The 461373-nt window shown below is 35.1% G+C and carries 431 protein-coding genes, 14 tRNA genes, 3 rRNA genes, 7 pseudogenes and 1 CRISPR repeat array (1 of these 456 running past the window's edge); of the genes and pseudogenes, 207 read left to right on the forward strand and 248 right to left on the reverse strand.

Annotated elements, in window-relative coordinates; all coding sequences use genetic code 11:
• A protein-coding gene (locus tag CINF_RS02420) for a hypothetical protein (protein WP_179975613.1) crosses the window boundary here: on the forward strand, nt 1–1415 show its 3' portion. It extends 3403 nt beyond the left edge of the window; the window shows 1415 of its 4818 coding nt (coding positions 3404–4818); the start codon falls outside the window, past its left edge; the stop codon is at nt 1413–1415.
• A 195-nt stretch (nt 1416–1610) separates the two neighbouring features.
• Here CINF_RS02420 and CINF_RS02425 read toward each other — a convergent pair whose 3' ends face one another.
• From CINF_RS02425 to der, 6 genes are all read right to left on the reverse strand, one after another.
• Nucleotides 1611–1886: a type II toxin-antitoxin system RelE family toxin gene (locus CINF_RS02425; RefSeq protein ID WP_178696631.1), complete on the reverse strand. Its 276-nt coding sequence runs from the start codon at nt 1884–1886 to the stop codon at nt 1611–1613.
• On the reverse strand, nt 1876–2187 hold the full coding sequence (locus CINF_RS02430) for a hypothetical protein (RefSeq protein ID WP_178696632.1): 312 nt from the start codon (nt 2185–2187) through the stop codon (nt 1876–1878). Before CINF_RS02430 ends, CINF_RS02425 begins: the two co-directional genes overlap by 11 nt.
• An 80-nt stretch (nt 2188–2267) precedes the next feature.
• Nucleotides 2268–3512, reverse strand: a complete 1245-nt coding sequence (serS, locus tag CINF_RS02435) for a serine--tRNA ligase (protein WP_179975614.1) — start codon at nt 3510–3512, stop codon at nt 2268–2270.
• Nucleotides 3512–4480 carry a tryptophan--tRNA ligase gene (gene trpS, locus CINF_RS02440; protein ID WP_179975615.1) on the reverse strand — a complete coding sequence of 323 codons (969 nt, stop codon included), beginning with the start codon at nt 4478–4480 and terminating at the stop codon, nt 3512–3514. Before trpS ends, serS begins: the two co-directional genes overlap by 1 nt.
• Entirely contained in the window at nt 4477–4995 is a 519-nt protein-coding gene (locus CINF_RS02445) for a shikimate kinase (RefSeq protein WP_179975616.1), read from the reverse strand. The genes trpS and CINF_RS02445 overlap by 4 nt, the downstream gene beginning before the upstream one ends.
• A 47-nt stretch (nt 4996–5042) precedes the next feature.
• Nucleotides 5043–6503, reverse strand: coding sequence for a ribosome biogenesis GTPase Der (gene der / locus CINF_RS02450; protein WP_179975617.1), 1461 nt, complete (start codon nt 6501–6503; stop codon nt 5043–5045).
• Nucleotides 6504–6780: 277 nt separating this feature from the next.
• Here der and glyS point away from each other — a divergent pair, with 277 nt between their 5' ends.
• Together glyS and CINF_RS02460 are read left to right on the forward strand one after the other, a co-directional pair.
• Nucleotides 6781–8811 (forward strand): glycine--tRNA ligase subunit beta, encoded by a 2031-nt coding sequence (gene glyS, locus CINF_RS02455; RefSeq protein ID WP_179975618.1) that lies wholly within the window; start codon nt 6781–6783, stop codon nt 8809–8811.
• Between the two features lie 151 nt (nt 8812–8962).
• Nucleotides 8963–10192 (forward strand): HipA domain-containing protein, encoded by a 1230-nt coding sequence (locus tag CINF_RS02460; RefSeq protein ID WP_179975619.1) that lies wholly within the window; start codon nt 8963–8965, stop codon nt 10190–10192.
• A 288-nt stretch (nt 10193–10480) separates the two neighbouring features.
• On the opposite strand, the gene murI is transcribed toward CINF_RS02460, so the two are convergent.
• The 3 genes from murI to rpoD all read right to left on the reverse strand — a co-directional run bounded on the left by murI (nt 10481) and on the right by rpoD (nt 14187).
• The gene (gene murI, locus CINF_RS02465; protein WP_179975620.1) at nt 10481–11248 is read right to left on the reverse strand and encodes a glutamate racemase; all 768 of its coding nucleotides are present in this window, start codon (nt 11246–11248) and stop codon (nt 10481–10483) included.
• A complete protein-coding gene (locus CINF_RS02470) occupies nt 11245–12132 on the reverse strand; it encodes a YihY/virulence factor BrkB family protein (protein ID WP_178696639.1) in 888 nt (295 codons plus the stop codon). Before CINF_RS02470 ends, murI begins: the two co-directional genes overlap by 4 nt.
• Nucleotides 12133–12330: 198 nt before the next feature.
• Nucleotides 12331–14187, reverse strand: a complete 1857-nt coding sequence (gene rpoD / locus CINF_RS02475) for an RNA polymerase sigma factor RpoD (RefSeq protein WP_179975621.1) — start codon at nt 14185–14187, stop codon at nt 12331–12333.
• Between the two features lie 157 nt (nt 14188–14344).
• On the opposite strand from rpoD, the gene CINF_RS02480 reads away from it, so the two are divergent.
• Together CINF_RS02480 and flgG are read left to right on the forward strand one after the other, a co-directional pair.
• Nucleotides 14345–15160 carry a flagellar hook-basal body protein gene (locus CINF_RS02480; RefSeq protein WP_179975622.1) on the forward strand — a complete coding sequence of 272 codons (816 nt, stop codon included), beginning with the start codon at nt 14345–14347 and terminating at the stop codon, nt 15158–15160.
• A gap of 18 nt (nt 15161–15178) precedes the next feature.
• Nucleotides 15179–15967, forward strand: coding sequence for a flagellar basal-body rod protein FlgG (flgG, locus tag CINF_RS02485; protein WP_178696642.1), 789 nt, complete (start codon nt 15179–15181; stop codon nt 15965–15967).
• A gap of 137 nt (nt 15968–16104) precedes the next feature.
• On the opposite strand, the gene CINF_RS02490 is transcribed toward flgG, so the two are convergent.
• Together CINF_RS02490 and CINF_RS02495 are read right to left on the reverse strand one after the other, a co-directional pair.
• A complete protein-coding gene (locus CINF_RS02490; protein WP_179975623.1) occupies nt 16105–16539 on the reverse strand; it encodes a phosphoribosyltransferase in 435 nt (144 codons plus the stop codon).
• A gap of 23 nt (nt 16540–16562) precedes the next feature.
• A complete protein-coding gene (locus tag CINF_RS02495; protein ID WP_179975624.1) occupies nt 16563–17768 on the reverse strand; it encodes a potassium/proton antiporter in 1206 nt (401 codons plus the stop codon).
• Between the two features lie 412 nt (nt 17769–18180).
• Here CINF_RS02495 and CINF_RS02500 point away from each other — a divergent pair, with 412 nt between their 5' ends.
• Nucleotides 18181–18996 (forward strand): radical SAM protein, encoded by an 816-nt coding sequence (locus CINF_RS02500; RefSeq protein WP_179975625.1) that lies wholly within the window; start codon nt 18181–18183, stop codon nt 18994–18996.
• Nucleotides 18997–19004: 8 nt separating this feature from the next.
• Entirely contained in the window at nt 19005–19799 is a 795-nt protein-coding gene (locus CINF_RS09055; RefSeq protein ID WP_178696646.1) for a CatB-related O-acetyltransferase, read from the forward strand.
• Nucleotides 19800–20014: 215 nt separating this feature from the next.
• Here CINF_RS09055 and CINF_RS02510 read toward each other — a convergent pair whose 3' ends face one another.
• A complete protein-coding gene (locus tag CINF_RS02510; RefSeq protein ID WP_179975626.1) occupies nt 20015–20527 on the reverse strand; it encodes a flagellar basal body-associated FliL family protein in 513 nt (170 codons plus the stop codon).
• Between the two features lies 1 nt (nt 20528).
• Nucleotides 20529–21851 (reverse strand): ATP-dependent DNA helicase, encoded by a 1323-nt coding sequence (locus CINF_RS02515; RefSeq protein WP_240156147.1) that lies wholly within the window; start codon nt 21849–21851, stop codon nt 20529–20531.
• Between the two features lie 66 nt (nt 21852–21917).
• Here CINF_RS02515 and CINF_RS02520 point away from each other — a divergent pair, with 66 nt between their 5' ends.
• The 5 genes from CINF_RS02520 to CINF_RS02540 are packed head-to-tail and all read left to right on the forward strand — an operon-like array spanning nt 21918 to nt 27366.
• The gene (locus CINF_RS02520) at nt 21918–23948 is read left to right on the forward strand and encodes a M15 family metallopeptidase (RefSeq protein ID WP_178696648.1); all 2031 of its coding nucleotides are present in this window, start codon (nt 21918–21920) and stop codon (nt 23946–23948) included.
• A 17-nt stretch (nt 23949–23965) separates the two neighbouring features.
• Complete coding sequence (locus tag CINF_RS02525; protein ID WP_179975924.1) at nt 23966–25153, forward strand: glutathionylspermidine synthase family protein; 1188 nt, start codon at nt 23966–23968, stop codon at nt 25151–25153.
• Nucleotides 25153–25758 carry a UbiX family flavin prenyltransferase gene (locus CINF_RS02530; protein WP_179975627.1) on the forward strand — a complete coding sequence of 202 codons (606 nt, stop codon included), beginning with the start codon at nt 25153–25155 and terminating at the stop codon, nt 25756–25758. Before CINF_RS02525 ends, CINF_RS02530 begins: the two co-directional genes overlap by 1 nt.
• On the forward strand, nt 25758–26702 hold the full coding sequence (locus tag CINF_RS02535) for a D-2-hydroxyacid dehydrogenase (protein WP_179975628.1): 945 nt from the start codon (nt 25758–25760) through the stop codon (nt 26700–26702). The genes CINF_RS02530 and CINF_RS02535 overlap by 1 nt, the downstream gene beginning before the upstream one ends.
• On the forward strand, nt 26692–27366 hold the full coding sequence (locus tag CINF_RS02540; RefSeq protein WP_178696651.1) for a thioredoxin domain-containing protein: 675 nt from the start codon (nt 26692–26694) through the stop codon (nt 27364–27366). Before CINF_RS02535 ends, CINF_RS02540 begins: the two co-directional genes overlap by 11 nt.
• A 704-nt stretch (nt 27367–28070) precedes the next feature.
• Here the strand turns inward: CINF_RS02540 and CINF_RS02545 are convergent.
• A complete protein-coding gene (locus CINF_RS02545; RefSeq protein WP_179975629.1) occupies nt 28071–28766 on the reverse strand; it encodes a hydrogenase-4 component G in 696 nt (231 codons plus the stop codon).
• A 151-nt stretch (nt 28767–28917) separates the two neighbouring features.
• On the opposite strand from CINF_RS02545, the gene CINF_RS02550 reads away from it, so the two are divergent.
• Nucleotides 28918–28992: transfer RNA gene (locus tag CINF_RS02550), tRNA-Glu, on the forward strand.
• 56 nt (nt 28993–29048) lie between these two features.
• On the opposite strand, the gene CINF_RS02555 is transcribed toward CINF_RS02550, so the two are convergent.
• The gene (locus CINF_RS02555; protein ID WP_179975630.1) at nt 29049–31130 is read right to left on the reverse strand and encodes a TonB-dependent receptor domain-containing protein; all 2082 of its coding nucleotides are present in this window, start codon (nt 31128–31130) and stop codon (nt 29049–29051) included.
• A 245-nt stretch (nt 31131–31375) separates the two neighbouring features.
• Between CINF_RS02555 and CINF_RS02560 the strand changes: the two genes are divergently transcribed.
• Nucleotides 31376–31448: transfer RNA gene (locus CINF_RS02560), tRNA-Lys, on the forward strand.
• Nucleotides 31449–31577: 129 nt separating this feature from the next.
• Here CINF_RS02560 and CINF_RS02565 read toward each other — a convergent pair.
• From CINF_RS02565 to CINF_RS02650, 18 genes and pseudogenes are all read right to left on the reverse strand, one after another.
• Complete coding sequence (locus tag CINF_RS02565; RefSeq protein WP_420808770.1) at nt 31578–32144, reverse strand: hypothetical protein; 567 nt, start codon at nt 32142–32144, stop codon at nt 31578–31580.
• Nucleotides 32145–32171: 27 nt separating this feature from the next.
• Nucleotides 32172–33031 (reverse strand): annotated as a pseudogene (locus CINF_RS02570) (secretin N-terminal domain-containing protein); the annotation flags it as partial.
• Nucleotides 33009–33269 (reverse strand): transformation system protein, encoded by a 261-nt coding sequence (locus tag CINF_RS02575; RefSeq protein ID WP_179975631.1) that lies wholly within the window; start codon nt 33267–33269, stop codon nt 33009–33011. The gene CINF_RS02575 and the pseudogene CINF_RS02570, both read right to left, overlap by 23 nt.
• A 35-nt stretch (nt 33270–33304) precedes the next feature.
• Nucleotides 33305–36868, reverse strand: a complete 3564-nt coding sequence (nifJ, locus tag CINF_RS02580) for a pyruvate:ferredoxin (flavodoxin) oxidoreductase (RefSeq protein WP_179975632.1) — start codon at nt 36866–36868, stop codon at nt 33305–33307.
• A gap of 326 nt (nt 36869–37194) precedes the next feature.
• Nucleotides 37195–37335 (reverse strand): annotated as a pseudogene (locus tag CINF_RS02585) (cytochrome d ubiquinol oxidase subunit II); the annotation flags it as partial.
• Nucleotides 37336–37941: 606 nt separating this feature from the next.
• Nucleotides 37942–38497, reverse strand: a pseudogene (locus CINF_RS02590) (hypothetical protein).
• A 157-nt stretch (nt 38498–38654) separates the two neighbouring features.
• The gene (locus CINF_RS02595; protein ID WP_179975633.1) at nt 38655–40469 is read right to left on the reverse strand and encodes a peptidoglycan D,D-transpeptidase FtsI family protein; all 1815 of its coding nucleotides are present in this window, start codon (nt 40467–40469) and stop codon (nt 38655–38657) included.
• A gap of 48 nt (nt 40470–40517) precedes the next feature.
• Nucleotides 40518–40823 (reverse strand): flagellar hook-basal body complex protein FliE, encoded by a 306-nt coding sequence (gene fliE / locus CINF_RS02600; protein ID WP_240156148.1) that lies wholly within the window; start codon nt 40821–40823, stop codon nt 40518–40520.
• Between the two features lie 47 nt (nt 40824–40870).
• Nucleotides 40871–41473 (reverse strand): flagellar basal body rod protein FlgC, encoded by a 603-nt coding sequence (gene flgC / locus CINF_RS02605; protein ID WP_178696774.1) that lies wholly within the window; start codon nt 41471–41473, stop codon nt 40871–40873.
• 33 nt (nt 41474–41506) lie between these two features.
• The gene (gene flgB, locus CINF_RS02610; protein WP_178696773.1) at nt 41507–41953 is read right to left on the reverse strand and encodes a flagellar basal body rod protein FlgB; all 447 of its coding nucleotides are present in this window, start codon (nt 41951–41953) and stop codon (nt 41507–41509) included.
• Nucleotides 41954–41988: 35 nt separating this feature from the next.
• Nucleotides 41989–42603: a thioredoxin domain-containing protein gene (locus CINF_RS02615; RefSeq protein WP_179975634.1), complete on the reverse strand. Its 615-nt coding sequence runs from the start codon at nt 42601–42603 to the stop codon at nt 41989–41991.
• A gap of 9 nt (nt 42604–42612) precedes the next feature.
• Nucleotides 42613–43071, reverse strand: a complete 459-nt coding sequence (gene smpB / locus CINF_RS02620; protein ID WP_179975635.1) for an SsrA-binding protein SmpB — start codon at nt 43069–43071, stop codon at nt 42613–42615.
• Complete coding sequence (locus CINF_RS02625) at nt 43068–43865, reverse strand: 4-(cytidine 5'-diphospho)-2-C-methyl-D-erythritol kinase (RefSeq protein WP_240156149.1); 798 nt, start codon at nt 43863–43865, stop codon at nt 43068–43070. The genes smpB and CINF_RS02625 overlap by 4 nt, the downstream gene beginning before the upstream one ends.
• 4 nt (nt 43866–43869) lie before the next feature.
• Nucleotides 43870–44280 carry a carbon storage regulator gene (locus CINF_RS02630; RefSeq protein WP_178696770.1) on the reverse strand — a complete coding sequence of 137 codons (411 nt, stop codon included), beginning with the start codon at nt 44278–44280 and terminating at the stop codon, nt 43870–43872.
• Complete coding sequence (gene truB / locus CINF_RS02635; RefSeq protein WP_179975636.1) at nt 44255–45094, reverse strand: tRNA pseudouridine(55) synthase TruB; 840 nt, start codon at nt 45092–45094, stop codon at nt 44255–44257. The genes CINF_RS02630 and truB overlap by 26 nt, the downstream gene beginning before the upstream one ends.
• A 140-nt stretch (nt 45095–45234) precedes the next feature.
• Nucleotides 45235–47280: an ATP-dependent helicase gene (locus CINF_RS02640; RefSeq protein ID WP_179975637.1), complete on the reverse strand. Its 2046-nt coding sequence runs from the start codon at nt 47278–47280 to the stop codon at nt 45235–45237.
• Between the two features lie 74 nt (nt 47281–47354).
• Nucleotides 47355–47729: a YbgC/FadM family acyl-CoA thioesterase gene (locus CINF_RS02645; protein ID WP_179975638.1), complete on the reverse strand. Its 375-nt coding sequence runs from the start codon at nt 47727–47729 to the stop codon at nt 47355–47357.
• A complete protein-coding gene (locus CINF_RS02650) occupies nt 47729–48214 on the reverse strand; it encodes a DUF4149 domain-containing protein (protein WP_178696766.1) in 486 nt (161 codons plus the stop codon). The genes CINF_RS02645 and CINF_RS02650 overlap by 1 nt, the downstream gene beginning before the upstream one ends.
• 130 nt (nt 48215–48344) lie before the next feature.
• On the opposite strand from CINF_RS02650, the gene CINF_RS02655 reads away from it, so the two are divergent.
• Nucleotides 48345–49964, forward strand: a complete 1620-nt coding sequence (locus CINF_RS02655; protein WP_179975639.1) for a DUF2972 domain-containing protein — start codon at nt 48345–48347, stop codon at nt 49962–49964.
• Between the two features lie 11 nt (nt 49965–49975).
• A complete protein-coding gene (locus CINF_RS02660) occupies nt 49976–50383 on the forward strand; it encodes a hypothetical protein (RefSeq protein WP_179974641.1) in 408 nt (135 codons plus the stop codon).
• A gap of 49 nt (nt 50384–50432) precedes the next feature.
• Here the strand turns inward: CINF_RS02660 and CINF_RS02665 are convergent, their stop codons facing one another.
• Nucleotides 50433–50717, reverse strand: a complete 285-nt coding sequence (locus tag CINF_RS02665) for a selenoprotein S family protein (protein ID WP_179975640.1) — start codon at nt 50715–50717, stop codon at nt 50433–50435.
• A gap of 472 nt (nt 50718–51189) precedes the next feature.
• On the opposite strand from CINF_RS02665, the gene CINF_RS02670 reads away from it, so the two are divergent.
• The 3 genes from CINF_RS02670 to CINF_RS02680 all read left to right on the forward strand — a co-directional run bounded on the left by CINF_RS02670 (nt 51190) and on the right by CINF_RS02680 (nt 52998).
• Nucleotides 51190–51354, forward strand: a complete 165-nt coding sequence (locus tag CINF_RS02670; RefSeq protein ID WP_205195804.1) for a hypothetical protein — start codon at nt 51190–51192, stop codon at nt 51352–51354.
• Between the two features lie 110 nt (nt 51355–51464).
• The gene (locus CINF_RS02675; RefSeq protein WP_179975642.1) at nt 51465–52205 is read left to right on the forward strand and encodes a hypothetical protein; all 741 of its coding nucleotides are present in this window, start codon (nt 51465–51467) and stop codon (nt 52203–52205) included.
• 64 nt (nt 52206–52269) lie between these two features.
• The gene (locus tag CINF_RS02680; RefSeq protein WP_179975643.1) at nt 52270–52998 is read left to right on the forward strand and encodes a DUF2972 domain-containing protein; all 729 of its coding nucleotides are present in this window, start codon (nt 52270–52272) and stop codon (nt 52996–52998) included.
• Between the two features lie 166 nt (nt 52999–53164).
• Here the strand turns inward: CINF_RS02680 and glnA are convergent, their stop codons facing one another.
• The 5 genes from glnA to hisS all read right to left on the reverse strand — a co-directional run bounded on the left by glnA (nt 53165) and on the right by hisS (nt 60494).
• Nucleotides 53165–54595, reverse strand: coding sequence for a type I glutamate--ammonia ligase (gene glnA / locus CINF_RS02685; RefSeq protein ID WP_179975644.1), 1431 nt, complete (start codon nt 54593–54595; stop codon nt 53165–53167).
• A gap of 218 nt (nt 54596–54813) precedes the next feature.
• The gene (locus CINF_RS02690) at nt 54814–56568 is read right to left on the reverse strand and encodes a methyl-accepting chemotaxis protein (protein ID WP_179975645.1); all 1755 of its coding nucleotides are present in this window, start codon (nt 56566–56568) and stop codon (nt 54814–54816) included.
• A gap of 142 nt (nt 56569–56710) precedes the next feature.
• Complete coding sequence (gene cysE / locus CINF_RS02695) at nt 56711–57397, reverse strand: serine O-acetyltransferase (RefSeq protein ID WP_178696758.1); 687 nt, start codon at nt 57395–57397, stop codon at nt 56711–56713.
• A complete protein-coding gene (gene speA, locus CINF_RS02700; RefSeq protein ID WP_179975646.1) occupies nt 57397–59232 on the reverse strand; it encodes a biosynthetic arginine decarboxylase in 1836 nt (611 codons plus the stop codon). Before speA ends, cysE begins: the two co-directional genes overlap by 1 nt.
• 14 nt (nt 59233–59246) lie before the next feature.
• Entirely contained in the window at nt 59247–60494 is a 1248-nt protein-coding gene (hisS, locus tag CINF_RS02705; RefSeq protein WP_179975647.1) for a histidine--tRNA ligase, read from the reverse strand.
• Between the two features lie 97 nt (nt 60495–60591).
• Between hisS and CINF_RS02710 the strand changes: the two genes are divergently transcribed.
• From CINF_RS02710 to thiD, 3 genes are all read left to right on the forward strand, one after another.
• Complete coding sequence (locus tag CINF_RS02710) at nt 60592–61377, forward strand: histidinol-phosphatase (RefSeq protein ID WP_179975648.1); 786 nt, start codon at nt 60592–60594, stop codon at nt 61375–61377.
• An 84-nt stretch (nt 61378–61461) separates the two neighbouring features.
• Nucleotides 61462–62850 carry a cysteine--tRNA ligase gene (gene cysS, locus CINF_RS02715; RefSeq protein ID WP_179975649.1) on the forward strand — a complete coding sequence of 463 codons (1389 nt, stop codon included), beginning with the start codon at nt 61462–61464 and terminating at the stop codon, nt 62848–62850.
• 29 nt (nt 62851–62879) lie between these two features.
• A complete protein-coding gene (gene thiD, locus CINF_RS02720) occupies nt 62880–63683 on the forward strand; it encodes a bifunctional hydroxymethylpyrimidine kinase/phosphomethylpyrimidine kinase (protein ID WP_179975650.1) in 804 nt (267 codons plus the stop codon).
• 170 nt (nt 63684–63853) lie between these two features.
• Here thiD and CINF_RS09150 read toward each other — a convergent pair whose 3' ends face one another.
• The 8 genes and pseudogenes from CINF_RS09150 to CINF_RS02755 form a co-directional block, all read right to left on the reverse strand.
• Entirely contained in the window at nt 63854–64414 is a 561-nt protein-coding gene (locus CINF_RS09150) for a CZB domain-containing protein (RefSeq protein ID WP_420808771.1), read from the reverse strand.
• A pseudogene (locus tag CINF_RS09155) lies at nt 64391–64699 on the reverse strand (methyl-accepting chemotaxis protein); the annotation flags it as partial. The pseudogene CINF_RS09155 and the gene CINF_RS09150, both read right to left, overlap by 24 nt.
• A gap of 491 nt (nt 64700–65190) precedes the next feature.
• Nucleotides 65191–66450: a bifunctional glutamate N-acetyltransferase/amino-acid acetyltransferase ArgJ gene (argJ, locus tag CINF_RS02730; protein ID WP_179975652.1), complete on the reverse strand. Its 1260-nt coding sequence runs from the start codon at nt 66448–66450 to the stop codon at nt 65191–65193.
• Nucleotides 66451–66458: 8 nt separating this feature from the next.
• On the reverse strand, nt 66459–67583 hold the full coding sequence (locus CINF_RS02735; RefSeq protein WP_179975653.1) for a potassium channel family protein: 1125 nt from the start codon (nt 67581–67583) through the stop codon (nt 66459–66461).
• A 10-nt stretch (nt 67584–67593) separates the two neighbouring features.
• On the reverse strand, nt 67594–67788 hold the full coding sequence (rpmB, locus tag CINF_RS02740; protein WP_179975654.1) for a 50S ribosomal protein L28: 195 nt from the start codon (nt 67786–67788) through the stop codon (nt 67594–67596).
• Nucleotides 67789–67987: 199 nt separating this feature from the next.
• Nucleotides 67988–68902 carry a cysteine synthase A gene (gene cysK, locus CINF_RS02745; protein WP_178696748.1) on the reverse strand — a complete coding sequence of 305 codons (915 nt, stop codon included), beginning with the start codon at nt 68900–68902 and terminating at the stop codon, nt 67988–67990.
• A gap of 9 nt (nt 68903–68911) precedes the next feature.
• Nucleotides 68912–69322 (reverse strand): RrF2 family transcriptional regulator, encoded by a 411-nt coding sequence (locus CINF_RS02750; protein WP_178696747.1) that lies wholly within the window; start codon nt 69320–69322, stop codon nt 68912–68914.
• Nucleotides 69319–70614: an O-acetylhomoserine aminocarboxypropyltransferase/cysteine synthase family protein gene (locus CINF_RS02755; protein ID WP_179975655.1), complete on the reverse strand. Its 1296-nt coding sequence runs from the start codon at nt 70612–70614 to the stop codon at nt 69319–69321. Before CINF_RS02755 ends, CINF_RS02750 begins: the two co-directional genes overlap by 4 nt.
• A gap of 267 nt (nt 70615–70881) precedes the next feature.
• On the opposite strand from CINF_RS02755, the gene CINF_RS02760 reads away from it, so the two are divergent.
• The gene (locus CINF_RS02760) at nt 70882–71196 is read left to right on the forward strand and encodes a hypothetical protein (protein WP_179975656.1); all 315 of its coding nucleotides are present in this window, start codon (nt 70882–70884) and stop codon (nt 71194–71196) included.
• A gap of 30 nt (nt 71197–71226) precedes the next feature.
• On the forward strand, nt 71227–71910 hold the full coding sequence (locus CINF_RS02765) for a response regulator transcription factor (RefSeq protein WP_178696744.1): 684 nt from the start codon (nt 71227–71229) through the stop codon (nt 71908–71910).
• 80 nt (nt 71911–71990) lie between these two features.
• Here CINF_RS02765 and CINF_RS02770 read toward each other — a convergent pair whose 3' ends face one another.
• The 9 genes from CINF_RS02770 to CINF_RS02810 form a co-directional block, all read right to left on the reverse strand.
• Nucleotides 71991–72479 carry a type II secretion system protein gene (locus CINF_RS02770; protein ID WP_179975657.1) on the reverse strand — a complete coding sequence of 163 codons (489 nt, stop codon included), beginning with the start codon at nt 72477–72479 and terminating at the stop codon, nt 71991–71993.
• Between the two features lie 216 nt (nt 72480–72695).
• Nucleotides 72696–73367, reverse strand: a complete 672-nt coding sequence (gene yihA, locus CINF_RS02775) for a ribosome biogenesis GTP-binding protein YihA/YsxC (protein WP_179975658.1) — start codon at nt 73365–73367, stop codon at nt 72696–72698.
• On the reverse strand, nt 73364–73822 hold the full coding sequence (locus CINF_RS02780; RefSeq protein ID WP_240156150.1) for an LptA/OstA family protein: 459 nt from the start codon (nt 73820–73822) through the stop codon (nt 73364–73366). Before CINF_RS02780 ends, yihA begins: the two co-directional genes overlap by 4 nt.
• Nucleotides 73819–74337 carry an LPS export ABC transporter periplasmic protein LptC gene (lptC, locus tag CINF_RS02785; protein WP_178696740.1) on the reverse strand — a complete coding sequence of 173 codons (519 nt, stop codon included), beginning with the start codon at nt 74335–74337 and terminating at the stop codon, nt 73819–73821. The genes CINF_RS02780 and lptC overlap by 4 nt, the downstream gene beginning before the upstream one ends.
• Before the next feature lies 1 nt (nt 74338).
• Nucleotides 74339–74833, reverse strand: a complete 495-nt coding sequence (locus CINF_RS02790; RefSeq protein ID WP_179975660.1) for a KdsC family phosphatase — start codon at nt 74831–74833, stop codon at nt 74339–74341.
• Nucleotides 74830–75402, reverse strand: a complete 573-nt coding sequence (hisB, locus tag CINF_RS02795) for an imidazoleglycerol-phosphate dehydratase HisB (protein WP_179975661.1) — start codon at nt 75400–75402, stop codon at nt 74830–74832. Before hisB ends, CINF_RS02790 begins: the two co-directional genes overlap by 4 nt.
• Nucleotides 75403–75444: 42 nt before the next feature.
• The gene (locus CINF_RS02800) at nt 75445–76338 is read right to left on the reverse strand and encodes a septal ring lytic transglycosylase RlpA family protein (protein ID WP_240156151.1); all 894 of its coding nucleotides are present in this window, start codon (nt 76336–76338) and stop codon (nt 75445–75447) included.
• Nucleotides 76319–77227, reverse strand: a complete 909-nt coding sequence (locus tag CINF_RS02805) for a LysM peptidoglycan-binding domain-containing protein (RefSeq protein ID WP_178696737.1) — start codon at nt 77225–77227, stop codon at nt 76319–76321. Before CINF_RS02805 ends, CINF_RS02800 begins: the two co-directional genes overlap by 20 nt.
• Nucleotides 77228–77238: 11 nt before the next feature.
• On the reverse strand, nt 77239–78003 hold the full coding sequence (locus tag CINF_RS02810; protein ID WP_178696736.1) for a TatD family hydrolase: 765 nt from the start codon (nt 78001–78003) through the stop codon (nt 77239–77241).
• Between the two features lie 175 nt (nt 78004–78178).
• On the opposite strand from CINF_RS02810, the gene aspS reads away from it, so the two are divergent.
• From aspS to ppa, 4 genes are all read left to right on the forward strand, one after another.
• On the forward strand, nt 78179–79948 hold the full coding sequence (gene aspS, locus CINF_RS02815) for an aspartate--tRNA ligase (RefSeq protein WP_179975662.1): 1770 nt from the start codon (nt 78179–78181) through the stop codon (nt 79946–79948).
• 62 nt (nt 79949–80010) lie between these two features.
• Nucleotides 80011–80583, forward strand: a complete 573-nt coding sequence (locus tag CINF_RS02820) for an adenylate kinase (protein ID WP_179975663.1) — start codon at nt 80011–80013, stop codon at nt 80581–80583.
• Between the two features lie 14 nt (nt 80584–80597).
• Nucleotides 80598–81071 (forward strand): hypothetical protein, encoded by a 474-nt coding sequence (locus CINF_RS02825; RefSeq protein ID WP_179975664.1) that lies wholly within the window; start codon nt 80598–80600, stop codon nt 81069–81071.
• A 2-nt stretch (nt 81072–81073) separates the two neighbouring features.
• The gene (gene ppa, locus CINF_RS02830; protein WP_178696732.1) at nt 81074–81592 is read left to right on the forward strand and encodes an inorganic diphosphatase; all 519 of its coding nucleotides are present in this window, start codon (nt 81074–81076) and stop codon (nt 81590–81592) included.
• Between the two features lie 203 nt (nt 81593–81795).
• On the opposite strand, the gene CINF_RS02835 is transcribed toward ppa, so the two are convergent.
• Nucleotides 81796–82200 carry an acyl-CoA thioesterase gene (locus CINF_RS02835; RefSeq protein ID WP_178696731.1) on the reverse strand — a complete coding sequence of 135 codons (405 nt, stop codon included), beginning with the start codon at nt 82198–82200 and terminating at the stop codon, nt 81796–81798.
• A gap of 97 nt (nt 82201–82297) precedes the next feature.
• Here CINF_RS02835 and ciaB point away from each other — a divergent pair, with 97 nt between their 5' ends.
• The 25 genes from ciaB (at nt 82298) to CINF_RS02960 (ending at nt 109356) form a co-directional block, all read left to right on the forward strand.
• Nucleotides 82298–84124: an invasion protein CiaB gene (gene ciaB / locus CINF_RS02840; protein ID WP_179975665.1), complete on the forward strand. Its 1827-nt coding sequence runs from the start codon at nt 82298–82300 to the stop codon at nt 84122–84124.
• Nucleotides 84125–84147: 23 nt separating this feature from the next.
• A complete protein-coding gene (locus tag CINF_RS02845; protein WP_179975666.1) occupies nt 84148–85275 on the forward strand; it encodes a glycosyltransferase family 4 protein in 1128 nt (375 codons plus the stop codon).
• Nucleotides 85268–85873, forward strand: a complete 606-nt coding sequence (locus CINF_RS02850; protein WP_179975667.1) for a sugar transferase — start codon at nt 85268–85270, stop codon at nt 85871–85873. The genes CINF_RS02845 and CINF_RS02850 overlap by 8 nt, the downstream gene beginning before the upstream one ends.
• Before the next feature lie 18 nt (nt 85874–85891).
• Complete coding sequence (locus tag CINF_RS02855) at nt 85892–86482, forward strand: acetyltransferase (protein WP_179975668.1); 591 nt, start codon at nt 85892–85894, stop codon at nt 86480–86482.
• 26 nt (nt 86483–86508) lie between these two features.
• Nucleotides 86509–87693, forward strand: coding sequence for a molybdopterin molybdotransferase MoeA (locus CINF_RS02860; protein WP_179975669.1), 1185 nt, complete (start codon nt 86509–86511; stop codon nt 87691–87693).
• A gap of 149 nt (nt 87694–87842) precedes the next feature.
• On the forward strand, nt 87843–89954 hold the full coding sequence (gene topA / locus CINF_RS02865; protein WP_179975670.1) for a type I DNA topoisomerase: 2112 nt from the start codon (nt 87843–87845) through the stop codon (nt 89952–89954).
• Nucleotides 89955–89963: 9 nt separating this feature from the next.
• The gene (locus CINF_RS02870; protein WP_240156152.1) at nt 89964–90809 is read left to right on the forward strand and encodes a biotin synthase; all 846 of its coding nucleotides are present in this window, start codon (nt 89964–89966) and stop codon (nt 90807–90809) included.
• Between the two features lie 194 nt (nt 90810–91003).
• Nucleotides 91004–91594 carry a lipid-binding SYLF domain-containing protein gene (locus CINF_RS02875; RefSeq protein ID WP_178696724.1) on the forward strand — a complete coding sequence of 197 codons (591 nt, stop codon included), beginning with the start codon at nt 91004–91006 and terminating at the stop codon, nt 91592–91594.
• The gene (locus CINF_RS02880; RefSeq protein ID WP_179975671.1) at nt 91595–92170 is read left to right on the forward strand and encodes a DedA family protein; all 576 of its coding nucleotides are present in this window, start codon (nt 91595–91597) and stop codon (nt 92168–92170) included. It begins immediately after the preceding gene.
• A complete protein-coding gene (locus CINF_RS02885; RefSeq protein WP_179975672.1) occupies nt 92167–93456 on the forward strand; it encodes a DUF945 family protein in 1290 nt (429 codons plus the stop codon). Before CINF_RS02880 ends, CINF_RS02885 begins: the two co-directional genes overlap by 4 nt.
• Nucleotides 93457–93522: 66 nt before the next feature.
• On the forward strand, nt 93523–94353 hold the full coding sequence (gene lgt / locus CINF_RS02890; protein WP_179975673.1) for a prolipoprotein diacylglyceryl transferase: 831 nt from the start codon (nt 93523–93525) through the stop codon (nt 94351–94353).
• Between the two features lie 149 nt (nt 94354–94502).
• Nucleotides 94503–95279, forward strand: coding sequence for a fumarate reductase cytochrome b subunit (locus tag CINF_RS02895; RefSeq protein WP_179975674.1), 777 nt, complete (start codon nt 94503–94505; stop codon nt 95277–95279).
• Entirely contained in the window at nt 95276–97264 is a 1989-nt protein-coding gene (locus CINF_RS02900) for a fumarate reductase flavoprotein subunit (RefSeq protein ID WP_179975675.1), read from the forward strand. Before CINF_RS02895 ends, CINF_RS02900 begins: the two co-directional genes overlap by 4 nt.
• The gene (locus CINF_RS02905) at nt 97257–97976 is read left to right on the forward strand and encodes a fumarate reductase iron-sulfur subunit (RefSeq protein ID WP_178696778.1); all 720 of its coding nucleotides are present in this window, start codon (nt 97257–97259) and stop codon (nt 97974–97976) included. Before CINF_RS02900 ends, CINF_RS02905 begins: the two co-directional genes overlap by 8 nt.
• Nucleotides 97977–98238: 262 nt before the next feature.
• Nucleotides 98239–99009, forward strand: a complete 771-nt coding sequence (gene fliR / locus CINF_RS02910) for a flagellar biosynthetic protein FliR (protein ID WP_179975676.1) — start codon at nt 98239–98241, stop codon at nt 99007–99009.
• Nucleotides 99010–99059: 50 nt separating this feature from the next.
• Entirely contained in the window at nt 99060–102014 is a 2955-nt protein-coding gene (locus tag CINF_RS02915; protein ID WP_179975677.1) for a hypothetical protein, read from the forward strand.
• Nucleotides 102014–102628 (forward strand): guanylate kinase, encoded by a 615-nt coding sequence (gene gmk, locus CINF_RS02920; RefSeq protein ID WP_179975678.1) that lies wholly within the window; start codon nt 102014–102016, stop codon nt 102626–102628. The genes CINF_RS02915 and gmk overlap by 1 nt, the downstream gene beginning before the upstream one ends.
• Before the next feature lie 2 nt (nt 102629–102630).
• Nucleotides 102631–102840, forward strand: coding sequence for a twin-arginine translocase TatA/TatE family subunit (tatA, locus tag CINF_RS02925; protein ID WP_179975679.1), 210 nt, complete (start codon nt 102631–102633; stop codon nt 102838–102840).
• Entirely contained in the window at nt 102840–104438 is a 1599-nt protein-coding gene (gene argS, locus CINF_RS02930; RefSeq protein ID WP_178696714.1) for an arginine--tRNA ligase, read from the forward strand. Before tatA ends, argS begins: the two co-directional genes overlap by 1 nt.
• A 31-nt stretch (nt 104439–104469) precedes the next feature.
• On the forward strand, nt 104470–105384 hold the full coding sequence (locus CINF_RS02935) for a Gfo/Idh/MocA family protein (protein WP_179975680.1): 915 nt from the start codon (nt 104470–104472) through the stop codon (nt 105382–105384).
• Nucleotides 105377–106081, forward strand: a complete 705-nt coding sequence (locus tag CINF_RS02940) for a hypothetical protein (RefSeq protein WP_179975681.1) — start codon at nt 105377–105379, stop codon at nt 106079–106081. Before CINF_RS02935 ends, CINF_RS02940 begins: the two co-directional genes overlap by 8 nt.
• Nucleotides 106082–106143: 62 nt before the next feature.
• The gene (locus CINF_RS02945) at nt 106144–106392 is read left to right on the forward strand and encodes a hypothetical protein (protein ID WP_179975682.1); all 249 of its coding nucleotides are present in this window, start codon (nt 106144–106146) and stop codon (nt 106390–106392) included.
• Nucleotides 106380–107708, forward strand: coding sequence for a DegT/DnrJ/EryC1/StrS family aminotransferase (locus CINF_RS02950; RefSeq protein WP_179975683.1), 1329 nt, complete (start codon nt 106380–106382; stop codon nt 107706–107708). Before CINF_RS02945 ends, CINF_RS02950 begins: the two co-directional genes overlap by 13 nt.
• Nucleotides 107708–108226, forward strand: a complete 519-nt coding sequence (locus CINF_RS02955) for a GNAT family N-acetyltransferase (protein ID WP_179975684.1) — start codon at nt 107708–107710, stop codon at nt 108224–108226. Before CINF_RS02950 ends, CINF_RS02955 begins: the two co-directional genes overlap by 1 nt.
• On the forward strand, nt 108226–109356 hold the full coding sequence (locus CINF_RS02960; RefSeq protein WP_179975685.1) for an N-acetyl sugar amidotransferase: 1131 nt from the start codon (nt 108226–108228) through the stop codon (nt 109354–109356). Before CINF_RS02955 ends, CINF_RS02960 begins: the two co-directional genes overlap by 1 nt.
• A 103-nt stretch (nt 109357–109459) precedes the next feature.
• Here CINF_RS02960 and CINF_RS02965 read toward each other — a convergent pair whose 3' ends face one another.
• The 4 genes from CINF_RS02965 to CINF_RS02980 form a co-directional block, all read right to left on the reverse strand.
• Nucleotides 109460–110098 (reverse strand): energy transducer TonB, encoded by a 639-nt coding sequence (locus CINF_RS02965; RefSeq protein WP_179975686.1) that lies wholly within the window; start codon nt 110096–110098, stop codon nt 109460–109462.
• A complete protein-coding gene (gene exbD, locus CINF_RS02970; RefSeq protein ID WP_179975687.1) occupies nt 110098–110478 on the reverse strand; it encodes a TonB system transport protein ExbD in 381 nt (126 codons plus the stop codon). The genes CINF_RS02965 and exbD overlap by 1 nt, the downstream gene beginning before the upstream one ends.
• Nucleotides 110475–110930 carry a TonB-system energizer ExbB gene (gene exbB, locus CINF_RS02975; RefSeq protein WP_179975688.1) on the reverse strand — a complete coding sequence of 152 codons (456 nt, stop codon included), beginning with the start codon at nt 110928–110930 and terminating at the stop codon, nt 110475–110477. Before exbB ends, exbD begins: the two co-directional genes overlap by 4 nt.
• 135 nt (nt 110931–111065) lie before the next feature.
• The gene (locus CINF_RS02980) at nt 111066–111929 is read right to left on the reverse strand and encodes a helix-turn-helix transcriptional regulator (protein ID WP_179975689.1); all 864 of its coding nucleotides are present in this window, start codon (nt 111927–111929) and stop codon (nt 111066–111068) included.
• A gap of 153 nt (nt 111930–112082) precedes the next feature.
• Between CINF_RS02980 and CINF_RS02985 the strand changes: the two genes are divergently transcribed.
• The 8 genes from CINF_RS02985 to CINF_RS03020 all read left to right on the forward strand — a co-directional run bounded on the left by CINF_RS02985 (nt 112083) and on the right by CINF_RS03020 (nt 120395).
• The gene (locus CINF_RS02985; protein ID WP_179975690.1) at nt 112083–114167 is read left to right on the forward strand and encodes a TonB-dependent receptor; all 2085 of its coding nucleotides are present in this window, start codon (nt 112083–112085) and stop codon (nt 114165–114167) included.
• Nucleotides 114168–114175: 8 nt separating this feature from the next.
• Nucleotides 114176–114781, forward strand: a complete 606-nt coding sequence (locus tag CINF_RS02990; RefSeq protein ID WP_179975691.1) for a hypothetical protein — start codon at nt 114176–114178, stop codon at nt 114779–114781.
• A complete protein-coding gene (locus CINF_RS02995) occupies nt 114774–115388 on the forward strand; it encodes a hypothetical protein (protein ID WP_178696702.1) in 615 nt (204 codons plus the stop codon). The genes CINF_RS02990 and CINF_RS02995 overlap by 8 nt, the downstream gene beginning before the upstream one ends.
• The gene (locus CINF_RS03000) at nt 115385–116434 is read left to right on the forward strand and encodes an ABC transporter substrate-binding protein (RefSeq protein ID WP_179975692.1); all 1050 of its coding nucleotides are present in this window, start codon (nt 115385–115387) and stop codon (nt 116432–116434) included. Before CINF_RS02995 ends, CINF_RS03000 begins: the two co-directional genes overlap by 4 nt.
• Nucleotides 116435–116442: 8 nt before the next feature.
• Nucleotides 116443–117405: a FecCD family ABC transporter permease gene (locus CINF_RS03005; protein WP_179975693.1), complete on the forward strand. Its 963-nt coding sequence runs from the start codon at nt 116443–116445 to the stop codon at nt 117403–117405.
• Entirely contained in the window at nt 117396–118166 is a 771-nt protein-coding gene (locus CINF_RS03010) for an ABC transporter ATP-binding protein (RefSeq protein ID WP_179975694.1), read from the forward strand. The genes CINF_RS03005 and CINF_RS03010 overlap by 10 nt, the downstream gene beginning before the upstream one ends.
• A gap of 112 nt (nt 118167–118278) precedes the next feature.
• Nucleotides 118279–119367, forward strand: a complete 1089-nt coding sequence (locus tag CINF_RS03015) for a CNNM domain-containing protein (RefSeq protein WP_179975695.1) — start codon at nt 118279–118281, stop codon at nt 119365–119367.
• Nucleotides 119364–120395, forward strand: a complete 1032-nt coding sequence (locus CINF_RS03020; RefSeq protein ID WP_179975696.1) for a CNNM domain-containing protein — start codon at nt 119364–119366, stop codon at nt 120393–120395. Before CINF_RS03015 ends, CINF_RS03020 begins: the two co-directional genes overlap by 4 nt.
• 120 nt (nt 120396–120515) lie before the next feature.
• On the opposite strand, the gene CINF_RS03025 is transcribed toward CINF_RS03020, so the two are convergent.
• The 19 genes from CINF_RS03025 to CINF_RS03110 form a co-directional block, all read right to left on the reverse strand.
• Nucleotides 120516–121652, reverse strand: a complete 1137-nt coding sequence (locus CINF_RS03025; RefSeq protein ID WP_179975697.1) for a tyrosine-type recombinase/integrase — start codon at nt 121650–121652, stop codon at nt 120516–120518.
• 33 nt (nt 121653–121685) lie between these two features.
• Nucleotides 121686–121925, reverse strand: a complete 240-nt coding sequence (locus CINF_RS03030; protein ID WP_178696695.1) for a hypothetical protein — start codon at nt 121923–121925, stop codon at nt 121686–121688.
• 133 nt (nt 121926–122058) lie between these two features.
• On the reverse strand, nt 122059–122439 hold the full coding sequence (locus CINF_RS03035; protein WP_179975698.1) for a hypothetical protein: 381 nt from the start codon (nt 122437–122439) through the stop codon (nt 122059–122061).
• A 12-nt stretch (nt 122440–122451) separates the two neighbouring features.
• The gene (locus CINF_RS03040) at nt 122452–124416 is read right to left on the reverse strand and encodes a type IA DNA topoisomerase (RefSeq protein ID WP_179975699.1); all 1965 of its coding nucleotides are present in this window, start codon (nt 124414–124416) and stop codon (nt 122452–122454) included.
• Between the two features lie 46 nt (nt 124417–124462).
• On the reverse strand, nt 124463–125629 hold the full coding sequence (locus CINF_RS03045; RefSeq protein ID WP_179975700.1) for a type IV secretion system protein: 1167 nt from the start codon (nt 125627–125629) through the stop codon (nt 124463–124465).
• Between the two features lies 1 nt (nt 125630).
• Nucleotides 125631–125897: a hypothetical protein gene (locus CINF_RS03050; protein ID WP_179975701.1), complete on the reverse strand. Its 267-nt coding sequence runs from the start codon at nt 125895–125897 to the stop codon at nt 125631–125633.
• Nucleotides 125898–125982: 85 nt separating this feature from the next.
• Nucleotides 125983–126873 (reverse strand): ArdC-like ssDNA-binding domain-containing protein, encoded by an 891-nt coding sequence (locus CINF_RS03055; RefSeq protein ID WP_179975702.1) that lies wholly within the window; start codon nt 126871–126873, stop codon nt 125983–125985.
• A 70-nt stretch (nt 126874–126943) separates the two neighbouring features.
• Nucleotides 126944–127150, reverse strand: coding sequence for a hypothetical protein (locus CINF_RS03060; RefSeq protein WP_178696688.1), 207 nt, complete (start codon nt 127148–127150; stop codon nt 126944–126946).
• A 104-nt stretch (nt 127151–127254) separates the two neighbouring features.
• Nucleotides 127255–129168, reverse strand: coding sequence for a type IV secretory system conjugative DNA transfer family protein (locus tag CINF_RS03065; RefSeq protein WP_179975703.1), 1914 nt, complete (start codon nt 129166–129168; stop codon nt 127255–127257).
• Nucleotides 129168–129554 carry a hypothetical protein gene (locus CINF_RS03070; protein WP_179975704.1) on the reverse strand — a complete coding sequence of 129 codons (387 nt, stop codon included), beginning with the start codon at nt 129552–129554 and terminating at the stop codon, nt 129168–129170. Before CINF_RS03070 ends, CINF_RS03065 begins: the two co-directional genes overlap by 1 nt.
• Nucleotides 129554–130543: an ATPase, T2SS/T4P/T4SS family gene (locus CINF_RS03075; protein WP_179975705.1), complete on the reverse strand. Its 990-nt coding sequence runs from the start codon at nt 130541–130543 to the stop codon at nt 129554–129556. Before CINF_RS03075 ends, CINF_RS03070 begins: the two co-directional genes overlap by 1 nt.
• Nucleotides 130536–130757 (reverse strand): hypothetical protein, encoded by a 222-nt coding sequence (locus tag CINF_RS03080; RefSeq protein WP_179975706.1) that lies wholly within the window; start codon nt 130755–130757, stop codon nt 130536–130538. The genes CINF_RS03075 and CINF_RS03080 overlap by 8 nt, the downstream gene beginning before the upstream one ends.
• 20 nt (nt 130758–130777) lie before the next feature.
• The gene (locus tag CINF_RS03085; protein ID WP_179975707.1) at nt 130778–131887 is read right to left on the reverse strand and encodes a DNA type IV secretion system protein ComB10; all 1110 of its coding nucleotides are present in this window, start codon (nt 131885–131887) and stop codon (nt 130778–130780) included.
• The gene (locus tag CINF_RS03090; RefSeq protein WP_179975708.1) at nt 131884–132987 is read right to left on the reverse strand and encodes a TrbG/VirB9 family P-type conjugative transfer protein; all 1104 of its coding nucleotides are present in this window, start codon (nt 132985–132987) and stop codon (nt 131884–131886) included. The genes CINF_RS03085 and CINF_RS03090 overlap by 4 nt, the downstream gene beginning before the upstream one ends.
• Nucleotides 132984–133643 carry a VirB8 family type IV secretion system protein gene (locus CINF_RS03095; protein ID WP_179975709.1) on the reverse strand — a complete coding sequence of 220 codons (660 nt, stop codon included), beginning with the start codon at nt 133641–133643 and terminating at the stop codon, nt 132984–132986. Before CINF_RS03095 ends, CINF_RS03090 begins: the two co-directional genes overlap by 4 nt.
• Nucleotides 133643–133768 carry a hypothetical protein gene (locus CINF_RS09065; protein ID WP_275690514.1) on the reverse strand — a complete coding sequence of 42 codons (126 nt, stop codon included), beginning with the start codon at nt 133766–133768 and terminating at the stop codon, nt 133643–133645. Before CINF_RS09065 ends, CINF_RS03095 begins: the two co-directional genes overlap by 1 nt.
• Nucleotides 133769–133772: 4 nt before the next feature.
• Nucleotides 133773–136229 carry a VirB4 family type IV secretion/conjugal transfer ATPase gene (locus tag CINF_RS03100; RefSeq protein ID WP_179975710.1) on the reverse strand — a complete coding sequence of 819 codons (2457 nt, stop codon included), beginning with the start codon at nt 136227–136229 and terminating at the stop codon, nt 133773–133775.
• A gap of 3 nt (nt 136230–136232) precedes the next feature.
• Complete coding sequence (locus CINF_RS03105) at nt 136233–136481, reverse strand: hypothetical protein (protein WP_178696679.1); 249 nt, start codon at nt 136479–136481, stop codon at nt 136233–136235.
• Between the two features lie 294 nt (nt 136482–136775).
• Nucleotides 136776–137084: a hypothetical protein gene (locus tag CINF_RS03110; protein ID WP_179975711.1), complete on the reverse strand. Its 309-nt coding sequence runs from the start codon at nt 137082–137084 to the stop codon at nt 136776–136778.
• Between the two features lie 636 nt (nt 137085–137720).
• Between CINF_RS03110 and CINF_RS03115 the strand changes: the two genes are divergently transcribed.
• Nucleotides 137721–139316, forward strand: a complete 1596-nt coding sequence (locus tag CINF_RS03115) for a relaxase/mobilization nuclease domain-containing protein (RefSeq protein ID WP_179975712.1) — start codon at nt 137721–137723, stop codon at nt 139314–139316.
• A gap of 31 nt (nt 139317–139347) precedes the next feature.
• Here the strand turns inward: CINF_RS03115 and CINF_RS03120 are convergent, their stop codons facing one another.
• The 22 genes from CINF_RS03120 to CINF_RS03225 all read right to left on the reverse strand — a co-directional run bounded on the left by CINF_RS03120 (nt 139348) and on the right by CINF_RS03225 (nt 155788).
• A complete protein-coding gene (locus tag CINF_RS03120) occupies nt 139348–139623 on the reverse strand; it encodes a type II toxin-antitoxin system RelE/ParE family toxin (protein ID WP_178696676.1) in 276 nt (91 codons plus the stop codon).
• Nucleotides 139607–139897, reverse strand: coding sequence for a hypothetical protein (locus CINF_RS03125; RefSeq protein WP_178696675.1), 291 nt, complete (start codon nt 139895–139897; stop codon nt 139607–139609). Before CINF_RS03125 ends, CINF_RS03120 begins: the two co-directional genes overlap by 17 nt.
• 53 nt (nt 139898–139950) lie before the next feature.
• Nucleotides 139951–140691 carry a hypothetical protein gene (locus CINF_RS03130; protein ID WP_179975713.1) on the reverse strand — a complete coding sequence of 247 codons (741 nt, stop codon included), beginning with the start codon at nt 140689–140691 and terminating at the stop codon, nt 139951–139953.
• Nucleotides 140682–141260, reverse strand: a complete 579-nt coding sequence (locus CINF_RS03135) for a hypothetical protein (RefSeq protein ID WP_179975714.1) — start codon at nt 141258–141260, stop codon at nt 140682–140684. The genes CINF_RS03130 and CINF_RS03135 overlap by 10 nt, the downstream gene beginning before the upstream one ends.
• The gene (locus CINF_RS03140) at nt 141260–141931 is read right to left on the reverse strand and encodes a ParA family protein (RefSeq protein WP_178696672.1); all 672 of its coding nucleotides are present in this window, start codon (nt 141929–141931) and stop codon (nt 141260–141262) included. Before CINF_RS03140 ends, CINF_RS03135 begins: the two co-directional genes overlap by 1 nt.
• A 9-nt stretch (nt 141932–141940) precedes the next feature.
• A complete protein-coding gene (locus tag CINF_RS03145; protein ID WP_179975715.1) occupies nt 141941–142471 on the reverse strand; it encodes a hypothetical protein in 531 nt (176 codons plus the stop codon).
• 21 nt (nt 142472–142492) lie between these two features.
• On the reverse strand, nt 142493–142750 hold the full coding sequence (locus CINF_RS03150; protein ID WP_178696670.1) for a hypothetical protein: 258 nt from the start codon (nt 142748–142750) through the stop codon (nt 142493–142495).
• 220 nt (nt 142751–142970) lie between these two features.
• Nucleotides 142971–143285, reverse strand: a complete 315-nt coding sequence (locus tag CINF_RS03155) for a hypothetical protein (RefSeq protein ID WP_179975716.1) — start codon at nt 143283–143285, stop codon at nt 142971–142973.
• 18 nt (nt 143286–143303) lie between these two features.
• The gene (locus tag CINF_RS03160) at nt 143304–144068 is read right to left on the reverse strand and encodes a hypothetical protein (RefSeq protein WP_179975717.1); all 765 of its coding nucleotides are present in this window, start codon (nt 144066–144068) and stop codon (nt 143304–143306) included.
• A 43-nt stretch (nt 144069–144111) separates the two neighbouring features.
• The gene (locus tag CINF_RS03165; RefSeq protein WP_179975718.1) at nt 144112–144612 is read right to left on the reverse strand and encodes a hypothetical protein; all 501 of its coding nucleotides are present in this window, start codon (nt 144610–144612) and stop codon (nt 144112–144114) included.
• Nucleotides 144613–144890: 278 nt separating this feature from the next.
• A complete protein-coding gene (locus CINF_RS03170; RefSeq protein WP_179975719.1) occupies nt 144891–146090 on the reverse strand; it encodes a toprim domain-containing protein in 1200 nt (399 codons plus the stop codon).
• A complete protein-coding gene (locus CINF_RS03175) occupies nt 146087–146692 on the reverse strand; it encodes a TrbM/KikA/MpfK family conjugal transfer protein (protein WP_179975720.1) in 606 nt (201 codons plus the stop codon). The genes CINF_RS03170 and CINF_RS03175 overlap by 4 nt, the downstream gene beginning before the upstream one ends.
• A 27-nt stretch (nt 146693–146719) precedes the next feature.
• Nucleotides 146720–147697 carry a TrbJ/VirB5 family protein gene (locus CINF_RS03180; protein ID WP_178696665.1) on the reverse strand — a complete coding sequence of 326 codons (978 nt, stop codon included), beginning with the start codon at nt 147695–147697 and terminating at the stop codon, nt 146720–146722.
• The gene (locus tag CINF_RS03185) at nt 147694–149034 is read right to left on the reverse strand and encodes a hypothetical protein (RefSeq protein ID WP_179975721.1); all 1341 of its coding nucleotides are present in this window, start codon (nt 149032–149034) and stop codon (nt 147694–147696) included. Before CINF_RS03185 ends, CINF_RS03180 begins: the two co-directional genes overlap by 4 nt.
• A gap of 1011 nt (nt 149035–150045) precedes the next feature.
• The gene (gene ssb, locus CINF_RS03190; protein WP_179975722.1) at nt 150046–150555 is read right to left on the reverse strand and encodes a single-stranded DNA-binding protein; all 510 of its coding nucleotides are present in this window, start codon (nt 150553–150555) and stop codon (nt 150046–150048) included.
• A 98-nt stretch (nt 150556–150653) separates the two neighbouring features.
• Nucleotides 150654–150998 carry a hypothetical protein gene (locus tag CINF_RS03195; protein WP_179975723.1) on the reverse strand — a complete coding sequence of 115 codons (345 nt, stop codon included), beginning with the start codon at nt 150996–150998 and terminating at the stop codon, nt 150654–150656.
• Between the two features lie 12 nt (nt 150999–151010).
• Nucleotides 151011–151280 carry a single-stranded DNA-binding protein gene (locus CINF_RS03200; RefSeq protein WP_179975724.1) on the reverse strand — a complete coding sequence of 90 codons (270 nt, stop codon included), beginning with the start codon at nt 151278–151280 and terminating at the stop codon, nt 151011–151013.
• 46 nt (nt 151281–151326) lie between these two features.
• The gene (locus CINF_RS03205; RefSeq protein WP_179975725.1) at nt 151327–152085 is read right to left on the reverse strand and encodes a hypothetical protein; all 759 of its coding nucleotides are present in this window, start codon (nt 152083–152085) and stop codon (nt 151327–151329) included.
• Nucleotides 152086–152146: 61 nt separating this feature from the next.
• Nucleotides 152147–152377: a hypothetical protein gene (locus CINF_RS03210; protein ID WP_179975726.1), complete on the reverse strand. Its 231-nt coding sequence runs from the start codon at nt 152375–152377 to the stop codon at nt 152147–152149.
• 99 nt (nt 152378–152476) lie between these two features.
• Nucleotides 152477–153226 carry a hypothetical protein gene (locus CINF_RS03215; RefSeq protein WP_179975727.1) on the reverse strand — a complete coding sequence of 250 codons (750 nt, stop codon included), beginning with the start codon at nt 153224–153226 and terminating at the stop codon, nt 152477–152479.
• Between the two features lie 1541 nt (nt 153227–154767).
• Nucleotides 154768–154977 (reverse strand): hypothetical protein, encoded by a 210-nt coding sequence (locus CINF_RS03220; RefSeq protein WP_179975728.1) that lies wholly within the window; start codon nt 154975–154977, stop codon nt 154768–154770.
• Between the two features lie 16 nt (nt 154978–154993).
• Nucleotides 154994–155788 (reverse strand): replication initiation protein, encoded by a 795-nt coding sequence (locus tag CINF_RS03225; protein ID WP_179975729.1) that lies wholly within the window; start codon nt 155786–155788, stop codon nt 154994–154996.
• 232 nt (nt 155789–156020) lie between these two features.
• Between CINF_RS03225 and CINF_RS03230 the strand changes: the two genes are divergently transcribed.
• Genes CINF_RS03230 through tilS form a run of 4 tightly spaced genes read left to right on the forward strand, consistent with a single transcriptional unit; the run spans nt 156021 to nt 159151 of the window.
• Nucleotides 156021–157025: a hypothetical protein gene (locus CINF_RS03230; RefSeq protein ID WP_178697258.1), complete on the forward strand. Its 1005-nt coding sequence runs from the start codon at nt 156021–156023 to the stop codon at nt 157023–157025.
• Complete coding sequence (locus CINF_RS03235) at nt 157019–157564, forward strand: hypothetical protein (RefSeq protein WP_178697257.1); 546 nt, start codon at nt 157019–157021, stop codon at nt 157562–157564. Before CINF_RS03230 ends, CINF_RS03235 begins: the two co-directional genes overlap by 7 nt.
• Nucleotides 157557–158093 (forward strand): hypothetical protein, encoded by a 537-nt coding sequence (locus CINF_RS03240; protein WP_179975730.1) that lies wholly within the window; start codon nt 157557–157559, stop codon nt 158091–158093. Before CINF_RS03235 ends, CINF_RS03240 begins: the two co-directional genes overlap by 8 nt.
• Before the next feature lie 59 nt (nt 158094–158152).
• The gene (tilS, locus tag CINF_RS03245) at nt 158153–159151 is read left to right on the forward strand and encodes a tRNA lysidine(34) synthetase TilS (protein WP_179975731.1); all 999 of its coding nucleotides are present in this window, start codon (nt 158153–158155) and stop codon (nt 159149–159151) included.
• Here tilS and CINF_RS03250 read toward each other — a convergent pair.
• From CINF_RS03250 to CINF_RS03290, 9 genes are all read right to left on the reverse strand, one after another.
• Entirely contained in the window at nt 159141–159818 is a 678-nt protein-coding gene (locus tag CINF_RS03250; protein WP_179975732.1) for an energy-coupling factor ABC transporter ATP-binding protein, read from the reverse strand. The genes tilS and CINF_RS03250 overlap by 11 nt on opposite strands.
• On the reverse strand, nt 159815–160480 hold the full coding sequence (locus tag CINF_RS03255) for an energy-coupling factor transporter transmembrane component T family protein (RefSeq protein WP_179975733.1): 666 nt from the start codon (nt 160478–160480) through the stop codon (nt 159815–159817). Before CINF_RS03255 ends, CINF_RS03250 begins: the two co-directional genes overlap by 4 nt.
• A complete protein-coding gene (locus tag CINF_RS03260) occupies nt 160480–160983 on the reverse strand; it encodes a hypothetical protein (protein ID WP_179975734.1) in 504 nt (167 codons plus the stop codon). The genes CINF_RS03255 and CINF_RS03260 overlap by 1 nt, the downstream gene beginning before the upstream one ends.
• On the reverse strand, nt 160965–161573 hold the full coding sequence (gene cbiM / locus CINF_RS03265; protein ID WP_179975735.1) for a cobalt transporter CbiM: 609 nt from the start codon (nt 161571–161573) through the stop codon (nt 160965–160967). Before cbiM ends, CINF_RS03260 begins: the two co-directional genes overlap by 19 nt.
• A 14-nt stretch (nt 161574–161587) precedes the next feature.
• A complete protein-coding gene (locus CINF_RS03270) occupies nt 161588–162847 on the reverse strand; it encodes a glycosyltransferase family 4 protein (protein ID WP_179975736.1) in 1260 nt (419 codons plus the stop codon).
• Complete coding sequence (locus CINF_RS03275; RefSeq protein WP_179975737.1) at nt 162822–164108, reverse strand: glycosyltransferase family 4 protein; 1287 nt, start codon at nt 164106–164108, stop codon at nt 162822–162824. Before CINF_RS03275 ends, CINF_RS03270 begins: the two co-directional genes overlap by 26 nt.
• Before the next feature lie 18 nt (nt 164109–164126).
• Nucleotides 164127–164726, reverse strand: a complete 600-nt coding sequence (locus CINF_RS03280; protein WP_179975738.1) for a lysophospholipid acyltransferase family protein — start codon at nt 164724–164726, stop codon at nt 164127–164129.
• Nucleotides 164727–164801: 75 nt separating this feature from the next.
• Nucleotides 164802–166091, reverse strand: coding sequence for a tRNA (N6-isopentenyl adenosine(37)-C2)-methylthiotransferase MiaB (miaB, locus tag CINF_RS03285; RefSeq protein WP_275690515.1), 1290 nt, complete (start codon nt 166089–166091; stop codon nt 164802–164804).
• On the reverse strand, nt 166088–166333 hold the full coding sequence (locus CINF_RS03290; RefSeq protein ID WP_179975739.1) for an HP0268 family nuclease: 246 nt from the start codon (nt 166331–166333) through the stop codon (nt 166088–166090). Before CINF_RS03290 ends, miaB begins: the two co-directional genes overlap by 4 nt.
• Before the next feature lie 136 nt (nt 166334–166469).
• Between CINF_RS03290 and nusA the strand changes: the two genes are divergently transcribed.
• Entirely contained in the window at nt 166470–167621 is a 1152-nt protein-coding gene (nusA, locus tag CINF_RS03295; RefSeq protein WP_179975740.1) for a transcription termination factor NusA, read from the forward strand.
• Between the two features lie 130 nt (nt 167622–167751).
• Here nusA and ribD read toward each other — a convergent pair whose 3' ends face one another.
• A complete protein-coding gene (gene ribD / locus CINF_RS03300) occupies nt 167752–168765 on the reverse strand; it encodes a bifunctional diaminohydroxyphosphoribosylaminopyrimidine deaminase/5-amino-6-(5-phosphoribosylamino)uracil reductase RibD (protein WP_179975741.1) in 1014 nt (337 codons plus the stop codon).
• Between the two features lie 75 nt (nt 168766–168840).
• Here ribD and trpD point away from each other — a divergent pair.
• A pseudogene (trpD, locus tag CINF_RS09130) lies at nt 168841–170459 on the forward strand (anthranilate phosphoribosyltransferase).
• 165 nt (nt 170460–170624) lie between these two features.
• Here the strand turns inward: trpD and selD are convergent.
• The 7 genes from selD to CINF_RS03340 all read right to left on the reverse strand — a co-directional run bounded on the left by selD (nt 170625) and on the right by CINF_RS03340 (nt 177231).
• Nucleotides 170625–171668 carry a selenide, water dikinase SelD gene (selD, locus tag CINF_RS03310; RefSeq protein WP_179975742.1) on the reverse strand — a complete coding sequence of 348 codons (1044 nt, stop codon included), beginning with the start codon at nt 171666–171668 and terminating at the stop codon, nt 170625–170627.
• 8 nt (nt 171669–171676) lie between these two features.
• A complete protein-coding gene (gene yedF, locus CINF_RS03315; RefSeq protein WP_179975743.1) occupies nt 171677–172285 on the reverse strand; it encodes a sulfurtransferase-like selenium metabolism protein YedF in 609 nt (202 codons plus the stop codon).
• A gap of 150 nt (nt 172286–172435) precedes the next feature.
• Nucleotides 172436–173086, reverse strand: coding sequence for an ABC transporter ATP-binding protein (locus tag CINF_RS03320; protein WP_179975744.1), 651 nt, complete (start codon nt 173084–173086; stop codon nt 172436–172438).
• 56 nt (nt 173087–173142) lie between these two features.
• Complete coding sequence (tsf, locus tag CINF_RS03325; RefSeq protein ID WP_178697166.1) at nt 173143–174210, reverse strand: translation elongation factor Ts; 1068 nt, start codon at nt 174208–174210, stop codon at nt 173143–173145.
• On the reverse strand, nt 174210–174992 hold the full coding sequence (rpsB, locus tag CINF_RS03330) for a 30S ribosomal protein S2 (RefSeq protein WP_179975745.1): 783 nt from the start codon (nt 174990–174992) through the stop codon (nt 174210–174212). Before rpsB ends, tsf begins: the two co-directional genes overlap by 1 nt.
• Nucleotides 174993–175235: 243 nt before the next feature.
• Nucleotides 175236–176528 (reverse strand): hemolysin family protein, encoded by a 1293-nt coding sequence (locus CINF_RS03335; RefSeq protein ID WP_179975746.1) that lies wholly within the window; start codon nt 176526–176528, stop codon nt 175236–175238.
• An 82-nt stretch (nt 176529–176610) separates the two neighbouring features.
• A complete protein-coding gene (locus CINF_RS03340; protein ID WP_179975747.1) occupies nt 176611–177231 on the reverse strand; it encodes a phosphoribosylanthranilate isomerase in 621 nt (206 codons plus the stop codon).
• 80 nt (nt 177232–177311) lie between these two features.
• Between CINF_RS03340 and CINF_RS03345 the strand changes: the two genes are divergently transcribed.
• The 10 genes from CINF_RS03345 (at nt 177312) to CINF_RS03390 (ending at nt 185692) form a co-directional block, all read left to right on the forward strand.
• Nucleotides 177312–178178, forward strand: a complete 867-nt coding sequence (locus tag CINF_RS03345; RefSeq protein WP_179975748.1) for a hypothetical protein — start codon at nt 177312–177314, stop codon at nt 178176–178178.
• 169 nt (nt 178179–178347) lie between these two features.
• Nucleotides 178348–178445, forward strand: a tRNA-Sec gene (locus tag CINF_RS03350).
• A gap of 329 nt (nt 178446–178774) precedes the next feature.
• Nucleotides 178775–179695 carry a DMT family transporter gene (locus tag CINF_RS03355; protein WP_179975749.1) on the forward strand — a complete coding sequence of 307 codons (921 nt, stop codon included), beginning with the start codon at nt 178775–178777 and terminating at the stop codon, nt 179693–179695.
• Nucleotides 179696–179868: 173 nt separating this feature from the next.
• On the forward strand, nt 179869–180249 hold the full coding sequence (locus tag CINF_RS03360) for a DMT family transporter (RefSeq protein WP_179975750.1): 381 nt from the start codon (nt 179869–179871) through the stop codon (nt 180247–180249).
• 1 nt (nt 180250) lies between these two features.
• Nucleotides 180251–180568 (forward strand): SMR family transporter, encoded by a 318-nt coding sequence (locus tag CINF_RS03365; protein WP_179975751.1) that lies wholly within the window; start codon nt 180251–180253, stop codon nt 180566–180568.
• A 169-nt stretch (nt 180569–180737) separates the two neighbouring features.
• Nucleotides 180738–181454, forward strand: coding sequence for a 1-(5-phosphoribosyl)-5-[(5-phosphoribosylamino)methylideneamino]imidazole-4-carboxamide isomerase (gene hisA, locus CINF_RS03370; RefSeq protein WP_179975752.1), 717 nt, complete (start codon nt 180738–180740; stop codon nt 181452–181454).
• A 71-nt stretch (nt 181455–181525) separates the two neighbouring features.
• On the forward strand, nt 181526–181900 hold the full coding sequence (locus CINF_RS03375; protein WP_178697295.1) for a chemotaxis response regulator CheY: 375 nt from the start codon (nt 181526–181528) through the stop codon (nt 181898–181900).
• A gap of 13 nt (nt 181901–181913) precedes the next feature.
• Entirely contained in the window at nt 181914–182726 is an 813-nt protein-coding gene (locus CINF_RS03380) for a 50S ribosomal protein L11 methyltransferase (RefSeq protein ID WP_179975929.1), read from the forward strand.
• 12 nt (nt 182727–182738) lie between these two features.
• On the forward strand, nt 182739–184676 hold the full coding sequence (gene ftsH, locus CINF_RS03385) for an ATP-dependent zinc metalloprotease FtsH (protein ID WP_178697301.1): 1938 nt from the start codon (nt 182739–182741) through the stop codon (nt 184674–184676).
• 206 nt (nt 184677–184882) lie between these two features.
• The gene (locus tag CINF_RS03390; protein ID WP_063864094.1) at nt 184883–185692 is read left to right on the forward strand and encodes an OXA-63 family oxacillin-hydrolyzing class D beta-lactamase OXA-471; all 810 of its coding nucleotides are present in this window, start codon (nt 184883–184885) and stop codon (nt 185690–185692) included.
• Nucleotides 185693–185838: 146 nt separating this feature from the next.
• Here CINF_RS03390 and hisH read toward each other — a convergent pair whose 3' ends face one another.
• Nucleotides 185839–186468 carry an imidazole glycerol phosphate synthase subunit HisH gene (hisH, locus tag CINF_RS03395; RefSeq protein ID WP_179975753.1) on the reverse strand — a complete coding sequence of 210 codons (630 nt, stop codon included), beginning with the start codon at nt 186466–186468 and terminating at the stop codon, nt 185839–185841.
• Nucleotides 186469–186700: 232 nt separating this feature from the next.
• Between hisH and CINF_RS03400 the strand changes: the two genes are divergently transcribed.
• The 4 genes from CINF_RS03400 to CINF_RS03415 are packed head-to-tail and all read left to right on the forward strand — an operon-like array spanning nt 186701 to nt 189531.
• Nucleotides 186701–187006 (forward strand): 4Fe-4S binding protein, encoded by a 306-nt coding sequence (locus CINF_RS03400; RefSeq protein ID WP_178697293.1) that lies wholly within the window; start codon nt 186701–186703, stop codon nt 187004–187006.
• A gap of 9 nt (nt 187007–187015) precedes the next feature.
• Complete coding sequence (locus CINF_RS03405) at nt 187016–188137, forward strand: 2-oxoglutarate synthase subunit alpha (RefSeq protein WP_178697292.1); 1122 nt, start codon at nt 187016–187018, stop codon at nt 188135–188137.
• Nucleotides 188138–188983, forward strand: coding sequence for a 2-oxoglutarate ferredoxin oxidoreductase subunit beta (locus CINF_RS03410; protein WP_178697291.1), 846 nt, complete (start codon nt 188138–188140; stop codon nt 188981–188983).
• Nucleotides 188980–189531, forward strand: a complete 552-nt coding sequence (locus tag CINF_RS03415; RefSeq protein WP_178697290.1) for a 2-oxoacid:acceptor oxidoreductase family protein — start codon at nt 188980–188982, stop codon at nt 189529–189531. Before CINF_RS03410 ends, CINF_RS03415 begins: the two co-directional genes overlap by 4 nt.
• 348 nt (nt 189532–189879) lie before the next feature.
• On the opposite strand, the gene CINF_RS03420 is transcribed toward CINF_RS03415, so the two are convergent.
• From CINF_RS03420 to CINF_RS03435, 4 genes are read right to left on the reverse strand one after another with little or no spacing between them, the layout of a single operon-like run.
• Nucleotides 189880–191583: a proline--tRNA ligase gene (locus tag CINF_RS03420; protein ID WP_179975754.1), complete on the reverse strand. Its 1704-nt coding sequence runs from the start codon at nt 191581–191583 to the stop codon at nt 189880–189882.
• Nucleotides 191584–191619: 36 nt separating this feature from the next.
• Nucleotides 191620–192996, reverse strand: coding sequence for a TolC family protein (locus CINF_RS03425; protein WP_179975755.1), 1377 nt, complete (start codon nt 192994–192996; stop codon nt 191620–191622).
• A gap of 2 nt (nt 192997–192998) precedes the next feature.
• Nucleotides 192999–194924 (reverse strand): MacB family efflux pump subunit, encoded by a 1926-nt coding sequence (locus CINF_RS03430; RefSeq protein WP_179975756.1) that lies wholly within the window; start codon nt 194922–194924, stop codon nt 192999–193001.
• A 26-nt stretch (nt 194925–194950) separates the two neighbouring features.
• Nucleotides 194951–196120, reverse strand: coding sequence for an efflux RND transporter periplasmic adaptor subunit (locus CINF_RS03435; protein ID WP_179975757.1), 1170 nt, complete (start codon nt 196118–196120; stop codon nt 194951–194953).
• A gap of 121 nt (nt 196121–196241) precedes the next feature.
• Here CINF_RS03435 and CINF_RS03440 point away from each other — a divergent pair, with 121 nt between their 5' ends.
• Entirely contained in the window at nt 196242–197147 is a 906-nt protein-coding gene (locus CINF_RS03440) for an AEC family transporter (RefSeq protein WP_178697285.1), read from the forward strand.
• Nucleotides 197148–197209: 62 nt separating this feature from the next.
• Here the strand turns inward: CINF_RS03440 and CINF_RS03445 are convergent, their stop codons facing one another.
• Nucleotides 197210–198457 (reverse strand): glutamate-5-semialdehyde dehydrogenase, encoded by a 1248-nt coding sequence (locus tag CINF_RS03445; protein ID WP_179975758.1) that lies wholly within the window; start codon nt 198455–198457, stop codon nt 197210–197212.
• A 69-nt stretch (nt 198458–198526) separates the two neighbouring features.
• On the opposite strand from CINF_RS03445, the gene CINF_RS03450 reads away from it, so the two are divergent.
• The 6 genes from CINF_RS03450 (at nt 198527) to CINF_RS03475 (ending at nt 203826) form a co-directional block, all read left to right on the forward strand.
• Entirely contained in the window at nt 198527–199474 is a 948-nt protein-coding gene (locus CINF_RS03450; protein ID WP_179975759.1) for an NAD(P)-binding domain-containing protein, read from the forward strand.
• Between the two features lie 35 nt (nt 199475–199509).
• The gene (locus CINF_RS03455) at nt 199510–200229 is read left to right on the forward strand and encodes a tRNA1(Val) (adenine(37)-N6)-methyltransferase (protein WP_179975760.1); all 720 of its coding nucleotides are present in this window, start codon (nt 199510–199512) and stop codon (nt 200227–200229) included.
• Nucleotides 200230–200318: 89 nt separating this feature from the next.
• The gene (locus CINF_RS03460) at nt 200319–201233 is read left to right on the forward strand and encodes an SPFH domain-containing protein (RefSeq protein ID WP_179975761.1); all 915 of its coding nucleotides are present in this window, start codon (nt 200319–200321) and stop codon (nt 201231–201233) included.
• Nucleotides 201230–201628: an NfeD family protein gene (locus tag CINF_RS03465; RefSeq protein WP_178697280.1), complete on the forward strand. Its 399-nt coding sequence runs from the start codon at nt 201230–201232 to the stop codon at nt 201626–201628. The genes CINF_RS03460 and CINF_RS03465 overlap by 4 nt, the downstream gene beginning before the upstream one ends.
• A gap of 24 nt (nt 201629–201652) precedes the next feature.
• A complete protein-coding gene (hisD, locus tag CINF_RS03470) occupies nt 201653–202942 on the forward strand; it encodes a histidinol dehydrogenase (RefSeq protein ID WP_179975762.1) in 1290 nt (429 codons plus the stop codon).
• An 80-nt stretch (nt 202943–203022) separates the two neighbouring features.
• Nucleotides 203023–203826, forward strand: coding sequence for a flagellin (locus CINF_RS03475; protein WP_240156156.1), 804 nt, complete (start codon nt 203023–203025; stop codon nt 203824–203826).
• Nucleotides 203827–203959: 133 nt separating this feature from the next.
• On the opposite strand, the gene CINF_RS03480 is transcribed toward CINF_RS03475, so the two are convergent.
• Complete coding sequence (locus tag CINF_RS03480; protein WP_178697278.1) at nt 203960–205069, reverse strand: FtsW/RodA/SpoVE family cell cycle protein; 1110 nt, start codon at nt 205067–205069, stop codon at nt 203960–203962.
• A 265-nt stretch (nt 205070–205334) separates the two neighbouring features.
• Between CINF_RS03480 and CINF_RS03485 the strand changes: the two genes are divergently transcribed.
• From CINF_RS03485 to CINF_RS03500, 4 genes are read left to right on the forward strand one after another with little or no spacing between them, the layout of a single operon-like run.
• The gene (locus tag CINF_RS03485) at nt 205335–206435 is read left to right on the forward strand and encodes an RluA family pseudouridine synthase (RefSeq protein WP_178697277.1); all 1101 of its coding nucleotides are present in this window, start codon (nt 205335–205337) and stop codon (nt 206433–206435) included.
• Nucleotides 206365–207588: a fibronectin type III domain-containing protein gene (locus tag CINF_RS03490; protein WP_179975763.1), complete on the forward strand. Its 1224-nt coding sequence runs from the start codon at nt 206365–206367 to the stop codon at nt 207586–207588. The genes CINF_RS03485 and CINF_RS03490 overlap by 71 nt, the downstream gene beginning before the upstream one ends.
• Entirely contained in the window at nt 207589–208824 is a 1236-nt protein-coding gene (trmB, locus tag CINF_RS03495; protein WP_179975764.1) for a tRNA (guanosine(46)-N7)-methyltransferase TrmB, read from the forward strand.
• 21 nt (nt 208825–208845) lie between these two features.
• A complete protein-coding gene (locus tag CINF_RS03500) occupies nt 208846–209517 on the forward strand; it encodes a cell division ATP-binding protein FtsE (protein ID WP_179975765.1) in 672 nt (223 codons plus the stop codon).
• A gap of 85 nt (nt 209518–209602) precedes the next feature.
• On the opposite strand, the gene CINF_RS03505 is transcribed toward CINF_RS03500, so the two are convergent.
• Genes CINF_RS03505 through CINF_RS03515 form a run of 3 tightly spaced genes read right to left on the reverse strand, consistent with a single transcriptional unit; the run spans nt 209603 to nt 212033 of the window.
• Nucleotides 209603–210895 (reverse strand): endonuclease/exonuclease/phosphatase family protein, encoded by a 1293-nt coding sequence (locus CINF_RS03505; RefSeq protein ID WP_179975766.1) that lies wholly within the window; start codon nt 210893–210895, stop codon nt 209603–209605.
• Complete coding sequence (locus tag CINF_RS03510; RefSeq protein WP_179975767.1) at nt 210889–211383, reverse strand: tRNA (cytidine(34)-2'-O)-methyltransferase; 495 nt, start codon at nt 211381–211383, stop codon at nt 210889–210891. Before CINF_RS03510 ends, CINF_RS03505 begins: the two co-directional genes overlap by 7 nt.
• Before the next feature lie 38 nt (nt 211384–211421).
• Nucleotides 211422–212033, reverse strand: coding sequence for an MBL fold metallo-hydrolase (locus CINF_RS03515; RefSeq protein ID WP_179975768.1), 612 nt, complete (start codon nt 212031–212033; stop codon nt 211422–211424).
• Nucleotides 212034–212086: 53 nt separating this feature from the next.
• Between CINF_RS03515 and CINF_RS03520 the strand changes: the two genes are divergently transcribed.
• Genes CINF_RS03520 through purU form a run of 7 tightly spaced genes read left to right on the forward strand, consistent with a single transcriptional unit; the run spans nt 212087 to nt 218838 of the window.
• Nucleotides 212087–212845 carry an NAD+ synthase gene (locus CINF_RS03520; protein ID WP_179975769.1) on the forward strand — a complete coding sequence of 253 codons (759 nt, stop codon included), beginning with the start codon at nt 212087–212089 and terminating at the stop codon, nt 212843–212845.
• Between the two features lie 34 nt (nt 212846–212879).
• Nucleotides 212880–214004, forward strand: a complete 1125-nt coding sequence (locus CINF_RS03525; protein ID WP_178697269.1) for a DegT/DnrJ/EryC1/StrS family aminotransferase — start codon at nt 212880–212882, stop codon at nt 214002–214004.
• A gap of 5 nt (nt 214005–214009) precedes the next feature.
• A complete protein-coding gene (locus tag CINF_RS03530; protein ID WP_179975770.1) occupies nt 214010–214945 on the forward strand; it encodes a tetraacyldisaccharide 4'-kinase in 936 nt (311 codons plus the stop codon).
• The gene (gene argB / locus CINF_RS03535) at nt 214942–215784 is read left to right on the forward strand and encodes an acetylglutamate kinase (RefSeq protein ID WP_178697267.1); all 843 of its coding nucleotides are present in this window, start codon (nt 214942–214944) and stop codon (nt 215782–215784) included. Before CINF_RS03530 ends, argB begins: the two co-directional genes overlap by 4 nt.
• A 36-nt stretch (nt 215785–215820) precedes the next feature.
• Nucleotides 215821–217263, forward strand: coding sequence for a threonine synthase (thrC, locus tag CINF_RS03540; protein WP_179975771.1), 1443 nt, complete (start codon nt 215821–215823; stop codon nt 217261–217263).
• On the forward strand, nt 217260–217997 hold the full coding sequence (kdsB, locus tag CINF_RS03545) for a 3-deoxy-manno-octulosonate cytidylyltransferase (RefSeq protein ID WP_179975772.1): 738 nt from the start codon (nt 217260–217262) through the stop codon (nt 217995–217997). The genes thrC and kdsB overlap by 4 nt, the downstream gene beginning before the upstream one ends.
• 10 nt (nt 217998–218007) lie before the next feature.
• Entirely contained in the window at nt 218008–218838 is an 831-nt protein-coding gene (gene purU / locus CINF_RS03550) for a formyltetrahydrofolate deformylase (protein ID WP_179975773.1), read from the forward strand.
• 229 nt (nt 218839–219067) lie between these two features.
• Here the strand turns inward: purU and CINF_RS03555 are convergent, their stop codons facing one another.
• Genes CINF_RS03555 through rfbF form a run of 7 tightly spaced genes read right to left on the reverse strand, consistent with a single transcriptional unit; the run spans nt 219068 to nt 225870 of the window.
• The gene (locus CINF_RS03555; protein WP_179975774.1) at nt 219068–220333 is read right to left on the reverse strand and encodes a protoporphyrinogen/coproporphyrinogen oxidase; all 1266 of its coding nucleotides are present in this window, start codon (nt 220331–220333) and stop codon (nt 219068–219070) included.
• Nucleotides 220330–221220, reverse strand: a complete 891-nt coding sequence (locus CINF_RS03560) for an NAD-dependent epimerase/dehydratase family protein (RefSeq protein ID WP_179975775.1) — start codon at nt 221218–221220, stop codon at nt 220330–220332. The genes CINF_RS03555 and CINF_RS03560 overlap by 4 nt, the downstream gene beginning before the upstream one ends.
• Before the next feature lies 1 nt (nt 221221).
• Nucleotides 221222–221767: a dTDP-4-dehydrorhamnose 3,5-epimerase family protein gene (locus tag CINF_RS03565; protein ID WP_179975776.1), complete on the reverse strand. Its 546-nt coding sequence runs from the start codon at nt 221765–221767 to the stop codon at nt 221222–221224.
• A 12-nt stretch (nt 221768–221779) separates the two neighbouring features.
• Nucleotides 221780–222706, reverse strand: coding sequence for an SDR family oxidoreductase (locus CINF_RS03570; protein WP_179975777.1), 927 nt, complete (start codon nt 222704–222706; stop codon nt 221780–221782).
• Nucleotides 222706–224034, reverse strand: coding sequence for a lipopolysaccharide biosynthesis protein RfbH (gene rfbH, locus CINF_RS03575; protein WP_179975778.1), 1329 nt, complete (start codon nt 224032–224034; stop codon nt 222706–222708). The genes CINF_RS03570 and rfbH overlap by 1 nt, the downstream gene beginning before the upstream one ends.
• Nucleotide 224035: 1 nt before the next feature.
• Nucleotides 224036–225088, reverse strand: a complete 1053-nt coding sequence (gene rfbG, locus CINF_RS03580) for a CDP-glucose 4,6-dehydratase (RefSeq protein WP_178696348.1) — start codon at nt 225086–225088, stop codon at nt 224036–224038.
• A gap of 8 nt (nt 225089–225096) precedes the next feature.
• Nucleotides 225097–225870, reverse strand: coding sequence for a glucose-1-phosphate cytidylyltransferase (rfbF, locus tag CINF_RS03585; protein WP_179975779.1), 774 nt, complete (start codon nt 225868–225870; stop codon nt 225097–225099).
• Nucleotides 225871–225985: 115 nt separating this feature from the next.
• Here rfbF and CINF_RS03590 point away from each other — a divergent pair, with 115 nt between their 5' ends.
• Nucleotides 225986–229321 carry an O-linked N-acetylglucosamine transferase family protein gene (locus CINF_RS03590; protein WP_179975780.1) on the forward strand — a complete coding sequence of 1112 codons (3336 nt, stop codon included), beginning with the start codon at nt 225986–225988 and terminating at the stop codon, nt 229319–229321.
• Nucleotides 229322–229512: 191 nt separating this feature from the next.
• On the opposite strand, the gene CINF_RS03595 is transcribed toward CINF_RS03590, so the two are convergent.
• From CINF_RS03595 to rpsO, 13 genes are all read right to left on the reverse strand, one after another.
• Nucleotides 229513–230034: an iron transporter gene (locus CINF_RS03595; RefSeq protein WP_178696354.1), complete on the reverse strand. Its 522-nt coding sequence runs from the start codon at nt 230032–230034 to the stop codon at nt 229513–229515.
• Nucleotides 230035–230048: 14 nt separating this feature from the next.
• On the reverse strand, nt 230049–231944 hold the full coding sequence (locus CINF_RS03600) for an FTR1 family iron permease (RefSeq protein WP_240156158.1): 1896 nt from the start codon (nt 231942–231944) through the stop codon (nt 230049–230051).
• 219 nt (nt 231945–232163) lie between these two features.
• Nucleotides 232164–233030, reverse strand: coding sequence for a peptidoglycan metallopeptidase Pgp3 (gene pgp3 / locus CINF_RS03605; protein WP_179975781.1), 867 nt, complete (start codon nt 233028–233030; stop codon nt 232164–232166).
• Nucleotides 233030–233254: a hypothetical protein gene (locus CINF_RS03610; protein ID WP_178696361.1), complete on the reverse strand. Its 225-nt coding sequence runs from the start codon at nt 233252–233254 to the stop codon at nt 233030–233032. The genes pgp3 and CINF_RS03610 overlap by 1 nt, the downstream gene beginning before the upstream one ends.
• Before the next feature lie 99 nt (nt 233255–233353).
• A complete protein-coding gene (locus CINF_RS03615; protein WP_179975782.1) occupies nt 233354–233782 on the reverse strand; it encodes a hypothetical protein in 429 nt (142 codons plus the stop codon).
• The gene (gene rarD / locus CINF_RS03620) at nt 233764–234669 is read right to left on the reverse strand and encodes an EamA family transporter RarD (RefSeq protein ID WP_240156159.1); all 906 of its coding nucleotides are present in this window, start codon (nt 234667–234669) and stop codon (nt 233764–233766) included. Before rarD ends, CINF_RS03615 begins: the two co-directional genes overlap by 19 nt.
• Complete coding sequence (gene pgsA / locus CINF_RS03625) at nt 234670–235215, reverse strand: CDP-diacylglycerol--glycerol-3-phosphate 3-phosphatidyltransferase (RefSeq protein ID WP_179975783.1); 546 nt, start codon at nt 235213–235215, stop codon at nt 234670–234672.
• A 50-nt stretch (nt 235216–235265) separates the two neighbouring features.
• Entirely contained in the window at nt 235266–236051 is a 786-nt protein-coding gene (locus CINF_RS03630) for an enoyl-ACP reductase (RefSeq protein WP_178696367.1), read from the reverse strand.
• Entirely contained in the window at nt 236051–236944 is an 894-nt protein-coding gene (dapA, locus tag CINF_RS03635) for a 4-hydroxy-tetrahydrodipicolinate synthase (RefSeq protein WP_178696369.1), read from the reverse strand. Before dapA ends, CINF_RS03630 begins: the two co-directional genes overlap by 1 nt.
• A complete protein-coding gene (locus CINF_RS03640) occupies nt 236934–238187 on the reverse strand; it encodes a M16 family metallopeptidase (RefSeq protein WP_179975784.1) in 1254 nt (417 codons plus the stop codon). The genes dapA and CINF_RS03640 overlap by 11 nt, the downstream gene beginning before the upstream one ends.
• 53 nt (nt 238188–238240) lie before the next feature.
• The gene (locus CINF_RS03645) at nt 238241–239875 is read right to left on the reverse strand and encodes a Na+/H+ antiporter NhaC family protein (RefSeq protein ID WP_179975785.1); all 1635 of its coding nucleotides are present in this window, start codon (nt 239873–239875) and stop codon (nt 238241–238243) included.
• 181 nt (nt 239876–240056) lie between these two features.
• The gene (locus CINF_RS03650) at nt 240057–241832 is read right to left on the reverse strand and encodes a UDP-N-acetylglucosamine 4,6-dehydratase family protein (protein WP_179975786.1); all 1776 of its coding nucleotides are present in this window, start codon (nt 241830–241832) and stop codon (nt 240057–240059) included.
• A gap of 107 nt (nt 241833–241939) precedes the next feature.
• On the reverse strand, nt 241940–242212 hold the full coding sequence (gene rpsO, locus CINF_RS03655) for a 30S ribosomal protein S15 (protein WP_179975787.1): 273 nt from the start codon (nt 242210–242212) through the stop codon (nt 241940–241942).
• A 140-nt stretch (nt 242213–242352) separates the two neighbouring features.
• Here rpsO and CINF_RS03660 point away from each other — a divergent pair, with 140 nt between their 5' ends.
• Nucleotides 242353–242754, forward strand: coding sequence for an Rrf2 family transcriptional regulator (locus tag CINF_RS03660; protein WP_178696379.1), 402 nt, complete (start codon nt 242353–242355; stop codon nt 242752–242754).
• Nucleotides 242751–244946 carry a flagellar biosynthesis protein FlhA gene (gene flhA, locus CINF_RS03665; RefSeq protein WP_178696381.1) on the forward strand — a complete coding sequence of 732 codons (2196 nt, stop codon included), beginning with the start codon at nt 242751–242753 and terminating at the stop codon, nt 244944–244946. Before CINF_RS03660 ends, flhA begins: the two co-directional genes overlap by 4 nt.
• A gap of 110 nt (nt 244947–245056) precedes the next feature.
• Here flhA and CINF_RS03670 read toward each other — a convergent pair whose 3' ends face one another.
• The 3 genes from CINF_RS03670 to CINF_RS03680 form a co-directional block, all read right to left on the reverse strand.
• The gene (locus tag CINF_RS03670) at nt 245057–246361 is read right to left on the reverse strand and encodes a M48 family metalloprotease (RefSeq protein WP_179975788.1); all 1305 of its coding nucleotides are present in this window, start codon (nt 246359–246361) and stop codon (nt 245057–245059) included.
• 11 nt (nt 246362–246372) lie between these two features.
• A complete protein-coding gene (locus CINF_RS03675; RefSeq protein ID WP_179975789.1) occupies nt 246373–246969 on the reverse strand; it encodes a LemA family protein in 597 nt (198 codons plus the stop codon).
• 162 nt (nt 246970–247131) lie between these two features.
• On the reverse strand, nt 247132–248541 hold the full coding sequence (locus CINF_RS03680; RefSeq protein ID WP_178696387.1) for an aspartate ammonia-lyase: 1410 nt from the start codon (nt 248539–248541) through the stop codon (nt 247132–247134).
• A gap of 209 nt (nt 248542–248750) precedes the next feature.
• Between CINF_RS03680 and CINF_RS03685 the strand changes: the two genes are divergently transcribed.
• The 10 genes from CINF_RS03685 to pseG all read left to right on the forward strand — a co-directional run bounded on the left by CINF_RS03685 (nt 248751) and on the right by pseG (nt 255973).
• Nucleotides 248751–248981, forward strand: coding sequence for a type II toxin-antitoxin system Phd/YefM family antitoxin (locus CINF_RS03685; protein ID WP_178696389.1), 231 nt, complete (start codon nt 248751–248753; stop codon nt 248979–248981).
• Nucleotides 248971–249720 (forward strand): alpha/beta fold hydrolase, encoded by a 750-nt coding sequence (locus CINF_RS03690; RefSeq protein WP_179975790.1) that lies wholly within the window; start codon nt 248971–248973, stop codon nt 249718–249720. The genes CINF_RS03685 and CINF_RS03690 overlap by 11 nt, the downstream gene beginning before the upstream one ends.
• Nucleotides 249717–251150 (forward strand): Mur ligase family protein, encoded by a 1434-nt coding sequence (locus CINF_RS03695; protein ID WP_179975791.1) that lies wholly within the window; start codon nt 249717–249719, stop codon nt 251148–251150. The genes CINF_RS03690 and CINF_RS03695 overlap by 4 nt, the downstream gene beginning before the upstream one ends.
• A gap of 26 nt (nt 251151–251176) precedes the next feature.
• Nucleotides 251177–251764, forward strand: a complete 588-nt coding sequence (locus CINF_RS03700) for an HAD family hydrolase (protein ID WP_179975792.1) — start codon at nt 251177–251179, stop codon at nt 251762–251764.
• Between the two features lie 317 nt (nt 251765–252081).
• Nucleotides 252082–252759, forward strand: a complete 678-nt coding sequence (locus CINF_RS03705; RefSeq protein ID WP_178696397.1) for a F0F1 ATP synthase subunit A — start codon at nt 252082–252084, stop codon at nt 252757–252759.
• Nucleotides 252746–252949 (forward strand): hypothetical protein, encoded by a 204-nt coding sequence (locus tag CINF_RS03710; protein WP_179975793.1) that lies wholly within the window; start codon nt 252746–252748, stop codon nt 252947–252949. Before CINF_RS03705 ends, CINF_RS03710 begins: the two co-directional genes overlap by 14 nt.
• Nucleotides 252942–253490, forward strand: coding sequence for a thiamine phosphate synthase (locus CINF_RS03715; protein WP_179975794.1), 549 nt, complete (start codon nt 252942–252944; stop codon nt 253488–253490). The genes CINF_RS03710 and CINF_RS03715 overlap by 8 nt, the downstream gene beginning before the upstream one ends.
• Nucleotides 253491–253771: 281 nt before the next feature.
• The gene (locus tag CINF_RS03720; RefSeq protein WP_179975795.1) at nt 253772–254239 is read left to right on the forward strand and encodes a low molecular weight protein-tyrosine-phosphatase; all 468 of its coding nucleotides are present in this window, start codon (nt 253772–253774) and stop codon (nt 254237–254239) included.
• 2 nt (nt 254240–254241) lie between these two features.
• Nucleotides 254242–254934 (forward strand): pseudaminic acid cytidylyltransferase, encoded by a 693-nt coding sequence (pseF, locus tag CINF_RS03725; RefSeq protein WP_179975796.1) that lies wholly within the window; start codon nt 254242–254244, stop codon nt 254932–254934.
• Nucleotides 254935–254947: 13 nt separating this feature from the next.
• Nucleotides 254948–255973 (forward strand): UDP-2,4-diacetamido-2,4,6-trideoxy-beta-L-altropyranose hydrolase, encoded by a 1026-nt coding sequence (gene pseG / locus CINF_RS03730; RefSeq protein WP_179975797.1) that lies wholly within the window; start codon nt 254948–254950, stop codon nt 255971–255973.
• Between the two features lie 149 nt (nt 255974–256122).
• Here pseG and hemC read toward each other — a convergent pair whose 3' ends face one another.
• Genes hemC through murJ form a run of 3 tightly spaced genes read right to left on the reverse strand, consistent with a single transcriptional unit; the run spans nt 256123 to nt 258894 of the window.
• Nucleotides 256123–257052 (reverse strand): hydroxymethylbilane synthase, encoded by a 930-nt coding sequence (hemC, locus tag CINF_RS03735; RefSeq protein ID WP_179975798.1) that lies wholly within the window; start codon nt 257050–257052, stop codon nt 256123–256125.
• Nucleotides 257053–257063: 11 nt separating this feature from the next.
• The gene (locus CINF_RS03740) at nt 257064–257456 is read right to left on the reverse strand and encodes an FxsA family protein (protein WP_179975799.1); all 393 of its coding nucleotides are present in this window, start codon (nt 257454–257456) and stop codon (nt 257064–257066) included.
• A gap of 40 nt (nt 257457–257496) precedes the next feature.
• A complete protein-coding gene (gene murJ / locus CINF_RS03745; RefSeq protein ID WP_179975800.1) occupies nt 257497–258894 on the reverse strand; it encodes a murein biosynthesis integral membrane protein MurJ in 1398 nt (465 codons plus the stop codon).
• 189 nt (nt 258895–259083) lie between these two features.
• Here murJ and pyrH point away from each other — a divergent pair, with 189 nt between their 5' ends.
• The 3 genes from pyrH to CINF_RS03760 all read left to right on the forward strand — a co-directional run bounded on the left by pyrH (nt 259084) and on the right by CINF_RS03760 (nt 262333).
• Nucleotides 259084–259797 carry a UMP kinase gene (gene pyrH, locus CINF_RS03750; RefSeq protein ID WP_178696407.1) on the forward strand — a complete coding sequence of 238 codons (714 nt, stop codon included), beginning with the start codon at nt 259084–259086 and terminating at the stop codon, nt 259795–259797.
• Nucleotides 259798–259816: 19 nt separating this feature from the next.
• On the forward strand, nt 259817–260029 hold the full coding sequence (locus CINF_RS03755) for a DNA-directed RNA polymerase subunit omega (protein ID WP_178696408.1): 213 nt from the start codon (nt 259817–259819) through the stop codon (nt 260027–260029).
• A gap of 129 nt (nt 260030–260158) precedes the next feature.
• On the forward strand, nt 260159–262333 hold the full coding sequence (locus CINF_RS03760; protein WP_179975801.1) for a RelA/SpoT family protein: 2175 nt from the start codon (nt 260159–260161) through the stop codon (nt 262331–262333).
• Between the two features lie 93 nt (nt 262334–262426).
• Here CINF_RS03760 and mnmC read toward each other — a convergent pair whose 3' ends face one another.
• From mnmC to rpe, 7 genes are all read right to left on the reverse strand, one after another.
• Nucleotides 262427–264355, reverse strand: a complete 1929-nt coding sequence (gene mnmC / locus CINF_RS03765) for a bifunctional tRNA (5-methylaminomethyl-2-thiouridine)(34)-methyltransferase MnmC2/FAD-dependent 5-carboxymethylaminomethyl-2-thiouridine(34) oxidoreductase MnmC1 (protein WP_179975802.1) — start codon at nt 264353–264355, stop codon at nt 262427–262429.
• On the reverse strand, nt 264352–265806 hold the full coding sequence (locus CINF_RS03770; RefSeq protein ID WP_179975933.1) for an N-acetylmuramoyl-L-alanine amidase family protein: 1455 nt from the start codon (nt 265804–265806) through the stop codon (nt 264352–264354). Before CINF_RS03770 ends, mnmC begins: the two co-directional genes overlap by 4 nt.
• A complete protein-coding gene (locus CINF_RS03775) occupies nt 265799–266911 on the reverse strand; it encodes a nitronate monooxygenase (protein ID WP_179975803.1) in 1113 nt (370 codons plus the stop codon). The genes CINF_RS03770 and CINF_RS03775 overlap by 8 nt, the downstream gene beginning before the upstream one ends.
• Nucleotides 266912–266919: 8 nt before the next feature.
• The gene (gene tyrS / locus CINF_RS03780; protein WP_179975804.1) at nt 266920–268122 is read right to left on the reverse strand and encodes a tyrosine--tRNA ligase; all 1203 of its coding nucleotides are present in this window, start codon (nt 268120–268122) and stop codon (nt 266920–266922) included.
• Between the two features lie 110 nt (nt 268123–268232).
• Nucleotides 268233–268874, reverse strand: coding sequence for a methionine ABC transporter permease (locus CINF_RS03785; protein ID WP_178696414.1), 642 nt, complete (start codon nt 268872–268874; stop codon nt 268233–268235).
• Nucleotides 268875–268882: 8 nt separating this feature from the next.
• Nucleotides 268883–269698: a 3'-5' exonuclease gene (locus tag CINF_RS03790; RefSeq protein WP_240156160.1), complete on the reverse strand. Its 816-nt coding sequence runs from the start codon at nt 269696–269698 to the stop codon at nt 268883–268885.
• Between the two features lie 106 nt (nt 269699–269804).
• A complete protein-coding gene (gene rpe / locus CINF_RS03795) occupies nt 269805–270446 on the reverse strand; it encodes a ribulose-phosphate 3-epimerase (RefSeq protein WP_179975805.1) in 642 nt (213 codons plus the stop codon).
• 109 nt (nt 270447–270555) lie between these two features.
• Between rpe and rseP the strand changes: the two genes are divergently transcribed.
• The 19 genes from rseP to CINF_RS03890 all read left to right on the forward strand — a co-directional run bounded on the left by rseP (nt 270556) and on the right by CINF_RS03890 (nt 288078).
• A complete protein-coding gene (gene rseP / locus CINF_RS03800; protein ID WP_179975806.1) occupies nt 270556–271683 on the forward strand; it encodes an RIP metalloprotease RseP in 1128 nt (375 codons plus the stop codon).
• Complete coding sequence (locus CINF_RS03805; protein ID WP_179975807.1) at nt 271680–272318, forward strand: YggS family pyridoxal phosphate-dependent enzyme; 639 nt, start codon at nt 271680–271682, stop codon at nt 272316–272318. Before rseP ends, CINF_RS03805 begins: the two co-directional genes overlap by 4 nt.
• Nucleotides 272319–272378: 60 nt before the next feature.
• Complete coding sequence (gene mog, locus CINF_RS03810; RefSeq protein WP_179975808.1) at nt 272379–272915, forward strand: molybdopterin adenylyltransferase; 537 nt, start codon at nt 272379–272381, stop codon at nt 272913–272915.
• A gap of 176 nt (nt 272916–273091) precedes the next feature.
• Nucleotides 273092–273167 (forward strand) — tRNA-Thr (locus CINF_RS03815).
• 49 nt (nt 273168–273216) lie between these two features.
• Nucleotides 273217–273301, forward strand: a tRNA-Tyr gene (locus CINF_RS03820).
• A 24-nt stretch (nt 273302–273325) separates the two neighbouring features.
• A tRNA-Gly gene (locus CINF_RS03825) sits at nt 273326–273402 on the forward strand.
• A 103-nt stretch (nt 273403–273505) separates the two neighbouring features.
• Nucleotides 273506–273580, forward strand: a tRNA-Thr gene (locus tag CINF_RS03830).
• A gap of 67 nt (nt 273581–273647) precedes the next feature.
• Nucleotides 273648–274847, forward strand: a complete 1200-nt coding sequence (gene tuf, locus CINF_RS03835; protein ID WP_179975809.1) for an elongation factor Tu — start codon at nt 273648–273650, stop codon at nt 274845–274847.
• Nucleotides 274848–274916: 69 nt separating this feature from the next.
• On the forward strand, nt 274917–275084 hold the full coding sequence (rpmG, locus tag CINF_RS03840; protein ID WP_178696420.1) for a 50S ribosomal protein L33: 168 nt from the start codon (nt 274917–274919) through the stop codon (nt 275082–275084).
• Nucleotides 275085–275094: 10 nt separating this feature from the next.
• Nucleotides 275095–275170: transfer RNA gene (locus CINF_RS03845), tRNA-Trp, on the forward strand.
• Between the two features lie 17 nt (nt 275171–275187).
• A complete protein-coding gene (gene secE, locus CINF_RS03850; RefSeq protein WP_178696421.1) occupies nt 275188–275367 on the forward strand; it encodes a preprotein translocase subunit SecE in 180 nt (59 codons plus the stop codon).
• A gap of 10 nt (nt 275368–275377) precedes the next feature.
• Nucleotides 275378–275908 (forward strand): transcription termination/antitermination protein NusG, encoded by a 531-nt coding sequence (gene nusG / locus CINF_RS03855; protein WP_178696422.1) that lies wholly within the window; start codon nt 275378–275380, stop codon nt 275906–275908.
• Nucleotides 275909–275918: 10 nt separating this feature from the next.
• Nucleotides 275919–276344 carry a 50S ribosomal protein L11 gene (rplK, locus tag CINF_RS03860; protein WP_178696423.1) on the forward strand — a complete coding sequence of 142 codons (426 nt, stop codon included), beginning with the start codon at nt 275919–275921 and terminating at the stop codon, nt 276342–276344.
• A 54-nt stretch (nt 276345–276398) separates the two neighbouring features.
• Entirely contained in the window at nt 276399–277100 is a 702-nt protein-coding gene (gene rplA, locus CINF_RS03865; protein ID WP_178696424.1) for a 50S ribosomal protein L1, read from the forward strand.
• A gap of 145 nt (nt 277101–277245) precedes the next feature.
• A complete protein-coding gene (rplJ, locus tag CINF_RS03870; RefSeq protein ID WP_179975810.1) occupies nt 277246–277731 on the forward strand; it encodes a 50S ribosomal protein L10 in 486 nt (161 codons plus the stop codon).
• Nucleotides 277732–277758: 27 nt separating this feature from the next.
• On the forward strand, nt 277759–278133 hold the full coding sequence (gene rplL, locus CINF_RS03875) for a 50S ribosomal protein L7/L12 (RefSeq protein ID WP_179975811.1): 375 nt from the start codon (nt 277759–277761) through the stop codon (nt 278131–278133).
• Nucleotides 278134–278335: 202 nt separating this feature from the next.
• Nucleotides 278336–282475, forward strand: a complete 4140-nt coding sequence (gene rpoB / locus CINF_RS03880) for a DNA-directed RNA polymerase subunit beta (protein ID WP_178696427.1) — start codon at nt 278336–278338, stop codon at nt 282473–282475.
• Entirely contained in the window at nt 282468–287150 is a 4683-nt protein-coding gene (rpoC, locus tag CINF_RS03885; RefSeq protein WP_179975812.1) for a DNA-directed RNA polymerase subunit beta', read from the forward strand. Before rpoB ends, rpoC begins: the two co-directional genes overlap by 8 nt.
• Before the next feature lie 37 nt (nt 287151–287187).
• Complete coding sequence (locus CINF_RS03890; protein ID WP_179975813.1) at nt 287188–288078, forward strand: glycosyltransferase family 2 protein; 891 nt, start codon at nt 287188–287190, stop codon at nt 288076–288078.
• A 129-nt stretch (nt 288079–288207) separates the two neighbouring features.
• Here the strand turns inward: CINF_RS03890 and CINF_RS03895 are convergent, their stop codons facing one another.
• Complete coding sequence (locus CINF_RS03895; RefSeq protein WP_179975814.1) at nt 288208–288903, reverse strand: ion transporter; 696 nt, start codon at nt 288901–288903, stop codon at nt 288208–288210.
• Between the two features lie 90 nt (nt 288904–288993).
• Complete coding sequence (locus CINF_RS03900) at nt 288994–290265, reverse strand: ComEC/Rec2 family competence protein (RefSeq protein ID WP_179975815.1); 1272 nt, start codon at nt 290263–290265, stop codon at nt 288994–288996.
• 171 nt (nt 290266–290436) lie between these two features.
• Here CINF_RS03900 and CINF_RS03905 point away from each other — a divergent pair, with 171 nt between their 5' ends.
• The 7 genes from CINF_RS03905 (at nt 290437) to CINF_RS03935 (ending at nt 301437) form a co-directional block, all read left to right on the forward strand.
• Nucleotides 290437–291783 (forward strand): FAD-dependent oxidoreductase, encoded by a 1347-nt coding sequence (locus tag CINF_RS03905; protein WP_178696433.1) that lies wholly within the window; start codon nt 290437–290439, stop codon nt 291781–291783.
• 41 nt (nt 291784–291824) lie between these two features.
• Nucleotides 291825–293081: a M16 family metallopeptidase gene (locus tag CINF_RS03910; RefSeq protein WP_179975816.1), complete on the forward strand. Its 1257-nt coding sequence runs from the start codon at nt 291825–291827 to the stop codon at nt 293079–293081.
• Nucleotides 293082–293110: 29 nt separating this feature from the next.
• Nucleotides 293111–294916, forward strand: coding sequence for an ATP-dependent DNA helicase RecG (gene recG, locus CINF_RS03915; RefSeq protein WP_179975817.1), 1806 nt, complete (start codon nt 293111–293113; stop codon nt 294914–294916).
• Between the two features lie 69 nt (nt 294917–294985).
• Entirely contained in the window at nt 294986–295588 is a 603-nt protein-coding gene (locus CINF_RS03920; RefSeq protein ID WP_179975818.1) for a LysE family translocator, read from the forward strand.
• Nucleotides 295588–296700 (forward strand): succinyl-diaminopimelate desuccinylase, encoded by a 1113-nt coding sequence (gene dapE / locus CINF_RS03925; protein ID WP_179975819.1) that lies wholly within the window; start codon nt 295588–295590, stop codon nt 296698–296700. The genes CINF_RS03920 and dapE overlap by 1 nt, the downstream gene beginning before the upstream one ends.
• A gap of 216 nt (nt 296701–296916) precedes the next feature.
• Nucleotides 296917–298299 carry a CDP-glycerol glycerophosphotransferase family protein gene (locus tag CINF_RS03930; RefSeq protein ID WP_240156161.1) on the forward strand — a complete coding sequence of 461 codons (1383 nt, stop codon included), beginning with the start codon at nt 296917–296919 and terminating at the stop codon, nt 298297–298299.
• A 9-nt stretch (nt 298300–298308) separates the two neighbouring features.
• Nucleotides 298309–301437 (forward strand): YidC/Oxa1 family membrane protein insertase, encoded by a 3129-nt coding sequence (locus tag CINF_RS03935; RefSeq protein ID WP_179975820.1) that lies wholly within the window; start codon nt 298309–298311, stop codon nt 301435–301437.
• 42 nt (nt 301438–301479) lie between these two features.
• On the opposite strand, the gene CINF_RS03940 is transcribed toward CINF_RS03935, so the two are convergent.
• Nucleotides 301480–303831, reverse strand: a complete 2352-nt coding sequence (locus CINF_RS03940; protein WP_179975821.1) for a flagellin N-terminal helical domain-containing protein — start codon at nt 303829–303831, stop codon at nt 301480–301482.
• 189 nt (nt 303832–304020) lie between these two features.
• Between CINF_RS03940 and CINF_RS03945 the strand changes: the two genes are divergently transcribed.
• A complete protein-coding gene (locus CINF_RS03945; protein ID WP_179975822.1) occupies nt 304021–305307 on the forward strand; it encodes a tetratricopeptide repeat protein in 1287 nt (428 codons plus the stop codon).
• Nucleotides 305304–306074, forward strand: a complete 771-nt coding sequence (gene trpC, locus CINF_RS03950) for an indole-3-glycerol phosphate synthase TrpC (protein WP_179975823.1) — start codon at nt 305304–305306, stop codon at nt 306072–306074. Before CINF_RS03945 ends, trpC begins: the two co-directional genes overlap by 4 nt.
• Before the next feature lie 197 nt (nt 306075–306271).
• Here the strand turns inward: trpC and CINF_RS03955 are convergent, their stop codons facing one another.
• Nucleotides 306272–306901: a trimeric intracellular cation channel family protein gene (locus CINF_RS03955; RefSeq protein WP_179975824.1), complete on the reverse strand. Its 630-nt coding sequence runs from the start codon at nt 306899–306901 to the stop codon at nt 306272–306274.
• A 103-nt stretch (nt 306902–307004) separates the two neighbouring features.
• On the opposite strand from CINF_RS03955, the gene CINF_RS03960 reads away from it, so the two are divergent.
• The 6 genes from CINF_RS03960 (at nt 307005) to tmk (ending at nt 310673) form a co-directional block, all read left to right on the forward strand.
• A complete protein-coding gene (locus CINF_RS03960; protein ID WP_179975825.1) occupies nt 307005–307625 on the forward strand; it encodes a DedA family protein in 621 nt (206 codons plus the stop codon).
• Nucleotides 307625–308803 carry a molybdopterin molybdotransferase MoeA gene (locus CINF_RS03965; protein WP_179975826.1) on the forward strand — a complete coding sequence of 393 codons (1179 nt, stop codon included), beginning with the start codon at nt 307625–307627 and terminating at the stop codon, nt 308801–308803. Before CINF_RS03960 ends, CINF_RS03965 begins: the two co-directional genes overlap by 1 nt.
• 54 nt (nt 308804–308857) lie before the next feature.
• A tRNA-Gly gene (locus tag CINF_RS03970) sits at nt 308858–308932 on the forward strand.
• Between the two features lie 164 nt (nt 308933–309096).
• Nucleotides 309097–309570, forward strand: a complete 474-nt coding sequence (flgA, locus tag CINF_RS03975; protein ID WP_179975827.1) for a flagellar basal body P-ring formation chaperone FlgA — start codon at nt 309097–309099, stop codon at nt 309568–309570.
• 27 nt (nt 309571–309597) lie between these two features.
• On the forward strand, nt 309598–310086 hold the full coding sequence (gene coaD / locus CINF_RS03980) for a pantetheine-phosphate adenylyltransferase (protein WP_179975935.1): 489 nt from the start codon (nt 309598–309600) through the stop codon (nt 310084–310086).
• A gap of 14 nt (nt 310087–310100) precedes the next feature.
• Nucleotides 310101–310673: a dTMP kinase gene (gene tmk / locus CINF_RS03985; protein WP_179975828.1), complete on the forward strand. Its 573-nt coding sequence runs from the start codon at nt 310101–310103 to the stop codon at nt 310671–310673.
• A gap of 77 nt (nt 310674–310750) precedes the next feature.
• Here the strand turns inward: tmk and CINF_RS03990 are convergent, their stop codons facing one another.
• The 3 genes from CINF_RS03990 to metE all read right to left on the reverse strand — a co-directional run bounded on the left by CINF_RS03990 (nt 310751) and on the right by metE (nt 315530).
• The gene (locus tag CINF_RS03990; RefSeq protein ID WP_178696449.1) at nt 310751–311656 is read right to left on the reverse strand and encodes a methylenetetrahydrofolate reductase; all 906 of its coding nucleotides are present in this window, start codon (nt 311654–311656) and stop codon (nt 310751–310753) included.
• Nucleotides 311657–311683: 27 nt separating this feature from the next.
• The gene (locus CINF_RS03995) at nt 311684–313162 is read right to left on the reverse strand and encodes a tetratricopeptide repeat protein (RefSeq protein ID WP_178696450.1); all 1479 of its coding nucleotides are present in this window, start codon (nt 313160–313162) and stop codon (nt 311684–311686) included.
• A 112-nt stretch (nt 313163–313274) separates the two neighbouring features.
• Entirely contained in the window at nt 313275–315530 is a 2256-nt protein-coding gene (metE, locus tag CINF_RS04000; RefSeq protein ID WP_179975829.1) for a 5-methyltetrahydropteroyltriglutamate--homocysteine S-methyltransferase, read from the reverse strand.
• A 99-nt stretch (nt 315531–315629) separates the two neighbouring features.
• Between metE and CINF_RS04005 the strand changes: the two genes are divergently transcribed.
• The 5 genes from CINF_RS04005 (at nt 315630) to murA (ending at nt 322590) form a co-directional block, all read left to right on the forward strand.
• Nucleotides 315630–316910 (forward strand): multiheme c-type cytochrome, encoded by a 1281-nt coding sequence (locus CINF_RS04005; RefSeq protein ID WP_179975830.1) that lies wholly within the window; start codon nt 315630–315632, stop codon nt 316908–316910.
• Nucleotides 316911–316935: 25 nt separating this feature from the next.
• Nucleotides 316936–318012, forward strand: a complete 1077-nt coding sequence (gene ispG / locus CINF_RS04010) for a flavodoxin-dependent (E)-4-hydroxy-3-methylbut-2-enyl-diphosphate synthase (protein WP_275690519.1) — start codon at nt 316936–316938, stop codon at nt 318010–318012.
• A 48-nt stretch (nt 318013–318060) separates the two neighbouring features.
• On the forward strand, nt 318061–319452 hold the full coding sequence (gene dnaB / locus CINF_RS04015; RefSeq protein ID WP_178696454.1) for a replicative DNA helicase: 1392 nt from the start codon (nt 318061–318063) through the stop codon (nt 319450–319452).
• A gap of 42 nt (nt 319453–319494) precedes the next feature.
• Nucleotides 319495–321228: an ABC transporter ATP-binding protein gene (locus CINF_RS04020; RefSeq protein WP_420808772.1), complete on the forward strand. Its 1734-nt coding sequence runs from the start codon at nt 319495–319497 to the stop codon at nt 321226–321228.
• 96 nt (nt 321229–321324) lie between these two features.
• On the forward strand, nt 321325–322590 hold the full coding sequence (gene murA, locus CINF_RS04025) for a UDP-N-acetylglucosamine 1-carboxyvinyltransferase (protein WP_178696456.1): 1266 nt from the start codon (nt 321325–321327) through the stop codon (nt 322588–322590).
• A 219-nt stretch (nt 322591–322809) separates the two neighbouring features.
• On the opposite strand, the gene purH is transcribed toward murA, so the two are convergent.
• Nucleotides 322810–324351 carry a bifunctional phosphoribosylaminoimidazolecarboxamide formyltransferase/IMP cyclohydrolase gene (purH, locus tag CINF_RS04030; RefSeq protein WP_179975833.1) on the reverse strand — a complete coding sequence of 514 codons (1542 nt, stop codon included), beginning with the start codon at nt 324349–324351 and terminating at the stop codon, nt 322810–322812.
• Nucleotides 324348–325184, reverse strand: a complete 837-nt coding sequence (locus CINF_RS04035) for a TerB family tellurite resistance protein (RefSeq protein ID WP_178696459.1) — start codon at nt 325182–325184, stop codon at nt 324348–324350. Before CINF_RS04035 ends, purH begins: the two co-directional genes overlap by 4 nt.
• Nucleotides 325185–325361: 177 nt before the next feature.
• On the opposite strand from CINF_RS04035, the gene CINF_RS04040 reads away from it, so the two are divergent.
• Nucleotides 325362–327593, forward strand: a complete 2232-nt coding sequence (locus CINF_RS04040; RefSeq protein WP_420808767.1) for a DNA translocase FtsK — start codon at nt 325362–325364, stop codon at nt 327591–327593.
• A gap of 130 nt (nt 327594–327723) precedes the next feature.
• Here the strand turns inward: CINF_RS04040 and CINF_RS04045 are convergent, their stop codons facing one another.
• On the reverse strand, nt 327724–328890 hold the full coding sequence (locus CINF_RS04045; RefSeq protein WP_179975834.1) for a pyridoxal phosphate-dependent aminotransferase: 1167 nt from the start codon (nt 328888–328890) through the stop codon (nt 327724–327726).
• Nucleotides 328891–329026: 136 nt separating this feature from the next.
• Here CINF_RS04045 and purE point away from each other — a divergent pair, with 136 nt between their 5' ends.
• From purE to CINF_RS04060, 3 genes are all read left to right on the forward strand, one after another.
• Nucleotides 329027–329533 (forward strand): 5-(carboxyamino)imidazole ribonucleotide mutase, encoded by a 507-nt coding sequence (purE, locus tag CINF_RS04050; protein ID WP_179975835.1) that lies wholly within the window; start codon nt 329027–329029, stop codon nt 329531–329533.
• Entirely contained in the window at nt 329530–330027 is a 498-nt protein-coding gene (locus tag CINF_RS04055; RefSeq protein WP_178696462.1) for a DUF3972 domain-containing protein, read from the forward strand. The genes purE and CINF_RS04055 overlap by 4 nt, the downstream gene beginning before the upstream one ends.
• A gap of 1018 nt (nt 330028–331045) precedes the next feature.
• Complete coding sequence (locus tag CINF_RS04060; protein WP_179975836.1) at nt 331046–331672, forward strand: pyridoxamine 5'-phosphate oxidase family protein; 627 nt, start codon at nt 331046–331048, stop codon at nt 331670–331672.
• A 96-nt stretch (nt 331673–331768) separates the two neighbouring features.
• Here CINF_RS04060 and CINF_RS04065 read toward each other — a convergent pair whose 3' ends face one another.
• Nucleotides 331769–331963, reverse strand: a complete 195-nt coding sequence (locus CINF_RS04065) for a hypothetical protein (RefSeq protein ID WP_179975837.1) — start codon at nt 331961–331963, stop codon at nt 331769–331771.
• A 155-nt stretch (nt 331964–332118) separates the two neighbouring features.
• Here CINF_RS04065 and CINF_RS04070 point away from each other — a divergent pair, with 155 nt between their 5' ends.
• A complete protein-coding gene (locus CINF_RS04070) occupies nt 332119–333426 on the forward strand; it encodes an MATE family efflux transporter (RefSeq protein ID WP_179975838.1) in 1308 nt (435 codons plus the stop codon).
• A gap of 205 nt (nt 333427–333631) precedes the next feature.
• On the opposite strand, the gene tpx is transcribed toward CINF_RS04070, so the two are convergent.
• The 3 genes from tpx to alaS form a co-directional block, all read right to left on the reverse strand.
• A complete protein-coding gene (gene tpx / locus CINF_RS04075) occupies nt 333632–334129 on the reverse strand; it encodes a thiol peroxidase (RefSeq protein WP_179975839.1) in 498 nt (165 codons plus the stop codon).
• Nucleotides 334130–334189: 60 nt separating this feature from the next.
• Nucleotides 334190–334666, reverse strand: a complete 477-nt coding sequence (locus tag CINF_RS04080; protein ID WP_179975840.1) for a hypothetical protein — start codon at nt 334664–334666, stop codon at nt 334190–334192.
• Nucleotides 334667–334730: 64 nt separating this feature from the next.
• On the reverse strand, nt 334731–337265 hold the full coding sequence (gene alaS, locus CINF_RS04085) for an alanine--tRNA ligase (RefSeq protein WP_179975841.1): 2535 nt from the start codon (nt 337263–337265) through the stop codon (nt 334731–334733).
• Between the two features lie 137 nt (nt 337266–337402).
• Between alaS and CINF_RS09070 the strand changes: the two genes are divergently transcribed.
• Genes CINF_RS09070 through CINF_RS04100 form a run of 3 tightly spaced genes read left to right on the forward strand, consistent with a single transcriptional unit; the run spans nt 337403 to nt 341503 of the window.
• Entirely contained in the window at nt 337403–337870 is a 468-nt protein-coding gene (locus CINF_RS09070; RefSeq protein ID WP_179975842.1) for a DNA methyltransferase, read from the forward strand.
• Nucleotides 337871–337902: 32 nt separating this feature from the next.
• Nucleotides 337903–338973, forward strand: a complete 1071-nt coding sequence (locus CINF_RS09075; RefSeq protein WP_275690520.1) for a DNA methyltransferase — start codon at nt 337903–337905, stop codon at nt 338971–338973.
• Nucleotide 338974: 1 nt separating this feature from the next.
• Nucleotides 338975–341503 carry a DEAD/DEAH box helicase gene (locus CINF_RS04100; protein ID WP_179975843.1) on the forward strand — a complete coding sequence of 843 codons (2529 nt, stop codon included), beginning with the start codon at nt 338975–338977 and terminating at the stop codon, nt 341501–341503.
• Between the two features lie 203 nt (nt 341504–341706).
• On the opposite strand, the gene lpxD is transcribed toward CINF_RS04100, so the two are convergent.
• The 3 genes from lpxD to CINF_RS04115 form a co-directional block, all read right to left on the reverse strand.
• Nucleotides 341707–342663 (reverse strand): UDP-3-O-(3-hydroxymyristoyl)glucosamine N-acyltransferase, encoded by a 957-nt coding sequence (gene lpxD, locus CINF_RS04105; RefSeq protein WP_179975844.1) that lies wholly within the window; start codon nt 342661–342663, stop codon nt 341707–341709.
• A gap of 141 nt (nt 342664–342804) precedes the next feature.
• Entirely contained in the window at nt 342805–343269 is a 465-nt protein-coding gene (gene ilvN, locus CINF_RS04110) for an acetolactate synthase small subunit (protein ID WP_178696471.1), read from the reverse strand.
• Nucleotides 343270–343272: 3 nt separating this feature from the next.
• Nucleotides 343273–344964: an acetolactate synthase large subunit gene (locus CINF_RS04115; protein ID WP_178696472.1), complete on the reverse strand. Its 1692-nt coding sequence runs from the start codon at nt 344962–344964 to the stop codon at nt 343273–343275.
• Nucleotides 344965–345136: 172 nt separating this feature from the next.
• Between CINF_RS04115 and CINF_RS04120 the strand changes: the two genes are divergently transcribed.
• Entirely contained in the window at nt 345137–346192 is a 1056-nt protein-coding gene (locus CINF_RS04120) for a quinone-dependent dihydroorotate dehydrogenase (protein WP_179975845.1), read from the forward strand.
• A gap of 275 nt (nt 346193–346467) precedes the next feature.
• Here the strand turns inward: CINF_RS04120 and CINF_RS04125 are convergent, their stop codons facing one another.
• The 12 genes from CINF_RS04125 to CINF_RS04180 all read right to left on the reverse strand — a co-directional run bounded on the left by CINF_RS04125 (nt 346468) and on the right by CINF_RS04180 (nt 358933).
• Complete coding sequence (locus CINF_RS04125) at nt 346468–347361, reverse strand: NAD(P)H-dependent glycerol-3-phosphate dehydrogenase (protein ID WP_179975846.1); 894 nt, start codon at nt 347359–347361, stop codon at nt 346468–346470.
• A 78-nt stretch (nt 347362–347439) separates the two neighbouring features.
• Nucleotides 347440–348261, reverse strand: coding sequence for a DNA-methyltransferase (locus CINF_RS04130; RefSeq protein ID WP_179975847.1), 822 nt, complete (start codon nt 348259–348261; stop codon nt 347440–347442).
• Nucleotides 348251–349087: a type II restriction endonuclease gene (locus tag CINF_RS04135; protein WP_179975848.1), complete on the reverse strand. Its 837-nt coding sequence runs from the start codon at nt 349085–349087 to the stop codon at nt 348251–348253. The genes CINF_RS04130 and CINF_RS04135 overlap by 11 nt, the downstream gene beginning before the upstream one ends.
• A complete protein-coding gene (gatB, locus tag CINF_RS04140) occupies nt 349087–350511 on the reverse strand; it encodes an Asp-tRNA(Asn)/Glu-tRNA(Gln) amidotransferase subunit GatB (RefSeq protein ID WP_179975849.1) in 1425 nt (474 codons plus the stop codon). The genes CINF_RS04135 and gatB overlap by 1 nt, the downstream gene beginning before the upstream one ends.
• 182 nt (nt 350512–350693) lie before the next feature.
• A complete protein-coding gene (locus CINF_RS04145; protein ID WP_179975850.1) occupies nt 350694–351440 on the reverse strand; it encodes a WbqC family protein in 747 nt (248 codons plus the stop codon).
• The gene (locus CINF_RS04150) at nt 351437–352105 is read right to left on the reverse strand and encodes a class I SAM-dependent methyltransferase (RefSeq protein ID WP_179975851.1); all 669 of its coding nucleotides are present in this window, start codon (nt 352103–352105) and stop codon (nt 351437–351439) included. The genes CINF_RS04145 and CINF_RS04150 overlap by 4 nt, the downstream gene beginning before the upstream one ends.
• A gap of 10 nt (nt 352106–352115) precedes the next feature.
• Entirely contained in the window at nt 352116–352823 is a 708-nt protein-coding gene (locus CINF_RS04155; RefSeq protein ID WP_240156163.1) for a class I SAM-dependent methyltransferase, read from the reverse strand.
• Nucleotides 352824–352880: 57 nt separating this feature from the next.
• Nucleotides 352881–353099 carry a cbb3-type cytochrome oxidase assembly protein CcoS gene (gene ccoS, locus CINF_RS04160; RefSeq protein WP_178696480.1) on the reverse strand — a complete coding sequence of 73 codons (219 nt, stop codon included), beginning with the start codon at nt 353097–353099 and terminating at the stop codon, nt 352881–352883.
• The gene (locus CINF_RS04165) at nt 353096–355480 is read right to left on the reverse strand and encodes a heavy metal translocating P-type ATPase (protein WP_179975852.1); all 2385 of its coding nucleotides are present in this window, start codon (nt 355478–355480) and stop codon (nt 353096–353098) included. The genes ccoS and CINF_RS04165 overlap by 4 nt, the downstream gene beginning before the upstream one ends.
• A gap of 103 nt (nt 355481–355583) precedes the next feature.
• Nucleotides 355584–356825: a malic enzyme-like NAD(P)-binding protein gene (locus CINF_RS04170; protein ID WP_179975853.1), complete on the reverse strand. Its 1242-nt coding sequence runs from the start codon at nt 356823–356825 to the stop codon at nt 355584–355586.
• A 246-nt stretch (nt 356826–357071) separates the two neighbouring features.
• Complete coding sequence (locus tag CINF_RS04175) at nt 357072–357659, reverse strand: YceI family protein (protein WP_178696483.1); 588 nt, start codon at nt 357657–357659, stop codon at nt 357072–357074.
• Nucleotides 357660–357748: 89 nt separating this feature from the next.
• Entirely contained in the window at nt 357749–358933 is a 1185-nt protein-coding gene (locus CINF_RS04180) for a replication-associated recombination protein A (protein WP_179975854.1), read from the reverse strand.
• Nucleotides 358934–359104: 171 nt separating this feature from the next.
• Between CINF_RS04180 and CINF_RS04185 the strand changes: the two genes are divergently transcribed.
• The 6 genes from CINF_RS04185 to CINF_RS04210 are packed head-to-tail and all read left to right on the forward strand — an operon-like array spanning nt 359105 to nt 364984.
• Entirely contained in the window at nt 359105–360370 is a 1266-nt protein-coding gene (locus tag CINF_RS04185) for a DUF4910 domain-containing protein (RefSeq protein ID WP_179975855.1), read from the forward strand.
• A 2-nt stretch (nt 360371–360372) separates the two neighbouring features.
• Nucleotides 360373–361173: an AAC(3) family N-acetyltransferase gene (locus tag CINF_RS04190; RefSeq protein WP_179975856.1), complete on the forward strand. Its 801-nt coding sequence runs from the start codon at nt 360373–360375 to the stop codon at nt 361171–361173.
• A 3-nt stretch (nt 361174–361176) separates the two neighbouring features.
• Nucleotides 361177–362220: a Rossmann-fold NAD(P)-binding domain-containing protein gene (locus tag CINF_RS04195; protein ID WP_179975857.1), complete on the forward strand. Its 1044-nt coding sequence runs from the start codon at nt 361177–361179 to the stop codon at nt 362218–362220.
• On the forward strand, nt 362213–363664 hold the full coding sequence (locus CINF_RS04200) for an AMP-binding protein (protein WP_179975858.1): 1452 nt from the start codon (nt 362213–362215) through the stop codon (nt 363662–363664). Before CINF_RS04195 ends, CINF_RS04200 begins: the two co-directional genes overlap by 8 nt.
• Nucleotides 363661–364767, forward strand: coding sequence for a diaminopimelate decarboxylase family protein (locus tag CINF_RS04205; protein WP_179975859.1), 1107 nt, complete (start codon nt 363661–363663; stop codon nt 364765–364767). Before CINF_RS04200 ends, CINF_RS04205 begins: the two co-directional genes overlap by 4 nt.
• Nucleotides 364760–364984 (forward strand): acyl carrier protein, encoded by a 225-nt coding sequence (locus CINF_RS04210; RefSeq protein ID WP_179975860.1) that lies wholly within the window; start codon nt 364760–364762, stop codon nt 364982–364984. The genes CINF_RS04205 and CINF_RS04210 overlap by 8 nt, the downstream gene beginning before the upstream one ends.
• 110 nt (nt 364985–365094) lie before the next feature.
• Here CINF_RS04210 and CINF_RS04215 read toward each other — a convergent pair whose 3' ends face one another.
• Nucleotides 365095–365325, reverse strand: a complete 231-nt coding sequence (locus CINF_RS04215; protein WP_178696492.1) for a hypothetical protein — start codon at nt 365323–365325, stop codon at nt 365095–365097.
• 102 nt (nt 365326–365427) lie between these two features.
• The gene (rpsU, locus tag CINF_RS04220) at nt 365428–365640 is read right to left on the reverse strand and encodes a 30S ribosomal protein S21 (RefSeq protein ID WP_178696493.1); all 213 of its coding nucleotides are present in this window, start codon (nt 365638–365640) and stop codon (nt 365428–365430) included.
• 119 nt (nt 365641–365759) lie between these two features.
• Here rpsU and CINF_RS04225 point away from each other — a divergent pair.
• Nucleotides 365760–365835, forward strand: a tRNA-Val gene (locus CINF_RS04225).
• 248 nt (nt 365836–366083) lie between these two features.
• Here the strand turns inward: CINF_RS04225 and CINF_RS04230 are convergent.
• The 3 genes from CINF_RS04230 to CINF_RS04240 form a co-directional block, all read right to left on the reverse strand.
• Complete coding sequence (locus tag CINF_RS04230) at nt 366084–367040, reverse strand: methionine ABC transporter ATP-binding protein (protein ID WP_179975861.1); 957 nt, start codon at nt 367038–367040, stop codon at nt 366084–366086.
• 36 nt (nt 367041–367076) lie between these two features.
• Complete coding sequence (locus CINF_RS04235) at nt 367077–369686, reverse strand: valine--tRNA ligase (RefSeq protein ID WP_179975862.1); 2610 nt, start codon at nt 369684–369686, stop codon at nt 367077–367079.
• Between the two features lie 180 nt (nt 369687–369866).
• Entirely contained in the window at nt 369867–372386 is a 2520-nt protein-coding gene (locus tag CINF_RS04240; protein ID WP_179975863.1) for a translocation/assembly module TamB domain-containing protein, read from the reverse strand.
• A gap of 143 nt (nt 372387–372529) precedes the next feature.
• On the opposite strand from CINF_RS04240, the gene CINF_RS04245 reads away from it, so the two are divergent.
• The 13 genes from CINF_RS04245 to CINF_RS04305 all read left to right on the forward strand — a co-directional run bounded on the left by CINF_RS04245 (nt 372530) and on the right by CINF_RS04305 (nt 382352).
• Complete coding sequence (locus CINF_RS04245; RefSeq protein WP_179975864.1) at nt 372530–372841, forward strand: thioredoxin family protein; 312 nt, start codon at nt 372530–372532, stop codon at nt 372839–372841.
• Nucleotides 372842–372968: 127 nt separating this feature from the next.
• Entirely contained in the window at nt 372969–374306 is a 1338-nt protein-coding gene (locus CINF_RS04250) for a signal recognition particle protein (RefSeq protein WP_178696498.1), read from the forward strand.
• Between the two features lie 123 nt (nt 374307–374429).
• On the forward strand, nt 374430–374657 hold the full coding sequence (rpsP, locus tag CINF_RS04255) for a 30S ribosomal protein S16 (protein WP_178696499.1): 228 nt from the start codon (nt 374430–374432) through the stop codon (nt 374655–374657).
• Entirely contained in the window at nt 374654–374899 is a 246-nt protein-coding gene (locus tag CINF_RS04260; RefSeq protein WP_179975865.1) for a KH domain-containing protein, read from the forward strand. Before rpsP ends, CINF_RS04260 begins: the two co-directional genes overlap by 4 nt.
• Complete coding sequence (gene rimM, locus CINF_RS04265) at nt 374892–375452, forward strand: ribosome maturation factor RimM (RefSeq protein WP_179975866.1); 561 nt, start codon at nt 374892–374894, stop codon at nt 375450–375452. The genes CINF_RS04260 and rimM overlap by 8 nt, the downstream gene beginning before the upstream one ends.
• Entirely contained in the window at nt 375449–376147 is a 699-nt protein-coding gene (gene trmD / locus CINF_RS04270) for a tRNA (guanosine(37)-N1)-methyltransferase TrmD (RefSeq protein WP_179975867.1), read from the forward strand. The genes rimM and trmD overlap by 4 nt, the downstream gene beginning before the upstream one ends.
• Complete coding sequence (gene rplS / locus CINF_RS04275) at nt 376144–376500, forward strand: 50S ribosomal protein L19 (RefSeq protein ID WP_178696503.1); 357 nt, start codon at nt 376144–376146, stop codon at nt 376498–376500. The genes trmD and rplS overlap by 4 nt, the downstream gene beginning before the upstream one ends.
• Before the next feature lie 210 nt (nt 376501–376710).
• Nucleotides 376711–377802 (forward strand): aminofutalosine synthase MqnE, encoded by a 1092-nt coding sequence (gene mqnE / locus CINF_RS04280; RefSeq protein ID WP_179975868.1) that lies wholly within the window; start codon nt 376711–376713, stop codon nt 377800–377802.
• 52 nt (nt 377803–377854) lie between these two features.
• On the forward strand, nt 377855–378889 hold the full coding sequence (gene hemW / locus CINF_RS04285) for a radical SAM family heme chaperone HemW (RefSeq protein ID WP_179975869.1): 1035 nt from the start codon (nt 377855–377857) through the stop codon (nt 378887–378889).
• Nucleotides 378890–378933: 44 nt separating this feature from the next.
• On the forward strand, nt 378934–379431 hold the full coding sequence (gene tatB / locus CINF_RS09135; protein ID WP_179975870.1) for a Sec-independent protein translocase protein TatB: 498 nt from the start codon (nt 378934–378936) through the stop codon (nt 379429–379431).
• The gene (tatC, locus tag CINF_RS04295) at nt 379424–380158 is read left to right on the forward strand and encodes a twin-arginine translocase subunit TatC (RefSeq protein ID WP_179975871.1); all 735 of its coding nucleotides are present in this window, start codon (nt 379424–379426) and stop codon (nt 380156–380158) included. Before tatB ends, tatC begins: the two co-directional genes overlap by 8 nt.
• Nucleotides 380151–381170, forward strand: coding sequence for a tRNA preQ1(34) S-adenosylmethionine ribosyltransferase-isomerase QueA (gene queA, locus CINF_RS04300; RefSeq protein WP_179975872.1), 1020 nt, complete (start codon nt 380151–380153; stop codon nt 381168–381170). The genes tatC and queA overlap by 8 nt, the downstream gene beginning before the upstream one ends.
• A 9-nt stretch (nt 381171–381179) precedes the next feature.
• Nucleotides 381180–382352 carry a hypothetical protein gene (locus CINF_RS04305; protein WP_179975873.1) on the forward strand — a complete coding sequence of 391 codons (1173 nt, stop codon included), beginning with the start codon at nt 381180–381182 and terminating at the stop codon, nt 382350–382352.
• Between the two features lie 179 nt (nt 382353–382531).
• Here the strand turns inward: CINF_RS04305 and CINF_RS04310 are convergent, their stop codons facing one another.
• From CINF_RS04310 to CINF_RS04410, 21 genes are all read right to left on the reverse strand, one after another.
• Nucleotides 382532–383020, reverse strand: coding sequence for a flavodoxin domain-containing protein (locus CINF_RS04310; protein WP_178696510.1), 489 nt, complete (start codon nt 383018–383020; stop codon nt 382532–382534).
• A 154-nt stretch (nt 383021–383174) separates the two neighbouring features.
• A complete protein-coding gene (locus CINF_RS04315; RefSeq protein ID WP_179975874.1) occupies nt 383175–385382 on the reverse strand; it encodes an endonuclease MutS2 in 2208 nt (735 codons plus the stop codon).
• A complete protein-coding gene (locus CINF_RS04320; protein ID WP_178696512.1) occupies nt 385382–386389 on the reverse strand; it encodes an oxidoreductase in 1008 nt (335 codons plus the stop codon). The genes CINF_RS04315 and CINF_RS04320 overlap by 1 nt, the downstream gene beginning before the upstream one ends.
• 456 nt (nt 386390–386845) lie before the next feature.
• Nucleotides 386846–386932: transfer RNA gene (locus tag CINF_RS04325), tRNA-Leu, on the reverse strand.
• A 157-nt stretch (nt 386933–387089) separates the two neighbouring features.
• Nucleotides 387090–387875, reverse strand: a complete 786-nt coding sequence (locus tag CINF_RS04330; protein ID WP_179975875.1) for an RluA family pseudouridine synthase — start codon at nt 387873–387875, stop codon at nt 387090–387092.
• An 8-nt stretch (nt 387876–387883) separates the two neighbouring features.
• A complete protein-coding gene (gene waaA, locus CINF_RS04335) occupies nt 387884–389056 on the reverse strand; it encodes a lipid IV(A) 3-deoxy-D-manno-octulosonic acid transferase (RefSeq protein ID WP_240156164.1) in 1173 nt (390 codons plus the stop codon).
• Entirely contained in the window at nt 389046–389867 is an 822-nt protein-coding gene (locus CINF_RS04340; protein WP_179975876.1) for a zinc ribbon domain-containing protein, read from the reverse strand. The genes waaA and CINF_RS04340 overlap by 11 nt, the downstream gene beginning before the upstream one ends.
• 9 nt (nt 389868–389876) lie before the next feature.
• Nucleotides 389877–390614 (reverse strand): Nif3-like dinuclear metal center hexameric protein, encoded by a 738-nt coding sequence (locus CINF_RS04345; RefSeq protein WP_179975877.1) that lies wholly within the window; start codon nt 390612–390614, stop codon nt 389877–389879.
• Between the two features lie 69 nt (nt 390615–390683).
• Nucleotides 390684–391535: a glycine--tRNA ligase subunit alpha gene (gene glyQ, locus CINF_RS04350; RefSeq protein WP_178696543.1), complete on the reverse strand. Its 852-nt coding sequence runs from the start codon at nt 391533–391535 to the stop codon at nt 390684–390686.
• Nucleotides 391536–391548: 13 nt separating this feature from the next.
• Nucleotides 391549–393639, reverse strand: coding sequence for an RNA degradosome polyphosphate kinase (locus CINF_RS04355; RefSeq protein ID WP_179975878.1), 2091 nt, complete (start codon nt 393637–393639; stop codon nt 391549–391551).
• Nucleotides 393640–393777: 138 nt separating this feature from the next.
• Nucleotides 393778–395436, reverse strand: coding sequence for an ATP-dependent metallopeptidase FtsH/Yme1/Tma family protein (locus tag CINF_RS04360; protein WP_240156165.1), 1659 nt, complete (start codon nt 395434–395436; stop codon nt 393778–393780).
• Complete coding sequence (gene mtaB / locus CINF_RS04365) at nt 395399–396646, reverse strand: tRNA (N(6)-L-threonylcarbamoyladenosine(37)-C(2))-methylthiotransferase MtaB (RefSeq protein WP_178696517.1); 1248 nt, start codon at nt 396644–396646, stop codon at nt 395399–395401. The genes CINF_RS04360 and mtaB overlap by 38 nt, the downstream gene beginning before the upstream one ends.
• A 9-nt stretch (nt 396647–396655) precedes the next feature.
• Entirely contained in the window at nt 396656–398251 is a 1596-nt protein-coding gene (locus CINF_RS04370) for a mechanosensitive ion channel domain-containing protein (protein WP_179975879.1), read from the reverse strand.
• The gene (aroB, locus tag CINF_RS04375) at nt 398248–399294 is read right to left on the reverse strand and encodes a 3-dehydroquinate synthase (RefSeq protein WP_179975880.1); all 1047 of its coding nucleotides are present in this window, start codon (nt 399292–399294) and stop codon (nt 398248–398250) included. Before aroB ends, CINF_RS04370 begins: the two co-directional genes overlap by 4 nt.
• 239 nt (nt 399295–399533) lie before the next feature.
• The gene (locus CINF_RS04380) at nt 399534–400778 is read right to left on the reverse strand and encodes an RNA polymerase factor sigma-54 (RefSeq protein ID WP_179975881.1); all 1245 of its coding nucleotides are present in this window, start codon (nt 400776–400778) and stop codon (nt 399534–399536) included.
• An 8-nt stretch (nt 400779–400786) separates the two neighbouring features.
• Complete coding sequence (lptB, locus tag CINF_RS04385) at nt 400787–401512, reverse strand: LPS export ABC transporter ATP-binding protein (protein ID WP_178696521.1); 726 nt, start codon at nt 401510–401512, stop codon at nt 400787–400789.
• A gap of 71 nt (nt 401513–401583) precedes the next feature.
• Nucleotides 401584–401985 (reverse strand): tRNA (adenosine(37)-N6)-threonylcarbamoyltransferase complex ATPase subunit type 1 TsaE, encoded by a 402-nt coding sequence (gene tsaE, locus CINF_RS04390; RefSeq protein ID WP_179975882.1) that lies wholly within the window; start codon nt 401983–401985, stop codon nt 401584–401586.
• 179 nt (nt 401986–402164) lie between these two features.
• Complete coding sequence (locus CINF_RS04395; protein ID WP_179975883.1) at nt 402165–402410, reverse strand: RNA-binding S4 domain-containing protein; 246 nt, start codon at nt 402408–402410, stop codon at nt 402165–402167.
• 144 nt (nt 402411–402554) lie between these two features.
• The gene (locus CINF_RS04400; protein WP_275690516.1) at nt 402555–402884 is read right to left on the reverse strand and encodes an HU family DNA-binding protein; all 330 of its coding nucleotides are present in this window, start codon (nt 402882–402884) and stop codon (nt 402555–402557) included.
• Nucleotides 402885–402973: 89 nt separating this feature from the next.
• Nucleotides 402974–403990 (reverse strand): UDP-N-acetylglucosamine--N-acetylmuramyl-(pentapeptide) pyrophosphoryl-undecaprenol N-acetylglucosamine transferase, encoded by a 1017-nt coding sequence (locus CINF_RS04405; protein ID WP_179975884.1) that lies wholly within the window; start codon nt 403988–403990, stop codon nt 402974–402976.
• A gap of 23 nt (nt 403991–404013) precedes the next feature.
• Nucleotides 404014–405198 (reverse strand): FtsW/RodA/SpoVE family cell cycle protein, encoded by a 1185-nt coding sequence (locus CINF_RS04410; RefSeq protein ID WP_179975885.1) that lies wholly within the window; start codon nt 405196–405198, stop codon nt 404014–404016.
• Nucleotides 405199–405399: 201 nt separating this feature from the next.
• Here CINF_RS04410 and uvrB point away from each other — a divergent pair, with 201 nt between their 5' ends.
• The 3 genes from uvrB to CINF_RS04425 all read left to right on the forward strand — a co-directional run bounded on the left by uvrB (nt 405400) and on the right by CINF_RS04425 (nt 409228).
• Complete coding sequence (gene uvrB / locus CINF_RS04415; protein WP_179975886.1) at nt 405400–407382, forward strand: excinuclease ABC subunit UvrB; 1983 nt, start codon at nt 405400–405402, stop codon at nt 407380–407382.
• Nucleotides 407383–407609: 227 nt separating this feature from the next.
• Nucleotides 407610–408446: a J domain-containing protein gene (locus CINF_RS04420; protein WP_179975887.1), complete on the forward strand. Its 837-nt coding sequence runs from the start codon at nt 407610–407612 to the stop codon at nt 408444–408446.
• Entirely contained in the window at nt 408443–409228 is a 786-nt protein-coding gene (locus tag CINF_RS04425; protein ID WP_179975888.1) for a pyridoxine 5'-phosphate synthase, read from the forward strand. The genes CINF_RS04420 and CINF_RS04425 overlap by 4 nt, the downstream gene beginning before the upstream one ends.
• A 149-nt stretch (nt 409229–409377) precedes the next feature.
• Here CINF_RS04425 and CINF_RS04430 read toward each other — a convergent pair whose 3' ends face one another.
• The 23 genes and pseudogenes from CINF_RS04430 to CINF_RS04540 form a co-directional block, all read right to left on the reverse strand.
• Complete coding sequence (locus CINF_RS04430; RefSeq protein ID WP_179975889.1) at nt 409378–410256, reverse strand: carbon-nitrogen hydrolase; 879 nt, start codon at nt 410254–410256, stop codon at nt 409378–409380.
• A gap of 14 nt (nt 410257–410270) precedes the next feature.
• A complete protein-coding gene (locus tag CINF_RS04435; RefSeq protein ID WP_179975890.1) occupies nt 410271–411170 on the reverse strand; it encodes a cation diffusion facilitator family transporter in 900 nt (299 codons plus the stop codon).
• A gap of 354 nt (nt 411171–411524) precedes the next feature.
• Nucleotides 411525–412088, reverse strand: coding sequence for a hypothetical protein (locus CINF_RS04440; protein ID WP_179975891.1), 564 nt, complete (start codon nt 412086–412088; stop codon nt 411525–411527).
• Between the two features lie 43 nt (nt 412089–412131).
• The gene (locus tag CINF_RS04445) at nt 412132–412281 is read right to left on the reverse strand and encodes a hypothetical protein (RefSeq protein ID WP_179975892.1); all 150 of its coding nucleotides are present in this window, start codon (nt 412279–412281) and stop codon (nt 412132–412134) included.
• Nucleotides 412282–412509: 228 nt separating this feature from the next.
• Entirely contained in the window at nt 412510–413070 is a 561-nt protein-coding gene (locus CINF_RS04450; protein ID WP_179975893.1) for a hypothetical protein, read from the reverse strand.
• A 418-nt stretch (nt 413071–413488) separates the two neighbouring features.
• Nucleotides 413489–413611: pseudogene (locus CINF_RS08960) on the reverse strand (ATP-binding protein); the annotation flags it as partial.
• A 285-nt stretch (nt 413612–413896) separates the two neighbouring features.
• On the reverse strand, nt 413897–414187 hold the full coding sequence (locus tag CINF_RS04460; RefSeq protein WP_179975894.1) for a hypothetical protein: 291 nt from the start codon (nt 414185–414187) through the stop codon (nt 413897–413899).
• Nucleotides 414188–414686: 499 nt separating this feature from the next.
• Complete coding sequence (locus CINF_RS04465) at nt 414687–415082, reverse strand: hypothetical protein (RefSeq protein ID WP_179975895.1); 396 nt, start codon at nt 415080–415082, stop codon at nt 414687–414689.
• A 10-nt stretch (nt 415083–415092) separates the two neighbouring features.
• Nucleotides 415093–415410 carry a hypothetical protein gene (locus tag CINF_RS04470; protein ID WP_179975896.1) on the reverse strand — a complete coding sequence of 106 codons (318 nt, stop codon included), beginning with the start codon at nt 415408–415410 and terminating at the stop codon, nt 415093–415095.
• 123 nt (nt 415411–415533) lie between these two features.
• Nucleotides 415534–416730, reverse strand: coding sequence for a hypothetical protein (locus CINF_RS04475; protein WP_179975897.1), 1197 nt, complete (start codon nt 416728–416730; stop codon nt 415534–415536).
• A 10-nt stretch (nt 416731–416740) separates the two neighbouring features.
• Entirely contained in the window at nt 416741–417316 is a 576-nt protein-coding gene (locus tag CINF_RS04480; protein ID WP_179975898.1) for a hypothetical protein, read from the reverse strand.
• A 209-nt stretch (nt 417317–417525) separates the two neighbouring features.
• Nucleotides 417526–418734, reverse strand: a complete 1209-nt coding sequence (locus CINF_RS04485) for a hypothetical protein (RefSeq protein WP_179975899.1) — start codon at nt 418732–418734, stop codon at nt 417526–417528.
• A complete protein-coding gene (locus tag CINF_RS04490; RefSeq protein WP_178697451.1) occupies nt 418727–419296 on the reverse strand; it encodes a hypothetical protein in 570 nt (189 codons plus the stop codon). Before CINF_RS04490 ends, CINF_RS04485 begins: the two co-directional genes overlap by 8 nt.
• A gap of 387 nt (nt 419297–419683) precedes the next feature.
• On the reverse strand, nt 419684–419986 hold the full coding sequence (locus CINF_RS04495) for a hypothetical protein (RefSeq protein WP_179975900.1): 303 nt from the start codon (nt 419984–419986) through the stop codon (nt 419684–419686).
• 3 nt (nt 419987–419989) lie between these two features.
• The gene (locus CINF_RS04500; protein WP_179975901.1) at nt 419990–420361 is read right to left on the reverse strand and encodes a hypothetical protein; all 372 of its coding nucleotides are present in this window, start codon (nt 420359–420361) and stop codon (nt 419990–419992) included.
• A 1-nt stretch (nt 420362) separates the two neighbouring features.
• A complete protein-coding gene (locus CINF_RS04505; RefSeq protein ID WP_179975902.1) occupies nt 420363–420659 on the reverse strand; it encodes an alpha/beta hydrolase family protein in 297 nt (98 codons plus the stop codon).
• A gap of 1 nt (nt 420660) precedes the next feature.
• On the reverse strand, nt 420661–421350 hold the full coding sequence (locus CINF_RS04510; RefSeq protein ID WP_179975903.1) for a hypothetical protein: 690 nt from the start codon (nt 421348–421350) through the stop codon (nt 420661–420663).
• 568 nt (nt 421351–421918) lie between these two features.
• Nucleotides 421919–422149 (reverse strand): ComEA family DNA-binding protein, encoded by a 231-nt coding sequence (locus tag CINF_RS04515; RefSeq protein ID WP_179974642.1) that lies wholly within the window; start codon nt 422147–422149, stop codon nt 421919–421921.
• A gap of 148 nt (nt 422150–422297) precedes the next feature.
• The gene (locus tag CINF_RS04520; protein ID WP_179974643.1) at nt 422298–422477 is read right to left on the reverse strand and encodes a hypothetical protein; all 180 of its coding nucleotides are present in this window, start codon (nt 422475–422477) and stop codon (nt 422298–422300) included.
• A 372-nt stretch (nt 422478–422849) separates the two neighbouring features.
• Nucleotides 422850–422966 (reverse strand): 5S ribosomal RNA (gene rrf, locus CINF_RS04525).
• Nucleotides 422967–423122: 156 nt separating this feature from the next.
• Nucleotides 423123–426175 (reverse strand): 23S ribosomal RNA (locus CINF_RS04530).
• A gap of 339 nt (nt 426176–426514) precedes the next feature.
• A tRNA-Ala gene (locus CINF_RS04535) sits at nt 426515–426590 on the reverse strand.
• Between the two features lie 80 nt (nt 426591–426670).
• A 16S ribosomal RNA gene (locus CINF_RS04540) occupies nt 426671–428181 on the reverse strand.
• The 16S, 23S and 5S rRNA genes sit together here with 1 tRNA gene alongside, the layout of an rRNA operon.
• Before the next feature lie 459 nt (nt 428182–428640).
• Between CINF_RS04540 and CINF_RS04545 the strand changes: the two genes are divergently transcribed.
• Nucleotides 428641–430443, forward strand: coding sequence for a menaquinone biosynthesis decarboxylase (locus CINF_RS04545; protein ID WP_179974644.1), 1803 nt, complete (start codon nt 428641–428643; stop codon nt 430441–430443).
• A 101-nt stretch (nt 430444–430544) separates the two neighbouring features.
• Here the strand turns inward: CINF_RS04545 and CINF_RS04550 are convergent, their stop codons facing one another.
• On the reverse strand, nt 430545–431780 hold the full coding sequence (locus tag CINF_RS04550; RefSeq protein ID WP_178696182.1) for an argininosuccinate synthase: 1236 nt from the start codon (nt 431778–431780) through the stop codon (nt 430545–430547).
• A 229-nt stretch (nt 431781–432009) separates the two neighbouring features.
• Between CINF_RS04550 and CINF_RS04555 the strand changes: the two genes are divergently transcribed.
• The gene (locus CINF_RS04555; RefSeq protein WP_179974645.1) at nt 432010–432219 is read left to right on the forward strand and encodes a 2-hydroxymuconate tautomerase family protein; all 210 of its coding nucleotides are present in this window, start codon (nt 432010–432012) and stop codon (nt 432217–432219) included.
• A gap of 330 nt (nt 432220–432549) precedes the next feature.
• Here the strand turns inward: CINF_RS04555 and CINF_RS04560 are convergent, their stop codons facing one another.
• Nucleotides 432550–432804, reverse strand: coding sequence for a helix-turn-helix transcriptional regulator (locus CINF_RS04560; RefSeq protein ID WP_178696186.1), 255 nt, complete (start codon nt 432802–432804; stop codon nt 432550–432552).
• Nucleotides 432805–432935: 131 nt separating this feature from the next.
• Between CINF_RS04560 and CINF_RS04565 the strand changes: the two genes are divergently transcribed.
• The 3 genes from CINF_RS04565 to CINF_RS04575 all read left to right on the forward strand — a co-directional run bounded on the left by CINF_RS04565 (nt 432936) and on the right by CINF_RS04575 (nt 434812).
• On the forward strand, nt 432936–433631 hold the full coding sequence (locus CINF_RS04565) for a DUF2971 domain-containing protein (RefSeq protein ID WP_179974646.1): 696 nt from the start codon (nt 432936–432938) through the stop codon (nt 433629–433631).
• A 105-nt stretch (nt 433632–433736) separates the two neighbouring features.
• Nucleotides 433737–434318 carry a hypothetical protein gene (locus CINF_RS04570; RefSeq protein WP_179974647.1) on the forward strand — a complete coding sequence of 194 codons (582 nt, stop codon included), beginning with the start codon at nt 433737–433739 and terminating at the stop codon, nt 434316–434318.
• Nucleotides 434315–434812: a hypothetical protein gene (locus CINF_RS04575; RefSeq protein WP_178696192.1), complete on the forward strand. Its 498-nt coding sequence runs from the start codon at nt 434315–434317 to the stop codon at nt 434810–434812. Before CINF_RS04570 ends, CINF_RS04575 begins: the two co-directional genes overlap by 4 nt.
• A gap of 51 nt (nt 434813–434863) precedes the next feature.
• Here the strand turns inward: CINF_RS04575 and CINF_RS04580 are convergent, their stop codons facing one another.
• The 3 genes from CINF_RS04580 to CINF_RS04590 form a co-directional block, all read right to left on the reverse strand.
• Nucleotides 434864–435208: a hypothetical protein gene (locus CINF_RS04580; protein WP_178696194.1), complete on the reverse strand. Its 345-nt coding sequence runs from the start codon at nt 435206–435208 to the stop codon at nt 434864–434866.
• Between the two features lie 7 nt (nt 435209–435215).
• Entirely contained in the window at nt 435216–436535 is a 1320-nt protein-coding gene (gene murC / locus CINF_RS04585; RefSeq protein WP_179974648.1) for a UDP-N-acetylmuramate--L-alanine ligase, read from the reverse strand.
• A 98-nt stretch (nt 436536–436633) separates the two neighbouring features.
• Complete coding sequence (locus CINF_RS04590) at nt 436634–438160, reverse strand: EAL domain-containing protein (protein ID WP_179974649.1); 1527 nt, start codon at nt 438158–438160, stop codon at nt 436634–436636.
• Nucleotides 438161–438395: 235 nt separating this feature from the next.
• On the opposite strand from CINF_RS04590, the gene pckA reads away from it, so the two are divergent.
• From pckA to argH, 3 genes are read left to right on the forward strand one after another with little or no spacing between them, the layout of a single operon-like run.
• Complete coding sequence (gene pckA, locus CINF_RS04595) at nt 438396–439970, forward strand: phosphoenolpyruvate carboxykinase (ATP) (RefSeq protein ID WP_179974650.1); 1575 nt, start codon at nt 438396–438398, stop codon at nt 439968–439970.
• Complete coding sequence (locus CINF_RS04600) at nt 439945–441285, forward strand: CAP domain-containing protein (RefSeq protein ID WP_179974651.1); 1341 nt, start codon at nt 439945–439947, stop codon at nt 441283–441285. Before pckA ends, CINF_RS04600 begins: the two co-directional genes overlap by 26 nt.
• A 5-nt stretch (nt 441286–441290) precedes the next feature.
• Complete coding sequence (gene argH / locus CINF_RS04605; protein WP_179974652.1) at nt 441291–442679, forward strand: argininosuccinate lyase; 1389 nt, start codon at nt 441291–441293, stop codon at nt 442677–442679.
• A 459-nt stretch (nt 442680–443138) separates the two neighbouring features.
• On the opposite strand, the gene CINF_RS04610 is transcribed toward argH, so the two are convergent.
• A complete protein-coding gene (locus CINF_RS04610; RefSeq protein ID WP_179974653.1) occupies nt 443139–443339 on the reverse strand; it encodes a hypothetical protein in 201 nt (66 codons plus the stop codon).
• Nucleotides 443340–443741: 402 nt separating this feature from the next.
• Here CINF_RS04610 and CINF_RS04615 point away from each other — a divergent pair, with 402 nt between their 5' ends.
• The 6 genes from CINF_RS04615 (at nt 443742) to CINF_RS04640 (ending at nt 449595) form a co-directional block, all read left to right on the forward strand.
• Nucleotides 443742–444239: a type II secretion system protein gene (locus CINF_RS04615; protein WP_179974654.1), complete on the forward strand. Its 498-nt coding sequence runs from the start codon at nt 443742–443744 to the stop codon at nt 444237–444239.
• A gap of 427 nt (nt 444240–444666) precedes the next feature.
• A complete protein-coding gene (locus CINF_RS04620) occupies nt 444667–446037 on the forward strand; it encodes a Fe-S-containing protein (RefSeq protein WP_179974655.1) in 1371 nt (456 codons plus the stop codon).
• Nucleotides 446037–447281 (forward strand): ABC transporter permease, encoded by a 1245-nt coding sequence (locus tag CINF_RS04625; protein ID WP_179974656.1) that lies wholly within the window; start codon nt 446037–446039, stop codon nt 447279–447281. Before CINF_RS04620 ends, CINF_RS04625 begins: the two co-directional genes overlap by 1 nt.
• Entirely contained in the window at nt 447268–448413 is a 1146-nt protein-coding gene (locus CINF_RS04630) for an ABC transporter permease (protein ID WP_179974657.1), read from the forward strand. Before CINF_RS04625 ends, CINF_RS04630 begins: the two co-directional genes overlap by 14 nt.
• A gap of 1 nt (nt 448414) precedes the next feature.
• Nucleotides 448415–449077, forward strand: a complete 663-nt coding sequence (locus CINF_RS04635; RefSeq protein ID WP_179974658.1) for an ABC transporter ATP-binding protein — start codon at nt 448415–448417, stop codon at nt 449075–449077.
• A gap of 5 nt (nt 449078–449082) precedes the next feature.
• The gene (locus CINF_RS04640; protein ID WP_179974659.1) at nt 449083–449595 is read left to right on the forward strand and encodes a TlpA family protein disulfide reductase; all 513 of its coding nucleotides are present in this window, start codon (nt 449083–449085) and stop codon (nt 449593–449595) included.
• A gap of 112 nt (nt 449596–449707) precedes the next feature.
• Here CINF_RS04640 and CINF_RS04645 read toward each other — a convergent pair whose 3' ends face one another.
• Nucleotides 449708–449971, reverse strand: a complete 264-nt coding sequence (locus CINF_RS04645) for a hypothetical protein (protein ID WP_179974660.1) — start codon at nt 449969–449971, stop codon at nt 449708–449710.
• Nucleotides 449972–450878: 907 nt separating this feature from the next.
• On the opposite strand from CINF_RS04645, the gene CINF_RS04650 reads away from it, so the two are divergent.
• A complete protein-coding gene (locus tag CINF_RS04650) occupies nt 450879–451376 on the forward strand; it encodes a type II secretion system protein (protein WP_179974661.1) in 498 nt (165 codons plus the stop codon).
• Between the two features lie 526 nt (nt 451377–451902).
• Here CINF_RS04650 and CINF_RS04655 read toward each other — a convergent pair.
• Complete coding sequence (locus CINF_RS04655) at nt 451903–454416, reverse strand: YhdP family protein (protein ID WP_179974662.1); 2514 nt, start codon at nt 454414–454416, stop codon at nt 451903–451905.
• Here CINF_RS04655 and mltG point away from each other — a divergent pair.
• From mltG to CINF_RS09160, 5 genes and pseudogenes are all read left to right on the forward strand, one after another.
• A complete protein-coding gene (gene mltG, locus CINF_RS04660) occupies nt 454346–455326 on the forward strand; it encodes an endolytic transglycosylase MltG (RefSeq protein ID WP_420808744.1) in 981 nt (326 codons plus the stop codon). The genes CINF_RS04655 and mltG overlap by 71 nt on opposite strands.
• A 161-nt stretch (nt 455327–455487) precedes the next feature.
• Nucleotides 455488–455562, forward strand: a tRNA-Gln gene (locus CINF_RS04665).
• 27 nt (nt 455563–455589) lie between these two features.
• Nucleotides 455590–455665 (forward strand) — tRNA-Met (locus CINF_RS04670).
• Nucleotides 455666–457602: 1937 nt separating this feature from the next.
• Nucleotides 457603–458076, forward strand: a complete 474-nt coding sequence (locus CINF_RS04675) for a type II secretion system protein (protein WP_240156169.1) — start codon at nt 457603–457605, stop codon at nt 458074–458076.
• Between the two features lie 1197 nt (nt 458077–459273).
• Nucleotides 459274–459618: pseudogene (locus CINF_RS09160) on the forward strand (S24 family peptidase); the annotation flags it as partial.
• Between the two features lie 68 nt (nt 459619–459686).
• A CRISPR array of direct repeats spans nt 459687–461337; the repeat unit is 38 nt; unit sequence GTTTCAAACCACGTAGTTTTGTGATATAATTTGCGACT.
• Nucleotides 461338–461373: the final 36 nt, after the last annotated feature.

Raw genomic sequence — 461373 nt, forward strand, 5'->3', positions numbered from 1 at the left:
AAGGCTTTAAATTTTATACCTTTAACCCTGCTATGATGAAAATCAACACCACACTAAGCAACAAATCAGCTAGCAATAGCCCGTATAATTCGGAAAAATTCACCTATCACAGAGCCCCTTGCTCTAGCTACCCTGATTCAACTAATTGTAATGATGAGCTAGAAAACGCAACCTTTACAATCCAAGTAGGCGCAGCCGGAGCAAATAAAGCTAATATCTTAGCTAATAACTTTTTAAGCAGATATGACGGCCAAGCAAAAGCTCCAAATGATCCTGCCGAAGATAATATAGAATTTAGAAGTGGCTTAGTAACGCCTGTGGTTGTGCATAATAATAGAAATATAAATAGCCCTATTGCAACTAATGATTTTAGATTTAAGATCACAAGCGAGCAGTTTAAAACTATGTCTTTACTCTTAGCACCAAGATGTGATATGGTGTATTCAAAGTATAGCAGTAAATGGCAAGAAATATGCCAAAGTGGTAATACTATGAATGAAAATAACTACATTGCCTCAGCAACGGGCGCGAACTTAGTTGCTGCTACTAAAAAAATGCATAACACACAAACGCATTACCAAAACTTACTAGCAGGCGCAAGCCAAAATGGCGTTTTGGATGTAACCATATATAAAACCGGCTTTACAAAAGGTGTGGCTGATCTTAAAAATATAGATAGAACGGCAAATCCTAAAAAAGATCTAGGCTTGTTATTTGGCCAAAAAGCAAGTGAGTATTCTTTAAAAGAAAAAGAACCTGTGCTAATAAAAACCGAAGCTAAAAAAGTAGAAGTGCCAGATAAAACCCAAGAAACTAAAAATCAATGGCTAGAAGATAATAAAATTTCAGCGATGGTAGATACAACAGGCGGAGCGGCTATGTTAGATGTGATTTTAGTAGCACCAAATAAACAAGTAGGCGGAAAAACAGGTGATTTAAAAGATAATGCCGTGTTTTTAGCTGCTTATACAAGCAATCCGCTTGTAGCAAAAGAGCTTCAAGATGCCAAAATCATAGGCGATATAATCCCCGGCTATGCAAATTACTACCGCATTAGACGCGATGCTTTCCCTGCTTTAAATGCTAAATTATTTGATTATAGCGTTGATGGCGCAGATATTGGCGCTAATAATATAACTGCCATAGGCCAAAACGAACAAAGCGCAAAACAAAGCGGGGATTTCTTAAAAGTGCCTGCTGGAAAAAGCGTTTTTGTTAAATTACTAGGCGATGATGCGCAAATGTATTGTAATTTTATAAGAAATTGCTATCCATTGCCAAATGGTGCCGGCTATGGCGCGATCTTTACAAGCTTTGAAAGTAAAAGCACTGATTGGAAAGGTGGCAGCACAATCATAGATGAAGCCGTAAATAAAGCAAAAACTCGCCCTACACAAAGACGCATTGCGTGGTAGGATTGTAATTTTTGCCTTTCATTTTAAGGGCGTGAAGCTTTGGCTTCGCGCCTTTTTTATTTGCTTATTTTAAAATTTATTTTTTGATTTTGCTTATTTTGTTATTGCGCGGTTAAAATTTTTTTGCTTTTAGATTTGATTAAAATTTGCTAGCTTATAAAATAATTTTGGCTTAAAATAATTTATCTAAGTGGCTTAGCCGTAGGTTTTTTCATCTCTTTTAGCTATGTGAATGATTTGTATTTGATTTTTGGCGATAATAGCGATTATTCTGTGATTGCCTAAACGCCATCGATAGCGATTATCGCTAAATGCTACTAGCTTGGTGCAGTTAGGCAATTTTAAAGGCTCTTGGATACTTTCTAATCGCTTTAAAAAGCCGTCTATCTTGTTAAAGTCCTTTGGTGTAGTCTTTGCAAGTTTTTTGAGAAATGAATTTGGCTTTGTGTCAATGATTATCTCATAATTCATTGCCGTAATTCTTGTTTATAAGTTCGTCTATTTCTCTATCAAGTTGAGCCTGTTGCTCTGGTGTTCTTGCTTTTTCTCTCTCACGCCCTATTTTATAAGCTTCGCTTTCTTTGTAAGGCACAAAATTATATTTTGGTCGGTCTATTTTTTCTTTTAATTTCGCTTTCAAAAATGAAATTAAATCGCTATTTTCTTGTAAAATAGTTTTTATTTTAGTTTCTTTTTTTTCTGCATTCAGCAGAGAATTTAAAAGCTGTCTTTCATTCATATTTAAATATTTATCATAGTTTATTGCTTGCATTTTTATCCTTTTTTTATAAAATTTGCTAAATTATAATAAAATAAATTTTTAAAGCTAGCTTAAATCAGCTAGCTTTAATCTTACATATATTTTTCTAGCACTTTTGGTATTTGTATGCTTGCGTCTTTTTGCTGGTAGTTTTCCATTATGGCAATTAGCGTGCGCCCAACAGCCAAGGACGAGCCATTTAGGGTGTGGGCTAGGGTGTTTTTCTTGCCATCTTTGTAGCGGATTTTAGCCCTGCGCGCTTGAAAATCACGGCAATTACTAATAGAGCTAATTTCGCGGTATTTGTTTTGACCTGGTAGCCAGACCTCTAAATCTATGGTTTTTGCTGCGCTAAATCCTAAATCGCCACTACAAAGCATCATATGGCGGTGTGGCAAGCCAAGAGAACTTAGCAAATCAGACGCGCAAGCTACCATTTCATCAAAAATTTTATCACTTTCATCTGCTTTGCTAATACAAACAAGCTCTACTTTTTCAAACTGATGCTGTCTTATCATACCGCGCGTATCTTTGCTTGCACTGCCTGCTTCTTTGCGAAAGCAAGCACTATAACAAGTCATTTTAAGTGGCAAGCTATCAGCCATTAATATTTCATCATTATAAAGATTAGTTACTGGCACTTCGCTAGTTGGGATTAAATATAATTCTTCATCCTTTATTTTGTATAAATCATCGGCAAATTTTGGTAGCTGTCCTGTGCCAAAAAGTATTTCTGGGCGCACTAAAAACGGCACATTTACTAGCTCAAATCCGCGTGAGGCGTTAAAATCGATCATATAATTTATTAGGGCGCGATTTAGCCGTGCGCCCATACCTTTTAGCGCGCTAAAACGCGAGCCTGAAAGCTTTGCGCCACGCTCAAAATCCAGCCAGCCAAGTTTTGAGCCTAGCTCAAAGTGTTCAAGCGGGCTAAAATCAAACTCCCTTGGGCTTAAAACGCGCTTAATTTCTACATTTTCATTTTCATCTTTGCCAAGTGGCACGCAATTATCGATTAAATTTGGCACAGAGCAGGCTAGGGTTTCAAGCGCATTTTCTAGCTTGCTTACTTGCTCGCTTTTGGTGGCGATTTTGCTTTTATTTTCGTTTAATTCATCTTTTAGCGCGTTTATATCCTCGCCATTTTTAGCCTTTATGCCTAGCTCTTTGCTTTTGGAATTTTGTATGCTTTGAAGCTCTTCAAGCTCTAATTTTGCGGATTTTGCGCTATTATAAGCATTTAAAAGCTCGCTTAATACATTATCACCTACATTTTTGGCTTTTAATTTTGCATTAAATTCATTAAAATTTGTTTCAATTAATTTTAAGTTTATCATTAAAATATCCCCATTAAATCTTTAATCTCTTTTAATTTATCGCTTGTGATTTTATTTGCCTTTGCTGCGCCATCATTTAAAATTTCGCGCACCATTTTTTCGTTGTTTATTAGCTCGTTGTATTTTTCTCTGGCTTGTTTAAAATAATCCAAAACTAGCTCATACAAATAAGCCTTAAAATGCCCAAAACCTTCATGCCCGCGCTCGTAACGCTCTTTTAATGCTTCTTGGCCAAACTCATCTAAAAACAATTTTGCCAGCGCGTAGATATTGCAATTTTGCCATTGCTTTGGCTCGTCAATTGCCGTGCTATTTGTAACGATCGCATTTATTTGCTTTTTTAGGGTTTTTTCATCGGCAAAAATATCAATGGTGTTTTTATAGCTTTTGCTCATTTTTGCGCCATCTGTGCCGGGGATTATGGCTATATCATCTGCTATTTTTGCTTTGGGCAGGGTTAAAATTTCGCCAAATTTATTATTAAATTTTAATGCCAAATCGCGCGCGATTTCAACATGCTGGATTTGATCCTTGCCTACTGGGACGGCATTTGCGCTATAAAGCAAAATATCAGCTGCCATAAGCACTGGATAGCTAAAAAGCCCGTGATTTGCCTCTAAGCCTTTTGAAATTTTATCCTTATAAGCGTGCGCGCGCTCTAATAACCCCATAGGCGTAAATTGCGATAAAATCCAATAAAACTCCAAAACATCTCTTGCATCGCTTTGTAGCCAAAATGTAGAAATTTGCGGATCTATGCCAAGTGCTAAAAAGCCACAAGCAAGCTCAAAGGTTTGATTTTTAAGCATTTGCCCGGCATTTGCGCTAGTCATAGCGTGGTAATTAGCTATGAAAATAAACATTTCATTATCGCTTTCATTTTGGGCTTTAATCATCGGCAAAATGCTAGAAAAATAATTACCTAAATGAAGTTTTCCGCTTGGTTGAAGTCCTGTTAAAACTCTCACTTTTTATCCTTTAATATTTTTAAAATTTCTTTGGCTATTTTTGTAGGGCTTTTGTTTTGGCTTACTACGATAAAATCAGCCTTTTTCATATATTCTTTATCTCTTGCTTCGTGTAAGGCGCGCGCTTTTTTTAGATCTTTTAAAAGCGGTCTTTTTGCTAGCTTTTTTTTGCTATTTGGTGCTGAGTTTATGCGGTTTATGATTTCATCAAAACTGCTTCTTAAATAAATAATTTTGCCGATTTTTTTTAGCTTTTTTACCTTATAAAAGCCGCCGCCTGTTGAGATTATGGCGCCTTTTACATTTTTGGCTAAAAAATTGGCTAGTTTTTGCTCGATTTGACGAAATTTGCTCTCACCATTTTTAGCAAAAATTTCTTTAATTTTTTGATTATACATACTTTGTATTAAATCATCACAATCAAGCCCAATGCGCCCTGTAAGCGCGCATAGCTCCCTTGCTACTGCTCCCTTGCCAACAGCCATAAAGCCAATTAAAACTATGTTTTTTTTCATTTTCTTACCTATTTTTAAATTTTAAAATTTCTTAGATTTGGTATAAATCAACCGCTTTCATCTTTGTTTTTGTTTTTTGGAATTAGCACAAGTGGCGTGCCTGTGAGATTAAAATTTTGTCTTATTTGGTTTTGTAAATAGCGCATATAGCTAAAATGCAAAGCGCGCGGTTTATTCGTAATAAGCGCGATGCGTGGCGGAGCAAAGCTAAATTGAACGCCATAATAAATTTTTACAACCCTGCCGTGTTCTCTTGCTGGTGGGTGTTTGATTTGGGCTTTGGTTAAAATTTCATTTAGTTTTGCGGTTTGGAGCTTTTGGGTGTAGTTTTCATAAACGCTTAAAATTAAATCATAAATTTTATGCACTCTCTTGCCGCCAAATGCTGAAATACTAATAATAGGCGCATAAGATAAAAACTTAAATCTATCTTTTATTTCAAGGCAAATTTTATCAAAAGCCTTTTCATCTGCGCTGATTTTATCCCATTTATTTAGCACGATTATCACGCCTAGCTCGTGCTTGCTAGCAAGTCCAGCTATGCGTTCATCAAGCTCATTTATGCCCTCGCTCGCATCTAGGATTAAAAGCGCAATATCTGCGTTTTCTAGGATTTTTTGCGTGCGAAGTAGGGCGTATTTTTCTATGCCATCGATTTTGCCACGGCGTCTTATGCCGGCTGTATCGATAAACTCAAAGGTTTTGATTTTATTTTGCTTACAAGGCAGGCTGATTTTTTCATTTACTGGATCTATTGTGGTGCCATCAATTTGGCTTACTACGCTTCTTTGCTTTTTAACAAGAGCATTTAAAAGGCTTGATTTACCGACATTTACGCGCCCTACAATGCCTACTTTTATATCTTTATTTTCGTAATCTTCATTTGGGCTTATTTCATCGCGTAAAATGTCGCTAAGCTCGGCTATATCATCGTTTAATTGATTTTGGTTTAAATACTGCCCATTTTCATCTAAGCTTTGTAAATATTCATCAAAATCTTGCTCTATTTTTTCATTTTGATTTGGCTCTAAATGCTGATAAATCCACGCTCTAAGCTCATCTGTGCCACAATTGTGCGAAACTGAGAGCCAAAAAAGCTTTTTAGCTCCAAAGCTTAAAAACTCATTTGCCCTAAGCTCGTCTTTTTTGCTATCTACTTTATTTATGGCTAGGCAAATAGGCTTTTTTAGCTTGGAGAGTTCATAAAAAATTTTTTTATCCACTTCATCTGGGTAAAGCTTGCCATCTACCATAAAGATGATTATATCGGCATTTTGGGCGGCTTCTAGGGAGTTTTTACGCACCGCGCGCCATAGTTCGTTGCTTTCATCTAGCCCGCCACTATCACTTATAATACAATCTCTATCATCAATGCTAATTTTAGCGCGGTTTGTATCGCGCGTGGTGCCGGCTATATCGCTAGTAATTGCTACCCTGCGCCCTGCTAAGCGGTTAAAAAGCGAGCTTTTGCCGACATTTGGGCGACCTATTAAAATAATTGTTTTCATGAAATTTGACGCTTAAATTAAAATAAAATCCGTGATTATAGCAAATTAAATTTAAAATTTTAAAATTATTTTGAGCTAAAATCCAAGGCCAAGGGATTTTGAAATTTTAAATAGTGCTTAAAGATTTTTTGTTATAATCCCGGCTTTAATTTCATTTAGGTTTTAGCGTGTTAGATATTATTATTACAGCTTTTGGCGTGATTTTTATTTTTATTTTAGTGCTTGGATTTAATAAGCAAATGATGGATAAGCGCGCAAAAACCGATAAGGGCGCAAAATGAATGTGTTAATTGAGTTTGGCTTAGAAGAGCTACCGGCTTGGCCTTTTTTAAAAGAGCTTGATAATATCTTGCCAAAATTGCAAAAAGCATTAAATGAGCGTGGTTTAAGCGGTGAGTTTAGTTTAAATTACACCCCACGGCGCATAGTTTTAAGCGGAGCTTTACCACAAAATGCAGATGATAAAATAAGCGAGCATATAGGCGCGCCAAAGTCCGTGGCTATCGATACTAACGGCAATTTTACAAAGGCTGCTTTGGCTTTTGGGCAAAAATGTGGCTTAAAGCCAGAGCAATTAAAATTTGAGCTAATCAAAGGCAAAGAAGTGCTTTATCATAAAAGCATACAAAAAGGCTGTGCTACAAAAGAAATTTTAGCTCAAATAATATTTGATTTTATAACTAGCTTAAATTTTGGGCGCGCGATGCGCTGGGGCGATGGAAAGAGCGAGTTTATCCGCCCTTTACGCTCATTTTTTTGCTTGCTTGATGATGAGCTTTTAGAGTGTGAAATTTTTGGCGTAAAATCCAAAAAAGCAAGTTTTGTCCATAGGGATTTTAGCTATGAATTACAAAGCTTTGATGATAGTGCGGGCTATTATGAATTATTAGCTAAAAATGGCGTGATTTTAAGCGCAACTGAGCGCAAAAGGCGCATTTTAGATGGCATTGCTAGCATAGAAAAAAATAGCGGGCTAAAAGTAGAACTTGATGAGGAATTATTGCGCGAAGTGGTTGCTATTACTGAATACCCTAGCGCGCTTTTGGGTAGTTTTGATGAAGAGTTTTTACAAGTGCCAGCACCAGTTATCATAACCTCAATGAAAGAAAATCAACGCTATTTCGCGCTTAAAAAGCCAAACGGCGAGCTTGCAAATAATTTTATAGTAGTTTGTAATTCTACCTCAAATGAGCGCGAGCTAATAATAGCTGGTAATGAGCGGGTGCTGCGCGCAAGGCTAAGTGATGCGCAGTTTTTTTGGCATAGTGATTTAAAGGCTGAGTTTAGCGCAGATAATCTAAAAAACATCACTTTTTTAGCAGGGCTTGGCTCTATGTATGATAAGAGCGTGCGCGAATGCAAAATAGCCCAAATTTTAGGCGATATTTATGCGGATTTGTTGCTTAGCGAGTGCGGAGCGGATTTTAAAAGCGAGCTAGAAAAGGCCGCAATGCTAGCCAAGGCTGATTTAAGCACGGCTATGGTTTATGAATTTACAAATCTACAAGGCATTATGGGCGGATTTTACGCCAAGGCTAAGGGTCAAAGCGAGCGCGTAAGTAGCGCAATTAGCCAGCAGTATTTACCAAATAGCGAAGATAGCGCGCTCCCAAGCTCACTTTTTAGCTCCATAATCGCACTTAGCACTAAGCTTGATAGCTTGATGGCGCTTTTTAGCATTAATAAAATTCCAAGTGGCACAAAAGATCCTTACGCCTTGCGCCGTGCTAGCCTTGGGGTTTTAAAAATCGTGCTAAATCTTAATATAAACTTTGATTTAGACAAGGTGCTAGCAGCGATAAAACCGCTTTATAAAGATTTTGATATTAAAATTTTAAAAGATTTTATTTTAGAAAGGCTTTATGCGCTAAAAGATACGAACCCGTCTATAATCAAAGCCGCTCTAAACTCAAAAACTTGCGATCTCAAAAGCCTAAATGCTAGCATTGACGCCCTAGAAAATCTAAGCAAAAGCCAGGATTTTGAAAAGAATTTTGACACCTTTAAGCGCCTAGCAAATATCCTAAAAGGCGAAATAATTTCTCAAAAAGTAGATGAGAGTTTATTAAAAGAGCCTTGCGAAAAGGCTTTATTTAGCGCATTTGTGGCTTTAAAACTCGATAAAAGCGAGCCAAAAGAGTATTTTAGTAAGCTTTTTGGCCTAAAAAACAGCATTGATGACTTTTTTGAAAATGTAATGATAAATGATGAAAATGAAAAAATCCGCCAAAATCGCAAGGCCTTAATCAGCGCGGTTTATGGCGCGTTTTTAGAGCTTGGCGATATTAAAGAAATAAGCATAGCTTGATTAAAATTTATAAATTAGGCTTGATTTAGGCCTTTTTGTTTAATGCTTTTGGCGGGCTTTTTGGCGCGGTTTTTTGGCGGGCTTTTTTAGTTTTGGCGCGATGATAAATTTTAAAATTTGTGTTTTTGTAAGCATTTGTGCGGGAAAATAAATGTTTTATCAATTAAAAAATAAAGACGAGATTATTTTAAGATTTGAAGTTGGCGATATTCAAACGCAGGCTTTAGGTAAAGACATAGCCGAACAAGCCGTATTAAATGTCGATATTAGGAACGATAATTTACCTAGAGCTATCAATAAAGACGACTTAAAAAAATCTTTAAAATCTTGGATTGAAAACAGAAAAATTCCCAAAAATAGGCAATTCGTTAAAAATATCGTGTCCTCTTACGCGCAGCAAGGTAAAAGCGACTTTATGGCTTATGTTAATGTATCTTTAGCGCTTAGTCTAAACGATACCTTTTGGATTACTCCAGCTGGCGCGGATTATAAATGGAGCGATTATAATCTTTACGATAATAGATTTGACGAAGCCTTATCGCTGGTCGCTTTTAGCGGTATGAACCATAAAGTAAGCGGCTTTACATCCTCGCCCGAATATACGACTAACGGTATGCTTAAAAAATGCTGGTACCGGGAGTGGAACGGAATTTATCTTTATAAAGGCTCTAGCGAGGCTTACGCAAACGGCGGCAGGGAAGCTTACGCAGAGTTTTATATGGCGCAGGTCGCAAAAGTTTTAGGCTTTGAGCATATAAAATACGATTTGCGAAAATTTCACGATGAGTTAGTAAGCTCGTGTAAAATTTTTACTAGCCAAAAAGAGGGTTATGTGCCGATATATTATTTTTTATCCGAACGCGATAAGAGAGCGCGAGGTAACGAACTGGTAAATGCCGTCGCAAAAATATACGGAAAAGAAAAGTTAGAAGATTTATTGCTATTTGATGCTATTATTTACAATACCGATAGGCATTTGGGAAATTTCGGTATGATGATTGATAACGATACGGGCGCGCCGCTACGATCAGCGCCGATATTCGATAACGGCTTATCAATAATAAATCTTTTAATAAAATCCGAATTAAGCGATATAAATGCGGCATTAGCCGAAACTACTTCATTTTTCGGCTATATTTTTGACGCGCAACTAAAACTAGCAGTAAGCGATAGGCACTTAGAGGGCTTAGAAAAGCTTAGTAAATTCGAGTTTGAAAAGCACGCCGAATTTAACTTAGATGACGAGTGGCTAGAGCCAATACAAAATCATATACGAGATAGAGCGGTGCTAGCAATGAAGTTTTGCGACGAAAATAAAAACAAGCAAAAAAGCGAGCAATCGGAGCAAATTTTAAATAGGCGCGTAGCGCGACACAAGTAGCAAAGGATCACCAAAATCACAGCAGAAATCTCAATCATCTTTAGTGGTTAAGATGAATGCTCTTAAGTGCCATTAGCCACTTATATGAAAGAAACATTATAGCTAGGCTAAAAATACGGTGCGCTTTTTTGAGGCGCTTTTTTGGCGCTATGATAAAATAAATTGTAAAATTTGTGTTTTTACACTCTTAGCGGGCTTGGTGCGCTTTGATATTAGGCAGGTTTGATTATTTTTGGATTTGCTGATTTTGGATTGATAATTTAAAATTTTAGTGTTAATAAACTTAAATTAGTTGATTTCGTGCGCTGTTTTTAGCCAGTTTAAGCATTTTTTTATTAAAGCCATTTCACTTTCATTTGCTTTTCGTTTAGATATAAAAAACTCAGTGCGTTCTAAAATCTCGCTAATATCGCAATTTTCGCGTTTTATTAATTCTAAATTTAGCGTTTTGGCTAGATTTTTAACCGTGCCAAAATTGCCATCAATAAAGCTGATATTTGGATTTAAGTTTTTTATCGCTTTTTTAAAATAATTAAAATGCGTGCAGCCAAGCACGAATATATCACACTTTGAAAGGTCTAGGCTTTTTAGATAATCTGGCTCAAACTCTCCGCACTCAGCAAATTCTACTAATTTTGGCAAGGCTAGTAAATCCACGCCCTTGCTATCAAGGCTTGCTAGCAAGGTTTTTAGCTTTTGTCCCTTTATGGTTAGTGGGGTAGCGGCGATGATTATATGGGCGTTTTTGTGAGTATCAAGAGCTAGTTTTATGGCTGGCTCCATTGCTATTATTTTAGCCTTAAACCTTGCTCTAAATTCATTATTTGCTACGCTGCTAGCTGTGTTACAAGCTATGATAATAGCCTGGCAACCTTGGGCTATTAAAAAATTTAAAGCCTGGCTTAAAAGCTCGCGTATTTCATCATCTGTGCGCACTCCATAAGGCACATTATCTCTATCAGCATAATAAATAAAGCTAGCGTCCCTAAGGCATAAAAAACTCTCATAAAGCACGCCAAGCCCGCCAACTCCGCTATCAAAAACACCAATTTTCATTGATTTTTCTTGCCTTTTGCTGATTTTGTGTGAGCGTTGTTTGGGTTTTGGATTTGTATTTGTGCGTTTGGGTTTTGTGGGCTATCTTGGTCATCTAGGGCAGTATCTAGCCCATAAACGCAAGCTTTTAGCCCAAATAAAAATATAATCCAGCTTACATAAAGCCACACAAAGAAAAAAAGCAGCGTTGATAGTGAGCCATAAATGCTTTCATAGCTTTTGTTATAAAAAACATAGCTTATGAAAAATAATTTTGAAATATTCCACACCCCACTAGCTATAAACCCAACGCCAAAAATACGCCACAGCGGGATTTTGCGGTTAATGCAAATAGCATAAGTTACCGAAAAAATCGCCAAAATTATCAAAAAGGGCAAGAGTTCTAAAAAATTAATATTTTTAGTAAATGCGCTAGCATTAAGCATTTTTTGCACAAAATGCGAAAGATAAAAGCTTGAAGCCAGAGCTAGTGGCATTAGCGTCATTAGCGTCCAATAAACGCTAACCCTAGTCCAAAAACTACGCGCTTTGGTGCGCGCTAGCGTAGTTACAACAAACTCAAAATTTGAAAAAAACATTAAGCTAGTTATCACCATAGCCACAAGGCCTGTTATACCAAGCTTTGAGCTGTTTTGTAAGAAATTTTCTAAATGCTCGCCGACTATTTCTTGATGTGCTGGCAAAAGCGAGCCAGCGACAAAATTCATTATTAAATTATAATATTCTTTAAAGCTTGGCATTTGCGTAAAAAGCGAGAGAGAAAGAAAAATAAAAGGAATAATGGCCATAACGCTATAAAAACTAAGCGAGGCCGCGTAATGGTAAATGTGCCTATCTTGTAAGCTACGGAGAACGGAAAATGCGATTTGGCGAAATTTATTCATTTTTTTTCTTTTTATTTAAAATTTGGCATTTTTAGGCATTTTAAAATTTTACTTCTTTAAAAAATTTAAACCCAAAAATTCGGCTAGTATTTAAAACTTGCGGTAGCAAAAGTTAAAATTTTAAAAATTTTAAAATTTCAAGCATTTTAAAATTTCAAACTCCCGCAAGTTCTTGGCATTAATTTTGCAAATTAAAATTTAAGAATTGCCCATTATGTAGTTTTTGAGCTTTCTGCCAAATTTTGGATAGCGCAATTTTTTAATGGCTGAGCTTTCTATTTGGCGCACGCGCTCTCTGGTGATGTTTTCGGCTCTGCCGATTTCTTCAAGGGTTAAATCGCTTTGATCTTCCATCAAGCCAAAGCGCATTTTTATCACCTCGCGCTCTCTTGGGTTTAGTTGAGCTAGCACTTCTTCGATTTGCTCTCTTAAATCGTCTTTTAAAATTTGCTCTAATGGACTAACAGAGCTTTTATCTTCTACAAAATCACCGTATTTGCCGTCATCTTCGCTACCAATTGGGGCTTCAAGTGAAATTGGCTCTTTGGTGATTTTAATTACTTGCTTAACCTTATCTACGCTTAATCCTACTTCTTTTGCTAATTCATCAATACTTGGCTCTTTGCCTTGTTCTTGGATGTATTTTCGCGTGATTTTATTTATGCGGTTTATAGTTTCTATCATATGGATTGGAATGCGAATAGTGCGCGCTTGGTCGGCTATGGCGCGACTGATTGCTTGGCGAATCCACCAGGTGGCATAGGTTGAAAATTTATAGCCTTTTTTGTATTCAAATTTATCAATGGCTTTCATTAGCCCGATATTGCCCTCTTGAATTAAATCCAAAAACGGCAAACCGCGGTTAGTGTAGCGTTTGGCTATGCTTACAACAAGGCGCAAATTCGCCCTTGCCATCTTAGCCTTGGCATTGTCTGAGATATTTTTACCGCGTTTTATTTGATCTAAGACTATTTTAAGTTCGTTTTGGTCTAGGTTAAAGCCGGATTTTGACGCTTCTTTTGTTTTAAAAAGCTTTTGAATGCTTACATAGGTATTTACCATTGTTGCTTCGCTTACGCGCGCGGATATTTCATCTTTGCTAAGATTTGTGATGTCTTTTAAGATGGCGTTGTGTTCTTCGCGGAGTTTTGCTGAGCATAGATTTAGGCGGTATTCTAGGCTTTGGAGATCTTTTTTAAAATCATCATCGCTTTTTAGGGCAGTTTCTATCGAGCGGACAATTTCATTTATTAGCTTGCTTGTAGGCCCTAAATCTACAAGTTTTTCTTTAAGAATTTTTTTCTTAAAGTATAGGTTTAGTTTGGCTTGTAGGTTTTCTTCTTTTGCTTGGCTTAGGCTATTTTGTGGCATTGATTTTAGCCATTCTTTTTTGGCTTTTTCTAGGGCTTTAAAGCTTTCTTCTACTTTTATTGCTCTTTTGTCGTGCTTTTTTTGTTTGATTTTTTTGGCATCTTCTGTTTCATCAAAATCATTTTCATCGTTTTCATCTATATCTTCATCTTCTTCGCCTTCTTCATCAAAGCTTTTAAATAGTTCTTTTACGCGCCTTTCTCTATTTATTAGCGGTTCTTTATAGCTTAGGATAAAATCAATCAAATACGCCACAGAGCAAAAAGCATCTAAAATCGTATCCTCGCCAAGCTCGATTTTTTTGCTAATTTCTACTTCTTCGTCTTTATTTAATAATGAAATTTGACCCATTTCGCGCAAGTAAATTCTAACCGGGCTATCTGAGCGCGACCATTCTAAAAGATCGGTTTCGGTGCTTAAATCTAGCTCTTTTTCTACTTCTTCATCGCTTAATTTTTTTTTAGTTGCGCTGGCTTTTTTGCTTTCTTTTTCTTTTAATTTGGTAGCTTCGGCCGCGCTTATTAAAGCCGTTTTGTATTTTTTGCTAAGTTCGGAGATTTTTTTGATTTGGGTTGCGTTTGGGGCTTTATCAAAAAGGCGTATTAGCTTTTCAAAGGTTACATAGCCTTTGGTGTTTTCTTTAAAAAGCTCATCAATTGCGATGGTTAGTTCTTTTGCGGTCATTTACTCTCCTTAGTAAGATCTATGGGTTAAAATGTAAGTTGTAAAAAATCGGCGAGATTTTAGCAAGGTTTAGTAAATTTATAGAATTTTATTTAAAATTTTTTTGGAATGGCTTTTGCTTAGAGCTAAAAAAATTACAAAAAACTAAGGCAAAATTATGAATAATGGATATTATCAAGCAGCTGGCGCGATGGTTACGCAGTTTAACCGCCTTGATGTAATCACTCAAAATTTAGCTAATGTAAATACCATGGGCTATAAACGCCAAGATGTCGTAATAGCCGATTTTGAGCGCATTTTTAAAGACAGGCGCGATGAATTGCCCTTACAAAATCACACCAAAGATGCGGCGAAATTTTTATCTCGTAGTATAAATAGAGTGCCAAATATAAATGAGCGTTATACTGATTATAGTGCTGGGGCGATGAAAGCTAGCACAAATGCGCTAGATGTAGCCATTACGCGCGATGATAGCTTTTTGATGGTTCAAACCCCAAATGGCGATTTAAGATTAAGCAAAAATGGTTCATTAAACCTTGATGATGAAGGTTTTATCGTTACAAAAGATGGATATCGCGTGATGGATAGTGCTTATGCTAACACGCCAGATGGCCGCCGTGGCATACAAGTGCCACCAGATGTAGCACTAACAATAACGCAAAATGGAGAAGTTTATGGCGATGATGTGCTTTTGGGGCGTTTTTTCGTGGCAGTGCCAAGAGAAATTAGAGATTTAATGCCTGATGGCGATAATTTATATAAATTCCCACGCATTGAAGATATAGAAGATAACGAAATAAGCGCAGCCTTTAAACAAGGCATAGCGCAAATGTCAAATGTAAATCCAGTAACTGAAATGGTAAATCTAATCCAAACCCAAAGAATGGTAGAAACTTACCAAAAGGTTATGACAACGCATATGAATGATTTAAATAGCGAAGCCATAAGCAAGCTAGCAAGCGTGCGGGCATAAATTTTAAAAGGATAAAAAATGTTAAGATCTTTATACACAGCTGCTACTGGTATGATAGCACAACAAACCCAAGTAGATACAACCTCGCATAACATAGCAAATGTAAATACAATAGGCTATAAGAAAAATCGCGCAGAATTTGCGGATTTGATGTATCAAGTGATGCAATATTCTGGCACGCCAACAAGCACCACAACCACTAGCCCAACAGGCATAGAAGTAGGCCTTGGCGTGCGCCCAACAGCCGTAACTAAGCTATTTGGGCAAGGTTATTTTAAAGAAACTGGCAATAATTTAGATATGGCAATTGCTGGCAATGGCTTTTTTCAGGTTCAATTACCAGATGGGACTATCGCATACACAAGAAATGGCGCGTGGAAATTAGATGGAGATGGCAATATAGTAAATAGCGATGGTTATGCGCTAATGCCACAAATGAATATCCCAGCTGATGCTACGCAAATTTCAGTGGGTGTTGATGGGACGGTTTCTGTTTTACAACCTGGCAACCAAGAAATGCAACAAATCGGTCAAATAGAATTAGTAAATTTTGTAAATCCAGCGGGTTTGCACGCAACAGGCGATAATAATTTTTTACAAACAGCAGCTAGTGGCGCGCCAATAGCAGGCATAGCAGGCCAAGATGGCTTAGGGCAAATCAAGCAAAGTTTTGTGGAGATGAGTAATGTGCAATTAGTAGAAGAAATGACAGAGCTAATTACTGGCCAACGCGCTTATGAAGCAAACTCAAAGGCCATTACCACAAGCGATTCTATGCTTCAAACTGTAAATGATTTAAAAAGATAAGTAAAAATTAATTTTGGCGTTTAAGCACGCCAAATTTTAATGCGTTTTAAAATTTGGGCAAATTTTAAAGAAATTTAACGCAGGTTTTTAGGCACATTTTAATAAACAAATTTTAATAGGCAAATTTTAAGCAAATTTTAAAGCGCCTCCCAAGCAAACTCTATCCATTCATCAGTAAAATTTATAAAATAATCAGGTTTTATTTGCGCGCTTTTTTTGTAAAATAAGCTAGCCGTTTTTAGCTCGCAAGTATTAAAATTTTGCCTTAAAACATCTAAAACGCCAAGCAATGTTTGGCCACTATCTACTATATCATCGCAAATTAGCGCATTTTCAAAGCCAGATAAATTTGGTATATTATAAATTTTCAGCGTGCTTTTTTGCTGGTCGTTATAAAGCGAGGCATTTATGCAAAATACAGCCCTAATGCCAAGCAAATGCCCAAGGCGCTGGGCTAAGCTAAGTCCGCCACGCGATATGGCTACGATACAAGCTGGGTTAAAATCAGCCTTTATTTGCTGTGATAGCTTTTTACAATCAATGCTAAACTCATCATAGCTATATTTTTTCATTTTTAGCCTTGAAATTTTAAAATTTATTCTGTTACGCCTAGCTTTTTGGCCATAAAACTAATGCTCATACCTTGGATTAGCACAGATACTAAAACGGCAAAAAAGACTATATTAAATATCATATCGCTTTCAGGCAGGGCATAAACATAAGGATAAGTAGCAAGTATAATAGGCACGGCACCGCGCAAGCCAACCCATGAGATATAAAGTTTTTCATTGCGCCCAAAACGCGAAAAACCAAGCCCCAAAAACACAGCCAAAGGACGCGCAATAAACATCAGCACAAGAGATAAAATACAAGCTTCAAAAGCCACAGATGGTAGATTTGAGGGCAAAACCAAAAGCCCAAGCGTTAAAAACACGATAATTTGCATCATCCAAGCAAGTGCTTCGTGAAAAGCCAAAATGCTTTCTTTATGCGCAAAAATATAGCGGTTGCTTAAAATTCCAGCTATGTAAATTGTAAGAAAACCATTGCCCCAAAGTAGATTTGAAAGCCCAAACATTATAAAAAGCCAAGCCACGCTAATTAGCGAATAAAGCCCATTTTGCATTAAGCCTAAGCGATCGCAAAGCTTTGGGAAAAGCCAGCCAAATGCGATGCCAAGCGCGATACCAACGCCAAATTGTAAGGTAAAATTTAAGGCCAAATTAGAAAGCTCTATGCCATCGCCACTATTTTGTAAAGAAATAAGCTGTAAGATTGTAATGGTTAAAAATATCGCCATAGGGTCGTTTGAGCCGCTTTCAAGCTCTAAAAGTTCGCCTAAACCGCGCTTTAAGACGATTTTTTGTGTGCGCAGTATCATAAAAACAGCAGCCGCATCTGTCGAGCTTACAATAGAGCCAAGCAAAAGCGCTTCTAAAAAGCTAAAATTAAGCACAAAATATATAAAACAAGCCATTATCACAGCAGTTATTGCCACGCCAAAAGTAGCTAAAATCACCCCGCTTACTATCACACTTTTAATATCAGCAAAACGCGTCTCTAACCCGCCATTATAAAGTATAAAAATCAAAGCCACAGTGCCAACAGCTTGTGCTAAGAGCGAGTTTGAAAAGCGTATGCCAACTAGGCCTTCTTCGCCCAAAAGCATACCAAGTCCTAAAAATATTAAAAGCAATGGCACGCCGATTTTTTGGGTGATTTTGCTTGAATAAACGCTTACAAAAAGTATGGCGCCGGTAATAATTATGTAAATGTGTAAATTTTCTACTATGCTTGACAAAATGCGCCTTTGTGATTTTTGTAATGTTAGTTGAGCTTATTTTAATTCATTTTTGCGCGATTTTAGCAAAAAATTTTAAATTAAATTAAAATTTATGCCTTTTTGCGTTTTTAAATTAAAATTTTTATCGCCATTATATAAATATGCTATAATCGCGCCCCAAAATCAAAATAAGGATAATTATGGAAAAAACAGGTGATTTAGCTAGCGCACAAAGCCAAATACATACCCCCCCCAAGAAATTAAGCAAATAGAACAAAACATACAAATCCTTGCCAAAGCGCACAATGATTTAATAACAAACCATAAGCAATTAGGCGCTGCCCACAATGAACTAGCCCAAAATTTTAATTTGCTTGCCGAAAATTTTAATTCTTTAATAAAACATTTTAAAATTTTAAGGCACGGATTTTTGCGCACCTTGCCACAAGCTTATATAGGTTTGGTTGAGATTCAATTAGCCGAGCATTGTAATTTAAATTGTAAGGGCTGTTCGCATTTTAGCCAGTTAGCTAGTAAAGAATTAATTGATTTAGAAATTTTAGAGCGTGATTTTGCAAGGCTTAGCGATCTTAGCGATAAATTAGTAGGCAAAATCCACTTAATGGGCGGTGAGCCACTTTTACACCCAAAAGTAAATGAAATAATGATTTTAACGCGCAAATACTTCCCAAATGCCATAATAAAATTAGTAACAAATGGAGTGCTTTTGCCAAAGCAAAATGATGAGTTTTATAAAACCGCAGCCGCACAAGGCGTAATAATCGCGCCCACGCCGTATCCTTTAAAGATTGATTGGGATAGTGTGAATGCTAAAATCGCCAAATACGCTTGTGAGTTTGAGTGGTTTGATGGTGGCGAACCTAATCAAAAAACCTTTCGCCGTTTTGCCCTTGATGAAAATGGCAGGCAAAATGCTAGGACAAATTTTATGTGTTGTGGGATTGCTAATTCATGCACTCTACTTCGCGATGGCAAGCTTTATACCTGCTCGATTATTGGCAATATACAGCATTTTAATAAGTATTTTGAGAAAAAAGGTGAGCTTAAAAAAGCCTTAGAAGTTAGCAAGAATGATTATATTGATATTCATAAAGCGCGCGATTATAATGAAATTTTACAATTCATCGCAAAACCTGCGGCATTTTGTCGTTTTTGTAAGGTTGATGAATGGGTAGAAACTGGCACTTGGGAGCTAAGCAAGCGTGAAATAAACGAATATTTTTAAGGATAAAGATGAATGAAATTTTAAGCAGAGATTATGGTTTGTTGTTGCTTGGCAGGACTTATGCGAATGCTAATTTTATTTATGAGCGTCCGTTTTGCTTGCATGAGAGCGTGTTTTTTACGCATGGTTTTGGCGGGGCATTTAGTTATGTAAATGCTGGCTCTGTGATGAGAAATTGTTATATTGGGCGGTATTGTTCGCTTAGCACAAATCTTGGCTTTGGTATGGGACAACATCCTATGAATCATATAACTAGCAGTCTTAGCATAAATAATTATTTTGCTAGCATGCATTCAAGCGGTAATTTAGCCACGCCTTGTAAGGGTTTGGATGATTATGATTGGTGGCCTGCGCCTACTTTTATAGGCAATGATGTGTGGATAGGCGCAAATGCCTTTGCTCCGGGCGCAAAAAAGATTCGCATAGGAAATGGCGCCGTAATCGCAGCTAATTCAGTAATCACAAAAGATGTGCCAGCATATGCCGTAGTAGCTGGTAATCCAGCCAAAATAGTCAAAATGCGCTTTAAAGATGAAATATGCGCGGATTTAGAAAAAATTGCCTGGTGGGATTATGATTTAAAAAAGCTAAGTTTAGAAAAAGGCGAACTTTTAAAACGCGTAATAAAAGAGCCAAGCGAGTTTATAAAAGCCTGGGAGAATGAATTAGGCGGGGTTGCAAAGGATTTTATGATAGCAAAACAATGCTATTTGGTTAAGATCCAAAATAATTCTATGAATATAAATCCAGTAGAGGGCGATGCAAGGGAGTTTGTTTTTGCTTCGCCTATAAAGATTGATTAAAATTTGCTTGAAATTTTAAATTTGGCTGAAAAGCGTGATTAAAGTTTGGCGTAAATTTTGAAATTTGGTTGATTTAAGGGCGTTTTGCTAGCTAAAAGCGTGGTATGGATTAAAATTTGTGCGTAAATTTTAGCGCAAAATTTTAGTTTAAAATTTAAACCAATCCGCGCTTAAATTTTAAAATTTTAAATCCTGCTAGCAAGGGCGTAGTAAAATTATTGATAAAAATCAATATCGCCAAAATCTTTTATGCCATCGATGATTTTTGCGTTATTTTTCATTTGTTCTTGTATTAGCTTTTGGGCGGATTTTTGGGCGTTTTGTTTGGAGTTTGTTTCGTTTAAGCTAGTTTGGCATTTTTGCTCTATTAGCGTTTTTAAGGCATTTATATCGATATCAGGCGCAAATTTTAAGGCTAAAATATAAATGCGCTCGATTTTGATATTGTATTTTTGCTTTGAGTATTGAATAAGGGCGCCTTTTAGCGCTTCTTTGCCCTTGCTAGTCATTAAATCCTCAGCATAAAAGCTACCAATTATCACATTTAGCGCATCTTTTAGCTGTGCTTGATTGGCATTTTGCGTGCTTGTAAGTTGCATATCTAGCACAATTTTTTTAAAATTTGTGCTGTTTTTAGAATACAAATCGCTTTGAAAATTTTCTATATTGATTTGCTGGGCGTTTAAAAATGCGCCCAAAACTAAAATTATAAATTTTAATCTCATCATCTTAGCTCTCTTTTAAAAACTTTGCATTTTGATAAAATGCGCTCACATCGCTATCACAAGCAATGCTTTTTTGTAAATGCCAGGCTAGATTGCGCCCACTAAAATGCAAAAATAGCCCTTTTGGATTTGTGGCTCTTGAAAGCGCGACATATAATTGCCCGCGCGCAAAAATATCATCAATATCGCACACAAACTCATCTAAACTCATACCCTGACTTTTATGTATGGTGATGGCGTATGCAAGGCGCAAGGGGTATTGGATAAATTTTGCTCTTTGAATGCTTATGATTTCATCGCCATTATTTGCGTATTCGTTTAGCTCAATAACGCTCTTGCTAACTTCTACAATCACGCCATTTTTTTTGGCTACTTTTATGATTTCATCATTAATTTCAACTATCGCGCCGCGCTCGCCATTGTAAAAACTACCGCGCTTATTAGCACAAAATATCACCTCCGCGCCTACTTTTAGCTCTAAAATTTGTGGCAAGGTAATGCTTTGGATCCATTTTAAAATGGCTTGCTCGCTTAATTTTTTATCAAGTATTTCAACGCTAGCTTCAAAGCTGTAAAGTCGCGCTTTTATTTCATTTAGGCGTGCTTTATTAACAGCATCTGCTTTTTTATTAACCCCAAAAAGTCTTAGGGCGTCTTTTGGTGCTTGATTTGTTGGGCTTATTAAGCAAGAACGCAAAAACTCCAAGCATTTTTGGCTTAATATCCCAATTCTTAATTCATTTAAAAGAGCGTAAAATTCCAAATCATTAGTGCGTTTTGAATGAAGCAAAAGCACATTTTGTGGATTTATCATCTCCCACGAATGCGAGCTAAATGCATAAATGCTTGTGTTAAAAAGATTTTGTGTAAATTTTGCATTATCATCTAAGCCATTTACGCCTTTTTGCACCGGCGCTAATTGATAAAAATCCCCAACCAAAAGCAACGCGCCATTAAAGCCACGATTTAGCCTGTAATTTATCATATTAAATAAATCAGCACTCACCATTGAAATTTCATCAATTATCAATAAATCTATTTTTTTAATAATCTCATTTAATTCTTGTAATTTTTGTATTTGCTTTTTATCAAGCTGGCTAAGTTCATTTAAATCCTTGCTTATACCAAAGCTAAAAAAGCTGTGGATTGTGATTCCGCCGATATTTACAGCACTTATGCCTGTGCTGCCAAGGGCTACTACTGCTTTATTGTTTTTTTCATAATGCTCTATGATTTGGCGCGTTAAATAGCTTTTTCCAACGCCACCACCACCTGTTAAAAATACAGCTTTTTTCTTTTCTAAAATCTCTAAAATTTGCCCTAACACGCAATAAAACCTTAGATTTTTTGCTACAATTATAGCCTTTTTTTAAATTTTAAAACAAGGCTATAAATGAAAAAAATTAAAATTTTACTGATTTTTTTATTTTCTAGTATTTTTTTGATTTCTTGTGCTAGCAAAAATCCCAAAAGCATTTTAGATGAAAAGCAAGAATTAGAGCTAAACACAACGCTTTTGCCAACTCGCTACAACGCGCAAAATAGCGGACTTGCCCCAAGTTTGCTTGATCCTTTTATCAGCCAAAACGCAAATGATTTAGAGCAGGTTTATCCTTATAATATCAAGCTAGATGAAAATCGCTATTTAGAGCAGTTATTTCGCGCTTGGGATAAAAATAGCATTGCTGAGATTAAAGAAAGTATGTGGGCGTTAAATTATTATAAAAAAGGTTTTAATGAAAAGGGCAAAAAACGCAGCAAAAAATGGTTTAAAGCCTTATATGCTAACGCAAATGCCAAATCTTATGCTAGCATTAATCAAGGCGCGATTATAATTAGACCAACCTTAGCGCGCAATCTCCCAACAAATGAGCGACTTTATGGCTCAAAAATAGACGCTACAAATCAAAATTTTGATTTATTACAAGAATCCGTGCTTGGGGCGTTTGTGCCTGTTATGGTGCTTCATTATAGCAAGGATGGTAAATGGGCATTTGTGCGCACAGACGCTTTTTATAGCTTTGTAAAGGCCGAGGATCTAATGCTTTTAGATGAAAATGCTCAAAAAACTTATAGAAATTTTAATTTTGCTGTTTTTATTAAAGAGGACATAAATATAATCACAACTAGCAAAACCTTACATAAAGCTAAAAAAACCAAAACCGCTAGAAAATTTGCTAGCCAGATTAGATCTAGAATAGGCACGATTTTCCCATACACTAGCGAAGATGCGCGGAGATTTTATTTTAATGGCAAAATTGGTGAAAATGCATTAAAATTTAACATTCCAAAAGGCATAGGTTCGCACTTTTTAATGGTAAATGACGAAAATCTAAAAAATATGGCAAATGAATTAATAGGCCAAAAATACGGCTGGGGCGGACAATGGTGGCTTAGGGACTGCTCGCTATTTACAAAAGATTTTTTTGCTAGTTTTGGTTTATGGCTACCTAGAAACTCGCAACAACAAGGCAAAATCGGTACAAATATAAAATTAAAAAATTTAAACAATAAACAAAAGCAAATTTTATTAAACAACAAAATGCTAGGGCTTACTAGCCTTTTAGTAATGCCAGGGCATGTGATGATTTATGCTGGTGGCAATGAAGCTGTGCATAATGTTTGGGGGATTCGCACCGCACAAAATGGCCGTGCCTTGGTAGCAAAAACCGCCATCACGGATTTAGAGCTAGGCAAAGGCTATGAAGATATAAAAGATGAAGCGCTTTTATTATCGCGCCTAAGTTCGGCGACTCTTATAATAGATCCCCAAAAAATCGCCTTAGAACATGCTTATGGAGTGAGAATTGTTAATGATGAAATTCGCTTTGATAATGCTAGGGTGCTTAGTTATAGCGATATAAATGCTAGCGCGATATTTAGCCTGCCTTATGGGCTTTATAAGGGATTAAATACGCCACGAAACGATGCTGGCAGGGTTAGAATTTATGAACTTTTTGATGAAATTTATGGTAAAAATGAAAGCGAAATTAAAGCTAATCTTAAAAAAATAATTTGGCTAAAAGGCGTTTTTGATAAGCCTTTGGAGTTTAATGCTAAAAACGGCGCAGCCGATGCCTTAGAGCGAGTAAGCGCTGAATTAAGCTTACTTGCAAAACAAAATCCAAAATTAAAAAATTTATTAAAAGATAGCGGGACTTTTAAATACCGCGTAATTGCTGGCACTAATGCTCTAAGCGCGCACGCATATGGCATAGCGATTGATATAGGCGTAGATCATAGCACTTATTGGCGTTGGCATAAAAAATACAAAAACGCCTTGCCAGCGCAAATAATTGAAATTTTTGAACGCAATGGCTTTATTTGGGGCGGACGCTGGGAGCATTTTGATACTATGCATTTTGAGTATAGACCAGAGTTTATGATGCTAGAAAAGCTAAAAAATACAAACTTAAATAATTAAAATTTACAAAAGGATAAATAATGAAAATCCAAAAAACAATGCCTATAAGCACGGAGTATTTAGAAAGCATTGGCTTTTCGTGGCATACAGATAATGATGGCACGCCTTATGCCTCGGCTGAATTAGTAGAAATTTCAAGCAAACAAGCAGATGAGTATTACGAGGCTGTAAATCAGCTATATGATATGTTTGTAAATGCTGCTCAATATGTAATAGATAATGATTTATTTTTTGAGCTTGGCATACCTTATAATTTGATAGATTTAATTAAGCAAAGCTGGGAAAATGATGTCCATTGGCATCTTTATGGGCGTTTTGATTTGGCTGGCGGGCTTGATGGTAAGCCTATAAAGCTGATTGAGTTTAATGCTGATACGCCAACGGCTGTGTTTGAAACTGCTATTTTACAATGGGCAATTCTTAAACAAAATGGCTTAGATGAAGCCGCGCAATTTAATGATTTATTTGATGGCTTGGTAGAAAATTTTAAACGCTTAATGACGCTTGATGATGATACTAGCGAGTTTGATGAGCTTTATGCGCAAAATCCATATAAAATTTTATTTACTTGTATTGAGGGAAATAGCGAAGATGAAGCAACGACAAGGCTAATACAAGCTTGTGCTAATCGCGCAGGCTTTAATACGCGTTTTGCTTATATTCACGAGATTAGCTTTGATGATGAAAATGGAATTTTTGTAGATGGGCAAAATTATGAGTTTTTATTTAAGCTAATCCCTTGGGAGCAAATAGCTATTGATGAGGGCGAGCTTGGGCTGATTTTACAAAATATAATAAAAAACCAAAAAGCCATAATCTTAAATCCAGCTTATACTTTATTGTTTCAAAGCAAGGGCATAATGAAAATTTTATGGGATTTATATCCTAATCACCCGCTTTTGCTCCATTCAAGCTATGAGCCACTAGCTAATAAAAAGCAAGTTAAAAAGCCATTTTTAGCAAGAGAGGGCGCAAATGTAAGCATAATCAGCCAAGATGGAGCCGTGCTAGAAAAAAACGGCGGAGAATACGAAAATGGCAAATTTTTATACCAAGAATATTATGATTTTAACCAAGATGAAAAAGGGCAAAAATATCAAGCTGGCGTGTTTTTTGCCTTTGAGGGTTGTGCGCTTGGATTTAGGCGCGGGGCTGAGATTATAGATAATTTTTCAAAATTTGTAGGGCATATTATAGTAGATTGATGAAAGTAATAGTAGGAATTAGCGGGGCTAGCCTTGGTTTATTTGGCATAAAAACAGCAAATGCTTTATTTGATGCAAAATGCGATGTTTGCGTGATTTTTAGCCAAAATGCTAAAATTTCGCTTGCTTGTGAGAGTTTAACAAATAGCACAAATTTTAATCCATCTAGTCTAAAAACAGCCACAAAAGCCGAACTTTTAGCCCTTGGCGATGAAGTGATAGCTCAAAATTTGTATTCTAAAATTAATATAGAAAGCGAAATTTGGGCTAGCCCAGCAAGCGGTAGTAGCGGATTTGAGGCGATGATTATTGCTCCGTGTAGTATAAATTGCCTTGGCAAAATCGCTTGTGGATTAAGTGATAGTTTGCTTACCCGCGCTGCTAGCGTGATGATAAAAGAGCAGCGCAAGCTGGTTTTAGGCGTGCGTGAAATGCCATTAAACATTATAAGCTTAGAGCAAATGAGCGCGCTTGCAAAACTTGGCGTGATAATGGCTCCGCCTGTTTTGGCAAGTTATAGCGGGGATGAAATGCAAAATTTTATAATCGGCAAATGGCTAGATATTTTGGGCGTAAAAAATGATTTATATAAAAGGTGGGAGTGATGAAAATAGTGCTGCTTGATGCGGATACCTTAGGGCGCGATACTGATTTGGGCGCGTTTGCTAGCTTGGGCGAGTTTATTAGCTATAAAACTACTAGCCAAAACGAAGTAAAAGGGCGCATAAAAGATGCTGATATAATCATCACAAACAAGGTTTGCCTTGGCAAAAATGAGCTTGAAAATAGCAAAGTAGGGCTAATTGCTTTAACGGCAACTGGTACGAATAATATCGACTTGGAATTTTGCGCAAAAAGCGGTATAGTCGTAAAAAATGTGGCTAACTACTCTACAAACTCAGTCGCCCAGCAGTGCTTTGCGAGTTTGCTGGCTTTATTAAATCACACGAGCTATTATGATAGCTATTGTAAGGATATAAATGGCTGGGCAAATAGCGAAGTTTTCGTGCATTTACAGGCTAAAATTTACGAGCTAGCAAATAAAAGCTTTTGCGTTGTGGGCTTTGGCGATATAGGGCGCGCGGTTGCAAAAATCGCTAGCGCTTTTAATTGCAATGTTTGCTATTACTCAACTAGCGGTAAAAACAATAACAACGAATACAAAAGAGTAAATTTTGAAGATGTCCTAAAATATAACATTATAAGTATTCACGCTCCATTAAATGAAAAAACACAAAATCTTTTTAATAAAAATGCGATACAAAAGTTACAAAATGGGACAATTTTGGCAAATTTTGGCCGTGGCGCGATAGTAGATGAAAACGCATTAGCCCGCGAAATTGACGAACGAGAGATTTATTATTGTTGTGATGTTTTAAGCACAGAGCCTATGCCGAAAAATCATCCATTTTTAAGCCTAAAACATAAAGAACACTTGCTTTTAAGCCCGCATATTGCGTGGGCTAGCGTTGAAGCTAGAAAAACCTTAATGGGTTTAGTTTATGAAAATATAAAAAATTTCTTAAAGGAGAAAAACAATGAAAGTTAATTTAGTGAGAATGCTAAAAAATACGGCCTTAGTTTTGATTATAAGCGCATTTTATACTAGCACCTTGCTAGCCAAAGCCTACGAAGAACTGCCAAAAAACATACAATTTAAAGATGCAAATGCCACGGTGGTTGAGGTGCTTAGCTATCAATGCATTCACTGCTATAATCATTTTCGCGCTAAAACAATGAAAAATTTAGCCCAAAAGTTTCAAAATGTTACATTTTATGAATGGCAAGTGGCGCAAATGGGAGAATTTGGCGAGCAAATGAACGAAATTTTAGCCTATGCAAAAGGGCTTGATATAAGAGATGGATTTAATAGCGTAAAAGATGATGAAAGCTACACAAATAAAATTTTAAAAGCATATTTTGAGGCTACTTTTAAATATAAATTTAACTTTAAAGACGAAAGCGAGTTTTATTTAATCGCCCTTGATATTTTTAACCAAAGCCACAAAATAACGAGCGCGGACATACAAAACTACGCCAAAAGCCAAAACGGCAAGCAGTATTTAGATGCTAGCGCGCAAGCTTACGAAATAGCAAAGCTCCACGGCACGCCAAGTTTTATAATAAATGGCAAATATATGTTAAACACAAGCAAAATAAAATCTTATGAAGAGTTTGAAAAACTAGTAGGCGAGCTTTTAAATAAACTTTAAGCTTGCTAAAATAGGGCGATTTTGTGAAGTTGGCTTGTAAATTTTATTTGGCGTGTTGATTTTGCTTGATAAATTTTAAAATTTGCCGTATAAAAAGCCCATAAAAACTTTTGGAATTTATCAAAAAGCACGCTAGTTAAAGTTTAAAATGCCAAATTTTAATTTAAAATTTATGTTTGTTTAATGAAATTAAAAAGCTAAATTTTAATTTTAAAAGCTATGTTTGCTTGATGAAATTTTAAAAGCTAAGATAAGTTTTGGCTTGATGATTAAAGCGAGAAATTCCATAATAGCCCGCTAAATTAATCATTTAAGTGGCAAAAATAAATCCTAGCAATTTTTTGTAAAATCTTTTTACAAATTAAAATTTCAAGCCAAAAGTTATTTAATTTATATTAGCAAAATCCAAAGTAGCTTGGCAAAGAAAATTATCCCACGCGCGTTAAATTGCGCCCAGCACATTCATTAAAGCACATTCATTAAAACATATTCATTTAAAGCAACATTCATTAAAGCGCAGTCTAGTTTTTTAGAGTGCAAAGAGCTTGCCAAAAATAGCTTAGAGAGCGAGTTATTTCAAGGCTAAAATTAGAGCGAAGCAAAATTTAAAAAAATACGCCAAACGCGCTTAATTTGGCCTCACTTTTTCATAATGAGGCCGAAATTTTAAATTTAGGAGTGAGTTTAAAATTTATTTATTTTGATTAAGCCTCTAAGCTCATCACATTGCCACCTAGTTCGTTGATGCGTTCATCTATCATTTTCAAAAGAAGTTCTTGCGTTTTTTGCGATATTTCAGGGAGTTTGCCACCCCAAAGTTTTTGTGCTTGGTTAAAGCCATTTATCACGCCTTCTTTGCCGGCTTTTAGCTTTTCTAAATCATCGCCAGCGCCGTTTATCACAAAATCAGCCACGCGTTTTGCGGTATTTTCCATACCAAAAAAGCCCTTGTCGCTTACTAAATCGGCAGCTTCATTTTTGCTTAAAGTATTTAATGGCTTGCCGCTATAACCTATGGCGCTTAAATCTATCATTTTAAATAAATCATTAAGGTTTGCGTTTGTGCCGTCTTTGCCAACTGAGCCGGTGATATTTAATAAAGTCATACTAGCATTAAAGCTACTACCAGCTGGCCCAGAGCTAGCCCCAAAACTAGCAAGCCCAACTTGCAAGCTAAAATTTGAGCCACTTTGAGTAAAGCTTGCTTGCATAAATTGCATTTGATAATTTTGCATTAAACCTTTGCCGCTAAGCTCGCTAGCTGCGTTTTTGATGGCGTTTTTGTCTAAATTTTTGCCAAAATTTTGATTGGTTAATTCGCTTAGATTTTGGCCGTTTTTGTTCGCGCCACTAAACATACTAGCCAAAGAGCTAAGATTTGAAGATACTGAGTTGTCCATTGTGTAACCTTTGTGTTAAGATGAGTTTAGCTTATATCGGCAATAATATAAAATATTAAAATTTTTTTTAAAAATTTTAATATTTAAATAGCTTTAATTTATAGAATAATTTTAATTTCAGTTTTTTTGGATAAAATTGCGCCCTTATTTTGGCCCCTTCGTCTAGTGGTTAGGACACTGGCCTCTCACGCCGGCAACACGAGTTCGAATCTCGTAGGGGTCACCAATAAATTTTAAATAATTTTAGGGCGCGCGTTTAGGTAAATTTTAAAATAAATCTAATTAAAATTTATAACTTAGGCTAGCCTTTATGCTTCTACCCTCGCTCCAATCAATGCTACTGTCGCGATCTGCGCTTGCGCTGCGTTGGCTGTGGGACCAATAAGCTTTATCAAATAAATTATAAATTCCAAAATTTACTTCTAAATTTTTTAATTTACCATCGCTAGGGGTCCAGTTGGCGTAAATATCGCTAGTGGCGTATCCTGGCTTTTTAAAGCTTGTGTTGCTACCATTTTTGGTGTCGATTTTATTTACAGCGATTAAATTATAACCGATTAAAGTATCCAAGCTAGCGATGAAATACTCGGCATTAAATGTATATTTATCACCTGAATCCGAATACGCTAGCACACCACCATAGCCTGCGTTGTTGTTAGAATTTTTGTATTTTGTGCGGCTGTGAGAGTAGCTAGCTGCGAGGCTTAGGGCGTTTATGTTGTAGCGTGCGCTAATTTCAACTCCATTTGTATCGGCTGGGCCACCATTTATGCGTCTTATACCAACTTCGCCAGCTCGTCCCATTTCTACTATTAAATTTTTGTATTGATCGTAAAAATATTTGGTGCTTAGGCTGATATTTTGATTGTCGGTGATATTTGTTTGATATCTTATGCCAAGTTCATAAGCATTCCCGGTTTCAGGCTCTAATTCATCATTTGTGGTTATGCTTAGCACATTGCTACCATCTAGGCGAATTGATTCTATCGGGTCTGGGCCACGAAATAGCCTAGCGTAGCTAGCATATAAGCCAAGTCCCATATCTAATTGATAATCTATGCTAAAAGCTGGTGAAATTTCACTCCAAGAGTATTTTGCACGCTCGCCAGATGATAGCGGGCTGGTGGTGAGTTTGCCACCTCTACCAGGTGATGTTATAGTGCCTATAACATCGCCGCCCATAGTGTGTAATACATAATGATCCAATCTAACGCCTGGTGTGAGCGTTAAATTGCCATAACGAAATTGATCTTCTATAAATAAAGAAAAGCTATCTGCTTTATCATCTTGGACTTTTGGATTTTTTATGCTTTCTTGTGTGTAGCCAGGGCGTGTGATATTTAGTGTGCCTTTGCTTGGAAAGGTATAGTTTGAGGCGTTTTTATTGTATGATTTGCTTTGATAATACTCACCACCATATACTAAGGTATTACTAAATGCATCGCTTTGAAATAATGTTTTATTGATTATTTTTGCGCCGATGGTTTTAACGCCAGCATTTAGGCTAGATTTCATATGATGATCTGTATAATAAGCGTTTGCGCTTAAATCCACATAATCATTTGGATTGTAAGTAAATTTGCTTGTGTATGTATCGCGAAAATATTTAGTATCTACTGGATTGCCCTGGCTTGCCCATTCAGCTTTTAGCGGATACATACCATCGTATTGCATTCTTTGGCTACTTAGCTCTAATCTTGCATAATCATTAAAATCGTAGCCTATTTTAAATAATAAATCCAAATCATCGCCATCGCCGCCCATTCTATAACCATTTGCGCTCTTGCCAAAATCATGTCCATGGTGGCTGATGCTAGTTAGGGCATCAAATCCTTCATATGCTCCAAATAAAATTAAATTTTGTCCCCAATTTTTATTATTGCTTGTGTAAGAGCCTTTTAATTTACCGCCAAAACTTTGCCCATCTTCAAGCAAGTCGCGCGCATTTGCTGTTTCAAATGCGATCGAGCCGCCAAGCGCGCCACTTGTGCCAACAACTGAATGCACGCCAAGACCAATATCTACTGCTTTAATCAGCTCAGGGTCTAATAACAAATCAGCGCTATGATGAAAAGCATTGCCTTTTTGTCTGGCACCATCTATGGTGATATTTATACCACGATCATTTATGCCGCGCATATAAATTTTTTGGTTTAGGCCATTTTCGCCACCTACATAAACGCCAGGCACATCACGCAAAATGTCTTTTATAAGATTTGCATTTCTTACGCTAATCTTGCTAGCATCGATATTTTCATTGCCGGTGCTACTTATTACATTGATTTGACCTAGGTTTGTAACATCATCTGCTTTAAGCGCGCAACAACTAAGCGCCACGCAAGCAAAAAATGAGAGTTTTCTCATTTTATCTCCTTGATTTTAAAAAATAGTGGCAGAATTATATTTTAAAAATGATAATAAATCGCAAATATAAGATAAATTTTTAATAATAGTTATCATTTTATTTATAAAATATCTTAAAATTATTTATTATTAAAATTTTTCTAAGATATTAAAATTTATTATTTGCTTTTATAAAATCATAATAAATATTTAAGAAAAAAAATCAAAAAAAAATTGTATAATTCCAGCTCAAATTTTAATTTTACGCCTCCTTAGCTCAGTTGGTAGAGCAGATCACTCTTAATGATAAGGTCGTAGGTTCGAGGCCTACAGGGGGCAGATTTATTTTAAATTTTATTTTTTATTATTAAATTTTAATTTTTAAGCTTGTAAATTTTAATTTACTTGTGTTTTTGGAGTGTAAATTTCAATTTAGCTAATTTTAAGCTAAATTGAAATTTTAAAATTTTAAACGCTTAAATATCCAAGCACTAAGCAAGTAAGAACGCCAAGAGCTAAGACGATGAGTTGTGGGTTTCTATCTTTTTTAGAGGCAAAAAGCGTTATCATCAAACCAGAAAGATACAAAAACGCCAAAGCAATGCCAAAGCCAACCCCTAGCACGCTAAAATACCAGCCGCCTTTATCTTTGTGTAATAAAATCATATCACCTAATAAACTGCGCGTTGTTGTTTTGATGATTAGTGTTTGTGGGTCTTGTTGCTTGGCGTTGATACTATAATGAATGCCACCTAAGCTTATGCCACCTTGTTTTCTGTCATTTCTTAGCTTTGTGTTGCTAGGAATTTTGATGTTTTGTTCGCTAAGAATTTGAAGTAGCATTTGCTCTTCTTGGCCTTTGATTAGGGTTGCATTTACTTCGTATTGCATTTTTGTTGCAAATACATCATCTTTTATGCCAAAAATATACGCTACACCACTAATTGAATAAAGTAGTGCCACTGGCAAGAAAAATAAGCTCACATAAATATGTGATAGACGAAAAAATTTGGTTTTGTTCATTTGAACCTCCATTAAAATAAAGCCTAAATCATACAAAAAAAGGGTGAAGTTTTTGCCATTTTGCGAAAGAAAATTCAAAACAGAATTAAAATTAATATTCACCCTTAAACCTAAATTTTTCACAAAACCTTGCCCGCTTTGAAGCTGGATAAAAGAATTTTGCCCATTTTGCGTAGTGCTGGCAAAATCGAGATTGAAATTTTGCCAATTAATGCCACTTGAGTGATTTTCATTTAAATTTACAGCAATAATGCTAATATCAATAATCACTTGTTGTTTTAAGTCTATTTTCAAGCTTAGTGATATATTCTCCTATCTTTTAAGCTGTATGGGTGTGCCTGTAACGATGATAATGCCAGCATTTGCATTGATAATAGGCATTTTTACCTCACCATAAGCTTCCAATAAAGCAGTGATTTCTTTTTCTATATTTTGCCAAAAGTCAAATTTTTCCATACTTTTAATCATATTATCATTACTCTCATCACTTAAATCATTTTCATTTTGTCTGGGCTTAGAATCCACAGAAGCCTTAATAATGCTTTGTCCCTCGCGAACGGAAGTGATATAACTTAACTTAAAAATTTGCGTTGAAATTCCCCAAATGCTTAAAATCTTGCCATTGAATTCATAATTTAAATTATTTTCTTTCAGCAAAAGCTTAAAAATTTTCTCCAAAGTCATTTGGCTAATGTAAAGACTTTTTTGCATTTTTCCTAGTTCGCTTTTAGCCAATTCATCCTTAACAACTATGCTAAAAGTGCAATAGCTCGCAAGCTCATCAAGTGCTTCTTCTATACTTAAACTTTCTTTAATTTGAATATCAAAAAGTCTTTTTTGCAGTCCATACCATAAAAAATCGAACAAAAAAACAAATTAATCAATAAAAATCTTAGCATTTTGCCTAAACTCTAAAGTAATATTTTGTTCATCATATTCAAAAATAACGCTTCTTGCGTCAATACGCCTTAAAATCGCATTATGAATAAGGTCATTTTCTTTATACCATTTATTATTAATTCTCACTTTTTGGGGAAAAATGGCTTGAATTTCTAGCTTTGCCATTTGTTCTAAAGTAGGATTTAAGAATGGATTTTGCAAATTTAACAATTTATTTTGTAAATCTTGTGCGTGCAAGCTAAACCCTAACAAACACGCACAAAAAATAATCCTCACTCGCCTTGCTTTTCATCACTATAATCAGCCATAGCGATGCGTTTGAGTTGTCTATAACGGCGTTGAGCGTCCTTTTTATTACGCTCGAAAAGCTCACTTGCGTGTTGTGGATTAGCTTTTTTCAAAGAATTATAACGCACCTCATTCATCAAAAACTGCTCGTAAAGCTCCCAATTAGGCTCTTTGCTTACCATAGTGAGAGGATTTTTCCCTTCTTCTTCAAGACGCGGATCAAAGGTATAAAGAGGCCAGTAGCCACATTTTGTAGCTAATTCGCCTTGCTCACCAGAGTAGCCAAGCCCACCCTTAATCCCGTGTGCGATACAAGGAGAGTAAGCTATCACCAAAGAAGGTCCCTCATAAGCCTCAGCAGCCTTTAAAACCTTAATAAGATGATTATAATTTGCACTTGAATTAACCTGTGCAACAAAAATATAACCATAAGTCATAGCAATTTGCCCTAGATCTTTTTTCTGCACAGGCTTACCAGCGGTGGCAAATTGTGCTACGGCTCCAGTGCGTGAAGATTTAGAGCTTTGACCGCCAGTATTAGAATACACTTCCGTATCCATAACTAAAATATTGACATTTTCCCCACTTGCTAAAACATGGTCAAGCCCTCCATAGCCTATATCATAAGCCCAGCCATCCCCACCAAAAATCCAGTGTGATTTTTTCATTAAAAAGCTTTTTAAATTTAAAATATCTTTAACGCCCTTGATATCTTTATGCTGCTCTAATAAAGGAACTAATTTATCGCGGATTTGCAAAGATTGCTCTCCATTGTCTTTATTAGCTATCCATTCTTTAAATAAGGCACTTATGGCATTTGGAACGGCATTGATATTTTCGTTCATGATATTTTCTATGCGTTCTCTTGTGTTTTCAGTAGCGATTTTCATACCTAAGCCAAATTCAGCATTATCTTCAAATAAAGAATTTGCCCAAGCAGGTCCGTAGCCGTTTTTCACACTCTTTCTATAAGGAGTAGATGGAGCAGAACCTCCATAAATAGAACTACAACCTGTCGCATTAGCGATAATCATTCTCTCACCAAAAAGCCTTGTAATAAGCGTAATATAAGGCGTCTCTCCACAACCCGGACAAGCGCCGTGAAATTCAAATAAAGGTTGAGCAAATTGTGCGCCTTTAACACTATCTTTACTGAAAATTTGATCTTTATATTCAATTTGCTTAAATAAATAATCGGCATTTTCTTGCTCTCCAAAGTCCATTTCTTCTTGCAAAGGCACCATTACTAAGGACTTTTCTTTAGTAGGACACTCATGCACACAAAGCTCACAGCCTGTGCAATCAAGAGGAGAAACTTGAATTTTAAAACTTAATTTCTCCCCCTTAGTCCCCTTAGCGTCTAAAGCGTGTTCTTTTACACCTCTTGGGGCTTTTGCCATTTCTTCATCATTGATTAAAAATGGACGGATAACAGCGTGAGGGCAGACAGATGCACATTGATTACACTGGATACAATTTGCTTCAATCCAGCGTGGCACCATAACGCCTACGCCTCTTTTTTCAAATTCAGTCGTGCCGTGCTCAAAGCTTCCATCTTCATAGCCCAAAAACGCCGACACGGGCAAATCATCTCCCTTAGCCGCATTCATAGGCTTGACGATTTTCTCCACAAATTCCGTGCCTTTATAGGCATTGGTTTGTTCTTTTTCTTTAAGCTCTAAATTTTTCCAATTTGGATCCACTTCAACTTTTACAAGTCCATTAGCACCTACATCAATAGCCTTGTAATTCATTTCTACAATGGCATCGCCTTTTTTACTATAAGATTTATAGGCAAGTTCTTTCATGTATTTTTGTGCATCTTCGTAAGGTATGATTTTAGCAAGTTTGAAAAAGGCTGATTGCATAATGGTATTTGTGCGGTTTCCAAGCCCTATGTCGCGGGCTAGTTTAGTAGCATTGATGATATAAAAATTCACTTCTTTTTCCGCTAAAGTTTTTTTGACAAAATCAGGAAGCTGTCTTATAGTTTCTTCAGCGTTCCAAATACTATTTAGCAAGAAAGTTCCGCCCTTACGAATTCCAGCTAAAACATCATAAATTTCCAAATAAGCCGCCACAGAACAGGCTACAAAATGAGGTGTTGAAACGAGGTAAGTGGAGCGGATAGGCTTTTTAGAAAAGCGTAAATGCGACCTTGTATAACCGCCCGATTTTTTGGAATCATAAGCAAAATAAGCTTGTGCGTAAAAATCCGTTTTATCGCCGATAATTTTAATGGAATTTTTATTTGCTCCCACAGTGCCATCAGCTCCAAGTCCGTAAAATAGGCACTCAATAGCACTTTCATCACCAAGTGCGATTTTCTCACCTGTTTTTAAAGAAGTGTGCGTTACATCGTCATTAATCCCAACCGTAAAGCCATCTTTTGGCTGCTCTTGTTTAAGATTTTCAAAAACGGCTAACATTTGCGCAGGATCAACATCCTTTGAAGAAAGTCCGTATCTTCCGCCCACTATAACAGGAGCATTTTCTCTTCCATAGAAAGCTGATTTTACATCAAGATAAAGCGGCTCACCTAAGCTTCCCGGTTCTTTTGTTCTATCTAAAACAGCGATTTTCTTCACAGATTTTGGCATAACATCAAAGAAATATTTAAGACTAAAAGGACGATAAAGATAAACTTTAAAAACGCCCACTTTCTCACCTTTTGAATTTAAATAATCTACAACCTCTTCTAAAGTTTGCGTTACTGACCCCATAGCAATCACAATGCGTTCAGGCTCTTTATGTCCGTAATATGTGAAAGGCTTATACTCTCTACCTGTGATTTTAGAAATTTCTTGCATATAGTCATTGACCACATCAGGTAAGGCATCATAAAAGCGATTTGTTAATTCTCTTGTTTGAAAATAAATATCATCATTTTGTGCTGTGCCACGCGTTTTGGGATTTTCAGGATTTAAAGAAGAATTTCTAAAAGCTAAAACTGCTTCTCTATCAAGCAAGCGGTCAAAATGTGCATAATCCATAACCTCAATTTTTTGAATTTCGTGACTCGTTCTAAATCCATCAAAAAAATGCAAAAATGGCACACGCCCTCTAATCGCCGCTAAGTGTGCCACACCAGCTAAGTCCATAGTTTCTTGCACAGAATGTGAGCAAAGCATAGCAAAGCCTATTTGTCTAGCGGCATAAATATCTTGATGATCGCCAAAGATGGATAAAGCTTGAGATGCGATCGACCTAGCTGCGACATGGATAACACAAGGAAGAAGTTGCCCTGCAATCTTATACATATTAGGAATTTTAAGTAATAAGCCTTGAGAAGCCGTATATGTAGTCGTCAAAGCACCTACTTGTAAAGAACCATGCACAGAGCCAGCTGCACCTGCTTCACTTTGCATCTCGACTAGTTTAACAGGCATACCAAATAAATTTTTCTTTCCCGCAGCCGCCCACATATCGGTATAATCAGCCATAGGAGAACTTGGAGTAATAGGATAAATTCCAGCAACCTCAGTAAAAGCATAAGCTGCATAAGCCGCCGCTTCGTTGCCTTCCATAGTTTTCATTACTTTACTCATCTTAACTTCCTTAATTTTATTTTAACTCTTAGCTTTAACTATACTACAATTTCATTAATAAAAAAATAATTGTGAAAAATTTGCTTAAAATTAAGAGAAAAATTTACTCATTACAATGGAGAATAAAAAAACCCAAGCTTTAACTTGGGTTTATTGCGATATTTTGAAAAGATTCATCTACTGTATCGTTTATTTTTCAAAATACTCTAGTCTTTTTATAATTTTTTATCTTTTTCTAATTGATTAATATTTAGCATAATGAATTTATAGCTAAGATAAATCACTAGGGGTCAAATTAATAAAAATAAAGCTTCCATTTTTTTTCCTTAATAAGCATGTTCATCGTTTGCAATTTCTTTTTTTGTGATTTTGACCCTATCCATAGCTCTTTACACATAAGCGATATAAGCCAAAACAAAAGGCACAAATAAAGAAACATAAGCCATTACACTAAGGGTATAATAACTAATTTAAAATGTAATTTTACATAAAAATACATAATTTAAAAAATAATTGTTATGTTTTTACTACAATTTAGCTTAAAAATTTTTAGCCCATTGCTAAATAAAAATTTTAACCCTATATATATACCTTAAAATTTTTTAAAAGATTACGAAATAATCGCGTTTAGAGTTAAAAATTTTTAATTAAAAATTTTATAAAATATTTAAAAAATTACGATTTCATCGTGCTTTGCGGGTATTTGAAAGTAGAAATTTGCTAGTAAAATTTTTAAAATTTGAATTGCTAGGGTTGTAGCATAATTTTTTTTGTTTTTACTACAATTTAGCTTAAAATTTTTAGTTCATTGAAAACAAATATAAATTAAATAAGTAATTATGTGGGTAAAATTTTTAAATCTTAAATCAGACTATCACCTTAAAATCAGTATTTTTAAAATATGGTTCGATTGTTGCAGGGGGGGGCAGATTTATTTTTAAATTTTATTTTTTATTATCAAAATTTTTAATTTTTTAAGTTTGTAAATTTTAATTTAGTTAAATTTATATGTTTTTTGGAAGTGTAAATTTCAATTTAGCTAATTTTAAGCTAAATTGAGAAATTTTAAAATTTTAAACGCTTAAATATCCAAGCACTAAGCAAGTAAGAACGCCAAGAGCTAAGACGATGAGTTGTGGGTTTCTATCTTTTTTAGAGGCAAAAAGCGTTATCATCAAACCAGAAAGATACAAAAACGCCAAAGCAATGCCAAAGCCAACCCCTAGCACGCTAAAATACCAGCCGCCTTTATCTTTGTGTAATAAAATCATATCACCTAATAAACTGCGCGTTGTTGTTTTGATGATTAGTGTTTGTGGGTCTTGTTGCTTGGCGTTGATACTATAATGAATGCCACCTAAGCTTATGCCACCTTGTTTTCTGTCATTTCTTAGCTTTGTGTTGCTAGGAATTTTGATGTTTTGTTCGCTAAGAATTTGAAGTAGCATTTGCTCTTCTTGGCCTTTGATTAGGGTTGCATTTACTTCGTATTGCATTTTTGTTGCAAATACATCATCTTTTATGCCAAAAATATACGCTACACCACTAATTGAATAAAGTAGTGCCACTGGCAAGAAAAAATAAGCTCACATAAATATGTGATAGACGAAAAAATTTGGTTTTGTTCATTTGAACCTCCATTAAAATAAAGCCTAAATCATACAAAAAAAGGGTGAAGTTTTTGTTAAAATTTATTAAATTTTATAAAGCTATTTTAAATTAACAAGTTACATTAAAATTGTTAGCGATTTAAAATTTATAAGGTAAAAATTTAGCAAATTTTAATCTAATCTAAAAGGTTATTTGTGCTTTGTTGTGTGTTTTGAGTTGCGTTATGGCTAGGGTTTAAATAGCCGTTTTGGATTAAAATTTCAATGCTTGATTTAAAAATCGGCAAGGCGCTTTTTGATGAAAAATAATAAGGATATGGTTTTAGCGGTTCGCGCACAAGCACGCCGATTGTGTAATTATGCCCTTCATCATCACTAGCAAAGCCAAAAAAACTTGCGTTGTAAAGTTTTTTGCTATATCCGCCTTGGGCTGCGATGTGCGCTGTGCCTGTTTTGCCACCTATGTGAAGGCCTGGGATATTTGCTGCTTGTGCTGTGCCTTGCGGGCTTTGGACGACTTTTTGGAGTATTTTTTTGAGTGTTTTGGCTGTGTTTGTGCTTAGTATGTTCGTTTGTTCGGCGGTTTGGATTTGGTATTTTTTGCCATCTTTTTGTAAATGCGATGCGATGCGCGGGGTTAGCATTATGCCGTTATTATTGATGGTATTATAAGCGTTTAAGACTTGCATAAATGTGGCTTGAATGCCATAGCCATAGCTTAGCGTGGCTTTATTGCTTTTGATGCGTAAATTACGCAAGTTAGGTATTTTGCCGACTTGTTCATAGCTTAAATCCACGCCTGTTTTTTTAGCAAAACCAAAATCGCTAAGACCTGAGAGAATTGAAATATCATCTAGCCTAGAAATTAGCTCAACCATACCGATATTTGAGCTTTGAACTATAACATTTTCAGCACTTAAAAAGTCGTTTTTATGCGTATCTGTAACGGTGTGTGTGCCTATTTTGTATTTGCCTCCGTGCGTGTTTATTATGTCGTGGGGATGGACTTTATTATTTTGTAATAAAAGCGCAAAAATTATAGGCTTAAATACTGAGCCGATTTCATAGGCGTATTCGCTAGCGGTGGAGTTTAGGGCGCTATAATTTTGCTTGGTTATGGCATTTGGTGTGTAGCGCGCGCTTGAAACTAGGGCGATTATCTTACCGCTGTTTGCTTCCATCACAGCAATTACTACTTCTTTTGCCATTAAAAATTCGCGCCTTTCATCGGCTAATTTTTCTAATAATTTTTGTAATTTTAGTGGTATGTTTAATACGACATCATAGCCATCAATGCGTGTTTTATCCCTTGAATCGCCCGATAAAATAACCGTGTTAGCAAGATCTCTTGGGCCTATTATTAGTTCATCTTGTGTGGCTGAGAGGTATTCTTCATAAACTTGTTCTATGCCTTTTACGCCTTGAACTTTTGTGAAGGTGTCTTTATCGATTTTACGCACATAGCCAAGTGCTGGGGTTAGAGTATCTTTTGCTATATAAATGCGCCTTTCGCCACTTTCTTGAATGTTTAATCCTTGCGTGCTTACAGAGCCTGTTTTTGGGTCTTGATAAGGGATGAAAACATTTTTTTTGTTTAATTTTCTGGCTAATTCTTTTAAGTGCGCTGCGCTTTTTGAGGTGATTTGATATGAAAGAGTAACCACGCCATTTTTTTGTAAAATTTTACGGACATTTTTAGGATCATCGCCACTATAAAGTGAATATAAGCTAATAAAAAGCTCTTTTTTGTTTGGATCGATATTGCGTGTATTTACCGTGGCTTTGTAGAGTTTTTGATTGTTTGCTATGCTAAATCCATCGGCTGTTATTATGCTACCACGAAGCGCAGAATCAAAATCCGAGCTTAAAAGCCGCGGTAAGTTTCTATCTAGCGTAACCCGGTAAAATAAAAAAACTAAAAATATAATAGTAAAAAATAAAATGCCCAAAAACAAAAGATAAACGCTATTTTGGCTTTTTGTAGTATCCATTTTTATAGATTTACCCTTTGTTAGGTTTTTTGTATTGCTCACTTTAAATTATAATTGCGTTCTAGCGATTTCTTTGTAAGAGCTTATGGCTTTGTTGCGAATTTCTAGCATTAGTTTCATACTGGTTTCTGCTTTGCCAATGGCGATTGCTGCTTGGTGTAAATCAGTGATTTGCCCTGTGGCAAGATCGGCTACTGCTTTATCTGCTGCTATTTGCGTGTCGTTTAATTCGCCGATAGCTTTTTTAAATACTTCGCCAAAATCTTTATCGCTATTTTCGATTTTTTGAGTTTGTTTGGTTTTAGCATTTTCACTAATGCTTGAAATTTGACTTGTTAGTTTTGAAATTTCCATATTTTGCCTTGTATTTTTCATAGAATTATAACCAAATTTTATTAATATTAACTTCTCATCATTTCAAGTGCTGATGTTGCAATATTTTTAGCACTTTGAAAGGCTGCGACATTTGCTTGATATGCTCTTGTTGCTTCTATCATATCTGCCATTTCTATTACTGGGTTTATGTTTGGCATCATAATGTAGCCTTTTTCATCGGCATCTGGGTGATGTGGATCATATTTCATTATAAAATCGCTATCATCGCGCACTACTTTATCTACTACAACGCCCATAATAGCTGGCTTTGGGAATTGTGGTGCGTCAGGATCATCTAAGGGATTTTCGTTTTCTAAATAATCATAATTAGCACCTTTTAACACCTTTTGATTTAATGCTTTATTCATTTCATTATCTATTAGCGCATTCATATTTATGGCGTTTGCGTTATTGTTTAATTCATCGATGCCATTATTTTCTTTAAGTTTGGCGTTTAATTGCGCGCTAAAATCCACTGCCTTAAATATTACTTCGCGCCTACGATATGGCCCGCCCTCAGCCGTGCGTGTGGTGTTTGCGTTGGCTATATTTGAGCTAATTAAATTCATTCTAAATCGTTGCGCACTTAGTCCATAACCGCTAATGTCAAAATCGCTTAAAAATGCCATAATTTATCCTTATTTAATTTAAAATTTTAAAATTTACGAACTTCTACTGCTTGATTCAATCACGCTATTAAATATCCCGCCTAGCTTTTTGCTAGCAAGATCAAGTGCTTGTATCATTAGGGAATTTTTAGATAATTCGCTAGTTTCTATATCTAAATCCACGGTGTTTGCATCGTTTCTTGCCATATGCCCATCGCGCAAAAATATAGTGGCGTTTTGTATGCTTGGAAACTCTATGGCGCCAAAATGCTTTGGATTTGTTTTGGCTAGTTCTAATTTTGGCTCTTTTGGGGCGTTTTGGCCGTAAATTTCATTTTTTTTGCTTACAAGAGCGGTTTGAAAATCCACATCTTTTGCGCGGTAAAATGGCGTGTCGATATTTGCTATATTACTAGCGATTAAATTTTGCCTTAAAACGCGCGCTTGCGTAGCTTCTACAACTAAGGCTTTTGATTTATTTGGGCTAAAACCTGCAAACATTTTAATCCTTTATTTTTGGCTTTTTAAAGCAAATTTTATTCCATATTATTTTTAAAATTTTCTATATCTTTTGCGATGATATCTGTGCTAACTTCGCCTAAATAATACAAAGCCTTTTTGCCGCCGCGCTCGCCTAAATTATCGCTTAGCATTTGATAAACGCCATCTTTTAATACCACTTTAAATGGAATTTCAAGAGCGTTTTTGTATTCTATATCGCGCAAGATTTGTGCGATTATATCGGCGTTTTGGCTTGAATTAGATATAAAATAATAAGCGTTATATTTTTTTGCAAAATTTTCTATTATTGCTTCATCGCTGATTTTTTCAAAATGAATCAAACCAATAATCATAAACTTATCTTGGTTTTTTAGCTGATAATCCATTAAATGCGGTGCTTCTTTTTTACACGGCGCACAATATGTGCCAAAAATGTCAAACATTATGATTTTATCGCTATTTGCTAGTTTAAAGCCCCTTGGCGTTCTAATTAATTTAATGTTTGCTTGGCTAATGCTTTTTAGCTCTATAATTTCATTTTCCTTAAAAACTCTTGGCGGCGATGAATGTAGCGTGCTTTGCTCGCTATTTTCACAAGCTAAAAAAAATGTAAAAATTCCTAAAAATATCAATGATTTTAAAATTTTCATTTTTATCCTTTATTTGTGTTTGGCTTCGCTTAGGGCGCGTTTTGCGTCTAGGTCGGCTTGTTTTTTCTTTAAAGTTTCGCGCTTGTCGTGCAGGTTTTTGCCTTTGGCAAGGGCGATTTTAGCTTTTAGGCGATTTTTTGAGTTTAAATATAAGCTAAGAACGACAAGCGTGTAGCCATCTGTGCTTACTGCGCCTAAGAGTTTATCAATTTCTTTGCGGTGCATTAAAAGCTTGCGCGGGGCTTTTTCATCAGGCCTAAAATGCGCGTTTGTCGTGCCTAGATAGCTGATGTGCGCGCCTAGTAAAAATAATTCACCTTTGATTATGCGCACAAAACTATCTTTTAAATTACCTCTGCCTGCACGCAGACTTTTTATCTCGCTACCTTTTAAAACCACGCCTGCTTCGTAATCTTTAATGATTGTAAAATCGTGGTATGCTTTTTTATTTTGTATTAAAATTTTCATTTTTTATCTTTTAGTTTAAACTTTGCTGAGCCTGAGCCACTTAAAAACTCATCATCGCTGATTTGTAAGCTAGGATATAATGTAAGCGCTGGTGCTAAGAGGTCGTTTAGCTCGTAGTTTTGGTAATTATTTAAAATTTGCGTGCTTGTTTTGGTGCTTAAAAATTTAGCCAAATTTATATCTTTGTGAAAATTATTTGCATCATAGGCCATATAAACCTTTGGAGTAGAGCAAAAAACAGAGCTTAAAAGTAGCTCTAAGCTTGGAATTTCATCATCAAAGGCATTTAAAATTTCGCCAAAACCACTTACATTCGCGCTTTGTAAAGAGCTGGTAAAAAAGCTCACATCAGCACCGATCGTGGCTGAAATTTTTAATAATTCATCACTTTTTAAGTTTAGGTTTAGCTCTTTATTTATTAGCGTTAAAAACGCGCTAGCATCGCTGCTTGCGCCGCCAAGACCAGCACCGCTTGGGATATTTTTTATTAAATAAATTTGCTTGCTTTTAAAAAATTCATCTAATTTTTGCCTAAAACCAGCCTTACACAGCTTTTCATAAGCTTTAAAAATTAAATTATCTGCAATTTGATTATCATAAATCAAGCCATTTTCATCTAATTTATCAATGATAAAAAGTTCATCATAAAGCCTAGCAAAACGCACAAAACGCGAGCTTAGAGCGTGATAGCCTTTATAAGAGCCAGATTTTATAATATCAGTTATTTTTAAAAAAATATTTATTTTAGCCGGAGCTTGTATTTTAGCGATTATGTGCGGGTTAATTTTATTCATTTTGCTAGCTTAGTAGGTATTTTTTTAGCCGAAAAAGACTTATAAATTTTTCTAAAATACTTAAATTTTCATTTTTGTTTGTCAGGGCGGCTTGTTCGTTTTGTTTGGTTATTTCGTTTGTAAGGTTTATGCGAAGGTTTTGGCTGTGTTTTTTGGGCATTTTTAGCGTCATAATGGCAGAGTTGCTAAGATTAAAATTTGTGTTTTGGCAATTTAATTTTAGTGTGGATATGGCATTTGTTTGTTCGTGGTTTTTGGATTTGGCAAGATTATTGTCTAAATCAAAGCGTTGGATTTTAAAATTTGGCGCATCGATGCCGAATTTTACGCTATTGTTATTGATTTTTACCACGCTAATTTTTATGTTGTCGCCAATTTTTATGCCTTGATTAATCTTGCGCACAATCCACAACATTGCTTATCCTATTTAATTTATATTTAACTTCGCCATTAAAAATTTCAATTATACTAAAAAAATCATCAAATGCTATGAGATAAAGCCCATTTTTTTGCTCTTTGAAATTTTGAATTTTTAGCTTTTTGCCAAGGGCTATGTCGCTTTCATCGCCCAAGTATTCGTTTTTATTAAGCTTTAAAAAATCTAGCGGATTGAGTGCTTTTTCATTTTCATAAAAAAAATCTCCCTCGCTAATGCGTTTTAATGCGCTAAGCGTGGCATCGCAATTTAATTTTTTAGCCAGCAGCTCGGCCCAAGATCTTGCGTATCCGCCATGGCTTAATTTTAAGCTAATTGTTAAAAATGGATGAGAATAATTTAAAATTTGGGCGCTAAATACTTGCATTTTTTGAGTTTTTAGCTCAAAATCTATGCCCTTTCTAGCTAAATCATATGCGCGCGCGCCATTTATGTGCTTTGCGCTGTATTTTGGGGGAGTAAATTCTATTTCGCCTATTAATTGATTAGTAAAATTTTGTAAATCTTTAAGCAAAAATGGCTCTAAAATACTGATTTTTTCGATATTTGCATTATCTAAGCTAGCACTTTTTGCCCCTAGCCAAATCGTAGCTTCATAGCATTTTGGGGCTTGGTTTATGTAGTTAAATAATTTTGTATAAGCCCCAAAAGCGATGATTAAACAACCGCTCGCAAAAGGATCCAGCGTGCCTGAAAAGCCCGCACTTTTTACTTTGTATTTTTTCTTTAATTGCCCTAAAAATCGGTTTGAGCTGATGTTTATGGGTTTATTTGCGACAAAAAGTCTATTCATTATTTACTCATTATTAAATTTTAATTAAAATTTATTGCTTGGCTTAAAGGCGCGCTAAAATAAATATTTAAAAGCTGTAAATTTTAATAAAAAGAAATTGATAAATTTTGCTGATTTTAAGGCTGTGGCGTGCTGAAATTTTAAACTTTTTGCACATACCCGCTCATAATTTCTTTGATATTACCGCCAAAATTGATTTTAAGCTTAAAATCGCTTTTTATTTGCGTTGCTTCAAGCACTCTGCCGATGCCAAAAATTTTGTGGGTTACTAAATCTCCGCGCTTAAATTCTTTCGTGCTTTCAAGCATTAATTTTCCATCGCTTAGCCCAGATTCAGCCAAAAAGCGCGATTTTTCGGTGCGCAAGGCTTTGCCTCTAAGAAGTCTGCTATTTGTAAAGCTTAGATTTAAATCGCTTTTTGCCCTTGTGATGGCTACATAAGCAAGGCGGCGCTCTTCTTCTATATCGGTTTCATCGCCTGTAAGCGGGAAAATGCCCTCTTCAAGCCCAATTATAAACAAATGCTCAAACTCCAAGCCCTTGCTAGCATGCACGCTCATTAACGATATAGCTTCATTTGTGATATTATCTTGATCGCTTGTAAGGGCGATATCGTTTAAAAAATCCTCTAAACTAAAATTTTGATTTTCTTGTATTTTTTCTAACAACGAGCCATAAAATTCGTCTATATTTGAGCTTCTATCATTGCCATCTGGCATATTTTGGTAGTATTCTTTAAGGTTGATTTTATCTTGTAGCTCTTGTATTAGCTCGCAAGGTTCTAATTTACAAAGCGTTTGTATATCGCTTACAAACTCACTTAATGCGCTAAAAACTTTCTTGCCTAAGAGATTTTCATCCATTAAGCTTAGAGCATCATATAAGCTTAATTTGCGCTCATAAGCGAATTTTTGTAGCTTAGCAAGCCCAACGGCTCCAAGACCTCGTTTTGGTTTATTTATAATCCGCTCTAAGCTAAAATCATCGCGCGGGTTTAGGATTAGCCTTAAATAGCTAATTATATCCTTAACCTCAGCCCTTTCATAAAATTTCATTCCGCCAACGATTTTATATGGTATCCCAAAGCTAAGCAAACCCTCTTCAAGCGCACGCGAGAGAGCATTTATGCGGTAAAGCACGGCGATCTCTCCGGCATTTTTGCCCATTTTTAATAACTCGCTGATTTTTTTAGCTACATTTACGGCTTCGGTTTTTTCATCTTTACATTCTATTATTTGTATATCTTGGTTTTGGCTTTTTGTGCTAATTAGCCTTTTGCCTAGGCGGTTTCTGTTGTGATCTATTAACTCATTTGCAGCGCATAAAATATTTGCGTTGGATCTGTAATTTTCTTCAAGTTTTACTATTTTTACATTTTTAAATTGCTCTTTAAAATCTAAAATATTTTCGATTTTTGCTCCACGCCAGCCGTAAATGCTTTGGTCATCATCGCCAACTACTACTAAATTTTCGTGCATCAAGCAAAGCTTGCGAAGTAGCTTGTATTGAAGTTCGTTTGTGTCTTGGTATTCATCTACCATTATGTATTGGTAGCGTTTTGAAATTTGCTCACAAAGATCTTTGTTTTGCTCTAAAATTTTGTAAGTTAATGCTAGCAAATCATCAAAATCTACTAAATTATTCGCATTTAGCATATCATCGTAAGCCTTATAGGCCTTAGCGATTTTTTCATAATCTGCTTTTGAGCCTATTAAGCCTGGATTTACTGAGCTTTGTAAAACCTGCTCAGGACTTAAAAGCATATTTTTATAGCGTGAAATTTCATTTGCTATGATGGCTGATTGCACGCTAGATTCTAAATCTTTAATGATTTTTCTTTTATCATCGGTGTCGATTATTACAAAATTATTTGCTCTGCCTAATTCGCTCATGTAAAGCTTTAAAAATAATAAGCCAAACTTATGAAAGGTGCAAAGCAAGGGATAATTTTGTGATGGGCCTATTAAATTTAGGGCTTTTGCGCGCATTTGCATTGCGGCTTTGTTTGTAAAGGTTAGAGTTAGTGTGCTTAGCGGATCTATGCCAATCTCGCTTATTAAATACGCTAGGCGCGTGGTTATTGTGGTTGTTTTGCCACTACCTGCACCAGCTAGTATTAGCATAGGACCATCAATGTGAGTAGCGGCTTGTTTTTGGGCGTTATTTAGGCTATCAAGGATATTCATTTTGTAATCTTTATGTGAAAAATAGGCTAAATTATAGCTTAAAAAGCTTACATAAAGCTTGGTGTTTTTGGAATTTAAGTGATATTTGCTAAAAGTTGCTTGGTTTTTTCATTCATTTTGCTTGGTTTATTGTGGCTTAAATGCGCTATATTAATATCTGCGCTAAATAACAATTCATTTTCGCGCCAAATTTCTTGGTGTAAAAGTGCGCTTGCATTTTTGAGTTCTACACATTTGGTTTTAATATCTAAAATATCGCCTAGTTTTGCGCTTTTAATAAATTTTGCCTTAATATCCCTAACGACAAAGCAAAATCCATCATTAAAGGGCTGAGAGTTTAGCGTGCTAAATACATACTCACTTCTAGCGCGCTCGCAAAATTTTAAATAATTTGAATGATAAACTATCCCGCCAGCATCGGTATCATCATAATAAACGCGCATTTTCATCATTTGCCCTTAAAGCTAAGGCTGGCATTAAAACGCAAGAAAAATAATAAAGCCTGAGCTATAAGCATTATTTTCATTGTTATTTCACTCGCACTATGAACAGCGGCAAATTTTTCATCTATGCCATCAACGCCTAGCTTGCTAGCTTCAATAATATAAGGCGTAAAATAAAAAGCAAACAAACCAGCCAAGCTTGCAAAAATCACACTTAGCATTAGGGTGCTAAATTTTAATTTAAAATTTGCTGTTTTAGGATACAGCGCGATTTCACTTATTAAAGCTAGCCCAGCAGCTACTAGCATTAAATAATTTCCCTTTATAAAAACTTGCGTCATTAAAAGCCCGCTTTCAAATGTGCTAAGGGTAGTTTCATCTATATAAAGAGCAGCCCTAAAAATCACCGGCGCGACAAAAGCCCCAGCACAAATCTGCGCGCCGATATTTAGCGCAAGCACAAATAAATATATATTTAATAAAATTTTCATTTTTATTCCTTGTGATTGATTTAAAATTTGGGCGTAATTTTATAAAAAATTATTTATTTTGAGGTAAATTTATGAAAAATATCTAAAATATAGTTACAATTTAATTTTTAATAAAATCACAAGGATTAAAATGCAAGATGAAATTTTAAAATTTTACGAGCTTAGCAAGGCAAAAGTTTGCGATGAAACCACCCAGCTTTTTATCAATTTAGCCCCACAAATACGAGCTTGGCTTAGCAGCGATGAGTTTAGGCAAAATTACTCACACCTTACTTATGCGCCTTTATTAAACCCAAAAAATATAAATTATGAAACAAGCGAGCCAGAGCTTTGTTTTATTTTAAATATTCCCTTGCCGCCTTTTTTTGATTTTTTTATTTTTGGCTCGCATGGGGTTAGTTTAGAAAGTGCGGTGCCTGGATTTTTAAAGCTTTGTGGGTGTAAATGCGTAGCGCGCGATGGCGAAGATGAAGCAGAGTTTATGTATATTTCTTATTTTAAGCGTTTGGTGCTAGCAAATAAAGCTAAGCAAAATAATGAATGCGTAAGCGTAGCGCTTTTAATAGCTGATTTTATCCAAGATGAATTAAGCGATAAATTTTATGCTCTTGTGCCTCGCGCTAAGACCTTATACATCGTGCGCGATCCTATAACCAATCTCAAAACGCTTTGTAATTTAGAACAACAAGTAGGCGACACAGACGCTAACGATGATGATTTTAGCGAAATTTCAAGCGAATTTGACGAAACCATAAAAACAGCAAAACGCAAAGCGCGCAAGCATTTAGCTTATAGATTTAGTGCTGATCCTTATATTTTAAGCAAGGATTTAATTCAATATTCATTAGAAGTTGATGGTAGCTTAAATATCGGTGCTAGCGCGCCAAGTGCTGATGTGGCAGGGCTTTGGATGCGTGAGTTGTATCAATGCTTTCATGATGGAATGCTTTTTAATGCCTTAATAAATATAAATCAAGTTGATATTTTAATTAAAAAAACAGAGGATTTAATAGGCAAAAACGCTATGCCTACAATGTGCGAGCTTGCTAGGCATTTTGGCTTTTTAGAGCCAAAACCAAGCGATGAATGGTTGTTTAATTTGCGCGTTAGTGATTATAAGGCGCTTTTGCCAGCAACCTTGCTAGCAAATGCTAATGAAAGCTTATATAATGAAAATTCGCTTGGGGGGGGGGGCAAGCATATTAAGCAAAATTTAAGTAAAACCCAGCAAAAAGAAAATAAAGTTTTTTTAATAGATGAAAATGAGTTTTTGCCCGTTTTTATTCATAGTGTTTTTATGGATAATTCAGCCTTTGTTGATATTAGCGAGCTTTTTGAAATTTCAAAGCTTTTTTGCGTTTTGCTAAGCGATAGCTCAGATGCTATGCGCGCAAAAGATGAAAAAATGCTAGCAAAACTGCGCCCTTATATAAAAGAGCTTTGTGCTTGCTTAGAAAAGCAAAGCCAAATCCAAAAAGCCAAAAAAATAAGCGAAAATGATATTTTAGAATATTTTAAAACGCACGAGCAAGAGCGAATGATGTTTTATGGGCTTTTAAAGCAACATTTGCGCGTATTAGGCGCTCTAAGGCCTGATATATTGGCTGGTTATAAATACTATCAGCAATTTTTAAGCTTATGCGAACAAGATAAAGATAAAAACGAATATCGCTTGATTAAAGGGGCGAATAATCGCTATATTTATGCTTTATTTAGCAAAGAACGACTAAGACAGCTTGGTCAAAATTAAAGGAAATAAAAATGTATGAGTTTGCCTGCGCTAATCTTTCATATCCGCAAAGATACAGCTACACGCCTTTTGGCGGACTAAAATTTTTAAATGAATACGCAAATTGTCGCTTGGAATTTTTAGAAAAAATAAAAAAGTTAAAATGTTCAAACAAAAACGAAATTTTAAGCAAAAGCAAAAATTATAATTTTGAATTAGAATTAAAATTTTTTGAAGTTCATAAAAGGCTTTTTGAAAAATACGAGCTTGCTTATAATTTACGCAAAGAGCGTATTTTAAGGGCTAAAAGCAAGGATTTTAATAATTCTAAAAAATCCATCAGTTTTCCTGATGGACAAAATTATAATATAGATAAGTTAGAGGATATTTACAAATACGGAACTGACATTATCAAAGCCTTTGAAAGTAAAAAGTGCTAAGCTAAAAGCTAATTTAAAACGAAGTGAGCAAAAGCCCTAAATCTAGGGCTTAAATGAGAATATCTAGCTTGAGGCCGATTTTAGAATAAGTTGCCTCTACTACATTAATCATCTTAGCGTTTTCAACACCTTCTTCATTTTGAAAGAGCGTAGCCTTTGTGGATTTGATACTTAGATACTCTTCGCTATATTCTATACTTATAGCCTTTTTCTCTTCTTCTTTTTGCCTTAACCTTTCTTTTTCTAGGGCAACTTGAGCAAAATCAAGGGCTGGCTTTCCGAAAAATTTAAGCCTTGTATCGATAAGCTTACCGCAAACTTCTATAAGTGCCATTTTTAGCTCACCAACGACACAAGCCAAAAGCTTTGCAAGCTACTTGCTGATAAATGTGCTGATTACCTATTTGATAAGCTTTATAATGCCCAGGAGGATAAGCCTTACAACCTAAATAATAGACATTTCTATCCTCAAACTCATCGCTAGAAAATTTATTTGTAAAAGCAAATGCACCTAAACATACTGATGAAAAAAGAAACTTTTTAATCTCTGCCTCCTTATGAAATAAATTCTTTAAGATATTATGCAGATATTCTGTAAAACACATCGGCAAATTTTTAAAAAACTTTAGTCTTTTTGCAAATTTTGCATAAAACGCATTTTAAATTCGCATCCTTGTCCAAGTTCGCTTTTAAGCTCTATGCTTGCTTTATGAAGTTTTAAGTATCCAAATGCCAGTGCTTGCGAGTTTTGGGCAAGAGAAATTACGCAAGGATTTCACGATGGCACCTTGCCTGCTTTTAGGGGTTTGATTACTTGTTATTATGAAATTTTAGAGCTTGGGCGCATAGGGGTTTGTGCGATGTTTTTAAAAGCTAAGCTTGATTTGGGCGAAATTTTAATCCAAAGGCATTTTAGCATTCAAAATTTACAAGCCTTGCGCGCTAAAAAACTTAAAAAAACCCAAAATTAAAAGAGCCCTTTTACAAAATTCACCCCGTGCTAAAAAATATCGCTATTTTAAAGCTTTGTGCTAGCTAAAAGCTGATAAAATGCAAATATTTTTTAATAATAAGGATTAAAATGCAAGATGAAATTTTAAAATTTTACGAGCTTAGCAAGGCAAAAGTTTGCGATGAAACCACCCAGCTTTTTATCAATTTAGCCCCACAAATACGAGCTTGGCTTAGCAGCGATGAGTTTAGGCAAAATTACTCACACCTTACTTATGCGCCTTTATTAAACCCAAAAAATATAAATTATGAAACAAGCGAGCCAGAGCTTTGTTTTATTTTAAATATTCCCTTGCCGCCTTTTTATGATTTTATGATGTTTGGCTCGCACGGGACTGGCTTTGCGGCTATCCCAAAACTGCTAAAATTATGCGCTTGCGGTGATGCTAGCAGAGATGGAGAGCAAGAAAGTTTTAGGATTTATGAGAGTTTATTTGAGCAATTGCTTAAACAAAACGAGCTTAAAAAACAAGGCAAAATTAAGGCTATATCGCTAAATATTTGTGATTTTGCCTTAGATGAGGATAATGAAAAATTGTATTCTTTAATGCCTGCAAAATGCGCTTTGCATATAGTGCGCGATCCTATTAGTATTTTAAAGGCTTTGTGTAATTTACAAACGCCAAAAGAGCATTGCGATGAAGAAGCTGATTTTACCAGCTTAGATCAAAACGATAAAATGGTACAAAAAATTAAAAGAATAGGCAAAAAAACGCTTGCTTATACGCTAGATGTAGATCCTTATGAAATTTTAAAAGATAAAGTGCTTTATAGAATCAACACGCAAAATAGCAGGGGGGGGACACTTTAAGTATCCAAATGCCAGTGCTTGCGAGTTTTGGGCAAGAGAAATTACACAAGGATTTCACGATGGCTTGCTAGCAAAAGCCTTGGTTAGAGTAGAAAATATTCGCATAATGCAAACAGATGATTTTATGGGCAAAAAGGCATTTTCTACTTTGGAAGCACTAAGTGCTGAGTTTGGTTTTAATAAACCAGATGATAGCTTATTAGAGCTTTTTAAAGCCAGAGTGAGTGATTTAAAATGCTTTATCCCAGCTTATATTTTATTAAATCAAAATAATTTACAAAAAGACAATAAGGTACAAATGCTAGGATTTGATGAAATTTTAAGCGTGAAATTAAGCACGAAATTTGAGTGTGAGTTAGATGAGATTGTTGTAGATGGCTTTGCTTTGCCAAGTCCTTTTGTGCTTGTTGCAAATAGCATAAATGATATAGAAAAATTACATCACGCAAGCATAAAAGCACCTTTACAAGAGTATTTGACAAAGCTAACAAAGGCGATTTTAGATCAAGTAAAAACAGAAGATGCTAAAAAAATCACCCAAGAAGATATTTTAGAATATTTTAAACAAAATAAGCAAAGCGCAATGCTATTTGATGGGCTTTTAACCCAGCATTTAAGGCCGCTAAGCAACAATAATGATTTAATTAATTCGTGGGGATATTATAAAGAATTTGAAAAAATCATTAGCGCACATTATGAAAATGACGATACGCGGTTTAGATTGTGCCGTAAAAATGATGATAAAAGCTATGTGTTTATGAAATTTAAAAAAGACGATTTAAAAGGCCTGTGATTAAAATTTTAAAATTATTTTGCTTTGAAAATAAAAATAAGCAAAAGCTTGAAAACAAAAATCAGCAAAAAGCGGGCAATTTGGCCTCGCTTTTTATAACGAGACCAAAATTTTAACTTAGATAGCGATTTGGTGCGCTAGATAAATTTTAATGCTTGCGCCATTTTTAGCAAGAATACATGGTTTTAAACTCAAATGGAGTAGGGCGCGCTTCATACGGCCACACTTGCGTTTCAAACTTAAAATGCTGATAAGTTTGTATAAACTCATCGCTCATAGCAACACTTAGATAATCATTATCGCGTATTAAAGCCTCTAAGCTACCGCGCAAGGTATGTGGAAACTGCTCTATGCCACGCTCTCTAATCTCATCAAGGGTTAGTTTAAACAAATCCTCATCCATTGGCCCAACCGGCTCTGTTTTATTTTTAATACCATCAAGTCCTGCTAAAAGCAAGGCACTAAATGCCAAATAAGGACAAGCCGTCCCATCTGGGAATCTAAACTCAGCCCTTGCGCTTTTTGCATTGCTACCATAAGGGATTCTCACGCTTGCGCTGCGGTTTTGGCACGAATAAGTTAAAATGCTTGGTGCTTCAAAGCCAGGGATTAGGCGTTTGTAGCTATTTGTGCTAGGATTTGTAAAGGCCGCTACTGCCCTTGCATGCGCCATCACTCCGCCAATATACCAGCGCGCAATATCGCTAAGTCCAGCATAACCGCTTTCATCAAAAAATAAATTTTTGCCATCTTTCCATAGCGAATTGTGCACATGCATGCCACTGCCATTATCGCCATAAAGTGGTTTTGGCATAAATGTAGCACTTTTGCCATTTAAATGGGCTACCATTTTTACTATGTATTTATAAATTTGGACATTATCAGCAGCTTGGACTAAATTATCAAATTTTACGCCGATTTCGCCTTGTCCTTGTGCGTTTTCATGGTGATTTACAAAGGTTTCAATGCCTACTAGGTTTAATGTATTTACCATTTCAGCGCGCAAATCAACCATAGAATCTATTGGCTGAACGGGAAAATACCCGCCTTTTGTGCGCGGGCGATGGCCTGTGTTAAAGCCATCTTTGTATTTTGTAGCATCATTCCACTGGCCTTCTTCTGTATCTACTTCAAACATCGCGCAATTTGGCTCATCAATGATTCTCACATTTTCAAAAACAAAAAACTCATTTTCTGGACCACAATAAATATTATCAGCTAGGCCAGTGCTTTTCATATATGCTACTGCTTTTTTTGCTATTGAGCGTGGGCATTTTTCATACATTTGTCCCTTGTAAATATCAAAAACATCACAAATTACTATTATTGTAATATCTGCGGTGAATGGATCTAAAAAAGCAGTTTGGACATCTGGCTTTAAAATCATATCGCTTTTATTTATCGGCTGCCACGCTACTATGCTACTTGCATCAAAAGGAATGCCAGTTTCAAAGGTATCCTCACTAACTGCGCTGATATTGTAGCTTAGGTGATGCCAAGTGCCACGCATATCAGTAAAACGAAAATCCACAAAGCGCACTTCATTTTTATCACAAAACTCAAAGAAGCCCTTTATATCATTAACAAACTTACCCATTTGTATCCTTTCAAAAGTAAAATCGCAAAATTATATCATAAAATTTTATATTTAAGTTTAAATTTATTTTCGTTTTAGGGGTCTTTTTTAATTTTTACTTTTTTTATTAAAAACTAAGCATTAAAATTTGGTTTATTAAAAGTGATATTTTCGTGCTTGCGCGCTTTTTAGTTTATTATTATTTAAGCGCGCAATATTAAGTTAAAGAAGTATTTGAATTAAAATTTCTTTTTATTTACATCGCTTAAAATATCATCAGCGATTTGATTAACATTTTTTGAAATTTCATTTGTGTGGTTTGCTACATTGACGCTTACTTGCGTGATGGATTCTAAATCTGTGATTATTTCGTTAATTTTAGTGGCATTTTTGGTTTGCTCTTTTATGGATTCGCTCATATCATTTATGCCTTGGACTAAAACATTTACATTAACTTCGATCTCATTTAGTGATTTGCCCGTGCGCTCAGCTAGTTTTCTAACCTCATCGGCTACCACGGCAAATCCGCGCCCATGCTCGCCAGCTCTTGCGGCTTCAATAGCCGCATTTAAGGCTAAGAGGTTTGTTTGATCGGCTATGTCTTTAATCACACCTACGATATTTTTAATATCATCTGCTTGTCTTGCCACCTCTGATGCTTTATCATTGACATCTTGCATGGAAGTGCTTATTTCTTCGATGGCGTTTGTGGATTGTTCTAGTGAGCTAGTTTGTGATGAGCTACTATCTAGTAATTTTTGCATTGAAATTTTAAGTTCGCTAGTTTGGGATACTAAATCTTTGGCGTAATTTTGCGATGAGTGGAGCATTTTTGTGATTTCTTCGCCTAAGATATTTGTTGTTAATTCTACGCTACCTTTGGCATTTGGGATTTGTGTTGTAAAATCCAAGGCCTTATAAGATTCAAAAACTCTATTGATTTCATTCATATTAGAGCCTACTTTTTTTTCTAAAACATCTAGCATATTATTTAGCACATTTTTTAGCTCTATTAGGCGCGGGTTGTCTGGATCTTTTATGATTCTGGCTGTAAAATCGCCGTTTTGGACGGCTTTTGCTGTTTGTGCTGATTGGGCGATTGCTAGGTTATCTTGGTTTAGACCTGCTTGGATTTTTTGAATATTTGTGTTTATTTCTTTTGCCATTGCGCCAAATTCATCTTTTGAGTTTAGCGCTTTTATGGTGCTTTGCGTTGAGCTGCCATTTAAAAAATTAAAAAAACTACATAGATTTGATTGTAAAACGCGCACGCTTGAAACTAGATTTGCATAAAATGCTAAAAGCAAAGGCACGCCAATAATGCCAAAACAAACGCTACCTATTAAAGCAGAGTTTAAAAGTGCTGTGTAGATATTATTAACGATGCTTTGTGAAATTTCTTGGGCGTGTTGTGAGAATGTGTCTGTATATACGCCAGTAGATAGCCAGATGTTGTTTGTATTTGGGATTAGCGTTGCGTAGCCGATTTTTTCGGCTGTGCCTAGCGTGCCATCTGGCAAGGGTTTTGAAAAGCTAAAATAAACAAAATTTGTTTGCTTGCTTTGATTTTTGGCTGTTTCAAAAAGCTCGCGCACATAATACACGCCTTTTTCATCTTTGACATTATAAAGCGATTTGCCAATTAAATCTTTGCGCGTAGGATGGGCTACTGGCGTGTATTCTTTATAGGCAAAATAATATCCACTTTTATCATTTTCAAAACGAAACTTTTCAATGCCTTCTGCTATGATTTGGATTTGAGCTTTTTCATCAAGTCCGCGCACAAACTCGCCCAAGCTAAAAGCCAGCGTATCTGTGGCTAATTTTATTTTTTGCTGTGTTTCGATTTTTGTGCTATTAGAGATGGCTTCGTTGGCATCGTTAAAAATATTTTTAGCATAGTGTAATATCACGGCCAGCGCTATCAATAACCCCACTAGCATACCAGCAACTAAAATTATGATTTTTACTTTCAAGGAAAAATTCTTATACATAAACCCGCCTTTTTAAAATTTAAAATAAGGCTTGATTTTATAATTTTTTTACTTAAAATTTTTAAAATTTTAAGTAAAAAATGCGCTTTGCTTTGATGAAAATTACGCAAATTAAATTTTAAGCTCTAAATTTTAAAGCCAGCTATTCTTTCAGGGATTTTAAATATTCTTTTAATTTATCATCGATTTTATAGCTTGGTTTATTTTTGGCATTGTTAGAGTTTAGGGCGTTTTCTAGCTCATCTATGCGCGCAAGCAAATACGCAAATAATTTTTTATCAATATCTGGGAGATTATTTAATGGCTGCGAGCATTCGCCAATGATGCGCGCTGGGCTACCAACAGCAGTGCAAAAATCAGGCACGCTTTTTGTTACTACGCTATTTGCGCCGATTTTACAACCTTGACCTATTGTAATATCGCCTAAAATTTTAGCCCCTGCGCCTACTACTACGCCATTTAGCAAGGTAGGGTGGCGTTTTGTTTTTTTAAGGCTAACTCCACCAAGGGTTACGCCTTGATAAATCAAACAATCATCGCCCACGATAGCAGTTTGACCAATAACCACGCCCGTGGCATGATCTATAAACACACCGCGCCCTATGATGGCACCAGGATGAATATCTACGCGCGTTAGAGCATTTGAAATGCCAGAAAGCACGCGCGCGCAGGCCTTAAAACCTCTAATCCATAAAGCATGACAAAAGCGGTGATTTATCACAGCCCAAACGCCTGGATAGTTAAAAATAAGATCCAACGCCCCATTATAAGCAGGATCTTTTAGGCGTGGCTGGGCTAAATCATTTTTAATTAAAGCAAAAATTCCCATCACTGCACCGTGCGCAAATAACTATTTGCATTTAAAAATAAATAAAGCTCACCAAGAATTTGCTTTTTAGCATTTTCATTTACTAGATTTGAGTTTTCTATTTGTTTGTTTATTAGGCTTTCGATTTCATCTATATCGTAATCTAAATCATTTAAAATTTCCATAATGCTTTGTGATTCTATAATTTCTTTAATCTCAAAACCATCTTTTGTAGGTATTATCACAGCCTCGCTAGGATGAGCAAAAAGATTATGCTTCATTCCAAGCACCTCTTGATAAGCCCCAACCAAAAAAAAGCCTAGAAAATACGGCTCTTCTTTAACATCTACATCGTGTAAAAATAAAGGATTATTTTTGCTACAAAAGCTAATCTCACCATCGCTATCACAAGTAATATCCCAAATAGAAGCACTAAGCGTTGGGCGTTTGTCTAGGTATTTTAGCGGTGCGATAGGAAAGTGTTGTTTAAGCCCCCAAAAATCAGGCAGACTTTGAAAAATTGAAAAATTTACCAAATATCGCTCTTGCGTGTTGCTTTGTATTCGCATTAAATCCGCATTATCATCAGCACCTAAAAGGCTAATTGTTTTTTTGATGATTAGATGAGTTAAAATTTCAGCATTTGAGCGATCGCACAAATCCACATAACCTAGCTCAAAAAGTGTAAGCACGCTTTCAAGATGCCCTGCTGCATCGTGAAAATATTCTATTGCATTGCTTGGTTTTATGTTGTTGTATAAATCATAAAGTTCGGCAATTAGCGTGGGATTTTGCTTTTTTAGGGCAAGTTTTTTTTCGCTGTATTCTCTGCTAAAAAGCTCTAAAACAGGTGCTGTTAGCACAGCATGACTAGCTGCTACAAAACGCCCGCTCTCTACAAAAATATCAGGCTCAGCTTCGCCTTTTTGCACAGCTATGCTTTGGAGTAAAAATACCACATCATTTGCGTATTCTTTAAGTTTGTAATTTTTAGTGTGGTAGTCTTTAAATTGTGAATATTCTATGGCTAAACCACCGCCTAGATTTATGGCTTTTAGGTTTTTTGCTCCCATTTTTCTTAGCTCAGCATAGATATTGCCAGCTTCTAGCAGGGCTTTTTTTAAGGGTTGAATGTCATTTATTTGGCTGCCGATATGAAAGTGTATCATACGAAATTGTTCGATTAGGCCGTGTTTTTTGAGTAAATTCACAGCTTCGATTAGCTCAGTTGAGGTTAGGCCAAATTTTGAGTTTATACCACCACTTTTAGCCCAAATACCGCTACCACCGCTATGAAGCCTAATTCTTAATCCTATGCTAGGCTTTGGTTTAAAGCGAGATTTTGTCGTTTCTATGATGGTTTCAAGCTCGCCAAGGCCTTCTATTGTGATTGTGATATCATGTCCCATTTCAGCTGCGATAAAGCCAAGGTTTATAAGCTCTTTATCCTTAAAGCCATTTACCGTTATAGGTGCTTTTTTAGCATTATAAGCCATAGCTATTAATAGCTCAGCCTTTGAGCCTGCTTCTAAGCCATAGCCGTGTTTTTGGCCAAAATGAACTATATTTTTAACAAAAGCAGGGTATTGATTTACTTTTAATGGATAAACGGCGTTAAAATTTCCTGAATAATTAAACTCTTTTTTAGCCATTTTAAAGCTAGAATAAAGTTCTTCAAGCTGTTTTGCGATTAAGTGCGGAAAGCGCAAAAGTATGGGTCCGCGAAGTCCTGTGGCGCGGATTTGCTCTACCATATCTTGTAGGGCGGGCTTGCTTGGCGTATTTAGGCAAATTTTACCTTTTTCGATGATAAAATCATCATTTGCCCATATATTTAAGCCATAATTATCCTTCATCTTTGCTCCTTTTGCTAGTTTTGCTCATTTAACTCGCTTATTAAATCATCAAGTGGCACTTTTTTATCAATTTTATTTTCTAAATTTCTAAGCCAAATTTCATTATTTTTTGCTTCATCAAGGCCTAAGCATAAAAAAAACTTAGCGTTGATTTTATCGGCATTTGCTAGCTGTTTGGCTGGTGCTTTAATATCATAAGAGATTAGCACCTTAAACCCAAATGCCCTTAATTGATTTGCCAAAAAGCAAATGTTTTTAAGCAATTTCTCATCTAGAGCGCATAAATAAATACTATCTTTTTGTGCTTTTTCTTCGCTTTTTAAAGCCAAAATCTCCATAATGCGCTCTATGCCCATAGCCCAGCCAACAGCAGGCGTATCGTGGCCTTCTAAATCGCTTATTAATCTATCATAACGCCCGCCACCTATAATGGCTGATTGCGCGCCTATTTCATCGCTTACAAACTCAAAAGCAGTTTTACAATAATAATCCAGCCCTCGCACTAAGTTTGAATCTATCACAAATTTTATACCAGCTTGTCTTAATAAAATTTGTAAGGTTTCAAACTCATTTTTGCATTTATCATTTAAAGCATCAAGCAAAATCGGCGCGCCACTTAGTGCTTGCTGGCAGTTTTCGTTTTTGCAATCTAAAATTCTCATCACATTAGTTGAAATGCGCCTTTTACAATCCATACAAAGTCGCGCGCTTACGCGTTTGGCGTATTTTAAGAGCGCTTCTTTATAATTTTGCATAGAATCTTCATCGCCTAGTGAGTTGATTTTAAGCGTGGCTTTAATATTAAGTGCTTTTAAAATATCACTGGCCATACATATTAGCATTGCGTCTTCATAAACGCTAGCGATACCAAAGCATTCTACGCCAAATTGATGAAATTCGCGTTGTCTGCCACGCTGAGGTCTTTCATAGCGAAACATCGAGCCATGATAATACCAGCGGTAAATTCCGCCAGCTTTATCTAATTTATTTTCTAAAAATGCGCGCACCACGCCTGCTGTGCCTTCTGGGCGCAAGCAAATGCTATCACCGCCTTTGTCGCTAAACTCATACATTTCTTTACCGACTATATCGCTACTTTCGCCCACGCTTCTTTTATAAAGTGCTGTGCGCTCTAAGGTTGGGGTTTGAATGTAATTGTAGCCGTATTTGCTAGCTACTTGCTCGCAAGTGTTTATGATATTTTTATATAAACGCGCTCTATCATCTAATAAATCGTGCATCCCGCGTAATGATGTTATCATTTATAAATCCTTAAAAAATAAAAAGTCGCAATTATCGCAAAATAATCCTATAATTTAAATTAAATTTGCCTATAATTACGATTTTTTAAGGATTAAAATGTTTATAGATTTACACAATCACACCCCGCTTTGTAACCACGCAAGTGGCACGCCACGCGAGTTTGCGCTTAAAGCCTGCGAGCTAGGATGTAAATATTTTGGATTTAGCGATCACGGCTTTATGAATTATGATTTAGCTTATAGAATGAGCAAGGCTCAAATTCCATTTTATCAAGCCCTAATAAATGAAGTGCGTGCAGAATTTTCAAATAAAATGGAGATTTTGCTAGGTTTTGAGGCTGATTTTATGAGCGATAAAAAACTAATGAGCGATGAAATAAATCACGCAAAATGCGATTATTTAATAGGCTCTGTGCATTTTTTAAATACTTGGGGTTTTGATAACCCAGAGTTTATAGCAAATTATGCTAATAAAAATATAGACACGCTTTATGAGGATTATTTTCAAGCACTTTGTGAAATGATAAAGAGCGAACTTTTCGATATTGTAGGGCATATTGATTTAATTAAAATTTTCAACTATCGCCCAAAACGCGATATAAGACAATACGCAAAACCAGCAATCAAGCTAGCCAAAAGCAAAAATATGGCAATAGAGCTAAACACGGCCGGATACCGCAAACCTTGCGCCCAGCTTTACCCAAGCGATGAAATTTTAGAGCTAATGGCTGAAATTGGCGTAAAAATCACCTTTGGCAGCGATGCTCACAGCATAGATCAAATAGGACTATATATGGATAAAGCCATAGCAAAAGCAAAAGAATTTGGCTTTAATAAAGCAAGTATTTTTAAAAATAGGCAAATGATTGAGATAAAATTTTAAAATTTACTCAGCCAAAAGGCTAAATTTAATTTAAAATTTTCTGCGTTAATTAGTTATAATTGCGCTTTTTTAAAAAGGATAAAAATGAAATTTTATGATTCGCATTTAAAAAAACAAGTAGATTTTAAACCAACAAATGAAGGCGAGGCAAATATTTATTTATGTGGGCCAACCGTTTATGATGATGCGCATTTAGGGCATGCAAGAAGTGCTATTAGTTTTGATTTGCTTAGGCGAGTTTTGCTAGCTCTTGGTTTTAAGGTGCGTTTTGTGCGTAATTATACAGATATTGATGATAAAATTTTACATAAAATGAGCGCAACTGGGGCTAGCTTGGAGCAAATCACAACGCAATATATCGCAAGTTTTGAAGCTGATATGAGTGCGCTTAATGTTTTAGAACCTGATTTTAAGCCAAGGGCAACTGAGTATATAAGCGCGATTATTTCATATATACAAATGCTTTTTAAAAATGGTTTTGCTTATGAGATTAAAGATGATGGGATTTATTTTGATAGTGGGCGAGATAGCAAGTATTTAAGTCTTAGCGCGCGAAAAGATGAAAATAAACAAGCAAGGGTGCAAAATAATAATTTAAAGCGCGATGAAAAGGATTTTGTGCTTTGGAAATTTGATGAAAAATACTATGATAGCCCATTTGGCAAGGGACGACCTGGCTGGCATAGCGAATGCGTGGCGATGATACGAGAGATTTTTGGCAAAAATAGCAAGGGGGATTATGAGATTGACATTCACGCAGGCGGGGCGGATTTGCTTTTTCCTCACCACGAAAATGAAGCTGCGCAATGTCGCTGCGCATATAATAAAAATCTCTCAAAATACTGGCTACATAATGGTTTTGTCCAAATCAATAATGAAAAAATGAGTAAGAGTTTGGGTAATTCTTTTTTTATAAAAGATGCTTTAAAACACGCACCAGGTGAGGCTTTACGCTTTTATTTGATGGCAGCGCATTATAGATGTAATTTTAATTATAGCTTAGATGATTTAAGTGCTGCAAAAAAACGCTTAGATAAAATTTACCGCCTTAAACTGCGCTTAAATGGCGCAAAACCAGATAAGGTAAATGAAAATTTTAAAAATGAAATTTTAAGTGCTTTAAGCGATGATTTAAACATTTCCTCAGCTCTTGCTAGCGTTGATGAAATGGTAAATAACGCAAATGCCGCCTTGGATAATGATGGTAAAAATAAAATTTTAAAGGCGCAAATATCAGCTGATTTAGCCTTTGTGGCTGAGATTTTTGGAATTTTACAAACTGATGAAAATGAGTGGTTTAGATGGGGCGTAAGCGCTGCTTTAAAAGCGCAAATAACCCAGCTAATAAATGAAAGAAATCTAGCCAAAACGGCAAAAAATTACGCAAAAGCCGATGAGATTAGAACGCGCCTTAGCGAGCTTGGCATAAGCATTATGGATACGCCATCAGGCGTTAGCTGGCAAAAAGATTAAACCTTTTGCTAGCAACTAAAAGGCAAGATATGAAAAAAATTTTAAGCATTGCAGGCTTAGATAGTAGCGGGGGCGCTGGTATTGGGGCTGATATTAAAACCATAACCGCGCATAAAATGTATGCAATGAGCGCAGTTAGTGCAATCACAGCGCAAAACACCCTGGGCGTGCGCGCAATCATGCAAGCAAGCGCGCAAATTTTAAGCGAGCAAATTAGTGCTTGTTTTGATGATATGGGTGTAGATGCGCTAAAAACTGGTATGCTTTTTAATGCGGAGTTAGTAAATGCTGTAATTAAAACACTTAAAAAATATCAAGCAAAAAATATAGTATGCGATCCAGTAATGCTAGCAACAAGCGGGGCAAAACTCTTACAAGATGACGCAATAGACGCACTTTGGGAGCTTTTTAGCATTAGTGATATAATCACGCCAAATTTAAGCGAAGCTAGCTTTTTGGCTAAGTGCGAGATAAAAAATCTAAGCGATATGAAAAAAACGGCCAAAGCATTACATACGCGCATTTTAAATAAATCAAACGGCAAGAATTGCGCTGTTTTGATTAAGGGCGGGCATTTAGATGCTTGTGATGTTTTATTTGATGGGAAAAATTTTAACGAGTTTAAGAGCGAGAAAATACATACCAAAAACACGCACGGCACGGGTTGTACGCTTTCAAGCGCGATTGCTTGCGCATTAGCTAGTGGGCTTGATTTGCCAAAATCCATAAGCCATGCTAAAAATTTTGTGCTAAATGCCATCAAAAACGACATAAATATTGGCAAAGGCTGTGGGGCGATAAATCATTGCTATAATATTCAGGCACCATTTTAAAATTTATTTTAATAAACGCGCTAGCTTAAAAAGATTAAAATTTACTAATTAAAATTTCAAAATAAAAACTAAATTTTAAAATTTACTAATTTGCGATTTAAAATTTCAAAAGATAAAAAACGCTTAGCAAAATTTGCTAAGCGTGGGGTGAGATTAAAATTTAAAGTTATTTAAATTGAGCTAGGTGTAGAGCCTTGAACGGCGCAGGTATAATCATCGCACACTACATTTTTGCTATCGCTTGTGCTAGGCGTTCTTGGTCTAGCATTTAAATCAATGCCGTTTCTTTCTAATTCTGCTTCTACATTTAAGCGCTCAGCTTTTAGCAATTCTCTAAATATTTCAAATAAAACAATTGTATTTTCTTCTGCTGTTTTAAATAATTCTAGCACTCTTGATTTATCATTAACCCCTTCGCTTAAAAGCGCAAGGGCTTTATTGAAGTTATCATGTACTGCTTTATGTGGCTCAGCGATTTTTTCATACATAGATGATTTAGCATAAATTCTGCTGCCTTCATTTGCATACCATTTACCTAAGCGACATTGCGTAGCATCTGGCATTGGATCAAATTTCTTATCAAAAGCCTTAGCATAGCCATTTAGTTTAAACGCAACATGGTCTAATTTTATAAGGTTTGTAAAAACATTATTTGAGATATAAGTAATGCAAGAGCGGATATTTTTAGCTTGTGATATTAGCTTGCCAAATTCTGTGCGGAAATTTTGTATGTGAGCGTTGCTTTCATTGCTTATTCTTTCTACTTCTTCGCTTGAACTAAACATATCGCCACTATTTTGTTTTAATAAGTTTATATTCATTTCTACCTCAGAAGTAGCCTTTTGCGTGCGTTCGGCCAAATTGCGAACCTCATCGGCAACCACGGCAAATCCGCGCCCATGCTCTCCAGCTCTTGCGGCTTCAATAGCAGCATTTAAAGCAAGCAAATTCGTTTGATCTGAAATATCTTTGATTAAGTTTATCACATTTGAAATTTCATCTACGCTTTTATTTAAGTTTTCAGCATCAGAACGTGATTTATTTGAGCTTTGAGCTATGCGATTTAAAGATTCTGTGATTTCTTCGCTAATTTGTGAAAGATTGCCTATATCTTTGATATTATCATTGCTAATGCCTACTGCGCGGTGATTCATAATGATATTTTTTTCTATATCGCTTTGGACATCTTTAATGCATTTGAGCGCGCCAGCATTTAAGCTATCTACGGCTTTGGTTAGAAATTTGCTATCTTCGATATCTTGGGCGTTTTCTTGGGCAGCTTCTATTTGAGCTTTTAATTTTGCGATTTCTTCATCTTTTTTAGCGATGATGGCTCTTTGAGCTTCTAGGTCGTGTTTTAGGCTTTCGATTTGTGATTTATTGCCAAACATATTTTCTCCTTTGTGGTTTTGGATTTAAAATTTTAATTTGCTAATTGTATAAAAAATTTTAAAATTTTAGCTAAAAAAGCTAAGAAATTTTTAATTTTTCATACTCTTTGCAATCTTTATGAGCGATAATCGGCATTTATGCTTACATACTCATGCCCTAAATCGCAACCATATGCTTTATAGCAAGCAATCCCCGTTCCTATGTCGCAAATGATTTTATAGCTATCTTTTAGCATTATTTCATGTGCGGCTTTTTCTCTAATTTCATCTAATTGTGGGTTTTGTGCGTTATAAACAAGCACATCATCATAATATATGCTAAGTTTATTTTCATCGCAGTTAATGCCGCTAGCGCCGATGGTTGAGGCTATTCGCCCCCAGTTTGGATCGCAACCAAAAAGCGCGGTTTTAACTAAAAGAGAATTTGCTAAGGCAAGAGCTGCTTGTTTGGCTTCTTCTTTTGTGGCGGCATTTTGTATCTCAAAGGCGACAACTTTTGTGCTACCTTCGCCATCTTTTACTAAATTTAAAGCCATTTGTAAGCAGATTTGATTTAAGGCAAAACCAAAAGCCTCTTTATCATAGCCCTTGGCTTGTTTGGAGCTTAAAAGCATTATTGTATCGTTTGTGCTAGTATCGCCATCTACGCTTATTGCATTAAAGCTTTGTTCTATGGCGCATTCTAGCAATTCGTGCGCATCTTCATTTGGGATAGGCGCATCAGTTAGTATAAAACAAAGCATTGTAGCAAGGGCAGGATTTATCATACCAGCACCTTTGCAAATGCAGGCTATATTAAAGCTTGTGCCATCTTCAAGCTCAACTTTTAGCGCAATTTCTTTTTTAAAGCGATCAGTAGTCATTATGGCGCGCGCTAAGGCATCGCTATTTTGCGCGTTTAGATTAAAATTTCTAGCAGCGCAGATGATTTTTTCTTTATCTAAGCGATAGCCAATAACGCCTGTTGAACTCATCAGCGGATTTACTAAGGTAAAATTATTAAAATTTGGTAAAGATTTTAGAGCCTTAAAAATTTCATCTATATCGTCTATACCGGCTTTTCCTGTCATTGCGTTAGCGTTTTTGGAATTTAATAAGATAAAATTTGTGTGTAGTTCATTTTTGTAAAAGTCCGCGTTTTTCTGGCTAGTATTTTGGATGCTATCAAGGTTTAGATTAAAGGTTTTTTCAAAATGCCTTATTGGCGCAGCTTTAAATTTATTTCTAGTAAAACGCGCCCAAAGGCTTGCGTTTTGGCTGGCTCTTATAAAGCCTAAGTCATTTTGCCCGTCTTTTTTAAAACCCGCACTAAGCCCATCAAAGCTAAACCCAGCCACATTTTCTAAGCCATTTTTTAAAGAAATTATTTTAAACATTTTTATCCTTATATGTAGCGAAATTCTTCTGGTTTGCGCTTGCTGTAAATTAAATGCTTCGTAGCGCGTATGCTCTCAGCCGTGCCAATTACTAAAAGTTTTGAGCCTGTGCCTATTAGAGTATCACCTTTTGGCATTGGTGTGAATTTGTTATTTTGATCTCTTATGCCGACTATATCAGCGTTTGTAATGCTTCTTAAATGCGTTTCTTTAATGCGTTTAAAGCGCATCCAGCTAAGATCTGGCACTTTTATTTCTTCTATATCAAGTGGGGAATTTTTATCATAGAGAAATTTTTCAAGCATATTTTCCATATCTGGGCGCGCACTTATGGCACTTAGACGCTGTGCTACTAGTTTTGTTGCTGATACTACGGAGTTTGCTCCAAGTTTGGTTAGCTTTATGGCATCATCATCGCTGTTTGAGTTTGTCATTATAAAATAGGGCTTTCTGCCAAGCTCTTTTTCATATAATCTCGCCGTGGCTATCATAGCAATATTATCGGCTATATTATCGCTTAGGGTGATTAGACCTTTTGCGCTTGAAAAATGAGTTTTTAAAAGCGCTGTTTGCGTGTGTGGCTCGGCGATTATGTAGTAAGGATATTTATACTGCTCAGCTAAATCGCTAAGGTGGGCTGAGTTATCAACTACTACAAAAGGTATGTGATTTTCTCTAAATTGCTTGCTTAATTCTATTGTGTAGATATTGTGATAGCAAATTACAAAGTGGTTTTTAAGGCTTGCGATTTTATAAAGCATCGAACGCTCCTGTAAAATCTGTGCGAGAGTGCCTTTTTTTAGCACTTCGATAACTATACCCATTGAAAAGGTAAAAGCAGCGAAGCCAACTAAAATAAAGCAAATCGTAAAAATACGCCCAGCAGGGCTAATGGGCGCTACTTCTGTAAAGCCCACCGTGGTAAAGGTCATCCCAGCTTGATAAATCGCATCAATTAGGGAAAAATTATCAATCAGCACATACCCAGCCGTCCCAAAAAGCATCATCACTACGATGAAGATCAGCGGCAAGCGAAAAGGGCGTAATTGCTCGTAAAGCTCACTGCTAGTGCTGTATTCAGGGGAGTTTATGCGCCAGTTTAGAAACTTAGCTAGTCTTTGTCCTAGCGTCATTTTGAGATGCTTAGCTGTTTTGTAGTTTTTTCATAGTGCGAAGTGTGCTAGCGGCTACGCGAATGCGGCGAGTTGTGCCGTCTTCTAATTTCACGCGTATGCTACGAAGATTTGGCATAAAACGGCGTTTTGTTTTATTGTTAGCGTGGCTTACATTATTGCCTACCATAGGGCCTTTGCCAGTAATAGCGCATACTTTTGACATTTTTTATCCTTGTTTATAAATTAAAGGCGTGATTGTAGCTAAAAGAACTTAAAAACGCTTTAAAATTTTATATCTTTTATGCCATAAAAACAGCGTTTTTAAGTTGATATTAAAATAACAGAGCGTAAATTTTATGCTTTATAAATTCTAAATTAAACATAAAATTAAAATTTTAATTTTTAAATTTTAATTTAACAAATTAACCAAAAATTCCCGTAGAAATGTATCTTTCGCCTGTATCATTTAAAAAGGTTAAGATGGTTTTATTGGCGTTTTGGCTTAGTTTGGCAAACTCACTAGCAGCAAAAATATTTGCTCCGCTTGAAATACCAGCTAGCAAGCCTTCTTGTCTGGCTAGCTTTTGCGTGGTGGCGATAGCGTTTTCATTTGAAACCACAAAAAACTCGTCTATAACACTTTGATCAAGGTTTTGAGGCACGAAATTTGCGCCTATGCCTTGAATGGCGTGAGCAGCGGCATAGCCTTGGCTTAAAAGCGGGCTAGCTTGTGGCTCTACTGCGATAACTTGGAGATTTTTGATGTGTTTTTTTAGCTCTCTTGCGGTGCCGCTAATAGTCCCGCCAGTACCAAAGCCAGCGATTATTATATCGATTTTGCCATCGCTTTGTTCTAAAATTTCTTTTGCTGTGGTGTTTTCGTGGGCTTTTGGGTTATCTGGGTTATTAAATTGACTTGGGATAAAGCTATTTTTTATTTCTTTTGCTAATTCATTTGCCTTATCAACCGCGCCTTTCATACCTAGTTTTGGCTCAGTTAGCACAAGCTCTGCTCCATATGCAAGTAAAAGTTTTTGTCTTTCTAAACTCATAGAGCTTGGCATAGTAAAAATCGCGCGCAAGCCATAAGATGCTGCTATCATCGCAAGCCCTACGCCTGTATTGCCACTAGTTGGCTCTATAATCACGCTATTTTCGTTTATCGCACCTTTTTTAAATGCTTCATTTATCATATTTAGGGCGATTCTATCTTTGATTGAGTGTCCTGGGTTTAAAAATTCCACCTTTGCTATTATTTTAGCCTCTTTACTAAAAGAATTTATGCGAATTAAAGGGGTTTTGCCTACTAATTCGCGCACATTATTTGCAATTTGCATTTTTAATCCTTAAATTACATAGTTTAAATACGCATTAGCTTCTTGCTTAAAGGCTTCAAAGCTACTTAATGGTTTATTAAAAAGCTCTTTTAATTTTTCATCATATTCTTTTATAAAAAGTGAATATGGCGTGTTTAGAGTAACTCTGCTTAGCCCAAAATCTTTTTCTAGTAAATTAAAAATTTCATAATAGCTAATTTCGCTTAGCGGTCTAGATAAATAATACCCGCCTTTTAGCCCTTTTATGCTAGCTATTAGGCCAGCACTTCTTAAATTATTTATAATTTGCTCTAAATAATTTTTGCTAACATTTATATTGTCTGAAATATCTTTTAGGCTTATTGGCGAGCTACTATTGCCTTTTGAAATTTCAAAAATGCATATTAGTCCATAAACGCCTTTTGTGCTAAGCAGGCTCATAGTTTTGCCTTTTTGAATGCCTTTTGTAGATCTAGTATTAAATCATCTACATTTTCAAGTCCTATGCTTAGGCGGATTAGTCCTGCGCTTATGCCTGCGTTTTTAAGACCATCGGCATCAAGTTGAGAGTGAGTAGAGCTTGCTGGGTGAGTGATGATGCTTTTTGAATCGCCTATATTGACGATTACGCGGAAAAGCTCGGTGGAATTTACTACCTCATTTGCTAATTCTTTGCTTTCAAGCTCAAAGCTTATAAGCCCGCTAGCTAGGCCGTCTGTGAAATTTTTACTTACATATTCATAATAAGGCGAGCTTTTTAAGCCAGGATAATTTACGGCCTTTACGCCCTTTGTGTTACTTAAAAACTCAGCGATTTTTAGCGCGCTTTGGCTTATGGCTTTTATGCGAACGCTTAGGGTTTCAAGGCCTTGAATTAACTGCCAAGCATTAAATGGGCTTAAACTAGCGCCTATATCGCGCAATAATATGGTTTTAATGCGAATTGTAAAAATATCAAAATGCTCTACTAAGTTTGCAAAAACTAAGCCGTGGTAATTTGCTTCTGGCTCGTTAAACAAAGGATAGCGCGGGTTATTGGCTAATTTTTGGTTTGTGCTTTTTGCGCTTGCGATTACGCCTCCAAGCACTGCGCCATTACCGCAAATGTATTTTGTCGCGCTATGAACGCTGACATTTACGCCGTGATTTAATGGTTGGTATAAAATCGGCGTGGCTACTGTGTTGTCTGTGATTGTGATTATGCCGTGTTTATCGGCGATTTTGACGATTTCTTGTGTGTTTGCAACAGCAATTTGCGGATTTGATAAGGATTCAAAAAAAATCGCCTTGGTTTTAGCATCTATTAGGCTTTCTAGCGAGCTTGGATTTTCTACATCAAAGATTTTTGCGCTAATGCCAAAATTTTTAAGCGTATTGCCCAAAAGTGCGGTGCTACCGCCGTAAATTTTATTTGAGATAATTATATTATCGCCTGCGCTTGCAATATTTGCTATGGCATAAAAAATAGCCGCTGAGCCAGAGCTAGCACTAATTGCTCCGGCTGCGTTTTCAAGCGCTCCAACTCTTGCTTCAAATACATCGACAGTAGGATTTGTAAGGCGAGAATAAATCGGGCCAAGTTCTTGTAGGGCAAAGCGAGCCGCCGCTGTTTGGCTAGTGCCAAAATCAAAGGCATTGCTAAGATACAATGGCACGGCAACTGCGCCATTTTGCTCTTTTTGCGAGTTGTAGCCTGCGTGTGTGGCTAGGGTTTCTTGGTGTAAGTTTTGCATGGTTTGTCCTTTTTTTGAAATTTAAAGCGAATATTAGCAAGAAAATTTTTAAATGTCAAGTATTTTAACTAAAATTATATATTTTATTTAAAAATATTATTATACAATGATTTAAACTAAAAGCATTATTAGAATATACTTTTTAAATATATTATTTTTAATGTAAATTAATTCCTTTTTATCAATAAAATTTAATAAAAGATATTTTGCTTTAAAGTAGCGAAATTTTAAAAGATGATATTAAATAAAATTTGATAAAATACGCGCATGCAAAATGAAAAATTTATGAGAGTTCGGTATTTACGCGCTTTGGAGCGTTTTAGTATGGATATTAGCAAGGCTATTAAAAAAGAAAATTTTGATGAATTAAAATTTCAAGCCTTAGTAGAAAAAAATACACAAATTTTAAATAAAATCCCAAGTGTGAGCTTGCATTCATCGTATTCAAAGGCACTTTTGGCCTTTGTTAATATGGCTAGTAATTGCTCGCGCGCTGAGCTTTTAAAGGCCGCGAACGCGCTTGACAAGTTTAAAAAAGCCAAAAATTATAAGCGCGATAAAAATGGCGAGCAAGATTATTAATAAAATTTTAATAATATTTAAAGGAATGATATGAAAAAAATTTTAATGATTGAAGATGATTTTGAGCTTGCAGAAATTTTAAGTGAATATTTGGAATTAAATGAGTTTAGGGTTAAAATTTGTGGTGAGCCATATTTAGGGCTTAGTGAATTAAATATAAATACTTATGATTTGGTGATTTTGGATTTAACTTTGCCAGGGCTTGATGGGCTTGAAGTTTGTAAGCAAATACGCAAAAAACACAATGTGCCTATTATTATTTCAAGCGCGCGCCACGATTTAGATGATAAAATCACGGCTTTTGATTTTGGTGCGGATGATTATTTGCCAAAACCTTATGATCCAAAAGAATTACTAGCGCGCATCAAAAGGCATTTAGCGCGCGTAAATACCGATGAGGGCGCATTTATCGCTCCAAAAAATACCAAAAAATCGCTAGTTTGTGATGAGTTTGCACATATTATTAAATTAAACGGCACTGCGCTTGCATTAACAGCAGCAGAGTATGATATACTAGCATATATGTTAAAAAGAGAAGGTGGCGTGATTCGCAGGGAGGAATTTATTTATAATTGCGATGCTATTAGCCTAGATAGCTCGCCAAAAAGCATAGATGTGATAATCGGGCGCATTCGCACGAAACTAGGCGAGGATCCCAAAAATCCGCGCTTTATTCACGCAATTCGCGCTGTTGGCTATAAATTAGAGCAGTAAATTTAAAATTTTATAAATTTTTAATCAGCGCGCATTTTAGCGCGCATTTATTTTATTAGTATTTAAAATTTATTAAAATTTTACCAATTTGTATCGAAGCCACTTACTATAATCTCGCATTCATCGATTATTTCATCATCGCCTTTTGCGCACATATTTTTGATGGAGGGAAATTTTCTTAGCATTAAACAAGCCGCATCGTCTTTGTTGGCCGTTTGGCTAAAATCTATAATGATTTTTGAAGCGCGCGCTGGGCTTGTGGTATCTGTGGCGTCGCCTGCGTTAATTACTCGAATTTGTGCGCAATCTCCGCCTTTAATTTTTAGCACTCCGTTATTTGCGTTTAGGGCTACGATGGCTCGCGTCATATCGTGGATATTTGTTGCAAATTTGCCCTTTGCTGTGTAATAGGTGCTAATATCGCTTATAGCAGTTGTTAAATCAGAAGCTGCCTTTACGACCTCTGCATCATCTCTTGTTGCGGCTAATTTTGGCAAAGCCACAGCAGCCAAAACTCCCAAAATCAAAATCACAAAAATTAGCTCAATCATTGTAAAAGCTTTTTTCATGTAAATTCCTTGTAAATTTTAAATAAATAATTGTTAAAAATGTAAAATTATAGGTATTGTGCGGTTAAACAGAGCTTAAAATTTTAACATTTTTACTTAATATTTAAAAAATAATTTTTAAATATTATAAAAATATTTTAAGTTTTACTTGAAATTTAGCAAAATTTAAGACTAAGCAAAAAATGACTTTATAAATTAAAATTTGTGATTAATTATTTATTTATAAAGCGTTTCATAAAGGATATTTGTTAGTTCGGCAATGCCGGTTTTTTTAAGGGTTGAGATTAAAATAGCGTTTTTATCGTGCGCTTTTAATTTGGCGCGCTCGCTTTGGTTTAGTTTATCGGCCTTTGTGTAAATGCGTAAAATGCGCTGATCTGCGCGCACAAAAGAGACTAAAAACTCGCCCAGTTCATCATCGCTAGCAAGATTAAAATGCCTGCTATCAATTAAATGCAAAAAAGCGCGGATATTTATGCGCGATTTTAAAAACTCACTTAAATTGCGTTGCCATTGTGCTTGCATAGCCTTGCTAACCTTAGCATAACCAAAACCTGGCAAATCCACAAAAACCGCCTCGCCATTTACCTTAGAGCCTTGAAATTCCCTGCCAAAACGCACTTTAAAAAAATTTATCAGCCTGGTTTTGCCAGGCGTGCTGCTTGATTTTGCTAGGGAGTTTTTTTGGCATAAAGCATTGATTAGCGAGCTTTTGCCGACATTTGAACGCCCTAGGAATGCTAGCTCACTAAGAGCGTAATCATCGCAAGTTTTAAGATCAGGGCTTGATGCTAAAAAGCACGCATCTATAATGCGTGCTTGATTTAAAATTTTAAAATTTTCATTATTTTGAGTGTGATTGCTGGCTAAATTTTGCGTAGGGTTCATTTTTTATCTTGCATATCAAAAATAAATTTTATAGGCGCACCATCGCCATCAACGCTGTAAGTGCCTTTTTTTTGATTGATGGTGATTTTATTGCCGTAAAGCTTTTTATCTGTGTCTATTTCGTGTAAATACGCTTTGCCACTTAGAATGTAGATTTGCGATGCTGGCTCGTAGCTAATCTCATTGCTACTGCCATCATAACGCTTGCCTTTAAGCTCTGCTTTAAAGCGCGCATTGCCACTGGCTGTGTATTTGATAGGTTTTTTGTTTTTATCAAAAAGTATTTTTGCTTTGTTTGCTTGAAGGGTGTCGTGTTTGCCATTTTTTATGGTTACATTGCCATTAAGGTTTGCTATAAGCGCGTTTTCATCGCCATCAAAGCTATCTGCTGTGATTTGGACTTGCTCGGCAAAAAGCCCTATAAAAAGCAAGCCAATAAATAAAAGAAATTTCATTTTTGTGTCCATCCTTGCACGCCATTTGCGTGCATTTTCTTAGTTGTTAGATTATATTTGCCGCTACTTGCGTGCATTTTGCTAGTGTTTTGCTCTATATCAAAGGGTTCTGGTGCGGTTAAAATTTTACTTTCTTTATCGAAAATTAGGCTATTTGAGCTGTATTTTAAACCGCTAGTTTTGTTTTGGTATTTGGCATTGCCTTGGAGGTGTGTGATATTGCCTTCTAGGCTTGCTTGATCTGCGCTAAGCTCGTGTAGCTCGCTATCTGGCGCATATAAGGCCCAAAACTTACTTGCTATATCTTGCTCTTTGTAGCGCGTGATATTTTGTGCGCCGTATTTAGCGTAGGTTTTGCTGGTGTTTAATTCTATGATTTGAACATTATTTGCTTGCATATTTGCTATGCTGATATTATTTTTATCTATATCAATCTCAAAAGGATTATCAAGCATACTAAAAACCACGCTAACGCTAAAAAGCGTTATAAAAAAATAAAAAATTCTAATACTCATCTTATAAAAATTTGGCTAAAAAGCTTTGATAATCTCCGTTTTTTTGCATAATTAGCTTTAACATTTGGCGAATTGCGCCATGCCCGCCTTTTTTGCTTAGAATGATATTTGCGCATTTTTTGGTTTCTTTTATGGCATCTTTTGGCGCAAAGCTCATTTTCACGGCTTTTAAAAGCTTTATATCGTTTAAATCATCGCCTATGGCAGCAGCATTTTGAAAGCTTAAATTTTCTTTTTTTAAAATTTCTTTTGCTATTTTTAGCTTATCGCTAACGCCTTGAAAGCAATATTTTATATTTAATTCCATGCATCGATTGGCTACTATTTGTGAGGTTTTGCCTGTGATTACGGCGCTGATGTAGCCTAGATTATTGCATTGTTGTAGCAAAAAGCCATCTTTTACATCAAAGCGTTTAAGCTCTTCATTTGCATTGCCTTTATAAATAGCGCCATCGCTCATGCACCCATCAATATCTAAAAAAATAATCTTAATCACAATACGCCTTTTGTGCTTGGGATTAAGGCTCGTTCATTTTGGCGTAATGCACGGCGAAGTGCGATGGCAAGGGCTTTAAAGCAAGCTTCTGCTATGTGGTGAGCGTTTGTGCCTGAAATTTTACGGATATGTAAGCTGATTTTTGCATTAAAGCAAAACGCGCGCATAAACTCTTCAACCAACTCACTATCAAAATTTCCAATCTTATCTTTCATTGGCACATCAAAAACCAAAAAGGCGCGATTTGATAGATCAAGCGCGCATTGAACAGCTGCTTCATCCATCACAGCTATGCCATCGCCAAAGCGTTCTGCGTTTTTAAGTGGGTAGATTGCTTGATTTAGCGCCATTCCAAGCACAATCGCGCAATCTTCTACACTATGATGCCCATCAACTTCTAAATCGCCCTTACAAGTTAAAGTGATATCAAAATAAGCGTGCTTACAAAGCGCGTGTAGCATATGATCAAAAAATCCTATGCCGGTATTTATATCGCATTCGCCCTTGCCGTTTATGTTTAGGCTTAATTTTATATCGGTTTCGTTTGTGCTTCTAGTTAGTGTTATCATTTTTTCTCTTTTGAATTAAAATTTTAAGTGCTACTAGCTAAATTATTCTCTTACTATAAATGCTCCGCTTAAATCCGCATTAGCTTTTATAAAATCCTTTGCTTCTGCTTGGCTTCTAAATCCTGTTAAAAATACGCGATGTAGGTTATTTTCATCATCTGTGTAGCTTTTGATTATTGTTTTATAACCACCGTGGCCATTGTATTTTTGCTGGTAGGTTTTAGCTCCGGCTGGATTTTTAAATGCGCCTATTTGGATCATAAAAGTACCGCCACTTACCCCTGCTGTGCTTATTACGCCCACTCCGCCAAAATCATCAAATTTTGAGTTTGTGTTAGGATTTGTGTGAGCGCCCCCATTGCTTTTTCCATAAGCGCTAGTATTATGCCCGCTATAATCGCCATAAAAGCCCACTACTTCGAGCCTTACAGGGGCTGTGCCACTACTTAGCATATCGATTTTATTTGCTGCGCTTTTGCTTAAATCAATTATTCGCCCCGCAACAAAAGGCCCACGATCATTTATGCGAACTTGCGTGGTGCGATTATTTCGTAGGTTTGTAACTTTTATTATGGTATTCATCGGCAAGGTTTTGTGCGCTGCTGTCATCGCATGCATATTGTAAATTTCGCCATTGCTAGTTTTTTTACCGTGAAAATTTGGCCCATACCAGCTAGCTATGCCCGTTGCTTGGTCGCCTATATTTACTGTGGTTGGATAGTAGGTTTTGCCGTTTATTGTGTATGGGCGCATAGTGGCTTTTTGGCTAGCGGGGCTTGTGCTTGGCTTGCTTTTAAAATCCCCTGAGCTTGGCGCGTTTTTAAACTCCCAAGCATCATATCTTGGTAATTGCGCCGAGCCACATCCTGCTAGCAAAAATCCGCTAAGTAAGGCAAATATTAAAATTTGATGGATTTTATTTTTTTGGAATAACAAGATTTACTCCTGTGGTTAATGATGTATTTTGCATATCATTTGCGATCATTAATGCTTTTATAGAGGTGCGAAATTTGCGTGAAATATCCATTAAAGTATCGCCTTTTCTTACTTTGTAGCTTCTTAGGCCTTTTAGTGCCAAATGCGTGGCGTTTTTAATGGCTTCGTTTTTTAATGCGTCATTTGAGATGTTTGGGTTATTAAATAATCCATAGCCTGAGCTTACTACTTGGTTTAAATCCTCGGCAATTTGTGCTGTGATGATGATTTTGCGCACAAAATTTCTAGTTTCTTTGCTTAAATATCTTTTTTGGGCATTTAATAACACGCGCAAATCATCGCTACCAGCTCTTGTAATAGCCCTTCTAAGCGCGCCCTCGCCGCAGTTATAGGCTAATATCGCCAAATACCATTTACCAAATTTTTCATTTAGCATTTTTAGGTATTTAGCGGCTGCTTTGGTGCTAGCTACTGGATCTCGGCGTTCATCGATGTTGCCTTGGACTTTTAAGCCCATGGTTTTGGCTGTGCGGGGGATTAGCTGCCAAACGCCTGCTGCGCCTTGGCGTGAGGTGGCTTTATTTCTTAGCCCACTTTCAACTACTGCTAAATACAGCATTTCATCAGGGATTTCTTCATCTTTTAGTGCTTCTTGGACTAAAACTATATTGGCGTATTGCTCTTTAATAGCGCGCATTAGATGCTTTTTGTATTCTATGCCTTGTTTTTCTTTTAATTTTAAAAAATCTGGATCTTTGATGTAATGCGGGTCGATATCTAAATTTTTTAAGATATTTATATCTTTTGCGTAATCAATATGCTCGTTAAAATAAGCAAAGGCTATATTATGGGCAAAAAATATTGATAAAATTAGTTTAAAAAATTTCATTTTTTATCCTTTCATAAAGCAAAAAGTCTTAGTGCGTTTTGTGTGCTTAAATTTTCAACTTCTTCTAGGCTAAGATTTAAAATTTCACTCATTTTAGCAGCTACAAAGCTAGTAAATGCTGGCTCATTGCGCTCGCCGCGTTTTGGAACTGGGGCAAGATATGGAGCGTCTGTTTCTAAAAGCAAACGCTCTTTTGGGATTTTTGGTAAAATTTCTACTAAATTTTTAGCATTTTTAAAGGTTAAAACCCCGCCTATGCCAAAATAAAATTTAGAACTCAAATCCAAAAAAATAGGACTTGCATTATAGCAATGAAAAACTCCGCCCACTAATTCATTAAAATTTGCCTTAATCATATTAAAGCAATCCTCATTTGCATCTCTTACATGAACTATTAGTGGTTTTTTTGTTTTGATTGCTAATTGAATTTGCGTCAAAAATACCGCCTTTTGCGTGGCCTTGTAATCTTGCGTGTTTTCTTTTGGCAAGCGAAAATAATCCAATCCGCATTCACCAACGGCTACGCATTTTTTATCTTTTAAATATTTTTCTAAGGTGTTTTCATCAATGTCATCGGCATGATAAGGATGCACGCCTGCGCCAAAATAGATGTTTTCATACTTATTAGCAATTTTTTGTGCTTTTGCTAAATCATTTATATTTGCGCCTGGGATGATGATTTTGTCGATATTATTTGCCTTAGCACGCTCTAAAACCGCGCTCAAATCAGCATCAAAGCTAATATCATCAAGATGACAATGCGTATCTATAATCACAAACTATCCTTAAAATAATCGCTGATTGTAGCAAAGTTAGGCTTAAATGAATATTTATAAAATTTGAAAAAATAAATTTTAAATATAATTTGAAATAAAACTTAATAAAATTTGGCTTATAAATATAGAATTAAGCTAAAAAGGTTATAATTGCGCTTTTTTTCAAAGGACAAAAATGCGAAGCGGATATTGTACTGATATAGATCAAAGCAACATCGGTGCTGATGTGGAGTTGGTAGGCTGGGCTAATAGCTACCGAGATCATGGCGGGGTTATCTTTATAGATTTGCGCGATCGTAGCGGGATTATTCAATTAGTATGCGACCCAAGCGATAGTCAAAATGCGCATGAAATTGCTTCAAAAGTAAGAGATGAGTTTGTGCTAAGAGCGCGTGGCAAGGTGCGCGCAAGAAGCGAGGATATGATAAATCCTAAGCTAAAAACTGGCAAAATCGAAGTGGTTGTAAGCCAGTTAATTATAGAAAATGCTGCTGCGCCTTTGCCTTTTGTAATAGGCGATGAGAGCGTAGGTGAAGAAACTAGGCTAAAATATCGTTTTTTGGATTTAAGACGCGCTGGGGCATTTGATAAGTTTGCCTTACGCTCAAAGGCCGCAATAGCTGCTAGAAATGCGCTTGATAGTTTAGGATTTTTAGAGGTTGAAACCCCGGTTTTAACGCGCGCAACACCTGAGGGCGCAAGAGATTATTTGGTGCCAAGTCGCGTTCATAATGGTAGTTTTTATGCCTTGCCACAAAGCCCACAGCTTTTTAAACAGCTTTTAATGTGTGCTGGCTTTGATAAATATTTTCAAATTGCTAGGTGTTTTCGCGATGAAGATTTACGCGCTGATCGCCAGCCTGAATTTACCCAAATTGACATTGAAATGAGCTTTTGCGAACAAAAAGATGTGATGAAAGTCGGCGAAGCCGTGCTCAAAGATATCTTTAAGGCTTGCGGACACGAGATAAAAACCCCATTTGCCATAATGCCTTATAATGAAGCCATGGAAAAATACGGTAGCGATAAGCCTGATTTACGCTTTGATATGCCTTTAATCGATGTGGCTGAAATTTTTGTAAAATCAAATAATGCGATATTTAGCGATCCGCTAAAAGATGAAAAAGCTAGAAAGAAAAATCGCGCCAAGGCGATAGTAGTAAAAGGTGGCGATAATATATTTAGCAAGCGTCAAATGCAAAGATTTGAAGAGTTTGTGCGAAAATTTGGTGCTAAGGGGCTTGCGTTTTTGCAAGTTAAGGGCGATGGCGTAGATGAAAATGCGCTAAAAGGTCCGCTTAATAAATTTTTTGATTCAGATTCGCTTGTTAGATTGCGTGAAATTTGCGGGTTAGAAACTGGCGATGTGGTATTTTTTGGCGTGGGCGATAAAAAAACCGTGTTTGATTATATGGGCAGATTTAGATTATTTTTAGCTAATGAATTAAATCTTATTGATAAAGATAAATTAGAGTTTTTATGGGTGGTGGATTTTCCTATGTTTGAGCAAAATGATGATGGCAGTTATTCAGCAATGCATCATCCTTTTACTATGCCAAATAACCCAGACGAGCCGGATTTAGAAGATATTACAAGCATAGCTTATGATGTGGTGTTAAATGGCGTTGAGCTTGGCGGTGGTAGCATTCGCATACATAAAGATGATATTCAGCAAAAAGTGTTTAAATTATTAAAAATCAGCCAAGAAGAGCAAAGAGAAAAATTTGGCTTTTTGCTTGATGCGCTTAGCTTTGGCGCGCCACCACATGGTGGTATAGCCATAGGATTTGATAGGCTTATGATGCTAGTAACTAAAAGCGAAAGCATACGCGATGTAATCGCCTTTCCTAAAACCCAAAGAGCAACTTGCTTGATGACAAAGGCGCCAAGTGCGGTTAGTAACGAACAAATGCGCGAACTTGGCATAAAGCTAAGAGAAAAATAATTTTAATGCTTTTTGGCTAAATTTTAAAATTTTAATTTAAAATTTCTAAACAAAGGATCTTAATGAAACAATTGTTTTTAATCATCGGTGCGCCAGGCAGTGGCAAGACGACAGATGCTAGCTTAATCGCTAAAAATGATGAGAGTTTTGCCCATTATAGCACTGGTGATTTATTGCGTGCTGAGGTAGCAAGTGCTAGCGAACTTGGCAAAACCATAGATGGATTTATTAGCAAGGGCAATTTAGTCCCACTTGATATCGTGGTAAATACGATAGTTTCAGCTATTAAAGCAAGCTCTAAGGATTTGATTTTAATAGACGGCTATCCAAGAAGCGTAGAGCAAATGACCGCCCTTGATGATGTGCTAAGATCTCAGCGCGATATAAAGCTTAAAGGCGTGGTAGAAGTAGAAGTAAGCGAACAAACAGCAAGAACGCGTGTGCTAGGGCGCGCGCGCGGAGCTGATGATAATGATGAAGTTTTTGATAACAGAATGCAAGTTTATCTTCGCCCAATCAATGAAATACGCGCATTTTACGAGCGTCAAGGCCTGCTTCATACAATTAGTGGCGAAGCTGGCATAGATGAAATAGTAAGTAATCTAGCAAATTTATTAAATACGCTAAAAGCGTAATCAAAGGAGAAAATATGAAAAAGCTAATTTTAGCTGTGGTTGTGCTTTTTGGTTTAACTGCTTGTTCGGATAAAAATTGGGTTCAAAGAGTAGATATTAATAAGCTTGAACGAGGCACCAAGGCTTATGCGATTTGTGGCCAAAGCGATGATGAGAAATATTTAGAGACACAAATTAACGAAGAATTAAATAAAAGAGGTTATTTTGGCAAAGATGATTTACTAATAAAATGCTCTGTCATACAAAATGATAATATGGCAGAAAGCACGACAAAATCATTTGTATATAATTCAAAAGGCATTCTTTTAGCTAATTTTGAAGCTTATAATTTACATTATGATTTTAGAAGCCAAAGAGGTTTAGGCGCAAATGCAAAAAATATAAGCGATTATGTGATTTATAAATTCTTAAAAATGAATGAAGTTGATAAAGCCAAAAAGCAAGAGCAAAAAAATAAAAAATACCTAAAACCAAAAACAAAGGCGTAAAAATGGATATTTCAAAAATCAAAACCGGCCTAAACCCTGATAAATTAAATGCTGTAATTGAAATACCTTATGGCTCAAATATCAAATATGAAATAGATAAAGATAGTGGCGCTGTGGTGGTTGATCGCGTGTTGTATTCGGCGGTATTTTATCCAGCTAATTACGGCTTTGTGCCAAATACCTTAGCTGATGATGGCGATCCAGCCGATATTTTGGTGCTAAATGATTATGCCTTGCAAGCTGGAAGTGTGATAGCTTGTCGTTTGATTGGTGTGCTAGTTATGGAAGATGAGGCTGGTATGGACGAAAAATTGCTAGCCGTGCCAGTTAGCAAAATCGACCCAAAATACGATAATATCAAGTCTTTTACAGATTTGCCTAAAATCACACAAGAACGCATTAAAAACTTTTTTGAAACCTATAAATTACTAGAACCTGGCAAATGGGTTAAGGTAAAAGGTTTTGAAGACGCTAAAAAAGCAGAAGAAATTTTACAAAAAGCTATTCAAAATTATAAATAATTTTATGCGATTTATGCAAGCAAGTTTTGCTTTTGACTTGCTTGCTTGATTATCGCAGGCAAATTTTAAAATTATTTAAATAAAATTTTAAAATTTAAGTTTATTTTAAAAATTAAAATTTACTCACAAAAAAATTAAAAGTTATTCATAAAATATAAAAATTAAAATTTTAATCTTAATTTATAAAAATAAAATTTTAAAATTTAAAACCCGTAAATGCGCTTGGTTTCGGCTTCGATTGGTTTTTTTTGCCCATTTTCATCGACACTTACATAAGCTACATGCGCGCTAGTAACTGGCAAACAAACAAACCCGCCATGCTCTCCAACGCGCTCAGCAATAACTTTAACCTCTACTTCAATTGAAGTTTTGCCTACTTTTTGCACCTTTGCATAGCAACTTATTATATCGCCCACAAAAACAGGATTTTTAAAAATTACTTCTTTCATAGAGATTGTTACTACGCGTTTTGGGGCTAGTTCGCGCGCAGCTATGGCGCCTGCTAAATCGATTTGCGATAAAATCCAGCCACCAAAAATATTGCCAGATGCGTTTGTATCGCTAGGCATCGCAACTACTTTAATCCTTGGCTCGCTCATATTTTTCATTTTTATCCTTATATTAAAATTACAAAAGAATACATAATTTTAGCATAAATAGCGTAATTTTTTTGCTAAAATCACGCCTAAAATTATGGAGAATAAAATGGATAATTTTAGAGCTTTGAATATTCTTTTAAAGCACCATAGGGTCGAGCTAAATGAGCTTTATTTAGATGATTGCTCTAAGCTAGTAAAAAAAGCACTTAAAATTTGTGAGTTTAAAGATAGCAAAAGTGCGCGTATGGCGGTGCTTAAACGCATTGTGGATTTAAAAGAAGAAGGCATTAGCAACCAAATGCGCGCTCTTAATTTTAGCCCTAAAAAACAGCGTCAAATAAAAGCTAGAATGTATGAGTTTGTGAGCGAGTTTTATATAAATGAGTTTAAAAATATCCTAGCGCGCGCAAAAAATTTAGGTTTATTAAGAAATTACACCTATGAATTACTGCGCGGGGTTCATAAAATCGGTATCGAATTGAGCAAAATACAAATAAAATGGCAAGAATTAGTAATAGATCAAAATCAAAAATATTTTAAAAAAAATTTTAGCAGCAAAAAAAAGGCCTTAGAGTTTATAAGTAAAAATAAACTTTATCAAAAAAATGCCGACAAAACTCGCGCCGATCGTATTTATGGGGTTTTTAGCATTGATGATATGGAAATTTTGCCTTATGCTTTGGCTTTTAAAAAAGAGTTTAAAATTTTAAATGAATGCTTTGAAGATTGCATTAAAGAGCTAAAAAATTGCGAGCAAAACGAGCAAGATCGCGCCTACACAAAATACATAAAAGCCTTAAAAGACGCTTTTTGCGAGTGCGAAAATAAAAAAGTAATTTATGCGTGGCAAGAAGCTGAGCGCGCGTGGATGGATTGTAAAGGCGATATTCAAATTGGCCATTTGCTAGAATACTACGAAGATGCCTACACGCACTCAGTTGCGCTTGAATGGGATGTGCGCTTAAAAGATAGCGATTATCAAATAGACCAAGGCCTGTTAAAATCAAATATTAAAGATACTTTTGAGCAAATTTTAAACTCCGCAACTCAAAATTTGGATGAAAGCTTACAACAAATGCGCCTTCTTGTGCATTCAAATATCGATAAAACTCAGCTTTATATTTGTAATCCTTTATTTTATTATGGGGCTGATTTTAATGGTTTATTTTCAGCGCAAGTGGTTCCAAATGATGAAATAGTAAGCAAAAAATACGGCAAGAAAATTTTTGCTTTTGTAGATTTTATACACGCAAGCACAAAAGCTAGGCCTTTTAGTAAGCTTTCAAGCGAAATTTTCGATGAAAAATTTTTAGATTATGAAAGAGAAATTTTATTTAAAAAGCCACATATTTGGAAAAAAGTTTATGAAATTTCTACAATAGGGCATGAGTTTGGGCATATTTTATTTATTGGCTCTGATACGGAAAATGCGATGAATGCTGGCGGGGAATTTAAGTTTATTGAAGAATACAAAGCCACAACAGGCGGGCTTGTTAATTTCTTTTTACACGAAATAGACGCGTTTTGCTTGCCGGTTTTTGCTGAGGTTTTAAGGCGAGCAGTTAGCCTAATCGCATGGCAAAAAATCGATGAATTGTGCGCTTATTATTGTGAGGGCTTGATTCATTTAAGCTTGCTTTTTGATTCTAAGGTACTTAGCTTTAATGATGAAAAATTGAGCATTGATTTTAGCTTGAATGCTTATAAGCGTTTTAAGCAAGCCAGCTTGGAAAATTATCAAGATCTATGCCAGCATTATATACAAAAGCGCGATGCTAGCGAATTTTTAGCCCGTTTTGTTAGTTTTGATGGAGAGGTTTATTTGCCAAAAGATGAAGAGCTAAAAAATTTTGTGTTGTATTATTATGGTTTATATGAAAAATTAGCAAATCAAGTAGATTTAGAGGCTTGGCAAAAATGGGTAAATGCTTAAAATTTTAAAATTTAAGGATAGTTTTGTTAATTGGTTTTCTCTCACATAGCGATATGAGCATTTTTCATTTTCGCTTGCCTATTATGCGCGCATTAAAAAAACGCGGGCATAAGGTTTATGCCATCGCGCCAAATGGATCTTATACAAAGCGCATTATAAAAGAGTTTGAGTGCGTTCATTATGACATTAACCGTGCTAGCACGAATCCTTTGCGTGTGGGGCGCGATGGGCTTAATTTAGCAAAGGTTTTAGCACCATTACACCTTGATGTGCTTCAATGCTCAGCACACAAAAGCAATATTTTTGGGCTAAACGCAGCCAAAATGCTAGGTATAAAGCACGCATTTGCCTTGGTTGAAGGACTTGGCAGTGCTTACACAAGCACTAGCTTGGGTGCTAAAATTTTGCGTTTTGGCATTGAAACGCTTTATAAAAACACACTAAAAAATGCGAGCGCATGCATTTTTGTAAATGACGCAGATGCTAAATATTTTGCTACCAAAAATCTAATCCAAACAGAAAAAATTCGTAAAATTAAAAGCGTGGGCGTTGATGCTAGTTTTTTTGATCCTAAAATTTCTAAACCAAGCAAACTTCTAGCAAAATTTAGTGGTAAGAAAATCGTGCTAATGATGGCTAGGGCGTTAAAAGATAAGGGCGTGCGTGAGTTTTATGAAGCAGCTAATTTATTAAAAGCGCGCGATGATGTGCAATTTGTCTTTGTAGGTAGCGAAGATAAAGGTAATAAAAATAGCTTAAATAATGCCTTTTTAGATACTAATGAAAATGTAGAGCATATCGCGTGGAGCGATGAAGTAGCGGGGCTTTTAAGGGCTTGTTATATTTATGTTTTGCCAAGTTATCGTGAGGGTTTTGCGCGCACGATTTTAGAGGCTATGAGCATGGGACTAGCTTGTATTAGCACTGATGCGCCAGGTTGTAATGAATCCGTAATAGACGCTCACACGGGGCTTTTATGCGCTTTAAAAGATAGCGCGGATTTAGCTAGAAAGATTGAAATTTTACTTGATGATGAGCAAAAAACAGCAATTTTTGGCGCAAATGCTAGAAAACTAGTCCTTCAAAACTACGATCAGCCAATTATCACGCAAAAATATTTACAAGTTTATGGCGAGTTTTTTGATGTATAAATTGGCTTTTAAAAGAATTTTTGATTTTTGTGGGGCATTTTTGCTTCTAATTATTTTTGCGCCTGTGATGATATGGGCGTATTTTGCGGTTAAAAAACATCTTGGGGCGCCGGTGATTTTTACGCAAATGCGCCCTGGTTTGGATGAAAAAATTTTTAAAATTTATAAATTTCGCACGATGAGCGATGAAAAAGATAAAAATGGCGAGCTTTTAAGCGATGAGGCGCGCTTAAATAATTTTGGCAAAATGCTAAGAAGCACCAGCATAGACGAGCTTCCACAGCTTTTTAATGTATTAAGGGGCGATATGAGTTTTATAGGTCCTAGGCCACTTTTAATAGAATATCTAAGCCTTTATAACAAACGCCAAAAGCTCCGCCATAGCGTGCGTCCAGGCATAACAGGCCTAGCACAAGTTAGTGGCAGAAACAATATCAGCTGGGATAAAAAATTAGAGTTTGATAGCTATTACGCCCAGCACCTAAGCTTTTTGCTTGATGTAAAAATCGCATTTTTAACGATTCAAAAAGTGCTAAAAAAAGAAGGCATAAATCAAGATGGTATGCAAACAACACAAAAATTTAATGGCAATAATTAAAATTTCTTTGGATAAAAAATGAAAATAATTTATTTATACGGAGCTAGCGGGCATGGTTTGGTGTGTGCTGATATTGCAAGAGCTTGTGGGTATGATAAAATCATATTTTTAGATGATTTTAAATATCTTAAAGATAAGCAAATTTTAAAATTTGATGAAAAGCTTGAAAAGCACGATATATTCATTAGTATAGGCGATGCAAAAATAAGACAAGAATTATTTAATAAGGTTCAAAAAGCAGGCTTTAATGTGGTTAGTTTGATCCATAAAAGTGCGGTTATTTCAAGCTCAGCCAAGATAGGCTTAGGCGTTAGTGTAATGCCAAATTGTGTAATAAATGCAAATGCTTTTATCGCTGATGGAGTGATTATAAACTCAGCCTCCATAATAGAGCACGAATGCCAAATAGGCGCATTTGCGCATATTTGCCCTGGGGTAAAAATTGCAGGCGCAAGCAAAATCGGCGCGCGCGTATGGCTAGGCATAGGATCATGCGTAATTCAAAATTTAAACATCGGCGATGACGCATATATCGGCGCTGGTAGCGTTGTGGTAAAAGATTTGCCAAGCAAGGTTAGAGCCTTTGGCAATCCTGCTAGGGTGCGTTAAAATTTAAAATTTTAATAAGGATAAAAATGCAAAGTTATGATGAGAGTTTAAATGCCTTGCTTGAAAATGCCAGTGCGTTTAGATTAAAGCAAAGAGTAGGGCTTGATAATGCGCTGGGGCGAGTTTTGGGCGATGAAATTTATGCCAAAAGCGATTATCCAAGCGAGCCTATGGCGGCAATGGACGGCTATGCTTGCCTTAGCCAGGATTTAGAAAATGGCGCTAAATTAAAAATAATCGATAAAATTCCAGCCGGCAAGCTACCAAGTGCTAAAATTAGCCCTAAAACCTGCGCTAAAATTTTTACTGGCTCATTAATGCCTCAAAGCGCAAACACGCTAATTCCCATAGAAAATGTAAGCGCAAATGATGAATATATCGTGGTTAATGAGCCTGTGGGCGCTGGTTTTGCTGTGCGTGGGATTGGCGAGAGTTATTTTAGGGGCGAGCTTTTATTTAAAGCTGGTGTTAGGTTAAAATTTAGCGAACTTGCCGTGCTAGCTGAGCTTGGCGAGCATTTTGTAAATGTGCTAGCTATGCCAAAGGTAGCGATTTTAGCAACTGGTAGCGAGCTTGTAGATCTTGGCGCGCATAAAAATAATATGGCACAAATTTATAGCTCAAATACCATAGCACTTGATAGCATAGTAAAAAGCTGTGGCTGCCAAAGCTTGATAATGCCTCTTGTAAATGATGATAAAAAAGAGCTTGAAAATGCGGTCCATTGGGCATTGCAAACTTGTGATATTTTGCTTAGTAGTGGCGGGGTTAGTGTGGGGGATTTTGATTTTATGCGAGATTTTGTGCGCCAAAATGCCAAAATAATCGTAGATAAAGCAGCCATCAAGCCTGGTCGCCATATCAAAATAGCTAAGATGAATGAAAAGTTTATTTTTGCTTTGCCTGGTTTTTCGCAGTCGGCTATGGTTACGGCGATGCTGTATTTTAGGCCTTTTGTAGCAAAAATTATGGGTGAGGATATAAAGTTTTGGCATAAGGCAATTTTACAAAATGATTATAAAAAGCGCAGCGAACTTGAAGAATTTGTAGCAGCAAATTTAGAATTTGATCAAGCCAAAATTACGCTAAATACGCAAAATAAGAAAAAAGCAAGTAGCGCAGTAAGCACAAATTTAAATCACAACGCGGTGTTATTTAGAGCCAAAAAAGATTTAAAAGCGGGCGAAATCGTGGAGTTTTGCTATCTTTAAATTTTAAAATTTAAAGCTAATGCGCATAATTGCGGACTTTGAATTAGAATTTGTTTAAAATTTTGCTTTATTAAAATTTCAGCTATTTTTAAGATATAAAATTTTATTTATTTTGCTACAATGCGCGCCAAAAATCCAAAAGGGCGTAAATGAATAAATTAATCATAGTAGAATCACCCGCAAAGGCTAAAACCATCAAAAATTTTCTAGGCAAAGGATATGAAATAATAGCATCAAAAGGCCATATCCGCGATTTGCCAAAGTCAAGTTTTGGTATTAAGATTGAAGATGGCGAGTTTATCCCTGAATACCGCATATCGCGCGATCACAGCGATATAGTAAAGCAAATCCAAACCCTAGCAAAAAAAGCTGATGAAATTTATCTAGCAACCGATGAAGATAGAGAAGGCGAGGCCATCGCGTATCATATAGCAATGGCTATTGGCAAGGATCCTACAAGCTTGCCGCGCATAGTTTTTCACGAAATTACAAAAAGCGCGATTGAAAACGCTCTAAAAAATCCGCGCCATTTAGATATGGATAGCGTAAATGCCCAACAAGCCCGCCGTTTGCTAGATCGCATCGTAGGCTATAAGCTAAGCCCACTTTTAAGCCAAAAAATACAAAACGGCCTAAGTGCTGGGCGTGTCCAAAGCGCGGCATTAAAAATAATTGTGGATAAAGAGCGAGAAATTCAAGCCTTTGTGCCGATTAAATATTACAGCATTGATTGTGTTTTTAAAAGAGATTTAGATGCTGAAATAATCTCATTTAACGAGCAAAAGCTTGAAAAATTAAGCATTAGCACCGATCAAAGTGCCAAAAATATCGTAAATGCCACGCTAAATGAAAGCTTTAAAATCAAAAGCATAGAATCAAAAGAGAGAAAAGCTAACCCAAATCCGCCTTTTATGACCTCAACCTTACAACAAGCCGCATCAAATCGCCTAGGATACAGCCCTAAGCGCACTATGGCGCTAGCTCAGCAATTATATGAAGGCGTTCAAACCGATCAAGGCGTAATGGGCGCAATTACTTATATGAGAACAGATAGCCTAAATCTAGCCCAAGAAGCCATTAAAAGCGCTAGGGATTTTATACAAAAAGAATTTGGCCCCAAATATTTGCCGCCAAAGCCAAATATTTATGCTAGCAAAGCAAAAGGCGCACAAGAAGCCCATGAAGCCATACGCCCTACAAATGTAGCCTTTACTCCACAAATTGCTGCGAAGTATTTAAATGCCGAGCTTTTAAAGCTTTATACTTTGATTTATAATCGCTTTTTGGCTTGTCAAATGAGCCAAAGCATAGTAGAAAATCAAAGCATTATCATAAGCTCAAAAAGCTGTCAATACCGCCTAAGCGGGCGAAAAATGCTTTTTGATGGTTTTAGTAGGTTGTGGGAGAGTAGCGAAAAAGATAGAATTTTGCCAGCATTAAAAATAGGTGATGAAATGAGTGTGCAAAAATGCGAGTTTAGCGAAAATTTCACCGAACCACCATCAAGATATAGCGAAGCAGGGCTAGTAAAAAAGCTTGAAAGTTTGGGCATTGGGCGACCTAGCACCTATGCGCCTACTATTACCTTGCTTACTAGCCGCGAGTATGTAAAAAGCCAAAATAAACAATTAATCCCAGAGCCAATAGCCTTTAAAATCACAACTATGCTTGAAGAAAATTTTAATGATATAGTAGATAGCGATTTTACTAGCAGACTTGAAGAAAAATTAGACGACATAGCAGAAAAAAAATGCGAGTGGCAAACAGTGTTAAATGAGTTTTACACACCTTTTGATGCTAAAATAACCTCAGGCAAAACAAGCATAGCAAGCCAAAAAACTAGCGAGTTGATAGGCGAAAAATGCCCTGAATGTGGTAAAGATTTGGTTAAAAGAAGCGGTAAATATGGAGAGTTTATAGCTTGTAGTGGTTATCCAAAATGCAAATATTCACGCAATATCCAAAACCCACAAAATAGCGATGATAGCCAAAATGCGCAAAAACCAGCCAAAAAAGCATTAGTTAGCATAGGCGTGGCTTGCCCTAAATGTGGCGAGGGCGATGTTGTAGAGCGTTTTAGTAAGCGCGGTAAATTTTATGGATGTTCGCGTTATCCAAAATGCGATTATGTTAGCAATTATGCCCCAAGCGGAACAAATTGCCCACAATGCTCTACTATGATGGTGCTTAAAAAGCTAAAAAAAGGCGATTTTAACGAATGTCCAAGTTGTAAATATAAAATACAAATAAGCCAAGATTAAGGTTAAAAAATGTCAAAAAAAATAATGTTATGTGCGATTTGTAATGTAAGTAGTGGTAATTGCGCTGAGGATTGTGCTTATTGCACGCAAAGCGCAAAATATGGCGCAGATATTAAAAAATATCGCCAAAAAAGCATAGATGATATAGTAAATGAAGCCAAAATTGCCTATAAAAATCACGCTCTTGGCTTTTGTCTTGTTACAGCAGGCAAAAAGCTTGATGAGCGCAAGCTTGAATACATCTGCCTTGCTGCGCGCCAAATACAAAAACAAATCCCAGAGCTTATGCTAATAGCCTGTAATGGCATAGCTGATTATGAAAGCTTAAAAGAGCTTAAAAATGCTGGAATTTTCAGCTATAACCATAATTTAGAAACTAGCGAGGGCTTTTTTGATAAAATTTGTACCACGCACACTTGGCAAGATAGATACAAAACAAATGAAAATGCCAAAAGAGCAGGTTTAATGCTGTGTTGTGGCGGTATTTACGGGCTTGGCGAAGATGAAAATGAGAGAATTAGTTTTAGAAAAAGTCTTGCTAGCCTTGAACCTTTTACTAGCCCTATAAATTTTTACATTTCAAATCCTGCTTTGCCTATTAGCGTGCCACGCTTAAATGCCGATGAAGCCCTAAAAATCATAAGAGATAGCGCAAATGCTATGCCAAATACACGCTTTATGGTAGCTGGTGGCAGAGAGTTAATTTTAGGCGATAGACAATATGAAGTGCTAGAAAATGGCGCTAGCGCAATAGTTATCGGGGATTATTTAACCACCCAAGGCGAAGTGCCAAGCAAGGCGATTGAGAGCTTAAAAAATCTTGGTTTTGAGTTTATGGATAAATGCGAGCATTAGTTTATAAGCTAGTTTGGCTTTAAATTTTAAATAATTTAAAATTTTAAAATTGCTTAAATTTTAATATTAATTTTTAGCAAAAACAGCTTGTTTTGGGCTAAATTTTAAAATTTGGCTAGTAATGGTTTAAAGCTTAGTTTAAACATCGCTTAAAGAAAAAACTTTACAATTTCAACTCAATTACGGAGCAAAAAATGAAAAAACTTTTTATGGCGTTAATTGGCGTTTTTGCGCTGTTTTGTGGAGCTAGCGCAAATGATGAGTTTATGCTTGAATGTGCTAATTCATATAAAAATGTGCTTAAAACTAATAAAATCCCAAGCCAAGAGATTGTAAAAGCAAGCCACGCTATAATCATAATCCCAAGCTTTTATAAGGGCGGATTTTTCATAGGCGGAGCCGGTGGCAAGGGCATAATGATAGAAAAAAATGGCACAAACTGGCATCCAAGTGGCGTAAATATCGGCGGTTTAAGCGTTGGATTACAAATTGGTTTTGAAAATAATATTTTAGTAATTTACATTTTAAATAGTCAAATAGTAAAACAAATAAAAAATTCAAAATTTACTCTCAATGCCGAATTAGTCGCTAGCTTTTGGGATAAAAGCAGGGCGTTAAATAAAATGAGTGAAATTACTTTTAGCGATTCTATTTATGCTTACACAAATAATAAAGGATTATTTGCTGGTGCTAGCTTAGGCGGTGCCGTAATAAGCGCAAATCAAGAGAAATTTTCAAATATTTCATATGGTTTTAGCGAGTTAATCCACGCATTAGGCAATTAAATGCAACAAACCTTAGAATTTATAGAAAATTACGCTATTTGGGGCTATGGAATTTTATTTTTGTATAGTTTTGGTGGCGGAATGATAGCGCTTTTGGCTGCTAGTGTGCTAGCTGGTGTTGGCAAGCTTGATTTAAGCTTATGTATAATAATCGCAGCTGTGGCAAATTTTTTAGGCGATGAGTTGCTTTTTTATTTGGCAAAATTTAATAAAAATGCCGTTTTGCCGTATTTTAAAAAACATCGCCGAAAACTCGCTTTGGCTCAAATTTTATTTAAAAGTTATGGCGGCAAAATCATCTTAGCTAAAAAATTTATTTACGGCTTAAAAACCTTAATCCCGCTAGCAATTGGCCTAAGCAAATATAGCGCAAAAAAATTTTTATTTTTAAATGCGATTTGTGCGATAATCTGGGCTGTCAGCCTTGGATTGCTTGGCTTTTTTGCTGGCGATTTTATCCAGCAAATTTCAGAAAAATACGGGCAAAACACTAGCTTTTTAATAATCTTTTTAGTGGCAATTTTATTTGCTTTATGGCTGTATTTTGAAAAACAAACAAAAAGGACAAAAATATGAAAAAATCGGCATTTGTTTTAGTAATTTTGCTTATTTTGGCTGCTGGGGCTCAGCTTTTTACTTCAAATTCTATAAAATCTCAAATTGATTCTTACATCGCTATACTAGAAAATAATCAAAATTTAAGCATAAAAAGCAAGCAAATAAAGCACAATATTTTTGGCTCACAAATTGATTTAAAATTATTGGCAAATATTTTTGATGAAAAGATAGAGTTTGATTTAAAGATGGTAAATTCTTATGTGCTTTTACCTCAATTTAGTAAAATAACAGGCGATTTAAGCACACCTTATGCAGGCTTTAAAAGGCTTTTTAACACGCAAACTCCAATAAAATTTAAAGCAAATATGGGTTTTAGCAAGAGTGAAATAATTATGAATATAGAGCCTATTTTAGTAGATGAAAAAATAAAATTTAGCCTTGATACCTCAAAAGCAAGTTTTTTTCTAAGGGGCGATAAGTTTAAGGCTTTTGAGCTAGAAATGCCAAAAATTTTAATCGAAGATGAAGATCTTAGAGCGCAATTATCTGGCGTTAAGTATTATTTAAGCTATGATGAGCCAGTGAGTTTAAATGATATAGGCAAAAAAATAATTGATAGCACAGTTGGGATAAGAGCGGATAATATCGCATTAAATAGTATGATTTTTGCTGTGAAATTTAATGAGCTAGATTTTGATAATAAAATTATAAAAAATGCCAGGAAATATAGTATGCAATCTTTGAGCAATATCAAAACTATGGATTTATTTAAAATCAAGCTTAATGATATGGTTTTGGATTTTAGCTTTAATAATTTTGATATTAATGCCACTGAACATTTATACAAACTTGATGAAAAACAATTAGAAAATGATGCGATCATAGCTGGTGAGTTTGCTAAAATCATCGATAACACAAGCAATTTTGAGCTTAAAAATTTTGGCTTTAAGGCAAATGATGGGCAGATGAAATTAAGCCTAAAAGTATCCTTGGATCAAAATTACACACAAGATAAATTTCAAAATATAACAAATTATTTGTTGGTTGATGGGGAATTTAGTGCTACTAAGCCGCTTTCTGTGATGTTTGATCCTTTGGGTGCTGGGTTTAAGGATATGGAGCAAAACGCCTTAAATAGCGGTATGTTAAAAGCATCTGGCGATGGCTACATGGCAACTTTTAGTATGACAAAAGATAAAATAACAATAAACTCAATCGAGCAAGATACTTCATTTTTAAATGATGAAGCAAGCACAAATGATGCTCAAACTATGGAAAAAATGTATGAGGATTTACAAAAATAAGCATTTTTCAGCCTAAAAAAGATGAAATTTTAATTGCGCTTTATCAAAATGTTAAAAGAGTAGCTTATGAATTTTTGGAACAATATATATTCGCATTTTGATCCTGTGGCTTTTTCATTGTTTGGTTTAAAGGTGCATTGGTATGGACTTTGTTATGTGCTTGCGCTTTTAGTAGCTCTTGGCGTGGCAAAGTATTTTGTTCGCCGTGGCAACCTAGCCATAAACTCTAATATGCTTGATAATTTTTTTATTTGGGTAGAAATTGGAGTAATTTTAGGCGCTAGGCTTGGGTATATTATTATTTACGATGATAATACTAGCTATTATTTAACGCATCCTTGGCAAATTTTTAATCCTTTTAATATAAATGGCGAGTTTGTGGGAATTCGTGGTATGAGTTATCACGGCGCAGTTGTTGGCTTTATAATCGCTACTTTATGCTTTGCTAAAAAATACAAACAAAACCTTATGCTATATTTGGATTTATGCGCCATTAGCGTGCCACTTGGCTATTTTTTTGGGCGCGTTGGCAATTTTTTAAATCAAGAACTAATCGGGCGCATCACAAACATTCAAAGCACGCCGTGGGCGATATTTGTAGATGGCATAGCGCGCCATCCTAGCCAGCTTTATGAAGCGATTTTAGAAGGGCTTGTGCTTTTTATTTTATTGCTTTTATATAAAAAATATAAAAAATTCGATGGTGAATTGATAGCAATTTATGCCGTGCTTTACACTATCGCTCGTTTTGCGTGCGAGTATTTTAGAGAGCCTGATGCAAATATTGGTTTTGTAGCATTTGGATTAAGTATGGGGCAAATTCTTTCAATTATTATGTTTGCTTTTGGTATTTGGCTTTTTGTGTGGTTAAGAATTAAGGGTGTAAAACTTAAATAATTCAGCAAATTTTAAAATTTTAAAATTTATTAAATAATGATAAGGTAATTATATAATTATTTAATTTTTGTTGCTTAAAATTTTAATGTTGGCATAAAGTTAGATGTAGTATAATGCCGGTCATTTTCAAATCTTACAAAGGAGAGCTTATGAATAAGCAAATTGAAGGGTTCCTTGGCATAGGCGATGATGGTAGAAAAAGCAGAATCCCTGCCAAACTCGACCTTATTCAAAGTGGCACAGGGCTGTTTCTTGGGCTATTTATGTGGCTTCATATGTGTTTTGTCGCTACGATTTTAATTAGTAAGGATGCATTTGATTATATTGTGCATTTATTGGAGCTAAGATTTATCGCAGATTCACCGATGATGAGCTACATTACTAGCTTTTTAGCAGCCTGTGTTTTGATTGTGTTTTTTATACACGCAGCTTTGGGTATGAGAAAAATGCCTATAAATTTCAGACAATGGCAAATTTATCGCGCTCACGCAAGCAGAATGAAGCACGAAGACACCACGCTTTGGTGGATACAAGCTTGTACTGGATTTATAATGTTTTTCTTAGGTTCAGCTCACTTAATAATCATCATTACAAATGGCGATAAAATAAGCGCAGATTTAAGCTCTCAAAGGGTTTTTAACCATTTCATGTGGTTGTTTTATTTGGTTTTACTTTTTAGTGTTGAGCTTCATGGTAGTATTGGTTTATATAGGCTTTGTGTGAAATGGGGCTGGTTTGAGGGCAAAGATGCCAAAGCAAGCCGCAAAAAACTAAAAACAGCAAAATGGGTAGTAAGTGCCGTGTTTATAGTTTTAGGCTTAGCTAGCTTGGCAGCATTTTTAAAAATCGGCTATCACAATTACTCAACCGGTAACTGGGAAAAAGCCCAAATTTTACATATAAATAATGACGGAGTAAGAGTATGAATGTAAAATATTATGACGCATTAGTAATAGGTGGCGGTTTGGCTGGACTTAGAGCAGCTGTTGCAGCTGGTGAGGCTGGGCTTAGCACCGTGGTTTTAAGCCTTTGTCCTGTTAAAAGAAGCCACTCAGCCGCCGCACAAGGTGGCATGCAAGCAAGCCTGGGTAATTCAAAAATGAGCGAAGGTGATAATGAAGATGTGCATTTTATGGATACTGTCAAGGGTAGCGACTGGGGCTGTGATCAAGAAGTAGCTAGAATGTTTGCTCAAACAGCACCAAAGGCTATACGCGAGCTAGCTAGCTGGGGCGTGCCTTGGACGCGCATTACAAAAGGTAAAAGAAGTGCTATCATAAACGCACAAAAAACCACCATAGAAGAAAAAGATGAAGTTCATGGGCTTATCCATAGCCGTGATTTTGGTGGTACAAAAAAATGGCGCACTTGTTATACAGCTGATGCTACTGGCCATACTATGCTTTTTGGTGTAGCAAATGAGGCTTTAAAACGCAATGTAGAAATTAACGACCGCAAAGAAGCCATAGCTTTAATACACGAAAATAATCGTTGTTATGGTGCTGTGGTGCGCGATTTAGTAACTGGCGAATTAACAGCTTATGTAGCAAAAGGCACTTTAATTGCAACAGGTGGCTATGGTAGAGTTTATAAGCACACTACAAATGCTGTAATTTGCGAGGGTATCGGTGCTGCTATTGCGCTAGAAACTGGCATAGCAAAACTAGGAAATATGGAAGCGGTGCAGTTTCACCCAACCCCTATCGTGCCAAGTGGCATTTTGCTAACTGAGGGTTGTCGTGGGGATGGCGGAATTTTGCGCGATGTTGATGGCTACCGCTTTATGCCTGATTATGAGCCAGAGAAAAAAGAGCTTGCAAGCCGCGATGTCGTAAGCCGTAGAATGATGGAGCATATTAGAAAAGGTAAGGGTGTAAAAAGTCCTTATGGCGAGCATGTATGGCTAGATATTAGTATTTTAGGACGCGAACATATAGAAAAAAACTTGCGCGATGTGCAAGAAATTTGCAAAATTTTCAACGGCATCGATCCTGCTGATGAAGGCTCAAAAGGCTGGGCGCCTGTGCTACCTATGCAGCATTATTCTATGGGCGGAATTCGCACTAAGCCAACAGGTGAAAGCCCTACGCTAAAAGGCTTATTTGTAGCTGGTGAGGCTGCGTGCTGGGATATGCATGGCTTTAACCGCTTGGGCGGTAATTCTGTGGCTGAAACGGTAGTAGCTGGTATGATCGTGGGGGATTATTTTGCTCAATTTTGCGCTAGCGAACAAGTCGATATCCAAACCGTAACCATAGAAAAATTCATCAACCAAGAGCAAGATTATTTACAAAGCTTATTAAATAAAGATGGCAAATATAATGTTTTTGAAATTAAAAATAAAATGAAAGATATTATGTGGGAGCATGTGGCGATTTTCCGCACAGGCGAAGGACTTAAAAAAGCAGTAGATGAGCTTGAAGAGTTATATAAAGAAAGCACAAATGTAAAATTGCAAAATAAAGAGCTTTATGGCAACCCAGAGCTTGAAGAAGCTTACCGCGTGCCAAAAATGCTAAAAATTGCTTTATGTATAGCCTGGGGCGCGTATTTACGCACAGAAAGTCGCGGGGCGCATTATAGAGAGGATTATCCAAAACGCGATGATTTAAATTGGTGTAAGCGCACGCTAACAAGCTGGAAAGAAGGTGATACCAAGCCTATAATAGAATATGAAGAGCTTGATATAATGAAAATGGAAATCCCGCCAGCGTTCCGCGGATACGGTGCTAAGGGCAATATAATAGAAAATCCACTTTCAGCAAAAAGGCAAGAAGAAGTAGATAACCTAAGAGCAAAATTAGAAGTCGAAGGTAAATCAAGACATGAAATTCAAGATGCCCTAATGCATTATGAACTTCAACCAAAATACAAAGCATTAAATGAAAGAGCAGGAATTGGCTATGAGTAGAAAAATAAAAATCAGAGCATTTAAATACAATCCACTAAGCAAAATCAGCAAACCACATTTTGCCGAGTATGAATTAGAAGAAACCGATGGTATGACGCTTTTTATCGCGCTTAATCAAATTAGAGAAAAATTTGATCCAGGGCTTAGTTTTGATTTTGTGTGCCGTGCTGGGATTTGCGGGAGTTGCGGTATGGTAGTAAATGGTCGTCCTCAGCTTGCGTGTAGAACCCTTACAAAAGACTATGAAAGTGGCGTGATTGAGCTTATGCCATTGCCTGCGTTTAAGCTTTTAAAGGATTTGAGCGTAGATACTGGTAATTGGATGAACGCAATGAGCAAAAGGGTAGAGAGCTGGATTCATTCAAATACCACCACAGATATTAGCAAGCTAGAAGAAAAAGTAGATCCTGATGCAGCACAAGAAACATTTGAACTTGATAGATGTATTGAGTGTGGAATTTGTGTAGCAAGCTGTGGTACAGCACTTATGAGGCCTGATTTTATCGGTGCTGTGGGCTTAAACCGCGTGGCTAGGTTTAAAGTAGATCCGCTTGATGATAGAAGCGATGAGGATTTTTACGAGCTTGTAGGCGATGATAATGGCGTGTTTGGCTGTATGAGTTTGCTAGGATGCGAGGATAACTGCCCTAAACACTTGCCTCTACAAAGCAAAATCGCATATATGAGAAGAAAATTAGCGCTAGTTAAATAAAATTTGCGCTAAATATTTTATTTTGTGCGTGTTTTTAGTTAAATTTAAGTCTTGCTTTTAATAAAATTTTTTATTTAATGCTAGATTAATTTAACTAAAAACCACCGCACAATGCTTTTTATCATTCAAAATTTTAAAATTTAATTCATCAAAATTTATAAAATTTATTAGAAAATTTTAAAATTTTAAGCGTGTGAGCAGTAAATTTTAAGTTTTTTAAGCTAAGATTTCGCCCATATCAATAAAATTTTAAATCGCAAAAATGGAATTTATAGAATACTTAACCCAAGGCAATGTTGTAACCTTTTTTTTATTGCTTGTGCGAACGGGCGCGTTGATGGTGTTTTTTCCGTTTTTTAGCAATATGCAAATCCCTGTGGTCGTTAAAAGCTCATTAGCGTTGATTTTGGCTATGTTTTTGCTGCCGATGACGCCAAAGGTTGAATTAAGCGGGCTAAGCGTTGAATATTTAGTGCTTGAAAGCATAGCAGAATTGTTATTTGGGCTGTGCGCTGGCGTGCTTTTGAATATAGTTTTTGCTTCGCTTAGTTTGGCTGGCGAGCAAATTTCTATGATTATGGGCTTTTCTATGGCAACCGTGGTAGATCCACAATCTGGCGTTTCTACTCCGCTGATTTCAAATACTCTTACTCTAATGGCTTTGACGGCATTTTTATTGTTTGATGGACATCATTTGATTTTGCAATTTTTGGCAAAAAGCGCGCAAATTATGCCACTTGGGTCGTTTTATCCTAGTCAAAATTTACTTCGCTACATCGCCAAAAGCGTGGTGAATATGTTTTTGTTTGGCTTTATTTTGGCTTTTCCTATACTTGCTGTGTCGCTGATGGCTGATTTTATTTTTGGAATGTTAATGAAAACTATGCCACAATTTAATTTATTAGTTGTTGGTTTTCCTATTAAAATTGCCGTAGCCTTTGCTGTGTTAATAGCGATTTTATCATCTATTATCAAGCTTTTTACTATCTTAATTACAGCAGTAATGAATGATTTGCCTTTTTTGTTTTTTTAAGCTAAACTCGCTAAAATGCCAAAATTTTTGTAGGACTTAGAGGATTTTATATGAAAGTATTTTTGCTAAATCACAACCCGGTTGTATCGCGCCTAGCGAAATTAAGCTTAGAAAAAATGGGCTATGAACTAGAAGAAATAGCTAGTATTACGCAAATATCTGGCAAATGCGCTGATATTTTTATTTGCGATAGCGAGTTAATAGACCCAAACACAGATTATACGCCTTATGGTAAAGAACTTTTGTTTTTGGTGCCTAGAAATTTTGAAAAAAAGGTTGGTAAGAATATGCTTGAAAAGCCGTTTTTACCGACTGATTTTGTAGAATGTATCCAAAAGATCACAAATAAAACAAGCATTAAAACCACACAAGAAAAACCAAAAGATTTATCAAAAGATAATTTTACTGATATTAGCAATAAAGCAAGCGATTCTAATTTTGATGAGTTTAGCCTGATGGATAAAAATACACAAAATCAAGAGGCTATCATACCAGACTTAGACGATATGGACGAGATTAAACTAGATGATAAGCCTAAGCAAAATACGCTCAATTTTTCTAATGAAGATTTGAATAAAAATGAAAAATCCGTAACTTTAAGCGATAGTTTAACCCTTGATGATACGCCAACGCAAGCGCCTTCTAATCAAGGCTTAAGCGATGAAATTTTAAACCTAAGTGATGAGGATTCAAGCAAAAATGAAGAATCAAACAGCGATGCATTAAAAGAAAAAGAATTAAATGAATTGAGTTTGATGGTCGATGAAATTGATAATTTAAGCGAGAATAAACAAGCAGATAATATCAACAACCAAGCATCAAGCCAAAGCGATCAAAGCACATCTAGCAAGCTAGATTTTGATAGCGCAAATGATGATTTTAGCGATCAAAACAACCAAGATGCTAAGGCTGATTTAAATAGTTTTGATGATGAAAACTTAAAATTTAATGGCGCAATTAGCGATGAAGAGCTAAATTTTAACCAAACACCGCAAAATGAAAGCGTAAAAGATGATATAAAATTTAGCGATGATACAGCCCAAAAAAGCGATATAAATACGGCAGATGAATTAAATATTGGCTTAAATGATGATACTAGCGAGCAACTAAGCAAAATAGATGAAGCTGGGCAAGACGAAGCAAAAGCCGATGCGCCGAGCACGCAAGAGCAAGATTTAACTGAATCAATAAGCGATCAAGGACAATATCAAATGTTTGGTAATTCGATGTTTAATAATCAAAATGAACCTGAAAAAGATGAAATTTTAAAAGGTGAAGTTTTAGAAAATGGCGCAGATTTTAAAATCATCGATGAAAATGTAGATGAGAAAAAAGATGAAATTTTAAAAGCTAACGATGACGAAAGTTTAAAAGGTGAAGTTTTAGAAAATGGCGCAGATTTTAAAATCATCGATGAAAATGCAGATGAGAAAAAAGATGAAATTTTAAATAAAAAAGCAAATGAAAATTTAAAATTTGGCGTTGATGAAAATCTAAAAAAAGATGAAACCACGCAGGATAATATGGATTTTAAAATCATCGATGAAAATGCAGATGAGAAAAAAGATGAAATTTTAAAAGCTAACACAAAAAGCAAAGAGCAAGCAAACAATCAATTGGATTTGGCTTTATTGGATGATGAATTTTTAGAACTTAAAGAAAGAGATTTAGCTAGCGCATTAGGTGAGAGCATACCTGAGCCTGAAATAATCGAGCCTGAGCCTGCTATCACAGAGCCAGAAATAATAGAGCCTAAAACTGAAATAATCGAACCAGAACCAAAAGTAATAGAGCCTGAGCCAAAAATAGCAGAGCCTGACATAACAAAGCCTGAGCCACAGCGCAAGGTGATAAGATTAAGATTTGATGATGATATACAGCCTGCGCTCAAAAGGCCAGCATTAGAAGTTGAGCCTAAAATGTTAGAGGTTCATCCAGATGATTCAGAAGAATTAGAACTACTTAAAATTAAAAGAGAGTTAAGATTTAAGCCAAAAGATGAAATAAAAGAAAGCCCGCAAATTTTAAACCAAGAACCAAGTATAAAAGATGAAATAAGCGAGCGTGAAGCAAAATCTAGTACTGATGAGGCAATAAATTTTAATTCACAAAGCAATATTTTAGATGATGAATTGCCAAAAGAAAGCCCGCAAATTTTAACCCCAGAGATAAAATCTAGTTTAGATAATGAATTAAGCAAAACTGATGAAAAATCTAACTTAGATAATGAAACAATAAATGAAAGCTCGCAAATTTTAAGCCAAGAACCAAGCATAAAAGATGAAAGAAGCAAGCGTGAAGCAAAATCTAGTGCTGATGAGGCAATAAATTTTAATTCACAAAGCAATATTTTAGATGATGAATTGCCAAAAGAAAGCCCGCAAATTTTAAGCCAAGAACCAAGCATAAAAGATGAAATAAGCGAGCTTGATGTTAATGCAAATAAGGATATGAATTTTGCTTTACAAGATACTAGCTTAATTGATGAAAAATCTAATTTAGATGATGAAGTAAATAAAACTGATGAAAAATCTAGTTTAGATAATAAAACAATAAATGAAAGCCCGCAAATTTTAAGCCAAGAACCAAGTATAAAAGATGAAATAAGCGAGCTTGATGAAGTGGCTAATGTCTATGAAAATGCTATAAAAGAAGATGAAAATGTGCCAGTAAATGCGCTAAAAGAAGATGAAAATCAATCAACGCAAGATGAAAATGTAACGCAAAAAAGCCAGTCTAAGCTTACTAGTTTTGCAAGTAAAATCAAAGCATCTAAAAAAGCCACGAACCTTGATGAAAAAGAATTAGATCTAGCCGCAGATATTTACGAAAGAGCAGCAAATCAAGCACAACAAGCCGCAAATGAAAGGGTTTTAGACGAGGCAAAAGATGAGTTAAGCACCAAACTTAGCCAAACTCTTGGCGCGACATTAGCTAACTCAACGATCAAAGAAGCCTTAAAAGATTTAAATATTAAGATAAATATAAGCTTTGAGGATAAGTAGTGCGAGGGCAAATTTTATTGCTATCAGGGCCTAGTGGTAGTGGTAAAAGCACGGTACTATCGCGCTTGTTCGCTGAGTTTAGTAATGTGTATTTTTCTATTTCATCTACTACGCGCTCGCCAAGAGCTGGTGAAAAAGATGGGGTAAATTATCATTTTATAAGCTTAGAAGAGTTTGAAAAAGATATAAAAGATGGCTTATTTTTAGAGTGGGCTAGGGTGCATGGTAATTATTATGGCACTAGTTTAAAGCCTGTCTTAGAAGCCTTAAATAATGATAAAATAGTCGTTTTTGATATAGATGTGCAAGGATATTTTTTGGCACAAAAAAAATACGCCAAGCAAATAACCTCTGTATTTTTAACCACAAAAAACGCAACACAATTAGAAAACAGGCTAAAAAATAGAGCCAGCGAAACGCAAGAAAGCATTAAGGAGCGTTTAAAAAATGCAAGCAAAGAAATGGAGTATATAGATAAATACGATTATATCATCATAAACGATGATGTAAATAAAGCTTATGATGAGCTTAGGGCTATTTTTATATCAATTTGTCTTAAAAGCTCGAATATCAAAGCTGATGAGTTTTTAAAAATTTGGAATAATAAAGGATAGATATGGGAAGTTTTAGTATGGGACATTGGTTAGTGGTTTTGGCTATTGTGGTTTTGCTTTTTGGGGCTAAGAAAATACCTGAGCTTGCAAAAGGCGTAGGTAAAGGCATTAAAAGCTTTAAAAAAGAAATGGAAGATGATAGCGAGCAAATCACAGCAAATAACGCTCCAAAACAAGAAAACAAAGGCAATAACACAGAGGCAAATGCGTGATGAAAAATGCTTTAATAGCACAAATTGCGCCTATTTTAGGTTTTACTCCAAGCCTTGAAAAGCCAAAAAATAAAGCCCTTGCTCATTATGCTATGCCTGTTTTTGCCCTAGCAAAAGAACAAAAATTAGCTCCAAATATCATAGCCACAAATCTTGCTAAAAAGCTAGAAAATAGCGAGCTTTACAGCGTTAGCGCGCTTGGCGGGTATGTAAATTTTAAACTTAGTGCCAAATTTTTAGATGAGATTGCAAAATCTGCTTTAAAAGAGGATAAGAATTTTGCCAGCAAAAATAACTCTAAAAAAGAAAAATATTATATAGAATACATAAGCGCAAACCCCACAGGACCATTACATATAGGGCATGTGCGCGGGGCTGTTTATGGCGATAGTTTAGCGCGCATAGCTAGGTATTTAGGGCATGATGTCCATACTGAGTATTATATAAATGATGCTGGCAATCAAATAGATTTGCTTGGCATTAGCGTTGCTTTGCGCGCAAAAGAATTGCTTTTTAATGAAAATATTGAGTATCCTAGTAAGTATTATAGAGGCGAATATATCGATGAAATTATTATTCCAAAGGCTTTGGAGCATTTTGGAAAAGAAATTTTTTATGATGAAAATAGGGTGCTTGAATTAGCCCAGTTTGGCAAGGATTTAGTGCTTGAAATTATTAAAAATGATTTACAAGATGTAAATATTAGCATTGATGAATGGGCTAGTGAAAAGGCGTTATATCCACGCTTAGAGCCTGTTATGGCCTTGCTTAGTAAAAGCTCAAAAATGTATGAAAAAGATGGGGCGCAAATGATAGCTAGTAGCGAACTAGGCGATGATGAGGATCGCGTGGTCGTGCGTAAAGATGGGCGTCCTACTTATTTAGCTGGCGATATAATCTACCATGAATATAAATTTCATAAAAACTATGATCATTATATAAACATTTGGGGTGCAGATCACCACGGCTATATCGCGCGAATCAAAGCTGGCATACATTTTTTAGGCTATGATGAAAATAAGCTTGAAGTTATTTTAATGCAAATGGTTAATTTATTAAAAGATGGGGCTGCTTTTAAGATCAGTAAGCGCAGTGGCACGGCTATTTTGATGAGTGAAATATCAGCAAGTATCGGTGCTGAGGCGCTTAGATATATTTTTATTTCTAAGGCAAATACTAGTCCCTTGGAGTTTGATATTGACGCGCTTAAAAAGCAAGATAGCTCAAACCCTATTTTTTATGTAAATTACGCTCACGCGCGCATAAATCAAGTTTTTGCTAAGGCAAATATCAGCCAAAATGATGTGGTATTTGCTGATCTTAGCAAACTAGATCAAAACGCACAAGATCTAGCATATGAAGCACTTTGTTTAAATGAAATTTTAAATGATGCGCTAAACTCGCGCGCCTTACATAAAATTACTGATTATTTAAAAGCGCTCTCAGCTAGTTTTCATAAATTTTATAATGAAAACAGAGTCCTTGGCAGCGATGATGAAAAGGCACTTTTAAAGCTTTTTGCTCTTGTTGGGCTTAGTATTCGCGTGGGCTTATCTTTACTTGGGATAAAGGCAAAAGAGCGTATGCAAAATTACTAGCTGGCTTTGTGCTAAAAGCAAGGATAATAAAATGTATAATGCTTTGATTGTGGGTGCTGGGCAAATTGCTGGTGGATTTGATGATATAAATGATGATTGTATCCTTACTCACGCGCACGCTTATGTAAAAAATTCAAGCATTGATTTGTTAGGCTTTTATGATATTGATGAGAAAAAAGCCCAGTTTATGGCAAAAAAATGGAACACAAAATGCCTTTATTCATTAAACGAAGCCCAAAATGTCGATATAGTAAGCATTTGTGTCCCAGATGAATGCCACGCGCAAATGGCATCAAAGGTGGCAACCTTACTAAAACCCAAAATCATCTTTTTAGAAAAGCCTGTTTGTAAAGATAAAAAAGAGATTGAAATTTTAAAACAGATTCAAATTCCTATTTTAGTAAATTATTCTCGCAACTTTTCAAAAAGCTTTCAAAATTTAGCCCATCAAATCAAAAATAATGAATTTGGCAAGTATCAATGCGGCAGTGCTTTTTATACAAAAGGCTTTATACATAATGGCTCACATATTATAAATTTGCTCAATTTATTGCTTGGTGAAATAAAAGAAAGTAGTACTTTTAATGCCTTTTGTGATTTTTACGATGATGATGCGACAAAGAGCGTGATTTTAACCTTTGAAGATAACAAAAAAGTAGTGATAAATGGGTGCGATTGTAACAACTACACGATTTTTGAGCTTGATTTATTGTTTGAAAAAGCACGCATAAGAATGCTTGATAGTGGCTTTTTGATTGAGATATATAGCGTTAAAGATAATGATAAATTCAAAGGCTATAAAACACTTGCGCCCAAAAAAAGTTATAAAACTGATTTGGATTTTGCTATGGCAAATGCGGTTGATAACATAATAGCTTTTTTAAATGGCAATGAAAAGCTATTATGCACGCTTGATGATGGATATAAGGCGATAAAGTATGCGTAAGATTTTGTTTTTCGCACATGATCCTGGCGGTGCAAATGCCATTAAACCTTTAATTTTGCCTTTGATGGCAAAAGGCTTTGAGTGTTTTATATATGGCAAGGGTCCTGCGCTTTTTATTTTGCCAAATGTTGCCGAGTATGCGGGCAATACAGATGAGCTAATAAAAAATGTCAAGCCAAATTTTATCATCACAGGCACAAGCGCAAAAGATATGACAGAAAAAGAGTTGAGAAAATCTGCTCACAAGCACGGCATTTTGTGCCTAGCTATACTTGATTTTTGGGTGAATTATAATAGATTTACCAAGTATTCTACCAAAGAATTAGCCAAAAACAAAAGATATAATGAGCTTGATTATTTGCCCGATTTTTTCATCGTAATGGATACTTACGCCAAAGATGAAGCAAGCAAACAAGGCGTGCCAAAAGAGCTTATGCATCCATTAGGCAATCCGCATTTTAGGTATATTAAAGATTGCTTTGATGCCCTTGATGTAAGTGGGCTTAGAAGTTCTTTGCTAAAAGGCAAGCAAAAGCTTATTTTATGGGCATCAGAGCCACATACAAATAACTACGGCTTAGAATGCTTAAAGGATTTAATAGAGCATATCCCCGATAATGCAAGATTGCTAATCAAACCCCATCCGCGCGAAAAATTAGACAAGTTTGAAAAAATCGCTAGGGGGGGGGCACTATAATTAAGAATATAAGCTCATTACAAGCCATTAAAATTTCAGATTTAATCGTTTCTATAACTTCAATGGTATTGCTTGAAAGTATTATTGTAAATAAAAGCGCGCTAAGTTACCAAAAATACGAAACAAATCCTAATAAATTTATTCTAACAAAAAGAAAAATCTTGCCATTTATAAATGATGAAATTACTCTAAAAAATGAATTACAAAGGGCATTAAAATTTAATAGCTGTGTGTATAAAAATGTAGATTTAAATTTTAATGCGACTGAAAATATTATTAAATTTATCGAGGATAGATTATGTCAAAATTAGCATTACTTGGCGGGCAAAAGGTTAGAAAAGACAAATTCCCCGCTTACAAACCCATAGGCGAAGAAGAGTTAAAAAGGGTGATGAAAGTTTTTGAAACTTCTATATTTTCAAAATTTTTAGGTTGCTGGCACGATGATTTTTTTGGCGGACCACAAGTAAGAGAGCTAGAAGAAAAATGGGCTAAATTCTTTGGTGCTAAATATGCTATTTCGGTAAATTCAGCTACTTCTGCGCTTTATTGTGCGGTTGGGGCTATCGGCACTGAGCCATTTGATGAAATCATCGTATCACCTTATACGATGAGCGCAAGTGCTACTGCTCCGCTTATTTACAATGCTATCCCTGTTTTTGCGGATGTTGAAAAGGATTGTTTTTGTTTAGATGTAAATTCCATAGCACAAAAAATTACCGATAAAACAAAAGCCATCATTGTCGTAAATATCTTTGGACAGCCTTACAATGCTGATGCTATCAACGCATTAGCCAAACAGCACAATCTAAAAATCATAGAAGACAGCGCGCAAGCCCCTTATGCCAAGCTAAATGGCAAATTTGCAGGCACATTAGGCGATATTGGCATTTATTCGCTTAATTATCACAAGCACATTCATTCAGGCGAAGGTGGCATTTTGGTTACTGATGATGAAGAGCTAGCAAATAGATTAAGACTTATAAGAAATCACGCAGAAGCTGTTATCGAGGCAAAGGGCGATAAAAATTTAAGCAATATGTTTGGATTTAACTTTCGTATGACAGAAATCGAAGCCGCCATAGCTAATGAACAACTTGGCAAGCTTGAAAATTTAGTGCTTGAAAGAAGGCAAAACATTGCTTATTTGGAGCAAAATTTAAAAGAACTTCCTTTTTTGGCCATGCAAAAGCTTAGAGAGGGTGCAGAGCATTCGTATTATGCGCATACTTTTTTATTTGACAAAGATAAAGCAGGCGTGCATAGAGATATTTTCGTCAAAGCCCTTTGTGCTGAGCTTATGCCAATAGAATTAAGAGAAACAGAGGGCATAAAAATCGGGTGTGGCTATCTCAAACCGCTTTATTTGTCCCCGTTGTTTCAAAACAAAATCGCTTATGGCTTAAAAGGCTTTCCTTGGACTTATGCGCAAAAAGAAAACAAAAGAGTGTATGATTACTCACAAGGCATTTGCCCTGTTGTGGAGGATTTGTATCACAATACCTTGATAACCCACGAATATATGCGCCCGGGAATGAGTAAAAAAGATTTAGATGATGTAATTAACGCTTTTATCAAGGTAGCACAAAATTTGGATGATTTAAAAAACTACAAAGGAAAGATATAATGCTTTTAAAAAGTGAAAATTTACAGCTCAAACCGCTGTCATTAGATGATTTAAGCGATGCGTATGTAGGCTGGCTTAATGACAAAGAAGTGTGTGAGTTTAACAGCCACGGCGAGAACATTTACACAAAACAAATGGCTGTGGAGTATATAAATTCCGTCCAAGATAACCCTAAATGCGAAGTGTATGCTGTTTATTTGGATAAAACACATATTGGCAACATTTCATTACAAAACATAAACTACCAAAACAACAGCGCCGAAATAGCCTTTTTGTTTGGCGAAAAAAAATTCTGGGGCAAGGGCTATGCCACACAAGCAAGCCAAATACTCTTAAAAAGAGCTTTTGATGAATTAGGCTTACATAGAATTTACTTTGGCACGCACATACAAAACATTAGAATGCAAAGACTTGGAGAGAAATTAGGCTTTCAAAAAGAAGGTGTTTTTAAAGACGCTCAATACAAAAACGGCAAATATAATGATGTTATACAATACGCTTTAATAAAGGAGAATTGATGAAATATTGTAAGCGTTGTATGTCTATGGATACAAGATATGGCATGGAATTAGACGAGCAGGGTATATGTGGCGGGTGTAGGTATTATGATAGCTTAAAAACAATCAACTGGGATCAAAGAAAAAAAGAGCTTGATTTGATTATAAAAACCGCCAAGCAAAAAGCAAAGGATAATGGCAGTATGTATGATTGCTGTATTGGCGTAAGTGGCGGGAAAGATTCGACTTTTTTGGCTGGTTATATTAAAGAAAATTATAATGCTAATGTTTTATTAATAAATGTTCTTTGCCAGCCAATCAGCAAAAACGGCGAGCATAATATACATAATTTAAGAAATATGGGCTATGATTTATTACAATTTTGGGCTGATCCTTTAATTGGCAAAAAATTAGCCCTTTATTCATTTGAAAAATACGGCCATATTTGTAAGCCTTTGGAGCAAATGTGCTTTTCTATGCTCACTAAAACAGCCCTAAATTTTAATATCCCGCTTATTGTAATGGGAGAAAATGGGGATTTGGTTTGGGGAACTAATAATGCTAAACCAGATGATAATTGGTTTAATATCATCTACACACAAACCAATAAAGATATGATGGATGCCAAGCTTTGGGAGATTGATGGCATTGATAAGACAAAATTAAATATTTATAAATTCCCGTCCCTTGATGAAATTAAAGCCAAAGGTCTTAGGGCTATATTTTTACAATATTACATAAAAGAATATTCACCCGTTTATAATGCGGATTACTCCATAGCAAGGGGAATGCGTGGCAGATATGATGATAAGCCAGAAGATATTGGGCGTTATAGGATATTTTCGTCTGTTGATGATGATTTGATGATTGCTAATGAAATGCTTAAATATCTTAAAAATGGCTTTGGGCGAGCGCATGATGATGTTGTTTTCGATATAAGAGAAGGTCGAATGAGCCGCGAAGAAGGCATTAAAATGGTAGAAAAATACGATGGTTTATGCGCGGACAAATACATTGATTATGCGTGCGAGTATTTAGGCATAAGTAAAAAATATTTTTACGAGGTTGTAGATGGCTGGGCTAATAAAAAATTATTTAAAAAAGTGGGTGGGAGATATGTTAGATTATTTAAAGTCGGCCAAGATTTTTAATGATTTTTACGCGCAAATTTCAAAATTTTAAAAGCGCATAAATTTTAAGTTAAAATTTTGAAAGCGCAAAAGTAGCAAATTTTAAAATTTACGCGCGCAAATTTTATTTTAATTCAAACCTTACTGGCACTTCAAAGACAACATCGGCGTTGATTTTTGGGAATTTATGTTTTGTTTTTTCTATGGCTTTGATTACGGCGTTATTTAGGCTATCATATTTGCCAGAGATTACTTTTATATTATCTACAATGCCATTTTTTTTGTAGCTAAATTGTATGATACTTAGGCCTTGTTGGCGGCGCTTTTTGGCATCGTTTGGGTATCTTTTGATGGCGTATTGGGCTATTAGCTGGCCGATTTTAGCAAAAATTTCATCTTGGTTTTTATCTTTTGTGGGTGCTTGGCTTGTTGGCTGGGTTGGAGTTTGTTCGCTTGGGGTGGCGTTTTGGTCTTGCTTGGTTATTTGCTCTGTTTTATTGATTTTTTGCGGGATTTTTGGTTTTTGCTTTGGTTTTTTAGGCACTATTTTTTCTACTATTTGCTCTTTTACTATTTCGTTTTCTTCTGGTAGGTTTTCATTTTTAGGCTCTAATTTTGGCATAAAATCATTTAATGAAATATGACTAAGTTTTTCATTTTGAGCAGCTGTTAATTGGGCTGGTGTGTTAAATTGTATAAAAAAAATCAGCAAGATAGAGTGTAAAATTAAAGAAATAAAAAAGCCTATTAAATTATTTTTCATTATTTTTGCTCCGTTAATATGGCAAAATTTTTATGCTCTTTTTGTTTTAGAGCATCAATTACGCTTACAAAGCTTTCAAAATGCGCCTCTTTATCGCTGCGTAAAATTATTAGAGTTTGCGGGTTTATATCTTGTAATTTTTGGCTAAGCTCATTTTCAAAAACGCGTTCATTTGCTATGAATATTTGCGAGTTCGCATTTATGCTAATTTCAACCTTATCTTGTTTATCTTCTTTGGCGGCATTTTTAGCACTTGGCAAATCTACTTTTATAGAATTATGCGCAATGAAAGTAGAAATTGATAGCACAATAGCTAGCAAAACTAGCATAATATCTATAAACGGAACTATATTTAAGCCATCTTTTTTTGGCAATTTCATGCTCTTGCCTTTATTTCATCTTCAAAGCGAGAACAAAGCACATCTACCTTGCGAATAAAGCCATTATAAATCATTAGCGTAGGAATTGCTACTAATAATCCAAGCGCTGTGGCTTTTAATGCCAAAGAAAGACCTACCATAATGGCTGCTGTATCGATACCACCACCATTTGCTTGCATACTTAAACCCATATCATGAAAGGTTATCATTATGCCAGCTACCGTGCCTAAAAGCCCGATATAAGGCGCATTTGAATAAATTATGTATAAAATTGTAAGATTTTTGCTTAAAGCCTCTTCGTAGGCATTTTTGCTAGGGTAATTTTTAGGCTTTGCACTCATATAAAATAAAACCCTCTCCACACTAAACCACATAACCAAAAAACTCATAAAAGCAAGTATAGCAATGATTATATGGTCAATATACTTACTTAAAAACTCAAAAATTTCCATCACAACTCCTTAAAGAAAATGCGAAATATTATCATAAAAATGATAAATATTACCAAAATATTATAAGATTTATTATCATAATTTACTATCAAAATAAGCTTTAAAATTTAACACAAATATTTTTTGGGGCAGTGGTTAAAATTTAATCTTGCTAGGATTAATGCCAAAATATTTTTTAAAAGCCGTGGTGAAATTGTGTTGTTGTTTGTAGCCAAGCTCTTTTGAAATTTGAGCTAGGTTTAATTCTTTTTGGCTAATTAATTGCTTTGCTTCTTGCATTCTAGCTTGTGTTATGCTTGCATGAATGGTCATACCAAAAAGCTGTTTAAAGCCTAGTTTTAGCTTGGTTTCGTTTATGCAAATACTGCGCGCTAGGCTTTGTATGGTGGGTGGATTTTTGTAGTTTTGTTTTAAAATTTGCATGGCAGAATTTAAGGCTTTGATATCATCTTGATTTAAATTAGGCTCTTTATAACTATCATTTAGCATTTTTAGTTCATAAGCTATTAAATCATAAGCGCGCGCTTTTATAAAAAGCTCGTTTGTTGCATTAGCACTAAGAAGTTCTTTTGTGGTAATGGCTATAAAGTTTGAACTAAGTTTATTGGCGATGGTTTGTGAAAATTTTAATTTTTCGTAAATTTTATAAGATAAATATTTTAATAAAATTTTATTTTCTATGTTAATTGTGATGTTTTGGATTTGCTTGCCTTGTTTTAAAAATATCTTGCCACAATCATTATTGATGTAATTTAACGCGCTATAACCAGCCTGGGATAAAATTACAAGAGCATAATTATGGCTTTGATAATGCCAAAATCCGCTAAAAGTAATACTTATGCTAAGCCCACAAAAATTATTTTTTATAAAAATTAAATTATCTTTTTTAGCATCAATTTTATTTATGTAGAGTTGAATGCCTTTTTCTATTTGGATATGGCTTTGATTTATTAAAATTTCGTTTGTGGTGTTATTGTTTGTGTTGATTTTAGCAAACATTATAAGCCTTAAAATTTAGAAATTCTTTTTTGGTAAAAAATACTTCGATTTTAGTTATTTTTAATATTGAAAAAGCTTATCATTTCTGTTATTATAGCAATTTTTTTTGAAAAAACTCAAAAAAATACTAAAAAATATCTTAAAGGATAAATGATGAAAAAAGCCCTGTTTATGTCGTCTTTAATGGCAACTTGTTCTTTATTTGCTGCTGATGAAATGCTTAAAGAAATACTAGTAAGCACAGAAGCACCTCCAAGCTCACAAAGCATAAAATCCTTAATAGATGAAAGCAAAAGCTTATCTATAATAAACGAGCAAAGCATTCAAAAAAGCGTTGGTAAGAATGTTTTAGAATTGATTGCCCAAGAGCCAGGCGTTGGTATGGTAAATGATGGTATGGATTCAGGCCAGCCTGTGATTCGTGGAATGAGTGCTGGCGATTATCGCGTGCCTACTTTTATAGATGGGCTTAGATGGAAAGGTAGGCCCGTTTTAGAATACACAATGTTTGATCCTGATCAATTTGAAAGATTAGAGATTGTGCGAGGCCCTGCTAGCTCGGTATTTGGCACGGATAGCTTTGGTGGGGTTATAAACTTAATTAGCAAAAGAGCAAGTGGAGATGTTTTTGGTGATTTTGCATTAAGTAATAATTATTTTAGCTCAAATTTTTCAAGCGTAAATCATGGTATGCAAAATAGATTACAATTAGGCTTTGTAGGGCATGGTTTTGATTTTTTGCTAGGGTTAAATTATCGCTATGGCAGGGATTATAAAACGCCAGAGGGTAAGGTGCCAAATTCTGATTATTTATATAAATCTTTTGATTTAAATACAGGTTATAGCTGGGGAGATAGCCATAGAATCGGCTTACAAGCAAGATATGGCACTACTAAGCGTGGTATGCCAGGTGGTTCTGTGCCAAGTCCTGGTGCTGGCAATACCGCAAAAGGCGTGCCTAATAAAATAGTGCGCCAAATGCCACTTTGGGAAAAATACGCAGCGCTTAATTATAATGGTGAAATTTTTGAAAATTTTGAACTTGATGCAAGTGTTTTTGCTAGAGAAATTTATACAAATTTATTTATCGTGCCAGATTTAAGCAAAAATGCTTTTGTAAATAATTATGTAGTTGGCCCAGAAGTGCTAGGCTCTAAGATCGTGGCAAAATATAAAGGAGAGAATTTAACACAAACTTATGGCATAAATATTTACCATGAAATTTGGGATTCTACCCAGCAAAGTATTCGTGGCGGGGCAAGAAAAAACACAAGCATAGATCACACGCAACTCAATCTAGCTGGTTTTGGCTTATTTGAGTATAGATTTGATAATGACGCCTTGCTTAGTGCTAGCTTGCGTTATGATCATTTTAAGAGCGATTCGGATATAAGCAGTGTTGATGAGAGTTTAAAATCTTTATATCAAGATGGCGGAGTAAAAACCAAAAAACTTACCTGGGCTATTGGCACTAGCTATCCTATAATGGATTCTCTTAAACTAATAGCAAATATAAGCAGTGCTTTTAGAAATCCAACCGCTAATGAAATCGAGCCAATAGCTAGCCTAGATGGGACAACAATGAGTATCCCAAATAATAATTTAAAACCAGAGCAAAGCATAAATTACGAACTTGGCTTGAAATTTCAAAATGATTATTTAAGAGCAAGCATAACAAGCTTTTATAGCGATTATAAAGATTTAATCCAAGATAATGTGCGCGTGGCTGATTATTTAGGTATGAAAACATATCAAAATCAAAATTTAGATAAAGCTAGCATAAAAGGCGTAGAACTTGAACTAGCTTATAATATTTTAAACAATTTAGAACTAAGCACAAATGTAAGCTATCAAAGAGGCAAGGACAAGGAAAATAATAAAAATCTAAGAACAATAATGCCACTTCATGGCATGGTTGGCTTAAATTACGAGCCTGAAATTTTAAATAATTCATATTTACAATACACAAGCGCGTGGGCGATGCGTAAAAATAAAATCGATGAAAGCCAAGAAAGACAAAAGGCTGGCTATGTAGTGCATAATATTTATTTTGGCAAAAGCTTTGGCAAAATTGCCACTTTTGAAAATTTTGAGCTTAATTTTGCTGTTGAGAATATTTTTGATAAAAAATATAGGCTTGCTTTATCTTGGGAAAATGCAGATTATCCTGTGTCTATTACAAATCCGCTTTTAAGTGCTGGTAGAAATTTTAAAGTTGGCTTTAAGGCTGATTTTTAGGGGTTAAGATGAAAGATGTTTTGTTTGTTTATTTTAATGATATATCCGCAAGTGGCGGTATGAACGGCTTTGATATAACAAAATCAAAAGATTTAGATTTTATATGGCAGTATGATTTAGAAAATGTAAATTTTAATGAATATAAGGGGATTATACTAAGTGGTGGTGTGGATCAAATTTTACTTAGCAAGCTTAGTGGGCGTTTGTGCGAGTTTTTAGAAAATGGCGGGCGCGTGCTATTTAATGGGCATGTAGAAAAGAAATTTTTGCCTATGCTTGAAATTTATGAGCCAGTAGAGCATATTAAATACCCTGATTTTATGATAAGCCTTATAAACCCACATAAAATTTACAAAGATTTAGATATTAGAAATTTTAATGAAAAAAACGGCGTTGCTGGGTTTTATTCAAGAGGACAAAACCCGCCGCCATTTAAAGCTAAAATCATTACAGCCATCAAGCAAGCTAGCGTGCCAAGTGATTGGGAGCTTGATTTTGGCAAAGGTAAAATTTACACTCACGCAGGCGTGGATTTACACATAGCAGCTAGCGCAAATGATACGCCAAAACTTATAGAGAATTTAATAGCATATTTAAGGGGAGATGATGAATAAAATAATAGCCTTACACAGCGGGACTTATTATAATTTAGCAAGTTTATTTAAAGGTGCTTTTGTTAAATATCTTTATAAAACCGCGTATTTAGCACAGCTTAAAGCAGATGAATTAAATGATGGCGATATTTTGCTAGTTAGTGATTCATTAGTGCCTAGGCATTTAATCTTGCATAAAGAAATATTTAGAAATTTTTTAAAAAGCGGGCGCACGCTAGTAGTTTGTGGGCGCAATGATCCTGAGCTTTGGCTTGATGGGGTGGAGTTTGTGGATTTGCCTTTTGATTTTTGGTGGTGGCTAGATAAAAATAAAAATGATATCCAAATATGCCAAGATGATGAAAACCACGAGCTTTTTAACTACATAAAATTTCAAAATTTGCTTTGGCATTTTCATGGCGGATACAAAAAACTAAAAGGGGCAAAATCTGCTATAAAATCAAAACTAAATGATGAGGTTAGTATTTATCAAGAGTGTGAATTTGGTGGCGGACGGCTAATTCTTACTAGTCTTGATCCGTTTTTTCATCACGGGTGTTATTTTATGCCAAATGCTAGTAAATTTGGCGAGGGTTTATTAAATAGGCTATTAGGGTTAAAAGTATGAAAAAATCAATTTTTGTCTTATGTGTTAGTTTTGTTTTATTAAGTGCTAAACAAATTAGCTTTAAAGATCAAAACGATAATATGGTGATTTTAAATGAACCCCCAAAACGCGTGGCTATGTTTCCAATCCCACATGCTAGCCTTTCAATAGCCATAGATGCTGGCCCAAAACGCTTAATCACCATAAACCCAACAGCCAAAAAAGCATTAAGTGAGCATATTTTAGGGCGGATTTTCCCAAGTGCGCTAAATCTTAGCACCAGTGGCATAGGTGCGGATTTTACCCCAAATGTAGAAGAGTTGATTAAATTAAAACCAGATTTTGCGTTGCAATGGGGACACACAAGTAGCGATATAGTAGAGCCACTTAAAAAAACAGGCATAAATTTAGCCATAATAAATTATAGAGGCAACGAAGAAAACGCGCTTGAATGGTTTGAATTGCTTGGCAATGCTTATGATAAAAAAGAAAGAGTAGATGAAATTTTAAGTCATAGAAAGAGCGTTTTTGAGCGCATAAAATCTTATGTTGTTACAAAATCTCACGCAAAAAGTCCAAAAATTTTAACCTTTTATGGGCGCGCTAATAGCTTTCAAGCTAATGGAGAAGGCACATATCAGCATTATGCCATAAAGCTCATAGGCGCACAAAATGCCGTAAATTTTAAAGGTTCTAAAATCATAAGCACAGAGCAACTAATAGCTTCAAACCCTGATATTATCATACTTAGTAGCTTTGATTTGCTTATGCCAAAAGATATTTATAAAAATGCTTTATTTAAAAATATTTCTGCTGTTAAAAATAAACGAGTTTATAAAATACCATTTGGTGGCGATAGATGGGATCCGCCCACTGCTGAATCGCATTTTGCTTGGATTTGGCTTGGCATTTTGGCTTATGGAGAGGATTTTGCTAGAAATTTTAATTTAATAGATGAGATGAAAAAGGGCTATAAAATTTTATATGGCTATGATTTAAAAGCTAGTGATATAAATGAAATTTTACGCGTTGATGAAAATAAAATTTCAAGTAATTATAATTTTTAGGCCATCTTATGAGAAAATATTTTTTTGCTATATTATTTTTGATTTTGGCCTTAGTTTTTTGCTTATTTTGTGGGCGCATTAGTTTAGATGAGCTTTATAATTATTATATGAATGATAAACAAACATTTGATGTGATTTTTTATGAATTACGCTTGCCAAGGCTTATAGCAGCTGGATTAATTGGCGCTAGTTTAAGTATTAGTGGCGTGGTGTTTCAAGCTATATTTCAAAATCCGCTAGTTAGCCCAAATATCTTAGGCGTAGCAAGTGGGGCTGGCTTTGGGGCGATAATTTGTATTTTATTTTCATTTACTTCGCTAGGGATTAGTTTTGGCGCATTTAGTGGTGGAGTGATGGCTGTTTGTTTGGCGTATTTGCTAGGATATTTTACTAATAAAAACTCAAAACTAATGTTAGTGCTTTCTGGCATTATCATTTCGGCCTTATTTGATGCGCTTATTTCTTTGGTTAAATACACAGCAGATACAGAAGAAAAATTGCCTAGTATAGTGTATTGGCTTATGGGATCTTTGAGCTCGCTAAGTTGGAGTGATTTGGGGATTTTAGCGCCTGTTAGTTTATTTGGCATTATTATTCTTATTTGTGTGGCATGGAAAATCAATATCTTAGCACTTTCAAGCGAGCATGCTGTATTTTTAGGGCAAGGTAGAATGTTTGGTGTGGTGATTGTTTTGCTTGCGACTCTTATTACAAGCGTTAGTATATGTGTAAGCGGAATAATAGGCTGGGTAGGGCTTTTAATCCCGCATATTACAAGGCTAATTTATGGTGCTAATTGCGCTGTTTTAGTGCCTATGAGTGCGATTTTAGGTGCGATATTTTTAATGCTTGCTGATACGCTAGCAAGAAGCATCACCACAGCCGAAATCCCACTAAGCATTATCACAGCGATTGTGGGCGCACCAAGCATAGCCATAATTATGATAAAAAAGGCTAAAAAGTGGTTTTAAGTATTTCGGGTTTAAATTTTAATTACGGCAAAAAAGTTATTTTAAAAGATTTAAATTTTAATTTAAATCAAGGTCAAACCTTAGCGATTTTAGGGCCAAATGGCATAGGTAAAAGCACTTTGCTTCGTATTTTGCTATCGCTTTTGCCCTTACAAAGCGGAGAGATTATTTTAAACGGACAAAATTTCAAAGAGCTAGGTTTAAAAGAGCGAGCAAAATTAATAGGCTATGTCCCACAAAGCGAAAAACCAGCCTTTGCTTTTAAGGTAGTAGATATGATAATGCTTGGTAAAAATGCCAGCATTGGTTTATTTAATACTCCAAGCAAAAAAGATTTTGAAGATGCGCGCCAAGCAGCGATTTTAGCAGGGTGCGAGCATTTATTAGAGCAAAAAATCGATGAATTAAGCGGAGGGCAAATGCAATTAGTTTTAATAGCGCGCGCTATTATTTCAAAACCAAAACTTTTGATAATGGATGAACCAACATCATTTTTAGACACCACGCATCAAGATGAAATTTTATCTTTAATATCTAGGCTAAATCATCAAGGCATTTGTGTGATTTTTAGCTCACATTATGCTGATCATGTTTTTATGGTTTCGCATCAAAGCCTGCTTTTAAATGGCGAGCAAGGCTATATTTATGGAGATACGCAAAAAATTCTAAATCAGCAAAATCTTTATAATCTTTTTAAAAAAGAGTTTATACTAGCGCAAATTGAGGGCAAAACGCGAATCTTACCTCGTTGGAGCATTTAAAAAGCATTTAAAATTTCAAACATTCATTTAAATATCATAAATTTTAATTATAAAAAAGTTTTTTAAATTATTTTTAGTTAGAATGGCGATTTTTTAAAATTTTGAGGTTTTGATGAGTTTATTGCTTGTTTATTTTTGCTTAACTATTGGTATTTCTATGGTTTGTTCTGTGTGCGAGGCAATGATGTTTTCTGCCACGCCTGCTTTTGTGCGGAGCGCATCAAAACTAAGCAAAGCAGGCAAAATTTTAAAACACTTAAAAATAAATATTGATAATTCAATTGGCGCAATCGTGGTGATAAATACCATCGCAAATACAGTAGGCGCAGCTAGCGTTGGCGCGCAGTTTGTGGCTGTTTTTGGCGATAAATTTCAAGGCGTGGTAGCAGCGATTATGACTTTAAGCGTGCTTTATATCGGTGAAATCGTGCCTAAAACCCTTGGGGCAATGTATTGGAAAAGGCTGATTTTGCCGACTAGTTATTTTTTGATCGTGCTTTATTATATCGCTTATCCTTTTGTTTATATTTCGCGCATTACTACTTTCTTTTTTAGGCAAAATGAAGTGCAAAAAATGAGCAAAGATGAAATTTTAGCCCTTATGGAACTAGCCCAAAAAGGCGGCACGATTGACGAGCTAGAAATGGAAATTTTAGAGCATTTAATGGCACAATCTAATCTAAAAGCGCGCGATATAATGACAAAAAAAAGCGCAATTTTTGCCCTTGATGAAAATGAAAACATCAAGCAAGCATTACAAAAAATACAAGATCACAAATACTCACGCATTCCGCTAATAAATCCTAACACAAATAAAATAAACTCTCTTGTTTTTAGGCAAAGCATTTTAGCAGCAAACTTAACAGATGAGAGTTTAGATGAGCTAAATCCTCACACTCAAAATTTTAATTTAAACCAAACGCCTAGCCTTACAAATAATGAAATTTTAAGCATAGTAAATCCCCTTGAAAATAGCCAAAATATAAATGACAAATCCACGCTAAAATCAATAGCTAAAAATATGCGTTTTGTTAGAGATAATATGCAAGTGATGGCGCTTTTAAAATTTTTTGTGATTTGTAGGGAGCATTTAGTGGGCGTAATAGATGAAAATAAGCAACTACTTGGCATTGTAAGTCTTGAAGATACGATAAATGCGGTATTTGGCGTAGGCAATTTACAAAATGGAGAGCGTAAATGACCTTGCTTGTAATTTATTGCGTGGTGGCTATTTCTTGTAGTTTTTTATGCTCGATTTTAGAATCTACTTTTTTAAGCACTACTCCAAGTTTTGTAAAAAGCTATGCCAAAAAACACCCAAAAATTGGAGCATATTTACAATATCAAAAATCCCACATCGATGATACAGAAGGCGCGATTTTAGTGCTAAATACATTTAGCGTTACAGGCAGTGCTACTGGCTTTGGCATAGAAATAAGCGCGCTTTATGGTGAGCAGTATCAATTTTTGGCATCTAGCATTTTTGCTGTGGCGCTTATTTATTTAACTGAAATTTTACCCAAAACCATAGGCGCAACCTACTGGCAAAACTTAGCGCCTTTTGTGGCTGTTTTTAATCACTACTTGCTAAAAATTACAAAGCCCTTTGTTTTTATCGCTAAAATCATTATAAAATTTATTTCTTTTGGGCATAAGGGCAAGATCACGCGTGATGAGGTGCTAGCTGCTAGCGAGCTAGGCAAGGATGGCGGCTGTATAAATGAAAAAGAGATGAAATTACTTACAAATTTATTAAGTCTTAAAAACTACCAAACAGCCGATATTTTAACGCCTAGAAGCGTGGTGTTTTCATTAAAACACGATGATAAAATCGAAGAAATAGTAAAATCCAAGCATATTTTTACATTTTCGCGCGCGCCTGTATTTGCTGGTGAAACCATCATTGGCATTGTAGAAACGGCTGAAATTTTAAATCAAGCATTGTGTGATAAATCGCGCCAGATGGCTGAGTTTATTCGCCCTGTTTTTATAGTGCCTTATAATCTAAATGTGCTTAATCTTTTGCGTCTTTTTATTCAAAAAAATGAGAGATTTTTTGTGGTTGTGGATCGTTATGGGCAGTTTTTTGGTGTTGTAACTTTTGAGGATGTGATTGAGACGCTTTTGGGCGAAGAGATTATGGATGAGTTCGATAAGGTAAGCGATATGCAAAAACTAGCCAAAGAACGCGCTAAAAAATTTCAAAAAAATTATATTGATAGATTATAACATTGCGCTTTAAAATCTTGCTTTTTTTATTATTTATATGTGCCTTTAAGGCATACATTAATCACATTATAACATTTTATATTTTAATTTTTGCTTATATTTTATGTCTTTTTGCTATTTTTAAAACATTTCATTTTCTAAAAATTTTGCTCTTTGTCTTACTTCTCTTGGCAGATATTTCGCATAACTTCTGTAAGTTTCATTCAAATCTTTATGTCCTAGCATTTTGCAACCCACCCACATAGGCTCTTCGCCTTTGCTAAGCATAATGCTAGCAAAAGTATGCCTTGTATCATAAAGTCTGCGTGGTGCCAGATTTAATTTTGCTAAAAGAGCTTGAAATTCTTGGTTTAATTTAGTGCGTCTGCTTTTAATTATAGTTTTATTATCTTGGGGGTATTCTTTTAATTTATTTGCTAATGTTGGCAATAAATCAATAGTTCTAAATGATGATTTTGTCTTTGGGGTATCTAAAACACCATTTAATGCTAATGTTTGATGAATATTTATTTCATTATTTACAAAATCAATATTATTCCAAGTAAGTGCTAGAATTTCGCCTATTCTTGCGCCTGTAAAAAACGCAATAAAAAGATATAGTTTTAAATCGCCATCGGCATTTTTCAATAAAAGTTTTACTTCATCAAGTGTAAATGGCTTAAATTCGCTTTTTTTTGCGATTTGTCGCATTTTAGGCTTATAAAATGGATTATCACTTATTATTTTGTTTTCGTGCGCATAAGTAAGCACATTATTTAGCAATATAAAATATATATTAATTGTAGCGCTGCTTTTGTTATTATCTAATAAATATTTTAATAAAAGCTGGCAATGCTCGCGCGTAAAATCTGCTACATAATAAATATTATTAGAGTGTAAAAAATTGAGTAAATGTTTGCTTATGCTTTTATATGTCGCAACTGATGAATTTTTTAAAAAAGCTTTTTCATTATTTACTTTTTCAAATATTGCCTTAAAAGAATAAGGCTCAGGTGTTTTTTCGATTTTCTTGTTGCTTTCTTGCGTGCTTAATCTTTGAATAACTATTTCATCTTCCAGGGCTTGAAATTCTTTTTTTAGCTGTTTTTCTGCCCCTTTGATTAAATAGCGTTCGTAATTCTTTTTTACAAATTGAAAAGCTAACCCAGAGTATTTTAAGCCTGTGCTTTTTCTTATGCGGATTTGGTCTTTTTGGTAGTCAATTTGTATGATATTGGCTCTAATATAGAGATTTTGAGATTTCTTTAACTTTTTCATTCGTAAATTGTAACATAATTTTTTCGTTAAGTGTTAAAAATTTGTGTCTTTTTTTGTAAAACTAATAATATTATATAGCATAATATTAAGAAAAATATATGTAGTGCAAATTTCTATAATTTTAAATGTATCTCTTTGCTTAACAATTTCATATATGCTATTTTTAAACCCAAAAAAATATTCTAATGCAAATACCAAGCTTATGCCTGTGATGTTTATTAAAAAAAACCAAGCCAAAAATTTTTTAATAGTTTTGTTAAAATTTACTTGCATAATATATCCTTTTTTGCTATAATCCAAAGCTGAAAATGCGTGGTTATAATTTTTCTTTTTCTTATTTATTTCTACGCGTTTTTTTCCTTTCTGTTTTCCAAGCAACACCCGGGGCTTTTGCCCCTTTTTTTATTTATACGGCTACCTCTTTTTTTTCGTGTGTATCTAAATTATCTACAATATCATCATCAATCACATTTAAAATTAAATCATCGCATTCAACTTTAATGATTAGCTTTTGTTCGCAATATTTATCACCTATGCCAAAATCATTTTTAAAATATTGTAAAATTTTGGTAAGTTCTGCATTATTCAATTTTCTAGTATCGGCTTGAATAATAATACTATCTATCTTGTTTTGTGCGTTTCTTGTAGTTTTTAATTCCCAGCAATTATCATATAACGCATTTTTTTTATCACAAAATCTTAAAGTAGCTATCGTAATAGTTTTTGCTTTATTGTTTGTAACTTTTATAAATTCACCTTGCAAGTTTAGCATTAGTTGAATTTTCATCGTTTTAAACCTTTATTTAGCTTTAATGTGTTTATCGATGAATTTAGAGCATATTTCTAAACTTTTCTCGTAATTTTTTGGTAAATCTACTTTTTTATCGTTTGCTAGCTTCTTGGCTAATTCTATTTGTTTTGGGCTTGGTGGCACTTGTGCTTTTGCCTTTTCTATAAATTCATTACAAATTTTATAGTCTTCTTCTATGTTGCTTGGTAATTCTAAGCCTGTTTTTTGCGCTAATTGTTTAGCAAATTCTAGCTGTTTTGGGCTTGGCGGGCTTATTTTCTTTTCTTGTTCTTTTACTTCTATATTTCCAAGCTTTTCGTGTAAAGGCTTGATAAAATTTAGATATTGTTGCTTGCCCGCGCTAATTTCATCTAAAACTTCTTCCATTTGAGCTGTGAATTCGCTTTTAGTTATCCATTCATCACCATTAGTTTTTAGGCTTTCTATAAAATTTATGCCTTTTTGCGTGGCTACTATTTCGTTGTTTTTACCTTTTTTTACAATTTGTATGAATTCCCTTTGTAAAAGCTTTGGTAAAAATGTAGCATAGGTGCTTGGCCTGCCTATTTTTTCTTTTTCAAGTAAGCTAATAAAATTACTCTCTTTATATTTGCTAGGTGCTTTTTTCTTTACTTCTTGTAATTCAAAGCTTAAAATATCTAGCTCTTCATCTTTTTGTAATTCTAAATTGCTTACTTCTTTTATTTCATCTTGCGTTTCTTCGTTTTCATCATCAGTAAAGCTTTCAAAAACGCCTTTAAAGCCTTTATAAATTACTTTGCTACTTTTTGCTTTAAAACTAAGTGCGTTAATGTCTATATCATAAGTAAAATTTTCATTTATAGCATTTTTTGCTTGACTTAAAAGGGAGTTAGTATAAATTAAAGTATAAGCCTTTATTTCATCATCACTTAGGCTTTCTTTTTGCGCTATGTTTTCTATTTCGCTAAAATCGTGTATATGCGAAATTCTTATAGCTTCGTGCGCCTGGGCTTGGCTTTGATTGCCTGCTTTATATTCTCTTTTTTCATACCATTGGCAAGATTTAAACTTATTTTCTACTTCATTTAAAAATTCAGTAGATAAACTATTGCTATCTGTTCTGTGATAAGTAATTAAGCCTTTTTCAAATAATTTTTGTGCTAAGGTCATAGCAACTTCGCTAGAAAAGCCAAATTTTTTATTTGCTGCTTCTTGGTATTGACTTGTTCTAAATGGCGCGCTTGGCTTTATTTGCGCTTCTTTTTTATCAACGCCATAAACTTTGGCTTTTTTGATTTCATTTAGGCTTTTTATCTTTTCGTTTGCTTCATCTATGCTTTGGTAAATATTATCATTGATGGCATAAAATTCTACGCCATTTTTAGATAATTTTACTTTTATTTTATAATCTATTTTTTTGTTTTCTGCGTTTTCGTTGAATTCTTTTATATCTAGCTCTCTTTTAACGATTAAAGATAAAGCAGGCGTTTGCACGCGTCCAACGGATACATTATAATCCTTGCTTATTTGTAAATATTTTGGACTTAAAATAAAGCCCACTAATTTATCGCCTACGGCGCGTGCTTTAAAGGCACTAAATTCATTGAAATTAGATGATGAAAAGGGGATAGCATTATCAAGTCCTTTTTTAATGCCACTTTCTGTAATTTCGTGGAATTCAGCCCTTTTTACGCTTTGAGCTTGATTTTTTACCATTTCATAAAATAAATAACCAATTCCGTAACCCTCTCTATCTGGGTCGGTTGCTATGATTACTTCTTTGCCTTTACATTCGCTGATAATTTTATTGATAGCAAATTTTGCTTTATCATCTTTAAATTCAAATTCTGGTTCGTAACTTTGATAATCTTTTACGATTAGCTTAGTTAATGTTTTAAAGTGTCCTTTTGTGGCAAATACTTTTGCACCTGTAATTTGAGCTATTTTTGCCTCTTTATTTGGGCTTTCAATTATGATTACTGAATTTTGCATTTTATATCCTTTGTTAGTGTGTTTTATATTTATATTTTTTAAGCTTTTATAAGCCACCTGCTACTGATTTCCCACTAGAATTTATAACTTCTTTCCCTGCTCCCCCTACATTTTTTATAATACTTGCAATTGTGCTACCGCCAGGCAAACTTTGTCCCATACTGCTAAGAGCGCCTTTTAAAGCACCTGTGCCTGCTATGCGTCCTGCGACTGCGCCCACAGCACCTACACCAGCTAATTTACCTGCCATGCCTACTGCTGCAGAGCCTACATTTGAGCCACCACTGTCTAAATTATTTACGCCTAAAATTTGGCTTATCCAAACAGGGATTTTTCTTAATAAAAATATGCAAAGAAAAGCGCATAATGTAGGCACTAAAAATGTATCCCATTGTCTGCCCTCAAGGTAAATATTTCCTAATTCAGCTGGGGACATACTTTGAATATCTGCGATTGGCTTGCTTGCTAATGCTGCTACAAATAAAGCAATAGGCGCAAATAATGAATATGTAATGAATAATTTTAGCCAAGAGAAAAAATAAGGCTTTAAAAAAGATATATTTAAAAAGCAAACTATCAAAGGCGCAAATGATAAAATTAACATAGCTATAAATACGCTTGCTATTACTATTGCTGCAATAGCAAAACATAATATATAATACATAAACGCAAAAAAATAAGTAGGGAACATAGTTATTGCTACAATTGCTTTTATATATATATTTGCTACATCTCCAACAAACCAAACATCACTTTTGCTTGCTTCATAAGCTTTTTCTAGCATAGTGCTACAAATAAGAGATACACTATTCATCAAATTTGTAATTGTTTGGGCTAAGCTGTTGCCGATTTGATTGCCTAATGCATCATTCATAGCTGAGATTACCCAACTTGCAGGCAAATAAAACCACCCTAAAATTGTTGTAAAATTATCATAGCTAGCATATGCTGCGAATACAAAGCAAGTTACAATAATCCATTTGCCAGCTGAAAATAATTCATCTTGTGTAGGATAGCCTGTGCGGAGCTGTTTTAATAGCCAAATACACACAATTAAACCCACAATTGTATAAGAAGCTTGCCCGTGGATAATTTTGCTAACACTATTAAAAATATTTTCTAGTAATGAGCTAAGCTGATTTTGCATTACGCCTTGGATTTCATCAATCCAAGACGAATTAGAGATAACTTTGCCTGCTGTTTCTACTGCCATTTTAAAACCTTGTAATTTCTATGATTTGTTTTGTTATTTGTGCTGTTTTTTTATCAAGTGGCTTAATTTTTGTGATTTCTTTAATGATTTTTCCATTTTCTTCTTTGGTTGTTACTATTTCTTCAAAATTTGCGTTTTCTACTTCTAAAATTTTATGCTGTGTATTATTATCTTTTATATTATCTTTTGTATTATTTATTGTATTATCTTGTATATTATCTTTTGTGTTATTATCTAGGCCTAAAAATTTTAAAAAATCTTCTAACATTCATATCCTTAAAATATGCTCTAAACATTTACTATTTAGCGCACATAATATTTATTTAGCTAAACGACAAACACATTAAAAAGATTTAAAAACTTCTGCCTTGGCTTTGGCTTAGTTCGTTTTGCACTTCTCTTATATTTGTATGTTGGATAGCTTGATAATCTTTACCTTTGGTTTGACTATCTAAAAAATTCTCCAAATCTTTTTGGGTTTTAGGTGCTAATCCTAAATGCGATAGATTAGACCTATAATCATTTTGTTGGCCTTGTAGTTCTTTGCGGTATTCATTTACTACATTCATATTTCTTTTTTGTAGCTTGGCATTATCTATGCCGTCAAATGCGCTAATATGATAATATGTTACCGTTTCCAACTTCGGCTCTTTTAGGGCGATTTTTTCCATAACTGGCACTATGTTGCCTTTATTATCAAATTTTGGCTTGCCATCTTTATCTTTCGCTTGAATTATTTCTCCGTTTTCGTTGGTTTTTGGCTTATACTCAAACTCAGCCATATAAGCGCTTTTCACTCCGTTGGGATACTTCTTAGTGCCATTTTCGTTAAATAGCAATTTGCCTTTTTCGTCTTGTTCTTGTCGCAATTTACCGCCTAAAAAGTTGGCTTGTTTCATAGTTATATATTCTGCGCTCTCATAGCCACGCGTTTGGGCGTCTGCTCTCATCACCATAGATAATTCACCTCCAAATGGTTTGCCATTGCTTGGATTAAAAGGCATAGTTGCGTCTATGTCTTTTATCTCCATACTTTTTCTATAAAAGGGTTCGTTTCCATTTTGTCTGGCTTGTTTTATGTTGGTAGCCACAATCATTCTGTTGTAGCTATTGATACTTTCTAGCCTTTCAAAATTATTCTTATTCTCCCAACTTTTAAACTTAGTAGCGTTTTCTTTTGTATTAGCTACATTAGCTACTTCAACTTGTTGCTCGGTTTGTGTGTTTGATTTTTTTGTTGCCATAATGTTGTCCTTTGTATAAAAATTTGTCCTTAATTCATAGTTTTTTATCTATGAATGTGTGTATGAAGTTTTATTGCAAATCCATTGCTTCTGCTTCATCATTAACATCGTTAGCGTCAAAAAATATTTGATTTTTTGGCTTTAAATATTCTTTGTTAGCTAATTCTTTATATTCATCATTGCTTAGAATTTGGCTGCTTGAATGTTGCTGGCCTAATTCACCTAAATCTTTTTCTCTTTTAGCTTCTAATGCTTGTAAATATTCTGTGTTTGTCATTTAAACCCCTATAAATATTTTTTCTATTTTGTTGTTTTATGCTTGCTTTATAATAAAATTTTAATAACTAAGTTTTCATTGTATGCCCCCTTATTTTGATTTTTTTATGCTGTTTTTATTCCTAAATCTTCAAGCTTTTTTTGTTTTGTTTTTTCATTTTCTGCATTATCGTTCGCATTATCTTTTGTGCTATTATTAGCGTTATCGTTCGCGTTATTGTTTGTATTATTATCCTTGTTATTTGTTGCATTATCTTCTTCCTTATTATTAACTTGTTTTAATTCTTTTTTGTCTGCATCTACCCAGTCTGGATTTTTAAACCAATAAGGCACTTTACATTTTATAGGTCTATTTAAAAATCCGCCTACCAAAATTAATAAATCTTCGCTTTTTTGATTTTTAATGTCTTGCTCGGTAACTAATTTATAGCCCTCTTTGCTTATGCTTTGATTGTTTTTGAATAAATCTAAGTTACCTTGACTAACGCTAGATTTAGTCCTAGTAAAATCACCTATAAGCTCACTAATTTTTTTTGCGTCTGCTGTGGTATTCATAGCAAATATTGTTTGATAACCTGCGTTAGCTGTAATAATTGCTAAATCATCTTCGCCGTAATATTTTTTGATTTGTTCGTAAGATTGAGTAACAAAAACAGGTATAAGTCCATAGCTTCGGCAAAGTGCGGGAGCTTCAAGCAAAAATGGCATTTTTCCAAAGCGCACAAATTCATCTAAAAAGCAATAAATAAACTTATTTGGATCAGAGCATTCTTCGCCACTCATTAAAGTTTTAAATAGCGTTTCAGTAAAAATTCTTACTAATGGTGCTAGCACTTCCATATCTTCTGTTTGAATTACTATATAAAGTGATAATTTTTTTTCTCTTAAATCTTTAAAAGCAAAGCTCATTTTGCTTGTTGCGTTTGCTACTTGCGGATTAGTAAATACTTTCATAAAACTATCATAAGTTGATTTTATGCTTGCAAATTCTTGTTCTGCTGCTGTTGAATAAGCGCGCGCTTGATTTCTTGTATTATCATCTAAGCTTTCGTCTGCGCTTACTTCTTTTAGCCAAGTTTTAAAAGTATCTTTGCTATAATCTCTACCTAACCATTTGTCGTTTTCGTGTTCATCATATTTATTAACTTCTTTAAAAAATTCTTTTTCAGGGTCTAATTTATCATAATAATCGGCTTTTGGTGCTTGTGCTAATTCGCCTAGTGTTGTGTGCTTGTTTTTTTGTAAAAAGTATTCGGCAAAAAATACAAACATAGTTTTTGCTGATACTACCCAGTGGTCGTTTTCTTTTCCTTTTTCGCCTACAAAAATTGTGCTAGCTATTTGCTCTGCTAATTTTTTGATATGAATGTATTGCATATCTTTAACTATTGAATTATCAAAGGGGTTAAAAAATAGCGTATTATCGCAAGAAAAAGGGCTAAATACTTGCACTTCATTTTCTAAAATTTCTTGTCTGTAACCTGCGGTTTTTTGTAATAATTCACCTTTAATATCAAATACCACGCAAGAATTTTTAATAGTAAAAAGATTTGGTATGATAATACCTGCGGTTTTACCACGCCCAGGGGGCGCAACTACTAATGTTGCTAATGGTTTGTTAGCTCTTATAAAATCAAAACCGATAACTTCATTTTTTCTATTTTTATTTATAAAAGTTCCTAAAATCAAGCCATTATCATTTGAAATTCCAAGCTCTTTAAAATCTTTTTTAGTTGCAAATCTTGCGTTACCATAAGTTTCGTTGGTTTGAGTTCTAGGCATAAAAAACCAAATAAGTGTTATTATCATAGGTAGCAGGCCATAAAAAATTGGATAATAAGCTTTGATTTTTAAATGGGCGTTTCCAAGATTATTTAAAATATTATGCGCTACTTCTGGTGTGTTTAAAAAATCAGGCTTAAAAATGAAATAAGCTGACAAATAAAAAATCATTACGCCTAAAACGGCACTAGTTAAAAAAATAAAACACCATTTTAATGGGCTGATAGTTTTTTGCATTATTGCTCCTTTACGCTTTTATATTTTTTTGGTTTTATGCTTAGCATTAAATTTTGCGAATTGCTTGTATAATCATCTATTTTTTTATTAACTTGATTTAGTTGCTCTATCAAAGAATTTGTGTTTTCATCTTGCGTGCCTATACTCTTTTTTAAAAAATTTAATACTTGATTTATATTTACGCCTATGCGCTTTAATTGGTTTAAAAACTCTTCGTTAGTTTTGTTAAAATTTTGTATTTCTCTAACTGCTTGAATATATTTTTCGCTGCGAATTAAATGTCTAATTACTGCCGATTTGCTTAGTTTTGTAGTTGCAATGATTGAGTTTAAAATTTCTAAATCATCTTGGTTTAAATAAAAATGATGCCTACAAACTTTTTTCATTATTTTTTGCTTCTTTTGGTTGTTCTAGTGGCTTTTTTAGTTTCAGCTTGTGGTGCTAAAAATTGTTTTAAATCTAAAATGTCTGTAATTATTCTTTGATTTTTTACTCTTTGAATTTGTATAATATAATCTATTGCTGTAATAATTAAATCTGTTATAGTTTTATTATCTACATTGCCACCTAAGCCACCACCTAAAATTGTGTTAGTGATTATGGCTTTAATAGCATCTTTTGGCGAATTGGCGTGCAGGGTGCTAAGATTGCCTGTGTGGCCTGTATTATTCACACGCAAAAAGCTAAAAGTGTTGCGAATGTCAATTTCGCCTAAAAATAACCTGTCTGGGCGCAAACGCATTGCATTATCTATTGCGATTTGGTAGCTGTAATTTTCATTGGCTATTTTTGGCACTGCTAATTGAGTTTTGTTGATATTGTCAATTTTTAGCTCTTGGCTATCTTCAATAGTTACTATTCTTTCGTCTTTGTCAATTTCACTCATTAAAGAATTCAAAAAGCTAGTTTTGCCCGTGCCTGTTCCGCCACTAACTAACACATTTTTATGTTGATGTATTAGCTCTTTTAACTTTTCATAAGTCCAGCCCTGCTTAATGCATAAATCGCTTAAAATAAAGCTCTCTAATGGATATTGATTTTTGCTAGGTATTCTTATACAAATAGCTATATCACTATTAAATAATGAGCTTTTATGCTGTGCTTGCACTCTATAACGCAAATATGGCTCTGGCAATTCACACGATAGATGACAATGCGTTGTATTAAATTGTTGATTTCTTCTATTTGCAAGCTCTATTAAAAAATCATTTAAAAAATCGGCTGTTAAGCTTTCATCTTTGATAATTTCCCATTTATTGCCATAATCTACAAAAATTTCACCGGCTTTGTTAAAAATAAGCTCGTTTGCTTCCAGGCTTAAATACTTATCTAATTTGCTTAGAATATTTTTTAATACTAATGTGATTTCAGCCATTTTTAGTGTCCTTGTCGCTGTCGTTATTAAAATTGCCTTTGCTTTTTTCTACTAAATCTAAAAGCTTTTGTTTTTCTTTGTTATACTGCTTTTCGATTACTTCGAATTTTTTTAATTGTTTTTCTATTGCGCTATTTTGTTTGCCTTGAAGTATGCGCGCTTTCTCTTGTTGTTTGATTTGTGCTTTGATTTGTTCTACATTTTGTTCTTGCATTTGTTTTTCCTTTGTAATGATTAGTTTTTAAAGTATCTTAGTAATACTTCATTGTTTTTTGGTTTTGCAAACCACATATGATTTGTAGGCACTAAGAAAATTCTACTGCCACTTCTAATTTCAATAGTTGGTTTTATTTGATTATGTTGCGCGATGATGTCTTGGACTATTGCGTTAATATCATTTTGCGCGCCTGAATAAATTTGTTCTTGGTATTGTGTTGTGGCACTACTATTTTTATTGATTTTTTGCGCTATGCCTAAAAGCAAAGCATTTGATACAGTGCTAATTGCTGTTGGCAAAGCATATCTATCAAAATATTTATTATTTACTACGCCTACTGCGCCACTCATACCCATATTATCAGCTGAGATAGCATTAGTTAGCATTATATTTACACCTTGTGGCGTAATAATTTCTCTCCAAAAAATTTCTAAGCGATTTTGTCCTATTTTTGCGTTATTTTGATAAAAGCCTATGGCTTTTGAGCCTCGCGGGATTAAAACTGCTTCACCCATTGTTGCGTAAATATCTTGTTCTATGATAGCTGTAATAATGCCGCTTAAATCGCTTGAAATTGCGGTAGTAAGTAATGCGGGTATTAATCTACCAGCGCGGATAGTTCTAAATAATTTATGCTCGTTAGTGGATATATCTATGCTTTGTTGATTTGTAAAGCCATTTACACCAAATTTGTTATCATCACTAAGATTTTTAATCTCTGCTGCGCGACTAGCTAAAATATTTTCTCTAATTAAGCTTTGATAATTTAATGGTAGCTTATTTATTTTATTTGCTTTGTTTTGCTTGGTTGGCTGTTGATTTGCTTGTGCTTTGTTTTCGTTATCTTCTAATTTTTCTTGGATTTTTTCTATTTTTGTTTGTTCTGGCTCTGCTTGTTCTTGTGGTTCTTGCGCTTTTTCATTATTTGCTTGTGTTTGTTGGTTTGTGTTGTTTTCATCGCTTATATCAATTGTTGTGCTTTTTGGTTGTGCTAGTCCTGCTTTTAATAAATAATCATCTACTGGGAATTTAGCGTCATTAAATAGATAATCTAAATTTTTTGGTATTTGATTTGTATTAGCTAATAAAAAAAGGGGTAAAAAAAGCGCGCTTGTTAATCTTTTCATTTTTGCTCGCTTTTTGTAGTGTTAAAATTTGCTTTATTTTGTGTTCTTGTTTGTTTTTGTGTGTTTTCTACGCATATATAGCTATCGCCACTTTTAATAGTAAATTTTGGATTAGTAGTTTCAGCAATGATATAATCGCCAATCGTTCTAGTTTCAATCGGGCTGTCTTGCTTATCAATTACGGCAAATATGGTAGGAATTTGTGGTAATTTATCTTTGCTATATTTGAAGTAAGTAAATTTTTTATCACTAAATATCTCTTCTGCAACTAGCCACGAATTTGCCTTTTTATATTTTTGTGTGTAATTATCGTTTATATCACTTTTTTTTACTTTTACTTCGGCTATGCCGTCTTTAATCACAAAATAATCATTGTTTGTTTGCTCTGCGTTGTCTTGCGTTGCTTGATTATTGCTTTTTATGTGAATTAAAAATTTAGGATTATCTTTGCTCTTATAATCTGTTGAGTAAAGATAAAATGTGTGTATGTTTTTATCTTTTGTAAAAATTGTAAGGCTTGTATCAATGCCTATTAACAGTGGCTTGATTACTAGTGCGCTTGGCGTGTTTGGCACTGCTTCTGCTTTAAAATTTTTATCGCCTACAATAAAACTATCAATGTCGCTATCGAATATTAGCGTTGTTGCCATAGCAAAACGGGTGCGAATTTTGTGCGTTTTGTTTGGCTGAAATTCTATTTCGCTTGTATTTTCAAACCCGCTATAATTTTTATTAAAAAAATTCTTTTGTAGAGCTTTTAAATCTTGGTTTCTCATAGCTTGCTTGATTAATTCTAATTCATTTGCGCTTATTTCATCTTCGTTATTATTTTTGCTATTATTTTTGCTTTTTCTGCCTTGTTGTAATTGCTTTATTTCTTCTTGCGCTTGTCTTATTTGTTCGAATTCTTGTGCTAAATTTTGTTCTGCTTGCTCGTATAATTGTGCTGAATTTTGAGTGTAACTAGAATTAGAATTTACGGCAATTGAGCTTTTTATTATATTTTGTGGATTATGTTCTTGGTTTGTTGCAAATATACTCTCACCATTATTTGCATATAAAGAAAAAGCTAGTAAATTTAAACAAAATATTTTTTTCATTTATTATCCTTTTTCACAAAATCATCTACTTTTTCTACCGCATATTTTAAAACTTGAAAACCTGTTGGATTTTTGATTGTGCTATTGTAAGTGTCCATAACTTCTTTAAAATCAAATTCTAATGTAGCACGCCATTTGGTGATTTCATCTTTGTCGCTTTTTGTGATGTTATTTACTGTTGCTACATAATCTACTTGTGCTATATTCTTTTGTAAAATTGACACATTAACTATTCTTATTTCGCGTGTTATATTAGAAGTAGCATAAATACTGTTTGGATTTTTTACAATATTTTGAAAAGTTACCCATACTTCTTTTTTGCTTTGAATTCTTGTAGTTTCATAGCGTTGTATATCATCTATGCGATTTATTTTCTCTCTATTTTTTACATAGCCTGCTAGAATGCTTTTTAATAAAGCTAAATCACTTCTTACATCTAATGTTGCTGGTTTTACTTTTACAAAATTTGTATCGCCATCTGAAAAAAACATTAAGTATGGCTTAACTTCTTTTAGTGGGGCTATTGCTATAATGGCACCTGCTAACAATATTACAGATACACCTAAAATCATAATTATATAAAGCATATAAGCTTTAATATTTCTTTCTAATTTAAAAAGAAAATTTGGGTCTTTTTTTGGCTCGTTAAGTATCATCATATAACCTTAATTTGTGTTTGTACATCATAGCAAGCACAAGGGCTTGTGCGCTCTATTGTTTTTGAGCCACACCCGCTTAAAATTAATGCACCTAGAATTGCTAAAAAAATTACTTTTTTCATTTGTTTATCCTTTATAATTTAAAAATTGCTCGCGCCAATTTTGTTGTGGGTTGAGTGGGTCTTTTAATTGTTTAATTAATTTTACATTGTCTGCAGAGCTAGAAAAGATTTTTAAATGATTGCCTAAACGCATTAAATTTACATCTAATACTGCGCTTTCTTGCCTAATAGGTGATTTTAAAAGCACTTTTCTTGCTCTCATATCAGTTTCTTGTAAAAATTTAGCTTCACTTTCAGTAAGTCCAATTGTGTTTTTTAACATTTCAAGCGTGCCAGCACTAGTGGTTGGATAAATAATATAATTAGCCATATTGCCTAAGAAATTTTGAGCGTCTTTAAGTTTGTCAAAAATTGATATATCTTGAAAAGCTAAGCACATAACCCCGCCAATTTTTCGTGCTTCTAATACTGCTTCAACGATTTTATTTCGTAAATTTTCTTCTTCTACATAATCTCTAAATTCATCAATAAAACAAAAAAAGCCTCTTCTAACGCCATTTTTAGCCCTATTTTTTAGTTTATGAAAAATATAAAGTGCTAAAAGCGCGCTATTTGTTTTGTTTGAATTTGTTAAGCCGTCCATATTAATCACGCTTAATTGCTGAGTAAAATTTAAAGCGTCTTGGCTATTATTAAAAATACTATATTTGTAGAGATTAAATTTTGTTTTTAACAAATTTGCTAATTCTTTACTACTTTCCCCACTACTTATGCTTTCTATAAAATTTGTTAATTGTATGGTGTCTTTGGTTTCTTTATTATTATATACGCGTGTTAGCGTTTCTTGGATAATTCTTTTTTCTTCTGCGTTTTCATCGCTTAGGCCTGCCATAGTATTAAGCCATTGTTCTAAAAAAGCCAAATTTTCTGGTGTTGGGTCTAAGCTAAATGGATTTATTTTAAAATCATCGCTAGTGCTATAAGTGCCATTAACATAATTAGTAAAAGCATACATACCATTTAACTTATCTAATGCTAGTATGTCAATATCATACTTGAATAAATTACACATTAAAAATTGTGTTAGCGTTGTTTTACCACTGCTTGAGCCACCAATAATCATCGTATGTCCTAGCGGTTTATCTGCGTTTTCTTCACAATGAAAATTAAAGAAAAATGGCGTTCCATTTAAGTGTCTAAAAGTTGTTACTGCTTCATCGCCCCAATCGTTTTTATTAAAGCCTGTGATTTCTTTTTCAAAAGTGCAAATAGTAGATAAATTGCTAGTTTTTAGCGTTTTTTTACGGGCGTTTAAATTTCCACGGCTAGCAAAAAATGAAAAATAAAGTGCTTTTTGGTTCAAGTCTTCTCTAACTACTGAGAGGCCTTGAAGCTTTAAAATGTTAATAATTGTATTAGCATTTTCATTTAATTCTTTTTGGCTATCAGCTTTCAAATAAATACTATAACTTACTTCTATTAAGTTTTCTCTATCAGCTGTTATTAATTCTAATAAATCGCTTAATTCATTTTTTACTATCTCAGCTGAAAAAGCCGAAGTTTCTCTAATTTTTTTAATTGCTTTTTCTTTATTGTATGCCCTTAAATGTAAAAATACGCTGTATTCAATAGGACATCTTAAAAGCTTTGAAGTAAGCAAAGAGCTAATATTTTCGCTTTCATAAGCTTTTATACTAATAAAGCAAGAATAAATTTCTTTATTTTCGTTTGTGTTGTGTAAAATATAATTTTTATAAAATGTTGCATTGCTTGTAATAAAACAATCGCTTAAAATTTCGTATGTATATTTTAAATTAGTTTCATCGGCGTTAGCATAGCTTGCATAAAAATTTATTAAATCATCACTACTAAGAATTCGTGGTCTAAACATACTGAGTTCGCCGAATATTTTTTGTTGAAAATCTATAAGTAATTTATATTTTTGTTGATAAATTTTTTCTTGCGTGTTTTCTTCGTTTTGCTCTTTTGTAATTTTATCTCTAAAACTTTCAAGCGAGCCTGTTAAGATTTTTTTTGTGGTAGATACTATTAAAAAATACCTTATGTTGTATATGTCTTGGTTAAAGCTGCCATATTTTTTTATAATTTCGTTTGCGTATTCGTTTGTGCTATTTCTTAATATGCTTGTAGATTTGCTTAGTTTTTTTTCAGTTACGATATTTATTTCTAATTGACTATTTATTTTGTTAAAAAATTCGACTTTGTTTTGAATTAGTTGCGCTTCTTCTTCTAGCGTAAGTGCTGCATAGCTAGTTCCTAATAATTCAAATCCAATTGCTAGGTTGCCATCTTGTGTTGCAATTACTTCTTCACTAATTTTCGCGCAAATATTCATTTCTTCTGCCATTGAATAAACTTTTGGCTGAAAAGATGTCAAAATTTTATCAACAGTTCTATTGATATTGAGCTTGCTTTGTTGCGTTTTATTTTGTTGTTCGTTGCTTTCTTTTTTGTTATTATTGCTATTTTTTTTAAAAAGTAAATGAAATAATCCACCCATTATTTACCTTTTTAAAATTTTAGAGCCAAAATTCATACAAATTTTTATTGAAATTAAAACTAAAAAAGCCCAGCCAATAATTCCTAATATCATAAGAGCAAGCCAATTTGTTGTAGGTTCCATAGCAAAAAATGCTATTAAAAACATTATTGCTACCCAAATAATTCCAAATATTGCTGAAATTATATTCACTACATTTTTATTGATGTTAAGCTTGCTTTGTTGGTTACTATTTTCAAATAATCCACCCATTTTTTTACCTTTTATGCATAAAATTTATTTGATTTTATTTTAAACTTAGAGCCAAAAATTTTGTAAATGTCTTCATCAAAAAATTCTAATGTGAAAAAAAAGCAATACAAAAAGATTATTACAAAGATTGAATATAAAACTAAAAAAAACCAGCTAATAAATCCTAAAATTATAAGAGCAAGCCAACTCGTTGTAGTTAGCCCTTTAATTTTAGTTTTTTTTGTTAAATCTATAAAACATTTTGAAATAAATGCCATTTTGTTTTTACTTTTTTATAAATATTTTCTAAAATTTTTACATCATTGCAGATGATAAGCCATAGACGGCACCAATCACAATTAAAGCACCAACTAATAATTTTGCGTGCTGTTTAATTTGTTCCATAGCAAAAAATGCCATTAAGAGCATTATTACTATCCAAATAATTCCCAATGTGGCTGAAATTGTATTTACTACGCTAGCAATACTGCTACCAACATTTTCAATCTCAGCATTAATATCTGTTGCTAATTTATCGGCGATATTAGTGTTACCTTTTGCAAAAAGAAAAGTTTGTAGAGCTACAAAAACTGCTAAAAATTTGCCTAGAAGTTTTGTTTTCATTTTTGTTCCTTTGAAAAATTTTTGGGATAATACTTGAAAAAAATTTTTAATGCAATGTGGCAAATTGCGGATAATAAATGCCATAAAATATTGTAGTAATAATGATTTTATAAAATTATGTTTTCGCAAATTTTCGATTTTTGCGATATTCATTTACTTTTCTAATTAATCTTAAATATTGAAATAATTTTGTTTAATGCTAAAAAATTTTTAATTTTTTTTCCGCAATTTGCCACCATTAAAAATTTTTTGAATTTTTATAAATTTTTTTTGAATTTTTATGACTTCTTTTAAAAATATGAATAAAACTTCTTTCATTTTTTTCAACTATGCTTTTAAAATTTTGCTTGAAAAAAAATTTTTAAAAGCATAGTTGAAAATCTAAATTAAAAACTTTTTGCGCTCGCCACAAAAAGTTTTTTAATTATTTTTGAAAAAAAATTAAATGCTTTAAAATATGAAAAAACGCGACTTAAAACGCGATTATTTCATATTTTGAGAGCATTTACAGCACACATAAGGGGTTATCCTGCTACTTTACACAAAACTTATTTTTTGCTACAATTCTTCTTGATTTATGTTACAAATATTTTTTAGCATTGTTGTAAAAATATTTTTGAAAAGGGATAAAATTTTATGGGTTATAATAGTTCTAGTGGCTATTCTTTATTCGATGAAAAAGAAAAAATTATCCATTCTGGCTACACTAATATAAAAACTAAAACACACGAAGTTTATTTTAAAAATAGTTTGCAAATAATTCATAATTCTTTTAAAACTAATTCAAAAGAGCCAAAGCAATGTGTAGTAAAAATGATAAGTAATTTAAACTCAGCTGGCGCAAAAAATGCTTTAAACTATATTAGCAAAAATAGTGAAGATAATTTATTCATTGATGATTGGGGCAGAGAAAAAAGCGCAAAAGAAATTTTTAAAGATTGGCAAAAAGATTTTGGCAAAAATGAAAATTCAAAAGATGTATGGCATTTAGTTTTTTCTTTAAAAGAAAATAGTATGAGCGCAAATGATATTTTTGGTTTTAAGTTAGCTGTTAGCAATGCACTGCATGAAAATTTTGGAGAGCATAAGTTTGCGATGGCTTTACATTCTCACCAAAATAATCCACATATTCACGTGCTAATTAATAAAAGAAATATTTTTACAGGCAAAAAAATTCATTTTGATAAAAGAGAAGAAATAAAAGAATTTTTTAATAAAATTAGAGATGATTACACTAATGAATTAAACGAGCTTGGATTTAATTATGTAAATAGAAATTGTATGCAAAAAGATTTAAGCACGGAAATAAAAAAAGCTAGCAAAGCTTTACAAAATGACTATGATACAGACTACAAAATTAGAAATATTTATGACAATATTATACAAAATTTAGAAAAAGATTATCTAAATAAACATAAACGAAGTCAGGCACTTTTAGAGCAAATAGATGAAAAAAAGGCAAAAAGTGATGAGCTGTGGCAACTTTTTATGCAATATAAAAATAAAAATAATAAAAAATTTTACAAATATAATAAAGAATTAAAAGAATTAAACGCTGAAATTTTATCATTAATAGACTTATTCCAAAAAGAGCAAAACGATATTAAAGATTTTAATAAAAAATTAGGCGTAATTAATAATTCAGCTAACGACCATTACTATAAGCACACAGAGGGCAACTATAAAATTTTAAAGAATTTTTGTAATGAGTTTGAAAAAAAATATTTAAAAACTGCGAATAAAAGCACGCGTGATTTTTATTTAAAAGCTAAGAATGAATTAGATTTATTAAAAAATAACTTAGATAATACTTTGCTACAAAATGTAGATAGCGCACTTGTTTATTCTAAATTATTTTGTAAAAAAGAAAATTCCTTTGATATGATTAAAAAGTTAAATTTATTAGAAAAAAACGCTTATGCGCTAAAAGGTTGTGATTTTTTAAACATAGATGAAAAAGAAAAATACGAGAAAATGTTTGAAAATAACAATAAAATTTTAAAAGATATGCTTAATACTCGCTTTGAAAAAATTAGTAAAATAGTAAATGAAAAGGGGCTAGAAAAAAGCTCTTTTATTTACAAAGAATATGAAAAAGCGGGCAAATTCTTAGGTAAAATCACCACGCCTAAAATTCAAAATAACATTAAGCAAGAAAAAATTAATCAAAATTACAATTACTATACGCCAAATACAAACACTGAGAGCCAAAATAGGGGATTTAGTAGGTAAAATTTTAAATTATAATTAAGCTCAGCCATAGTTACTTCTTAAATAAATTGCTATGAGAGCCTACATTAAAGCAATATAAAGTTAAAATATCGTTTCGCTTTTGGTAGATTAAAAGCAAATCAGACTTTATGTGGCATTCTCTAAAATTTTTAAATTTGCCTAAAAGTTGATGGTCTTTGTATTTTAACTCTAAATTTTCATCATTTGCTAATCGTTTTATTAGAGCATTAACTTCCGCTTGTTCGTTTTTATCGAGCTTTTTAAGACTTTTTAAATACCTTTTTGAGAATTCAATTTTTCTCATCATTTACAGCCTTTAAATACTCGTTAAAATTTTCGCAATGTATCAATTCGCCTCTTTCGATTTCTGCAATAGCTTCTAAAAGCTCATTGCTTGGCTCTCGCCATTTTTCCATTATTGCATCTTGGATTAAATGCCTTTTTTCCACAATAGTCTTAACTTTGGCTTTGAGTGCTAAAAATTCAGCTTTTAACTTTGCCTCTCTACTTTCGGTTGCATCGAGCATTTTTTTTAGCTGTCTTTCGCTATAATTGCTGTAATTTTGTGTTTTAGCTGACATTGCTTTCCCCCTTTTGTTGATTTTTACTAACCGAGCTACTTTTAAAATTTTTCTTATTCCTGCCCTAATAAAATTTGCTCTATTTTTTCTTTGCTGTTGCCTAGTTGAAGTAGTTTATTTCTTACTGCTTCTACTGGGTAAAGCATAGCATTTGGGCCGCGCCCTTGTGGTATGCCCTCAATGTATAAATAATTCGTTTTATCACCATTTTTGCTGGCTAATTGATTTATAGTGTTAATTGACATACGCAAAATTTTTGCTAATTCTTTTCGCGTAAAAAACTCTTTTACTATATCTCTTTTTGTATCCAAAATTTTACCTGTGATATACTCTTTTAGGCTTTTATTTTCTAAGAGCGCGTTTTGTTCAAGCGTTTTTATTTCTGTATTGCTAAAAAGATTTGTTGTCTTATAAGCAAAAAATAATTTCATAGTGTTATATTCAACTTGTTTCATTTCTAATTTTAAGGCTTTTTCTTTTAATGCTAGCGCAATGCTTTCATCGTAATTTTCTAAGCGGAGCATTTTGCTAGGCTTTGTTAGGTTTTCTTTTTGAAAATTTTTAGCAAGTTCTAATTTATATTTTATAAAATTTGTTATTGGCACATTACATCTAAAACTACTAAACCAAATTTTTTTAATCGCTTCATCACTAAAAAATTCATTCTCGCTAAGCATAAGATTGAGCATAAATTCAGTGCTTTTTATGTTAAGACGGCGCGTTTTTAGCTTTATATCTATTAAATCTTTTGGATAAAATTTATAAAATATTATATTTACGCATTTTACGCGCATTTTTCATCTTTTTTTAAAATTTTATTTGATATTAAATTTATCAATGTTTGATTTGCTTGGTTGCTTTGTTTTATAAGAGAGCTTAGCTCTTTTTCATTAAAAATATTTTGAGTTTCTAAAATCACTTTTAGTTTTATGTAAATAAAATTATTTAATGTTAAATTCTGCGCTTTTGCTCTTTGTTTAAGTGCTTCTCTTATATCGCTTGTGTAGGTTACTAATCTACTTGCATTTACTTCTCTATTTTTATCTAACACTTCGGGTTTAGCATAATCAATAAAGCCTAAGCTAAATTTTATAAAATCACTAATTGCAAGATTGCTCCAAGTAGCTTTTTTGTAAATTTCAACTATTGCTTCATCGCTAAAATATTGGCTGTCTTCAAGTATGGTATTTTTGATGTATTCACCAAAAGTGCAAATTCTTTTTGTTTTTTCATTGATTTTTGCTAGCATTTCTTTTGGCAAGCTTATCATCATTTTTATTTGTTTATTTTCGTTATTGTCTGCGCTTACGCCATTAACAAAATCATCAAAATTTTTATTTCTACTAGCTTTTTTGAAATTCATTATGTTCCTTTCGCTTTGCTGATTTCTTTACACAAATTTTGTATTTCTCCACTAGCTTTTGAATTTTTGTTTAACTCAAAAACGCCTCTACCCATTTGAATTGCTACTTTAAACGCTTCTCTTTCATAGATGATTGTATTTGCTAATTTAATATAATCTAAATCATCTTTTATCAAGTCTTTGATGTATTCAATTAGCGTGTCTTTTTTGCTTGTCAAAAAGGGGTTAGTAGCAACCCTATTCATCACAATTAAAGCTTTCAAGCTAGAATTTACTTTTTTGGCTTCTCTTAAACGCTCTATCATTAAATCTAGCACGCTTATGTCTAGTTGGCTTGCCGTTGTTGGTATTAGCACTAAATCACTTAAAGCTATTGCTATGCGCGCATCTTTGCTATCGCGCCCGCCTGTGTCAATAAGCAGAATTTCTTTTTCTTGCTTGTGCTTAGTTAAAAATTCTTTTAAATCATCGCCATTTTTATAAGTGTAATTAAAAACTTTTTCTAGCTTTTCATCATCTCTAATACTTAAAAAAACGCTAATTGATTTTTGGGGGTCGCTATCTATTAGCCATAGCGGTTTTTTAGCTTGCGTGGCTAAATATGTAGCTATATTTATGCTTAGCGTGCTTTTGCCACTGCCACCTTTTTCATTACATATTGAGATTATCATTTTTTGTTCTCACAAATCAATGTAATTTTCATCTTGAGCGGTGGTGTTAAAATAGCTCTGCTCCACAAAGCTCTCGCGCCCAAGCTCTCTATAATCAAGTGCTTTTATTAGCGCGTTTAGCTTGCTCTCTATCTCTTTGCTTTGCTCGCCTTGCTCGATAACTTCGAGTGAGTCTAAATTGACTACCCATCCGCGATAGAGCAAAATTTCTACATCATAATATTCGTTGCTCTCCCAAGTTTCATCAAGTTCAAAGCCATCATCGTCAATTGTATGCTCTAATAAATCAATAAAAAAATTATCAACCACCAGCGCGCGCAAGTCGATGATATTATTTAGAATATCGCTTATTAGCGTTTTATCGTTAATATCTAAAACTTGGCTTAGCACCACGGCGCGATTTGGCGTTTGCCAGCTCTTGTTATATTCAGCAAATCTTAAAATATCACGGCGTGATGTAATGCCCCAACCATCCGCGAATTTGTAGATTAAATCGCCCTCGTAAGTTTCGCCAACGGGGCACCCTAATTGTTCTTGCATTTTCTTTTCTACTTTCAAATATCACCAATGCTTGATTGTGGATTTATGCATTTCTTCTGACCTTTTAGCACCATTTTCGTTTAAACAGCCAAAACGCTTCATATAGTTTTTTTTGTCTTTATCATCATTTTCTTCTGGGTATAATTTGTAGCAATCTAAATATTCACTATCACTACCACTTGTTTTTGCGCTTTGGCTCATTTGTGGTTTTGGCAAGTTAAGCTCTGTGCAACCTGTAAAAAGTGCAATAATTGCACTTAATGCTAAAATTTTTTTCATTGTTTTATCCTTTTTAATAATATAAATTGTAATGTAAATTATAATAAATTTACACTTAAAAAAATATTAAATAACACTAAAAATGTTATAACTTACTTCCTTACTTTGAAAATTTGCGCGGGCAAGCTAAGCCCGCAATATAACCTACTACCTAAATTCGCTTAATTTAACAATTTGCGCGGGCGATTGCCCGCAAATTTTAAAATATCTCTTGCTATTTTTAATCTCGCTTGCTAAACTCATTTTTAACGCTCTCCCATAATTTTTTATACCACTTTTTTGATTTTTCTTTTTCAAGCCGAGTTTTATACCATTCCACGTCAGCCATCAAGAATTCGATTTCTTCCTCTGCTAGTTCATACAAAAGTTTGTATGTAATACCATTTTCGCTAACATTTTTGTCTTGAGCTTTATTTTTTAAATTCTCTCTCATAACTCGCCCTATATAATATTTTTTAGGTTCTATCGTATTTTTTATTTCAGTTTTTAACTTAGAAAAAATTTTTTCTTTGTTAGTGGCATCTATAAAACTCATTTTTTAGCCCTCGCTTTTTCAAAGCTCTCTATCTTGCATGTCGTGGCGAACCATATTGTTGAAAAAAAGGTAATTAAAGGTAACGCGATTGTTTATTATTGCGCCATATAATCCTTCTTTAGCTTTTTTTAGCAAGCTGTCGGCGTTTTCGATAATTTCTTGTGCGCTTTTGTAATGATAATAAGCGTCTAGCGAGTTCAGCTGCTCGCTAGATTGTTCTACTAGCTCTTTTATCGTAGTAATAGCTTCTACAACATCAACGCGCGTTTCATTTATTGTGTAATGATAGCCATCGCATTTGAAATATTCTAAATCGCCATAATTAGTAAAAGCACTAATTTTATCGCTAATATTCATAATCTCATCTATTAGCTCGCTGTTGTCGTCATCTCCTGCGACTTCTAGTTTATACTCAATGCATATTTCTACATCTTTGATAAAATTTGTGTATTCTTTCCACACTGAATTAACTGCTTCTCTTTTGTCGCGGCTGGCTGGGATGCTATTTTCATATAATGCTGTGTTATATCTATAAGCATAATCATCAATTATATTCATTGCGTATTCTGTAAATAGGTTCTCGCGTTCTGGATATGTAAGCACACTATAAGCAAAAAACCACTCATCATCGCAAGTATCTACTACTTCATTGACTAACTCGAAATTCTCGTTATTAAGAATTTCTAAAAATCTTTTTTGTTCTTGCTCATCTAGCATTTCATTTAAAAATTTTGGTAGCTCGCTCTCTGCCAAATTTTGTTTAAAAACATTTTCTTTTTTCATTTTTTCTCCTTTTATTGAAATTTGCGCGGTTGCCCGCAATATTTTAAATTTTTATTCCATAGCCTGGTGTTAATTCAATATTATAATTTATATCATTGTTTATAAAAACCTTGTTTTTCTTGTTGCATTCTAAGTAGAAATTTGCTTGTTTTAAAAATTTGTGTGTAAATTCTAAAAATTCGTGTGTATATTTATCATTAAAATTTCTAGCTATTTTGTCAAACTCGCTAACCAAATTTTTCCCGCGCGTGATTAACTCTATTATATTTATGCGTTCATTGTTAATTTTGTATGTTGTTTTTTCGTCTTTGTCTTTTATATCATAATTTAAAGTATCTTTAAAGCAAAATACAGCAAAAGAAAAAACATATTCAGCGCAAACTTTGCTGAGTAGTTGTTTCAAAAGTTCCTTTTGTTCTTGCGTTCTATACTCACTGTCAGCTGCCATACACCAATTAGCCAAATTTCTTAATACTATGGCATATTCGTCCCAAACTCCCATTTTTGTTTCAAATTCCCATATTTCATCATATTTTGTTTTCATCTTTTTTCCTTTTGTTTTGATAGCATAATTATACACAAAAAAAGCTTAAATTACACTTAATTTAAAATATTTTTCTTATACTGAGCTTTTAAAATTTTAGCTTTATTTTTTAAGCACAAAATGCCTGTAAAATCACATAATCCCCGCAAAAGTTTATTTTTTCCCCTTTTTTTGTGGTGTTAGCCACTAATAAATTATTTATAATAAAAGTAGTAATAAAAAGAATAATAAAAAGAATAATAAAAAGAATAATAAACGGGACTTATTCCCGTTTTGATTTAAATACTTCTGCTTTGAAAATTACCGCTAATTTCTTTGACTTGTTTAAAAGTTTTTTCTATTCTTTCAAAATTAAAGTTTATTGCCTGGCTTGCTTTTTCTTTTAATAATTGAAATTTTGGATAATCTTTTTGATTTGTTTTAATAAAGGCTTCATCTCTTGCTTGCGGTAAAAGAATATCGTATTTTTCTTTTACATAATTAGCATTTTTTTCTAATTTCATAACTTCTTGTAAAATGGCACTATGGCTTAATTCTTTTGGCTTAATATGTAAAGCCTGCGAGATTATTAAATCATCGTTAAAATCTTTTAAAATGGGATTTATGATGGTTACTTTTTCTTTTGATAATACTTGTAAGGCTTTTTCTTTGTATTCTTTGCCTGCTTTATCATTATCAAAACCTAGAATAAAATTAGCGTCTTTGCATTCATCTTGTAAATATTTTAAAACTTCATTGTGTGCTTTTGTAAATTGTCCGTTTGTAGCACACAATAACACATCTTTTGAGTTGTAATTGTGTATTTGTGCTAATGATATACTATCAATAATGCTTTCACAAATAATGATATGCTGAATTTGTGCTTTTTTGCTTTCTTTTGATTTTAAAATTTCTAAGCCTTTTTCACCATAGCATAGCTGTTTAATTGGCTTATCATATAATTTGCCGTCTTTGTCTTTTTTTATTGGATTATTTAAATAATTCACAAAACCACTTTGGGTTAGCAAATTTTTATCATAAACTTGATTTACTATAAATGTAGGCACGGCAATATTATTGTAACTATCAGTTTTTAAGCCTGAAAAAAGGGATAAAAATTCTTTATCAATTTTTCTTTTTTCCGTAAAATAATTGCTTTCTTTTATATTTTCTAATTCTTTGTATTTTTTAATCGCAAAAACATTGCTATACTCGGCATTTATAGGGATTTCATCTTTAAAATCGCTAATTGCTTTCCCGTTTAGCAAATCATCAGGCTTTATGCCACGATTGCGACAAAAATTATAAATATTGCCCCTATCTCTATCATCTTGGGGGTTAAAATAGAGATAATCACCATTTTTACTTCTGCTTACAATAACTTTATCGCTGTTTTGATTTTTTAATACGCGCCAACTTTGACTATCTTTATTTCTATCGTAAATGTAGCCATTATTGGCAAGAATTTCATTTAAAGGTATTTTAGTTAGATTATTCATTCATCAACTTCCCAACCACAACTAATTCCACGCCCTTTGGCGTGGCATTTATAACTTAAAGGTTCGCTTTCACATTCTTTTGGTAAAGTAGGCGGATTTTTTGGTGTTAAAATAAGACTAATTGCGAGCCTATTACCCAATGTTAATCCTTTCTCTTGAAAATCATTATTAGTTATTTGTTTCTTTTGACGGCATTCAATATCATCAATAATGCAAGATTTATAAACGCCTGGTTGCGAATTTAAATGGCTAGGTTCGCAATATTTATTAGTTATTTTAGAAAACGCGCCTGCTACAATTGCGTCTTTAATAGCTTGCATTTGGGGTGTATTATCTGCGGGGCATTTGTTTAAGAATTGCTTGCGTTTATTTGCTGTGTCGCTTGGTTTTTTGCCTATAATTGAAAAATATTTTTTTACGCTTGGTTTGCATTCGCTAGGGCGTGAGCTTGCCGGTAAGCATAAAATAGCTTCGCAAGCGGATTTTTGGTCGCCTTGTAATGTTTGATTAGCCAAATTTTGTGATAATGGCAACTCTAAATTTTGATTTGCGCTTAATGCTAGTGCGCTAGCTAAGCTTAACATAAATAATGATTTTTTCATATTTTGTCCTTTATAAGATTTAAAATTTTAAAAAGTAAATACAGGCAAGCCATACTTATCTTTTGGCATTGCTGGCACATTTTTTTCTGGGAAATAATAAGTTGGCGTTTCTTTATCTAAATCTTCTTCGGTTAATTGCTTTGAAAATGATTTTCTATCATTTTGATTTGCCACCATAACGGAGGCTGTTTGAATTTGCATTTCAAACATTTGATTATTTGTTTGTAACATTTGCAATAAAATTGAGTTTGTTAATGCTGTCGTTTCTTTTTGGCTTAAATCGTCTTTCATAGTTTGATTGATAAGATTTTGAATAGATTTTGTTTTTGCTTTTAATGAATATGGGTTTTTGTCGCTTGTGTTAAAATAAAAATCATCATAGCTAGCTAAAATTTTGTCTATTCTTTCTTGGTTTGCTGTTTGTATTGCAAATGCTTGCGCGTTTTCTATGTTTCGCATTTGCTGTTGTATGCGTTGAATTTCTTTAAAATCCGTTGCTTTTTGTAAATCGCGTTCTAATTTAGCAAGTGAGCGTTTAATTACTGGCTGGCTTTGGACGATTGATAAACACCTATTTATCGAGCGTTTAAGGCTCTTGGCATTATCAACTGCGCCTTGAAAACCATCTACATTTTTAGTTAAATAAGTGCAAGCGTTTTGCATTCTTTCAAATTGTTTGAAAAAATCATCAGGCAAATTTGTTAAGTCAGCGTAAAAATTTTGCATATCATCAATAGTTCCCATTACTTCGCCATAAATTTCGGCAAATTCGTTTAAATCTATGCCTAATTCTTTCAAATGCTTTTCAAAATTTAAAGTATCTAAAACCATTTGTTTAAACATTAAAATATCGTTAGCATAGCTCTTTATCTGTTGCGTATAACTTTTGACATTCTCTACAGTTCTTTGAGCTATGCTTGCGCTATCTACCACAGGTATGCCACTTGCGTTTGCGTTTGTAAATAATAAAGCAGCAGCAGCGATTGATAAAACTAATTTTTTCATCGTGTTAATCCTTGTGATGATGATTTTTCTTGTGTTTTGTCTTTTTCTAAATTAAGTGTTTCTTGGGCTTGTTTATAAGTTTTTGGATAATTATTTTTAAAATATTTTAAAAGCTCTTCATTGCCTTTTTTGTGTAAATCGCTATAAAGAGTTTGTATTTTGTTAAAATTATCTTTGTTGGCTGGGCTTTTTTCTTGTATTTCATTGGCTTTTGATAAATCTACATAAAATTCTTTTGATTTTTGCATTATTTGATAACCTTTTTTAGTTTCTTTTTCTTTGTTGTGTAATTCTTTCACAAAACTAGTAATTACTTCTTTTACTTCGCCATTTTTAAAGGCTACATTTAGCTTTTCTTCTCTTTGTAAGGCTCGCTCGTTTCTTTCATCAAATGCGCTATTTACGATTAAGGATAAAGCTTTATCCAAATTTTTTAAATTTGTTAGAATATCTGCTGCGCTATCAGCGTTAGAGAGATTATCTATTGCTTTTTGAAATTTCATTTCGTGTTCTAAGCGTTCGTTTTCGATTTTTTCTAGGCGCGCTTTATGTATGTTATTTAAAGCTTCTAATTCTTGTAAATATTTTTCATCTAGGGTATTTTGTGTAGCTTCATCTTTTAAAGTGTTTTGTTCGCTTTGCTCTGGCTTTTCTTTTGTATCTGCGTTTTTATTGTATTTTTTGTCTAAATTTTCTAAATTTTGCTTGTGCTGTTCGTTTAGTTTTTCTTTTTCATCGCTTAAAAGCTCTTGTTTATCTAAAATTTCTAATGCTTCTTTAATATTTGGATTTTTTCTTGTTTGCTCCAAAGTATGCGCGGTAAAATCAATTTTTTTAGCGGGGCTATCTACTTTTTGTATAAAATCCACTTCTTCTTGTATCAATTCATCGCTTTTAGTTTTGCTATCTAGCACATTATTTAAATTTTGAATATTTGAGCTTAGATTATATTTTTTCTCTAATTCTTCTAATTCTTTTAGATATTGTTTGTTTAGCTTTTCTTTTTCGCTGTTTAAAAGCTCTTGTTTATCTAAATTTTCTAATGCTTGTTTAATGTCGTTATTTTCTCTTATTTGCTCCAAAGTGTTGGTGGTAAAATCAATTTTTTTGGCTGGCGTGTTGTTTTGTTGTAATTCATCGCTTTTAGCTTTATTGTCTGGGGCATTGTTTGAATTTTGCTTATTGCTAGCATTAAAAGAAGTATTTTCGTTTTGAGTTTGCCTAGCTCTTATTTGAGCTTGTTTTTGCTCTTCTTGTGCTTGCTCTTTTGCAAGTTGTGCTTCTTGTGCTTTTCGCATTTGTGCGTTTAAATCATCTAGCATAAAGTTTAGTGCCATTTTTTTATCCTTTTTTTAAAATTTTGCGCTAATTTTAAAAATAACTTCTTTAAGCTTAATTTAATTTACTACACACATAACTAAAATAATTAACACACAAAAAAAATGAAAATGCGCTGTAATATTGATTTTACAATATTTTAATGGCATTTTAAAAAATATAAAAATTTTAAAAATTTTTTGCGCGGTGTAAAATTAAATAATTCAATAAAACATAAAATGCTATTTTAAGCTACCTAGCAAGCTCATAAATCAATAAAAACTACTTATCGCATATAAAGTATTGTCTAACATTCTTTTTAACTCTTAAAATGCTTAAAATGCAAAAATTCAAAAAAACATTAAAATTTCAAAAAAAAATGCGCGCCTGTATTCTAAATATCAAAATTTTAAAAAACTTCGGGGGCTGCATAAGTTCATCTCAACACAAATGATATGCTTAATTTTTAAAAATTTTAAGTTTCCTGCACCCTTAACAAAATAAATTTTAAAAACAAAAAAAATACTTAAACTAAAATTTTAAAAAAATTTAAACGCGAATTTAACAATTAAATAAATTTATTTTTTTAAAAAAACACAATAAACAAATTTTAATAAATCAAATTCTTTTTTTCCCTTTTTATTTTATATTTTTTTATATATATGTAGGGCGTGGCAAATTGCGGAGCTTAAACAAAAATTTTTATTTTTGTTAAATTGCCTTTTTTGCCACTATTTAATCATTTTAACCTATTTTTAAAATTATTAAAAATACTTAAACTTAATATAAAAGGTGGCAAATTGCGGAGCTTAAACAAAATCACCTTAACCAACAAAGTAGCTTTAAAACATTAATTAATCATTGTTTTACGGCATTTTATTATAAAAATTATAATTTAATAAATATTTACTTTAATTTTTACGCTTATTTTTTATTTGTTATTATTTAATGCTTTGAATTGCTTTAAGGTTTCTCGCTGTTATTTTTTATTTACTTTAAGATTTGAGAAACCTTAAAAATTTTACTTTAATTTAAAATGGCATATCATCATCGTTTGGGAAATTATCATCAACAATCGCTTTGTCCCAGTTATCGCCAGGGCGCAAATTATCAAAATTTTGCGCTTGCGGTTGCGGTTGTTCTTGCTCTTGTTGTGGCATATCTACATAATTTTCTGTGTTATTAGATAATTCTTGCGCTGGCGTTTGGCCTTTTTTAGCTGGCAAATCTAATTCATTTACTTTTATGTAATGTTTGCTGCGCATTTGGCCTGTGCTTTCATCTTGCCATACGCTTTGGCAAAGCTCGCCTACTAAGCTGACTTTATCACCTTTTTGTAAGTATTGATTAGCTATTTCTGCTAATCTACCCCACAATTCACATTCAATAAAGCAAGTTTTTTGCGTTTTTTCGTTGTTGCTATTATTGAAATATTTATTATTACAAATAGTAATTTTAGCTAATGCTATATTACTTTTTTGTAAAAATCGAAATTCTGGCGCGCGCGTTAAATTTCCTTGTATCATTATAGTGTTTAACATTTTTTACTCCTTTTAGATTGTTGTATTATTTTTGAGATGTGCATATCTAAGTAACACTTCTCCAATTTTTACTTTCATTTTTTGTCCTTGCATATTTTTCAAATGTGAATTGTGTCGCAAAATTTAAGTAATCTGTCTATTTTTTGCGCATCTCTGCTAGGAGTGCTAAGTATCAAATTACCCCAAGCAGTGCTAACTATAAAATTACCCCAATTGCAATCTCTTTCTAAATCGCGCGGATTGCGCATTGAAGCTTGCTTTACATAGTAAAGCACAATGCTTAATGTTCCATCATATAATCTACATCTAACATCTACCAATATGTCATCGTGATTTATTAAATCTGCTAACTCATCTTGTGCTTTTTCGTTTAGCTCGATTTTGAGTTCGCTTATTTTTTTCCTCGTGTTATTAAGCGCATTTAGCACTTCTTGTATATCCATTTTTTGTCCTTTTTATTTTCTTTCGCTTTTTCTAGCTGGCAAATCTAATTCATTTAATTTTATGTAATATTTGCTGCGCATTTGGCCTGTACTTTCATCTTGCCACACGCTGTGGCAAAGCTCGCCTATTAAGCTGATTTTATCGCCTTTTTGTAAGTATTGATTAACTATTTCTGCTAATCTGTCCCGCAATCCACATTCAATAAAGATTGTAAGATGTTTTTTTCGCTTTACTTGTTTGTGCCATTTTGATTGCTCGTTTGTTAGTTCTTTGATATTCATTTTTTTCTTCTTTTTTTAAAATTTGCGCGGGGCAAGCCCGCAAATTTTAGAGTATCTCTTTCGCCCGCATTCCTGGTGCGCGATAAAATAAGTTATTATCATAGAGATATTCAAAGTTTATATTGTTATCTATAAAGATTTTATTTTCGCTATTGCGCTTTAATAACTTTTCGGCTTTTTCTAATAGCTCACCGATGTAATAACCTTTGGTCGTCTTTTGAAGCTCGTTAAGTATGGGTTTAGCGCGTGCGATTAGCGCTATCACATCTACTCTCTCATTATTCATCATCTTAACTTTGCCCATACTTGTAAAGACGGTTACATCATACTCTAGCCTGCTTTCATCATCAAACTCCGCGCAAATTTCGCTGAGTTCGTCTAAAAGCGCGTTTTGTTCTTTAAACTCAGTAACACTATACCACCACGCTAAATTTTTCAAAAACTTGGTGTAATTATCCCAAATATCAATTTTTGCGTTATAAATACTGCGCTGTGTGCGTTCGCTATCGTCATTTTTGTATAAGTTCATATTATATTCTCTTGAAAAATTGTCTATCATTTCATAGCAAGTGTTTTCATCAAAAAGATTTTCTTTTTGTTCATATGTTCTTATGAGATTACAAAAAAAGGCTTCATCACTGTCTATATCCCACGCGTTTTGACTTAGCTCGCCATCAGCCAAAGAAAAATTTTCTTTGTTTAAAATATTCAAAAATCTTTTTTCTGTTTCATTATCTAGCTCTTCAAAAAAATCGCCTAACTCTGATACAATAATATTTGCCTTGAAAATGTTTTTACTTTCCATTTTTTATCCTTTTTTGAAATTTGCGCGGGCAAGCCCGCAAATTTTAAGTTATATCTCTAACTCATTTGACATTAAACATAGTTTCAAATTCACTAACCATACGAGCATAGTCATTTTCTGCAAGTTTTTGAGTTAATCCTAAGAATTTTGCAAATGCTTCATTGAAAGTCAAATCTTTTACTTCATTAACTTTCTTTACAATGTCGCTTGACTGCAAAACATAACTTGCTTTATAATACTCTGGCTCCAAAAGCCTTTTAATAAAATCCTTAATGATTTCATAATCACTCATTTACAACTCCTTTTTATTTTTAAAAATTATTTAAAATTTGCGCGGTTGCCCGCGCTTAAAATTTAAAGCTAGCGCAATTATTTATTTTTAGCAGATTATTTATCGGCCTAAAGCGCTATCAACTTTTTCTAAAATATTATCCCAATCGAACAATATTCTTGCTTGTTCTCTATATTGTTTATCACCGCGCTTTTTGAATTTGCGGTTTTTACAATCGAGAACATAGCCACAATAATATATTTCTTGTCCAAGCGCAAACCTAAATTTTTGATTATCTAATGTTTGTTCTTCTAAGTTAAGCCAATAATCTTTAATTTTATACTCAATACTTTGAGTTTTGTTAGCAGCAATCTTGTATCTGCCACCATCATAGCATAGCCAACCATTTTTAACTTCACCCTCTTTTGTGTCCTCACCTAAATAAGTGGCGCGTTGTTTTCTAGGGTTGTAATCGCCATAAACAGCAACAGTTATTTTGCCTAAAAGCTTTTCTTGTTTTACTTTTCTTGTTCGTGGAGGTCTGTCTTGAATTATTTCTGCCACAAGCTGTTCCATATTTTGTGCAGTTTCTTCATCAAAACATTTATCAACTTCATAAAAATTTGTAACATTATAAAACATACTAGTATGATGCCAACTAGATTGTTCTAAAATAAATTCTCTCAGCTCTGCTAAGTTTAATCTAGTTAATGCTGCTATCGCTTTGTCGGCTGTCTCTTTTGCTACTTCGTCAGCAAATTCTACATTACTTAGTATTTCAGTTTTTGTCCATTTAGATAATGGCTTTTCGCCTTGTTTGTAAGCTTTTACAGCATTATTGCTCATACTATATTTATAATACCCAGCCATTTTAAACTCCTATTTTTTAAATGATGATTTATCGTTTTTTTGTTTTGATAGCATAATTATACATAAAAAAAGCTTAAATAACACTTAATTTAAGATATTTTCATTATGCTGAGCTTTTAAAATTTTAGCTTTATTTTTTAAGCGCAAAATGCCCTTAAAATCATATAATCCCCGCAAAAGTTTATTTTTTCCCCTTTTTTTGTGGCGTTAGCCACTAATAATTTTTTTATAATAAAAGTAGTAATAAAAAGAATAATAAAAAGAATAATAAAAAGAATAATAAAAAGAATAATAAAAAGAATAATAAAAAGAATAATAAAAAGAATAATAAAAAGAATAATAAAAAGAATAAATCATTTGGGGGGCGTTGCGGGGGGTTCCCCCCGCTCATAAGGCTTATTTTTGAAACGCTTGCGGTTCAAAAATGGTGGTTAGATAGCGAAGCTTGCGAAGCTAGCTAACCACCCCCTAAAACAAATAGCCAATAAAGCACATAGCTAAAAACACGGCAAAATCATACTTTAAAACAACAAATAAAATTCAGCTACTAGCGCAAAATTCCGCAAATTCAACTAAGAAAATCCAGCTACAAACTATAACAAAAAAGGGGATAAAAAACACAAAAAAAGGTGGCAAATTGCGGATAAATTTTCAAACTAAAAACACATAAAAACACGATAAAATCGCATTCATAAGGCATTAAACAAAAAATAAAAATTAGCTTAAAACACCAAATTTTGCGACAAAGCGCGATAAAAAAAAAGAATAAAAAAAGCGTTACAAAATGCGCTAAATTTTAAAAACAAAACATAGCTAAAACCACCATAAAATCATACTTTAAAACAACAAATAAAATTCAGCTACTAGCGCAAAATTCCGCAAATTCAACTAAGAAAATCCAGCTACAAACTATAACAAAAAAGGGGATAAAAAACACAAAAAAAGGTGGCAAATTGCGGATAAATTTTCAAACTAAAAACACATAAAAACACGATAAAATCGCATTCATAAGGCATTAAACAAAAAATAAAAATTAGCTTAAAACACCAAATTTTGCGACAAAGCGCGATAAAAAAAAGAATAAAAAAAGCGTTACAAAATGCGCTAAATTTTAAAAACAAAACATAGCTAAAACCACCATAAAATCATACTTTAAAACAACAAATAAAATTCAGCTACTAGCGCAAAATTCCGCAAATTCAACTAAGAAAATCCAGCTACAAACTATAACAAAAAAGGGGATAAAAAACACAAAAAAAGGTGGCAAATTGCGGATAAATTTTCAAACTAAAAACACATAAAAACACGATAAAATCGCATTCATAAGGCATTAAACAAAAAATAAAAATTAGCTTAAAACACCAAATTTTGCGACAAAGCGCGATAAAAAAAAGAATAAAAAAAGCGTTACAAAATGCGCTAAATTTTAAAAACAAAACATAGCTAAAACCACCATAAAATCATACTTTAAAACAACAAATAAAATTCAGCTACTAGCGCAAAATTCCGCAAATTTAACTAAATTTACAAAATTTGATATTTTAAGCTAAACTTTTATGTTTTGCTCCTATAAATTTAACTGAATAAAAAACTAAACAGAACCAGCTAATAAATCCTAATATTATAAGAGCAACTCCATTTATTGCAGTAAATGCCATTAAAAACATTATTGCTATCCAAATAACCGCAAGTGTTGCTGAAATTATATTTACTACGCTGGCTATACTTTTGTCTAAAAATTTTGTTTTCATTTTTAATCCTTTATTATTATTTTCTATTGCTATCATTAAAAATAATTTTATAATCAATAGTTTCAAGGTTGCTTTGTAGTCTTTCACAAAGCACGCTTTTAAAATAGTCACCTTCTTCCAACTCTTTAATTGCAGGAGTTAAAATTCTTCTGTCTATATCTGCTGGTCTATATGTTATTGGTGGTTTAATATATTTATAAAATTCATCTTTATTTAATACTAATTCTTTAAGCCCGCTTGTTTTATTAATCGGTAAATTTTTGAATTGAATTAAAAGTCTAAATAAAATTTTAGAACCTTTTCTTTTTAAAGAACAAAATTCATATAAATTAAGTTGCATAAATTTTTCAAAAAAGAATAAAAACTCATAAGCACCATCGCTTAATCTAAAACTAGCAGTTTTAGTTGCTTCATCTACACTTAATTTATCAAAAAATAAAGCACCTTCAAGAACAGCATTTCGCCCTTTTGTATTTTTTATATCTGTTTTAAAAAAAGTGCGAATATCTTGTGCTTTATCTAAAAATGCACGCACTTCTTTATAAAATCTATTTTTGTTTTTATATGCGCTAGCACTTAAAAATTTTGTTAATTGGTCAAAACTCATATAAACTGTTTTGCCTTTCTTTTGAGTTACATTCTTTTTCGCTAAATGCAATAATGTAAAAAACAAATCAAAATCTCGTGCAGTAAAATTATCATTAAATATTAATTCTGTATTTAAGCGATTATCATAAATTAAAATTTCTTTGGCGTTGTTTTTACTTGGTATTACAGCTAAATTATCAGCATTATTTTCACTTACAATCACTTTAAAATCCTTGTAAGCAAAGATTAAATTAATAGCGCACATTTTCTGCATTCTCCGTATTCTTAGAATGCGTCTATGCTAGCGTAAGATACATTAATGATAGATTAAATTTTGAAAATTAAGATTAAAATTTGCTAGTTTTTTAATTATTATATTTGTAATTTAGGGCGCATTAAATCGCTTTTAAGGCTAGTTTTGCTATCATCGCGCAATTTTTTTAGGGATATTTCAAGTGCGATTTTTTAAATATTTTATTAAAAACCTTTATCTTTGCGTTTTCGTTGGTGAAAAAGAATGCTCTATTTATGGTCAATTTGTAAAAAATGGTAAAAATTTAAATGCCATTCAAGCTGATTTTGAGATTGTAGGCGAGCATATAGATTTTAAGTTTAATGATTATGTCAAAAAACATTCAAAAGATGCAAATACCACTTACACTGCTTTGCTTTTAAACACGCCAAAACAATGGGCTTTGCCAGTTAGCGACCGCATCGGGTATAATAAATTTGGCGTAAATTTTAATGAGGTTAATGTTTTATCAATGCCTGGGGGTTGGAGCATTTTTATACCAAAAGATGAAATTCAAGCACAACTTCATTTTTTAAATGGCTTAAAAATAGATTTATTGTATTCGCCATTTTCTATTTTGTATGATAAGATAAATGAGTTTAGAGCTGATGAGCGCGTTACGCTGTATGCGTATATTCAAGGCGATAGTTGCGCGATGATGGTATTTAAAGAACTTGAAATGAAATTTGGCGCGTTTTACAATAATAATAGCGATAAAGGCGATGTAAAACAAGATGATGAAAATCTTGCGCCTATAAATATAGCAGAAATCGATAACATCATCGCAAAAGAAGATGATAAGTTTAACGCCCTAAACACTTTAAGCGAATTATCCACAGATAACGATATAGACACATTTGAAGATATTTCAAAAACCCAAGAATACGAAAGAAACGAAAGCGATGCGCAAGCTAATTTAGAACGCCTTGGTCAATCAGGGCAGATGCTTTTAAATATCAAAGATGCCATAAGTGATTATTACAAAAATCCACTTTATGATTCAAATTTTGTAGAAAAAATAGTGATTTTTGACAGCACTGGTGCTATGGACGAGCAAAATTTAATAGACATAATCTCAAATGAATTATGCATAGAAACCATTGTTTTCAAAGCAGATAAATACAAAGATGCCCTAAATATAATCTCAAAAGAGTTGAAGGAATGCTAGGACAAAAACGCGCGAAGTCTTCTTATAGCTTCATACGCCCGCAGCCAAAGCCATTTTTTTCGCTTTTATCGCAGATTTGGATTTCGCTTATTTTATTTGTGTGTGTTTTATGTGTGAGCATTGATTTTATATTAAAATTTTACACAAATGATTTAGAAAATAAAAATTTACAAGCCCAAGAAAAATACAATAGCAGTGCGCGTAGCATCGCCAAAATAAAAGAAACCATCACACGCTTAGAAAATGATTACCAAACCGCATTAAATATTTACACCCTAAATGATTCACTAAAACGCTCAGTTCGCAATATTTTTGATATAGTGCCTGATACTATCACGCTTGAATACATCTTGGTAAATACAAATAGCCTTGAATTACGAGGCAAAACCCCAAGCCGCGAAACATTTAATTTGCTGATGGAGGCACCATTAAAAAGTATTTTTTCTAGCGTGCATACTAGTTTTTATCAGTTAAAGGGTGGTTGGTTAAATTTTAGCTCCATTAGCACTCTAAACGAGCAGGATAAAAGCAATGAGTAAAGATCGCAATTTAGAAGAAATTGATGTTTTAAAACTAGTGCTTTATGTGCTGGCTTTTTTGCTTATATCTTTGAGTTTTGTTATGTTTTTGATAGTCCCAAGCATTAAAGACTATAAAAAAGCAAAAGCGCAGTATCACTCTAAAATGCTTAATCAATCGCGCATAGAGCAGATATTTTTTGCTAATGCAAATGATTTAGACACACTAAAAACAAAAAACGCTAAAAGCCTAAATGCGATAATAAACACCTTTGATGAAAAGAAATTTCAAAATAAAGCAGGGGAGTTTTTTAGCGATGTGCGCTTAAATCGTATGCCAAAAGAAGATGAAAACTCCACTTTTATCAATTACGAGCTTAATGTAACCGCGATGATGAGCACGCCTGATAAATTTTATGCTTTTATAGATTTTGTGAATAATTACGAAAATGTTATTTTGATTGATGTTCCAGTGGCTATGCGAGCAAATAGCGGTAAAATCGACACTAGCTTTAAGATAAAAGTTTTAGAAGCCAAAGAAAAAATTTAGTTTTAAGCAAAATGCTAAATTTTAAAATATTTATTTAAAATTTTAAGGCAAAAGCGATTATGCAAGGCATTATCTTAGAAAATCTTTGTGAATTAAAAAAAGCAAAAGCACTTTTGGCCTTTTCTCACGGCATCGATAGCACCGCGCTTTTTCATTTATTAAGACAAAATAATATCAATTTTGCTTGCGCGCTAATTAATTATAAAACGCGCCCTCAAAGCCTAAATGAATACATAAGCGCTAGGGCTTTGTGTAAGATGTATGGTGTGGAGTTTTTTAGCAAAGAGGCTGTGATTAGTGGTGGTAATTTTGAAAGCAAGGCGCGTAAAATTCGCTATGATTTTTTTTATGATTTATGCATTGAGCAAGGCTTTGATACGCTGATTTTAGCCCATCAATTAAATGATCTTTTTGAATGGTTTTTGCTTCGTCTTAGCAAGGGCGCAGGGCTTGCTAATGCCTTAGGATTTAGCTCATATAGCAAATATGAAATTAAGCCAAAGTGCGATATTTTCATCGCTAGACCGCTAATTTATACATCGCGCGTTGAAATTTTAGAGTATTTACACAGCCATTATTATCAGTATTTCATTGATAGCTCAAATTTTAATCAAAAATATAGCAGGAATTTTTTTCGCCATAATTATAGTGATTCTTTTGTTAAGCTTTTTGCTGGCGGGTTAAAGGCTAGTTTTAAGGCCTTAGAGCGTGATAAAAAGGTGCTTTTGGGTGAGTTTGTTTATGAAAAAAGCCCATTTTTCATTTTAAAGCGTAGCCCTAGCGAGATTGATTTAATCGATAAGGCTTGTAAGCGTCTTGGTGTGGTTCTTAGCGCGTTATCTAGGGCTGAGGTTTTAAAGCAAAATGCCCTAGTAATTAGCCATAAAATCGCCATCGCAAAAAATGAAAAATTCATTTTCGTAGCACCTTTTAGCAAAACGCAAATGCCAAAAAATTTTAAAGAAAAATGCAGGATATTAAAAATCCCGCCCCTAATACGCCCATATTTATACGATAATACCGAGCTTTTAGCTGAAATTTCTACTTTTATTCATTAAAAATTTCAAGCCCATTTTGGCTTAGAGTGTAAATTTTATCTGCTATGCTTTTGGCAAATTTTAAATTATGAGAGCTAAAAATTATAGCACTTTTATGGTTTTTTAAAATATTTATTATTTTTTGTTTAAATGCTGTATCTAGCGCGTTTTCAGGCTCATCAAGTAGCATAAGAGCTGGATTAAATGCTAAAACGCCAGCAAGTGCTACAATGCGCTTTTGTCCGTTTGAAAGCTTAAAGGGCGAGCAAGCTTGTAAGTGCGAAATTTCAAGCAGTTCAAGGGTTTGGCTAGCTGTTTTTAAGGCTAAATTTTCAAGGATTTTAAAATTTGCTTTATTTTTGTTGATGGAGTTTGTAAGCACGCTAAATGCGACATCATCAAGCACATTTTGGCAAATAAATTGAGCATTTGAATCCTCAAATAAAAAGCCAATTTTATCTCTTATGCTCTCATAATCATCAAGCGAGGTTATGTTTTTATCAAAAAGCGTTATTTTACCGGTATTTTGGGCTTTTAAGCCAGCAATTATTTCAAGCAGGCTCGTTTTACCGCTACCATTTGGAGCAATGATGGCGATTTTTTCGCCTTGTTTTAAAGTTAAGTTTAAGTTTGCAAAAATGCTTTTATCATCAAGTATAAGGCTTAAATTTTCTAAACTTAAAATCAAATTATAGCTCCAACTCTAAACACCAAACAAAACACGCAAAGTGCGAGCAGGGCGTAATCTTGCCTGTGTAGGTTTAGTTTTTGCGGGTTTAAAATATAGCCTTTGTAGTTTCTAGCTTTTAGCGTTTTTTGCGTGCTTTGTAGTTTTTGAATGGCTAAAATTAGTAAAAGAGCTAATAAATTAGCATAAATTTTATAGCCAAAAATACTAGTTTTTGGGCGAAATCCGCGCGCTTTTAGTGTGTTTTGTAGTTTGATTAAGTCTTTATTTAAAGAGCTGGTAAAACTAAGGCTAAAATACATTAAAGAGTTGATTTTTTTGCCTAAATTTAATGCGCTAAATGCCCGTAAAAACTCACTTTCATTTATGCCACTAAATAACAAAAGGCTAAAAAATATCAATAAATTTGAGCGTAAAAAAATAAGCCAGGCAAGATTATAATTTTGGCTTAAAAGCACGCTAGCAACGCTTAAAAGCACAAAAATATTTAAAATAAAAAGCCTTTTTAAAACTCTTGTGAGCTTATCTTTGCTAAATATTAAAGCAAAAATTAAAGGCGCAAAATAGCTGATAAAAACGCCATTACTAAGTGCTACGCCAAGACTATAAAGCATAAGTGCTATCAAGCTTGCGCTATAATTTAGCGAGCCAAAATAACGCACTATTTGCGCCTTTTTACAAAATACAAGCCCGCAAAAATCAGCAAAATTATTATGATGGCAAAAAAGCCCTTAATTAGCTCGCTAAATACGCTGTTTTGGCCATCTTGGGTAAAATTTTCTACTTTTGGCTGAGTGCTTTGCTTATTTTGTGGTTGTTGGCTACTTTTATTAAAATCGCTAGTGTTATTTTGGGGTTTATTTAAGCTAATTTTTGTGCTTTTATAATGCCCTGCGCCTGCATTTATTGAAATTTCAAGTTCGTTGCTGTTTTGGCTTAATTTAGCTTTATTTAAAATAAAACTACCATTTTCATCGGTATTTTCTTTAAACACTTGGCTAGCATTTTGGATTAAAATTTCACAATTTTTACAAGGCGAACCGCCGTAAAAATATGCTTTTATATTTATTTGCGAGCCCTCATCTTTGGCAAAAATTTTAAGCGAATGAGCTAAAATTTCACTATAAAAACTAAAAAAACAAAATATTATAAAGATTTTTGGCATGGTAAAAACTCCGGATAAGTTTTAGCTATAAAACTAAGCAATAAAGCACAAATTAGCCCCTCAATCACGCATAAAGCACTATTTGTAAGTAAAACAAGGCTAGCAATTGCCCTAAACTCATCGCCATTTAATAATAAAACCGCGCTAAGCAAAATAGAGCTAATCGCCACAGGCACGAAGCCGGCTAAAAAATAAAATAATTTAGCTTTTAATGCGTTATTTTGATTGCCAAGGCGCACAAAATAAGCCCCAAAAATCGCTGGCAAGCCTATAATAAGCGCATTAACCCCAAGAGTGCTAAGCCCGCCAAAACCAAAAAATATGCCTTGAAATAAAAGCGCAACCAAAATGGATAAAAAGGCAAAACGCCCGCTAAATGCGCCAACTATTCCACCTAAAACTAAATGTAACGAGCTAGGGCCAAGCGGAAAATGCACAAATGAACCCACAAAAAATACCGCACTCATACAAGCTGTGCGCACTATATCATTTGGCTTAATTTTATAGAGTAAATACGCTGTAAGCCCAGCCGTGATAATGCCTGCTGGTACTAGTATTTCTGGTTTTAATACACCTTCGCTAATATGCATTTTTCGCCCTAATATTAAAATTTTAAATCTTGTTTCATTTTATTTACCATAATATCAGCGCATTTTTGCCAGCTAAAAAGCCCGGAGCGTTCTAAGCCCTTTTTAGCATTTTCTTTTCTAAAATTTTCATCAAAATAATATTTTTCATAAGCTTTTATATGCGCCTCATCGCTATCATAAGCTATCATTATTCCAGCATCGCCTACAACCTCTGGCAAGCTTGAATTATCACTTGTAATTACAGCACTACCACAGCTCATAGCTTCAAGCGGCGGCAGGCCAAAGCCTTCGTATTGCGAGGTATAAACAAAAAACAAAGCCCCAGAATAAAGCGGAGCCAAATCTTTATCATCAACATAGCCGATTTTTAAAATTTTATCTTTATATGCGCCTAAATCATCAATGGACTTTTCTAATTCTTTTATAAAAATCTCCCAATGCCCACCACCTAAAACAAAAACCAAATCATCAATATTATTTTTTTTAATAAACTCTATAAAAGTTTTAAGCGTTCTAATTAAATTTTTTCGTGGCTCTAAGGTACAAAGTGAGAAAATGTATTTTGTATTTTCTGGGATTTTGTATTTTTGTTTGGCAAGATTTATTTGCTCATTGTTTGCTGGTTTGAAGCTCTCATCGCAAGCTAGCAAGGCTGTGGTGATGTTTTGCTCTTTTAAATGCTCTAAGTGCTTTAAATAATCTTTTTTTGTGTGTTGAGAGATTGAAAAGTAGTTATTAAAAATTTTAAATGTTTGCAGCCAGCCATCTACGCTATCTTTATAATACTGCGGGAAAATAAGAGGCATTACATCATAGGCGATGGCGTATTTTATAATGCTTTCATCGTGTTTAAATCTAGCTGGCAAGTCATAAGCTGCGCTTAGATAGCAAGCATTGTATTCATTTGGGTTTTGAGTGTTAGGCTTTTTTTGCGTGTTTTTATTTTTTAGTTTTTTTCTTAAATCATTTGCTTTGTAAAATGGCTTGGAGATAAGTGGTGGGAGCTTTTCGATGGCGCGTTTTAGGGCTATGATTAGTTTTGATGGCACAAACTCAAAAATACAAGCAAAATCTTTTTTTAGCAAATCTTTTAAAAATTTTTTAGCCTTATTTTTATCATCTGTTTTACAATACAGCACTAATTCAATATCATCTCGCTTAGCAAATTCTTTTAATAAATTAAGCGCGCTAAAATACACGCCAGAGCGCGCCCAATTAGCATTTGTTGTATTTACTACTATGCTCGCATCATAAATTAATTTTAGCTTTTTCAATATCATCCTTTATTTTATTTACCATAATATCAGCGCATTTTTGCCAGCTAAAAAGCCCGGAGCGTTCTAAGCCCTTTTTAGCATTTTCTTTTCTAAAATTTTCATCAAAATAATATTTTTCATAAGCTTTTATATGCGCCTCATCGCTATCATAAGCTATCATTATGCCAGCATCGCCTACAACTTCTGGCAAGCTTGAATTATCACTTGTAATCACAGCACTACCACAGCTCATCGCTTCAAGTGGCGGCAGGCCAAAGCCTTCGTATTGTGAGGTATAAACAAAAAACAAAGCCCCAGAATAAAGCGGAGCCAAATCTGCGCTATCAACATAACCAAGAATTAAAATTTTATCTTTATATTCGTTTAAGTTTTTTATATTTGCTTGTAAGGTCGGCAAAAATTTCATATCCGCGCCACCACCAAGTGCTAAAACCAAATCATTAATATTATTTTTTTTGATAAACTCACAAAAGCATTTAATAACGCGTAAAATATTTTTTCGTGGCTCTAAGCTACAAAGCGAGAAAATGTATTTTTTATTTTCTGGGATTTTGTATTTTTGTTTGGCAAGATTTATTTGCTCATTGCTTGCTGGTTTGAAGCTCTCATCGCAAGCTAGTGGCGTAACTACGATATTTTCATCTTTTAGCTTAGGCAAATGTGCTAAAAAATCTTTTTTTGTATGGCAAGAAATTGAAAAACAAGTGCTTTTATCATCTAAATTATTTAGCATATTTAAGATCCAAGCATTGCTAGGATCGTCTTTATAGCCATCTAGCAAAAGCGGGATTAAATCATAAATAATTAAGTAATTTTTGATATTTTTAAACTCATCTGGGACGGCAAAGCAAGGCGAAAAAAAAGCATCATATTTTGCTAGCTCTTGTGCTTTTAGCGCAGGTTTTGGCTGTGGTTTTTTAATGGTAGAGGCAAATTTTAAAATAAAATTTTTATTTTTATATGCCAAATTTTGTAAAAATCTAGGCATGTTATTTAATATTTTTTTTAGTTTTGGCTTAAAGCGGTTTAAGCTAGGCTGGGTTAGCCTAAAAACACAAGGCAAATCCGCGCTTTTGGCTAAGTTTGCGATATTGTGTTTTGCGCTAGCTATATCATCGCTTTGACAATACAAACTAAGGCTGATTTCGTTTTTTTTCTTTAACTCATTTAAGATATTTAGAGCCACAAAATACACGCCAGTTCGCGAATAATTATTTGCGATAATGCTAACATCATAAAGTATGGAGATTTTTTTCACTAAATTTCCTTGTAAATTTTAATCCTTTGGCATTTTTGAAGCTATTAATTTTTTTGCTTCATTTATATCAAGTCCTGCAAGGCTAAAAGGCTCGCTAAGCGTGTAGGTAACGCGCGAAAATGGCTTTGGCAAAATCATTTTATCCCAGCTTTTAAAACGCCAAAATTTACTAGCACTATATGATAAAACAGCTACTTTTACGCCAGCTTTTTGCGCTATGGTAACGCTACCATCGCTAATAAAATGCCTAGGTCCGCGTGGGCCATCTGGCGTTATTATAATATCAGCGCCATTTTTTAGCTCGCGCAAAGCACCTACAAATACCCGCACGGCGTTTTTTGAGCTAGATCCGCGCAAGGCATTTATGCCAAAACGCCTATTTACACGCGCGATAATCTCGCCATCTTTATGATCTGAAATAATCACAAAAATACGCTTTTGCCAATATTTTTTATAAGTAAAGGGCATAAAGGCTAGATATTCGTGCCAAAATAGCACCACGCCAGGCTCTTTTTGGCGCATTTTGCCCTTATATTGCTTTTTACAAGTTAAAAAAATCAGCCATAAAAGCGCGGTTATTAGATAATCAGCAATAATTATTAAAATTTTATTTTTCATATTTTTAGTTTAATTTTTTGGCTAATTAAAATTTATTAGCGCAAATTTTAATTTAGCGCGCGAGGCTAGTTAAACTCAAACAAGTTCTCCATTTAAAAGCATTCTTTTTGCTTGCGTGATTTTGACATTTAAAATTTGCCCTAATAATTCTTCGCTGCCCTTTACTTGAACGGCAAAATTATTATCGCTTCTACCGCCGACAAAACCATCATTTCTAAGCTCTTCAAAATACACTTTTAGCACATTATTTTCCAAAGAATTTGTAATTTCATCTAAAATTTCATTATGCCTTGCTTGTAAGCGCGTAAGTCGCTCGCTTGCGATATTTGCTGGGATTTGATTATCCATAGTAGCTGCGAGTGTGTGCGGGCGCGGGGAGTATTTAAAGCTAAAAACTTGCTCAAAACGCACTTCATTTAGCACATCCATAGTATCATTAAAATCGCTTTGGCTCTCACCTGGAAAGCCTACGATAATATCTGTGGATATGCTTAAATTATCTCCGCATAGCTTTTTTAATTTTTGGGCGCGATCTAAAAACCACTCTTTTGTATAACCGCGTTTCATCGCCTTTAAAATGGCGTTTGAGCCACTTTGTAAGGGCATATGAATGCTTTTACAAATTTTAGAATTTTGGCTAAAAATTTCTAAAAATTCATCATCCATATGTAAAGGATGTGGGCTAGTAAAGCGTATGCGCTCTATGCCCTCAATTTGGCTAAGGCGCATTAAGAGTGCTGAAAAATTCATTTTTTCGTGCGGGTTAGAAAAATGCTTGCCGTAATTATTTACATTTTGGCCTAATAAAAATAATTCTTTTACCCCAGCTTGGCTTGCTTTTTGGGCTTCATTAAAGATTAAACTAAACGGCACACTAAGCTCTTGGCCTCTTGTGTGTGGGACTATGCAATAAGTGCATTTTTTATCACAACCTACCATTATGTTTATGTAGCTTTTGTATGGATTTGGGCGGTAGTCGTTAAAAGCAAATTCTGTTTCATCGTGGTTAATATCCACGCTTACAAATTTTGAAGTGTTTATGGCTTGTTTAATCTTTGAAACATTGCGCGCACCAAGCACAAAATCCACATAAGGCGCGCGCTTAATAATATCTTTTCCCAAATGCGATGCCGTACAACCACAAACGCCAAGCTTTGAGCTAGGTTTCATAATTTTATTTAAAGCGCCTATTTCGCTAAATAGCTTTTGAACCGGCTTTTCGCGCACCGAGCAGGTGTTTATTAAAACCAAATCAGCCTGACTTGCATCATCGCATAAATCATATTCATCTTTAAGTTGGGCTACAAAATGCTCGCTATCGCGCACATTCATCGCACAACCTAAGGTTTTGATAAATAATTTCAAAGTATATGCACCTCATAGCAGTATTGGCTCTCATTAAGGCCATATTTTACTATGCGGTGATACACGCTAAATCCCTTTTTTTCAAAATGCTCTACCATTGAGATTAATTGCTTATGTGTGTTTTCTTTGTCAAAATAATAAATTTTTTCACCTTGTTTTTGAAGCTCGTTTTCTATTTTTTCAAGGCTTATAGTGTGGCTTGGTTTTTTATTGATTTCATCTCTTGCAAGTCTAAGCTCCATCTTTTATCCTTTATAAAATTTTTTAAGGCGCGATTATAGCTTTTTAGGCTTAAAGTTTTATTTAACTTTAAATTATTTAGGCTATAATCCGCCCCTTGCTTATTCGCAAAATCCCCCTAATTTAAAGGCAAAATTTATGGAGAAAATTTCAGATATTGTAGAATCTATCGCAAATGAAAAAGGTTTAGAATATAAAGATGTTTTAGAAAGAATAAAAACCGCATTCATTCAAACAGCCAAAAAGGTAATTTCACCAAAGCTTGAATACGATGTAATCATAAATGAAAACACAAAAGAATTGCATTTATATGAGCATATTTTAGTAGTTAGCGATGATGATGAACGCTTAGATGATGAGCATTTTATAAGCTTAAAAAAAGCGCGAGATATTGATAGCGGGCTAGAAATTGGTGATTCGCTAAATTATGAATTAAACCTAGAAAATTACGGACGCACCGCTGCTGCTACTTTAAGCCGCGAGATTGATTATCACATCGGGCGTTTAATTGATGATAAAATTTATGAAAAATACAGCGCCTTAATAGATACTATTGTAGTAGGCGTTGTTACTAGCGTAAGTAGCGATGAAACCACTTTTATCGAAGTTGGCGACACTAAAACTCTAATGCCACGCAAAAATCGCATAAAAAATGAAAAATTTAAAGTCGGCCAAACCATAAAAGCCATTATAAAATCTGTGCATTTTGATAAAAAAATGGGTATAAAAATCGAGCTTTCGCGCACTTCACCAAAATTTTTAGAAGCTCTTTTAAGGGCTGAGGTGCCTGAGATTAAAGATGGTAGCGTGATAATTCAAAATTGCGCGCGCATACCAGGCAAAAAGGCAAAAGTAGCCGTGCTATCAACTAGCCCAAATGTCGATGCTGTCGGCACCACAGTTGGCGTAAAGGGCGTTAGAATAAATGCTGTAAGCAAAGAATTAAATGGCGAAAATATCGATGCTATTGAGTTTGCACAAGAGCCTGCGATATTTATCTCACGCGCTCTTACGCCAGCTAGGGTGCTAGGCGTGAGCATTGATAAAACCAAGGCAAAAGTTACCATTGATGCCGAGCAAAAAAGCAAGGCAATAGGCGCAGGTGGCGTAAATATCAGGCTTGCTGGAATGCTAACAGGCTATGAAATAGAATTAAATGAGCGTGCAAGCACTAAATTAAGCGATGATTTAAACGAAGCCTTACAAGATGCAAGCACAAAAGTAAATGAGCAAGAAAATAGCAACGATGAAGGACTAAAAAACCTAAAAGCCTTATTTGGCGAAGAATAATTTATTTAAAATTTCACAAATTTTAAATAAAACTAACAAGATTAAAAGCAAAAATGTGCGAAAAATTTATAAATTTTAATTTATTTATAAATTTTTAATGTATTTACAAATTTTAATTTATTGATAAATTTTAATTTTTAATCTTGCACCACAGCGCGCAATCATCGCCTAAATCGCTTTGATGAAGTATATCAAGGCTTAGTTTTAAATTAAAATTATTTCCTTGCATAAAGGATTTATTTTGATAAATTAAAAGCCAATGAATATCGTTTTTAAGGGCTTTTAATAAATTATCAACGCCCTCAATCATTACAAAATTTTTCTCTTTAATCTGCGCTAAATTAGCACTGATTTGGACTTTTCGTGCTGGGATTTTAAAAAGGGCAAGATTTGGGTTGAAATTTTGTTTTTGGCTGTAAATTAGGACATCTGGTGCTTTTTTGGAGTTTGAAAACCTTGCATCAAGGCGCGGGTTGTCGATGCGGGCTGTGTTGCCGCCAATTACGATTAAATCAATCAAAGAGCGGATTTGATGGCAATGAGCGCGCGCTAAATCTTGGCTAATTTTACCGCTAATTACCCCATTTAAACTCATGGCAGTTTTAAAAAGGGTGAAATTTTTAGAGTTTGTATGGCTAAGTCCGCTCCAAAGCATAAAAGGCTCAATTAACCTAGCGCATTCATTTTTCAAAATCCCGCTTTTTACCAAAATACCAGCATCTGCTAGCATTTTAGCTCCGCCGTGAGAGTTTTTATCCATTACGCCAATAATTATTTGGCTAATTTTTAGCTCTTTTAATAGCGTAGCACAAGGCGGAGTGCGCCCAAAGTGCGAGCAAGGCTCTAAGCTTACATAAACTTTTGCTCCGCATAAAAGATTATTGTGGTGTTTTAAAATTTGCTCATAAGCCGCGTGGGCATCTAGTTTGAAAAGCTCATTAAAATTTTTATTTATTTTGCCAAGCGCGCTAATTATAGCTCTAAGCTCAGCGTGAAAAGTGCCAGCTTTTTGGTGGGCTTGCACACTTAAAATTTCACCATTTTTAGCTACCACAACGCAACCAACAGCAGGGTTTGGATAGGTTAAAAGCTGATATTTCCACGCTTCATTAAGTCCAAGTCGCATAAAAAATTCATCATTCATTTTTGTCCTTTAAAAGGCGCAAATTATAACCTTTTTGGCTATAATCACGCTTTAAAATTTTCTAAAAGAGCCAAGATGATTTTAATGATCGATAATTATGATAGTTTTGTTTTTAATATCTATCAATACATTTTATTAAGCACTAATGAAGAAGTAAAATGCGTGCGTAATGATGAAATAAGCGTAGATGAGATCAAAAAACTAAACCCAAGCAAGATTATTTTAAGTCCTGGGCCAAAACATCCAAAAGACAGCGGCGTGTGCCTTGAAATTTTAGAATGCGCTAAAAACGGTGAGCTAAAAATGCCTATTTTAGGCGTTTGCTTGGGACATCAAGCCATAGCACTTAGTTTTGGAGCGAGTATAAAACGCTTAAAATCTCCAAAGCACGGTAAAACTAGCCAAATAAAATTAATCGCTCCAAGTGCCGTGCTAGCTGATATGCCGGGCGTTTTTGAGGTTATGCGTTATCATTCGCTTTATGTAGATGATTTGCCAGACGAATTAGTAGCTAGTGCGTATTCAATGGATGATAATATCATAATGGCATTAGAGCATAAGGATTTAAAAATTTATGGCATTCAGTTTCATCCTGAGAGCTTTTTTACGCCTTATGGACGCAAGATTATTGAAAATTTTGTAAATTTAAAAGGATAAAAATGCAAGATAGCAACCACATACAAAATTTAGCCCCATTTATGACAAAATTACAAAAAGGCTTTGCCCTTGATGGTGCTGATTATGAGCAAATTTTTAGCGCGCTTATGTCAAAAGAATACGATATAATCCAGCTTGCTGGGCTTTTAGTTTTAATTAGCGAAAAATCACTATATGCTGATAGTTTGTGTGCTTTGGTACAAAATATTTTGCGCTATTCAAACACCTTTAATGACGCCCAGGCGATGTTTGATATAGTAGGCACAGGCGCAGATGGCCTTAAAACCATAAATATTTCAACCACTGTTTCATTTATACTAGCTAGCCTTGGTGTAAAAGTGGCAAAGCACGGCAACGGCGCAATTAGCTCACAAAGTGGTTCAAGCAACACCCTTCAAGCCATTGGCATTAAGCTTGATAGCGATATAAACGCGCTTAGAGATTTGCTTGCTAAAAAAGGCTTAGCCTTTTTTCATGCGCCGTTTTTTCATAAGGCAGTAGGCGAGGTAGCACCGGTGCGAAAACGCCTAAAAATCGGCACCGTTTTTAATGTGCTAGGGCCATTATTAAACCCAAATACAGCACTTACTCATCAAATAATGGGCAATTACCTTGAAGAGGTAAATTTTTTATTAGCTCAAACCTTAATGAAACTAGGGCGCACTCACGCATTAGTCGTGCATGGAATGGACGGAATGGATGAAATTAGTCTTTGTGATGAAACGCTAATCCACGAGCTAAAAGATGGGCATATTTACGAATACCGCATCACGCCTGAGCAATTTGGCTTTAAGCGTGCTTTTCACACAGATATTCAAGGCGGAGATAGCGCGCAAAATGCTAAAATTTTACAAGATACATTAAATGGCGAACTAAAAGGGGCAAAACGCGATATAGTCGTGCTTAATGCTATGTTTGCTCTTTATACAGCAGATAAGGTAAAAAGCCCAAGTGATGCAAAATTTATCATAGAATATGCGCTAGATAGTGGCAGGGCATGGGAATTTTATCAAAATTATATTAGTGAGTTTAAGTAAATTTTAAAATTTTTCTTAAAAATATTTTAAGTTAAATAAATTTTAAAATTTAAGGCATTAAAATTTGTTGATTTTAGGCTTGCTAAGAAAGCCAAACTTAAAATTTAATTAAATAAATTTTAAAATTTAGCTTAGAAGCCTTTAAATTAAATAAGTTTTAAAATTTCAAGGCAAAATTTCTATTAAATTTTCATTTGTTGTGCGTTTTTTTACTCTGCCAATTATGCTTGTTTGCTCGTAGCGGGCGTTTTTAAGATTGTTTAGGGCTATGTTTGCGTCTTTTTCATCTATTGCTAATAAAAGGCCGCCAGATGTTTGCGCATCAAAGAGCAAAATATCGGCATTTTGACCCTTAGAATTGATTAAAAATTTATTAACAAATTCTTTATTTTTATAAGTGCCACCAGGAATTAGCCCCATATCGGCCATAGTGCGCGCTGATGGCAAAATCGGCACACAAGAAGCATAAATTTCAAAGCAAATTTTATCATTTAACATCTCGCACAAATGCCCTAATAATCCAAAACCGCTCACATCAGTACAAGCGCGCACCCTTAGCTCCTTTAAAGCATCGATGGCATAAAAATTAAGCTCACTCATAATGCGCGCCGCTTCTAAAATTTCATTCATTTTTAGCATATCAGCTTTAATCGCTGTGCTTAAAACGCCCATACCAAGTGGCTTTGTAAGCACCAAAATATCGCCATCTTGGGCTGTGTTATTAGCCCAAAACTCAGCCTTTTTTACAAGCCCTGTTACGCTTAGGCCAAAATATAGCTCAACCGAACTTATACTATGGCCTCCAATGATTGCCCCACCGCATTCGCGCACCTTTTCATTAGCGCCAGCTAGTATCTCACTAAGCACTTCATTATCAAAATGACAACTATCAAAGCACACGATATTTAAAGCATTTAGCACTTTTGCACCCATAGCAAATACATCACTTAGGGAATTTGCCGCGGCGATATTGCCAAAAATGCGAGGATCATCGACTACTGGCGTGATAAAATCTAGCGTTTGCACCAACGCCATTTTATCATCTAGGGCAAAAACAGCCGCATCTTCATTATTTTTAGCTCCACTTAGTAAATGTGGAGTGCTAAAATCGAGCTTGCTAAGAGCTTTGTTTAGACCCGCCGGGTCAATCTTAGCAGCTCAACCAGCAGCACGCACAAATTTTGTAAGTTTTTGATTGTGATATATCATTTTTGCTCTTAAAGTGTGATTTGCTCGTATTCTAGCAAGATATTTGCGATTTCATAAGCGTTGCTAACACGGCCGATGCTAAGCTTATCACTTAGCCCATAAGCTTGCAAACACGAACCGCAACTTAAAATTTCACAGCCTTGATTTTGTAAATCATTTAACGCTCTAAATGCCAAATGCCCTCTATTTGCGCTGATTTTTACTGCGTCATTTACGCATATTACATACTTTGGCTTAATCTCGCACTGGCTAAATGCGCCCAAAAAACTAGCCAGCAAACTCTGCCCCACCGCCCCGCTGCCAGCGCTACTTTCATTTAAATAAATTATTTTATTTGTTAATTTGGCTTTGCTTTGCGTATTTTGACAGCTATATTCGCTAACATTTAAATTATCGTTATTTTCTGCGCTTTTAATTAGTGAAATTTCATAAAAATCGCCATTTTGGCTTAGATTAAAATTTTGCTTTAAAGAGTTTAAAAAACGGCTAACATTATCCTTGCTGGTGCTTGAATTAAGCAGTATTTCAAGGCTCTCGCCAAGCTTTAATGAATTAAGAGCCTCTTTTGTTTTAAGCACGGGCTGAGGGCATGGTAAATCACAGCAATTTAATTTCATAATTTATCCTTAAAATGTCTTACTCAAAACCTTGAGCCTAGGGCGCAATTTTAGCATAAAATTTACGATAATAAAGCGCGAAAATATGCCAAATTTTAAAATTTTGGCTATTTTTTTTAGAAGCATTTTAAAATTTCAAGGCAGTAATTTTTAAATTTTAAATAATTTTTTATCTTGTAATTTATAGCAAAAATCGCATTTGTTTGCTAGATTTTCATCGTGCGTTACTAGCACTAAGGCTGCATTTTTGGCGCGAATATACTCAAAAATCACGCCCATAACTTCATTTGCCGTGGTAGTGTCTAAATTGCCCGTTGGCTCATCGGCAAAAATTATTTTAGGCTCTTTGGCTAGCACTCTTGCGATGCTTACGCGTTGTTGCTGTCCGCCGCTTAATGAGCCTGCATTTTGAACCAAAACATTGTCAATGCCAAGATTTTTTAGCATATTTTGATCAATTTTTTTACCGCTTAAAATGCTAGCAAGCTCGATATTTTCACCAGCTTTAAATCCACGAAACAAATAATGTGCTTGAAAAATTATGCCAAAATCATAACGGCGAATTTTTAAAAGTTCATTTGCGCTTAAAGTATAAAGAGATTTTTCATTATAAAAAACCTCTCCACTATCTGGTTTTAAAAGTGTAGATAAAATGTGTAAAAGCGTGGATTTACCGCTACCTGAGATGCCTACAATCGCGCTGGTTGTGCCAGCTTTAATCTCCAAGCTTACATCGCTAAATAAAGGATAATCAAAATGATGCCCTAAAAATTTGGCATTTAATAAAAAATTTGTTTGCATTTTTGTAGGTTGTGTTGCGAATCCGCAAGCCTAGCTAACAAATCCGCAAGAGTAAGTTAAGCCATTTGCGCTGCTACCTCAGCAGCAAAATCATCTACTTTTTTCTCTAAGCCCTCGCCTACTTCAAAACGCACATATTTTACTAACTCAATCTTACCGCCTAGTTTTGCGGCTTCATCAGCTATGGCTTGAGCTACTGTTTTTTTATCGTCCATTACAAAAAACTGCCCCAAAAGAGTAAGTCTTTGATCGATTTGTGTGTTATCAGCATAAAATCTATCAATTTGTCCTGGTAAAATTTTATCCCAAATTTTCTCAGGTTTATTTTGTGCTTTTAGCTCGTCTTTTAGCTTTTGAGTAACTTGTGCGATGATGGCATCGTTAATTTGCGCGCGTGAGCCAAACTCAGGGATTTTATGAAGTGGCTTTCCTAAGCGTTTTAGCTCTTCATTTTCTTTTTCAAGTTCAGCTTTTAGGGCTGTGGTTTCTTTTTCTAAAAATTCTAAATCAAAATCTTTATAGCTTATAACTTGTGGCTTCATTGCCGCTGCGTGCATACAAACATTGCGCAAAAAATCCTTTGCTTTATTTGCGGTTTGTTCGCTATCACAAGCAGCTGCTATTATCACGCCCACACGGCTATTTGAATGCAAATACCCAGCCACTACGCCATTTGTGCCAGCTTTTATGGTTTCAAAACGGCGAACTACCAAATTCTCGCCCGTTTTTGCAATCTCGCTTTTAAAATATTCTTCAAAAACTACGCCATTTATTGTGCTAGTTTGTAGTTCTTCTTGTGTGCTAATTGCTTTTGATTGTATATGCTGTGTGGTGGTTTTTACTAAATTTATAAAATTTTCATTTTTAGCTACGAAATCAGTTTCTGAGTTTATTTCGCTAATGGTTGCTGTTTTTTCATCTGCGCTTACTGCTACATTTACTAAGCCTTCGCTTGCTAATCTATCGGCTTTTTTAGCAGCTTTGCCTAGTCCTTTTTCACGCAAAATATCCACAGCCTTGCTCATATCTCCATCTGCTTCGCTTAGGGCATTTTTACAATCCATCATACCTGCGCCAGTGCTTTCGCGCAGCTCTTTTACCATTTGTGCTGTAATCTCAGCCATTATTCATCTCCTTCAAAAAACTCTTCACTCATAACTTCATCAATCAATTCTTGTTTTTCTTCGTGGCTTGCTGGATTTATGGCGCTTTCTTCATCAACAGCATCAATCATAGCCTTGCCTTCATTAATTGCCTCAGCCATTTCATTGCAAAATAACTGCACAGCGCGGATAGCATCATCATTTGCAGGCACTGGATAAGTAATTAAATCAGGGTCGCAATTAGTATCCACAGGTGCTACAATATCTATTTTTAGTTTATTAGCCTCAGCTACGGCGATTTTTTCTTTTATTGTATCTACGATAAATAGCATATCAGGCAAGTTTTTCATATTGCGAATACCGCCAAGGGTTTCAAGTAATTTTTCTTTTTTACGGCGAAGCATTAGCGCTTCTTTTTTGGTCAATAAATTTATAGAGCCATCTTCTTCCATAGCTTCGATTACTTCTAGCTTGCGAATGCTTTGTTTAATCGTGCCAAAATTTGTCATCATACCGCCTAACCAGCGACTATTTACATATGGCATACCACATTTTTGAGCGCTTTCTTTTATGGCAGTGATTGCTTGCTTTTTAGTGCCTACAAATAATATAGTTTTGCCCTCAGCGGCTGCATCGCGGACTATATTATATGTATAGCGAAAATAGCGGATTGTTTTTTGAAGGTCGATTATATAAATACCTTTGCGTTCGCCAAAAATGTATTTTTTCATTTTTGGATTCCAGCGTCTTGTTTGATGCCCAAAATGCACACCACATTCTAATAAATCTCTCATCGTTACCATGAGTTCTCCCTTGCGTTAGTTTTTCCTCTTTTTGCGCTTATAGCGACAACGCTACACTAAGCTTGCGCAAAAATGCGAAATGAGCGCGGATTGTATCGCTAATTTGCTTAAAAACAAATGAATTTAAGCTAAAATTATGTTTATTTGGATTAGAAATTTTAAAATTTGTAGCCAAAAGTGGAGCATTAAAATTTGCGTGGCAAAATCTTGCGTGGCAAATTTTAATAATTTTTAAAGCAAATTTTAAGAATCCGAGCTTTTTAAAGTAAGTTTTATACGCCTTATTGCAGCGCCGTCCATAGCTAGCACCTCATACACGCATCTATCATCGCTTACGCTCTCACCCACCTCAGGCAAGCGACCAAAAAGATTAAACACATATCCGCCTATGGTTATTTGCTCATCATCAAAGCTCATATCAAGCATTTCTCCAAGCTCTTCAAGCTCGTAACGCCCGCTAAATTCATAATTTAAATCATCTATGCGTTTGTATTCTTCATCATCTGGTTCAAACTCATCAAAAACTTCGCCCACAATATCTTCAAGCGTTACAAATCCTGCCGTGCCACCGTATTCATCAAGCACCAAAGCAGCATAAGTTTTTTCTTTATTCATCATATTTAAAATGTTTGAAATAGAGCTATTTTCAGGCACTATGATAAACTCACGGATAATTGAATTAAAATCTACTTCTTTATTTTTAAGCATTGCGTGTAAGATATCGCGAATGTGGATTAAACCAAGCACAGTATCCTTGCTACCATCGATAAAAGGAAAACGCGTGTATTTGGTTTCTTTAATAATTTGTAGGTTTTCTTCTAGGCTTTTTTGCTTGCTTAAACACACCATATCCTTGCGTGGTGTCATTACTTCTTTTGCTACTGTATCGCTAAAATCTATGGCGTTTTGGATTATTTCGCTCTCCATACTATCTAGCACGCCACCTTTTAAGCTTTCTGAAACAATAAATTTTATTTCTTCTTCGCTGTGGGCAAGATCGCTTTCTTTTGCGGGTTTTACGCCAATTAGCTTCATACCACAAAGTGCTACATAATCAAAAGTTTTAATCACAGGAAAAAAGATAATCCAAAAAATATGAAGTGGTCTAGCCACCCAAAGCACCACGCTTTCGGTTTTTGCGATGGCTACTGATTTTGGGATCAATTCGCCAAGCACCACATGTAAAAGAGTAATCAAAATAAACGCCACGCCAAGCGCGATAGTGTCAATGCCCTCTTGGCTAAGATTTGTGAAGTATTTTAATGGTTCGCCTATTAATCTAGCAATAGCAGGCTGTCCTAGCCAGCCAAGCGCAAGACTAGAAAGCGTGATGCCAAGCTGGTTTGCGCTTAAATAAGTATCTAGTGAGTTTGTGATTTTTAAAGCTAGTTTTGCGCCAGCTTTGCCTTCTTTTATAAGCTCTTCAAGCTTAGATTTTCGCACCTTAACAATAGAAAACTCAGATAAAACAAAAAAGCCATTAAGTGCGATAAAAAGGATTGCCAAAACAACCCCGATAAACGATTCGCCGTCCAAAAATAATCCTTTTTTAAAAAATAAAAGCTCTAATTGTAGCAAAAATTTTAAAATTTTTCTCTTTTTTATATGCTTTAAAAATCTAGTATGCTTTAAAATTATGCAATATTTTTAAAATTTTAATTATTTTATCTTGTATTTTTTGGCCGTTTTCATCTTCTAAGCGGCTGTTAAAATCAAGCAAGGTTGGTTTAAATTTTAATGCTTTTTGAAAATTATTTTCATCTAAACCGCCAGCAATCCCAAAAGGCAGCTTTACATCACGCAAAATTTCCCAATCAAAGCTAACGCCGTTGCCACCAAGCTTTGCGCCCTTACAATCAAAAAGTGCCATATCATAATCGCCATTTATTTTTGCCAACGCTTTACAACCCACATCAACGCTAAACACTTGCCAAATGCTCGCATTTTTAGCGTTTAATAAAATTTTATTATCTAATTTTTCATAGATTTGAATGGCATCTAAAAAGCCTAATTTTGCGATGTTTTTGGCATTTTCTACGCTATCAAAAACGCCAGCGATTTTAATGGCGTTTTTATGCGCGATTTTAGAAATTTTAGCCGCCATCAATAAATCCACCTGCCTTTTACTAGGCGCAAAAATTAGGCCTATAAAATCTACTTTTTTGCCGTTATATTCGCATTCACACACGCTTTTAGCCTCAATCTCATTTTTAATGCCACAAATTTTAATCTTTACCATTTTTACTCCCTTAAAAAGCGCAGATTTTATCTAAAATAACTAAAAATAATATGATAAAATGCGCACCAAAAAGGACAAAAATGCAAAAACACGAAGTCAAATTAAGACAATACAATGGCTACATAAAAGACAAAGACAACCCAAATCAATACAACTCACTTCTTGGCGAAATATACGAAATGCACGCATTTTCATGGCTTATACAAAATAGAAGTGATATTCGTTTTTTGCTAGCAAAATGCATAAAACCAAAAAAGGGTTTTGTTCGCGATGGATTTTGTTATAACAAGCAAGGCCAAATCGTTTATAAAAGCGCAGGCATTGGGCTTGGCGAGTTTGATATTTTGGGGCTTGGCGATGATGGACAGATTTATTGGTTTGAAGTAAGCATTAAAGAATACCGCCAAACAAAACGCTCAATTGCTAAAAAAAAGTCCTTGCTTTTGCGCCTTTTTCCCAGCCATAAAATAAACTTTACAATGATTAACCCCCAAGCCCTGCCAAGCTACACAAAAATGTATCAAACGCTGATTTTACCGCTACCAAACATTAAAAAATTTTATCCTACTTACCGCTTTAAATGTAGTTTTCAAAACTGCGCCGGGCTTGATGAGTTTTCTAAATTAAGTGCGCGTTATGATTATACAAATGAGCTAATCAAACACAGCAAAGAGCATTTTAACTACCAAAATATCGATTTTTTTGACCCATTATTTTTACATTTATTTGATATTAAAAATATTTTTAATCAAAAATTAAAATATTATGATTTTGAGAAAAAAATATATAGAGAGGTTGAATTTTTAGGCGCTGGCAAGGTTTTAAGAGATGGAGAAATTTTAGAGCATATCCACGCAACCTACAAGGAAATTTTAGAGATTAGAAAAAGACTTCGCAATCGCAAAAAAAGGCGTTTTGAAATTTTAAAAGCCAACGCAAATGATTAAAATTTAGGCTAAATTTTAAAATTTATTTATAATTTATTCAATTTAAAGGCCTCGAAGGCAAATTTTGAAATTTATTCAAAATTTTACTTTGTTTTGAAATTTAAAATTTTGTATGAAATTTAATAAATTTTCTGCTTTAAATTTTAAAATTTTAGCTAAAATGCCTTTTGGAGAATAAAGCTATCTGGTGATACTCACGGACTTCAAATCCGCTGGCGGGGCAGCTGGCTGTCTCGCGGAGAGTTCGATTCTCTCATTCTCTCGCCAAAATTGCTTTTTGTAATCAGCTTTGTTTAAATTATTTGAATTAGGCTAAATTTTAAAATTTATAATCAAATAAAATTTTTATATTTTTAACTTCTTTTTTGTGTTTGTAGTTTTGTAAGTGTTGTATTAGAAATTTTAATTTATAATAGGCAAAGATGAGTTTGGTTGTGTGTTTTTAAAGGTTTAAAACCCTTATTAAACTTGCTTTTTTTGGGCTAAAAATCTTGTTTTAAAATTTTAAATATTTAATAAAATTTTTATTTTATAAAATTAAAATTTTAAATAAAATGCGCTTTAAAACTAAGCCAAATTTTAAATAAAGAGAAAAAATGTTAAGAGTGATAAAACACAATTTGGGCGCATATTTTATGGTGCTAGCTTGCCTTGACTTTGCGCTTATCGGAGTTTGCGCGAAGCTACTTAGCAAGGACTTGCCAGCCATTGAAGTGGTGTTTTTTAGAAATTTCATCGCCGCCCTTTACCTACTCTACCTTTACCAAAAATCCACGCTCAAACCACGCGAGGGCGGGCATTTTAGCTTGCTTGTTTTTCGTGGAGTTGCGGGCGTGCTTTCGCTTTATCTACTCTTTTACAATATCGAGCATATCACGCTTGGCGGAGCTTTTGCCTTTCAAAAAACCGCACCTATCTTTACTACGCTTTTGTCGTTTTTTATCTTTAAAGAAAGCGTGGGGCTTCGCGGTTGGGGTGGCATTTTTGTGGGCTTTTGTGGCGTGCTTTTCATCGCTCAGCCTTGGGCGGAGGCTCAATTTCACACGGGTTTTGACATAAAAAACTCACTTTTGGGCGTGCTGTGCGGGTTTTTATCAGCTGTTTCAGTAACAAGTGCAAGACAGCTGCGCCACTACTACACCACTGAAAAAATCGCCCTTGCCTTTATGATAGTAGGCTCGCTCGTGCCACTTTGCTCGATGATAGTGGGCGAATTTTACGCTCCAAAGGGGCTTGATTTCCTGCTTTGTGAGTTTAAGATGCCAGATTTAAAGGCTTGGGCTATCATCGCTGTGATGGGCATTTTGGGCGCGGTGTATCAAATTCATCTTACAAAAAGCTACGGCATAGCTAAAAAAGCAGGCGTTGTGGCAGGGGTAAGCTACCTTGATGTCATCTTTTCGCTGATTTTGGGGCTATTTTTAGGGGACGATTTTCCTAGTGCTATGGTGTTTGCGGGCATTTTGGGTATCATTTTTGGCGGACTTATTTTAGTCTTTGATAAGGCTAAGCCCTAAGTTAGTTTTTAAATAAAATAAATTTTATTTAGCTAAAAAGCGCGCAAATTTTAAAATTTAATGCCTAAAAATAAAATTTGCTACAATAATACTAGCCCAAAAAATACTAATTTATTTTACAAAAGATAAAATGCAAAATAAAGTTAAAAAAACAAAAATAAAAAAGGACAAAAATGACAAAAAATTCTCGCATTCGTTCGTGGATAATGCTGTGTTTGGCTATCGCGCTTGAAATTGCAGGGCTTAGTTTGCTGCAAGTTTTTGAGGAAAGCCCCGTTTTAAGCAAGGTGATTTTGGTGTGTTTTATGAACGCTTCTTATTTTCTTATGTCCTTAGCGTTGCGACAAATTTCAGTGGGTGTGGCGTATGCGGCGTGGGAAATCATCGGCGGCATAGGCGTTTTGTTTGTGAGTTTTATCTTTTTTAACCCTATTTTAAGCACTCAGCAATACTTCGGCGTGGCACTTGGTTTCATCGGCATAGTTTGCATTATCTTGGGCGAAAAGCACGACACAAGCGCAAATTCCGCTCTAAATTTAAGGGTAAAGGACTAAAATGGCGGCGTTTTTACTCATTTGCTTTTCGGGCGTTTTGGATATTTTTTCAAATTTAGCTTTGGCAAAGTCCGATGGCTTTAAAAAGCTATGGTGGGGGCTTTTGGCTTTGTTGCTTGTGGATAGTTGCTTTGTGGCTTTGGCTTTTGCGCTTGATTTGGGTATGCAGCTGCCCGTTGCTTACACGCTTTGGGGCGCGATAGGCATTTTGGGAACTACGGCTGGGGGATATTATTTTTTCGCTCAAAAGCTCAAACCCATAGGCTTTGTAGGCATTGTGTTGGTGCTTTGCGCTGTTTATTTGCTGCATTTTGCGTAAGGGCTGGGCTAGAAAATGCGTAAATTTTATTATTTAAAATGTCTGCGCGCCAAAGGCTAGCTTAAAGCATTATAAATTCAGCATTTTATAAAAGCGATATTTTATTTTTATTGAAATTTTAATAGTAAAATTTTGATTGTGTTTTTAAAATTTTAAAAAAAGGATAAAAATGGAGATTATCCCAGCCATTGATTTAAAAGATTCTAAGGCGGTGCGATTATTTAAAGGGCAAATGAACTCAGCTAAAATTTATTCAAACGACCCTAGCGAGCTGGCGAAGGTTTTTGAAAATTTTGGCGCAAGATATTTGCATATTGTGGATTTAGATGGTGCCATAGCCGGCGAGGCTATAAATTTTAAAACAATAGAAAAAATTGCCACAAAAACTAGCCTAAAAATAGAAGTTGGTGGCGGGATAAGAGATGAGGCGCGCATAAAAGATTATATCAATTTGGGCGTTGATCGCGTGATTTTAGGCTCTGTGGCTTTAAAAGATCAAAATTTCACCAAAGAGATGGCAAAGCGTTATAAAATCGTGGTTGGGATTGATTTACAAGATGAAAAGGTTGCTACGCACGGCTGGGTGAATGTGAGCAACATTAGCGGCGAAGAACTAGCTAAAAGCTACATAGGTGCGGGCTTGGAGGCTATTATAACCACAGATATCAGCAAAGACGGCACGCTAAGTGGAGTAAATGCAAAATTAACGGCTAAAATCGCAGATGCTAGCAAAACCCCAGTGATTGCAAGTGGCGGAGTGCGCGATATAAACGATATTTACGCGCTTTTAGAATACCCGCAAATTTCTGGCGTGATTGTTGGCAAGGCTTATTATGAAGGTAAGATTGATCTAAAAACAGCATTTGAAGTAGCTAAAAATCGTTGATTTAAAAGCAAAACTTAAACTTTTTTTGCTACAATTCCGCCTTAAAATTTTTGCTTTAACAAAGGATGAGCGTGAAATTACTAGTTGTTGATGATAGCTCTACTATGAGAAGAATTATAAAAAATACACTTCAAAGACTAGGACATAAGGATATTTTAGAAGCTGAGCATGGCTTAGAAGCATGGACGATTTTAGAAGCAAATAATGATATAAATGTGCTTATAACTGATTGGAATATGCCTGAAATGAATGGCTTGGATTTGGTAAAAAAAGTCCGCGCTGAGCAAAAATATGCAGATATGCCTATAATAATGGTTACCACAGAAGGCGGCAAGGCAGAGGTTATCACCGCGCTAAAAGCTGGCGTAAATAACTATATAGTAAAGCCCTTTACTCCGCAGGTATTAAAAGAAAAACTTGAAGATGTGCTAGGCATGCCAGCTTAATATAATCTTTATGATACAGCAAACTTACTATGAGCTAAGCGTTCTTAGCTCGCATTCTCAAATTTTATCGGATTTAGCTTTTGAGCTTGGCATAAGTGCCATAGAGCAAATAAACGGCGGGTTTATTATAAGAGATGAAAATCCATTAGATATTATAGATCTTGGGCTAAAAACTTTCGCACAAAAAGCAAATATAGATATTTCTACAAAGCTAAGCAAAAAGCCTAATAGCGATTGGATAAAAGCGTATCAAGATGGAGTTAAGCCTGTAAAATGCGGGCAGTTTTATATTCGCCCTAGTTGGTGTGAAAGCAGTAAAGATGATATAGAAATAATCATCGATCCAGCTCTTGCTTTTGGTTCAGGGCATCATGAAAGCACCGCATCTTGCTTGGAGTTGATTAGTAAATATGCAAGCAAGTTTAAAGGTAAAAATGCCTTGGATTTAGGTTGTGGGAGTGGAATTTTAAGTATTGCCTTAGCTAAGCTTGGATTAAATGTAGATGCGCTTGATACTGATGAGCAAGCAATTAGCGCAAGCCAAGCTAATGCCAGCAAAAATAAAATAAGCCTAAATCGCACAGTAGTAGGCAGCATAGATAAAATAAACGCAAAATACGATATAGTGTGCGCAAATATCATTGCTGATGTGATTTTAGCTCTTTCAAATGAGCTTAAAAACAGCTTAAAAGACGGGGCTTATTTAATACTTTCTGGTATATTAAATCGCTATAAAGAGCGAATTTTACAAAGCTTTAAAGAGCTAAAATGCTTAGAAAACCTTAGTAAAAATGAATGGGAAAGTTTTATATTTCAAAGGATATAAATGAAACAAAATATGCAACAAAACAACGACAATAACGGCGGCAATAACAATCCTTTTAACAAAAATCCTATTTTAACCTTTGCGATTTTTGCTATTGTGATGGTGTTGATTTTTAGAAGTTTTGCGCCTGAAAATTTTAATGATTTTAGTGGAGGGGCAAGCAATGCAAATAGAAATGTCTCATACTCAGATCTAAAACAAATGGTCAAAAATAAAGAAATTTTAAGTGTGGCAATCGCACAAAGCACCATAAAAGCGACATCTAGCCAGGGCATAACCTACACAGCAAAAAAAGTCGCAAATGATACCACGCTTATACCTTTGCTCGAAGAAAACGGCGTAAGTTATAGCGCGTATAATGAAAATAATTGGCTTAGCGATTTATTATTTACTTGGGTTATACCTGTGTTTATTTTCTTTGCTATATGGATGTTTTTGGCATCTCGCATGCAAAAAAATGTAGGTAATGGAATTTTAGGCATAGGTAGCACAAAAGGGCTAATAAACTCCGAACGCCCAAAAGTAAAATTTGATGATGTAGCAGGCGTTGAAGAGAGCAAAGAAGAGGTTAAAGAAATAGTAGATTTTCTAAAAAATCCTGAAAGATACATAACCTTAGGCGCTAAAATTCCAAAAGGCGTGCTTTTAGTTGGCCCTCCAGGCACTGGTAAAACATTGCTAGCAAAGGCTGTGGCTGGCGAAGCAAATGTGCCGTTTTTTTCAGTTTCTGGGTCTAGCTTTATAGAAATGTTTGTGGGCGTTGGGGCTAGTCGTGTGCGCGATTTATTTGAAAAAGCTAAAAAAGAAGCGCCAGCAATTGTGTTTATAGATGAAATAGACGCCATCGGCAAGAGCCGTAATGCAGGCGGTATGATAGGTGGCAATGACGAGAGAGAGCAAACCCTTAATCAACTGCTTGCTGAAATGGACGGCTTTGATAGCGATAAAAGTCCTGTTATAGTTTTAGCGGCCACAAATCGCCCAGAAGTGCTAGATGCGGCTTTGTTGCGTCCGGGGCGTTTTGATAGGCAAGTGCTTGTAGATAAGCCAGATTTTAAAGGGCGCGTTGAAATTTTAAAGGTGCATAGCAAAGAAGTAAAACTAAGCAAAAGCGTGGATATGGATGAGATTGGCCGCCTTACAGCAGGGCTTGCTGGTGCTGATTTAGCAAATATTATAAATGAAGCAGCTCTTTTAGCAGGGCGCGCTAATAAAGCAAGCATAGAGCAACAAGATTTAGTAGAAGCAGTAGAGCGCGCAATCGCGGGCTTAGAGAAAAAATCACGCCGTATCAATCCAAAAGAGAAAAAAATAGTAACCTACCATGAATGTGGCCACGCGCTAATTGCTGAAACAACCGCTGGTGCCGATAAGGTAACCAAAGTATCAGTGATTCCACGCGGTCTTGCAGCTCTTGGTTACACGCTAAATACCCCAGAAGAAAACAAATTTTTAATGCAAAAGCACGAGCTAATCGCAAAAATAGATGTGCTTCTTGGCGGGCGCGCAGCTGAGCAGGTGTTTATAGGCGAGGTTAGCACAGGCGCTAGTAATGACTTAGAGCGCGCTACTGATATAGTTAAGGCGATGGTTTCTATGTATGGTATGAGCGATGTAGCAGGGCTTATGGTGCTTGAAAAACAACGCAATTTATTTTTAAATGGTGGCCAAACTCTTAAAGATTACAGCGATGATATGGCTAAAAAATTAGATGAGTTTGTGAAAAATTTCTTAAATGATCGTTTTGAAGAGGTGTTAAAAACTCTAACGCTTTATAGGGGCGCTATTGAAAATATGGTAAGCGCACTTTATGAAACAGAAACTATTGAGGGCGCAAAGGTGCGCGAGATTATTAAAGCCTATGAGCAAGAAAATAATTTGCCAAGTCGCCTTGTAGATGAAAATGACGAAGCAAATGCCGATATAGCAGAGGCTAAACGCGAAGCTTAAAATTTGATAGATTAAAATTTTAAGCTTAATTGTAAAAAGCGCGGATAAAACTCCCGCTTTTTGCTTATTTTTTAACTTCAATGTCTTTAAATTTTAAAATTTATTTTTACTACCGCACTTTTTAGAAATTCTGTAAGCAATACTATATAGCAGTTGACAATCATACAAATTTAATATATACTCCGCAAAAATATCAAGGATTATAAATGTCTAAAAAAAATTTTATATTAATATTTATTTTTGTTATTTTAATATCTTGTAAAAATACAGAAAAAATATCAAATGAAACTACATTAATAGATAATATATTTACTAATAGCAATGCTGAAGGAACATTAGTTATATATAATTTAAATGATGATAAATATATAATTCATAATAAAGAAAGAGCTGAACAAAGATTTTATCCAGCATCAACATTTAAAATATATAATAGTTTAATAGGCTTAAATGAAAAAGCAGTTAAAGATGTAGATGAAGTATTTTATAAATATAATGGCGAAAAAGTTTTTCTCGAATCTTGGGCTAAAGACTCTAATTTAAGATATGCAATTAAAAATTCGCAAGTACCGGCATATAAAGAATTAGCAAGAAGAATAGGTCTTAAAAAGATGAAAGAGAATATAGAAAAACTAGATTTTGGTAATAAAAGTATAGGTGATAGTGTAGATACTTTTTGGCTTGAAGGACCTTTGGAAATAAGTGCGATGGAGCAAGTTAAATTATTAACTAAATTAGCTCAAAATGAATTACCGTATCCTATAGAAATACAAAAAGCTATTTCTGATATTACTATACTAGAGCAAACTTACAATTATACGCTTCATGGAAAAACTGGATTAGCTGATTCTAAAAACATGACAACTGAGCCTATTGGTTGGTTCGTAGGCTGGCTTGAAGAAAATGATAATATATACGTCTTTGCTTTAAATATTGATAATATCAATTCAGATGACCTTGCAAAAAGGATAAATATAGTAAAAGAAAGTTTAAAAGCATTAAATTTATTAAAATAAATTATATAAAAATTATAAATGATTTTTAAATTTATACTCTATTAACCGCACGGTGAATAAAATTTTATCAGTAAATTAATTAGCAATTCAAATTTAATTAAAAAACAAAATTCGCTTATCGTGCGTTATAATGCTTATTTAATTCTTTATATATATTGACATAAATAAATAAAATTTTTCAGCACGCATAAGCCGGCATTTTGGGATTTTTCAGGGTGTGGCTGAAAGCCAAAAACATTATCTTTTGCCACAGCACTTACAAACTTATAGCCATAATCACTAAAAGCTAGCACAAGCTCATCATCGCATTTAGCGTGGTAGCTATGCACAAAATAAAAATATTCGCTTTGTTTAAGCCCTTTTGTAAGCGGGCATTCTTTTATAAACTCGCAAGAATTCCAGCCCATATGCGGTACTTTTAATGGCGCATTAAAGCGAGTTTCATCAAATTTTAAAATTTCCCCTTTAAACACGCCTAGTCCGTTACATTCGCCAAATTCATAGCTCTTTTCAAAAAGTAATTGCATACCAAGGCAAATGCCTAAAAATGGCTTATTTTGAGCTATGTGTTCTTTAATGGCTTGTGTTAAATTATTTTTATTTAATTTATCCATCGCATCTTTAAAAGCTCCCACGCCCGGTAAAATCAGCTTTTGGCATTTGGCTAATTCTTGTGGAGCGGTGATTAGTTTGATATCGTTTTTGCTATCAACGAAATTTAGGGCATTTAAAACGCTTTTGATATTACCAGCACCATAATCAATCACACCTATCATTTTCATCCTTAAAAAAGTGCTGATTGTAGCATATTTTGTTTAAAGGCTTAGCAATTTTTGCTCTTTAAAATTTATTAAATTTTATAAATTTTAAGCACAAAACTAAGTAAAATCAATTAAAATTTTCTTAGAAACTTAAAATCAACTAAAATAAATAAGTTAATTTTATAATTTCTAAATTATATTAACTATTTTAGGCTAAATTTCGCCAAAAATTTTTAAGGAGTGCTAGATGGTTGAACAACCAGAAGGTCGCGCGGTTTGGGTAGATGAAAGCCGTTGTAAGGCCTGTGATATATGCGTTAGCTACTGCCCAGCTGGCGTTTTGGGAATGAAAGAGGATATTCACGCTATTCAAGGTATGATGATTGAAGTAGTACATCCTCAAAGTTGCATAGGATGCCGTGATTGTGAGCTTCATTGCCCTGATTTTGCAATTTATGTGGCTGATAAAGGTTTTAAGTTTGCTAAGCTAACGCCTGAGGCAAAAGCGCGTGGTGAAGCCGTGCGTGCTAATCATTTTAGAAAGATTGATTAAGGATAGGCGATGAGAGATGTTATAACTTCAGGCAATGCCCTAGTAGCAAAGGCCGCGATAGAATGTGGCTGTAATTTTTTTGGCGGTTATCCTATCACGCCAAGCAGCGAGATAGCGCACGAAATGAGCGTGCTTTTACCTAAAAATGGCGGGACTTTTATCCAAATGGAAGATGAAATTTCAGGCGTTAGCGTGGCTCTTGGAGCTGCGATGAGCGGTGCTAAGGCAATGACTGCAAGCTCAGGCCCTGGCATATCTTTAAAGGCTGAGCAAATCGGGCTTGGTTTTATAGCTGAGATTCCGCTTGTGGTAGTAAATGTGATGCGTGGCGGGCCAAGCACTGGCTTGCCTACGCGCGTGGCACAAGGCGATATTTTACAAGCTAAAAACCCAAGCCACGGCGATATGTGCTCGCTTGTGGTAGCTCCTGGTAATTTAAGTGAAATCTACACTCAAACCGTTCGCGCATTTAATTTAGCAAATCGTTTTAGCACGCCTGTATTTTTGCTACTTGATGAAACTATCGGGCATATGCAAGGGCGCGCATTTTTACCAGAAGCAAATGAAATCACAATCACACCGCGGCGCGAGTTTAAGGGCGATCCAAAAGATTATAATCCTTATGAGGCTGGCCCAGATGAGCCAGCTACGCTAAATCCATTTTTTAAAGGATACCATTATCACATAACAGGCTTGCACCACGGCCCAAGCGGCTTTCCAACAGAAGATGGCGATATAGTAGCGTATAATACAAATCGTTTATTTAATAAATTTTTACATCATATGGATGAAATTGATGATTATGAAGAATACAAGCTTGAAGATGCTGAAATTTGCGTGATTTGCTATGGTAGCGTGAGCCTAGCCGCCAAAGAAGCCGTAAATAAAGCAAGAGAAGCTGGCATAAAAGCGGGGATTTTCCGCCCTATAACTCTATGGCCAAGCCCTGAGAAAAAGCTAAAAGAAATAGGCAAGAAATTTAATAAAATTTTAGTAGCAGAGCTAAATATGGGGCAGTATTATGGCGAAATCGTGCGTTGTATGCTAAGAGATGATATAAAAACTTTATTTAAAGCAAATGGTCGCCCGCTAAGCCCAAGTGAAATTTTAAATAAAATCAAGGAGTTTTAAATGGCGTTTAATTATGATAAATATTTACGCACAAGCAAAATGCCTACACTTTGGTGCTGGGGCTGTGGCGATGGCGTAATTTTAAAAAGCATTATCCGCGCCATAGATACGCTAGGTTGGGATATGGACGATGTGTGTTTGGTTAGCGGTATAGGCTGCTCTGGGCGTATGTCTAGTTATGTGGATTGTAATACAGTTCATACAACGCACGGGCGCGCCATAGCCTATGCTACTGGCATAAAGCTAGCAAACCCAGATAAACATGTAATAGTAGTAACAGGCGATGGCGATAGTATGGCAATAGGTGGCAATCATACAATCCATGGCTGTAGAAGAAATATCGATTTAAATCACATAATAGTAAATAATTTTATTTATGGACTTACAAACTCTCAAACTAGCCCAACTACGCCACAGGGATTTTGGACAGTTACGGCTCAGCTTGGCAATATCGATCCAAATTTTGATGCTGCTAAACTAGCAATAGCAGCTGGTGCTAGCTTTGTCGGGCGCGAAACCATAATCAACCCGCTAAAACTAGAAAAACTTTTAGTAGAGGGCTTTAAGCATAAAGGTTATAGTTTATTTGATGTGTTTTCAAACTGCCATATCAATCTAGGACGCAAAAACAAAATGGGCGAAGCCACGCAAATGGTTAAATGGATAGATTCTCGCACCGTTAGCAAATCAAAATTTGAAAGCCTAAGCGATGAAGAGCGCATAGGACTTTTCCCAACTGGCGTGTTGCATAAAGATGAAAGCCACATAGAATACACCGATGCATATGAAAAAGTGCGCCAAGCATGGCAAAATAATACAAAGCTAAACTTTGAGGAGATTAAATGACACAGCTAAGATTTGTAGGCGTAGGCGGCCAGGGCGTAATACTAGCTGGTGAAATTCTCTCAGCTGCTAAAATTTCTGAGGGCGGATATGGCATAAAGGCATCTACATACACCTCACAAGTGCGTGGCGGGCCAACTAAGGTGGATATTTTGCTTGATGATGAGCCGATTTCTTACCCTTATGCAAATGAAGGTGAGATAGATTTTATGCTAGCTACTGCGCAAAAAAGCTATGATGCTTTTAAAAGCGGCGTCAAAGAAGGCGGAGCCATTGTAATAGAGCCAAATCTAGTAAAGCCAAGCGATGAAGATAAGAAAAAATGGCGCATCTATGATATACCGATAATTTCAATAGCAAAAGACGAAGTAGGCAATGTAATAACCCAGAGCGTAGTAGCTCTTGGCGTGGCTATGGAGTTTAGCAAGGTAATGGATATAGAAAAGGTGCGCGAGCGTATGCTTTCATCTGTGCCAGATAAGGTTAAAGAAGCAAATAATAAAGCTTATGATTTAGGCATAAAATATGCAAAAGAAGCAATGAAAAGCTAGGTTATTTGTGTGGTTTATTTAGCTAAATTTTAATTTAAAATTTGGCTAAATTATTAGCTGAAATTTAAAATTTTAAAGCAAGTATATTTTTTAGCGCGCATTTGTCGCGCTACCTTAGCCAAAAAATGCTAAATGAAAATGCCAAGATTATTTACATTTTAAAAACCCAGCTCATTATATATAACGCAATTTTTTAAGAACGCAAAAGCAAAAAGCGGGCAATTTTTCCGCGCTTTTTATAATTAAATTGAAATTTTAATTATGTAAATTGCATTTAAAATTTAATAAAATATTTTAAAATTTTAAAGCCACATTTGTTAGCTTTTTCAAAAGCCATTTAAAGGCATTTTAAGCTTTTAGCCTTTTTTCTAGCTCAATTTTTGCTTGATTTGCTGGGATTTTTTCTTTTATTAGATTTTTGCGCGTGATGATTTCTACTTGCTCATTTTCTAGGCTTTTGGCGATTATTATGGCATTTGGAATGCCAATTAGCTCAAAATCGGCCATTTTCACGCCAAAGCGTTCATTTCTATCATCTAATAAAACCTCAAATCCAGCACTTTCAAGCTCGCTTTCAAGCTCGCTTGCAAAACTCATTTGCTTTTCATTTTTAACATCGCCTACTATTATATGCAAATCAAAAGGCGCGCATTGTTTTTGCCAGATTATGCCGCGCTCATCGTGGTTTTGCTCTACCATCGCAGCGATTAATCTACTAACGCCTATGCCATAACAACCCATTATAAAAGGCGTGGCTTTGCCATTTTCATCTAAAAAAGTAGCGTTCATAGCGCGCGAATATTTTTGACCAAGTTGAAAAATATGTCCTACCTCAATGCCTTTTTTAAGGCTTAAAATACCGCCATCTACGCTGATATCGCCGGCTTTTACCGCCACTAAATCCGCAAAACGCTCATCTTTAAAATTTGAAACCTTAAAGCCTACTATATGATAACCAAATTCATTTGCTCCGCAAATCATCTGGCTTTCATTTTTTAGTTCGTTGTCTATGTAAAAATCTATATTTTCTGGTAAATGCGCTGGCCCGCAGTATCCAGCCACAAGCCCAGCTTTTGCGATTTCATCAGCACTTGCATCTTCAATCTCTAAGGCTTTTGCAGCATTTTGAGCCTTTATGTTTTGTAATTCATCATCGCCACGCACAAAAAATACAATTATTTTTGAGCCGTTTTCAAAAATCGCTTTTTTAATCACAGCCTTAATTGTGTAAAATGCATCCACATGGAAAAACTCAGCTACCTTTGCGATGGTATCACAATCTGGCGTTTTAAATTTACTCATAGCATTACTCTCAGGGCGCGGAGCATCGCTGGTGCGGGCTTGTCTAATTGCTGCTTCGACATTTGCGGCGTAATTTTGGCTTAGTAAAATATCATCTTCACCGCTATTTGCTAAAACCATAAATTCTTTGCTCCCGCTTCCACCTATTGCGCCACTATCGGCATTTACGGCTACAAAGCTTAGCCCAAGGCGCGTAAATATCGCATTATAAGCGCGCTCCATATTAGCAAACTCGCGCTTTAAGTCCTTTTCATCTGCGTGAAAGCTATATGCATCTTTCATCACAAACTCACGCGCGCGCATAATGCCAAATCTAGGTCTTGCTTCGTCTCTAAATTTTGTGTTGATTTGGTATAAATTTAGAGGCAGTTGCTTATAGCTAGTTATGCGTCCGCGCACGATATCAACGATACTTTCTTCGTTTGTTGGGCTAAAAACGAAAGCATTATTTTTTCTGTCTTTAAATCTCAAAAGCTCTTTACCAAAAACTTCATATCGCCCGCTTTGGCTCCATAAACTAGCTGGCGTTACTACGCTCATTGCTAATTCATTTGCGCCTGCTTTATTCATTTCATCACGCACAATGGCTGAAATTTTATGTAGCATTTTTAGCCCTAAGGGTAATAAATTATATAATCCAGCACCGCTACTAGCGATAAATCCTGCTCTTATTAAAAGCTGGTGGCTTATTAGAGTGGCGTCTTTTGGCGCTTCTTTTATGGTAGGTATAAAAAGCTTTGAAAATTTCATATTTATCCTTGCGTTGATTAAAATTTGCGCGCTATTTTACCTTGCGATTGCTTTATAAAAGTTTATTTCATCGTTTATTAGTTCGTATTTTTGGCTAGCTAGGGTGTTTTGGGCTGATATAAGCGCGTTTTGTGCTTCTAATAAATCTTTTAAGCTCACAGCGCCTTGATTGTATTTGAGATTATAAATTTCAACTATTTGCTCTCGCTGGCTTACGATTTTTTCTTGATTTTTTAGGTTTTGGGTATCGATTTGATAAAAGGCGGCATATTTTATGGCTTCGTTTAAGGCGTTATTTAGGCTTTGCTTATAAGCTAGGCGTAAAATTTCAAATTGATCTTGGCTGATTTTTAAATTTTTCTTTAAGCGCGCATAGTCCAAAAACGGCAAGCTAATATTTAGCGCGCCACTTAATAAATTAAAGCCAAAAGCATCATTAAAATTTTTATCGCTATCATTTAAACCGCCATTTAGCGTGATTTTTGGCAAGAAATTTTTTTGAGCGATTTTATAATCATAAAATCCAGCATTTAAGCTAGCAAGTTTTTCATTTACATCAGGACGAGTTAAAATGCGCTCTATCCACGCAATTTTTAGCTCTTGTGGCTTTGAAAAGCTGAAATTTTCATCGCCAACTACTTCAATGCCAAAATCCAAACTAGGGCGCGTGATATCGCTAATGTAGCCTTGTGGAATTAGCTCTGTGCGTGTTAGATTAGCCAAGGCTTCATAGGCGTTTTCAAGCTCTTTATTTGTGGATTTAAGGGAGTTTTGAGCAGATAATAAATTAGCATTGCTTTGGGCTAATTCAAGCAATTCGGCTCTACCTAAATTAAATTTTTGACGAACGATTTTATCAAGGGCTTGCATGTTTGTTAGATTTTTTATTAAATTTTGTTTTCTTTCGTTTAAATATAAGATATTAAAATACTCGCTAATTACGCTATTTATTATGCTTATTTGAATATCTTGTAGATTTAATAAACTTTTTTTCGCATTAAAATTTGCGCTTTCATAAGCATTATAAACTCTGCCCCAAAGATCAAGCTCCCACGATAAACCAAAGCCTGAGCTAAATGAGCGTTTGCTTTTATCGTGGTAGCTAATATCGCGCGAAGAACTAGCACTAAGGCTAGCACTTGGGGTTGGGAATAAATCTACTTTATTCAGTCCTGCTTGGCGCAAGGCTATGTTTAGGTTTAGCACTGCGGTGTTTAGGTTTTCGTTATTTTTTAGAGTTTTTTGTATTAGCTCATCAAGCTCTGCTATATTAAAGCTGTATTGCCAAGTGGCGTTATAATCGCTTTTTACTTCTTTTGGCTCGTAGTTTAGGGTTTTGCTAGCACAACCGCTAAAAATAAACAAAATAAAAAAACTAAGCCAAATTTTTAAATAATTAAAATTTCTTTTCATTTTTACTCCCTTAAAAGTGCGTCTATTGGGTTTAATTTAGCTGCGCGCTTAGCTGGCATATAACCAAAAACTATGCCCACCAAACTTGAAATTCCAAAAGCTATAATAATAGAAACTAGCGAAAAACTCATTTTTATATCGTTTGAGATTAAATTAAACAAACCACCAATACCAAAGGCTAAAAGCACGCCTATAATGCCGCCAAGAGCGCATAATAAAATCGCTTCTATTAAAAATTGAAGCATTATATCAGCGCCTTTTGCGCCTATTGCCATACGAACGCCTATTTCTTTTGTGCGCTCTATTACGCTAACTAGCATTATATTCATCACGCCTATACCGCCAACAACCAATGAAATCAGCGCAATGCCTGAGATTAATAAACTCATTGTATCTGTGGTGGCTTTTATGGTTTTTAATATGGTGTCTGAGTTTATCATATAAAAATCCGTCCCGCCACGCCTAATTTTTAAAATTTCGCTTATTGCATGTTCTGCTAGCTGGCTATTTACGCCTGGTGCTATGCCTACTACAATAGAGCGGATTTTATGGCTACCGGTTACTTTATTAGCCAAGGTAGTATAAGGCATATAAATGCTCAAACTTCCATCAGAAAACGCGCCCTCATCGCGCTTGCCAACGCCTATAACCATAAAAGGTCTTTTATTAAAAATCATTATTTTACCAAGTGGATCGCTATCTTTAAAAAATGTTTTTTGCGTATTTTCGTCTATTATGATTACAGAAGCTGAGTTTTGTATATCATCTTTGGTAAAATTTCGCCCGCTTTTTAGCTCTACACTTGAAATTTTAAGTATCATCTCAGTGCCTGCGTGCACGCTAGCACCTGAACTTGTATTTGCATAAATTAGCGTGCCACTTGATCTAGTTCTTGGCATAGCATTATCTACAAATTCTAAGCTTTCAAGTATATTTATATCTTCTATACTAAAATTTTTACGCTTAGCCGAGCCTCTATCGCCAAAACCGCGACCAGGAAAAATCGTAATGGTGCTAACACCCATTTTATTGATGCCTTCTAGGATATTTTCTTGACTGCCACGAGCTAAGGCCACTACGCAAATTACCGAACTAATGCCTATAATAATGCCAAGCATTGTTAAAAATGAGCGAAGTTTATGCGCTTTTATCGCGCTTATGCTCATATTAAAACTTTCAAAAAATCTATCTTTTAGGCGTGAGAGATCGCTAGCGTGCTCGCTTTTTGGCTTATTTAATTTATTTAAGTTTTGCTCTGTTTTGTTATCGCTTATTATGCGTCCATCGCTAATTTCAATCACGCGCGAAGCCCAGCTAGCGATTTGTTTGTCGTGCGTTACCATTATTATGGTGTGGCCGGCTTGATTTAGCTCTTTGATTATTTGCATTACCGTTTGCCCACTAGCACTATCAAGCGCGCCAGTTGGTTCATCACAAAGTAAAATTTCACCGCCATTCATCAATGCTCGCGCGATACTTACGCGTTGTTGTTGTCCGCCGCTAAGATGATTTGGCATAAAATCTGTTTTATCTCCAAGTCCAAGTTTGCTTAAAAGCTCTTTTGCTCTTTGTGTGCGCTCAAATTTTTTTGTGCCTGCATAAATGCCAGGTAAGGCTACATTTTCTGTGGCATTACTAGCTGGGATTAGATTATAACGCTGAAAAATAAAGCCAAATTTTTTAAGCCTTAGCTCGCTTAATTCGTCCTTGCTAAAATGGCTAATATCCTTGCCATCAAGTGTGTATGTGCCACTACTTGGCGTATCTAGGCAACCTAAAATATTCATTAAAGTGCTTTTGCCAGAGCCACTTTGGCCAATAATTGCCACAAACTCGCCTTGTTTTATTTCTAAGTTTATATTTTTAAGCACCAAGGCGCGCTCATCGCCGTTTTGAAAAACCTTACAAATATTTTTTAACTCTATCATTGCTTTTCTTTAATTTAAAATTTAGCTTATCTTATTCTAATTTGCTTATCATCGATCATTTTTTGAAGCTGGGCATTACTCATACTTGATGTAACGATGATTTGGCCTTCATTTAATCCTTCGATGATTTGCGTGTTTGTGCCTGTGTTGATGCCAGTTTTTATGTATTTTTTTTCTACATTTTGCTCATTTTTTATTAGCACAAAATTTCCATTTTCATCGCTTTTTATCGCTGTTGTTGGTAAATATAAGGCGTTTTTTATATCGTTGATTGTGATTTTATTTTGCGTAGTCATACCAATTCTTAAAAATCTTTGCTTATTATCTACTAGCATTTTTGCGTAGTAATACACGGCCACATTGCTATTTGAGCTACTTTTGGAGTAGGTGCCATCACTTAGGGTAGTAAGTCCTGGATCAAGCGAGCTAATCTTGCCATTAAATTTTTTATTTGCGTTTGAAAGCACGCTATATTCTACATCTGCACCTAGCTTGATATTATTTATATCAGCTTCGCTAATTTCCATTTTAATCTCCATTGAATCCAAATCCGCAACCTGAACGATTGTAGGCGCACTTTGAGCAGCATTTAAGGTTTGGCCGATTTCAACCGGCACCGAAACCACCGTGCCATCAAGCGGTGCTACAATATCTGTATAGCTTAAATCTTGCTTGGCGGTGCGAATTGCTAGCTCAGATTGTGCTATTTTGGCCTCTAATTCTTTAACCTTAGCATCGTTTTGAAATTTAGTGTTTTTTGCGTTTTCTAGGCTTTCTTTTGAGCTTGCGCCTTTTTGGTGTAGGGCGTTTTCGCGCTCGTATTGTGTGATGGAGATGTTATAGGCGATTTTGGCTGAGTTTAATTGAGCTTTTAGGCTGCTTAGCTCGGATTCTTTTTGTAAGAGATTGTTTTGCTGGATTTCATTGTCTATTTTAGCGATTTTATCGCCTTTTTTTACATTATCGCCAACCTTTACATATAATTCTTTAATCTCTCCGCTAGCTCTTGTGCCAACTTCAACTAAATTAGCCGCAAACACAGTTCCTACCGCATCAACGCTCCATTTTAGCTCGCCTTTTTGCACCTTTGTTGTAAGATAGCTATTTGTTTGCTCATTTGGGGTAAAAATCCACCAGCCAAGCACCACTACAATAACCACACCAAGTGTGATGATGATTTTTTTGCTTTTTTTCATTATTCACCTACTTTTAAAAATTTAGATCGCAATTTTATAGGTAAATAGTGAATAAAATGTTAAGAATTTAGTTACTTTAAAAGATTTATAATTCGCACTCAAATTTTTTAAAGGTGTAAAGATGAATTTTGTTCCACTTTTTAGTATTTTTGTGCTTTTAGCTAGCGGTTATTTGGCAAAAAGAACTAAGGTTATCCCACAAGCTCAGTTAATCATTCTTATAGATTTTGTCTTAAATTTTGCTATGCCAGCACTAATTTTTGACAAGGTTTATCATGTAGAACTTGATGCTAAAATTTTAAGCATAACAGCGTGTGGATTATTAGCGCAATTTAGCGCAGCTTTTTTTGCTTTTATGCTAGGCAAGGCTTTAAAATTTAGCAAGGCGACAATAGCTAGTATGACGCTACTTGCGATGTTTGGCAATACTTTATTTGTTGGTTTGCCAGTAATTAGTGGTTTGCTAGGCGAAGAATTACAAAATCAAGTAATTTTATTTGATCAAATTGTTACTTGCGTGCCTGTGGCGATTTTTGGCCCGCTTGTGCTTAGTTATGCTGCGCCTTCGCATGTTTCTTTGGTAAAAAATGCGATGAAGATTATGAAATTCCCGCCATTTATCGCGCTTATTTTGGCTTTGATTGCTAAGTGCTTTACTTTGCCTGAGTTTATTTTTGAGCCGATGCGCTTATTTGCTGCTAGTGTCGTGCCAGTAGCGCTTTTTGCTGTGGGGCTTGGGCTTGGGTTTGGTGGTGTGCGCTCGGCGTATAAAAGCACGATTATTGTGATAGCTTTGCGTATGTTTGTAGCACCTGCGCTTTTTGCTTTGTTTGCTTTTATGCTTGGTTTGGGCGGTGATAAGATTTATATGGTAGGACTTTTAGAATCGGCTATGCCACCTATGGTTTTAGCAAGTGCGATGATATTAAAAGCAGGGCTTGATAGCAATCTAGCCATCTCGGCTGTGGCTCTTGGGGTTTGTGCTACTTTTATAAATGTGCCGTTAATTTTTTGGATTTTTGGGTAAATTTTAAAATTTGGCTTAAATTTTAATATTTGCTTAGCGCAAATTTTAAAATTTAGCCTAAATTATTCTCTTATTTGCCCTTGGCCATAAATTATATATTTGTAGCTACAAAGCCCCTCTAAACCCACAGGACCACGCGCGTGGAGGCGATTTGTGCTGATGCCAATCTCCCCGCCAAAGCCAAACTCGCCTCCATCGCTAAATCTAGTGCTAGCATTTGCATAAACGCAAGCAGCATCAACTGCGCATAAAAATCGCTGGCAAGCACTATAATCCTCGCTAATAATGGCCTCTGAATGCCCTGAGCCAAAACGCTCAATATGCTCTAAGGCTTCATTTAGGCTTGTTACAATTTTTATATTTAATTTTAGTTCGTTGTATTCTGTGCTAAATGCCTTATCATCAGCTTTTTTAGCGTTTGTGAAGGCGGGAATTTTAGCTGTTTTATCACAAACAAAAAACTCAAAATCTTTTTTGCTTTTTAAAATTTCACAATGTAAGCGTGATAAAAACAAATCAGCCACGCTAGAATGAATCAATAAAGTTTCAACCGCATTACAAGCTGCTGGATGAGAAAGCTTGGCATTTAGCACGATTTTTAGGGCTTTATCAAGGTCGGCTTTTTCATCTACAAAAATATGGCAAAGCCCTTTATCGTGCTTTAAAACCGGGATTTTTGAATGCTCGCTTACGGATTTGATTAGCTCATATCCGCCACGCGGAACTACCAAATCAAATAAATCATCGCGCGCTAAAAGCTTTGTGATTTCATCTCTATTTATATCTAAATAAAGCACGCTTGAAGCGATATTTTGTTCTTTAAATGCTGTGTTGATTGCGTTTATTATGGCTAGGTTTGTATTGCGCGCTTCTTTGCCGCCTTTTAGGGCGCAAGCATTAGCACTTTTAATGCAAAGGCTAGCAATTTGGACGCTTACATCAGGGCGGGATTCATAAATGGCTAAAATTACGCCAATAGGCACGCTAATGCGCGCTATATCAATGCCACTTGGGGCTTTGTAGCCTTTTTGGATTACATTTATAATTTCTGGTAAATTTGCGATTTTTCTTGTGTTTGATGCTAGATTTTCAAGCAAAGCGGGTGTGAGTTTTAGTCTTTGGCGCATAGCAAAATTAAGATTTTTATTTGTTTGTAAATCTAGTTCGTTGGCATTTAAAATTTCGTCTTTTTGTGAGATTAGAGCATTGGCGATAGCATAAAGTAGGGCGGTTTTTTCATTTTCATTTAATAAGGCTAGGGTTTTGCTGGCTTTTCTTAAACTTCGCAAAATTTTTTCTTGTGAGTTCATTTTTTTATCTTTTGTTTAAAAATTTTTAGGCAAAATTGTAGCGCAAAAATCAAAATTTAGGAGAAAAATATGCAAAATTACGATATTGTCGTAATCGGCGGGGGTCCTTGTGGTATAGCTACTGTGGTAGAGGCTAAAAAAGGCGGGCTTTTGCGCATTTTACTGCTTGAAAAAGGCGATAATCACAGCCAAACAATACGCAAATTTTATAAAGATGGCAAGCGCGTTGATAAAGAATATAAAGGCCTTGATAGTAATACCAAGGGCAATATAGAATTTTTTGATGGCACAAAAGAAAGCACATTGAATTATTTTGATAAATTGCTTGATGAGGGCGAGTTTGAAGCACTTTTTAATGTAGAGGTTGAAAGCGTAAAAAAAGAGGGCGAAATTTTTAATATCATAACATCAAAAGGCGATTTTAAGGCAAAAAATGTAGTAGTGGCCATAGGCAAAATGGGCAAGCCAAATAAGCCTGATTATAAAATCCCGCCAAGCCTTATGCAAGTAGTAAATTTTAATTTAAATAATTGCAATAACGGCGAAAAAATCTTAGTTGTAGGTGGTGGTAATTCAGCTGGCGAATATGCCCTAGAATTAGCAAAATACAATGATGTAACGCTTTGTTACCGCAAGCCAAGCTTTACAAGATTAAATGAAATAAATCTAAACGCTCTAAATAAAAGTTTAAAAGATGAAAAATTAAAAGTGCGCCTAAATACCGATATAACCGAGCTTAGCAATGATGGCGGCAAGGTATGTGTGCATTTTAATGATGCTAGCACTGAGGTTTTTGATAGATTAATTTATGCCATAGGTGGCTCTACTCCGGTGGATTTTTTACAAAAATGCTCGATTGATTTAAAAGATGAAGAGCCAGTGCTTGATGAGCATTTACAAACCAGCGTTAAGGGCTTATTTGTAGGCGGTGATATAGCAAGCAAAAAAGGCGGAAGCATTGTAGTAGCGTTAAATAACGCGCATTCTATTGTAGATTATATTATTAAAAATAGCTAAGAGATTAAAATTTCAAATTAAATTTGGATTTTAAAATGGCGCAAATGATTTTATATCAAAGCAAAACAGGTTATCGTTATAATAGCGATAGCTTGTTTTTATATGATTTTGCCTTGCGATTTGCAAATTTTAAAGGCGGTGCTTTGCTTGATGTGGGCTGTGGATGCGGGATTTTGGGGCTTTTGCTAGCTAGGGATTTTAGAGATTTTGCTTTTAGTCTTACTAGCATTGATATTTCGCCCTTAAATACCACAATCACCGCTAAAAACGCCAAGTTAAACGCCATAAAAGCGCAAATAATTTGTGCTGATTTTATTTCTTGGGCCAGTGAGTTTTGCGGGCAAAAATTTTCTTTAATTATCTCTAATCCGCCATTTTATAATTTTGGTTTTGAGAGCGCAAATTCTCATCGAAATTTGGCTCGCGAAAATAAAAATATGGATCTTAATGATTTTATAAAATCGTGTTCGCGATTGTTGCTGCCAAAGGGCAAGCTCGTGTTTTGCTATGATGTGCGCTTTTTGGATATGATTATATCAGCTCTTAATGCTAATAAATTAAAACTAAATAAAATGCGCCTAATTTACCCAAAAGAGCAAAAATCCGCAAAAACTGCGCTTTTTTTATGCGCTAAAAGCTCACGCTCACCTTGCGAGATCATCGCGCCTTTATATGCGAATTTAAACGAAATTTTAAGCGATGAAGCAAAAGAAATTTATAAAAAAGCAAGCTTAAAAAGCATTGATGTTGATTAAAATTTTGTGCTAGCAAATTTTAATACATTAAAATTTCGCTGATTTAAATATATTTTGCTACAATTTGCGGATTTTTTAAAGGATTGAAAATGAATGAACTTAGCGTATTTGTGCTGATTTTATTTGTGCTTATTATAATTTTGGTAAAAATGGGCATAAAAATCGTATCCCAAGCTGATATTTATATAATAGAAAGGCTAGGGCGATTTTACCGTGTGCTTGATGGCGGCTTTCATATCATAGTGCCGTTTTTTGATGTGGTTAGAGCAAAAATGAGCGTAAAAGAAGAATTAGTAAATATCACCAAGCAGTTAGTAATCACAAAAGATAATGTAAATATCGCCGTTGATGGGATAGTGTTTTTAAAAGTGATTGATGGGCGTATGGCTTTATATAATGTAGAAAATTATCGTTTGGCAATTTCAAATTTAGCTATGACTACAATTAGAAGTGCCATAGGCGAAATGAGCCTAGATTCTACTCTTTCAAGCCGCGATCAGCTAAACTCAAAACTCCAAATAGCCCTTGGCGATGCAGCAAATAACTGGGGCGTAAAAATAATGCGCGTAGAAATTTCAGAAATTTCAGTGCCTGCTGGCATAGAAGAAGCGATGAATTTACAAATGAAAGCCGAAAGAGAAAAACGCGCCATAGAATTAAAAGCTGAGGCTGAAAAAGCAGCCCTTATTCGCAATGCTGAGGCCTTAAAGCAAGAAAAAGTGCTAGAAGCTGAGGCCATCGAGCGTATGGCAGATGCTAAAAAATACGAGCAAATCGCACTAGCACAAGGCCAGCAAGAAGCTATGGAGCGCATAAATCTAGCTATGACTAGCTCTAAATTAGCAGCGGAGTTTTTACTAGCAAATGAACGCGTAAAGGCCTTTAACGAGCTAGCAAAAAATGGCTCAAATGATAAAATTTTAATCCCTTATGAAACTAGCGAGCTTATAGGCGCTCTTAGCGTGTTTAAAGAATTTCTAAGCTCAAAAAAGCCGCAAATATGAGCGCTTGGATAATTTTAGGCGGGATTTCGCTTTTATTTTTTATAGCTGAGCTTGCTTTTTTGGATTTTTCTTGCCTTGTTTTTGGCATTGCCTTTGCTTGCGTGGCGGTTTTAAGTGCTTTTATTGATGCGCAGTGGTGGGTTTGGGCGATTTTAGCTTGCCTACTTTCTTTGGTGTTTTTTGTGAGCATTAGAGCGCCGATTAGACGATTTTTTCTGGTTAAAAAAACAGATGATAATTTTTTAGATGAAAAGGGCTTTGGCATAATAAAAAATGGCTTAGTTTATTTTAAAGGCACATATTGGAGAAGTGCTGAAATTTCAAAGTTTAAAGAAGGTCAAGAAGTAGAAGTTTTAGGCGTTAAAAATGGAGAAATTGTTATTAAAAATAAATAAATTTTAAAATTTAAAGGATAAAAAATGCAAATACTACACTCAAATGATGAAAATTTTAAAGAAAAATTAGATCAGCTAATCAATCGCTCTAATGTAGATATGGCAGGCGTAATGCCTGTGGTTAATGAAATAATAAAATCTATTCGTGCGCGCGGGGACGCGGCATTAAAAGAGCAAATCGCACAATTTGATGGCTGGGAGGTAAATGATAATTTAGCAATTAGCCAAGATGAAATGAAAACAGCTTATGAAAATATAAATAATGAGCTAAAAGATGCGCTAAATTTGGCATATACACGCATTAAAAATTACCACGAAAAACAGCTTGAAAAAACTTGGCTAAGTTTTGAAAATAATGGCGTGGTTTTAGGGCAAAAAATCACCCCGGTTGATCGCGCGGGATTGTATATCCCAGGTGGCAAGGCGGCTTATCCTAGTTCGCTTTTGATGAATGCTGTGCCGGCTTTGGTTGCTGGTGTGGAGCAAATAGTAGTATGCACGCCAGCAATTGGTGGAAAGGTAAATGAGCTTTTATTAGCCACAATGCATCTTTTAGGCATTAAACAAGCCTATAAAATAGGTGGCGCGAGCGCGGTAGCAACTATGGCTTATGGCACGCAAAGCATTAAAAAAGTAGATGTTATTACAGGCCCTGGTAATATTTATGTGGCAACGGCCAAAAAGCTTGTTTTTGGCGATGTTAATATAGATATGATAGCAGGCCCATCTGAAATAGGCATAATAGCCGATGAAAGCGCAAACGCTAAACATATAGCCGTGGATTTATTAAGCCAAGCAGAGCATGATGAGCTAGCAAGCAGCTTTTTACTAACTACAAGCAAGGAATTTGCTGTGGCTGTAAGCGATGAAATAGATGCGATTTTGCCATCATTACAGCGCGAAAAAATCGCCCGCGCTAGCATAGAAAATAAATCAGCCATAATAATAGCTAATGATATTGATGAATGTGTAGAGATTATGAATGCGCTAAGCGTGGAGCATTTAGAGTTAGCGTGCGATAATCCTTATGAATATTTAGGCAAGATTAAGCACGCTGGCGCAATATTTTTAGGGCATTATACGCCTGAGGCTATGGGGGATTATTTAGCAGGGCCAAATCACACCTTGCCTACTGGCGCGTCTGCTAGGTTTTTCTCGCCACTTGGAGTTATGAATTTTATTAAAAGAACTAGCATAATTTCTATGAATAAGCAGGCCATAAACGAGCTAGGCGATGCGTGTATGGCACTAGCTAGAGCTGAGGGCTTAGGCGCGCATGAGCTTTCAGTTAAACTGCGTAAAAGTATGGATTAAAGGCGATTTGGAGCGATTTTAAGCTAAAATTTAAAATTTTTTATTTAAAATTTCAGCGTTTAATTTAAAAGGAGGACAAAATGGCAATCTCAATAGGACGAAGTGATTATCTAAATGGTATGCAAAACACATACATGGATAACGCCCAAAAAACAGCCCAAAAAGCTCTTGGCAATATCTCCGCCCAGCGCGCATTAAATGGCACTGATACGGCTAATTTGATGATAGCTGATAGCCTGCTAGCAAGTGCGAATGCCAAAACGCAAGGCATAGCAAATGCAAATGACGCAGTAGGCATTATGCAAATTGCTGATGGCACGCTGGCTAATCTAAATAACGATGCTAGCAAAATGGCTGAGCTTTCTGTGCGTGCAATCAACGGCGTAGAGCTAGATGCTAATGGCAACATAGCCGCAAGCGAGGCTGGCAAGGACTATCAAGCGGCCATTAGAAGCCAAATGAGCGCGCTAAAAGATTCTATGAATGAAAGCATTAAAAATGCCACTTATAACGGGCAAAATGTTTTTGGCGGGATGATGAATTTTGAAACTATGGGCGGGGAATTTAGCCTAAATCTAGGCGCGCCAAATGTTAATAATATCGATATTTCTAATCCTAGTAGTATTGAAAATTTTATGCAAGATGTCAATAAAATGCGCGCTGATATCGGTAGCACGCAAAATGGTATGCTAAGTAGCATAAACTCACTAAATCAAAGCGTGGTGGATACAAGAGCTAGCGAATCTAATTTGCAAAATAACGACATCGCACAAAATGTAGCAGATTTAAATAAACAAAACTTGCTTTTAGATGCTGCTACCATCACAAAATCCCATAATTTAAATTATCTAGAAGCACAAATCAACACTCTTTTAGCTAACTAAAATTTCGCGTGTGGCTTTTGCCACGCGCATTTTAAATTTTGATTTTATTTAAAATTTCAAACGATAATTTGATAAATATTTTGTGCTAATAAATAGCCTAAACCACGCGCTATAATAAAAACCCAGCCAAAAGCTAAAATCTAATTTTTAGCAATCTATTATAGCCTGGGTCGTATCTAAAAGTAAGCAAATTTTGCATAATCCCAAACATACACATAAAAGTAATAAAGCTACTCCCGCCATAGCTATAAAAGGGTAGTGGCACGCCCACAACGGGCGCAAAGCCTATTGTCATTAGCACATTTACGCTTACATAAATAAAAATCAGCATAGCAAGCCCCGCGCACACGCTTTTAGCAAAATAATCGTTTTTAAGCTGATTTATAAGCGATAAAAAATGCAAGATTAAAAAGCCATAAAGTCCTAAAAGAAAGCTAGCGCCAACAAAGCCGTGTCGCTCGATAGTATAAGCAAAAATAAAATCACTAGTAGAAATTGGCAAAAACTTAAACTTGCTTTGCGTGGCTTCTTCTTCGCTTTTGCCAGTTAGTCCGCCGTTACCGATGGCGATGATGCTTTGGCGCACTTGGTAGCTTGGCTCTTTGCTGATAAAATCCATAATGCGCTTTTTTTGGTAATCATGCAAGCCCTCATAAAGCAAAGGTGCTGCAAAAACGCTTATGATAATTAACGAAAACCAAATGCGTTTATTTACGCCTATTAAAAAAAGTATGCCATAGCCTGTAAATAGCAAAATCGCGCTTGTGCCTAAATCTGGCTCTTTTAAAATTAACACAAAAGGCAAGCAAATAAAAAAGCTAAATTTTAAAAAATCCCTAATCCCATAGCCATTTTGCCCTGGCGGATGCTTTTTGATTAAATACGCCATCATCAAAATAAACGCTGGTTTCATTATTTCGCTAGGCTGAATGGTAAAATGCACAAAAGGAATTTCAAGCCATCTTTTTGCTCCAAGTTTGCTAACGCCAAAAAACTCCACGCCCAAAAGCAATAAAATCGAAAACCAATAAAACATAGGAATAAGCCACTCAATGCGCCTAAGCGGCAAGATAAAAAAGGCTATAAAAACAGCAGCGCCAACGCCAAAATATACCAGCTGTTTAGTAGCTAGCATATGCGATGAATCAGCTATCAATGAATGCGAGAGCATAATTATAGGGATTATAAACAAAGGTGAAATAAAATCAAAATGAGTCCAAAGACGCTTATCAATAGAAATCAAAACACTGCCTTTTATGATTTTTCGGGCTTTTTAGGATAAAATTTGCTAGAATTGTAGCAAAAAAGCGAAAAAATGAGTAAAATTTAAGCCAAATTTATAAAATTTTAAAATTTGATATGCTAAAAAATTAAAAAATACCAAATTTTAAAGTTAATCATTCAATAAATACGAGTTTTTAAAAGAGCAAGAATTTTTTTAGATAAAAATTTTATTAATAAAAAATTTTAAAATTTTAAAACAAAGCTAAACTTGGAGAACTATTTCGATGGAGTTAAAAAATAAAAATTTTATTATTAAACAAAACGCAAGGCTTGATGTGGCGCTGTGTTCGCATTTAGTGGAGTTAAGTCGCGCTAGTATTGCACAAGCCATAAAAAATGGCCTTGTTTTAGTAAATCAAAAATTAATCACAAAAACTTCATTTAAGGTTCAAGATGGCGATATAATCACATTTAATTATTATGATAGCCAAAATTTTAAAGAGCAAGATTGTTTAGAAAATTTTAATGGCGATGAGGTGTTACCAGCTGAGTTGGTGCCTAAAATTTTATATGAAGATGGCGATATTTTGGTGCTTGATAAGCCAAATGGCTTGGTGGTTCATAGCGCGCCAAGTTTAAAGGGCGAGATAACTTTGGTGGAGTGGTTAAAGCATAGCGGGCGCGAACTTGCCGATATTTTAGGGCAAAATCGCGCTGGCATCGTGCATAGATTAGATCGTGGCACAAGTGGCGCGCTAGTTGTGGCTAAAAATAATTTTGCTAGCAAGGCATTGAGTCAGCAGTTAGCAAATAAAAGCGCAAAGCGCGTGTATTTGGCACTTTGCGATTTAGCACTTAGGCAAAATTGTTTAGTTGATAGGCCACTTGCGCGCTCACAATCAAATCGCCTAAAAAAAGCCATAGCAAAGCCAGGACAAAGTGGGGCAAAATCGGCAAAATCGGCATTTGCAAATATTTTTGGCGAGCAAGAAAATATCATTTACCAAAATAATTTATCCAAAAATTTACCCTTAAATCAAGCGTCTTTTTACACTTGCTTGGCTAATTTGATTTGTGCTAAGCTATTTAGCGGGCGAACGCACCAGATTAGAGCGCATTTAGCTAGCATTAATCGCCATATTTTAGGCGATACTTTATACGGATTTAAGGGGAGCGTTGATAAAATGAATGAGTTTTTTTTACACGCTTATTTATTGGAGCTAATTCATCCGCGCACTAATGAGCGTATGCGTTTTGTAGCACCTTTACCAAATAAATTTTATAAAAAATTAAATATCCCAAAGGAGATAATAGATGAAAAAATTGAGCCAGATGTTATTTGCGGGCTGTTTGATGATTGTGATGAATGGTTGTGTTATAAATAACCAGCCACAAAACCAAGCAAACATAAATATAGCACAAATTACAAATCTAAAAACCATTAGCGATATGACCCAAATCGCATTTGAATGGGAGCGCGCAAGCGATGAGAGCGTGGAGGGTTATATTTTATATAGAAACGATAATATAAACACAAATAATTTCAAAAAAATAGCCACTATAAATGATCGCTACGCCACTCACTATGTAGATAGCGGTTTGAAGCCAGCTAGCATTTATCAATACACAATGAGCGCGTATTCAAAACAAGGCGAAGGCCAAAAAAGCCAAATTTATACCATTTCTACACAAAATTTAATACCTAGCGTGGAGTTTTCACAAGTGCTAGGGGATTTAGCAGGACGCTCAAAAGTGCTGTGGAAGCCACATAGTGATATGCGCGTGGCTAGCTATATAATAGAAAAATCCCAAGATAATTCAAATAAATGGAAACAAATAGCTGAGGTTAAAGGCAGGCTAAGCGTAGAGTATATAGATAAAGATGTAAAGCCTGGCAAATCTTATGCTTACCGCATTAGAGTTAAAACTTACGAAGGCGTGATTTCTGAGCCAAATGTAGCAAAATACGGCACTACAAAACCATTGCCAGATGGCGTTAGTGGCTTAGTAGCTAGTAATAATCAACCTAAAAAAATCGTGCTAAATTGGCAAGCAAATACTAGCGATGAGTTTTCCCATTATGTAATTTATAGCTCAGCAAGCGCGTATTTGCCATTTACTAAGCTAGCCACCGCGCATACAAATAGCTATGAAGATTATATAAACTCAAATGGCACAACAAGACTTTATAAAATAACTAGCGTAGATAAATACGACCAAGAAAGCCCAAAACCAAGCCAAAGCGTCCAAGGCTCAACCCTAGCAGCACCAAATCCCCCAACTATAATAGATGCGGTGTTTAATGGTATGCGCATAGATTTATCGTGGAGCACTGAGCCTAAGGCTATAAAATACATAATAAATAAAAGCTCAAAACTTGGCAATCATCGCATAGAAACCTTAGCTACTAGCTTTGGCGATAGCGATTTACAAAATGGCGTAGAGTATGAATATAGCATTATTTCAGTAGATCAATATGGCTTAGAATCAGCACCTAGCAAAACAGCTACCGTAAAAACAGAAATTACCATAAATTAAATGCCAAATTTTATTTGTAAAAGCTTAAATCTACGATCTTTGCCAGTTAGCTATAATGAAAGTGAGTTTATAGCCATAGCAAATGAGCTAAGAGATGGCAAAAAAACAAACACAAGCTTAGTGCTTACTAAGATTAAAGATGAGAAATTTTTAATAATTATTAAAAAACGCCCCAATCAAAGCTATTTAATCAAGGGCGATAAAATTTTAAAACCTACAAATATTAGCATTTTACAGCGCGGGTTGAGCGATTTTAAAGCCGCATTTTGCGAGCAAATCATCACAAACGCCATAAACCAAAAAGCTAAGCCAGAAAATTTAGCCTTTAATATAAATGAAGATGAATTAAGCATAATCGCTAAGCATTTTAGCGCGCAAAATCTTGCGCAAGCAAATTTTAATGCTTATGAAAATTTTAATAAATTTTGTTTAGAGATTGGTTTTGGCTCTGGCGCGCATTTGCTTTTTAGAGCCCAAAGCGAGCCACACACGCTATTTGCTGGCATAGAAATACATCGTCCAAGTCTTATAAAGGTTAGCAAATTAGCAAGCCAAATGGGGCTAAAAAATTTGCTTTTATTAAATGTCGATGCTAGAAATGCGCTTAGTTTATTGCCATCAAATACAATAGATAAAATTTTTGTCCATTTCCCTGTGCCGTGGAATAAAAGCCCAAGTCGCCGTGTGCTAAATAAGCAAGTGGCTAAAATTTGCGATAGAGTGCTTAAAAATGGTGGAGTTTTAGAGCTTAGAAGCGATGATAGGGAATTTTTTGATGCCTCTTTGGCCTGCTTTTTGGATTTAGAAAATGCCAAGATTAAAATTTACAAAAACCGCAGCCTAGAAATCATCAGCAAATACGAAAAGCGCTGGCTTAGCGAGCATAAAGATATTTATGATATGCTTTATTTTTGCACTAAAACCAGCCAGGATTTAAAAAGCCAGGATAAAGATTTTGAGTTTAAAGAGTTTTGCGCTAGAAAATTTTTAGAAAATTTTAAAAATAAAACCTTTAAATTTGATGATTATTTTGTGCATTTAGAGGGCGTTTTCTTGCTTTTGGGTGAAAATAATTTTATTTTAAAGGCAAGTTTTGGGGGATTTAGCGCCCCAGTTACTAGCTACATCATAGCACAAAACAATCAAGCCCATTATCTCAAAACCCCGCTAAAAACAGAGCATAATTTAAAAGCGCACGAGATAATGCAGCAAATTTTAACTTGTGAAATTTTATAAAATTATTTTAGGGAGTTTATCTTGCCAAATATTGTAGAAGCCAAAAATCTCAGCATTTGCTATGAAAAAGGTCAAAATATCATCAGCGATGCCACCTTTACCATAGGCACGCGCGATTTTGTATTTATTACCGGTAAAAGCGGCTCTGGCAAAAGCACGCTAATTAAAGCCCTTTATGGTGCGATGGCGCCAAGTAGCGGCGAGCTTGAAGTTTGTTCAAGAAAGCTAAATGGCATTAGTGGCTCTAAGCTAGCTGATCTTAGGCAGCGTTTGGGGCTGATTTTTCAAGATTTTAGATTGATTGACGAATGGAATATTGAGCGTAATGTTATGCTACCGCTGATAATTCGCGGTTTTAGCAAAGATGTTTCATCAAAACAAGCCCAAAAAATGCTAAAAATCGTAAATCTTTTACACAAGGCTGATTCTTATCCACCCCAACTTAGCGGCGGCGAGCAGCAACGCGTAGCAGTAGCTAGGGCATTAGCGCACAATCCTTTGCTTTTTTTATGCGATGAACCAACTGGTAGTTTGGATGAGTATTCAAGCGATATTATTTGGCGGCTTTTACGCTCAGCACGCGAAGAATTAAATGCTTGCGTGATTGTGGTTACTCACCGCATTCCTAGCAACATTCGCATCGAATACCGCCATTTTGAAATTTCACAAGGCAGAGTGATAGAATTATCCTAAATGCGAGATTAAAATTTTAAATGCCTAGCGTAGTGCTAGGCAAGTTTAAAATTTGCTTTAAGTTTAAAATTTGCTTAGTGCTAGTTTATTTTATAATCAGCTCTTTTTGCCCTTCAAATATCCAAAACATCGCTTTTTGCGCTTTTTGTTTGCCAGATTTTTTGCCACTTAGGGAGTAAATTTTATAGTTTTTGCCATCAAGTGTTGCGTAGCCATTTTGGATATTTAATTTCACAAAAAGCACATCACCGCTTCTTGCGTTTTTTAGTGAGTAAAATTTTGGCTTGCTTGTAGCTTTTTGGCTATTTAAAATTTCATAATCTCTTAACTCTAAGTTACCCTTATAAACGCTCGTTTTTTTAGCTATTAGAGTAAGTTTATCGCCTTCATTTGCTTTTAGTTTATAAGCATAAATCCCGCGCCCATTTTCATCGCTAAGTGCGCAGCCGTGATTATCACAAAAGCTAGCTGTGAGCGTGATTTGATGTGGGGTGATTTTGCTTTTGTAGATTTCATCTACGCTTGTGGCATTTTTGAGGTTTAAAATTTTGCTTTGGGGAGGCGCTTGGTGATTGCTAAATGACGCGCTATCGCTTGTTAGGCTAGCATAAAGCGGGCTATGATCTGATGCTTTAATGCGGGCTTTAAAGACATTAAAACTTGCGTTTTTGTAGCCAAATGTGGCGTTATTTTTTTTAGTATCAAATAAATCATCGCTAAGCAAGATGTGATCTATTGCGTTTTTGTTTGTGGGTGCGCTTTTGGTATCCCAAAGGTTTTTGTAGCCTGTTAGGTTTTCTAGTAAAAATCCATAGCCTCTTTGGCTGTTTAAATCGCCTAAAATTATGCTTTTTTTGCGGTTTTTGGCTGCGTTTATTAGGGTGTTTGCTGCTTTTTTGCGCTGGCTTATATCGTTTTTATAGGCTGGCAAATGCGCATTAAATAAACAAAGCTCTTTAAAATCCACGCAAACCATCAAAATAGGGCGAGTTTTTACCCCATCAACTATAAATTTCTTAGTAGTTGTAAATGGCAAGCGACTCAAAAAACCAAGCCCAACTGGCGAGCGCGAATTAAGCGTGGCAAACTTATAAAATTTATAGCCGGTTTTTTGTGCTAAATCTTTTAAAACGCCTTCATTTTCAATCTCTTGTAAGGCGATTATATCGGCGTTTAAATCAAGCAAGATTGTAGTGATTTGGTTTAGTTTGTGAGTGTATTGCCCCATGCCCCAAGAGCCGTTTTTAAACTCGCTATATTCGCTGCCATCAATCTTGCCATCAAAAAGATTTTGCGTGTTAAAAGTAGCGATTTTAAGGTTATTTGCGCCTAAATTCAGGGCGAAAATACATAAAAAAATACATAAAATTTTTAGCATTGTAATTTACCTTTTTGTCTTCTGTGATTAAAATTTGTGAAATTTTGACGGATAGCTTCATAGGTGATGATGCCAACGCTTGTAGCAAGATTTAGGCTTCGCCCTGCATCGCACATAGGGATATTTACGCATTTATCGATATTTGCGTTTAAAATTTGCTCATCAAGTCCATGCGTTTCAGAGCCAAAAATTAAAAAATCATTTAGCTGATAATTAACTTGAAAATAGGGCGTATCGACCTTTGTTGTGGCGTAAAAAAAGCGTTCTTGTTGTTTTTGATTTGCCATTAAAAACTGCTCCCAACTATCCCAAATTTTAAGCCTTAAATGCTCCCAATAATCAAGCCCTGCACGGCGCAAATGCTTATCATCAATCATAAAACCAAGCGGGCGGATTAAATGCAAAGCACAATTTGCATTCACACACATTCGCCCAATCGATCCTGTGTTTGTGTGTATGGCTGGATTTACTAAAACTATATTAAACATAAAATTCCTTTTATAACGCGCTTTAATTTTTTTAAAATTTATCGCCAAATATGAATATTTAGTATTTTGCGGATATTTTCTCGCTCATTATCTAAAAATGTGCTAGCTCCATGCCCGCAGTATAATTTAATATTTCTTGGTTCTTGTAAAACACGCTCTAAGCTTGCTTTCATAGATAAAGCGTTTGAAAACTCAAAATCCCAGCGCCCAACAGAGCCTTTAAACAAAAAATCCCCACAAAACCAAGTGTCTTTTAAATTTTCAATCTCAATAGCCGAACATCCTGGCGTGTGTCCTGGAAAATGATGAAACACACAAGTAAATTCGCCGATTTTTATTCTTTCATTTGGCTTTACTAAAACATCGGCATTTAGTGCTTGTTCAAGCATTAAAAACGGATCGCTTGAAGCTAAAATATCATCATCTTGTGGTAAATAAATAGGCGCTTTTAGCTCTTTTGATATACGCAAAGCATCATAAATATGATCAAAATGTGCGTGTGTGCAAAGTATGCCAAGTGCGTCTTTTGCGTTATTTTTACACCAAGAAAATGCGCCAATGCCTGGATCAATTATCAACGAGCCAAAATCTGCTTTTATAATAAAGCAATTCGTGCCAAGCTCGCCAAAACTTTTAGATAAAATTTCCATGAAACTTCCTTAAAATAAAGCTAATCTTAACATTTTTTTAAATAAAATTACAAATGCTTAATTTTAAACAAATGCAAGAAAATATTTTAAATTTTATGAGTGATTACTTAGAAAATAGCGGTGCTAAGGGCTTTTGCGTGGGGCTTAGTGGCGGGCTTGATAGCGCGGTGGTGCTTAGTTTGTGCGCTAAAATTGCGCCCACCTCAGCCTTGCTTATGCCTACTAATGCCTCGCAAGAACGCCATTTTAACGATGCCTTAGCCCTTGCTAAGAGTTTAAAGGTAGAATATAAAATTTTAAATATACAAAGCATTTTAGATAGTTTTTTACAAAAATGTAGCATAGATGATTTAAGCACAAATTGCGCTAAATTACGCGCTGGTAATATCACCGCGCGCATTAGAATGGTGCTTTTGTATGATTATAGCGCGCTTAATTCTTTGCTAGTTGCTGGCACTAGCAATAAAAGCGAGCAAATGCTAGGCTATGGCACGATTTATGGCGACATGGCTTGTGCGCTAAATCCGCTAGCGCATATTTTTAAAAGTGATTTATTTGATTTTGCGCGTTTTTTAGGGCTTAGCCAGAATATAATAAATAAAGCCCCAAGTGCTGATTTATGGATAAATCAAAGTGATGAGGGCGAGATGGGCTTTAATTATACTGAGCTAGATGCTGTATTAAAGGGTATTTGCGCTGGTTTAGATGAAAAAGATTTGATTAAAAATTATGGGGCAGAGCTTAGCGAGTTTGTGCTAAAAAGAGTAAAAAATAACGCTTTCAAGCTAAAAATGCCTGCCATTTTAGAGTAAATTTTAAAATTTTAAAAGCAAATAAAGGCAAGGTATGCAAATTCCATTATTTAGACCGATGATAGATGAAACAGAGCGCAAGTTTGTAAATGCCACGCTTGATGGCGATCATAGCTACAACGCTAGTGCTTTTGAGAAAATCGCACAAGAATATTTTGGCGCTAAGCACGCAATAGCTACTATTTCAGGCACGGCGGCTAAGCATTTGGCACTTTGTGCGCTAGATATTAAGCGCGGTGATAAGATAATTTGTCCTGTGATTAGCTTTGTTAGTGTGGCTGAGGTGATAAGGTATTTTGATGCTGAGCCGGTTTTTGTAGATGTAAATCAAGATGATTTTACAATCAACCTAGATGCCTTACAGCACGCAATCTCAAAGCATAAAAGCAAAAAATTAAAGGCAATTTTTGTAACTCATTTAGCCGGGCAAAGCGCGCAAATGGACGAAATACGCGCCATTGCTAAACTTCATAATATAAAAATAATTGATGATTCGCCAGTAGGGACGCGCTACAAAAAAAAGCTAATTGGCAGCAAGGATAGCTTTATAAGCTGTTTTGGCGCGCAACATCAAACGCGCTCTTATTTATCCTCGGCCGGTCTAATGCTCACAAATGATGATAAAATCGCACAAAACGCACGCTTAATTCGCTCGCATTCTATTAGGCAAAGTAGTTTTGATAAAGAGGGTAATTTAGGGTATTTTTACGATGTAGATAGTATCGGCCAAAGATATGATTTAAGCGCGCTTTGCGCTGCTTTTAGCATAGCGCAATTTCAAAAACTTGATTACCGCATTAAAAAGCACAAGCAAATTGCTAGCATTTATGATGACCAGCTTTCAAATACCGAGCATATCAGCATTCCAGTAGCTAAGCGCGATCATATCTATACGCAATACATCATTAAAATAGATAAAAACCGCGATGGTTTTGCCAAAGAATTAGTAGCAAATGGCATAAATGTTGGTTTGCATTATATTCCGCTTTATTTGCTGGGTTATTATAAGCAAAAATACGGCTACAAAATCGGTGATTTTCCAAATGCGCTAAAAGTATATCAGCAAGTGCTTAGTTTGCCAATATATGGTGATTTAAGCGATGATGAAATAGCTTATGTTTGTAAAAGTGTAAAGCTAGTAGCAAGCACAAGAGTTTAATTTAGATGAAAAAATCATTTCACGCTTGGGTGAATGTTTATTTTTATAATCCGGGCGTTTTTGAGCGCGTTTTATCTGTGATTTTTACGCCTATTTCATTGCTTTATAGCTGTTTTATAAGATTAAAAAAGCTTTTTATAAAACCTGTGAAATTTTGTGTGCCTGTAATTAGCGTTGGTAATTTAATCCTTGGCGGCAGTGGTAAAACGCCCCTAACTAAGGCGATTTTTGAATTATTTAGCCAAAAATACCGCACTTTTATAATCTTGCGTGGCTATAAACGCAAAAGCAAGGGTTTGATTTTAGTTTGCGAAGATGGCGAAATTTTATGCGATGTTAATGCTAGCGGCGATGAAGCCATGGAGTATGCTTTGTTTTGTCCTAAGGCTAATGTGATAGTAAGCGAAAATAGAGCTGATGGGATAAATGAGGCCATAAAGCGCGGAGGGGAGCTTGTTTTGCTCGATGATGGTTTTGGTAAGTTTGGCATTGAAAAGTTTAATATTTTGCTTTATCCTAGCGTGGAGCCAAAAAGCGATTTGACAATACCAAGCGGGGCGTATCGCTACCCAAAAAGTTATTACGCCCTAGCAGATTTTATACCGCAAAAAGACGATATATTAAGCAAAATTGAAATTTTAAACGAAAGTGAAAAAATGCTTTTAATCGCGGGCATAGCAAATCCAGGGCGTTTAAAATTTGTCTTTGATAAATGCGTGGGGCGTGAGTTTTTTGCTGATCATTATGATTATAAAAAGGCTGAGCTTGAAGATTTGCTAAAAAAGCATGGCGCAAGTAGCATTTTGCTTACGGCTAAGGATTTTGTTAAGGTTAGAAATTTTAATTTACCGCTTTCGTTGCTGGTATTAAAAAGCGAATTAAGCGATAATTTTAAACAAAAATTAGAAAATTATATAACAAGTTTTAAGGATTTAAAATGAAAAATCACTACAAAACGGCTGAAATAATACTATCGGCTCTGCCATATATCCAAAAATTTCGCGGACAGATTTTTGTCGTTAAATATGGCGGTTCAGCACAAATTGATGAGAGCTTAAAGGATAATTTTGCCCGTGATATCGTGCTTTTACAGCTTATAGGCATTAAGGTTGTAGTAGTTCATGGTGGCGGTAAAAAAATAAACTCATTTTTGGAGCAATTAGATATTAAAAGTGATTTTGTAGATGGGCTTAGAGTAACTGATGAAAAGGCTATGGAGATTGTAGAAATGACGCTAAGCGGGCTGATAAATAAGCAAATAACTAGCCTTTTAGTCCGCCACGGCGCAAGGGCTGTGGGAATTAGTGGCAAAGATGATGGTATGCTAAAAGCAAAACCGCTAAATAATGGCAAATACGGGCTTGTAGGCGAAATAACTAGTGTAAATGATGAAGTAATCAAAGCGCTTTTAACCAGCGATATCGTGCCTGTAATTGCGCCTATTGCAAGTGATGAAAATGCTAGAAGTTATAATATAAATGCGGATTCTTGCGCTAGTGCCATAGCGATGAAGCTTCGCGCACAAAAGGTGATTTTTTTAAGCGATATTAGTGGTGTTTTGGATAAAAATGGCGAGCTTATAAGTCGCTTAAATGCCCAAAAAATCGCCACTTTAAAAGCAGACGGCACAATAAATGGTGGTATGATCCCAAAATTAGATGCTTGCTTGGAGTGTGTAAATAACGGAGTAGGGCGCGTGCATATTATAGATGGCAGGGTAGCGCATTCATTGCTTTTGGAGCTTTTTACAGATGAGGGCATAGGAACGATAATTACTTAAAAATAAAATTTTAAAGCAAATTTTAAAAGGATAAAAATGAAACTAACAAGCACAAGATTAAATGCGAATCAACATTGCGATGAGGTGAGTTTTAGCCAGGCTATACTTTCGCCTATTGGCGCTCATGGCGGGCTTTATGCGCCACAAAATTTACCGCATTTAGATGAGGATTTTTTTAATGAAGCCAGGCAAATAATTAATGAAAAAGGCGCGTATAAAAAGCTAGCTTTAAGGGTGATTAAAGCTTTTGATTTTGATTTGGATTTGGAGATTTTTGAGCGCGCATTGAGGCGTTATGATAGCTTTGATGATGGCGAGCCTACGCACTTAAATGAAATTAATGGGTATTATTTTAATGAACTTTGGCATGGGCCTACGCGCGCATTTAAAGATATGGCCTTAGCGCCCTTTGGCGCGCTTTTAGAAGAGCTTGCTAGCAGTCAAAAATACCTAATCATCGTTGCGACCTCAGGCGATACTGGCCCAGCTACGCTTGAAGCCTTTGGTGGCTCTAAAAATGTAAGCGTGGTTTGTATGTATCCAAGTGGCGGCACTAGCCAAACCCAAAAGCTTCAAATGCTCTCATATTCGCGTTTTAGTAATTCTTTGGTGCTTGGGATTAGGGGAAATTTTGATGATGCTCAGCGCACGCTTAAAGCCTTGCTTGGAAATGATGATTTTAAGAATGTTTTAAAGGCTAAGGGCTTTAAGCTAAGCGCTGCTAATTCGGTAAATTTTGGGCGGATATTATTTCAAATAATCTATCATTTATACGCTAGCATAAAGATTGCTAGTCAAAATCCCGTAAATATCGTGGTGCCAAGTGGTAATTTTGGCGATGCCTTAGGTGCGTATTATGCTAAAAAAATGGGCGCAAATATAGCAAAAATCGGCATTGCTTCAAATGAAAATAATGTGCTAACAGATTTTATAAATACTGGCATTTATGATATTAGCAAAAGGACATTAAAGCAAACTATTTCGCCGGCTATGGATATTTTGATTAGCTCAAATATCGAGCGCGTGCTTTTTGATCTTTTTGGCGCGCTTAGGACAAAAGAATTAATGGACGCGTTAAACGAGCATAAAAAATATGCCCTAAGCAAAGATGAATTAAAAAGCTTACAAGAAATTTTTTATGCTAATTATTGCAATGATGATGAATGTGCCGGCTTTATAAGAGAATTTGCAAAAATGGGAGCATTGATTGACCCACACACTGCCACAGCGCTTAAAATCGCTAAAAAAGGCGATATAATCGCTTCGACAGCGCAATGGGTAAAATTTACCCCAAGTATGATAAATGCCATAAAAAACGCGCCTTGCGTGAATGAAAAAGAGCAAATGAACGCACTTTCAAGCGAGTTTAATGTAAAATTGCCAGCACAAATTAGCGCGCTTTTTGAAAATAATTCTTGGCAAGAAAAAACCTGCCATACAGATGAAATTCAAACTCTAATAAGCGAGTGGCTAAAATGATAATAATCCCCGCAAGACTAGCTAGCACGCGTTTTAGGCATAAAATTTTATGCGATATAAATGGCGAGCCGATGTGCGTTTATACGGCTAAAAATGCTAGCAGGGCAGATGAGGTGGTATTAGCTTGTGATGATGAAAGCGTGGCAAATATCGCCAAAGAGCGTGGCATAAACGCTGTTTTAACAAGCAAAACCCATCAAAGCGGTAGCGATAGAATAAACGAAGCTTGCCAGCTTTTAGGGCTTAAAGATGATGAAATAATTATCAACATTCAAGCCGATGAGCCGTTTTTTGAGCTTGAAAATTTGCTTTTTTTTAAGGATTTTGCCCAGCACGCCATAAAAAACGGCGCGTTTATGGCTAGTGCTTATAAGAGTGTAAATTTTAATCTTGCAAATGATGAAAATCTAGTAAAAGTAGTGCTTGATAGTGCTGGTTTTGCCTTGTATTTTTCGCGCTCAATTATACCTTTTGTGCGCGATAGCAAAGATAGGCAAACGCACGAATATTTCGGGCATATTGGCATTTATGCTTATAGCGTAGCTGGGCTTAGAGAGTTTTGTGGATTTTGTGAGCATGGGCTTGAAAATGCTGAGAAATTAGAGCAGCTAAGAGCTCTTAGCGCAGGTAAAAAAATCGCAATGTTAAAAATCGCCACAAATAGCGTAGGTATCGATACTAAACAAGATTATATAAACGCTAGCAAAAAATACAATTTTAAAGCAATTTTATAAAGAGGTAAGAATGGATTCTATTTTAAAAGTATCTTGTAATGATGAAAAGGGGCTGATTTTACGCATTAGTGAAGTGATTTTTAAAAATGGCTTAAATTACGAAAATACAAGTGAGTTTGTCGATCACGAAAATAATCGCTTTTATATGAGAGCTGAGCTAAATGGCAAGGTGGATACAAAAGAGCTTACAAACACGCTAGAAGCGTATTTGCCACGCGGTGCGCAAGTTTATTGCACGCTTGCGCGAAAAAAAGACATTGTGATAATGGCTACAAAAGAAAACCATTGCCTTGGGGATTTGCTTTTGCGCTATGAAAGCGGGGATTTGGGCGCAAATATTTTAGGGGTGATTGCAAATCATAATGATTTAAGCGGGCTTGTTAAAAAGTTTGATATTCCTTTTATTTGTATTTCAAGCGATAATTTAGAGCGAGCCAAACACGAAAATGCCATTTTAAGCGAGCTTAAAAATTTTAGTTTTGATTATTTGGTGCTAGCAAAATATATGCGTATTTTAAGCCCTGATTTTGTAGGGCAATATCCTAGGCAAATCATAAACATTCATCATTCGTTTTTGCCCGCATTTATCGGTGCTAACCCATACAAGCAAGCTTATGATCGCGGAGTAAAAATCATCGGCGCAACAGCGCATTTTGTAACAAATGATTTAGATGAAGGGCCAATTATCACGCAAGATGTCGTGCGCGTAAGCCATGAAATGAACTGGCAGCAAATGCGGCGAGCTGGCGCAAATGTAGAAAAAATCGTGCTTTCACGCGCTTTGGATTTGGTTTTTGATGAAAGGGTTTTTGTGTATAAAAACAAAACAGTGGTGTTTTAAAATTTGGGGGATTTTTAGAAATTTGGATCTTTAAAATTTGCGGGATTTTTGAAAATATAAATTTTAAAATTTTACATTTAGCGGGCTGTTTTGTGATTTTAGCCCTAAATTTAGCGCGCATTTGCTAGCGCGCAACTAGCGCATTAATTTTTTAATCATCAAGCCAAATTTTAATTTTAAAATTTTAATTTAAAGCCATAAATTTTAAGCACTCAGCCAAAATATAATTTTAAAATTTCAAAGCCACTTCCATACCGCTTTTAAAGGCTTGATGGCTCCATAAATACTCCCATTTACCAAATCTGCCGATGCTTTCGATGCCGTTTTTGGCTAAAAAATCTAGCACGATTTTTCTATTTTTGTAGATCTTGTGATCAAAGGTAATATTTGCGTATTTTTCAAATCTTATATCGCTTAGGATTATGTCGCTTTTATCAAAAAGCCCCATTTTGCTTAGTTTTTCTATGGTGTTTTTAGCGATTAGATTTTTATCTGGGATTTTGGCCTTGCAATCAAAATATATTTCAGCTTGTAAAGAGCTGCAGCCTTTTGGCGCGTTATTTGGGGATTTTAGGCTTGGCGAATGCACCCGGGAGCATAAAATATCATCATCGTAAATATAAAACCACAGCCATTTTGGGATATTTGGCTTGTTAAACCCAAGGCTAAGCATAAAGCCGCTAGTATAACGCAAAGCCTGAGCCGCTAATAAAACATTTTTTGGCACATTGTCGATGATTTGGGCTATGTATGGCAGGGGCAATGATGAAATTAATTTATCGTAATTTTGCGTGGTGTTATCGCTAAAATATAAAATTTTATCTTTTGGGTTTATTTTAATAACTTCTTTATTAAAATTTATATTTAAATCTTGCTTGCATTTAGCAAAAAACGAGGCAAATCCGCCATTTTTAGGATATCTCATAAAATTTGTGTAATAAAAATTATCTTTTTGAACTTCAAATGAGCCTTTTAAAATTTGCTCTAAGCTAGGCTGATACATTCTTGCGCCTATCCATTTTGTTTCTAGCTTGCTTGGTTCTTGGCACCAATATTTTCTAGTGTATTTAAATGGAAAATTTTTAGCAAAATACTCGCCATATTGGCAAATAAGCCATTCATCGTAGCTTTTGATGGCTTTTTTCTTGGGGCGGGAGATAAAATCAGTGATGATTTTTACTTTTTCATCGTTTGGGAGCGGTGCTAGGTTGTTTTGAGCTGGGTGTTTTAGCCAAAAGCCCTTATAATAATTATAACATAGGCTTGGATGCTCGTATAATGGCGTTTGGCTCGCAAAAAGCTCTTTTATGTAAGGATCATCAGCGAAGCTAAGATGGACGAATTTATCAAAACGAAAGCCATTGATATTAAAATTTCCACATAGCCCGCCCCAATCATCGCTTTTTTCAAAAATCACGCAATGCTTGCCATTTAAGCCTAGATGATAAGCTGCGCTAATGCCAGAGATACCAGCGCCTAAGATTGTTATATTCATATTTTGTCTTTCCAATAAGATATTGTTTTTTCTAAGCCAATATTTAGTGAGATTTTTGCCCGCCAACCTAGATTTAAAAGCTTTTGATTATTGCCTACTATTACATTATTATTAACTTTTGTAAGCACGGAGCCGTAGAGAATTTTGCCTTTAAAATTTGTAAGCTCTGCTATTTTATTTACTATATAGCGTAATTGCACGGGTTGATTTGAGCAAATATTCATAGCACCATTAAATGGGCTTTCAAATAGCATTACAATGCCGCCAGCCATATCACTAACATATAAATAATCTTGAAAGTTCAAACAATCAGACACTCTCACATCATCGCCTTTAAGACAAGAAATAATTACAGATGGCATAAGTCTTTGCCTTTTTTCACCTGGCCCATATACATTAAAAATTCTTGCCCATTTAAAATCAATATCATATTTTTTACAATAAGCACTAAGGGCTTTATATAAGGCAGTTTTGCTACTAGCATAAAGCGAGCTAGCATTTAGCGGGCTTAAATCTTCGTTTAAATAGCCGTATTTAAGATCGTATTCTAGCATGCTACCAGCAGCTAGAAATTTTTTACCGCCATTTTCTTTAAATAGTTTTATAAAATTTAAAGTAGCAATGATCCATTCTAAATTTATATCATTTGTTTGATAATCAGCATTTACATACCAGGCTAAATAAATAGCACTCTCAAAAGAGTGTTTAGCAAAAAACTCACCAAGTGCTTTATCATCAAGTAAATTGATTTGATGATTTATAACGCCTTGTTTTTGCTTTTGTGTTTTAGTAGAAATCAAATGAACCTCATAGCCTTTATTTAGTAAAATTTCAACTACTGCTTGGCCTATAAAGCCAGTCCCACCAGTAAGTAGCACTTTTTTCATTTTAATCCTTAAATGGTGATATAAAATCATTAAAATTTATATGATTTTTATCGCGCTTTGAGATTATTTTTTTGCCATCTCCCCAATCAAAGCCAAAACTATCATAGCTTATCCCCATATCGCACGAAATATCATGGCAAGTGCTTTGGAGATAATGAACGCAGGTGTTATTTTCAAGTGTTAAAAAACCATGCGCAAAACCCGCTGGAATATAAAGACATTTTGGCACATCAGCACTTAGCTCTACGCTAAAATATTTGCCAAAAGTAGTAGAGTTTGCCCTAATATCTAAGCACACATCTAAAATTTTGCCATTTGTAACATATACTAGTTTTGTATGCTCTGCTGGTGGGATTTGAAAATGCATGCCACGAAGCACATTTTTTTTATTTATTGAATAATACGCTTCTTTAAAATCGCTTTCTAGCCCTAAAATTTCAAACTCAGTTTTTGAAAAAAATTTATGAAATACCCCGCGTTCATCGCAAAAATGTTTTGTTTGAATTATTTTTAAACCATTTAATGGTGTGCTACTTAGCTCTATCATCACGCCACCTTTTTACTGCTTTTTGGATTTAGGGCTAAAAGCGCATTTAAAATTACACCCCCCCCCCCCGCAATAATAATCAATTATTAAGCTAATATTATGCTTATAATTATTTTGTGCCATCCAGCCTAAATTTTTTAAAGGCTCAACATTTTCTATAATCTCCATGGCTTCATTTTCTCTCATTTGCTTTGCTCCAAATTTTAAGATTGTATTAAAATTAAACCTAGCCTTACATTGCTTATAAATTTCTAGCAAAAACTCTTTTAGCACGATTTGTTCGCCCGTGCCTACATCAAACTCAGTGAATTTGCCAAAAGAATTTTTATTTTCATACACAGCCAAATACGCCCTTACCACATCATCGATATAAACAAAATCGCGCTTTTGCAAGCAGGCTGTTAGATTGATTTGAGTGGCGTTATTTATTAATTCATTTATAAGCCACGCTATAAGCTTGTTGTTATCATCTTTTATGCCATACATATGTTCTATTTTCATATTAAAAATTTGCGTTTGGCTTAAATCGCGTTTAAGCCACTGGCTAAATTGATGCTTTGTTAGGGCGTAATTATTTATATTTTTTGAAAGTAGGGTATCGGCGTTAAAAAAGGTTAAAATTTTATATTTTTTAGCCATTTCAAGCACTTTTAAGCCAAAAATCACATTTGCATTTAAAAGCTCGCTTAAATTTTCATTATTTCGCCCATATAAGCAAGCGGTGTGCATTATGCAAGTTATATTATTTTCTTTAAAAGCACTTTCTAAATTTTCTACATTATAAAATTTTAAATTATGATTGCTTAAATTTTCATATCGCCATAATTTAGAATTTGGGCGTTTTATGGCTATTACTTTTATGCCTTTTTCTAAAAGCGTTTTAGCAAGATGATAGCCTAAAAACCCGCTTGCGCCAGTGATTAAAAAGCTTTTGTTCATTATAAATTTTCTATTATAACTTTTGCGATTTTATCAAGCATAGCATTATTCATACCAGGATAAACTCCCAGCCAAAAGCCATCGTTCATTATTTTATCGGTGTTTGTTAGCGTGGATGCTACTTTGTAAGCAGAAGTATCTCTAATGCTATCAAAGCAAGGATGTTTTATGATATTACCAGCAAAAACTGCTCTTGTTTGGATTTTTTGGCTTTCAAGTGCTGTTACAAGCTTTGCTTTATTTACTCCATCTTTACAAATTATTAAAAAGCCAAACCAGCTAGGATTTGAATTAGGGCTAGGATTTGGTAGAAGTAGCTTATCTTGCGTGTTTTGTAATTTAGCCTTTAAGTATTCAAAATTTTCGCGTCTGCGTTTTGTAAAATATTCTAGCTTTTCAAGCTGAGCGCAACCAATAGCAGCTTGCATATCAGTAGCTTTTAGGTTATAGCCAAAATGGCTGTAAGTGTATTTGTGATCGTAGCCAAGGGGTAATTTGCCGTATTGCTTGCTAAATCTATGCCCGCAAGTATTATCACAGCCACCAAGACAATAACAATCCCGCCCCCAATCTCTAAATGAGCGTATAATGCGATCAAGCAAGGCTGAGTTTGTATAAAGTGCGCCACCTTCGCCCATAGTAATATGATGAGCAGGATAAAAGCTAGAAGTGCCAATATCACCAAAGGTGCCGGTTTTGGCGGTTTTGCCATTTAGGGTGTATTCTGAGCCGAGCGCATCGCAGTTATCTTCAATTAGCCAAAGATTATGCTTTTTACAAAACTCACTTATGGCCTTTATATCAAAAGGATTGCCAAGAGAATGCGCTAACATCACGGCTTTTGTTTTGTTGCTTAGGGCTTGTTCTAAAAATTTCACCTCTATATTGGCACTTTCTAGGCAAACATCGACAAAAACAGGCACCGCTCCGTATTGTAAAATCGGTGTAATTGTAGTAGGAAAGCCACACGCTACGCTTATTACTTCATCGCCGCGTTTTATTTGGCGCTCTTTTAAAAGTGGGCTAGTAAGAGCCATAAAGGCCAATAAATTCGCGCTTGAACCAGAATTTACAAGGCTAACATAAGGCAGATTTAAATACTCGCCTAGCTCTTTTTCAAAACGCTGTGTGTATTTGCCAGCAGTTAGCCAAAACTCCAATGCCGAATCGCTTAAATTTAAAATTTCTTGCGCATCAAACACACGCCCTGCGTAATTTATCCTATCGCCATCTTTATATTCAGGTTGGATTAAGAAAGTTTCATAATATTGCTTAATGGCATTTAAAATTTCTAATCTCGCCTCGTCTTTGCTTTTGTTTTTAAACATTTTAAACTCCAAAATATTCTTTTATTTGTTGGTCTGTTATTTTGCTAGCACAAACTCCATTATCTAGTGCTTTATGCCATAAGACTACTTTTTTTACCGCTTCTTTTATGCTTAATTTTGGTTGCCAATTAAGAGCATTTTTAGCCTTTTCGCATTGAAGTTTTAAAAAGGTTGCTTCGTGTGGGGCGTTTTTTTGCGCTACGCTAACCCAATTTGCGCCATCTCCCCAGGCATCGCAAAACAAACTAGCTAATTTGCCAGTGCTAATGCAAGATTCATCATTTGGGCCAAAATTATATGAGCTTGCTAAATTTTTATTATTGTATTGTTTCATTGCTAGTAATAAATAGCCATTTAAACAATCTAAAATATGCCAATAAGGTCTTGTGGAGTTTGGATTGCGAAGTTGTATGCTTTGATTTTTTTGTGTGGCGCGAATACAATCAGGGATTATTCTATCAAGCGAATAATCCCCACCGCCTATTACATTGCCACTTCTAGCTGTGCTAATAGCTGGCGCGTTTGTGGTGTTAAAAAACGAATTTTTATAGCTATATGTTATAAGTTCAGAGCAAGATTTTGAGTTTGAATAAGGATCAAAGCCACAAAGTTCTTCATCTTCTCTATAACCCCAAAGCCATTCTTTATTTTTATAAACTTTATCGGTGGTTATATTGATAAAAGATTTTGCGCTAGCACATTGTCTTAACGCCTCTAAGACATTAATCGTTCCCATTATATTTGTTTGGTAGGTATAAACAGGATCAGCGTAGCTTGCTCTAACAAGTGGCTGTGCTGCAAGGTGAAAAATAATATCAGGTTGAAATTTTACAATTTTATCTATTACTTCATCTTTATTTCTTATATCAGCGATAAATGATTTTATATCCTTGCTAGTTTTGCTTAGCTCAAAAAGGCTAGGGTTTGTGGGCGCATTAAGTGCTAAGCCTGCCACATCAGCACCAGCAAAAAGTAAAACCCTAGTTAGCCAAGTGCCTTTAAATCCAGTGTGTCCGGTGATGAAAACTTTTTTATTTTTATAAAATTTTAACATTTTGCGTTTTACCATATTTTCCAAGGTGCGTTTTTAGTATTCCACAGCTCATTTAGCTTGTTTTTATCACGCAAGGTATCCATAGGTTGCCAAAAGCCATTGTGTTTGTAGGTGAAAATTTCGCCATCTTTTGCTAGATTCATTAAAGGCTCTTGCTCAAAAATCACATCATCGCCATCGCCTATATAATCAAAAACTTTATTCTCACACACAAAAAACCCAGCATTTATCCAGCTACCATCGCCTTTTGGCTTTTCTTTAAATTCTAAAACTTGATTATTACTACTAAGATTTAGCGCGCCAAATCTGCCCTCTGGCTGAGCTGATGTCATACTCATAAGCTTGCCGTGGCTTTTGTGAAATTTTAAAAGTTCATTTATATTTATATTTGCTACGCCATCGCCATAAGTTAGCATAAAGGCTTCATCGCCTATGATTTTTTTGGCTTGTTTTACGCGCGCGCCAGTCATTGCATCAAGGCCTGTATCTATCAAGCTTACGCGCCATGGCTCGCTAGATGTGTTTAAAATATCCATTTTGTTATTTGCAAGATCTATGCTCACATCGCTTCTGTGTAAAAAATAATTTGCAAAATACTCTTTTATACAATAACCCTTATACCCAAGCAAAATTACAAAATCATTAAATCCATAAGTAGAATAAATTTTCATTATATGCCAAAGAATAGGCTTGCCGCCGATTTCTACCATAGGCTTTGGGCGCAAATCTGTTTCTTCGCTTAGCCTAGTGCCTAGCCCACCTGCTAAAAGTAAAACCTTCATTTTTATCCTTTTTTGGCTTTGTGTGTAAGTAAGTTTGAAAAAGCAAGCGTTAATTATATCGTTTTTTTTTTTTTTTGATATACTTGCCCTTAAAATTTTAAAAAAAGGCGCAAAAATGAACGAACTTTTAGAGCAAGCTGGGGATTTAATCACAAAAGATCCACAAAAAAGCTTAAATCTTTTTAATCAAATTCTCTCGCACAAAAAAGACGATATAAGAGCGCTTTGTGGCATAGCCGAGCTTTTATTAAACGATCGCCAAAATCAACAAGCTATGAAATTTGCTCTAAAAGCCATCAACGCAAACGCTCCACTTAGCGTTAAAATTTTAGATGCTAAAAGCAAAAGTTATGGAATTTTAGCCATTGCAAATGAAAGAGAGCGCAGGCTAGATGATGCTGGGCTGTATTTAAGCGCGCACCAGCTCTTAGCTGATTTATGCGCTAACCCACAAAAACATATTTTAGATCAAAACCCGCATTTTCAAGCCGATAGTTTTAGCGCATACAGCCAAAATCCAAATCACGCACCGCAATTTTTAGAGCATGGAGTTTTAAGCTATGAAAATGATAAAGATCCGTTTTATGCCCTTGCTTGCGTGCTTGTGGCGTTTTATCACGCAAATATCAAGGCTTGCAAGATTGATGAAAATAAAGACACAAAAAACAGCGCAAATTTTAAAATTTCAAAAAGCTATGAATTACCACAAAACCCAAGCCCGCAACTAAAAGAGTTTTACGCAAATGCTTTGATTTTTTTGGCTCTTTTGGCTTTTGATATGGACAATAAAGCAAAAGCTCAGGCTTTTTTAGATGAGGCTGGGCATTTTGAATGCGCAAAGCTTTATGAAGCTATGAAATACCGCATTCTTTGTGCTATTATGCTTGGCAAAAACGACATTCAACAAGCAAGAGAGCTAGCCCAAAAAGCTCTAATTTATCCAAATTTTAAAAATCATTTAGTTTTAGCAAATATCGCTATTTACGAAAAAGATTTTGTTCAGGCAAAAGATGAATTACAAAAAGCCTACAATCTAGCCAAAACCCCAGGCCAAAATGCTGAAATTTTAAGCTTTGAGGCTTATTTGAGCCTAAAAGAAAATGACGCAATTAAAGCAAAAGAGCTAGCAAAAAAGGCACTTGAAATTAACAAAAAATTAAAAATTGCCATAATTGTGCTATTAAACTTAGAAAATCAAAATATTAAAAAGCTAGATATTATGGCTTTATTATTAAATATCCATCCTTACCAAAAAAATGTTTATAATGAAATAATCACCAAAATCACAGCCCTAAGCGTAAATATAATTAACGCTAGCGATGAGCAAAAAATGCAACAAAAAACCAGCGCAAATGAAATGTTTAAAAGTAGCAAGTTTAGCCTAGGGCTTGATGCGGCTTTATCTTTGCTTGATTTTTACCCAGATGATGCTAAAAACACTATGGTTCTTGCTAATGCCTTTGCTAGCAATGCTGATTTAAATACTGCGATTAAATTTTATAGCCGTGCGGCGATGATTGACGATGTTAAAACCCACGCCCTAAAAAAGCTTAGCTCTTTGTATTATGCGCAAAAAGATTATATAAGAGCCTTTAATGCCTTAGAGCTTTTAGTAAAAGATGGCAAGGCAGATGAAGATGTGGCTATATATAAAACCCAAGCTGAAATAGCCATAGAAACAGGCGTGCAAAAGCTTTTAGAATTATCCACTAAGCTAATAGATAAAATTAAAGAAGTAGAGCCAAACAGCCAGCACATAGATATCTTAAACGCTAAGATATTTGAAAAAAAAGGTAAATATTTTGATGCTATCAAAGAGCTAGAAAAAGTTTTAGAAAAACACCCAGATAACGAGGAAGTCTTAGGATTATTATCCCAGTGCTACAATAATATAAATGAATACGAAAAATGGGAGAGTTGTTATACAAAAGTGCTAAATCTCCACAGGCAAAAAATCATAAATGATTTAAAAATAGTTACACAAAAAGATGAAATAGATGTAAATGATAGGCAGTTTTTGCTCTTAGAAAATGCTGATTTGATTAGTGGGATGTTATGGACTTGCCATTACATTCACGGCAAAGACGAAAAAGAAATTTTTAAACTAGCCAAACGATACGGCGATATCGTAGCTGCTAAGACTCGCTTTGTTTATGAAGATTATGAGTGTAAAAAATTTGGAGTAGATGAGTTTTTAAGCAGCGATCTAAAAAGCCTAAACCTAAACTCCGCAAAAGCTTGGGATTTTAGCCAGCTTGATAAATTGCCACCGGTGATGGCAGAGCCTAGCTCTTGTGAAGCTCTTAGGGCATATTTAAAAAAGCATAATAAAAAACTTCGCATAGGTATGACCTCTGGCGATTTAAAAAATCACCCAGTAGGCTATGTTTTAGAGGGTGCATTTAAGCTTTTGGATAAAAAAATTTTCGAGCTTTACGCCTTTGTTACGCATGGCATAGAAGATGATTTAAGCGCTAGAATCAAGCCACATTTTACAAGCTGGCAAAGCATAGCAGGCATTAGCCCAGCAGCAGCTGCAGCTAAAATCCACGAATGTGGCATAAATATTTTATTAGACCTTAGCGGGCATACTGGCTATAATGCCTTGCTTACTCATGATTTTAAGCCATCGCCAGTTAGTGCTACTTATATTGGTTGTCCTTTTAGCACGGGACTTCATAGTATTGATTATATAGTAGGTGATCCTATTTTAATGCCAGCTAGCGAGCATGAAGCAGTAAGCGAGAGAATATTTAATCTGCCAAAAAATTGGTGGCATTTTACTATGCCACCAGATATCGATACTAACGAGCTTTTATCCATAAACCAAGACGCACCTTATAAAAGAAACGGCTATTTTACCTTTGGTAGTTTTAATAATATTTATAAAATGAATGATACAGTAGTGGCTCTTTGGGCAAAAATCTTGCTTGCTGTGCCAAATTCTAAATTATTTTTAAACTACAAACAACTAACCGATGAAAGCCAAAAAGAGCGCATAAGGGAGTGGTTTGGGCGTTATGGAGTTAGTGGGGATCGCTTTATTTTGGATTTTACTACGCCACGCTATAAAACGCTAAATACTTATAATTTAATAGATCTTTGCCTTGATCCCTTTCCGTTTTGTGGATTTACAACCACGGCTGAGGCCTTGATGATGGGCGTGCCAGTAATTGCCCTAAAAGGCAATAGTTTGCTAACAAGGGCTGCAAATAGCATACTAACAAATACAAATTTAAGCGAGTTTGTAGCTAGTGATTTAGATGAATATTTTGCTAAGGCGGTTCATTTTGCTACGAGCGGACGCGATCATCTTGCGCATTTGCGCGCTAATGCCAAAGATTGCATTAAAAATCAAGCCTTATTTGATACGCCTAGATTTAGCAAGGATTTAGAAAATATGTTTTTACAAATGTGGATAAATTATGAATTAGGCATTAAATTGCGCTAGATAGGCTATGCTTGCTAGTGCTTTTAAAATTTATTTTTTCAAAATTTATTTTAGAAGTGGCTTGAAATTTTAAAGATTATTTTTAGAAATGTTTTGAATTTTAAACTTTATTTAGCGCGCATTTAGGCGCAACCCTAACGCGCGCAAGATTATTAAAATTTTAGAATTTATTTTTTAAATAACTTAAAATTTTAATCTTTTGGTGTGCCTGTGTATTTGAAATTATATTTTACATTAAAGGCACTCCACCATTTGCCAACGCCAGTTGCTTTGTCTGCGTGGCGGCCAAAACCTTGGGATTGTGGATTGTCGATGTGAAAGGTCAGCTCGTAATTGCCGATACCAGCATCCATTTTGACATTTGCGCCATAATGTGGGCCATCAGCTGCTACCATAGGCATAAAGGTTCCTTTTTTAATCTTGCCATTATCTGTGTTTTTTAGCGTGTAGGCGATTTTAAGATAAGGGATCCATTCGCCCTCGCCAAAACCATTTGGATTGCCTTTAAGCGCGTGTATATCGGCCTCTAAGTGGATATCGGCTTGGCTTGGGGCTAGATCTATGCCCTTTGGCTCCATATCAATAGGCTGTAAATAAACAGCTGCTATCTCCATACCATTCATTTCAGCTGGTTCGCCTATGGCGACCTCGCCAGCCACACAATAGCCAGCTAAAACGCCAGCCAACAATGCTGATGAAAGTAATTTTTTCATCTTTTCTCCTTTTTTTAAGATTGGGTTTGTTTTTGTTTTGTATAAATTAAGCCAAAAATCAAGGCTAGTATCATTAAGGCTTGTGGCACAAGGCTTTCATAATACGGATATAAGCCAAGCCACGGCAGGGTAGGTATTGCGCTTATGCTATGGCCTACAAAAAGCTTGCCCTCAATTAGCTCCATTACGCCCTTGCCAGTAAAAGCAATAGACATATAAAAAATCATAGCCGAAGTGGCGAGGAAAAAAGGCTTGATAGGAATTTTTAAAGCAAAAATTTTAAGTATCACATAAGAAATTGCCAAAAGCACGATCCCTAGGCAAAATCCTGCCGCAACCATACCAAGCCCTGAGCTTTTATCGCTAGCATCAAGGACAAGTGCTGTATAAAATAGCACCGTTTCAGCACCTTCTCTATAAACTGCTAAAAACACAACCCACCAAAGCATTTTGCCATCTTTTTTGCTTAGGCTGTTTTGGACTTGCGAGCTTATATAAGCGTTCCATTTTTTAGCGTTTGCATTGCTTAGCAGCCAAAATCCTACATAAAATAATAAAACCGTAGCAACTAACATCACCGCGCCCTCTAAAATTTCGCGGCTTTGGGCTGCCATTTGTGTCCCAAAAATCAAACTCAACGCATAAGCTGTAATTACGCTTAAAATCAAAGCCACGCTAAGCGCGCTATATACGATATTTAAACGCTTTTCATTTTTGGTTTTTAATAAGTATAAAATCACCGCCGTTACTATAATAAGTGCTTCAAAGCCCTCGCGCAAAATTATGATTAAAGCATATAAAAATATATCCCACGCGCTATTTTTGCCAGTAAGTTCTAGGCTTTTTTCAAGCTGGGCAAATAATTCATCTTTGGCCTTTTGGATGGCGTTTTCATCGCCTGCGTTAAAGGCAGCATTTAAGGCATTAAAGCTAGCTTCTGTGCTTAGTTTAAGTGCGCCATCGCGTCCGCCTATGGTGTTTTCCATACCGCTTGCTTCATATTCGTCAAAATACGCGTTTTGCGTGTGTTCGATAGCTTCGTCTATTTTGCCCTCATCATAAAGGGCGATGGCTTTATTTATGCGTGAGCGAATGTTTTCTACTACGCTTGTGTAGTCTTTAAAGTTTTCTTTATTTTCTTGCTTTGGAGCAAGGGCGTAGCTATCTTGTGGCAAGCGCGAAATTGTCGTGCTTATAAGCTCATCTATATCAACTAAGGCTTGATTAAAATCGCTAATTTCTTGCCCACTTGCTACTGATCTAATTAGCTCGTTTATGGCTTGCTGGATATTTGCATCTACTGCCTTGCCTGTTTTTTGGATAGCTCCAAAGCTAAAACCACCATAACGGCGCACGGCTATTTCTAGCCCGCTATTTCTATATAAATCCATTTTTAATTCATTTAATGCCGTCAAAATGGCTTGCTTATCATTTTTTGGATCTTTTGTTTTTGTGTTTTGGATTTGGGTTTGAATGCTTTCAAGCACGGCATTCCAAGGGTTATCATCTGTTAGGCTTATTTGTAAATCGCTTTGTGCGTTTAGGCGATGTCCGCTATTTATAATAGGCAAAACTTCATCAATTTGGGCATTTAGCGCATCAATGCGGGCTTTGATTTGCTCGTAACTTTCTTTTGCTACTATGGCCTTTCTAATTTGGCCAAATTGCTTTTCCATATCGTAAGATTTTTTGCTGCCAAGATTTAACCTAACGCCTGCTTCAAGGTTTTCAAAATGCCCAAAATATGCTTGCTGGGTTTGCTTTTTAGCCTCGTTATCTTTGCCCTCTTTATAAAGCTCTAAGACTTTATTAAAAGCATCTTTAATGGCTTGTGCTTGTTCGTTATAATCGCTAGCCATAAGCATAATAGGCAAAAGCATAAAGCTTAAAATTTTGCACATAAATCTCATTTTAACAGCCTTTTAAATTTTATAAGTTATGAAAAGCATTTTCAAAAAAAAGTGTAAAATTATAAAAGTAGCTAGCTTAAAATAACTTAAAATTTATAATATTTTTGATAAACTTTTTTAAAATCACTTAAACATTTATATTTAAAAGACTTGAAATTTTAAAGGCAGAAAATTTGGCTAGTTTAAAATTTTGAAATTAAAATTTTAATTTAAAAATTATTATTTATTAAAAACGCTTTTATTAAAATTTCTAATAAATTTTATAGGATCAATGCGGGCTTGATTTGCAAATACACTAAAATGTAAATGTGGCCCGCTCACACGCCCGCTAGCTCCGCTAAGGGCGATGATTTGCGCTTTTTTGACGCGCTCGCCATTTTTGACAAAAATTTTACTCAAATGGCAGTATTGCGTGTAAATGCCTGCGCCGTGGTCGATGATTACGCTTTTGCCACAATAATAAAGATCTTTTGCGATTTTTACGATGCCTGCGTTGCTAGCACTAATTTGTTGTGGAGTAGGGGTTTTAAAATCTGCCCCGCTATGAAAGCTTTTTAGTTCATTATTATACACTCTGACCGTGCCATACGCGCTTGTGATTTTGCTATGAAGTGGTAAGATAAAAGGGCCATTTATCAAAAGATTTGGCGTAAAGCTGGCGTGGATTTTTTGAATTTCGCTAATTTCTTTTTTAATGCGAGCATACGCGCTTTTTGGCGGGTTTATTTTCTGGGGTGCGACTTTTAGGATTTCTTTTTTGTAGGGGAGTTTTTGCAATTTTAAGTTTATGATTTCATCGCCGTTTTTAATGAATATATCGCGCTTTGCTTTATATGGAGCAGAAATGATGGCAAGTTTATGATCTTTTAGGCTAGGGTGATTTGCCCATTTTGCTGGCTTTTGATTTATGCTAAGATCTTGTGCGTTTTCATTTTTACGCACTAAAATATAAGCTTCGCCGTTGCCTATTTTTAAAATTTCATCATTTTTGGCTGTGTTTTTAAGCTTTAAACTCTCGTTTTTGCTGATGTTTTGGCTAAAAACTCCGCTACAAAACACAGCAAAAATGAGTAAAATTTTAAGCATTATTTGCTCATTAAAATATCTGGGTAAATGTCTGCTAGGCGTTTGCGAGAGATTGGTGAGTATTGGTTTAGTTGCTCGTAGGCTTCTTCTATATCGCCATCTGTAAATTCGCGCACTTTTTCTACTAATTCATAAAGCTCTTCATCATCAAGATTATCAAAATCCTTGCAAGTTTCAAGATTTTCTTGGATTATGGCTTCTAGTTCTAGCTCATCGTAGCTCATTAACACTCCTTTAATAAAGCGCGCAATATTAGCCAAAAAAGCTTAATTTCTTATAAAACTATTAGCTTAAATTTTGATATTATTTATTAAATCCAAATTTTAAATATTAGAAAATTCTTTTTGAAATTTCATTCTTAGTTCATCTGCTAAATCTTGCCCGTTTTCAAAACTAGCTATGATAAAATCATCTAATTTGTGTAAAAACTCGCCTAATTTTTGGCTCCAAATACTCTCATCGCTGTTTTGGTTCATTCTTTTTATAAATTTTATTTCACGGCTTAGCTCATCGATTTTTTCTAAAATATCAGCTTGGTTTAATTCTTGTTTTATTTTAAGCATTTTTACTGCGTTAAGTTCATCGTTTATAAAATCGCAAAAACGCTCAAAGCCGTGTTTTGGCGCGCTTTGAGGCTCATTGTTGGCATCTTGAATGTCAATTGCTTTTGTGATTTTTTGAATGTTGTGTTGTAAGATCGCAGCCACCACAACAACAGCTACAATCATCATAATTAGCGATGTAAAGTCCATTTATATCCTTTTAATGAAAAAATCGTGCTTAGCCCAAGGCTTAGCCAAATTAGCCCAAAACTTAGCATTTTATAGGCTTCAAAGCTTTCGTTATACAAAAAAATCGCTATTAAAAAGCTAATTGAAGGCGAGATGTATTGAAAAAATCCTATGGTTGAAAGTGCTAAATATTTACTAGCCGCGCCAAAGGTTAAAAGTGGTAAAATCGTAATCACTCCGCTAAAAAATAGCAAAAATCCAGTTAGGTTGATTTGAAAATTTGCCCCGCCGCTAATTTGAATAAAAGCTAAGATAAGAAGCGCAAAAGGCGTCATAAGCATTGTTTCAATAAATAAGCCCTCATAAGTTGGCACGGGGCATTTTTTACGAATTAAGCCATAAAACGCAAAAGATAAAGGCAAAAGCAAGCAAATAAAAGGCAAGCGCCCAAGGGCGTAGATTTGCACGCAAATAGCCATAAATACAATAAAAAGGCTAATTTGATTTATCTTGCTTAATTTTTCTTTTAAAAACAAAAAGCCAAAAAATATAGAAAAAAGCGGGCTTATAAAATATCCAAGGCTTGTTTCTAGGATATGTCCAGCCTCTACGGCGTAGATGAAAATTCCCCAATTCGCACTTATTAATGCTCCGCTTAAAGCTAAGTTTAAAATAACTTTTTTTATTTTTAATAAACGGCGCAAAGCATTTAAACGCCCCAAAAAAATTATAAGCAAAAATAATAAAACCACAGACCAAATAATTCTATGGGCTAAAATTTCAAGCGGACTTACATTATCTAACCATTTAAAATATATTGGGAAAACTCCCCACATTCCAAAAGTAGCAGTAATTAAAATAACCCCAAAGGTTTGCCTATCGCGTGGCATAAAAGATGTTAGTTTCATTTAGTTATTATTTTTATTTTGTTTAATATAAGCTAAAATATAAGCAAAACCTGAATACAAAGTAAGCGCCACAGCCAGCCATAAGAGTAATTGCGAATAAGCCCACTCCATCATCAAAAAGCTAATAGCTATCATTTGAAAAGTTGTTTTTAATTTGCCAGCAAAGCTAGCTTGGACGCTTATATTTTGGCTAGCTAGCACAACGCGAAAGCCAGTGATGAAAAATTCCCGCGTAAGTATTATATAAACAGCCCAAACGCTAGCTCTTTGTATCATCATCAAGCCTAAAAATGCGCTTAAAATCAGCATTTTATCAGCTAGCGGGTCTAAAATTTCACCAAGTTTAGTTTTTTGATCCCATGAGCGCGCGATATAGCCATCAAAAAAATCCGTCATACAAGCTAGCGCAAAAATGAGCGCACAAAAATAATTTAGCCAGCTAATATTTATTTCATTAGTTTCGTTTTTTAAAGCCAAAAGTAAAAATAATAGCAAGGGCGCAAGCAAAATGCGCACACTAGCTAGTATATTTGGGAGATTTAGCATTTATAGCCTCTAATAACTATTTAGTAAATTTAAAATTTTAATATTAAATTTTATTTAAAAGTAGTGCCACCATCTACAATAAAGCTATGCCCTGTTACCCAGCTAGCCTTTGATGAGCATAAAAACAAGCAAGCCCCGCTTAAATCTTGCGGTTGTCCCATTCTACCAAGTGGGCTAAGTGCTGCTGTGGCATTGCGAACTTCTTCGTAGTTTGTAAAAGCGCGCAAAGCATCGGTTTCGATAGGCCCACCACATACTACATTTACGCGGATATTATGCTCGCCTAGCTCAGTTGCAGCATAGCGCGCCATAGCCTCTACGCCGGCTTTTGCCGTGCCATGCCCGCTGTAATGCTCTATATAAACCAAATGCCCAGTGCTTGAAAGAGTAATCACCGAGCCACCGCCTACTTTTTGCATTCGTTTTGCGGCTTCTTGCGTGCCACATACAAAAGCGTTGATTGTGGCTGTGAAAATATTATTTAGCCCGCGCGGTTTTAGTTTCATAAATTTTGTATATCCGCCAGCTACTGCGCGCCCTGAAATAATCGCATTTGATATGAAAAAATCAACCCTGTCAAAATCTTTATCAATCTCTTCAAAAACCTCTTTATAATTTTCTGGCTCTAAAATATTTAGCTCATAAGCCCTAGCTTTTATGCCAAAATCTTTTTGGAGTTGATCTGCTTGCTCTTTGGCTAGTTCTTGATTGCTATTATAAGTAAAGGCGATATTTACGCCCATTTTAGCAAATTCCAAAACAATAGCCCGACCTATACCACGCGTGCCACCGCTAATTACAAGCGTTTTATTTTTAAACTCATTAACATCAAGCATTAAAATCCTTTTATATCGTAGTTTTTCATTTGTTCTTCTATTAGTTTTAGATTTTCCTTACAAGGCGGGCATAATGGCAGGCGGTATTCTAAGCTATCAATTAGCCCAGCAATAAACATCGCCGCTTTTATAGGGATTGGATTGCTTTCGCAAAACATAGTTTTATTAATATTATAAAGCTTGTCGTTTATAGCTTTTGCGCCGGCAAAATCGCCACTAAGTGCTTTATGGGTAAGCTGGGCTGTCATATCTGGCAAGAGATTTGAAGTTACTGAAATTACGCCCTTGCCACCATTTGCTAAAATAGGATAATTTATGGCATCTTCGCCACTAATTACTGCTATATTTGGCTCGTGCGCTAGTAAATCCACGCATTTATCGATACTGCCACTTGCTTCTTTTACGCCATAAATATTTTTGCATTCTCTAAATAATCTAATTGCCGTGTTTGCCGATATATCACAGCCCGTGCGACCTGGGACATTATATAAAAGCACTGGAATTTCTATATTTTTAGCGATTTGCTCATAATGTAAAAAAATACCTTCTTGGCTTGGTTTATTATAATAAGGCGCAACTGATAAAATGCCATGCGCGCCACATTTTTGGGCAAATTTTGCTAGATCTACGGCTTCGTGTGTGGCATTTGAGCCAGCGCCTGCTAGCACTTTTACCTTTGTATTTTTACAAACACTAACGGCCAATTCTATACAAAATCTATGCTCATCGTGCGTTAGCGTGGCGCTTTCGCCAGTGGTGCCAACTGGCACAACCGCATCTATGCCTAATTTTATTTGTCTTTTGATTAGTTTTTCATAGCCGTTTTCATCTATTTTGCCATTTTTAAATGGCGTTATTAGCGCACTCATTGCGCCTAAAATTTCATTTTTCATTTGTAGCCTTTAAGATTATTGTGCTTTTTTGAGTTTTATTGAAGTATTTTTTAGCTATTTTTTTAAGCTCTTGTGCGCTTAAATTTTTGCTTTTATTTTCTAATTCATAAAAATCCTTTATATCACCACTTGCGATATAGTTACCAAAAATACTAGCTACCGTGCTAGCTTGGCTCATAGAATACACCAAATCTGCTTTTAGCGCGCTTTTTATTTTTGTAAGTTCTTCTTCATTCATTAAATCTTTTTTGCAAGATTTAATGATTTTGTTTAGCTCTTTTAGCACGATTTTTGCGTTTATTTGTGGATTACAAACGGCGATAAAAATAAAAAGCCCAGCATCTTTTAAGCTCATAGCAAAGGCATTTATGGAATTTACTAATTGCTTTTTATCTACTAATTCGCGCTCTAAAATGCTACTTTTACCACCACTTAAATACTGGCTAAGAGCGTTTAGGGCTACATTATCTGGGTGTTTAAAATTTGGAATTTTAAAAGCAACTGCTAAAATATCAACCGCGCTTTCTTTATGAATTATTAGCTTTTTTGCGCCTGTTTGCTTTGGCTCTATTTGGTGAAATTTTGGTAAATTCGCTCTATTTGGGATATTTGCAAAATGCTTTTTGGCTAAATTAAAGGCGGTTTTTTTGTCTGTATCGCCAGTGATTATTAAAAAAGCGTTTTTTGGTTGATAATAAGTTTTCCAAAATTTTCTTATATCAGCGATTTTCCAATTTATTATATCCTCATAATACCCAATAGGCAGCCAATGATAGCTATGGTAGCTAAATGCGCTCTCAAAAAGTTTAAAATATAAAGTGCCGTATGGATCATTATCTGTGCGCCATCTGCGCTCTTGAATCACTACCTTGCGCTCAGGCTCAAACTCACTATTTTTAAGGCTTAAATTCTCCATCATATCAGCAAAAAGCTCCAAGCTTTTATCTAAATTATCCTTGCTAGCTTTTATATAATAATGCGTATAATCAAAGCCCGTGCTTGCGTTATTTGTGCCACCAAAGCCTTTAATGATTTTATCAAAATCACCAGCTTTATGATTTTTCGTGCTTTTAAAATTTAAATGCTCTAACATATGAGCCATACCAGTTTTGCCAAGCGTTTCATCGCGTGAGCCAACTTTATAAAATACATCTACATTTATTACATTTGAGCCTTTATTTAATGGCACAAAGTAAATTTCAAGCTTATTTTTTAATTGAGTTTTATAGTATTTTGGTAGCATTTTGCCTCTTTTATGATAAAAAAATGCGCATTTTAGCAAAAGCTAATTTAATTTTACTTAACTTCATTTTCATAAACCCAAAAGCGTTCGGTAAGTTTTGAGAGCATGATTATCCCGCCAAACATCAAAGCCAGCGTAGCAACCCAAGCAACTGCTAAGCTTTGAGCCATCGCACCAGCCAAAAATCCAGCCGCGCACGCAATAGCCACAAAAAGCGCATAAGGCATTTGCGTGCTTACATGCTCTAAATGCGGACATCCTGCACCAGTAGATGATAGTATTGTGGTATCTGAGATTATAGAAATATGATCTCCCAAAACAGCACCGCTTAGCACAGCTGCTATGCTCATTAGGGTCATTGTAAGGGTTTGATCATAATCTGCGCCGTCCATCAAGGCTAAAATTATCGGCATAGCAAGGGGGATCATAATAGCAAAGGTTCCCCAGCTAGTGCCAGTAGCAAATGCCATAATGGCTGAAATAATAAACATAGCAAGCGGTAAAAACGCCACTAAATAGCTAGCATCTTTAAAAATTTCGCTTAAAAAAAAGCCAAGCCCAAGCCCGCCATCACTTGGCGCTGCTTTAATAATAGTCCCAAGACACCACGCAAGCGCTAAAATAATTAAAGCTGGCACCATGGATTTAATGCCAAGCTCTAAGCTAGCACTAGCCTTGCTCAAGCTCAAAAGCCCGCGCGCTATAAAATAAATATAGCTTAGCAAAATCGTCCAAGTAATAGCATAAAATAACGCCACGCTCGCGTCTGTATTTTTAAAAGCATCGCTTAAACTAATGCTAGCCCAAGCTTGTGCTAAGCTAGTGATTTTTTCTCCATCAATGCTAGCTAAATAAGTGCTAAGCGGAAAAAATATCACCGCACTAAGCACTAGCAAAATAAGCGGTAAAAGCATATCAATAGGTTTTGCGCGCTCGTTTTTTTCTTCGCTTAAATGCGCAGCGCATGCGCCATATTTATGCTCGTTGAATAATTTACCGCTATTAGTTGCAAGAGCTTGTGCTTTTGCCATAGGGCCAAAATCTCGCCCGCTAATTATTATATAAAGCACAAAAATTAGCGTAGAAATGGCATAAAGATTATAAATAATTGAATGTATAAAAAACTCAAATGGTGTCATATTCAGCTTTTCAAAGCCATAGGTTTTATCAAGCGCGCTCATTACCGTTACAACCCAGCTAGAAATAGGCGCGATAATACAAACAGGCGCAGCAGTAGAATCTAAAATATAAGCTAATTTTGCGCGACAAACCCGCATTTTATCGCTAATAGGGCGCATTATCGTTCCAACAGCTAGCGAATTAAAATAATCATCAATAAAAATAAAAATTCCAAAAACAAAGCTCATAAGCCCAGCCCCGCGCCTGCTTCGCACTTTCGTGCTTGCCCATTGCCCAAAAGCACTGGCCGCACCAGTAGCACTTAGCATAGCCACAAGCGCGCCAAGCATAGCACAAAACATCAAAATACGCACATTCCAGCTATCGCCTACTAATTTTGCCAATAAATCCGCAAAAGCTAGCACGGCACTAAAAATATCGTAATTATTAATAATCAACAACCCACTAAGCACGCCAAGGCACAATGATACAATCACATCTTTACTAATAAAAGCGCATATTATAGCAATTAGCGGTGGCAGCAAGCTTAAATATCCGTAGCTAGTCATTTTAGGGCACCTTTTTTTAATTTAAAAGGCGCAATTATAACAAATAAAGCTTTTTTAATAATGAAAAATTTGTTAATTTTGAAGTTTTATTAAAATTTATAAAAAATATATTTTAAATTTTAATTTTACGGCATTTAAAATTTAAAAGGCTCATTTTAAAATTTAAAAAGATAAATAAATTTTATTTAGCGTGATTAAACTCAGGCACTATATCTTTAAGCGTTTTAAAAAAACTCTCATTTGCTTCATCAAAGCTTAAAAGCAAGCTTATTTTTTCATTCAAGCTTTTTAAATCGCAAGGCTTAGAATGCGTTACAAAAATGCTTTCAAAGCGCGTTTTGGCATCTTTTGGATCTATTAAAAGCTCTTCGTAGAGCTTTTCGCCGGGGCGAAGTCCTATGTAGTTTATGCCTAGATTTTCTTTGCCACTTAGCTCTAAAATGCGTTTTGCAAGGTCAGCAATTTTTACAGGCTCGCCCATATCAAGCACAAAAAGTTCGCCACCACGGGCTATTGAGCCAGCTTGTAATACTAACTCGCAAGCCTCGCTTTTTAGCATAAAATAGCGCGTGATTTGCGGGTGTGTTACGCTTAGGGCTTGGTTTTTTGCGATTTGTGCTTGAAATTTTGGGATAACTGAGCCACTTGATCCAAGCACATTGCCAAAACGCACGCCAGTAATTTGCGTGGTATGTGAGCTTGAATTAAGCGCGTAAAGCTCGCATATTCTTTTAGTTGCGCCCATTACATTAGTAGGGCGGACGGCTTTATCGGTTGAGATTAGCACCACGCGGTTTATGGCATATTTAATTGCTAAATCTATAAGATTTTTTGTGCCTAAGACATTGTTTTTTACAGCACTTATGGCGTTATATTCGCACAAAGGCACATGCTTATAAGCAGCAGCGTGAAAAACAATATCAGGGTGATGAGTAAAGATTATGCGCTCAAGATCTTTTTGATTACATATATCAATTAAGGCTAAAACATTGCGTTCATCGGCATTTGTTGCTTCATTTATGGCATAGAGATTGTATTCGCTGTGATCTAGCATAATTAGTTTTTTAGCGCCAAATTCTAAACACAGCTTACACAGCTCGCTGCCTATCGTGCCACCAGCGCCAGTAATTAAAATAATTTTAGAATTTATATAATTTTTAATAATCTCTTTATCTAAATCTTTTGGTTTGCGCGCTAGTAAATCTTCTATGCTTATATCTTTTATTTTGCTTTCGTTTTCGCTTAGAAGCGTGAAAATTTTAATATCATCATAACCAAAAGATCTAAGATCATTATAAAGCGCGCTAAGCTCGTTTTGGCTTAGTTTTTTGGCGATTATTGCGCTTTTTATGCCTTGGCTGGCATAAAATTTTAATTCTTTCATAGATTTTACGCGGTAACCGCCACAATCTGTGCCTATAACTTGCTCTCTTGGGTCTGTTATGCCAGCACAATAATAACTCGCATAACCGCTTTTAAAGCCATTTAGCACTTGTAAGGCTTTATTTGTTCCGCCAATTATCACACAAGGTTTGCCGTGTTTAAAGCTTGTAAAATCCAAAAGCACGCGTTTTAAAATGCGAAGCGTGCCAACCATCACGCAAGATAGCAAAAAATCAATAATTATGGTAGAGCGCGCAAAGGGGTTAAAAAAATCACTCCAAAGGCTAAAAATTAAATAAAATATTAAAGCTCCAAGCCCCATAACAAGGGCGATTTTTCTAGCTTCATTTAAGCCAAAAAATCTCCACGGCACGCGATAAAGCCCAAAAATATACATCAAAGCCAATTTAATAGGCACTAAAATTAAGCTCATTTTTAGTATTGCTGGCTCAAAATCTTGTGGGATCTCTCCACTAAATCGTAATAAATTAGCAAAATACACGCTAAAAATAAAAATAAAAAAATCACAAAATAAAAAAAATAAAAGGCGCCTAAATTTTGTAATCGTAAACATTTTGGCTCTTTAATGAAAAGGTGCGAGAGTTTAAAATAAAGAAAAATTGCATAAATTTTAAAAATAAGCCAAAAGGCTGTAAGCTAAGATTAACTTACAGCAAAAAATTATTTATCTCTTAGGCCTAATTGGCTTACTAAATTAACATAAATGTCGTATTTATTGGCTTTTAGGTATTTTAATAAGCGTTTGCGTTTGCCTACTAATTTAAGCAGACCAAGACGAGAACTAAAATCTTTTTTGTTGATTTTAAGATGCTCTGTTAATTGAACGATGCGTTTGCTTAAAAGCGCGATTTGAACCTCGGCAGAGCCGGTGTCACCTGATTTTCTAGCGAATTTCGCGATAATTTGCGATTTTTGCGCCGAATCCAAAGCCATGATAGCCTCCTGATTGGTAAAATAAAAACGGCAATTGTAGCGCGCAAAACAAAAATTAAGCTTAAAATAAGCAAATTTTACACTTCTTTAATCTTTATTTGCTACAATTACGCCTTTTTATATTGATTTTAGGGATTTAAATGCTATTTACAAAAGCCAGTGAATATGCGCTTTTTGCGATGATTTATCTAGCTAAAAGCGAAGGTGCAAAAGATGTGGATTTAATTGCAAATGATTTGGGTATCGCAAAGCCATTCTTAGCCAAAATTTTACAAAATTTAGCCAAAAACGGCATATTAAAATCTTTTAAAGGCGCAAATGGTGGCTTTATGCTAGCAAATAAGCCTGAAAATATTTCTGTTTCAAGCATTATCGAATCAGCACAAAGGCATAAATTAAGCGTGTTTAAGTGCAGTGGGGACGAGGCTTATTGCCCTGATGATAAAAAGGCACTTTGTGCTATTTGGCCTATATTTAATTGCTTACAAAAAAAAGTAGATAATTTTTTAGATTCTATTAGCCTAGCGGATATAGCTAAATGACGCCTAAAAAACGCGGTTTTTTACAATTAGTCGCTCCGTATTTTGAGCCAATTTTAACGCCACTTATGAAAGGGCGCTCGCTTAGCATTGTAGCTGTGGTGATGACTATATTAGCTATTATTATAGTGCCATTGCCTAGCGGGATTTTGGATTTTTTTTTAGCACTTTCTATTTCTATTTCTGTGCTTATTATTTTAATAGCTATTTATGTGCCAAAACCAACGGATTTAAGCACTTTTCCAACTCTTATTTTAATTGTTACGCTTTTTAGGCTTTCATTAAATATCGCAACCACCAGAATGATTTTAAGCAAAGGCCACGAAGGCCCAAGTGCTGTTAGTGATATTATTGCTAGCTTTGGTGAGTTTGTTGTAGGCGGTAATTTTGTAATAGGCATAATTGTATTTTGTATTTTGGTTTTAATAAATTTTATGGTTATTACAAAAGGTAGCACGCGCGTAAGCGAGGTGCAAGCACGCTTTACACTAGATGCGATGCCGGGCAAGCAAATGGCAATAGATGCGGATTTGAATGCAGGTTTGATAGATGAAGCAACCGCTAGAAAAAGGCGCGAAGATATGCAAAGTGAGGCAAATTTTTATGGCGCGATGGATGGTAGTTCAAAATTTATCAAAGGCGATGCGGTAGCTGGTATTATCATCACCATTATAAATATAATTGGCGGTTTTGCCATAGGTGTTTTTCAGCACGATTTAGCAGCTAGTGATGCAGCTAGCACATATACTATCTTAACCATAGGCGATGGCTTAGTTAGCCAAATCCCAGGGCTTATAACCTCAACAGCCACAGCCATAATAATCACCCGTTCAAGCGGAGCAAAGCAGGGCGAGAAAAATTTTGCCGAAGGCGTAATAGACCAGCTTTTTGGCCAAACTCGCACGCTTTTTATTGTTGGTGGGATATTATTTTTGTTTGCCTTAGTGCCTGGATTACCGACTTTTTCATTAGGTTTTATGGGGCTTATTTTTACTGCGATAGGTTTTGTGATTTATAAAGTTCAAAAAGGCGATTTTAAAATCAATGAAAGCACGCAAGACATAAGCCAATCATCAAGCACACAAAATGCCAGCACTCAAAGCCAAGCTAGCACCAAGCCACAAAAAACAGACGCACAAATAGCCCAAGAAGAACAAGCCAAAATCGATGATATATTAAAGGTTGAAATTTTAGAGCTTGATTTGGGTTATGGTTTATTAAAGCTAGCTGAAACCGAAATAATTGAGCGAATTCGTGGTATGCGCCGAAGTATTGCTAGCACGCTAGGATTTAGAATGCCAAAAATCCGCATACGCGATGATTTAAGCCTTAGCCCAAATGATTATGTTTTTAAATTAAAAGGCGTTAGCATAGGCACTGGGCAGATTTATCCGGATAAATTTTTAGCCATGGATAGTGGCTATGTAAGCACGCCAATTGATGGCTTGCCTACAAAAGAGCCAGCTTTTGGGCTAGATGCGTTATGGATAGATGAGAGCTTAAAACAAGATGCCATTTTGTATGGCTACACCGTGGTTGATCCTGCAAGTGTGATTAGCACGCATATGAGCGAGCTAGTTAAGCAAAACTCAAGCGAATTACTAACCAAGCAAGAAGTTCAAAATTTATTAGACAGATTAAAAACTGATTATCCTATCGTGGTTGAAGAAGCGCTTAAAAGTTGCGATATAGGCTTGATTTATAATGTTTTAGGCTTGCTTTTAAAAGATAATATCCCAATCAAAGATATGCTAAGCATTTTAGATGCGATTGATTCTATAAGTAAGCGTGGCGTGCGAGATGCTGAGATTATAACAGAACATGTGCGAAGTAGCCTAAATCGGGTGATTACAGGGCTTTATAAAGACAGCAACGGCAAACTCAACTTCTATATCCTAGAAGCAAGCGTTCAGCAAAAATTAGTTGAAGCAGTAACCTATAAAGATGGCAAATACCGCGTTAGCATAAACACAGCCCAAACCTCAGCCTTAATTTCTGCCTTGCGTAATGCTCGCGCTAATCAATCAGCAAATATCGATGGCGAGATGATTTTATGCGTTGATCCTAGCATTAGGCGTTTTATAAATGATGCTTGTGCTAATTTTTCTCTTAATATCGTTGTGCTTAGCTTTGCTGAAATTGCGCGCGGGACGGATTTTGAAACGCTTGGAGCAATAGAAGTGCCAGGGTTTTAGGCTTTAAATTTTAAAATTTGCGCTTTAAATTTTAATTATTTTAAATTAAAATTTCTGCTTGAAATTTTGAAATTTGTGCTTGAAATTGTGAAATTTTGAAATTTGAAAATTTAGCCTATTTTATCTAAGGCTTTTATTCTTGATTCTAGGCTTGGGTGAGTGGCAAAAAGCTTGCTTAAAAAGCCCTTTGTGGAGGTTATAAAAAACATATGTGCAAGGGGTTTGGCTTGGATATTTTGGATAAAACCTGCGCCGTTTTTGTGCGCGAATGCTTGGTTTGTTTGTAGGATTTTTATGCGTTTTAGTGCTGATTTTATGCCAGAGATATTGCGGGTGTATTGCACGCTAGAAGCATCGGCTAGGAATTCTTTTTGGCGCGAGATGGCAGATTGTAAGATTTTAGCAAAAATCTGCCCTAGCAAACCTAGCCCATAAAATACAAGCGCAATTAGAGCAATTATTATAACCCCGCCTTTATTTTTGCTGCGCGAGCGCGAGGATTTTAAGCTAGCGCGAAAAAATGATTCCCCTAATATCATCGCAAAAGTTAGTCCAAAAATTAGTGAAAATATTTTTAAATTTAATGCTACATCGCCATGAAATGCGTGTGAGAATTCATGCGCGATTACGCCTTGTAATTCATCGCGGCTAAAATGCTCTAATGCGCCTTGTGTGATAAAAATCGCCACGCATTCATCATCATAGCCAAATCTCTCCCCGCTTGCCATAGCATTTATGCTTGGCTCATAGCGCATTATAAAAACGCGTGGCATAGGCATATTTGAAGCAATGGCCATTTCTTCTACTATATTAAGCAGATTTTTTTCTTTTTCATTTTTGGTGGATAAAATTTCATCTGCTTTTAGGGTTTTTGCTAGTTGATTTATGGCGCTATTTTTCATTGTGGTGTTTTTGAAAAAATACGAGCCAAAAATGCTTAGAGCAAAAATTACGCTTAAAATCATTGAATATTTAAAGGCATCTTTGCGATTTGTGATTAAATCATCACCAAACTCCACGCCAAAACTTAAAAAAATTATCTCAAACAAACTAAAAGCGCATAAAAAAATCAATCCTAAGATAATAATAATCAAGGCATTTAGCCAATATATTTTGTTTTTGGCTAGTTTTTGATGCTCCCAAAAATCGCCGCGAATTTCAACCTGTCGCCCTAAAATATAACGCGTAGCAAAAAATAAAAGCAAGCAAAGCAAGCAAATAATTTTTAAAATTTGTAAGTAAAATGAGATATCTTGCATGGCAAGAGCCAAAAATACGCCTTTAAATATTAAAATTTCTTTTTGTAGGTGTAGGCCAAGATTGCTAAAATTGCTAAATAAAATAATTAGCGCATAAATGCTAAGCGCGCCAACAATCCACAAAATTAAAATTTTAATAAATCTCAAAGCATTCATCTTAAAATTTTTTAAAACTCTACTTTTGGCGCGTTTTCAAGCGTTTTGCGGTCTTCGTTAAATTCTAACATTCCCATATCATCGCGGTATTTTGTAAAAAACCCAGCCACGATATTACAAGGAAAACTTTGCTTAAATACATTATAATTCATCACGCTATCATTGTAGCTTTGGCGCGCAAAGGCAATTTTATTTTCGGTGCTGCTTAATTCATCGTTTAGTTGCATCATGGTTTCATTTGCTTTTAGCTCTGGGTAAGCCTCCATTTGGATATTTAGCCCTTTTAGTGAGCCTAATAGGCTAGATTCTGCGTTATTTAGCTTGGCTATATTTTTGGCATCTGCGTTTTGCGCGGCGGCTTCTAGTGCGCTTTTAGCGTAGTTTCTAGCATTTGTAACGCCTAAAAAAGTTTCTTTTTCGTGTTGCATATATTTTTTGGCTACTTCAATTAAATTTGGGATTAAATCATAGCGTCTTTTTAATTGCACATCAATTTGTGCAAAAGCTCCTTTTGCGCGGTTTGATAGCTCAACTAGGCGGTTATAAATGCTGATTATATAAAAAATAATTGCTATTAGCACGGCTAGTATGCTTAGTGATATTATCATTTTACTTCCTTTTATTTTTAAAATGCTAAGCGCAAATTTTAACTAAAATATTGCCGTTTTTGCTAAATTTTTTGAGTTAAATTAAAATTTGTATTTTGAATAAAATTTATGAATTAAAATTTAAAAAAGCGCGCATAAAGCGCGCAAAATAATTAAAATTAATTATTTATTTTTCATATGCGGATCAAGCATATATTTTGGATCTAGCAATTTATCGATTTCTTCTTTGCTTAAATAACCGCGCTCTAAGCAGATATCGCCTACTTTTTTGCCAGTTTGTAAGGCTTCTTTTGCTATGCTTGCGCTCTTTTCATAGCCTATTACAGGGTTAAATGAGGTTACGATGCCTACTGAGTTTAGCACATGATCTAAGCAAGTTTGTGGGTTTGCTTTAAGATGCTCTATTGCTTTTTCGCGTAAGGTGCGAACGGCATTTTCAAGGATTATAATGCTATTAAATAACGCATACGCAATGCCCGGCTCAAAAGCATTTAGCTCAAACTCGCCACGCTCAGAGCATAGCATAATGGTTACATCATTGCCCATTACTTCATAGCAAGCCTCGCCCACTACCTCGCAAATTACAGGATTTACTTTACCTGGCATAATGGAGCTACCTGGTTGCATTTTAGGTAATTCTATTTCGCCTAAACCACATCTTGGGCCTGAGTTCATTAATCTTAAATCATTTGCGATCTTGCTTAATCTTACAGCAGCGGTTTTTAGCGCACCACTAACATGAACAAAATCAGCTGTATCTTGTGTAGCAGCTATTAAATCCTGAGCTGGTTTAAACTCCACGCCGGTGATTTTGCTTAGGTGTTTTTCTACTGCTACTTTATAATCAGGATGGCAGTTTATGCCAGTGCCTATTGCAGTAGCGCCCATATTTAGCACTTTCATTGCTTCTTGGGCTGCTGTTATTTTAGCAATATCGCTTTTTATGTAGCTAGCAAAAGCATTGAAGGTATTGCCAAGTGTAGTAGGAACGGCATCTTCAAGCTCTGTGCGACCCATTTTTATCACATCTTTCCACTCAGCGCCTTTTTTGCTTAACTCGGCTTCAAGTTTTTTCATTTCATTAAGCAAGTCGCTTAATTTAGCATAGGCTGCCACTTTAATAGAGCTTGGGTAGGTATCATTTGTGCTTTGTCCGCGGTTTGTGTGGTCGTTTGGATGTAAGGTTTCATCGCTATATGCGCCCTTTTTTTGCCCCATCATTTCAAGAGCGACATTTGTTAAAACTTCATTCATATTCATATTAGTTGAAGTGCCAGCGCCACCTTGTATCATATCTACCACGAATTGATCGGCAAATTCACCAGCGATTACGCGATCGCATGCTTTACAAAGATAATCGCATTTATCTTGTGCTAACACGCCAAGTTCGGCATTTGCTAAGGCAGCAGCTTTTTTGATTTGTGCAAAAGCTTTTACAAAAAATGGATAATCACCAAATCTGCGTCCAGTCATTTTGAAATTTTCTAATGCACGAAAGGTTTGCACGCCATAATAGACGCTATCGTCTATCTCTAACTCTCCGATAAAATCGTGTTCTACTCTAGTTGCCATGTTTCCTCCTTGTGGGCAAATGTGGGTGGAATTCTAACGCTCAAAACTTAAAAGTTAGCTTAAAAGATTTAATTTATTTTTTTTATTTTTAAAAAAAGTATTTTTTTGAAAATAGCTTATAATTAAAATTTTATAAATAAATATTTGAAATTTATGTAAATTTTAAAGTAAAATACATATAATTTTACGCAATTTTTAAAGGATTAGCCTTGACCTTTCATAAAGATGAAATTTATACAGCCACACAAGTAGTGCGTAATTTTAGCTCTGTTTTAAACAAAGTATCATCAAATGAAATTAAACGCGCCGTAATCGTAAAAAACAATAATTTTGAAGCAGTTTTATTAAATATGAATGAATATGAACGGCTTTGTGATGCTGTTGGGTTATTAGAAAACATCTACAAACAGCACAAAAAGGACGACAAAAATGGCAAATAGGCAAATAAAAGCCTTAAATCAAGATTATATTGTAAGTTATGAAATTATCGGCGATGGCGCAGATATTGTATTTTTACACGGCTGGGGCGCAAAAAAAGAAATTATGAAAAAAGCTTTTAGCGCGCATTTTGCTGGGTTTAGGCAAATTTATATTGATCTAGCAGGTTTTGGTGCTTCAAGCATTATAAATGCCTTAGATACGCGCTCTTATGCCACTCTTACAAAGGCTTTTTTAGATGATATAGGCGCAAAACCTTTGTGTATTGTAGGCCATAGCTTTGGCGCTAAGGTAGCCACGCTTTTAGCTCCGCCTTTTTTAGTGCTTTTAAGCTCAGCAGGCATAATAAACAAAAAACCTTTTAAAGTTCGTGCTAAAATAGCGATTTTTAAATGCTTTAAAATGCTTGGTTTTGATAAATGTTATAAAATTTTTGCTAGCAAAGATGTGGCTGGTATGAGCAAGGTTATGTATGATACGCTTAAAATCGTAGTAAATGAGGATTTTAGTGAAATTTTTAAATCTTGCGAATCTAAAAGCATAATTTTTTGGGGCAAAGATGATAAAACAACACCACTAGAAAATGGCGAAAAAATCGCTAAATTTATGCCAAATACACTTGATTTTGTGCCTTTAAATGGCGATCATTTTTTCTTTTTGGCTTACGGCGATAAGATCGCAAATATTATAAAAAATTTTATTCAAAACACTAGCGATAACACAATCAAAGGATTAAAATGAGTGGATTAGCTACTTGGATTTTTACATTATGTCTTGGGTATTATAGCATTTGTGCATTACAATGGTATAGTTATAAAATAGAGCGCGTGCTTTTTAATTACGCAAAGCCAAAATGGCATTTATATTACGCGCTTTTGCCGTTTTTGGTGTTTAATTTAGCTCTTATGCTTTCAAATGCCCTGGGGCTTTTGCTGGGTTTTATTTATATAGGGCTTTTGGTGCGCTGGCAAATGCAAATAAAATCGCGCCTTGTAATCACCGAGCGCGTTACTAGGTATTTTTTGATTTTGGCTGTTGTGGCAGCGCTTTGCTTGATGGGCTTTAAAAAATGGTATTTTTTAGCGCCTGCTAGTATCGTGGCTGTGGTGCTTAGCTTTTATTTGAGCTTGCTAATTGAGCGCGAACTTTGTAAAAAATACGAAAAACAAGCCATCGAAAAATTAAAAACTATGAAAGATTTAAAAATCGTGCTAATAACAGCAAGCTATGGTAAAACAAGCATAAAAAATTATTTACAATCGATGCTTGAAAGCGTTTATAAGGTTCAAGCTAGTCCGCGTAGCGTAAATACCGCAGCTGGCTTGCTCCAAGATATAAATGAAAACTTAAATGAAAAAACGCAAATATATATAGCAGAAGCCGGAGCTAGGGCAAAAGGCGATATATTAGAGATTGTTAAAATTTTAAATCCGCAGTTTGTGATTATTGGGCAAATCGGCAACGCTCACCTTGAATATTTTAAAAATCTTGAAAACACGCGCGCCACAAAGCTTGAAGCATTAAAATCAACTCGATTAAAAAAGATCATCGCCCATAGCTCTACTGGATTATCAAACAATGAAAACACCATCATTTACGATGAATTATTTACTCTTATAAGCTCTGGGCTTGATGGATTAAAATTTACTTTAAAAATCGCAAATGAAAGCTTAGAGCTAAATGCTCCAAATATCCTTGGCAGCTTTAATGCGAGCAATTTAACAGCAGCTGCTCTTATGGCAAATGAGCTTGGATTAAGCTCGCAAATAATCAGCCAGAGCATAAGCACGCTCAAAAATCCACAACATCGCCTAAGTCGCATAAATGTTGGCGGTAAAATCATTATAGATGATGGTTTTAATGGAAATTTTGAAGGTATGAGCGCAAGTTATGAGCTAGTGCGCGGATTTGATGGGCGTAAGGTGCTAGTAACCCCTGGCATAATCGAAGGCGCAAAAGATGATAATATCAAGCTTGCAGCCCTTATAAATGAAATTTTTGATTTGGTGATTATCACTGGCGATTTAAATCAAAACGAGCTAAAATCACAGCTAAACAAACCAGAAATAATCACACTAAAAAACAAAAGTGACTTAGAGCAAACCCTAGCACAAAATACAAAAAGTGGGGATTTAATCTTATTTAGCAATGACGCGCCAGAGTATATTTAAGGCGATTTTTAAAATTTAGGATTTTAATGAATTTGGCTCTTTTTGATTTTGATGGCACGATTAGCTTTAATGATAGTTTTGTTAGCTTTTTGAAATACTCTGTGAGCGCGAAAAAATTGTATTTTGGCGCATTTGTGCTAGCACCTTTTATAATAGCTTATAAACTTAAAATTTTAAGTAATCAAAAAGCAAAAGAAAAGGTGCTAAATTATTTTTATAATGGTATGAGCAAGAGTGATTTTAATGAAATTTGCCAGCGTTTTAGCGCTGAAATTTTAAATAATCTTTGTAAGCAAAGCGCGCTAGAATGCTTACAAAATCATAAGCAAAATGGCGATAAGATTGTTATAGTTTCTGCTAGCTTGCAAAATTATTTAGAGCCGTGGTGCGCAAAATACGGCTATGACTTGCTTGCGACTAAATTAGAAGTAAAAAACGGGCTTATTACAGGTTTTATTGATGGGTGGAATTGCTATGGCAAACAAAAGGTGCGCAAAATTAAGCAAAATTATGATTTAGACGCCTTTTGGCGCATTTATGCTTATGGAGATAGTAAGGGCGATTTGCCTATGCTTGCTTTGGCGCATGAGCGTTTTTATAGAAATTTTAAATAATATTTTTGGCTAATATAAGCTGGTTTTTATAATTTTATAAAGAGCTTAATTTTATGTAAAATTTGCGTTTAGATTTTGGCAAGTTTTTGCTTGTTGGCTAAGCTTAATTTATTTAAAATTTTAAAATTTGCTGAATTTTACGCCCTTTAAAAGCTAAAAATATTTTAAAATTTTATCTTTGTTTATTGCTTTTGGGCTGGTTTAATTTAAATAACTAGAAATTTTAAATATGTTTTTAATAAGCACGCAAAAATAATGAATTTTAGGCAATTTTTAGTTTATTTGGCTAAAATTGCGCAATTTTTTTAAGGAACGATATGAAAGATTTGTTTTTATTCTCTGGGGTTATTAGCCATAGCCACACTTTCACCTATCTTTTTCATTTGATTTTGGTCGTTGCCATAGTGCTTATTTTGGCGAAATTAGCCACTTCAAATATGCAATTAATCCCGCGTGGCTTGCAAAATGTATTTGAGGCTTATGTTACTGGCGTTGTTAATATGGGCACTGGGGTTTTAGGTGATGAAGCCTTGGCTAGAAAATATTTGCCCTTAGTGGCGACTATCGGTTTGATCGTAGTTTTTAGCAATGTTATTGGTATAATTCCAGGTTTTGAAGCACCTAGTTCTAGCCTTAATCTTACGCTTTGCTTGGCTTTATGCGTGTTTTTGTATTATAATTTTGAGGGTATTCGCAAACAAGGCGTTGTGCAGTATTTTAAGCACTTTATGGGGCCAAATAAATACCTTGCGCCACTTATGTTTCCTATTGAAATAGTTTCTCACATTTCTCGTATTGTTTCGTTATCTTTTCGTCTTTTTGGTAATATTAAAGGCGATGATTTATTTTTGGCTGTTGTGCTTGCGCTTGCTCCATGGGGCGCGCCGTTGCCGGCTTATGCCTTGCTTACTTTTATGGCCTTTTTACAAGCTTTTATCTTTATGATATTAACTTATGTTTATATTGCGGGTGCTGTTGTAGTTGAAGAGCATTAAAACTTACATTTTTGAATACTTTTTGTATTTTTGTGCTGGCGCTAGCTGGGGGCTTTTTGTGGTGTGGATTATTTTCCCGCCACTTAGGCTTTTTACTTTATTTATTGATCGCATACTCTGGGGCGGGCTTAGTTTGAGCCTTGCTTTTTGTCTTACATTTTTATTAGACAAAATAACAAAAAATGATTAAATACGCAATCACCGATCCGCTTTATTATCAAAATTTATCTTATGCTTTTTGCCATTATCCAAGGCTAAAAGATGCTGATTTTTTATTATTGCGTGATAAAAACGCTAAGGATTATTTTGCCTTGGCTTGCGAGTTTATGAAGTTTAAGCAAGTTTTTAAAAAAACTAAGTTCATTTTACAAAATGATATAAAATTAGCGATTTTATTAAATGCTGATGGTTTGCATTTTAGCTCAAATAACATCTGCGCCATCAAAAATGCTCCACAAAATATGCTAAAAATAGCAAGCACGCATAATGATGATGAAATAATTTTAGCTTGCGAAAGTGGCGCTGATTTTATTACATTTTCGCCTATTTTTGAGTGTAATAAAGGCGCGCCAAAAGGCATAGATGCTTTAAAAAAAGCCACAAAATTAGCAAGCGATTATAAGGTTAAAACGCTAGGGCTTGGCGGGGTAAATAATGCTAGTAAAATAGCGCGCATCAAAAGCACAAAATGCGCTGGTTTTGCTGGGATTAGTTATTTTGTAAGTGGCTAAATTATTATAAATTTTAATTTAGCCCGCGTTTTGGCTGAGCTATTTTGTGCTTTGTAAGATAGCAAGCTTTGAAATGGCGCAGATGAGTTTTATTTGTTTGGCTGGGTTTTGGCTATTTTGTTGAGATTAATTTTGCTTTAAAATTTGCGCTTAAAATTTACTAAATTAAAATTTGCCAAATTAAAATTTGCGCCAAGCATTTAGCGCATTTATAAAATTAAAATTTGTGTCAAGCATTTAAAAATAGGGCAAATTTTAATAATTCTTTAAAAAGGATAAAAATGAAAAAAATTTTATTTGTTTGCCATGGCAATATCTGCCGCTCGCCGATGGCTGAGTTCATAATGAAGCATTTATGCAACAACACAAATCTTGATGAAATTTTAATAGATTCACGCGCCACGCATAAAGATGAGTTAGGCAAAGCCCCACATTATGGCACGCTTAGCACGCTTGCTCGGCATAATATCAGTATTTTTGAGCACCAAGCCACGCTTTTGCTTAAAGATGATTATGATAAATACGATCTTATTTTATGCATGGATAGGGAAAACCTAAAAAATTGTGAATTAATTTTTGGCAAAAGGGCAAATTTTAATGAAAAGGTAAAATTGCTCTTATCCATCTGCCAAAATCAAAACCTTGAAGTAGCAGATCCTTATTATACGGGCGATTTTGAGCGCACTTATAGTGATATAATGAAAGCGTGTAAGGCTTTATTAGAGCAAATAAATCCAAAAAAAGGTTAAAAATGTCAAATTTATGTATCATCACCGCGCGCGGTGGCTCTAAACGCATACCAAATAAAAATATTAAGGATTTTTGTGGCAAGCCAATTATTGCTTATTCGATAATGGCCGCCTTAGAAAGTGGAATTTTTAGCGAGGTTATGGTCTCAACAGATAGCCAAGCAATCGCCAAAGTAGCCAAAGATTTTGGCGCAAGCGTGCCTTTTATGCGCTCAGCTAAAAATAGCGATGATTTTGCAAGCACTGCTGATGTTTTATTAGAGGTTTTAGATGAATATCAAAAACGCGGATTTTGCCCGCAAGATTTTGCTTGCATTTACCCAACAGCGCCCTTTATAACAGCTAAAAAATTACAAAAAGCCTATGAAATTTTAAAAAATCAAAACGCTAATTTGGTCGTTAGCGTGTGTAAGTTTAGCTTTCCGCCACAACGCGCTTATTGCGTAAAAGACGGCTTTTTGGCCTATAAAGAACCACAAAATGCCTCAAAACGCTCACAAGATTTAGAGCCACTTTATCACGACGGGGGGCAGTTTTATTTTTATAATACTGAGCGGTTTTTAAGTTTAAATGGTTGTATCACAGAAAAAATCGTCCCTTTTGAGCTTAGCGAGCTAGAAACGCAAGATATCGATAACCAAAGCGATTGGGAGCTTGCCGCATTAAAATTTAAGCTAATGCAAAGCCAAAATTAATAATTAAGCCAAAATGAAAAATATTTTCATAAGAGCCGATGCTAATGAAATAATCGCAACCGGGCATATAATGCGAACTAGCGCAGTTGCTTATGCCCTAAAAAATCTTGGCGTAAATCCTATTTTTATCACAGCCGATAACAAGGCAAAATTATTCTTAAATGGCTATGAAAATATCATTTTAAATAGCGCGTATAATGACTTAAATGCCGAGCTTGACGCACTTTGCCAGCTTTTAGGCAAAAATAAAAATAGCGTGCTTTTAATTGATAGCTATTTTATAAACCCATTTTATCTTAGCGAGCTTTTAAAATTTACAAAACTAGCTTATATTGATGATTTGTGCGCCTTTGCTTATGAGGTGGATTTGCTTATAAATTATAGTGCGTTTTTGGATTTTGAGGCTTATAAAAGCAAGCAAAATAAGGCAAAAAACTATCTGTTAGGCTCTAATTACGCTCCGCTAAGGGCTGAGTTTAAAATTCAAGCCTCCAAAAGCCCAAAAAATACCGAGCTTAAAAAAATTTTAATTACCACAGGCGGAGGCGATAAAATAAATCTTACTTATAATTTGCTTAATGCGCTTACAAAAGATAAGGATTTAATGCATTTAGAGTATGCAATAATCATTGGCGCGTATAATAAATATAAAGAGCAAATTTTAAATCTTGGCAAAAAATATATAAATTTTAAAACGCACGAAAATGTAAAAAATATGGCAGGGCTTATGCAAGAAGCTGATGTTATAATGTGCGCTGGTGGCAGCACTTTGTATGAATTGGCCGCGCTTGCTAAGCCTTGTATTTGCTTTAAGATCGCTAGCAACCAGCAAGATGCGATAAAATGGGCGCAAGCTAAGGCTTTGCTTTATGCGGGCGATGGGCAAAATCAAATGAATGAGAGCATAAACTTAGCCATAAATTATTTAAAATTTTTACTCAAAAACCCAAACGAAGCACAAAAAATCGCCACAAATGCAAGCAAATTAGTAGATGGCAATGGGGCAAAAAAAATCGCACAGGCCTTGATTGAGTTATAAATTTTAAAATTTAGCGCTTGATTATTGCTTTGCGCGCTTGGCTTAAATTTTAAAATTTGCCCACGAGTTAGTTTAAATTTTAAATTTAACGGAGATTTTGCTGGCAAATTTTAAAATTTAGCGCATGATTATTGCTTTGCGCGCTTGGCTTAAATTTTAAAATTTTCAAGCATTTTTTCACTCAGTGCTAAAAGCTCGCAAGCTCCGCGCTCTATAAAGCTATTTGCAAAATCCACGCCTGCGCTCAAATACTCGCTTTTAGCGTATGTTTTGCTATCTTTTAAAATTTTTGAAGCATCGATTAAACCAAGCACGGCTTTGACGCTAATGATTTCATTATCTAGCACGGCATTTACGCCAATTGGTGCTTGGCAGCCTCCATTTAGTCTATCAACAAAGGCTCTTTCTACGCTAGTTTCTATGCGGGTTTTTTCATCGTCTAAAAAGGCGATGGCTTCTTTGATGGCGGTGTTTTTACTTGCTATTTCAATGCCTAATGCGCCTTGACCCATCGCTGGTATAGTATCAAGCGTGCTTATAAAGCTTACAAGTTCATTAAGTTTTAATCTTTCAATCCCGGCCTTTGCCAAAATAATACCATCAAAAACTCCATCTTTTAATTTTTGAATGCGCGATATTACATTGCCACGCAGGCTAATTAGCTCTAAATCAGGGCGCAGGGCGCGTATTTGCATTTGGCGGCGAAGGCTGGTGGTGCCAATTTTTGCTCCGCGTGGCAAGGCTTGTAATGACGAATATTTCATACTTAATAAAGCATCGCTTGTATTTGCGCGCGAACAAACACAAGCAAGCTCTAAGCCAGGCTCAAAGCGCGTAGGCACATCTTTTAGGCTATGGACGGCTATGTGGGCTTGTTCGTTTAATAGGGCATTTTCAAGCTCTTTTGTAAAAAGTCCCTTGCCGCCGATTTTTGCTAGTGGAGTATCTAAGATCACATCGCCTTTTGTTTTCATTGTAATTAGCTCTACTTCATGGCCCTTTTGGCGCAATAAACCAGCGATATGCTCGCTTTGCCATAAGGCAAGAGCGGATGCGCGAGTGGCAATTTTTATTTTCATTTGTTTAGCCTTTATTTAAGATTATTTGGACGCTCGTCAATAATTTCTACATCGATTATTTCATCATCTGCGCTAAAATCATTAGTGTAAGAGGGCGTATTTTTCTTAGTTAAAAACACTGAAAAAATTATTATCAAAACAGCCAAAATATCGCATAAAATCCCGGGCAATATCAGCAAAAATCCACTAAATACAAAACCAAAAGAGCCAAAAATCCCAGCAAAATTTGCTTTTTGCATATTTGAATAAAGCCCAAAACCACCGCCATGAATTACTAAATAAGACCCTAGCATTAAACTTAAAAACGCCTCTAACAAATACCACAAAAAGCCGACATTTATGATAAAAACGATAGTGCAAATACACTCAAAAATCAAATAAGGTAAAAGTAAAATTTTAAGCATAAAAACCTAACAAAATATTTTGCGCGATTGTAGCAAAAAATCATAAATTTGCTAGCAAAAAAATCCTTAAATAATAAAGCATAAAAGCAAAAATTAGGCTACAAAGCAAGGTTAAAAGCGTGATTTTTGAATAAATTAGCTTAAAAAACTCTCTAAATCCAAAAACCCATAAAGCACAAAATAAAATAAAAAATCCACTAATTGAGCCTGATAGTGCAATTCCGCTAGCACCAAATGGCCTAAACAAAACAAGGCAAAAAGTAATATTTATAAAAAGTGAATATATAGAAATTTTAGCGGCCAAGCCTTGTTTGAAATGCGCAAAAAGCCAAAGAGAAAAAAGCTTATACAACCCAAAAGGCAATAATCCAAGCATACACATTTGTAGCACTATGGCGCATTCTTTGGTGTTTTGTGCGTTAAACTCCCCGCGCTCAAAAAGCAAGTAAATTATAGGCTCAGCAAGCAAAAATCCACCAATGCTAGCAAACAATAAAAGAGCAAATAAAACATCAAAGCCTTTTTTTAATAAATTCTTAGCCAAAAGCTCATCGCCGGCTTTGATTTGTTTTGAAATTTTAGGGAAAATTGCTGTGCTAAGAGCTATGGCAAAAAGTGCTAGCGGGAGCTGAAATATGCGGTTTGCATAATATAAATAGCTAATGGCTCCGCTTGCTAAAAAGCTAGCTATTAGCGTGCTAGCAAAATCGCCAATTTGTGCAGCTGAGCTACCTAAAACGCCAGCAAAAAAGCTTTTATAAAAGCCTTGCATTTTTGCCCTTTGAGAGCCAAAAAACTTAGCCAAGCCAAGAGTTAAAATTTTAAATAATCCAAGCTTTTTGATGGCAAATAAATGCGCTAAAACTTGTAATACTCCACCAGCTACCACGCCCCAGCTAAGATACAGCGCAGCTGTGCTTTGGGGTTTGTTGTGAGCAAAGATTAAAGCACAAATCATAGCTATATTTAAAAGCGCCGTGCTAAATGCGCTTGTGGCAAAATGCGAGCGATATTGTAATAAACTAGCAAAAACGCTGACTATAAAAATACAAAGCAAATACCAAAAATTTATGCGAACAAGCGGTAATGCTAAATTGATGCTTTGTGCATCAAAACCAAGGGCTAAAAGCTTAGTAAATAGCGGTGTAAAAAGCATTACAAGCAAGCTAAGCCCTAGCATAAATGCGCTAAATTTTAATAAAACCTCAGCCAAAAATAGCCCCTTTTTGCTGCTTTTTATAAAATGTGGCAAAAAAGCTTGCGTAAATGCGCCCTCGCCAAAAAGTCGCCTAAAAAGATTAGGCAATTTAAAAGCTACAAAAAATATATCACTCCAAAGTCCTGCGCCAAGACTAGCAGCCGTTAGCAGATCGCGTAAAAATCCTAAAATGCGTGAGATAAAAATACCAGCTGAATTAGTAAAAAAATGTCTAAGCATAAGCCCTCAAAAATTTTTGCTTATTATAGCGCGTTTAGAAGCGTTTTGGCAGGTTAAAATTTATGAAATTTTAAAATTTGCTTGCTTGGAAGTGTTTAGAAATTTTAAAAATAAAGCCAAAATTAAAGGATATTTTACTAAAATCGCAAAATTTTTGTGCCTGTACAAAATAGGCAAAAGGGAGATAAAATGAAAGAAAAACGCGTTTTAGTTAAATTTTCAGGCGAGGCACTAGCTGGTGGTTCTGGTTTTGGTATAGAGCCTGAAATTTTAAAATACATTGCCGAAGAGATCAAATCCTTAGCAGTTGCTGGTGTGCAAATTGGCATAGTAATAGGCGGAGGCAATATAATTCGTGGTGTAAGTGCTTCACAAGGTGGAATTATAGGGCGCACAAGTGGCGATTATATGGGAATGCTCTCAACCGTGATAAACTCCATAGCCTTGCGCGAGGCAATAGAGCGTGTAGGGCTAAATGTGCGCGTTCAAAGCGCGATAAAAATGGAGGCGATTTGTGAAACATTTATCATCGGGCGCGCGATAAGACATATGCAAAAAGGGCGCGTGGTGATTTTTGCAGCTGGAACGGGCAATCCGTTTTTTACCACAGATACAGCAGCTACTTTGCGTGCTATTGAGATGGAATCTGATATGATTATAAAAGCTACAAAAGTAAATGGCGTTTATGATAAAGATCCGGTGAAATTTTCTGATGCGCAGTTAATTGGCGAATTAAGCTATGATAAAGCCTTAGCTGATGATATAAAAGTAATGGACGATACAGCAATCGCGCTTGCAAAAGATAATAAATTGCCGATAGTAGTTTGTAATATGTTTGAGCCGGGCAATATCGCTAAAATCGTAGTAGATGAGGATTTAAGCGGTTGTTCGGTGGTAAAGTAAATTTTAAATAAGGGTATAAATGAGAGCAGAACAAATAATCACAAAAGCACTTCAAAAAGTAGGCGATGATAGATATAAGCTAGCTTTGATGGTGGCTAAAAGAGCAGAGCAATTAGGCGCAGGAGCTAGCGCGCTAGTAGAAAATACAAGCAAGATGAAAAGCGTAGATATCGCGCTTTTAGAGATTGCCGAGGGTAAAATAATCTTAGACAATGATAGCGCAGAAGCTTAAAATTTTGAAATTTTAAAATTTTAAAGCTAAGGATTTAGTTTAAAATTTTAAAAACAAATAAAATTTTAAACTCCAAGCTTTATAAAAAGTAAAATTTTAAAATTTAATAAGCTATAAGGGTTAGTTTAAATGAATAAAAGCGATAATAGCTTAGAGTTATTAATCGAGCAAATTTGTCGTTGCCACGATATAGAAAGCGCAAAAGATATTTTATATGGCGTAACTAAGCCAACTGGTATGTTATTAAAGGCGGTGAATTTTTGCATTTGCTTGCATGAAGGACAGGTGCGAAAAAGTGGCGAGCCATACAGCATTCATCCTATTTTAGTGGCGTGCTTTGTAGCGCATATGGGCGGAGATGAAAGTATGCTTTTGGCTGCGCTTTTACATGATGTGGTAGAAGATACAGAATGTAGTAAAGAAGATGTGGCTTTTGAGTTTAGCGAAGAAGTGGCGGATTTAGTAGATGGATTAACTAAAATAGTTGCTATTCGCAAAGATGAATTAGTTAGTTCAAGCTCAAATGAAAAACTAACGGCCTCAGCACTGACCTTTCGTAAAATGCTTTTAAGCTCTATTGACGATATGCGCGTGCTTGTAATTAAATTATGCGATAGACTTCATAATATGCTAACCCTTGAAGCCTTGCGCCCTGATAAGCAACGCCGAATAGCCGAAGAAACGCTGATTGTGTATGCGCCAATCGCTCATAGGCTGGGAATTTCGGCTATTAAAAATGTGCTTGAAGATTTAGCGTTTAAGTATGTTTTGCCAGATGAATATGCCAAAATAGACGATTTTATCAATTCATCTAAACAACAACTACAACTAAAAATAAATTCATTCAGCCAAAAAGTTACAAACGAGCTTTTAGCAAATGGTTTTAGTGAGGATAGTTTTGAGATACAAAAACGCATAAAGCATTATTATTCAATATATCTAAAAATGCAAAGAAAGGGCATAAGTTTAGAAGAAATTTTAGATTTATTGGCTGTTAGGGTGATAGTTAGCGAGGATATGGATTGTTATTTGGTGCTTGGAATTTTGCATATGAATTTTAGCCCGCTAATATCTAGGCTAAAAGATTATATCGCCTTGCCTAAGCAAAATGGTTATCGCACGCTTCACACCACGCTTTTTGATGATAAAAGCATTATAGAAGCGCAAATTCGCACTTTTTCTATGCACAAAACAGCAGAATACGGCGTAGCAGCTCATTGGCGCTATAAGCACGGCGGCAGCTTTATGCCTAGCGTGAATAACTGGCTAAAAGAATTAAAAGAAGATGAAAGCAAAAGTGCGCCTGAGGATTTTTATGAATATGCAAAAGATAGTCTTTATGTAGAAGATATTGCTGTGTATTCGCCTGCTGGCAGGCCTTTTACATTACCACGCGGTGCTACCGCGCTTGATTATGCCTATGAAATCCACTCAGAAATCGGCCTACACGCCAAAGAAGCCTATGTAAATAAATTAAAAGTGCCTTTGCTAACTGAATTAAAAAACGGGGATATAGTTCAAATAATCACCGGCGATGAGCCAAAATATCGATGTAGCTGGCTAGATAATGTAAAAACTGGCAAGGCACGCGCCACTATCCGCGCGCATTGTCGCCAAAAATTAAAAGACATAAATATAGCCATTGCGCATAAAATTTTATCTGCGATTTTTGACATAGATGATGATAAATTAAATCAATGGCTTGAAGCTGAAAACTACAAAAAAAATATTTTCAAAATCGCCACAGATTCTGTATTTTTACAAGATGTGGTAAATACGCTAAAAAAATATCCGCGCAAAGAAAAAATTTTTGGCTTTTCAAGCAAATATGAGATAAAAAAGCAAAAATGCGATAATATCGTAATTTATAGCAATTTTAAGATAAATCGAGCGATGTTTGATTACTGCTGTAATCCTAAGCGTGGTGATGATATTTTGGGCTTTCGTTCAAATCATAGCGTGATTGTCCATCATAAGCTTTGCGAAAGAGCTAGCAAGCTAATGGCAAATGGAGATGAAATGATTTTTGTAAAATGGGCTAAAAATGCGCCAAATCGCTATAAGATTATTTTAAACATAGAAAATAAGCGCGGTAGCCTAGCTAGCTTTTTAAATGATTTAGCCAAGCAAAATATGGATTTAGTAACCATAACGCTAAATGAAGGCGGCGAAGAAGAAAGCGTGGAGTATTTTGAGCTAATCGCCCAAACCCAACAAGACGCCGATGTGGGCGCAATACGCGAGAGATTAAAAGATAAATATAAAATTATAGAGTGGAATTCCTTAGCCGATGCGTATTCATAGCCAAATGCGCGAAATTTTAAATTATCATTAGCTAGCCGTATTCATAGCTAAATGCCAAAAATAAATCACTTGCTTTTAAATATAAAATTTAGTTTAATTTAAGCCCTTTTTTAGCTTGCGAATTATAAAGCGCGCTGGGTGAATTTCATTTAAAATGCTAGCGCGCACGCAAGGCTGGCGCTTTAATAATAAATCGCAAATAAGCTCAGCCCCCAAAACAGCACTAGCTAGTCCATGCGCGCCATGAGCGGTATTTACAAATACATTTTTATGGTATTTTGGGGCTTTTTGCTCGCTTTTATTTTTGTTCCATAAAAGCGCTTTGTAATCTTGTTTAAACGCGCTTATATCGTGCATTTGCCCAATTATCGCAAATCTATCGCCGCTATAAGCGCGAAAGCCTACATTTGAGCTTAAAATTTCTACTTGATTTGTGCTGATAAACTCGCTTAAATTAGCGATATTTTGGGCGTTGTCGCTATCTTTTGGGCTTAGGGATAAATCTAGTCTATTAAAGGTTGAACCTATTGTTTGGCCTTTTTGGCGTGCCTTACAAATATACCCGCGAGCGCAAAAGGGCGTTTTTAATTCAAGCAAGGGTGAAATAATCGTGCTTTGACCTCTTACCTTGCTCAAAAGCAAATTTTCATCATAATTTTTTATTAAATCCAGGCCATCACCACCGCCAGCAAAAATAATTATATCAGCTTTTGTTTGTTGGGCCGTCTTGTTTTGTTTATAATTTATTAAATAACAATTTTGCTCTTTATTAAAATTTGCGTTTAAAAAAGTGCTTGAAAAGCTTATATTTAAGGTTTTAGCTAGGTGCTTGCGAAAACTCAAAACTTCAATTTGTGCGCCTTTTTTTATGTTTATTTTAGGATAGGGCAGGGCATTTTCATCATAGCTTAAAAGTGTGCTATTTGCATTTTTGAAGCGAGTTTGCTGGGCTTTATTTGTGGCATAATGTAAAATTTGGCAAAAATCAATAAAATTGAAAAAATTTTGATCTTGCCTATAAAAATTATACGCTAAAAGCGAGCTAAGCAAAGAAAAACGCCCAAGCAAAACATCATTTTTTGTAATTAGCGGGAGCAAAAGACCGCTTTCATTTGAGCTTGCGCCATTTTGAAGGTCTTTTTGTTTTTCTAAAATTTCGCAGTTTATGCCTAAATTTTTTAATTTATAAGCAGTGATTAGCCCTGCGATACCAGCGCCTATTATTATGGCCTTTTTGCCTTTTAGGGCGTGGATTTTTGGCATTGCGAGATCAATTTCGTGTAAATTTTGAAAATTTGGATAAGAAAACCATATGTTTTTATTGATATTGCGCGTTTTTGGCTGGTTGCAAATGGCGTGAGAAAACTCCCTTTTTTTATTAGTGCCTTTAAGTTTAAAATGCGTAAAATCAGCACTCTTTAAGCCATCTTTTAGCACTCTTGCACAGCTAAAACTTCTAGCCACGCAACCCTTCAAACTAAACTCACCCAAACGCTCTAAAAAACGCTTATCCCACATTTGCGGATTTTTAGACGGACTAAAACCATCTAAAAACCAAATATTTGCCCTAAAAAAACTCTCATCTAAAAAATCCAAAATATCGCCAAAATAAAGATCTAAAATAATCTCATTTTTATTATTTAAATAAAATTTTAATCGCACCAGCTCGTTTTGGATAATTTCGTATTGTTTATAAAAAGCACTAAAAAGCTCGCTAAGCTCGTTTTTTAAGGCTAAAAACTGCTTTGATTCATAAATGCTTTTTAGCTCATTTTGGCTTAGTGGATATTTTTCAACGCTAATATAATGTAAATCAAAACCCATCTTTAATGCTTTTTGTGCGCTTAAAAAGAAGTTTAGCCCAGCTCCAAATCCCGCCTCAGCCACTACTATATTTTTAAAATTTCTAAAATAATTAAAAGCATCTATATAAACTTGCTCTCTCTCACCAAGCGGATTGAAAGCATCAAAATACACATCATCAAAGCGCGATGCATATGGAGCGTTATTTTTAAAAATCATGGGTTTTTGGCAAAATAAGCATCAATGCCATCTGCAATGCCTTTTGCCAAGGCTTGTTGGTATTTATCATTTGCTATTAGCTTGCTTTCTTTTGGGTGAGAGATGTAGCCTACTTCTATTAACGCTGCTGGCATAAGCGCGCCAACAAGCACCCAAAATGGAGCTTCTCGCACGCCACCATCGTTTATTTTATAATTAGTCTTTACGCTTTTTAACATACCGCTTTGTAAATCTATGGCTAATTTATTACTAGATATGATTTTTTCGCGGTTTAAAAAATTAAGAAAGCTAATTTTACTAAAATAATTCATTTCATCGGTGTCTGCTTTGTTTTCAAGGTTGGCTGCGTCCATGGAGCGTTTGGAGCGAGTAGGGCTTAGAAAAAATGTTTCTATGCCACTTGTGATTTTTGCGTTTTTTTCGTTGGCTACGGCGTTTGCGTGGATTGAAATAAATAAATTAGCGTTTTTTTCGTTAGCAAAACTAGTGCGGGTTCGCAAATTTACAAATTTATCGCTTGAACGCGTATAATACACCTTATAACCGCGATTTTTTAGGATACTAGCTAGTTTTTTGCTGATATTTAGCACAATGTCTTTTTCTTTTAGTTTTTTATCGTTTGAGAGTGCGCCACCATCTTTGCCACCATGACCTGGGTCAATTACTATAATTTTTTTAGCCCTTTCTTGCTTGTTGGGCGCGTTTTGCTGGTTTTGATTGTTTGCTAAATTTTCATATTTTGTTAAATTTTCATCTTCTTCATTTATGTTTTTTTGCTCTGCTTGTTTTGCTTTATTTATTTTTTCTTCGTTTTTGAAAATCAATTCATTTTGTTTTAGATTAAAGCTTATATTTATTTTTTTTTCTGCTTGAAATACCACGCGCACCTTGTTTTGGCTTTGTTGTGCTATTCGTAAGCTAGGGCTTATTTTTTGATTAAAATTTGGAATTTTGATATTTAAGAATGCGTTTATATCATAAATTTTGCGGTATGATTTATTGTCTTTTAGCTCAAAACTTTTGATATTGTTTTTATTTAAAGGCGCGCTAAGCTTAAATTTTAATTCATTTTCATTGCTACTAATAGAAATTATATTTATTTTTTGTTTGCTTTGTGTTTTGGTGTTTGTAAAGACGCTTTTTTCATTATTTTTAATTTTGCTTTGAGTTTGCGCTTTGGGTTTTTTTTGGTTTAGCTCTTTTTCGTAATTAGAATAATCTAAGCTCAAAGCCTTAGAAGCTTTTATAAGGCGAATTAGGGCTTTATTTTTATCTGTGTCCTTGCCGTTCATTACAGATTTTATATAAACGCCCTTTAAATCATTATATATTTTAATCTTGCCAACTCTACTAGCATTTGCAAAATTCTTATCAAAAGCCTCAAAAGCATTGGCATTTAAGTTAGATATTAAGGCCAAAAATAATGCAAAAGCTAGAAAATACCTAAGCATTTTCTCCACGCGTTAGCTTTTTAAGAAGTTCTTTTACGCTTATAATTTCTTTAAGGCGGTATCCGTTTGCGCCTGTGAAAAATAAGCCTGTGTCTTTTTTGCCGCTAACTGCGTCATAGAGTCTATCAGCAATGCAATACCCCACAGCTTTTGCGCCTATGCCACGCTTACAAGGGCTTACGCAATTTGAAATGCAATTTATCTTAGGGCCTTGTTTGTTTTCTACTAATTTTATTAAGTTTGTGCGAATTCCGCGTGCTGGGTAGCCAACTGGTGATTTAAATAACTTTATATCGTTTTGCGTGGCATCAAGCAAAACTTGCTTAAACTCAGGTGCAGCATCGCATTCATGCGTGCCAATAAAGCGTGTTCCCATTTGCACGCCACTTGCTCCAAGATTTATGGCATTTATTATATCTTGGTGATCCCAAATCCCGCCAGCTGCAATCACAGGTATAGGTCTGCCTGCTTTTTTGGCCCATTCATTTGCTTCTGCTACAACAGGGCTTATTAGTTTTTCTAGCGCAAATTCTGGATCCAAGCATTGCTCATAAGTAAAGCCTTGATGTCCGCCACTTTTTGGCCCTTCTAGCACAAAGGCATCAGGCAAGACATCATAACGCATTAGCCAGCGTTTGCAAATAATTTTTAATGCTTGAACGGAGCTGATTATAGGCACTAGGGCTACATCTTTAAAATTTTTAGTAAATTCAGGCAAGCTAGTAGGCAAACCAGCACCTGAAATAATAATATTTATGCCATGCTCGCAAGCATCTTTTACTATTCTTGCGTAATCATTGCTAGCACACATTATATTTGCCCCTAGCGGTTTATCGCCACAAATTTTTCTTGCGTTATCGATTATTGCCTTAAAGCCGGCTGTTGAATAAAAATTTTCACTATTATACGGCCTAAAATTTAGCTCTTTACTAACAAATTTTAAGTGATTATAATACCCAGTGCCTACTGAGCTAATAACGCCAAGCGCGCCATTTGCGCTAACTGTGCCAGCTAGACGATCCCAGCTAATGCCAAGTCCCATACCACCTTGTATTATTGGAATTTTAATTTCGTATTTGCCTATTTTTAATGCTTTTAAATCCATTGTTTTACCTATTTTATTATTAGTTTTGCAAAAGCTTTTTTGCCTACTTGAATGGCGTATTGGCCGACATTTAAATGTAATTGTTCATCATTTATTTTAACCCCGTTTATGCTTAGGGCGTTTGCTTTTATGGCTCGTCTTGCATCTGAGCTTGATGTGCAAAGCTCGCATAATTTTAAGGCTTCAACTATCCAAATATCAGCCTTTGCGCTAAATTCTTTCATATTACTTGGCAATGCGCCTTTTGAATGAATGCTTTCCCATTCGCTTAAAGCATTTTTAGCACTTATTTCATCATAAAAGCGCGCTGTAATCTCACAAGCAAGGTCTTTTTTGGCTTGCATAGGATGATAATCATTGCTTTTTACCCGCTCTTTTAGCTCATTTATTTGCTCTGTGCTTTTATTTGAGAGTAATAAATACCACTCCCACATCAATTCATCGCTAATGCTCATAATCTTTGCTAGCATATCATCTGCTGGTTCGGTTATGCCTATATAATTGCCTAAACTTTTGCTCATTTTATTTGCGCCATCAAGTCCAATTAAAAGCGGTATCATAAAGACACTTTGTTCTTTGTTGAGATTATAAGTGCGCTGTAAGGTGCGCCCCATTAGCAAATTAAACTTTTGATCTGTGCCACCCATTTCTATATCGCTTTTTAAATGCACGCTATCATAGCCTTGTAATAAAGGATACAAAAACTCGCTTATTGCTATGCTTTGATTTTGTTTGTAGCGTTTGGTAAAATCATCTCTTTCTAGCATTCTAGCCACGCTAAAAGTCCCAGCAAGCGCGATTAAATCGCTAGCACTAAGCTTATTTAACCAAGCTGAATTAAACACAATTTGCGTTTTGCTCTCATCTAAAATTTTAAAAACCTGTTCTTTGTAGGTTTTGGCGTTTTTGGCTACTGTTTGCTCGTCTAAAATTTTTCTTGTTGCGCTTTTGCCTGTTGGATCGCCTATGCGCGCAGTAAAATCGCCTATTAAAAATAGCACTTTTGCGCCATGTTTTTGTAAAAAGGCTAGCTTATTTAGCACCACGGTATGGCCTAAATGCAAATCAGCAGCGGTAGGATCCATACCAATTTTTACCAAAAAATGTTCGCCTTTTTCGTAATAATTTTTTATAAGTTCTTGGATTTTTTCTAGCCCAATAATCTCAGCTGCGCCCTTTTGCAACTCGTTTAAAATGGTGCTAATGTCCATAAAAGTCCTTTAAAATTGATAAAAAAACGCAATTCTATCTTAAAATTTCATAATTAAACATAAATTTTTTGTAATTTAGCGCGCAAAAAAGATAAAAATTAAAATTTTAATTATTTTTTAAGCTTTTTGTAAGCAAAATCGCCTAGACTTTGAATTATTTGAACTAATAAAATCAAAATAATCACCGTATAAATCATCACATCAGGCTTAAAGCGTTGATAGCCATAACGCACCGCTACATCGCCCAAACCGCCTCCGCCTACCGTACCAGCCATAGCCGAAAAGCCTATTATCATTATAAGCGTTAGGGTTAGGGCGTTGATGATTGCGGGCAAGGCTTCTCTTAATTGCACCTTAAAAATAATTTGAAAACGCGATGCACCAAAGCTCATAGCCGCTTCAATCACGCCTTTATCAACTTCAAGCATCGCCGCTTCAATCAATCTTGCAATAAAAGGTGCTGAGCCAATGGTTAGTGGCACGATAGCAGCGCTCGTGCCTATACTCGTGCCTATTATTAGTTTGGTTAGTGGAAAAAGAACTATCATCAAAATTATAAAAGGAAAACTTCTTAAAGTATTTACAATTATATCAAGCGTGCGGTAAATTGCGATATTTTGGGCTAATCCGCCTTTTTTGGTAAGTATTAAAATAACTGCTAAACCAAGCCCGATAATAAAGGCCAAAATCGTAGAAACTAGCGACATATATAGCGTTTCAAGCGTGGCTTTATACAATAAATTAGCTAACATCTTAATCCTTAATTAAAATTTATTTGATTTAAAGGCTCAATTTTTGGCTCAATTTGCATGCTTGGCGCGCTTTTGCTAAAAAAGATTAAATCCTCCACGCTTTGAACGCTCCAAGGCAATTTTAAAATGCAGTATTTTAAAATTTCAGCTGCTGAGATAGCATCGCTAAATGCGCGGTGGTGGATATTTTCAATGCCTAAAAGCTCTTTAAGGATGTTTAGTTTATAGCGCTGGCTAGCTATGCAACGCTTAGCAAGCTCAACCGTACAAAGCGCTCTATTTAACAAAGGCGGATAGCCCAAATCCACTAAACTTTTAGAAATAAAGCCATAATCAAAACGCACATTATGCGCTACAAAAACGCAATCACCCAAAAAATCACGGAAATTTTTCAGCGCATAAGCAAGGCTGGGCGCGCCTATTAAATCATTTGCGCTTAATCCTGTAAGCTCTGTGATTACTTGTGGGACGCAATCAGCATAAATTAAAGTAGAAAAAGCTCCGGTTTGTTCGCCATTTATTAGCTTAATCGCGCCTATTTCGATGATTTGTCCGCTATTGATAGAGCCTGTGGTTTCTATATCAACCACGCAAAATTCCTGCTTGCATAACTCTCTTTTATTTGTCGCAAGGCTAATTACTCCATTTTGCTCGCAAAGCTCCAAGCCAAGCGCGCACCAATTTTCTACCTGACTAATATCTACATCGCTTAATTCATCGATTTTAGCAGCAATTTGTAAAAAAGCGTCTTTATTTAATGGAGCCTTATTTAACAAAGAAATTAAAAGCTCGGTTTCGTTAATTTTTTTCTTTTTCTTTATCAAGTTTTTCTCGTTTTTATTTTTAAAATTTTTTATTAAAATTTATTTTAAAATTTTAAAATTTGCCGTAAATTTTAAAATCTGTAAAGATGAAATTTTAAAATTTGCTTTAAATTTTAAGTGCTTTTATAGCCTGAGTGTAGCTTTGTGAGCCAAAAATAAAACTACCAGCTACTACCACATCAGCACCTGCAAGCTCGATTTCGGCGATATTTGCGCCCGTTATCCCGCCATCAACTTCAATTAAACATTTTGCCCCGCTTTTATCTATCATTTCTCTTAGATTAGCGATTTTTTCAAGCGCGCTTGTGATGAATTTTTGCCCACCAAAACCAGGATTTACGCTCATTAAAAGCACCATATCAAGCTCGCTTAAAATGTATTCAAGCGTGTTAAGATTTGTGTGCGGATTTAGCACGATGGCTGGATTTATGCCGGCTTTTCGTATTTTTTCGATTAAGCGCAAGGGATGAGTGGCTCTTTCAATGTGAAAGCTTAGAAATTTTGGTTTTAATGGCAAAAATAAATCTATAAAAAAATCCACATCTTCTACCATTAAATGCACATCTAGTGGCACTTTGGCGGCTTTTTGGATAGCATTTAGCACGCAAGGCCCTATGGTAAGGTTTGGCACAAAATGCCCATCCATTACATCAATATGAATCAAATCCGCTCCCGCATCGCAAACAGCGTTTATTTCATCATTTAAACGCCCAAAATCAGCTGAGAGAATACTAGCTGCTACATACATCTTTACCTCAAAATTTTAAAATAAAAGCCCGCATTTTACTATCTTTGGCATAAAATTTAATAAAATTTACACATTTTAGCTATACTTACGCTTTTTTTAAGGATTTAAAATGAACAAAAAACAGCTTTCAAGCCTCGCGTTTATGGTGGCTTTGTTTGGTTTTAGTTTTTATTATTGGGGGATTAATTTTACTGCTACGATTTTGGTGCTAAGTGTGTTGATTATTTTTCACGAATTTGGGCATTTTGTGGTGGCGCGGTATTTTGGCGTGGCGGTTAAGGTGTTTAGTTTGGGTTTTGGCGAGAGTATTTACAGCAAGCAAATAGGTGCTACGCGCTATCAAATAAGCGCGATTTGGCTAGGTGGATATGTGCAATTAAAAGGACAAAATGACGCCAACCCAAAAGAAAAAAATTACGACCCAGATAGCTATAATATGCTAAGCCCGATTAAACGCATTGCGATTTTATTTGCTGGGCCATTTTTTAATATAATTTTGGCGTTTTTGCTTTATATGGCGGTTGGATTTTTGGGTATTGATAAGCTTGCGCCAACAATTGGCAAGGTGCTGCCTGATTCGGCCGCGCTTAGCGCAGGACTTCAACAAAACGATAAAGTGCTTGAAATAAATGGCGTAAAAATCACACATTGGGATCAAATTAAAACCCTTGTAAGCTTAGAGCCTACTAATTTATTGATTGAGCGAGAGGGCAAAAAAATAAATCTCACCTTAAATCCAAAAATAAGCGATACCAAAACAATTTTTGGAGAAAATATTAAAGCGCCTATGCTTGGGATTGCGCCTAGTGGAGAGTTTGTTAGGCTTTATTATACTGGATTTTCTAGCATTGGCTTTGCCTTAGATGAAACGCTTAAAGCAAGCAAACTAATTTATTTGAGCCTTGAAAAATTGATTTTAGGCATTGTGCCTATAAATCAGCTTGGTGGCATTGTGGCGATGGCTGATATTACCACAAAAGCCGCTAGTATCAGCATAAGCACGCTTTTTATTATCACGGCTTTAATATCTGTGAATTTGGGCGTGTTAAATTTATTGCCTTTGCCAGTGCTTGATGGCGGGCATATTGTTTTTAACGCTTATGAAATGCTTGCTAAACGACCAGTAAATGAAAAAGTTTTTATTTATGCTAGTTATGCCTCAATGGCTTTATTATTTTTACTAATGGCTTTTACGATAATTAACGATATTTATAGGCTTGCTGGCGGTTATCAATGAAATTTATTAAAATTTTAGAGCAAGTTCGAGCATTAAATGAAAATGCTAGCGTGGTGGCTGTTAGCAAAAGTGTGGATACGCCAGCCTTAGAGCCACTTTTGCGTTTTGGTGTTTTGGATTTTGGTGAAAATAAAGTCCAAGAATTAAGCAAAAAATTTAAAATTTTAAATTCCAGCCAAAATGCTAGCATTAGATGGCATTTTATCGGGCGTTTGCAAAAAAATAAAATCAACGCGCTTTTGGCATTAAAGCCGTATTTGTGGCAAAGCTGCGATTGCCAAAATAGCGCGCTTGAAGTAGATAAGCGATTAAATTATGAATTAAGCGCGCTTTTACAAATCAACTCAGCCGATGAAGCTAGCAAACAAGGCATAAGCATAGAGCAAGCAATCGATGAATATATCGCAATTTGCGAGCAGTGTAAGTATTTGAAATTAAAAGGCGTAATGAGCATAGGTGCTAATAGCGATGATAAAAAATTAATCATAAAAAGTTTTGAGCGCACTTATAAGATCTTTGAAAATTTAAAGCCATACGGGGCAAAGATTTGTTCTATGGGTATGAGCGATGATTATGAATTGGCACTAAAATCTGGCTCAAATATGCTCCGCCTTGGTCGCGTGTTATTTGCTTAAAATTTAATATATTATAATGTAAGCAAATTTTAAAATTTTAAAATTTATAAAAGGATAATTATGCAAAACATCGCCAAAATCGGTATTTTAACGCTTAGCGATAGAGCAAGTGCTGGCATTTATGAAGATGAAAGTGGTAAGGCAATTAAAGAGTGCTTGGATCTTTGGTTGGTGAGTGAGTTTGAGTGCGAATATAGCGTAATTAGCGATGATTACGAGCTGATTTGCCAAAAGCTACAACAAATGAGCCAAGATTGTGATTTGCTTTTAACAACTGGCGGCACTGGGCCTGGACCGCGCGATGTAACGCCTGAGGCAATGCAGGCCGTGTGCGATAAAATGCTGCCTGGTTTTGGCGAGTTGATGAGGCAAGTTAGCTTGGCTTATGTGCCAACAGCGATTTTATCGCGCCAAAGCGCTGGGATTTGCGGTAAGTGCTTAATTATCAATTTGCCAGGCCAACCAAAGGCCATTAAAGAATGCTTAGAGCCTGTTTTTCCTGCGGTGCCGTATTGCTTGGATTTAATCGGCGCAAGCTATATCCAAACTAATGAAAACTATATAAAAGCTTTTCGTCCAAAAGGCGCAAGAAAATAAAATTTTAAATTATTTGGCTTGATTTGTTTAAAATTTATATTAAAATTTAGTTTTTATAAATAAACCAACTATATCCAAGCCATCTAAATCAAAATAAAAATAAAAATTTTAATTTTTTTCATAAAATCTATTGACAAAGAACTTTTTATAAGATAAAATCCCGCTTTGTTTTTTAAGCTGGTGTAGCTCAGTTGGTAGAGCTACTGCCTTGTAAGCAGTGGGTCGGCGGTTCAAGTCCGTTCACCAGCTCCATCATTTCACTTTATTTTTTCACAGTGTTTGACCGGTTTTGCAATTTTTTGGTGAGATACTCAAGTGGCCAACGAGGGCAGACTGTAAATCTGCTGACTATGTCTTCCGTGGTTCGAATCCACGTCTCACCACCATTGCTATGCTACTTTGTAGCATTTGCGGGATTAGCTCAGTTGGCTAGAGCATCAGCCTTCCAAGCTGAGGGTCGCGGGTTCGAGTCCCGTTTCCCGCTCCATTTTGGATAACTGGGAGCTGTAACCTCGTTATCGTTGTTACTAATGCGTTTGCGCGCAGGCTTTCAGTAGGTTTTGTGTTGTTTTGTTTATTTGCAGCTCTGTGCTCATATGGCTCAGAGGTAGAGCACTTCCTTGGTAAGGAAGAGGTCGCGAGTTCAAGTCTCGCTATGAGCTCCATTTAGGCTAAAATGCAAATAATAAAACCTATTTTCTAACTTTCGCAAAATTCTTATCGGAGGATAACATGGCAAAAGAAAAATTTGTGCGCTCTAAGCCACACGTAAATATCGGTACTATCGGTCACGTTGACCATGGTAAGACTACCTTAACTGCTGCTATTTCAGCGGTTTTATCTCGCAAAGGTCTAGCTGAGTTAAAAGATTATGACAATATCGATAACGCTCCAGAAGAAAAAGAGCGCGGTATTACCATCGCTACTTCTCACATCGAATATGAAACTGAAAACCGCCACTACGCCCATGTGGATTGCCCAGGACACGCTGATTATGTTAAAAATATGATCACAGGTGCTGCTCAAATGGATGGCGCTATATTGGTTGTTAGTGCAGCTGATGGCCCTATGCCACAAACAAGAGAGCATATTTTGCTTTCTCGTCAAGTAGGCGTACCATATATAGTTGTATTTATGAATAAATGCGATATGGTTGATGATCCTGAGTTGCAAGAGCTAGTTGAAATGGAGATTAGAGAGCTATTAAGTGAATATGGTTTCCCTGGCGACGACACTCCAATAATAAAAGGTTCAGCACTTCAAGCACTTGAAGAAGCAAAAGCTGGCAAAGATGGTGAATGGTCTGCTAAAATTATGGAGCTTATGGATGCTGTTGATAGCTATATCCCAACTCCAACTCGTGATACTGATAAAGATTTCTTAATGCCTATTGAAGATATTTTTTCAATTTCAGGTCGTGGTACGGTTGTAACTGGTCGCGTTGAAAAAGGTGTTGTAAAAGTAGGTGATACAATTGAAATCGTAGGACTTCGCCCTACACAAACTACTACTGTAACTGGTGTAGAGATGTTTAGAAAAGAAATGGAACAAGGTGAAGCTGGTGATAATGTAGGCGTATTGCTTCGTGGAACTAAAAAAGAAGAAGTTGAACGCGGTATGGTTTTATGTAAGCCAAAATCAATTACTCCACACAAAAAATTTGAAGCAGAAGTTTATATTCTAACAAAAGAAGAAGGCGGTCGCCATACTCCATTTTTTAATAACTATCGCCCACAATTTTATGTGCGCACAACTGATGTAACCGGCTCTATTACATTGCCTGCTGGTACTGAAATGGTAATGCCTGGCGATAACATTAAAATAACTGTTGAGCTAATTGCTCCAGTGGCGCTAGAAGATGGTACTCGTTTTGCGATTCGCGAAGGTGGTCGCACAGTTGGTTCTGGCGTTGTATCTAAAATTTTAGAATAATAAAATTTAAAATAGGTGTTTTGGGGCAAAAGCCCCATTAACGCCACTTTTGAAAATTTAGGAAAAAATATGGCAAGTAATACAAGAATAAAAATCGGTTTAAAATGCTCTGAGTGCGGTGATATTAACTACACTACTACTAAAAATAGCAAAAAGACTACCGATAAAATAGAACTTAAAAAGTATTGTCCAAGACTTAAAAAACACACAGTTCATAAAGAAACAAAGCTTAAATAAGCTGCCATTTAGGGCAGTAGCTCCAACGGTAGAGCGCCGGATTCCAAATCCGATGGTTGGGGGTTCGAATCCCTCCTGCCCTGCCACATAAGGTAATTAAAAAATGGATAAATTGTTAAGTTATATTAAACTATCGCGCGCTGAGCTTTCTAAGGTAATTTTCCCTACAAAAGAGCAAATTCGCACGGCATTTATTGCTGTGGTTTCAGTGGTTGTGGTAGTGTCTTTATTTTTAGCTTTAGTAGATTTGCTGATGAGTTTTAGCATTTCAAAACTTGCTTGAAAGGGATAAAATGGCTCATAAATGGTATGCTATTCAAACCTACGCAGGTAGTGAAATGGCTGTAAAACGCGGTATAGAAAATATCGTAAATGATCATGCAATCCCTGAGAAGTTAGCACAAATTTTAGTGCCGACCGAAGAGGTAATAGAAGTAAAAAATGGTAAGCAAAAGATAAGTGAGCGTTGCTTATATTCAGGTTATGTTTTTGCTAATTTAGATTTAGATACATCACTTTGGCATTTAATACAATCCTTGCCAAAGGTAAGTCGCTTTATAGGCGAAGCTAAAAAGCCAACGCCATTAAGCGAAAAAGATGTAGCTCAAATCATAGAAAAAGCTAACAAGAAAGAAGCCCCAAGGCCAAAAATTTCATTTGAGCCTGGTGAAGTGGTGCGCGTTACAGAAGGACCTTTTGCAAATTTTAATGGCACAGTAGAAGAATACAACATGCTTCAAGGCAAACTTCGCTTAAATGTTTCAATTTTTGGGAGAAGCACACCGGTTGAAATTTTGTATTCACAAGTAGAAAAGATAATCTAAGGAGAAAATAATGGCTAAGAAAGTAGTAGGCGAGATTAAACTTCAAATTGCTGCCACAAAAGCAAATCCAAGCCCGCCAGTTGGCCCTGCATTAGGCCAACAAGGTGTTAATATAATGGAATTTTGTAAAGCTTTTAATGAGCGCACGAAGGATATGGCTGGTTTTAATATACCTGTTGTTATTACCGTGTATGCTGATAAAAGCTTTACATTTATTACAAAGCAGCCACCCGCAACTGATTTAATCAAAAAAGCTGCTGGCGTGCAAAAAGGTGCGGACAATCCGCTTAAAAATAAAGTAGGCAAGCTTACAAAAGCCCAAGTGCTTGAAATAGTAGATAAAAAAATCGCTGATTTAAATACAAAAGATAGAGAACAAGCCGCTAAAATCATAGCTGGCTCAGCTCGTTCTATGGGTATTAGCGTGGTTGATTAGTCCCTTACCACTAGGACTTAAATATCAGTGGAAGCAAAAATTGCGGAGAAATCAATGTCAAAAATCACAAAGAGATTAAAAACTCTACAAGAAAAAGTAGATGCAAATAAAAATTATAGTATAGATGAAGCTATCGCTACTGTCAAAACACTAGCATCAGCTAAATTTGATGAAACAGTAGAAGTAGCACTTAGTCTAAATGTAGATCCTCGCCATGCTGATCAAATGGTTCGTGGTTCTGTGGTATTACCTGCTGGGACTGGTAAGAAAGTTCGCGTAGCTGTTGTCGCAAAGGACGCAAAGGCTGATGAGGCAAAAGCTGCTGGTGCTGATGTAGTAGGGGCTGAGGATTTTATAGATGATATAGCAAAGGGTGCGTTAAATTTCGATGTGTTAATCGCCACTCCAAATTTAATGGGCGCTCTTGGTAAAGTAGCTCGCACACTAGGGCCAAAAGGCTTGATGCCTAGCCCAAAAACTGGCACCGTAACAATGGATGTAGCTCAAGCTGTTAAAAATGCAAAAGGCGGGCAAGTGAATTTTCGTGTAGATAAGCAAGGCAATATCCACGCAGGAATTGGCAAAGTAAGCTTCTCAAAAGAAAAATTAAATGAAAATTTTCAAACATTTGTAAGAGCTATAAATAAGCATAAACCAGCTACGGCAAAAGGTCGCTATATGAAAAGTGCGGCTATTAGCCTTACAATGAGCCCATCTCTTAGCCTTGATGTGCAAGAATTATTAGATTTAAAATAAAAACCTTAAAAGTGGTTTTATCTTAGATTGGAGATAGTTGGAGCCTGTGCTTAAAATGGCGAAATTTTAATAATATTAAAATTTGTGTAGTATTTTAAAATTTTTGCCTATCCCACTTGAAATCGCCTGTCGGAAAGGAGAAAAAATGACTAAAAACGAAAAAGCCAAAATCGTTTCCGCTTTGCAAGATGAGTTTAGCTCTAATGATGCTATTGTTGTAGCTGATTTTAAAGGGCTAAGCGTTAAAAAACTTGAAGCTTTAAGAAATGCTGCAAAAGATGCCGATGTAAGCGTGCAAGTTGTGAAAAATACACTTGCAAATATCGCTTTAAATAACGCTGGCAAAACTGGCATAGAGCTAAAAGATACAAATATTTTTGTTTGGGGAAAAGATAGCCTTACAGTTTGTAAAGTAGCTGCGAAATTTGCCGAAGCAAATGCAGATTTCTTTAAGCTAAAAACAGCGCATTTAGATGGCGAAGTTACTGATGTGGCTAAGGTCGTGGCTCTATCTAAAATGCCTTCACGCGACGAGCTTATTGCTATGTTGCTTCAAGTGTGGAATGCGCCACTTACAAATTTTGTTATCGGCTTAAACGCCCTTAAAGAGAAAAAAGAAAACCAAGCATAATGCTTAAAATAATTAAAAGGATAAAAAATGGCAATTAGCAAAAATGATGTGTTAGAGTATATTTCTGGCTTGTCTGTTCTTGAACTAAGCGAATTAGTAAAAGAATTTGAAGAAAAATTTGGTGTTAGCGCTGCTCCTGTTGTAGTAGCTGGCGGTGCTGGTGCTGGCAGTGCAGCTGCTGCTGAGGAAAAAACTGAGTTTAATGTTGTTTTAACTGATGCTGGTGCTAATAAAATCGGCGTTATTAAAGTAGTTCGTGCTTTAACTGGTCTTGGTTTAAAAGAAGCCAAAGATGCGGTTGAGCAAACTCCATCTGTGCTTAAAGAAGCTATAAGCAAAGAAGATGCTGAAAAAGCTAAAAAAGACCTTGAAGAAGCAGGCGCAAAAGTAGAACTTAAATAAGTTTTATTTATTTTAATTTTTAGCCTAAGGCGCAAGCCTTGGGCTTTTGGTGTTTATTTAATGCCTAGTTTGTAATGTTTAAATTTTAATAGATGGTATTTTATTTTAGCTATTTTAAACGATAAATTAAGCATTTACGCTCCATTATCATTGTTAATCACCCTAGCTAGCGCTAGCAACCTAAATAGAAGGGTTATCAAATATGTTAAATAGTCTCCATTCTGGCAATCGTTTGCGCGTTGATTTTTCTGATGTCGCAAAACAAATAGAAATTCCAAATCTACTACAATTACAAAAGAAAAGTTTTGAACATTTTTTAGATATTAAAAACTCAGGTAATGAAAGCGGTATTGAAAAAGTTTTTAAATCAATCTTTCCTATACATGATCCGCAAAATCGTTTAAGTTTAGAGTATGTAAGTAGCGAGCTTACTAGCCCTAAATACACGGTGCGCGAATGTATGGAGCGCGGTCTTACCTATGCTGTAAATTTAAAAATTAAAATTCGCCTAATCTTACACGATAAAGATGAAAAAACAGGCGAAAAAATCGGTGTGCGTGATATTAAAGAACAAGAAATTTTCGTGCGCGATATACCGCTTATGACTGAGCGTGTTAGTTTTGTGATAAATGGTGTTGAACGCGTGGTTGTAAATCAACTCCACAGAAGCCCTGGCGTAATCTTTAAAGAAGAAGAAAGCCCCACTGTGGCAAATCGCCTAATTTATACAGCCCAAATCATACCAGATCGTGGCTCTTGGCTGTATTTTGAATACGATACAAAAGATGTGCTATATGTGCGTATAAATAAGCGCCGCAAAGTGCCTATTACCGTGCTTTTTAGAGCGCTTGGATATAAAAAACAAGATATTGTAAAATTATTTTATCCTATATTAAACTTAAAAATTAAAAAAAATAAAATTTTAGTTCCGTTTAATGCTGATGATTACATCGCTAGGGTGGATTATGATCTAAAAGATGAAAAAGGTAATTTAATCTTAGAAGCTGGCAAACGCCTAACTCGCTCTAAGGCTGAAAAATTAGTTGCTGATGGTTTAAAATTTGTAGAATATCCACTAGAAGTGCTAGTAAGCCGTTACCTTGCAAGCCCTGTTTATGATAAAGAAAGTGGAGAGGTGATTTATGATACCTTAACCCAACTTGATGAAAATAAAATCAGTAAGATTATAGAAACACAAAGCACGATAGATATAGCAAATGACCGCGCAGCAGGCGTGGATACTGCCATTATTAATTCATTTTTACAAGATGCGGAGATGCTTAAATTATTGCGCCAAAGCGAAAGCGTAGATGATGAAAACGACTTAGCTGCTATTAGAATTTATAAAGTAATGCGCCCTGGCGAGCCAGTAACAAAAGAAGCTGCAAAGGCTTTTGTTAATGATTTATTTTTTAATCCTGAGCGTTATGATTTAACTAGCGTTGGTCGTATGAAAATGAATCATAAATTAAGCCTTGATGTGCCTGAGTATGTAAGCGTGCTAACGCGCGAGGATTTGATTAAAACAGCCAAATATCTAATCCGCGTAAAAAATAATGATGGCGTTATAGATGATCGCGATCACCTAGGTAATCGCCGCATACGCTCTATTGGTGAGCTTTTAGCAAATGAACTTCACCTTGGTTTTGTAAAAATGCAAAAAGCCATTAGAGATAAATTTACTAGCCTTAGCTCAAATGTAGATGAATTGTTGCCTTATGATTTGGTAAATCCAAAGGTTATTACTACTACTATAATGGAGTTTTTCACAGGTGGCGAGCTAAGTCAATTTATGGATCAAACAAATCCACTTAGCGAAATTACTCACAAACGCCGTCTTTCAGCACTTGGTGAGGGTGGTTTGGTTAAAGAGCGCGCTGGTTTTGAGGTGCGCGATGTCCATCCTACTCATTATGGACGCATTTGCCCTGTTGAAACCCCAGAAGGACAAAATATCGGTCTAATTAACACCATCGCAACTTATGCAAAAGTAAATGATATGGGCTTTGTCGAAGCTCCATATCGCAAGGTAGAAAACGGCAAGGTTAGCAATGAAATAGTTTATTTAACAGCAGCGCAAGAAGAAGGGCATTACATAGCGCCAGCTTCTACTATTTTAGATGCTAATGGTGTGATAAAAGATGATTTAATAGAAACACGCAAAAATGGTGAAATTTTATTTGCTAGGCGAGAAGATGTAAGTTTGATAGATTTGTGTAATGGTATGGTAATGGGCGTGGCAGCCTCGCTTATACCATTTTTAGAACACGATGAAGCAAAAAGAACCCTAATGGGTTCAAACATGCAACGCCAAGCCGTGCCATTAATTCAAAACACAGCACCAATCGTAGGCACTGGCATGGAAGCAGTAGTAGCTCGCGATGCTTGGCAAAGCATTAAAGCAAATCGTGGTGGCGTGGTAGAAAAAGTAGATAATAAAAATATTTTTGTGCTTGGTGAAAATGAAAATGGACCATATATTGATCAATATAGTATGGAGAAAAATTTACGCACCAACCAAAACACTACCTTTGGCCAACGCCCAGTTGTGCGCAAGGGCGATAGTATTAAAGCAGGGCAGATTATAGCAGATGGGCCTAGTATGGATGGCGGCGAGCTAGCCATAGGCAAAAATGCCTTAATTGCCTTTATGCCGTGGAATGGCTACAACTATGAAGATGCGATAGTAATAAGCGAAAAAATGATTAGAGAAGATGCCTTTACTAGTGTGCATATCTATGAAAAAGAAATAGAAGCAAGAGAGCTAAAAGATGGTGTAGAAGAAATTACAAGAGATATACCAAATGTAAAAGAAGAAGATTTGGCTCACCTTGATGAAAGCGGTATAGTTAAAATCGGCACGCGCATTAAAACCGGTATGATTTTAGTAGGTAAAGTTTCACCAAAAGGCGAGGTAAAACCAACCCCAGAAGAGCGACTTTTACGGGCGATTTTTGGTGAAAAGGCAGGACATGTGGTAAATAAATCTTTATACGCGCCAGCTAGTATGGAGGGCGTGGTAATTGATGTTAAAATTTTCACCAAAAAAGGCTATGAAAGAGATGCACGCTCGATTAAAGCTTATGAAGATGAAAAAAATGTCTTAGAAAAAGAACACCACGATAGGCTTTTAATGCTCGATAGAGAAGAGAGCCTAAGGGTTGTTGATTTATTAAGCAAAAATCCATTAGAGCTTGCTTTGAAAATAGAAAAAACTAACTATAAAAAAGGCGATAAAGTAAAACGCGAAGATCTTGAAAATATCAATAGATTTACGCTTGCAGGGTATGCTAAAAATTATTCTAAAAAAGTCCAAAAAGAATTTGAAGCCATTAAAGCACATTTTCAAGAAGAAAAGAAAAAATTAAAAGATGAGCATGATGCTAAGCTTGATATAATCGAAAAAGATGATATTTTACCAAGCGGGGTTGTAAAGCTAGTTAAGGTCTATATAGCCACTAAACGCAAGCTAAAAGTGGGAGATAAAATGTCAGGTCGCCACGGCAATAAGGGTATTGTATCAAATATAGTAGCAGAGGTGGATATGCCTTATCTTGCTGATGGACGCACGGTAGATATAGTTTTAAACCCACTGGGCGTGCCAAGCCGTATGAATATAGGGCAAATTTTAGAAAGCCATTTAGGGCTTGTTGGTATGCGTTTGGGCGAGCAAATACAAGAAATTTTTGAGAGCAAACAAAAAGATTTTATCAAAACCCTAAGAGCTAAAATGATTGAAATAGCAAGCGTTTCAAAGCTTATGGATGCTAAGAATACCTTAGAGAAAATAAGCGATGATGAGCTTATTGCTTATGCGCGCGATTGGAGCAAGGGAGTAAAATTTTCAACCCCTGTTTTTGACGGCTTAAAAGTAGGCGAGTTTTCAAAATTATTTCAAATGGCCAAGATCGATAGCGATGGCAAAACAGAGCTTTATGATGGACGCACCGGCTCAAAAATGACAGAACGCGTGCATGTTGGGTGTATGTATATGCTAAAACTCCACCACTTAGTAGATGAAAAAGTGCATGCTAGAAGCACTGGGCCTTATTCTCTTGTAACCCAGCAACCAGTTGGCGGTAAGGCTTTAAGCGGTGGTCAAAGGTTTGGAGAGATGGAGGTTTGGGCGCTTGAAGCTTATGGCGCAGCGCACACCTTGCGTGAAATGCTAACTATAAAATCAGATGATGTAGATGGTAGATTAAGCGCATATAAAGCAATAAGCAGAGGCGAAAATATACCAAGCACAGGCATACCTGAAACTTTCTTTGTTTTAACAAATGAGCTTAAATCACTAGCTTTGGATGTTAAGATTTATGGCGAGGAAAAAGATAATGAATAAAGAATTAGAGCTAATTGAGATTAAAGAAGATCGCAGACCGCGTGATTTTGAAGCATTTGAGCTTGGACTTGCAAGCCCAGAAGAAATTAAAAAATGGAGTCATGGAGAGGTTAAAAAGCCAGAAACCATAAACTACCGCTCATTAAAGCCAGAAGTAGATGGTTTATTTTGTGCGAGAATTTTTGGCCCGATACGAGATTATGAATGTATGTGTGGCAAATACAAAAAAATGCGCGATAAGGGCAAGGTATGCGAAAAATGCCATGTAGAAGTTACTAGCTCAAAGGTGCGCCGTTCTAGAATGGGGCATATTGATCTTGTTACGCCAGTGGCGCATATTTGGTATGTAAATTCCTTACCATCGCGTATAGGCACGCTACTTGGTGTGAAGATGAAAGATTTAGAGCGTGTGTTGTATTATGAAGCATATATAGTTAAAAATCCTGGCGATGCTTATTATGACTGGGAAAATAGCAAAAAAGTAGAAAAATACGATGTTTTAAACGAAGAGCAATTTTTAGCCTTAGAGCAACGCTACGGCCAAACTGGCTTTGATGCTAGAATGGGTGGCGAGATTATAAGAGAGCTATTAGGCGAGCTTGATTTGCTGGCTATATTAAATGAATTAAAGCTAGAAATAGAAGCCACAAACTCAGATGCCAAGAAAAAAACAATAGTAAAAAGATTAAAAGTAGTAGAAAGCTTTTTAAATAGTGGCAATCACCCTGAGTGGATGATGATTACTACCTTGCCTGTTTTGCCACCTGATTTGCGCCCGCTTGTAAATCTTGATGGCGGTAAGTTTGCCGTTAGTGATGTAAATGACTTATATCGCCGCGTGATTAACCGCAATACGCGCTTAAAAAGGCTTATGGAGCTTGATGCACCTGAGATTATTGTGCGCAATGAAAAAAGAATGCTCCAAGAAGCTGTTGATGCGCTTTTTGATAACGGACGCCGTGCAAACGCCGTAAAAGGCGCAAACAAACGCCCGCTAAAATCTTTAAGTGAGATTATTAAAGGCAAACAAGGGCGTTTTCGTCAAAATTTATTAGGCAAGCGTGTGGATTTTAGCGGACGCTCTGTAATAGTAGTAGGCCCTCGCTTACAAATGGATGAGTGTGGCTTGCCTAAGAAAATGGCGCTTGAATTATTTAAGCCACATCTTTTAGCAAGGCTTGAAGAAAAAGGCTATGCCACTACTGTTAAACAAGCTAAAAAAATGATAGATGAGCGCACAAATGAAGTTTGGGAATGCCTTGAAGAAGTGGTTAAAGATCACCCTGTGCTACTAAACCGCGCGCCAACCTTGCATAAAATGTCAATCCAAGCCTTCCATCCTGTGTTGATTGAAGGCGAGGCTATACAATTACACCCGCTAGTGTGCGCTGGCTTTAATGCTGACTTTGATGGCGATCAAATGGCTGTTCATGTGCCGCTAAGCCAAGAAGCCATTGCTGAATGTAATGTGCTAATGCTAAGTTCTATGAATATTTTATTGCCAGCATCAGGCAAGGCTGTAACCGTGCCTAGCCAAGATATGGTTTTGGGAATTTATTATTTAAGCTTAGAAAAAGACGATGCAAAAGGCGAAAATAAAATTTTTGCTAGCGTTGATGAAGTTAGCATAGCAGAGCAAGCAGGTTTATTAGATTTACACGCGCGCATTAAAACCATAATAGACCAACAAAGCGTAGTAACGACAGCTGGACGCTTAATTATCCGCTCTATCTTGCCTGAAATGGGATCAAATAATGTCCCAGAAAATATGTGGAATAAAATTTTAAAAAAATCAGACATAGCAAATTTAGTAAATTATGTCTATAAATATGGCGGATTAAGCGTTACGGCAAGCTTTTTGGACGCTATTAAAAATTTAGGATTTAGATACGCTACAAAAGCAGGCATTTCTATATCAATTACTGATATAATCGTCCCTGATAGCAAATATAGCTTTGTTGATGAAGCTAAGAAAAAGGTTTTAAGCTTACAAAAAGAATACGATGCAGGTTTATTAGATGATAAAACTCGCGCCAACTTAGTAATTGATACTTGGGCAAGCACTAGCAAAAAAGTTCAAGCCGATATGATGGAGCATATAATTGCTGATAAAAGTGGCTTTAATTCAATTTATATGATGGCAGATTCAGGCGCGCGCGGTAGCGTAGGGCAGATTAGCCAGCTAGCTGGTATGCGCGGACTTGTAACAAAATCATCAGGTAATAAATCAGCCGCAGGCGCGCAAATCATCGATGTGCCAATTACTTCAAATTTCCGCGATGGACTTAGTGTTTTGGAGTATTTTCTTTCAACTTATGGAGCTAGAAAAGGTCTTACAGATACAGCGCTTAAAACCGCAAATGCTGGATATTTAACGCGCAAACTAATAGATGTGGCTCAAAATGTAAAGGTTACGATGGAAGATTGTGGCACGCATGAAGGCGTTGAAGTTAGCGAACTTAAAAATGGTGAAGAGTTAGTTGAGAGCCTTGAAGATCGCATTTTAGGACGCGTGCTAAGTGATGATGTGATTGATCCTATTACAAATGAGGTGTTATTTACAGAAGGCACGCTAATAAGCGAACAAGCAGCACGCACCATTGTAGATTCTGGCATTAAGGCTGTAACGATTCGCACGCCTATTACTTGTAAAGCACCAAAAGGTGTATGCTCTAAATGCTATGGAATAAACTTAGGCGAGGGCAAATTAGTGCGTCCTGGCGAGGCTGTGGGTATAATCGCAGCGCAATCAATCGGCGAGCCAGGCACTCAGCTAACGCTAAGAACGATCAATTCAGGTGCAGCTGCTACTAATTTTCAACAAGAATTTCAAGTTGTAGCCAAAAAAGAAGGTTTCATTCGTTATTATAATTTAGAAATAGATGAAAGTAACTTTGTAATAAGTCGCCGTAATGCTGCTATTTTGCTAGTAGAGCCAAAGGTAAAAGCTCCATTTGATGGTGTGGTAGATATAGAAATTTCCCACGAAGATATCAGCATAATAATTCAAGGCAAAAAAGATGAATTCCGCTACACATTTAGAAAGCGAAATTTAGCCGCCTCTAATGAATTAGCCGGCGTTAGCGGTATGATTGAGGGTAAGTATTATCTGCCATATAAAAAAGGCGATAAGGTTAAAGAAAATGAAAGTATAGTTGAAGTGGTGCGCGAAGATTGGTCTGTGCCAAATCGCATACCTTTTGCTAGTGAAATTAAAGTAGCAAATGGCGATCCTGTAACGCAAAATATTAAGGCAAATGCTGAGGGCTTGCTTAAATTTTATGTTTTAAAGGGTGATTATTTAGAGCGAACCAAAAGCATTAAAAAAGGCGATGTGGTAGAAGAAAAAGGCTTTTTTGTTGTGGTTGCTGATGATGAAGATAGAGAAGCAGCTCGCCACTACATACCGCGCCAAAGTGTAATAAATTTTAATGATAGCGATAGGGTAAATAATAACGATATAATCGCAAGCCCTAAAAAAGATGAAAAGCTAATTATAGCTCAATGGGATCCACATAGCACGGCATTTAGAGCAGCTGAAAGTGGTAAGGTTAAGTTTGAGTTTATCAGCACAGAAGACCACGAGCTAATACCAAAAGATCTTAAAAAAGGCGATGTGCGCGCTGAGTTAATCAAAGATATGGGCGACTCAAACACAGGCACAAAAATCCGCATAAGCGCAAATGCTGAAATTTCATCAGATAACGCAAGTGATGATGGCAAGATGGTAATGCTTTCTAATTCGCTCTTGCGAACTGCTCAAAGTTCTGGCACAAAAGATAGAGATTCAAGAGCGCAAGCTGCTATTGTGATAGTAAATGGCTCAAAAAGCGTGAAATATCCAGTAGAAAAAGATGATATTATCATCGTGCGCCCAGACCAAGAAATTAAAAAAGGTGATGTGATTTTTAGCCGTCCAAAAGCTGTGGCTACTTCAAAAGATATAACCGCTGGTTTGCCAAAAGTTAGTGAGCTTTTTGAAGCTAGAAAGCCAAAAGATACCGCCTACATTGCTGAAATAGACGGCGTTATAGAAATAGACACACACTTAAAATCCAAAACTCGCATTAGCATTAGCGCAAGCGATGGCACAAGCATTGATTATAATATAGACAAAACTCGCCAAATTTTAGTGCGCGATGGAGAGTTTGTGCATGTTGGTGAAAAGCTAACAGATGGCGTGATTTCAAGCCACGATGTGCTTAGAATTTTAGGCGAAAAAGAGTTGCATAGTTATTTGATTCGCGGTATCCAAGATGTGTATCGCTCAGAAGGCGTTATAATCAGCGATAAGCACATTGAGATTATCATTTCACAAATGCTTCGCCAGGTAAAAATAGTTGATAGTGGCGATACGCATTTTATAGTTGGCGACATGATAAGCAGAAGAAAATTCCGTGAAGAAAACTCTAAAATTCTTCGTATGGGTGGCGAGCCAGCCATAGCTGAGCCTATATTGCTTGGCGTTACGCGCGCATCTATTGGTTCTGATAGCGTGATTTCAGCTGCGTCTTTCCAAGAAACCACAAAGGTGCTTACAGAAGCCAGCATCGCTAGCAAGCGCGATTTCTTAGAAGATTTAAAAGAAAATGTTATTTTAGGTCGTATGATCCCAGTTGGCACGGGGTTATATAAAGATGAAGAGCTTAAATTAAAAGCTAATGATGTAGATTGAGTTTAACTAAGCGGTTTAAGGCCGCTTAGATTTTTACATGCAATATAAAATTTCTTTAATCATACCTTGCTATAACACCGCTGCTTATTTAAACGCTTGCCTTGATAGCGTTTTTGGTGATGAGTTTTCAAAATTTATTCAAGTTATTGCTATAAATGATGGCTCTACTGATAATACAGCACAAATTTTAAATCACTACGCTACAAATTTTAAAAATCTAATAGTTATCACACAAGAAAACAAAGGTTTATGCGCTGCAAAAAATGCTGGCCTAGAAGTAGCAAAAGCTGAATATATCGCCTTTTTAGATAGTGATGATTTGCTTGAAAATGGTGGGCTAAATGCTCTTTATAAAGCAAGTGCTGGTGCTGATATTATAATAGGGAATTATTTTGAGCTTAGAGGCACTAAAAAAACTGCCATAAAAAGCTATGATTTAAAAGAAGTTAAAATTCAAACTAAAAAAGATTTAGATGAATTTTATAAGCTTTTTTGCGTGAAATTTTGCAATTTTTCCGTGTGGGCTAAGTTATATAAGCGCGAGTTTTTAGTAAATAATAATTTAAAATTTTTAGAAAGCATTTTTATGGGCGAGGATGCGCATTTTAATGCCAGAGCCTTTGCTTTGGCACAAAGTTTAATCCAATGTGATGCTTTTGTGTATGCTTACCGCATAGGGCAAAACAACAACTCCAAAAAAGCTAATTTAAAACACTTTTATGATTTGTGCGAAGTTAGCAAAAGTTTAAGTGAATTTTCTGCGCAAACACTAATGCGAAATTCCAAAAAAGCATTTTATTTGGGCGCTTTGTGTTTAAGGCTTAAATATGAATGGATCGCTAGTCTTAATTTTTATAAACTAGGCTCTAAACACGAATACGCAAAACTTCTAGGGGGGGGCTTAATGCTAGTATTAAACGCGATATAAAAAGTGCTGAGTTTAAGTTCTTATTATTAAGAGTAAGGGTTAAAATTTGGCTTTATTATATTTTTGGAGATAAAATTTACATTTTAATAAATAAGGCTTATTATAAACTTCGCGCCTTAAAGAACTAAATTATTCTTTTTTATGGCTGATTTCATTTAGGCTATTTACGATCACGCCTACTATTAGATTTAGCGCAATCATACCCACAAGCACGATAAAACTAATAAAAAGTATCCAAGCATAAGGATAAACCTCCATCACAGGGCGCACAATGCCCATACTCCAACTTTCAAGGGTCATTATTTGAAATAACGAATAAAGCGCCCTTGGTAAGCTCCCAAACCACTGCGGGAATTTCTCGCCAAAAAACTCCACACAAAGCACCCCATAAACATAATAAAATATGCTCAAAAGCGCGCTAATGCTAAGCATAGCAGGGATTGTATTTAGCACGGCATTTGTAACTAAACGCATCGATGGCACCGATGAAATAAGCCGTAAAATCCGCAAAACCCTAAGCGTGCGAAGCACTGAGTATTGCATAGCAAAAAGACTAAGCGCAACTATAATAAAATCAAAAATATTCCACCATTTTTCATTATTTATGAAAAATTTTAATTTATAGCAAATTAAGCGCAAAATTAATTCTATGCTAAAAATTACAAGACAAAGCATATCAAGAGCGTTCAAATACGCTCCATAAGTGCTTTTGATGTAGTTTGAAGTGCCAAGTCCTAGCAAAACGGCGTTAAATAAAATAACAAAAATTATCGCCATACTCCAAGCTTTGCTTTCGATGATTTGATGAAGTTTTAATGCTTTCATACGCTTGCCTTTAAAATTTTGGGCGATTATAGCGCAATTTTCAAAATGCTTAACTTGAAATTTAGATATTTTTAAGCTTATAGGCAAATTTTAAAGTAAATAATACAAATACAAAGCACCACCACTTGCGCTAAGCCCGATGGCTGCGCTTTTATAACGCATTGTTAAAGGCAAAAATAAATTAAAACAAACAAAAACCCACAAAGGCAAATGAATGCTAGTTTGCGCCTTAGCAAAAAATAAAAATTTTAATAAATACTCATCAAAAATCCCGCCATATCCAAATAAATGCAAAGCTATGCTAAGCGGATAAAACACCACAAAGACAAGAGAAAGCGGTATTACGCTTAGTTGAAAAAAGCTAGCTGGCGCAAAAAAATAATAAACCGGTATATTCATCGCACAAAACACAAAAATATTAAAAAATAATGCGTGCGCTGCGATTTTAAGCGGATGTTTTAGCTGTTTTGCCTCGCCAAAATGCCTAATATAAACAAAAATAAAAAACACACCAAGTGCTGAAAAATAAAAGCCCAAACTAAATAAAAACTTAGGCTGGGAACAAAGCACAAGCAAAACGCATAAAAAAAGATTAGCAAACCTAAAAACAAAAATCCCGCGCGATAGCAGTATAAAGCCAATTAGCGCCATTATATAAGAGCGCAAAAAACTAGCAGTAAAATCCAAAATATAAAGATAAAATCCGCCTAAAATCAGCACAACCAAGCTAAGATCAAAATGCCTATTTCGCCACGGAAAATAGCGAGTTTGGAGCCATTCATAAGGTTTTGAAAAGAAAAAATAAAAAATACTAAAAAGCAAGGCTAGATGAAAGCCTGAAATAGCGATTAAATGAGCGATGCCCCAATTTGTAACGGCATTTCTTAATTGCTTTGAGATTGGCAAGGCTAAAAATAAGGCATTGTAAAGCTCGCTAGCAATTGCGCTTTGATGCTGTGAGCGGATTTTCTTAGCTATACGCTCGCTCAAACTCTCATCCACCATAAGCGGCTTAAAATCAAAACTTTTAGCAAAAAAACTCTGCTTTAAAAAACTTAAAAATTTTATATTTTGGGTTGAAATTTTAAGGCTGTAATGCCCGATTTTTTGCTCTTTTGAATAAGTGTAGATATTAAAATCATCGCATTTAAAATAATTCAAATAATAAAATTTGCCCTGTTTGCTTTGCTTTTGCTCGCTTTTAAGCACGGCGCATTTTATGTTAGCGATTGGTTTTGCTTTAAAAGAGCTAAAATCATAATAACTTTTTGAAAGGCTAAAAATTAAAACCAAAAGGCAAAATGCACAAAAATAAATAATTTGCAAACGATTTTCAAATAACGGCATAGCAGATTTTAGCATAAATATTTAAATTTTATTTAATTTTTTCTTAAAATCCCTAAATTAAAATTTTATAGATTAAATGGTAATAAAACTGAAATAAAACTTTGCTTTAAAGCTAAATTAAAATTTTAAAATGATTTAAAGCTTTTTTGTATAAAATTGCGCGCTAAAATCTACTTAGGAGCGGCGATGAAAGAAAAGCATTATGAGGTGGTTGTCGTTGGTGGAGGCATTAGCGGTGCAGCAGCACTTTATACCTTAGCACAATACACAGATATCAAATCAATGGCGATTGTCGAAAAATACTCAGGTCTAGCTACATTAAACTCAAAAGGCACAGCAAATTCCCAAACAATTCATTGTGGCGATATAGAAACAAATTACACCTTTGAAAAAGCCAAAATAGTAAGCAAAAAAGCAAATATGATTGTAAAATATGGCTTAATGCATGGCTTAAATGAAAAGGTTATGATCCAAGGGCAAAAAATGGCCATTGGCGTTGGCGATGAAGAATGCGAATACATCAAAAAACGCTATGAAGAGTTTAAAAGTTTATATCCGTATTTAGAATTTTTTGAAAAAGATAAATTAAGAGAAATAGAGCCAAAGATTATTATTGATGAAAATGGCAATGATCGCCCTGAAAATGTCGTGGGTATGGGTTGTGTTGGCGGGCAATACACCACGGTTGATTATGGTGGATTTACTAATAGTTTGGTTGAAAGTGCTATCGCCACGAAAAAAGAATGCGATGTTTATTTAAATAGCCAAGTAACAAGCATAACAAAAGTAGGTTCAAAATTTTACATAGGCACGCAAAATGAATTATCAATTAGTGCTGATTTTGTGCTTGTTGATGCTGGGGCGCACTCACTATTTTTAGCGCATAGCATGGGCTATGGGCTAGATATGGGTTGCTTGCCAGTAGCTGGAAGTTTTTATTTAACTAAGCAAAAATTACTAACTGGCAAGGTTTATATGGTTCAAAACCCAAAATTACCTTTTGCTGCATTACACGGCGATCCTGATCTTTTAGCAGATGGTTGTACTCGCTTTGGCCCTACTGCGCTTGCTTTGCCTAAATTAGAGCGATACCACGGCACTTGGGTTAGTTTTAAAGAATTTCTTAGCACCTTAAAACTAGATGGCGATATTATAAAAATTTTATTTGATTTATTTAAAGATGGCGAAATTCGTAATTATATTTTGCGTAATTTTATGTTTGAATTACCGATAATTGATAGGGATTTGTTTGTAAAAGATGCGCGCAAAATCGTCCCTAGCCTAAAAGCTAGCGATATTTATTACGCTCATGGCTTTGGCGGAGTGCGCCCACAAGTGCTAAATAAAACGCAAAAAAAGCTAATGCTTGGTGAAGCTAGCATAAATACGGGCGAGGGCATAGTATTTAATATGACCCCAAGTCCTGGTGCTACTAGCTGTTTAGGTAATGCTGAGCGCGATGCAAGGCTGATTTGCGAATATTTAGGTAAAAATTTTGATGAAGAAAAATTTAATAAAGAATTGATAGATTAAATTATGAAAAATGCGATTTTAAACCTTAGCAGGCTAAAAAAATGAAAGAGCAAATTTTAAACTTAAATCAAGTTAAAATTCCACTTATTTACGAATACAGCGATGTTTTGCCAATAATTAGCCTAAGGCTAATCTTTAAAAACGCAGGACAAGTAGGCCAGAGTAAAAACGGGCTGGCAAGTTTATTGGCAGATTTATTAAATGAAGGCTCTAAAAAACAAGGTAGCGCGGGTTTTAACCACGCCCTTGAAATTAAGGCCATAGAGCTAAGCGCAAGCTCTACTAGCGAAAGTATGATAATTGAGTTAAATTGCTTAAAAGAGCATTTTAATTATGCCCTAAAAATGCTAGTTGAGCTTTTAAACGAGCCAAATTTTGATGATGAAATTTTAAATATGCTTAAAATCAAAATCCTTGGCAAAATCGCCGCAAGAAAGAGTGATTTGGATTACCAAGCCAAGCTAAAATTAAATGCCTTGCTTTTTGAAAATACGCCTTTTGCAAATGATATAAATGGCGATGAAGCTAGTATAAATGATATAAGTTTAGATGATGTGCGCTCTTTTTATGAACAAAAAATCACTTTAAATAACGCTTTTATCGTTCTTGGCGGAGATGTAAGGGTTGAAGAGCTTAATTTAAATGCGCTTAATTTAGAAAATGGCAAAATCTCTATTATTAAAAAATTTAACACAAATAAAACCCCAAATTTTATAAGCGAGCAACGAACCAGTGAGCAAGCTTATATTTATTTTGGCGCGCCCTTTGATGTAGAAAAAAATGAGCGTTATAAGGCAAATGTGGCTATGTTTGTGCTAGGATCAAGTGGCTTTGGTTCGCGTTTATTAGAGCAAATCCGCGTAAAAAAGGGGCTTGCTTATAGTGCTTATGCGCACGCGAATTTTTTGCTTTATAGAAGTTTTATAAGCGGATATTTACAAACCAAAAATGAAATAAAAGATGAAGCCATAGCACTTGTTAGTAAAATTTTTAATGATTTTGTTAAAAATGGCATCAGTGCTAGCGAGTTAGAAGCTACAAAAAAATTTTTATTAGGCAATGAACCTTTGGGTAAAGAAACCCTTTTTAAACGCTTAAATGTCGCTCAATACGAATATTACATGGGTTATAAGCTTGGCTTTTTTGATGAAAATCTTAAAAAAATCGCTAGGCTTGATTTAAAAGATATAAACACCTTTATAAAAGATCATAATGAAATTTGCTCTCTTAGTTTTGCTAGTATTTACGGCAAAGGCAAAACAAATTCCAAAAATACCTCAAAACATTCAAAAAGCTAAAAATCAGGCAAAATAAAAGGTAAGAAAATATGAGCTTTGAAAAAGCCGATTTGATAGATTTACGCAAACTTGGGGTTTCAAGCTTGCTTGATTTAGCATTGATTTTACCAAAATACGAAGATTACGGCGTTACGCCAGAGCCTGTGCTAAATACAAATGCTAGCGTGCAAGTTGAGATTATCTCGCAAAAAACCACAGCGCGTATCTTACAAATCGAAGCTTTTTGTAATGAATGGAGCCAAAATATCGCCATAAGCATTTTTAATGCAAGACCTTGGCATTATAGTGTGTTTAAGCGTGGTAAAATTTTATATATTCACGGGCGAATTAGCGAATATGGCGGACTAATCCGCTTTAATAATCCAAAAGTTTTAAAAGAGCTTGGCGGGATTAAGGCTATTTTTAAGCTTGCTGTAAATGATGAGCGCATAAAAGAGCTAATCACAAAATACATAAATAAAGAAAATTTAAAGCGTATAAACTTAAATGATGATGAAATAGACGCTCTTTTAAGCATTCATAAAGGCGATAAAAATAGCGCTAATTTAATACAAAATTTACAAAACAACGAAAAACTAATACAAATTTTAAAATTTTTAGAAATTTATAATTACACACGCAAGCTAAGCACCAAAAAACGATATTTTCAAGCAAATGCGATTAAGGCGTATGATATTAGCAAATGGCTTGAAAATTTGCCATTTTCGCCTACAAATGACCAGCTAAAAGCTATGGAAGATATTAAGGGCGATTTGGCAAGCCAAGTAGCCAAAAAACGCGTAATAATGGGCGATGTGGGCAGTGGCAAGACCTTGGTTATGCTTATGGCAGCTTTAATGGCAAAAGATAGGAAATCCTTAATAATGGCACCAACTAGCATTTTAGCCGAGCAAATCTACAATGAAGCTAAGCGTTTATTGCCAGCTGATTTTAAGGTGCTTTTAGTAAAAAGCGGGGATAAAAATCCGCCTTTAAATGAAGCCACGCTAATTATTGGCACGCATGTTTTGCTTTATAAAGATTTGCCAAGTGCTGGGCTGATTATGATAGATGAGCAGCACCGCTTTGGCTCAGCCCAGCGCGCCCAAATCGAGCGTATGTGTAGCGATGAAAACGGAGCGCACACGCATTTTTTACAATTTAGTGCCACGCCCATACCGCGCACGCTAGCTTTGATAAACTCAAATTTTGTAAGTTATAGTTTTTTAAAGCAAATGCCCTTTAAAAAGCAAATCCACACGCAAATAATCACAGATAGCGATTTTAGCGCACTTTTAGAGCATATTCAAACCCAAATTAGCCAAAATAAGCAAGTAATTATCGTTTATCCGCGCGTTGAAGAAAAAAATAATTTTTTATACGCAAGTTTAGATAAGGCAAAAGATTTTTGGCAAAAGCGTTTTAGACGCGTTTTTATCACGCATGGCAAGGATAAAGATAAAGAAGAGATTATAGCGCGTTTTCGCGATGATGGTGATATTTTGCTTTCTACTACGATTATTGAGGTTGGTATTTCTTTGCCTAGGCTTAGCACTATTGTGATTGTCGGGGCCGAGCGTTTTGGCTTAGCTACTTTACACCAGCTTCGTGGCAGAGTTGGTAGGCAAGGCGGGCAGGGCTGGTGCTATCTCTACACCAAGCTTAAAAGCCAAAATGAGCGTTTAAATGGCTTTTGTGCTACGCTTGATGGTTTTGAAATAGCTGAGCTAGATTTACAAAATCGTCAAGGCGGTGATATTTTAGATGGGCATATTCAACATGGCAGTGTGTTTAATTTTTACGCATTTGAAGAAGATTTAGCAAAATTAGCAAGCAAAAGGCTTGATGTTGTTTAAAATTTTAAGCAAATTTTAAACTAGCTTTTTGGGTTAGTGTAAAAAATTGCGCTATTTTTAGGTTTGATGATGGATTCATTTATACAAGGTTTGATGCTTGGTTATGGTGTGGCGTTGCCGATTGGCCCGCTTATGATTTTGATAATGCAATATGCTTTGCGTGGGTTTAAGTTTGGATTGAGTTTAGGGCTTGGAGCGATGAGTGCTGATTTAATTTTTTTTACGCTTTTAAGTTTTGGGCTTTTGGGCTTTGTAAAAAATGAGCTTGTGCTTAAAATTTTAGGCGGTTTTGGGGCAGGGTTTATGCTTTATTTGGCTTTTAGCATTTTTAAAAGTGCTACAAAAATTAGCCTAAATAGCACGCAAAAAGGCAAAGAAAATATTATAAAATGTTTTATTAAGGGCTTTTTGCTAAATGGCATAAATCCTTTTGTGCTGATTTTTTGGCTTAGTGTTTCAAGCTTTGTGGCTACCACTAAAAGTGCTGTTTTTGCGATGTTTGGCGTGATTTTAGGCATTTTTAGCACGATTTTTTTTGTGGTTTTAGTAGTTTCAAGGCTAGGGCATACAATTAGCCTGCGCACCGCAAGGCTAATTACGCAAGGCTCAGCTTTTCTGATATTAGCATTTGCGTTAATTATGATTTATAATACTTTTATTAAGGGGTTTTGATGCAAGTAATAGAGCTTTTAAATGAACTTTTGCGCTTTAAGAGCATAACGCCAAATGACGATGGTGCGCTTAATTATATCGCTATGTTTATGGATGAGTTTGAAACTTATAATGTAGAAGAAAACGGCGTTAAAAACTTAATTTTAACTAAGCGTTTTGGCGATGGGGTGCATTTATGCTTTGGCGGGCATATTGATGTGGTGCCGCCTGGTGATGGTTGGGATAGCGATGCGTTTAGTCCGCGCATTAGCGATGGTTATATTTATGCTCGCGGCGCACAAGATATGAAATCAGGCCTTGCTGCTATGCTAATGGCAGCTAAATTAAGCGCGCAAAATACAAATTTTAATGGCACTTTGAGCTTGGTTATTACTAGTGATGAAGAAGGCGAAGGGCTTTATGGGACTAAAAGCGTGCTTAATTTTATGGCTAAAAATGGCTTCTTGCCACAATTTGGGCTAATTGGTGAGCCAACTTGTGATAAAATTTTTGGCGATTGTATAAAAGTGGGCAGGCGTGGCTCAATTAATGGAATAATCACAATCAAAGGCAAGCAAGGACACGCAGCATATCCGCAAAAATGCATAAATCCAGCCCATGAATTAGCGCGCGTTTTTGGGGATTTTGCTGCTTATAATTTAGATGAAGGCGATCAGCGTTTTGAGCCATCAAAGATTGTAATCACTGATATTCGTGGCGGTATGGGCGTGTGTAATGTAACGCCTGAGAATGTGCGAATAATGTTTAATGTGCGAAACTCACCCCTAAGCGATGAAAACGACCTTAAACGCCATATTAGCAAGGTTTTTGACGGCATTGATTATGAGCTTGATTTAAAGGTTAGCTCAAAACCTTTTATCACAGATATAAACTCTAAAATAGTTCGTGCTTTATTAGATGTAGTAGGCAGACAATGCCACGAAGTGCCAACGCTTAGCACCACAGGCGGGACTAGTGATGCAAGGTTTTTTGCTGAGTTTGGCGTGGCTGTGGCGGAGTTTGGCGTGGTAAATGATACTATCCATAAAGTAAATGAGCGCGTAAGCATAGAACAAGTTCAAAAACTAGCACAAATTTATTATGATTTAATAGAACGCTTTAATGTGGAGTAATAAATTTTAATAAAATTTGTATTTTAGCAAAGCGCGCTATTTGCTTTTAGTGTTTAAAATTTGCGCGCCTAGCTTTTAAAATTTTAGTTTTTTGTATTTAAAATTCATATCTTGCTTTTAAAATTTACACTAATTTAAATAGATTTTGTGCTTGGCTGGTTTAAAATTTGGCTATAATTTGCGCTTTTTGATTTTATTAAATTTCTAAGGCTTAATATGTTGTTTTTAAAACGATTTTTTGTGTTATGTTTTTTGTTTATTATTACTAACGCAAATGCTTATTTGGATCCAGGCACTGGCTCTTTGCTGCTTAGCTCGGTAGTAGCGATTTTTGCTTCGGCTGTTTATTTTTTAAAAAATTTATTTTATAAAATAATTAGCGTTAGATCTTTTGCTTATGGCAAAAAAAATGCTGATAATGCTAAAAATTCTATTGTGTTTTACTGCGAAGGAGCAAGATATTATGCTACTTTTAAACCTATTTTAGATGTGTTAGATTTATTAAATCATCCTTACACTTACCTTACTAGCGATGAGAGCGATCCTGGATTAACAAGGCAAGATAACGATTTTAGCACAAAACGCTACATTGGCACAGGCAACAAAGCTTATACTTATTTAAATTTCTTACAAGCTGATATTTGCGTGATGACTACTCCGGGCTTGCAGGTTTTACAAATCAAGCGAAGTCGCGCTATAAAGCATTATTGCCATATCGTTCATTCGCTTACGCCGATGACTTATAATACTTATGGGCTTGATTATTTTGATTCTGTGCTAGTAACAAATCAAATGCAAGAAGATTTTGTGCGCGATGTTGAAAAAGCCCATGATATTAAGGCTAAATATATCGCCATTGTAGGTTCAACTTATTTGGATGAATTAGCGATTTTACATCAAAAACTTAAAGAACAAACACCTAAAAAAGATAAAACCACTATTTTGGTTTCGCCTAGTTGGGGCAGAGAATCTTTGCTGTTTAAATACGGCTTGCGCATTTTAGAGCCTTTGGCAAAATCAACTTATAACATTATCATTCGCCCGCATCCACAAAGCTTAATAGGCCAAGCTGAAAGCGAAAATATCAAAAAACTCCAAAGCGCACTTTTAGCTTATAAAAATGTAGAATGGGATATTGGCACGCCAAATGTTTTAGCATTTAATAGGGCTGATTTAATGCTTAGTGATTTTTCTAGTGTGATATTTGATTTTTTATGTTTAGAGGGCAAGCCTGTAATTACACTAGATTTTAGCTTTGATAGCGCAGGTTATGATTTGGCTGATATTTATGATGAAAGCAATATAAATGAGTTTTGGACCTTTAAAGCATTAAAGCAAATAGGCAAGAAATTACACGAAGATGAAATTTCAAATATCACTGAAATAATAGAGCAAATTTTAAAATCAAAAGAACAAGAAAACGCATTAAATGATATCAAGGCTAAATTATGGCCATTTAAGCATCACTCAGGCAAGCAATCAACGCTAGAAATTTTAAAAATTAGAAAAAATTTACTTGAAAATGAAGTAGATAAAAATTTATTACAAAATTTAGATTTACTTAAAAATTCCATTACCACACTCGAAAGTTTAAAATAAGGATTTTAGATGATTGAAATTTTATATTATATTTTTATTTTTCCCTTACAAGCACTTTTGGGATTCGTGCTTGAATCACAATATTTAGCTTTTAATTCTTATGGGCTTGGCATAGTTTTTTTGAGCGTTTTGGTTAATTTATTTTTATTAAAATTAAATATTTTAGCTGATAAGCACGCAAGCAAAATCAATGCCCTAAAAGCTTCTTGTGATAAAAAAATCGCTGAGTTTAAGCGCGTATTTAAGGGCGCGCAATTACAAAGCTATATAAACATACTTTATAAACAACGCCATTATCATCCAATTTTTACTTTAAGTGGGCTTGGCGGTTTAGCTTTACAAGTACCATTTTTTATAGCTGTGCTTTGTTTGTTGGAAAATTACGAGGATATAAAGGGCGTTTCGTTTTTATGGATTAGCGATTTGAGCTTGCCAGATAGTGTTTTTGTGGGTGCTTATGAGTTGCATTTATTGCCGATTTTAATGACAATTATTTCTTTAGTAAATGTTTTTATTAGCACAAAAGACAAAGGCGCAAGAGTTCAAGGTACGCTAATTTCTTTGTTTTTTTTAGTTTTACTTTATGAAATGCCTAGCGCGCTTGTGCTTTATTGGAGCACAAATATGGTATTTTCACTATTAAAAACCATTATATTAAAAACAATAAAGCCAAAAATTTCAACACAAATTTTAAACGAACAAGCCACAAATTTTAAAATTTGTGAAAATAAAACAAACGAGCCAAAAACGCTAAAAGCCAAAATTAATGCTTTTTTCATCTACCAAAAGGCCTTAAAGGTTATTGTGGTTAGCTTAACTAGCATTTTGGTGCTTTGTTTGTGCTTGGCGATTTATTTAACAAGCTATGTAAAAGAAGATATCAAAACAGCGCCTATGACCTTTGATGGATATACTATGATACCAATCCATAAGGCAAAGATTGATTTTTCAAATTTTAATTCTATTTTAAACTCTGATGAAATAGCAGAAATAGAAATAATAAGTGTGGCATGGCAAAAGCCAGAATATAATGGCGTAATAAATATCCTAGGCACAGCAAAACAACAGCGGGTAAATATATCCTTCACAGGTCCTAGCAAACCAGATTTATATGTGGGCGATCTTTTAGGGCAGGTTTCGTATAAGATAAATTTTTATCCTTTGTTAAATAATATTTTTATTTATTATTTTGGAATTTTGGGCGTTATTTTTAATCTTTATTTGGTGCTTTGTCTTTTTAAGAAATATTGTGATTTTGATGATAAGAGTGCGCTAATGTATCATAAGATGTCAGTTTATGCTGTTTTGTGTATTGGCATTTTGATTTGTATTTTTAGCCCGTATCAGCTTTATAATAGCGATGTTACGCAATTTGATGCTAGCCAAACTTATATCACGCTAACGGCGTTATTTGGTGCGTTTTTATTGCTTAGTTTTATTTTGATTTATTTAATAAATTTTATACCAAAGAAATTTATTAACGCAGTAGCGGCCTTGCTTAGTTTGGTGTTAATTATTGGGCTTATTTATAGTTTTATTTTAACTGGCGATTATGGCGTGATGGATCATTTTACCTTACAAAAAACGCCATTTTATGATGAAAGTATGCAATTAAATAGAATTTTAGAATTTAGTGCCGTGCTAGCACTTAGCATAGCCATAATTGCGATATTTTTTACAAAATTGCTTCGTGTTTGGCAAATCGCTTTTATAACGCTTTTTATTGTAAGTGGGGTAAATGCCGCTCAAATCATCATCAAGCGCTTTGATAAAAGTCAAAATACGCAAAAATCTACAAGCAAAATACCTTATGAAAATGAATTATTTTCTTATTCTAAAAATGGGAAAAATATTGTTGTTTTAGTCCTTGATGCTTTTAGTAGCTCGCATATGCCATCTATTTTAGAGCAATATCCGCATTTTAAAGAAAATCTTGATGGTTTTACCTTCTTTGCAAATACCTCAGGCACGACTATTTCTACAATTCACACAGTGGCTACTTTAATTGGTGGTGAGTATTATGCTGCATATAATATGAATAAAAGAAAAGATCATCTTGCAAAAAGCATTGATAATGCTTTTATTAGCACTACTAGCACCTTTTCAAATAATGGCTTTGATGTGGCTTTAATAGCTGAGGTTGGCACAGATATTTCAAATATTATAAAAGCTAATGATAAAATTTTTGCCGTTAATTCATCGGGCAAATTGTTTGCGGTTGAAACAACTGGCGATTTTATGGATTATTACACTCATAGCGAGGGCTTAGCCCAAATCATTTCAAAAGCCAAAAAGAATGTCCCGCGTGGTGTTGTAATATCTAAAATGTTTAGTTTTGGTTTGTTTAAATTTTTGCCTGAGGTGTTTAGGGGTAAAATTTACAATGATGGTTTTTGGCTCTCAGGCGTTGGCGCAAGATTGGCCTCTGATGCGCTTTCATCGATAGAAAATAGCTCAACTGCTTACGCTGCTACGCATATTTTAAATACAAAAGCTAGCAAGCCTACTTTTAAATATTTTCATTCTATGATGACGCATATGCCTTATGGGATGTATTTTAATAATAATTCTTGCGAGTTTTTTAATACCAAAACCGCTTGGGATGATTATCCGCATAAAGCAACAATGCATTATCCAGATAAAAATACCGAGCAAGATTATTATCAGCATTACGATACAGAAGTTTGTGCTTTAAAATATTTAGCAGAATACATACAATTACTTAAAAATCACGGGATTTATGACAATACGCAAATTTTTGTAGTAAGCGACCACGGCGGCACTGATGGCATAAATATTTCTATTGATTCTAGGCCAGATGCTTTATTTTTGTTTAAGGATTTTGGTAAAAATGGAGAGCTAAAAACTGATAATCGCTTGATGGCAAATTATGATATAGTAAGTATATTTTGTGAGAATTTAAAAAATGGCTGCCCAAATGTGCCTAAAAATATACTTAAAAATTATCCAAAAAATCGCGAGATTATCCATGTGGTGCCAACTGATTGGCGCATAGAAATGCACAAAGCAAATCAATGGATGATAGAAAGAGCCTATAAGGTAAAAGGCAATATCTATGATGAAAAAAGCTGGACGGATCTTAGCGATAAAAAATACGGGATTGTAAATACCAAATAACACAAAGGGCAAAATGCAAATATAGCATTTTGCCTTAAAATTTTACATATAATTTAATAAGCTAAGCTGAGAAATTTTAGCTGTGGAGCTTAGCATTGCTTGGTATGAAAGCATTCTTTGTTGAAGCTCTAAAAGCACTTCGCCATAATCAGTATCAATTACATTTGATTTTACTTCGCTTACATTTAGTGTTAAAAGCTCGGCGCGGTTATTTGTAGCAGTGATTAGATTTGAGCGCGCACCGATTATGGCGTGTTCTTTATTTACATGATCCATTATATGATCAATGCGCGTTAATGCGCCTTGGACGCCTGAGGTTCGGTGGTTTGTCCCATCAGGATTGCCAAAAAAACTGCCATCTTCTACTGCTTGTATAATCTCATCTAAATCAGGGAAAATATTCACACTAGGGCGGTCAATCATCACAGCATCATTTCGCATAAAGCTTAGCACGCTACCATTACTTGGGGCGTTTATGTTAGTGTCTGCTGGGTAATCTTGATTGTGTTTTTGATATATTGCTACTTCTATATCAGTAACTGAGCTTATATTATCTTTTATTACCATTTGGCCGCGCTCGTTCATATTTGCGCTTACTTGCTGGCTAGAAAGCCTTAGAGCAGGGCTAAAATTATTATCCCAGGCTGCTTTTGCGGCGGTATTCATTTGATCTTGCGTTGGAGGGTTGCCTTGTGGGCGTAAATCTCCCCAACCTGTTAGCACGCCTTGTGCGTTTTTGGTTGTTGCGTGATCGCTAGCGATAATCTGAACCATATCTTCGATATTTCTAAAAGTTAGCTCATTTGCGCTTATTAGCCTAGGTTCATCGCCGATTTGTTCTGTGGTTGAACCTGCTTTTATGCCAGCATTCCACTGCGTTTTGTAAAAGTTCATTTGAGTTAGTGGTGCTTGGCCTTGTTGCATAGGGTGAGTATAAAGCGATAAAGTAGGGTAGCTTTGCCCGTTAGCTTGCGTGCCATTAAAATCAATCACCGCCACATAATTATCTCCATTTCGCGAGCGAATTTGTAGCATCAAATCATCAGCATTTGCTAGGCTTTGGCCTGCATTTAGCCCAGCTACTGCTGCTAGCGTGGTGCCATCATTTGCAAAGCTATTATCAGCGCGAACTATTTGGCTTACATTGCTAGTAAGTGTGCGGGCGCTTTTATTAAAAAACACCTTATCATAATCAAGCGTGTTGCTTTTGTCTATAAAATTATTACCATTTTGGATTTTATTATATGCAGGCGAGCTTATTAGGCTAGTTAAATGCACATTGCCACCAGCTACCATAGCGTTTATATCATCTAAATTAGTTAAGCCTCTAATTTGAGCTGTTCTATTAGTTACATCATTTTGATTTTCGCCTACATTTTTTTGTGCTGTTAGCCCAAAGATGGAAAAATTTAGCATTTCATTGCCTGCTTTTAAATTTTTTACTACTATTTGGGATTGCTCATTTAGGCTAACATCTACTACTTTATTGCCTGTGGCTGGGTCATTGCCTAAGGCTTGGCCGATTCTATCTAGCATATCTTGGACGCTAGAATCAGGCGTTAGCTCAAATTTTGTGCTAAAACTCTCGCCCGTTGGCTTTTGACCTTGCATAAAAAATATAGTTGGTTGATACTGCGTGGTGGCTTTATCGACTTTTTCAGCGCTAAAATCTCTTGTATAATCAAGCGGATTTGCAGTATTTAAGGCTTTTGTTTGGTAGTTGCCGCCTATTAGTTTATAGATGTTATCGCTAGATTTTAGCAGGGTTGGCGTTGATGAGGGCAATAATTTTTGGTGTTCGTTATAAAGGGTGATATTTGTGGTTACTATTTTAGAATAATCATTATCACGCCCTAAAAATAATTCTTTGCCATCTACATTATACGGTATGGTTTGGTTTGTGCCTGAAACCACTTGTATTAGCTTGCCATTGCCATTGTAGCTACCATCGTTGCTTATTGGCTTGGTATCAATTGCTGTGCCTGAAAATAAAAATTGCCCGTTAATTGCTGTGTTTGAAATATTTACTAATTGATTTCGCAAGGCTTTTAAATCATTAGCAATTGCTATACGCGATGTTTCAGAGTGCGCGCCCTGGTTTGCAGCTTGAATTAGCTTGGTTTTAAAGGTTGTAAGCGTTTCTACAAAGCTATTTAATGAATTATCCGAATTTTTAGCAAACTCACTTGCTTTTTGCGTGCCATTTCTTATTTGGCTTAGCACTTCAAGCTCATAATCAAGCCTTGTGGCATCTACATAAATGCCTGTGTTTTCATAAGGCTGTGAAATTTTAGTTTTACTAGATATTTTGGCATTTAAATTATAAATCCGCTCAGCATTTGTTTGGTAATTTACCATATTTGTGCGAGCCATTAGTTGTTGTGTTATTCTCATTTTACCCCCCCCCTTATTTTGTTTAGCTAAATCGGCAGTTTTTATAATTTTTAAGCAAAAAGTGTTCTAATTTATTTAAAATTTTAATTTTAGCTTGCCAAAATATTAAAATTTAGCCAAATTCTTAATAAAATTTGCCTAAATTTAAACAAAATTAGGCTATATTTAGCCATTTTATTTGGAGAATTTATGCGATTTTATGCGATTTTAGCGTTTTGTGCTGTTTTTTTGGTATCTTGTGCTAAAAAAGACCAAAACCTATCCTTACAAAACTACGAGCAAATAGACATAAATGCTAGCTTGGATTATCAAGCCTTACAAGCTTTTGATGCTTTACATTCTAGCAATGATATTAAAGCCCTTAATTTATTTTATAAACTTTATAAAAGCACAAATAGCTATCTTTGCCTTAAAGAGGCATTTAGGCTTGCTTTTTTGCTTGGCGATTTTAGGGCTGATGAGCTGGTAAATCCGCTAAATAAGCTAAGCAAAAACGATAATGATGCTTTGCGTTTAATTATTAGTTATTATATCAACAACAAAAAGCTAAATCACGCAAAAAATAAAGCATTAAAATTGATTAAAGCAGAGCCTAAAAACTCTATAAATTATAGCATTTTAGGCACGATTTATGTTCTTGAAAATAACAAAACAAAGGCCCTTGAAAATTTTAAAAAAGCCTTTGAATTAGAGCCAAATGAATTAAACCTTTTAAAGCTTTTTGACTTATTTGAAAATGTATTAAAACAAAGAAATTTGGCGATAAATTATTTACAAGATTGGCTTGGTAAAAATGGCTACACAAAGCAAGCGAGCGAGCTGCTTTTAAGCGTGTATGTTTTAAAAAATAATACAAATAACACGCTAAGAGCTTACGAAAAATTATATAAAAGCACAAATGATTTGCGCTTTTTGGGCGATGTGTTAAATATTTTATTGTATAAAAAAGACTTTAAGAGAGCGCAAATTTTATTAGAAACTTATGGTTTTAATGATGAAATTTTATTAGAACTTTATGCGCATTTAAAGCTTTTTGATAAGGCGTATTTGCTTAGTCAAAATTTATACGAAAAAAGCAACGATCCTAGTTATAAAGCCAAAATGGCGATGTTTGCTTATGAAAAAGCAGGCAAAAAAACAACAAAGTTTGAATTAGAAAAAATCATAGAGCTTTTTGAGGCTGGCGTGTATGATGCTGATGAGGCGGTGTTTTATAATTATTATGGGTATTTGCTAATAGATCATAATTTAAATATTAAAAAAGGCTTAAAGCTTGTGTTAAAAGCTTATGAGCTAGATCAAAATGCAAGTTATATTATAGATTCAATAGCGTGGGGGTATTACAAGCTAAATAATTGCAAAAAAGCAAAAGAATGGATGGATAAGGTAGTAAATGATGCTGATTTTATGAAACAAGACGAGGCAAAAGAGCATAAAATCGCAATAGAACAATGTATAAATAAAGGTAAAAAATGATTTTAGATAATATACTTTCAAAGGTTAAAGCTCGCATTAAAGAGCAAAAAGAAACAATGTCGCTTGATTATTTACAAAGAGCTATGTTAGGCGCTTATGAGCCACGCAATGTTATAGAAGCACTTAGCGGGCGTTATAATATAATAGCTGAGATTAAAAAAGCAAGCCCAAGCCGTGGCGTGATTTGCGAGGACTTTCATCCGCTAAATATCGCACAAGAGTATGAAAAAGCCGGTGCTAGCGCTATTTCTGTGCTTACTGAGCCTTATTATTTTCAAGGCGATATAGAATATCTTGGCACGATTCGCCGTTTTACAAACTCAATTTTATTGCGTAAAGATTTTTTGATTGATCCTTATCAAATAGCGCGCGCTAGGCTTTATGGGGCTGATTTTGTGCTTTTGATTGCTAGAATTTTAAAAGGCGAAGCACTAAAAGAAATGATAAGCTATGCAAAAAGCATAAAAATGCAAGCCTTGGTCGAGGTTCATAATGAAGCAGAGCTAGGCGCAGCCCTTGATGGCGGCGCTGATATAATCGGCATAAATCACAGGGATTTAGACACGCTAACCATAGATATGAGCTTAACGCAAAGGCTGATTGGAATGATCCCAAGAGATAAAATTATAGTTGCTGAAAGTGGCATTAATTCGCGCGCTGTGATGGATAGCCTAAATGCAATGGGCGTAAATGCCTTTTTAATCGGTGAATATTTTATGCAAGCAAACTCACCAGGTCAGGCATTAAAAGAGCTTTTGGGGCGTTAGTTTTTATAGAACGCTTAATTTAAATTTACGCGCAAGCTTGTAAAATTGTTATTTTATAAGCTTGAAATTTTAATTTATTATTTAAATTTTTAGTTTATTCTTTAAAAATTTTTTAACCAAGCCTTTAAATTTTAATTCGCCCGCTAAATTTTAATCTAGCGCGCGAGTAATCATTAAAATTATATTTAAAATTTAAATTAATCTTTATAGTGAATTTTTGGCAAAGACCAGGCGCGGTAGTATGCAATTAATCTAAAACCAACGCCTAGCGCGCATAAAGCATACATTGTAAAAACCCCGCCAAGATCGCCCAAATGCAACAAATAATAAACCAACCCTATGCCCATAGAGATTGTTCCATAAATGCCGGTTTTCAAAAACCACGGCACTTCATTTAGCAAAACATCGCGCAAAATGCCGCCACCTACGCCATTTGCAAAGGCTATTAAAATAATGCCGTAGATGTTTAGATTGTATTCAAGTGCCACAATAGTGCCAACAAGCGAAAACGCCACCATATCCACAGCATCAGTAGCTATGAAAATAAATTGCTTATCAAGATTATTGCGTTCGCTTTTGTGGCATTTTAATAAAATCGCTATTAAAAACACGCCTATTACGATGCTTACTGGCATCCAATGCGTAAAAGAATAAAGCGGCCGCCCAACTAAAATATCGCGCATTATACCGCCGCCAAGTGCTGTCAAAAAAGCCGCTAAAAACACGCCAAGCCAATCACAACCATGCCTTACGCCAAATAAAAATCCGCTAAATGCTGCTGAGGCTATGCCTATGTATTCAGCAATCAAAAATGCTTCAAAATCCATATTTACCTTAACTTCAAATTTTATGTATTTTACTGCTTTTTAGCTAATTTTTGGCAAAAAAACACTTGAAATTTTGATATAATCGCCATCTTTTGGAGATAAAATGCAAGATTTGATAAATTTTTTGGTGGATTTAGTGGCGTCTTGGGGATATGCTGGGATAGTGTTTTTGATGGCATTAGAAAGTAGTTTTTTTCCATTTCCTAGCGAGGTTGTGATGATACCAGCTGGATATTTGGCACAGCAAGGCCAAATGAATATTATTTTAGCCTTTATTTGCGGTGTTTTTGGCTCGCTTTTAGGAGCGGTGTTTAATTATTATTTGTGTTATTTTTTTGGCAGAGAATTAATTGTGCGCTATGGCCATTTTGTTGGCATTAATGAGCAAAAAATGCAAAAATTTGAAGCGTTTTTTAATAAACACGGCGAAATTTCTACTTTTAATTGTAGATTATTGCCTGGCATTAGACAATACATTAGCCTGCCAGCAGGGCTTGCAAAGATGAATATATGGCGATTTTGCCTATTTACTAGCTTGGGTGCTAGTATTTGGGTGGCGATTTTGCTTGGGCTTGGGTATGTTCTTGGTGAAAATAAAGAGCTAATTGATGAATATTTACATATTATAATAATGATTTTAGCGTGCTTTGTGATAGTTTTGAGCGCATTTTATGTATTAAAATACCGCAAAAAACGCCTAAATACCAATGTGGAGCGATTTTAATGGGTTTAGATGAAATTTTAAAACTAATTTGCGAGATTGAAATTAAAAGACAGCGCGTAAATGTAGGCTTGTTTGATGCCTTGGGTTATGTTTTTGCTAGCGATATATACGCGCTTAGGGATTTGCCCAGCTTTGATAATTCGGCCCTTGATGGCTATGCTTTTGCTTATGATGATAAAAATATTCCATTAAAGGTGTGCGCTAGCGTGCTAGCAGGCGATATGAATGAATATAAAATTTCAAAAGGCGAGTGTTATAAAACAATGACAGGCGCGCCATTTGCTGAGGGTTGTGATACCTTAGTGGCCATAGAACACGCAAATTTTAATGAAAATGGCGAATTGCTAATCCCTGGCGATATTAAAAAGGGCAATGCCTTAAAGCTTAGGGGCGAAGAGCTAAAAAAGGGTGAGTTGCTTTTTAGGGCAGGGCAAATTTTAAATCCTAGCGCAATTACTATGCTAGCAGCGCAGGGGATAGCGGAAATTTCGGTATTTGCTAAGCCTAGGCTTTGCGTTTTTTGCACTGGTAGCGAGATAAAAGAACCAGGGGAAGTTGCAAGCAATAAGCAAATTTATAATTCTAACGCAAGCGCGATTTTATCGTTGCTTGCTAGCAATCATTATGGCGCAAATTATTTAGGCATTATAAAAGATAATAAATCAAGCATAAGCCAGACCTTACAACACGCCTTAAATAGCGCAGATATTGTCATTACAAGCGGTGGTGCTAGCAAGGGCGATGCTGATTATATGGCTAGCGTGCTTGGTGAGCTTGGTTTTGAGGCTTTATTTAATAGCATTGCTTTTCGCCCCGCATCGCCTACAAAATTATTTAAAAAAGATGAAAAATTTGTGCTAGTAAGCCCTGGCAATCCGCTTTCTTGTTTTGTGGCTTGTTATTTTGTGCTTTTAACGCTTATTAGGCATTTTTTGGGCTATAAAAATCCCTTGGCTAAAACGCAAAATGCTACACTTAAAAGCACCTTGCATTTTAAAAGCGGGCGAGATAATTTAATAATTGGTAGCGTTAAAGATGGCGTTTTTAGCCCTTACAATGATGGTAAATTTAGCCCTTCGCAAATTTTGCCTTTAATAAAATCCAATGCTTTTAGCATAGCAAATGATGGTATAAGCGTGCTTGAAGCAAACTCTAAAATAAAAATTTATAAATTTTAAAAAACTATTGACACGGAGAAAATATTTTGCTACAATTTCGGCTCATTTTTACTTGCGGGAATAGCTCAGTGGTAGAGCACAACCTTGCCATGGTTGGGGTCGCGAGTTCGACTCTCGTTTCCCGCTCCATTTTTTTACTTATTTTTTTATTTTCAACAGCATTTTCTATAACTTTAAAAGAAGCTTTAAGTAACGAATTAAACGCTAAAATTCCTAATCTCACAATACATAATATTGAAATTTCAACCCCTCAAAATTTGCCCTTGGATTATCAAAATTTTAGCCTTAAAAGCGTGCAAATTTTAAATTTACGCCCATTAGGCGCTAAGGCAAGAGCAAATTTTATAGATTCCAAAAATAAAACAAGAACTATACTTTTTGGCTTTGAGCTTGATGCGAGCATAAGCGTTTTTATCGCCACAAGAGATATCAAGCGCGCTCAAACCATAAACAAAATGGATTTTACACAAGAAAATGTCAGCATTGAAAAATATCAACCTGATTTGCTTTTTGATGAGCCACTTGGCTTAATTAGCAAAGCAAGCATAAAAAAGGGCGAATTATTAAAAGAGCGCGTTTTTACAAGGGCAAAAGATGTGAAAAAAGGCGATGTGCTAGTGCTTGAAATGAGCGATGGTGGCGTGTTTTTAGAGTTTAGTGGTGTAGCTTGTGAAGATGGCGATATAAATCAAAGCATAGAAATAAAAGCAAATAATGCGCGCTATAAGGCTAGGATACTTAGTAAAAATAGGGCGATTATAGAATAAAATTTGCTTATTTAATTTAAACAAAGGATTAAGGTGAAATGTATTTATCCTGGGACTTTTGATCCTATTACAAACGGACATATTGATGTAATTAGGCGCGCTAGCAAGGTTTTTAGCGAGGTTGTGGTGGCTGTGGCATTAAATGAGAGCAAAACGCCGTATTTTTCATACGAAAGGCGCATAGAGCTAGTTAAAATCGCCACAGAAGAAATAAAAGGTGTAAGTGTTATGGGTTTTGATAATTTGCTTGTGGATTTTACAGCATCGCAAGGCTCAAATATCGTTATACGCGGGCTTAGAGCGGTTAGCGACTTTGAGTATGAGTTACAAATTGGCTATGCAAATGCCGTGTTAAAAGAAGATTTTGAAACAATTTATTTTATGCCAAGTCTTAAAAATGCCTTTATTTCAAGCTCGATAGTGCGCTCGATTTTACACCATGGCGGAGATATCTCAAAATTAGTGCCAAAAAGCGTGTATGAGGCGATTAGTGCTGATTTGGCTGGTAAATTTTAAGGTTAAGGATTAAAATGCTAGTGTATTTTGAAGGGATTGACGGCGTTGGCAAAAGCACGCAAATATCGCTATTTAATGATTTAGAGTGCGTAAAAACTTGCGAGCCTGGCGGGACAAAATTAGGCAAAAGTTTGCGGGAGTTGATTTTTGGTGCGCATCCTAGTTCAAGGGCGGAGATTTTTTTATTTTTGGCTGACCGCGCTGAGCATTATGAAAAAATCATAAAGGTAAATAAACATAAGCTAATTTTAAGCGATAGAAGTTTTGTTTCTGGTTTGGCTTATGCTATGGCAAGCCACGAAAATTACGATATTAACGAGCTAATTGCTTTTAATAATTTTGCTTTACAGGGCGATTTTGATGCGAAATTTGTGCTACTTTTAGCCGATGAAGCACTGCTAAAAACAAGGCTTAAAAAGCGTGGCACAAGCGATAATATCGAAGCGCGCGGGATAAATTATTTATTAAGCGTGCAAAATCATATGCAAACAATCTTACAAAATTTAAAACTCCCACACATCGCATTAAATGCAAATAGCGATAAAAACGCGCTCCATAAAGAAATTAAAAAATTTATTGGCATTTAAAATTTTAAAATTTAGCCTTAATGTATTTGCGCTTGCTAATTAAAAAAATGAGCGCGCTTAATTTAAAATTTTAATTATCACAAAACTTGATTTTTAATTAAAGCTAAAAGCCTGATGCTTGCGTCTATTTCGCTTTTTTTGGCTGATATGCTTTCGATATTTGCGCCTACGCTAAGGCCTAGTTTTTTGCCTGTATCATATAAAAGTTTAAAGCTTTGTAAGCTTGTTTGTATGGACATTTCAAGCGGGTTTGAGCTAGCATTTAGTGCTGCTTGAAAGCTTAGTGGCACATCAATGCCAAGCCAGCGCATAAAGCTAAGCGTAGCTAAATCCCCACAAGGCGTAAATGTAAAGATAATCGGCACTCGCGGGACATTTTCATAAGCGCATAAATAAGAATAATCATCTAAAAATTTTATGGCATTTTTAGGGTTATAAACGGCTTGGGTTATGAAAAACTCGCAACCTTGTGCGATTTTATGAGCCACTCGCTCATCTTCATCGCCTTTTTTAATATGCCGCTCAGGTATGCAAATCCCGCCTAAGATGATATTTGGAGCTACTTGTGCTTTTATTTTATAAGCATCGCTTAGCTTGGTTTTTGGTATGTCTTTTTTGCTACTTACGCCTACAAAAACGCTGATTAAGTCATTATTATTTTGTAAAAATTCTTTTAAATCATTTGAATTATATTTGCTTACAGCCTTATAAATTACGGCATTGTAGGCGTTTTTAAGATAATTTTTATGGTAAATTTCAGGCGGGATTGTATCTTTAAAAGCAAAAGTGCGCTCATTTTGGTTGCGGTTACTTTCATCTTGTAAATCATAAATCACAAGCCCGTCTATACCGCTATTTTCTAATCTTTCAAGCTGGGTTTTGGCGATTTGCTCGCATTTGCTAAAATCAGTGCCAATGCGTGGAGGCGTAAGCCCGTAGAGTATTATGCCAGCGCTATTTGCCTTTATTTTTTGCCTTAACATTTTCTTTCTTTATAATTCATTAAAATTTTAATTTAATTTTTTATACAGCTTACAAGCATTTTGATAACCCAGCTCACAAGCTTTGTTAAAATATTCTTTTGCTAATTCATTATCTTGGCTTATGCCATTGCCCGTATAATGCATCGCGCCAAGATTATGACAACCCATTGCAGCGCCCTTATCACAAGCTATGCTAAAAAGCTCGCTAGCTTTTATGTAATCTTTTGCTACGCCCTTGCCGTCATTATATAAATTACCAAGATTATAGCAACCCATTGCTATTTCATCATCGCAGGCTTTTTGCCATAAATTTTTAGCTTTGTAATAGCTTTGCTCTACGCCATTGCCACTATAATACAAAAACCCTAAATAATTACAAGCATTGCCATCGCCTTGATTGCAAGCTTGGGCGTATAATTTTGCGGCTTTTTTGTAGTTTTTTTCTATGCCAAGACCCTTAGCATATAAATACCCAAGATGCTTACAAGCCATAGCTATATCATCATCGCAAGCTTTTGAATAAAATTTTCTAGCCTGAGAGTAATTTTGCTCTTTTTCATATAAACGCCCGCTTTCATAGCAAGATTGACTTAATCCTTCATCGCAAGCCATTGTAAAAAGTTCATTTGCTTTTATGGTGTTTGCTTTAATGCCTAAGCCTTTTAAATAAAGCTCTCCAAGATTATGGCAAGCTTTTGCGATCTTGCCATCGCAAGCTTTTGTGTAAAAGGTATTTGTTTTGTTTAAATCCTTAGGTATTTGCTCGCCTTCATAATGCCAAAGTCCCAAGCTATAACAAGATAGCCAAATCCCACCATCGCAAGCCTTTTGGTGTAATTTTATAGCTTCTTGGTAGTTTTGTTCTATGTTTTTGCCATCAAAATACATATTACCAAGCAAGGCACAAGAGCTAATGCTGCCATCATCGCAAGCCTTGCTTAATAATTGCGTTGATTTTTTATCATCGCCTTCATCATAAGATCTCATTGCTTCTTTAAAATCATCGGCTTTATTTAGTAGTTTATAAGCATCGCAACCTTTTTTATCGCCAAAATCGCAAGATTTTTTTATATATTGTTTAGCTTTTGTATTATTTTGCTTTACACCGCTACCATTGTAATACAAAAATCCAAGCATACCGCAAGCCTTAGCGTCTTTATAATCGCAAGCTTTTTGATATAGCGTGCTTGCCATTTTATAATCTTTTGCTACGCCCTTGCCCTCATAATACAAAAGCCCTAATTTAGCGCAAGCCCTAGCATTTTTGCCATCGCAAGCTTTTTGGTGTAATTGCCTAGCTTGCTCATAATCTTGTGCTATTCCTGTGCCATCATAATACATCGAGCCTAGCACGGCGCAAGCTTGCGTGTCGTTATTATCACAAGCTATTTTAAATAGTTCGCTAGCCCTTGTGTAATTATGATTTTTATACGCATTGACCGCTTCTTTAAAATCATCAGCCCCAATGCCCAAACTAATAAATAATAAAATTATAAACTTTTTCATTTTTGCCTGTTTTAAATTGTAAAGTTATTAAAATTTGCTTTGAAATTTTAATAAATTTAAAATTTCAAGCCTTGCCGTCTTTAAATTTTAATTTAAAAACGGCAAATCTGGCTTATCTAAACGCCTTTACAGCATCGCACATATTTTTAAGACTTGGTTTTACCTCGTCCCATTTTCTTGTTTTTAGCCCACAATCTGGATTTATCCATAATTGCTCTTTTGGTAATACTTCAAGCAAGGCGCTAATTTGCGTTTTAATCTCATCAACGCTTGGCACACGCGGGCTGTGAATATCATAAACGCCAGGGCCTACTTCTTGCTTATAGCCAACTGATTTAAAAATTTTAAGCAATTCATTACCACTTCTTGCTGTTTCTATGCTGATTACATCAGCGTCCATAGCCTCTATGGTTTTTATAATATCATTAAACTCAGAATAGCACATATGCGTGTGGATTTGCGTGCTAGCATTAGCACAACTCACACTTAGCTTAAAGCAATCAACGGCAAATTTTTCATACGCACTGATGTTTTCTTTACGCAAAGGATAACCCTCTTTAAATGCGGCTTCATCTACTTGGATTATTTTAATACCTGCGTTTTGTAAGTCGTTTATTTCATCATAAATGCAAAGGGCTAATTGTTTTGCAATATCTGCTCTGCTTAAATCATCGCGCACAAAACTCCAATTCATTATAGTAATAGGTCCTGTTAGCATACCTTTCATAATGCGTTTTGTTTTGCTTTGAGCGTAGCTTATCCATTTTAGGGTCATAGCTTGTGGGCGGCTAACATCACCAAATAAAAGCGGTGGCTTAACGCAACGAGAGCCATAGCTTTGAACCCAGCCATTTTTAGAAAACGCATAGCCTTTTAACTGCTCGCCAAAATACTCAACCATATCATTTCTCTCAGGCTCTCCATGAACTAGCACATCTAAATCAATTTCTTCTTGAAATTTCACGCATTCATCTATATAAATTTTAATTTTTGCTTCGTATTCATCTTGGCTAATCTCGCCTTTTTTAAAGGCATTTCTAGTAGCGCGAAGCTCTGGGGTTTGTGGGAAAGAGCCTATGGTAGTAGTTGGTAATACTGGCAGATTAAACTCATTATGCTGAGCCTTAATGCGCTCGCTATAAGGCGTTTGACGCTCGAATGTGGTTAGAGATTTAACGCGCGCTTTTACGGCTTCATCGTTTATTAGCTCTGAGCTTTTTCTTGCGGCTATGGCTTGTTTGTTAGCATTTAATAATTCTATTTGTTTTGAGCTTAATGTGGCTTTATTTGCAATAGCCGTTAAAATCGCTACTTCATCTAATTTTTCAACTCCATAACTTAGCCATTGTTTTATTTTCAAATCAGTTTCGTATTTTAGGCTATAAGGCACATGAAGTAATGAGCAAGAAGTGCCAATATATAAGCGTTCGTTTGGAATTTTTTCTGCTAAATGCTCGATTTTTTGGCTAAGGGCTTGAAGATCGGCTATCCAGATATTGCGCCCATTTATTAGCCCTGCAAAAAGCACCTTGCCACTTTCATTTATGGCTTTTATGCTCCCTCCGTGGCAAGATGTGTTATGCACAGCATCAAGCCCAACAGCCCAAACGGGAGTTTTTACTATTTCTTTTACAGCTTCATTTGCGTGCTCAAAAAAGGTCATAAAGATTATTTTAGCGTTATTTGCGCTAGCACAAATTTTATCATACACGCTTTTTAATTTATCAACTAATAAAAGTGCTTTATCTGTTACAAAAATTGGTTCATCAAGTTCAATTACCACCTCGTCATCAAGCTTGCTAAGTTTAGCTACAAGCTCGCAATACACGCTAACCAAGCTATCAAGCAAACTAAAAGCATCGCTATTATCTGTGGTTTTAGAAAGTGCTAAATAAGTAAAAGGTCCTATTAGATTGATTTTAGGTTTTATGCCTAGGGTCTTTGCTTCTTTGTATTCTGCTTCGTATTTGCTAGAATCTAGGCTAAATTTTGTATCTTTGCTAAGCTCTGGGACGATGTAGTGATAATTGGTGTTAAACCATTTTGTCATTTCCATTGCCACAGCGTTTTTATTGCCACGAGCCATTGAAAAATAAAGCTCTTCGCCACTAAGCCCGCTAAATCTTTTAGGAATAGCTCCAAAGGCTATGCAGTGATCAAGCATAATATCATAATACGAAAAATCACCAACGCTAATATAATCAATTCCGGCATTTTTTTGATAATTTAAATGCCTAATTCTTAATTGCTCGGCCACGCTTTTTACTGCGTTAAAATCACTTTTATTTGCCCAGTAGCTTTCTAGGGCAAATTTTAACTCTCTTTGTTCGCCTATGCGCGCAAAACCTGTGATGAAACTTTTTGACATAATTTTGTCCTTAAAAGAAAATAAAATTGCGGATTTTATCTTTTATAAGCTTTAAATTAGCTATAATCCCAAACTTTTTTTTTAAAATTTGGGAGTAATATGCGTTTTTTTTGTATTTTTGCTGCGTTTTTATCATTTTGCTTTGGCATAGATTTATATGAAATATATATGAATGCTAAATTAAATGGCAATAACACCACACAAAAAGAATCAAACGCAGTAAATAAAAATCCTACCATGCACGATACCACTTGGCTTGAACCAAATAAATGCCAATCTTGCCACCGCGATCAAACTAAATATTGGGAAAAAAGTTTTCACGCAAAAAGCCATGAAAACGCAAATCCGCTTTATAAAGCTAGCATTGATTTAGTAGCTAAAAAAACCATAAAATCAAAAGAAGAAGTGCTAGTTGAATGCTCTACTTGCCACAATCCTGGCATAAAAATCAAAAAAATCGATGAAGATTATAAAATAAGTAAAATTTTTGGCCTAAAAACTGCTAAAACTCAAAATATAGACGAGCAAATACATCATAAAAGCGATTTAAGTGGCGTTGGCTGTGCTTATTGCCATAGGATAGACAAAATAAAACAAGGCGGTAATTTGGGCAACTACGAAGTAGAGCTTTTAGATGATAGCAATAAAATCATAGTAGGCCCATACCAAGATGCGATAAAAGATGACTACCACGATAACCAACAAAGAGATTTTTTTATAGATAGCGATCAATTATGCTTGGTTTGCCACGATGGCATAGGCGCAAGCGATAAAAACGGCAAGCCAAATCCTATGTCTGCTTATTCAACTGGTGGCGAAATGATAAGTAATGAAAAATCTTGCGTAGAATGCCATATGAGCGAAAGATACGAAACCATCAATTCATCTTATGATGATGAAATACGCGTGCGCTATGTCCGCCAGCATTTATTTAATGGCGCTCATGATATTCGCCAATTAAAATTTGGTATTTTATTTAGATATAAAAAAGCAAAACAAATTTTAGAAATTATAAATAACTCATCGCATATGATCCCAACAGGCTTTGGTTCGCGTATGATTCGCATAAAAGTTTATTACAAAGATCAAAACGCAAATATCCTTGGCGAGCATAGCTTTGATATAGGAACGCAATACTCTTATAATGGCGAGCCAGCTTTGCAATATTATGCTGATGAATTAAAAGATGATAACCGCTTAGCCCCACAAGAAGCGCGCGAGTTTGAATTAAATCTCCCACAAAACACCTTTTTAATAAATCTAAAAGCCCAGTTTTATTATTTAAGACCGGATTTAATCAATTTATTTGATTCAAATATAAATAATAAAGAAATAATCGGCCCAGTAGAGATCGCCGATAGAGTTTTTTATGTAAAATAATTTATACAAATTTTAAATTAAATCTATAAATAAAAGAAAAAAAATGAGATATAAAACCAAACAAATAAATGTGGGCGGAGTTTTAATAGGCGGCGATGCGCCAATAAGCGTTCAAAGTATGACTTATTCAAAAACGCGCGATGTAAAAAGCACCTTAGAGCAAATAAATCGTTTGTATTTTGCTGGGGCTGATTTGGTGCGTTGTGCGGTGTTTAATAAAGAAGATATAACAGGGCTTTGCGAGATTAAAAAGCAAAGCCCTTTGCCAATAATTGCTGATATTCATTTTAACTTCACCTATGCTGTGGCTGTGGCGGATTTTGTCGATGCTATTCGCATAAATCCAGGTAATATCGGCGGTAAGGCGCATATTAAAGCAGTAGTTGATGCTTGTAAAAAAAGAAATTTACCAATAAGAATAGGCGTAAATTGTGGTAGCTTAGAAAAACAATTTGAAGAGCGTTATGGGCGCACGCCAGAAGCAATGATTCAAAGTGCGCTTTATAATGTTTCTTTGCTTGAAGATTTTGATTTTAGCGATATTGCCATAAGCTTAAAAGCTAGCGATGTGCCTACTACCGTTAAAGCTTATAGGCAATTACGCCCGCTTGTGAAATATCCTTTTCATTTAGGGCTTACAGAAGCTGGCACGAAATTTCACGCTAGCATTAAAAGCGCCATTGCTCTTGGGACGCTTTTATTAGAGGGTATTGGCGATACAATGAGAGTTAGCATTACAGGCGAACTTGAAGAAGAAATAAAAGTAGCAAGAGCCATCTTACAAGACAGCGGTCGCCAAAAAAGCGGTGTAAATATAATTTCTTGCCCAACTTGTGGCAGATTACAAAGCGATTTAGTAAAAGCTGTTAAAATCGTAGAAGAGCACACTAAAAATATAAAAGAGCCATTAAATATAAGCGTAATGGGCTGCATTGTAAATGCCCTAGGCGAGGCAAAAGGCGCTGATATTGCAATTGCTTTTGGTAAAGAAAATGGTATGATAATAAAGCATGGCGAGATTGTGGCAAGATTAGCCCAAGATGAATTGATTGAGCGTTTTTTGATTGAGATTGAAGAAGAGGTTAAAGCTCGCAAGGCGTAAAGAAATTAAAATTTTAAATTTATTTTAAATTAAATGAAAAGGTAATAAATGCAAGACAATACCTACTCTTATGATATTGAAATTTCAATTTTAGCAAGTGTTTTTTATAATAACGACACCCTTAGCGATTTGGCTGATATTTTACGCCCTGAGGATTTTTATTTTAGACAAAATGGCGATATTTTTTGGGCTATGCTTGCTTTATTTAATAAGCAAAACCCAATAGATGAAATTTTTCTAGCTAGCGAGTTAAAAGAAAAATTTAACAAAGAAGCATTAGATGCCGTGCTAGCAAGTAGCGGTATGATAGATGCGCAAAAATACGCCCTTATGCTAAAAGAGCTATCAAATAAGCGCGCTTTATTAGCCATTGCTTCATCTGTGCCACAAACCATAAATGAATTAGCCATTAAAGATGCCATTGATAAGATTAGTGCTGATATTTTTAATCTCACAAATGAAAAGCAAGCTGGCTTAAAAGATGCCAAAGAAGCCACAAGCCAAGCCTTAGAAACCATAAAGCGTTTAAAAGAAGAGGGCAGAGGTTTAATTGGTATTTCTAGCGGTTTTACAGAGCTAGATGATAAAATCCAAGGGCTAAAAAATGGCGATTTTATTATAATTGCAGCAAGGCCAGGTATGGGAAAAACAACCTTTGCGCTAAATATAGTAGAAAGAGTGCTAAAAAGCAAGCAAGGCGTGATATTTTTTAGCCTTGAAATGCCAGCGGTGCAATTAATGTTTAGATTATTTAGCTCATACACCTCAATAAATCTTGGCGATATTATGAAAGCAAACTTAAATGATGATAATTTAGAAACCCTAAGCCAAACAGCCGATGAAATCGCAAATTCTGATTTATATATTTATGATAGTGGTAATCTAACCGTGCATATGGTGCGCGCGCAGTTACGCAGGTTATTACAAAAAAACGCAAATATAAAACTTTGCGTGATTGATTATATCGGGCTTATGACAAACTCATCAAGTTTTGGCGAGAGGCATTTACAAATTGCGGATATTTCAAGGCAGTTAAAGCTCTTAGCGCGCGAACTTCAAATACCAATAATTGCGCTATCTCAGCTAAATCGTAGCTTAGAAAGTAGGGCAAATAAACGCCCTATGCTTTCTGATTTAAGAGAATCAGGCGCGATAGAACAAGATGCCGATATAATAATTTTTGTTTATCGCAAGGATTTTTACAAAGAGCAAGAAGCAAAAGAACAAATCGCAAAAGCCAAATTAGAAGGCAAGAGCATAAACTCTGAGGATATATTTAAAGCAGAAGAAGTAGAAGATGCTGAGATTATCATCGGTAAAAATCGCAACGGCCCAACTGGTGTGTTAGATTTTACATTTGATAAAACCAAAAGCAGATTTTTAGCTAAGATACCAGAAATCAAAGCCGTCCAAACTCAAAGTTTAGCTGATGAAGACTAGCAAAAGCTTTTATAAATTTTAATTTAAAATTTGGCTAAAAGGATTAAATTGAAAGGCGTAATTGAAACTTTTTTTCGTTTTAAGGCTTATTTTAAGGATTATATTTTTCATTTTGGCGTGGCGATTTTTGGTATGATCTTAGCTAGTGCTGGCACGGCTGCTAGTGCGTATTTGGTTAAGCCTGTGCTTGATCAAATTTTTGTAGATAAAAATAAAGAACTTTTATATTTATTGCCTTATGCGATAATTGCGGTGTATTTTGCCAAAAGTCTTGGGACTTATTTACAAAGCTATTTTAGTGCTTATATCGGGCATGATATTGTTAGGCGTTTTCGAGCTAAGCTTTTGGCACATTTAATTTACCTTGATATGAGCTTTTTTAATCGTTATAGAAGTGGCGAGCTAATTAGTCGCAACACAAACGATATTGAGCGCATTCGCTCCATAGTTTCAAGTATGCTCCCAGAGCTTGGCAGGGAGTTTATAACAGCTCTTGGGCTTTTAGGCGTGGTGATTTATCAAAGCCCTAAACTTGCGTTATTTGCGCTTATTATTTTTCCAGCAGCCATTTATCCACTAAGCCTTTTAGCACGCAAAATCAAGCAAATTTCAAAACTAAGCCAGGAAAAAACCAGCGATATGACAGCGGCTTTGGCTGAAATTTTTTCAAATATAGAAATAATCAAGGCAAATAACGCTGAAAATAAAGAAATAACCCGCTTTAATGCCCACAATGATAGATTTTTTAGATTAAATCTTAAAAGCGTAAGAACTGGCGAGCTAGTTAGTCCGCTAATGGAAACGCTTGGGGCTATTGGCGTGGCTGTGGTGATAATAATAGGCGGTAGCGAGGTTATAAATGGGACAATGAGCGTTGGAAGCTTTTTTTCATTTTTAACAGCGCTTTTTATGCTTTATACGCCGATTAAACGCGTAAGTAGCTTGTATAATAAAATGCAAGATGCCGTAGCTGCTAGTGAGCGCACCTTTGAGCTTTTAGGAATGAATGCAAATATAGTAGGTGGTATGGCAAAATTTCCAAGCAAGCTTTATTCTATCGCGTTTAATGATGTGTATTTTAGCTATGATAATAAAAATTTCGTTCTAAATGGATTAAGTTTTAGGGCAAATAGCGGTGAGATAATTGCTATAATAGGCCAAAGTGGCGGTGGCAAAACTACTATTATAAATTTATTAATGCGCTTTTTTGATGCTAATAGCGGGCAAATTTTAATCAACCAAAATGAAATTACAGATTTTAGCCTAAACGAGCTAAGAGCGCACATAGGCATAGTTACCCAGCGCATTTATATTTTTAATGATACAATCGCAGCAAATGTCGCATACAGCCAAAATGGAAAAATTGATGAAGAGCGCGTGATAAAAGCACTTGAAATAGCCGATGCTTATAGTTTTGTAAGAGCGATGGAGGGCGGAATTTATGCCATGCTTGATGAGTTTGGAGCTAATCTTAGTGGCGGCCAACGCCAGCGTATCGCAATAGCGCGCGCCTTATACGCAAACCCGCAAATTTTAATTTTTGATGAAGCCACAAGTGCGCTAGATAACGAAAGCGAGCGCATAATAACCGATGTAATAGAGCGCATAAAGCACGAAAAAATAATCTTTGTGATAGCGCACCGCCAAACGAGCATTAAAAATGCAAATAAAATTTTATTTTTAAGCCAGGGCAGGGCGCTTGGCTTTGGCTCAAATGATGAGCTAGAACAAAATTGCCAAGAATACAAAAAGCTAAAAGGATTAGCTAAAATTTAAAATCAATTAAATTTTAAAATTTTATGTTAAAGTGTTATTTTGTGATTTAATACTACTTAAAATTTTAAAATTTCACAATGAAATTAAAGGATAATTATGGATTTTTTACAAATACAAGGCGGAGCCAAATTAAGCGGAGAAGTTAGCATAAGCGGTGCTAAAAATGCGGCTTTACCGATAATTGCTAGCACGATTTTAGCTAAAAATGAAGTTGAAATTTTAAATGTGCCAAATGTTGTAGATATTAATACTTTGGTTGCGCTTTTGTGTAATCTTGGCGCACAAGGCCAGTTAAAAAATAATTTTTTAACCCTAAATACCCAAGAAATAAACTCCACAAAAGCCACTTATGATATTGTGCGAAAAATGCGCGCTAGTATTTTAGTGCTAGGTCCGCTTTTAGCAAGGTTTAAAGAGTGCGCGGTAAGCTTGCCAGGTGGCTGTGCCATAGGTGCAAGGCCGATTGATTTACATCTTAGCGCGCTTGAAAAAATGGGCGCGCATATTAGCATTCAAGGTGGCTATGTATCAGCAAGCGCAAAAGATGGATTAAAGGGCGCTGAGATAATTTTTGATAAAATTACCGTAACAGGTAGCGAAAATATCATTATGGCAGCTGCTCTTGCAAGGGGTAAAACGCGCATTTTAAATGCCGCAAAAGAGCCTGAGGTGGTGCAGATTTGTGAAATTTTAGCTGATTGTGGTGTGGAGATTAATGGCATAGGCACTAGCGAAATAAATATCACCGGCACAGATGGCGAGCTTTTACAAATGCCACAAATTTCTGTAATACCAGATAGAATAGAAGCTGGCACTTATTTATGCGCAGCAGCAATTAGTGCTAGCCAAATAACGCTAAAAAATACCAAAAAAGAGCATTTGCGCGCCGTGCTTGATAAATTAAGCGATATGGGCGTAAAATGCGAATGCGAGGGCAGCGATATTAAGGTGTTGCCAGCTTCATCTTTAAAGCCTGTAAATATCATCACCACAGAATATCCTGGCTTTCCTACTGATATGCAAGCACAATTTATGGCACTAGCTTGCGTGGCTGATGGGACTAGTGTGATTGAAGAGAGGCTGTTTGAAAATCGCTTTATGCACGCTAGCGAACTAGCTAGAATGGGCGCAGATATCAAGCTAAACGCGCATATAGCTACAATCACAGGCACTAAGCTTGAAGGCGCTGATGTGATGGCTACTGATTTGCGCGCAAGCTCAGCCTTAGTAATAGCAGCCCTAGCAGCAAGAGGGGTTAGTAATATCCACCGCATTTATCACTTAGACCGCGGCTATGAAAACTTAGAGCAAAAGCTAAGCAGCCTTGGCGCAAATATAAAAAGACTTAAAGAAAATGCTTGAAATTTTAATCTAAAATAATTTTTTGAGCATATCATCTAGCTTAGCGCGCTTTGCTACTAGCTTTGTGCTTAAAATCTTTATAATTTATTTTGCGTTTTAAAATTTTTTATTTGGCTAGAAATTAAAGCCTAAAACGCGCTTTAAGGCGTAGCGATTTTTCTATTATAAAATTTCTAGCCCCGTTTTTATAACTATGCCAATTTTAGCTTTTATAAAATTTTAATGCCAAAAATGCCTAATGCCAGTAAAATACATCGCTATGTTATGCTCATTAGCAGCCAAGATTACCTCATCATCTCTTATGCTACCGCCTGGCTGGATTATGCTTTTAACCCCAGCCAACGCTGCTATATCAATGCTATCTCTAAATGGAAAAAACGCCTCGCTAGCAAGCGCACAGCCATTTAAATCTATATTTTGATCCTTAGCCTTAGCCACAGCTGCGCGCGCAGCATCTACGCGGCTAGTCATACCCATACCAATTGCTAAAAGCGTGGCATCTTTTACATAAGCTACGCAGTTTGATTTGGTTAATCCAGCTATTATCCAAGCAATTTTTAAATCCATTATTTGAGCCTTGTTGGCTTCTTTTTGGCTTACTAATTTTGCATTATCTACCTCATTTTCGCTTATAAAATCGGCTTGTTGATATGCAAAACCGCCACAAATGGCTTTAAAATTATATTTTTGCGATATTTTGGCTAGATATTTGCCGTTTTCATCGCCTAGTGTAAAAATTTTAGTGCGTTTTTTATCGCTGTATTCATTTAATGCGTCTTCATCGGCACTTGCGCATATTATCACCTCGGTAAAGACCTTTTTCATTTCTATGGCTAATTCTTTACTCAAACGCCCATTTATGGCCACAACGCCACCAAATGCGCTTACTGGATCACATAGCATCGCAGCCTTATAGCTTTGCATTAAATCATTCTTAATGCCAAACCCGCAAGGATTAGCGTGCTTGCAAATCACCACAGCAGGCGCATCACCAAAACTTGTGGCGATGGCAATGGCTGCGTTTATATCTGTCATATTATTAAAGCTAGGTTCGCCTTTTAAAATTTTAAAATTTTTACTTAAAAAATCATCAAATTCATAAATAGCGCCTTTTTGGTGCGGATTTTCTCCATATCTTGCATCAAAAACCTTAGTTCCGCTTATAAATTTTGTATCACCAAAACCGCCATTAAATCGCTCGTTCATATAGTTTGCTATCATCGCATCATAGCTTGCTGTGTGTGAGAATGCTTTTATCATTAAATATCTGCGAAATTCTAAATTCACACTATTTTGGCGTAATTTTTCTAGCGTTAGAGCATAATCATCTTGATTTGTTAAAACCAGCACGCTTTGATGATTTTTAGCAGCACTTCTAATCATTGCTGGCCCGCCTATATCGATGTTTTCTATAATTTCATCAAAATCATCGGTGCGATTTATTGTGGCTTTAAATGGGTATAAATTCACACAAACCAAATCAATGGCTTGTATATTATATTTGCTAGCATCGGCTCTGTGAGCGTCTAAATCGCGTCTGTATAAAATCCCGCCGTGAATGCGCGGGTGTAAGGTTTTAACCCTGCCATCAAACATTTCAGGGCTTGTGGTATATTGGCTAACTTCAATCGCATCTATCCCGTTATCTTTTAACATTTTAAAAGTGCCACCAGTGCTTAAAATCTCCCAGCCCAAATCCGCTAAGCCTCGCGCAAATTCCACCACGCCATCTTTATGGCTTACGCTAATTAAAGCTCTCATTTATTCTCCTTTTGTTTAATTGTTTCATAAGCTTGATTTATTTCTTGTAATTTTTTTGTGGCATCGTTAATTATGCCCTTGCTAGCATCTAAGCCAAGAAAATCTGGATGGTATTTTCTTGCAAGCTTTCTGTATTGTTTTTTAACTTCATCAAAGCTTGCGTTATTAGGTAATTCTAAAATTTCATAAGGGTTTTTTTGGCTGTGATTGGCGTTTTGTGTGTTTTGTGAGTTGGAGTTTTTATAGTAGTTATTGCTTTTTTGTTTGGATTGTTTTTTAAAGCCATCATAATTGCGATAACCGCCATCAAAACTCCCAGCACCAAAATAAGCATTAAATTCTTGCTCAAATTTTAAAAATAAGCTTTGTTTTATTTTTTCATTTATATTAAAAGCCTTGCAAATATCATCAATTACCTTTGCTTCGCTTGGGCTAAAAAAGCCGTCAGCATAAGCTAAATTTAATAAATAAATAATCACGCTTTGGCATTCATTGGAGTTTAATTTGCGGGTATTTTTATAAATTTTGGCTATTTCATAGACGCTTTGATGGCTGTTTTTTGCGTGTTCGTAAATTTTTTTTAGCTCATCTCGTGTTTGCTTTTGTCCGTTTAATTCAAAGGTTAAAATATCAAGCATTTGCGATATATAAGCAGCCTCAGTGGCTTTTACCTCGCCATCGGCTTTGGCGATTTTAGCTAGCAGGCTTATTAAAAATTTGGCATCATTAAAGGTGATTTGCTTGTGCGCATCGCCAGCTGGGGCTTGCCTAAAACCATTGCTAAGCGCGTAAAATACAATCCCCACAACAATTGCCAAAATAAAAAAGCTCATATTTATCCTTAAAATAAAATCGGTATTTTAACCTGGCAAGATTATAAAAGCATAAAAAAGGCTTGAAATTTTAAAATTTACATTTAAATTTAAAATTTTATAAACCCAAATTTTAAGCTAAACTAATTTTTAATAAAATTTGCTATAATCGCCAGTTTTTTGCTTAAAGGATTTATTTTGCGTTTGGCACTTTTTATCATATCAGCTTTTATTTTAATGTTTTTTGGGATTTCAACAATTAGCCCAAATGCTGTATTTGTAGGGCGAGCAGGGCATTTGATAGGTTCGCTTAATTATGCTTATTTTGGCAGTTTTGCTTGTGTTTATCCTTTTGTTTTGATTTATAGCGCGTGGCAAGTATTTAAAAAGCACAAAAAATTCAGCTGGGAGCTAGCTAGCCAGACTTGCGGTGTTTTGCTACTTTTTTTAAGTGTATTGCTGGCTTTAAGTATGATAAAACCTAGCTTTGGCGGGCTTTTTGGCACTTTGTTGGCTGATACCATAAAAGCTAGCATAGGTACAATCGGGGCTGTATTTATGGCCATAGCGTGCTTTTTGATAGCTGTTGGGCTATGTTTTGAGAAAAAAATTGAAATTGTGCTAAAAATGAGTTTGAGCATTAAAGATAAATTAAACAAAAAAATCCAGCAAAGCAAAAAATCAAGCCCTTATCCAACGCCAATAATTGATCCCACAACTTACCCTAGCAAGCAAAATTCCCAAGAGCCAGCAAGCCAACAAAGCACGAGTTTAAGCCAAGATTTAGACAAAAATCCGGGCGAGAATTTAAACGAAATTTTAAATGAAAATAAAATTTTAAATGAAAAAACAGATGAAATTTCAGCTAACGCAAGCGAAATTTTAAACGAAGAAGACGAAAAAGAAAAAAAAGATGAAACAGACGACAAATGCGCCAAAAAGCTAACCTCCACTGGCGTTGAAATACTCCAAGAAGTAGCCGAAAATAAAGAACTTTTAGCACAAATAGAAAAAGGTAAGGTTGAAATTCCAAAAGACTTTAAATTGCCTAGTTTGGATTTTTTAGCTCAGCCACCAAAACGCGTAACCAGCGTAAATGAATACGAAATCGATGGCAAAATAGTAAATTTATTAGAAAAACTTCGCAAGTTTAAAATAGAAGGCGATGTGGTGCGGACTTATTCAGGACCTGTGGTAACTACATTTGAGTTTAAGCCAGCCCCAAATGTGCCAGTGCGTAAAATTTTAAATCTACAAGATGATTTAGCAATGGCGCTTAAAGCACAAACCATTCGCATTCAAGCGCCAATCCCTGGTAAAGATGTAGTTGGCATTGAAATACCAAATCAGCATATTGAAACGATTTATTTGCGAGAAATTTTACAAAGCGATATTTACAAAAACGCAAAAAGCGAGCTAACCATCGCACTTGGCAAGGATATTGTCGGCGCGCCTTTTGTTACTGATCTTAAAAAATTACCGCATTTGTTGATTGCTGGCACGACAGGCAGTGGCAAGAGCGTGGGCATAAATGCTATGCTTTTAAGCTTGCTTTATCGTAATAGCCCAAAAACCTTGCGCCTTATAATGATAGATCCTAAGATGTTGGAATTTTCAATGTATAATGATATCCCGCATCTCTTAACGCCAGTTATAACCCAAGCCAAGCAAGCAGTGGGAGTATTACAAAATTTAGTAAATGAAATGGAGCGCCGCTATAAACTAATGGCACAAACAAAAACCAAAAACATAGAAAGCTACAATGCCAAAATGAAAGAACAAGGCGAAGAAACAATGCCTTTTATAGTAATAATCATCGATGAGCTGGCAGATTTGATGATGACTAGTGGCAAAGATGTGGAGTTTAGCATAGGTCGCTTAGCCCAAATGGCGCGCGCAAGCGGCATTCACCTAATAGTAGCCACCCAACGCCCAAGCGTAGATGTCGTAACCGGGCTAATTAAAGCAAACTTGCCAAGTCGCATAAGTTATAGAGTAGGGCAAAAAATAGACAGCAAGGTGATATTAGATCAAATGGGCGCAGAAAGCTTGCTAGGGCGTGGCGATATGCTTTTTACACCGCCTGGCAGCCCAGGGCTTGTGCGCTTACACGCGCCATTTGCTAGCGAGAGCGAAATAGAAAACATCGTGGAATTTTTAAAATCCCAGCAAGGCACAAATTATGATGAAAGCTTTTTAATGACCCAAGATAGCACAGGCGCAACCAGCGAGGTTAGCCTAGCTAATAAAGATGAGCTTTTTGATGAAGCCGTTAGGGTAGTCCTTGAAGAGCGCAAAACTTCAATTAGCTATTTACAAAGACGGCTAAATGTGGGCTACAACCGCGCAGCTAATATCATAGAGCAATTAGAAAAAGCAGGCGTTTTAAGCGCAGAAAATGCAAAAAAACAAAGAGAAATTTTAATTTAATAATTTATTTATCTAATAAAAAACGCAGAAAATTTTAAGGAAGTTTTTTTTAAAGAAAAGATAATTTGTGGATTTTAATAAAAAGTAAGCAAGAAAAGCGCGCTAAATTTTAAATCAAGCGCGCTAAATTTTAATAATTTGCTATGAAATTTTCAATTCGTTTTATGCCTTCTTTTATATTTTCTAGCTCGCAAGCAAAGCTAAATCTAAAATATCCATCCATACCAAAACCAACGCCCGGCACGCACGCTACCAAGGCCTCATCAAGCATTCTTTTACAAAATTTCATAGAGTCTTTTTCTACAAGCGAGCAGTTTATAAACAAATAAAACGCCCCGCCAGGTTTTATTACACTTAATTTATCGATTTTATTTATCGCATCGACAGCGTAATCTCGGCGTTTTATGTATTCTTTTTTCATATATTCTACATAGTCATCGCATTTGCCAAGTAGGGCAGGGATTGCGCCAGCTTGGACGATGCTAGCGATATTTGCTGTGCTTTGGCTTTGGAGTTTTTGCATGGCTGCAATTAGCTCATTTGAAGCACTAGCTGCATAGCCAAAACGCCAGCCAGGCATAGCTGCGCACTTGCTTAATCCATTTATAGTAACAGTGCGCCTAAACATATCATCACTTATACTAGCAGTGGCTACAAACTCGCTTTCATAGCTTAATTTTTCATAAATTTCATCGCTAAGGACGATTATTTGCGTGTTTTCAAGCACTTTTGCTATTGCTTCTAGCTCGGCTTTGGTATAAACCCCACCACACGGATTGCCTACGCTATTTAGCATTAAAACCTTTGTGTTTGGCGTGATAGCATCTTTTAATGCCTGCGCGCTTAGTTTAAAATTTGTGCTTTCATTTGTATTTATGAAAACTGGCTTACCGCCACAATAGCGCACAATCTCAGGATAACTAACCCAATAAGGCGCTGGTATTATCACCTCATCGCCCGCATCAATCAAACATTGTAAGGCTTCAAAGATTGATTGTTTTGCGCCTACATTTGTAATTATTTGTTTTTGTGTGTATTTTAGGCCATTATCGCGTTCTAATTTAGCGCGCACGGCATTTATCACATCAAGCGTGCCAGCTACTGGCGTGTATTTGCCACAGCCTTTATCCATTGCTGCTTTTACAGCATCTTTTACAGCATCTGGCGTGTCAAAATCAGGCTCACCAGCACTAAAAATTAGCACATCTTTACCGCTTGCTTTTAACTCTTTTGCCTTTGTTGAAATAGCGATAGTTAGGCTCTCGCTCAGCCTTGAAATGCGAGATGATAGTTTCATTTACGCTCCTTAAATAAGGGCGCAATTGTAGCATAATTTAAGCCATATAAAACGCAAAATTAGCTAAAATCCGCCTTGCAATTTAAAATTTTTGGAATAAAAATTGCGTATAAAACCACAATATATAAGGATAAAAATGAAATTTGTAAGCATAATAATAGGCTCAAAAAGCGATTATGAAATCGCTTGCGAAGCCAGCAAAATTTTAGAAAATTTTGGCGTGGCATATGAGCTGATTATAAGCTCGGCTCATCGTAGTCCTATGCGAACCATAGCTTATGTAGCAGATGCTAGCAAGCGTGGCGCTGAGATATTTATATGTATGGCTGGTATGGCAGCTCATCTTGCAGGCGCAGTAGCTGCAAATACCATAAAACCAGTTATTGGCGTGCCTATGCCAGGCTCTGCTGTTGATGGGTTAGATGCGTTGTATTCTACCGTGCAAATGCCAGCGGGCATACCAGTAGCCACGCTAGCCATAGGCAAAGCAGGGGCAAAAAATGCAGCATATTTAAGCGTGCAAATGCTAGCTTTAAATAACGAAAACCTAGCAGCAAAACTAATAGAAGAGCGCGCCAAACAAGCCGCAAATTTAGAAGAAGATAGCAAAAAAATCGAAGTTTTATTAGGGGAACGGGTATGAAAACTTACCTTATTATTGATGAATTTTGTCGTTTAACGCATTTAAATAAACAAACAGTGGGCGAAATGATAAACAAAGGCTCGCTAAAAGCAAAGATTGAAAATAATAAAATTTATGTAGAAACCGATGAAAACTCGCTTGCCCTTGGCGCAAAAACTAGCATAAATAATGAAATCGTAGAAGAAAAAAGAGAAATTTTAAGCGGTGCTAGCTTTATAGAAAAGACAATTGGCACCATTTTAAATATGCACGAAAAGGTAATTGATGCCAAAGACGAAACCCTCGAAGCCTTAAAAAATGAAAATAGTTTTTTAAAAGAGGCTTTGTATTCTATGCAAGAATTATACGATGAAGACCGCAAAACAGTAGAAAATCTCAACACACAGCTAAAATTAGCACAAGAAGAAGTGGAATTTTTACGCAGAAAATATAAATTGATGTGGGATAAAACCGTTGAAAATTTCTCACAAATGCAAAAAATAGAAAACACATAATTTATTTTCACCGATTTATTCGGCATTTGCTACAAATTTTAAAATTTATTATGGATTTTGAAATAGGGCAGTGCTATTTGCTAATTTATTTTAAAATTTTAATTTAAGCTTTTTATTATTTTTAATTTAACTTTCAAATTTTATTTAATTTATTTTTGTTTAAGCTTGCGGATTTTTATATTTTGCTTGGCAAAGTTGTTGTAATTTTTGGCTGATAAATTTTTAGCTTTTAGCTGGCAAAATTTTAATTTCTAGCTGGCAAAATTATACGCAAAATAATAAATAAAATTATACGCATTATAATACGCAAAATAATATATAAAATTATTCTTTTTAAATTACACTAAATTTCGTGGATAAATTAGTTTATTCAAATGGTAAAATTATAAAAGCTTATATTTACGGGCTAAAAGACAGCAGCTAACAGGCCAAAACAGCTAAAAATATAATAAAGTGTAAATTATAGTTTTCAATACAAAATTAAAAATATAGTATGTATTTTACCTTTTCAAATACCGAATTTTACGCATTTTGCAGATTTTAAGTTGATTTTAAAATTTTTGGAATTTTTTATTGTAAGTTTTGAATTTTATTTAATTTTTGGCTAGTTTGTTTGATTGATTAATAACGCCTTGATTTTAAAATGTTATTAAAATTTACAAATTAAGTCTAATAAGTCTAAAATGAAAGCCCTTTTAAATATTGGCTTTATAAATCACACTTACAATTTTATTTACGATATAAATTAAACTCGCCCTACTTTGCATGCAAATAAGCAAAACAATTTCAATAAATTTTGCTACAATCGCAAAATTAAATCCTAAAATTTGCATGCAAATAAGCAAAACAATTTCAATAAATTTTGCTACAATCGCAAAATTAAATCCTAAAAAGAGTTAAAATGATAACAAAAGAAAATTTTGAAGATTTGCTTATTTTGCTGTAAGCAAGGCGTAAAGCGTTGTTTTAAGTAGCAAATCGTTAAAATACTGCGCAGAATTTACTTAAAAAGGCTAAGATGAGACGAGATGAATTTAAATGCGATGATTTCGCGCTTATCAAAACTATGCTTTCGCAAATGCCCTTTGGGACGATGGTTATACCCGACACGCCCTTGCCATACGCCGTGCCGATAAGCTTTTGCTTTGATGAAAATTACGCTACAAAAGGCGGCATTTACTTTCACGGTGCGGGAAGTGGGCGTAAATTTGAGCTTTTAAAAAACGAACCAAGCGTGGTATTTAGTGCGGCAAAGCCTTATTCTTACATACCTTCACGCTTTTTAGGTGGCAAAATGACACCCACGCAGTTTTTCTTTTCGGTGTTGATTGAGGGGCGTTTTGAAGTGGTGCAGGATTTAGCGCAAAAATGCGAGATTTTAGACGCTCTTGTGCGCAAATACGAGCCACAAAATACCACTTTTTGCCTTGAAAAAAGCCCTTTTGCGGGAGTGCAAAGGCACACTTTTGTCGGTGTCATCAAGGTAGAAAATTTAAGCGCAAAGGCAAAATTTGGGCAAAATATGAGCCAAGATGCCTTTGATAATTTAATGCTTGACTTACAAAAGCGAGCTGACACGCTTGATAAAGACACCTTAAATTTAATGCAACATTTTGCAAAGATAAAGAAGCCCAAAATCAAGTAGGCAAAGAGAACTTAAAGCAGGCAAAATTTTTAAAATTTGCCCTTGAAATCGAAAAAGACAAATTGCTTTATTTTGCACTCAATCGCCAAACAACCCCTACCAAAGCCAGCTTGTTGAAAGAGCAAATCCGCACAATGAAACAAAAATTAATGTTTTAATTAAAAATGCATTTTTACAAAACATAAAACAAATCCCACAAGAGCTAGAAAAACACGCCATTAAAGTGTGGATATGCTTGATTTTTCTAGGGCTGAGTTTAATAAAGTCAGCACCTAAGATTTTGCCTTTCATAAGACTTCCTTTTGTAGAAATTGTAAAACAAATATACAAAAAAAAACAAAATGTTAATGAAACAAAAAAAAATAAAATTTTGTGAAAATTTTTTTGGCTTAGTAAATTTAATTTAAAATTTTAAGCTATCATCGCGCCTTTTTTAGGGATAAACTATGAAAAAAATCTTAAAATCTTTCATTCAATACGCATCTTCAAGTATGTTAAGCTTGCTTTTTATGTCGTTATATTTTTTGGTTGATGATATTTTTGTGGGGCAAATTTTAGGCGTTAAAGCCTTGGCAGCTGCTGGGTTAATAATGCCTTTTATAATGATCGCATTTAGCCTAATCGACATAATAGCCATCGGCTCATCGGTGCAAATTTCGCTTCATTTGGGCAAAAAAGAAGTCCAAAAAGCAAGCGGGATTTTTTCTTTTTCTTTGCTTTTTATTTTGGGTTTTGGGATTTGCTTTTTCTTGCTGGCGATAGCTATTTTTGAGAGTTTATGTTTATATTTTATTAAAGATTATGAGCTAGCAAAATTATGCATTGAATACGCTAGGATTTATATTATTTTTTATCCTTTTGTGGCTTTATATTTTGCTGTGGATAATTATTTAAAAATTGCTAAAAAGCCCTTGTATGCGATGTTTTTAAATATAATAGTAGCTTTGATAAATTTAGGGCTTGATTATTTATTTTTGGTTGTTTTTGGGTTTGGGCTTTTTAGTGCGGCACTTGCTACTTGCATTGGTATGTGTGTTGGCGTTTTTATGGGTATTGCGCCGTTTTTCATTCAAAATTTAAATCTTAAAATCGGCAAAATTTTCATAAACTTAGCCTTGCTTAAAAATATCTTATTAAATGGCAGTTCAAGCTTTTTAATAATGATTTCTTCATCTATTTTTATGATAATCGCAAATGCCATTTTATTAGATATTGCTTCGCCAAATAGCGTTGCGATTTTGAGCGTTTTGGTGGGCTTGGAGTTTGTTTTTATGTCGCTAATTACTGGTATGGGAGCTGGCATAAGTCCGCTTTTAAGTTATCATTATGGTGCGAAAAATCGCCGAAGTTTTTTGGCTCTTGTTAAGCTTAGTTTTTTATGTTCGGCTTTTATTTGTTTGAGCGCGTTTGTAGCAGTAGAGTGCGCCCCAAAATCCATTATTTGGCTCTTTAATTCTAGTAATGAGTTTATCAAGCCAGCAAGCCATGCTTTAATGATTTTTGGCTTTGTGTTTTTGTGCGCTTGGTTTGTAGATGTCAGCGATAATATCTTTACAGCCATAGACAAACCGATTTTATCGCTAATTTTAGCCATAGCTAGTAATTGTTTAAGCATACCGCTGGTTTTTGTTTTGGTGCGATTTTTTGGGCAAGATGGCGTGTGGGCTACGATGTTTGTGGCAAAGTTTATTGCCAGCTTGGTTGCTTTAATCTTTTGGAAAAAAATTAAAATTAATAACATTTTTAAAAGCTAAGCGCAAAAAATTTTAAAAAATTTTAATTAAAACGCTTGCCAAAAAGCGCATTAATAAAGTTAAAATTTGTAAAAATCAAAAGCGAAGCAATAAAATTTAAGGCGCATTTAATTTTTAAATGCGCGCTTTATTTAAAATTTCAAACGCGCAAAAATCAAAAAAGCCTTAATTTAAGCGCGTTGAATGATGAAATACCGCCAAAGCCTTAATTTAGCGCATCTAATACCGCTTGATAATCTGGCTCGCTTGTAATCTCTGCTACTATTTGCTTATAGCTTATTTTACCTTGGGGATTGATTACAAAAATCGCCCTAGCACAAAGCCCTTGTAATGGCGTATTAGCAAGCAAAATGCCGTATTCTTTGGCAAATTTTGCTCCCCTAAAATCGCTACCTACTTTAAGATTTTCTATGCCCTCTGTGCTACAAAATCGCCCCATCGCAAAAGGCAAATCCATAGAAATCACAACAGCTTCTACATTATCTTTACTAGCGATTTTTTCATTAAATTTTCTAGCTTCGCTTGCGCAAACGCCAGTATCTAGGCTAGGGACGGCAATTAGTATTTGAAATTTATTGCTAGCATCGCCTACGCTAAATGTGCTAAGATCCTTAGCTACAAGCTCAACTTTTGGCGCGATATCGCCTACATTTACGCCTTTGCCTTCAAGTGTGGCCTCTGCGCCTTTAAATGTTACTGACATATTTTATCCTTTATGTGAAATTAGAGCGCGCATTTTAGCATTAAAAACACAAACAAATCGTTAAAAATCTCTAAACGCAATACCCAAATAAATATGAAATATACACAATACAATATTTAAGGGAGTAAAATAATAAGCAATTAGCACAAGATTATCCCCAACCTCAATAGGATCATTTGCTAAAAATGCCGCCTTTGCGCGCATATATTTATGCCACATATAAGCGTAATTTACGCAAATAAACGCACAAACCGCCCATTTTGTAGCAAGTATGGCCTTTTTCATAGGATCAGCTAGGCGCATATCATCTTGTAAAGACGCCAAAAAGCCAAAAACGGCCACAAGAACCAATAAAACAAACTGAATATAAAAAAAAATTTTTAAATCGCGCAAGATTAATTTATTATTTTCTTCATTTGCTAGCAAATACTTACAAAGCACCACCAATGCTATTTGCGCGGCTATTAAAAACGCCGCCCCACTAACAAGTAAAAATGGTAAAATTTGCTCATGTTTTAAAAAAGCCGCTTGATTCATCAATATTCTCTTTTTAGCTTAAAATTTTAATTTTAAAATTTATCCAAAAGCCCAATTTAGTGCGTTAAAGGCTATTTGTTATTAGCTTATTTGCTTCATGTAGCATTTGGTCTAATTTGCTAGCATCCTTGCCGCCAGCCGTGGCAAAATCAGCCCTGCCACCACCGCCACCGCCAATAATAGGTGCTAGTTTGGCCACTATTTCATTAGCTTTTAGCTCCACGCCCTTTATGCCTACTGCTAGGTTTATTTTATTATCATTTACCTTTGCTAGCACGGCTATTATTTTTTCATTTTGATTTTTAAGCTCATCAATTTTGGCTTTTATATCGCCATCAAACTCGCTTATTACAAGCTTTACGCCCTTATGCTCGCTTGCGTTTATGCTTTTAGCATTGCTTGCGTTTTTGGCTTCGTTTTTAGCTGCTTTTAGCTCAGCTTTTAGTTTTTTGACAGCATTTAATAAATCAGCATTTTTAAGCTCATTTACTAGCTCGTTTATTTGCGCTCTATAATGTAAGCCGTATTTTACGCCAGCACCAGCACAAACTGCTTCTATGCGCCTTATACCAGCACTTACGCCACTTTCACGCGTGATAAAAAAGCACCCTATTTCGCTTAAATTACTAACATGCGTCCCGCCACATAATTCTTTTGATGGCCCAAGACTTAGCACGCGCACTTTATCGCCGTATTTTTCGCCAAATAAAGCTATGGCGCCACTTTTTTTGGCTTCATCTATATTTAAAATTTCAGTCTTAGCCTCTGCACCCGCTTGGATTAGATCATTTACTAAATTTTCTATTTTTGTTAATTCATCGGCGCTTAATGCTTTTGGATGTGAAAAATCAAAGCGCAATTTATCAGCTTCTACGCTTGATCCAGCTTGTGCTATATGAGAGCCTAAAATTTCGCGCAAAGCATAATGGAGCAAGTGTGTTGCGCTATGGTGGCGTCTTATTTGTAAGCGCAAAGAGCTTACCTTGCATTTAACTATTTCGCCACTTTTTATGGCGTTTTTGGCTATGATTTTGCTTAAATTTAGCTCAAAATACTTTCTAGTATCTAGCACTTCATTGCCCTCTATTATGCCCTTATCGCCTATTTGTCCGCCTGAGTTTGCATAAAAAGGCGTTTTATCAAGCATTACAAAGCCTGTTTGATTGTCTTTTAACTCCCCTACTCTTTTGTAATTTTCATCTAAAAGAGCTAAAATTTTAGCCTCGCATTCAAGCCTGTCATAGCCTATAAATTCGTTCTTTCCAAACTCTTCTAAAAGCACCTTAAAATCGCCATCTTCTTTGACTTCATCGCCACTTCCCTTCCAGCTAGCCTTAGCGCGCATTTTTTGCTCTTGCATTAATTCATCAAAGCGCGCGCTATCAACGCTTAGCCCATTTTCTCTTAGCATATCAGCTGTTAAATCAAGCGGAAAGCCATAAGTATCATAAAGCTTAAAGGCTACATCACCGCTAAAAATATCTTTCGTGTTTTTTAGCTCAGCATTAAATAGCTCCAAGCCAGCTGTGATGGTAGATAAAAAGCGTTCTTCTTCTATTTTAATAAGCTCTTTTATGTATGCTTTTTTTTCGTTTAAGTATTCATAGTGATACCCCATAATCTCGCATAAAACATCTACTAATTTATACATAAACGGCTCTTTAATGCCTAGTAAATACCCGTGCCTAACAGCCCTGCGTAAAATCCGCCTTAGCACATATCCGCGCCCTTCTTTATCAAAATTTAAACCTTGTGCTAATAAAAAGCTAACAGAGCGAATATGATCGCTTATTACTCTATAACTTGCGCCTTTGTTATATTCATAAGGCTTATTACAAAGTTTTGCTACTTCGTTGATTAAAGGCATAAAAAGCTCTGTATCGTAATTAGAAAATTTGCCCTCCATTATGGCTATAACGCGCTCTAAGCCCATACCTGTATCAATGCTAGGTTTTGGCAGGGGTTTTAGCTCGCCGTTTTTATCTCTTTCATATTGCATAAAAACTAAATTCCAAATCTCCAAAAAGCGATCCCCATCGCAACCCATATAATCTTGCTCGCCATTAAAATGCTCGCTGCCTTGATCATAATATATCTCACTACAAGGCCCACAAGGCCCAGTTTCGCCCATTTGCCAAAAGTTATCTTTTTGGCCAAAACGATAAATGCGCTCTTTGCTTATATGCTCTTGCCATAATTCATAGGCTTCATCGTCTTTTTCATAAATGCTTACATAAAGCTTTTCTTTTGGCAGTTTAAGCACGCAGGTAATAAACTCCCACGCATAAGCGATCGCTTCTTTTTTGAAATACTCGCCAAAGCTAAAATTTCCTAACATTTCAAAAAATGTGTGGTGGCGCGCGGTGTAGCCGACATTGTCTAAGTCATTATGCTTGCCACCTGCTCTAATGCAAGTTTGGCAGCTTGTGCGAATTGGCGGATTTGGGCGCGGAACGGCGCCTGTGAAAATGCTTTTAAACGGCACCATACCAGCATTTGTAAAAAGCAAGCTTGCATCATCTGGGATTAGCGGTGCGCTTGGGATTATCTCATGCCCTTTGCTAGCGAAAAATTCTAAATACGCTTTTCTAACATCCATTTTTAGTCCTTGAAATTTTAAAAGGCGCAATTATAGCCAAAAAATTTTAAAGCGGTGAAATTTTAATTTTGCTTGTTTAAAATTTTAAATTAAGTAGCCAAAATTTTGCTACAATCAAAAAAACAAAAAGGATAAAAATGCCATCTCTAAATTGGATAGGAAAAGATGAAGTAATAAATCACAATCCACCTTTTCACATCTTAAATCAAAAATACACCTTTAATGCTGAAAATAGCGATAATATGATTATAAAAGGCGATAATTTACTAGCTTTAAAAGCTCTTTTGCCTCGTTTTGAGGGCAAAATTAAATGCATTTATATTGACCCACCATATAACACCGGAAATGAAAATTGGGTATATAATGATAATGTAAATAGCAAAGAGATTAAAAAATGGCTAGGCGAAGTAGTAGGTAAAGACGACCTTTCACGCCACGATAAATGGCTTTGTATGATGTTACCGCGCTTAAAACTACTTCACAGACTTTTAAGCGATGATGGCGTGATTTTTATCTCAATAGATGATAATGAAATGGCGAATTTAAAATTGCTTTGTGATGAAGTGTTTGGGGGGGGAACGCTGTTGCGTGTATTCCTAGATTAACATCAGCGCAGCGCCCAGCACAAGAAAATTTCATTTCATCAAAGCACGATTATCTTATAATTTATGCAAAAAATAAAAATACTTCTTATTTTAATAAAATCATAGAAAGAGACTTAACAAAAATAAGAATTGATAACATTGGTAAATATTTTGACGGCGACAGCAGTCCTATTCTTGCTTCATCAACGCAAGGTTATTCTGTTGGCGGAGATTATGACTTTGAATATAATGGTAAAATGTATAAACCAGTTGATAGTAAGGGTAATAGGCGCAGATGGCTTTGGACTATTGAGCGTATGAAAGCAGCTGCTAAACTTGGAATTCTAGTAGAAACAAAAACTACTTTAAGAGTTAAGAATTATATTGATAAAGAATTCCAAGTTGGCACAAATGTTATGGTTAATAAAAATGAAAATTTGATTGCTACATCATTTGATTTGATGAATTCTAATTTTACAAATGATAAAGGCACAGGCGAAATAGAAAAAATTGGAATTTCAAATTTTACTTTTCCAAAACCACAAAATTTAATAGAATTTTGTATAAAACTTGCAACCAATACAAATTCCATTATCCTAGATAGCTTTGCAGGCTCTGGCACCACCGCTCACGCGGTTTTAGAACTAAACAAAAAAGATGGTGGAAATCGCAAATTTATCCTAGTAGAAATGGAGGATTATGCTGAGAATATAACTGCTGAGCGTGTGCGTAGAGTAATAGATGGTTATGGCAAAGAGCCTAAAACAACTGCTTGCGGTGGTGATTTTAGCTTTTATGAACTTGGAGAGAGATTGCTGCTAGAAAATGGCAATATAAATGAAAATGTAGCCACAAACAAAATAAAAGAATACATTTATTTTAGCGAAACAAAAGAAAAATACGAACAAAACGATAGCGATTTTTTAGGTGAGTGCAATGGAGTGGCTTATTATTTTATTTATAAAAAAGATGAAATAACCACACTAGATTTTGAGTATTTAGCAAATATCAAAAAAGCTAGCGCTTATGTGATTTATGCTGATATATGCGTGCTTAGCAATGATACAATGATGAAATATAGCATAACTTTTAAAAAAATTCCAAGAGATATTAAAAAGGTGTAAAATGGAGTTAAAATCATATCAAAAAAAAGCTATAAATGATTTAAAAAGCTATTTAGAGTGCTTAGATAGCTTTGGCATAACAAATGGCTGGCGTAAATACTGGCAAAGCAAAGGCTTAGAAAATGTTAAATACAATGATAATATAAAAGGCGTGCCAAATATTTGCGCCAAAGTCCCAACAGGTGGGGGCAAGACTTTTATAGCGTGTGCTAGCATAAAGCCAATTAGCGATATCGTAGCAAGCTTAGATAAAACCTTTATAATATGGCTAGTGCCAAGCGAAGCAATACTTACTCAAACGCTAATAAACTTAAAAAATCCACATCACCCTTATAGAGAGCGTTTAAACGCTGATTTTGGTAGTGATGTAGAAATTTTTAGCTCAAATGATTTACTAACTAAATTAAATAAAATTAATTTAAAAAGCCTAAATATCGCCGTTTTAAGCTTTGCTAGTATAAGAATAAATAATAAAGAGATGCGTAAAATGTATCAACAAAATGGCCATTTGCTTGAATTTGATAGTTTTTTAGATGATAAAGAAAACCTAAAAGATGTAGAAAAATTAAGCGTAATAAATGTAATAAGAAATTTTAAGCCCATAGTAATAGTAGATGAAAGCCATAACGCAAAGAGTGATTTAAGCATTGAAATGCTTGAAAATTTAAATGCTAGTTTTATTTATGAACTTAGCGCAACGCCAAAAAATAGCTCAAATATAATACACTACACAAACGCCATAGAGTTAAAAAAAGAAAACATGGTAAAACTGCCTATATTTTTATGTAATTTTGCCAATGTAGCAAGCGTTATAGAAGAAGCAATAAACACACAAAACAGATTAGAAGCAATAGCAAAAAACGAAAATGCAAATTTACGGCCAATAGTGTTATTTCAAGCACACAGTGGAACAAATGAAGAAGCCAATACTTTTGAAAAATTGAAAAACAAATTAATAAATCTCGGCATTAATAAAGAGCAAATAGCCATAAAAACGGCTAAAATCAATGAATTAAACGGAATTGATTTATTAAATAAAGATTGTAACATACGATATATTATTACAATTAACGCTCTTAAAGAAGGCTGGGATTGCCCTTATGCTTATATTTTAGCCAGCATTGCAAATAAAAATTCCACCACAGATGTAGAGCAATTAATAGGTAGAGTATTACGCCAACCAAATTCTAAAAAATACACAAACCAAGAATTAAATGTAAGCTATGTGCTTACTTGCTCTAATGACTTTCACGCAACAGCTAAAAGTGTAATAGCTGGATTAAATGGCGCTGGATTTAGCAAAAATGATTATAGGCAAAAAGATTTTACAGAGCTAGATGAAATAATGCAAACACCAAAAGAATTGCCAAATAAAGATATTTTTGAATACACAAATGATAGCGATAAAAATAGTGAGTTTTTATCTGCTGATATTAATGTAGAAAATATCACAAAAAACACACAGCTAGATAGCCAAAAAAACGATATCCTTGAAAACGCTAGAAATATAGCTAATGAATACGATAACGAAGTAGAAAAAACTTCATCAAATTTTGATAATTTTGGAGATTTAAAAGTGAATACTAGTAAAATAAAATTTGAAGTGCCAAAACTACCGCAATTTATAAAAATATTGCCTAGTAATTCTATTTTATTTAAAGAAATAAAATATAAGGTGCTAGAAAAAGAGGATTTAGATAAGGATTTTAAGCTAGCAGATAAAGATACGCAAATAAATTTTGAGCTAACACAAAATGATATTTTTGAAATAGATTTAAGCGAGGACGATAATTTACCAAAATACAAAAAAATAAAACCAGGGCAAAACGAATATTTTAAACAATATTTAAAAACCACAAACGATGAAACTAAAATTCGCCAAAGCATAGAGTTAATTTTTGGTAAGATAAGAAAAGATAATGCTTTAAGTGAAAATGATTTAAAAGACTATATAAAGCGCATAGTAAATAATCTAAGCGATGAAAACAAAGCAAAATTACTAGATGAAATAGACGCTTACACAATAAAAATAAAAAATAAAATCAACGAACTAAAAAGTGAGTATAGAGAAAAAATATTTTATGATTTACTAAATAAAGGCAATATCAAAATAGAACAAACTTTTAGTTTTCAGCCAGTGTTACAAGCTCATAAATTAAGCTCTTTGCGCCCTAAATCTTTATATGAAGAAGAAATGGATGATTTAAACTCACTAGAAAACAAAGTGCTAGATGAAATTATACGGCTAGATAATATAAAATGGTGGCATAGAAATACCAAATTTTGTATAAATGCTTTTATTAATCATTACCCAGACTTTATTATTTGCACAAAAAATGAAAATATCATCATGGTAGAAACAAAAGGAGATGATAGAACAAATTATGATAGCCAAATAAAGCTCAAATTAGGCTCTAAATGGGCTGATAAAGCTGGGGATAAGTATTTTTATTTTATGGTATTTGAACATAGCAAGATTGATGGCTCTTTGCTAGTAGATGAATTTATTAATACTCTAAAAGAGTTATAAATAATATTTGAAAATTTTAAAAATAATTAAATAAAATCTATAAAATATTTAGATGATTTTATAGATTTTATTAAAAATTATTTAGTAGTTTTTAATCATAATTTTTTATTTTTATCTGCAAATTTTAAATTTTATTTTTTAAAATTTACATTTTTTTATTTATAAATTTTAAAGCTTATTTTTTCAAATTTATCACTAAATTTTTAGCTTTTTTTGCTAAAAAATTTTTGGATTTTGGCTTGAAGTTTTAGCCATTGATTTAGCTCTAAAATAGGATGTGAGCCGGCGTATTTTTTGCCACCAGGTAAATCTTTGCTGACCCCACCGCGCGCAGCAATTTGTGCAAAATCGCCGATTTTTAAATGCCCTGTGGTGCCACTTTGTCCGCCCATTACGACATTGCGCCCAAGCTTTGTGCTTCCAGCAAGCCCAACTTGTGAAACCAAAACACTGCCAAAGCCCAGCTCGCAATTATGCGCGATTTGGACTAAATTATCCACCTTAGAAAAATCGCCAATGATAGTATCATCAAAAACGCCACGATCAATAGTCGTGCAAGCGCCGATTTCTACATGCTTGCCTAGCACCACGCGCCCGTTATGATAAATTTTATAATGCTTGCCATTTTTATCGCTAGCAAAGCCAAAACCATCAGAGCCAATCACGCAATTAGCATTTAAAATACAACAATCATCTATTAAACAATCATTATAAATCACCACATTTGGATGCAAAATACAATCACGCCCAATCCGAACATTATCGCCTATATAAACGCCAGGCATTATCACCGTGTTATCGTCTATAAAAACATTTGAGCCGATATGAACATTTGGCATTATTTTAGCACTTGGCGAGATTTGGGCTGGGTGCGTTTCATAAAAAAGTGGCTTGGCAAAATACTGCGATAATATCGCAAAATCTAAATGCGGGTTTTGCGTGATTATAGCGTGGTTTTTAACCCTTTTGGCATCATTTTCGCGCACCAAAATCGCACTAGCCTCGCAAGTGTCTAAAAATTTTACATTTTTATCGTTATCACAATATGAAAGCTCGCCGTGCGTGGCATTTTGTAAGGAATTCATAGCAGTAATTTGCAAGTCGTTTTCAATAAGCGGTTTTTTTAATCCTAGTGTTTCATAAATTTTAGATAATTTCATAATTACTCCATCAAAAAATATTGGTTTAAAATTTTAAATAAATTAAGATTTTGTTAGTTTTTAAATATTTTAAGTTTAAAATTTTAAAATTTAGCAACTTTTGCCAGCCCAAAAGTTACTAAAATTTTAAAATTTAGCGCGTTATTCGCACTCCATCATCGCTGAGCCTGAGCGAACTATTTGGATTGGATTGTATTTTTTCATAACCTTAATAAAATTATCAATATGCGCGCTAGAATCGCAAGCCATTATGATTATATTATGCTCATCAGCGTGCGTTATAGTGCCGTTTGCGCTTTTTAAAATCGCATCAAGGCCTGCAAAATTTTCATTTAAACTAACCTTAACTAGCACCATTTCGCGCTCTACAAAAATGCCATTATCAATTACTTTATAAGTAGAAATTAATTTGTGGAGTTGTTTAATAATTTGCTCTATTGTGTGTTCATCTCCGCTTGTAACTATTGTAATGCGTGAAAACTCGCTATTTGGCACGGGAGCTACTGTGAGGCTGTCTATATTATACCCGCGACCTGAAAAAAGCCCGCTAATGCGACTAAGCACGCCGTGTTCGTTTAAAACTACTACACTCAAAACTCTTCTCATCGCCTACTCCAAAATCATATTATATATAGCACCGCCAGCTGGCACCATCGGCAATACATTTTCAAATCTATCGATTTTAACCTCAATAATACTGCTTTTATCGCTACTTAGTGCGGTTTTAATAGCAGCACTAAACTCACTTTTAGTTTTCACACTTAATCCTAAAATCCCAAAACCTTGCGCTAAAAGCGTAAAATCTGGCTGAATGCTAAGATCAGTGCTAGAAAAACGCTCTTCATAAAAAATGCTTTGCCACTGCCTTACCATACCTAAAAAGTTATTATTTAGCACGATATTTATCACGCGTTTATTAGTAGCACTTAGCGTCATTAGCTCTTGGATATTCATTAAAATACCGCCATCACCGCTAATTGCTACTACGGGGCGTGATTTATCATCTACTGCCCACGCAGCACCCATAGCAGCTGGCAAGCCAAAGCCCATAGTCCCTAGCCCGCCACTAGTTAAGAGCTGGCGGGGATAATTAAATGGGTAAAATTGCGCCACCCACATTTGATGTTGGCCTACATCTGTGGCGATTATGGCATCTTTTGGCAAAATGCGCCCTAGCTCTTCAATTACCCATTGTGGCTTTAATGGCTCGTTTTGCTGGCTATCTTTATAGCACATAGGATGAAGTTTGTTGTAAATTTTAATTTGCTCGTGCCATGGGCGCAAATTTTCTTGCGCCCAGCTTATTTTTTCATTTATTTGCTCTAAAACGCTTTTTAAATCGCCCACGATAGGATAGTCGGCGTTGATGATTTTACCGATACTTGATGGGTCGATATCTATGTGAATTATCTTAGCTGATTTTGCAAATTCGCTTACATTGCCAGTTACTCTATCATCAAAGCGTGCGCCAAAAGCTATGATTAAATCAGCCTCGCTTATGGCCATATTTGCTGCGTAACTGCCATGCATGCCTACCATGCCAAGATTACAAGGATCGTTTTTTTCTAATACGCCAAGTGCCATTAAGGTCAGCACGGCTGGGATATTTGTTTTTTTAATAAACTCACGCACCAAATCCGCACTATTTGAGCTAATGGCGCCACCGCCTATATAAGCAATTGGCCTAGTTGCGTTCATTATAGCTTCACAAGCTTTTTTGATTTGGTTTTGATGGCCTTTTAGCGTTGGTTTGTATGTTTGCATGTAGGTGTTTTGCGGGTAGATAAACTCGCCCATTGTAGCGGTTATATCTTTTGGGATATCCACATGAACAGGTCCTGGTCTGCCACTAGATGCTATATAAAAAGCCTCTTTTAAAATTTTTGGTAATTCTGTGATATTTTTAACCAAAAAATTATGCTTAGTGCAAGGGCGTGAAATCCCTACAGCGTCAATTTCTTGAAAGGCATCGGTGCCAACTAATGGCAAGCTTACTTGCCCGCTGATAAGCACAAGCGGGACGCTATCACAATAAGCAGTGGCTAAGCCAGTAACGGCATTTGTAAAGCCTGGCCCGCTTGTAACAAAAGCCACGCCGACCTTGCCACTAGCGCGCGCGTAGCCATCTGCTGCATGCACCGCGCCTTGCTCGTGGCGCGCTAAAACATGGGTAAAATATTTTTGTTTATAAGTTTCATCGTAGATATTTAAAGCAGCGCCACCTGGATAGCCAAAAACAACATCCACGCCTTGGGCTTTTAATGCCTCGCTAATCATTTGCGAGCCGTTTAATTGATCCATTTTCTAACCTTTTTGTAAGCAAAAAATAAGCGCCGATTATATCTTTTTAATGTGAAATTTTGCTTAATTTATGAGCATTTGGGCTTAGTTATGATTTTAAAATTTTAAAAATCAAGCGCGAAATTTAAGCAAATTTCGCTAAGCTTATAAAATTTTTTAAAAAAGGCTTAAAATGAATTATGAAAATCTAAAAAGCTTGCTTTTTAAACTAGACCCAGAATGTGCTCACAATCTAGCTAGCGTGGGTATGAAAATAGCCAAAAATACGCCATTTTTAAATGATTATATTAAAAAAAGTTTTTGCTATGAAAATGAAATTTTAAGTCAAAATTTGCTGGGTTTAAAATTTGCAAATCCGCTAGGAATTGGCGGCGGGTTTGATAAAAATGCGGATTTGATTAAGCCTCTTAGCCTTTTTGGTTTTGGTTTTTTAGAATACGGCACTTTTACGCCAAAGGCGCAATTTGGCAACGAAAAGCCAAGATTGTGGCGCTTGATAGATGAAAAAAGCTTACAAAATGCCATGGGTTTTAATAACAAGGGCGCAAATGCCATTTTAAAACAGGTAAAAAATGCTTATCCTTACTCTGTGCCAGTTTTTGCAAATATCGGTAAAAACAAGCTTACGCCTAATGATGATGCTTTAAAAGATTATGAAATTTTAGCTCAAAATTTTAGTGAGTTTTGCGATGGTTTTGTGATAAATATTAGCTCGCCAAACACGCCAAATTTGCGCGATTTACAAAGCGAAAGCTTCATTAGCGAGCTTTTTAGCGCATTAAGGGCTAAAAGCTCTCGCCCGCTACTTCTAAAAATCGCGCCAGATATGAGCCCAAGCACTGCTGTGAGGCTTTGTGATTGCGCTATCAATAACGGCGCAAAAGCCCTAATAATCAACAACACAAGCATAGACTACTCCCTAAGCCAAAACGCTAAGAGCCGTGGCGGTTTGAGCGGGGAATTAATTAAAGAAAAAAGCCGTGCGCTTTTTAGCGCGGTAGCAAGAGAGCTTTATTCTAAGGCGCTTTTGATTAGCTGTGGTGGCATTAGCGATGCAAAAGACGCATTATGGCGCATAAAACAAGGCGCAAGCTTGCTTGAAATTTTTACCGCTTTCATCTACCAAGGCCCAAGCCTTTGTAAAAATATCAATGAAAACTTAGCGCAAATGCTAAAAGATGAAGGATTTTCAAATATAAGCCAGGCTATCGGGGCAGATATTGCTTAAAATTTTAATCCAACCAAAAACCTAGCGCATTTAAATTTAATTTAATAAAAATTTAAAATCTACCATTAAATCCGCCAAATTTTAATCTTTTAATATTTGGCGAGATTAAAATTTTAATCTTAAAATAAATGCGGATTGCTTTAAAATTTTAATTTTAAAACAAATATAAGTACTTTGAAATTTTAATTTTTAGATGATTTAGCGCGCAAATTTTAATTTTTTTCTTAAATTTATTTAAATATTATTTAACATTTGCGCTAAAAATCTAGTAATTTTTAATCTTTTTTTCTTAATAAATCTATTAAGGCTGCGCGCACATCTTTGCCCTCTAAAATCGCTGCCACTTCGCGCACTATGGGCGTGTAAATGTCCTCCCTCCCAGCGATTTGGCGCACCGCAAAGGCTGTGGGTATGCCCTCTACGACTTCTTTTAGCTCGCTTATAATCTCATCTTTGCCCTTGCCCTTTGCCAGCAAAAGCCCTGCGCGAAAGTTGCGCGAAAGCGTGCTTGAAGCGGTTAAAAATAAATCCCCCGCCCCGCTTAAACCCAAAAAAGTCTCTTCTTTTGCGCCAAATTTCGCCCCAAAGCGGTGCATTTCGATAAGCCCGCGTGCGATTAAACTCGCCCTTGCGTTGTTGCCAAGCCCTAGCCCCTCGCAAATGCCGCTTGCGATGGCAAGGACATTTTTATACGCCCCGCAAATCTCCGCCCCACGCACATCATCTCCCGCATAAGCCTTGATGAAATCTGGAAAAAAGCCCACAAACTCTTCACAAAGTGCGCGCTCAAAGCCACTCACGCACAAGGCACAAGGCAAGCCCTGCATCACCTCAGCCGCAAAGCTAGGACCACTTAAAACGCAAAAATTGCGCTTATCCACAAAGTCCAAAAAAATCTCATCTAAAAAGCGGCAACTCGCCGTGTCAATGCCCTTTGAAGCAAGTAGGATTTTTTGCCCCTTGTTTTTAAAATGCTCTTTTAGCCACGCGCTAATGCCTTGTGCTGAGAGCGCAAAAACCAAATACTCGCATTCTAGCGCCTCGTCAATGCTTACAAAATTTGGCAAATCTTTTGTGTGCGGCGAAGTGATGAGACAAGTTTGCTTTTGCGAAAAGGCAAAGTGCAAACCCTGCCCCCATTTTCCCGCTCCGATAACTGCTATGCTCATAGTTTTACTGCTTTTGTGTGAATTTTTTATAATTTATGTTTTTTCTTGAAAAAAATTGAGTTTTTATCATTTTTGTCCTTAGAAAAGATTTTTTTGTTTAAAATTTATTTTTAAATCATCAATTTTTCTATAAAAGGCATCAAAATTTTTATCTAATTCTTGTTTTCTTGCGATAGAAATTTTAATAAACTCGCTTTCTTTTTCAAAACCTATGAATTTTCGTTTTAGGATATTAGCGGCTATGCCCGTGCTAGAACTCCCGCTAAATGGATCGCAAATAATGGAGTTTTCATTACTAGCCATTAAAAGTAGGCGCACAAGAAGTTTTAATGGTTTTTGTGTAGGGTGCTTGCCACAAAGTTTTTCCCAAGGGGCAATGGCAGGAAATGTCCATATATCGCGCATTTGTTTATTATTATTTAATGCTTTTAAAATTTCATAATTAAAAATGTGTTTATGTTTTTGGCTTTTGCGCGCCCAAATTATTTGCTCAGTCGAATGCGTAAGATAGCGACAACTAAAATTAGGCGGTGGATTAGTTTTTTGCCAAGTAATAATATTTAAAATTTTAAAATCAAGCTTTTGGAGCATTGTGCCTAATGAAAAAATATTATGATAAGTCCCGCTTATTAAAATACTGCCTGTATTTTTTAGAGCTAATTTTGCATTATTTAGCCAGTTAAAATTAAAAGCATCAATATCATCAACGCTTTTATCCCATAAGCCTTTATTAACGCTAACGATTTTACCACTTTGTATGCTTAGCCCGTCATTTGATAAAAAATATGGCGGATCAGCAAAAATTAAATCAAAACAATCCTTAAAATGTGGCAAAAGCGTATTACAATCGTCTTGATAAAGACTAAAAAGCGCATCGTTGCTTATAAAATCAGGCGTCATTTTTTACTTTCAAAATAAAATTTTCTATATTGCTTAAATTATAAATTTCAATACTCTTATAAGCTTGCTCTAATTTATTTTTTGCTTTCAGCCAGCCTTTACCATCGGTTATCCAAATAAACTCGGCTCCACTACATTTGTCAAATCTCAAAGCAAGTTCTTCATAAGATCTAGCTGTTTCATTTAGCTTAGAGCCACCACTTGTATAAAAATTGCATTCTAAAAAATAAGTTTTTTTAGAGGTAAAAATAACAAAATCAAATTTTTTTATATCAGTTCCAAAAGTTTGTTTTAAGTCTGTAAAATCATTTATGCTTACTTGTTCTTTATAATTTAGCTTGGCTTGTTGAAAAATATTCGCAAGCGTTCTTTCCATAGCTTTGCCGCTGCGATTTTTTCTAGCATTGCTATCAAGCCCTACTTCCACACCAAAAACAAAATCATTTAAATCTTTAATTTTTCTATCTGCAAAAATTTCAACCAAACCGCTTTGGCAAATAAAATCATAAATTTTATTAGAATTTGTAAAATAAGATTTTAATTCGCATTCCTTGCCAAGCTCGTTAAATACGATATCTTTTACATCACGCGTGGCTATAAGAATATTTAAACATTCAAAAGCTTTTGGGTAGCTTTTAAAAAGCTTATTGATATTTTCTTTTAACTCGCTTTTATCTTTGCCAAGCAAAAAATTAAGATGGTTTAAGCTTATGCTGATTTCATCTTTATTTTTTAAGCATTTATCCCAAGCAACATAAAATTTTAAATCCCTATTGCTTGTTTTTAAGCTCTTTAAAAACTCATTAAAACAAATTTTATTTTTCATTAGCCAAGTTTTGCTTTCAAAATTTCATTAACCTTTGTGGGGTTAAATGCGCCCTTGCCCTCTTTCATCACCTGCCCCACAAAAAAGCCAAAGAGTTTGTCCTTGCCCGCTTTAAACTCAGCCACCTTGTCCGCATTTGCCGCCAAAACCGCCTCGGCGATCGCGACAATCGCCCCATCATCACTTACTTGTTTAAGCCCAAGTTTTTCTATAATCTCATCTACGCTTGCGCTTTGGTTAGTTATTAATTCATCAAGCACCTTTTTAGCGGCATTTGCGCTAATTGTGCCATCTTCAATTCGCCCTAAAAGCTCTATCATTTTTGTGCTATTTACGGGGCTATTTTCTATGGTTACGCCGTTTTTAAGCCTGCCAAGAAGTTCTACACAAAGCCAAGTAACGCATAATTTTGGCGAAATTTTAGCGTTTATTAAATCCTCAAAATAGCGCGCCATTTCATAAGTGCTAATAATCACGCCAGCATCATAAGGCTTTAAGCCTAGCTCGTTTATATAGCGCGTTTTTTTCTCGTCTGGCAATTCTGGCAATTTACTAGCTTCATTCATCAAATCATCAGGCACGACAATAGGCAATAAATCAGGATCTGGAAAATATCGATATTCAGCTGCTTCTTCTTTACTTCGCATAGGTTTTGTGATTAGTTTTGTGGTGTCAAAAAGGCGTGTTTCTTGGACTACTTCACGCTCATAATTGCCATCTTCCCAAGCAGCGATTTGCCTGCTTGCTTCGTATTCAATGGCCTTTTGGATAAAGCGAAATGAGTTGAGATTTTTTATCTCCACGCGCGTATAAAGCTTGTTCTCGCCCTTTGGCCGAATGCTTACATTCACATCGCACCTAAAACTGCCCTCTTGCATATTCGCATCACTGATATTTAAAAAGCGCAAAATGCTGTGAAGTTTTTTAATATAAGCCACTGCTTCATCGCTATTTCGCATATCTGGTTCGCTGACGATTTCAAGCAGCGGTGTGCCTGAGCGGTTTAAATCCACTAAGCTATGCCCTGCTTCGTGCGTGTTTTTACCGGCATCTTCTTCAAGGTGCGCACGCGTAATGCCTATGCGTTTTTCATCATTTTCTATATTTATTATTAACTCGCCATTTTCTACTATTGGCACGCTCCATTGCGATATTTGATAAGCCTTTGGTAAATCTGGATAAAAATAATTTTTTCTATCAAATGCTGATTTTTTATTAATTTTAGCATTTATGGCTAGGCCAAAACTAATCGCCTTTTTAAGCGCTTGTTTATTTAAAACAGGCAAGGCACCAGGCAAAGCAAGACAAACAGGGCAAGTGTGAGTATTTGCCTTGGCTCCAAAACTAGTAGAACAAGCGCAAAATATCTTAGTTTTTGTATTTAATTGGCAATGAACTTCAAGTCCTATGATGGTTTCAAACATTTTCACCCCTTTAAGCTAAAAAATGCGCGCATTCTAGCTAAAATACTTTAATTTAGGCTTTTTTAAGGCTTGGAGTTGGTGAAATTTTAAATTAGATTAAAATTTAAGGCTAAATTTTATTTTAAATTCTTAGTCAATTTAAAATTTAAAGTAAATTTTAACCTTAAATAAAAATTTAAAAGCTAAAAATATAAGTGCTTTTTGATAGTGATTATAAGCTCCCCCCCTGCTTTATCATTTACAATAATACTATCATTTAAAATTTGCGCCGCATTTGTGGTATTAAAAAGCAAATCAATTATGCCAAGATATTCAATGAAATTTTTATTTTGCTGAGTGTATGATGGGTGGAGCATTTTAAAATATTCTATATTTATATTAGCGTTTTTAAATAAATCTTTTGCTGGCTCTAAATACACCTTTGAACCCTCAGGTGATAGATATTCATCTGCTTTTAAAGCCTTACAAATTTCAAGCAAAAGATTTTCTCTTTTAACAGCTGGCAAGCTCAAAGATGAAGCCTTGATTAAAGGTGTTTTAAGTTTTAAAAGCCCAGCAAACTGCTCTATCAAAAAGATATTAAGCTCGCTTAAATTTTCAAAATGAAAAAGCCCAAATTCCAAAATGCTATAAATTTCTTTAAAATTCACACTCTTGCCATAAGCGTGGCGTAGGGTTTTTAAAAGGGTGTTTTTCCACGCTTGTTCATTATTTAGATGCATATCTTTGATGAGTGTTTGTTGGGGTGCTTTTTGCAAATGCAAGCTTAGCCACTGTTCTTTACCTGCGAGTTTGATTTTGTTTCTATTTTGCCAACTGCGCCTTTCAAATTGCACGGTGTCAAGAAACACAAAGCTATCTACAAGCTCAATCATCTTAAAATACCCTATCCAAGGGCAAAATGTCGGCTGCATAATGGCGATTTTCATCGAATACGCCCATAAATCACTATATCAGCATCATTTACAAGGCGTTCATCAGCACCCATCACATTTGTGCTTTCATAGCTTAAAACCTTAAAATCATAAAGCCCCAAAAACTCTTGCAAATAGCCCACAAGCTCATACTCTTGATAAAGCGTGTTGATACAGTTAAGCTCGCCTGTGCTTTCATCACAGTCAAGCAAAAAGCTATTGTGCGCTATTTTTTTACCAAGCCCATAGCGGTAGTCTTTTATGCCACGCGTTCGCAAGAAAAAGAGTGCATTTTCCTTATAAGCCTTAAATTCTTTCGCGCTTTTTAAAAGGGCTAAAAAGTCCTCTCGCCTTAGGTAATTAACCACATTTGGCACTAAAAAAACATCAGCTTGCACACCTTTGTGGGCTTTGGCAAAGTCCAAAATGTTTTCCTCAAAAAAGCTAAATTTTTGTGCCTTTAAAATTTCTTTAAAATTAAACAAAGCATTTTGAATGTTTAGCTGGCTTAAATCCACGCCCAAACACTCCCAGCCATAGCTTGCAAAAAGGCTTAAATTATTGCCATTTGAGCAAGCGTATTCTAAAACCTTGCCGCATTTTTCGCCCAAATGCTCCTTGAAAAAAAATTTTATCACGGCGTTGTCGGGGAATTTAAGTCCCTTTAAATCTTTATACATTTTTACTCCTTTATTTTATCTTGCCATAAACGATAATATCGCTATCTTTGATGAAAACATTAGCCTTTGAGTTTAAATTTTCGCTTTCTAGCACTTCAAAATCAAACAAATTTAGCTCATCTTGTAAAAGCCTCACCAGCTCAAACTGCCCATAGCACGCACAAAAAAGCCCTTTTTCTCCGCTAAATTCATCATTTTCTAAAATAAAACTGTGATTACCCACCATCTTACCCTTGCCATAGCGATAATCCTTCACACTTCTTGCCCGCACAAAAAAGTGTGAAAATTCACCATTTTCGTAACGGTATAAGCGGTTTTTGCGTAAATTTGACAGCATTTGCCTGCAATCATCTTTGCTTATATAATTTATCACATTTGGCACGAGCAAAACACTAGATTCAATGCCTTTGTGCTGGGCTGCAAACGCTCTCATATCGGCTTGAAAAAATTTAAAATTTTCATATCCAAAAACCTTGTCAAAGTTAAATTTGGCATTTTGCACATTTTCTTCATCAAGCTCGGCGCCTATGCACTCATAGTCATAACCAGCAAAAAGGCTTAAATTATTGCCATTATGCGAACCAAGTTCAAGCACTTTTTTGTGCGCTAACTCACTTAAATTTGACTTAAAAAACCAACGCACAAGCTCTATATCTGGGTATTTAAAGCCTTTAATGGATTTTAAAATTTGATTTGGTTTAATATTTTCATCTAACATAAAAAAACCTTTTATTAAAATATAAGTTTAATTAAAATTTCATTTTAAAATACAGAATTAATCAGGTGGCATATAGCCTTTTTTGCTTGCTTGTTTGCGTCTTTGCTCCATTTTATAAGCATCATTTAGGCTATCTTCGCTGTCGTATTTAGTGCCAGCTAGAAATTTTTCATAATCTTCAAATTGCCTAGTTTTTATGCCCCAAATCAGCGCGCCAAGAGCGATAAAAGCTAGCAAAATAGAAACCCCAAGCATTAGAGCAATTATTGCATTCATTTTTGTCCTTTGATTTTTAAAGAGTTTAGCACCACTATTATAGAGCTAGCAGACATCGAAATAGCCGCAAATAGCGGGATTATATAGCCTAGCATTGCTAGCGGGATTGTAAGGGCGTTATAAACCAAACTAAATGCTAAATTTTGCTTAATTGTACGATATGTGCGCGCACTTAAACGCAAAGCAAAAAGTAGCGCGCTCAGCTCATCGCGCAGTAGCACAACATCGCTATTTTCTACGCTAATGCTAGCCCCGCTACCCATACAAATGCCCACATGCGCGCTTTTAAGCGCTGCTATATCATTTATGCCATCGCCCACCATCAAAACAGGCGTTTGCTTTTGTAGTTCTTTGATTTTTTGTGCCTTATCCAAAGGATTAAGCTCGCCATAAAACTCAGCTATTCCAAGCTCCAAGCTAACATTTTTAGCCACTTCTTTTTTATCCCCGCTTAGCATAATGATTTTATAACCCATTTTTTTAAGCTCACAAAGCACGCTTTTTGCATCAGCTCTTAGGTTATCGCTTAGGCTAAAATGCGCTACTAAATCTCCATTTATGGCAAAATAATATTGGCTTGTCAAATTATTTATTTGATTAAAATTATTCAAATTTACGGCGTTTTCTTTCATAAATAAAGCAGAGCCACCTAAGAGTTCTTGGTTTTGAAATTTTGCCTTAATGCCTTGTCCTGCGATATTTTCAACGCTTTTTAGCTCTAAGAGTTTTTCATTTTTAAAATACTCGCATAAAGCTAGGCTAATAGGATGAGTGGAGTTTGAAGCTAGCGAGTAAAGCAAGCTTTTATCAAAAGGTTTAAGCTGAGTGAAATTTTCAACGCTAAGTTTAGCAAGGCTTAGGGTGCCGGTTTTATCAAAGGCGATTATTTTACATTTTGCGAGGCGTTCGATGATATTTGCTTGCCTAAAAATTATGCCCTTTTTTAAAGCTGTGGCAAGGCCGATTAAATTGGCTACTGGCGTAGCAAGGCTTAAAGCGCACGGACACGCGATAATTAGCACACTAACAGCTATCATAATAGCCTTATTTAAACTCGCCCCATTAAAAAGCCAAAGGCTAAAAGTAATAAAACAAAGCAACAAAACAATAAAAGAAAAGCGCGAAGCGATGGTATTTGCAAGCACTTGAATGCGTGGCTTTTTAAAACTAGCATCTTCAAGCAAGCAAATCAAGCGATTTAGCAATGAATGCTCATAATCTTTGCTAGCTTTATAAATCACGCTCCCATCGATACAAAGCGCGCCTGAGCTAATAAAATCATTTTGCCTAAGCAAAACCGGCACGCTTTCTCCATTTATACTTGAATTATCCACGCTTGCTTGCCCGCTACTTACTACGCCATCAATCCCTGCGCGCTCGCCAGCTCTTAGCATAATCTCATCATCTTGCTTAATCTCGCGCACATTTGTTAGCACAAATTTTAAATTTTTATCACTTCTTGCATAAACTTCATTAACCAATAAAGAACTAAGCCCATCTAAGCTATCAATTGCGCGCTTTTTGCTGATGGTTTCAAAAAATTTACCCACATAAACAAAGGTAATAATCATTGCCACAGAATCAAAATAAACCTCACCTTGTTTAATTAGCATTGCATAAACCGAATAAAAATAAGCAAGGCTAGCACCAACTGCCACGCTTAAATCCATACTAACGGATTTTTGTTTAAGGCTTTTATAAGCTGAGCTAAAAAAGGCTGAGCCTGTATAAAAAAGCACCGGACTAGCCAAAACAAACTCACCAAAATGTAAAATATCTTTAATTTTTGCGCTCATACCGCTAAAATATCCGCCATATAAAGCCACCGCAACCCACATTATATTCATAGAACAAACAATGCCTACAAGCATTTTTATATACGCGCTTCGGCGGTTTTGCTCGGCGCGATCGCTAGCTTTTGATGGATCATAGGGCAAAGGGTTGTAGCCAATTGCGATTATTTTATTTAAAATTTCAAAAAGACTAATTTGCGAATTATCCCAAACTATCCTAGCTTTATTTGTAGCAGCGTTAATATCAGCTTCAAGCACGCCATCGCTTGTGCTAAGGGCTTTTTCATTTAGCCACACACAAGCACTACAATGAATGCCCTCAATCACTAAATATATCGTGCAAATATCGTTATTTTGTTTTACGAAATTATTAAAAATAGCCTTGGAGCTTTGGGTGCTGATTTGCTCGAATTTTGCTTTGATGTGAGAATCTTTGCCAAGCCTGGTGTAAAACTCATCTAAATTATTTGAGCGCAAAAAAGCATAAACATTCTTACAACCACTACAACAAAACGCGCGGTTTTCATCATCTAAGAGTTTTGCGCTATCATTAAACTCGCCCTTACAATGCTCGCAAATAAAACTCATCTCACACCTTTTGCAAAATAGGCGCAATTATAGCAAAATTTTAATTTTTGTAGTTTTTTAATGACTGCGGTTTGGCAATTTTAAAAATTGCCAAATTTTAATTTTAAGATCTTGCTACGCCACTTTGTCTTGCTGCTTGTGCTACTGCGTTTGAAATTTGCGTTAAAAGGCGCGGATCAAAAGGGCTAGGTATGATGTATTCGCGCCCAAAACCTACTTGGCGGTGATGGATTAGCTCTAATTCGCGCTTGATATTTTCAGGGATTTGCTCTCTTGCTAGTTTTGCTAGCTCGCTAGCAGCTGCTAGTTTCATTTGCTCGTTTATGGCAGTAGCTTGTGCTATTAGCGCGCCTTTAAAAATATAAGGAAAACCAAGCACATTATTTATTTGGTTTGGTAAATCACTGCGTCCTGTGGCGATTATAGCATCGCTTCTGGTGCTTTTGATTAAATCCGGGGCAATCTCAGGGTTTGGGTTACTCATCACAAAAATTAGCGGATCTTTTGCCATGCCAGCTATATCATCAGGGCTTAATATATCAGCGCGTGAAAGCCCAAAAACCACATCAGCACCATTTAGCGCGTCTTTATAGCAAGTAATAAAGCGACCTTGCGCTTTTAAGGCATTAAGATCTACGGCAAACTCGCGCTTATATTCATTTAAATCGTCCCTATCGCTACTAAGCACACCCTTACTATCAAACATTACTATATCGCTAATGCCAAGGCTTCTAGCCATTTTCGCACAAGAAATTGCCGCCCCGCCAGCACCCAAAACTACTAATTTTAAAGATGAAATTTCTTTATTTGCTAGTTTTGCGCCGTTTATTAGCCCAGCCGTACAAATTATGGCAGTGCCGTGCTGATCGTCATGCATTATGGGAATGTTTAGTTGTTTTTTTAGCTCGTTTTCTATGTAAAAGCATTCAGGCGCTTTAATATCTTCAAGATTTATCCCGCCAAAAGTAGGCGCTAATGCGCGCACGATATCAACGATTTTTTGCGGATCGCTCTCGTCTAATTCTATATCAAAAGCATCAATGCCAGCAAAGCGTTTAAATAGCACGCTTTTGCCCTCCATCACAGGCTTGCTTGCTAGCGCGCCCAAATTACCCAGACCAAGCACTGCTGTGCCATTTGAAATAACTGCTACTAAATTAGCTTTATTTGTATATTTATAAGCATCTAAGGGATTTTTGTCTATTTCTAAGCAAGGCTCGGCCACGCCCGGTGAATAAGCCAGACTTAAATCATCTTCGCTAGCTACGCTTGTTTTTATATTTATCTCAGTTTTTCCGCCTATGTGATAGTTTAAGGCCGCAACTTTTAGCTCTTCTTTTGTCATTTTTTATCCTTTTTTAAATATGTGGGCGTATTTTAAGACTATAAACATTAAATTATTCTTTTAATTTTAATTTTTAAGTAAAATTTAAGTTAAAAAGAGCTTTTTTTGCGTAATTTTGTGGCAAAAATTAAAATTTTAATCCAAATCAGCAGTAAATTTTAAAATTTATTTTAATATTAGTTTAGAATAATCAAGCATTTAAAGCAAAATTTCAAAGCGCGCAAAATTAAAGCGCGCTTAATAAAATTATTTGATTGGCACCTCAAAGCTAATTTGCACCTTAGGTGAGGTTTGTTTGGCGTGTAGGCCTGAGACTATTTTATCAGTGCGGAATGAATCATAAGCTTCTTTTACGCCAAAATCTGTTTCAAGGTCGATTACGCCCGTTGCTACTAATTTGTCGCCTTTGATTTTATCACCTTGTATTTCATAATTCATAAGCACATCTTTGCTTTGCTCATTTAGGGTTATGCTCGCTTTTATCGTGCCTTTGCTATCATCGCCATCAACTGATTTTATTTTTGCTTGCACCGAGGTAGCTAGAAATTTTGAAAATAATTTATCGCGCATATTTTTATCGCGTAAGGGATTTTTGTAAGTATCCACGCTTAAAAGATCCACGCTACTTGTAGCGCCTGTTAAAATTTCGCTAATGCTGCCTTGTGTTTTTAAAAAATTAAACTTAACATTTGTAAAGGTCATTGGCACTGCTATTTGTGTTTTGGTTTTGTAGCCTGTGGCAATAACTTTTGTGGCGTTTTCGTCTATGATAGCCGCATTTGCAAAAGTGCTTAAAAAAGCACTAATTACTAATAATTTAGAAGTTTTTTTCATGATTTATCCTTATTTGAAATTTTAAATTCGCGGATTTTATTATAATTTGCTTTAACAACGCTTAATTTATGTGATTTTTTCACATTATTTTAAAATTTATGATTAATTTTAGCCAGCCATTCGCTTAGGGTTTTTTCAAAAGCTATTTGCTTGCTATGATAAAAAGATAAATTTTTTAATTCTTTTGGCAAATAATCTTGCTCTACCCAACCACCAAAATCATGTGGATAAAGGTAATTTTTTATTTGCGTATCGTGGTTTATTAAATACGGCGGGATTTTGTCATTTGGGTTTTGGTTTGTAAATTTTAAAGCTTGCTTAATGGCTAGATATGAAGCGTTAGATTTTGGCGAACTGCTTAGATAAATTAGGCATTGGGCTAAAATTATGCTAGCTTCTGGCATACCGATTTTGCTTACTGCTTGCATTGTGCTAACTGCTAAATTTAGCGCATTTGGGTTGGCATTGCTTATATCTTCGCTAGCAAAAATCACAAAACGCCTAGCCACAAAAGCCGCGTCCTCTCCCGCATTTAATAACCTAGCCAAATAATAAAGCCCAGCATCAATATCGCTACCACGCATTGATTTAATTAAGGCTGAAATCAGCTCATAATGGCAATCTTTGCTATTTACGCCCTCGCCTTGATAGCTTTGACGCAATGTTTTTAGCGTGTTTAAGCTAATGTGCTTATTTAAAATTAAAGCATAATCTAGCAAATTTAAAAGCGACCTAGCATCGCCAGAGCTTGAATTGATTAAATAATCTTGCGCGTCATCATCAATGCTAAAATCAAGCTTGGATTTAATTTTGTTTATTAAAATTTCTAAATCTTGCGCGCTTAAATGCTTAAACTCAAAAACCATCACGCGCGATCTTATGCCACTAGTTACGCTAAATTTTGGATTTTGCGTGCTTGCGCCCATTAGCACGCATTCGCCATTTTCTATTGGCACTAAAAGCGCGTCTTGCTGGGTTTTATTTAAGCGGTGAAACTCATCTATGAAAATTAAAGGCGTAAAAAGTCCGCTGTTTGAGAGAATTTTGCGAATTTCATCTAGTTTTAGATTGCTTGCATCAAAGCTGTAAAACTCATAATTTTTTTGCGTGGCAATTAGCTTTGCTAGCGTGGTTTTGCCACATCCTGGCGGGCCAAAAAACAAGCTGTGTGGGATTTTATCAGCCTTGATAAAGGCTTTAAAAGCGTTTATGATTTCTTTTTGCCCTACAATTTCGTCTAAGCTTTTAGGGGCAAAGGTGCGCGCTAAATCCATATTTATCCTTAAAATTTCTAAAATTATAACCTAAAACAACATTAAATAAAATTTAAAATTTTAAATAATTTTGTTTTATTAAGAGATTGTTTTTTTTTTTTGTTAAAATGGGCGCAATTTGTGGCTTAAATTTTATGCTACAATTAAAAAAAAAAAAACAATGGCAATTTTATGTATGAATTAATCAAAACCTTATACCCAATATACCGCAGTATTACTGGCGAGGGCTTGCGCAAGAGTTTAAAAATCATTAACGAAGCTTTAAATAATGAATTAGAGCTAAAAAGCATTAAAAGTGGCACGAAAGTTTATGACTGGGAAATCCCTGCTGAATACAATATAAAAGATGCTTATATAATCACGCCAGATGGGGATAAAATTTGCGATTTTAAAAAGCACAATTTACATCTTTTAGGATACAGCCACGCCATCGATAAAACAATTAGCCTCAAAGAATTACAAGAGCATCTTTATAGCGATGCCAAACGAACAGATATTATTCCTTATGCATTTAGCTATTATCAAAGGCGCTGGGGCTTTTGCCTTAGTCAAAATCAAAGAGATAGTTTAAAAGATGGGGATTATAAGGTTTTTATTGATAGCAGTTTTGATGAAAATGGCGTGCTAAATTACGCGCAAGGCTATTTGCCAGCTACAATAAGCACAAAAGATGAAATTTTAATCTCTACTTACATTTGCCATCCACAAATGTGTAATAACGAACTAAGCGGGCCTGCTGTTTTTGTTGAAATTTACAAATGGCTAAAATCTTTAAAATATCGCAAATATAATTTTAGATTTGTGATCGCACCTGAGACCATCGGCGCGATAGCTTATATTTTTGAAAATTTTAATGATTTAAAAAAGCATTGTAAGGGCGGTTTTGTGCTTTCTTGCCTTGGCGATGATGGCGATTATAGCGTGATTTTACCGCCAGATGAAACAGCTTTTAGCGCAAAGGCCGCGCTAAATGTTATTAAGCATTTTGATAATGCTAAAATTTATTCATTTTTAGATCGTGGTAGTGATGAGCGCCAATACAACACCCCAGCCTTAAATCTTGGCGTTGCTACGCTGTGTAGGACGGCTTTTGGCGCTTTTAAGCAGTATCATTGTAGCGATGATGATTTAAATTTTATTAGTCAAAAAGGCTTAGAGGGCGGTTTGGATTTTGTTAAATCTTGTATTATGGCCTTACAAATAAATGAAGTTTTTAAGCCAAATTTTATTTGTGAGCCTTGCCTTGGCAAGTATAATTTAACGCCTACTTTAAATGTGCGTTCGCGGCCTAAAAACATGTTGCCTAGGCATTTTTTAGCTTATTGCGATGGGGCAAGAGATGTTTTAGATATCGCAAATATCATTGGTTGTAAGGCTAGCGAGCTAGAATATATTATTAAAATTTGCCTAGAAAATAATTTAATTATAAAAGGCTAAAAATGCAATTATTTCAAAATAAAAATCAAATAATCACAAGCGATGATTTTAAGCTAGCTTTAAAAGAACTTGGCATAAATAAAGGCGATATGCTTTGTGTGCATACTAATTTTACGCAATTTGGCAAGATTTTGCCTAAAAAAGACGAGTTTTTACACGAAATTAAAGAAATTTTATGCGATTTAATCGGCCAAGATGGCACTTTAATAATCCCTACTTTTACTTATAGTTTTTGTAAAAATTTAGTTTTTGATAAGAAAAATAGCAAGGGCGTGGTTGGAGTTTTTGGCGAATATTTTAGGCATTTAGATGGAGTGTGGCGCACGAATGATCCGATTTTTTCTTTGGCTGTTTTTGGGGCAAAACAAGCTGAGTTTAAAAAAGATTTTTCAAGCTGTTTTGGCAAGGATTCTGCTTTTGAAATTTTAAATGCTAATGGGGCAAAATTTTTAATGATAGGGCTTGAAAATGGTGATAGTTTTACTTATAATATCCACATCGAGCAATGCTCTAATGTTTCATATAGATATTTAAAGCCTTTTTCTGGCAAGATAATCGATGAAACGGGCATTAGCCGTGATACTAGCATTTTGTATTTTGTAAGAGATTTAGAGCTTAATCCCTTGATAGATCACCAAAAAAGATTAGAGTTTTTATTAAAATTTAACGCTGCAAAAATTAAAAATTTTTCTAGCTCTTATTTTCTTTTAATTGATGCTAAAAAATCCTTTGAAATTTTAAGCGCGCAATATAAAAAAGATGATAAATATTTTCTAAAAACTTATAATGAAATTTCAAGGTAAAAAATGCTTTATTTAAGCCAAAAAGATGTAGAAAATCTTATAAATGATGATATGGATTTTGTAGAAAAAATAATCCAAAAAACTTTTTTAAATTTTAAAAATAAAACATTTAGTCTTGGCGGGATCAATAAAGCAAGTCATGGCATGCAAATGAGCTATGATTTGCTTGGCAAAAAACATCTTTTTATCGCGATGCCCGGGTATTTGGGCGAGCCTTTTAATGTGAGCGGTTTAAAATGGCACGGCCCAATGCTAAAAAATGAAAATCAAAAAAGAGATTCAAATTACACGCTGATTTTAAATGAGCCAGACACTGGCCTAGCCTTTGCCATAATGGGCGCAAATGCGATTACTGATTATAGAACAGCGGCCATATCGCTCCTAGCTGCAAAAACCCTAGCAAGCAAAAACTCCCAAATCCTTAGTATCATCGGCCCTGGCAAAATCAACTTACTTCTTACAAAAGCCCTTATAAAGCATTTTGATATAAAACAAATTTTAATTAAAGGCAGAGGTTTGGCTTCAGCTTTAAAATTTAAAAGCTGCGTGGAGAGTTTAAATAAAAATATTGAAATTAAAATTTTAAATAATGTAAATGAAGCTTGCCAAAACGCCGATATAATCAGCATTAACACAGGATTTGATTTTAAAACCTTAGCAGATATGCCTTTAATAAAAGAAAAATACATCAAGCCAAACGCCACTTTTGTTTGCTCGGCCTTTGCTTATTTTAGCGATTTGATGATAGAAAATGCCTATAAAATCACGGATTATTACCCAATGTATGAAGAATACGAAAAAGAACTAGGCGCGCCTGTGTATAAAAAATTAAGCTATATTGGCAATAGATTTGTCGATCTTATAAGGCTAGGGAAAATACAACCAAATAGTGTTTATAATATTTTTGATATAAAAAATGAAAATTTCAGCGATAAAATAAAAATATTTTCAAATGGCGGGATTGCGCTTTTTGATTTAGCCTTAGGGTATGAAATTTATCGCCTCTCAAAAGAAAAAAATCTTGGGATAGATTTAAAAAATGAATAATGTCTTAGAAATGCTAGAAAAAAGCGCAAAAAAATATCCAAATAAAATAGCTTTTATAGATGAAAATAACAAAATATCTTTTCAATCCTTGCTTATTTTAAGCAAAAAAGCTGCAAGCGCGCTTGAAAGTGGCGCGGTGGCTGTGTATATGAAAAAATCTTGTAACGCCCTAGCCATAATGCTAGCAAGCATACAAGCAGGCGGATTTTATAGCGTGATTGATCCGTCCTTGCCAGCACAAAAAAAAGTGAAAATGTGTGAAATTTTAAATGCTGTGGCTGTGGTTTGCGATGATGAATTGTTTGAGGGGGCAAAAGAGCTTTTTAGTGATTTTTTGGTGTTAAAAGCTAGCGATATTTTACAAACAAAAATTAATGAAAATAAACTTACAAAAATTAGAGCCAATCATATTAGCACCGATATTTTGTATTGTAATTTTACAAGCGGTAGCACTGGCGTGCCAAAAGGGGTTGTAATAAATCATGCTAGCGTGATTGATTTTATCCCGGTTTTTACAAAAACCTTAGGGTTAAAACAAAGCGATGTTTTTGCAAATCAAGCGCCTTTTGATTTTGATATGAGCATAAAAGATATTTTTAGCACTTTATATTTAGGGGCAAGTTGCTTGCTGATTCCTCGCGAGTATTTTAAAAATCCTAGCTTTTTAATGGATTTTATACACTCAGCAAGCATTTTGAGTTGGGCTGTATCGGCGCTAGTATTTTTAAGCACCTTTAAAGCCCTAGAATACAAAAAACCTAAACTTCGTAAAATCATATACAGCGGAGAGCAAATCGGCAAAAAACATATCTTGTATCTCAAAAATCATTTAAAATATACTAAATTTATCAATGTTTATGGACCTACTGAGATTACTTGTAATTGCACTTATCATATTTTAAGCAAAGATGATTTTGAAAATGGCTTAGATATCATCGGCAGGGCTTTTGAGAATGAAAGAGTGTTTTTAATAGACGAAAATAATGAAATTTTAAAAAACAAAAACCAAATAGGACAAATATGCGTAAGCGGTGTTTGCTTGGCTTGTGGGTATTTAAAAGGCTGTGATGATGGATTTTGCGTAAATGAAAATAAGCAAAGGTATTATAAAACCGGCGATTTAGGCTTTTTCGATGAAAAGGGGCTTTTACACATCAAAGGGCGCAAGGATTTTCAAATCAAGCGTTTGGGGCATAGGATTGAATTAGAAGAAATTGAAAAAACCTGCCAAGATCTGCTAGGCGTTCAAAGAGCGTGCGCTGTATTTAAAAATGAAAAATTAAAAATATTTTTTGAAGGCGATGCTAGCAAAAGCGATTTGAGCGCATTTTTACATCAAAATTTACCCTTTTATATGCTACCAAATAGCATAGAAAAATTAAAAAATTTACCAATAAATAAAAACGGAAAATTAGACAGAAGTTTATTAATGGAGCAAATGTGAAAGATATAGCACAAAATTTTAATTACAAAACGCCCGCTTTTATTTTTGATTTAGATGGTTTGGGTGAGCATTTGCGCTTTTTGCGTGCTAATTTTAAGGGCAAAAAACTTTGCTATGCGATGAAGGCTAATCCGTTTTTAACAAATTTTATAGCAGATTTTGTAGATAAGATAGAAGTGTGTAGTGATGGGGAATTTGAAATTTGTAAATCTTATGGGATTTTAGCGCATAAAATTTTTTACACAGGCGTGTATAAAAACGAACAATGCGTAAAAAAAGCCTGGGATTATGGGGTGAGATCTTTTAATGCTGAAAGCTTAAATCAGCTTGAAATGCTTTGTAAATTTGGTGCTGAGGCTAGGATTTTTATTAGACTTAGTAGCCAAAATCAATTTGGCATAGATAAACAAACATTAAACAAAGCCCTTTTAAAATATGCTAAAAATATTAAGGGCATTCATTATTTTGGCGGGACTTTTAGAGATAAAAAAATCCCGTTTGATTTAGAAATATTGCACGAAATTATTAAATGCTATGATTTTGAAGAGCTTGAATATGGCGTGGGTCTTGGAGTTAAATATTTTATAAACGATAAGTTTAAAAGCGAGCAAGAACGCATTGATGAATTAAATGAAATGCTAGCAAATTTTAAGATTAACATTTGCTTAGAAATGGGCAGATTTATCGTGGCAAAATACGGACTTTACGCTAGCAAGGTAGTAGATATAAAATGTAATGATGGCATAAATTACGCGATTTTAAACGGCGGTATGAATCATTTAAATTATTATGTGCAAATCTTTGGTATGAAAACTCCACAACTTTATCATTTTGGCGATGGAGCCATAAAAAACTGGTGCTTATGTGGGGCTATTTGTAGCACGGCTGATGTGCTAGTAAAAGATATAAGCCTAAAAAACTTACAAATAAACGATAATTTATTTTTTGCTAATGCGGGCGCGTATGCTAGCACGGAGGCCTTATATTTGTTTTTAAGCCAGGCTATGCCTAGCATTTATTTGTATAAAAATAAAAAATTTATCCTAGCAAGAGATGAAATCCCAACCTACACCCTAAATATGAAAGGCAAAAACAATGAATAAATTACTTGAAATTTTAAAACAAATCAACGATTCAATCGAATATGAAAAAGAAAGCAATTTAGTAGATGATGGCTTATTTAGCTCTTTTGATATACTCCAATGCGTTAGCGCGATTGAAGAAAATTACGGCGTTGAAGTGCCTATAAGTGAGATTAGAAATGAAAATTTTAATTCTTTGGAGAATATTTCAAATATGATAGAAAGATTAAAAAAATAATTTTATAATCTAAAATTTATTGTAATAAAAAGATTGTAAAAAGCGTAAATTTTAAAATTTATTCTATGAAAATTTAAGCATAAATTTAATTTATGCTTAAATTTTTTAAATTAAGCTTGGATATTTAAATTAGTTCCAAGCACGCTAAGAACATCTTCGCCCATTTTATTAGCCGTGTCCATTATGGTGGTTTGGATGCTTGCTTGCTCGCTAGCTAAGTTTTGGGCTAAATCAACAGGCGTGCTTTTTGCGTTATTTAAATTAGCGTGATTTGCGTTATTTTGGCTATTTGCGTAGTTTGCGTAGCTAGAATAAGCATTTGATGAGATAGAATTAATCATTTTAAATCCTTTTTAGTGATTTAAAGCTATATCGGCAAGTTTGTTTTAAATTTTATTGAATTTGGCTTAAAGCACGATAAAATCGCACTTTAAGCTAGCGCATTAGAGGCGATTTTCATAACGGCGCAACATATAAAGTCTTTTTAACATCTTTTTGCGAGCAGAGATTTTTTGTTTTTTTCTAATCTCGGTCATAGGCTCGAAAAAGCGTCTAGCGCGCACTTCTGTTACCACTAAATTGCGATCAGTTTGCTTTTTGAAGCGTCTGTATGCTTCATCAAAGCTTTCGTTTTGATGGACCTTCACACCTGGCAAAGCTCTCACCACCTTTCTTGTAATTTGAGCGCGGATAATAGCCAAAAATAGCTAAATTTTGGCTTTATTGCGTGATTTAAGCTAATATTTTGGCGCATTTGGCTAAAATCTAGCTTTTTGGTTCCATAGCTCAGCTGGTAGAGCATCACCTTGACATGGTGAGGGTCGTTGGTTCAAACCCAATTGGAGCCACCATCACTTTTTTTTAAATATCCTTTCAGCACCTATCTAAAATAACGATAAAAACGCATTGTTGGGCAAATTAAAATCATTTTAAAATTTGCGCCTTTATAAATTAAAATTTATATTTATTTGTGCGAATTTGGCGCGCGATTTTAAGCCATAAAAGCCAAATTTAAAGCCTAAATTTTAAAATTTCATAGAATTTTTAAATAAAAAAACTAAAATTTTAAAATTTCACAAACAATTCCACGGGCATTTTATCAAGCCAGTTCATAAATCACACCAGCCTTTGTTAAATACTCTTGGACGCGGGTTAAATCGACTTTTTGGATATTTATTACTAGCGAGCCAAGCACGAGTTTATCAAGGCGTTCTAACTTGCCCCAAACTATGTTAAAATCAATCCCTAGCTCCCTTGCCATACTTGTAATTACCGCGCGATTTGCGTTATTTGGGCGAAAATACAGCCTGATATTTACTCCACTAAGTGGCAAAATCTCATCATCGCCCAAAAACTCACGCATTTTTTCATTTGGATGTAAGAAAAGCTCGGTTATATCATCATTTGCTATTACTTGCCCAGCACTTAGCAATGCCGCGCGGTTTGAAATGGCTTTAAGTGCGTCCATTTCGTGCGTAACAAGCACAATTGTAATGCCAAGCTCTTCATTTATTTGCTTTAAAAGACTTAAAATTTGCTTAGTTGTATTTGGATCGAGCGCGCTTGTAGCCTCATCGCTTAATAAAATTTTTGGCTTTAAGGCAAGCGCTCTTGCGATTGCTATGCGTTGTTTTTGCCCGCCTGAGAGCTGTGAGGGATAAAAATCGGCCTTATTGCTAAGCCCTACAAGCTCTAAAAGTTCGCCCACACGCGAAGCGATCGCCTTTTTATCATAGCCCCAAAACTCCAAAGGCGTGGCTATGTTTTGGGCTGCTGTTTTTTGACTCATCAGCGCAAAATGCTGAAAAATCATACCGATATTTTTGCGAAATTCTCTAAGCTCGTTTTTATTTAGCGCGCTAACTTCTTTGTAATCTACTTTTAAACTGCCATCATCATAGCTTTCTAAGCCATTTATACACCGCAATAATGTGCTTTTTCCAGCACCACTATGGCCTAAAAATGCAAAAATCTCACCTTGTTTTATATGTATATTTATATTATCTAAAACCTTATTTGTGCCATAGTTTTTGCTTAGATTTTGTATTTTTATCATCTTAGTCCCCAAACGCGCAAAAATAAATTTTAAAATTTATTTTTGCAAGCTTTTAAGCTCAGATAGTATTTTTTCAAGCTTGGTTTTAGCATTGTTTAATCCTGTTTGATTGGTTTGTAGCACTTCTTGGGGCGCATTTGCTACAAATTTTTCATTACCAAGCATATTTTCAAGTTTTAAAATTTCTTTTTCTAGCTTTATTTTTTGGCTTTGTAAGCGCGCGATAATAGGTGCTGTATCAATGCCACTAAGTGCTATAAAACTCTCTACATTTTGGCTTACATCGCGCACTGAGTCTGGCACATTTTGGCTTACAAACTCCACACTTTCGCATTTTGCAAGTGTGCTGATGTATTTGCTAGCCTGGCTTAGATTAGTGTCGCATTTGATGTAGGCTTTATTAATTTTTGCATTGCCTAAATCAATTGTGGCTTTTGCGCGGCGAATGCTAATAATTGCCTCAATCACCAAAGAAAATAATTTTTGGATTTTTTCATCGTGCTGGCTGGCTTGTGGATAGCGCGAAATCATTATAGAATCGCTATTTTCTAAACTAGTCCCACTAAGTGCGTGGTATAAATGCTCGCTAATAAATGGCATAAAAGGATGAAGCAATTTCATACTTTCTTTAAAAATCGCCCCAAGCTCGCAAATCGCGTCTTTATCGGCCTTACTTAGCTCTATGCCCCAATCACAAAATTCATTCCACAAAAATTTATAAATCTCACTAGCAGCGTCATTAAAGCGGTAATTATCAAGATTTGCGCGCACTTGCTTTATACAAGCATTTAAGCGCGTTAGCATATATTTGCCAAGGTCTGTTTTTATCTCGCATTGGCTTAAATTTTGAAATTTCGTAGCGTTCATTAGTAAAAAATTGCTTGCGTTGTAAATTTTATTTGTAAAATTGCGTGAGAGTATCATTGCTTCATCATTTAAGCGCAAATCCCTACCTTGGACACAAAGCATAGTAAGGCTAAAGCGCAAAATATCGGCTGAATACTCATCAATTTTACTAAGTGGATCTATCACATTTGCGCTACTTTTGCTCATTTTTTTGCCATCTTTATCTTTGACAAGAGCGTGTAAATATACATCTTTAAAAGGAATTTGATGCATGGCATTATCGCATTGAAACATCATTCTAGCCACCCAAAAAAAGAGTATATCAAAGCCTGTAATTAACATTGTATTTGGATAAAACTGCCCTAAATCACCCTCAAACCATTTTTCATTTTTTAATGCCTCGCCATTGCCCCAGCCAAGAGTAGAAATAGGCCACAGCCCTGAGCTAAACCAAGTATCAAGCACATCTGGGTCTTGTGTGAAGTTTTTAGTGCCACATTTTGGGCAAGCTGATGGCTTTTCTTGCTCATCGGCCCATTCATGCCCGCACTCACAATAAAACACCGGAATTTGATGCCCCCACCATAGCTGGCGACTTATACACCAATCTTTTAGCTCTCTCATCCAGGCATTAAAGCTATTTATCCAGTGCGGGGGATAAAATTTTATTTCTCCCTCATTTGCTTTTTTTATGGCTTCATTTGCGATAGCTACTTTTACAAACCATTGCTTAGAAATATACGGCTCTACAACATTTTTACAGCGATAGCAATACCCTACTTGGTTTTCATAATCTTCGATTTTTTCTACAAAACCTTGTTTTTGAAGTTCATTTACGATTTTTTCTCTTGCTTGCAAACGCTCTAAGCCAGCAAATTCGCCACAATGCTCGTTTAAAATTCCCTTTTCGTCAAAAATGGTGATAAATTCTAAATTATGACGCTTGCCTACTTCATAATCATTAACATCGTGCGCTGGCGTTACTTTAACAGCACCTGTACCAAAGCTAGTATCCACATGGCAATCAGCGATAATTTTTATCTTGCGGTTTAATAACGGCAAGTTTAGCTCACGCCCAATTAGCTTGGTATAACGCTCATCGTTTGGATTTACCATCACAGCAGTATCGCCAAAATAAGTCTCAGGCCTAGTAGTAGCTACAACCACGCATTTTTGCTCATCACCTGCTAAAAAATAACGCAAATAATAAAGCTTGCCTTTATTTGCTTTATGCTCAACTTCTACATCACTTAATGCGCCATCGTGCGTGCACCAATTTACCATATAATTACCACGAATGATTAAGCCTTGATTATATAAGCTTACAAAGGCCTTTCTTACGGCATTTTTTAGCCCATCATCCATAGTAAAACGCGCCCTACTCCAAGCAGGCGTGATACCAAGTCTGCGCATTTGATGAAGTATAGTGCCGCCACTTTTTTCTTTCCACTCCCAAATTTTTTTAACAAACTCATCACGCCCTAAGCTTTCTTTTTTAATGCCTTGTGCTAGAAGTTGCTTTTCTACTATATTTTGCGTGGCAATGCCTGCGTGATCAAGCCCTGGCTGCCATAAAACGCGAAATCCATCCATTCTTTTATAACGCGTCATTATATCTTGTAGTGTAAAGGTAAGCGAATGCCCTATATGTAATACACCAGTAACATTTGGCGGTGGCATCATAATGCAAAATGTTTTATTTTTTTCTTGTATGTTTTTGTTGCCATCTATCTCAAAATATCCGCGTTCTTCGCAAATTTTATAATAATTTTGTTCTATTTGTTGTGCTTGATAAGCCATTATGCGCCCTTTTTTTGTGAATAAAAGCTGGGATTATAGCCTAGTTTTGTTTAAAATTTGGCTCAATTTTATAGTATTTGCTGTGGTTGATTTTTTAAATATTTAGCGAAGATGCCATTAAATTAACTTAATGACATAAAATTTCGTGGTTAAAGCGCGCTACTTTAAGCGCGCCAAATTTTAAAACAAGCCCTTTAAATCATTTAAAATTTGCTTTGTGTTTTCTCGTTTTTCATCGTTTTTTATTAGTTTATCAAAGGCTTTATTTATAACTTTTTCTTGTAGATAATCTGATTTTACATTGTATTTTGGTTTATCTGTCGTGCCTGTGATATTTATGCTTAGATCGGTTTTTTCAAAATTTGCTTTTAGTGGTATGTTTAGGGTTTTAGTGGCTGAATTGATCGCGCCTTTTTCTATGCTGATATTAGATTTTGGCGAGCTGATTTTAGCATTTAGTGTGATATAATTTTTATTTATCGTGCCATAAACCTTGCCGTTTTCATAAACTTCATTTGTAATATCGCGCTTAAATACCGCATTTATCAGCTGTGTAAGCCCATTTTGTGCTAATTTACCCTCTAAAACATCAGCATCAAACTCACCAACGGCATTTTTTAAATTATATTTAAAATTTGTATTTGCTAAGCCAAGATAAAATTTATCATAACCCAAAGCACTTAAAATATTTTCTATTTTAACCTTTTGCATGCTTGCATTAAGCGTGTCGTTAGCGTAATTGGCGCTAGTTTGTGAGCCAAAAATATCGCTATTTATCTTAGCATTTAGCGCGCCATTTATCATAGAAACTTTACCATTTGCATTTAGCGGAGCATTTATGCTAGCACCGCTTAAAAAAGCAAGATTTGCTAAGTTTGCCACACTAGCTTTAAAGTCCGCATTTAAGGCGTTTTGTTTAAGATCATAGGTGCCATTTAGCTCATCAAGTTTAGCCAAATCGCTATTAAATAAGGCATTAAATTTTGCTAGGGAATCTTTAAAGCTTACCTTTGCGTTTAGATTAAATTTTGAGTTTTGCGGAAATTTTACATCTAGCATTTTGCTTAGATTTGGCGCGTTAAATACGGCGTTATTTAGGCTTATTTGGCCTTGTCCGTTTAGCTTGGTGATATCTAGGCTAGAAAGATTGATATTAGCATTTAATGACCCACTAAATAGCTCATCTTGTGCGATAATTGCAAACACATTGCCAGCTTGAATATTATTGATATTAGCTTGTAAAGATTGATTATTAAGCGTTGCGTTTATGTTGCCACCAAGCCCGTTTATATCGATATTTGCCTTAGCGATGGCATTATTTTTAAAATTTGCGTTAGCTTTTATATAAGCGCTTGTTTTTGCCTTAGAGCCAAAAATTAGCCCTAAATTTGGGATATTAGCGTTAAAATCGGCATCGCCACTAGCAGTATTTAGCTCATATTTTGCGCTTAGTTTAGCCATTTTAAGAGCTGGTGAATCAAGCAAGGCATCAAGATTTAAAACACCACTAAGCACGCTAATTTTAGTATCGCCCGTAAAAATAATATTGCTTTTTAAATCGCTATTTAAAATTTTATTCATTTGTTTGTAATCAAGCTCGCCTTTTGAAAATTTTAAACTCGCATTGCCGTTTGCGTTTTGTGGATTATTAAGCCCTGTGATTTTAGCAAAGCCGTTTATTTGGCTTTTTGCAAGTGGTGGCAAGCTAGCTAAGCTTAGCGCCTCGGCTAATTTAATATCTTTTATTTGAGCGTTTAATTCTCCATTTACTAATTTTGCCATAATATTACCGCCTAAGCCATTGATTTGCGCATCCAAAAATTGCATTTTATTATTTTTAATTTGCGTGTTTAGGGCGATTTTTACGCTGCCATTAAGCTTTTGAGAAATCAATGGCTCTAAGTTTGCAAGATTTGCTATATCAAGATTAAAATCAGTGTTTAATTCATTTGTTTTTAGGTTATAGCTTGTTTTTTGAGCGTTTGCGTTTGCTAGGCTTGTATTTAGCGTGGTAATTGCGGTTAGAATGCTGTTATTTACGCTTATATCGCTATTTAAATTAGCATTAAAATTTTTTGGTAGCTTTATGCCATAATCTTTATTTATCAGGGCGTTATCGGCGCTAATTTTTGGCGCGTTGATATTTGCAAAGCCAAATTGTGTGCCATTTTTTAAAGCTACATCGGCTGTAATACTAGCAAACCCGCGTAAATACGGCTTTTTAAGAGCTATTAGGCTAAGTTGTGAAAGATCTAAATTTCTAGCATCTAATTTTAATTCAAGCGGATTAAAATCCACAATACGCGTAGCATAACGAAGCTTTGAGCCAGCCAAATTTCCACTGCCATTTGCTAAAATATTTTCAAAACTGCCTTTTACATCGCCTGCTATGTTAAGGTTTAATGGCATTGACGAAAATGAATTAGCATAAATTTTATATTTTAAATCTAAATTTTTATCCAAAATGCTATATTTGCCGCTTGTGCTAATGCTTAGCTCGCCGTTTATGGTAGAGCTGATTTTTAAATCATTAAAGCCAAGCTTAAACTCATTTAATTTAAAAGGCATAGCGATTTTTTCGCTCACAAAAGCTTCTATTCTTGGAGCCAATATCGCATTGCCTAAGCTTGTAAAAATCAGCGTATAAATCATACCGCAAATAACAAGTAAAACGCCAAAAATCCACGCTAAAATTTTCATTTTCTAATCCTTTTTTGAAAAATCTCGCCATTATAAGCCAAAATTCCAAATAATTAGAAAATTTATTAAAATTTGTGATTTTGTTGCTTTTATAAGCTAGCGCTTATGCTACAATTTCGCCACTTAAATCAAAAGGAGAAAAAATGGAGCATTTAAATGTAAGTAATTTTGATGCAAAAATTGCTAATGGAGCCAGCTTGGTAGCTTTTGGCGCGCCTTGGTGTAAAGATTGTGCCGTAGCTAAACCCTTGCTTGAAAAACTAGCCGGAGAAATTGGCGATAAAATCAACTTTTATGGCGTAAATTTTGACACAGAAGAAAGCCTAAAAGATAAATTAAATATCCGCCGAATTCCTACTATTATTTTTTATAAAGACGGCAAAGAAGTTGGCGAGCGTTTAGTAGAGCCAAATAATTATGAAAAAATCAAAAGTGCCGCAAGCGTGCTTTTATGATCCTTTCGTGCGGTTTTGTTAAAAAAATCGCACACAAAATTTCAAAATAAATTTTATAAATTTTAAACATTTTTAAAGCATAAAAGGGCTAGAATTGCGCCTTTTATTCTAAAATTAAGGTTAAATATTGTTTGAGTTTATCGGTGAATCGCTAAAATCAGCTGTTAATAAATTAAAATTTATTGATGATGAAAAAGCCCTAAAAAACGCGCTTGAAACGCTAAAAAAGGCTTTATTAAAAGCTGATGTTTATCATAAGGTAGTAAAAGAAATCCTAAGCGCGGTAGAAGCTGATATGAAAGCCGGTCAAATCGGCCAAAAGCAATTTTTAGACAGCATTAAAAAAAATCTAATCTCTATTTTAAACGCACCAAATTCAAGCTCAGCTTTTATTTTCTCACCTAAGCCTCCAACGGTGGTGCTAATGTGTGGCTTACAAGGTGGCGGTAAAACGACAAGCACGGCTAAATTGGCAAATTATCTAAAAACGCGTGGCAAAAAGGTGCTAGTTGCAGCTTGCGACTTACAAAGACTAGCGGCCGTTACGCAATTAGAGCAATTATGCCAAGCAAATGAGCTAGATTTTTTCAGCATTGATGGTGAAAATAAAGCAATAAATGTAGCAAAAGCTGCGCTAGCTAAGGCAAGTAGCGAATTTTATGATGTGCTTTTAATAGATAGTGCTGGTCGCTTAGCAATAGATAATGATTTAATGAATGAATTAAAAGATATAAAAGCCGCTATAAATCCTAGCGAGATATTTTATATAGCAGATGCGATGAGTGGGCAAGATGGCGTTAAAACGGCGATTAGTTTTAATGAAACGCTAGGTTTAACAGGCGTAATTTTGACAAAATTTGACGCTGATACAAAAGGCGGAATTGCTTTTGGTATAGCTAAGCAAGTAGGTGTGGCGCTTCGCTTTATAGGTATGGGAGAAAAAATAGCCGATATCGAGCAGTTTGTGCCTGATCGCATTGTTGGGCGCATTATGGGCGAGGGAGATTTGGCTACTTTGGCTGAAAAAGCCGCCGCTGTGATTGATAATAAAACCGCCAAAGAAGTAGCCAAAAAACTCAAAAAAGGCGATTTTAACTTTAATGATTTTTTAAATCAGCTTGAAAGTGTGAAAAAATTAGGCAATATCCAAAATGTCTTAGGTATGATCCCAGGCATGCAAGCTATGGCATCTAAAATCAAAGATGTGGATTTAGAAAACAATAACGATATAAAATATATCCGCGCGATGATAGCCTCAATGACACCAAAAGAGCGCGAAAATCCAAGCTTATTAAATAATACCAGAAAACGCCGAATCGCCTTGGGTGCTGGCTTAGAGCAAATGCAAGTAAATCGCTTTTTAAAGCAGTTTGAAAATGCAGCCAAAATCGCTAAAAAATTTACAAGCAAAGGTGGCATGCAAAATTTAATGAGTATGATGAATCAAGCAAGATTGCCTAAATAATCTTGCGTTATTAAAATTTAGAGCAAATTTTAAGTTTAGCTTAAAATTTTAATCCTTAAATTTTAGTATTTATCTAAGCTAATTTTGTTAGTTTAGCTAACTACTTAAAAACAAGGAGAAAATATGGCAACAGTAGTAAGATTAACTCGCATGGGACGCAAAAAAAGCCCATTTTATCGCATAGTAGTAACAGATAGTCGCAAACGCCGCGATAGTGGCTGGATTGAAAGCATAGGATATTATAATCCTATGGTTGAACCTGAGGTTGTAAAATTTGATGCAAATAGATTAGATTACTGGAAAAGTGTAGGCGCAAAACTAAGCGACCGTGTAGCTCGTATAACAAAATGATAGAAAAATTTGTAGAAGAATACGCCAAACTAATATCATCAAAGCCTGAATTAGTAAGCGTAAGTCGCGTAAATGTGAGCGAAAATTTTGATGAAATTATCGTGCGCACAGATAAATGCGACACTGGTAGGCTAATAGGCAAAGACGGCAAGATGATAAATGCCCTTAAAACCGTTATTTCTGGCTATAAAGCCAAAGAGCCTACAAACTATAAAATCACAGTAAAAGCCATAGATGAATGAGCTTTTAAGCGTAGCTAAGCTTGGGCGTGTGGTTGGGCTAAAAGGTGCGCTAAAACTGCACAATCTAAGCGATTTTAAAGAGCAGTTTAAAAAAGGTGCTTGCTTTTTAGCTTGTTTTGATGGAGCTTTTAGCAAAACTGATGATGCCTCTTTAAAAGAACTTTGCATAAAAAGCTTTGATAGTAAAACTAATTTAGTAATCTTTGAAGGCTATGAAAGCAAAGAACTTGCTGCTAATTTAGTAAATATTACACTAAAACGCTCCCTAGATGATACCAGAAAGCACTGCAAACTAAAAAATGGCGAGTTTTTTTACTTTGATATTTTAGGCTGCGCGCTTAGCCAAGACTCTCAAATTTTAGGCATTGTAGATGATATAATGCAAACAGGTGCTGGGTTTTTGTTTTTATTAAAAACTGATGAAAGCTTGATAAATCAAGGCTTGGCAAAAGAATTTTACATACCATATAATGATCATTTTATTATCAAAATAGATATAAAAAATAAACAAATCACAGCTAAAAACAGCCTTGAAATTTTACAAAATTCATGAAATTTACCTTTTTAACGCTTTTTCCTAATCTAATAACGCCCTATTTTAGCGATTCAATTATGGCGCGTGCTTTAAAGGCTGGCAAATTCAGCATTGAATGCGTAAATCCACGCGATTTTAGCACTGATAAACACAAAAAAGTAGATGATTATATGGCAGGTGGCACGCCAGGGCTTTTAATGCGCGCTAGTCCCATAATAACGGCATTACAAAGCATAAAACCAGGACACATCATATCCCTTAGTCCAGCTGGCAAAAAGTTTAATTCAAACGATGCCAAAAGGCTAGCCAAAAAAGATCATCTAATCTTTATATGCGGACGCTATGAAGGCATAGATGAAAGGGTTATTGAGCTTGCGGTAAATGAAGTTTTTTGCGTGGGGGATTTTGTTTTAAGTGGTGGCGAGCTTGGCGCGCTTTGTTTAAGCGATGCTATCGCAAGGCAAATTGATGGCGTCTTAGGCAACGCTGCTTCGCTTGAAGTAGAAAGTTTTGAAAATGATGTATTAGAGGCGCCAAGCTTTACTAAGCCAAATGTTTATGAAAATTCTAGCGTAATTTCAGCTTATTTAAAGGGTAACCACGATAAAATCCGCACTTTAAAATTTAAAATGGCACTTTGTAAGACGCAGTTTTTTCGCCCTGATTTATACGCAAAAATCTCCCAAAATGCCAAAGATAAGGACACAAAATGAGAAATAAATACATCGAGGCTTTTGAAGGTGCTCAAATAGCTGGCAAAAATATCCCTAGTTTTCGCTCTGGCGATACTTTGCGCATAGCACTTCGCATTAAAGAAGGCGATAAATCTCGCTTACAAAATTTTGAAGGTATTTGCATAGCTCGCCGCGGCACTGGCACAGGTGAAACTTTCATAGTTCGCAAAATAGGCGCAAATGGCGTAGGTGTAGAGAGAATTTTCCCACTTTATGGACAAAATATCGAAGAAATCGTAGTGCTTCGCAAAGGGCGCGTCCGCCGTGCAAAATTATTTTATTTACGCGAACGCCGTGGTAAAGCAGCGCGTATTAAAGAGCTTAAAAAATAATTCTTTCATATCGTGGCTTAAAACCACGATATTTTTTAAAATTTTAATTTCACATAAAATCCACGCTCAAATTTTAAAATCTCAATCTAATTTATTAGAATTTAGCCTTGTTGCTAAAAATGCCAAAATAAATTACAAATTTTAATTTATACACTTTTTAAGGCAATTTTGCCTACAATCTCGCCTTTAATTTAAAATTTGGTTAGAAAAATGCAAGAACTTTTACTAAAACTACAAAACAATGAGCGTTTAAATTACGATGAGGGCGTAAAACTTTGGGATTTGGATTTATTTAGCTTAGGGCAAATAGCAAATAAAATTAGAATAAAAAAGCACGGCAAAAAGGTGTTTTTCAATGTAAATCGCCATATAAATCCTAGCAATTTATGCGCTGATACTTGTAAATTTTGTGCTTTTTCAGCTCACCGCAAAAACGAAAACGCCTACACTATGAGTTTTGATGAAATAATGAGCATTGCGCGCGATGCGATAAATCGCGGTATAAAAGAGCTTCACATCGTCAGTGCGCACAATCCCTTTATAAAACCAAATGAAACATTTAAAATTTTTAAGCAAATCAAAAAAGAATTCCCACACATTCATCTAAAAGCAATGACGGCTGCTGAGGTGGATTTTATGGCTAGAAAGTTTAAATTAAGCTATGAAAATATTTTAGATGAAATGATAGAAAACGGCGTAGATAGTATGCCAGGCGGCGGCGCTGAGATCTTTGATGAAAGCACGCGAGATGAGATTTGCGCTAGTAAGGTTAGTAGCGAAAATTGGCTTAAAATCCATTCTTTGTGGCACGCTCGTGGCAGGCAAAGCAACGCTACTATGCTTTTTGGACATATTGAAAGCAAGGCGATGAGAATTGATCATATCTTGCGCCTAAGAGCCTTACAAGATGAGAGCTTAGCGCGCGCAAATGGCGGATATTTCAATGCTTTTATCCCGCTTGTTTATCAACGCGATAATAATTATTTAAAAAACATAGCTTTTTTAGGCTCGGCTGAGATTCTTAGCACAATTGCTATTTCACGCATTTTGCTTGATAATATCGCCCATATCAAGGCTTACTGGGCTACTTCTACGATGAATCTAGCAATGGTAGCGCAAGATTTTGGCGCAGACGATATGGACGGCACGATAGAAAATGAAAGCATACAAAGCGCGGCCGGAGCAAATAGCAAGCACGGACAAGCCAAAAATGATTTTATAGAGATGATACAAACTAGCTCTTTCTTGCCAGTTGAGCGCGATAGTTTGTATAATGAGCTAAAAGTTTATAACTTATGCTAAATTCTAAAATTTCGTAATATTTAAATTAAAATTTTAAAATTTAAGATTACAGATGCGCGTTTATATCCACATACCATTTTGTGCTAGCAAATGCCCGTATTGCGCCTTTGGCTCGGTTACTAGCTTGGATTTAATAAAGCAATATTTTAAAGCCTTAGAGCTTGATTTAAAAACCCAGCTCCAAAACCTAAACGCACAAAAAATTAAAAGTGTTTTTATAGGCGGTGGGACGCCAAGCGTGGTAAATGCTAAATTTTATGAGCCGATTTTTATGCTTTTAGCTCCCTTTTTAAGCAAAAACGCAGAGCTAACGAGCGAGGCAAACCCAAACTCATTAAATCTAAAATGGCTAGAAAATATGCGCGCATTTGGGCTAAATCGCATTAGCATCGGCTCTCAAAGTTTTAATGAAAAAAAATTAAAATTTTTAGGGCGAAACCATAGCCCAAAAGATACTTTCAAAGCCGTAGAATACGCCAAAATCGCTGGTTTTACTAATATAAATGTAGATTTAATGTATGCTAGCAAGCTTGATGATGAAAAAATGCTAAAAAGCGAATTAGAAAACATAAAAAAGCTTCAAATAAGCCACATTTCAGCCTACGCTCTAAGCCTAGAAAAAAACACGCCATTTTTTGGCCACAATGAATACAAAAAAGATAGCACAAGGCTAGCAAAGTATTTATTTAGCGGGCTTTGCGGGCTTGGGTTGAGGCAATATGAAATTAGCAATTTTGGGCGCATTTGTAAGCATAATTTGGGATATTGGCGCGGTGATGATTATATTGGCGTGGGCGCGTTTAGCGTTGGCACGCTTGGATTTAGGCGTTTTAATGCTCCGCGTTCATTAAATGCGTATATTAAAAATCCAAATTTTAAAAATATCGAGCTTTTAAGCAAGGCGCAAAAAGATTTTGAGCGCGTATTTTTGGGGCTTAGATGTATTTTGGGCGTAGAAAAAAATATTATAAAAAATAAAACTAATCTTAAAATTTTATTAGAAAACGCTAAATTAAGGCAAAACGAAACGCGCGTTTATAATGATAATTTTTTATTAGCCGATGAGCTGGCGGGGTTTTTATTTTAAGCAAAAAACAGCTACAATCGCAAAATTTTTTATCTGGATAATTTATGTTTGGTATGAGTTTTAGTGAAATAATCGTAGTTATGGTGGTGGCCGTGATAGTTTTAGGCCCTGATAAACTGCCCCAAGCTATGGTAAAAATAGCCAAATTTTTTAAATATTTTAAACAAACAATAAACACAGCAAAAGGCACTTTTGAACAAGAGGTGCGTATGGCTGAGCTAAAAGACGATGCTAAAAAGTTTAAAGACTCCCTTGAACAAAGCGCTTCAAGCGTGCGAAAAAAGCTAAGTTTTGAAGAGCTTGATGAGCTTAAAAAAACAGCCAGCGCTTTAAAAGACGATATAAATGAGAGTTTAAGCTTTAATGCAAATCTAAGCTCACAAAATGCCAAAGACGCGCTAAATAACGCAAATTTTGATGATGAAAATACACAAAATAATACACAAAATTCCAAAATCACCAGCGAGCAAAATACAATAAATAATGAAATTTTAAGCCAAAAGCCAAATGAAATCTCCGCCCAAAAGGCAAATAATGTTTGAAGATTTAAAACCGCATTTAATTGAGCTTAGAAAACGCCTGATAATATCGTGCGTTGCGCTTATTGTAGCTTTTGGTATTTGTTTTGGTTTTTGGCAAATTTTACTTGATTTTATGATTGAGCCATTAAAAATTTCATTACCAGCAAAAAGCGATATTATTTTTAAAGAGGTTACCGAGCCATTTTTTACGGCTATGAAAGTGTCGTTTTTTGCGGGGCTTATGCTAGCTGTGCCTGTGATATTTTGGCAGTTTTGGCTTTTTGTAGCGCCAGGACTTTATGATAATGAAAAAAAATATGTCATCCCTTTTGTGCTAAGTGCTACGGCGATGTTTGGGGCTGGGGCTGCTTTTTGTTATTATTTTGTGTTGCCAGTAGGGCTTAGCTTTTTAATCAATTTTGGCGGGCAGCTCTTTTTGGCCTTGCCAAGCATAGGCGAATATGTGGGCTTTTTTACTAAGTTGATTATTGCTTTTGGGCTTAGTTTTGAATTGCCAGTTATTACATTTTTCTTAGCAAAAATCGGTCTTGTAAGCGATGCTAGTTTGAGGGCTTATTTTCGTTATGCTGTGGTTGGGATTTTTATTTTCGCTGCTATTATGACCCCGCCTGATATATTAAGCCAAATTATGCTTGCATGCCCATTAGTTGGGCTTTACGCGCTTAGCATTTATATAGCCAAATTAGTAAATCCAGCCACAAACGATAGCGAGATGGAAAATGAATAGTGATTTAGAGCTTAAAAGCTATGATTATAACTTGCCAGCCAAGCTTATAGCAAACGCTCCAGCCTCGCCAAAAGGCAGTGAGAAAATGCTGGTTTATTATAGAGCCACGGGTGAGATTAGGCATTTAAAATTTAGTGATTTATGCGATATTTTGCCAGAATGTGCGATTATTTTAAATGATACAAAGGTGATTAAAGCGCGCATTTACGGGCATAAAGACAGCGGCGGCAAGATTGAATTACTCTTAAATCAGCCTCTTAATGATGGAGTTTTTAGCGTTTATATAAAGGGCAAGGTTAAAAAAGGACAAATTTTAAAATTTCAAAATGGTTTGGACGCTTGCGTTTGTGAGCTTTTTAGCGATGGGAGTAAGGCAGTAAAATTTAGCCAAAATCATAAAATTTTAAAAAATAACGAGCTTTTTGCTTTGCTTGAAAAAATCGGCCATGTTCCCTTGCCACCATACATAAAACGCCCAGATAATGAAAATGACGAAAAATGGTATCAAAGCATTTTTGCTAAGGCACAAGGCGCGGTGGCCGCACCTACTGCTAGCTTGCATTTTAGCCCTGAAATTTTAAATAAATTACAGGCGAAATTTCAAAGTGCTTTTATTACCTTGCATGTCGGTGCTGGAACCTTTAAGGGCGTAGAGTGCGAAAATATTTTAGAACACAAGATGCATAGTGAGTTTTTTGAGCTTTCAAATGAAGCAATCAATCTAATAACAAGCCCACAAAAGCTGCTAGCTGTTGGCACAACAGTAGCTAGGACGATTGAATATTTTGTGCGCACAGAGCAAAAAAGTGGCTTTTGTGATTTATTTTTACACCCGCAAAATCCGCCAAAAAGGCTAGATTATTTGCTTACAAATTTTCATTTGCCAAAATCTACGCTAATTATGCTTGTAGCAAGCCTTACAGGCCTAGATGAATGCAAAAAAATCTATCAAATCGCAATAGAGCAAAAATACCGCTTTTACAGCTACGGCGATGCGATGCTAATACTTTAAAGGACAACGATGATAAAATTATTTTTTTTACTAAATTCGGCTGTTTGTTTGATGGCAAATGAAATACAAAGCGAGTTTTACAAATCGCTTAAAAATATGGATTATAATGAAAATACACTAATTTTAAATATTTTTGCTGTGGTTTTTTTAGTAACCTCGCTGATTTTTGTGTTTAAAATACTGCTAAATAAGCCCATGCAAACATCAACAAACATCAAAGAAATCAAGCATGAAAAATATATCGCTAAGCTAAATTTTCATTATTCAATACAAAAAAGCAAAAAGCAAAATATTATTCAAACCCTAGAAAGCTATTTTGATATCTTGCATATCAAAGCGGCAAAAGGCTCAAATAGAGTGATTTTCCACTTTAATCAAAACCAAGGGCGGTATTTTTTGATGAACTCGCAAGAGATCAATTTAACGCTTTTTTCTTTACTAGAATTTTTGCTCGAAAATACCACAAACGCCGTAATAACAATAAACATAAAGCCAAACTCGCAAGGCAAACTAATCAAAAACGGCACCAAAATCCAAAACTATCATTTTTTTGTGCGAGTAAATAAAAATCTAAAAGATTTAGAATTTAGAATAAATAGCGTCCTTACAAACAACGCAAAGGATTTAAAGCTAAAATATCTCACCCAAGCCAAAAATTTTGCTGGGGAATTTGGCTATGAGATCACTTGCGAATTACACGAAAAATTTAGCACCTTTGGCTTTTATAAAGATTTATACGAATTAGGGCTAAAAACTCCAAAACAAAACCAAGCATTAATAAACAAAAATTGCGTGATTTTAGATGATGATATTAGTGCTTTTGGCAATTTTGCTTTATTGCTTAGATCTTTTGGGGCAAATACTCAGCCATTTTTGAGTACAAACACCTCTAAAAATCACATCTTTAACGCTATTTTTAAGCCAGATTTTGTCATTATAAATACTAAATTTTTTCACACAAACAGCAAAAACTCCAAGGCTTTTAGCAAGGACGAAATAGAAGCACTAATGCGCGCTAAACGCAATAAAAACTTCGTTTTAATTTTAGTAAGCAACAGCGCAAATTACGATGAAATAGACAATAAATTAAGCGATTATTACTTGCTTAAAGAGCCATTTTGCGCTGATGTTTTTTTAGAAATTTTACAAGATAAAAATAATAAAAAACAAAGCTGGCTTTAAAATTTTACTTAATAAATTTCAATAAATTAATTCTAAAATTATGGGTGCGAACATAAGATTTTAATGTTAAAAAATAAGCGCCCTGCTCTTAAAATTTTTAATTAATCAATTTTAAAATTTTGAATTATAAATTCTAAAATTTCGGGCGCGAAAATAAGATTTTAATGTTAAAAATAAGTTTAATTAAACTCTGCTTTTATGCCATCAAACCATTTGTCTGTGCGGTTTTGCCAGGCCTTATCTGTATTAATATCAAGCACAAGCCCTACAAACTTACCATTTATGAAAGCAAGTGAGCGTTTATAATCATAATCGCACTCGCCGTATGCGCCCACAAGCTTTGCGCCACGAATTAAAGGCAAAAACTCCACCAAGCCATCGCAAAACTCCCCACTATGCTTTTCTAAGCCGCCAAGCCCCACTAATGCTAGCGTTTTACCGCTAAAATCGCATTCTTTAAGCAAATCAAGCTTTTGTTGAAAATCATTTTGAAGCTCGCCAACCTTATGCGTGCTAGCCACGAAAATTAGCTTTTCATGCTCGTTTAAAAACTCGCTTTTTAGCTCTTTTGCGTCTATTACATCGGCTTGAACTTTATTTGCTAGATACTCAGCCACCTTGCTTGCATCGCCTTTATTTGAACCAAAAATTATGCCTATTTTTGACATTTTTACTCCCTTTTTTGATTTTGGGCGCCTATTGTAGCAGGCAAAATACAATAAAACCACAATCAAATAAAAATTAAACTTTTAATGCGCGCTGGATTAAAAATTTTAAAATTTAAGAACTTTTGCGATTATTCGTGCAGAGTTTAAGCAAATTTTAAAGTTTTACGATTTTTGCTCCAAAACCGCCTTCATTCGGGCTTGCATCGCTAAAAGATTTTACGCTAGGATGGGATTTTAAAAACTCTTTAACCACATAAGCTAAACGCCCTGTGCCTATGCCGTGCTTTATTAAAACTTCATCAAAGCCCATAATAAGCGCATTTGAAATAAATCTATCAAGTTTTTCTATGGCTTCATCAGCCCTTAGCCCGTGTAAATCAAGCATCACGCTAGCATTTTGTGGTTTTTGCACGCTTATTTGTGTTTTTGGAGCGTTTTTGATGAGCGTATCTGCGCTAATGCCGCCTTTTGTGAGCGCATTTAGTGGCACGCGCATTTTTATGCCGTTTGCGTCAATTGTGGCTTCGTTTTTGTTTAAGGTTAATAATTTTGCCTTAATTTTGCCGTATTTTACGCTATCGCCAGGATTTAGTGGCTGTGGTGCTTGGGTTTGGGGTTTATTAATGGCTTTGATTAAATCATTTGCTTTATTTATGGCTCTTTGGGCGTCTTTTACATCTTGTAATTTTACGGCTTTTTTGGCTTCATTTATGGCAAAATAATATTCTCGCTCTAATTTGTTTAATAAGCCTTGGAATGCTTCATTTTGGCGTTCTTTTTCATCTTTTAGGCTTAAAATTAACTCATCAAGCTTAATACTTTTAGCATCATTTTTGGCTATTTTTTGCTTTAATTCTAGCTCTAAATTGATAGCTTTTGTTATGGCATCGTTTAGGTTTTGTTTATTTTCTCCATAAACTTGCTTTGCTTGTGCGATAATATTTGCAGCTATGCCATATCTTAAAGCTGTCTCAAAAGCATAGGATTTACCGATTATGCCGGCTAAAAACTCGTATTTTGGGCGTTGTGCTTTTTCATCGTATAAGGCTGCTAAAAGACCGACATTTTCATTTTTTGAAAGCAAAAGTGCTAGGGTTTTATGGTGCGTGGTAATTATCATTTTTATATCATTTGCTAAAAGTTTTGAGATTATCACGCTATAAAGCGTAGCGGCCTCATCGCTATCGGTGCCTAGCTCTATTTCATCAATGCCAATTATCAAGCCCTTTTTGCCAAATAAAGCACTAAAAGCTTGCATGCGCCCAGCAAATGTGGATATATCATCTTTTACGCTTTGTGGATCTTCTATTATTGCATCAATTTGTTTAAAAGAGCCGATTTTGCTTTTTTGCGCGTTGATTGCCATTGGCAACAAATATTTAGCACAAAAGGCCGCTGTTAAAATGCTTTTTAAAAGCATAGATTTACCGCCAGCATTTACGCCTGTGATTATTAAAATTTTAGTGCCAAACTCCACGCTTACGCGCTTTGGCTCGCTAAGAGCTGGATGGGCGAACTCGCTTAAAATTATATCCTTGCTACCATCGGCTAAAACAAAACTCAAATCCATACTTTTTGCCATTAACACCCTAGCTAAAAGCGCGTCTATATAATCAAAAGCCTTATTTATAAATTTTAAAAAGGCTAAGTTTTGATTAAAAATTTTACTCATCTTTTTACAATATTCAAAAATCAGCTCTTCTTTTTTATCCATTAAGGCGCTAAGCTCGTTTTTTAGGGCTTCAATGCTATTTGGCACGACATAAAAAAACCCGCTAGCAGAGCGCGCAATAATCTGCCCTTTTAATGCGTGCATAAAGCCGCCACGCACAAGCAAGGCCTCGCTTTCATTGATATAGTGGATTTGCGTATCTACAAGATAAGGTGCTAGGGATTTTGAGCTAATTACCTGGCGTAAAAGCTCGTTTATTTGGGCTTTTTTGCGAGCAAATGCTTCATTTATCGCGCATATGCGCTCATCTACGCTAGCTTTTAATTCGCCCTTAGCACTAAAATGCTCTCCAAGCTCTAAAATTTGCTCTGGGATTATGATTTTATCAAGGTAAGCTCGCATTTTAAGATCAAAATTTTGAGTTTTTAAATAATTAAAATAAGCAATAATTTTGCTAAACTCATAAAGCTCGCTAATATGCAGCGTGCCAAACTTGCTAAGGCGCATAAGCGCGTCATCTAGGTTATGGACACTTTGTGGGGCTTTTAGATTTACCTGGCTAAGTTCTAGGATTTTTTCATAGTGCTGGTTTGTATCGCCTTGGATAAAAAGCGGTTTTGGGCGCGCCAAAAAAGTATTAAATTTAGCTATAAACTCGCCCAAATCAAGCGTTGATATTAGATCTTGCATTATTTAAATGCGCCTAGATAAGGCTTTAAAATAAAATTTTCATTATTTAACTCTTTTGCTGCCATAAAAGCAAAATTTGGATTTCTTAAAAGCTCTCTACCATAAGCTACCATATCGCAATAGCCATTATTTAATAATTCATCGCCTTGCGTGGCAGTGTTTATTAGCCCCACAGCAATTACGCTAATGCTTACATTTTCTTTAATGGCTTTTGCGTACTGGGCTTGATATAAAGGCTTAATTTCTGGCATATTGCTAGGGTTTTGCATTACTCCACCAGCACTTGCGTGGATGTAAAGTGCGCCTTTTTGCTCGCAAATTTTAGCTATTTGTATGGCTTCATTTATGCCATTGCCGCCTTCATGCCATTCATCACAACTCAAACGCACGCCAAAAGGCAAAATTTCGCCCACTTCATCCATTATAAGCTCTAAAAATCGCGCCCTACGCTCAGCTGAGCCACCAAATTCATCATTTCTTTGATTAGTTAGCGGGCTTAAAAACTCATTTATCAAAAACCCGTGCGCTGCGTGAATCTCAACCATATCATAGCCTGCTTTTTTGGCATTTTCAGTGGCTTTTTTAAATTTTTTAATAATCTCGTGGATTTCATCTCGTTTTAGCTCTTTTGGTTTTGGCAAAGAGTTTGAAAAGGCCAAACCGCTTGGGCTTACATTTGATTTATGGCTACTTTTTGCGCCAGCGTGAGCTAGTTGCACGCACACCAAGCTTTTTGATACTCTTTTTATGGATTTTACTAACTTGCGGTGTGCGTCAGTTTGCTTTTCATCATAAAGTGCTAAATCGCTAGGCATTATGTAGGCGTTTTTTGCTACGCTTGTAGCCTCGATGATAACCATTCCAACACCTCCAAGCGCACGCGCAGCATAATGCGTGCGGTGAAAGGCATTTGGCCTGCCATCTTTGGCGCTAAATGTGCACATTGGCGCCATTACAATGCGATTTTGCAAGCATAAATCCCCAAGCTTTAATGATTTAAAAAGCATTCTTTCTCCTTTTTGCTTGAATTTTGGCTGGTTTTAAAATTTGCTTATTTTTAGCATTAAAATTTTAATTTTACTTTTTAAAATTTCCATTTTATGCTAATGCTGAAATTTTAATTCTAAGCCAAAATCCCATAAATTTCGCTATTTTAAAATTTTAAAATTTACAAAAAATTCGCCGAGTGTAGCATAGTTTTGGTTTAGTTAAGGTTAATTTATAAAATTTATGGATATTTTAAGGATAAATAAAACTATATCTTGCTTTTTTCTTTAAAAACTAAATAAACACCATAGCGTTAAACTGCTACGAGCAAGGCGGGTTAAATCCTTTAATGCTTTTTATAATTGACCGTATTGTTATAAAAACTCTTAAAATTATCTAGCTTTACGGCTTGTAATGTGGCTTCAACACAAAAATCTTAAAGCCTTGCAATAACGATATATAGGGGATTTAAGCAGTGGTGCCCCGGGTCGGACTCGAACCGACACATGGTTGCCCATACTAGATTTTGAGTCTAGCGCGTCTACCAGTTTCACCACCGAGGCAAAAGGGCGTAATTATACTACAAAATTATTAAAATTTACTTATTAAAATTTGGTCTTTATCTTAAATATTTATTTACGCAAATCTAAACCCAGTTTTTAGCGCGCATTTTAAAGCATTATTGATAATAAATTTTAATTAAAGCCCAAGCCAAAATCATCACAAAAGCTCTTTTGGCAAGTCAAAAAACTCTCCAAAATCCTTACTTAATGCTGCGCGAAAATCATAGCTAAAAGGTGGCTCATCGCTATTTTCTAGTTTTGTTTGATAAGCGTGTAAATAAATGCGCTTGGCTTTTGATTTGGCATATTTGCCCTCGCCCAAAATCCCAAAGCCAAAATGGGCTAAATGCACGCGTATTTGGTGCGTGCGCCCTGTTTGGATACTGATTTTTACCAAAGATTTTTTGCCCTCACACATAAAGGGTTCAACTAGCGTGATGGCTTCTTTGCCATTTTTTAAATCAACCTTGCTAAATGCCCCAGATGCTGTTTTGGTGGTGCTAAGAGGCAGTTCAATCCTTAAAGGCTCGACAAACAAACCATTTACAATGGCAAAATAAATTTTTTGCACTTTTTTTTGCCTATATTCAGCTATGGCGCGCTCTTTAAAAAGCGCATTTTTAGCTAGCAAAAGCACCCCGCTAGAATCTTTATCTAACCTATTTAAAAGGCTGATATTTTCGTGCTTATTAGCGTATTGCTGGGCGATTTTTTCGCTTGTTAAGAAAGCTGGCTTATTAATAGCTAGCACATTTTCATCTTCAAAAATCACGCTAGGGCTAGCAATTTTTAAAATTTTAAAATTTGTTTTTTCGCTTATTTGCGCCCTTGCAAAGACGATTTTTTCGCCCTTTGCGCTTACTAATCCTGCATCGATTAGCTCTTTTGCTTGCTTGTTTGAAATGTTTTCTTGTAAGGCTAATAATTTATAGGCTTTTTCCATTTTTATCCTTATTGTAATTCTTGAATAAGCTCGTTAAAATCACATTTGTGAAGGATTTTTGAGCGCAAATTTTGATGTATGAAATTATCAATATCGCCGTATGTTGATATGATTATGCCATCAACTTCTTTATAAAGCGTTTGTTGATTAAAATAATATTTACCGCTAATTATCCCGCATTCAAACTGCGCGCATTCAAGCGGATTATGCCCGCCAATGCCCTTTTCAAACGAGCCACAAAGCACGACTATATCGCTAATTGCGTAAATATTTATCAGCTCGCCAAGAGCATCAATTACTATCACATCGCTTTTAAACCCCAAATTATCGCTAAATTTTTCAAAGCTTAAATTTTGATTTTTAGCATACAAGCTAGCCAAATCGCAAACTTTTTTAAATCTTTGCGGATGGCGCGGGACAATAAAAAGCCTTTCATTTTGGGCTAGATTTAGTGCTTTTAAAATTTGCGCTTCTTCGTTTTCGTGGCTGCTTGCTATGCAAATATTTAGCTTTTTGGTTTTTTCATAATTTTTGCTTGGTTTTGCTAGCACGGCTGATTTTACATTGCCTATTACTTTGGTATTTCGTGCGCCAAGGCTTTTTAGGCGTTTTTCATCATCGCTACTTTGAGCTAGCACAAGATCTACAAAATTAAATAATTCCTTATAATAAAACCTAAATTTTAAATAATTCTTATACGAATTAGTGCTAATCCTAGCGTTTAATAAAATTGTTTTTGCGCCGTGTATTTTGGCGTATTTAAAAAGATTTAGCCATAATTCAGCCTCAAAAACCACTAAAATTTCACATTTTTTCAGCTTAAATCCAAGCATCCATTCAAAGGGCAAAAAGCTTACATTTTGGCAAAATGAGCGCGCTTTTTTGTATCCTGTGGGTGTTATTGTAGTGATTTGACAAGTTACTTGCTTGGCACTTTTTGGGGTATTTAGCTCAAAATACTCTACTATTTTTTCTAGACTAGCCACCTCGCCCAGACTACAAGCGTGAAAATGATATTTACAAGGTTTTAATGGAGGGTTTTTGTAGCCAAAAAAGCGAGCCATTAGGCTATTTTTATCATCGCAACGAAATTTTGGTTTAAAAGAAAATAAAAATAAAAAAGGCGCACAAAGCGCCCAAATAACAAAGCTTAAAGCATTATATAGCAAGTTATTTTTCAACTTTTGCTTTTGTGCTAGCTTTTTTGGTGGTGGTTTTGCTAGTTGATTTTTTAGCTGTGGTTTTTTTGGCTGGTTTTTTAGCTAATGCCTCGCTTACATCATTTACTGGCAATTCACTATATAAAATTCTCCCACAATGCGGGCAGGTCGTTATTTCATCGCTTCTTAAAACGCTAGCAAAAACCTTATCATTTATATGCATAAAACAGCCATAGCACGCTTGCTTACGCATAGGCACAACGGCTGTATTTTTTGCCCATTTGCGGATTTTTTCATAAAAACTAAGCACTTTTTGATTGATATTTGTTAATATTTCATCTTTTGCCTTGTATAAATCGGCTTTATTATTTTCTATTTCTTTTAGGCTAAGTTCTACTTCTTTTTGTATTTCTTTTAGCTGGGTTTGTAGGTTTTGCTTTTGCTCTTTTAGTGTTTTTAAATCGCTTTGTTTTGTAGCAATTAGCGTTTCATTGCGCGTTATATCTTCATTTAGGCTTTCAAGTTGTTCTTTGGTTAGAATTTCTTCGCTTTGGACGGCACTGATTTCTTTTTCTTTTTTTAGGCTTGCTGAACGGCTTGTGATTTTTTTGATTCTTTCGTTATGCTCGGCTATTTGGCGGTTTGTATCACTTATTAAATTAGTGATTTTAACAATAGCATCTTCAAAATCATCAATTTGCTTATCAAGCTTATCTATTTCATCTTTTTTGGCAAATAGTTTGGCGTTAATCTTTTGAATTTGTGGATTATACTCATCAATTTGCTTGTCTATGGCTGAAATTTCTACTAATTGCCTTAGATTTTCATTCATTTGTTGTCCTTATTTATAAGTAAATGGATTTAGAGAATTTGCGATTGTAGCAAAAATATTATGTTTTTTCAAGGCTTTTTCTAAGGCAATGTTAAAGTATTTTTCGCTAGCAAAATGCTCGATATCAATTAAACTAAGCCCATTTGCGTAGCATTCAAAAGCCGTGTGGTATTTTAAATCACCCGTTAAAAAACAATCTGCTTTGAAAGTGTTTATCAAATCCGCCCCGCTACCAGTACAAAATGCCACCTTTTTAATAAAATCACTACTTTTAACCACTCGCAAATGTTCAATTTCTAATCTTTTTTTAACAAAATCCGCAAACTCATCAAAATTTTGATTTATGCTAAAAGTGCAAATAAACTCTTTTTTTTCATATTCGTTTATATTTAACACTTCTTTTAAAACATAGTCATTTAGTATGTGCTTATCAAAATTTGTATGCATAGCAATTAAGGCGCAATTTTTCTGTAAAAGCTCGCTAATTATATTGCTTGGATAACTAGCACAATCCAAACTTTTAAGCCCTTTAAAAATCAAAGGATGATGAACTATAAATAACGAATTTTTCGTAGCTTTTCTAGCCAAATCAAAATCCACATCCAAGGCTAAAATTATATTTTCAAACTCAATTTCTTGTTTAGCCTTTTGATTTGGGTTTATTAAAATCCCGCTATTATCCCATGGCTCACAATCCATAAAAGGCGCAATATCATCTAAAATAGTATATATTTGATTTATTTTCAAAATTTACCTTCAAATTTTAATTTTAATTAAAATTTATAAAGCCAAAATATTAAAATTTAGCCTTAAATTTTAATTTAAGCTAGCATATGCTTGCGCGCAACCCTTTGCTAATTCTCTAATTTGTAAAATATAATCTTGCCTTTGTGTAGCGCTTATTGCGCCTCTTGCGTCCAAAACATTAAAAGTATGCGCTGCGAGCATACAATAATCATACGCTGGCAAAGCTAAACAATGCTCTAAAACCGCCTTACATTCTTTTTTGGCATTCTCAAACTGAGTAAAAAGCATATCCACATCTGCTAGCTCAAAATTATACTTACTAAACTCATATTCGCTTTGCTTATGCACATCGCCATAAGTTACGATATTGCCGTTATTATCATCCCAAATGATATCATAGACATTATTTTTATCTTGTAAATACATACAAAGACGCTCGGTGCCATAAGTGATTTCTGCGCTAATTAAATCACAAGTTATTCCACCTACTTGCTGAAAATATGTAAATTGCGTAACCTCCATACCATCAAGCCAAACCTCCCAGCCTAACCCCCACGCGCCAAGAGTTGGGCTTTCCCAGTTATCTTCAACGAAACGAATATCGTGCTTTTTAAGATCAAGCCCTAAGCGTTCAAGCGAGCGTAAATATAGCTCTTGGATATTATCAGGGCTTGGTTTCATTATCACTTGAAATTGATAATACGCGCCCAAGCGGTTAGGATTATCGCCATATCTGCCATCAGTTGGACGGCGACTAGGCGCTACATAAGCGACATTCCACGGCTTTTTACCAAGCGAGCGCAAAAATGTAGCTTGATGATAAGTGCCAGCACCAGCTGGCATATCATAAGGCTGAACAATAATGCAACCTTGCTCATGCCAATAATTTTGTAATTCTAAAATTAGCTTTGAAAATGTAATCATTTATATCCTTTTAGCTTTCTTTAAGTAATTTTTGCGCCATAATTTGCACTTTATCTTGATCGCTGCCCTTTTTAATAGTGCGAAAAATTCTATTCATATAATTCTCAAAAAATTCTTGGCTGTTTGTGGATTTTTGCTCTTTGGTTTTACTAACTGGCTTGTATTCGCCGTTATTTCCTAGCTCAAAGGCTAATTCATTATCCATAAGTTGCATTCTTAAAATTTCACCTAGTTTTTCTTGCAAACTCTCATCATAAATTGGCGTCATTAGCTCTAATCTGCGCTCTAAATTTCGTGGCATCCAATCAGCCGAGCTAATATAAAATTTAGGCTTAGCATGCGCAAAATATAAAATTCTAGCATGCTCTAAATACTTGCCTATAATGCTTCTAACCCTGATATTTTCGCTTTTATTTGGCACTCCCACACGCAAGCAACAAATCCCACGCACAATTAAATCAATTTGCACCCCAGCAGCACTTGCCTTGCTTAATTCATTTATCATATCATTATCTACCAAAGCATTTAATTTGGCTATTATGCGCCCATTTTTGCCATGTTTAGCCTCAGCTCTAATTTTATCAATTATGCGCTCTTTAATTTGCATAGGCGACATTGAAAGTTCATCGAGCTTGCGGTGCTTTGAAAAGCCTGAGAGAATGTGAAAAAAGCTAGTTGTATCGCGCGCAAAAGCATCTTTACAAGTAAAATAACTAATATCTGTGTAAATTTTAGCCGTGCTACCATTATAATTACCAGTGGCAAGATGCGAATAAAAGCGTAATTTGCCATTTTCTGTGCGAATTACTTGGCTAAGCTTTGCGTGCACCTTAAAGCCAGCTATGCCATAAATCACATGCGCGCCAGCATCTTCAAGGGCTTTTGCCCAGTGGAGATTGTTTTCTTCATCAAATCTTGCTTTAAGCTCTACCATCGCCGTTACTTGCTTGCCATCATTTGCAGCATCGATTAAAGCCTTTATGATATTTGAGTTTTTCTCCACTCTGTATAAAGTCATACGAATTGAAACTACTTTTGGGTCTTTGCTTGCTTCTTTTATAAACTGCTCTACTGGATCAAAACTTTCATAAGGATGAAATAACAACACATCGCCCTTTGCGATAGTATCAAAAATGCTTACATTGCTGTCAAAGGGGGGTAAGGTCTTTGGAGTATATGGAGGGAGCAAAAGGTGTGAGAAATTCTTATCTCCAATGATTTGCCAGAGCGCACCAAGCGTTAGTGGTATTTCGCATTCATAAATATCTTTATAAAAAATTTTCATATGCGAGTTTAGAAAATTTAATAATTCTTTATCTTTATTTTTTTCTATTTGCAAGCGCACCAAAGCACCTTTACGGCGTGATTTTAACCCCTGCTCTAAAATAAGCATAAAATCATCTGCTTCTTCTTCTTCAATTACCATATCAGCATTGCGCGTAACGCGAAACGCACAACTTGATAGCAGTTTATAACCCGGAAAAATGGATTCAATATGATTTCTAACTATGCTTTCAATCGGCACATAAACCCCATCATTACAAGCATAAAATCTAGGCAAAACACGACTAATTCGCACCATACCAAATTTTATTATCTCAGGATGCTCAGCATCTGCTAGCTTAACAGCTATGCCAAAGCTTAAATTATTTAAATGCGGGAATGGATGCGTAGAATCCACCGCAATAGGCACGATCACAGGCCAAATATAACTAATAAAATATTCATCAGCATTTGCTTTAATATTTGCATCCAAATCTTCATAATTTGTAATATGCAGCCCTGCTTTGCTAAGCTCAAGTACAGCGTCATTGTAATGCTTGCTAAGCGTTATTTGCTCGGCGTTTATATAATTTCTAATTTCGCGCAGTTGATCAAGCGGGGTCATTTTATCATCACCACTTACTACAACCCCAGCAGCAAATAAGCTTTTAAGCCCTGCTACTCGTATCATATAAAACTCATCTAAATTTGTGCTATAAATTGCGATAAATTTTAATTTTTCAAGTGGGGGGAGATTTTTATCGCACTGGGCTAAAACACGACTATTAAACCTAAGCCACGAAAGTTCTCTATTTAAGTAAATTTCATCATTTGCCATAGCTTATCCTTAAATTTTAATAAACTCACATTATATCTAAAATATAAAAATGATAATGCTTAAAAAAAGCTGAATTTAAAATTTCAAAAAATAAAATTTATAAAATTTGCCTTGTATTTTGCTTTAAATTTTAAAATTTCATTCATATCTTTTTGCTAAAAATTCCGCCACTTGCGCCTTGCTTACATTTTCATTTTCTACTAAATAATCTCTCAAAGCAAAAAGCGGATCTTTAATATTTTTAACCAAATCCTCGCTTTCTTTTAAGCAAGTGGTTAAAATTTCATCTATATCTTGCTCTCTTGGCAAGATATTTTGCCCCATCGCATACGTGCTAACGGCGTTTTGGGCTAATTCTCTAGCCATTGCTAAATCCGCGGCGCAATTTGTATAAAACTCATTTTGATAAACTCTCATCGCCGCCATACCAGCTAAATAAACCTTAATCTTTGCCATTAGCGCAGTTTTGCTCTCTAAAAAACTATCACTTTGAATAAATCTATCTTCAAGCAAGCTAATTTTATCAAACTCCACACTAAACCACTCAGCTATCAAAGCCTTTGCGGCTTTATAAAGTGCTTGGATTTGCTTTTCATTAGAACTTAGGGTGTAAATTTTGCGCTTGCCGTGTAAAACCTTTAAAAAAACCGCCTTAAAATCATCATTTGTGATTTGTTTTTGTTTATTTCTTAAAGCATTAATAGCTGCTTCATTTACTAGCGTGGCCAAAGCTGCTCCGCTAAATCCGGTTGTATGCCTAGCAATAGCGTTTATATCGGCATTATGGCTTTTTTTATCTAAATAAGTGTGTAAGATCGCAATTCTATCTTGTAAATCTGGCAAAGCTAGATAAATGCGCCTATCAAAACGCCCTGAGCGTAAAAGTGCCTCATCTATCATTTCTATTTTATTTGTAGCCGCGATTACAATCACGCCACTATTATCATTAAAGCCGTCCATTTCGGTTAAAAGCTGATTGAGCGTAGCCTCTCGTTCATCATTGCGTCCGCCGCCTCTTGCCTTGCCAACAGCGTCAATTTCATCTATAAAAATTATGCTAGGGGCATAGGTTTTTGCCTTAGAAAACAGCTCGCGCACTCTTTTTGCGCCCATACCTACATAAATTTGGACAAAACTTGCCCCGCTTTGATAAAAAAATGGCACATTTGCCTCGCCTGCAACTGCTTTTGCCACTAGCGTTTTGCCAACGCCTGGCGGGCCAATCATCAACACTCCACGAGGCAATTTCACGCCAAAATCCTTATATTTTCGCGGATTTTTTAAAAAATCAACTATCTCCATAAGCTCAAATTTTACATCATCAATCCCAGCAACATCATCAAAAGCCACATTAGATATTGTAGGCGTTATCTCAGAGCCAAGTACCATAGCATTTAGCTCAGCGCTTGTTTTTAATTTTTCTTTTTTGCGTCCTTTATAAATTACAAAACCCACAACAAGCCCGCAAATTAACCCCAAAAGCACTAAATCCGTGCCAAAATCGCTTTTAATGCCAATAGGCACGGCTCTTGCAAGCTCTTTTATATCCACACTAGCACTAAGCAAAAAATAATTTTTGCCATCGGCTCTAATTATTATGCGCTCATTATCAAGCTCAGCCTTGCTGATTTGTCCTTTTTGTAAAAAAGTTTCGTATTCTTTTAGGCTTATATTTTGGGGCATAGAGCGAATAGCCACGCTTATAAGCATAGCACAAAGGATTAATATTAAAGCTATGATTATGTATTTTTTATTGATATTAGAGCTTTGCCACATTGTTTGAAAATTCGACTTCATATTCACTTATCTCCACCCATTTTTTACTTAAATTTTGATTTGATTTGATTTTAATTTTATTATAGAATTGATCAAAACCGCTGTAATAGCCATCATTATCTAGCTTTTCACATAATACTTGTAATTTTGGCTTTTTGCTTCTAAACTTAAAATTATTTAAATCACTAATATTTTTTAAAATTTTCAACCTTTCTTTTGCGATTTTTCCATTAATTTTAGGGCTATTTTCTAGCATTAGGGCTGATCTTGTGCCTTCGCGCGGGCTAAAAATAAAGCCGTGTAAATGCGTAATAGGCAATTTTTTAAAATTACTCACAGCTTCGTCAAAAATCTCATCACTCTCACCAGGATGAGCCACAATATAATCTGTGCCCAAAGCAAAGCCAAGCTCACTTAATTCATAAAATAATTCTTTATCGCGCCAGGCTTTATTTGCGCGGCGCATTAAGCTTAGCATTGTTTGGCTTGTGTGTTGTAAGGCTATGTGTAAATGCCGCTCCAACCAGCTTTCGTTTAAAATTTCTTTAAATTCTTTATCTATTTGGCTAGGTTCAAGTGAGCCAAGGCGTACTCTTTTTAATCCATTTATAGTGCTTATTTTTTTAAGTAATTTTGCTAGGCTTGAATTATTATCTTTGCCGTAACTGCCGATATTTGTGCCTGTTAGCACAAGCTCGCTAAAACCATTTTGGATTAAAATTTGTGCTTGGTTTAAGATTAAGCGTTCATCTAAGCTTCTTGCCTTGCCTCTTACGCTTGGAATTATGCAATATGAGCAAGAAAAATCACAGCCTTCTTGAATTTTAATAAAACCCTTTGAATGTCGCTCAAAGCCTTTTATTATTTCATTTTCTTTATAATCTAACTCTCCAAGTTCAAAAAATTTTTCATTTTTTAAAAAATCATTTATTTTATGCTTATAACTAGCTCCAAATACGCCTGAAATTTTATTGTGATTTAATAATTTTGCCCCTTGCGAGCTTGCCCCACAACCTGTTAAAATCACCTTTTTATTTAAGGCATTTAAGCGGTTTATGTAGTTTCTTACATCGCTATCAGCGCCATTTGTAACCGTGCAAGAATTAACCACAATAATATCAGCACTATTTTCATCATCTACTAAAATATTAGCTTTTGTGATATAGCTTTTAAGTAGCTCGCTATCATAAATATTAGTTCGACATCCAAAAGTTTTAATAAATATTTTCATAAATAAATCCTAAACAAACTCATCAACGCGCTTATTTTTACCCAAAAATAAATCTTGTTTTGGATAGGTGATTTGAATATCTGGCTCTTTATTTATGGCTTCGATTATCTCAGCACTTATCGTGCTTCTAAGTCCTAGCGTGGCGTATGAGTTTGTTTGATACCACACACTAATATTTATGCCATAAGGCTCAAAAAAGGTAAAAATTCTAGGCTCTACATTTGTATTTTTTATGCTGTATTGTTCTCTTAGTTTATTCATTTTGGTTTTTGCTATATCTGTGTAGCCTTTTGAGTATTGTCTTGCGATATTTTTAATTATATACACAGCCTTTTTATGATTGCTATCAAAGCTTATCATTACATCAATGCCGTCCCACACCGTTTTCATACCGCCGTGAGTGTAGTTTGCGATGGTTTGAGTAAAAATATAATTATTTGGCACAAAAATTATGCGCCCGCTGCGGCGATTTTGCTTATAAGTAGTAAGCGTAATATCTTCATATAAAGTAATTCTAAGCAAGCTTATATCTATAATATCGCCTACTATATCGCTATTTTCAAAGCGCACCCTAACTCTATCGCCCACATGAAAACTCCCACCAGCAATAATCACGCTCCAACCAAGCAAGCTCATAAACATATCTTTCATCGCTATGGCTAAACCAGCCGATGCAAAACCTAAAATAGTAATTAAATAATCCACATTTTCAATATAAGCAAAAAGCAAAATAAGAATGATTATTACAGAGCCGGTGATATTTATGAATTTATTTATGGTGTAGAATTTTTGGTTATCGCTTAAATAGCGTTTAATAATAATTTTTAGCACCAAGCCTATTAAAAATATAATTAGCACAGCGCCAAAAATACTAATGCTTTGCTTAATTTGCGCTCTTAGGGCTTGATTTATAGCAGTTATAGCATCATCGATGTTTTTTGTGTGAATGTTGTGAGTGGTTATGGCTACATCTTGAGCTATTTCAAAATCATTTATTTGAGTATTTAGGCTATTTTTTAAAGAATATAAGGCTATTTCATCGTTTTCATTTAAAATTTTAAAATTTTCTTTTTCATAAAATTTTTCTAAAAGTTCTTTTTTATCTCTAAGTGCGCTAAGTGCGCTTTTTAGCTCGCTCAAACGCCAAGAATTTTCATCTTTTAAGGCTTTTAGATGTTTTAGATATGAAAATCCGCTTATTAGAGCAAGGGGATTTGTGATTTTTGGTGCTTCTTCGATATTGCCAAAGGCTAATAAATCGCTAAATGGCGAGCTTTCAAACTCTCTAAGGGCTTGGAGCTGGCTTTTTAGGCTTGCGATTTTGCGTTCTAATTCTATTGTGCTAGTTTCTTTTTTGCTTTTTTCTAATTCATCTTGTGCTGATTTTAGCTTGTTTTGTAAGCTTTGATAGGTGCCATAATTTGCATATCTTGCTATCCAAATGTTATTTTTTATACTTCTATCAATTTTGGCTAATTTTTCTTTTAAATTATTAAGGCTTTTTGTGCTTGTGTTTAGGCTTGCGTTTATATCATCATTTAGGCTTTGATTTAAATCGCTAGCACTTAAAACTAAAGCTAAAAATAAAGCTAAGATAATTTTCATTTTAAACCTTGTAACACATCTAAAACCACGCTTTTATCGATATCATCGCGTAGGCAATAAGAGCCGATTTTACCATTTGGCAAGATAAACTTAATTTTATTATTTGCGCTTTTTTTATCTAAATAAAAAGCATTATAAAAGGCGTTGGCATCTTTTATTTTATAATTTAACGCTAAATTAAAGCGCGCTAAGCAAGCTTTTATTTTATTTGCATCATCTAAGCTTAAAAGATTAAGCCTAAGGGCTAATTCATTTGCCATAATTATGCCCATACCAACGGCCTCGCCGTGTAAAAATTCGCCATAACCACTTTGCCTTTCAATCACATGAGCAAAAGTATGCCCATAATTTAACACCGCACGCACTCCATTTTCTTTTTCATCTTGTGCTACCACGCTAGCTTTTAATCTCACGCATTTATTGATTATTTCATCATAAAATCCAGCCAAATCGCCACTTAAATCAAAATTTACAAGATAATCAAAAAAATCCTTATCAAACATCACCGCCATTTTAATCACCTCAGCCATTCCAGCTCTTAACTCACGGCTTGGCAAGGTCGCTAAAAACGCGCTATCACAATACACCGCCCTTGGCTGATAAAAGCTACCAATTAAATTTTTACCAAAGGCGTTATTTACTCCGGTTTTACCGCCCACGCTAGCATCCACGCAAGCTAGCAAGGTAGTTGGGATATTGATAAAATCAATCCCGCGCTCATAAATACTAGCCGCAAACCCGCCCATATCGCTAATCACACCGCCACCTAGCGCAATTAGCGTGCTTTTGCGATCCAAATACGAACAAAACATCTGCTCTAAAATTTGCTCTATTGTTTTAAGATTTTTATAAGCTTCACCATCTGGGACACTAATTATGCTAATTTGTGGTGCTTTTATGCGCTCTAAAAGAGTTTTTAAATGCAAACCAGCCACTTTTTGATTGCTCAATATAGCAACTTTTGATCCAAACTCTAAGTTTTTTAAATCGCCAATAAACACACTATATGAATTATCTTTTAAGTTAATTTTAATCTCTTGCATTTTTATCCTTTAAGGGCGCGATTTTAGCAAATTGCGCGATTTTAGCAAATTTTATAAAATAATAAATTTAAAATTTAGCATTTAAACGGCTAATTTTATAAATTTTAAAATTTTATCTTTAAAAATAATATTTTATAAAATTTCAAGCACAAATTTTAATTATTTTTAAGCACGCTTTGGCACAAATTTTAATTATTTTTAAGCATAAATTTTAATTATTTTTTGGCGCAAATTTTATTTTAAACCCCGCTTACATCATATAATCTTTTGCGCTCACTTGATCCTGCGATATTTAAAATTTTACGATATTTGGTGATGGTTCTACGCACAAGTTCCACGCCAAAACGCTCTTTAATTTTGCCTAAAATAGCCTCATCGCTTAGGGGTTTTTTATGATCTTCGTGTTTGATTAGCTCTTTTATAAACTCGCGCAAAGCAGCATTTGAAATTTCATCTGCGCCCGCTTCTGTGGCAAAAAAACTCTTCAACGCCACAGTGCCGCGCGGCCCAAGCAAATATTTATTAGCAATCGCCCTTGAAATCGTGCTTGGATTGCGCCCTAAATCGCTTGCTATATCTTTTAGACGCATCGGGCGAATCGCACCGCCAAAAAAATATTCATATTGATATTCTATTATCATCAAACCTATTTTATAAAGCGTGGATTTTCTCATTTCAAGCGCATCTATTAGATCTTTTGCTTGGCGCACATAAGTGGCTACAAAGTCCATTTTTTCATCTAAACCTTCGGTATCGATTGTGATTTGTGGATAAAAATCATCGCTAATTTGTATGTTTATTACTCCATCTTGCACGCTTACAAAAAGATCAGGCGCAATGGCATTATCAGCACTCATAAAATCCATCGCCGGCGGATTTTTAAGGCGGCGAATTAAAGCAATCGCACCATCATAACCGCTAGATTTTGTATATTTACTAAGATTTTCAAAATCCAAAATTATCTGCCTTGCAAGAGCGTAAGCATCGAGGTTAAAATTTTCATCATTTGTGGATATTTCATTCTCGCAAAGCTCATCAAGCTGCCACAAAAAGCTTTGTTTATAATCTTTTGCCCCAACGCCAACAGGCTCTAAATAACGAAATTTTAAACGCACATTTTCAATCTCATCTAGGCTAAATGGGCCAAGAATTTTTTCATCATACTCAAAATACCCTTCATCGCTAACGCACTCTATAATGGCATTTGCTATATCTTGCTCTTTACCTTTTTTAAATAAGGGCGCGTTTATTTGGGCAAATAAACTCTCATAAAGGCTAGGTTCATAAATCCTAGCATCGCTATAATCTTTATAGCTATTAAAATCTTCTGGCATTTTTTGCTCGCAAGTAGCAAAGGGATTATCATCTAAAAGCTCATTTATGCGCTCTCTAAGCTCAGCACTTGAAATTTGTAAAAGTGGCAGCCACGAACGAAGGGTTTGGTTTAGCCTGCCTTTTTGGTTTTGTTTTTGCGTTAGAGCCATTTTAAACCTTAAAATAATCTAAAATCACTACCTAAATAATGCTCGCGAACTTCTTTATTATTAGTTAAATGCTCGCTAGCACCGCACGCTAATAACGAACCATCTTTAATAACATAAGCGCGCTCACAAATCGATAAGGTTTCACGCACATTATGATCTGTGATTAAAATGCCGATATTTAATGCTTTTAGCTCTTTTATAATGCTCATTATATCAGACACAGCTATGGGATCAACGCCAGCAAAAGGCTCATCAAGCAATAAAAATTTTGGTGTAATAATCAACGAACGAGCAATCTCGCACCGTCTGCGCTCGCCACCACTCAAACTCAAACCCTTTCTAGCTCGAATAGGTTCGATATTTAATAAATTTAGCATTTCATTTACTTTTTGTTGTATTGTTTTTTTATCCTTATAAATAATGCCCGCAGCTAATTTTAGGTTTTCTTCTACGCTTAAATCCTTAAAAACACTGCTTTCTTGGGGCAAATATCCTATACCAAGCCTTGCGCGTTTATGTAATGGCAAGCGCGTGATATCAGCTCCATTTAGTAAAATGCGCCCCTTTGTCGGCGCAATAAGCCCGCAAATCATATAAAAAGTAGTCGTTTTGCCAGCGCCATTTGGCCCTAAAAGCCCCACTACTTCGCCACTGCTGATTTGTAATGAAATATCATTTATAATTTTTGTTTTTTTAATAATTTTTTCTAAATTTTGAATTTCTAAACTATGCAATTTTATTCCTTTGGCGTGTTTGCCTTTTTATTTGCGTTTTTTAGGCTTAATTTAGTGCTTTTTAATTTAATTTAGCGTTTTTCTATCTCATAATGGCGCGCATTTTTTTTCAAGCTAATTTTTACCACGCACACGCTTATTTCGTATTTTAAAAGCCTTTTTATGAGCTTTTCATCGCCCCACTCTACCAAATGCAGCCCATCTTCAAAAAAATTTTCAAACAAACCATTTAGCATAATCTCATCACAATCTATCCTATACAAATCATAATGATACAAATCGCCATAATCTTGCATTAAAGCAAAAGTTGGCGAGCTAAGATTTTCATTTTTGCCCAAAAACTGCGCTATTTTTTTACAAAGCGTGGTTTTACCGCTAGCTAAATCGCCTTGTAAAATTATCACTCCATTTAATGGCAATTCTTTAATCAGCTCATTAAGCTCATTTTCATTTAATATAAATTGTTTTTTCATTTATTTGCTTTAAATTTTAAATTTCTTTAAATTTTAATGATTTTATTTGCTTAAAATACTAGCAATGGCGCGTAAATTTTATACTGCGCCACATTAGCCACAAAATCACTATTTTATAAAAGCCATTAAAATAATTAAAATTTTATTTTGCTTAGAAATTTTAATAATCCAAACCAGGCTTATAATTGTTTGATATATTCATTTACTGCGCTTTTTGCTATGGTTTTAGTAGTTGGGATTGCCAAAACCTGATATTTTGCCTCGCGCACCAAAAACTTTATACTAATAACATCGCCGATTTTTACATCTTTTGATGGTTTTGCCACTATGCCATTTATGCTAACTACGCCACTTTTGCACATATCCTCGCTAATTGCACGGCGCTTTGTGATATTTACTATGTTTAAAAATTTATCTACACGCATAAGGCATTTTAGCGTAAAAAAAATTTAAAGTAAATAAAATTTGGAATAAATTTTGCTTATATTTTTGCTATTTTTAAAATTTTAAAAGAATTTGGGATTATAAAATAAAAAAAGCCCTGAAAATTCAGGGCTAAACCAAAAAAATTATTTCTTTTTCTTAGTTTTTGTGCCAGCGATTAAATCTTTGAAATTTTTGCCGACTTTAAATTTTACAGCATTTTTAGCTGGAACTTTTATCTCTTTGCCACTTCTTGGCACGCGAGCTGTGCGAGCTGCACGCTCAGTTACACTAAAAGTACCAAAACCAACGAAAGTTACGCTCTCGCCTTTTTTTAGTGTTTCTTCTATGCTTTCAATGATAGCATCAAGAGCTTTTTCGCTGTCTTTTTTGGTTAGATCAGCTTTTGAAGCAACTAAACTGACAAATTCTGCTTTTGTCATAGTAAATCCTTTATATTGGAGTGTGAGGCGCATTTTACTGAGTTTTTTAATAAAAAGCAAGAAAAAAGCGCGAATTTTTCGTAAATTTTAATAAATTTTATATATTTTATGGGCTTTTGTGGTTATTTTTTGATATTTTCTAGCACAAAATCAATAATTTTGCTAGCTCCACCGCTTGAAATTTGCCCTTGTAACCCTTTTGAAATTTGCTCTAAGTTCATATTTTTTATAATATCTAGCATAAGTTTTGCATCAATTTCATTTTGTCTTTTAAGCACGCAAAGTCCTAAATCGCTTAGAAATTTTGCGTTGTGGTATTGATGATCGCTAGCTGCGTGAGCATAAGGGATAAACACGCAAGGCAGGGCATTTGCGCTTAATTCCCATAAACTACTAGCCCCTGCTCTACTTACGCAAATATCAGCCTTATTCATCAATCTTGGCATATCCTTGCTAAAAGCAAAAACATCAGCTTGAATGCCTAATTTTTCATAATTTTTGCAAATTTGCCCAAACTCTTTTTCTCCGCTTTGGTGGCTTATTTTAATGCCCATTTCATTCAAAGATGGGGCTAGGTTTAAGGCAAGGGAATTTATAAAGCTAGCCCCTTGCGAACCGCCTAAAAATAAAATTTGCTTTAATTCTTTCCTAATTCTTGCGCCCTCAAAAAATTTTTTATCTATTGGATAATCGTATTTTGGCTCAAAATATGAGCTAAAAAATCCCTTAGCAAAGGGCTTTAAAAGCGCATTTAAACGCCCTATTATTGCGTTTTGCTCGTGTAAAAATAAAGGCTTAGCAAATAGCACGCCAGCCATACTTGCGCTAGCACTTGAATACCCGCCCACGCTAATTACAGCGCAAATTTCATCTTTTTTAAAAATCGCGTGGCATTGCTTAATTAGCTTTAATATATTTAATAATGATAAAAATTTTTTAAGCCCCTTTTTATCAACCACACCAGAACTTGGCAAAAAATAAGTTTTACTAAAAAGCTCTGAGTTTTCAAACCACGCTCTATCTTGCCCTTTTTGCGAACCTATAAAAATACATTTTATGCCACGCGAGTTTAGCTCGGTTGCAAGAGTTTTTGCAATCGCTAAATGCCCGCCCGTTCCACCACCTGTAATACAAATCATAATAACTTGCCTTTAATTAAAATTTACGATAAATTAGCTTTTTTGCTTACCATAAGCACCATACCAATACCAAAACTAAGCGCAAGTAGCGAACTACCACCATAGCTTAAAAACGGCACCGCTATGCCTTTAACTGGCGTGATAGAAGTTACCCCATAAGCATTCATTAAAAACGCCACAGACATCACAGTAGCCACACCTAGACAAAATAAATGATACACATTATTTTCACTTCTTGAACTAATTTTTAAAATTCTAAAAATCACCCATATTAGCGCACAAGTTAAAAATAAAATCCCCACAAAGCCTATTTCTTCTGACATACCAGAAAGCACAAAATCCGTATGCACTTCGCTTAAAAACCCAAGCTTAAAAGTCCCTCCGCCAAGCCCCGTGCCAAAAATCCCGCCATGATACATAGCATTTAGCGAGTGCGTAATTTGATAAGGCTCTTGTGCGTCTGTGAGATACAATAATTTTGCGTATTCAGTAGGCAAAAAAGATAAAATAAAATCTTGATTTGTTACCCACCAGCCCTCCAAACGCCTTATGCGGTGAGGTTGCATGATAATGGCAATGGCTAAAATAGCACTCAAAACCGCGCCAACTAACACAAAAAACCGCTTAGAAGCTCCAGCAAAAGTGCTTAAAATAATCAAAGTAAGAATAAGCAAAAAAATTTGCCCAAAATCTTTTTGTAAAATTAGTATAAAAAATCCAGCAATGCCAAAAAGCGCAAAATACGGTATAAGCAATGTAAATTCTTCTTTAATGCCTCTTTTACTTCTATCTAGCTTGCGATTAAAACTCCAAGACAAAAAAAACACAAAACCAATCTTAAAAAACTCCACAGGCGCTAACGATACAGGCCCAAGCCGTATCCAGCGCCTTGCTCCGCCTGTTAATGGCACAAGAGAACTAGGCAAAATCTCCATTATCGCCATCGCAATAAACGAACCAATAAAAAGCATAAAACCAACAATCTCAAAAGCCGTCAAACCACCTAAAATCTGCTTACTAGCATCAAAACGAGAAAGCAACCAAATAATAAAAATACAAGCCATGCCCACGCAAAATTGCCGTATAAAAAAATGATAAACCGGCACATCAAAATAAAGCGTAGTATAAACACTAAGTGAAAGCGAAAACGCAATCCCAACGGATATTAAAAATGAAGTAGTATAAAAAAGCGATTTATCTACGCCCATTATTTGCCTTATGTTTTAAAATTTTAAAAGGGCAAATTCTAGCATTTTTTACTTTAAATAGCTTAAAATTGCATCTGCGCGCGCTTGAAATTTTAAAATTTAAGCAAATTTTATCTTTAAAGAAATTTTAAAATTTCAAGTCAGTTTGAATAACGCGCAAAAAAATAAAGCAAATTTTAAAATTTTAGTTATAATCTGCGAATGCAAAAACTTTTTACCCTAACTAGCGACTTTAAACTAAGCCAAGATCAAAAAAACGCAGTAGATGGCATTGTAAAGGCCTTTAATGATGGCGCGCAATACGCCACGCTCTTAGGCGTTACTGGCAGCGGCAAAACTTTTAGTATGGCAAATATCATCGCGCGCTTGAATATCCCAACCCTAATAATGACACACAACAAATCCCTTGCAGCTCAGCTTTATAGCGAGTTTAAGGGTTTTTTTAGCAAGGATTATGTGGAATATTTTATAAGCTATTATGATTACTACCAGCCAGAAGCTTACATCCCGCGCCAAGATCTTTTTATAGAAAAAGACAGCTCAATCAACGATGAATTAGAGCGAATGCGCCTAAGTGCTAGTGCGAATTTATTGAGCTTTGATAATGTAATAGTAATAGCCTCAGTATCAGCAAATTACGGCTTAGGCAATCCTGGGGAGTATCAAGGCATGGTGATGTTTTTAGAATTAAACCAAAAAATTAGCCAAAAAGAACTGCTTTTAAAGCTTGTGGATATGGGCTATAAGCGAAATGATGCGTATTTTGACAGGGGCGATTTTCGCGTAAATGGCGATGTGGTTGATATTTATCCAGCTTATTATAATGATAGCGCAATTCGCATAGAGTTTTTTGGTGATGAAATAGAAGCACTTTATAGCTTTGACGCATTAGAAAATAAAAAAATTCAAAATTTTAATAAATTTACCCTTTATGCCACTTCGCAATTCATCGTAAGCCAAAACCGCCTACAATCTGCCATTTTAGGCATTCAAAACGAGCTTAGCGAGCGTTTAAAATTTTACAAAGAAAATAATCGCCTAGTAGAATACCAGCGCCTAAAACAGCGCGTGGAGTTTGATTTAGAAATGCTTAAAACCACCGGTATGACAAAAGGCATAGAAAACTACGCGCGCTATTTAACAGGGCAGATGGCAGGACAAACGCCTTATACAATGTTTGATTATTATGAAATCAAAAATAAAGAATACTTAGTAATAGTCGATGAAAGCCATGTGAGTTTGCCACAATTTCGCGGCATGTATGCAGGCGATAAAAGCCGTAAAGATGTGCTGGTTGAATACGGCTTTCGCTTGCCTAGCGCGCTTGATAATCGCCCATTAAAATTTGACGAGTTTATCAATAAAAAAGCACATTTTCTTTTTGTTTCAGCTACGCCAAATACTTATGAATTAGAGCTTAGCAAGGGTTGTGTTTATGAGCAAATCTTGCGCCCTACTGGCTTATTAGACCCAAAAATCGAAGTAATCCCAAGCGATAATCAAGTAGAAATTTTATACGATAGAGCCAAAAAAAGCATACAAAATGGCGATAAAGTGCTAGTAACCACGCTAACTAAAAAAATGGCACAAGAGCTTTGTAAGTATTATTTAGAACTTGGCATAAAGGTAAAATATATACATTCAGACATCGATGCCATCGAGCGAAACGAGCTAATTCGCGGACTTCGCACGGGAGTTTTTGATATGTTAATAGGCATAAATTTATTGCGCGAAGGGCTGGATTTGCCAGAGGTGGCACTTGTGGCGGTGATGGATGCTGATAAAGAAGGCTTTTTGCGCTCGGCTACGGCGTTAATTCAAACCATGGGACGAGCAGCTAGAAATGAAAACGGCACGGTTTTGCTTTTTGCAAATAAAATTACAAAATCTATGCAAGAAGCCATAGATATTACAACCCACCGCCGCAAAATCCAAGATGAATACAACAAAGCCCACGGCATCACCCCGCGCTCAGTAGCCCGGAAAGTAGAACAAAGCCTTCATCAAGAAAATAACCAAGCCGAATTACTAAATAAAAGCAAAAAACTTGAAAAACTCCCAGCAAACGAGCGCGCCAAAATCATAAAAGAATTAAAAGCGCAAATGCTCCAAGCGGCCAAAAATTTGGAATTTGAAAAGGCTATTGCCCTAAGAGATGAAATAGCAAAACTCCGCGAGATTTAATGCAAAATCATTTACCAGCACTTAAATGTTAAATAACCACCAAAATTTCAATCCAAAACCCTAATAAATTTTATAAAATTTACAAATTTTATGCCGCAAATAATCTATTTATCCTTAAAAATCAATATTTTTATAAAAAAATCAAGCAAAAAATATTAAAATTTGGCGTTTTTATGATATAATTAGGAATTTTACGGAATAATTTTTGCTTACTTTGGAGATATCAAATGAGCGTAGAGCGTGATTTTAAGGTGCTTTGCGGTGAAAATTCTATCGTAATTAGCACTAGTGATGATGAGCTTTTTATGAGTCTTGCTAGCAAAATGCGTAGTTGCTTTGAGCGATCAATTGGTTCAAAACAAAAAATAATCGCATTTTATAATGTAAATGAACTAGTCCAAAGAAGATATTTTTTAAAACTAATCTCTAAAATTTTTGAGCGCATAAATTCTACTAACTTAGATTTTACAAACAGCCAAAATGCCGATATTAAGCTGGTATTTAAAAAGGCAAACTCAATTAAAATTTTAATAAATCTGCCTATGTATTTTGATAAAAATTCTGTAATCTTTGATGTAAAATTTGCCGATAATTTACTCAAAAAATACCTAGTAAAAATGATCGGTGCTAAGCACGATGGGCTTTCTCATATACTTCGCTTTATCATCGGCGATGCTAGCGAATTAGAACGCCTAAGCGATATAATCAGCTTTAAAGAGCATTTAAACTACACACTTAATTTTATTTACGATCAAAAAGCTTATGGTGAGTTTTGTAAGATCATCGGTACTATCGATAGTTGCGCGTATAAGCGCCGTTTTACTATGCTTGCTAGCTTGCTTGAAGAGCATTTTATTATGCTTGGTTGTAATTTAGATGATGGTTTTGAAACCGTACGCGCAAATTATTTGCATTTAAGCAAACTCTACCATCCAGATAGCGCCAATAAACTAAACGCCGATAACGCCAAGCTAAGAGAGAAATTTCAAGAAATAAATTTTGCCTACGAGGCCTTAAAGCCGTATTTTGCCGAACAAGATAAAATTTTTAAAGGCATAGCGTGAATTTAGGTGTAAATATCGATCATATTTGCGTTTTGCGCGCAGCTAGGGCGGTAAATGACCCTGATATCATCGCTGGTATGTATGAAGCAATTAGTGGCGGCGCTGATCAAATCACCGTGCATTTGCGCGAAGATCGCCGCCATATCGATGAAAACGATGCCTTAAACATCATAAAACTTTGTAAAGTGCCTGTAAATATTGAATGCAGCATTGAACCTAGCATAATTGATATAATCTGTAATTTACGCCCACAGCGCGCTACAATCGTGCCTGAGCGCAGAGCCGAGCTGACCACAGAGGGCGGATTAAACCTAAAAGCAAAAGGGCTAAAAGAGGCCATAAAAAAACTAAAAGAAAACGAAATTGAAATTTCACTTTTTATAGATCCGCTAAAAGACGCAATAGACGCCACAAAAGAGCTTGATTGCGATATAGTAGAGCTTCACACAGGCGCATACGCAAATGCTTTTTTAATGCTAAATAGCAATTTATCCCACACCAAATATTCTATCCCAAGCCTTGCTTGCCTTGATAAAAACGCGCTTAAAGCCAATCTCTTAAACGAGCTAGCAAATATACAAAACACCGCAATTTACGCAAATAAACACAACATCAAAGTAGCCGCTGGACACGGACTAAACTACCAAAATGTATGCCTAGTAGCGCAAATTCCGCAAATTTTTGAGCTAAATATCGGCCAAAGCATCATCGCGCGCTCTGTTTTTACTGGCTTAAACCTAGCCGTAAAAGAGATGAAAGCACTTTTGCGCGCGCATATTTAAAATTTATAAAACTTTATAAACTTAAAATTTATATTTAGCGCGCCATAATGAATTTTATAAGCCTTAATTTAAGCTAAAATTTTAAATAAGAGCTTATTTAAACGCCAAAAGCATAATTACAAGCTTTTTAGAGTTAAAAAATCAAATCTTTATAAACAATATCTTTTTAAAATTTCATCATACGCATCTATTCTGCGATCGCGTAAAAACGGCCACCATCTTCGCACATTCTCGCAGCGCGCCATATCGATTTCTACTACCTTGGCTAGCTCGCTACTTTCATCGCTCATAAAAAGCTCTTCACCTTGTGCGCCATAAACAAAGCTATTGCCCCAAAACAAAATGCCATCATCTTCATCTTTTGCGTATGGTGCGCTCTCAAAACCGATGCGGTTTATTGTGATAACAGGCAGTGAGTTTGCCACGGCATGCCCGCGCTGAACGGCTTTCCACGCGTTTAATTGCCTGATTTTTTCATCATCGCTATCATTTTTAAACCAACCTATTGCTGTTGGATATATCAGCATTTGCGCGCCTTTTAGCGCCATAATCCTAGCTGCTTCTGGATACCACTGATCCCAGCACACCAGCACGCCAAGACGCCCAGCGCTAGTATTTATCGGCTCAAAACCCAAATCACCTGGCGTGAAATAAAATTTTTCATAAAAATTTGGATCGTCTGGGATATGCATTTTGCGGTATTTGCCAGCGATTACGCCATTTTTTTCAAATACCACGGCACTATTGTGATAAAGCCCTGGCGCCCTTTGCTCAAATAGCGAAGTAACCAGCACTACGCCATATTTACAAGCCACTTCACCCCAAAACTTACAATCGCTCTCAAAATCTCTTGCAAGCTCAAAATTATCCACATTTTCATCTTGGCAAAAATATGGGCCTTGGTGTAATTCTTGTAAGCACACAAGTTGTGCGCCATCTAGTGCTGCTTTTTGTATTAAAGATAGCGTTTTTTTGATGGTTTCATCCTTGCTACCGCAATATTTATGGGCTATTAAAGCTACTTTCATTTTTATCCTTTTTGTTATTTTAAAGCCAAATTTTCAGCATAAAGTTCATCGGCACTATCATCATCTGTATCAAAATGTATTTCAAATATCCATTTTTGCTCGCCAAAAGTGCTTTTAATCTCATTTTCTATTTGTTTTGAAACCTCGTGCGCATTTAAAAGCAAAATATCAGGCACAAATTCTAAATGAACGCTTAAAATATTGATATTACCACTCTTTCGTGTGCGAAACGAGTGAAAATTGATTATCTCTTTTTTTTGTTTGATGATATCTAAAATTTGCTGAATTTCAGTTTGATTTAAGGCTTCATCAAGCAAATCATAAATGCTAGTTTTAGCCAAAGTGCCAGCCTTAAAAATAATATATGCGCTAAGTGCCAGCCCAAATAACGCATCTACTATCACAAAACCACTTATCCACACCAATAAAAGCGCAAGCAAAGTAGCAGCATTTGTAATGAGATCTGCTTCGTAATTTAGGGCATCGGCGCGAATTATTAGGCTTTGGTATTTTATGGCCGCACGGCGCAAATAAAGCACCAAACAAGCTGTAATTATGATAGAAATTATCATCACCAGCATACCAACGCCTAAATTTAGCTCTCTTGGCCTTATGAAATTTTCAATACTTGAATACGCCACAAATAGCCCAGCAGCAATTATTAGCAGGCTTTGAGTGAGCGCGCTTAATGCTTCTAATTTGCCAAAACCAAAATTAAACCTTGCATTTGGTGTGCTGCGAGATTTTTTAAGGGCAAAATAATTTATAATGCTAATTAGCGTATCGCTTAGGCTATCAGCTGCTGAGCTTAGCACAGCCACCGAACCACTAGCCAAACCAAAAACCAATTTAATCAAAGCCAGCGTGCTAGATGCGATGCCAGCTATTAATGGCGGAGTGATTTTATCTTTCATTTTAATGCTTTATTTAAAATTTTAAGGGCGCATTTTAGCAGATTTTTTATCATTTATGAACGTTTTTGATAATAAAATTTGTATTGAGAGCGTTTAAATTGTAATTTAATTTAATTTAATATTTTTAAATTTTAATTAAGCTAAAATTTAAAGCTTGCTTGGGTAAATACACTTAAATTTTAAAATTTTAAATACCGCATAACAACTTAAACCAATTAAACTTAAAATTTTAAGCAAAACCCGCATTATCATCTAAATCTTTTAAATCCTGGGCGCCGTTTTTAGCTAATTATGGCATTTGAGTTTTGGCATTAAATTCGACATTTTTTCTTATAAACTTATATTTATAAATACTTAAAGTTTCCAAAAAACCTTAACATCGCCAAAATGCTCTATTATTTTTTTGTTTGCCTTGAAATAAAATCTATAATCTTTGCTATCGACAATATAATATGTTTTTAATTTAAAACCATTGTAAATAAAAAATATTATTATAGCGATAATACGAACAATATTAAATTCTACAAATAAAAAAGCTTTGTATAAAATATTTAATTTTTCTTTACTTTTTAAAGAAGTCATCCCCCCGTAATATTGACAGTAAATATTATAAGGTTTTTCTATTTCTATTATGCTAAGTTGCCCTGATTTATCGTAGTATTCATGAATTATTTTGTTATTGTAAATTTTTGTATAAATTTTTTTGCGTTTTATTAAAGAGAAAATTTCATATAAACAATAAAAACAAGAAATCGAGCAAAATATAATTGCCGTTTTCTCATACCATCTTATTGCATCATTAAAATAAGAAATTAAAAACCAAATACTCGCAAAGAGAACAATTAATACAATCACTAAATGATTAACTTTTAAATGATTATTTTCTATAACTGCCAGACATTCAACATCATTGTTCATATTTTCGCCTTTTAGAATGTTTTAAAATTTCAACTATTAAAAACTAGAATTTGTAGCAGAGTTTTTTTAAAGGCTGTTTAAAAGACATCTGCTCTTTTTCTTCACCTTTTTGAACTGTATTAACAGCCGTTTTATAGCTTTCATTTGATAAAAAAGCTAAGTTTTTTACATTTTCTAATGTTGGTTTATTCATTGTTTTTACTCTTATTATTTTATTTTTCTATTTTCTATAAATGACATTAAGTAGTCACGACCTCTTTTGTTTCTGTTTATAGATCTATTGCAACTTCTGCTTACACCATTAATGCATCCAAGTGTGCTTGCATAGCTCCAAGGCTCCCAGTAAAATCCTACATATTTTTTATCTCCCTTACAATCAAAATCATCACAAGCATAAATATTCATTTTAGAGTAAGTAAAATTAAGAAATTTTTTTGTTTTTACTTTTTACCAAATCATAGAACACAAGCTCAGATAATATAAAACCTAAAATTAAAGCCATAGAAATAACTCCACCAAAAAAGAAGTTTGTAAATGTGTTTTTAAAACTTTTTAATGAACTTAAATAATCATATTTTTTTAGCACTTCTGCTTTTTCATTTTGTAATTGTTCAACCCTTTTCATGCTTGAAAAAGAATATTTTGAGGCATAAATTTTTACCCATTTTCCCATTACGCTATTATAAATTTTTTCATCTCTTTTGTGTATTTCAAAATGTTTTACATCTCCATTACTCTGTTCTAGCTTTAAAGTCCCAACGCCATTTTTTGTGCTATAACCAGCATATATAACTTTACCACTAAATTTATCCATTTTTTCAAGCGGTGTTCCATCAGGACTAGCCAACCATAACAAAAAAAGGCTACCAGCACATAATACAGCACAAAAAAAACTGCATAAACGAAATAATTCTCTTCTATTAGCCAAAAATTTTTGATAAATACTTTCGTTAATTTCAGCCAACTTTTCTTTTATTTTCATTTCAACTCTTTTAAATATTAAATTTTGGTAAAAATCATTGAATTTTAAACCAAACTCCGTATTCTAACTTTTTTGAGCTAAATTCTAGCTAGTAGCTAAATATGACTAAAATTATATTATTATGTAATTTAATAATTTTAAAAAATAAATTATATGATTTAAAAATAATACTACATAGATAAAAGGCTAAATTCTGAATTTAGCCCTCGCAGTTATTGGGGGGGGCGAAACGACCGAAGCAATCTCAGTAAGAAAATTTTAGAATTTAAAGAGCTAAATTCTAAAATTTAGAGTTTTAAAAAAGAGATTGTCCGCTTAAAGCGGACAATGACATAGAAATGGACGGATAATGACAGCGTGGGGCGAAATTCTAGAATTTAAAAAAATCGCAGTAGAGAAATATAAAAAAGCCCAAATTCTAGTTTAAAAGCCTTGCTTTATCCCTTAGTCTATAACTTTGCCCGCTAATGCTAATGATGTGGCTGTGGTGGATGAGCCTGTCTATGATGGCGCAAGTGAGGGTATCATCATCATTTAGCGCCATATTTACTTCTATATTCTTAGCATATTTATCTAATCTTGTGCTTACTAAAAGAGATTTTCCTAAATATAATTCATCATCATAATGCGTTACTTTTCCATTGTTGTAAAAAGGATTTGAGCCATCTAATTCATATCCATAGTTTTGGATTTCCCCAGTTTCTAAGTTTAAGTATTTAATCCAAACATGACCAGCCACCGATTCTTTGTCATCGTTTCTTAAAGCAACAGATGACTCAATGTTAGCAACAGCAATAAACTTAATTTCTTTCATTTTTTCTCCTTTTTACAAATTAAATAATCTAACACCAAAGCAATACAATATAGCTATGCTTATATAATAAATATAAAAGTTATATTCTAAACTTTCGTTATTTTTTAGCTTTTTTAAGCACTTATTAAAAAGCGAAAAAATACCAAAAACTATAATTATATATAAAATAATGCCAAAACCAAAAACGGCTGCTTTAAAAATATTTGATAAATTATTTAAAAGCAAAATAATTAACTTGTAAATACTAACAAAAACAATAGGTAAAACTATAAAAACACTAAAAGCGAGAAAAAGATTTTTCATCAAAATATCCTTTAATAAAAAGCTTTTACGGTTAGTTCAAATGTAAAAAATACCAAATCAGCAACGCAAAATAATAAAATAAAAATAAATAAATCAATAAAAATTGACTTTGATTTTTTAAGCTTGTCAAGGGTTTTGGTAAATAAAAATAAAAGTAAAAAAGGATATAAAACGCATAAAATGCTAACACCAAAAAAGCTTAAATATCTTTCAAGAAGCAAGGGATAATTTTGCAAGAAAAAAATTATTGAAAATTTTTGAATAATTGAATTAAACACAGAAAAAAATATGTATCCAAGAAAATAAGCAGAAAAAATAACCATAAAGGCATAAAAAGTCGCAGTAAAACTAACCAACACAAACAACACAATTTGCATATTTCTACTTTTAGCAAAAGAACATATTTTTAAATATTTTTCTCTCATTAAATCAATCCTTAATTCTAGAATTTAAGCAAAAAATCATTTTCTAAAACCAAAACCCGCATTCTAGCAAAAAGCTAGCTTTTTTTTAAGCTAAATTCTAGATAATCAATACAAGTATCTATGAAAAGATTATAATCATTTGGAAATTCTTCTAAATTCTCCCAATATTTGATGGCATTATTTCCATTTTCATAATCTAAAGCGAAAGGGCTAATAAGATCTGGCTTACCTATATAAGCCTCACTGTCGTGATGTACCACTTGCCCGTCGCCAAAAGCTTCTATATAAGATGATTCAAAACCAAAATTTTGAACCTCACCAGTTGATAAATTTACAAATTTAACATGCATATGACCAGCAGCTGATTTGCTAATATCTCCTTTTTTGTATGAGACTTTATCCTCTTGATAAACATATATTTTTTCTCTGCGCTCTATATTTACAACGCCAATAAAACCAATATTTGACATTTTTTCTCCTTTAATAATTTGGTATCAAAAGCTTTATATTGAAAACTGAAATAACAAAAAATAAAATAAAAAAAGATAAAAATAATAAATTAAAAAAAATATTTCTTTTTTTTATGAGTTTTTCAAAAGTTTTGTAATATAGGCAAATGCTTAAAAATGATCCAAATACATATAAAAATTGTTGAATACTTGGTAAATATAAGAAATATGATATTCCAAGAGCAAATACAACACAAACTAAATAAACAATAGAAACTAAAACAAACAAAATAATTTGCATATTTCTACTTTTAGCAAAAGAACATATTTTTAAATATTTTTCTCTCATTAAATCAATCCTTAATTCTAGAATTTAGCCAAAAAATCATTGTCTAAAAAACCAAAACCCGCATTTTGGCAAAGAACTTTTTAAAGCTAAATTCTAGTTAGAATATTACACACATTCTAGAATTTAGGCACTTATTTTTACACTATTTACACTAGAACTAATCTTAAATGAGCCAATTAAAATTTGCTTATTATCTTTATCTAGGGCTGTATTATCAGCCATAAATTCTAAATCTATGCTTTTAATATTATGCTCATTTAGAGTTTTTAGCTCATTTTTTTGGCTTATACCATCGCTGTTTTTATCTTGCCAAACTAAAATTTCATTAAAGGCTTTATCATTACTATCAAAAATGCCATCATTATTATCATCTAAATCTTTTAAAGCCTGGGCGCCGTTTTTAGCTAACTCGCCATTTTTTAGTTTTGTGAAGTTGCCAAATAATTCTGCTCCGCTAGTGATTTTACCATCACCATCTATATCTCTTGCTAAAATGCCATCACTACTATTTACCCAGCTTGATTTAAAAGCTACTTTATCACCATTGTGATCAAAAAATACGCCGTTTTCTAGGCTTAGAGTATCTATCTTGCCGTTACCATCAAGATCAAGAGCGATAGGGTCGTAAAGTGAGATATTCGCAGTATCTGCTAAATATTTAGCAAAATTTACAGAGCCATCTTCGTTAAAGTATTTTAAAGCACCAGCGAAATCCACATATTGCTTGTCTTTGTAGGCATTAGCAGTATCACTTATAAAGTCTTTTGGATCTAGCGGTGTCAATAACTCCTTAAAATCACTTAAAAATTTCTCTATCGTAGTGTTTTTATAGTAATTTGTAAATTGTTTTTCATCTGCTACTTTTTTTAAGCCGTCTAATACTTGATTTGCGTATTCTTCATCACTGCTTAATTTCTCCCAAAACTTCGCAGCAGCAGGAAAAGCTTTTTCAGAGTAATCAGCGAACGAAAAGTCTAGTTTGTCGGCTACGAAAGCACCAGAACTAGCACCTGCACCAATTAAATACTCTTTATTAGGTGAGAATTTTAACAACTTTAATGCTTTAGTAAAAGCAAACACATCAATAGTCGCACCTAGCATTTTGCCACTAATTTGTTGCCAATCTTTGCCATCCACAGCTTCTATAAAAGCCTGTAAGGGCTTAGCAGAACCTTTTAGTAAAGCCTTTACATTATCGCTTGCTAAAACAGCAAAATCAATTATGCCATCTTTTATAATCCCAGTAACAGTCAAAGTATCTTTTAAAAGATCAGGCACCTTATTTTTAGCCACCTCATTTGTGCTAAGAACATTACTCATTTTTTCTCCTTTATATTAAGTGTATTTTCCAAGAAAATTTTGTTTCGCCAAAAAACTCTTTTGTTTCATCTGTCATTTTTACAGAAAAAATATAATCATCATTTTCTATGATATAATATTTTTGAAGTTTAAATTTATTTATAGCAAATAAAACTAAAAATAATAACATACCAAGAGCCCAAAAAATCAGCCTAAAAGCATAATAAAGAATATTCTTTCCATCTTTAACTTTTTCTTTGGGCCAAATAGATTTAAAATACCAAGTAACTTTATATGGATTTTTTATCTCCCAGATTTTTACTTTATTATCTTCAAAAATGTAATCTCTAATTATTTTATCATTATAAATTTTTGTAAATAATTTAGGTGATTTTTTGACTTTAATTATTGAATAAATTGACATAAAAATTATACTAAGCCCAATAGCAACACCAGCCATAGGATAATGAGTTTTTCTCTCGCCAAAAGCATCTTCTAGGCCAATATAAATGACAGAAATACCAATAAGACACCAGACAAAGTCAAATAAAAATAAATGAAGTTGCTCTGTCTTTATTATCAATGGCTCTTTGTCATAGTCTCTCATTTTTACATCCTTTCATTTTTAAAATTTAAACCAAAAACTATAATTTTATCTTTTTATATAAAATAAAGCTCAATATATTACTTAAATTATATAATTTAAGTAATATATTTAAATATTTAAATTCTAAAATTTATCTTTTTAAATTCTAGAATTTAACCCACAGCAAATACACAAATGCTCAAAGTCTAAAATTCCTTAAATTCTAGAATTTAGGCACTTATTTTTACACTATTTACACTAGAACTAATCTTAAATGAGCCAATTAAAATTTGCTTATTATCTTTATCTAGGGCTGTGTTATCAGCCATAAATTCTAAATCTATGCTTTTAATATTATGCTCATTTAGAGTTTTTAGCTCATTTTTTTGGCTTATACCATCGCTGTTTTTATCTTGCCAAACTAAAATTTCATTAAAGGCTTTATCATTACTATCAAAAATACCATCATTATTATCATCTAAATCTTTTAAAGCCTGGGCGCCGTTTTTAGCTAACTCGCCATTTTTTAGCCTTGTAAAATTGCCAAATAATTCTGCTCCGCTTGTAATAGCCCCATCGCCATCTATATCTCTTGCTAAAATGCCATCACTACTATTTACCCAGCTTGATTTAAAAGCTACTTTATCACCATTGTGATCAAAAAATACGCCATTTTCTAGGCTTAGAGTATCGATCTTGCCATTAGCATTTAAATCAAGAGCAATAGGGTCGTAAAGTGAGATATTTAGCGTATCGCCATTATTTGACATTTTGGTATTTATTTCGTGTAGCTTATTTACAAGGTCGGTATAATCAGCACTAGGTAACTTCCTCCCACTCATTATAGAATCAAATGCTTTATCCAAAGCTCCACTCACGCTTTCTAGTGCTTTATCATACGCCGCACCAAGCGTATCTGCAAGCTCACTAAATGCTTTATTCATAGCACTTACACCATCGCTTATAGCAGTGCTACCTCCCATACCATAGGCGATAATGCCAGTGCCTACGCTAATCACACCAAGCCCAACACCCACAAGCCCAAGTGACACACCAGCCGCAGCAGTAGTACCTATCACGGCTGCTGTGCCAGCAGCTGAGGCAATCAAGCCAGTGGTATCGCTAATTACATTTAGAATTTCTTGATCTGTTATTTTATCTGTATCTTTTTTATTTTGAATTTTATTCCAGTTATTCCATAGGGAAACTGCGCCAACGCCTACACCGATACCAGGAAGCGGCTTTGCCAAACCCTCCACAATGCTATGCCCAAGCTTCGCAGTATCAATGGCTAAGTCTCTTAAATTATTAAGAGATGCCTCATCTTTCATCTTGGCTATATCTATATTTGTTCCTACAAAAGAGTTCATCATATTACCTATATTAAGCTCACCATCAATTTTTATTCTCAAAAGAGAATTTAAAATTTCATTAGCCATTTTTTACTCCTTGTTTTGATTTCTTATATTGTAGTCTAAGGTCATAAAAAAGTATTTGGATAAAAATAAAAGATAAAATCACATAAAAATAGAATAAAAATTCATCCAGAGTTCTTTTTGTTCTATTATTTATTTCTTTATTAAAATCATATTTTATTAAAATTTCACCTTCAATATTTTCGATTTGTTTTATAGTTGGTTCGCTTAAAAAAGTAGCCTCTGATGCATAAATTACAACCATTTTACCTTTTAAATTTTTATAAATTTCATCATCCCATGAAAATATACGAAATCGTTCCAAATCTCCATTATCTAGTTTTAAAATCAATGTTCCGTGTGTTACATCCTTTTTGCTATAACCATAAGAACTAACTTCCCCTTTTACTTTATAAAGGTATTCTAGTGGTTTTGGGAATGTTCTAATGGTATCGTATTCAAGAAGTAAAGGCCCAAATAACATTATTAATATAATGTAAGTTAATATATAAAATGTATTTTTATTTTTCTCAAATTTATCATCAAAATTTGTCTTAAAATTTGCTAACTTTTCTTTTATTTTCATTTTTAAACCTTTCAAAAAAGTAGTATTTATTTAAATAACTTATTAAATAAATATCATTTACTTATAGTTTTTTATAACTTTCTTTACTAAATTCTAGAATTTAAAGAATTTTATGTAAATTGTATAAATAAAATTTCAAATTTAAAATTCATCTAAAACCATTTTTCTAAAATAAAATCCGCATTCCAACTTTTTTAAGCTAAATTCTAGATAAATATTACACAAATTCTAGAATTTTATTAATTTATCTTTCTAAAAAAATATTTAAATATTTTTAAAGAATAAATTTACATATTTTAATATAAAATAAACCTCTAAATTCTAGAAATTTAACCCTCCAACAAATACACAAATGCCCAAATTCTAAAATTCCTTAAATTCTAGAATTTAAGCACTTATTTTTATGCTATTTACGCTAAAATCTATATCACTAGCCAGTGAGTTATCGCTATCATTTATAGCAAAGCTACCAACTAGAATTTGCTTATTATCTTTATCTAGGGCTGTATTATCAGCCATAAATTCTAAATCTATGCTTTTAATATTATGCTCATTTAGAGTTTTTAGCTCATTTTTTTGGCTTATACCATCGCTGTTTTTATCTTGCCAAACTAGAATTTCATTGAATGCTTTATCATTACTATCAAGTACACCTTTACCAAAATCTTCAATATGTTTTAAAAAATCCATTTTTTATCCTTTCTTTATTATTTTTTTATAAGGTTGAGCATACAGTGCAAAAATCTCGACGCAAAACCAAACTACAAATACAGCAAGACAAACATAGAGAAATAAATCTTGCTTACCAAAAAAAATTTTACAAATAAAATGAGATGAAACCAATATAATAGGCAACATCAATACATTTGATAAATTTTGCAGGTGACCTACAATCCAATATTTCTTATACTCTGCTCCACATTTAGGGCATTTTCTATCATAAGTAGGTAGCTCATCACGGAGTCCAAAACCCCAAAATTTTGGCTTTTTTCTAGGCGGTGCACCTATATCGCCGTTTTTTGGTATCTTTTGCCCACATTCGCAGTCTATATGAAATAAACTCATCTTATTTCCCCATTATGGCATTATCTATAAAATCTCTTGGAATACTAATGCTAGTGCCACGAAAGGCTATAACATATTTATTTGTTTCAGTGTTTTTAAACACAGTTCCACTAAAACCGCCACCATCCTCATTTGTTTGTTCCACTACTTGAAAACTAGAATTTGTGGTGTCGTTTGTGATTGTTTCACCTAAGTTAGGCAAATCATCTTTTTTATCTCCACCAACATTGCCATAACTAGCATTTGCTAGAAATGCTGAATTTTTTACTTCATTTAATGATATATTTTGATTTTTCATTTTATTTTCCTTTATTAAATTGCGGTAAATTTGAATATTCTACAAAATATTCAAATTTCGTTTTATATTGTTCTATGCTCCCCAAGCATCGCCCAACAAGATTGACACATCCGCCCCAAAAACTCCGTTCACTCCAAGGTTTCCACATATATCCTACATATTTTTTATCTCCTTTACAAGTAAAATCATCACAAGCAAAAATATTATATTTTGTATATTTAAAGTTAAGAAAATTCTTGCTTTCTTTTCGCTCAAAATTATCAAAATCTATATTATGCTTTCTACCAAAATTCTGCTTAGGATTTTCAATATACTCAAAATCATCATTAACTATTTCAAGCTTTACTGGCAAAAGATTTACTATTATTGTCTGTGGCACTTCTAACTGCCAAGTAAAGACCAAAATACACACACTAGACATTGCTAGTTTTACTTTTGTGAAGTTTGTAAAATACCCTTTTCTTTTAAGTATTAGTATTGATAAAATTATTACAGGCACGGCAAGAAATAAAGTAACCCCAAAGCCAAAATATAAAATAAGCAAAGTAAAAATCGCATAAAAAACCAAAAAGCTTATTTTTACGCTAAGATTTTTACTAAGATTTAGCACGCCAAAAAGCACATAAGCATACAAATAAGCAAGCAAAACACAAAAAGGCACAAACATAAGAATAATTATCAAAAAAATCATAAAATAAAATTCCTTTAAAAAAATTTTGTATTTTTTAATTATAAAATTCTAATTAATATTTTAAATAAGTCTTGTAAAAAAATCAATAATCTTGTGCTATTGTGCTAAGCTTGTTGTTTTAATTTTATTTGCTTATTTTGTAAAATATCTTAATTTTTGAATGTTGAATTTTAATTTTCTAAGCCATACTAAGTTTTCTCATATGATAGCGCAATTAGCTAGCTTTTATTTGCAGTTTTTATATTAAAAATTTTTTAAAATTTTAATATATTTTGATAAAGATTTGAAAATTTTAATTTTTAAAATTTTAAAAGATTTTAATAAAGAATTTGAAAATTTTAATGTTTAAAATTTAGAATTTTTAAAGAACTTTAAGCGTGCCAGATTTGCGCGATTAAATATAAAGTGTGTAATTAAATGTAAAATACGTGCCAAACATACAAGCGCGTTTAATTAAAGTGTGCCATAAATTAAAATGCGTAAATTTAAAATGCGTTAAATGTAAAGCACGCAATCAATAAAAATGCGCACTAAATTAAAGTGCGCCATTTACGCACTTTAATTAAGCTTATTTCACGATGATTTCGCCCTTAATCCCCTCAAATATGACAGCGCCAATGCCCTTAACCTTTTTAATATCATCAATCTCATTAAAAGGCCTAGCAGCAATGATAGCATCGGCTTTTGCTGAGCCTATGCCTTTTAGGCTCATTAGCTCTTCTTTGCTAGCCGTGTTGATATTTACAGCGCCAAACATAAGCCCAGCCAAAGCTAATAATAACACTAAAATCTTTTTCATATTTTCTCCTTTAAAAGCAAATTTTTAGAGTTAAAGGCGCGTATTTTAGCCATTTGTGTATAAATTATGGCTTAATAATACAGCATTTTTGTATTGTTTAGCCACTAATTTGCATTTATAGCAGTTTAACCAATAACCTAAAAGCACATCAATTTATCATTATTGCATCATCTGTGCTAAAAAATATTTGATTTTCAAGCTTTAAATAAGCTTTGTTTTTTAACTGCTCATATTCATCTTTGCTTAAAGTGCGACTATCGCTTTGGATTTGGTTTAAAATTTCTAAATCCGCTTTTTCTTGTGCTTTGTGTTCTTTTTTATTTGGCATTTTAACTCCTTTTATTTATTGTGATTTATTGCGTTGTTTTATAGTTATAATGCGAAGTTAAGTTTTATAAAATTTACATATTTAAAATAGATAATTTAGAAATTTGAATGTAGTTTTGAGATTTTAAAATTTGAGTGTAGTTTTACGATGTTAAAAATTTTGATAATTTTTTATTTTTAAAAATTTTAATATCAATTACAAACAAATTTTAATTTAAAAACTTAAATATAAATCAATATAAATTAAAAAAGATAAAAATTTTAATCTAAATAAAAAAGCAAGTAAAGCAAATAAAATTTTAGAATATAAATAAAAAAACCATAATAAAAATAAAAGATAATTTAAAAATAAACTTTGAATAAATTTTAACAAAGCCCGCAGCGACCTACTTTCCCGGTCCCAGTAAGAGATAGTATCATCAGCCATGACGAGCTTAGCTTCTTGGTTCGAGATGGAGCAAGGCGTTTCCTCGTCTGTATAGCCACGAGCATTGTTAAATAAAAAATCCTCTTGCAACTTTAATGTAAGATAAAATGCAATGATTTTTTATTTAACAATGCTATAAAGCTTTACATTGTAAAAGATACAAGCTTAATCAATTAACACTTCTAAGGATTTTATCCTTAACAAGGAAGTGATGCTTATAAAGATAAGCAAACGAGCTATTAGTACTGGTCAGCTAAATGGCTTTCACCACTTACACACCCAGCCTATCAAACGGATAGTCTTTCCGAGCTCTTAAAAGAAGATTCATCTTGGAGTTGGCTTCGAGCTTAGATGCTTTCAGCTCTTATCACATCCGAACTTAGCTACTCTGCGATGCTCTTGGCAGAACAACAGATACACCAGTGGTTCGTTCAACTCGGTCCTCTCGTACTAGAGTCAACTCTCCTCAATCTTCTTACGCCCACGGCAGATAGGGACCGAACTGTCTCACGACGTTCTGAACCCAGCTCGCGTACCGCTTTAAATGGCGAACAGCCATACCCTTGGGACCTGCTCCAGCCCCAGGATGCGATGAGCCGACATCGAGGTGCCAAACCTCCCCGTCGATGTGAGCTCTTGGGGGAGATCAGCCTGTTATCCCCGGGGTACCTTTTATCCTTTGAGCGATGGCCCTTCCACACAGAACCACCGGATCACTAAGACCGACTTTCGTCCCTGCTTGGCCTGTATGCCTCGCAGTTAAGCTGGCTTATGCCTTTATACACAACTTGCGATTTCCAACCGCAATGAGCCAACCTTTGTAAGCCTCCGTTACATTTTGGGAGGCGACCGCCCCAGTCAAACTACCCACCAGACATTGTCCTACTTGCGGATAACGCAAGCTAGTTAGCTACCCAAATAAGAAAGAGTGGTATCTCAACAATGGCTCCACTAGAACTGGCGTCCTAGCCTCAAAGCCTCCCACCTATCCTGCACATTCTTATCCAAGTAGCAGTGTCAAGCTATAGTAAAGGTCCACGGGGTCTCTCCGTCTTGCCGCGGGTAGGAGGAATTTTCACCTCCACTACAATTTCACTGGATCCCTCTTTGAGACAGCTCCCATCTCGTTACGCCATTCATGCAGGTCGGTATTTAACCGACAAGGGAATTTCGCTACCTTAGGACCGTTATAGTTACGGCCGCCGTTTACTCGGGCTTCGATCAAATGCTTCGCAGAGCTGACATCATCAATTAACCTTCGAGCACCGGGCAGGCGTCACACCCTATACATCCTCTTACGAGTTAGCAGAGTGCTGTGTTTATGGTAAACAGTCGGGAGGGACTCTTTGTTGTAACCTTCAATGCTTTGTGGAGTAAATCCACTAACAAAGTTAGGCACACCTTATACCGAAGATACGGTGCTATTTTGCAGAGTTCCTTAAAGAGAGTTCTTCCACGCGCCTTAGAATACTCATCCCACCCACCTGTGTCGGTTTACGGTACGGGCAATTATTGCTAAACTTAGAAACTTTTCTTGGCTCGATAGTATTATGGATTCTTAATCTACTCCGAAGAGCGTCATAAGCCTTTAAGATCTCGGATAAAAAATGGCGGATTTGCCTACCACTTAACCTACTTCCTTAGACTAGCACTTCCATCCGCTAGCTCCACTAACTTTAAGCGTCCTTCCATCGCACACAATAATTGGTATCGGAATATTAACCGATTTTCCATCGCATACCCCCTTTCGGACTTTGCTTAGGACCCGACTAACCCTACGATGACGAGCATCGCGTAGGAAACCTTGGGTTTACGGCGAAGGGGATTCTCACCCCCTTTTATCGCTACTCATGCCTGCATGCTCACTTCTATTTGCTCCAACGCTCCTTACCGGTACATCTTCAACGCTAAATAGAACGCTCTCCTACCGCTTGCACACAACTTAGATTATTTAGCAAAATTTTAAAATAAGAATATTTTTAAAATATTTTTAAAAATACTATTATTAAAATTTCAAATTTTAACTTTATAAATTTTAAAATTTAACCATAAATAAAAGTTAATTTATATAATCTAAGTTGTATGCAAGCCTAAAGCTTCGGTACTCATTTTAGCCCCGTTATATTTTCCGCGCAAAATCACTAGACCAGTGAGCTATTACGCTTTCTTTAAAGGATGGCTGCTTCTAAGCCAACCTCCTGGTTGTTTCAGTAACTTCACATCGTTTTCCACTTAAATGAGATTTTGGGACCTTAGCTGTTAGTCTGGGTTGTTCCCCTCTTGACGACGGATTTTATCACTCGCCGCCTGACTGCTGTGATTACATACTAAGTATTCGGAGTTTGATAGGGTTTGGTACATTGGTGTATGCCCTAGCCCATTCAGTGCTCTACCCCTTAGTATTACGACACAACGCTATACCTCAATATATTTCGGAGAGAACCAGCTATCACGATGTTTGATTGGCCTTTCACCCCTATCCACAAGTCATCAGGAGCTTTTTCAACAGCCGTCTGTTCGGTCCTCCACCGGCTCTTACACCGGTTTCAACCTGCTCATGGATAGATCACATCGTTTCGGGTCTGCAGCATCTGACTTAACGCCCTATTAAGACTCGCTTTCGCTACGGCTCCGGGTTTGCTTAACCTTGCCAGATACCACAACTCGCAGGCTCATTATGCAAAAGGCAGTCCATCACACTGATAAATCATAGTGCTCTGAATGATTGTAAGCAAATGGTTTCAGGTTCTATTTCACTCGGCTCACCGCCGTTCTTTTCACCTTTCCCTCACGGTACTTGTTCGCTATCGCTCTAGTAGTAGTATTTAGGGTTGGATAGTGGTCTACCCAGCTTCAAACAGGATTTCACGTGTCCCGTCCTACTCAGGATCCTGCTAAGTAAAACGAAGCTTTCATATACGGGAGTATCACCCTCTATGCTCAGGCTTTCCAGCCTATTCTATTAGCTAAGTTTAGTCTATATTGCAGTCCTACAACCCCACTAGCAAGCTAGTGGTTTGCCCTCTTACGCGTTCGCTCGCCGCTACTAGCGTAATCTCTATTGATTTCTTTTCCTTAGGGTACTTAGATGTTTCAGTTCCCCTAGTTCGCTCCACATTGGGTAAATGATATTACTATCATTTGGGTTGCCCCATTCGGAAATTCCCGGATCAAAGCTCCTTGACAGCTCCCCGAGACTTATCGCAGCCTGGCACGTCCTTCATCGCCTCTACTAGGCAAGGCATCCACCATTTGCTCTTAGTAGCTTACCTTTATTTGAATTACAAAATTGTGTATTCTAATGCATCACTTCCTTGTTAAAGATAAAAGATGATTTAAAATTTTAAATAAATTAGAAATTTTAAACTTTTATAATATTTAAACTTTAAACCCCAAGACGGAAAGCATTAACTGGCTTATTATAAAAATAATAAGTTTGGATAGTTAAACTTAAATTGCAAGAGTTTAATGCTTAAAGCTTTAACAAGTCCTGTAAAATTGTATTAAACTTGATTTCTTTTAACAATGATAATTTAAATAACGCTTAGACTAGAAAGTCTAATCAAAAAACTTTGATTTAAAATTTGGGTAAGTTTTTTGATTAGACTTTATGGTGGAGAATAGCGGGATCGAACCGCTGACCTCCTGCGTGCAAAGCAGGCGCTCTCCCAGCTGAGCTAATTCCCCATTGTCAATCTCTCAAACCTAAACAAGCTCTAATCAAGCTTAATGAATATCTTGTGAGAGAATATTCAAATGTACTCTAGAAAGGAGGTGATCCAACCGCAGGTTCTCCTACGGTTACCTTGTTACGACTTCACCCCAGTCGCTGATTCCACTGTGGACCATAACCAGTTTGGTATTTGGGCTTCGAGTGAAATCAACTCCCATGGTGTGACGGGCGGTGAGTACAAGACCCGGGAACGTATTCACCGTAGCATGGCTGATCTACGATTACTAGCGATTCCGGCTTCATGCTCTCGAGTTGCAGAGAACAATCCGAACTGGGACATATTTTATAGATTTGCTCCACCTCGCGGTATTGCGTCTCATTGTATATGCCATTGTAGCACGTGTGTCGCCCTGGGCATAAGGGCCATGATGACTTGACGTCGTCCACACCTTCCTCCTCCTTACGAAGGCAGTATATTTAGAGTGCTCAGCCGAACTGCTAGCAACTAAATACGTGGGTTGCGCTCGTTGCCGGACTTAACCGAACATCTCACGACACGAGCTGACGACAGCCGTGCAGCACCTGTCTCTAAGTTCTAGCAAGCTAGCACCCTCTTATCTCTAAGAGGTTCTTAGGATATCAAGCCCAGGTAAGGTTCTTCGCGTATCTTCGAATTAAACCACATGCTCCACCGCTTGTGCGGGTCCCCGTCTATTCCTTTGAGTTTTAATCTTGCGACCGTACTCCCCAGGCGGCATACTTAATGCGTTAGCTGAATTACTGCCCTAACTAGTAGAGCAACAACGAGTATGCATCGTTTAGGGCGTGGACTACCAGGGTATCTAATCCTGTTTGCTCCCCACGCTTTCACGCATTAGCGTCAGTTGAGTTCTAGCAGATCGCCTTCGCAATGGGTATTCTTCTTGATCTCTACGGATTTTACCCCTACACCAAGAATTCCATCTACCTCTCCCTCACTCTAGATTATCAGTTTCCCAAGCAGTTTAATGGTTAAGCCATTAGATTTCACAAAAGACTTGATAATCCGCCTACGCGTCCTTTACGCCCAGTGATTCCGAGTAACGCTTGCACCCTCCGTATTACCGCGGCTGCTGGCACGGAGTTAGCCGGTGCTTATTCCTTTGGTACCGTCAAAATTCTTCCCAAAGAAAAGGAGTTTACGCTCCGAAAAGTGTCATCCTCCACGCGGCGTTGCTGCTTCAGGCTTTCGCCCATTGAGCAATATTCCCTACTGCTGCCTCCCGTAGGAGTCTGGACCGTGTCTCAGTTCCAGTGTGACTGATCATCCTCTCAGACCAGTTAAGCGTCATAGCCTTGGTGAGCCATTACCTCACCAACTAGCTGATACTATATAGTCTCATCCTACACCGAAAAACTTTCCCGCTCTAACTTGTGTTAAAGCGGAGTATAGAGTATTAGCAGTCATTTCTAACTGTTGTCCTCTTGTGTAGGGCAGATTAACTATACCTTACTCACCCGTGCGCCACTAACTCATAAGAGCAAGCTCTTACTTGTCCGTTCGACTTGCATGTATTAGGCACGCCGCCAGCGTTCACTCTGAGCCAGGATCAAACTCTCCATAAAAATGAAAGTTTAATCTAAAAACTAATTTAGAAATGTAAAATAATTTTAGTCATATAAAATGACTGGCTCAATTAGATCACTTGTTTAGATTTCAAAGATTGACTTTGTTGTAAAAAACAATTTAAAATTAAAAAAACACGCTCAAAGCACGATATAATCAGTGTTTCAAGCACCTTGCTCCGTTAAGCAAGAGCGAAATTATACAAGCGCTAGGCTTAAATAATGCTTAAAGATATAAAAAAAATTGAAAACTTTTATAAAATTTTTGTAAAAACTCATAAAAATACCAAATATGCGCCTTTAATAAGAATATTTTACGGCTAGTATTATTGATATACATAAAATTTCTATATAATATATAGAAAGACTTTAAATAAAATTTCAAATATAAAAGCAGTAAATTTTAAAATCAACTATTTTAGCTATAATTCACGCCTTATTTTAACAAGAGAATAAACGATGCAAAATTATATAGAAATTTTACGCCAAAATGGACTTTTACGCGAGATCAACACCCCCTGCTCTACCGAGCTTGAAATAGCGCATTTAAGCTACTTAGAGGTTAAAAAGCCCCATTCCAAAGCCCTGCTTTTTACAAAACCAGTAGATAAAAATGCCAAGCCCTTTAATTATCCGGTTTTAACAAACTTATTTGGTTCGCAAGATGCCTTAGAGCTTATTTTTGGTAAAAATCCAGATAGTATTGCTGATGAAATTTCAAAACTTTTAATGCCTAAAAAACCAATAACAATAAAAGAAAAAATCAACCTTTTTTCACAAATTTTAAATCTCAAATCCCTACTCCCAAAACGCCTAAAATCTCGTGGAATTTGCCAAGAAATTACGATGCCAACATGCGATTTAAGCGCACTTCCTATCTTAAAAACTTGGGAAAAAGATGCTGGGCCTTTCATCACGATGGGGCAAGTTTATACAAAATCGCTTGATGGCAAATTTCAAAATGTAGGCATGTATCGCTTACAAATGCATTCAAACGATGAATTAGGCATGCATTGGCAAATCCACAAAGACGGAGCGCATTTTTTTCACGAATACAAAAAAGCAGGCCGTAAAATGCCCGTATCTGTGGCTATTGGCGGTGATCCGCTCTACATTTGGTGTGCGCAAGCCCCACTACCTAAAAATATTTTTGAGCTAATGCTTTATGGTTTTATTCGCAAGCAAAACGCAAGGCTTGTAAAATCGCTAACAAATGATATTTTTGTGCCTTATGATGCTGATTTTATTATCGAAGGTTTTGTGGATACTGATTTTATGCTTGAAGGACCTTTTGGCGATCATACCGGCTTTTACACGCCACAAGAGCCTTTTCCTGTGATGAAAGTTAGTGCTATCACACATAAAAAAAATCCAGTTTTTTATGCTACGGTAGTTGGTAAGCCGCCACTTGAAGATAAATATTTTGGCGGGGCTACTGAGCGTGTGTTTTTGCCATTATTTCGCACCACAGCGCCAGATCTGCTTGATTATAAAATGCCAGAAAATGGCGTTTTTCATAACTTAATTTTGGCTAAATTTAATAATCTCTACCCAGGACATGCAAGCCAGCTAATGCACGCATTTTGGGGCGTTGGACAAATGAGCTTTGTTAAACACGCGCTTTTTGTGCCAAAAAATGCGCCAAAGCTAGATGATTACCCTGCTCTTGCGCGCTTTGTGCTAGATCGCCTAAGCCCGCGCGCTTTAATGCTAAGTAGCGGAGTGTGCGATCAATTAGATCACGCTAGCCCAAATGCTTGCTATGGCGGTAAATTAGGCATTGATGCTAGCGTAAATTATGCGCCAAAGGCACCAGAAATTTTAAATGATAGCGAGCTTTTAGCCAAATTTCAAAGCGTAAATAGCGGGATTTTGGCCATCAAGCAAATATTTTGCGATACAAAAAATCCCATAACTTATATAAAATTTGCCAAAAATGCCCTTGTGCGCGATGTTTTTAAAGCCTTGCTTAGCTTTAAAGCGCATTTTAAAATTTTAATATTTTTAGATGAACGAGCCAGGCTAGATAATGATTATATGAATGTTTGGCGTATCACAAATAATATCGATGCCCTGCGCGATATTTTTATAGACGGCGAGCAAATTTGCATAGACGCAACCAGCAAAAGCGAACTTGAAAACTACCCTAGAAAATGGCCAGATGAAACTAATTGCACGCATTCTGTGATAAATGAGCTAATCAAAAAAGGCCTGCTAGAAAATGATTTAAAATTTTTTGAAAAATATGAAATTTTTGGCTAGCTACTTTAAAGTGAAATTTTAAAATTTTAAAAGCTCAACTCTTAAAAATTTTAAACTTATAAACCTAACTTAGTTAGGTTTATAAGTTTTTAAAAATACAGCTAAATTTTTCTACCAGCTTTGCCTGAAATGATGAATCTAAGGGCATTTAGCTTGATAAAGCCATTTGCGTCTTTTTGGTCATAAACGCTATCTTCTTCAAAGGTACAATAAGCAGCATTAAACAAGCTATCTTTTTTGCTCTCGCGCCCTATAACGCTCACATTGCCCTTATAAAGCTCTAAGCGCACGGTGCCATTTACATATTTTTGGCTTTCATCGATGGCAGCTTGAAGCATTTTGCGCTCAGGGCTAAACCAATAGCCATTGTAGATTAAATGCGCGTAGCGCGGCATTAGCTCGTCTTTTAAATGCGCGGCTTCTCTATCTAGCGTGATGCTTTCGATGGCTCTGTGCGCTTTTAGCATTATTGTGCCGCCTGGCGTTTCATAACAACCTCTGCTTTTCATACCCACATAGCGATTTTCTACGATATCAAGGCGACCAATGCCGTGTTTTGCGCCTAATTCATTTAATTTAGCTAAAAGCTCGTGCGGTTTTAATTTTTTACCATTTAAGCCAACAGGATCGCCGTTTTTATACTCAATTTCTATAATTTCTTCTTTATTTGGGGCTTTTTTAGGATCCACGCACCAGCGCCACATATCGCTCTCAGGCGCGTGCGCAGGGTCTTCAAGCACTAAACCTTCATAAGAAATATGCAATAAATTCGCATCCATTGAATACGGCGATTTACCCTTTTTTTTGGCTATTTCTATGCCGTGCTTTTTAGCATAGGCTAGTAGTTTTTCGCGACTATCTAAATCCCATTCTCTCCACGGCGCAATTACTTTTATATCAGGGTTTAGCGCATAAGCACCTAATTCAAAACGCACTTGATCATTACCTTTGCCAGTTGCTCCGTGGCTTATGGCATCGGCTTTTGTTATTTTTGCGATTTCTATTAGGCGTTTTGCAATTAGCGGACGCGCAATGCTAGTGCCTAGCAAGTATTCGCCCTCATAAATCGCATTTGCCCTAAACATAGGAAAAACAAAATCTCGCACAAATTCCTCGCGCAAATCATCAATAAAAATATTTTCCTTTTTAATGCCTAATTTAAGGGCTTTTTCGCGCGCAGGCTCGACCTCTTCGCCTTGGCCGATATCGGCGGTAAATGTTACTACCTCGCATTTATATTCATCTTGAAGCCATTTTAAAATAATGCTAGTATCAAGTCCGCCACTATAAGCTAAAACTACCTTTTTTACAGCTGTTGAAGGTTTTTTTGCTGCCATTTTGTATCCTTTTTGGGTTTTTTAGTAAGACATTTAATGAAAGTTTAAAGGATTGAAAATCCATCAAACTACCTAAAAACAAACACTCGGCGATTATAAATCAAAATTTCTAATAAAATACTTAAACGAAGTGTTTAATAAATTAAATATTTTCTAACAATATCAAAAAATTTTAATAAATTTTATTTAAAGAAAATTGCGCTAAACTTATGCCCTCAAAGGAGAAAAAATGCCATTTGTCAATATAAAAATAACAAAAGAAGAAGGCAAGGTCGTAAGCATAGAGCAAAAAAAGGCGCTAATTGATGGTGTTAGTAATTTATTAGTAGATGTGCTAGGCAAAAATAAAGCAAACATTGTAGTAATCATCGATGAGATAGACCCAGACAACTACGGCCTTGGTGGCAAAACAATCACGCAAGTGCGAAAAGGCGAATAAATTTGCGCGCTTAAATTCGCATTTTAAAATTTAATAATTTTAAAATATTTTTTAAACAAGACCACATAATCGCGTAAAATAATCGCGTAAAATAATCGCGTAAAATAATCGCGTAAAATAATCGCGTAAAATAATCGCGTAAAATAATCGCGTAAAATAATCGCGTAAAATAATTTAATATAAATTTTAAATGCTTTGCGTGATTTAAAATTTATTTTAAATCCGCACTCTGCGCGCTCTGTGATTTCAAATTTATTAAATATCTGCGTAAAATTTGCTCAGCACCCTTTAAAAAATTAAAATTTCTAAAAATAACTTAAAAATTTTAATCTATTTTTTAAAAAATTCGCTCATCTCGCACTCAAAAAGTCGTGAAAGTTTAAAAAGATGAAGTAGATTAAAATGCTTGCCGTGTGCGTTATTTTCCATATTTGCGTAAAATCCACCACTTGCTTGCCCTATGCTTAGCGCAGTTTCTAACTGAGATATATTTTTAGCATTTCTTAGCCGTTTTACATTTTTGGCAACCATATCAAAAAACTCGTCATTTTCAGCTTGCGTGGTAATTTGCGGAAGTTCTAACATCTTAAAATATCCCTATAGAAAAGTTTTATTTAAGTTTATTTGTATTAAAATCCCAGCGCAACTTTCTATTGAGATTATCTCTATAGAAAAATTTTTTTTAAAAAAGGATAAAAATGATTTCAAAAGAAGAAATGTTTTCAAAATATAGAGCTCTTGATATAAATTCTGAGCCTTTAACCATCAAAAACAACAAACAAAACGCACGACTTTTTGATATTTTAAAACACAAAAGATTGCATGCCACATCATTTTACAACTTAAACGATACTTTAGAATCTGCTTTTACTTATGATATCAAAGAATTATCAAAAGAAGATTTAATAAACTTCTATAATGCAAAAATGGATAAAACAAAAAATATATGCTCTTTTAGCATTGCCAAAAACGATATTTATGCAGCAAGTGACCAATGCGAACATTTAATGTGGGCTCATTATGCTAACGCTCACAAGGGAGTGCGGATTGACTTTAAACTAAAAAATGATTACGAACATGTGCAAAAAGTTAATTATGTTGATGAATTAACAGAAAGAAAAAAAGAAGATATAAAAAATGAAGACACTCTAAATGAAATAATGACAACAAAATTAAAAATTTGGGAATATGAAAAAGAAGCAAGAATAATATCAACAAATACATATATAGATATAATCATTAAAAGAATTGTGTTAGGCAGAGGCTTTCATAGCTCAAATAGTCAAATTTCTAGCGATTCTAACTTTAAAATAATAGCATTAACACTAAAAAATCTATTAGGCGATGATAGCGTAGAATTTTATATGTATGAAAATAAATATTCTAATAAACTTCATAAAATACAATGCTAATTCAATAGCTAAAAGGACAAAAATGAAAATCAAAAAGTTAATACTACTTTGTGGCTATCATAAGGTCAAAAATACGATGCTATAAAAACAAACAAAGGAGAAAAAATGCAACTTGACGACTACACAAAAAGCGTATTAAGCGATGAAAAACTTTTGCGCTCAAAGCTTTTGATTTATTTTAAAAAGCCAGAAGCTGTAGAGTATTATGCAAAAACAGCCATTTTGGCATTTAATGCAGGCGAACAAAAAGAACTCAAAAAAGTAAGGGATTGGTCTTGGTGGGGGTTTTTCTATGGTGGGATTTTTTTATGGTATAGAAAAAGTAGTGAAGCTTGCATTTTTTTTACTTCATCACTATTTTTTGGATTTCTCTTTGCTTTATCTACTGCTAATGCTAATGCCCGGGAACAACTTGTACTTTTTGTTTTTGGTATTTGCGTCAGTTTATTGATAGCAAATCATTTAGGTAAATACTCCAAATTTTATATAATTGAAGAATTTATATATAATTTAAAACGATCAAATGGAGACGATGCGCTTTTGGCTACTTATGGCGAAACAAACACTTTTGCTCTTATATTTGGAGTTATTGTATCTCCCGTTTTAATACCTGGAGGTATTTTTCTGCTTTCATTTCCTTTTCTTGTAATTTTAAGTGTTATAATCCAAAGGTTAGCAACTTCATGATATACATTATTACTTGGGCTTTTGCTTTAATTTTGTTAATACCGACTTATGGCACATCTTTAATTATAGCAACTATAATTAGCTTTTTTGTATATAAAGCTACACCTAGGCCGGTAAATTTTTATGGTGCGTCCTTAGAATATCATATAAAAGATTTTGCGAGCGATACTAGCTTACATACTATTATCAATTATGATTTTTATGGCATACCTGTTGAGTATCAAATAAAAGAACTTTATTTAAATTTTTGCAAGCAAAAATACGGGCAAACATTTTATATTTGGCAATATAATGGCAATTTACTAATACAAACAATAAAATATGTATATGAAAAATTATCTAATAATGAATACATGGATTATGCTAAACAAGAGCAAATTTTAGAAAAAACATTTAAGGTAGTATATACATACCAAAAAACTTTTGGCTTAAACTCAGGTAGCAATATAGATTTTAAATTTTTAAACACCATAATAACGCATGCTATTTTATAATTAAAAGATAGCATAAATTTAACTACTAAATTTCAAAAACCATCTAAAATTTCACTCTTTTATCTCGCATTTTTTGATATCCAAAATCACGCCTTCGTAGTTTTTGGCGCCGCGCTTGGCCACAAAGCTTTGCGTGCCGTATTCAAAGCCAAAATTGCTAGCATTTACCTCATATTCTCCACATCTTAAACTTCTGCCCTGCTCGTAAGCCCTAAGTAGCTCTAAGCTCGCATTTTGCGTATTCTTAACGCCTTGTGTGTAATAAAACACGCTAGCACAAATCAAAGCCACTAACAGCAAAATCACAAATTTTGCTTTTTTATTTAAAATTTCACTGCTAATTGATATAAGCGCCAAGATTAAAATTACTAAAACTAAAAATAAAATAATTCGCATATTTGCCCTAAATTCCGCGCATTTGCGCTGAAATATCGCCCGCACCAAAACCTATCACAAGCCCATCTTTTAAAGCGTGGCGCACGCCAAAATTATCGCTAAATTCTATAAAATCGCCATTTCTTTCTATTTTATTGGCAAAAATCACACTACTTGCGCCATCAATCGCACTAAATTCAGCCACTAAATCCAGCCCATTTGGCTCTTCACCAGCGCTATAAACAGGCAAAACTATCAGCTCATCAACGCCCCTAAAACACTCTTTAAATCCCGCTAAATTCGCCTTTAATCTCGTATAACGATGTGGCTGAAAAATCGCTGTGATTTTGCTTACACCAAGAAGTTTGGCATATTGGGCGGCTGATTTTAGCGTGGTGGCAATTTCTGTTGGATGATGGCCGTAATCATCGATCAAAGCGTAATCTTGCCTAGCTACTAAAATATCAAACCTGCGCCTAATGCCTTTATATTCTTTTAGCCTTTCGCGCACAAGCTCTAAGCCTATTTCACAATTTGCCGCTAAGACCGCAAGAGAGGCATCTAAGGCAATATGCCAGCCCATACCATAAGCTTCAAAACGCCCTAAATTTTTAAGATTAAAACTAGTATAAGGTTCATAATCCCTTAAAACCATCTTAATATCGCTAATATCACGCTTTTTAACCCTTATACTATCGATTTTGAGCGAGCTTAAAAACTCATCACCATCATTTATCACGCGCAATTTTGCACGCTCTAAAAACCCACGGTAAGCTGCGTGGAATTTATCTAAATCATAATCATAATGCTCCATATGCTCAGGCTCAGCGTTTGTTACCACGGCCAAATAAGGATTAGAGTTTAAAAAGCTAGAATCGCTCTCATCGGCTTCAAAAATCACATTTTTGCTCTCGCAATATTTCATATTTGAGCCAAATTGTTTAGAGATTGCGCCAATTATCACGCTACCATCAAGCAAGCTAGCAAGCATCGCGCTTGTCGTGCTTTTGCCATGCGCACCAGCCACGGCAAAAACGCGCTTTCCCTCTAAAATAAAAGGTAAAGCTTCTTTTCGCGAAAGGCATTTTATGCCATCTTTTTTGGCTTGAATTAGCTCAGGATTGTTTTCTTTTATAGCGGCTGAATACACCACAAAATCAGGTTTATTTGCGCTAATTGCGCTTGCATCGTGCGGTATTGTGATTTTCATACCGCTATTTGCTAGTTCTTTTGTAAGCGCGCTTTGTTTTATATCTGAGCCTGAAATAATGTATTTTTTTTCTTTTAAAAACCTTGCAATAGCAGAAATGCCAATACCGCCAATGCCGATAAAATGAACCTTTTTCACATTTTGCCTTTATAAAAATCCGCGCATTTTAGCAAAAATGCCTTAAAATTTTAAGTTTTTGTAAGTTTATATTAAAATTTGCTCTTAAAAATAAAATTTTAATCTTTAAGACTAGCTGAAGGCTTGCCCAAATAAAAGCCTTGAAACTCGTCTATACCAAGCTCTAAGCAGCATTCATACACAGGGCGCGAGCAAACAAACTCAGCCGTTGTCGTAATGCCTAATTTTTTAGCAAATGCCACTATGGCCAAAACGGCATTTTTGCTTAATTCATCAGAATGTATATCTTTTATTAACGAGCCATCGATTTTAAGAAAATCTGGCACGATTTTTAAAAATAAACCAAAATTGCTATATCCACTGCCAAAATCATCTACTGCGATGCGAACTTTACGCTTTTTTAATGCTTCGATATATTCTTTAACGAGCATTTCATCTTGGTGTATTTCTTCGGTTTCTAAAATTTCAACCACCAAACGCGGGCCAATGCCGCTTTTATCGATTTTTTTAAGCACAAAGGTGCTTATATCGTTATCTGTCATATCCGAAAATGCCATATTTATTGATATTACGGCATTTTGGCTTTGCTCTTGTGCTATATCAATAGCCTTGGATATTAGCCTTTTAGATATTTCTTTATATCGCTTTATGCGCTTTGAATAATTTAAAAAAAACTCAGGCAAAATCAATTCGTCTTTTTCACCTATAATGCGCATTAGCGTTTCGTATTTTGTGATATTGCCCTCTCTGTCGTAAATGGGCTGAAAATACGGCACAATCGTATTTGTTACGATCGCCTTATCTATCATTGTGTAGTTTTGGCGCTCATTATTTACAAACTTAGTAAAATCCGTTTCTATGCTATAACTTGCATAATCTAAAAAATGACTTTTAGCTAGTTGTAACGCTAAAATCGCTTTTTTAACAGATTGATCGCCAAAAACGCAATAACCAATCGTACAACTAATATCTATAATTTCTTCTGGCGTTGAAATTTCAAAACCTTTTAAATCTTTATTTATCATTTTTACATAAGAATGCAGTTCATCTTCTTGCATATTAGGATCTTTTTTAATAAGCCCAAAGCGCGCATCATTGATCCTATAAAGCAAAAAATCGCTTTTTTTGCCAAATTCTTTTAATTTTCTTACTACTTGGGTTATTACCTTTAAGAGCATTTTATAACTATAATATGTAGAAATTTTATCAAACTCGTCTATTTCTACTACGATGGCATTTGCGTGCTGCATTTGCTCGTATTGCTGACCTATGACAAAAAATCTCGGCAAAGAGCTGATTTCATCTCTATATGATTGCTCTTCGAGGGCATCATTTGCTATTTTTATTTTTTCTTCTTTTGCTTCTTGGCGTTCTTTTATAATTTGTAGTCTAATTTTCAAATACAAGCTATAAACAAAAATAAAAATGAAAGCCAAACAAACAGCAAAAGCACAAAAAGCAATTAAAATAGAATTTGTAATTTTTTCATCATCAATGCTAAATGGAGCAGTAATATTATACCTTAAAAATAAATAAAAAGATAAGCCTATGTATGTAATACCAATAAATATAAGCACCAAGCGCCAAAAAGTTTTACGCTTATCAAGCAAAATATCATCACTCATTATTTATCCTAAAATCAAATAAAATTGAATGTGATTGTAGCAAAAAATTTATAAAAATGAAAAAAATTTTTAAAATTTTTTTCGCCAAAAAATAAAAAATTGAAAATTATTTTTTTATTTTAAATGTAAAATTAAATTGATATTTTTTAAAAAAATTTTAAATTATCTTTAAGCTAAAAATCATCAAAATTTTACTAAACTTCCACGCAAAATTTTTCTCCACAAAGGCTATCATATGGCAAATATCGCGGACTTAGGCTTAGACGGCATTAAACAGGTGTTTCATAACCTTAGCTATGAAGAAATTTTTAAACACGAAGTGGCTAATAAAGAAGGTCAAATCACAGCAAACGGCACCTTTGTCGTTGATACAGGGATTTTCACGGGCAGAAGCCCAAAAGATAAATATTTTGTAAAGCAAGACCCATCGCAAAACTACATCGCTTGGGGCAAAATCAATCGCCCTATCTCAAAAGAATTATTCGACAAACTCTTAAAAAAAGCAAAAAATCAGCTAAGCAATAAAAATATTTATATCCAAGATGCCTATTGTGGTAGCTCACAAAGCTCGCGGCGGGCTGTGCGTTTTGTTACAGAAGTAGCGTGGCAAGCGCATTTTGTAAAAAATATGTTTATAAGCCCAAGTGAAAGCGAACTAGCAAATTTTAAACCAAATTTTACTATCTATAATGCTTGTAAATGCGCCAATGATGAATGGGAGCAAGATGGACTAAATTCTGAGGTTTTTGTTATATTTAATGTAGAAGAAAATATCGGCGTAATAGGTGGGACTTGGTATGGCGGCGAGATGAAAAAAGGCATTTTTTCTATGATGAATTACTGGCTGCCACTTGAAAATAAATTATCTATGCATTGCTCGGCAAATGTAGGCAAAGATGGCGATACCGCCTTATTTTTTGGGCTTAGTGGCACTGGCAAAACCACGCTTTCAACAGACCCAAATCGCGCCTTAATAGGCGATGATGAGCATGGCTGGGATGATGATGGAGTGTTTAATTTTGAGGGTGGTTGCTATGCAAAATGCATAAACCTAGACCCTGAGAGCGAGCCTGAAATTTATGCTGCCATTAAACCAAATGCCTTGCTTGAAAATGTAGTGATAAAAGCTGATGGTAGCGTTGATTACACCGATGCTAGCAAGACAGAAAACACCCGCGTAAGCTATCCTATAAATCACATACCAAACCACGAAAAATCCCTAAAAGCTGGCCATCCAAAAAATATAGTTTTTCTAACAGCCGATGCTTTTGGCGTGCTGCCGCCAGTTTCAAAGCTAAATAAAGAACAAGCGATGTATTATTTTCTAAGTGGCTACACAGCCAAAGTAGCTGGCACCGAGCGCGGTATAACAAAGCCTGTGGCCACTTTTTCAGCTTGTTTTGGTGAGCCATTTATGCCACTTCACCCTACGATTTACGCTAGGCTCTTAGGCGAAAAAATCCTTAAACACGAAGTAAATGTGTATTTAGTAAATACAGGTTGGAGCGGCGGAGCTTATGGAGTTGGCAAGCGAATGAGCATAAAAGCCACAAGAGCGTGCATAAACGCTATTTTAGATGGTAGTATCCAAAAATGCGAATTTGAAAATTTTGAAATTTTTGGTTTGGCTATACCAAAAGCCTTAGATGGCGTAGAAACAACACTTTTAAACCCCATAAATACCTGGAGCGATAAACAAGCATACAAAGATGCTAGATGCAAACTAGCGATGATGTTTATAGAAAATTTTAAACGCTATGAAGATGTAAGCGAAGGTAGAGAATTTGCTAAAGCCGGCCCTAAGTGCTAGTGTGCTAGCTGCTGTTATAGTGGCGATTTTTTGGGCATATCAAAGCTTTTTTTTGCTACCAAAAGCTAGCGTAAGCTCAAATGAACCTATGATTTTTGATAGCTATGATGATGACGATATAGCTTATTTAAATGAAGCAAGATCAACTAGCAAGCTAGCAAATTTTAGCTTTTCAAAAACCCTAGAACAAGCAGCAAAAAACCACGCCTTATATTTAAATAAACACGGCATAATCGCACACGATGAACTACCAACCAACGAGCTTTTTACAGGCCAAAGCCCATCAATTCGTGCAATGAACGCGGGGCATAATAACTCTTATGTAACAGAAAATCTTTCAAGCAAACAACTAAGCCTAAAAGATTCAATAGACGCTCTTTTAAGCGCGATTTACCATAGATTTAATTTTTTAAATTTTAATCTTGATGAGCTTGGGTATTTTACAAATAACGGCATTTATGCGTATGAAATGTCAAATAAACAAATTAGCGCGCTTTGCCAAAATGCTAGCGATTTTTCAAACACTTTATATTTGCTTAATCTTTGTAAGCAAGAAAATAAAAAAGTTACAAAAGATGCTTTTGACAATGCCACAAAACCAAAAAAACCAGATTATATAATATTCCCAAATCCAAAATTTGCAAGCTTGGCAGTTTTTGGCGATGAAGATCCTGATCCCTTGCCACAATGCGATATCACAAGCCCGCCAGTAAGCATTGAGTTTAACGAAAATCTTGGCGATGTTAAATTAGTAAATTTTGAAATTTTAAAAGATGGCAAAAAGCTAGAAAACACCCTGTTTTTTGATGCCAAAAACGACCCAAACAAAAAACTAAATCAAAGACAATTTGCGCTTTTTAGTTTAATGCCTTTTGAGTTTGGCACAAAATACACCGCCCAAATAGCATACCAAACGCAAAACACTAATAAAATTTTAACTTGGGATTTTATCACCAAAACCCCAAAATACGAATATTTTAGTGTTAGCGATGGTGATATAATCCACATCGAGCCTAATAAAAATTACGAAATTTATTTCAAGCCCAAAAACTGCCATGACGCCTTAAATGAATACACTTATATCAAGCAAAATAACATCGAGCTAAGCATAGCCCAAAGCGCGCCAAATACATTACGCATCAACGCTAGCGCAAAAAACGGCGATATAATAAATCTTAGCACAAACATGGGCGCAAAAATAAAATTAGTCATAAACGAAAAAAAGCAAAATACAAATTACGCCGTATTTGTGGGGCTTTGGCTTATTTTAAGCGTGGCGTTATTTTTAATCTTTAAACAAATTATAAAAAGGTAAAAATTATGAAAAAAATGTGGGACGGGAGATTTAGCCAGGCCTCAAATGAATTGCTTGAAAGCTTTAATGCTTCTATAAATTTTGATAAAAATCTTTATAAAGAAGATATCGCAGGCTCTATTGCGCACGCTAGTATGCTTGGTGAATGCGGGATTTTAAGCCAAGATGAAAGTGCTAAAATCATCGCTGGTTTAGAGCAAATTTTAAATGAAATAGAGTGCGGAGAGTTTAGCTTTAATATCGCCGATGAAGACATACACATGGCAATAGAAAAACGCCTTAGCCAAATCATTGGCGCGCTTGGTGGCAAGCTCCACACAGCAAGGTCAAGAAACGATCAAGTAGCACTTGATTTTAGATTGTATTGCCAAAAACAAAATAAAAAAATTGCCACGCTTTTAAAGGATTTAATCAGCACGCTAAAAAATATAGCAAGCGAGCATTTAGATACACTAATGCCCGGATTTACGCATTTACAGCACGCTCAGCCCATTAGTTTTGCTTTTTATCTTTTGGCTTATGCTTTTATGTTTATGCGCGATTTTAGCAGGTTAGAGAGCAGTTTTGCTAGAAATAACCTTAGCCCGCTTGGCTCTTGCGCGCTTGCTGGCACGCCATATCCTACAAAGCGTGAAATAATAAGTGCCAAGCTAGGTTTTGATGGTATCACGCAAAATGCTATGGATAGCGTGAGCGATAGAGATTTTGCCCTAGAATTGCTCTTTAATATCTCGCTAATTTTCACGCATACTTCAAGGCTTTGCGAAGAAATGATACTTTGGAGCAGCCAAGAGTTTAGCTATATTAGCATTAGCGATGCTTTTAGTACAGGCTCATCTATAATGCCACAAAAGAAAAACCCAGATGTATGCGAGCTAATCCGCGGTAAAACAGGGCGCGTTTATGGCAATTTAATGGCTCTTTTAACCACGATGAAAGCATTGCCACTAGCTTATAATAAAGATATGCAAGAAGATAAAGAGGGCGTTTTTGACAGCATTAAAACCGCTTGCGATTCGCTAATCATACTAAATCAAATGCTAAAAAGCACGCAAATAAATAAAGCAAATATGCTAAAAGCGTGTAAAAGCGGGCATTTAAGCGCTACTGATCTAGCAGATTATTTAGTTAGTAATTTTAACGAAGCATTTAGAAGCGCGCATAATATCACCGGGCGTTGCGTGGCTTTGGCTGAAAAGCTAGGCAAGGATTTAAGCGAGCTAGATTTAAACGAGCTAAAAAGCATAGATGCGCGCTTTGATGAAAACGCCCTAAAAGCCCTTAGCCTGCTTTCTAGCAAAGAAGCGCGCAAAAGTGCTGGCGGCACAGCAAATCAAAGCGTAAAAATCCAGTTAGAGCTTGTAGAAAATTTCTTAAATAGCGCCAAATTTTAACTTTAAGTGCAGGTTTAATCGCCAAATATCTTGCTTGTTTAATATTTTCGTGACTTGATTTTTGAATGTTTTTGCGGTTTGATTATTAAATGCTTAAAAATTTATTGTTGAATGTTTTTGTGGCTTGATTATTTAATATTTTTTTTGGATTGATTATTTAATATTTTTTTTGGATTGATTATTTGAATGTTTTTGTGGATTAGTTATCAAATGTTTTCATGGCTTGATTACAGACAATATTTTAAATTTAATCTTGCAAAAATCCTTAAAGCGCGTTTATTTAGCTAAACGCAAAATCACGCCCGCTAAATTCTCGCCCATAAAGCAAATTTTAAAATTTCATTCATAAATCCACCAAATTTTAAACCCACGCCACGCAAATTTTTATCCGCCAAACAGCCTAAATTTTAAAATTTAATTTTACCCGCGCCAAATTCCTAGCCACAATCCAAAACTAATTTAAAATTTAACTTTTAACCCACGCGCAAAAAACCAAACTTGCCACGCCATTATCAAACCCGCCCGCCAAGCATTATTTAAAAACAAACCGCCCGCCACGCTCTCAGCCACGCGCGAACACACAAACACGCGCCCAAATTTTAACCCGCGCCAAACTCTCAGCCACGCCCGCCACACTCTTAGCCACACGCCCGCACCCATCTAGCTCTCAACCGCACAACCACCACGCGCCAAATCGCCCTGCCCTAATCGCCTTGCGCACACCCAAAACCAACCCAACCTGCGCCAAATTTTAAAAAATTTAGAGAATTTAAAAATGCAACATCACAAAAATTTTAAAGATTTTATAAAATTTAGAGATTTTATAAAGCAAAAAACATTAAAAATTTATAAAAAAATTTACTAAATTTTAAAGAAATTTATTAAAAATTTTTAAAAAATTGAATTTTTTTTTAAAAAACTTTATGTAATTTAAGCTTAGTTTAACCCCCCCTATAATTCTTGTGCTTGCTTGAAGCAGGCACTAAGCAGACGGTGGCTTACTCCAAAAATCTCAATCATTGTGGCTGCCGTTTGTTTAGAAAATCAACAAAAGGAGTTCTTATGAAAAAAGGCTTTACTATGATTGAGCTAATTTTCGTTATCGTAATTTTAGGTGTTTTGGCGTCAGTGGCGATTCCAAGACTAGCAGCTACCAGAGATGATGCAGAGGTGGCAAAGGCAGCGACAAACTTAACCACGGCGGTGAATGATATTACTGCGTATTATACTGCTAAGGGTAATTTTAAAGATAGCACTAGCAAAGCTAATGTAACTTTTGATAAGCTAACTAACGCCTTAGACAAAACTGTTAATTTATTGGTGAAAGGCAAAACAAAATGCGCACAAATAGAATTACCTGCTATTGGTTCTACATCAAGCAAAGTTAATCTAGTTGTAGATTTTGGAGCTGATGGTAAAGCTGATCCGGTATGCGTACAACTAAGAAAATTACCAGGTATTATATCTATGTGCGGTCAATCTGGCACAAAAACTGCACTTAGCGCAAACGCAAACGACTGCAAAATCCAAATCGGTGGCTCAGGTGGCATACAATTCTAATTTAATTATTTAAATTTTAATTTTCAGGTTTAATTAAAAGTTGAAGTTAAAAATTTCAAACACCTGAAATTAAAAATTTTAAATTTCACCTCGCTAAATTTCTAGAAATTTAGCGGGGTTTTTATTTTTATTCTTTAAATTCTAATTTTCAAAAATCTTTTAATTTTTAAAAATTTCAAAAATTTTTTTCAAAATCTGCGCGAAATTTAAACCGCAAAAAATAATTCAAATTTTAAAAAACCCGTGCGGAATTTAAACCGCAAAAAGCAAAACCCGTGCGGAGTTTAAAGCTAAAATCCAGCTAGTATTAGTATAAAAATAACTTTATATTAAAATTTTATTTAATCTTTTAATCTTATAATTTCAGGCTAGTTTTGAAAATGCTTTTCATAACTTTTAAAACCTAAATTTTAATGCCGAGAAAACTATGAGCATATTTTTTTATCACACGAGTTTAGCGATTTTACCGCTGTTTTTTGTGCTATCTTTTGCTAGATTTGGGGCAAATAAATTAGCCATAGCACTTAGCATAATGCTTGGAATTTTATGCGGATTTATTTGCTTTAATGCCTTTTTTAGCATCGCAAATATCGATAATGCCAAGATGTTTTTTGAAATTTTTAATATCATTTTACTTTTGCTTTTGCCTTTAACTAATATATTTAAACGCGAATATTTCACACTTTGGCTAAGTTTTTTATTATCGCTTAGTTATGCTTTTATTTACCGCGTTATTTCTATGGATTTTGCGATTTTCTCAGGCGATTTGCTCGATAGTTTTAGCCTTAGCAATCTTTTTATGGTGTGTTTTGGTTTTGTGCTTAGTGGGCTTGTATTTTTACTAATGCGCTCTTTGCTAAAAAACCTAGCAAAACCCGTTAAAATCATCATTTACGCGCTTACTTTAATCTTGCTAATAGCCCAGAGTTTGGGCGCATTTTTGCTAAGTTTAATGCAAGAAGGCATAATCCAAACCTACACAACCCTACTTTCATTTAGCGCAAAATTAATTTATATGAGTGAGTTTTTAGGGCTAGCTCTTGTGCTTTTATGCGTGCTTTGTGCTTTAATATCCCTAAAAGCTATGCCAGCATTAAAAAATTATAGCGACATCATCGCTTACAGACAAAGCAAAGCCACGCGCTATAAAATGCTTAGAGAATGCGCATTTAGCGTGATTTTAGCAGGCATAATTAGCGCGATTGTTTTATTTTATTTACTAATAGCGTCAAAACCGCCAAAAATCAGCGAGCCAATCATAGTAGAGCCACAAAATGGCGCATTTATTTTTGACGCCAAGTCTTTAATGGACAATGATCTTCACCGCTACGCTTACATCACAGATAGCGGGCGCAAGATAAGATTTTTACTGCTTAACCGCTTTAAAGATAAACTAGCTCCCGTGGCTGTTTATGATGCCTGCGCGATTTGCGGTGATATGGGCTATATTAAAAAAGGCGATGATTTGATTTGTATTAGTTGTAATGTGCGGATATTTTTGCCAAGCGTTGGTAAGCCAGGCGGATGTAATCCAATCCCGCTTGATTATAGTTTTGATGGGCAAAATATCCGCATAAACTTAGATGAGCTTGAAAAGGGAGCGAATTTTTTTAGCGAAGTTGTAGAAAAAATGGTGCTTGATCCAGTTAGCCGCGAATTAATATCGAATAATTCAAAATTTAATTATTTATATTATGGGCGCGTTTATTATTTTAAAAACGCGCAAAATCAAGCAAATTTTGAAGCAAATGCTAGCAAATTTGTAGAAATAAACGGAACATTAAAGGATTTAAAATAATGTTTTTACGGATAATTTTGGCATCTTTAAAGCAAAATAAAGATAATAGATTTTTAGCCTTTTTAACTATTTTTTTATCTGTTATGCTAATAGCTTGTATGCTAAATATCACGCTAAAAATCGGCAACGAAATAGCAAAGCAGCTAAGAAGCTATGGCTCAAATATCGTAGTTTTGCCTCGCGCAAATAACCTAAGCATCGAAATAAACGGCCGCGAATACTCCCCGCTTAAAAATGATGTTTTTTTAGAAGAAAAATATTTATATAAAATCAAAGAAATATTTTGGCGCAATAACATCACAGCTTATGCGCCATTTTTAAGCTTTAAAAGCGATGGATTTTCATTAGTTGGGACTTATTTTAATAAAAATATCAATATCAGCGATGAGCCAGATTTTAGGGTTGGGGTTGAAAATTTATATCAGTTTTGGGTGGTTGATGGACGCTATCCAAAAGATGATAGCTTAAATGAAGCCTTAGCAGGTGCTAATCTTGGGCTAAAAATCGGCGATGAAATTAAGCTTGGAGAATATCAAGTAAAAATCGTTGGAATTTTAAAAGAAAGCGAAAATGAAGCAAATAAAATCATCGCTCCGCTAGCTTTAATCCAAGCTTTAAGCAACAAATCAGGTTTAATTGATAAGGTTGAAGTTTTAGCAATGACAATCCCTGAAAATGACCTATCAATCAAAGCTAGGCGCAATATCGACAACTTAGATAGCCTAGAATACGATCTTTGGTATTGCTCAGCTTATGTAGGCTCAATAGCGCACCAAATCGAGCAAGAATACCCGGGCGCAAGCGCAAAAGCCGTGCTAAGCGTAAGCCAAACCCAAAGCCAAATAAGCAAAAAAATTCAAAATTTAATGGCCGTAATAAGCGTGCTTGCCTTGATAATATCAAGCATTTGTATCACAAGCTTATTAAGCGCGCAAATCAATAAACGCAAAAAACAAATCGGGCTTTTAAAGGCTCTTGGCGCTAGTGCTAGCTCGATTTATTTGCTTTTTGTGAGTGAAATATTTATAGTTTGCATTTTTGCTTCACTGCTTGGCGCGCTTGGCGGATATATTTTAAGCTTTCTTATAGCTTATAAAATTTTTGGCGCTTTTATTGGAATTTCATTTATGGTTTTGCCACTTAGTGTGATTTTTGGCTTAATTATTTGTATTTTTGGCTCAGCCTTGCCGCTAAAAAGCGTCATTAAACTACTACCAGCAGAGGTGCTATATGGCAGAAAATAAAATTTTAAACAAGCACCAAAACAAGGCATTTTTTAGAAAAATAATTTTTAAAGGCTTGTTAAATTTAAGCTCGTTTGTGATATTTATTTCAATCTTACTTAGCGCGGCTGTTTGTTCGGCTTTTATAAACATCTACGCTGATATCGATAAAAAGGTAAGCAGCGAGCTTAATAACTACGGCGCAAATCTAATAATTAGCCCAAAAAATTTTGAAAATCCCTTTATAAATCAGCACGACCTTCAAGCCAAACTAGACCAAATCCCCGCCTTAAAGCACAAAAGCGAATATCTTTTTGGCACCGCAAATATCGGCGTTAGCAAGGCTGTGATAATGGGCGCAGATTTTAAAAATTTACGCAAACTAATGCCGTATTTGGATTTAAAAGAAGGTGCTTTTATCGATACAGATTTTGACGAAAATAACGCGCTAATAGGCGTGGATTTGGCTAAATTAATAGGCGCAAAACTAGGCGATATTATAGAAATTAGCCCTGATTCAAGCAATATTCATAAAGTTAGGATTAAGGGTATAGTTTATGATGGAGAAAAAGAGGATAATTTATTAATAATCTCACTTGGCCTAGCACAAGAAATTTTTAATAAAGAAAATCAAATAAATTATGCCGCAGCTATAATAAATGGCGATTTTGGCGCCTTGAGCGCGCTTAGCGCAAAATTTAGCGATGAAAATATTAGCTTTTGGCCAGTTAGTAAAGTCAGCAAAACGCAAGGCCAAATTTTAGAAAAAATCAATCTTTTAATGGCTTTAATTAGTTTAAGTATATTTTTAATAAGTTCTATTTGTATAAACACCAGCCTTTCGCAAGTTATGCTCGCAAGAGTTAAAGAATTCGCCCTTGTGCGTGTGCTTGGAGCGAGCAAAAAAGATTTATTTAGTTTAATTAGCACACAAATTTTAATCGTGTGCTTTTTGGGAGCGGTTTGCGGTGCGATTTTGGGCTATTTTTTAGCCATTTTGCTTGGGTATTTGATATTTTCAAGTGGCGTAGATTTTAGGGTGATTTCACTTATAATCTCTGTGTGTTTGAGTATGATTTTTGCGGGGTTTGCGAGCTTTTATCCTATTAAGCGCGCGCTAAAGCCCGACCTAGCACAATTATTAAGGGAGTAAAATGGAAATTTTAAAATTTAATAAAATTTGTAAATATTTTGGCGAGGTTAAAGCACTTGATGATATAAGTTTTAGCGTAGAATGCGGGCAGTGGCTAAGCATAATGGGGCCAAGCGGTAGCGGTAAAAGCACGCTTGTAAATATTTTAAGCTTAATGGACGAAGCAAGTAGCGGGGAGTATGTTTTAGGCGGTAAGGACGCTAACGGGCTAAATGATGAGCAAATTTTAGAGTTTAGGCGCAAAAAAATCGGGTTAGTTTTTCAGCAATTTCATCTAATTCCATATTTAAGCGCGCTTGAAAATGTGATGCTAGCGCAATTTTATCATAGTTGCACAGACCTAACCCAAGCTAGCAAAATGTTAAAAAAAGTAGGATTAGAACACAGACTAAATCATTTGCCAAGCCAGCTAAGCGGCGGCGAACAACAACGCGTGTGCATTGCCAGAGCGTTAATTAACGAACCAGACATAATAATCGCCGATGAGCCAACTGGCAACCTAGATGAAGCAAATGAAAAAATCGTGCTAAATTTATTTCAAGAATTACAAAATGAGGGCAAAACGCTTTTGCTTGTAACGCACAACCCAGAGCTTGCCAAATACGCCAATAAAATCGTGTATTTAAAGCACGGCAAGCTAGAAAAAATTGAAAATTTAAGGTAAAAATAATGAAATTTTATTTATCTTTGGTGATTTGCGTGCTTTTTATGGCTTGTGGGAATGATCCTAGCAAACATCACCTTGCCTTAAATGAACCGCTTGGCTTTGATAGCGTTTTTGAGGCAAATTCTAGCAAACTAAAAATCACAAGCCAAGCCGATCCTAGCGGACAAAAACAGCTGATTTTGTATTTTTTTAGCTCTATGTGCGATGGATGCGAGGCTATGGCGCCAATTCTTAGCCAAATCAACGCCGAGCAAAAAAACGCCATTGTTTATGGCATAATGACCGATTCTATGGGCTTTGATAAAGATTTGGCGCTTTTGGCTTTTAAAAAAATCAACTTCACCACAACAAGCGCGCCAAAAAGCGCAAAATATTTTAGCCAAATCATAGGCGGAGTTGCTGGAACGCCGACTATTGTGGTCTTTGACGCAAACGGCAATAAGCAAAAAACCTTCATCGGCGTTATCGAAAAAGAAAAAATCCTAAGCGAACTTACCAAAAATCATAAATTGTAAAATTTATTTTACTTTACCACCCTTAATGCCTTTTGGCTATGCTTTTTTAGTTTAATGCTATGCTTTTTGGTTTTATGCTTTTTGGCTTTAAGGCTGGCACGCATTTTAAAATTTATTTTAACGCAACGCTTTTAACGCCCTCTGCCTTTAATGCCACGCCGTTATTTAAAAGCAAACCGCGCCCAAATTTTAATCCACGCCAAATTCTCAGCCACAAACAAAAAGCAAATTTTAAAGTTTTAATTTTATTAAAACCCACAAACCAACTATTATTTAAAAACAAGTCCCGCAAACCACGCGCCACGCCTTTATAAAACCCGCGTGCGCGCACACAGCTAGCCAAATTCTCAGCCACGCGCCCGCGCCCGTCAATCAAACCGCCACGCCATTAAAATTTCGCACCAATCTCTTAGCCAAATGAAATTTTAAAATTTCAATTTAATTCAACGCGCCAAAACGCCCAAACCAACACCCGCAAATTCTCAGCCACGCGCCCGCCACGCTATTAAAATTTCGCGCCAGACTCTTAGCCAAAATAAAATTTTAAAATTTCATTCATAAATCCGCCAAATTTTAACCACGCGCCACGCAAATTGTTATCCGCCAAACGCCCAAATTTTAAAATTCAATTTTTAACCCACGCGCCAAATTCTCAACCACACACAAATTTTAAAATTACTTTTTAATCCGCCCGCAACGCGTGCGCCCCGCTATTCTATTCTCAATGCGTGCCAAAAAAATATAATCCACAATTCGCAATCCACAAACTCCGCGAACACACAAACACGCGCCCAAACCACCCACCCGCGCGCGCCTTACTCCGCTAGCCATTTGCGCCACGCTAAATAGCAAAACCGCACGCTCTTTATTCTCACCGCACAATCACAAACTAAACCCAAAACCAACCCAACCTACGCCAAATTTTAAAGAATTTAGAGAATTTAGAGAATTTAGAAAGCACACTTCACCAAAAATTTTAAAGAATTGATAGAATTTAAAAATGTAAAATCACAAAATTTTAAAGACTTTATAAAATTTAGAGAATTTATAAAGCAAAAAGTATTGAAATTTATAATACATTTACCAAATTTTAAAGAAATTTATTAAAATTTTTAAAAAATTGAAATTTTTTTTTAAAAAACTTTATGTAATTTAAGCTTAGTTTAACCCCCCTATAATTCTTGCGCTTGCTTGAAGCAGGCACTAAGCAGACGGTGGCTTACTCCAAAAATCTCAATCATAGGGCTAGCGTTTGCTTAGGATTTCAACACAAGGAGTTTTCGATGAGAAAAGGTTTTACGATGATTGAGTTAATATTTGTTATCGTAATTTTAGGTGTTTTGGCGTCTGTAGCGATACCAAGACTAGCAGCTACAAGAGATGATGCAGAGGTGGCAAAGGCGGCGACAAACTTAACCACTGCCATTAGCGATATAACCGCGTATTACACAGCCAAGGGTCAATTTACTTCCAGTGTTAAAAGTGATTTTACCAAGATTACAAACGCGTTAGATAAAGGTGGTAGCCTTAAAGTTAAAGGTTCTGTAGAGTGTGTAAAAGTAACATTGCCTGATACAAAAGCCACTAGCAACACTACCGCTTCAAACAAAGTTGAACTTACATTAAACTTTGGAAGTGCTGGTGGCAAAAATGATGCCGTATGCAAAACACTAAAAACACTACCGGGCATTAAATCAATGTGCGGTAAAAGTGGCAGTAATGACAAGATTAGTGATACCTGCAAAATCCAAATCGGTGGCTCAGGTGGCATACAATTCTAATTTAATTATTTAAATTTTAATTTTCAGGTTTAATTAAAAATTTGAAATTAAAATTTTAAACACCTGAAATTAAAATTTTAAATCTCCCCGCTAAATCTTAGAAATTTAGCGGGGTTTTTTTATTCTTTAAATTCTAAATCTCTTAATTTTTTTTAAAACCCGCGCAGAATTAAAATAAAAAATAAATAAAAAAAATCATAAAATTATCACTTAAAATAAGAGTAAAATTTTAAATCTCATAAGTAAAAAACTACACAAAAAAAAGCGCAAAAAATTAATAAAATTTTTTCAAAACCCGTGCAGGAGTTTAAAGCGCAAAAATAATCATTAAAATTTTAAAAAACCCGCATATAATTTAAACTAAAAAAATAAGAAAAATAAAATAAAATTTCGTAAAAAAATAATAAAAATATAAAGCCAGAACGCATAAAAAAATGCGAAATTATCTTTTAAATTAAAAGCAAAATTTTAAAATAATTCAAAGCAAAAATGCTATTAAAAAAACACAAATTTTACATCAAAATATTTATTTTTCAAAAATGCTAAAAGGCAGGCTAAGCGTGTTTTTAATGATGTTAAATGGTGAGCTAGCAAGGTCTGCGCCTACGCTTGATTTAAAGGTTGGATTATCTAAATTTCCGCGCACTTTAATGATTGTAGAAAATCGATTATTATCGCCTAAGAGAATTTTATTTATCACAGGTATAAAGCCAACTAGCGTAGCATAACTTTTTAGCACTGATAATTCTAAATCCACGCGCAAATTTTTACTAGCTAAGTTTATGTTTCCCATTCCAAAAATATCAGCATTTTTTCCACTTAATTTGCTTGCTTTAATCTCTAAAACATCGCCCTTTCGCTCTAAAAGCATTCTGCCATCTTCAACCCCAAAACCTTTATTGCTAAAATCAGGCACTTTAAAAATCAAAAGCGATGGCACGCTATCTAAAAAAGCAAGCAATCCGCTTTGTGCTTTATAATCTGCTAAATATGTGTTTTTGGCTATTATTTCGGCTTTAAAATTTTCAAAATCCCTGCCAAATAAACTCAACCCAAAAAGCCCGCCATCAAAAGTTTTAATATCTAAAACCTCATTTATTATATCACTTGGGATATTATTAGCTTTAATTTTTACGCTAAAAGGCGTTTTTTGTAAGCTTAGGGCGCCATTAGCAAAAGTCGCGGCAAAATCTAGCGATTTATTAGCAAAAAGCCCATTAAAATTATCAAAATTTAAGGTGCGATTTAAATCTTTTAGATGAATTTTTGTGTTAATCGCGCTAAAACCTAGCTCCAAATCATTTGTATTATTAGCATCTGTGCTAATTGGAATAATTAAATTTTTTAGCTTTAAGTGCGTTTTAGAGTTTTTGATATTAGCACTTAAATGCTCGCTTTTTGAGCTAATTTGCGCGTTCTTAAAAGTGCCTTGAAAGCTGAAATTATCGCTATTATAAGGGCTTTTGTCAAGTTTTTTTAAACCAAGATCAAAATTAGCATTTTCTAGCTTAATATTAAAATTTACAAAATCATCAGTGCTTAGAAAAAATGCGCCAGAAATAAGATTTAGGCTATTTGCTAGCTTGCTATATGGCGTTAATTTGCTTATGTTGGAGATTGTAAGCGTGGTTGTTTGCTGGTTTTTTTGGTTTTGGCTAATTGTTGCCATCAAGCCAAGATCATCAATGCTTAGCTTAAATAAATCTTTATTTTGTATTTTTATTTTTTGTTTGCTATTATTCATATCTAATATATTATTTAAGTATATTTTATTAAAATTCGCATTTAAATCTGCTATTTGTGTGGCTGAGTTAAACTCTCCATTAAAATTTACATCAAAATTTTCATTATTTAGATTAACGCTCTTAAAATTGATTATATCATCTTTTAAAGCTATTGTTGCGCCATTTGTGCTAAAATTACTATCTTTAAAGCTAAAAGTATTTTTAGGCACGATAAATTCGCCACTTGCTCTTAATTCAAGCGGAGTAATTTTAAGATCTAGCAAAAGCTTGCTATTTAGCTTTGCACTCATATCAAAATTAATAATATCAATATCAAAGGCTTTTAGTATGTTTTTTGTATCGTTGTAATTTAAATCTTTTGAGCGCAAGTTTATTAGCACATGCGAATCAGCGCCCACCACATTTACTACTTGCACATTTGTCCCAGCCAAACTCTTGCCATTAAATAGCGCGCCATCTAGCTCAAAGCTTAATATATCGTTTTTTAAGCTAATTTGGGCTGAGTTTATGCTGATTTCATCTAATTTTGGCATAAATTTTAATTTTAAATTTTGCGCGCTGGCCGTGGCGTTGATTTTTAAATCTTGCGGATTTTTTAGGTTCATTGTCGCGCTTAGCTCGTGTATATCGTATTTTTGCGCTTTAATATATATATGAATCCACTTTTTTAGATTTTCATTCATATTTACTTGTTTTGCTAAGGCGTTCATAAAATTATCAATGCTTGGCGTGCTAATATTTTTAAGCTCAAAGCTTAAATCATCATCTTTTAGCTTTGCTTGCGCGCTTGCATTTAGCTCATAGCTAGCTAGCTCTCCGCTAAACTCAAAGCTATCATTAGCTAAATTTACGACCACATCGCCATTTAGCCTGATGTCAAAATCCTTGGCAAATAGATTTTTTATGTGAGCGTGATTTTCTTTAATGCTAGCGTCTAAAAGCAAATATGGCGTGTTTAGATAAATTTTATCATTTTCATAAATAAAGCTTGCGTTCATATCGCCATAATTTATATTTTGAGCGTAAATTCTTTTGAAAGTTTTATTTAAAATTCCAGCATTTTTTAGCAAGCTTAATAACTGCTTGGCTGAATTTGTGCTTTTTTGCTCACTATTTTTATTTTTATGGATTTTTAAATCTTTTATCTCTAAAATTAGCTTTTTATCTAATTTTACATATAATTGCGAAAAAGAAAAATATTTAAAATCGCATTTAGCTACGCTTATGCCGTTTATTAAACATAGCAATATAATTAGGAAAAACATGACAAATATCAAAAAAATATTTTTTTTCATTAGCGCTCTTGTATTGATTTTTTTAATAAGTTTATTTGCGCATTTAGCGCGCCCGATTGATACTAGCCGAGTGGTTTTTATCCCCAAAGGAAGTAGCGGCGAAATTATATCTTATTTAGCTAGGCAAAACTTTAATGTAAGCAAAATTGATAAATATATTTTAGCTTTTTTAGGCTATGCTCAATCTGGCTGGATTCAAATTGGCAGCACGAGGCTTAGCAAATTTGAGTTTTTATATAAATTAACCACGGCAAAAGCGGCCTTGCGCGATGTTACTTTATTGCCAGGTGAAACTAGCGAATATTTTTTATATGAAATTTCAAAAAATTTAGGCTTAGATTATGATAAATTAGTGCGCAATCTCCACGCAAGCGCGCCTATAAAAGAGGGTTTTTTGGTGCCTGAAACTTATAAAATTCCACTAGGTATGAGTGAAGAACATTTTATTTATTATCTTGTAAATCTTTCTAAAAAAGAACACGAAAATAGAGCAAAAAAAATCTTTGGAAATTTTGATGAAAAACGCTGGTATGATTATATAATCATCGCTAGCATTATCCAAAAAGAAGCCGCCAATACAGCTGAAATGCCCATTGTCGCATCAGTTATTTATAACCGCCTTAAAAAAAATATGCCACTCCAAATGGACGGCACGCTAAATTATGGCTTACATAGCCACGAGATCATCACACCAGCACGCATTAGAAATGATTTTTCGCGTTTTAATACTTATAAATTTGCAGGTTTGCCGCCAAGTGCGATTTGCAACCCAAGTTTTGCGGCCATTAAAGCTGCGATTTTCCCGCAAAAAAGCGATTATTTGTATTTTGTGCGCGATAAAGCCACGAGCGCGCATAAGTTTTCATCGACCTACAACGAGCATATAAAAGCGGTAAATAAAAATAAATAATACACTTAGCGCGCTTAGCTAGCTAAAATGCGCGCATTTTGGCCGATTAAAAATGATTTTTTAATCAGCCAATTTAAACAATTAGCCACAAAAAACGAATAAAATTTGCGTTTTTCTTGACAAAAGCTAAAAAAACGGCTACAATCACACTCTTTTTTTGCTGGGGTATCGCCAAGCGGTAAGGCATCAGGTTTTGGTCCTGACATTCGGAGGTTCGAATCCTCCTACCCCATCCACTCTTTAATAATCCTTTTTTGTATTGTCGCAGGGTAGAGCAGCTGGTAGCTCGTCGGGCTCATAACCCGGAGGTCGCAGGTTCAAGTCCTGCCCCTGCAACCATTTTATGCCGTTTTGCTATTTTATTTTGCTTTTGGCTCATATTCATAAGCCATCAATTTGCGATCATTTTATTTTTGCCATTTTGGCTATTTTATTTTGCCTTTAACCCATATTCATAAGCCATTGATTTGCCATCATTTTATTTTGCGCCCATCTTGCTGTGCGTTATTTACAAGCGCTAGACTTGTTTTAAGCATCTTTTTTATAGCCATCTTATTAAACGCCACACCAAATTTCTAACAACAAAACAATGCAAATTTTAAAATTTTAATCCAATTCAACACACCAAAAACCCAAATTTGCCACGCCATTATCAAACCCGCGCACGCGCACACAGCTAGCCAAACCGCCCGCCCTTAAACCCGCAATCAAATTTTAAACCCGCGCCCCGCTTTGATAAAACCCGTGCCAAATTCTCAGCTACAATCCAAAAAAAAAAAAAAACAAATTTTAAAATTTTATTCAACAAATCCGCCAAATTTTAACCCACGCGCCACACACATTTTTATCCACTAAAACCAAATTTTAAAATTGAATTTTTGCCCGCTCTCCAAATTTTAACCACACACCACGCAAATTTTTATCCACCAAACCGCCCAAAATTTTAAAATTTAATTCTTAATCCACGCACAAAATCCCGCCCGCCAAGCATTATTTAAAAAGCAACCACGCCCGTAAATTCTCAGCCACGCCCACCACATTCTTAACCAAAAATGAAATTTTAAAATTTTAATTTTGTTACAACCCCCACAAACTAACCCAAATTTTCAACCCACGCCCCGCACATTTTTTATCCACTAAAACCAACTTGTAAAATTTTCTTTTAACCCACGCGCCAAATTCTCAGCCAAAAACTAAATTTTAAAATTTCAACTTAATTCAACGCGTCAAAACCTAAACCACGCCTGCCACACTCTCAGCTAAAAATAAAAAATTTTTAGAAATTTTATTTTATTAAAACCACCATACACCAACTATTATTTAAAAGCAACCCGCGCCCGCAAACTCTCAGCTACACGCCCGCACCCGCCAATCAAATCACCACGCCATTAAAATTTCACGCCAAACTCTTAGTCAAAATGCAATTGTAAAATTTCATTCAAAATCCGCCAAATTTTAAACCCACGCCATGCAAATTTTTATCCACCAAACCGCCCAAAATTTTAAAATTTAATTCTTAATCCACGCACAAAATCCCACCTGCCAAGCATTATTTAAAAAGCAAGCCACACCCGCCACACTCTTAGCCACAAAACAAACTTTAAAATTTCGCGCAAAACTCTTAGCCAAAATAAAATTTTAAAATTTCATTCAACAAATCCACCAAATTTTTAACCCGCGTCACGCAAATTTTTATCCGCCAAACGCCCAAATTTTAAAATTCAATTTTTAACCCACCCGCCAAATTCTCAACCACACACAAATTTTAAAATTACTTTTTAATCCGCCCGCAACGCGTACGCCCCGCTATTCTATTCTCAATGCGTGCCAAAAAAATATAATCCATAATTCGCAATCCACAAACCCCGCGAACCCCGCGCGAACACACAAACACGCGCCCAAATTTTAACCCACTCCAAAATCCCGCCCACCACACTCTTATCCACGCGCCCCGCGCAACCACCGCGCGCCAATCAAACTGCTACGCCCTTTAATTTCACCACGAGCCCACAAACCTAGCCCAAAATCACCAAAAATTTATAAAACATTTACCAAATTTTAAAGAAATTTATTAAAAATTTTTTAAAAAATTGAAAATTTTTTTTTAAAAAACTTTATGTAATTTAAGCTTAGTTTAACCCCCCCCCCTATAATTCTTGTGCTTGCTTGAAGCGAGCACTAAGCAGACGGTGGCTTACTCCAAAAATCTCAATCATAGGGCTAGCGTTTGCTTAGGATTTCAACACAAGGAGTTTTCGATGAGAAAAGGTTTTACGATGATTGAGTTAATATTTGTTATCGTAATTTTAGGTGTTTTGGCGTCTGTAGCGATCCCAAGACTAGCAGCTACCAGAGATGATGCAGAGGTGGCAAAGGCGGCGACAAATCTTACTACTGCCATTAGCGATTTAACCGCGTATTACACAGCCAAGGGTTCGTTTTATTCATATACGTCCTCAGGGAATAAAGGTACGAAACTTACTGACTTTAGCAAAGTTACAAATGCGCTAACAAAAGATGGTAAGCTAAAAGTTAAAAGTAATATAGAATGTGTAGGTGTAAAACTTCCTGATTCTACAACCGCTGACACAAATGTTAAAATCACCTTAGCTTTCACAGAGAATGATGCCGTGTGTGTTCAATTAAAAAAATTACCTGGGGTTAGATCCATGTGCGGTAAAAGTGATCAAAGTAAGGTTGACGCAACTTGTGAAATTCAAGTCGGCGGCTCAGGTGGGATAAATTTCTAAATTTATCTAATTTAAATATTTAATTAAATTTCACCCCGTTAAATTTTAAAATTTAGCGGGGGTTTTTTATTTTTTATTCTTTAAATTTTTAAATCTCAAAAATCTTTTTCAAAATCCGCACAGAATTTAAAATAAAAAAAGCAAAACACGCGCAAAACTGCGTGCCATGCAGGCGGATTTGGCGCGGGCGCAAAACAGGCGCGAATGGCGAGAACAAAAAAGCGGTGCGCAGGGCATAAAAGCGTGTGGCTGAGAGTGTGGCGAGATTATGCGTAAATTAAATTCTTTTTATTCATAATTTTGCGATGTGATTTGTGGATATTTTATTTTTAAAAATTTTGCTTTTATTTAATCTAAAAATAACGATTAAAAATTTCAAAATTTAAAAGATAAAAAAATAAAATAGAGATAAATTTTTAATTAAAATATTTTCAAAAAAAACAAGCTAAATAGTTTATTTTTATATTTTTTGTTTTTCTCGTAATGTTTGTAATCTTTAATGCGCAAATTTATACATAAAATTTTATGTATAAATAATTAATATTTTAAAATGTGATATGAAAAAGAAAGCAAAAAGAACGGCAACGAAATAAAACCGAGCTTAAAAAAGTTGAGTTTAGTGGTCGCAGCACAGATCAAATCAGCATTAAAACAGGAAAAAAATGGATATTGCGGTATAAAAATATACTTTTTTGCTATGCGTTTTAAGCGGCGTGGGTATTTGAGATAATTTGTAATTTTTTTACTCGGTTTTTAGATTATGCTTGATGGTTTAAACTGCGTGGGTTTGTGGTGTTTTCTAAATTTTTTCGTGATTTTAAACCGCGTGGGTTTGTGATATACTTAAAAAATGATAAAAGTTTAAAAAATAGATTTGTATTTTCATTAATTTTAATTTATAATTTATATACTTTTTAAGGAGAGAGCAATATGTTTAATAAAGAATTAGTAAAAGAAAAAATGAAAGAGCAAGGGCATAGCTTAGAAAGCATTGCGTATGCGCTAACAAACGCGGGCGCGCCTATAACGAAAATGGGTGTTGCATCTTGGTTTCGTGCCAAAAATTGCGGTGAGCCACGAGAAAAAACAAAGATACTCCTTGCCAAAATTCTAAATATTAGCCTAGCTGAGCTTAGTGGCTACACAATAAATGACACAACAAATAGCGCACCTTTTCACAATATTGATGTTTTTGAGATGGTCGCAGGCTTTGGCACGGAGGGCTATTTAGATAGTGATTTTCGCGTAGAGGCGCAAATTGCCCTGCCAAGCGAGTTTTTAGGCAGTATTTCGCCAAAATACGCCAAAATAATTAGGTGTCTTGGCGATAGTATGGAGCCTGAGTTTAGCGATGGCGATTATATGATGATTGAAATGCTAGCAAATCGCAACTATATAAAGCGCGCGGGGATTTATTTAGTAAGGCTTGATAATATAATTTATATTAAGCGCGTTGAGTTTTTGCCAAACAACGATATAAAGCTAATTAGCATTAATCCTAACTACCCGCCATTTACGGCATCATCAACGGGCTATGAGTGGGAGATTTTAGCCTGTGTTTTTGGGCGAATTTCAGTAAAAATCGGCAGCGGGTTTCAGTTTAGCTCGCGGTTTCAAACCGCGTAGTTTTGTGATGTAATTTGCAACAATAAATAAGTTTCTTTAAATTCTTTTGGTATAAAGTTTCAAACCACGTAGTTTTGTGATATAATTTGCAACTTATCTTGGCTCTCAAAAAGAATATAACGCTAATTTGTTTCAAACCACGTAGTTTTGTGATATAATTTGCAACTTCAGGCTCAATCAATGGCACCGATGTGGAAGTTTTGTTTCAAACCACGTAGTTTTGTGATATAATTTGCAACTTATCTTGGCTCTCAAAAAGAATATAACGCTAATTTGTTTCAAACCACGTAGTTTTGTGATATAATTTGCAACAGAAATTGTAAATATTGCCTCTATCTCTATCATCTTGGTTTCAAACCACGTAGTTTTGTGATATAATTTGCAACTAACAAATACGCTATTTGCGATGATTAGATATTTGATTGTTTCAAACCACGTAGTTTTGTGATATAATTTGCAACAACTTTTCAATTCTGTATTGCCTTGGAATACATCAAGTTTCAAACCACATAGTTTTGTAATATAATTTGCAACCTTGCGTGTTTTTAGTGATTTCATTTAGCACTGATGTTTCAAACCACGTAGTTTTGTGATATAATTTGCAACTGTGTCAATTCTTGCTCTAATTCTGCTAAATCCTGCGTTTCAAACCACGTAGTTTTGTGATATAATTTGCAACTAACAAATACGCTATTTGCGATGATTAGATATTTGATTGTTTCAAACCACGTAGTTTTGTGATATAATTTGCGATTTGGTTTAGGTATTCCTGATAATCGTCCCGGACTTTAGTTTCAAACCACGTAGTTTTGTGATATAATTTGCGATTTTAAAATCCACAACGAATTCGCCGGGATGTGCTGGGTTTCAAACCACGTAGTTTTGTGATATAATTTGCGATTGGGAAAAGTGGCGGCGAATGGTATGGGCCGCATAGTTTCAAACCACGTAGTTTTGTGATATAATTTGCGATTTTTTATTTATTTTAAATAGTATTGTTTATGCTGTGTTTCAAACCACGTAGTTTTGTGATATAATTTGCGACTTTGTATGAACTAGCAGAAGAAGAAGTCGAATTCTTGAGTTTCAAACCACGTAGTTTTGTGATATAATTTGCGACTACTCAATCCCGCGAGTTAGGGAGCTTTTAAGCTCGTTTCAAACCACGTAGTTTTGTGATATAATTTGCGACTGCCGAAATTGGTTTAATTATGGAGGCTTATGACAAGTTTCAAACCACGTAGTTTTGTGATATAATTTGCGACTGTGTTCGTTTATGATGAGCTCCACGCTGCCAAAGAGTTTCAAACCACGTAGTTTTGTGATATAATTTGCGACTGCGTATAAAGACCACCCATTTTATTTAAAATTTTCGGGGTTTCAAACCACGTAGTTTTGTGATATAATTTGCGACTTAAAGACGATTTAACAGCCTTTGATGCTACAAAAGTTTCAAACCACGTAGTTTTGTGATATAATTTGCGACTGGGACAAGGCTGTGTGTAGGTTTTGTGGGACGGGTTGGTTTCAAACCACGTAGTTTTGTGATATAATTTGCGACCGAGCTAAACTCGCGTGGCATAAAATGTATTTTTATGTTTCAAACCACGTAGTTTTGTGATATAATTTGCGACAGCCTCACAAAATATCGATATTTTGGGGCTTAGATGG

Source organism: Candidatus Campylobacter infans, from assembly GCF_013416015.1.
Taxonomy (GTDB): domain Bacteria; phylum Campylobacterota; class Campylobacteria; order Campylobacterales; family Campylobacteraceae; genus Campylobacter; species Campylobacter infans.

What these genes read in the sequence shown, in the direction of transcription:
- CINF_RS03960 (WP_179975825.1), top strand. Translation starts at nt 307,005, where the DNA reads ATGCAAGATTTGATAAATTTTTTGGTGGATTTAGTGGCGTCTTGGGGA.
- CINF_RS03015 (WP_179975695.1), top strand. Translation starts at nt 118,279, where the DNA reads ATGAGTTTATTGCTTGTTTATTTTTGCTTAACTATTGGTATTTCTATG.
- CINF_RS04550 (WP_178696182.1), bottom strand. Translation starts at nt 431,780, where the DNA reads ATGGCAGCAAAAAAACCTTCAACAGCTGTAAAAAAGGTAGTTTTAGCT.
- trmB (WP_179975764.1), top strand. Translation starts at nt 207,589, where the DNA reads ATGCCAAATTTTATTTGTAAAAGCTTAAATCTACGATCTTTGCCAGTT.
- tilS (WP_179975731.1), top strand. Translation starts at nt 158,153, where the DNA reads ATGCAAGGCATTATCTTAGAAAATCTTTGTGAATTAAAAAAAGCAAAA.
- rpsO (WP_179975787.1), bottom strand. Translation starts at nt 242,212, where the DNA reads ATGGCTTTGGATTCGGCGCAAAAATCGCAAATTATCGCGAAATTCGCT.
- CINF_RS02980 (WP_179975689.1), bottom strand. Translation starts at nt 111,929, where the DNA reads ATGTTTGCTAAAATCAACACAAACAATAACACCACAAACGAAATTTTA.
- CINF_RS04580 (WP_178696194.1), bottom strand. Translation starts at nt 435,208, where the DNA reads ATGCGAATTATTTTATTTTTAGTTTTAGTAATTTTAATCTTGGCGCTT.
- pgp3 (WP_179975781.1), bottom strand. Translation starts at nt 233,030, where the DNA reads ATGCTTAAAATTTTACTCATTTTTGCTGTGTTTTGTAGCGGAGTTTTT.
- CINF_RS03340 (WP_179975747.1), bottom strand. Translation starts at nt 177,231, where the DNA reads ATGGTAAAGATTAAAATTTGTGGCATTAAAAATGAGATTGAGGCTAAA.
- tmk (WP_179975828.1), top strand. Translation starts at nt 310,101, where the DNA reads ATGCTAGTGTATTTTGAAGGGATTGACGGCGTTGGCAAAAGCACGCAA.
- CINF_RS03905 (WP_178696433.1), top strand. Translation starts at nt 290,437, where the DNA reads ATGAAAGAAAAGCATTATGAGGTGGTTGTCGTTGGTGGAGGCATTAGC.
- mltG (WP_420808744.1), top strand. Translation starts at nt 454,346, where the DNA reads ATGCCGTTTATTAAACATAGCAATATAATTAGGAAAAACATGACAAAT.
- CINF_RS02675 (WP_179975642.1), top strand. Translation starts at nt 51,465, where the DNA reads ATGCAAGATGAAATTTTAAAATTTTACGAGCTTAGCAAGGCAAAAGTT.
- argH (WP_179974652.1), top strand. Translation starts at nt 441,291, where the DNA reads ATGAAAAAAATGTGGGACGGGAGATTTAGCCAGGCCTCAAATGAATTG.
- CINF_RS03760 (WP_179975801.1), top strand. Translation starts at nt 260,159, where the DNA reads ATGAATAAAAGCGATAATAGCTTAGAGTTATTAATCGAGCAAATTTGT.
- CINF_RS04480 (WP_179975898.1), bottom strand. Translation starts at nt 417,316, where the DNA reads ATGAGAGACTATGACAAAGAGCCATTGATAATAAAGACAGAGCAACTT.
- cysK (WP_178696748.1), bottom strand. Translation starts at nt 68,902, where the DNA reads ATGCAAATTGCAAATAATGTGCGCGAATTAGTAGGCAAAACCCCTTTA.
- aspS (WP_179975662.1), top strand. Translation starts at nt 78,179, where the DNA reads ATGCGAAGCGGATATTGTACTGATATAGATCAAAGCAACATCGGTGCT.
- tatA (WP_179975679.1), top strand. Translation starts at nt 102,631, where the DNA reads ATGGGAAGTTTTAGTATGGGACATTGGTTAGTGGTTTTGGCTATTGTG.
- CINF_RS03555 (WP_179975774.1), bottom strand. Translation starts at nt 220,333, where the DNA reads ATGAATATAACAATCTTAGGCGCTGGTATCTCTGGCATTAGCGCAGCT.
- CINF_RS02430 (WP_178696632.1), bottom strand. Translation starts at nt 2,187, where the DNA reads ATGCAAGCAATAAACTATGATAAATATTTAAATATGAATGAAAGACAG.
- CINF_RS02850 (WP_179975667.1), top strand. Translation starts at nt 85,268, where the DNA reads ATGTATAAATTGGCTTTTAAAAGAATTTTTGATTTTTGTGGGGCATTT.
- CINF_RS03520 (WP_179975769.1), top strand. Translation starts at nt 212,087, where the DNA reads ATGCTTAATTTTAAACAAATGCAAGAAAATATTTTAAATTTTATGAGT.
- CINF_RS04315 (WP_179975874.1), bottom strand. Translation starts at nt 385,382, where the DNA reads ATGCAAGATCTAATATCAACGCTTGATTTGGGCGAGTTTATAGCTAAA.
- CINF_RS04460 (WP_179975894.1), bottom strand. Translation starts at nt 414,187, where the DNA reads ATGAAAAATCTTTTTCTCGCTTTTAGTGTTTTTATAGTTTTACCTATT.
- ftsH (WP_178697301.1), top strand. Translation starts at nt 182,739, where the DNA reads ATGCAACAAAACAACGACAATAACGGCGGCAATAACAATCCTTTTAAC.
- smpB (WP_179975635.1), bottom strand. Translation starts at nt 43,071, where the DNA reads ATGAAAATTTTAATACAAAATAAAAAAGCATACCACGATTTTACAATC.
- tatB (WP_179975870.1), top strand. Translation starts at nt 378,934, where the DNA reads ATGTTTGGTATGAGTTTTAGTGAAATAATCGTAGTTATGGTGGTGGCC.
- CINF_RS02935 (WP_179975680.1), top strand. Translation starts at nt 104,470, where the DNA reads ATGTATAATGCTTTGATTGTGGGTGCTGGGCAAATTGCTGGTGGATTT.
- rfbH (WP_179975778.1), bottom strand. Translation starts at nt 224,034, where the DNA reads ATGTTTAAAAACAAAAGCAAAGACGAGGCGAGATTAGAAATTTTAAAT.
- CINF_RS02645 (WP_179975638.1), bottom strand. Translation starts at nt 47,729, where the DNA reads ATGAAAATGCGCGTTTATTATGATGATACCGATGCTGGCGGGATAGTT.
- CINF_RS04240 (WP_179975863.1), bottom strand. Translation starts at nt 372,386, where the DNA reads ATGAAAATTTTAGCGTGGATTTTTGGCGTTTTACTTGTTATTTGCGGT.
- lgt (WP_179975673.1), top strand. Translation starts at nt 93,523, where the DNA reads ATGAATTTTTGGAACAATATATATTCGCATTTTGATCCTGTGGCTTTT.
- CINF_RS02555 (WP_179975630.1), bottom strand. Translation starts at nt 31,130, where the DNA reads ATGAGAAAACTCTCATTTTTTGCTTGCGTGGCGCTTAGTTGTTGCGCG.
- flgC (WP_178696774.1), bottom strand. Translation starts at nt 41,473, where the DNA reads ATGGCATTTTTAAGCGATTTTGACATTAGCGGTTATGGACTAAGTGCG.
- rplA (WP_178696424.1), top strand. Translation starts at nt 276,399, where the DNA reads ATGTCAAAAATCACAAAGAGATTAAAAACTCTACAAGAAAAAGTAGAT.
- CINF_RS02770 (WP_179975657.1), bottom strand. Translation starts at nt 72,479, where the DNA reads ATGAAAAAAGCTTTTACAATGATTGAGCTAATTTTTGTGATTTTGATT.
- CINF_RS02460 (WP_179975619.1), top strand. Translation starts at nt 8,963, where the DNA reads ATGTTTTATCAATTAAAAAATAAAGACGAGATTATTTTAAGATTTGAA.
- tatC (WP_179975871.1), top strand. Translation starts at nt 379,424, where the DNA reads ATGTTTGAAGATTTAAAACCGCATTTAATTGAGCTTAGAAAACGCCTG.
- CINF_RS03105 (WP_178696679.1), bottom strand. Translation starts at nt 136,481, where the DNA reads ATGGGTGGATTATTTGAAAATAGTAACCAACAAAGCAAGCTTAACATC.
- cysS (WP_179975649.1), top strand. Translation starts at nt 61,462, where the DNA reads ATGAAATTTTATGATTCGCATTTAAAAAAACAAGTAGATTTTAAACCA.
- CINF_RS04475 (WP_179975897.1), bottom strand. Translation starts at nt 416,730, where the DNA reads ATGAGTAATGTTCTTAGCACAAATGAGGTGGCTAAAAATAAGGTGCCT.
- CINF_RS02650 (WP_178696766.1), bottom strand. Translation starts at nt 48,214, where the DNA reads ATGAAAATTTTATTAAATATATATTTATTTGTGCTTGCGCTAAATATC.
- CINF_RS03240 (WP_179975730.1), top strand. Translation starts at nt 157,557, where the DNA reads ATGAGTAAAGATCGCAATTTAGAAGAAATTGATGTTTTAAAACTAGTG.
- CINF_RS03155 (WP_179975716.1), bottom strand. Translation starts at nt 143,285, where the DNA reads ATGAGTTTTATAGATGCCACTAACAAAGAAAAAATTTTTTCTAAGTTA.
- pseF (WP_179975796.1), top strand. Translation starts at nt 254,242, where the DNA reads ATGTCAAATTTATGTATCATCACCGCGCGCGGTGGCTCTAAACGCATA.
- CINF_RS04505 (WP_179975902.1), bottom strand. Translation starts at nt 420,659, where the DNA reads ATGAAAAATCAAAATATATCATTAAATGAAGTAAAAAATTCAGCATTT.
- fliR (WP_179975676.1), top strand. Translation starts at nt 98,239, where the DNA reads ATGGAATTTATAGAATACTTAACCCAAGGCAATGTTGTAACCTTTTTT.
- CINF_RS03425 (WP_179975755.1), bottom strand. Translation starts at nt 192,996, where the DNA reads ATGAAAAGAAATTTTAATTATTTAAAAATTTGGCTTAGTTTTTTTATT.
- CINF_RS04635 (WP_179974658.1), top strand. Translation starts at nt 448,415, where the DNA reads ATGGAAATTTTAAAATTTAATAAAATTTGTAAATATTTTGGCGAGGTT.
- CINF_RS03690 (WP_179975790.1), top strand. Translation starts at nt 248,971, where the DNA reads ATGGCAAATAGGCAAATAAAAGCCTTAAATCAAGATTATATTGTAAGT.
- CINF_RS04055 (WP_178696462.1), top strand. Translation starts at nt 329,530, where the DNA reads ATGAAAACTTACCTTATTATTGATGAATTTTGTCGTTTAACGCATTTA.
- CINF_RS03995 (WP_178696450.1), bottom strand. Translation starts at nt 313,162, where the DNA reads ATGAAAAAGTTTATAATTTTATTATTTATTAGTTTGGGCATTGGGGCT.
- CINF_RS03510 (WP_179975767.1), bottom strand. Translation starts at nt 211,383, where the DNA reads ATGTTTAATATAGTTTTAGTAAATCCAGCCATACACACAAACACAGGA.
- CINF_RS04395 (WP_179975883.1), bottom strand. Translation starts at nt 402,410, where the DNA reads ATGCGTGTAGATAAATTTTTAAACATAGTAAATATCACAAAGCGCCGT.
- CINF_RS02530 (WP_179975627.1), top strand. Translation starts at nt 25,153, where the DNA reads ATGAAAGTAATAGTAGGAATTAGCGGGGCTAGCCTTGGTTTATTTGGC.
- CINF_RS03610 (WP_178696361.1), bottom strand. Translation starts at nt 233,254, where the DNA reads ATGAGCTACGATGAGCTAGAACTAGAAGCCATAATCCAAGAAAATCTT.
- CINF_RS02780 (WP_240156150.1), bottom strand. Translation starts at nt 73,822, where the DNA reads ATGAAATTTCTTTTATTTATTGGCTTGCTTTTTATAGGGCTTTTTGCC.
- ssb (WP_179975722.1), bottom strand. Translation starts at nt 150,555, where the DNA reads ATGTTAAACACTATAATGATACAAGGAAATTTAACGCGCGCGCCAGAA.
- CINF_RS03505 (WP_179975766.1), bottom strand. Translation starts at nt 210,895, where the DNA reads ATGCTAAAAATTTTATGTATTTTTTTATGTATTTTCGCCCTGAATTTA.
- tuf (WP_179975809.1), top strand. Translation starts at nt 273,648, where the DNA reads ATGGCAAAAGAAAAATTTGTGCGCTCTAAGCCACACGTAAATATCGGT.
- flgB (WP_178696773.1), bottom strand. Translation starts at nt 41,953, where the DNA reads ATGTTTGCAGGTTTTAGCCCAAATAAATCAAAAGCCTTAGTTGTAGAA.
- trpC (WP_179975823.1), top strand. Translation starts at nt 305,304, where the DNA reads ATGATTTTAGATAATATACTTTCAAAGGTTAAAGCTCGCATTAAAGAG.
- CINF_RS04650 (WP_179974661.1), top strand. Translation starts at nt 450,879, where the DNA reads ATGAGAAAAGGTTTTACGATGATTGAGTTAATATTTGTTATCGTAATT.
- CINF_RS04165 (WP_179975852.1), bottom strand. Translation starts at nt 355,480, where the DNA reads ATGAGTTTTATTTGCGAGCATTGTAAGGGCGAGTTTAATGATAGCGCA.
- CINF_RS04145 (WP_179975850.1), bottom strand. Translation starts at nt 351,440, where the DNA reads ATGAAAATCGCCATTATGCAGCCGACATTTTGCCCTTGGATAGGGTAT.
- CINF_RS04620 (WP_179974655.1), top strand. Translation starts at nt 444,667, where the DNA reads ATGAGCATATTTTTTTATCACACGAGTTTAGCGATTTTACCGCTGTTT.
- exbD (WP_179975687.1), bottom strand. Translation starts at nt 110,478, where the DNA reads ATGAAATTGCCAAAAAAAGATGGCTTAAATATAGTTCCGTTTATAGAT.
- CINF_RS03140 (WP_178696672.1), bottom strand. Translation starts at nt 141,931, where the DNA reads ATGATAATCTCAATATGTAATGAAAAAGGTGGCAGTGGCAAAAGCACG.
- rpoB (WP_178696427.1), top strand. Translation starts at nt 278,336, where the DNA reads ATGTTAAATAGTCTCCATTCTGGCAATCGTTTGCGCGTTGATTTTTCT.
- CINF_RS02615 (WP_179975634.1), bottom strand. Translation starts at nt 42,603, where the DNA reads ATGAAAATTTTAAAATCATTGATATTTTTAGGAATTTTTACATTTTTT.
- rpe (WP_179975805.1), bottom strand. Translation starts at nt 270,446, where the DNA reads ATGTATGTAGCAGCTAGTATTCTCTCAGCTGATTTTGGGCGTTTAAAT.
- CINF_RS04545 (WP_179974644.1), top strand. Translation starts at nt 428,641, where the DNA reads ATGCAAAATTATATAGAAATTTTACGCCAAAATGGACTTTTACGCGAG.
- hisS (WP_179975647.1), bottom strand. Translation starts at nt 60,494, where the DNA reads ATGATAACATCATTACGCGGGATGCACGATTTATTAGATGATAGAGCG.
- CINF_RS04070 (WP_179975838.1), top strand. Translation starts at nt 332,119, where the DNA reads ATGAAAAAAATCTTAAAATCTTTCATTCAATACGCATCTTCAAGTATG.
- CINF_RS04170 (WP_179975853.1), bottom strand. Translation starts at nt 356,825, where the DNA reads ATGACAAAAGAAGAGCTAAAAGTTGCGGCCTTAAACTATCACATAGGC.
- CINF_RS04640 (WP_179974659.1), top strand. Translation starts at nt 449,083, where the DNA reads ATGAAATTTTATTTATCTTTGGTGATTTGCGTGCTTTTTATGGCTTGT.
- CINF_RS04360 (WP_240156165.1), bottom strand. Translation starts at nt 395,436, where the DNA reads ATGAAGTCGAATTTTCAAACAATGTGGCAAAGCTCTAATATCAATAAA.
- dnaB (WP_178696454.1), top strand. Translation starts at nt 318,061, where the DNA reads ATGCAAGACAATACCTACTCTTATGATATTGAAATTTCAATTTTAGCA.
- CINF_RS04135 (WP_179975848.1), bottom strand. Translation starts at nt 349,087, where the DNA reads ATGAAAAATAAAATTTGTTTTAATGAGTTTTTAAAGAGCTTAAAAACA.
- CINF_RS03525 (WP_178697269.1), top strand. Translation starts at nt 212,880, where the DNA reads ATGCAAATTCCATTATTTAGACCGATGATAGATGAAACAGAGCGCAAG.
- CINF_RS03530 (WP_179975770.1), top strand. Translation starts at nt 214,010, where the DNA reads ATGAAAAAATCATTTCACGCTTGGGTGAATGTTTATTTTTATAATCCG.
- yedF (WP_179975743.1), bottom strand. Translation starts at nt 172,285, where the DNA reads ATGAAATTAAATTGCTGTGATTTACCATGCCCTCAGCCCGTGCTTAAA.
- CINF_RS03895 (WP_179975814.1), bottom strand. Translation starts at nt 288,903, where the DNA reads ATGAAAGCATTAAAACTTCATCAAATCATCGAAAGCAAAGCTTGGAGT.
- CINF_RS04615 (WP_179974654.1), top strand. Translation starts at nt 443,742, where the DNA reads ATGAAAAAAGGCTTTACTATGATTGAGCTAATTTTCGTTATCGTAATT.
- CINF_RS04520 (WP_179974643.1), bottom strand. Translation starts at nt 422,477, where the DNA reads ATGCCAAATAAAAAAGAACACAAAGCACAAGAAAAAGCGGATTTAGAA.
- CINF_RS03100 (WP_179975710.1), bottom strand. Translation starts at nt 136,229, where the DNA reads ATGGGTGGATTATTTCATTTACTTTTTAAAAAAAATAGCAATAATAAC.
- CINF_RS03445 (WP_179975758.1), bottom strand. Translation starts at nt 198,457, where the DNA reads ATGAACTCACAAGAAAAAATTTTGCGAAGTTTAAGAAAAGCCAGCAAA.
- hemC (WP_179975798.1), bottom strand. Translation starts at nt 257,052, where the DNA reads ATGAAAATAAAAATTGCCACTCGCGCATCCGCTCTTGCCTTATGGCAA.
- CINF_RS04485 (WP_179975899.1), bottom strand. Translation starts at nt 418,734, where the DNA reads ATGGCTAATGAAATTTTAAATTCTCTTTTGAGAATAAAAATTGATGGT.
- CINF_RS02520 (WP_178696648.1), top strand. Translation starts at nt 21,918, where the DNA reads ATGAAAAAAATTAAAATTTTACTGATTTTTTTATTTTCTAGTATTTTT.
- CINF_RS04575 (WP_178696192.1), top strand. Translation starts at nt 434,315, where the DNA reads ATGATATACATTATTACTTGGGCTTTTGCTTTAATTTTGTTAATACCG.
- CINF_RS03030 (WP_178696695.1), bottom strand. Translation starts at nt 121,925, where the DNA reads ATGCAAGTAAATTTTAACAAAACTATTAAAAAATTTTTGGCTTGGTTT.
- CINF_RS04400 (WP_275690516.1), bottom strand. Translation starts at nt 402,884, where the DNA reads ATGCGCCTCACACTCCAATATAAAGGATTTACTATGACAAAAGCAGAA.
- CINF_RS02940 (WP_179975681.1), top strand. Translation starts at nt 105,377, where the DNA reads ATGCGTAAGATTTTGTTTTTCGCACATGATCCTGGCGGTGCAAATGCC.
- CINF_RS03740 (WP_179975799.1), bottom strand. Translation starts at nt 257,456, where the DNA reads ATGCTTAAAATTTTACTTTTACCTTATTTGATTTTTGAGTGTATTTGC.
- CINF_RS03570 (WP_179975777.1), bottom strand. Translation starts at nt 222,706, where the DNA reads ATGAACAAAAGCTTTTTAATCACTGGCGCAAGCGGGTTTTTAGGCTAT.
- rseP (WP_179975806.1), top strand. Translation starts at nt 270,556, where the DNA reads ATGAACAAAAAACAGCTTTCAAGCCTCGCGTTTATGGTGGCTTTGTTT.
- CINF_RS02820 (WP_179975663.1), top strand. Translation starts at nt 80,011, where the DNA reads ATGAAACAATTGTTTTTAATCATCGGTGCGCCAGGCAGTGGCAAGACG.
- rpsP (WP_178696499.1), top strand. Translation starts at nt 374,430, where the DNA reads ATGGCAACAGTAGTAAGATTAACTCGCATGGGACGCAAAAAAAGCCCA.
- CINF_RS04045 (WP_179975834.1), bottom strand. Translation starts at nt 328,890, where the DNA reads ATGAAACTATCATCTCGCATTTCAAGGCTGAGCGAGAGCCTAACTATC.
- CINF_RS04195 (WP_179975857.1), top strand. Translation starts at nt 361,177, where the DNA reads ATGCTTTATTTAAGCCAAAAAGATGTAGAAAATCTTATAAATGATGAT.
- CINF_RS03465 (WP_178697280.1), top strand. Translation starts at nt 201,230, where the DNA reads ATGAGCGCTTGGATAATTTTAGGCGGGATTTCGCTTTTATTTTTTATA.
- CINF_RS03420 (WP_179975754.1), bottom strand. Translation starts at nt 191,583, where the DNA reads ATGAAATTTTCAAAGCTTTTTATACCTACCATAAAAGAAGCGCCAAAA.
- CINF_RS03705 (WP_178696397.1), top strand. Translation starts at nt 252,082, where the DNA reads ATGAAAGATTTGTTTTTATTCTCTGGGGTTATTAGCCATAGCCACACT.
- CINF_RS02470 (WP_178696639.1), bottom strand. Translation starts at nt 12,132, where the DNA reads ATGAATAAATTTCGCCAAATCGCATTTTCCGTTCTCCGTAGCTTACAA.
- CINF_RS02900 (WP_179975675.1), top strand. Translation starts at nt 95,276, where the DNA reads ATGAATGTAAAATATTATGACGCATTAGTAATAGGTGGCGGTTTGGCT.
- CINF_RS03160 (WP_179975717.1), bottom strand. Translation starts at nt 144,068, where the DNA reads ATGAAAAAAGAAAATGTTTTTAAACAAAATTTGGCAGAGAGCGAGCTA.
- CINF_RS02425 (WP_178696631.1), bottom strand. Translation starts at nt 1,886, where the DNA reads ATGAATTATGAGATAATCATTGACACAAAGCCAAATTCATTTCTCAAA.
- CINF_RS03000 (WP_179975692.1), top strand. Translation starts at nt 115,385, where the DNA reads ATGAAAAAATCAATTTTTGTCTTATGTGTTAGTTTTGTTTTATTAAGT.
- CINF_RS03940 (WP_179975821.1), bottom strand. Translation starts at nt 303,831, where the DNA reads ATGAGAATAACACAACAACTAATGGCTCGCACAAATATGGTAAATTAC.
- CINF_RS03515 (WP_179975768.1), bottom strand. Translation starts at nt 212,033, where the DNA reads ATGGAAATTTTATCTAAAAGTTTTGGCGAGCTTGGCACGAATTGCTTT.
- CINF_RS04515 (WP_179974642.1), bottom strand. Translation starts at nt 422,149, where the DNA reads ATGAAAAAGATTTTAGTGTTATTATTAGCTTTGGCTGGGCTTATGTTT.
- CINF_RS03490 (WP_179975763.1), top strand. Translation starts at nt 206,365, where the DNA reads ATGAAAAAATTGAGCCAGATGTTATTTGCGGGCTGTTTGATGATTGTG.
- argS (WP_178696714.1), top strand. Translation starts at nt 102,840, where the DNA reads ATGAAAAATGCTTTAATAGCACAAATTGCGCCTATTTTAGGTTTTACT.
- CINF_RS04060 (WP_179975836.1), top strand. Translation starts at nt 331,046, where the DNA reads ATGAGACGAGATGAATTTAAATGCGATGATTTCGCGCTTATCAAAACT.
- CINF_RS03235 (WP_178697257.1), top strand. Translation starts at nt 157,019, where the DNA reads ATGCTAGGACAAAAACGCGCGAAGTCTTCTTATAGCTTCATACGCCCG.
- rplK (WP_178696423.1), top strand. Translation starts at nt 275,919, where the DNA reads ATGGCTAAGAAAGTAGTAGGCGAGATTAAACTTCAAATTGCTGCCACA.
- CINF_RS04355 (WP_179975878.1), bottom strand. Translation starts at nt 393,639, where the DNA reads ATGGCAAATGATGAAATTTACTTAAATAGAGAACTTTCGTGGCTTAGG.
- CINF_RS02990 (WP_179975691.1), top strand. Translation starts at nt 114,176, where the DNA reads ATGAAAGATGTTTTGTTTGTTTATTTTAATGATATATCCGCAAGTGGC.
- CINF_RS02985 (WP_179975690.1), top strand. Translation starts at nt 112,083, where the DNA reads ATGAAAAAAGCCCTGTTTATGTCGTCTTTAATGGCAACTTGTTCTTTA.
- CINF_RS03805 (WP_179975807.1), top strand. Translation starts at nt 271,680, where the DNA reads ATGAAATTTATTAAAATTTTAGAGCAAGTTCGAGCATTAAATGAAAAT.
- CINF_RS03945 (WP_179975822.1), top strand. Translation starts at nt 304,021, where the DNA reads ATGCGATTTTATGCGATTTTAGCGTTTTGTGCTGTTTTTTTGGTATCT.
- CINF_RS04130 (WP_179975847.1), bottom strand. Translation starts at nt 348,261, where the DNA reads ATGACGCCTGATTTTATAAGCAACGATGCGCTTTTTAGTCTTTATCAA.
- CINF_RS02875 (WP_178696724.1), top strand. Translation starts at nt 91,004, where the DNA reads ATGAAAAAACTTTTTATGGCGTTAATTGGCGTTTTTGCGCTGTTTTGT.
- CINF_RS03630 (WP_178696367.1), bottom strand. Translation starts at nt 236,051, where the DNA reads ATGCTTGATGTTAATGAGTTTAAAAATAAAACGCTTGTAATTAGCGGT.
- CINF_RS03415 (WP_178697290.1), top strand. Translation starts at nt 188,980, where the DNA reads ATGACACAGCTAAGATTTGTAGGCGTAGGCGGCCAGGGCGTAATACTA.
- CINF_RS03775 (WP_179975803.1), bottom strand. Translation starts at nt 266,911, where the DNA reads ATGGATTTAAAAGCATTAAAAATAGGCAAATACGAAATTAAAATTCCA.
- CINF_RS03595 (WP_178696354.1), bottom strand. Translation starts at nt 230,034, where the DNA reads ATGAAAAAATTACTTTCATCAGCATTGTTGGCTGGCGTTTTAGCTGGC.
- CINF_RS03700 (WP_179975792.1), top strand. Translation starts at nt 251,177, where the DNA reads ATGAATTTGGCTCTTTTTGATTTTGATGGCACGATTAGCTTTAATGAT.
- CINF_RS04155 (WP_240156163.1), bottom strand. Translation starts at nt 352,823, where the DNA reads ATGTTAGATGAAAATATTAAACCAAATCAAATTTTAAAATCCATTAAA.
- hisA (WP_179975752.1), top strand. Translation starts at nt 180,738, where the DNA reads ATGGAGATTATCCCAGCCATTGATTTAAAAGATTCTAAGGCGGTGCGA.
- CINF_RS02510 (WP_179975626.1), bottom strand. Translation starts at nt 20,527, where the DNA reads ATGATGAGATTAAAATTTATAATTTTAGTTTTGGGCGCATTTTTAAAC.
- CINF_RS03695 (WP_179975791.1), top strand. Translation starts at nt 249,717, where the DNA reads ATGAGTGGATTAGCTACTTGGATTTTTACATTATGTCTTGGGTATTAT.
- purE (WP_179975835.1), top strand. Translation starts at nt 329,027, where the DNA reads ATGAAATTTGTAAGCATAATAATAGGCTCAAAAAGCGATTATGAAATC.
- CINF_RS03150 (WP_178696670.1), bottom strand. Translation starts at nt 142,750, where the DNA reads ATGAAAAAAATTTTAGCATTAAGTGCAATTATTGCACTTTTTACAGGT.
- CINF_RS03090 (WP_179975708.1), bottom strand. Translation starts at nt 132,987, where the DNA reads ATGAAAAAAATATTTTGTTTAAATTTACTAGCTTTTTCTTTATATGCA.
- CINF_RS03440 (WP_178697285.1), top strand. Translation starts at nt 196,242, where the DNA reads ATGAATTTTGTTCCACTTTTTAGTATTTTTGTGCTTTTAGCTAGCGGT.
- CINF_RS02995 (WP_178696702.1), top strand. Translation starts at nt 114,774, where the DNA reads ATGAATAAAATAATAGCCTTACACAGCGGGACTTATTATAATTTAGCA.
- CINF_RS04035 (WP_178696459.1), bottom strand. Translation starts at nt 325,184, where the DNA reads ATGAGCTTTTTTATTTTGGCAATTGTTGTGGGGATTGTATTTTACGCG.
- CINF_RS02955 (WP_179975684.1), top strand. Translation starts at nt 107,708, where the DNA reads ATGCTTTTAAAAAGTGAAAATTTACAGCTCAAACCGCTGTCATTAGAT.
- topA (WP_179975670.1), top strand. Translation starts at nt 87,843, where the DNA reads ATGAATAAATTAATCATAGTAGAATCACCCGCAAAGGCTAAAACCATC.
- cysE (WP_178696758.1), bottom strand. Translation starts at nt 57,397, where the DNA reads ATGGGAATTTTTGCTTTAATTAAAAATGATTTAGCCCAGCCACGCCTA.
- rplJ (WP_179975810.1), top strand. Translation starts at nt 277,246, where the DNA reads ATGACTAAAAACGAAAAAGCCAAAATCGTTTCCGCTTTGCAAGATGAG.
- CINF_RS03435 (WP_179975757.1), bottom strand. Translation starts at nt 196,120, where the DNA reads ATGAAAAAAAGCAAAAAAATCATCATCACACTTGGTGTGGTTATTGTA.
- CINF_RS03080 (WP_179975706.1), bottom strand. Translation starts at nt 130,757, where the DNA reads ATGCAAGAACAAAATGTAGAACAAATCAAAGCACAAATCAAACAACAA.
- CINF_RS02870 (WP_240156152.1), top strand. Translation starts at nt 89,964, where the DNA reads ATGTCAAAAAAAATAATGTTATGTGCGATTTGTAATGTAAGTAGTGGT.
- CINF_RS04260 (WP_179975865.1), top strand. Translation starts at nt 374,654, where the DNA reads ATGATAGAAAAATTTGTAGAAGAATACGCCAAACTAATATCATCAAAG.
- rplS (WP_178696503.1), top strand. Translation starts at nt 376,144, where the DNA reads ATGAGAAATAAATACATCGAGGCTTTTGAAGGTGCTCAAATAGCTGGC.
- CINF_RS03125 (WP_178696675.1), bottom strand. Translation starts at nt 139,897, where the DNA reads ATGTCAGCTAAAACACAAAATTACAGCAATTATAGCGAAAGACAGCTA.
- alaS (WP_179975841.1), bottom strand. Translation starts at nt 337,265, where the DNA reads ATGGATGTTAGAAAAGCGTATTTAGAATTTTTCGCTAGCAAAGGGCAT.
- CINF_RS03935 (WP_179975820.1), top strand. Translation starts at nt 298,309, where the DNA reads ATGATTGAAATTTTATATTATATTTTTATTTTTCCCTTACAAGCACTT.
- CINF_RS03680 (WP_178696387.1), bottom strand. Translation starts at nt 248,541, where the DNA reads ATGGCAACTAGAGTAGAACACGATTTTATCGGAGAGTTAGAGATAGAC.
- CINF_RS04510 (WP_179975903.1), bottom strand. Translation starts at nt 421,350, where the DNA reads ATGATTTTTTTGATAATTATTCTTATGTTTGTGCCTTTTTGTGTTTTG.
- CINF_RS09070 (WP_179975842.1), top strand. Translation starts at nt 337,403, where the DNA reads ATGCCATCTCTAAATTGGATAGGAAAAGATGAAGTAATAAATCACAAT.
- CINF_RS02885 (WP_179975672.1), top strand. Translation starts at nt 92,167, where the DNA reads ATGAAAAAATCGGCATTTGTTTTAGTAATTTTGCTTATTTTGGCTGCT.
- CINF_RS03920 (WP_179975818.1), top strand. Translation starts at nt 294,986, where the DNA reads ATGGATTCATTTATACAAGGTTTGATGCTTGGTTATGGTGTGGCGTTG.
- CINF_RS04190 (WP_179975856.1), top strand. Translation starts at nt 360,373, where the DNA reads ATGCAATTATTTCAAAATAAAAATCAAATAATCACAAGCGATGATTTT.
- CINF_RS03475 (WP_240156156.1), top strand. Translation starts at nt 203,023, where the DNA reads ATGGCAATCTCAATAGGACGAAGTGATTATCTAAATGGTATGCAAAAC.
- CINF_RS04410 (WP_179975885.1), bottom strand. Translation starts at nt 405,198, where the DNA reads ATGGGCGTAGATAAATCGCTTTTTTATACTACTTCATTTTTAATATCC.
- CINF_RS02490 (WP_179975623.1), bottom strand. Translation starts at nt 16,539, where the DNA reads ATGAAAAAATATAGCTATGATGAGTTTAGCATTGATTGTAAAAAGCTA.
- recG (WP_179975817.1), top strand. Translation starts at nt 293,111, where the DNA reads ATGAGCTTTGAAAAAGCCGATTTGATAGATTTACGCAAACTTGGGGTT.
- mtaB (WP_178696517.1), bottom strand. Translation starts at nt 396,646, where the DNA reads ATGAAAATATTTATTAAAACTTTTGGATGTCGAACTAATATTTATGAT.
- trmD (WP_179975867.1), top strand. Translation starts at nt 375,449, where the DNA reads ATGAAATTTACCTTTTTAACGCTTTTTCCTAATCTAATAACGCCCTAT.
- rimM (WP_179975866.1), top strand. Translation starts at nt 374,892, where the DNA reads ATGAATGAGCTTTTAAGCGTAGCTAAGCTTGGGCGTGTGGTTGGGCTA.
- CINF_RS03260 (WP_179975734.1), bottom strand. Translation starts at nt 160,983, where the DNA reads ATGCCAAAAATCTTTATAATATTTTGTTTTTTTAGTTTTTATAGTGAA.
- CINF_RS02895 (WP_179975674.1), top strand. Translation starts at nt 94,503, where the DNA reads ATGAATAAGCAAATTGAAGGGTTCCTTGGCATAGGCGATGATGGTAGA.
- CINF_RS09065 (WP_275690514.1), bottom strand. Translation starts at nt 133,768, where the DNA reads ATGAAAAAAGTAATTTTTTTAGCAATTCTAGGTGCATTAATTTTAAGC.
- CINF_RS02950 (WP_179975683.1), top strand. Translation starts at nt 106,380, where the DNA reads ATGTCAAAATTAGCATTACTTGGCGGGCAAAAGGTTAGAAAAGACAAA.
- ciaB (WP_179975665.1), top strand. Translation starts at nt 82,298, where the DNA reads ATGGATAATTTTAGAGCTTTGAATATTCTTTTAAAGCACCATAGGGTC.
- mqnE (WP_179975868.1), top strand. Translation starts at nt 376,711, where the DNA reads ATGCAAGAACTTTTACTAAAACTACAAAACAATGAGCGTTTAAATTAC.
- CINF_RS03965 (WP_179975826.1), top strand. Translation starts at nt 307,625, where the DNA reads ATGGGTTTAGATGAAATTTTAAAACTAATTTGCGAGATTGAAATTAAA.
- CINF_RS03320 (WP_179975744.1), bottom strand. Translation starts at nt 173,086, where the DNA reads ATGCAAACAAATTTTTTATTAAATGCCAAATTTTTAGGGCATCATTTT.
- CINF_RS04565 (WP_179974646.1), top strand. Translation starts at nt 432,936, where the DNA reads ATGTTTTCAAAATATAGAGCTCTTGATATAAATTCTGAGCCTTTAACC.
- hisH (WP_179975753.1), bottom strand. Translation starts at nt 186,468, where the DNA reads ATGATAGGTGTGATTGATTATGGTGCTGGTAATATCAAAAGCGTTTTA.
- CINF_RS04215 (WP_178696492.1), bottom strand. Translation starts at nt 365,325, where the DNA reads ATGATTAATTCTATCTCATCAAATGCTTATTCTAGCTACGCAAACTAC.
- CINF_RS03095 (WP_179975709.1), bottom strand. Translation starts at nt 133,643, where the DNA reads ATGATACTTAACGAGCCAAAAAAAGACCCAAATTTTCTTTTTAAATTA.
- CINF_RS03355 (WP_179975749.1), top strand. Translation starts at nt 178,775, where the DNA reads ATGTTAAGAGTGATAAAACACAATTTGGGCGCATATTTTATGGTGCTA.
- CINF_RS02710 (WP_179975648.1), top strand. Translation starts at nt 60,592, where the DNA reads ATGTTTATAGATTTACACAATCACACCCCGCTTTGTAACCACGCAAGT.
- fliE (WP_240156148.1), bottom strand. Translation starts at nt 40,823, where the DNA reads ATGGAAATTTCAAAACTAACAAGTCAAATTTCAAGCATTAGTGAAAAT.
- rpoD (WP_179975621.1), bottom strand. Translation starts at nt 14,187, where the DNA reads ATGACCGCAAAAGAACTAACCATCGCAATTGATGAGCTTTTTAAAGAA.
- CINF_RS02595 (WP_179975633.1), bottom strand. Translation starts at nt 40,469, where the DNA reads ATGGATACTACAAAAAGCCAAAATAGCGTTTATCTTTTGTTTTTGGGC.
- CINF_RS02880 (WP_179975671.1), top strand. Translation starts at nt 91,595, where the DNA reads ATGCAACAAACCTTAGAATTTATAGAAAATTACGCTATTTGGGGCTAT.
- flgG (WP_178696642.1), top strand. Translation starts at nt 15,179, where the DNA reads ATGTTAAGATCTTTATACACAGCTGCTACTGGTATGATAGCACAACAA.
- CINF_RS02540 (WP_178696651.1), top strand. Translation starts at nt 26,692, where the DNA reads ATGAAAGTTAATTTAGTGAGAATGCTAAAAAATACGGCCTTAGTTTTG.
- CINF_RS04185 (WP_179975855.1), top strand. Translation starts at nt 359,105, where the DNA reads ATGTATGAATTAATCAAAACCTTATACCCAATATACCGCAGTATTACT.
- CINF_RS03180 (WP_178696665.1), bottom strand. Translation starts at nt 147,697, where the DNA reads ATGAAAAAATTAGTTTTATCAATCGCTGCTGCTGCTTTATTATTTACA.
- CINF_RS03990 (WP_178696449.1), bottom strand. Translation starts at nt 311,656, where the DNA reads ATGTTAAGGCAAAAAATAAAGGCAAATAGCGCTGGCATAATACTCTAC.
- nusA (WP_179975740.1), top strand. Translation starts at nt 166,470, where the DNA reads ATGGAGAAAATTTCAGATATTGTAGAATCTATCGCAAATGAAAAAGGT.
- dapE (WP_179975819.1), top strand. Translation starts at nt 295,588, where the DNA reads ATGCAAGTAATAGAGCTTTTAAATGAACTTTTGCGCTTTAAGAGCATA.
- flhA (WP_178696381.1), top strand. Translation starts at nt 242,751, where the DNA reads ATGACGCCTAAAAAACGCGGTTTTTTACAATTAGTCGCTCCGTATTTT.
- lptC (WP_178696740.1), bottom strand. Translation starts at nt 74,337, where the DNA reads ATGAGTATTAGAATTTTTTATTTTTTTATAACGCTTTTTAGCGTTAGC.
- CINF_RS02565 (WP_420808770.1), bottom strand. Translation starts at nt 32,144, where the DNA reads ATGGAGGTTCAAATGAACAAAACCAAATTTTTTCGTCTATCACATATT.
- CINF_RS03560 (WP_179975775.1), bottom strand. Translation starts at nt 221,220, where the DNA reads ATGAAAAAAGTGCTACTTACTGGTGGGACTGGCTTTATAGGCCAAGCA.
- CINF_RS04465 (WP_179975895.1), bottom strand. Translation starts at nt 415,082, where the DNA reads ATGTCAAATATTGGTTTTATTGGCGTTGTAAATATAGAGCGCAGAGAA.
- CINF_RS02860 (WP_179975669.1), top strand. Translation starts at nt 86,509, where the DNA reads ATGCAAAGTTATGATGAGAGTTTAAATGCCTTGCTTGAAAATGCCAGT.
- queA (WP_179975872.1), top strand. Translation starts at nt 380,151, where the DNA reads ATGAATAGTGATTTAGAGCTTAAAAGCTATGATTATAACTTGCCAGCC.
- hisD (WP_179975762.1), top strand. Translation starts at nt 201,653, where the DNA reads ATGCAAATACTACACTCAAATGATGAAAATTTTAAAGAAAAATTAGAT.
- CINF_RS04065 (WP_179975837.1), bottom strand. Translation starts at nt 331,963, where the DNA reads ATGAAAGGCAAAATCTTAGGTGCTGACTTTATTAAACTCAGCCCTAGA.
- CINF_RS04435 (WP_179975890.1), bottom strand. Translation starts at nt 411,170, where the DNA reads ATGAAAGATAAAATCACTCCGCCATTAATAGCTGGCATCGCATCTAGC.
- CINF_RS03280 (WP_179975738.1), bottom strand. Translation starts at nt 164,726, where the DNA reads ATGAAAAATAAAATTTTAATAATTATTGCTGATTATCTAATAACCGCG.
- CINF_RS03345 (WP_179975748.1), top strand. Translation starts at nt 177,312, where the DNA reads ATGCAAAAACACGAAGTCAAATTAAGACAATACAATGGCTACATAAAA.
- rpsB (WP_179975745.1), bottom strand. Translation starts at nt 174,992, where the DNA reads ATGGTAACGATGAGAGATTTATTAGAATGTGGTGTGCATTTTGGGCAT.
- CINF_RS02665 (WP_179975640.1), bottom strand. Translation starts at nt 50,717, where the DNA reads ATGGCACTTATAGAAGTTTGCGGTAAGCTTATCGATACAAGGCTTAAA.
- nifJ (WP_179975632.1), bottom strand. Translation starts at nt 36,868, where the DNA reads ATGAGTAAAGTAATGAAAACTATGGAAGGCAACGAAGCGGCGGCTTAT.
- CINF_RS02630 (WP_178696770.1), bottom strand. Translation starts at nt 44,280, where the DNA reads ATGTTGTGGATTGTGCGCAAGATTAATCAAGGCATAAAAATTGGCGAC.
- CINF_RS03070 (WP_179975704.1), bottom strand. Translation starts at nt 129,554, where the DNA reads ATGAAAAAAGTTTGTAGGCATCATTTTTATTTAAACCAAGATGATTTA.
- CINF_RS03050 (WP_179975701.1), bottom strand. Translation starts at nt 125,897, where the DNA reads ATGTTAGAAGATTTTTTAAAATTTTTAGGCCTAGATAATAACACAAAA.
- CINF_RS03060 (WP_178696688.1), bottom strand. Translation starts at nt 127,150, where the DNA reads ATGACAAACACAGAATATTTACAAGCATTAGAAGCTAAAAGAGAAAAA.
- CINF_RS03715 (WP_179975794.1), top strand. Translation starts at nt 252,942, where the DNA reads ATGATTAAATACGCAATCACCGATCCGCTTTATTATCAAAATTTATCT.
- CINF_RS03005 (WP_179975693.1), top strand. Translation starts at nt 116,443, where the DNA reads ATGAGAAAATATTTTTTTGCTATATTATTTTTGATTTTGGCCTTAGTT.
- secE (WP_178696421.1), top strand. Translation starts at nt 275,188, where the DNA reads ATGGATAAATTGTTAAGTTATATTAAACTATCGCGCGCTGAGCTTTCT.
- CINF_RS03410 (WP_178697291.1), top strand. Translation starts at nt 188,138, where the DNA reads ATGGCGTTTAATTATGATAAATATTTACGCACAAGCAAAATGCCTACA.
- tyrS (WP_179975804.1), bottom strand. Translation starts at nt 268,122, where the DNA reads ATGGACATTAGCACCATTTTAAACGAGTTGCAAAAGGGCGCAGCTGAG.
- mog (WP_179975808.1), top strand. Translation starts at nt 272,379, where the DNA reads ATGCAAAACATCGCCAAAATCGGTATTTTAACGCTTAGCGATAGAGCA.
- CINF_RS04440 (WP_179975891.1), bottom strand. Translation starts at nt 412,088, where the DNA reads ATGAACAATGATGTTGAATGTCTGGCAGTTATAGAAAATAATCATTTA.
- CINF_RS03205 (WP_179975725.1), bottom strand. Translation starts at nt 152,085, where the DNA reads ATGGAAAGTAAAAACATTTTCAAGGCAAATATTATTGTATCAGAGTTA.
- argJ (WP_179975652.1), bottom strand. Translation starts at nt 66,450, where the DNA reads ATGTTTAAAATAATTTCTTTAAAAAATGGCTTAGAAAATGTGGCTGGG.
- CINF_RS04450 (WP_179975893.1), bottom strand. Translation starts at nt 413,070, where the DNA reads ATGAAAATAAAAGAAAAGTTGGCTGAAATTAACGAAAGTATTTATCAA.
- CINF_RS02805 (WP_178696737.1), bottom strand. Translation starts at nt 77,227, where the DNA reads ATGAAATTTTTTAAACTAATTTTATCAATATTTTTTGCCCATAATATA.
- CINF_RS02640 (WP_179975637.1), bottom strand. Translation starts at nt 47,280, where the DNA reads ATGAATATCCTTGATAGCCTAAATAACGCCCAAAAACAAGCCGCTACT.
- CINF_RS03890 (WP_179975813.1), top strand. Translation starts at nt 287,188, where the DNA reads ATGCAATATAAAATTTCTTTAATCATACCTTGCTATAACACCGCTGCT.
- CINF_RS03045 (WP_179975700.1), bottom strand. Translation starts at nt 125,629, where the DNA reads ATGGCAGTAGAAACAGCAGGCAAAGTTATCTCTAATTCGTCTTGGATT.
- uvrB (WP_179975886.1), top strand. Translation starts at nt 405,400, where the DNA reads ATGCAAAAACTTTTTACCCTAACTAGCGACTTTAAACTAAGCCAAGAT.
- CINF_RS04555 (WP_179974645.1), top strand. Translation starts at nt 432,010, where the DNA reads ATGCCATTTGTCAATATAAAAATAACAAAAGAAGAAGGCAAGGTCGTA.
- serS (WP_179975614.1), bottom strand. Translation starts at nt 3,512, where the DNA reads ATGATAAACTTAAAATTAATTGAAACAAATTTTAATGAATTTAATGCA.
- CINF_RS04175 (WP_178696483.1), bottom strand. Translation starts at nt 357,659, where the DNA reads ATGAAAAAAACTTCTAAATTATTAGTAATTAGTGCTTTTTTAAGCACT.
- murJ (WP_179975800.1), bottom strand. Translation starts at nt 258,894, where the DNA reads ATGCTTAGACATTTTTTTACTAATTCAGCTGGTATTTTTATCTCACGC.
- CINF_RS03055 (WP_179975702.1), bottom strand. Translation starts at nt 126,873, where the DNA reads ATGGCAACAAAAAAATCAAACACACAAACCGAGCAACAAGTTGAAGTA.
- ccoS (WP_178696480.1), bottom strand. Translation starts at nt 353,099, where the DNA reads ATGAATGCAATAATTGCTCTAATGCTTGGGGTTTCTATTTTGCTAGCT.
- der (WP_179975617.1), bottom strand. Translation starts at nt 6,503, where the DNA reads ATGAAAACAATTATTTTAATAGGTCGCCCAAATGTCGGCAAAAGCTCG.
- murA (WP_178696456.1), top strand. Translation starts at nt 321,325, where the DNA reads ATGGATTTTTTACAAATACAAGGCGGAGCCAAATTAAGCGGAGAAGTT.
- CINF_RS03645 (WP_179975785.1), bottom strand. Translation starts at nt 239,875, where the DNA reads ATGACTAGCTACGGATATTTAAGCTTGCTGCCACCGCTAATTGCTATA.
- CINF_RS04245 (WP_179975864.1), top strand. Translation starts at nt 372,530, where the DNA reads ATGGAGCATTTAAATGTAAGTAATTTTGATGCAAAAATTGCTAATGGA.
- aroB (WP_179975880.1), bottom strand. Translation starts at nt 399,294, where the DNA reads ATGCAAGAGATTAAAATTAACTTAAAAGATAATTCATATAGTGTGTTT.
- CINF_RS04370 (WP_179975879.1), bottom strand. Translation starts at nt 398,251, where the DNA reads ATGAAAATTATCTTAGCTTTATTTTTAGCTTTAGTTTTAAGTGCTAGC.
- tsf (WP_178697166.1), bottom strand. Translation starts at nt 174,210, where the DNA reads ATGGCTGAGATTACAGCACAAATGGTAAAAGAGCTGCGCGAAAGCACT.
- CINF_RS04420 (WP_179975887.1), top strand. Translation starts at nt 407,610, where the DNA reads ATGAGCGTAGAGCGTGATTTTAAGGTGCTTTGCGGTGAAAATTCTATC.
- CINF_RS04655 (WP_179974662.1), bottom strand. Translation starts at nt 454,416, where the DNA reads ATGAAAAAAAATATTTTTTTGATATTTGTCATGTTTTTCCTAATTATA.
- CINF_RS03405 (WP_178697292.1), top strand. Translation starts at nt 187,016, where the DNA reads ATGAGAGATGTTATAACTTCAGGCAATGCCCTAGTAGCAAAGGCCGCG.
- CINF_RS03115 (WP_179975712.1), top strand. Translation starts at nt 137,721, where the DNA reads ATGGGTTATAATAGTTCTAGTGGCTATTCTTTATTCGATGAAAAAGAA.
- CINF_RS03065 (WP_179975703.1), bottom strand. Translation starts at nt 129,168, where the DNA reads ATGCAAAAAACTATCAGCCCATTAAAATGGTGTTTTATTTTTTTAACT.
- CINF_RS03615 (WP_179975782.1), bottom strand. Translation starts at nt 233,782, where the DNA reads ATGGACTTTACATCGCTAATTATGATGATTGTAGCTGTTGTTGTGGTG.
- CINF_RS03170 (WP_179975719.1), bottom strand. Translation starts at nt 146,090, where the DNA reads ATGAATAATCTAACTAAAATACCTTTAAATGAAATTCTTGCCAATAAT.
- CINF_RS03135 (WP_179975714.1), bottom strand. Translation starts at nt 141,260, where the DNA reads ATGAATTTCAAAAAAGCTAGTAGAAATAAAAATTTTGATGATTTTGTT.
- CINF_RS04445 (WP_179975892.1), bottom strand. Translation starts at nt 412,281, where the DNA reads ATGAATAAACCAACATTAGAAAATGTAAAAAACTTAGCTTTTTTATCA.
- nusG (WP_178696422.1), top strand. Translation starts at nt 275,378, where the DNA reads ATGGCTCATAAATGGTATGCTATTCAAACCTACGCAGGTAGTGAAATG.
- CINF_RS04430 (WP_179975889.1), bottom strand. Translation starts at nt 410,256, where the DNA reads ATGAAAGTAGCTTTAATAGCCCATAAATATTGCGGTAGCAAGGATGAA.
- truB (WP_179975636.1), bottom strand. Translation starts at nt 45,094, where the DNA reads ATGAATAGACTTTTTGTCGCAAATAAACCCATAAACATCAGCTCAAAC.
- CINF_RS02905 (WP_178696778.1), top strand. Translation starts at nt 97,257, where the DNA reads ATGAGTAGAAAAATAAAAATCAGAGCATTTAAATACAATCCACTAAGC.
- CINF_RS03640 (WP_179975784.1), bottom strand. Translation starts at nt 238,187, where the DNA reads ATGCTACCAAAATACTATAAAACTCAATTAAAAAATAAGCTTGAAATT.
- CINF_RS02690 (WP_179975645.1), bottom strand. Translation starts at nt 56,568, where the DNA reads ATGTATAAGAATTTTTCCTTGAAAGTAAAAATCATAATTTTAGTTGCT.
- CINF_RS03565 (WP_179975776.1), bottom strand. Translation starts at nt 221,767, where the DNA reads ATGATAGAGCTAAGTAGCACACCATTAAATGGTTTAAAAATAATTCAA.
- CINF_RS04405 (WP_179975884.1), bottom strand. Translation starts at nt 403,990, where the DNA reads ATGATTTGTATTACAGGTGGTGGAACGGGCGGGCATTTAGCGATTGCA.
- rpmB (WP_179975654.1), bottom strand. Translation starts at nt 67,788, where the DNA reads ATGTCAAAAGTATGCGCTATTACTGGCAAAGGCCCTATGGTAGGCAAT.
- CINF_RS04630 (WP_179974657.1), top strand. Translation starts at nt 447,268, where the DNA reads ATGGCAGAAAATAAAATTTTAAACAAGCACCAAAACAAGGCATTTTTT.
- speA (WP_179975646.1), bottom strand. Translation starts at nt 59,232, where the DNA reads ATGAAGGATAATTATGGCTTAAATATATGGGCAAATGATGATTTTATC.
- CINF_RS04125 (WP_179975846.1), bottom strand. Translation starts at nt 347,361, where the DNA reads ATGAGCATAGCAGTTATCGGAGCGGGAAAATGGGGGCAGGGTTTGCAC.
- CINF_RS03035 (WP_179975698.1), bottom strand. Translation starts at nt 122,439, where the DNA reads ATGAAAATTCAACTAATGCTAAACTTGCAAGGTGAATTTATAAAAGTT.
- CINF_RS02960 (WP_179975685.1), top strand. Translation starts at nt 108,226, where the DNA reads ATGAAATATTGTAAGCGTTGTATGTCTATGGATACAAGATATGGCATG.
- CINF_RS02825 (WP_179975664.1), top strand. Translation starts at nt 80,598, where the DNA reads ATGAAAAAGCTAATTTTAGCTGTGGTTGTGCTTTTTGGTTTAACTGCT.
- argB (WP_178697267.1), top strand. Translation starts at nt 214,942, where the DNA reads ATGAAAAATCACTACAAAACGGCTGAAATAATACTATCGGCTCTGCCA.
- CINF_RS03360 (WP_179975750.1), top strand. Translation starts at nt 179,869, where the DNA reads ATGACAAAAAATTCTCGCATTCGTTCGTGGATAATGCTGTGTTTGGCT.
- rfbF (WP_179975779.1), bottom strand. Translation starts at nt 225,870, where the DNA reads ATGAAGGTTTTACTTTTAGCAGGTGGGCTAGGCACTAGGCTAAGCGAA.
- cbiM (WP_179975735.1), bottom strand. Translation starts at nt 161,573, where the DNA reads ATGCATATTAGCGAAGGTGTATTAAAACCAGAAATACTAGTACCAGCA.
- CINF_RS02965 (WP_179975686.1), bottom strand. Translation starts at nt 110,098, where the DNA reads ATGAAAAATAATTTAATAGGCTTTTTTATTTCTTTAATTTTACACTCT.
- CINF_RS03785 (WP_178696414.1), bottom strand. Translation starts at nt 268,874, where the DNA reads ATGTTAGCTAATTTATTGTATAAAGCCACGCTTGAAACGCTATATATG.
- CINF_RS04490 (WP_178697451.1), bottom strand. Translation starts at nt 419,296, where the DNA reads ATGAAAATAAAAGAAAAGTTAGCAAATTTTAAGACAAATTTTGATGAT.
- CINF_RS04005 (WP_179975830.1), top strand. Translation starts at nt 315,630, where the DNA reads ATGCGTTTTTTTTGTATTTTTGCTGCGTTTTTATCATTTTGCTTTGGC.
- ribD (WP_179975741.1), bottom strand. Translation starts at nt 168,765, where the DNA reads ATGAATGATGAATTTTTTATGCGACTTGGACTTAATGAAGCGTGGAAA.
- pgsA (WP_179975783.1), bottom strand. Translation starts at nt 235,215, where the DNA reads ATGCTAAATCTCCCAAATATACTAGCTAGTGTGCGCATTTTGCTTGCG.
- CINF_RS03955 (WP_179975824.1), bottom strand. Translation starts at nt 306,901, where the DNA reads ATGGATTTTGAAGCATTTTTGATTGCTGAATACATAGGCATAGCCTCA.
- CINF_RS04115 (WP_178696472.1), bottom strand. Translation starts at nt 344,964, where the DNA reads ATGGATCAATTAAACGGCTCGCAAATGATTAGCGAGGCATTAAAAGCC.
- CINF_RS02535 (WP_179975628.1), top strand. Translation starts at nt 25,758, where the DNA reads ATGAAAATAGTGCTGCTTGATGCGGATACCTTAGGGCGCGATACTGAT.
- CINF_RS04080 (WP_179975840.1), bottom strand. Translation starts at nt 334,666, where the DNA reads ATGAATCAAGCGGCTTTTTTAAAACATGAGCAAATTTTACCATTTTTA.
- CINF_RS04495 (WP_179975900.1), bottom strand. Translation starts at nt 419,986, where the DNA reads ATGGATTTTTTAAAACATATTGAAGATTTTGGTAAAGGTGTACTTGAT.
- CINF_RS03040 (WP_179975699.1), bottom strand. Translation starts at nt 124,416, where the DNA reads ATGCAAAATTCAGTAATCATAATTGAAAGCCCAAATAAAGAGGCAAAA.
- CINF_RS03670 (WP_179975788.1), bottom strand. Translation starts at nt 246,361, where the DNA reads ATGAATGCTTTGAGATTTATTAAAATTTTAATTTTGTGGATTGTTGGC.
- CINF_RS03930 (WP_240156161.1), top strand. Translation starts at nt 296,917, where the DNA reads ATGTTGTTTTTAAAACGATTTTTTGTGTTATGTTTTTTGTTTATTATT.
- CINF_RS03590 (WP_179975780.1), top strand. Translation starts at nt 225,986, where the DNA reads ATGAACGAACTTTTAGAGCAAGCTGGGGATTTAATCACAAAAGATCCA.
- CINF_RS02660 (WP_179974641.1), top strand. Translation starts at nt 49,976, where the DNA reads ATGTATGAGTTTGCCTGCGCTAATCTTTCATATCCGCAAAGATACAGC.
- CINF_RS04590 (WP_179974649.1), bottom strand. Translation starts at nt 438,160, where the DNA reads ATGAGTGATGATATTTTGCTTGATAAGCGTAAAACTTTTTGGCGCTTG.
- rpoC (WP_179975812.1), top strand. Translation starts at nt 282,468, where the DNA reads ATGAATAAAGAATTAGAGCTAATTGAGATTAAAGAAGATCGCAGACCG.
- CINF_RS04200 (WP_179975858.1), top strand. Translation starts at nt 362,213, where the DNA reads ATGAATAATGTCTTAGAAATGCTAGAAAAAAGCGCAAAAAAATATCCA.
- CINF_RS03455 (WP_179975760.1), top strand. Translation starts at nt 199,510, where the DNA reads ATGGCGCAAATGATTTTATATCAAAGCAAAACAGGTTATCGTTATAAT.
- tpx (WP_179975839.1), bottom strand. Translation starts at nt 334,129, where the DNA reads ATGTCAGTAACATTTAAAGGCGCAGAGGCCACACTTGAAGGCAAAGGC.
- CINF_RS04320 (WP_178696512.1), bottom strand. Translation starts at nt 386,389, where the DNA reads ATGCTTTTTAAATCATTAAAGCTTGGGGATTTATGCTTGCAAAATCGC.
- ppa (WP_178696732.1), top strand. Translation starts at nt 81,074, where the DNA reads ATGGATATTTCAAAAATCAAAACCGGCCTAAACCCTGATAAATTAAAT.
- CINF_RS02760 (WP_179975656.1), top strand. Translation starts at nt 70,882, where the DNA reads ATGCAAAATGAAAAATTTATGAGAGTTCGGTATTTACGCGCTTTGGAG.
- rarD (WP_240156159.1), bottom strand. Translation starts at nt 234,669, where the DNA reads ATGAAACTAACATCTTTTATGCCACGCGATAGGCAAACCTTTGGGGTT.
- CINF_RS03195 (WP_179975723.1), bottom strand. Translation starts at nt 150,998, where the DNA reads ATGGATATACAAGAAGTGCTAAATGCGCTTAATAACACGAGGAAAAAA.
- CINF_RS04340 (WP_179975876.1), bottom strand. Translation starts at nt 389,867, where the DNA reads ATGAATGAAAATCTAAGGCAATTAGTAGAAATTTCAGCCATAGACAAG.
- CINF_RS03025 (WP_179975697.1), bottom strand. Translation starts at nt 121,652, where the DNA reads ATGAAAAAGTTAAAGAAATCTCAAAATCTCTATATTAGAGCCAATATC.
- CINF_RS03130 (WP_179975713.1), bottom strand. Translation starts at nt 140,691, where the DNA reads ATGCGCGTAAAATGCGTAAATATAATATTTTATAAATTTTATCCAAAA.
- murI (WP_179975620.1), bottom strand. Translation starts at nt 11,248, where the DNA reads ATGAAAATTGGTGTTTTTGATAGCGGAGTTGGCGGGCTTGGCGTGCTT.
- CINF_RS03400 (WP_178697293.1), top strand. Translation starts at nt 186,701, where the DNA reads ATGGTTGAACAACCAGAAGGTCGCGCGGTTTGGGTAGATGAAAGCCGT.
- CINF_RS03910 (WP_179975816.1), top strand. Translation starts at nt 291,825, where the DNA reads ATGAAAGAGCAAATTTTAAACTTAAATCAAGTTAAAATTCCACTTATT.
- CINF_RS02765 (WP_178696744.1), top strand. Translation starts at nt 71,227, where the DNA reads ATGAAAAAAATTTTAATGATTGAAGATGATTTTGAGCTTGCAGAAATT.
- gatB (WP_179975849.1), bottom strand. Translation starts at nt 350,511, where the DNA reads ATGTTTGAAACCATCATAGGACTTGAAGTTCATTGCCAATTAAATACA.
- glnA (WP_179975644.1), bottom strand. Translation starts at nt 54,595, where the DNA reads ATGGGTAAGTTTGTTAATGATATAAAGGGCTTCTTTGAGTTTTGTGAT.
- CINF_RS03900 (WP_179975815.1), bottom strand. Translation starts at nt 290,265, where the DNA reads ATGCTAAAATCTGCTATGCCGTTATTTGAAAATCGTTTGCAAATTATT.
- CINF_RS03450 (WP_179975759.1), top strand. Translation starts at nt 198,527, where the DNA reads ATGCAAAATTACGATATTGTCGTAATCGGCGGGGGTCCTTGTGGTATA.
- CINF_RS03600 (WP_240156158.1), bottom strand. Translation starts at nt 231,944, where the DNA reads ATGAGATTTATGTGCAAAATTTTAAGCTTTATGCTTTTGCCTATTATG.
- CINF_RS04310 (WP_178696510.1), bottom strand. Translation starts at nt 383,020, where the DNA reads ATGTCAAAAATAGGCATAATTTTTGGTTCAAATAAAGGCGATGCAAGC.
- CINF_RS02545 (WP_179975629.1), bottom strand. Translation starts at nt 28,766, where the DNA reads ATGGACAACTCAGTATCTTCAAATCTTAGCTCTTTGGCTAGTATGTTT.
- mnmC (WP_179975802.1), bottom strand. Translation starts at nt 264,355, where the DNA reads ATGATTTTTAAAAATAACGCTCCATATGCATCGCGCTTTGATGATGTG.
- CINF_RS03650 (WP_179975786.1), bottom strand. Translation starts at nt 241,832, where the DNA reads ATGTTTACGATTACAAAATTTAGGCGCCTTTTATTTTTTTTATTTTGT.
- CINF_RS03220 (WP_179975728.1), bottom strand. Translation starts at nt 154,977, where the DNA reads ATGAAAACAAAATTTTTAGACAAAAGTATAGCCAGCGTAGTAAATATA.
- rfbG (WP_178696348.1), bottom strand. Translation starts at nt 225,088, where the DNA reads ATGTTAAAATTTTATAAAAATAAAAAAGTTTTCATCACCGGACACACT.
- pseG (WP_179975797.1), top strand. Translation starts at nt 254,948, where the DNA reads ATGAAAAATATTTTCATAAGAGCCGATGCTAATGAAATAATCGCAACC.
- CINF_RS04570 (WP_179974647.1), top strand. Translation starts at nt 433,737, where the DNA reads ATGCAACTTGACGACTACACAAAAAGCGTATTAAGCGATGAAAAACTT.
- CINF_RS03770 (WP_179975933.1), bottom strand. Translation starts at nt 265,806, where the DNA reads ATGCTTAGGTATTTTCTAGCTTTTGCATTATTTTTGGCCTTAATATCT.
- CINF_RS02835 (WP_178696731.1), bottom strand. Translation starts at nt 82,200, where the DNA reads ATGAAAAATATGAGCGAGCCAAGGATTAAAGTAGTTGCGATGCCTAGC.
- CINF_RS04610 (WP_179974653.1), bottom strand. Translation starts at nt 443,339, where the DNA reads ATGGGTGCGGGCGTGTGGCTAAGAGTGTGGCGGGCGTGGCTGAGAGTT.
- CINF_RS04500 (WP_179975901.1), bottom strand. Translation starts at nt 420,361, where the DNA reads ATGAGTTTATTTCATATAGACTGCGAATGTGGGCAAAAGATACCAAAA.
- CINF_RS04470 (WP_179975896.1), bottom strand. Translation starts at nt 415,410, where the DNA reads ATGAGAGAAAAATATTTAAAAATATGTTCTTTTGCTAAAAGTAGAAAT.
- CINF_RS04210 (WP_179975860.1), top strand. Translation starts at nt 364,760, where the DNA reads ATGAATAAATTACTTGAAATTTTAAAACAAATCAACGATTCAATCGAA.
- purU (WP_179975773.1), top strand. Translation starts at nt 218,008, where the DNA reads ATGGATTCTATTTTAAAAGTATCTTGTAATGATGAAAAGGGGCTGATT.
- CINF_RS03390 (WP_063864094.1), top strand. Translation starts at nt 184,883, where the DNA reads ATGTCTAAAAAAAATTTTATATTAATATTTATTTTTGTTATTTTAATA.
- hemW (WP_179975869.1), top strand. Translation starts at nt 377,855, where the DNA reads ATGCGCGTTTATATCCACATACCATTTTGTGCTAGCAAATGCCCGTAT.
- ilvN (WP_178696471.1), bottom strand. Translation starts at nt 343,269, where the DNA reads ATGAGAAGAGTTTTGAGTGTAGTAGTTTTAAACGAACACGGCGTGCTT.
- CINF_RS02480 (WP_179975622.1), top strand. Translation starts at nt 14,345, where the DNA reads ATGAATAATGGATATTATCAAGCAGCTGGCGCGATGGTTACGCAGTTT.
- CINF_RS04230 (WP_179975861.1), bottom strand. Translation starts at nt 367,040, where the DNA reads ATGATAAAAATACAAAATCTAAGCAAAAACTATGGCACAAATAAGGTT.
- CINF_RS02625 (WP_240156149.1), bottom strand. Translation starts at nt 43,865, where the DNA reads ATGAATAAAATTAACCCGCACATAATCGCTAAAATACAAGCTCCGGCT.
- CINF_RS03110 (WP_179975711.1), bottom strand. Translation starts at nt 137,084, where the DNA reads ATGAAAACAAAACTTCTAGGCAAATTTTTAGCAGTTTTTGTAGCTCTA.
- CINF_RS04330 (WP_179975875.1), bottom strand. Translation starts at nt 387,875, where the DNA reads ATGGAAAAAGCCTATAAATTATTAGCCTTACAAGAAAACATTTCAAAC.
- CINF_RS02945 (WP_179975682.1), top strand. Translation starts at nt 106,144, where the DNA reads ATGGTATTGCTTGAAAGTATTATTGTAAATAAAAGCGCGCTAAGTTAC.
- metE (WP_179975829.1), bottom strand. Translation starts at nt 315,530, where the DNA reads ATGTCAAAAAGTTTCATCACAGGTTTTGCGCGCATAGGCGAACAAAGA.
- CINF_RS02755 (WP_179975655.1), bottom strand. Translation starts at nt 70,614, where the DNA reads ATGCAAAACTTACACCAAGAAACCCTAGCCACACACGCAGGCTACAAC.
- CINF_RS03075 (WP_179975705.1), bottom strand. Translation starts at nt 130,543, where the DNA reads ATGGCTGAAATCACATTAGTATTAAAAAATATTCTAAGCAAATTAGAT.
- CINF_RS03200 (WP_179975724.1), bottom strand. Translation starts at nt 151,280, where the DNA reads ATGAATATCAAAGAACTAACAAACGAGCAATCAAAATGGCACAAACAA.
- CINF_RS03290 (WP_179975739.1), bottom strand. Translation starts at nt 166,333, where the DNA reads ATGGAGCTTAGACTTGCAAGAGATGAAATCAATAAAAAACCAAGCCAC.
- CINF_RS09055 (WP_178696646.1), top strand. Translation starts at nt 19,005, where the DNA reads ATGAATGAAATTTTAAGCAGAGATTATGGTTTGTTGTTGCTTGGCAGG.
- pyrH (WP_178696407.1), top strand. Translation starts at nt 259,084, where the DNA reads ATGAAAGAAAAACGCGTTTTAGTTAAATTTTCAGGCGAGGCACTAGCT.
- dapA (WP_178696369.1), bottom strand. Translation starts at nt 236,944, where the DNA reads ATGAAAAATGAAATTTTAGGCGCAATGAGTGCGCTAATAACGCCATTT.
- CINF_RS02655 (WP_179975639.1), top strand. Translation starts at nt 48,345, where the DNA reads ATGCAAGATGAAATTTTAAAATTTTACGAGCTTAGCAAGGCAAAAGTT.
- CINF_RS04100 (WP_179975843.1), top strand. Translation starts at nt 338,975, where the DNA reads ATGGAGTTAAAATCATATCAAAAAAAAGCTATAAATGATTTAAAAAGC.
- CINF_RS04235 (WP_179975862.1), bottom strand. Translation starts at nt 369,686, where the DNA reads ATGGCTTATCAAGCACAACAAATAGAACAAAATTATTATAAAATTTGC.
- CINF_RS03120 (WP_178696676.1), bottom strand. Translation starts at nt 139,623, where the DNA reads ATGATGAGAAAAATTGAATTCTCAAAAAGGTATTTAAAAAGTCTTAAA.
- CINF_RS04120 (WP_179975845.1), top strand. Translation starts at nt 345,137, where the DNA reads ATGAATTATGAAAATCTAAAAAGCTTGCTTTTTAAACTAGACCCAGAA.
- CINF_RS04150 (WP_179975851.1), bottom strand. Translation starts at nt 352,105, where the DNA reads ATGTATAAAGATTTAAAGGGACTTAAATTCCCCGACAACGCCGTGATA.
- lpxD (WP_179975844.1), bottom strand. Translation starts at nt 342,663, where the DNA reads ATGAAATTATCTAAAATTTATGAAACACTAGGATTAAAAAAACCGCTT.
- glyS (WP_179975618.1), top strand. Translation starts at nt 6,781, where the DNA reads ATGAATGTGTTAATTGAGTTTGGCTTAGAAGAGCTACCGGCTTGGCCT.
- rpmG (WP_178696420.1), top strand. Translation starts at nt 274,917, where the DNA reads ATGGCAAGTAATACAAGAATAAAAATCGGTTTAAAATGCTCTGAGTGC.
- CINF_RS02445 (WP_179975616.1), bottom strand. Translation starts at nt 4,995, where the DNA reads ATGAAAAAAAACATAGTTTTAATTGGCTTTATGGCTGTTGGCAAGGGA.
- CINF_RS03215 (WP_179975727.1), bottom strand. Translation starts at nt 153,226, where the DNA reads ATGGCTGGGTATTATAAATATAGTATGAGCAATAATGCTGTAAAAGCT.
- CINF_RS03020 (WP_179975696.1), top strand. Translation starts at nt 119,364, where the DNA reads ATGACCTTGCTTGTAATTTATTGCGTGGTGGCTATTTCTTGTAGTTTT.
- CINF_RS03460 (WP_179975761.1), top strand. Translation starts at nt 200,319, where the DNA reads ATGAATGAACTTAGCGTATTTGTGCTGATTTTATTTGTGCTTATTATA.
- exbB (WP_179975688.1), bottom strand. Translation starts at nt 110,930, where the DNA reads ATGGAAATTTTTGAGTTTTTAAGTAAGTATATTGACCATATAATCATT.
- CINF_RS03085 (WP_179975707.1), bottom strand. Translation starts at nt 131,887, where the DNA reads ATGAAAAGATTAACAAGCGCGCTTTTTTTACCCCTTTTTTTATTAGCT.
- CINF_RS04380 (WP_179975881.1), bottom strand. Translation starts at nt 400,778, where the DNA reads ATGGCTCTAACGCAAAAACAAAACCAAAAAGGCAGGCTAAACCAAACC.
- rplL (WP_179975811.1), top strand. Translation starts at nt 277,759, where the DNA reads ATGGCAATTAGCAAAAATGATGTGTTAGAGTATATTTCTGGCTTGTCT.
- CINF_RS04560 (WP_178696186.1), bottom strand. Translation starts at nt 432,804, where the DNA reads ATGTTAGAACTTCCGCAAATTACCACGCAAGCTGAAAATGACGAGTTT.
- CINF_RS04305 (WP_179975873.1), top strand. Translation starts at nt 381,180, where the DNA reads ATGATAAAATTATTTTTTTTACTAAATTCGGCTGTTTGTTTGATGGCA.
- CINF_RS03210 (WP_179975726.1), bottom strand. Translation starts at nt 152,377, where the DNA reads ATGAGTGATTATGAAATCATTAAGGATTTTATTAAAAGGCTTTTGGAG.
- CINF_RS03430 (WP_179975756.1), bottom strand. Translation starts at nt 194,924, where the DNA reads ATGATAGAGTTAAAAAATATTTGTAAGGTTTTTCAAAACGGCGATGAG.
- thrC (WP_179975771.1), top strand. Translation starts at nt 215,821, where the DNA reads ATGAAACTAACAAGCACAAGATTAAATGCGAATCAACATTGCGATGAG.
- purH (WP_179975833.1), bottom strand. Translation starts at nt 324,351, where the DNA reads ATGAGAGCTTTAATTAGCGTAAGCCATAAAGATGGCGTGGTGGAATTT.
- CINF_RS03675 (WP_179975789.1), bottom strand. Translation starts at nt 246,969, where the DNA reads ATGATAATATCACTAAGCATACTAGCCGTGCTAATAGCAATTATTTTT.
- CINF_RS03145 (WP_179975715.1), bottom strand. Translation starts at nt 142,471, where the DNA reads ATGCAAGAACAATTAGGGTGCCCCGTTGGCGAAACTTACGAGGGCGAT.
- hisB (WP_179975661.1), bottom strand. Translation starts at nt 75,402, where the DNA reads ATGATAACACTAACTAGAAGCACAAACGAAACCGATATAAAATTAAGC.
- yihA (WP_179975658.1), bottom strand. Translation starts at nt 73,367, where the DNA reads ATGAACCCTACGCAAAATTTAGCCAGCAATCACACTCAAAATAATGAA.
- thiD (WP_179975650.1), top strand. Translation starts at nt 62,880, where the DNA reads ATGAAAAAAATTTTAAGCATTGCAGGCTTAGATAGTAGCGGGGGCGCT.
- CINF_RS02735 (WP_179975653.1), bottom strand. Translation starts at nt 67,583, where the DNA reads ATGACGCTAGGACAAAGACTAGCTAAGTTTCTAAACTGGCGCATAAAC.
- CINF_RS03165 (WP_179975718.1), bottom strand. Translation starts at nt 144,612, where the DNA reads ATGAAAACAAAATATGATGAAATATGGGAATTTGAAACAAAAATGGGA.
- kdsB (WP_179975772.1), top strand. Translation starts at nt 217,260, where the DNA reads ATGATAATAATCCCCGCAAGACTAGCTAGCACGCGTTTTAGGCATAAA.
- CINF_RS03175 (WP_179975720.1), bottom strand. Translation starts at nt 146,692, where the DNA reads ATGAAAAAATCATTATTTATGTTAAGCTTAGCTAGCGCACTAGCATTA.
- CINF_RS03755 (WP_178696408.1), top strand. Translation starts at nt 259,817, where the DNA reads ATGAGAGCAGAACAAATAATCACAAAAGCACTTCAAAAAGTAGGCGAT.
- CINF_RS04625 (WP_179974656.1), top strand. Translation starts at nt 446,037, where the DNA reads ATGTTTTTACGGATAATTTTGGCATCTTTAAAGCAAAATAAAGATAAT.
- CINF_RS04180 (WP_179975854.1), bottom strand. Translation starts at nt 358,933, where the DNA reads ATGGATTTAGCGCGCACCTTTGCCCCTAAAAGCTTAGACGAAATTGTA.
- CINF_RS03660 (WP_178696379.1), top strand. Translation starts at nt 242,353, where the DNA reads ATGCTATTTACAAAAGCCAGTGAATATGCGCTTTTTGCGATGATTTAT.
- CINF_RS02915 (WP_179975677.1), top strand. Translation starts at nt 99,060, where the DNA reads ATGAAAGTATTTTTGCTAAATCACAACCCGGTTGTATCGCGCCTAGCG.
- tsaE (WP_179975882.1), bottom strand. Translation starts at nt 401,985, where the DNA reads ATGAAAAAACAATTTATATTAAATGAAAATGAGCTTAATGAGCTGATT.
- CINF_RS02750 (WP_178696747.1), bottom strand. Translation starts at nt 69,322, where the DNA reads ATGAGCCTGCTTAGCACAAAAGGCGTTTATGGACTAATATGCATTTTT.
- CINF_RS03185 (WP_179975721.1), bottom strand. Translation starts at nt 149,034, where the DNA reads ATGGCACTAAACTTTATGCTAGATGATTTAAACGCACAAATGCGAAAA.
- CINF_RS03720 (WP_179975795.1), top strand. Translation starts at nt 253,772, where the DNA reads ATGAAAAAAATTTTATTTGTTTGCCATGGCAATATCTGCCGCTCGCCG.
- CINF_RS03365 (WP_179975751.1), top strand. Translation starts at nt 180,251, where the DNA reads ATGGCGGCGTTTTTACTCATTTGCTTTTCGGGCGTTTTGGATATTTTT.
- CINF_RS04675 (WP_240156169.1), top strand. Translation starts at nt 457,603, where the DNA reads ATGATTGAGTTAATATTTGTTATCGTAATTTTAGGTGTTTTGGCGTCT.
- CINF_RS03485 (WP_178697277.1), top strand. Translation starts at nt 205,335, where the DNA reads ATGGAGTTAAAAAATAAAAATTTTATTATTAAACAAAACGCAAGGCTT.
- CINF_RS02855 (WP_179975668.1), top strand. Translation starts at nt 85,892, where the DNA reads ATGAAAATAATTTATTTATACGGAGCTAGCGGGCATGGTTTGGTGTGT.
- pckA (WP_179974650.1), top strand. Translation starts at nt 438,396, where the DNA reads ATGGCAAATATCGCGGACTTAGGCTTAGACGGCATTAAACAGGTGTTT.